General features: G+C 37.0%; 402 protein-coding genes, 22 tRNA genes, 3 rRNA genes, 3 pseudogenes and 2 riboswitches (2 of these 432 only partly in view). Of the genes and pseudogenes, 175 read left to right on the top strand and 255 right to left on the bottom strand.

Features of this window, described 5'->3' with window-relative positions; translation table 11 throughout:
- From adeK to GTK57_RS09280, 3 genes are all read left to right on the top strand, one after another.
- Window positions 1–1,410: the 3' portion of a multidrug efflux RND transporter AdeIJK outer membrane channel subunit AdeK gene (gene adeK / locus GTK57_RS09290; RefSeq protein WP_163124689.1), read on the top strand. 54 nt of this gene lie to the left of the window's left edge; 1,410 of the gene's 1,464 nt are visible here — the last part of the coding sequence; the start codon falls outside the window, past its left edge; it ends in the stop codon at window positions 1,408–1,410.
- A 102-nt stretch (window positions 1,411–1,512) separates the two neighbouring features.
- Window positions 1,513–1,869: a YbjQ family protein gene (locus GTK57_RS09285; protein ID WP_163122997.1), complete on the top strand. Its 357-nt coding sequence runs from the start codon at window positions 1,513–1,515 to the stop codon at window positions 1,867–1,869.
- Between the two features lie 6 nt (window positions 1,870–1,875).
- Window positions 1,876–2,310 (top strand): YbjQ family protein, encoded by a 435-nt coding sequence (locus GTK57_RS09280; protein WP_163122994.1) that lies wholly within the window; start codon window positions 1,876–1,878, stop codon window positions 2,308–2,310.
- 60 nt (window positions 2,311–2,370) lie between these two features.
- Here the strand turns inward: GTK57_RS09280 and GTK57_RS09275 are convergent, their stop codons facing one another.
- Both GTK57_RS09275 and GTK57_RS09270 read right to left on the bottom strand, forming a co-directional pair.
- Window positions 2,371–3,177 carry an SDR family NAD(P)-dependent oxidoreductase gene (locus tag GTK57_RS09275; RefSeq protein WP_163122992.1) on the bottom strand — a complete coding sequence of 269 codons (807 nt, stop codon included), beginning with the start codon at window positions 3,175–3,177 and terminating at the stop codon, window positions 2,371–2,373.
- Window positions 3,178–3,219: 42 nt separating this feature from the next.
- Window positions 3,220–3,930 (bottom strand): hypothetical protein, encoded by a 711-nt coding sequence (locus GTK57_RS09270; RefSeq protein ID WP_228720304.1) that lies wholly within the window; start codon window positions 3,928–3,930, stop codon window positions 3,220–3,222.
- Between the two features lie 135 nt (window positions 3,931–4,065).
- Between GTK57_RS09270 and GTK57_RS09265 the strand changes: the two genes are divergently transcribed.
- Window positions 4,066–6,960, top strand: a complete 2,895-nt coding sequence (locus GTK57_RS09265; protein ID WP_163122989.1) for a valine--tRNA ligase — start codon at window positions 4,066–4,068, stop codon at window positions 6,958–6,960.
- Between the two features lie 66 nt (window positions 6,961–7,026).
- Here GTK57_RS09265 and GTK57_RS09260 read toward each other — a convergent pair whose 3' ends face one another.
- The 3 genes from GTK57_RS09260 to GTK57_RS09250 form a co-directional block, all read right to left on the bottom strand.
- The gene (locus GTK57_RS09260) at window positions 7,027–7,803 is read right to left on the bottom strand and encodes a hypothetical protein (RefSeq protein WP_163122972.1); all 777 of its coding nucleotides are present in this window, start codon (window positions 7,801–7,803) and stop codon (window positions 7,027–7,029) included.
- A 139-nt stretch (window positions 7,804–7,942) separates the two neighbouring features.
- A complete protein-coding gene (locus GTK57_RS09255) occupies window positions 7,943–8,311 on the bottom strand; it encodes an endonuclease domain-containing protein (protein WP_163122969.1) in 369 nt (122 codons plus the stop codon).
- Window positions 8,312–8,517: 206 nt separating this feature from the next.
- The gene (locus GTK57_RS09250) at window positions 8,518–9,552 is read right to left on the bottom strand and encodes a molecular chaperone DnaJ (protein ID WP_163122967.1); all 1,035 of its coding nucleotides are present in this window, start codon (window positions 9,550–9,552) and stop codon (window positions 8,518–8,520) included.
- Between the two features lie 149 nt (window positions 9,553–9,701).
- Here GTK57_RS09250 and GTK57_RS09245 point away from each other — a divergent pair, with 149 nt between their 5' ends.
- The 6 genes from GTK57_RS09245 to GTK57_RS09220 all read left to right on the top strand — a co-directional run bounded on the left by GTK57_RS09245 (window position 9,702) and on the right by GTK57_RS09220 (window position 14,931).
- Window positions 9,702–10,232 carry a hypothetical protein gene (locus tag GTK57_RS09245; RefSeq protein WP_163122963.1) on the top strand — a complete coding sequence of 177 codons (531 nt, stop codon included), beginning with the start codon at window positions 9,702–9,704 and terminating at the stop codon, window positions 10,230–10,232.
- A gap of 144 nt (window positions 10,233–10,376) precedes the next feature.
- A complete protein-coding gene (locus GTK57_RS09240) occupies window positions 10,377–11,246 on the top strand; it encodes a YadA family autotransporter adhesin (RefSeq protein WP_163122930.1) in 870 nt (289 codons plus the stop codon).
- A gap of 503 nt (window positions 11,247–11,749) precedes the next feature.
- On the top strand, window positions 11,750–12,694 hold the full coding sequence (locus GTK57_RS09235; protein WP_152874436.1) for a transporter substrate-binding domain-containing protein: 945 nt from the start codon (window positions 11,750–11,752) through the stop codon (window positions 12,692–12,694).
- A gap of 67 nt (window positions 12,695–12,761) precedes the next feature.
- Entirely contained in the window at window positions 12,762–13,505 is a 744-nt protein-coding gene (locus GTK57_RS09230; RefSeq protein WP_152874437.1) for an amino acid ABC transporter permease, read from the top strand.
- On the top strand, window positions 13,505–14,188 hold the full coding sequence (locus tag GTK57_RS09225) for an ABC transporter permease subunit (protein ID WP_152874438.1): 684 nt from the start codon (window positions 13,505–13,507) through the stop codon (window positions 14,186–14,188). Before GTK57_RS09230 ends, GTK57_RS09225 begins: the two co-directional genes overlap by 1 nt.
- Before the next feature lie 14 nt (window positions 14,189–14,202).
- The gene (locus GTK57_RS09220) at window positions 14,203–14,931 is read left to right on the top strand and encodes an amino acid ABC transporter ATP-binding protein (RefSeq protein WP_171500260.1); all 729 of its coding nucleotides are present in this window, start codon (window positions 14,203–14,205) and stop codon (window positions 14,929–14,931) included.
- 93 nt (window positions 14,932–15,024) lie between these two features.
- Here the strand turns inward: GTK57_RS09220 and GTK57_RS09215 are convergent, their stop codons facing one another.
- Window positions 15,025–15,708, bottom strand: a complete 684-nt coding sequence (locus GTK57_RS09215) for an HAD family hydrolase (protein ID WP_163122927.1) — start codon at window positions 15,706–15,708, stop codon at window positions 15,025–15,027.
- Window positions 15,709–15,871: 163 nt separating this feature from the next.
- Here GTK57_RS09215 and GTK57_RS09210 point away from each other — a divergent pair, with 163 nt between their 5' ends.
- Together GTK57_RS09210 and GTK57_RS09205 are read left to right on the top strand one after the other, a co-directional pair.
- On the top strand, window positions 15,872–16,561 hold the full coding sequence (locus GTK57_RS09210) for a phosphatase PAP2 family protein (protein ID WP_163122924.1): 690 nt from the start codon (window positions 15,872–15,874) through the stop codon (window positions 16,559–16,561).
- 104 nt (window positions 16,562–16,665) lie between these two features.
- Window positions 16,666–17,457, top strand: a complete 792-nt coding sequence (locus GTK57_RS09205; protein WP_228720303.1) for a serine/threonine protein kinase — start codon at window positions 16,666–16,668, stop codon at window positions 17,455–17,457.
- 63 nt (window positions 17,458–17,520) lie between these two features.
- On the opposite strand, the gene GTK57_RS09200 is transcribed toward GTK57_RS09205, so the two are convergent.
- The 4 genes from GTK57_RS09200 to GTK57_RS09185 all read right to left on the bottom strand — a co-directional run bounded on the left by GTK57_RS09200 (window position 17,521) and on the right by GTK57_RS09185 (window position 22,627).
- Complete coding sequence (locus tag GTK57_RS09200) at window positions 17,521–18,837, bottom strand: ATP-binding protein (protein WP_152874441.1); 1,317 nt, start codon at window positions 18,835–18,837, stop codon at window positions 17,521–17,523.
- The gene (locus tag GTK57_RS09195; RefSeq protein ID WP_163122921.1) at window positions 18,838–19,521 is read right to left on the bottom strand and encodes a response regulator transcription factor; all 684 of its coding nucleotides are present in this window, start codon (window positions 19,519–19,521) and stop codon (window positions 18,838–18,840) included.
- 3 nt (window positions 19,522–19,524) lie between these two features.
- Window positions 19,525–21,201: a phosphoethanolamine transferase gene (locus tag GTK57_RS09190; RefSeq protein WP_152874443.1), complete on the bottom strand. Its 1,677-nt coding sequence runs from the start codon at window positions 21,199–21,201 to the stop codon at window positions 19,525–19,527.
- A gap of 172 nt (window positions 21,202–21,373) precedes the next feature.
- Window positions 21,374–22,627: an MFS transporter gene (locus tag GTK57_RS09185; RefSeq protein ID WP_163122918.1), complete on the bottom strand. Its 1,254-nt coding sequence runs from the start codon at window positions 22,625–22,627 to the stop codon at window positions 21,374–21,376.
- A 123-nt stretch (window positions 22,628–22,750) separates the two neighbouring features.
- Between GTK57_RS09185 and GTK57_RS09180 the strand changes: the two genes are divergently transcribed.
- The 5 genes from GTK57_RS09180 (at window position 22,751) to putP (ending at window position 27,520) form a co-directional block, all read left to right on the top strand.
- Window positions 22,751–23,377 carry a 1-acyl-sn-glycerol-3-phosphate acyltransferase gene (locus GTK57_RS09180; RefSeq protein ID WP_163122915.1) on the top strand — a complete coding sequence of 209 codons (627 nt, stop codon included), beginning with the start codon at window positions 22,751–22,753 and terminating at the stop codon, window positions 23,375–23,377.
- A 64-nt stretch (window positions 23,378–23,441) separates the two neighbouring features.
- A complete protein-coding gene (locus GTK57_RS09175) occupies window positions 23,442–24,359 on the top strand; it encodes a patatin-like phospholipase family protein (protein WP_152875204.1) in 918 nt (305 codons plus the stop codon).
- Window positions 24,360–24,470: 111 nt separating this feature from the next.
- Window positions 24,471–24,956 carry an NfeD family protein gene (locus GTK57_RS09170; RefSeq protein ID WP_152875202.1) on the top strand — a complete coding sequence of 162 codons (486 nt, stop codon included), beginning with the start codon at window positions 24,471–24,473 and terminating at the stop codon, window positions 24,954–24,956.
- Between the two features lies 1 nt (window position 24,957).
- Window positions 24,958–25,809 (top strand): SPFH domain-containing protein, encoded by an 852-nt coding sequence (locus tag GTK57_RS09165; protein ID WP_152875200.1) that lies wholly within the window; start codon window positions 24,958–24,960, stop codon window positions 25,807–25,809.
- Window positions 25,810–26,029: 220 nt separating this feature from the next.
- Window positions 26,030–27,520 (top strand): sodium/proline symporter PutP, encoded by a 1,491-nt coding sequence (gene putP, locus GTK57_RS09160; RefSeq protein ID WP_171500285.1) that lies wholly within the window; start codon window positions 26,030–26,032, stop codon window positions 27,518–27,520.
- A gap of 97 nt (window positions 27,521–27,617) precedes the next feature.
- On the opposite strand, the gene bfmS is transcribed toward putP, so the two are convergent.
- The gene (gene bfmS / locus GTK57_RS09155) at window positions 27,618–29,282 is read right to left on the bottom strand and encodes a sensor histidine kinase BfmS (RefSeq protein ID WP_163122912.1); all 1,665 of its coding nucleotides are present in this window, start codon (window positions 29,280–29,282) and stop codon (window positions 27,618–27,620) included.
- A gap of 39 nt (window positions 29,283–29,321) precedes the next feature.
- Window positions 29,322–30,038, bottom strand: a complete 717-nt coding sequence (gene bfmR, locus GTK57_RS09150; RefSeq protein ID WP_152875196.1) for a response regulator transcription factor BfmR — start codon at window positions 30,036–30,038, stop codon at window positions 29,322–29,324.
- A 594-nt stretch (window positions 30,039–30,632) separates the two neighbouring features.
- On the opposite strand from bfmR, the gene GTK57_RS09145 reads away from it, so the two are divergent.
- Together GTK57_RS09145 and GTK57_RS09140 are read left to right on the top strand one after the other, a co-directional pair.
- Complete coding sequence (locus GTK57_RS09145; RefSeq protein ID WP_163122909.1) at window positions 30,633–33,467, top strand: ribonucleoside-diphosphate reductase subunit alpha; 2,835 nt, start codon at window positions 30,633–30,635, stop codon at window positions 33,465–33,467.
- Window positions 33,468–33,878: 411 nt separating this feature from the next.
- Entirely contained in the window at window positions 33,879–35,162 is a 1,284-nt protein-coding gene (locus tag GTK57_RS09140; RefSeq protein ID WP_163122905.1) for a ribonucleotide-diphosphate reductase subunit beta, read from the top strand.
- Between the two features lie 106 nt (window positions 35,163–35,268).
- On the opposite strand, the gene GTK57_RS09135 is transcribed toward GTK57_RS09140, so the two are convergent.
- A complete protein-coding gene (locus tag GTK57_RS09135) occupies window positions 35,269–36,723 on the bottom strand; it encodes a SulP family inorganic anion transporter (protein ID WP_163122902.1) in 1,455 nt (484 codons plus the stop codon).
- A gap of 362 nt (window positions 36,724–37,085) precedes the next feature.
- Here GTK57_RS09135 and GTK57_RS09130 point away from each other — a divergent pair, with 362 nt between their 5' ends.
- Both GTK57_RS09130 and GTK57_RS09125 read left to right on the top strand, forming a co-directional pair.
- Window positions 37,086–38,411 (top strand): ISNCY family transposase, encoded by a 1,326-nt coding sequence (locus GTK57_RS09130; protein ID WP_171522146.1) that lies wholly within the window; start codon window positions 37,086–37,088, stop codon window positions 38,409–38,411.
- A gap of 286 nt (window positions 38,412–38,697) precedes the next feature.
- Entirely contained in the window at window positions 38,698–39,462 is a 765-nt protein-coding gene (locus tag GTK57_RS09125) for a hypothetical protein (protein ID WP_152875190.1), read from the top strand.
- Window positions 39,463–39,576: 114 nt separating this feature from the next.
- Here the strand turns inward: GTK57_RS09125 and GTK57_RS09120 are convergent, their stop codons facing one another.
- Genes GTK57_RS09120 through denD form a run of 3 tightly spaced genes read right to left on the bottom strand, consistent with a single transcriptional unit; the run spans window position 39,577 to window position 42,828 of the window.
- On the bottom strand, window positions 39,577–40,449 hold the full coding sequence (locus GTK57_RS09120; RefSeq protein WP_163122899.1) for an NAD(P)-dependent oxidoreductase: 873 nt from the start codon (window positions 40,447–40,449) through the stop codon (window positions 39,577–39,579).
- 6 nt (window positions 40,450–40,455) lie between these two features.
- Entirely contained in the window at window positions 40,456–41,823 is a 1,368-nt protein-coding gene (locus GTK57_RS09115) for an MFS transporter (RefSeq protein ID WP_163122896.1), read from the bottom strand.
- Between the two features lie 33 nt (window positions 41,824–41,856).
- Complete coding sequence (denD, locus tag GTK57_RS09110; RefSeq protein WP_163122893.1) at window positions 41,857–42,828, bottom strand: D-erythronate dehydrogenase; 972 nt, start codon at window positions 42,826–42,828, stop codon at window positions 41,857–41,859.
- A gap of 369 nt (window positions 42,829–43,197) precedes the next feature.
- On the opposite strand from denD, the gene GTK57_RS09105 reads away from it, so the two are divergent.
- The 3 genes from GTK57_RS09105 to GTK57_RS09095 all read left to right on the top strand — a co-directional run bounded on the left by GTK57_RS09105 (window position 43,198) and on the right by GTK57_RS09095 (window position 47,872).
- Window positions 43,198–44,376: a fumarylacetoacetate hydrolase family protein gene (locus GTK57_RS09105; protein WP_163122890.1), complete on the top strand. Its 1,179-nt coding sequence runs from the start codon at window positions 43,198–43,200 to the stop codon at window positions 44,374–44,376.
- 112 nt (window positions 44,377–44,488) lie between these two features.
- Entirely contained in the window at window positions 44,489–46,276 is a 1,788-nt protein-coding gene (locus tag GTK57_RS09100; protein WP_163122887.1) for an IlvD/Edd family dehydratase, read from the top strand.
- A 21-nt stretch (window positions 46,277–46,297) separates the two neighbouring features.
- Window positions 46,298–47,872 carry an aldehyde dehydrogenase (NADP(+)) gene (locus GTK57_RS09095; RefSeq protein WP_163122884.1) on the top strand — a complete coding sequence of 525 codons (1,575 nt, stop codon included), beginning with the start codon at window positions 46,298–46,300 and terminating at the stop codon, window positions 47,870–47,872.
- 50 nt (window positions 47,873–47,922) lie between these two features.
- Here the strand turns inward: GTK57_RS09095 and GTK57_RS09090 are convergent, their stop codons facing one another.
- The 7 genes from GTK57_RS09090 to GTK57_RS09060 all read right to left on the bottom strand — a co-directional run bounded on the left by GTK57_RS09090 (window position 47,923) and on the right by GTK57_RS09060 (window position 56,430).
- Entirely contained in the window at window positions 47,923–50,046 is a 2,124-nt protein-coding gene (locus GTK57_RS09090) for a TonB-dependent receptor family protein (protein WP_163122881.1), read from the bottom strand.
- A 249-nt stretch (window positions 50,047–50,295) separates the two neighbouring features.
- A complete protein-coding gene (locus tag GTK57_RS09085) occupies window positions 50,296–52,698 on the bottom strand; it encodes a glucose/quinate/shikimate family membrane-bound PQQ-dependent dehydrogenase (RefSeq protein ID WP_163122877.1) in 2,403 nt (800 codons plus the stop codon).
- Between the two features lie 185 nt (window positions 52,699–52,883).
- Entirely contained in the window at window positions 52,884–54,128 is a 1,245-nt protein-coding gene (locus GTK57_RS09080) for a carbohydrate porin (RefSeq protein ID WP_163122874.1), read from the bottom strand.
- Window positions 54,129–54,451: 323 nt separating this feature from the next.
- Window positions 54,452–54,865 carry a TM2 domain-containing protein gene (locus GTK57_RS09075; protein WP_199287342.1) on the bottom strand — a complete coding sequence of 138 codons (414 nt, stop codon included), beginning with the start codon at window positions 54,863–54,865 and terminating at the stop codon, window positions 54,452–54,454.
- Between the two features lie 81 nt (window positions 54,866–54,946).
- Window positions 54,947–55,351 (bottom strand): NUDIX hydrolase, encoded by a 405-nt coding sequence (locus GTK57_RS09070; RefSeq protein ID WP_163122871.1) that lies wholly within the window; start codon window positions 55,349–55,351, stop codon window positions 54,947–54,949.
- Between the two features lie 162 nt (window positions 55,352–55,513).
- A complete protein-coding gene (locus tag GTK57_RS09065) occupies window positions 55,514–55,849 on the bottom strand; it encodes a YegP family protein (RefSeq protein ID WP_152874947.1) in 336 nt (111 codons plus the stop codon).
- 212 nt (window positions 55,850–56,061) lie between these two features.
- Window positions 56,062–56,430, bottom strand: a complete 369-nt coding sequence (locus GTK57_RS09060; RefSeq protein WP_163122868.1) for a 5-carboxymethyl-2-hydroxymuconate Delta-isomerase — start codon at window positions 56,428–56,430, stop codon at window positions 56,062–56,064.
- A gap of 86 nt (window positions 56,431–56,516) precedes the next feature.
- Between GTK57_RS09060 and GTK57_RS09055 the strand changes: the two genes are divergently transcribed.
- Entirely contained in the window at window positions 56,517–57,545 is a 1,029-nt protein-coding gene (locus GTK57_RS09055; RefSeq protein WP_082188993.1) for an IS701 family transposase, read from the top strand.
- 131 nt (window positions 57,546–57,676) lie between these two features.
- On the opposite strand, the gene GTK57_RS09050 is transcribed toward GTK57_RS09055, so the two are convergent.
- From GTK57_RS09050 to GTK57_RS09015, 8 genes are all read right to left on the bottom strand, one after another.
- A complete protein-coding gene (locus GTK57_RS09050) occupies window positions 57,677–58,021 on the bottom strand; it encodes a zinc ribbon domain-containing protein YjdM (RefSeq protein WP_152874949.1) in 345 nt (114 codons plus the stop codon).
- Window positions 58,022–58,183: 162 nt separating this feature from the next.
- Window positions 58,184–58,564 (bottom strand): ribonuclease E inhibitor RraB, encoded by a 381-nt coding sequence (locus tag GTK57_RS09045; protein WP_152874950.1) that lies wholly within the window; start codon window positions 58,562–58,564, stop codon window positions 58,184–58,186.
- Between the two features lie 45 nt (window positions 58,565–58,609).
- Entirely contained in the window at window positions 58,610–59,737 is a 1,128-nt protein-coding gene (locus tag GTK57_RS09040) for a T6SS immunity protein Tli4 family protein (protein ID WP_163122865.1), read from the bottom strand.
- 2 nt (window positions 59,738–59,739) lie between these two features.
- Complete coding sequence (locus GTK57_RS09035) at window positions 59,740–61,779, bottom strand: lipase family protein (RefSeq protein WP_163122862.1); 2,040 nt, start codon at window positions 61,777–61,779, stop codon at window positions 59,740–59,742.
- Window positions 61,776–64,097, bottom strand: coding sequence for a type VI secretion system Vgr family protein (locus tag GTK57_RS09030; RefSeq protein WP_163122859.1), 2,322 nt, complete (start codon window positions 64,095–64,097; stop codon window positions 61,776–61,778). Before GTK57_RS09030 ends, GTK57_RS09035 begins: the two co-directional genes overlap by 4 nt.
- Window positions 64,098–64,481: a hypothetical protein gene (locus GTK57_RS09025; RefSeq protein WP_163122845.1), complete on the bottom strand. Its 384-nt coding sequence runs from the start codon at window positions 64,479–64,481 to the stop codon at window positions 64,098–64,100.
- A gap of 98 nt (window positions 64,482–64,579) precedes the next feature.
- A complete protein-coding gene (locus tag GTK57_RS09020; RefSeq protein ID WP_163122842.1) occupies window positions 64,580–65,245 on the bottom strand; it encodes a pseudouridine synthase in 666 nt (221 codons plus the stop codon).
- Window positions 65,246–65,323: 78 nt separating this feature from the next.
- The gene (locus GTK57_RS09015; protein ID WP_163122839.1) at window positions 65,324–66,166 is read right to left on the bottom strand and encodes a GGDEF domain-containing protein; all 843 of its coding nucleotides are present in this window, start codon (window positions 66,164–66,166) and stop codon (window positions 65,324–65,326) included.
- Window positions 66,167–66,582: 416 nt separating this feature from the next.
- Between GTK57_RS09015 and GTK57_RS09010 the strand changes: the two genes are divergently transcribed.
- Genes GTK57_RS09010 through cuyB form a run of 5 tightly spaced genes read left to right on the top strand, consistent with a single transcriptional unit; the run spans window position 66,583 to window position 71,000 of the window.
- Window positions 66,583–67,662: a taurine ABC transporter substrate-binding protein gene (locus tag GTK57_RS09010; RefSeq protein WP_152874966.1), complete on the top strand. Its 1,080-nt coding sequence runs from the start codon at window positions 66,583–66,585 to the stop codon at window positions 67,660–67,662.
- A gap of 9 nt (window positions 67,663–67,671) precedes the next feature.
- On the top strand, window positions 67,672–68,451 hold the full coding sequence (locus GTK57_RS09005; protein ID WP_152874968.1) for an ABC transporter permease: 780 nt from the start codon (window positions 67,672–67,674) through the stop codon (window positions 68,449–68,451).
- The gene (locus GTK57_RS09000) at window positions 68,451–69,242 is read left to right on the top strand and encodes an ABC transporter ATP-binding protein (RefSeq protein ID WP_163122836.1); all 792 of its coding nucleotides are present in this window, start codon (window positions 68,451–68,453) and stop codon (window positions 69,240–69,242) included. The genes GTK57_RS09005 and GTK57_RS09000 overlap by 1 nt, the downstream gene beginning before the upstream one ends.
- Window positions 69,243–69,259: 17 nt before the next feature.
- Window positions 69,260–70,282 (top strand): D-cysteate sulfo-lyase, encoded by a 1,023-nt coding sequence (gene cuyA / locus GTK57_RS08995; protein ID WP_163122833.1) that lies wholly within the window; start codon window positions 69,260–69,262, stop codon window positions 70,280–70,282.
- Between the two features lies 1 nt (window position 70,283).
- Window positions 70,284–71,000, top strand: coding sequence for a cysteate racemase (gene cuyB / locus GTK57_RS08990; protein ID WP_163122830.1), 717 nt, complete (start codon window positions 70,284–70,286; stop codon window positions 70,998–71,000).
- Between the two features lie 547 nt (window positions 71,001–71,547).
- Here the strand turns inward: cuyB and GTK57_RS08985 are convergent.
- The 9 genes and pseudogenes from GTK57_RS08985 to acnD all read right to left on the bottom strand — a co-directional run bounded on the left by GTK57_RS08985 (window position 71,548) and on the right by acnD (window position 78,348).
- Window positions 71,548–71,805, bottom strand: a complete 258-nt coding sequence (locus tag GTK57_RS08985) for a hypothetical protein (protein WP_163122827.1) — start codon at window positions 71,803–71,805, stop codon at window positions 71,548–71,550.
- 112 nt (window positions 71,806–71,917) lie between these two features.
- Window positions 71,918–72,640: pseudogene (locus GTK57_RS08980) on the bottom strand (hypothetical protein).
- A gap of 77 nt (window positions 72,641–72,717) precedes the next feature.
- Complete coding sequence (locus tag GTK57_RS08975) at window positions 72,718–72,924, bottom strand: hypothetical protein (RefSeq protein ID WP_152875036.1); 207 nt, start codon at window positions 72,922–72,924, stop codon at window positions 72,718–72,720.
- A gap of 214 nt (window positions 72,925–73,138) precedes the next feature.
- Window positions 73,139–73,717 (bottom strand): DUF4126 domain-containing protein, encoded by a 579-nt coding sequence (locus tag GTK57_RS08970; RefSeq protein WP_152874977.1) that lies wholly within the window; start codon window positions 73,715–73,717, stop codon window positions 73,139–73,141.
- A gap of 108 nt (window positions 73,718–73,825) precedes the next feature.
- Complete coding sequence (locus GTK57_RS08965; protein WP_228720302.1) at window positions 73,826–74,005, bottom strand: zinc ribbon-containing protein; 180 nt, start codon at window positions 74,003–74,005, stop codon at window positions 73,826–73,828.
- A 79-nt stretch (window positions 74,006–74,084) separates the two neighbouring features.
- Complete coding sequence (kwaB, locus tag GTK57_RS08960) at window positions 74,085–74,717, bottom strand: anti-phage protein KwaB (RefSeq protein ID WP_163122825.1); 633 nt, start codon at window positions 74,715–74,717, stop codon at window positions 74,085–74,087.
- A complete protein-coding gene (locus GTK57_RS08955) occupies window positions 74,698–75,030 on the bottom strand; it encodes a hypothetical protein (protein ID WP_163122822.1) in 333 nt (110 codons plus the stop codon). The genes kwaB and GTK57_RS08955 overlap by 20 nt, the downstream gene beginning before the upstream one ends.
- Window positions 75,023–75,595, bottom strand: coding sequence for an anti-phage protein KwaA (gene kwaA / locus GTK57_RS08950; protein WP_163122819.1), 573 nt, complete (start codon window positions 75,593–75,595; stop codon window positions 75,023–75,025). The genes GTK57_RS08955 and kwaA overlap by 8 nt, the downstream gene beginning before the upstream one ends.
- Before the next feature lie 149 nt (window positions 75,596–75,744).
- Window positions 75,745–78,348, bottom strand: coding sequence for a Fe/S-dependent 2-methylisocitrate dehydratase AcnD (acnD, locus tag GTK57_RS08945; RefSeq protein WP_152874983.1), 2,604 nt, complete (start codon window positions 78,346–78,348; stop codon window positions 75,745–75,747).
- Between the two features lie 259 nt (window positions 78,349–78,607).
- On the opposite strand from acnD, the gene ygfZ reads away from it, so the two are divergent.
- A complete protein-coding gene (ygfZ, locus tag GTK57_RS08940) occupies window positions 78,608–79,333 on the top strand; it encodes a CAF17-like 4Fe-4S cluster assembly/insertion protein YgfZ (protein WP_163122816.1) in 726 nt (241 codons plus the stop codon).
- Between the two features lie 315 nt (window positions 79,334–79,648).
- Window positions 79,649–80,446, top strand: coding sequence for a tetratricopeptide repeat protein (locus tag GTK57_RS08935; RefSeq protein WP_152874986.1), 798 nt, complete (start codon window positions 79,649–79,651; stop codon window positions 80,444–80,446).
- An 89-nt stretch (window positions 80,447–80,535) separates the two neighbouring features.
- Here the strand turns inward: GTK57_RS08935 and GTK57_RS08930 are convergent, their stop codons facing one another.
- From GTK57_RS08930 to GTK57_RS08915, 4 genes are all read right to left on the bottom strand, one after another.
- Window positions 80,536–80,781: a hypothetical protein gene (locus tag GTK57_RS08930; RefSeq protein WP_163122813.1), complete on the bottom strand. Its 246-nt coding sequence runs from the start codon at window positions 80,779–80,781 to the stop codon at window positions 80,536–80,538.
- A 98-nt stretch (window positions 80,782–80,879) separates the two neighbouring features.
- Entirely contained in the window at window positions 80,880–81,812 is a 933-nt protein-coding gene (locus GTK57_RS08925; protein WP_163122810.1) for an AEC family transporter, read from the bottom strand.
- Window positions 81,813–81,906: 94 nt separating this feature from the next.
- On the bottom strand, window positions 81,907–83,016 hold the full coding sequence (locus GTK57_RS08920; RefSeq protein WP_163122807.1) for an NADH:flavin oxidoreductase/NADH oxidase: 1,110 nt from the start codon (window positions 83,014–83,016) through the stop codon (window positions 81,907–81,909).
- 108 nt (window positions 83,017–83,124) lie between these two features.
- The gene (locus GTK57_RS08915) at window positions 83,125–84,396 is read right to left on the bottom strand and encodes a carbohydrate porin (RefSeq protein WP_163122804.1); all 1,272 of its coding nucleotides are present in this window, start codon (window positions 84,394–84,396) and stop codon (window positions 83,125–83,127) included.
- Between the two features lie 382 nt (window positions 84,397–84,778).
- Here GTK57_RS08915 and mutM point away from each other — a divergent pair, with 382 nt between their 5' ends.
- Together mutM and GTK57_RS08905 are read left to right on the top strand one after the other, a co-directional pair.
- Window positions 84,779–85,633, top strand: coding sequence for a bifunctional DNA-formamidopyrimidine glycosylase/DNA-(apurinic or apyrimidinic site) lyase (mutM, locus tag GTK57_RS08910; protein WP_152874990.1), 855 nt, complete (start codon window positions 84,779–84,781; stop codon window positions 85,631–85,633).
- Window positions 85,630–85,914 carry a peptidylprolyl isomerase gene (locus GTK57_RS08905; protein ID WP_152874991.1) on the top strand — a complete coding sequence of 95 codons (285 nt, stop codon included), beginning with the start codon at window positions 85,630–85,632 and terminating at the stop codon, window positions 85,912–85,914. The genes mutM and GTK57_RS08905 overlap by 4 nt, the downstream gene beginning before the upstream one ends.
- A gap of 106 nt (window positions 85,915–86,020) precedes the next feature.
- On the opposite strand, the gene mscL is transcribed toward GTK57_RS08905, so the two are convergent.
- On the bottom strand, window positions 86,021–86,455 hold the full coding sequence (gene mscL / locus GTK57_RS08900; protein WP_163122801.1) for a large conductance mechanosensitive channel protein MscL: 435 nt from the start codon (window positions 86,453–86,455) through the stop codon (window positions 86,021–86,023).
- Window positions 86,456–86,617: 162 nt separating this feature from the next.
- Between mscL and GTK57_RS08895 the strand changes: the two genes are divergently transcribed.
- Window positions 86,618–87,646 (top strand): IS701 family transposase, encoded by a 1,029-nt coding sequence (locus tag GTK57_RS08895; RefSeq protein ID WP_082188993.1) that lies wholly within the window; start codon window positions 86,618–86,620, stop codon window positions 87,644–87,646.
- A gap of 81 nt (window positions 87,647–87,727) precedes the next feature.
- Here the strand turns inward: GTK57_RS08895 and typA are convergent, their stop codons facing one another.
- Window positions 87,728–89,566: a translational GTPase TypA gene (typA, locus tag GTK57_RS08890; RefSeq protein WP_152874993.1), complete on the bottom strand. Its 1,839-nt coding sequence runs from the start codon at window positions 89,564–89,566 to the stop codon at window positions 87,728–87,730.
- Window positions 89,567–89,740: 174 nt separating this feature from the next.
- On the opposite strand from typA, the gene GTK57_RS08885 reads away from it, so the two are divergent.
- The 3 genes from GTK57_RS08885 (at window position 89,741) to GTK57_RS08875 (ending at window position 93,679) form a co-directional block, all read left to right on the top strand.
- Window positions 89,741–91,111 (top strand): uracil-xanthine permease family protein, encoded by a 1,371-nt coding sequence (locus GTK57_RS08885; protein WP_152874994.1) that lies wholly within the window; start codon window positions 89,741–89,743, stop codon window positions 91,109–91,111.
- A gap of 63 nt (window positions 91,112–91,174) precedes the next feature.
- Window positions 91,175–92,200, top strand: coding sequence for a class I SAM-dependent methyltransferase (locus GTK57_RS08880; protein ID WP_163122798.1), 1,026 nt, complete (start codon window positions 91,175–91,177; stop codon window positions 92,198–92,200).
- 9 nt (window positions 92,201–92,209) lie between these two features.
- On the top strand, window positions 92,210–93,679 hold the full coding sequence (locus GTK57_RS08875) for an amino acid permease (protein WP_152874996.1): 1,470 nt from the start codon (window positions 92,210–92,212) through the stop codon (window positions 93,677–93,679).
- A 65-nt stretch (window positions 93,680–93,744) separates the two neighbouring features.
- On the opposite strand, the gene GTK57_RS08870 is transcribed toward GTK57_RS08875, so the two are convergent.
- A complete protein-coding gene (locus GTK57_RS08870) occupies window positions 93,745–94,206 on the bottom strand; it encodes an OmpA family protein (protein WP_163122795.1) in 462 nt (153 codons plus the stop codon).
- A gap of 137 nt (window positions 94,207–94,343) precedes the next feature.
- On the bottom strand, window positions 94,344–95,390 hold the full coding sequence (gene omp38 / locus GTK57_RS08865; protein ID WP_163122792.1) for an outer membrane protein Omp38: 1,047 nt from the start codon (window positions 95,388–95,390) through the stop codon (window positions 94,344–94,346).
- 473 nt (window positions 95,391–95,863) lie between these two features.
- On the opposite strand from omp38, the gene GTK57_RS08860 reads away from it, so the two are divergent.
- Window positions 95,864–96,283 (top strand): GspH/FimT family pseudopilin, encoded by a 420-nt coding sequence (locus GTK57_RS08860; RefSeq protein ID WP_163122789.1) that lies wholly within the window; start codon window positions 95,864–95,866, stop codon window positions 96,281–96,283.
- Between the two features lie 108 nt (window positions 96,284–96,391).
- The gene (locus GTK57_RS08855) at window positions 96,392–97,567 is read left to right on the top strand and encodes a thiolase family protein (protein WP_163122786.1); all 1,176 of its coding nucleotides are present in this window, start codon (window positions 96,392–96,394) and stop codon (window positions 97,565–97,567) included.
- A gap of 44 nt (window positions 97,568–97,611) precedes the next feature.
- On the opposite strand, the gene GTK57_RS08850 is transcribed toward GTK57_RS08855, so the two are convergent.
- From GTK57_RS08850 to rpe, 10 genes are all read right to left on the bottom strand, one after another.
- Window positions 97,612–98,853 (bottom strand): hypothetical protein, encoded by a 1,242-nt coding sequence (locus GTK57_RS08850; RefSeq protein ID WP_163122783.1) that lies wholly within the window; start codon window positions 98,851–98,853, stop codon window positions 97,612–97,614.
- 77 nt (window positions 98,854–98,930) lie between these two features.
- Window positions 98,931–99,416: a DUF934 domain-containing protein gene (locus GTK57_RS08845; RefSeq protein WP_163122779.1), complete on the bottom strand. Its 486-nt coding sequence runs from the start codon at window positions 99,414–99,416 to the stop codon at window positions 98,931–98,933.
- Complete coding sequence (locus tag GTK57_RS08840) at window positions 99,409–101,052, bottom strand: nitrite/sulfite reductase (protein ID WP_163122776.1); 1,644 nt, start codon at window positions 101,050–101,052, stop codon at window positions 99,409–99,411. The genes GTK57_RS08845 and GTK57_RS08840 overlap by 8 nt, the downstream gene beginning before the upstream one ends.
- Before the next feature lie 217 nt (window positions 101,053–101,269).
- On the bottom strand, window positions 101,270–101,896 hold the full coding sequence (locus GTK57_RS08835) for a nuclease-related domain-containing protein (RefSeq protein WP_163124677.1): 627 nt from the start codon (window positions 101,894–101,896) through the stop codon (window positions 101,270–101,272).
- 58 nt (window positions 101,897–101,954) lie between these two features.
- Window positions 101,955–102,434, bottom strand: coding sequence for a methylated-DNA--[protein]-cysteine S-methyltransferase (locus tag GTK57_RS08830; RefSeq protein ID WP_163122773.1), 480 nt, complete (start codon window positions 102,432–102,434; stop codon window positions 101,955–101,957).
- A 174-nt stretch (window positions 102,435–102,608) separates the two neighbouring features.
- Window positions 102,609–102,926: a DMT family transporter gene (locus tag GTK57_RS08825; protein WP_152875007.1), complete on the bottom strand. Its 318-nt coding sequence runs from the start codon at window positions 102,924–102,926 to the stop codon at window positions 102,609–102,611.
- A 230-nt stretch (window positions 102,927–103,156) separates the two neighbouring features.
- Entirely contained in the window at window positions 103,157–103,975 is an 819-nt protein-coding gene (locus tag GTK57_RS08820) for a copper resistance protein B (RefSeq protein ID WP_163122770.1), read from the bottom strand.
- Window positions 103,962–105,833 (bottom strand): copper resistance system multicopper oxidase, encoded by a 1,872-nt coding sequence (locus tag GTK57_RS08815; protein WP_163122767.1) that lies wholly within the window; start codon window positions 105,831–105,833, stop codon window positions 103,962–103,964. The genes GTK57_RS08820 and GTK57_RS08815 overlap by 14 nt, the downstream gene beginning before the upstream one ends.
- Window positions 105,834–105,878: 45 nt before the next feature.
- A complete protein-coding gene (locus GTK57_RS08810) occupies window positions 105,879–106,349 on the bottom strand; it encodes a hypothetical protein (protein WP_163122764.1) in 471 nt (156 codons plus the stop codon).
- Between the two features lie 398 nt (window positions 106,350–106,747).
- Window positions 106,748–107,434, bottom strand: coding sequence for a ribulose-phosphate 3-epimerase (gene rpe, locus GTK57_RS08805; protein WP_152875011.1), 687 nt, complete (start codon window positions 107,432–107,434; stop codon window positions 106,748–106,750).
- Between the two features lie 199 nt (window positions 107,435–107,633).
- Here rpe and GTK57_RS08800 point away from each other — a divergent pair, with 199 nt between their 5' ends.
- A complete protein-coding gene (locus GTK57_RS08800; protein ID WP_163122761.1) occupies window positions 107,634–107,915 on the top strand; it encodes a DUF2218 domain-containing protein in 282 nt (93 codons plus the stop codon).
- 81 nt (window positions 107,916–107,996) lie between these two features.
- Here GTK57_RS08800 and GTK57_RS08795 read toward each other — a convergent pair whose 3' ends face one another.
- The 9 genes from GTK57_RS08795 to GTK57_RS08755 all read right to left on the bottom strand — a co-directional run bounded on the left by GTK57_RS08795 (window position 107,997) and on the right by GTK57_RS08755 (window position 116,303).
- Window positions 107,997–109,046, bottom strand: coding sequence for a M48 family metallopeptidase (locus tag GTK57_RS08795; protein ID WP_163122758.1), 1,050 nt, complete (start codon window positions 109,044–109,046; stop codon window positions 107,997–107,999).
- 12 nt (window positions 109,047–109,058) lie between these two features.
- Window positions 109,059–110,144, bottom strand: coding sequence for a YjgN family protein (locus tag GTK57_RS08790; protein ID WP_407925931.1), 1,086 nt, complete (start codon window positions 110,142–110,144; stop codon window positions 109,059–109,061).
- Window positions 110,145–110,310: 166 nt separating this feature from the next.
- Window positions 110,311–111,147, bottom strand: a complete 837-nt coding sequence (gene fghA, locus GTK57_RS08785; RefSeq protein WP_163122752.1) for an S-formylglutathione hydrolase — start codon at window positions 111,145–111,147, stop codon at window positions 110,311–110,313.
- A 19-nt stretch (window positions 111,148–111,166) separates the two neighbouring features.
- Window positions 111,167–112,576 carry a C13 family peptidase gene (locus GTK57_RS08780; RefSeq protein WP_163122749.1) on the bottom strand — a complete coding sequence of 470 codons (1,410 nt, stop codon included), beginning with the start codon at window positions 112,574–112,576 and terminating at the stop codon, window positions 111,167–111,169.
- Between the two features lie 125 nt (window positions 112,577–112,701).
- Entirely contained in the window at window positions 112,702–113,517 is an 816-nt protein-coding gene (locus GTK57_RS08775) for a class I SAM-dependent methyltransferase (protein ID WP_163122746.1), read from the bottom strand.
- Window positions 113,511–114,335 (bottom strand): undecaprenyl-diphosphate phosphatase, encoded by an 825-nt coding sequence (locus tag GTK57_RS08770; RefSeq protein ID WP_163122743.1) that lies wholly within the window; start codon window positions 114,333–114,335, stop codon window positions 113,511–113,513. The genes GTK57_RS08775 and GTK57_RS08770 overlap by 7 nt, the downstream gene beginning before the upstream one ends.
- A 12-nt stretch (window positions 114,336–114,347) precedes the next feature.
- Window positions 114,348–115,010, bottom strand: a complete 663-nt coding sequence (tsaB, locus tag GTK57_RS08765) for a tRNA (adenosine(37)-N6)-threonylcarbamoyltransferase complex dimerization subunit type 1 TsaB (protein WP_163122740.1) — start codon at window positions 115,008–115,010, stop codon at window positions 114,348–114,350.
- A 138-nt stretch (window positions 115,011–115,148) separates the two neighbouring features.
- Window positions 115,149–115,679, bottom strand: coding sequence for a gamma carbonic anhydrase family protein (locus GTK57_RS08760; protein WP_163122737.1), 531 nt, complete (start codon window positions 115,677–115,679; stop codon window positions 115,149–115,151).
- A gap of 24 nt (window positions 115,680–115,703) precedes the next feature.
- Window positions 115,704–116,303, bottom strand: a complete 600-nt coding sequence (locus GTK57_RS08755; protein WP_163122734.1) for a CoA pyrophosphatase — start codon at window positions 116,301–116,303, stop codon at window positions 115,704–115,706.
- Between the two features lie 118 nt (window positions 116,304–116,421).
- Here GTK57_RS08755 and GTK57_RS08750 point away from each other — a divergent pair, with 118 nt between their 5' ends.
- Together GTK57_RS08750 and GTK57_RS08745 are read left to right on the top strand one after the other, a co-directional pair.
- Window positions 116,422–116,970 carry an NUDIX hydrolase gene (locus GTK57_RS08750; protein ID WP_163122731.1) on the top strand — a complete coding sequence of 183 codons (549 nt, stop codon included), beginning with the start codon at window positions 116,422–116,424 and terminating at the stop codon, window positions 116,968–116,970.
- 159 nt (window positions 116,971–117,129) lie between these two features.
- The gene (locus tag GTK57_RS08745) at window positions 117,130–118,458 is read left to right on the top strand and encodes an anthranilate synthase component I family protein (protein ID WP_163122728.1); all 1,329 of its coding nucleotides are present in this window, start codon (window positions 117,130–117,132) and stop codon (window positions 118,456–118,458) included.
- A gap of 125 nt (window positions 118,459–118,583) precedes the next feature.
- Here GTK57_RS08745 and hisC read toward each other — a convergent pair whose 3' ends face one another.
- Together hisC and hisD are read right to left on the bottom strand one after the other, a co-directional pair.
- Complete coding sequence (gene hisC, locus GTK57_RS08740) at window positions 118,584–119,678, bottom strand: histidinol-phosphate transaminase (RefSeq protein WP_152875026.1); 1,095 nt, start codon at window positions 119,676–119,678, stop codon at window positions 118,584–118,586.
- 171 nt (window positions 119,679–119,849) lie between these two features.
- Window positions 119,850–121,154 carry a histidinol dehydrogenase gene (gene hisD / locus GTK57_RS08735; protein ID WP_163122725.1) on the bottom strand — a complete coding sequence of 435 codons (1,305 nt, stop codon included), beginning with the start codon at window positions 121,152–121,154 and terminating at the stop codon, window positions 119,850–119,852.
- Between the two features lie 161 nt (window positions 121,155–121,315).
- On the opposite strand from hisD, the gene GTK57_RS08730 reads away from it, so the two are divergent.
- Complete coding sequence (locus tag GTK57_RS08730) at window positions 121,316–121,711, top strand: hypothetical protein (RefSeq protein ID WP_163122722.1); 396 nt, start codon at window positions 121,316–121,318, stop codon at window positions 121,709–121,711.
- A 41-nt stretch (window positions 121,712–121,752) separates the two neighbouring features.
- On the opposite strand, the gene hisG is transcribed toward GTK57_RS08730, so the two are convergent.
- From hisG to GTK57_RS08680, 10 genes are all read right to left on the bottom strand, one after another.
- Entirely contained in the window at window positions 121,753–122,448 is a 696-nt protein-coding gene (gene hisG, locus GTK57_RS08725; RefSeq protein WP_152875029.1) for an ATP phosphoribosyltransferase, read from the bottom strand.
- Complete coding sequence (gene murA, locus GTK57_RS08720; protein WP_163122720.1) at window positions 122,448–123,704, bottom strand: UDP-N-acetylglucosamine 1-carboxyvinyltransferase; 1,257 nt, start codon at window positions 123,702–123,704, stop codon at window positions 122,448–122,450. Before murA ends, hisG begins: the two co-directional genes overlap by 1 nt.
- A gap of 4 nt (window positions 123,705–123,708) precedes the next feature.
- On the bottom strand, window positions 123,709–123,960 hold the full coding sequence (gene ibaG, locus GTK57_RS08715; protein ID WP_152875031.1) for a BolA family iron metabolism protein IbaG: 252 nt from the start codon (window positions 123,958–123,960) through the stop codon (window positions 123,709–123,711).
- Between the two features lie 135 nt (window positions 123,961–124,095).
- The gene (gene hpf, locus GTK57_RS08710) at window positions 124,096–124,428 is read right to left on the bottom strand and encodes a ribosome hibernation-promoting factor, HPF/YfiA family (protein ID WP_152875032.1); all 333 of its coding nucleotides are present in this window, start codon (window positions 124,426–124,428) and stop codon (window positions 124,096–124,098) included.
- A gap of 174 nt (window positions 124,429–124,602) precedes the next feature.
- Window positions 124,603–126,051: an RNA polymerase factor sigma-54 gene (locus GTK57_RS08705; RefSeq protein ID WP_163122717.1), complete on the bottom strand. Its 1,449-nt coding sequence runs from the start codon at window positions 126,049–126,051 to the stop codon at window positions 124,603–124,605.
- Window positions 126,052–126,311: 260 nt separating this feature from the next.
- Window positions 126,312–126,426 (bottom strand): 5S ribosomal RNA (gene rrf, locus GTK57_RS08700).
- Window positions 126,427–126,591: 165 nt separating this feature from the next.
- Window positions 126,592–129,487: ribosomal RNA gene (locus GTK57_RS08695) — 23S ribosomal RNA — on the bottom strand.
- A 422-nt stretch (window positions 129,488–129,909) separates the two neighbouring features.
- Window positions 129,910–129,985 (bottom strand) — tRNA-Ala (locus GTK57_RS08690).
- Between the two features lie 71 nt (window positions 129,986–130,056).
- Window positions 130,057–130,133, bottom strand: a tRNA-Ile gene (locus GTK57_RS08685).
- Between the two features lie 61 nt (window positions 130,134–130,194).
- Window positions 130,195–131,731: ribosomal RNA gene (locus GTK57_RS08680) — 16S ribosomal RNA — on the bottom strand.
- Together the 16S, 23S and 5S rRNA genes with 2 tRNA genes alongside form the textbook arrangement of a ribosomal RNA operon.
- Window positions 131,732–132,180: 449 nt before the next feature.
- On the opposite strand from GTK57_RS08680, the gene GTK57_RS08675 reads away from it, so the two are divergent.
- Window positions 132,181–132,840 (top strand): hypothetical protein, encoded by a 660-nt coding sequence (locus GTK57_RS08675; RefSeq protein WP_163122714.1) that lies wholly within the window; start codon window positions 132,181–132,183, stop codon window positions 132,838–132,840.
- Window positions 132,841–133,042: 202 nt separating this feature from the next.
- Here GTK57_RS08675 and GTK57_RS08670 read toward each other — a convergent pair.
- From GTK57_RS08670 to secA, 8 genes are all read right to left on the bottom strand, one after another.
- Window positions 133,043–133,119: transfer RNA gene (locus GTK57_RS08670), tRNA-Pro, on the bottom strand.
- Between the two features lie 3 nt (window positions 133,120–133,122).
- Window positions 133,123–133,198 (bottom strand) — tRNA-His (locus GTK57_RS08665).
- Between the two features lie 43 nt (window positions 133,199–133,241).
- Window positions 133,242–133,318: transfer RNA gene (locus tag GTK57_RS08660), tRNA-Arg, on the bottom strand.
- Window positions 133,319–133,364: 46 nt separating this feature from the next.
- Window positions 133,365–133,441: transfer RNA gene (locus GTK57_RS08655), tRNA-Pro, on the bottom strand.
- A 153-nt stretch (window positions 133,442–133,594) separates the two neighbouring features.
- A complete protein-coding gene (gene nadA / locus GTK57_RS08650; protein WP_152874300.1) occupies window positions 133,595–134,662 on the bottom strand; it encodes a quinolinate synthase NadA in 1,068 nt (355 codons plus the stop codon).
- A 140-nt stretch (window positions 134,663–134,802) separates the two neighbouring features.
- Window positions 134,803–136,023, bottom strand: coding sequence for a bifunctional glutamate N-acetyltransferase/amino-acid acetyltransferase ArgJ (gene argJ / locus GTK57_RS08645; RefSeq protein ID WP_152874299.1), 1,221 nt, complete (start codon window positions 136,021–136,023; stop codon window positions 134,803–134,805).
- Between the two features lie 171 nt (window positions 136,024–136,194).
- The gene (locus GTK57_RS08640; protein WP_152874298.1) at window positions 136,195–136,494 is read right to left on the bottom strand and encodes a hypothetical protein; all 300 of its coding nucleotides are present in this window, start codon (window positions 136,492–136,494) and stop codon (window positions 136,195–136,197) included.
- A 159-nt stretch (window positions 136,495–136,653) separates the two neighbouring features.
- Entirely contained in the window at window positions 136,654–139,365 is a 2,712-nt protein-coding gene (gene secA, locus GTK57_RS08635; RefSeq protein ID WP_152874297.1) for a preprotein translocase subunit SecA, read from the bottom strand.
- A 330-nt stretch (window positions 139,366–139,695) separates the two neighbouring features.
- On the opposite strand from secA, the gene GTK57_RS08630 reads away from it, so the two are divergent.
- Entirely contained in the window at window positions 139,696–140,331 is a 636-nt protein-coding gene (locus GTK57_RS08630) for a peroxiredoxin (protein ID WP_152874296.1), read from the top strand.
- Between the two features lie 156 nt (window positions 140,332–140,487).
- Window positions 140,488–141,069, top strand: a complete 582-nt coding sequence (locus GTK57_RS08625; RefSeq protein ID WP_152874295.1) for a dual specificity protein phosphatase family protein — start codon at window positions 140,488–140,490, stop codon at window positions 141,067–141,069.
- A gap of 17 nt (window positions 141,070–141,086) precedes the next feature.
- On the opposite strand, the gene GTK57_RS08620 is transcribed toward GTK57_RS08625, so the two are convergent.
- From GTK57_RS08620 to trpA, 4 genes are read right to left on the bottom strand one after another with little or no spacing between them, the layout of a single operon-like run.
- Window positions 141,087–142,094 carry an SPOR domain-containing protein gene (locus GTK57_RS08620; RefSeq protein ID WP_152874294.1) on the bottom strand — a complete coding sequence of 336 codons (1,008 nt, stop codon included), beginning with the start codon at window positions 142,092–142,094 and terminating at the stop codon, window positions 141,087–141,089.
- Complete coding sequence (gene folC, locus GTK57_RS08615; RefSeq protein ID WP_152874293.1) at window positions 142,091–143,374, bottom strand: bifunctional tetrahydrofolate synthase/dihydrofolate synthase; 1,284 nt, start codon at window positions 143,372–143,374, stop codon at window positions 142,091–142,093. Before folC ends, GTK57_RS08620 begins: the two co-directional genes overlap by 4 nt.
- On the bottom strand, window positions 143,371–144,267 hold the full coding sequence (gene accD / locus GTK57_RS08610) for an acetyl-CoA carboxylase, carboxyltransferase subunit beta (RefSeq protein ID WP_152874292.1): 897 nt from the start codon (window positions 144,265–144,267) through the stop codon (window positions 143,371–143,373). Before accD ends, folC begins: the two co-directional genes overlap by 4 nt.
- Window positions 144,264–145,067: a tryptophan synthase subunit alpha gene (gene trpA, locus GTK57_RS08605; RefSeq protein WP_152874291.1), complete on the bottom strand. Its 804-nt coding sequence runs from the start codon at window positions 145,065–145,067 to the stop codon at window positions 144,264–144,266. The genes accD and trpA overlap by 4 nt, the downstream gene beginning before the upstream one ends.
- Window positions 145,068–145,429: 362 nt before the next feature.
- On the opposite strand from trpA, the gene GTK57_RS08600 reads away from it, so the two are divergent.
- Both GTK57_RS08600 and GTK57_RS08595 read left to right on the top strand, forming a co-directional pair.
- Window positions 145,430–146,761: a Na+/H+ antiporter NhaC family protein gene (locus GTK57_RS08600; protein WP_163122712.1), complete on the top strand. Its 1,332-nt coding sequence runs from the start codon at window positions 145,430–145,432 to the stop codon at window positions 146,759–146,761.
- 253 nt (window positions 146,762–147,014) lie between these two features.
- The gene (locus tag GTK57_RS08595) at window positions 147,015–148,811 is read left to right on the top strand and encodes a DUF3413 domain-containing protein (protein ID WP_330221021.1); all 1,797 of its coding nucleotides are present in this window, start codon (window positions 147,015–147,017) and stop codon (window positions 148,809–148,811) included.
- Window positions 148,812–148,884: 73 nt separating this feature from the next.
- Here the strand turns inward: GTK57_RS08595 and GTK57_RS08590 are convergent, their stop codons facing one another.
- The 4 genes from GTK57_RS08590 to GTK57_RS08575 form a co-directional block, all read right to left on the bottom strand.
- Complete coding sequence (locus GTK57_RS08590; RefSeq protein ID WP_152874288.1) at window positions 148,885–149,877, bottom strand: DUF2804 domain-containing protein; 993 nt, start codon at window positions 149,875–149,877, stop codon at window positions 148,885–148,887.
- A 139-nt stretch (window positions 149,878–150,016) separates the two neighbouring features.
- Window positions 150,017–150,547: a DUF1543 domain-containing protein gene (locus GTK57_RS08585; protein WP_163122706.1), complete on the bottom strand. Its 531-nt coding sequence runs from the start codon at window positions 150,545–150,547 to the stop codon at window positions 150,017–150,019.
- Between the two features lie 466 nt (window positions 150,548–151,013).
- The gene (trpB, locus tag GTK57_RS08580) at window positions 151,014–152,255 is read right to left on the bottom strand and encodes a tryptophan synthase subunit beta (RefSeq protein WP_163122703.1); all 1,242 of its coding nucleotides are present in this window, start codon (window positions 152,253–152,255) and stop codon (window positions 151,014–151,016) included.
- A complete protein-coding gene (locus GTK57_RS08575; RefSeq protein WP_152874285.1) occupies window positions 152,230–152,880 on the bottom strand; it encodes a phosphoribosylanthranilate isomerase in 651 nt (216 codons plus the stop codon). Before GTK57_RS08575 ends, trpB begins: the two co-directional genes overlap by 26 nt.
- 144 nt (window positions 152,881–153,024) lie before the next feature.
- Window positions 153,025–153,229, top strand: a riboswitch (cobalamin riboswitch).
- Window positions 153,230–153,267: 38 nt separating this feature from the next.
- On the opposite strand from GTK57_RS08575, the gene GTK57_RS08570 reads away from it, so the two are divergent.
- The 7 genes from GTK57_RS08570 (at window position 153,268) to GTK57_RS08540 (ending at window position 162,679) form a co-directional block, all read left to right on the top strand.
- The gene (locus tag GTK57_RS08570; protein WP_163122700.1) at window positions 153,268–155,139 is read left to right on the top strand and encodes a TonB-dependent receptor plug domain-containing protein; all 1,872 of its coding nucleotides are present in this window, start codon (window positions 153,268–153,270) and stop codon (window positions 155,137–155,139) included.
- A gap of 95 nt (window positions 155,140–155,234) precedes the next feature.
- Entirely contained in the window at window positions 155,235–155,813 is a 579-nt protein-coding gene (locus GTK57_RS08565) for a cob(I)yrinic acid a,c-diamide adenosyltransferase (protein ID WP_163122697.1), read from the top strand.
- Window positions 155,814–155,956: 143 nt separating this feature from the next.
- Window positions 155,957–156,682 (top strand): glycerophosphodiester phosphodiesterase, encoded by a 726-nt coding sequence (locus GTK57_RS08560; protein ID WP_163122694.1) that lies wholly within the window; start codon window positions 155,957–155,959, stop codon window positions 156,680–156,682.
- Window positions 156,683–156,943: 261 nt separating this feature from the next.
- Window positions 156,944–158,110 carry an acyl-CoA desaturase gene (locus tag GTK57_RS08555; protein ID WP_152874303.1) on the top strand — a complete coding sequence of 389 codons (1,167 nt, stop codon included), beginning with the start codon at window positions 156,944–156,946 and terminating at the stop codon, window positions 158,108–158,110.
- A 122-nt stretch (window positions 158,111–158,232) separates the two neighbouring features.
- The gene (locus tag GTK57_RS08550; RefSeq protein WP_163122691.1) at window positions 158,233–159,678 is read left to right on the top strand and encodes a protein adenylyltransferase SelO; all 1,446 of its coding nucleotides are present in this window, start codon (window positions 158,233–158,235) and stop codon (window positions 159,676–159,678) included.
- 87 nt (window positions 159,679–159,765) lie between these two features.
- On the top strand, window positions 159,766–160,371 hold the full coding sequence (locus GTK57_RS08545) for a L,D-transpeptidase family protein (protein ID WP_163122689.1): 606 nt from the start codon (window positions 159,766–159,768) through the stop codon (window positions 160,369–160,371).
- A 151-nt stretch (window positions 160,372–160,522) separates the two neighbouring features.
- Complete coding sequence (locus GTK57_RS08540; protein ID WP_163122686.1) at window positions 160,523–162,679, top strand: TonB-dependent siderophore receptor; 2,157 nt, start codon at window positions 160,523–160,525, stop codon at window positions 162,677–162,679.
- A 51-nt stretch (window positions 162,680–162,730) separates the two neighbouring features.
- Here the strand turns inward: GTK57_RS08540 and GTK57_RS08535 are convergent, their stop codons facing one another.
- From GTK57_RS08535 to baeS, 3 genes are all read right to left on the bottom strand, one after another.
- The gene (locus GTK57_RS08535) at window positions 162,731–164,086 is read right to left on the bottom strand and encodes an amino acid permease (protein WP_163122683.1); all 1,356 of its coding nucleotides are present in this window, start codon (window positions 164,084–164,086) and stop codon (window positions 162,731–162,733) included.
- 195 nt (window positions 164,087–164,281) lie between these two features.
- A complete protein-coding gene (locus GTK57_RS08530; RefSeq protein ID WP_152874308.1) occupies window positions 164,282–164,968 on the bottom strand; it encodes a response regulator in 687 nt (228 codons plus the stop codon).
- 13 nt (window positions 164,969–164,981) lie between these two features.
- Window positions 164,982–166,634: a sensor histidine kinase efflux regulator BaeS gene (gene baeS / locus GTK57_RS08525; protein WP_152874309.1), complete on the bottom strand. Its 1,653-nt coding sequence runs from the start codon at window positions 166,632–166,634 to the stop codon at window positions 164,982–164,984.
- Window positions 166,635–166,769: 135 nt separating this feature from the next.
- Here baeS and GTK57_RS08520 point away from each other — a divergent pair, with 135 nt between their 5' ends.
- From GTK57_RS08520 to GTK57_RS08510, 3 genes are all read left to right on the top strand, one after another.
- Entirely contained in the window at window positions 166,770–167,381 is a 612-nt protein-coding gene (locus GTK57_RS08520; protein WP_163122680.1) for a hypothetical protein, read from the top strand.
- A gap of 310 nt (window positions 167,382–167,691) precedes the next feature.
- Window positions 167,692–169,494, top strand: a complete 1,803-nt coding sequence (locus GTK57_RS08515) for an acyl-CoA dehydrogenase C-terminal domain-containing protein (protein ID WP_163122677.1) — start codon at window positions 167,692–167,694, stop codon at window positions 169,492–169,494.
- 171 nt (window positions 169,495–169,665) lie between these two features.
- The gene (locus GTK57_RS08510) at window positions 169,666–171,447 is read left to right on the top strand and encodes an acyl-CoA dehydrogenase C-terminal domain-containing protein (protein WP_163122674.1); all 1,782 of its coding nucleotides are present in this window, start codon (window positions 169,666–169,668) and stop codon (window positions 171,445–171,447) included.
- Window positions 171,448–171,506: 59 nt separating this feature from the next.
- Here GTK57_RS08510 and GTK57_RS08505 read toward each other — a convergent pair whose 3' ends face one another.
- A complete protein-coding gene (locus tag GTK57_RS08505) occupies window positions 171,507–171,689 on the bottom strand; it encodes a hypothetical protein (protein WP_163122671.1) in 183 nt (60 codons plus the stop codon).
- A gap of 163 nt (window positions 171,690–171,852) precedes the next feature.
- Between GTK57_RS08505 and GTK57_RS08500 the strand changes: the two genes are divergently transcribed.
- Window positions 171,853–172,350 carry a phosphate-starvation-inducible protein PsiE gene (locus GTK57_RS08500; RefSeq protein WP_163122668.1) on the top strand — a complete coding sequence of 166 codons (498 nt, stop codon included), beginning with the start codon at window positions 171,853–171,855 and terminating at the stop codon, window positions 172,348–172,350.
- A 40-nt stretch (window positions 172,351–172,390) separates the two neighbouring features.
- Here GTK57_RS08500 and GTK57_RS08495 read toward each other — a convergent pair whose 3' ends face one another.
- Window positions 172,391–172,858 (bottom strand): RcnB family protein, encoded by a 468-nt coding sequence (locus tag GTK57_RS08495; RefSeq protein WP_228720301.1) that lies wholly within the window; start codon window positions 172,856–172,858, stop codon window positions 172,391–172,393.
- A 179-nt stretch (window positions 172,859–173,037) separates the two neighbouring features.
- On the opposite strand from GTK57_RS08495, the gene GTK57_RS08490 reads away from it, so the two are divergent.
- On the top strand, window positions 173,038–173,490 hold the full coding sequence (locus GTK57_RS08490; RefSeq protein WP_163122665.1) for a hypothetical protein: 453 nt from the start codon (window positions 173,038–173,040) through the stop codon (window positions 173,488–173,490).
- Between the two features lie 111 nt (window positions 173,491–173,601).
- Here the strand turns inward: GTK57_RS08490 and GTK57_RS08485 are convergent, their stop codons facing one another.
- Window positions 173,602–175,065 carry a phospholipase D-like domain-containing protein gene (locus GTK57_RS08485; RefSeq protein ID WP_163122662.1) on the bottom strand — a complete coding sequence of 488 codons (1,464 nt, stop codon included), beginning with the start codon at window positions 175,063–175,065 and terminating at the stop codon, window positions 173,602–173,604.
- A gap of 113 nt (window positions 175,066–175,178) precedes the next feature.
- Window positions 175,179–177,263, bottom strand: a complete 2,085-nt coding sequence (gene znuD, locus GTK57_RS08480; protein WP_163122659.1) for a zinc piracy TonB-dependent receptor ZnuD — start codon at window positions 177,261–177,263, stop codon at window positions 175,179–175,181.
- 127 nt (window positions 177,264–177,390) lie between these two features.
- On the opposite strand from znuD, the gene GTK57_RS08475 reads away from it, so the two are divergent.
- The 3 genes from GTK57_RS08475 (at window position 177,391) to GTK57_RS08465 (ending at window position 180,472) form a co-directional block, all read left to right on the top strand.
- Complete coding sequence (locus GTK57_RS08475; RefSeq protein ID WP_163122656.1) at window positions 177,391–178,164, top strand: DUF4184 family protein; 774 nt, start codon at window positions 177,391–177,393, stop codon at window positions 178,162–178,164.
- A gap of 152 nt (window positions 178,165–178,316) precedes the next feature.
- Window positions 178,317–180,101, top strand: coding sequence for an aspartate--tRNA ligase (gene aspS / locus GTK57_RS08470; protein ID WP_163122653.1), 1,785 nt, complete (start codon window positions 178,317–178,319; stop codon window positions 180,099–180,101).
- Between the two features lie 152 nt (window positions 180,102–180,253).
- Window positions 180,254–180,472: a hypothetical protein gene (locus GTK57_RS08465; RefSeq protein ID WP_163122650.1), complete on the top strand. Its 219-nt coding sequence runs from the start codon at window positions 180,254–180,256 to the stop codon at window positions 180,470–180,472.
- Between the two features lie 19 nt (window positions 180,473–180,491).
- Here the strand turns inward: GTK57_RS08465 and GTK57_RS08460 are convergent, their stop codons facing one another.
- Both GTK57_RS08460 and GTK57_RS08455 read right to left on the bottom strand, forming a co-directional pair.
- Window positions 180,492–181,412 (bottom strand): hypothetical protein, encoded by a 921-nt coding sequence (locus GTK57_RS08460; protein ID WP_163122647.1) that lies wholly within the window; start codon window positions 181,410–181,412, stop codon window positions 180,492–180,494.
- Between the two features lie 11 nt (window positions 181,413–181,423).
- Window positions 181,424–182,290, bottom strand: coding sequence for a WlaTC/HtrL family glycosyltransferase (locus tag GTK57_RS08455; protein ID WP_163122645.1), 867 nt, complete (start codon window positions 182,288–182,290; stop codon window positions 181,424–181,426).
- An 81-nt stretch (window positions 182,291–182,371) separates the two neighbouring features.
- On the opposite strand from GTK57_RS08455, the gene GTK57_RS08450 reads away from it, so the two are divergent.
- Entirely contained in the window at window positions 182,372–183,352 is a 981-nt protein-coding gene (locus tag GTK57_RS08450) for a glycosyltransferase family 2 protein (RefSeq protein ID WP_163122642.1), read from the top strand.
- Window positions 183,349–183,924: an acyltransferase gene (locus GTK57_RS08445; RefSeq protein ID WP_163122640.1), complete on the top strand. Its 576-nt coding sequence runs from the start codon at window positions 183,349–183,351 to the stop codon at window positions 183,922–183,924. The genes GTK57_RS08450 and GTK57_RS08445 overlap by 4 nt, the downstream gene beginning before the upstream one ends.
- On the opposite strand, the gene GTK57_RS08440 is transcribed toward GTK57_RS08445, so the two are convergent.
- From GTK57_RS08440 to rfbB, 7 genes are read right to left on the bottom strand one after another with little or no spacing between them, the layout of a single operon-like run.
- Window positions 183,901–184,752 (bottom strand): glycosyltransferase family 2 protein, encoded by an 852-nt coding sequence (locus GTK57_RS08440; protein WP_163122638.1) that lies wholly within the window; start codon window positions 184,750–184,752, stop codon window positions 183,901–183,903. The genes GTK57_RS08445 and GTK57_RS08440 overlap by 24 nt on opposite strands.
- Window positions 184,752–185,867: a DegT/DnrJ/EryC1/StrS family aminotransferase gene (locus tag GTK57_RS08435; protein WP_163122636.1), complete on the bottom strand. Its 1,116-nt coding sequence runs from the start codon at window positions 185,865–185,867 to the stop codon at window positions 184,752–184,754. Before GTK57_RS08435 ends, GTK57_RS08440 begins: the two co-directional genes overlap by 1 nt.
- 10 nt (window positions 185,868–185,877) lie before the next feature.
- Entirely contained in the window at window positions 185,878–186,285 is a 408-nt protein-coding gene (locus GTK57_RS08430; RefSeq protein ID WP_163122634.1) for a MaoC family dehydratase, read from the bottom strand.
- A 6-nt stretch (window positions 186,286–186,291) separates the two neighbouring features.
- On the bottom strand, window positions 186,292–186,831 hold the full coding sequence (locus GTK57_RS08425) for a GNAT family N-acetyltransferase (protein ID WP_163122632.1): 540 nt from the start codon (window positions 186,829–186,831) through the stop codon (window positions 186,292–186,294).
- A gap of 1 nt (window position 186,832) precedes the next feature.
- A complete protein-coding gene (locus tag GTK57_RS08420) occupies window positions 186,833–187,231 on the bottom strand; it encodes a sugar 3,4-ketoisomerase (protein WP_163122630.1) in 399 nt (132 codons plus the stop codon).
- A complete protein-coding gene (rfbA, locus tag GTK57_RS08415) occupies window positions 187,218–188,105 on the bottom strand; it encodes a glucose-1-phosphate thymidylyltransferase RfbA (protein ID WP_163122627.1) in 888 nt (295 codons plus the stop codon). Before rfbA ends, GTK57_RS08420 begins: the two co-directional genes overlap by 14 nt.
- 5 nt (window positions 188,106–188,110) lie before the next feature.
- Window positions 188,111–189,169, bottom strand: a complete 1,059-nt coding sequence (gene rfbB, locus GTK57_RS08410; RefSeq protein ID WP_163122624.1) for a dTDP-glucose 4,6-dehydratase — start codon at window positions 189,167–189,169, stop codon at window positions 188,111–188,113.
- A gap of 177 nt (window positions 189,170–189,346) precedes the next feature.
- Here rfbB and GTK57_RS08405 point away from each other — a divergent pair, with 177 nt between their 5' ends.
- Complete coding sequence (locus GTK57_RS08405) at window positions 189,347–190,225, top strand: lysophospholipid acyltransferase family protein (RefSeq protein WP_163122621.1); 879 nt, start codon at window positions 189,347–189,349, stop codon at window positions 190,223–190,225.
- 5 nt (window positions 190,226–190,230) lie between these two features.
- Here GTK57_RS08405 and GTK57_RS08400 read toward each other — a convergent pair whose 3' ends face one another.
- The 7 genes from GTK57_RS08400 to GTK57_RS08370 form a co-directional block, all read right to left on the bottom strand.
- Window positions 190,231–190,998 carry a glycosyltransferase family 25 protein gene (locus GTK57_RS08400; RefSeq protein ID WP_163122618.1) on the bottom strand — a complete coding sequence of 256 codons (768 nt, stop codon included), beginning with the start codon at window positions 190,996–190,998 and terminating at the stop codon, window positions 190,231–190,233.
- 37 nt (window positions 190,999–191,035) lie between these two features.
- The gene (locus tag GTK57_RS08395; protein WP_163122615.1) at window positions 191,036–191,833 is read right to left on the bottom strand and encodes a glycosyltransferase family 25 protein; all 798 of its coding nucleotides are present in this window, start codon (window positions 191,831–191,833) and stop codon (window positions 191,036–191,038) included.
- Window positions 191,834–191,840: 7 nt separating this feature from the next.
- On the bottom strand, window positions 191,841–192,596 hold the full coding sequence (locus GTK57_RS08390; RefSeq protein WP_163122612.1) for a glycosyltransferase family 25 protein: 756 nt from the start codon (window positions 192,594–192,596) through the stop codon (window positions 191,841–191,843).
- Window positions 192,597–192,619: 23 nt separating this feature from the next.
- Window positions 192,620–193,390, bottom strand: coding sequence for a glycosyltransferase (locus tag GTK57_RS08385; protein WP_163122609.1), 771 nt, complete (start codon window positions 193,388–193,390; stop codon window positions 192,620–192,622).
- A gap of 170 nt (window positions 193,391–193,560) precedes the next feature.
- Entirely contained in the window at window positions 193,561–194,487 is a 927-nt protein-coding gene (locus GTK57_RS08380; protein WP_163122606.1) for a branched-chain amino acid transaminase, read from the bottom strand.
- 18 nt (window positions 194,488–194,505) lie between these two features.
- On the bottom strand, window positions 194,506–197,265 hold the full coding sequence (gene glnE / locus GTK57_RS08375) for a bifunctional [glutamate--ammonia ligase]-adenylyl-L-tyrosine phosphorylase/[glutamate--ammonia-ligase] adenylyltransferase (RefSeq protein ID WP_163122603.1): 2,760 nt from the start codon (window positions 197,263–197,265) through the stop codon (window positions 194,506–194,508).
- Window positions 197,266–197,363: 98 nt separating this feature from the next.
- Window positions 197,364–198,605: a sensor histidine kinase gene (locus GTK57_RS08370; protein WP_163122599.1), complete on the bottom strand. Its 1,242-nt coding sequence runs from the start codon at window positions 198,603–198,605 to the stop codon at window positions 197,364–197,366.
- Window positions 198,606–199,224: 619 nt separating this feature from the next.
- On the opposite strand from GTK57_RS08370, the gene GTK57_RS08365 reads away from it, so the two are divergent.
- From GTK57_RS08365 to GTK57_RS08345, 5 genes are all read left to right on the top strand, one after another.
- The gene (locus tag GTK57_RS08365; RefSeq protein WP_163122596.1) at window positions 199,225–199,761 is read left to right on the top strand and encodes a fimbrial protein; all 537 of its coding nucleotides are present in this window, start codon (window positions 199,225–199,227) and stop codon (window positions 199,759–199,761) included.
- A 105-nt stretch (window positions 199,762–199,866) separates the two neighbouring features.
- On the top strand, window positions 199,867–200,625 hold the full coding sequence (locus tag GTK57_RS08360; protein ID WP_163122592.1) for a fimbrial biogenesis chaperone: 759 nt from the start codon (window positions 199,867–199,869) through the stop codon (window positions 200,623–200,625).
- Between the two features lie 7 nt (window positions 200,626–200,632).
- Window positions 200,633–203,242, top strand: coding sequence for a fimbria/pilus outer membrane usher protein (locus tag GTK57_RS08355; protein WP_163122590.1), 2,610 nt, complete (start codon window positions 200,633–200,635; stop codon window positions 203,240–203,242).
- 3 nt (window positions 203,243–203,245) lie between these two features.
- The gene (locus tag GTK57_RS08350) at window positions 203,246–204,565 is read left to right on the top strand and encodes a fimbrial protein (RefSeq protein ID WP_163122587.1); all 1,320 of its coding nucleotides are present in this window, start codon (window positions 203,246–203,248) and stop codon (window positions 204,563–204,565) included.
- Window positions 204,562–205,299 carry a fimbrial biogenesis chaperone gene (locus GTK57_RS08345; RefSeq protein ID WP_163122584.1) on the top strand — a complete coding sequence of 246 codons (738 nt, stop codon included), beginning with the start codon at window positions 204,562–204,564 and terminating at the stop codon, window positions 205,297–205,299. The genes GTK57_RS08350 and GTK57_RS08345 overlap by 4 nt, the downstream gene beginning before the upstream one ends.
- A gap of 58 nt (window positions 205,300–205,357) precedes the next feature.
- On the opposite strand, the gene GTK57_RS08340 is transcribed toward GTK57_RS08345, so the two are convergent.
- Window positions 205,358–206,380 carry an AraC family transcriptional regulator gene (locus GTK57_RS08340; protein WP_163122581.1) on the bottom strand — a complete coding sequence of 341 codons (1,023 nt, stop codon included), beginning with the start codon at window positions 206,378–206,380 and terminating at the stop codon, window positions 205,358–205,360.
- 426 nt (window positions 206,381–206,806) lie between these two features.
- Window positions 206,807–206,893, bottom strand: a tRNA-Leu gene (locus tag GTK57_RS08335).
- Window positions 206,894–207,064: 171 nt separating this feature from the next.
- Between GTK57_RS08335 and queA the strand changes: the two genes are divergently transcribed.
- The 5 genes from queA (at window position 207,065) to secF (ending at window position 212,861) form a co-directional block, all read left to right on the top strand.
- The gene (queA, locus tag GTK57_RS08330) at window positions 207,065–208,105 is read left to right on the top strand and encodes a tRNA preQ1(34) S-adenosylmethionine ribosyltransferase-isomerase QueA (RefSeq protein ID WP_163122578.1); all 1,041 of its coding nucleotides are present in this window, start codon (window positions 207,065–207,067) and stop codon (window positions 208,103–208,105) included.
- Between the two features lie 262 nt (window positions 208,106–208,367).
- Entirely contained in the window at window positions 208,368–209,498 is a 1,131-nt protein-coding gene (gene tgt / locus GTK57_RS08325) for a tRNA guanosine(34) transglycosylase Tgt (RefSeq protein ID WP_163122575.1), read from the top strand.
- A gap of 101 nt (window positions 209,499–209,599) precedes the next feature.
- The gene (gene yajC, locus GTK57_RS08320; protein ID WP_163122572.1) at window positions 209,600–209,929 is read left to right on the top strand and encodes a preprotein translocase subunit YajC; all 330 of its coding nucleotides are present in this window, start codon (window positions 209,600–209,602) and stop codon (window positions 209,927–209,929) included.
- Window positions 209,930–209,983: 54 nt separating this feature from the next.
- Window positions 209,984–211,882, top strand: a complete 1,899-nt coding sequence (gene secD / locus GTK57_RS08315) for a protein translocase subunit SecD (RefSeq protein ID WP_163122569.1) — start codon at window positions 209,984–209,986, stop codon at window positions 211,880–211,882.
- A gap of 7 nt (window positions 211,883–211,889) precedes the next feature.
- Complete coding sequence (gene secF, locus GTK57_RS08310) at window positions 211,890–212,861, top strand: protein translocase subunit SecF (protein WP_171500270.1); 972 nt, start codon at window positions 211,890–211,892, stop codon at window positions 212,859–212,861.
- A 49-nt stretch (window positions 212,862–212,910) separates the two neighbouring features.
- Here the strand turns inward: secF and GTK57_RS08305 are convergent, their stop codons facing one another.
- The 25 genes from GTK57_RS08305 to cysM all read right to left on the bottom strand — a co-directional run bounded on the left by GTK57_RS08305 (window position 212,911) and on the right by cysM (window position 236,413).
- Window positions 212,911–213,567, bottom strand: a complete 657-nt coding sequence (locus GTK57_RS08305) for a 4'-phosphopantetheinyl transferase family protein (RefSeq protein ID WP_163122566.1) — start codon at window positions 213,565–213,567, stop codon at window positions 212,911–212,913.
- Window positions 213,568–213,588: 21 nt separating this feature from the next.
- Entirely contained in the window at window positions 213,589–214,023 is a 435-nt protein-coding gene (locus tag GTK57_RS08300; RefSeq protein ID WP_163122563.1) for an excinuclease, read from the bottom strand.
- A 32-nt stretch (window positions 214,024–214,055) separates the two neighbouring features.
- Window positions 214,056–214,463, bottom strand: a complete 408-nt coding sequence (locus GTK57_RS08295; RefSeq protein WP_152874644.1) for a hypothetical protein — start codon at window positions 214,461–214,463, stop codon at window positions 214,056–214,058.
- A 27-nt stretch (window positions 214,464–214,490) separates the two neighbouring features.
- Complete coding sequence (locus GTK57_RS08290; protein WP_163122560.1) at window positions 214,491–215,708, bottom strand: beta-ketoacyl-ACP synthase; 1,218 nt, start codon at window positions 215,706–215,708, stop codon at window positions 214,491–214,493.
- Window positions 215,708–216,433, bottom strand: coding sequence for a 3-ketoacyl-ACP reductase FabG2 (locus GTK57_RS08285; RefSeq protein ID WP_163122557.1), 726 nt, complete (start codon window positions 216,431–216,433; stop codon window positions 215,708–215,710). The genes GTK57_RS08290 and GTK57_RS08285 overlap by 1 nt, the downstream gene beginning before the upstream one ends.
- Window positions 216,430–216,867 (bottom strand): ApeP family dehydratase, encoded by a 438-nt coding sequence (locus GTK57_RS08280; protein ID WP_152874646.1) that lies wholly within the window; start codon window positions 216,865–216,867, stop codon window positions 216,430–216,432. The genes GTK57_RS08285 and GTK57_RS08280 overlap by 4 nt, the downstream gene beginning before the upstream one ends.
- Window positions 216,864–218,063, bottom strand: a complete 1,200-nt coding sequence (locus GTK57_RS08275; protein WP_163122554.1) for a beta-ketoacyl-[acyl-carrier-protein] synthase family protein — start codon at window positions 218,061–218,063, stop codon at window positions 216,864–216,866. Before GTK57_RS08275 ends, GTK57_RS08280 begins: the two co-directional genes overlap by 4 nt.
- Entirely contained in the window at window positions 218,053–218,616 is a 564-nt protein-coding gene (locus tag GTK57_RS08270) for a DUF3261 domain-containing protein (protein ID WP_163122551.1), read from the bottom strand. Before GTK57_RS08270 ends, GTK57_RS08275 begins: the two co-directional genes overlap by 11 nt.
- Before the next feature lie 14 nt (window positions 218,617–218,630).
- Complete coding sequence (locus GTK57_RS08265; RefSeq protein WP_163122548.1) at window positions 218,631–219,902, bottom strand: NAD(P)/FAD-dependent oxidoreductase; 1,272 nt, start codon at window positions 219,900–219,902, stop codon at window positions 218,631–218,633.
- 19 nt (window positions 219,903–219,921) lie between these two features.
- Entirely contained in the window at window positions 219,922–222,246 is a 2,325-nt protein-coding gene (locus GTK57_RS08260) for an MMPL family transporter (protein ID WP_163122545.1), read from the bottom strand.
- Window positions 222,221–222,841 carry a LolA family protein gene (locus tag GTK57_RS08255; RefSeq protein ID WP_407925930.1) on the bottom strand — a complete coding sequence of 207 codons (621 nt, stop codon included), beginning with the start codon at window positions 222,839–222,841 and terminating at the stop codon, window positions 222,221–222,223. Before GTK57_RS08255 ends, GTK57_RS08260 begins: the two co-directional genes overlap by 26 nt.
- A gap of 25 nt (window positions 222,842–222,866) precedes the next feature.
- Complete coding sequence (locus tag GTK57_RS08250; RefSeq protein WP_152874651.1) at window positions 222,867–223,289, bottom strand: acyl-CoA thioesterase; 423 nt, start codon at window positions 223,287–223,289, stop codon at window positions 222,867–222,869.
- A 25-nt stretch (window positions 223,290–223,314) separates the two neighbouring features.
- The gene (locus GTK57_RS08245; RefSeq protein ID WP_163122539.1) at window positions 223,315–224,847 is read right to left on the bottom strand and encodes an HAL/PAL/TAL family ammonia-lyase; all 1,533 of its coding nucleotides are present in this window, start codon (window positions 224,845–224,847) and stop codon (window positions 223,315–223,317) included.
- Window positions 224,847–225,776, bottom strand: a complete 930-nt coding sequence (locus GTK57_RS08240; RefSeq protein ID WP_163122537.1) for an LpxL/LpxP family acyltransferase — start codon at window positions 225,774–225,776, stop codon at window positions 224,847–224,849. The genes GTK57_RS08245 and GTK57_RS08240 overlap by 1 nt, the downstream gene beginning before the upstream one ends.
- Before the next feature lies 1 nt (window position 225,777).
- A complete protein-coding gene (locus tag GTK57_RS08235; protein WP_163122534.1) occupies window positions 225,778–226,512 on the bottom strand; it encodes a glycosyltransferase family 2 protein in 735 nt (244 codons plus the stop codon).
- 15 nt (window positions 226,513–226,527) lie between these two features.
- Window positions 226,528–228,195, bottom strand: coding sequence for an AMP-binding protein (locus tag GTK57_RS08230; RefSeq protein ID WP_163122532.1), 1,668 nt, complete (start codon window positions 228,193–228,195; stop codon window positions 226,528–226,530).
- A 28-nt stretch (window positions 228,196–228,223) separates the two neighbouring features.
- Window positions 228,224–228,778, bottom strand: a complete 555-nt coding sequence (locus tag GTK57_RS08225; protein WP_163122529.1) for a COG4648 family protein — start codon at window positions 228,776–228,778, stop codon at window positions 228,224–228,226.
- A complete protein-coding gene (locus GTK57_RS08220) occupies window positions 228,775–229,023 on the bottom strand; it encodes an acyl carrier protein (protein ID WP_152874657.1) in 249 nt (82 codons plus the stop codon). Before GTK57_RS08220 ends, GTK57_RS08225 begins: the two co-directional genes overlap by 4 nt.
- A 9-nt stretch (window positions 229,024–229,032) precedes the next feature.
- Complete coding sequence (locus tag GTK57_RS08215) at window positions 229,033–229,293, bottom strand: phosphopantetheine-binding protein (RefSeq protein ID WP_163122526.1); 261 nt, start codon at window positions 229,291–229,293, stop codon at window positions 229,033–229,035.
- A gap of 1 nt (window position 229,294) precedes the next feature.
- Entirely contained in the window at window positions 229,295–230,089 is a 795-nt protein-coding gene (locus GTK57_RS08210; protein WP_163124672.1) for a lysophospholipid acyltransferase family protein, read from the bottom strand.
- Window positions 230,083–230,709, bottom strand: a complete 627-nt coding sequence (locus GTK57_RS08205; protein ID WP_163124669.1) for a beta-ketoacyl synthase chain length factor — start codon at window positions 230,707–230,709, stop codon at window positions 230,083–230,085. The genes GTK57_RS08210 and GTK57_RS08205 overlap by 7 nt, the downstream gene beginning before the upstream one ends.
- 209 nt (window positions 230,710–230,918) lie before the next feature.
- Window positions 230,919–233,225 carry a RelA/SpoT family protein gene (locus GTK57_RS08200; RefSeq protein WP_152874660.1) on the bottom strand — a complete coding sequence of 769 codons (2,307 nt, stop codon included), beginning with the start codon at window positions 233,223–233,225 and terminating at the stop codon, window positions 230,919–230,921.
- Window positions 233,226–233,259: 34 nt separating this feature from the next.
- Window positions 233,260–234,648 carry a 23S rRNA (uracil(1939)-C(5))-methyltransferase RlmD gene (gene rlmD / locus GTK57_RS08195; RefSeq protein WP_163122523.1) on the bottom strand — a complete coding sequence of 463 codons (1,389 nt, stop codon included), beginning with the start codon at window positions 234,646–234,648 and terminating at the stop codon, window positions 233,260–233,262.
- A 6-nt stretch (window positions 234,649–234,654) separates the two neighbouring features.
- Window positions 234,655–235,476, bottom strand: coding sequence for a 3'-5' exonuclease (locus GTK57_RS08190; RefSeq protein WP_152874662.1), 822 nt, complete (start codon window positions 235,474–235,476; stop codon window positions 234,655–234,657).
- Window positions 235,477–235,492: 16 nt separating this feature from the next.
- Window positions 235,493–236,413, bottom strand: coding sequence for a cysteine synthase CysM (cysM, locus tag GTK57_RS08185; RefSeq protein WP_163122520.1), 921 nt, complete (start codon window positions 236,411–236,413; stop codon window positions 235,493–235,495).
- 255 nt (window positions 236,414–236,668) lie between these two features.
- On the opposite strand from cysM, the gene GTK57_RS08180 reads away from it, so the two are divergent.
- The 5 genes from GTK57_RS08180 to rsfS all read left to right on the top strand — a co-directional run bounded on the left by GTK57_RS08180 (window position 236,669) and on the right by rsfS (window position 242,585).
- Window positions 236,669–239,482 carry a GacS-like sensor histidine kinase gene (locus GTK57_RS08180; protein WP_163122517.1) on the top strand — a complete coding sequence of 938 codons (2,814 nt, stop codon included), beginning with the start codon at window positions 236,669–236,671 and terminating at the stop codon, window positions 239,480–239,482.
- 123 nt (window positions 239,483–239,605) lie between these two features.
- Entirely contained in the window at window positions 239,606–240,394 is a 789-nt protein-coding gene (locus tag GTK57_RS08175; protein WP_163122514.1) for a crotonase/enoyl-CoA hydratase family protein, read from the top strand.
- 24 nt (window positions 240,395–240,418) lie between these two features.
- Window positions 240,419–241,288, top strand: coding sequence for an NAD(P)-dependent oxidoreductase (locus GTK57_RS08170; RefSeq protein WP_163122511.1), 870 nt, complete (start codon window positions 240,419–240,421; stop codon window positions 241,286–241,288).
- A gap of 25 nt (window positions 241,289–241,313) precedes the next feature.
- Window positions 241,314–242,093: a hydroxypyruvate isomerase family protein gene (locus GTK57_RS08165; protein WP_152874667.1), complete on the top strand. Its 780-nt coding sequence runs from the start codon at window positions 241,314–241,316 to the stop codon at window positions 242,091–242,093.
- Between the two features lie 90 nt (window positions 242,094–242,183).
- Window positions 242,184–242,585 carry a ribosome silencing factor gene (gene rsfS, locus GTK57_RS08160; RefSeq protein WP_152874668.1) on the top strand — a complete coding sequence of 134 codons (402 nt, stop codon included), beginning with the start codon at window positions 242,184–242,186 and terminating at the stop codon, window positions 242,583–242,585.
- Between the two features lie 56 nt (window positions 242,586–242,641).
- On the opposite strand, the gene GTK57_RS08155 is transcribed toward rsfS, so the two are convergent.
- The 5 genes and pseudogenes from GTK57_RS08155 to GTK57_RS08135 all read right to left on the bottom strand — a co-directional run bounded on the left by GTK57_RS08155 (window position 242,642) and on the right by GTK57_RS08135 (window position 247,897).
- Complete coding sequence (locus GTK57_RS08155; protein WP_152874669.1) at window positions 242,642–243,253, bottom strand: hypothetical protein; 612 nt, start codon at window positions 243,251–243,253, stop codon at window positions 242,642–242,644.
- 11 nt (window positions 243,254–243,264) lie between these two features.
- Window positions 243,265–244,598 (bottom strand): annotated as a pseudogene (locus GTK57_RS08150) (ammonium transporter).
- Window positions 244,599–244,988: 390 nt separating this feature from the next.
- On the bottom strand, window positions 244,989–246,431 hold the full coding sequence (locus GTK57_RS08145; protein ID WP_152874671.1) for an NAD(P)(+) transhydrogenase (Re/Si-specific) subunit beta: 1,443 nt from the start codon (window positions 246,429–246,431) through the stop codon (window positions 244,989–244,991).
- Window positions 246,432–246,434: 3 nt separating this feature from the next.
- Window positions 246,435–246,758: a proton-translocating transhydrogenase family protein gene (locus GTK57_RS08140; RefSeq protein WP_004783638.1), complete on the bottom strand. Its 324-nt coding sequence runs from the start codon at window positions 246,756–246,758 to the stop codon at window positions 246,435–246,437.
- An 11-nt stretch (window positions 246,759–246,769) separates the two neighbouring features.
- On the bottom strand, window positions 246,770–247,897 hold the full coding sequence (locus GTK57_RS08135) for a Re/Si-specific NAD(P)(+) transhydrogenase subunit alpha (RefSeq protein WP_163122508.1): 1,128 nt from the start codon (window positions 247,895–247,897) through the stop codon (window positions 246,770–246,772).
- 801 nt (window positions 247,898–248,698) lie between these two features.
- Here GTK57_RS08135 and GTK57_RS08130 point away from each other — a divergent pair.
- The 3 genes from GTK57_RS08130 (at window position 248,699) to dusA (ending at window position 252,352) form a co-directional block, all read left to right on the top strand.
- The gene (locus GTK57_RS08130; RefSeq protein ID WP_152874673.1) at window positions 248,699–249,622 is read left to right on the top strand and encodes a DMT family transporter; all 924 of its coding nucleotides are present in this window, start codon (window positions 248,699–248,701) and stop codon (window positions 249,620–249,622) included.
- Window positions 249,623–249,763: 141 nt separating this feature from the next.
- Window positions 249,764–250,945 carry an MFS transporter gene (locus GTK57_RS08125; protein WP_163122505.1) on the top strand — a complete coding sequence of 394 codons (1,182 nt, stop codon included), beginning with the start codon at window positions 249,764–249,766 and terminating at the stop codon, window positions 250,943–250,945.
- A gap of 399 nt (window positions 250,946–251,344) precedes the next feature.
- On the top strand, window positions 251,345–252,352 hold the full coding sequence (dusA, locus tag GTK57_RS08120) for a tRNA dihydrouridine(20/20a) synthase DusA (RefSeq protein WP_163122502.1): 1,008 nt from the start codon (window positions 251,345–251,347) through the stop codon (window positions 252,350–252,352).
- Window positions 252,353–252,487: 135 nt separating this feature from the next.
- Here dusA and GTK57_RS14695 read toward each other — a convergent pair whose 3' ends face one another.
- The gene (locus GTK57_RS14695; protein WP_228720300.1) at window positions 252,488–252,892 is read right to left on the bottom strand and encodes a hypothetical protein; all 405 of its coding nucleotides are present in this window, start codon (window positions 252,890–252,892) and stop codon (window positions 252,488–252,490) included.
- 324 nt (window positions 252,893–253,216) lie between these two features.
- A complete protein-coding gene (locus GTK57_RS08110; protein ID WP_163122499.1) occupies window positions 253,217–253,612 on the bottom strand; it encodes a hypothetical protein in 396 nt (131 codons plus the stop codon).
- Window positions 253,613–253,719: 107 nt separating this feature from the next.
- On the opposite strand from GTK57_RS08110, the gene GTK57_RS08105 reads away from it, so the two are divergent.
- Window positions 253,720–254,400 carry a lysophospholipid acyltransferase family protein gene (locus tag GTK57_RS08105; protein WP_163122496.1) on the top strand — a complete coding sequence of 227 codons (681 nt, stop codon included), beginning with the start codon at window positions 253,720–253,722 and terminating at the stop codon, window positions 254,398–254,400.
- Entirely contained in the window at window positions 254,400–255,341 is a 942-nt protein-coding gene (locus GTK57_RS08100; protein ID WP_407925919.1) for a phosphatidate cytidylyltransferase, read from the top strand. The genes GTK57_RS08105 and GTK57_RS08100 overlap by 1 nt, the downstream gene beginning before the upstream one ends.
- Before the next feature lie 25 nt (window positions 255,342–255,366).
- Here GTK57_RS08100 and GTK57_RS08095 read toward each other — a convergent pair whose 3' ends face one another.
- The 7 genes from GTK57_RS08095 to GTK57_RS08065 form a co-directional block, all read right to left on the bottom strand.
- A complete protein-coding gene (locus tag GTK57_RS08095) occupies window positions 255,367–256,137 on the bottom strand; it encodes a tRNA threonylcarbamoyladenosine dehydratase (protein ID WP_163122493.1) in 771 nt (256 codons plus the stop codon).
- 101 nt (window positions 256,138–256,238) lie between these two features.
- Window positions 256,239–257,060, bottom strand: a complete 822-nt coding sequence (locus GTK57_RS08090) for a TatD family hydrolase (RefSeq protein ID WP_163122490.1) — start codon at window positions 257,058–257,060, stop codon at window positions 256,239–256,241.
- 6 nt (window positions 257,061–257,066) lie between these two features.
- The gene (locus GTK57_RS08085; RefSeq protein WP_163122487.1) at window positions 257,067–258,017 is read right to left on the bottom strand and encodes an RsiV family protein; all 951 of its coding nucleotides are present in this window, start codon (window positions 258,015–258,017) and stop codon (window positions 257,067–257,069) included.
- A gap of 67 nt (window positions 258,018–258,084) precedes the next feature.
- Window positions 258,085–258,903 carry a hypothetical protein gene (locus GTK57_RS08080; protein WP_163122484.1) on the bottom strand — a complete coding sequence of 273 codons (819 nt, stop codon included), beginning with the start codon at window positions 258,901–258,903 and terminating at the stop codon, window positions 258,085–258,087.
- An 85-nt stretch (window positions 258,904–258,988) separates the two neighbouring features.
- Window positions 258,989–260,581, bottom strand: a complete 1,593-nt coding sequence (locus GTK57_RS08075) for a peptide chain release factor 3 (RefSeq protein ID WP_152874681.1) — start codon at window positions 260,579–260,581, stop codon at window positions 258,989–258,991.
- Between the two features lie 131 nt (window positions 260,582–260,712).
- A complete protein-coding gene (locus GTK57_RS08070) occupies window positions 260,713–262,785 on the bottom strand; it encodes a bifunctional diguanylate cyclase/phosphodiesterase (protein ID WP_163122481.1) in 2,073 nt (690 codons plus the stop codon).
- A 246-nt stretch (window positions 262,786–263,031) separates the two neighbouring features.
- Window positions 263,032–265,227 (bottom strand): carboxy terminal-processing peptidase, encoded by a 2,196-nt coding sequence (locus GTK57_RS08065; RefSeq protein ID WP_163122477.1) that lies wholly within the window; start codon window positions 265,225–265,227, stop codon window positions 263,032–263,034.
- Window positions 265,228–265,422: 195 nt separating this feature from the next.
- Here GTK57_RS08065 and nagZ point away from each other — a divergent pair, with 195 nt between their 5' ends.
- The 7 genes from nagZ to GTK57_RS08025 all read left to right on the top strand — a co-directional run bounded on the left by nagZ (window position 265,423) and on the right by GTK57_RS08025 (window position 275,263).
- Complete coding sequence (gene nagZ / locus GTK57_RS08060; protein ID WP_152874735.1) at window positions 265,423–266,445, top strand: beta-N-acetylhexosaminidase; 1,023 nt, start codon at window positions 265,423–265,425, stop codon at window positions 266,443–266,445.
- Between the two features lie 222 nt (window positions 266,446–266,667).
- The gene (locus GTK57_RS08055; RefSeq protein WP_163122473.1) at window positions 266,668–267,933 is read left to right on the top strand and encodes a glutamate-5-semialdehyde dehydrogenase; all 1,266 of its coding nucleotides are present in this window, start codon (window positions 266,668–266,670) and stop codon (window positions 267,931–267,933) included.
- Window positions 267,934–268,346: 413 nt separating this feature from the next.
- A complete protein-coding gene (locus GTK57_RS08050; protein WP_152874687.1) occupies window positions 268,347–269,561 on the top strand; it encodes an acetate/propionate family kinase in 1,215 nt (404 codons plus the stop codon).
- A gap of 44 nt (window positions 269,562–269,605) precedes the next feature.
- Complete coding sequence (gene pta, locus GTK57_RS08045; RefSeq protein ID WP_163122470.1) at window positions 269,606–271,747, top strand: phosphate acetyltransferase; 2,142 nt, start codon at window positions 269,606–269,608, stop codon at window positions 271,745–271,747.
- 221 nt (window positions 271,748–271,968) lie between these two features.
- Complete coding sequence (locus tag GTK57_RS08040) at window positions 271,969–272,313, top strand: YciI family protein (protein ID WP_152874689.1); 345 nt, start codon at window positions 271,969–271,971, stop codon at window positions 272,311–272,313.
- 761 nt (window positions 272,314–273,074) lie between these two features.
- Window positions 273,075–274,601 (top strand): fumarate hydratase, encoded by a 1,527-nt coding sequence (locus tag GTK57_RS08030; RefSeq protein ID WP_163122465.1) that lies wholly within the window; start codon window positions 273,075–273,077, stop codon window positions 274,599–274,601.
- A gap of 134 nt (window positions 274,602–274,735) precedes the next feature.
- Complete coding sequence (locus GTK57_RS08025) at window positions 274,736–275,263, top strand: DUF2059 domain-containing protein (protein WP_163122462.1); 528 nt, start codon at window positions 274,736–274,738, stop codon at window positions 275,261–275,263.
- A gap of 59 nt (window positions 275,264–275,322) precedes the next feature.
- Here GTK57_RS08025 and clpX read toward each other — a convergent pair whose 3' ends face one another.
- The 3 genes from clpX to tig form a co-directional block, all read right to left on the bottom strand.
- Window positions 275,323–276,633 carry an ATP-dependent protease ATP-binding subunit ClpX gene (clpX, locus tag GTK57_RS08020; protein WP_163122459.1) on the bottom strand — a complete coding sequence of 437 codons (1,311 nt, stop codon included), beginning with the start codon at window positions 276,631–276,633 and terminating at the stop codon, window positions 275,323–275,325.
- Between the two features lie 26 nt (window positions 276,634–276,659).
- A complete protein-coding gene (gene clpP / locus GTK57_RS08015) occupies window positions 276,660–277,271 on the bottom strand; it encodes an ATP-dependent Clp endopeptidase proteolytic subunit ClpP (protein ID WP_152874691.1) in 612 nt (203 codons plus the stop codon).
- A gap of 193 nt (window positions 277,272–277,464) precedes the next feature.
- On the bottom strand, window positions 277,465–278,796 hold the full coding sequence (gene tig / locus GTK57_RS08010) for a trigger factor (protein ID WP_152874692.1): 1,332 nt from the start codon (window positions 278,794–278,796) through the stop codon (window positions 277,465–277,467).
- A gap of 254 nt (window positions 278,797–279,050) precedes the next feature.
- On the opposite strand from tig, the gene GTK57_RS08005 reads away from it, so the two are divergent.
- From GTK57_RS08005 to GTK57_RS07965, 9 genes are all read left to right on the top strand, one after another.
- On the top strand, window positions 279,051–281,264 hold the full coding sequence (locus GTK57_RS08005; protein WP_228720299.1) for a TonB-dependent receptor: 2,214 nt from the start codon (window positions 279,051–279,053) through the stop codon (window positions 281,262–281,264).
- A 421-nt stretch (window positions 281,265–281,685) separates the two neighbouring features.
- The gene (locus GTK57_RS08000) at window positions 281,686–283,971 is read left to right on the top strand and encodes a TonB-dependent receptor (RefSeq protein WP_163122456.1); all 2,286 of its coding nucleotides are present in this window, start codon (window positions 281,686–281,688) and stop codon (window positions 283,969–283,971) included.
- 124 nt (window positions 283,972–284,095) lie between these two features.
- The gene (locus GTK57_RS07995; RefSeq protein WP_163122453.1) at window positions 284,096–284,779 is read left to right on the top strand and encodes a Fe2+-dependent dioxygenase; all 684 of its coding nucleotides are present in this window, start codon (window positions 284,096–284,098) and stop codon (window positions 284,777–284,779) included.
- 33 nt (window positions 284,780–284,812) lie between these two features.
- Window positions 284,813–285,916: an alpha-hydroxy acid oxidase gene (locus GTK57_RS07990; protein WP_163122450.1), complete on the top strand. Its 1,104-nt coding sequence runs from the start codon at window positions 284,813–284,815 to the stop codon at window positions 285,914–285,916.
- 267 nt (window positions 285,917–286,183) lie between these two features.
- Window positions 286,184–287,881 (top strand): 2-isopropylmalate synthase, encoded by a 1,698-nt coding sequence (gene leuA / locus GTK57_RS07985; RefSeq protein WP_163122447.1) that lies wholly within the window; start codon window positions 286,184–286,186, stop codon window positions 287,879–287,881.
- 82 nt (window positions 287,882–287,963) lie between these two features.
- Window positions 287,964–289,121: a homoserine O-succinyltransferase MetX gene (gene metX / locus GTK57_RS07980; protein WP_163122444.1), complete on the top strand. Its 1,158-nt coding sequence runs from the start codon at window positions 287,964–287,966 to the stop codon at window positions 289,119–289,121.
- On the top strand, window positions 289,121–289,714 hold the full coding sequence (gene metW, locus GTK57_RS07975) for a methionine biosynthesis protein MetW (RefSeq protein WP_152874697.1): 594 nt from the start codon (window positions 289,121–289,123) through the stop codon (window positions 289,712–289,714). Before metX ends, metW begins: the two co-directional genes overlap by 1 nt.
- The gene (locus tag GTK57_RS07970) at window positions 289,711–290,301 is read left to right on the top strand and encodes a tetratricopeptide repeat protein (RefSeq protein WP_163122441.1); all 591 of its coding nucleotides are present in this window, start codon (window positions 289,711–289,713) and stop codon (window positions 290,299–290,301) included. The genes metW and GTK57_RS07970 overlap by 4 nt, the downstream gene beginning before the upstream one ends.
- Window positions 290,302–290,437: 136 nt before the next feature.
- Window positions 290,438–290,659, top strand: a complete 222-nt coding sequence (locus GTK57_RS07965; protein ID WP_152874699.1) for a hypothetical protein — start codon at window positions 290,438–290,440, stop codon at window positions 290,657–290,659.
- 22 nt (window positions 290,660–290,681) lie between these two features.
- On the opposite strand, the gene GTK57_RS07960 is transcribed toward GTK57_RS07965, so the two are convergent.
- Window positions 290,682–291,251: a hypothetical protein gene (locus GTK57_RS07960; RefSeq protein WP_163122438.1), complete on the bottom strand. Its 570-nt coding sequence runs from the start codon at window positions 291,249–291,251 to the stop codon at window positions 290,682–290,684.
- A 110-nt stretch (window positions 291,252–291,361) separates the two neighbouring features.
- Between GTK57_RS07960 and rdgB the strand changes: the two genes are divergently transcribed.
- Window positions 291,362–291,988 (top strand): RdgB/HAM1 family non-canonical purine NTP pyrophosphatase, encoded by a 627-nt coding sequence (gene rdgB / locus GTK57_RS07955; RefSeq protein ID WP_163122435.1) that lies wholly within the window; start codon window positions 291,362–291,364, stop codon window positions 291,986–291,988.
- A 66-nt stretch (window positions 291,989–292,054) separates the two neighbouring features.
- Here rdgB and GTK57_RS07950 read toward each other — a convergent pair.
- Together GTK57_RS07950 and GTK57_RS07945 are read right to left on the bottom strand one after the other, a co-directional pair.
- Window positions 292,055–292,929: pseudogene (locus tag GTK57_RS07950) on the bottom strand (permease).
- A gap of 85 nt (window positions 292,930–293,014) precedes the next feature.
- The gene (locus GTK57_RS07945) at window positions 293,015–293,797 is read right to left on the bottom strand and encodes an NRDE family protein (protein WP_163122432.1); all 783 of its coding nucleotides are present in this window, start codon (window positions 293,795–293,797) and stop codon (window positions 293,015–293,017) included.
- Window positions 293,798–293,890: 93 nt separating this feature from the next.
- Between GTK57_RS07945 and lgt the strand changes: the two genes are divergently transcribed.
- The 3 genes from lgt (at window position 293,891) to GTK57_RS07930 (ending at window position 295,541) form a co-directional block, all read left to right on the top strand.
- On the top strand, window positions 293,891–294,700 hold the full coding sequence (gene lgt / locus GTK57_RS07940; RefSeq protein ID WP_163122429.1) for a prolipoprotein diacylglyceryl transferase: 810 nt from the start codon (window positions 293,891–293,893) through the stop codon (window positions 294,698–294,700).
- Window positions 294,701–294,783: 83 nt separating this feature from the next.
- Window positions 294,784–295,173, top strand: coding sequence for a hypothetical protein (locus GTK57_RS07935; RefSeq protein WP_152874705.1), 390 nt, complete (start codon window positions 294,784–294,786; stop codon window positions 295,171–295,173).
- Window positions 295,173–295,541: a hypothetical protein gene (locus GTK57_RS07930; RefSeq protein WP_163122426.1), complete on the top strand. Its 369-nt coding sequence runs from the start codon at window positions 295,173–295,175 to the stop codon at window positions 295,539–295,541. Before GTK57_RS07935 ends, GTK57_RS07930 begins: the two co-directional genes overlap by 1 nt.
- 15 nt (window positions 295,542–295,556) lie before the next feature.
- Here GTK57_RS07930 and GTK57_RS07925 read toward each other — a convergent pair whose 3' ends face one another.
- Complete coding sequence (locus tag GTK57_RS07925) at window positions 295,557–296,096, bottom strand: hypothetical protein (protein ID WP_228720298.1); 540 nt, start codon at window positions 296,094–296,096, stop codon at window positions 295,557–295,559.
- A gap of 366 nt (window positions 296,097–296,462) precedes the next feature.
- Between GTK57_RS07925 and GTK57_RS07920 the strand changes: the two genes are divergently transcribed.
- On the top strand, window positions 296,463–296,705 hold the full coding sequence (locus tag GTK57_RS07920; RefSeq protein WP_171522161.1) for a DUF2061 domain-containing protein: 243 nt from the start codon (window positions 296,463–296,465) through the stop codon (window positions 296,703–296,705).
- A gap of 149 nt (window positions 296,706–296,854) precedes the next feature.
- Window positions 296,855–297,712 carry a LysR family transcriptional regulator gene (locus GTK57_RS07915; protein ID WP_163122423.1) on the top strand — a complete coding sequence of 286 codons (858 nt, stop codon included), beginning with the start codon at window positions 296,855–296,857 and terminating at the stop codon, window positions 297,710–297,712.
- Between the two features lie 43 nt (window positions 297,713–297,755).
- Here the strand turns inward: GTK57_RS07915 and GTK57_RS07910 are convergent, their stop codons facing one another.
- The 3 genes from GTK57_RS07910 to GTK57_RS07900 all read right to left on the bottom strand — a co-directional run bounded on the left by GTK57_RS07910 (window position 297,756) and on the right by GTK57_RS07900 (window position 299,390).
- Window positions 297,756–298,310 carry a DUF2628 domain-containing protein gene (locus tag GTK57_RS07910; protein ID WP_163122420.1) on the bottom strand — a complete coding sequence of 185 codons (555 nt, stop codon included), beginning with the start codon at window positions 298,308–298,310 and terminating at the stop codon, window positions 297,756–297,758.
- A 47-nt stretch (window positions 298,311–298,357) separates the two neighbouring features.
- On the bottom strand, window positions 298,358–298,606 hold the full coding sequence (locus GTK57_RS07905; RefSeq protein WP_187349134.1) for a DUF2789 family protein: 249 nt from the start codon (window positions 298,604–298,606) through the stop codon (window positions 298,358–298,360).
- A 133-nt stretch (window positions 298,607–298,739) separates the two neighbouring features.
- Window positions 298,740–299,390 carry an HAD family hydrolase gene (locus GTK57_RS07900; protein ID WP_163122417.1) on the bottom strand — a complete coding sequence of 217 codons (651 nt, stop codon included), beginning with the start codon at window positions 299,388–299,390 and terminating at the stop codon, window positions 298,740–298,742.
- 183 nt (window positions 299,391–299,573) lie between these two features.
- Here GTK57_RS07900 and GTK57_RS07895 point away from each other — a divergent pair, with 183 nt between their 5' ends.
- Together GTK57_RS07895 and ptsP are read left to right on the top strand one after the other, a co-directional pair.
- Window positions 299,574–300,056, top strand: a complete 483-nt coding sequence (locus tag GTK57_RS07895) for an RNA pyrophosphohydrolase (protein WP_152874711.1) — start codon at window positions 299,574–299,576, stop codon at window positions 300,054–300,056.
- Window positions 300,057–300,138: 82 nt separating this feature from the next.
- Window positions 300,139–302,436 carry a phosphoenolpyruvate--protein phosphotransferase gene (gene ptsP / locus GTK57_RS07890; protein ID WP_163122414.1) on the top strand — a complete coding sequence of 766 codons (2,298 nt, stop codon included), beginning with the start codon at window positions 300,139–300,141 and terminating at the stop codon, window positions 302,434–302,436.
- A gap of 4 nt (window positions 302,437–302,440) precedes the next feature.
- Here ptsP and GTK57_RS07885 read toward each other — a convergent pair whose 3' ends face one another.
- Complete coding sequence (locus GTK57_RS07885) at window positions 302,441–302,632, bottom strand: DUF7230 family protein (RefSeq protein WP_163122411.1); 192 nt, start codon at window positions 302,630–302,632, stop codon at window positions 302,441–302,443.
- A 538-nt stretch (window positions 302,633–303,170) separates the two neighbouring features.
- Here GTK57_RS07885 and GTK57_RS07880 point away from each other — a divergent pair.
- Window positions 303,171–304,691 (top strand): catalase, encoded by a 1,521-nt coding sequence (locus GTK57_RS07880; protein ID WP_152874714.1) that lies wholly within the window; start codon window positions 303,171–303,173, stop codon window positions 304,689–304,691.
- 68 nt (window positions 304,692–304,759) lie between these two features.
- Here GTK57_RS07880 and GTK57_RS07875 read toward each other — a convergent pair whose 3' ends face one another.
- Window positions 304,760–305,809, bottom strand: coding sequence for an MBL fold metallo-hydrolase (locus GTK57_RS07875; RefSeq protein ID WP_152874715.1), 1,050 nt, complete (start codon window positions 305,807–305,809; stop codon window positions 304,760–304,762).
- A 647-nt stretch (window positions 305,810–306,456) separates the two neighbouring features.
- Between GTK57_RS07875 and hcaR the strand changes: the two genes are divergently transcribed.
- Entirely contained in the window at window positions 306,457–307,359 is a 903-nt protein-coding gene (hcaR, locus tag GTK57_RS07870; protein ID WP_163122408.1) for a DNA-binding transcriptional regulator HcaR, read from the top strand.
- A gap of 218 nt (window positions 307,360–307,577) precedes the next feature.
- Here hcaR and GTK57_RS07865 read toward each other — a convergent pair whose 3' ends face one another.
- A complete protein-coding gene (locus GTK57_RS07865) occupies window positions 307,578–308,246 on the bottom strand; it encodes an HAD-IIIA family hydrolase (protein WP_163122405.1) in 669 nt (222 codons plus the stop codon).
- A gap of 131 nt (window positions 308,247–308,377) precedes the next feature.
- Entirely contained in the window at window positions 308,378–309,346 is a 969-nt protein-coding gene (locus GTK57_RS07860) for an RluA family pseudouridine synthase (RefSeq protein WP_163122402.1), read from the bottom strand.
- A 480-nt stretch (window positions 309,347–309,826) separates the two neighbouring features.
- Between GTK57_RS07860 and GTK57_RS14800 the strand changes: the two genes are divergently transcribed.
- The 7 genes from GTK57_RS14800 (at window position 309,827) to GTK57_RS07830 (ending at window position 316,280) form a co-directional block, all read left to right on the top strand.
- Entirely contained in the window at window positions 309,827–309,958 is a 132-nt protein-coding gene (locus tag GTK57_RS14800; protein WP_267313485.1) for a hypothetical protein, read from the top strand.
- Between the two features lie 144 nt (window positions 309,959–310,102).
- Complete coding sequence (locus tag GTK57_RS07855; RefSeq protein ID WP_163122399.1) at window positions 310,103–313,468, top strand: Rne/Rng family ribonuclease; 3,366 nt, start codon at window positions 310,103–310,105, stop codon at window positions 313,466–313,468.
- A 183-nt stretch (window positions 313,469–313,651) separates the two neighbouring features.
- Window positions 313,652–315,493, top strand: coding sequence for a long-chain-acyl-CoA synthetase (locus GTK57_RS07850; RefSeq protein ID WP_163122397.1), 1,842 nt, complete (start codon window positions 313,652–313,654; stop codon window positions 315,491–315,493).
- 195 nt (window positions 315,494–315,688) lie between these two features.
- A tRNA-Lys gene (locus GTK57_RS07845) sits at window positions 315,689–315,764 on the top strand.
- 20 nt (window positions 315,765–315,784) lie between these two features.
- Window positions 315,785–315,860 (top strand) — tRNA-Lys (locus GTK57_RS07840).
- 60 nt (window positions 315,861–315,920) lie between these two features.
- Window positions 315,921–315,996: transfer RNA gene (locus GTK57_RS07835), tRNA-Lys, on the top strand.
- 208 nt (window positions 315,997–316,204) lie between these two features.
- A tRNA-Lys gene (locus tag GTK57_RS07830) sits at window positions 316,205–316,280 on the top strand.
- 74 nt (window positions 316,281–316,354) lie between these two features.
- Here GTK57_RS07830 and GTK57_RS07825 read toward each other — a convergent pair.
- Window positions 316,355–316,966, bottom strand: coding sequence for a hypothetical protein (locus GTK57_RS07825; RefSeq protein ID WP_163122394.1), 612 nt, complete (start codon window positions 316,964–316,966; stop codon window positions 316,355–316,357).
- A 246-nt stretch (window positions 316,967–317,212) separates the two neighbouring features.
- Here GTK57_RS07825 and GTK57_RS07820 point away from each other — a divergent pair, with 246 nt between their 5' ends.
- The 7 genes from GTK57_RS07820 (at window position 317,213) to GTK57_RS07790 (ending at window position 323,614) form a co-directional block, all read left to right on the top strand.
- Window positions 317,213–317,470 carry a PspC domain-containing protein gene (locus GTK57_RS07820; RefSeq protein ID WP_163122391.1) on the top strand — a complete coding sequence of 86 codons (258 nt, stop codon included), beginning with the start codon at window positions 317,213–317,215 and terminating at the stop codon, window positions 317,468–317,470.
- 291 nt (window positions 317,471–317,761) lie between these two features.
- Entirely contained in the window at window positions 317,762–318,745 is a 984-nt protein-coding gene (gene glyQ, locus GTK57_RS07815; protein WP_163122388.1) for a glycine--tRNA ligase subunit alpha, read from the top strand.
- On the top strand, window positions 318,745–320,814 hold the full coding sequence (gene glyS / locus GTK57_RS07810; RefSeq protein ID WP_163122385.1) for a glycine--tRNA ligase subunit beta: 2,070 nt from the start codon (window positions 318,745–318,747) through the stop codon (window positions 320,812–320,814). Before glyQ ends, glyS begins: the two co-directional genes overlap by 1 nt.
- A 69-nt stretch (window positions 320,815–320,883) precedes the next feature.
- Entirely contained in the window at window positions 320,884–321,921 is a 1,038-nt protein-coding gene (locus tag GTK57_RS07805) for a hypothetical protein (RefSeq protein WP_163122383.1), read from the top strand.
- On the top strand, window positions 321,918–322,400 hold the full coding sequence (locus GTK57_RS07800) for a hypothetical protein (protein ID WP_163122380.1): 483 nt from the start codon (window positions 321,918–321,920) through the stop codon (window positions 322,398–322,400). Before GTK57_RS07805 ends, GTK57_RS07800 begins: the two co-directional genes overlap by 4 nt.
- Window positions 322,401–322,476: 76 nt before the next feature.
- Window positions 322,477–322,866: a hypothetical protein gene (locus tag GTK57_RS07795; RefSeq protein ID WP_163122377.1), complete on the top strand. Its 390-nt coding sequence runs from the start codon at window positions 322,477–322,479 to the stop codon at window positions 322,864–322,866.
- Between the two features lie 196 nt (window positions 322,867–323,062).
- The gene (locus GTK57_RS07790; protein ID WP_152874728.1) at window positions 323,063–323,614 is read left to right on the top strand and encodes a hypothetical protein; all 552 of its coding nucleotides are present in this window, start codon (window positions 323,063–323,065) and stop codon (window positions 323,612–323,614) included.
- A 64-nt stretch (window positions 323,615–323,678) separates the two neighbouring features.
- Here GTK57_RS07790 and GTK57_RS07785 read toward each other — a convergent pair whose 3' ends face one another.
- From GTK57_RS07785 to GTK57_RS07775, 3 genes are all read right to left on the bottom strand, one after another.
- Window positions 323,679–324,632, bottom strand: a complete 954-nt coding sequence (locus GTK57_RS07785) for a 2-hydroxyacid dehydrogenase (RefSeq protein WP_163122374.1) — start codon at window positions 324,630–324,632, stop codon at window positions 323,679–323,681.
- A gap of 179 nt (window positions 324,633–324,811) precedes the next feature.
- Window positions 324,812–325,015, bottom strand: coding sequence for a hypothetical protein (locus GTK57_RS07780; RefSeq protein WP_163122371.1), 204 nt, complete (start codon window positions 325,013–325,015; stop codon window positions 324,812–324,814).
- A gap of 151 nt (window positions 325,016–325,166) precedes the next feature.
- Window positions 325,167–326,441, bottom strand: a complete 1,275-nt coding sequence (locus GTK57_RS07775; RefSeq protein WP_152874731.1) for a hypothetical protein — start codon at window positions 326,439–326,441, stop codon at window positions 325,167–325,169.
- Window positions 326,442–326,517: 76 nt separating this feature from the next.
- On the opposite strand from GTK57_RS07775, the gene GTK57_RS07770 reads away from it, so the two are divergent.
- Window positions 326,518–327,342 carry a class I SAM-dependent methyltransferase gene (locus tag GTK57_RS07770; protein ID WP_163124657.1) on the top strand — a complete coding sequence of 275 codons (825 nt, stop codon included), beginning with the start codon at window positions 326,518–326,520 and terminating at the stop codon, window positions 327,340–327,342.
- A 12-nt stretch (window positions 327,343–327,354) separates the two neighbouring features.
- A complete protein-coding gene (locus GTK57_RS07765) occupies window positions 327,355–327,918 on the top strand; it encodes a hypothetical protein (RefSeq protein ID WP_163122369.1) in 564 nt (187 codons plus the stop codon).
- 72 nt (window positions 327,919–327,990) lie between these two features.
- Here the strand turns inward: GTK57_RS07765 and GTK57_RS07760 are convergent, their stop codons facing one another.
- Entirely contained in the window at window positions 327,991–329,187 is a 1,197-nt protein-coding gene (locus GTK57_RS07760; RefSeq protein WP_163122366.1) for a TIGR03862 family flavoprotein, read from the bottom strand.
- A gap of 6 nt (window positions 329,188–329,193) precedes the next feature.
- On the bottom strand, window positions 329,194–329,853 hold the full coding sequence (locus GTK57_RS07755; protein ID WP_171522160.1) for a class I SAM-dependent methyltransferase: 660 nt from the start codon (window positions 329,851–329,853) through the stop codon (window positions 329,194–329,196).
- 86 nt (window positions 329,854–329,939) lie between these two features.
- On the opposite strand from GTK57_RS07755, the gene GTK57_RS07750 reads away from it, so the two are divergent.
- Entirely contained in the window at window positions 329,940–330,125 is a 186-nt protein-coding gene (locus GTK57_RS07750; RefSeq protein ID WP_163122360.1) for a DNA gyrase inhibitor YacG, read from the top strand.
- An 82-nt stretch (window positions 330,126–330,207) separates the two neighbouring features.
- Here GTK57_RS07750 and GTK57_RS07745 read toward each other — a convergent pair whose 3' ends face one another.
- From GTK57_RS07745 to GTK57_RS07725, 5 genes are all read right to left on the bottom strand, one after another.
- Window positions 330,208–330,852 carry an MBL fold metallo-hydrolase gene (locus tag GTK57_RS07745; protein ID WP_163122357.1) on the bottom strand — a complete coding sequence of 215 codons (645 nt, stop codon included), beginning with the start codon at window positions 330,850–330,852 and terminating at the stop codon, window positions 330,208–330,210.
- Window positions 330,853–330,872: 20 nt separating this feature from the next.
- Window positions 330,873–331,886 carry a ferrochelatase gene (gene hemH / locus GTK57_RS07740; protein ID WP_163122354.1) on the bottom strand — a complete coding sequence of 338 codons (1,014 nt, stop codon included), beginning with the start codon at window positions 331,884–331,886 and terminating at the stop codon, window positions 330,873–330,875.
- A gap of 67 nt (window positions 331,887–331,953) precedes the next feature.
- A complete protein-coding gene (locus tag GTK57_RS07735; RefSeq protein WP_163122351.1) occupies window positions 331,954–332,982 on the bottom strand; it encodes a DUF4062 domain-containing protein in 1,029 nt (342 codons plus the stop codon).
- Window positions 332,983–333,054: 72 nt separating this feature from the next.
- The gene (murI, locus tag GTK57_RS07730) at window positions 333,055–333,918 is read right to left on the bottom strand and encodes a glutamate racemase (protein ID WP_163122349.1); all 864 of its coding nucleotides are present in this window, start codon (window positions 333,916–333,918) and stop codon (window positions 333,055–333,057) included.
- A 46-nt stretch (window positions 333,919–333,964) separates the two neighbouring features.
- Window positions 333,965–334,576, bottom strand: coding sequence for a DUF1285 domain-containing protein (locus GTK57_RS07725; protein WP_163122347.1), 612 nt, complete (start codon window positions 334,574–334,576; stop codon window positions 333,965–333,967).
- A 185-nt stretch (window positions 334,577–334,761) separates the two neighbouring features.
- Here GTK57_RS07725 and GTK57_RS07720 point away from each other — a divergent pair, with 185 nt between their 5' ends.
- A complete protein-coding gene (locus tag GTK57_RS07720) occupies window positions 334,762–336,474 on the top strand; it encodes an electron transfer flavoprotein-ubiquinone oxidoreductase (protein ID WP_163122345.1) in 1,713 nt (570 codons plus the stop codon).
- Window positions 336,475–336,541: 67 nt separating this feature from the next.
- On the opposite strand, the gene tusA is transcribed toward GTK57_RS07720, so the two are convergent.
- Entirely contained in the window at window positions 336,542–336,799 is a 258-nt protein-coding gene (gene tusA / locus GTK57_RS07715; RefSeq protein WP_152874879.1) for a sulfurtransferase TusA, read from the bottom strand.
- 196 nt (window positions 336,800–336,995) lie between these two features.
- Here tusA and GTK57_RS07710 point away from each other — a divergent pair, with 196 nt between their 5' ends.
- Window positions 336,996–337,835, top strand: coding sequence for an HlyC/CorC family transporter (locus GTK57_RS07710; protein ID WP_152874877.1), 840 nt, complete (start codon window positions 336,996–336,998; stop codon window positions 337,833–337,835).
- Window positions 337,832–339,391, top strand: coding sequence for an apolipoprotein N-acyltransferase (gene lnt / locus GTK57_RS07705; protein WP_163122343.1), 1,560 nt, complete (start codon window positions 337,832–337,834; stop codon window positions 339,389–339,391). The genes GTK57_RS07710 and lnt overlap by 4 nt, the downstream gene beginning before the upstream one ends.
- Before the next feature lie 70 nt (window positions 339,392–339,461).
- Here lnt and GTK57_RS07700 read toward each other — a convergent pair whose 3' ends face one another.
- Complete coding sequence (locus tag GTK57_RS07700; RefSeq protein WP_152874873.1) at window positions 339,462–339,797, bottom strand: hypothetical protein; 336 nt, start codon at window positions 339,795–339,797, stop codon at window positions 339,462–339,464.
- Between the two features lie 608 nt (window positions 339,798–340,405).
- Here GTK57_RS07700 and GTK57_RS07695 point away from each other — a divergent pair.
- From GTK57_RS07695 to GTK57_RS07675, 5 genes are all read left to right on the top strand, one after another.
- Window positions 340,406–340,615 carry a cold-shock protein gene (locus GTK57_RS07695; protein WP_152874872.1) on the top strand — a complete coding sequence of 70 codons (210 nt, stop codon included), beginning with the start codon at window positions 340,406–340,408 and terminating at the stop codon, window positions 340,613–340,615.
- 235 nt (window positions 340,616–340,850) lie between these two features.
- Window positions 340,851–343,073 (top strand): primosomal protein N', encoded by a 2,223-nt coding sequence (locus tag GTK57_RS07690; RefSeq protein ID WP_163122341.1) that lies wholly within the window; start codon window positions 340,851–340,853, stop codon window positions 343,071–343,073.
- Window positions 343,074–343,111: 38 nt separating this feature from the next.
- On the top strand, window positions 343,112–344,953 hold the full coding sequence (locus GTK57_RS07685) for a monovalent cation:proton antiporter-2 (CPA2) family protein (RefSeq protein WP_152874869.1): 1,842 nt from the start codon (window positions 343,112–343,114) through the stop codon (window positions 344,951–344,953).
- Between the two features lie 50 nt (window positions 344,954–345,003).
- Window positions 345,004–345,879 carry an Hsp33 family molecular chaperone HslO gene (gene hslO / locus GTK57_RS07680; RefSeq protein WP_163122339.1) on the top strand — a complete coding sequence of 292 codons (876 nt, stop codon included), beginning with the start codon at window positions 345,004–345,006 and terminating at the stop codon, window positions 345,877–345,879.
- 403 nt (window positions 345,880–346,282) lie between these two features.
- A complete protein-coding gene (locus GTK57_RS07675; RefSeq protein WP_163122337.1) occupies window positions 346,283–346,546 on the top strand; it encodes a YdcH family protein in 264 nt (87 codons plus the stop codon).
- A gap of 105 nt (window positions 346,547–346,651) precedes the next feature.
- Here GTK57_RS07675 and GTK57_RS07670 read toward each other — a convergent pair whose 3' ends face one another.
- Window positions 346,652–347,887 carry a magnesium transporter CorA family protein gene (locus GTK57_RS07670; RefSeq protein WP_163122334.1) on the bottom strand — a complete coding sequence of 412 codons (1,236 nt, stop codon included), beginning with the start codon at window positions 347,885–347,887 and terminating at the stop codon, window positions 346,652–346,654.
- A gap of 296 nt (window positions 347,888–348,183) precedes the next feature.
- Here GTK57_RS07670 and GTK57_RS07665 point away from each other — a divergent pair, with 296 nt between their 5' ends.
- Entirely contained in the window at window positions 348,184–348,408 is a 225-nt protein-coding gene (locus GTK57_RS07665) for a YdcH family protein (RefSeq protein ID WP_152874861.1), read from the top strand.
- Between the two features lie 68 nt (window positions 348,409–348,476).
- Here the strand turns inward: GTK57_RS07665 and pnp are convergent, their stop codons facing one another.
- From pnp to GTK57_RS07640, 5 genes are all read right to left on the bottom strand, one after another.
- Window positions 348,477–350,564 (bottom strand): polyribonucleotide nucleotidyltransferase, encoded by a 2,088-nt coding sequence (gene pnp / locus GTK57_RS07660; RefSeq protein WP_171522159.1) that lies wholly within the window; start codon window positions 350,562–350,564, stop codon window positions 348,477–348,479.
- A gap of 260 nt (window positions 350,565–350,824) precedes the next feature.
- Complete coding sequence (gene rpsO, locus GTK57_RS07655) at window positions 350,825–351,094, bottom strand: 30S ribosomal protein S15 (protein WP_152874857.1); 270 nt, start codon at window positions 351,092–351,094, stop codon at window positions 350,825–350,827.
- Between the two features lie 794 nt (window positions 351,095–351,888).
- The gene (gene recD, locus GTK57_RS07650) at window positions 351,889–353,637 is read right to left on the bottom strand and encodes an exodeoxyribonuclease V subunit alpha (RefSeq protein WP_163124654.1); all 1,749 of its coding nucleotides are present in this window, start codon (window positions 353,635–353,637) and stop codon (window positions 351,889–351,891) included.
- A gap of 81 nt (window positions 353,638–353,718) precedes the next feature.
- Window positions 353,719–357,423, bottom strand: a complete 3,705-nt coding sequence (locus GTK57_RS07645) for a UvrD-helicase domain-containing protein (RefSeq protein WP_163122329.1) — start codon at window positions 357,421–357,423, stop codon at window positions 353,719–353,721.
- 3 nt (window positions 357,424–357,426) lie between these two features.
- The gene (locus GTK57_RS07640) at window positions 357,427–361,116 is read right to left on the bottom strand and encodes an exodeoxyribonuclease V subunit gamma (protein WP_163122326.1); all 3,690 of its coding nucleotides are present in this window, start codon (window positions 361,114–361,116) and stop codon (window positions 357,427–357,429) included.
- A 162-nt stretch (window positions 361,117–361,278) separates the two neighbouring features.
- Here GTK57_RS07640 and GTK57_RS07635 point away from each other — a divergent pair, with 162 nt between their 5' ends.
- Window positions 361,279–361,785 (top strand): hypothetical protein, encoded by a 507-nt coding sequence (locus tag GTK57_RS07635; protein WP_152874854.1) that lies wholly within the window; start codon window positions 361,279–361,281, stop codon window positions 361,783–361,785.
- 67 nt (window positions 361,786–361,852) lie between these two features.
- On the opposite strand, the gene pap is transcribed toward GTK57_RS07635, so the two are convergent.
- Window positions 361,853–363,268 carry a polyphosphate:AMP phosphotransferase gene (gene pap, locus GTK57_RS07630; RefSeq protein WP_163122323.1) on the bottom strand — a complete coding sequence of 472 codons (1,416 nt, stop codon included), beginning with the start codon at window positions 363,266–363,268 and terminating at the stop codon, window positions 361,853–361,855.
- A 114-nt stretch (window positions 363,269–363,382) separates the two neighbouring features.
- Here pap and GTK57_RS07625 point away from each other — a divergent pair, with 114 nt between their 5' ends.
- From GTK57_RS07625 to GTK57_RS07600, 6 genes are all read left to right on the top strand, one after another.
- Window positions 363,383–363,607, top strand: a complete 225-nt coding sequence (locus GTK57_RS07625; protein ID WP_163122320.1) for a hypothetical protein — start codon at window positions 363,383–363,385, stop codon at window positions 363,605–363,607.
- 355 nt (window positions 363,608–363,962) lie between these two features.
- Window positions 363,963–364,667, top strand: a complete 705-nt coding sequence (locus GTK57_RS07620; protein ID WP_163122317.1) for an FFLEELY motif protein — start codon at window positions 363,963–363,965, stop codon at window positions 364,665–364,667.
- A gap of 155 nt (window positions 364,668–364,822) precedes the next feature.
- Entirely contained in the window at window positions 364,823–365,770 is a 948-nt protein-coding gene (ubiE, locus tag GTK57_RS07615; RefSeq protein ID WP_163122315.1) for a bifunctional demethylmenaquinone methyltransferase/2-methoxy-6-polyprenyl-1,4-benzoquinol methylase UbiE, read from the top strand.
- 10 nt (window positions 365,771–365,780) lie between these two features.
- Entirely contained in the window at window positions 365,781–366,455 is a 675-nt protein-coding gene (locus tag GTK57_RS07610) for a ubiquinone biosynthesis accessory factor UbiJ (protein ID WP_163122312.1), read from the top strand.
- A 12-nt stretch (window positions 366,456–366,467) separates the two neighbouring features.
- Complete coding sequence (locus GTK57_RS07605) at window positions 366,468–368,087, top strand: ABC1 kinase family protein (RefSeq protein WP_163122309.1); 1,620 nt, start codon at window positions 366,468–366,470, stop codon at window positions 368,085–368,087.
- Window positions 368,088–368,280: 193 nt separating this feature from the next.
- The gene (locus GTK57_RS07600; protein ID WP_163122306.1) at window positions 368,281–369,357 is read left to right on the top strand and encodes a patatin-like phospholipase family protein; all 1,077 of its coding nucleotides are present in this window, start codon (window positions 368,281–368,283) and stop codon (window positions 369,355–369,357) included.
- 50 nt (window positions 369,358–369,407) lie between these two features.
- On the opposite strand, the gene GTK57_RS07595 is transcribed toward GTK57_RS07600, so the two are convergent.
- Window positions 369,408–370,124 (bottom strand): hypothetical protein, encoded by a 717-nt coding sequence (locus GTK57_RS07595; RefSeq protein WP_163122303.1) that lies wholly within the window; start codon window positions 370,122–370,124, stop codon window positions 369,408–369,410.
- A 180-nt stretch (window positions 370,125–370,304) separates the two neighbouring features.
- Here GTK57_RS07595 and GTK57_RS07590 point away from each other — a divergent pair, with 180 nt between their 5' ends.
- The 10 genes from GTK57_RS07590 to GTK57_RS07545 all read left to right on the top strand — a co-directional run bounded on the left by GTK57_RS07590 (window position 370,305) and on the right by GTK57_RS07545 (window position 381,962).
- Window positions 370,305–371,609: an FAD-dependent oxidoreductase gene (locus GTK57_RS07590; RefSeq protein ID WP_163122300.1), complete on the top strand. Its 1,305-nt coding sequence runs from the start codon at window positions 370,305–370,307 to the stop codon at window positions 371,607–371,609.
- Window positions 371,610–371,706: 97 nt separating this feature from the next.
- Complete coding sequence (gene hisIE / locus GTK57_RS07585) at window positions 371,707–372,489, top strand: bifunctional phosphoribosyl-AMP cyclohydrolase/phosphoribosyl-ATP diphosphatase HisIE (RefSeq protein WP_163122297.1); 783 nt, start codon at window positions 371,707–371,709, stop codon at window positions 372,487–372,489.
- A gap of 17 nt (window positions 372,490–372,506) precedes the next feature.
- Window positions 372,507–374,009 carry a UvrD-helicase domain-containing protein gene (locus GTK57_RS07580; RefSeq protein WP_163122294.1) on the top strand — a complete coding sequence of 501 codons (1,503 nt, stop codon included), beginning with the start codon at window positions 372,507–372,509 and terminating at the stop codon, window positions 374,007–374,009.
- Window positions 374,010–374,025: 16 nt separating this feature from the next.
- Window positions 374,026–375,408 (top strand): AAA family ATPase, encoded by a 1,383-nt coding sequence (locus GTK57_RS07575; protein ID WP_163122291.1) that lies wholly within the window; start codon window positions 374,026–374,028, stop codon window positions 375,406–375,408.
- A 330-nt stretch (window positions 375,409–375,738) separates the two neighbouring features.
- Window positions 375,739–378,576, top strand: coding sequence for a monovalent cation/H+ antiporter subunit A (locus GTK57_RS07570; RefSeq protein ID WP_163122288.1), 2,838 nt, complete (start codon window positions 375,739–375,741; stop codon window positions 378,574–378,576).
- A gap of 4 nt (window positions 378,577–378,580) precedes the next feature.
- Window positions 378,581–378,946 (top strand): Na+/H+ antiporter subunit C, encoded by a 366-nt coding sequence (locus GTK57_RS07565; protein WP_152873377.1) that lies wholly within the window; start codon window positions 378,581–378,583, stop codon window positions 378,944–378,946.
- On the top strand, window positions 378,946–380,754 hold the full coding sequence (locus GTK57_RS07560; protein ID WP_163122285.1) for a monovalent cation/H+ antiporter subunit D: 1,809 nt from the start codon (window positions 378,946–378,948) through the stop codon (window positions 380,752–380,754). The genes GTK57_RS07565 and GTK57_RS07560 overlap by 1 nt, the downstream gene beginning before the upstream one ends.
- A 1-nt stretch (window position 380,755) precedes the next feature.
- Complete coding sequence (locus GTK57_RS07555; protein WP_163122282.1) at window positions 380,756–381,277, top strand: Na+/H+ antiporter subunit E; 522 nt, start codon at window positions 380,756–380,758, stop codon at window positions 381,275–381,277.
- On the top strand, window positions 381,274–381,549 hold the full coding sequence (locus GTK57_RS07550; RefSeq protein ID WP_152873371.1) for a monovalent cation/H+ antiporter subunit F: 276 nt from the start codon (window positions 381,274–381,276) through the stop codon (window positions 381,547–381,549). Before GTK57_RS07555 ends, GTK57_RS07550 begins: the two co-directional genes overlap by 4 nt.
- 11 nt (window positions 381,550–381,560) lie before the next feature.
- Entirely contained in the window at window positions 381,561–381,962 is a 402-nt protein-coding gene (locus GTK57_RS07545; RefSeq protein WP_152873370.1) for a Na+/H+ antiporter subunit G, read from the top strand.
- Between the two features lie 79 nt (window positions 381,963–382,041).
- On the opposite strand, the gene GTK57_RS07540 is transcribed toward GTK57_RS07545, so the two are convergent.
- The 12 genes from GTK57_RS07540 to tpiA form a co-directional block, all read right to left on the bottom strand.
- The gene (locus GTK57_RS07540; RefSeq protein ID WP_152873368.1) at window positions 382,042–382,446 is read right to left on the bottom strand and encodes a ribosome-binding factor A; all 405 of its coding nucleotides are present in this window, start codon (window positions 382,444–382,446) and stop codon (window positions 382,042–382,044) included.
- Window positions 382,446–385,154 carry a translation initiation factor IF-2 gene (gene infB, locus GTK57_RS07535; protein WP_152873366.1) on the bottom strand — a complete coding sequence of 903 codons (2,709 nt, stop codon included), beginning with the start codon at window positions 385,152–385,154 and terminating at the stop codon, window positions 382,446–382,448. Before infB ends, GTK57_RS07540 begins: the two co-directional genes overlap by 1 nt.
- Before the next feature lie 10 nt (window positions 385,155–385,164).
- The gene (gene nusA / locus GTK57_RS07530; protein WP_152873364.1) at window positions 385,165–386,649 is read right to left on the bottom strand and encodes a transcription termination factor NusA; all 1,485 of its coding nucleotides are present in this window, start codon (window positions 386,647–386,649) and stop codon (window positions 385,165–385,167) included.
- Between the two features lie 34 nt (window positions 386,650–386,683).
- Complete coding sequence (gene rimP, locus GTK57_RS07525) at window positions 386,684–387,208, bottom strand: ribosome maturation factor RimP (RefSeq protein ID WP_163122279.1); 525 nt, start codon at window positions 387,206–387,208, stop codon at window positions 386,684–386,686.
- A gap of 215 nt (window positions 387,209–387,423) precedes the next feature.
- A tRNA-Met gene (locus GTK57_RS07520) sits at window positions 387,424–387,500 on the bottom strand.
- An 88-nt stretch (window positions 387,501–387,588) separates the two neighbouring features.
- A tRNA-Met gene (locus GTK57_RS07515) sits at window positions 387,589–387,665 on the bottom strand.
- Between the two features lie 66 nt (window positions 387,666–387,731).
- Window positions 387,732–387,808: transfer RNA gene (locus tag GTK57_RS07510), tRNA-Met, on the bottom strand.
- Between the two features lie 66 nt (window positions 387,809–387,874).
- A tRNA-Met gene (locus GTK57_RS07505) sits at window positions 387,875–387,951 on the bottom strand.
- 69 nt (window positions 387,952–388,020) lie between these two features.
- A tRNA-Met gene (locus tag GTK57_RS07500) sits at window positions 388,021–388,097 on the bottom strand.
- 47 nt (window positions 388,098–388,144) lie between these two features.
- Window positions 388,145–388,229 (bottom strand) — tRNA-Leu (locus GTK57_RS07495).
- 53 nt (window positions 388,230–388,282) lie between these two features.
- On the bottom strand, window positions 388,283–388,612 hold the full coding sequence (gene secG / locus GTK57_RS07490; protein ID WP_163122276.1) for a preprotein translocase subunit SecG: 330 nt from the start codon (window positions 388,610–388,612) through the stop codon (window positions 388,283–388,285).
- Between the two features lie 13 nt (window positions 388,613–388,625).
- Complete coding sequence (gene tpiA / locus GTK57_RS07485) at window positions 388,626–389,417, bottom strand: triose-phosphate isomerase (RefSeq protein WP_163122273.1); 792 nt, start codon at window positions 389,415–389,417, stop codon at window positions 388,626–388,628.
- Between the two features lie 281 nt (window positions 389,418–389,698).
- On the opposite strand from tpiA, the gene pilB reads away from it, so the two are divergent.
- From pilB to coaE, 4 genes are read left to right on the top strand one after another with little or no spacing between them, the layout of a single operon-like run.
- Window positions 389,699–391,411 (top strand): type IV-A pilus assembly ATPase PilB, encoded by a 1,713-nt coding sequence (gene pilB, locus GTK57_RS07480; RefSeq protein ID WP_163122270.1) that lies wholly within the window; start codon window positions 389,699–389,701, stop codon window positions 391,409–391,411.
- 29 nt (window positions 391,412–391,440) lie between these two features.
- Entirely contained in the window at window positions 391,441–392,667 is a 1,227-nt protein-coding gene (locus tag GTK57_RS07475; protein ID WP_163122266.1) for a type II secretion system F family protein, read from the top strand.
- Window positions 392,667–393,533: a prepilin peptidase gene (locus GTK57_RS14795; protein WP_163122263.1), complete on the top strand. Its 867-nt coding sequence runs from the start codon at window positions 392,667–392,669 to the stop codon at window positions 393,531–393,533. The genes GTK57_RS07475 and GTK57_RS14795 overlap by 1 nt, the downstream gene beginning before the upstream one ends.
- A gap of 2 nt (window positions 393,534–393,535) precedes the next feature.
- On the top strand, window positions 393,536–394,141 hold the full coding sequence (gene coaE / locus GTK57_RS07465) for a dephospho-CoA kinase (protein ID WP_163122261.1): 606 nt from the start codon (window positions 393,536–393,538) through the stop codon (window positions 394,139–394,141).
- Here coaE and GTK57_RS07460 read toward each other — a convergent pair.
- The 3 genes from GTK57_RS07460 to ppnP form a co-directional block, all read right to left on the bottom strand.
- On the bottom strand, window positions 394,138–395,058 hold the full coding sequence (locus GTK57_RS07460; protein ID WP_163122258.1) for a DMT family transporter: 921 nt from the start codon (window positions 395,056–395,058) through the stop codon (window positions 394,138–394,140). The two genes, coaE and GTK57_RS07460, sit on opposite strands and share 4 nt — an antisense overlap.
- A 15-nt stretch (window positions 395,059–395,073) precedes the next feature.
- Window positions 395,074–395,829, bottom strand: a complete 756-nt coding sequence (rlmB, locus tag GTK57_RS07455; protein WP_163122255.1) for a 23S rRNA (guanosine(2251)-2'-O)-methyltransferase RlmB — start codon at window positions 395,827–395,829, stop codon at window positions 395,074–395,076.
- A gap of 135 nt (window positions 395,830–395,964) precedes the next feature.
- On the bottom strand, window positions 395,965–396,288 hold the full coding sequence (gene ppnP, locus GTK57_RS07450) for a pyrimidine/purine nucleoside phosphorylase (protein WP_152873345.1): 324 nt from the start codon (window positions 396,286–396,288) through the stop codon (window positions 395,965–395,967).
- A 544-nt stretch (window positions 396,289–396,832) separates the two neighbouring features.
- On the opposite strand from ppnP, the gene recN reads away from it, so the two are divergent.
- The 3 genes from recN to ruvX all read left to right on the top strand — a co-directional run bounded on the left by recN (window position 396,833) and on the right by ruvX (window position 399,598).
- A complete protein-coding gene (gene recN, locus GTK57_RS07445) occupies window positions 396,833–398,494 on the top strand; it encodes a DNA repair protein RecN (protein WP_152873343.1) in 1,662 nt (553 codons plus the stop codon).
- A 113-nt stretch (window positions 398,495–398,607) separates the two neighbouring features.
- Window positions 398,608–399,162, top strand: a complete 555-nt coding sequence (locus GTK57_RS07440; protein WP_163122252.1) for a YqgE/AlgH family protein — start codon at window positions 398,608–398,610, stop codon at window positions 399,160–399,162.
- On the top strand, window positions 399,155–399,598 hold the full coding sequence (gene ruvX / locus GTK57_RS07435) for a Holliday junction resolvase RuvX (protein WP_163122249.1): 444 nt from the start codon (window positions 399,155–399,157) through the stop codon (window positions 399,596–399,598). The genes GTK57_RS07440 and ruvX overlap by 8 nt, the downstream gene beginning before the upstream one ends.
- 59 nt (window positions 399,599–399,657) lie before the next feature.
- Here the strand turns inward: ruvX and GTK57_RS07430 are convergent, their stop codons facing one another.
- From GTK57_RS07430 to GTK57_RS07420, 3 genes are read right to left on the bottom strand one after another with little or no spacing between them, the layout of a single operon-like run.
- Window positions 399,658–400,665 carry an HlyD family secretion protein gene (locus GTK57_RS07430; protein WP_152873404.1) on the bottom strand — a complete coding sequence of 336 codons (1,008 nt, stop codon included), beginning with the start codon at window positions 400,663–400,665 and terminating at the stop codon, window positions 399,658–399,660.
- Between the two features lie 37 nt (window positions 400,666–400,702).
- Entirely contained in the window at window positions 400,703–400,909 is a 207-nt protein-coding gene (locus tag GTK57_RS07425) for a DUF1656 domain-containing protein (protein WP_152873339.1), read from the bottom strand.
- 2 nt (window positions 400,910–400,911) lie between these two features.
- Complete coding sequence (locus GTK57_RS07420) at window positions 400,912–402,993, bottom strand: FUSC family protein (RefSeq protein ID WP_163122246.1); 2,082 nt, start codon at window positions 402,991–402,993, stop codon at window positions 400,912–400,914.
- A 463-nt stretch (window positions 402,994–403,456) separates the two neighbouring features.
- On the opposite strand from GTK57_RS07420, the gene GTK57_RS07415 reads away from it, so the two are divergent.
- Window positions 403,457–404,239, top strand: coding sequence for an IclR family transcriptional regulator (locus tag GTK57_RS07415; protein ID WP_163122243.1), 783 nt, complete (start codon window positions 403,457–403,459; stop codon window positions 404,237–404,239).
- A 48-nt stretch (window positions 404,240–404,287) separates the two neighbouring features.
- Here the strand turns inward: GTK57_RS07415 and GTK57_RS07410 are convergent, their stop codons facing one another.
- A complete protein-coding gene (locus GTK57_RS07410; protein WP_163122240.1) occupies window positions 404,288–404,917 on the bottom strand; it encodes an alpha-ketoglutarate-dependent dioxygenase AlkB family protein in 630 nt (209 codons plus the stop codon).
- Between the two features lie 136 nt (window positions 404,918–405,053).
- Here GTK57_RS07410 and GTK57_RS07405 point away from each other — a divergent pair, with 136 nt between their 5' ends.
- Window positions 405,054–406,856: an ABC transporter ATP-binding protein gene (locus GTK57_RS07405; protein ID WP_163122237.1), complete on the top strand. Its 1,803-nt coding sequence runs from the start codon at window positions 405,054–405,056 to the stop codon at window positions 406,854–406,856.
- Window positions 406,857–406,909: 53 nt separating this feature from the next.
- Here the strand turns inward: GTK57_RS07405 and GTK57_RS07400 are convergent, their stop codons facing one another.
- From GTK57_RS07400 to lpxO, 5 genes are all read right to left on the bottom strand, one after another.
- Window positions 406,910–407,587: a helix-turn-helix domain-containing protein gene (locus GTK57_RS07400; RefSeq protein ID WP_163122234.1), complete on the bottom strand. Its 678-nt coding sequence runs from the start codon at window positions 407,585–407,587 to the stop codon at window positions 406,910–406,912.
- 149 nt (window positions 407,588–407,736) lie between these two features.
- Window positions 407,737–408,324, bottom strand: coding sequence for a CDP-diacylglycerol--glycerol-3-phosphate 3-phosphatidyltransferase (pgsA, locus tag GTK57_RS07395; RefSeq protein ID WP_163124651.1), 588 nt, complete (start codon window positions 408,322–408,324; stop codon window positions 407,737–407,739).
- 145 nt (window positions 408,325–408,469) lie between these two features.
- Complete coding sequence (gene uvrC, locus GTK57_RS07390) at window positions 408,470–410,269, bottom strand: excinuclease ABC subunit UvrC (RefSeq protein ID WP_163122231.1); 1,800 nt, start codon at window positions 410,267–410,269, stop codon at window positions 408,470–408,472.
- Window positions 410,270–410,421: 152 nt separating this feature from the next.
- Window positions 410,422–410,838 carry a PH domain-containing protein gene (locus GTK57_RS07385; RefSeq protein ID WP_163122228.1) on the bottom strand — a complete coding sequence of 139 codons (417 nt, stop codon included), beginning with the start codon at window positions 410,836–410,838 and terminating at the stop codon, window positions 410,422–410,424.
- Window positions 410,839–410,961: 123 nt separating this feature from the next.
- Window positions 410,962–411,876, bottom strand: a complete 915-nt coding sequence (gene lpxO / locus GTK57_RS07380) for a lipid A hydroxylase LpxO (RefSeq protein WP_163122224.1) — start codon at window positions 411,874–411,876, stop codon at window positions 410,962–410,964.
- A gap of 475 nt (window positions 411,877–412,351) precedes the next feature.
- On the opposite strand from lpxO, the gene fadB reads away from it, so the two are divergent.
- Complete coding sequence (gene fadB / locus GTK57_RS07375; RefSeq protein WP_163122207.1) at window positions 412,352–414,505, top strand: fatty acid oxidation complex subunit alpha FadB; 2,154 nt, start codon at window positions 412,352–412,354, stop codon at window positions 414,503–414,505.
- A 12-nt stretch (window positions 414,506–414,517) separates the two neighbouring features.
- Entirely contained in the window at window positions 414,518–415,690 is a 1,173-nt protein-coding gene (gene fadA, locus GTK57_RS07370) for an acetyl-CoA C-acyltransferase FadA (protein WP_152873323.1), read from the top strand.
- 46 nt (window positions 415,691–415,736) lie between these two features.
- Here fadA and GTK57_RS07365 read toward each other — a convergent pair whose 3' ends face one another.
- From GTK57_RS07365 to GTK57_RS07355, 3 genes are all read right to left on the bottom strand, one after another.
- Entirely contained in the window at window positions 415,737–417,149 is a 1,413-nt protein-coding gene (locus GTK57_RS07365) for a VWA domain-containing protein (protein ID WP_163122204.1), read from the bottom strand.
- Entirely contained in the window at window positions 417,137–418,630 is a 1,494-nt protein-coding gene (locus GTK57_RS07360; protein WP_163122200.1) for an AAA family ATPase, read from the bottom strand. The genes GTK57_RS07365 and GTK57_RS07360 overlap by 13 nt, the downstream gene beginning before the upstream one ends.
- 225 nt (window positions 418,631–418,855) lie before the next feature.
- Window positions 418,856–419,605 (bottom strand): hypothetical protein, encoded by a 750-nt coding sequence (locus GTK57_RS07355; RefSeq protein WP_163122198.1) that lies wholly within the window; start codon window positions 419,603–419,605, stop codon window positions 418,856–418,858.
- Window positions 419,606–419,847: 242 nt separating this feature from the next.
- On the opposite strand from GTK57_RS07355, the gene GTK57_RS07350 reads away from it, so the two are divergent.
- The 3 genes from GTK57_RS07350 (at window position 419,848) to GTK57_RS07340 (ending at window position 422,071) form a co-directional block, all read left to right on the top strand.
- Window positions 419,848–420,549 carry a DsbA family oxidoreductase gene (locus tag GTK57_RS07350; RefSeq protein ID WP_163122195.1) on the top strand — a complete coding sequence of 234 codons (702 nt, stop codon included), beginning with the start codon at window positions 419,848–419,850 and terminating at the stop codon, window positions 420,547–420,549.
- A 171-nt stretch (window positions 420,550–420,720) separates the two neighbouring features.
- Window positions 420,721–420,906, top strand: a complete 186-nt coding sequence (locus tag GTK57_RS07345) for a hypothetical protein (RefSeq protein WP_163122192.1) — start codon at window positions 420,721–420,723, stop codon at window positions 420,904–420,906.
- 10 nt (window positions 420,907–420,916) lie between these two features.
- The gene (locus tag GTK57_RS07340; RefSeq protein WP_163122190.1) at window positions 420,917–422,071 is read left to right on the top strand and encodes a hypothetical protein; all 1,155 of its coding nucleotides are present in this window, start codon (window positions 420,917–420,919) and stop codon (window positions 422,069–422,071) included.
- Window positions 422,072–422,110: 39 nt separating this feature from the next.
- On the opposite strand, the gene GTK57_RS07335 is transcribed toward GTK57_RS07340, so the two are convergent.
- The 32 genes from GTK57_RS07335 to GTK57_RS07180 form a co-directional block, all read right to left on the bottom strand.
- Window positions 422,111–422,374, bottom strand: a complete 264-nt coding sequence (locus GTK57_RS07335; protein WP_152873309.1) for a hypothetical protein — start codon at window positions 422,372–422,374, stop codon at window positions 422,111–422,113.
- Window positions 422,375–422,571: 197 nt separating this feature from the next.
- A complete protein-coding gene (gene htpG / locus GTK57_RS07330; RefSeq protein WP_163122187.1) occupies window positions 422,572–424,491 on the bottom strand; it encodes a molecular chaperone HtpG in 1,920 nt (639 codons plus the stop codon).
- An 89-nt stretch (window positions 424,492–424,580) separates the two neighbouring features.
- Window positions 424,581–424,925: a lysozyme inhibitor LprI family protein gene (locus GTK57_RS07325; RefSeq protein ID WP_152873305.1), complete on the bottom strand. Its 345-nt coding sequence runs from the start codon at window positions 424,923–424,925 to the stop codon at window positions 424,581–424,583.
- 149 nt (window positions 424,926–425,074) lie between these two features.
- The gene (locus tag GTK57_RS07320; RefSeq protein ID WP_163122184.1) at window positions 425,075–425,677 is read right to left on the bottom strand and encodes an OmpW/AlkL family protein; all 603 of its coding nucleotides are present in this window, start codon (window positions 425,675–425,677) and stop codon (window positions 425,075–425,077) included.
- A 246-nt stretch (window positions 425,678–425,923) separates the two neighbouring features.
- Window positions 425,924–427,291: a Na+/H+ antiporter family protein gene (locus GTK57_RS07315; protein ID WP_152875440.1), complete on the bottom strand. Its 1,368-nt coding sequence runs from the start codon at window positions 427,289–427,291 to the stop codon at window positions 425,924–425,926.
- A 269-nt stretch (window positions 427,292–427,560) separates the two neighbouring features.
- A complete protein-coding gene (locus GTK57_RS07310) occupies window positions 427,561–427,920 on the bottom strand; it encodes a DNA transfer protein p32 (RefSeq protein ID WP_152875438.1) in 360 nt (119 codons plus the stop codon).
- Window positions 427,921–428,055: 135 nt separating this feature from the next.
- Window positions 428,056–428,598 (bottom strand): hypothetical protein, encoded by a 543-nt coding sequence (locus GTK57_RS07305; protein ID WP_152875436.1) that lies wholly within the window; start codon window positions 428,596–428,598, stop codon window positions 428,056–428,058.
- A 135-nt stretch (window positions 428,599–428,733) separates the two neighbouring features.
- Window positions 428,734–432,924: a DNA-directed RNA polymerase subunit beta' gene (rpoC, locus tag GTK57_RS07300; RefSeq protein ID WP_152875434.1), complete on the bottom strand. Its 4,191-nt coding sequence runs from the start codon at window positions 432,922–432,924 to the stop codon at window positions 428,734–428,736.
- Between the two features lie 174 nt (window positions 432,925–433,098).
- Window positions 433,099–437,187, bottom strand: coding sequence for a DNA-directed RNA polymerase subunit beta (rpoB, locus tag GTK57_RS07295; RefSeq protein WP_152875432.1), 4,089 nt, complete (start codon window positions 437,185–437,187; stop codon window positions 433,099–433,101).
- 305 nt (window positions 437,188–437,492) lie between these two features.
- On the bottom strand, window positions 437,493–437,858 hold the full coding sequence (gene rplL, locus GTK57_RS07290; RefSeq protein ID WP_067669559.1) for a 50S ribosomal protein L7/L12: 366 nt from the start codon (window positions 437,856–437,858) through the stop codon (window positions 437,493–437,495).
- Between the two features lie 48 nt (window positions 437,859–437,906).
- The gene (gene rplJ, locus GTK57_RS07285) at window positions 437,907–438,413 is read right to left on the bottom strand and encodes a 50S ribosomal protein L10 (RefSeq protein WP_152875430.1); all 507 of its coding nucleotides are present in this window, start codon (window positions 438,411–438,413) and stop codon (window positions 437,907–437,909) included.
- Between the two features lie 299 nt (window positions 438,414–438,712).
- A complete protein-coding gene (gene rplA, locus GTK57_RS07280; RefSeq protein WP_152875428.1) occupies window positions 438,713–439,408 on the bottom strand; it encodes a 50S ribosomal protein L1 in 696 nt (231 codons plus the stop codon).
- Between the two features lie 3 nt (window positions 439,409–439,411).
- Complete coding sequence (gene rplK / locus GTK57_RS07275; protein WP_004868049.1) at window positions 439,412–439,840, bottom strand: 50S ribosomal protein L11; 429 nt, start codon at window positions 439,838–439,840, stop codon at window positions 439,412–439,414.
- 119 nt (window positions 439,841–439,959) lie between these two features.
- Window positions 439,960–440,493, bottom strand: coding sequence for a transcription termination/antitermination protein NusG (gene nusG, locus GTK57_RS07270; RefSeq protein WP_004278615.1), 534 nt, complete (start codon window positions 440,491–440,493; stop codon window positions 439,960–439,962).
- 7 nt (window positions 440,494–440,500) lie between these two features.
- On the bottom strand, window positions 440,501–440,941 hold the full coding sequence (gene secE, locus GTK57_RS07265) for a preprotein translocase subunit SecE (RefSeq protein ID WP_152875426.1): 441 nt from the start codon (window positions 440,939–440,941) through the stop codon (window positions 440,501–440,503).
- A 71-nt stretch (window positions 440,942–441,012) separates the two neighbouring features.
- Window positions 441,013–441,088, bottom strand: a tRNA-Trp gene (locus tag GTK57_RS07260).
- A 49-nt stretch (window positions 441,089–441,137) separates the two neighbouring features.
- Window positions 441,138–442,328, bottom strand: a complete 1,191-nt coding sequence (gene tuf, locus GTK57_RS07255; RefSeq protein ID WP_163121223.1) for an elongation factor Tu — start codon at window positions 442,326–442,328, stop codon at window positions 441,138–441,140.
- Window positions 442,329–442,478: 150 nt separating this feature from the next.
- Window positions 442,479–442,553 (bottom strand) — tRNA-Thr (locus GTK57_RS07250).
- A 15-nt stretch (window positions 442,554–442,568) separates the two neighbouring features.
- Window positions 442,569–442,644: transfer RNA gene (locus tag GTK57_RS07245), tRNA-Gly, on the bottom strand.
- A 37-nt stretch (window positions 442,645–442,681) separates the two neighbouring features.
- Window positions 442,682–442,765, bottom strand: a tRNA-Tyr gene (locus tag GTK57_RS07240).
- A gap of 53 nt (window positions 442,766–442,818) precedes the next feature.
- Window positions 442,819–442,894: transfer RNA gene (locus tag GTK57_RS07235), tRNA-Thr, on the bottom strand.
- A gap of 98 nt (window positions 442,895–442,992) precedes the next feature.
- The gene (trpE, locus tag GTK57_RS07230) at window positions 442,993–444,486 is read right to left on the bottom strand and encodes an anthranilate synthase component I (protein WP_152873696.1); all 1,494 of its coding nucleotides are present in this window, start codon (window positions 444,484–444,486) and stop codon (window positions 442,993–442,995) included.
- Between the two features lie 120 nt (window positions 444,487–444,606).
- A complete protein-coding gene (locus tag GTK57_RS07225; RefSeq protein ID WP_152873697.1) occupies window positions 444,607–445,275 on the bottom strand; it encodes a phosphoglycolate phosphatase in 669 nt (222 codons plus the stop codon).
- A gap of 60 nt (window positions 445,276–445,335) precedes the next feature.
- On the bottom strand, window positions 445,336–446,061 hold the full coding sequence (locus GTK57_RS07220; protein ID WP_152873698.1) for an FHA domain-containing protein: 726 nt from the start codon (window positions 446,059–446,061) through the stop codon (window positions 445,336–445,338).
- A 199-nt stretch (window positions 446,062–446,260) separates the two neighbouring features.
- Window positions 446,261–446,587, bottom strand: coding sequence for an H-NS histone family protein (locus tag GTK57_RS07215; RefSeq protein ID WP_163124648.1), 327 nt, complete (start codon window positions 446,585–446,587; stop codon window positions 446,261–446,263).
- A gap of 134 nt (window positions 446,588–446,721) precedes the next feature.
- Window positions 446,722–447,150 (bottom strand): acyl-CoA thioesterase, encoded by a 429-nt coding sequence (locus tag GTK57_RS07210; protein WP_152873700.1) that lies wholly within the window; start codon window positions 447,148–447,150, stop codon window positions 446,722–446,724.
- A gap of 9 nt (window positions 447,151–447,159) precedes the next feature.
- Complete coding sequence (locus GTK57_RS07205; RefSeq protein WP_152873701.1) at window positions 447,160–448,353, bottom strand: heme biosynthesis protein HemY; 1,194 nt, start codon at window positions 448,351–448,353, stop codon at window positions 447,160–447,162.
- Between the two features lie 3 nt (window positions 448,354–448,356).
- Complete coding sequence (locus tag GTK57_RS07200) at window positions 448,357–449,181, bottom strand: hypothetical protein (protein WP_163122181.1); 825 nt, start codon at window positions 449,179–449,181, stop codon at window positions 448,357–448,359.
- Between the two features lie 2 nt (window positions 449,182–449,183).
- The gene (locus GTK57_RS07195) at window positions 449,184–449,957 is read right to left on the bottom strand and encodes a uroporphyrinogen-III synthase (RefSeq protein ID WP_152873703.1); all 774 of its coding nucleotides are present in this window, start codon (window positions 449,955–449,957) and stop codon (window positions 449,184–449,186) included.
- A gap of 1 nt (window position 449,958) precedes the next feature.
- Entirely contained in the window at window positions 449,959–450,876 is a 918-nt protein-coding gene (gene hemC / locus GTK57_RS07190; RefSeq protein ID WP_152873704.1) for a hydroxymethylbilane synthase, read from the bottom strand.
- 108 nt (window positions 450,877–450,984) lie between these two features.
- Complete coding sequence (locus tag GTK57_RS07185; protein ID WP_152873705.1) at window positions 450,985–451,725, bottom strand: LytR/AlgR family response regulator transcription factor; 741 nt, start codon at window positions 451,723–451,725, stop codon at window positions 450,985–450,987.
- 49 nt (window positions 451,726–451,774) lie between these two features.
- Window positions 451,775–452,929 (bottom strand): sensor histidine kinase, encoded by a 1,155-nt coding sequence (locus GTK57_RS07180; protein ID WP_152873706.1) that lies wholly within the window; start codon window positions 452,927–452,929, stop codon window positions 451,775–451,777.
- On the opposite strand from GTK57_RS07180, the gene argH reads away from it, so the two are divergent.
- Together argH and GTK57_RS07170 are read left to right on the top strand one after the other, a co-directional pair.
- Window positions 452,920–454,350, top strand: a complete 1,431-nt coding sequence (argH, locus tag GTK57_RS07175) for an argininosuccinate lyase (RefSeq protein WP_171500235.1) — start codon at window positions 452,920–452,922, stop codon at window positions 454,348–454,350. The genes GTK57_RS07180 and argH overlap by 10 nt on opposite strands.
- A 27-nt stretch (window positions 454,351–454,377) precedes the next feature.
- The gene (locus GTK57_RS07170) at window positions 454,378–454,650 is read left to right on the top strand and encodes an oxidative damage protection protein (RefSeq protein WP_152873707.1); all 273 of its coding nucleotides are present in this window, start codon (window positions 454,378–454,380) and stop codon (window positions 454,648–454,650) included.
- A gap of 681 nt (window positions 454,651–455,331) precedes the next feature.
- On the opposite strand, the gene phoU is transcribed toward GTK57_RS07170, so the two are convergent.
- Complete coding sequence (phoU, locus tag GTK57_RS07165) at window positions 455,332–456,054, bottom strand: phosphate signaling complex protein PhoU (RefSeq protein ID WP_163122178.1); 723 nt, start codon at window positions 456,052–456,054, stop codon at window positions 455,332–455,334.
- A gap of 124 nt (window positions 456,055–456,178) precedes the next feature.
- Entirely contained in the window at window positions 456,179–457,522 is a 1,344-nt protein-coding gene (abuO, locus tag GTK57_RS07160; protein ID WP_163122175.1) for a multidrug efflux outer membrane protein AbuO, read from the bottom strand.
- A gap of 287 nt (window positions 457,523–457,809) precedes the next feature.
- Here abuO and GTK57_RS07155 point away from each other — a divergent pair, with 287 nt between their 5' ends.
- The 3 genes from GTK57_RS07155 to GTK57_RS07145 form a co-directional block, all read left to right on the top strand.
- Window positions 457,810–458,841, top strand: a complete 1,032-nt coding sequence (locus tag GTK57_RS07155; protein WP_228720297.1) for a hypothetical protein — start codon at window positions 457,810–457,812, stop codon at window positions 458,839–458,841.
- 85 nt (window positions 458,842–458,926) lie between these two features.
- Window positions 458,927–459,057, top strand: a riboswitch (TPP riboswitch).
- A gap of 93 nt (window positions 459,058–459,150) precedes the next feature.
- Entirely contained in the window at window positions 459,151–461,046 is a 1,896-nt protein-coding gene (gene thiC / locus GTK57_RS07150) for a phosphomethylpyrimidine synthase ThiC (protein WP_163122172.1), read from the top strand.
- 78 nt (window positions 461,047–461,124) lie between these two features.
- A protein-coding gene (locus tag GTK57_RS07145) for an NUDIX domain-containing protein (RefSeq protein WP_152873711.1) crosses the window boundary here: on the top strand, window positions 461,125–461,373 show its beginning. The gene runs 372 nt beyond the window's last position; the window shows 249 of its 621 coding nt (coding positions 1–249); its start codon is at window positions 461,125–461,127; its stop codon lies off the right edge, out of view.

Raw genomic sequence — 461,373 nt, 5'->3', positions numbered from 1 at the left:
CTTGCTTTGACTGCATGTCAAAGCATGCGTGGCCCAGAGCCCGTAGTTTCAGCAAGCATTCCAAGTAGCTATACCAATGCTTCTGGTACTTCTGTTGCTGAACAAGGTTATAAAAATTTCTTTGCAGATCAACGCTTATTACAAGTGTTAGATATGGCATTGGAAAATAACCGTGATTTACGTACTGCTGCTTTGAACATTCAACGCGCTCAACAACAGTATCAAATTACAGAAAATAATCAGCTTCCAACAATTGGTGCAAGCGGCAGTGTTTTACGTCAAGTAACTCCAACAAGAGATCCGAATAATCCGTATTCATCTTTTAATGTTGGTTTAGGCGTTACTGCTTATGAACTCGACTTTTGGGGTCGTGTTCGTAGCTTAAAAGACAATGCCTTAGACACTTATTTAGCGACCGCAAGTGCACGTGATGCAACGCAAATTGCTTTAATTAGTCAAGTTGCTCAAGCATGGTTAAACCATTCTTATGCAAGTGCAAACTTAAAGCTTGCTGACCAAACATTAAAAGCACAATTAGAGTCTTATAACCTCAACAAAAAACGTTTTGATGTAGGTATCGACAGTGAAATTCCTGTTCGTCAGGCACAAATTTCAGTTGAAACTGCACGTAACGATGTTGCAAATTATAAAACTCAAGTTGCTCAAGCAAAGAACTTATTAAACCTACTTGTAGGTGAACCTGTTCCTGCTAGCTTGCTACCAACTCAACGTGTAACACGTATTACCAATACAACTTCAATTGGTTCAGGCTTACCAAGTGACTTGTTAAATAATCGTCCCGACGTTCGTGCTGCTGAATATAAACTTTCTGCTGCAGGTGCCAATATTGGTGCTGCAAAAGCGCGTCTGTTCCCTACTATTAGTTTGACTGGCACTGCTGGCTATGCATCAACAGATCTTAATAATTTATTTAGATCTGGTAATTTTGCTTGGTCTATTGGTCCTAGCCTAGATCTTCCAATTTTCGATTGGGGAACACGTAAAGCGAATATTAAAATTTCAGAAACAGATCAACAAATCGCGTTATCTGATTATGAAAAATCTATTCAATCTGCTTTCCGTGAAGTGAATGATGCACTTGCCGTTCGTCAAAATATTGATGATCGTTTAGCGGCTCAACGTCGCTTAGTCAATGCAACAAATACAACGTATAAACTTTCGAATGCTCGCTTCCGTGCAGGTATCGATAGCTATTTAAGTGTATTAGATGCACAACGTACATCTTATTCTGCTGAACAAGGTTTATTGTTACTAGAGCAAGCAAACCTTAACAACCAAGTTGAATTGTATAAAACGCTTGGTGGCGGTGTAAAAACTCAAACAACTGATGAAGTGGTAAAACAACCCTCTTCTTCAGAAGTTAAATACAACAAAGCAGATAAAAAGTAATTTTTAGTTCTGTTATAAAAGCTCACTTCGGTGGGCTTTTTTATTGCTTTTTTAATCAAATTTTCCTATCTTCAAATACAACAACTTTAAGAAATAATTTTAATGCTATTAAGTAATTTAGAATCTGTGCCCGGACACATCATTAATAAACAACTTGATGTTGTTTATGGTAGTACTGTTCGTAGCAAACACGTTGGTCGTGACTTAATGGCGAGCTTAAAAAATATTGTAGGTGGTGAACTTAAAGGTTATACAGAACTTTTGGAAGAATCACGTAAAGAAGCCATGCAACGTATGATTGATAAAGCTCAATCCTTAGGTGCAAATGCAATTGTCGGTATTCGCTTTTCAACATCGAATATTGCACAAGGCGCTTCTGAACTTTTTGTTTATGGTACTGCTGTTGTTGTTGAGCAAAATATACCTGCTATTTCCAACCCTTTCCCAACGCAAGGTTAATCTGTTATGGATGCTTTGATCGGAAAAGTCGTCATCTTCTTTGTCTTGTTTTTAATTGGATGGGGCTTTGGTCGACATACAGAACGAAAACATTTTAAAGCCTTAGCCGAACAAGAGCAGCGACTCGCCTATATTGGCATAGATACCAATCGCTTTAAAACGTCTGATGCAACAGGTCAGCTTGTGAATAGTAATGTCGTGCTTTCTCATGATTACTTTAAATATGTGATTGCATCGATTCAAAACTTTTTGGGTGGTCGTTTAACCAGTTATGAAAGTATTGTAGAGCGAACAAGACGTGAAGCTGTCGTGCGCCTCAAGCTTGAAGCTGAAAAAATAGGCGCTACGCATATTATGGGTTTACGATTAAGTACAACAGAGCTTGGTATGCAAGGTGGAATGGTTGAAGTTTTTGCTTATGGGACGGCGGTGAAGAAGTAGTTTTCAAACGCAATAAAGACCTCTCCCAAACCCTCTCCTAAAAGGAGAGGACTTAAAATATTACTTCACTTTCGTTTTTCTAATCATTTTGTATAAAGTGCTTGGCGATAAGCGTGAAATCCAAGTGCCTAGAACTTCTTTTTGACCACCAATAACAATATATTCCTGACCATTCAACAATGCTTTAACTGCAATTTTGGCAAACTCATCTGCTTCTAAGCCATTAGCCGTGACTTCATTATCAAAACCTTGAGCTTTCCCCTCACCATTTAAGGCATTAATCGACACATTGGTTTTTACAAAACCCGGAAAAATAACAGAAACATCTACACCTTCATCTGCAACTTCCGCACGTAAACTATTTGCCCACATGTGAATAGCTGCTTTTGCAGCAGAATAAGATGCTCGATATTGCGTTCCTAACAAGCCTGCTACACTCGATACAAAGCTAATGCGACCTGATTTTTGTGCAAGAAATGTAGGTAATACTGTTTTGGTTAAATACACTTGAGAAAAGTAATCTAACTCCATAATGGCACGTTCAGTTTGCATAGTCGTTTCGCTAATTAATGCACGCTGACTTAAACCTGCGTTATTAATCAGCCAATCAATTTTACCTTTTTCTTTTAAAACGGTTTCGTAAGCAGAGTTCACCTGCTTTTCATTGCTAATATCTGCAGCAACAGATAAATGGCGTTCAGCATGTGGTAAAGCCAAACGAACATTTTCAAGTTCTTCAAAACGTCGTGCGGTTAAAACTATATGCGCGCCTTTATTTGCACACTCAAGTGCTAAAGCTTTTCCTAAACCTGAAGATGCCCCTGTAATCCATACCACTTTATTGTCTAAATCATTTAATTTTGTCATTGCACTAGATCCATACTCATTATTTTAAGCAACATTCACTCGTCACTCGTGTTTTGGTTCATCTAAAAAACTAAAAAAATGCGCTAAGGTTTTTTCTGAATGAGCTAAATCGAATTGTGCTGCTAATTTCTCAATACGCTTATAGCCCAACTGCGTCGTTAAATGAATCACACCCGTTAAGGTCTTATCTACGACAAAGTTAAACTTCAACATTTTCTTTGGTTCAATAATAAGTTGATGAATCCCTTGATCGACAATCTGTGTAAAAGCCTTAAATGCAGGCTGAATATATGCACGATTGCCCTGTTTGATTTGCAATAAACAATTTTCCGCCTCTGCCAATAAATTTGGGTCAACTTTATAGGTTAAAAAGCTTTGATGTTCATGCTTATAGATGTGTTGATCGAGATAATTCACGATTGGTTTTAATCGATCATTATTAAATAATGACACAGACCAAGGCATATATTTTTGCAAACTCTCATTAATTTGTTGCAAGGTATTTTCAGTTTCAATTTCTGTGGTCGACCTTAAACGCTCAATTTCACCAAAAACCTGCTCCACCACACCACAAGAAATGGTCGCCAAAACTTCACCTAATTCCTTTGAAATAGATTCTGTATGACCTTCATTAAGTTGTTGATGAATCTTTTGAAATTTTCTAAAAGTTTCGGTTTCTATTCCTAGATAAACTAAATTTTGCATCAACATCATCCATTCATATTTTTGTTTTAAATAAAACAATCGCATCATTGCATTCACACCATCATAGAACGATTTTTAAATTGTTCCAATTGCATAAATTTTGCGTTTGCGAAGCTGCCTACACTGTCATTTTTTTTGCTACAATGGAGCTAATTTTTTATCCACTTTTGAACTGTTTGAACTATGACTGATTCAGCGCAAAATATTGCTACGACCTACGATCCTACCGAGATCGAGAAAAAATGGTACACGACTTGGGAAGAAAACGGCTACTTTAAGCCTTCTCAAAAAGGCGATTCATTCTCTATCATGATTCCGCCACCAAACGTCACTGGTAGCTTGCACATGGGTCACGGTTTTAACAATGCCATTATGGATGCATTGACCCGTTATAACCGTATGTCAGGCAAAAATACCTTATGGCAACCGGGTACAGACCATGCGGGTATTGCGACCCAAATGGTTGTTGAACGCCAATTGGGTGCTCAAGGCATTAGCCGTCATGACTTAGGTCGTGAAAAGTTCATTGAAAAAGTTTGGGAATGGAAAGAACAATCTGGCGGTAACATTACCCGTCAAATTCGTCGTTTAGGTTCTTCTGTAGACTGGTCACGTGAACGCTTCACAATGGATGATGGTTTATCGAATGCAGTAAAAGAAGTTTTCGTACGTTTACATAAAGAAGGTTTAATTTACCGCGGTAAACGCCTTGTAAACTGGGATCCTAAATTACAAACTGCCCTTTCTGACTTAGAAGTTGAGTCAGATAAAGAAGAACAAGGTTCTTTATGGCACTTCAAATATTTCTTTGAAGATAAATCACTTCGTACACACGATGGTAAAAATTACATCGTTGTTGCAACAACTCGTCCTGAAACATTGTTAGGTGATACTGCGGTTGCGGTTGCACCAGATGACGAACGTTATGCACATCTTGTTGGTAAGAACATTATTCTACCGATTACAGGTCGTGCTGTTGCAATTGTTAAAGATGAGTATGTTGAAAAAGAATTTGGTACAGGCTGTGTAAAAATCACCCCTGCTCATGACTTCAATGACTATGAAGTAGGTAAACGTTGCGAATTACCAATCATCAACATCTTCAATAAAAATGCTGAAGTTCTTGCTGAATTTGAATACATCGCAAAAGCAGGCGAACAAATTTCTAAAACCATTCCTGCACCTGCGGACTACATTGGTTTAGAGCGTTTTGCTGCTCGTAAGCAATTGGTTGAACAAGCTGAATCTGAAGGTTGGTTAGACCAAATTCAACCGTACACACTTAAGCCACCTCGCGGTGACCGTTCAGGCGTAATCGTTGAACCGTTATTAACAGACCAATGGTATGTAAAAATTGCACCGCTTGCTGAGCCTGCAATTAAAGCTGTAAAAGATGGCGACATTAAATTTGTGCCTGAACAATACAGCAACATGTACATGGCTTGGATGAACAATATTCAAGATTGGTGTATTTCACGTCAATTGTGGTGGGGTCATCGTATTCCTGCATGGTACGACGTAGATGGCAACATTTATGTAGGTCGTAACGAAGCAGAAGTTCGTGCAGAAAACAACATTGCCGATGACGTTGCGTTAAAACAAGACGAAGACGTATTAGACACTTGGTTCTCATCTGGTCTATGGACATTCTCGACTTTAGATTGGACTGGTGACGCTGAAAAAGATGCACAAAACTACTTCCTGAATACTTTCCATTCTACGGATGTATTGGTTACTGGTTTCGACATCATCTTCTTCTGGGTTGCCCGCATGATTATGATGACCATGCACTTCATGAAAAATGAAGATGGTACGCCACAAGTTCCGTTTAAAACCGTGTATGTACATGGTTTGGTACGTGATGGCGAAGGTCAGAAAATGTCTAAATCTAAGGGTAACGTACTTGACCCATTAGACTTAATTGACGGTGTTGACCTTGAAACTTTAGTACAAAAACGTACTACAGGTTTAATGAACCCGAAACAAGCTGCAAAGATTGAAAAATCAACACGTAAAGAATTCCCTGAAGGCATTCAATCTTACGGTACAGATGCAGTTCGTTTTACTTTCTGCGCGCTTGCAAACACAGGTCGTGACATTAAGTTTGATATGAACCGTGTTGAAGGCTACCGTAACTTCTGTAACAAAATTTGGAACGGTACTCGCTTCGTTCTTATGAACGTTGAAGGTCAAACTGTTGGTCAAACGGCTCGTCCTGATCTTTGGGAATTACCTGAACAATGGATCGTGAGTCGTTTACAAAAAGCGACTGCTGCGGTTCAACAAGCATTTGCAACGTATCGTTTAGATTTAGCTGCTCAAGCCATTTATGAATTCATTTGGAATGAATACTGTGACTGGTATGTAGAACTGACTAAGCCTGTTCTAAATGATGAAAATGTTTCTGAAGAGCGTAAAGCTGAAGTTCGTCGTGTGTTATTGGCTGTAATGGAAGAGTCTTTACGTCTTGCTCACCCAATTATGCCGTACTTGACTGAAGAAATTTGGCAAACGCTTGCACCAATGATTGGTCTTGGTGGCGAAACGATTATGACTGCGGCTTACCCTGTTGCAGATAATGCGCTTATTAATGATCAAGCTGAAGCAGATATGCAATGGCTTCAAGGTTTAATTGGTGCGGTTCGTAATATTCGTGGTGAAATGGGCTTAGGTAATGCACGTTTACTTCCTGTATTAATGCAGAACATTACTGATGCTGAAAAAGCTCAAATTTCACGTATTGAGCTTTTGTTTAAAGCATTGGCTAAAGTTGAAAACATTACGTTCTTAGCAGATAACGAACAACCACCGTTGTCTTCTTCAAGTGTTGTGGGTCATGCGTCTGTATTTGTTCCAATGAAGGGTTTAATTGACCCGAAAGCGGAGCTTGGTCGTTTGCAGAAAGACTTTGATAAAGTTCAAAAACAGCATGATCAAATTGCCACTAAACTAGGTAATGAAGGTTTTGTGGCGAAAGCACCTGCTGCTGTGGTTGAAGGTGAGAAAGTGAAACTTGCTGAGTTTACTGACCAGTTAGCGAAAATTAAAGCGAATATGGAGCAAATTGCAGCGCTTTAATGTGTTGTTAGTTTGATCTAATTTGTGTATAAAGGGCTGATTATTCAGCCCTTTATTTTAAATTCACTATACCAACATATATCCCCAAGAATATTTTATTATTTTATCTAGAAAACGACTATCATCATCAGATAGACAATATTTTGCACCAAATTTATCCTTAAATTCTTTTAGAAATTCTTGCGTGATAGTCATAAAATATTTTGGCAATTCAAAATGACTTAAATTTTTTAAAAAATCATCTTCACCGTATAATTGATTAAGTAATTTTCTTGCTTCTTCAAGAGTCTTTTGCTGCTTAAAGAATGCCTCATTATTCTCATCAATTGTTTCAGGATCGGTTTCAACTAATGTTGTTCCATGTGCTAAAATATTTCTTAAACTAAATAAAATTTTTATCTTTCTATAAAGATCTTTATTGATTTCTTTACTTATATCAAATTTTAAAAAACCTGTATAAAAGGAGAATAACTTTTCAATACCACCCTCACTTTCTAAACGAATAAGAAAACTATCTAAAATATTTTCATATGATGATTTTCCTGTAGCTCCTTTTTTTGAATTTTCTTCAATATGCCTATTAATCTCATTTCTTAAATTTTGAGATAATACATACCTTAAAGCTCCCTCAATTATTGCAGCATTCAACGAAAGTAATGGAAAATTATATACATAATTATCTATTATTTTTTCATCTTTCTCAAAAGTTGACATAAAACTAGCGCTAACTGCATCCTGAGAGCTATCAATTTTCTTTGGTGTATTTTTTCTCTTATGCAAAAGAGCTAGTTGCTCATAACTGCGTAACAAAACTTGGTGAGTAGCTAAATTCGAATAAGACATTCGTACCCCATGTAAAAGTAATTTTAATCTTCTTATTCTACCCTCACCCCAACCCTCTCCCATAGGGAGAGGGAGCATCATTTGATTTTATGTTTGCACGAATTTAGTAATGAATATTCCCTCTCCTTTTAGGAGAGGGTTAGGGAGAGGTATTTTTTAGTTCAAAGCATATATTCCATAAATGATCTGAAACCACATCCGTCTGTCCCAACACATCATTATTCCAATACCGCACCACCGTTAATCCCAAAGCCTCTAAAAATTTCGTCCTTTCGGCATCATATTCAATTGCATCATCCATTCCATGCTGACTGCCATCTAACTCAATCACTAAACCAATTTCATGACAGTAAAAATCTACAATATAAGGTTGGATCACATGCTGACGTCTAAATTTTAAATCCATAAATCGTCTTGCACGCAAAATCTGCCACATGAGATGTTCAGCATCGGTGGCGGTGTGGCGCATGGATTTGGCTAATTCTAATAATGCAGAGTCTATTTTCATTTTTATTCTCCCTCTCCCTAACCCTCTCCCATAGGGAGAGGGAACGTTCATTGCGAATCTAATTCTTATTATTAAATTTTATACTAATTACTATCACAAAATTTACAGTTTAAATCTGCTAAGTAATGGATTTCCCCTCTCCTTCCAGGAGATGAGCATCCTCAGAATATATTCTGAGTGCGCAAGGGAGAGGTGCTTTTAAAAAATCACAAAACTTGATGCTCCAACAACATCTCTAACCCACTCTCTTTCCCCATATACATCAGCCGTTGATTTTCAGCTTTTAACTGTTGCTTCACGGCAGATACATCCGCATCAATCTGCTTATATAACTGCTCAATATTCAGTTGCCCTTTCGACTTCTGCACCGCGATTTTGGCTTTATTTGACCAAACCAATGAATCAATCAATTCCTGAATTTGGCTTTTTAAAGCTTGGCTTTGTGCTTCTAAAGCCTGTTGGTAAAACTTCACTTGCTCCGAACTTAAACCTTTATTCGAATCATTTTTACTTTGCTCCACTTCTAACTGAAGTTTCAGTAAAAAGAATAAATCTTCCTGCTCATAAGCTTCATTGGCACGTTGCAAAAGCTCTGTTTTTTCCACTTTTTTATCTTCATCAGGTTCACGGTCAGGGTGAATAATCGATGCAATTTTTAAATACACTGTTTTAAGCGACTGATTCACTAACTTTTCAGCTTTAGTTTGTTTATCTTGTTGACGTTTTAATTTGGCTTGCTCACGTGCTTGAGCATATTCATCGCTGTTCCAATCTTCAAAATCATTATCAGTTTGAAATTCGATATTTTCAGGCTCATCAAAAGACTGCTCTTCTTTCTTTTTCACTTTCTTCTTATTGTTATATTCGCTCGCCTGCTGATAATAAGCATGCATCTTTTCGACTTCATCAATTTGTATTTGATTTAATAGATGTGAGCCTTGAAGCAAACGAGCAAGGGCTTGAATTTTCTCTTCCACTTTTGCGCTATCAATCTTATTTAAACCATAACAGCTTAGGCTATTCCAAAGCGTCTGCATTTGGTCAAATAATGTTGCATATAAATTTCGATATGCTGGCATTAGCGCTTTTTGACTATATGCACGAATCTCATGCTGTGCCTGTTTCCAAGCTTCAAGCAATAACTTTTGCTGTTCAATTTCATCAATCAAACCATTCAGCTTTTTATGCTGTGGAGAAACTTCAAGAACAGTTGGAAAGATAGTTTTAAGCTCAAAAGACATAATCGGCAAATATTCAAAAATACACTTCAGTTTAATGCTTTTTAACAAAATCCACAGCTAAGTACTCATACAAATCGCTACGGATAACCACAATCGGTTTAGCTATGCTACTTAAGGGAAAACAATGTTTTAACTAAAGGATAAGTCAAATGGCAACACAAGCAGATTTAATTTTTAATCAAGAATTGGCAGCGTGGGTTCAAGCTGTTGGTTCAGTCATTGCCATTTTTGTCGCCATTAGTATTCCATTGTATTTAAATCGATTAGATCAAAAACAAGCTAAAACACAACAAGAGCAACAAAAACAAAAGTACTTCGTAACGCTCTTACCAAGTTTGTATCGTATGCAACGCTATAGCCAAGATTTTAATCAGCATTTTCAAATAAATTCTGTAAATACAAAGAATATTTTGCATACATTAGAAACGGAATATTTAGAACTCATTCCTGTATTTGCAAAAGAACTCCATATATTTGTACATAGCCAAATTTATGATGCAAAACTCAATCAACTCGCATTTGAACTTTTCCATTCAGAAGAAATTCTGCAACAACACCTATTACTTCCGAATGATTCAAAATTGCTGATACATCAAGATCAACTACTTAAACATAGTCAGAATATTCAAGTGATCAGTACAGATTTAATCCAGTTTATTGAAAATACCTACAACCATTAGGGTTGAGCATAATTAAAGTGGTTTTTATTAATATTTACTTCCAAATCAATTAATTATTTTTAACAATTATTATTGCATATGATATCTTTTTTATTGTATTAATAAATAAAATTAAATCACATAAAAACAAAAGAAAGGTGATGTATGATTAACCAAATAAAAATTAATACATTATTATTTAGCTCTATGTTTATTTGCACATCTATTTTTGCAGGTACTACCTACATAGGAGGAGTTTCAAATATAAATTCTGCTGGGAATGGATCAATTTGCTCTCCTAATACAGGTGCTAATACAGCAATTCCTACTTTTTATACTTGTAGTGTTGCCTTAGGTGATGGAGGCTACGCAGTGCTTTCAGTAAATAAAAATACAGATGGCTATCCAGATTACAATGATTTAGCAACCAAACTACAAAATATCAAATCAAATTCAATTGTTATAGGTGCAGACACTGAAACACATTTAAGTGGCGATGTCGCACTTGGTAACAATTCCAAAACACGAGCTGTATCTTCATCCACACCTGTAACTTTAGCTGGTACTACCTATAACTATGCAGGTTCAAATCCAACCAATGCAGTCTCTGTTGGAGACTCTAACAACGAGCGTGTTATACAAAATGTTGCAGCAGGTCAAATTTCTGCAACATCAACCGATGCAGTTAATGGTTCTCAACTTTATGCTGCATATAATGCAATTGAATCAATATATCAAAGACAAATGGCTGGATATGACTCAGAAATCAAACAAATTAATCAAGATATAGATCAACTAAAAGAAGGCGCATATGCAGGCATTGCTGGTGCAATGGCTATTGGTAACCTCCCTCAACCAAGTACGCCAGGAAAAAATATGATTAGTGGCGGTATGGGCACCTATAAAGGTCACTCAGCGGCTGCTTTCGGTTTTAGCTCTGTAACGGAAAATGACAAAGTAATTTGGAAAATAGGAGCGTCTTTTGACAGCAATCGAAATTCTGGTGGTGCTGCTTCAATAGGATATCAATGGTAGTAAACTTAAAATTTAGAGCTCAAACTTGGTAAAAAATATTAAATAAAGCATCTATTTCCAATACTTTTTAATCTTTTATTAATATTAAAAAACGATAACAACAGCATTAAGTAAAAAGCTATCTATCTAATTTCAGATAAAAATATTGTTTTTTGCTTCACCAAATCAGCGTCATCGTTAAAAAGATAATAGTTACAAAATGTAACCGCACTACTGTAATGGTGTATTTATACACAAATTTATGTATATTTTAATAACAATCTTTGAAAAATAATTGTCACGGAAGGCATATAAATTAAGGGTTATTACCAAACAAAATGACAACTTGATCACTATTTAGCCCAGAAAAATCCTTGAAATTATTTTCCTTGAGCAAAGAGCTATAACTCGCATAAGATAAATACGGGTTACTTATTTGCAATATTAAATACATCTTTTATACAAAAAGTGTATTTAATACTCTAAAACCAAAACAGCAATAATTATAGAAACGGAGTTTATACATGAAGTTCAAACACACCACACTATCTGTTCTTTGTACAAGTGCACTCATGCTTGGTTTAAGCGCATGTAGCAACGACAAAGCTCCAGCGGCAACAGAATCAGCTGCATCAGATGCTTCTGCTACATCAGGTACATTAGAAAAAATTAAAAAATCAGGAACTATTGTTCTTGGCTACCGTGACTCATCTATTCCATTCTCATATATCGCAGACAATCCAACACAACCTGTTGGTTATGCACACGACCTACAATTAAAAGTTGTAGATGCAGTTAAAAAAGAACTGAATCTTCCTGATCTAAAAGTACGCTACAACCTTGTAACTAGCCAAAACCGTATTCCTTTGGTTTCAAATGGTACTGTTGACTTAGAATGTGGTTCTACTACAAACAATAAAGAACGCCAACAACAAGTTGATTTCTCTGTAGGTTTCTTCCAAGTAGGTTCACGTTTACTTACTGCAACAGATTCAGGTGTTAAAGATTTCGCAGATCTTAAAGGCAAAAAGTTAGTTACAACGGCTGGTACAACATCTGAACGTTATATCCGTCAACATGAAAAAGAGTTAGGCATTGGCGAAATCATTTCTGCTAAAGACCATGCTGAATCATTCTTAATGCTTCAAAGCGGTCGTGCTGCTGCATTTATGATGGATGACATTTTACTTGCTGGTGAAAAATCTAAAGCAATTAATCCTGAAAAATGGGAAATTGTAGGTACAGCACCAATTCAAGAAATTTACGGCTGTATGCTTCGTAAAGGTGATACAGGCTTCAAGAAAGTTGTTGATGGTGCAATCACTGAAACGTACAAGTCTGGTGAAATTAACGACATGTACAAAAAATGGTTCCAATCAGCTGTGCCACCAAAAAATATCAACTTAAACTTCGCAATGTCTGATCAATTAAAAGCATTAATCAGCAATCCTCATGACCGAGATGAATAAATTTTAAAACAATAAATAAAGACCTCAGGCAAAAAGGAATTTTTGCCTGACTATTTTCGGAGTCATTATGAATTATAGCTGGAACTGGGGAGTTTTATTTCAGTCCACTGGCATTGGCAACACAACATATCTCGATTGGGTTTTAACAGGGCTTGGTTGGTTATTCGTGATTGCTGTTGTTGCATGGTCAATTGCTATGGTGCTTGGTAGCATTTTAGGTATCATGCGTACTTTACCCAATAAAACTGCACGAAATATCGGAACGGCATATGTCACGATTTTTCGTAACGTACCCTTATTAATACAATTATTTATTTGGTTCTATGTTGTTCCAAATTTTTTACCAGGCCCAATTCACTCTTGGTGGGTTAGTGACCTAGGTGCAAATACAACTGCACTTATTTCTGCCAGTATTGGCTTAGGTTTGTTTACGGCTGCTCGTGTATGCGAACAAGTGCGTACAGGTATTGAAGCTTTACCTCAGGGTCAAATCAATGCTGGTTATGCCATGGGTTTCAGTACATTTCAGTTGTACCGCTATGTTATTCTCCCACAATCATTTCGTACTATTTTGCCACCACTAAGTTCTGAACTTACCAACTGCGTAAAAAACACTTCAGTTGCTTCTTTGGTTGGTGTATCTGAAATTATTTCTCAAATGAAAACCATCAGTGAATACACGCAAAATACCATCGAAATTTATACCTTTATCACCATCATTTTCGTTGTAATTAATGTTTGCCTTCTGCGCGGAATGTTAATGCTTGAAAAGCGCTTGCGTGTACCAGGTCTAATTGCAGGAGATAAATAATGGAATGGCTCACTGCATTTTTAACTGACCTTCAACTTTCAGCACCAGCTTTATGGCATGGTTTATCTATTACCCTAAAAGTTGTTGTAATCGCAACAATTGGTGGTATTGCTATTGGTACTATTCTTGCGTTAATGCGCTTGTCTTCCAATAAACTGCTAAATTTTATTGCACAAAGCTATGTCAATATTTTCCGTTCTATTCCATTACTTTTGGTCTTAATGTGGTTCTACTTCGCAGTTCCATTTTTATACACCGCAATTACTGGAAATTACTTAACCATTGATACCGCTTTAGTATCTAGTATTGTCGCATTCATGCTATTTGAAGCTGCTTACTTCTCTGAAATTGTTCGTGCAGGTATTCAATCTATCCCACGTGGACAAACAGCAGCAGCCCAAGCATTAGGTATGACTTATGGTCAATCTATGCGTCTAATTATCCTCCCTCAAGCATTTCGTAAAATGACACCTTTGCTTTTACAGCAAACCATCATTTTATTCCAAGATTCTACAATGGTTTATGCTATTGGCTTGCTTGATTTCTTCCGCACAAACTATGTCCGTGGTGACCTCATGGCACTACTTACGCAATATATTCTTTTTGCGGGCTTGGTATATTTCACTATAAGTATGATCGCAACTTATGCCGTTAAAAAATTACAAAGGAGGTTAAGTGTATGACAGATAGTAAAGTAATGATTGACCTCCAAAATGTGAGCAAGTGGTACAACAAAGACTTTCAGGTTTTAACTGATTGCACAGCACAAATCCGTCAAGGTGAAGTTGTTGTTGTTTGTGGACCATCTGGCTCAGGTAAATCAACACTCATTAAAACAGTAAATGGATTAGAACCATTTCAAGAAGGTCAAATTTGGGTAGATGGTGTTGCTATCAATGACCCTAAAACAGATCTTACTAAATTACGTAGCCGTGTAGGTATGGTGTTTCAACACTTTGAGTTATTCCCTCACCTAAGCATTACGGAAAATTTAACCATCGCTCAAGTAAAAGTACTTGGTCGTTCTGAAGAAGAAGCGAAGAAAAAAGGTTTGGCGTATTTAGACCGTGTTGGTTTAAGCGCTCATGCCAATAAGTTCCCTTCTCAACTTTCAGGTGGTCAACAACAACGTGTTGCTATTGCCCGTGCATTAAGTATGGACCCTATTGCAATGTTGTTTGACGAACCAACATCTGCATTAGACCCAGAAATGATTAATGAAGTACTTGATGTAATGGTTCAACTTGCTAAAGAAGGTATGACCATGATGTGTGTAACACATGAAATGGGCTTTGCTCGTCAAGTTGCCAACCGCGTCATTTTCATGGATCAGGGTAAAATTGTAGAAGACTGTACTAAAGACGAATTCTTTACAACAAAACGTAGTGATCGTGCTCAACAGTTCTTAGATAAAATTCTTCACTAATCGAATTTTTTCTGAAAAAGGCAGATCAAGTGATCTGCCTTTTTTATATTCAACATTTTATGCAAATGAGTAAACTGAAAAGCTTGAGACAAATTAAATAAATTTCCATAACTCATTTAAATGTTGAATTTTATGCTCAATCTTCATTTCAGGCTGATGAAATCCCTCTATAAAAATAGCATTCATACCTGCATTTTTTGCACCTTGAATATCATTAATTGGATGATCTCCAACAAATAAACAATGTTCAACTTTCACACCTAAACGTTGACTTGTTTTAATAAAAATCTCAGGATCTGGCTTACTTACTCCTACCCATTCCGAGCTGATAATTTCATCAAAAAACTGGCTCAAACCTAATCCATTTAAAATATTCAATCGTGTTTGATGCCCACCATTTGAAACCACAGCAAGCTTATATCCTTTTTCTTTTAATGATGTAAGTAGTTCTCGAGCACCCGACATTTCTACGGCATGCTCACCAAATTGGTTAAACCAAAATGCTGTTAAATCATCAAGTTTCGGTTGTTCTTTCCAGTTCAGTTCATTCATTAAAGCATAAGCAACAGATGCCCCAATACTTGGATGTGTGAGCAATTCCTTTTTCGGATACCCGCCATTATCTATTCGATGAATAATTGATGTAATTCTTGCCAAATCCACATCAAGTAGAAGTTGTTCAAATGTTTTTGCTAGCGCCTGACTATAAGCAAAGATGCTCTTTTCTCGATGCGTTAAAGTATTATCTAAGTCGAATAAGACCGCTTGAATCGTCATATAAGGTGCTCGAATTTATTCGATCTTAATTTAACATTGCTGAAGATATTCCTAATTCTAGATGTTTGATATCTATATTCTTATCAATGATATTTCTTATCTTTAAGCCAATTTTAAGCCTTGTTTTGTGTAATAAGCTTTGAGGTTTCTTTCATTGGCGCTTATGAAAACTTTCCAGAAATTCTACTTTAATCAATGTCTATTTTTATTAACAAGCTTTGTACTTCTTTATCTTTATTTTCCAGTTGGTGGTCATATAGATTTAGCGCTCATTTCCCCATGGATAAACCAAACAGGTGATTTTCCCTTTAAAGATAATTGGTATCTTGCCAAGCTTAATCATAGCTACGTCAAAGATATTATTATCTATATTTACTTATTTTATTTTTTTGCTTGGCTTGCATCATTTAAATTTAAGGTCACCCAAACCCAACGCTATGAGTATGCCTATTTTTTCTTTGTTTCAATGCTATGTACTCTTTCAATTGGCTTCATTAAATCGCACTCAAGCCAAGCTTGCCCGTGGTCTATGACCATTCCAACCTCTACTGGCTATATATGGGACTTTTCAGCACAAGATGGTCATTGCTTCCCTGGTGGACATGCATCTTCTGGTTTCGCACTCATGACTGGCTACTTTGTATATTTAAAATCCAATACTAAACGCGCTTATTTTTTCTTAATCTCAGGTTTTATTTTAGGTTTTACTATGGGATGGGCCCAAATGATGCGTGGTGCTCACTTCCTAAGTCATAACTTATGGACAGCTTGGATCACTTGGTTTATTAATGTTGTGGTCTATATAACTATTCAATTGTACAAAGCTTTAAAGCATAAATGTCAGACTCAATAATTCACATCGCCACTCTGTCAACTACAGTGAGTTTGTATATTTCTATGACCTGAAAGCACAATTTCGTTAGAATAGTATTTAATCTAAAAATATAGAGCAAAATAGTGTCAAATATTTATGCTGATTTTTTAAAGGATAATGCTTTAAAACAAACAGAATCTGTTGAATCTTACGAAGTTAATGGTCAAAAAGTTTGGTTAAAAAAAGCAGCTAAACGACATTCAACTTGGATTTATCTACCTTTACAATGGTTTTCTAAGCTACTTGGTTTGAGCATGCTTGCACCTGTACCCAACCAAGGTGGAGAAGAAGCTATTTCATGTGAAGTAAAACGCATTCTTGCTTTAAAAAAATTAGGTGTTCATGCACCCGATGTTCTTGCTTCACAAAATGATGCTTTTTTACTAAAGGATGCTTCCCCAAATGGAGAGCCTGTCATACAACTTGAGCATGCACTTTCTATTCAGCCAACAACGCTACAACGCTTAGACCTATTTCACAAAGCCATTGATGCACTTGAAGATATTCACCTCCAAAATAGCTATTTAAGTGAAGCATTTGCACGTAATATTCTAGTCGATACTGAACAGAACTTTTCATTCATCGATTTTGAAACAGATCCTGGTCAATATCTCAGTTTAGAAGATTGTCATACACGTGATTGGCTATGCTTTATTTTTTCGACTTCTCACCGTTTTGAAGAACACGAGCTTGATCAAGCAGCAGATTTACTGGCAAATGCTTTAAAATTACATCCAAAAGCATTCAATGATATTTGTCGTGTTGGACGTAAACTAACGTGGCTGTTAGCACTTAAACCAGAAAAACTCGGAAGTGATGGTAAGCGCCTTAAAAAATGTATTTATCTATTAAAAATATTGGATCAGAAGCACTAATTGAAGCAAATTTAAGTTAAAAAATCGGGAGAAATCCCGATTTTTTTATTTATTCAATAGTCATTAAATACTTATTGGAAGTTTTACAATGACTTTTAAGCCACCTAAGCTTTCACTTTTTGAGAACTCTAAAGTTCCGTGTAAGTGTTGAATCGCTTTATCTACAATAGATAAACCCAAACCACTGCCAATTTCAGCATGATTATGAATTCGGTAAAATCGCTTTCGAATATTCTCGAATTGTGAAGGATCAATACCTGCACCACTATCTTCAACAATCATAAATGCAAATTGATTATTCTGAATGACAGAAACATTGATGATCCCTTTTTCGGGGGTATATTTAATCGCATTATCGACCAAGTTAAATAATATAGAATGAACGGTAGATTCTTGGTCATATAGAATAATCGAGTGTTGCTCTTCCATCCCTAAGTCTATTTCTTTTTGCATTGCAAATTGCATTAACTGTTCTATGCAATTCACGGCAACCTGAGCAAGGTTAAACTCTTGTTTTTCTTCCAAATGATGCACAGATGCATCTTGTTTGGCTAAACTCAACAACTGACTGACTAAGTGCTGAACGCGAGTTAAACCTTTGCTTAAATTTTTAATGGACGGATCTTCTGGAAACTGCTGCAAAAGAATTTTAGTCTGTAAGTTTAAAGCAGTAATAGGTGTTCTTAACTCATGTGCAGCATCTGCAACAAACTGTTTCTGCTCTTGCTGTGACAGCAAAATTCGGTCAAAAAGATGGTTCATTTCACGAATGGTTGGGGTGATTTCCTCAGGATATTGATTGGCTTGAATTGGAGTTAACTCATGTGCCCCACGCTTAATCAGCTCATCTTTAAAATCATCAAGTGGTTTTAAATTCCTACGAATTAACCAAATTAATCCCCACAAGGCAAAAGGTAAAAAAAGCACATACGGAATAAACATATTCAAAGCCAGTTCGAAAGCCAAACCTTTTCGAACCGAATTTTGTTGACTGACCTGAATTTGATATTTTTCCGATGGTAAAATATATGTATGCCACTCATCATGAGCAGTATTGTGTGTATAGAAACCTGCTTTTTTTACTGGACCCACCAATAAATTTGCTTCATCTTTCAAGTGGTCTCGTTGAGCGTACTCCCAGACATCAACAAACAAATCTTCTTCATGGTAATGTTCATGTGAATTGAAATCACTTCTTGTTGGCTTTGGCTGATGTTCAGACACTCTTTCTGCTAAATTTTGCATTTGAGCATCCAAAATTTCATCAATTTCTTCAAGTGCAATTCGATAGGCTGAAAAAATTAATAAGCACCCTAAAACAACACTAAAAACTGAAACATAAATAATAAGGCGCTTTTTTAAAGAATAATGAGCCTGCATTTATTTATCCTGAAATTGCCCTAAACGATAACCTAAACCACGTATGGTTCGAATGAAGTCTTTACCTAATTTATTACGTAAATGATGAACGTATACCTCTATCGTATTACTGTTAATTTCACTGTCAAAGTCATATAACTTATCTTCTAAATTACTTTTAGAAAAAATTTTATTTGGATGGCTAACTAAGGGCAATAATATCGCCCATTCTCGATTTGAAAGCTCAATATACTCCCCTTTGAATTTTACAAGATGTTGCTCAACATCTAAAACCAATTCACCACAGCTGAGAATAGAGCTCTTTTCTGATGTTGCAACCACACCAGAACGTCGTAATAAGGCATAAATTCGTGCAAGTAGTTCATCAAACTCATAAGGTTTAATCAAGTAATCATCGGCACCTTCATTTAAACCATCTACTCGATTTTTAAGTTGATCTCTTGCGGAAATAATCAATACGGGTAAATTTCCATGATGTTGACGAATTTGCTTTAAAACTTGCATACCATCCATCATAGGCAAACCTAAATCGAGCAAGACAATATCAAACAGCTCTTGTTGCAGTTTTTTTAGACCGTCTATGCCATTATTCACCCACTCGACTTCATATTGATTATATTTCAATAAAGTCATGGTTGATTCTGCAATCATGAAATCATCTTCGATAATGAGAATTTTACTCATAATTTATGCTCTAGGTTTTCCATCACACAGATTCAACATATCAACTTTTGAATCGATTACTTTTGTTTTAATGCCCAATAATGACAACATTGAAGGGAATAAATTATCTTGACTTAATTGTTGATTTTTTTGTTGATTTAAACAAGCAATTTCCTGTGAATTTGACTGTTTCCATTCAGGTGAAAACCACATTAACATTGGAATATGGGTTTGTTGACTTGGTGCAATGGCATAAGGTGCACCATGTAAATACAAGCCTTTTTCACCCGTAGATTCTCCATGATCAGACAAATACCAAAAACCTGTCTCAAACTTTTTATTCTCTTTTAAGGTATTGATGAGTTCACTTAAAATATAATCTGTATACAAAATAGTATTGTCATATGAATGAATTAAAGCTTCTTGACTACACCCTTGAATTGCATTCGTGTCACAACTTGGTTTGAAATGTTTAAGTTCATCCGTCGTGCGTTTGAAATATGCAGGCCCGTGACTTCCCATTTGATGCAATACAATTAAACGAGGAGTTTCATCTGATTCAGGAATATTTGATAAAAACTGCTTTAGACTATCGACTAAAATCCCATCTAAACATTCACCTGAACTATCACACCATTTTTCCCTTAATTCTTTTGGAATTTCATATTGTTCAACCCGATCACACGTACCTTTACATCCAGAATTATTATCAATCCAAGTAACTTTATATCCTGCACGTTGCGCAATATCGAGCATACCTTCTCGATGACTTGCTAACTGCTCATCGTATGATGTTCGCGGCATACCAGAAAACATACAAGGTACTGAAACGGCTGTTGCCGTACCACAAGAACTGACTTGGCTAAAATTAATGATATCTTGTCGAGATAGTTGAGGATTGGTATTTTTTGCATACCCATTAAGAGAAAAACTTTCAGCACGTGCTGTTTCACCTACCACCAAAACCATAAGTTTAGGCACTTTCTTTTCACTGAATTTTTTAATGAGCTGTGCATCTTCACCATAAGTCACCAAAGGTAAATCTTTCTTCGGCGCTTTTTTATGAAAATATGATATGGTCGATGCAATGGAATTTTGTGGTGAGATCATCCCTTTCAAATCACGATTTTCACGAAAAATTGAAGCAAAATCGATATAGAAACTAAATAATAAACCACCAATAATCGCCAATGATGCCACGCTATAAATGACTTTTTTAAGCATCATTCGAATTATAGATTCATCTTTTATTCGAACAAAAAATATCACCATAATGGGTAAAATAATAATGAAAAACACCCAATTTAAAAGATGCAATGACAATAAATCATTTGCTTCTCGAAGATCGGTTTGCATCATATTTTGCACTTGATCTGATGTAATCACTACGCCTAAGCTATTCACAAAATAAGAACTAAAACCACCTATGATAATCAATGAAATGGCCGTGACTTTTGCAGTCCACTTCCATCCAAGAATTTGCAAAAGTAAGTTATAAGCTGCAATTACAATAAAAACTGTGGCAGCTAAAAACAATCCTGCTTTAAAGCCACTATACGGCGTAAGTTCTTTTATTTTTTCATAAAAACCAATATTTAAGATAATACTTAGCCATAACGCCACCCATACATTAAATGTACTTAAACTCATGGGCTTAATTTGATTTTTTAAATTTTTAAATTTTGCTTTTAAATTTTGCATAACAGTTAGATCACGGGTTAAACCCAATGCCTTACATTAATATTTAAAGCTTAAAAAACACTTAAATTACATATTCGTTTTATCGCAATATAGTAAATTTACTTATTTTTTAAACATAAACTATTATTAGAATGATTGATTTTTATAAAAATGCTGATAACTGAATGATCTTTTAATTATGAGATTTATCTAGTTTTAACCATTTTATAATTGGAATAATTGCAAACACTGCAATAATGCATATTAAACATAAATATGACTTATAGCCAAATACATCACCAAAAAAACCACTAAAACTATATAAGAGGCCACTCACCGTAGCCATAATTGCAACCTGAAAAGTAAAATCTGTTCCTGCATATTCTTTGCGGCTATATTGCATCACCAAGGTTAACATCACCACTAAAAGCATCGAAGACACCATATCTTCTACAGCATTTACGAGATAAATAATCCACGATGAAATGTGTGCTTTTGCTTCATACTGGTCAGCCAACCATGCATACGCAGCTAAGCTTAAAATTTTTAAAACTGAAAAAACTAGTAATGCTTTTGCTCGAGATATAAGTTTTAAGCTTAATCCCGCTAAACCCGCACCTAACAAGGCTGCACATACGCCAAGCATAGTGACATATATACCTATTTGCGAAAAACTTAACCCCATATCAACCATTAAAGGTTTGAGTAATGGACCCGATAATCCATCTGCAATTTTAAACGTGATTAGCACCATCAACCATGCAAAGAGTAATGGCGTATTGGTAAAATATGCGAGATAAGCTTTAATACCGCCCCAATCAAATTGAATTTTTTTATTTTGATTGAGCTTGCTTGTATGCAAAGGTTCTTTTGTGAATAAAATGGGAAGTGTATTCAGAGCGACCAATCCTGCTAATACTAGAAAAGTCATTTGCCAATTGAACCAATCTAAAGCCCACAGAATTGCTCCTCCACCCACAATAAAACCTAAGCGAGAACCGATCACTTGAAAGGTATTTCCCCAATGCTGTTGTTCATTTTTTAAGATATTTACAGCTAATCCATCGGTTGCGACATCTTGCGTTGCACCAATTAAATTCATACTCAGTAAAACAGCAAAGAACATGAATAAGTAAGCAGGTTGATTTAAAGATTCTATTGGGATAAACGAAAGTGTGATCAACACAAAAATAGTAAGTAACTGTGTTGGAATAATCCAAGATCTGTAATGACCTAATTTTTGATATCCAAATTTATCGACTAAGGGTGCCCAAAATATTTTGATTGACCATGGCAACATCAGCAGTCCAAAACCACCAATATGTGCAAGTGAAACACCTTGCGCTCTTAAAATAACGGGCAAAGCATGTGTCATAAAACCGACTGGTAAACCTTGCGCCCAATATAATGAAAACAAAATAAGATAGACATTACGTAAATTAGACATAAACTTCCTAAGCAGTTGATATTTTTATACTTATATGACATGCATTATTCTGCCAATGATCGATGGCATATTAAAGCTTAATATTTATATCAATGTTTAATTTCAATCTTTTGATAAAACAACATGAATAAATTTCCAAAACTGCCACCCTTAGTTCCTCATAGAAACTCGAGTATTTACACTCAAAGTTTTTTTAAACGTATTTTTCTCACACAAGGTTGGGAAATGCATGGGGAATTTCCCAATCTACCTAAAGCAGTTGCAATTATTTCGCCACATACATCAAATATAGATGCATGGCATGGCTTTTTAGCTTTACTTGGATTAGATATTAAAATTACCATTTTCGGTAAACATACCTTGTTTAAGACACCACTCAAACCAATTTTGCAATGGATTGGTGTTATTCCTGTTGTACGGAATTCACCGCAAGGTCATACGCAACAAATTGCAGATATTATTGCCTCAAAAGATGATATTTGGGTAGGCATGGCGCCTGAAGGTACACGCAAAGAAGCTGAAAAAATTCGTAGTGGTTTTTATCACATTGCGCATGTAGCTCAAATTCCTATTGTCATGTTTGCCTTTGATTATAAAAACAAAGTTATTCGAATTTTAGGTACATTTGAAACTACAGGCGATTATGAAAAAGATTTAAATAACATATTAAAAACTTATGAAGGCAACTTTTCACCTAAACATGAAAAATGGTTAGCAAAGCCGTTACAAAAGCATTGGAAAAAAGACTAGCAAAATAGTCTACTTTTTGGTGAGATGTGCTCATTATTTGTTTAATTTATTTTATGTTTAGTTTATGAAATTATTACATCTTCCTCTTCTCGCTATTCTTGGCCTGAGCCTATTTGGTTGTGACAAAGCGACCAAAACAACAACACAAACCACCTCAATTAAAGCACGTGAACCTGTCATTGCCATTGCACTGGGTGGCGGTGGTGCCAAAGGTTTTGCTCATATTGGCGTGATTAAAGTTTTAGAATCGCATGGTATTAAAGCCAAAATTGTGACAGGTACAAGCGCAGGCAGTTTTGTAGGAAGCTTATACGCCAGTGGCAAATCGCCATATCAATTGCAACAAATTGCCTTAAACTTTCAAGAATCTGATATCCGAGATTTAACACTAAACCGCCAAGGTTTTTTATTAGGTCAAAAGCTACAAGATTATGTAAATAAAAATGTGGCAAACAAGCCTATGGATAAATTTCCTATTCGGTTCGCTGCCGTTGCTACACGTTTAGATAACGGTAAAAAAGTTGAGTTTATTAAAGGTAATGCAGGTCAGGCAGTTCGCGCATCTTGCAGTATTCCAAACGTATTTGTTCCTGCAACCATTGGTGGCGTAGCATATGTCGATGGTGGATTAGTCAGCCCTATTCCTGTCAAAACTGCACGTGACATGGGTGCCGATATTGTAATTGCTGTTGATATTTCTGCACGTCCGGATGGCGGAAAAGCCACAAGCATGTTTGGTTTACTTGATCAGACCATTAATATTATGGGTCAACAAAGTATTAATGAAGAACTTAAACAAGCCAATATTGTGATTCAACCTAAAGTTGGACATATTGGAACATTAGACCTAAAAGCCAGCAACGAAACCATTTTAGCAGGCGAAAAAGCCACTCAACTTAAAATTACAGCCATTAATAAAGTCATTTCAGATTTCAAAAAATCTCCAGCTGCATTAAAACCTGCACCTAAAGCGAAGTTCTAAAATCAAGAAATTTGCTATATCCACATAGGGTTTCATCTGTTAAATTGATATATACGTTTTTCGTCTATATCAAACATTTCCTTATTCAGTACTAATACAAAGAGAAAATGTATGGAATTTATTTTGGAACCGTGGCATTGGTTTGTATTGGGTGTCGTTTTAATTCTTTCTGAATTATTACTTCCAGCATTTGCGGCACTTTGGTTTGGCGTTGGTGCCATCTTTGTGGGAATTTTATATTGGTTATTTCCATCTATGGGGCTAACGACTCAGCTCATTGTTTGGATTATCCTCTCTGTTCTATGCACCATCGCTTGGTTTAAATTCATCAAACCACTTTCTACAGATAAAACAAAAGCAGGCTTATCTCGTGAAGCGACCATTGGTCAAATTGGCATGGTCATTCAAAACAATTTAGAACACGACCAAATTAAAGTTCGCTTTCCTATGCCTGTTTTAGGGTCAGATGAATGGAACTGCCGCACACAATCTTATGTACAAGTGGGCGATCGCGTTCGTGTTATCGATATTTTGGGCAACGATTTAGTTGTGCAAGCACACACCACCAATTACGAAAATGAAAAAGTGAGTAAATAAAATGACTGCTGGTTCTATCATTGTTTTGGCATTTTTAGCCTTTGTCGCTATCACAATTTTTAAAGGCGTACGTATTGTTCCACAAGGTTATAAATGGATTGTTCAACGTTTAGGTAAATACCATACAACGCTTGGACCTGGTTTAAACTTTGTAATTCCTTATATTGATGAAGTTGCTTATAAAGTAACAACAAAAGACATCGTACTTGATATTCCATCACAAGAAGTAATTTCACGCGATAACGCTGTTTTATTAATGAATGCCGTTGCTTACATTAACTTAACAACGCCAGAAAAAGCAGTGTATGGTATTGAAAACTACACTTGGGCAATTCAAAACATGGTTCAAACTTCACTACGGTCAATTGTTGGTGAAATGGATTTGGACGATGCTTTGTCTTCACGCGACCATATTAAAGCAAAACTTAAAGCTGCTATTTCAGATGATATTGCAGACTGGGGTATTACGCTTAAAACTGTAGAAATTCAAGATATTAAACCATCTCACACTATGCAAACTGCCATGGAAGAACAAGCTGCTGCTGAACGTCAACGTCGTGCAACAGTTACTAAAGCAGATGGTGAAAAACAAGCGGCAATTCTTGAAGCAGATGGTCGTTTAGAAGCATCTCGTCGTGATGCAGAAGCACAAATTGTTTTAGCCGAATCTTCACAACGTGCGATTGAGCTAGTCACCTCTGCCGTAGGTGATAAAGAAATTCCAGTTGCCTACTTACTTGGTGAGCAATATGTTAAAGCAATGCAAGATATGGCTAAATCGAACAATGCTAAAACTGTCGTTTTACCTGCAGATATTATGCAAACCATTCGCGGTGTGATGGGACGCGGCTAATAAAATAATAGAAAAATCACAAAATATGGGTAGCAAATTTGCTACCCATATTTTTTTTACTTACGATAAAACAGCAATTATTAATAAATTATGTATAAAATGACTCTTTATTTTTGACTTTATATATGATTAGCAAACAAGTTTTAAGTGAACCTAATTAAAAGCCTGACAAAATTCACCTTAAAACAACGTTTCTATTTATCCTGACATGGACATAGTTATGAATTTGAATCCGACACTAATAACCTTTTTATTCTACATTGTCGCCATGATCTTCATTGGTTTAATGGCATACCGAGCTACCACTAACTTTTCGGACTACATTCTTGGTGGTCGTCGTTTAGGTAGTTTTGTTACAGCACTTTCTGCAGGTGCATCCGACATGAGTGGTTGGTTACTCATGGGTTTACCGGGCGCAATTTATTTATCTGGGCTTTCAGAATCTTGGATTGCCATTGGTTTAATTATTGGCGCATGGATAAACTGGTACTTAGTTGCAGGTCGCTTACGTGTACATACAGAAGTACAAAACAACGCCCTGACACTACCCGACTATTTTGCTAACCGCTTTAATGACAATAAGAAAATTTTACGTATTGCTTCTGCAGTTATCATTCTAATTTTCTTTGCAATTTACTGTGCTTCTGGCATGGTTGCAGGTGCACGTTTATTCGAAAGCATGTTTGATATGTCTTACAGTACAGCTTTATGGATTAGTGCTATTGCAACAATCAGTTATGTATTTATTGGTGGCTTCTTAGCAGTAAGTTGGACCGATACCATTCAAGCTGGATTAATGATTTTCGCTTTATTATTAACCCCAGTTGTTGCAATCCTAACTTTCTCCGATCTATCTCAAGTGACATTGGCACTTGAAGCAGCTCGCCCACAAGCCATGAATATTATGGGCGATTTAAGCTTTGTAGCGATTATCTCTCTACTTGCTTGGGGCTTAGGTTATTTTGGTCAACCACATATTCTCGTACGCTTTATGGCGGCAGATTCTGTTAAATCTATTCCAAATGCACGTCGTATTGGTATGGCATGGATGATTTTATGTTTAGGTGGCGCAGTCGCTGCTGGCTTCATTGGTATTGCTTATTTCCAACAACATCCTGAACTTGCTGCTGTTGTAAATGCAAATCCCGAAACTGTATTCATGGAACTCACTAAAATTTTATTTAACCCATGGATTGCAGGTATTGTTTTAGCCGCAATTTTAGCTGCTGTAATGAGTACTTTAAGTTGCCAATTACTTGTATGCTCTAGTACTTTAACTGAAGACTTTTACAAAACGTTTATTCGTAAAACAGCAACTCAAAAAGAGCTGGTTTGGATTGGTCGTCTTATGGTTCTTCTTATTGCAATTCTTGCAATTTGGTTGGCAGGCAACCCAGAATCTAAAGTACTCGGTCTTGTTGCTTATGCTTGGGCAGGTTTTGGTGCTGCATTTGGTCCACTGATCATCTTATCGTTATTCTGGAAACGAATGACATTAAATGGTGCTTTAGTGGGTATGATTCTAGGTGCTGTTATTGTTATTCTTTGGAAAAACTTCTTTGCTGATACAGGTCTTTACGAAATCGTTCCTGGCTTTATCTGTTCGTTCATTGCAATTATTGTGGTGAGTTTAATGGACAAAGAACCAAGCCAAGATATTCAAGATCGTTTTAACGAAGCAGATACACTTTACAATGATGCAATGAAATAATCACATACTGTTCTAAAGTTTTAAATGAGAACAATAGACATCAATAAAAAAAGCCAGTTTTCTAACTGGCTTTTTTTATTTCAAATCTAATAATGTTTCACTGTTCAGAACTACTTTCAATTATGCCTTTCAAGTAGTTTTTCTTCTGCTTTTTAAATCGTTTAGCAGGCCAAGTCATAATAAATCGTGCACCACCCAATGTTGGGCTTTCATCCACAGCTATGCTACCACCAAACCAGTATGCAATACGGCTTACAATAGAAAGCCCTAAACCATAACCACCAGATGCGCGAGTACGGCTATCATCTAAACGAGAAAATGCCTCAAAAACACGAGAACGATCTTCTTTTGGAATACCCGCACCATCATCTTCAACACAAATATAAGCTTCGCCTTGATAATTTATCCCACCACTAATCACAACCTTATGGTTGCAATAGCGAACAGCATTACCCACTAAATTTTGAACAACACGATGCAAATAACGATATTCAGCATCTACTACTAAATTTTCAGGAGGTACTTGTAATACAATTTCTTTTTGTGTTTTTAGTGCTTCTGTTTCAGTGACAACTTGTTCTAAAACTTCAAGTAATATTACTTTTTCAAAATCAAATGATGGTGTACCTTGCTCTAATTTAGCATAGGTCATAATTTCATCAATTAAGTTATTCAGCGCTTCAATATCTTTATCAATCATGTCGACTTGCTGAAGACGGCTATCGTAATCGTCATCTTCCGCTAGCATTTCCATACCAAAACGAATTCGCGCAACAGGTGTTCTTAACTCATGCGAAACTGCACGCATTAATTCACGCTGTGCTTCTATAAGACGCTGAATATGGTCTGACATACTGTTATAACTAGAAGCCAAACTTGCCATTTCATCTGAGCCTTCTACAGGTAAACGAAGGCTTAAATCCCCTGTTTTCATCCCATTTAAAGCTAAATTCACTTGGCTAATTTTACGCTGCATAGGCACCAATAAGCCGTATACGCCCAAACTTAGAACAAATAAACTGAGTAACGTAATTCCTGCAGCAAGTTGATAAGGCATCCAATTGAATAGTGGAATTGGACCTAAAACCAAAACTTGTGTATGTGAATTCGACATTGGAGAAACAATCGAAACATTGGTACCGCGTGTGCTTGCATTGTCTCTATACAAAACGATGCTGTGATCTAGACGTAAACGACTAATTTGATCGGAATCGAGTGGAAGTTTTTGAATACTTTCAATACTGACAGGATATGAAAATCTAGATTGAATTTTCTGTAAATATTCTTTTTCTTGCCCTGGGAAATAAACCAAATAATCCATAATGAAAATTGGCAAAGCTTTCATTTGCCGCTCATTAAAGTTATCTACCCGAATGTATACATAATGATTAGGATCTTCTTTTACACCCAAAATGACATAAGTAATGGTATTGCTTGCATCATAACGAACAACTGCTTTTTGCTCATCTATTCGTTTTTTTTCAGTCCGCGTTAAACTTACTTTCGTAGAATCGACATAATATATTGGCAATTCTAATAAATCAGATGCGTCTGAAATCCAATCTAACTTTTGTTGCTGATTGGGCTGCCTAGCAATACCTTCACTAATGATATATGAAATACCATCTGTCAGTGATTCTCTATATTCTTGCGCACGTTGGTAGTTAATGATCTGCACAAGTAGATAACCAAAAAGTGCAACCAAAACCACCAATATGACTAAACCGCCATATATGCGCAAAAATATACTGTGTTTAAACACGAGAATGTCCTGTTTTAGACCAAAGAACGATAACTAAAATTACAGACCATTTGTTTCTTTAACAAATAAATAACCTTTACTGCGTACAGTTTTAATACGCTTAGGATTCTCAGGATCATCACCAATTTTTGGACGAATACGCGAAATACGCACGTCAATTGAACGATCTTGACCATCGTATTCAATACCACGAAGACGCTCAAAAATATCTTCACGAGATAAAATGCGACCCGCATTTGAAGCAAGCAACCACAACAAGTCATATTCAGCACTTGTGAAATCTACTAATTCGCCATGTAAAGTCACTGAACGACCACCATTGTCGATAACTAAATCATCAAATTCGATACGTTGTGCAACTTCATCTTCTGGCGCTTTGTCTGTACGACGAAGCAATGCGCGAATACGAGCTAAAAGAACACGAGGCTGAACTGGTTTAGCAACATAGTCATCTGCACCCATTTCTAGACCAAGAACTTGATCCATATCTTCAGTACGTGCTGTAAGCATTAAAATAGGTTGATGGTAATGCGGACGAACTTCGCGACAAATAGTTAAGCCATCTGCGCCAGGTAACATAACATCTAGTACAACCATATCTGGTTGTTCTGCAATAATTCGACGAATGGCACGGTTGCCATCTGGTTCTACCCCAACTTCTAATCCATTACGAATTAAGTATTCTTGAGTCAAACGTGCAAGGCGCTCATCATCTTCAACAATTAAAATTTTAGGTAACTTTTCTTCTTGGCTCATTAGGTGCCCCTTTATTAGTCATTGCGTATTCTTTATAAATCCAAAGAGATACATCCAAATCTATAATTGCAATATACACACGTTTACATTGTAAACAAGATTCTGTTCACCAAACTGATACATCAAAGTAGCATTTTGTTATATTTTTTTACATGTTGAATTAATTAAAGTTTTCAAATTATCGTGATAATTCACCATTCAAATATAAATATAAAGTTACAATTAGTATTTTATTTGATCCATTTTGTTTTTTGTTCAAAAACTGTTTGCTTGTTCCAGACTTTTTCACTTATCCACAAGTTTATCTATAAGCACTTAATCGTAGCTTTGTTATGCTATCTCCTTGTGTAATAAGACTTCGATAAAAAATACAAAAAATGGGAATTTTTTTGTAAATAAAAACTGAGATTCTACGAAAAAAAAATTAGCGAAATGTCAATATTGATCTAACCTCTTTTTTCCCGTATCTTGTGTGTAAATCAATTTCAAACCACTAAGTCTTGTGTTTATCCCTCATACACTGTGGCCTAATATTCGCCCAGTTCAAATGGTCCATAAACATAAAAATAGATGACATATGGAGCTATGCTGACAATGAGCGTAATCACATCAACACCCGGCCAAATTCAGGTGATTAAACGCACCGGTGATGTTGCTGCTTTTGATGCAGAAAAAATTGCTGTTGCAATTGGTAAAGCATTTTTAGCAGTTGAAGGTCAACAGAGCACAGACTCTAGCCGAATTCATGATCGTATTTCTCAGCTTACAGAAATGGTATTAAATACTTTTACACGTCGTTTACCTTCTGGTGGCACAATTCATATTGAAGAAATTCAAGATCAAGTTGAACTTGCACTTATGCGTACTGGGGAACAAAAAGTTGCACGTTCTTATGTAATTTATCGTGAACAGCGTTCTGAAGCACGTAAGCAAATGAATGAGCATCATCATCCTACGCTACAAATTACAGGGACAAATGGTCAGCTTGCTCCTCTAGATTTAAGCCGTCTTCAAGCAACAATTGAAAAAGCGAGCGAAGGTTTAGAAGGTATTAATGTTCAAGCGATCATCGATGAAACAGTTAAAAACCTTTATAACGGTGTAAAAGCGACTGACATCTCTACAACAATGATGATGGCAACGCGTACTCGTATTGAACAAGAGCCTAACTACACGTATGTAACTGCACGTTTACTTCGTGACAATTTGGTTGCAACAGGTCTTGAGTTCTTGGGTCTTTCTACAGACACTTCAGAAGCAGATGCTTTAGAAACATTCTTGAAAAAAGGTGTTGAGCTAGAACTTCTTTCACCTGAATTATTAAATTTTGACCTTGCTAAATTGGCTGCTGCGATTCAACCAGAACGCTCTAACCAATTTACATATTTAGGTCTTCAAACTTTATTTGACCGTTACTTCATCCACTCAGATGACGTTCGTTTCGAATTACCGCAATTATTCTTCATGCGTGTTTCAATGGGCTTATCATTGAATGAAGCAAACCGTGAAGACAGCGCAATTGAGTTCTATAACTTACTATCTCGTTTTGACTATATGGCTTCTACGCCTACATTGTTCAACTCGGGTACTTTACGTCCACAGTTGTCTAGCTGCTACTTAACAACAATTTCAGATGACCTATATAACATTTATGGTTCTATGCGTGACAACGCCCTTCTTTCTAAATGGGCGGGTGGTTTAGGTAATGACTGGACGCCTGTTCGTGCATTGAACTCATATATCAAAGGCACAAACGGTAAATCTCAAGGTGTTGTTCCATTCCTTAAAGTTGCGAACGATACAGCCGTTGCGGTAAACCAAGGTGGTAAGCGTAAAGGTGCAGTTTGTGCATATTTGGAAACTTGGCACTTGGACATTGAAGAATTCCTAGAGCTTCGTAAGAACACCGGTGATGACCGTCGTCGTACACATGATATGAATACAGCGAACTGGGTTCCTGATTTATTCATGCAACGTGTATTTGAAGATGCTGAATGGACACTGTTCACACCATCTGAAACACCAGATTTGCATGATTTAACAGGCGCTGAATTTGCTGAACGTTATGCTTACTATGAAGGCATTGCGAAAGAAACAAATATGTTGCACAAGAAAATTCGTGCAAAAGACTTGTGGCGCAAAATGCTTTCTATGTTATTTGAAACAGGTCACCCGTGGATCACATTCAAAGACGTTTGTAACTTACGTTCACCACAACAACATGTGGGCGTAGTTCACTCATCTAACTTATGTACAGAAATCACATTAAACACAAACCAAGACGAAATTGCAGTTTGTAACTTAGGTTCGATTAACCTTGTACAACACGTTCAAGGTGGTGTTTTAGACCGTGAAAAACTTGCTCGCACAGTAAAAACTGCTGTTCGTATGCTCGACAACGTCATCGACATCAACTATTACGCAGTACCACAAGCACGTACTTCTAACATGAAGCATCGTCCTGTTGGTATGGGCATCATGGGCTTCCAAGATGCGTTATACGAAATGCAAATTGCTTACGGTTCAGATGCTGCTGTTGATTTTGCCGATGAATCGATGGAAGTTATTTCGTACTACGCAATTGCAACATCTAGCGACTTAGCTGTTGAACGTGGTGCTTACGAAACATTTAAAGGTTCATTGTGGGATCAAGGTATTTTACCAATTGACTCTTTAGATTTAGTTGCGAAATCACGCCCAGAACGCATGTTCGAAGTTGACCGTACAACTCGTTTGGATTGGGACACTTTACGTACCAAAGTTCAAAAAGATGGTATGCGTAACTCTAACGTGATGGCAATTGCGCCTACAGCGACAATTTCTAACATTTGTGGTGTTTCTCAGTCTATCGAACCTACTTTCCAGAACCTTTATGTGAAATCTAACCTTTCTGGTGAATTCACAGTGATCAACCCGTACCTAGTACGTGCGTTAAAAGATCGCGGTCTTTGGGATTCTGTAATGGTGAATGACCTGAAACATTTTGAAGGTTCTGTTCAAAAGATTTCTCGCATTCCTGACGAATTAAAAGCAATCTTCGCAACTGCGTTCGAAGTTGAGCCACGTTGGATTGTTGATGCTGCATCTCGTCGTCAAAAATGGATCGATCAAGCTCAGTCTCTTAACCTTTACATCTCTGGTGCAAATGGTAAGAAATTGGATATGACGTACAAAATGGCGTGGTTACGTGGTCTTAAGACAACTTATTACCTTCGTGCATTGGGTGCGACTTCTGCAGAGAAATCTACAATTAATACGGGTGCGTTGAATGCAGTTAAAAACACAACTGCCACTGCTGCTCCTGTTGTTGCAGCGCCTGTAGTAGAAGCAAAAAAACCTGAAGCTGTTGAAGAAGATGATTTTGCTCAAGCAGCACCAGTACCAATGGCATGTTCAATTGACAACCCAGATTGTGAGGCTTGTCAGTAAGCTGACAAAACCTCCCCTAGCCCCTCCTAAAAGGAGGGGGATTTCTCGAAGCAAATAGCAGAAAGAAAGTCCCTCTTTTTAAAAGAGGGATTTAGGGAGATTAAAAATACAAACAAAAGGAAATGCACATGGAACATATGACTCACAACTACATGTTAGGACTTGTTGTTCTGGTCATTTCCTTTCTTGTTTTGTTTTACATCCCACTTGGTTACATTTGGGTAAAAGCAAGAGAACAAAAGCGTAATCAAAATAAGTAGTGTGGAACTTTGATTTTTTCGAACAAGATTAAAACAAAGCTTGGTAAAACTTAATTTTGCTTACTCGAATTAAGCGTATAGTATGGACATCTCAACTTCGTAAGTTGGATGTCTTCATAAAAGATATAAAGCAACGAAGAGAGAATTTAATATGTCTATCCTAAGTTGGGACGATTTCGAAGATGATTCGCAAAAACCGGCTGCACCTGAACACAAGTCTGCGCCCGTCGAACCGCAAAAAACGACTGATTCGCAGATGGTATCTGATGCAAGCAACGAACCGTCGAGTGTGGCAGCTCCACAACCCGCTCGAACCAGTTCAAACAGAACAACAGATCCAACCGATCCGTTGGCAAGAGCATCTAACGCCTTAGAAACACTTGATGTTGCTCCAGGCTTAGAAGAGCTTGAAATGGGCGCTCAGCGTGTACAAGTTGACGACAAAGCAATGATTAACTGTCGTGCTGACTTGAACCAACTTGTGCCGTTCAAATACGAGTGGGCTTGGCAAAAATATCTAGACGGTTGTGCAAACCACTGGATGCCACAAGAAGTTAACATGAACCACGATATCGCGCTTTGGAAGTCTGAAAATGGCTTAACTGAAGACGAACGTACTATTGTTATGCGTTCTTTAGGTTTCTTCTCGACAGCCGATTCATTGGTTGCAAACAACTTAGTTCTTGCAATTTATCGTCATATTACGAACCCTGAATGCCGTCAATACATCTTGCGTCAAGCGTTTGAAGAAGCAATTCATACGCATGCTTACCAATACTGTATCGAATCTTTAGGTATGGATGAAGGCGAAGTCTTCAACATGTACCGTGAAGTACCATCAGTAGCACGTAAAGCAGCTTGGGGCTTGAAGTACACTCAATCTTTATGTGATCCTACTTTCCAAACAGGTACACCTGAAAACGACCAAATTTTGCTTCGCAACTTGATCGCGTTCTATTGTGTTCTTGAAGGTATTTTCTTCTATTGTGGTTTCAGCCAAATTTTGTCTATGGGTCGTCGCAATAAAATGAATGGTGTTGCTGAGCAATTCCAATACATTTTACGTGATGAGTCTATGCACTTGAACTTTGGTATCGATATGATTAACCAAATCAAGATTGAGAACCCTCACCTTTGGACTGCCGAGTTCCAAGAAGAAATCATTCAAATGATTCTTGAAGGTACGATGCTTGAAATCGAATATGCGCGTGACACTATGCCACGTGGTGTATTGGGTATGAATGCAGCGATGATGGAAGATTACTTGAAGTTCATCTGTAACCGTCGTTTAAGCCAATTGGGCTTGCCTGAACAGTTTGCTGGCGCAACGAATCCGTTCCAGTGGATGTCTGAGATGATGGACTTACGTAAAGAGAAGAACTTCTTTGAAACTCGCGTGACGGACTACCAAACTGGTGGCGCATTAAGCTGGTAATAGCTTTTTAGATCGTCAAGCGACACATAATAAGTTGTCATTCATAAAAAAACCACCAATATCTGGTGGTTTTTTTTAGTATTTGATAATAAATAATATTTTCAACTTAAATTTTGGCATGTACCCCATACTTATCAATCATATTGGTACTAGCTTCATTTAAGCCACGTACAGTCACATTGACACCATTCTTTTGAAATTTGCTTACTACGGAATCAAGCATAGCAACTGATGTAACATCCCAAATATGAGCATGTGTTAAATCAATAATCACTTCTTTAACATCTTCCTTAAAGTCAAAGCCCTGCATGAATTTTTCAGAAGAACTAAAGAAGATCTGACCATGTAAGTCATATAAGCGATGCATACCCTCTAAACTAGATTCCACACGAATATCATTCTCTAACTTGTTCGCCAGAAACAATGCCGACAATAGAACGCCTGTCAGTACCCCTAATGCTAAATTATGAGTCGCAACTACCACAATGACTGTAGCAACCATCACAACATTACTGGTTTTCGGGTTCTGTCTAAACTCGGCAAGAGAACGCCATTCGAATGTTCCTATTGAAACCATAATCATGACAGCTACTAGCGCAGCCATTGGAATGACTTTGAGCCAATCACTAATAAAGACCACTAAGATTAAGAGGAAAATGCCTGCTGAGAATGTTGATAGACGAGTGAGACCGCCCGACTTCACATTAATCATGGATTGACCAATCATGGCACAACCTGCCATTCCCCCCATGAAACCAGATGCAATATTCGCAATACCTTGTCCTTTGCATTCTTGGAATTTATCACTTGGGGTATCAGTCATTTCATCCACGATAGTTGCAGTCATTATGGATTCAAGTAGACCCACAGCCGCTAGTGCTACCGAATACGGCAAAATGATCATCAATGTTTCAATATTCAAAGGAATATTGGGAATCAAGAACATTGGAAGTGTGTCAGGTAAAGCTCCCATATCACCAACTGTTCTCACATCAATTCCGAGGGCGATTGCCAATAACGTAATCGCAATAATGCAAACAAGCGGAGACGGTAGTAATTTTCCTAATTTAGGGATCAAAGGAAATAAGTAAATAATACCTAGACCTAGTGCGACCAAAGCATAAACGTGCCAAGTCACATTAGTTAACTCGGGTAGCTGTGCCATAAAAATTAAGATAGCTAAGGCATTCACAAAGCCAATCACGACAGACTTAGAAACAAAGCGCATCAGCTTAGCCAGTTTCAAATAGCCTGCTAATATTTGAATGACACCAGTTAAAATTGTTGCAGCAAGTAAGTATTCAAGCCCATGCTCTTTGACCAAAGTGACCATAAGCAGTGCCATCGCACCTGTAGCTCCTGAAATCATTGCTGGACGACCACCAATGAATGAAATCACTACGGCAATACAGAACGAGGCGTACAAGCCAACTTTTGGGTCTACGCCTGCAATTATTGAAAATGCGATAGCTTCTGGAATGAGTGCAAGACCTACAACTAGCCCTGCAAGCACATCTCCACGGATGTTAGAGAACCATTGTTCTCGGACATTAGATAACATAAAAATAGCCTGATTTTTGGAATTTTAGATAGGCTAGTGACGTGACATATACGACACACAAGCGACTACACCACATCACTAGACAGTGATGAGTTATTTACTGATTTAAGAGGTAAATAAACTTAAGGTGGCGTAAGTGTCATAAAGAAGAGAACTAATTTTAGAGGGTTTTCATAGGCAATTATATCATTGAATAGCCAATAAGGAAAATTAGCTAAATTCTACTTAACATAATGGCTGTTATATGAAAGACAACTGTAAGTCCCAAATAGAAATGTCCGGTTTCTCCAAAGTAGAAATGTCCGCTTTTAGAATACTCAACTAGAGATTTTCTTAGCGGACGATTTAATATGTTGGTGTCTATGTCGGATAAAGAACTTAAACGATTGTCAGTCTTACAAGAAGTCTGTGATCGACGCATAACGCAATCTAAAGCTTCAGAGCTTTTACAACTCTCAGAACGCCAGATCCGGCGCTTAATTCAAGCCTATAAAGCTCACGGTCCCGCAGCATTGGCTCATGCCGGTCGTGGTCAATCGAGTAATTCTAAGCGATCAGAAGAACTAAGATTACACTGCCTGACTATCATTGCAGAACAACTCTATGGTTTCGGGCCGACCCTAGCACATGAAAAGCTTAGCACTGTACATGGGTTGGATATTTCAGTGGAAACGCTACGTTGCTGGATGATTGCAGCTGGCTTATGGATTCCACGCTCCAAACGCATGAAACGCCCATATCAACCCCGCTATAACCGTGATTGCTTGGGTGAACTCATTCAAATCGATGGCTCATATCATGACTGGTTTGAAGGAAGAGCCGCTAAATGCTGTTTACTGGTTTATATTGATGATGCGACCAGTAAATTACAGCACTTACGTTTCTGTGAAACAGAATCAACCTTTGATTATATGCTTTCGACACGCTGCTATATCGAACAACATGGCAAGCCTTTGGCTTTTTATAGTGATAAACATTCAGTATTTAGAGTGAATCAGAGCAGTAAACAAGAAACTAAAATAACGCAGTTTGGACGTGTGCTGAGTAGATTGAATATTGATATTATCTTTGCCAACTCCCCACAGGCCAAGGGTCGTGTAGAACGCGCCAATAGAACCCTTCAGGATCGTCTGATTAAAGAGATGCGCCTAGAAGGTATCAATAGCATTGCAGAGGCGAACGCCTGGTTGCCCTGCTTTATTGAGCAATTTAATCGTAAGTTTGCCAAAGTGGCATCGAATCCCAAAGACCTACATCGCTGCAGCACTGAAACCCCTCAGGAATTAGATAGTATTTTTACTTGGCGGGAACCACGTAAAGTCAGTAAAAGCCTCACCATTACCTACGATAAGTGCATTTATATTTTAGAAAATATTGAACAAAACCATACTTTGATGGGTAAATATATTGAGTTCTTAGAATATCCAGATGGTACGGTTGGCATTGAGTATCAAGCAAGAAAGATCAATTACAGCATCTTTGATAAATTAAGTCAGCTGAATCAGCGAGAAGTAGTTGAGAACAAGCGTTTAGGGTCTGTCTTAGCGCATATTCAACAACAGCATGAGGAATTAGAACAACAAAACAAACGTAATCGCTCTCAAAAAATGCCAAGCAGACGTGCACAGAAAACAGTAATTCAACAACGAAATATAAATCCTGCGCTTGACTTAGAAATGTCCTTATAGGACATTTCTATTTGGTTATTAGGTAGGACATTTCTACTTTGGAATAACAACAACAACCTTTGTTATAAGTCTTGAGTCTGAAAAGTTATGTATCGAAAAATGACACAGGTTGAGTCGTCTTACACTCATAATGATACTTCTTGAGTCCCAGTATGATGTCATTATGGTTCGTTAGAATAACTAAGATACTGATTTGATTATCCTGCTAATGACAAGCTATGTATCGTTTGACGAAAATCTTAAAACCCTCTTCGGAGTTTTTTTAATCTAAGAATATAAAAGGCTTATGCAAAAAATTAATTCGGAAAATATAAAAGAAATTCTAAAAATTATTTCATTTAAATCTAAAATTTATTATGAAAAATCAGATTATAAATTCTCCAAACTTCTTTACATTTGGGGTCTGATATTAATATTCATATCAATATGTGTTGCTCTATTTTATAAATATCAATCACCTATTGAAGAGCTAAGGCTTATTTTTAATATTTTATTTATCAGCGCATTATTTTCATTCGGATTTAGCCCAATTATCATGCTAATTAAAGAGAAAAAGATATTAAAAGAAATATTTCAAAATCCGCAAAAATCATTGATTGAACCGCTACAGGCTGAAACTGATGATTTAATACCAATTATTAATGAACTTTCCAGATATAAAGAACTAGAACTAGATTACGTAGTGGATAGAATTCAGATAAAACTTGAAAACACTGAAAAAAGGATTGGGCATTTAATTGGGCAGATTGATAAAGTCGGTTTGTTTCCAACAATATTAGCTATGCTAGTATTAGCTATAAAACCTGATTTCTTTGATGTTTCTAGTCAAAACTGGATAACCAATTCGGTTCTTATACTTATTGTCATAGTCATCCTTTTTAATTTTTTAGGAATGTATATGCATGATCAAACTGAGGAGTTAAAGCTAAAAGTAAAAATTTTACGTTTTAGCATTAAACTTAATCAGAAGAATATTGAATACTCAATAGACACTCAAAAACCTTTAAGCCATTCTATTATTTCACGTATTCATTACTATTTTAAAAAATAATTTTTATATATTTCGTGAATTCTTTTAATACTCAACAACTAAAATAATGAAGTAAAACTAAATAAGAATCCCGCTATTTAAGCGGGATTCTTATTTACATAACGACAAGGTATTTTACAATTGATTCATTCGCTTCAATTCTAAGAATAAACCTGAGTGATCTAAATCACCATCTCCAGCATTTACCATGTTTTCAAAAAGCTGATCTACCAATTGAGCTACAGGCAACTTCAACCCCAAACAATCTGCATGTGCAATTGCAGTATGCGTATCTTTCAATTGAGTTCGAGCTGCCCCACCTGGTACAAAGTTTTGGCTTAAAATTCTTTCACCATGTTGCTGAAGAATTGGGGAATCTGCAAAACCGCCAGATAAAGCCTCTCTCACTTTCCAAGGATCTGCACCACCTTGTTGAGCCAAAAGTAAACCTTCACTTACAGTTGCAATGGTACTTGCTACAATCATTTGATTCACAAGCTTTGCCAATTCCCCACACCCCGCATTTCCAACGAGAACAGGTCTGCCTAATGCTTTAAAAACAGATTCTGCTTGGGAAAACACATGTTCATCTCCCCCAACCATAATCGCTAAACTTGCATTAATTGCACCTTTTTCACCACCCGATACAGGCGCATCTAAATACTGCAAGCCAAGTTCATTGCATTTTTTCGCTTGTTCCTGAGCTGTTTCTACAGGAATAGAACTCATAACAATAACTGTACTATTGGGTTTCAGCTGGCTAGTCGCGCCTTTATCTTGAAACAAGACTTCGTCACAGGTTTTACCATCACTTAACATGCAAATTAAAAATGCTACATCTTGTCCAATCTGTTCTAGTTCAGCGCAAGGAGTTGCACCTGCTTCAACCAGTTTTTTAAGTTTAGATGGTGTTCTATTCCATACTTTAACTTGATGACCCGCTTTTAATAAATTGAGCACCATAGGTGAACCCATAATACCTGTGCCAACAAAGCCAATACTAGACATCCACCACTACTCCGTAACAGATTGATTGATTACAGCATTTTTTTCAGCACGGATACTTCTTGCTTTTAAGCGACCAAGTAAAATTAAACCTAAACCACCCATTGCTACAAAGCCAGCAATCACCATAAATGCAACGGTGTATGTTCCTGTACTTGTATATAAATAGCCCGTTAAATAAGGACCTGAAAAGCCACTTAAGTTACCCACCGAGTTAATAATCCCAATACCTGTTGCAGCCCCAATACCTGTTAGCGTTTGACCAGGAATAGTCCAGAAGATATTAATTGCGCTAAATACCCCAATTGCTAGGAAAATAAAGCCCACAATAATCGCCCATGGCTCATTTACAATAAGCGCAATTGCAATCGCACTAGCAGCCATAATTGCAGCAAATGCACCATGATGATAACGCTCTTGTTTTTTATCTGAACGACGACTCCACAAAATCATACCTACAGCAGCAAAAGCGTACGGAATAGCAGTCAGCAGTCCATTCTGCATTAGACTAATTTCCATACCAAATGTATTTCGGAATGATTCCAATACGCTTGGAAGGAAGAAGAACATTGCATTTGAACCCGATGTAATACCAAAATAAATTAATGCCATAATCCAAACCAATGGGTTTTTAAATACCTGTTTGATAATGGTACTTTTACTTACATTTACATCTTCAGATTTTAACTTTTCTTGTTCTTCACGTTCTAATGTTGTCATTAACCACTGACGTTGTTCAGCTGATAACCATGTTGCTTCTTTAGGTGTATTCGTTAAATATTTTAAGCAAATTAAGCCTAAAATAACGGATGGAATACCTTCTAAAATATACATTAAGCGCCAGCCTTCATAGCCAATGCTATCGCCCCATTGCATTAAACCGACTGAAACAGGAGCACCAATAATTTGAGCAATTGGTAGACCTAAGTAAAAACTTGCAAATACACGAGCACGGTAACGGGCTGGAAACCACAATGTAAGATAAAAAATCACACCTGGGAAAAAGCCTGCTTCAGCAATCCCAAGTAAAAATCTTAAAACAATGAATTGAGTTCCTGTCGTAATAAAACCCATAAATGCAGCAATAATGCCCCATGTAATCATGATACGGGCAATCCAAATTCGTGCACCAAACTTATGAAGTAATACATTACTTGGTACTTCAGCAATGAAATAACCGAGGAAGAAAATACCCGCGCCCAATCCAAAAATGGTTTGGGTAATTCCAAGTGCCTCATTCATATGCAAAGCTGCAAAACCAATATTCGTTCTATCTAAAAAAGCCATAATAAATAGAATGACTAAAAACGGAATAATACGTTTTGTCACGCGCTTTACGGTTTGCTCTTCCAAAGCAGAAATATGAGTATTATCCATAACTTAATCTCTCTTTAATCCATTTTTTGGCTATTATTCTTTAGTATCTTCAATATGTGCTTGGATAATATCTTCAAAGCTTTGATCTGCTTCAAATCCAAGTGAGTTTGCATATTCAGCTTCTACTTGTGTTGGCCAGCTTTGAACAATTCTTTGAATTGTTGCATCTTCTTCCCATTGCACTAAATTTACAGCTTCCTTACCTGCCACTTTTTCTAAGGCAGAAAGCATCTCTTTAACCGTAACGGTTAAACCAGGAAGTGGAATAATGCGTTCATTGCCTAATTTTTGCGGTGAAAGTGTTGCTGCCTTAATCATAGAATCAACACATTTTCTTGGAGATGTAATAAATACAGGCGTGTTTTCGGCAACAGGACAAACGGCTGTTTCACCTTTCAATGGCTCACGAATAATAGAACTGAAGAATGTTGATGCTGCTTTATTTGGTTTTCCAGGACGTACAACAATTGTTGGTAAGCGAAGTACTCGCCCATCAACAAAACCTTTTCGTGAATAATCTGCAACAAGCAATTCACCAATGGCTTTTTGCATACCGTATGAAGATTTTGGTGTGACAACCGTTTTGTCTGTAACAATTTCAGGTAAATCGCCACCAAATACAGCGCAACCACTTGCAAAAATGAATCTGGGTTGAGTATTTTGACTACGAATTACATCTAAAATATTCAATAAACCATATAGGTTCACATTCATACCCAAATCAAAATCAGCTTCAGCTGCCGAACTTACCACCGCAGCTAAATGCCAAACAACATCAACATTTTTTACGATTTCTTGTACAGTTTGCTTGTTGGTAATATCGCCTGTAACAACTTCTACTCTTGAATCTTGAGGAACGTCTTCACCCTGAAAAGCATCAAATAATATAATTTTTTCAACTTTTTTTGCTAATTCACCATCAAATGTAATGCTCCCTAATTCTAAAATTTTGCTTGCGATTTGTTTTCCAATAAAACCAGTACCGCCAGTAATTAGAATATTCATAGGTGCTCCTTTCCTTTATTTGTTTAGATTGACGAATCCAATTCGCTACCATCAAATTAAGCAGGACAACCAATAATTACCAATGAATTATTTGCGGATATTGATAACTTTTTAATATCATTTTTTTTAATTATCTTTAGATTTTGGGTCAGCTTATACTGTATATAATTCATTCATATAATTTTTATCATTCATTTAGCCTCTTCATTACTTTAAGAATAACGAAACGCTTATATTTTTAAATAAAAAAACAAAGGTCATCACCATAATTATTTAATAACCTGTAGTTATCAATAACTAAAATAATGCAATTGGTGTTTATTGATTTAGCGTCCTATCATATTTTCACAAATAACATGGATGATACATATGACACTTCTTTTAAACTCTGCAAATACACTACCTTCAGATGGAACTCAAGGTTGTCTCATTGGTCGAGCTTGGGTACCTCATGCAGAATATTCAGGTCCATCACCTGTTCTTTTAAAGAATAATCAAGTTTTTGATATTTCAAAAGAATTCAAAACTGTTTCTGAATTATTAGAAGTAGATCATCCTGTAGATGTATTGGCGAATCTTGAAGGTCAATACTTAGGTACTGTTGATGAACTTTTAGCAAATACCCATCAAAATCCAAATCCTGCACAAGCCTATTTTTTAGCACCTATCGATTTACAAGTAATTAAAGCTGCAGGCGTAACTTTTGCAGCAAGCATGTTAGAGCGTGTAATTGAGGAACAAGCAGCTGGTGATGCTTCTAAAGCACAGCACATTCGTGACGTTGTTCAAAGCGTCATTGGCGATAGCTTGAAAACAATTCAACCGGGTTCTGAAAAAGCATTACAGCTCAAAGAATATTTAATTGAACAAGGCATGTGGTCGCAATATCTAGAAGTAGGTATTGGTACAGATGCTGAAATCTTTACTAAAGCACCTGTATTGGCTGCTGTTGGTGCGGGTCAACAAATTGGTATTCACCCTAAATCTGAGTGGAATAACCCTGAACCTGAAGTGGTTTTAGTTGCAAACAGCCAAGGTAAAATTTTAGGTGCGACTTTAGGTAATGATGTGAATTTACGTGATTTTGAAGGTCGAAGCGCACTATTACTTAGTAAAGCAAAAGACAACAATGCTTCATGTGCAATTGGTCCATTTATCCGCCTATTTGATGAAACATTTAATTTAGATGACGTTCGTCATTGCGATGTTGAACTAGAAATTAAAGGTGTCGATGGCTTCACGCTAAATGGCTTAAGTTCTATGTCACAAATTAGCCGTGATCCTGAAGATTTAGTCAACCAAACACTCAATGAAAATCACCAATATCCAGATGGTTTTGTTCTATTTTTAGGGACTTTATTCGCGCCAACAAAAGATCGTGAAAAACAAGGTGCAGGCTTCACGCATAAAATTGGCGATGTTGTACACATTCAAACACCTAAACTTGGCTCACTTTACAATGAAGTGACTACAAGTGATCAGGCAAAACCTTGGAATTTTGGTTTTAATGCGCTGATTAACAATTTAAAAGCACGAAATTTACTGTAATTTTCCCATATTATTCTTAAGTTCAATAGTCCTCATGGCTATTGAACATTAAGATTGCTCCTTCGTAACACACATTAATTCATGTTGAAAAACAGAAATATAGGTTCCAAAGATGACTGATCAAAGTAAACGGATTTTTTTACGTAGCCAAGAATGGTTCGATGATCCAGATCATGCCGATATGACTGCTCTATATGTAGAGCGTTATATGAACTATGGCTTAACACGTGAAGAGCTACAATCTGGTCGCCCAATTATCGGGATTGCGCAAACAGGTAGCGATCTGACTCCTTGTAACCGTCATCATAAAGAACTTGCTGAACGTGTCAAAGCTGGTATCCGGGATGCAGGCGGTATTCCTATGGAATTCCCTGTTCATCCTATTGCGGAACAATCTCGCCGCCCAACAGCGGCTTTAGACCGTAACCTTGCTTACTTAGGTCTTGTTGAAATTTTACATGGCTACCCACTCGATGGCGTTGTACTCACAACAGGTTGTGACAAAACCACACCTGCATGTTTAATGGCTGCTGCAACAACCGATTTACCTGCAATTGTTTTATCGGGTGGTCCAATGCTAGATGGTCACTATAAAGGTGATTTGATTGGCTCTGGTACGGTTATTTGGCATGCTCGTAACTTATTAGCCTCAGGTGAAATTGATTACGAAGGCTTTATGGAAATGACGACATCTGCATCGCCATCTGTAGGTCATTGCAACACCATGGGTACAGCACTTTCAATGAATGCTTTAGCTGAAGCCTTGGGTATGTCTTTACCAACCTGTGCAAGTATTCCTGCGCCATATCGTGAACGTGGTCAAATGGCGTATTTAACTGGTAAACGTATTTGTGAAATGGTGAAAGAAGATTTACGTCCTTCTAAAGTTATGAACAAAAAATCTTTTGAAAATGCAATTGCTGTTGCATCTGCATTGGGCGCATCAAGCAACTGCCCACCACATTTAATTGCGATTGCACGCCATATGGGCATTGAATTGACATTAGAAGATTGGCAACGTGTAGGCGAAGATATTCCTCTTATTGTGAACTGTATGCCTGCAGGTAAATACTTAGGTGAAGGTTTCCACCGTGCAGGTGGTGTTCCTGCCGTTATGTATGAACTACAAAAAGCAGGTGTTCTACATGAAGACTGTGCCTCTGTAAGCGGTCAGACAATGGGAGAAATTGCTGAAAAGTCTAAGACGTCAAATGCCGATGTTATTTTCCCTTATGATGAGCCACTCAAACATGGTGCAGGTTTTATTGTACTGAGCGGTAATTTCTTCGACAGCGCCATTATGAAAATGTCTGTTGTTGGTGAAGCTTTCACTAAAACCTATCTTTCTAGCCCTGGTGATGAAAACAGTTTCGAAGCAAGAGCAATTGTGTTCGAAGGCCCTGAAGATTATCACGCACGTATTAACGATCCTGAGCTCAATATCGATGAGAATTGTATTTTAGTGATTCGTGGTGCAGGTACGGTGGGTTATCCGGGTAGTGCCGAAGTTGTAAACATGGCTCCTCCTGCCGAACTCATTAAAAAAGGCATCGACTCACTTCCATGCTTAGGTGATGGTCGTCAAAGTGGTACATCTGCAAGTCCATCTATTTTAAATATGTCACCCGAAGCTGCTGTTGGCGGTGGTATCGCATTATTAAAAACGAACGATGTTTTAAGAGTCGATTTAAACAAGCGCTCTGTGAACGTTTTAATTTCAGATGAAGAACTTGAAAAGCGTCGCCTTGAGTGGAAACCAGACTTTCCAAAATCTCAAACGCCTTGGCAAGAAATGTACCGCAGCATGGTTGGTCAATTATCTACAGGTGGTTGCTTAGAACCCGCAACGCTCTATATGAAAGTCATTAATGAGCAAAACGTACCAAGACATTCACATTAATAAAGTATTTAAGGAACTCCGATGACTATTGGACATAATTTTATTGCTGGGCAACGTAGTGCATTGGGCAGCAGCACACTAAAAAGCGTCAATGCAACCACGGGCGAAGCTTTAGCATATGATTTTTATCAAGCAACTGTAGAAGAAGTGAATTTAGCTTGTGAAGCAGCAGATCAAGCTTTCAAACTTTATCGTCATACTTCCCCTGAACAACGTGCTCAATTTCTTGAAGCAATTGCAGATGAGCTTGATGCTTTAGGTCAAGATTTTCTTGAAATCATTTCTCAAGAAACAGCGCTTCCACTTGCTCGTTTACAAGGTGAACGTGGTCGTACTAGTGGTCAAATGCGCTTATTTGCTAAAGTGCTTCGTCGTGGCGATTTTCTTGGCGCTCGTATTGATACCGCATTACCTAATCGTCAGCCAATGCCACGCGTAGATTTACGTCAAATTAAAATTGGTATTGGACCCATTGCTGTCTTTGGTGCAAGTAACTTCCCATTGGCATTCTCAACTGCGGGTGGTGATACTGCTTCTGCTTTAGCGGCAGGTTGTCCTGTTGTTGTGAAAGCACATAGTGGTCATATGGCAACTGCCGATTATGTTGCCCAAGCAATTGAACGCGCTGTCGTGAAAACCAATATGCCTGAAGGCGTGTTTAACATGATCTATGGTAATGGTGTGGGCGCAGCAATTGTTCAACATCCATTAATTAAAGCCGTTGGTTTTACAGGCTCATTAAAAGGTGGTCGTGCTTTATGTGATATGGCTGCTGCACGTCCGCAACCTATTCCTGTATTTGCAGAAATGAGCAGTATCAACCCTATGATCATGCTTCCATCTGCATTACAAACTCGTGGTGATCAAATTGCTCAAGACTTATCAGATTCTGTTGTAATGGGATGTGGTCAGTTCTGTACAAGTCCAGGTTTAATTTTAGGTATTCAATCACCTGAATATTCTCAGTTTATTGAAAAATTAGCTGAAAATATCAATGCGAAACCTGCTCAAACTATGTTGAATGCAGGTACGTTAAGAAGCTATGTATCTGGTCTAGAGCATTTAGAAAATCATCAAGGGATTGAGCACTTGGCAGGTCAAGCTCAACAAGGTGATCAAGCACAACCTCAACTATTTAAAGCAAATGTTGAATTACTTCTTGCAGGCGATCAATTACTTCAAGAAGAAATTTTTGGTCCAACAACCATTGTGATTGAAGTAAAAAACAAAGATCAGTTGATTCAAGCATTAAGTAGCATGAATGGTCAATTGACTGCTTCATTGATTGCTGAAGATGTTGATTTAACTAACTTTACAGATATTGTGCCTATATTAGAAGAGAAAGCGAGTCGTTTATTATTAAATGGCTATCCTACAGGTGTTGAAGTATGCGATGCGATGGTTCACGGTGGACCATATCCTGCAACTTCGGATGCTCGTGGTACATCTGTGGGAACATTGGCTATTGAACGCTACTTGCGCCCAGTGTGTTATCAAAATTATCCGCAAAACTTACTCCCTGAAGCATTGCGCGATGAAAATCCGCTTAATCTATCAAGATTAGTGAATGGCGAAATGACTCGCGATAAAATATAAGACCTAAAAAATCCCGCTCATGTAGCGGGATTTTTTTATTTAAACAATCATTAGAAAGCTTTGGTCACACTCAAGCCAGCACTCCAATTACGTCCCTCAGCAGGCTCATAAAAACGCTTACTACTTTCATTCACAATCACAGAACCTGAATAATCTTTATCAAATAAGTTATCTACGCGAGCAAAACTATTGATTGACCAATCTTGATAAGACCACTTATAGCCTACATTTGCAGAAGTCACCACATAACTTGGCGCAGATTCAGCATTAATATCATTCACATAAATTTTATCTGAATAACGAACATCTAAACCTGCATATAAACCGTTTTCAGGCTTCCAACCTAAACTTAAAAATGCCTGATTCTTAGCAATACCAGGAATGTAATTTCCATTCTGAATTGGAGTTACACCAACAATATTCACAGTGTCTTGATCAAAAGTTGCATCAATATAGCTATAACTTGCTTGAGCAGTTAAATCACGCCACAGGTTTTTAGTCCAAGAAAGCTCAACGCCTTGTCTTAATGTCTTATCTACATTGCGGAAAGTTGCTTTGCCATCTTCATTTTTGAGAGGCACAATATCATCTTTGGTTTTTGTATAGAACGTTGCAAAAGTAAAATCACCTAAATTGTTCTTAGATTTAAGCCCAATTTCATAGGTTTCACTTTTTGCAGCATCTAAATTAAATGGCGTATTACTATCAACGGCAGGATAAGCCATTTCAGTGAATGTCGGTGTTTCAAAACCTTGTGCATAACTTGCATATGCCATTAATTCAGGAATAATCTGCCAACTTAAAGACACAGATGGCAACAATCGCTGATAATCGGTTTTGCCTGAATTGTCACCATTACTTAAGAATTTATCTTCAGATTTAAAATGCACATTGCTATAACGCAAGCCCGCATCTAAAGTCCAATCTTGAGCAAAGTTATAAGATGCTTGCACATAAGGATCGATATTCCATAAAGTATTATCTTCATCACGGCGTAATTTGCCTTTCACACCAAGCGCATCGCCATTGAAGTTTTCATAACCTTTTCGATCTTCAGTCATACCATCAATAGCAACACCTGCAATAAATTTGGTGTTTGGTAAAAGGTCTTTTCCGGTCCAACGTAAATCTGTACCAAAGAATTTTCGGTCAAAATCAATGACACCACCCGCATGGTTTACCCCACCCTGAGAACCACTTGGAATAGATTGATATTGTGTAACCGAACGCTGTCCTAAATATGCCATCGCATAAAGTTCATGCTGATCGTTAATTGGTTTATTCCACGTTAAACCTGTTTGAACCTGTTCAATCTCTTTACGTGCATTATAAAGCGATACATTTCCTGCAACTTGTTTTGGGTTTTCATTCCATTGTGCGCGTGTTAAACCACCCGGATCATCAGCATTAATTTTGACGTAATTTCCCATCCAATTAATTTTAGAACCATCATCTAAGTTCCAAGTGAGTTTGGCATTGTGTAGCACTTTATTCGCTGCACTATGATCACGAAAACCATCGGTATCAAAATATGATGAACTAACAATATAACTTGGTTGATTGGCTTGCTCTGAACCACCTTGTAGGACAATATTCGCCTGATTTTTATGATTACTACCGCCCGAATAGCCGAGTGTTACAGAATCTCGCCCTTGCCCTTCTTTACTTGAAGTTAAAATTGTTCCGCCCGAAGAGTTTCCATAAAGCGATGAAAAACCACCACCTAAAACTTCAATATGATCCAAACTATTCAAATCAATATTCGATGTTTGCCCTTGACCATCTGGCATGGTTGCAGGAATACCATCGACATACAAACGAATGCCTCGCACACCAAATGTAGAACGTGCGCCAAAGCCTCGCATAGAAATTTGCAAATCTTGTGCGTAATTTTCACGATTATTCAGCTGTAAACCCGGCACACCTTTGAGCGTTTCCGAAAGATTCACATTCATACTTTTTTGTTGTTCTTGTGGAATGTAATACACCGAAGTCGGGGTCGATAGAACATCTTTATCTGTGCGTGTTGCTTCAACCACAATAGGTGCAAGTTGCGGAACATCTGTATTGTTGATGGTTGTATTTACATCGGCATAAGCACCTTGGGCACTAATACACGCAATAAGACAAGATAATGTCGATTTCATTGGTAGTCGTTTTAAATGACGTTGCATAAAATTTCGTTCCTAATATCAAATAATTGCAGTGAAATATCACAATCAATTACTTTTCTTTATTGTGTATTGTGCTTGATACTCAAAGTGCCGTAATAATTTCTAATAGATTACTTTTCGATAAATTTATCTTCAATCTAGCGATATATGACAAACTTTAAAAATCATTCATTTTTTAATTTAACTTCACTACATATTGCATAAAAAAGCCTGACGAATCAGGCTTTTTTACATGAACTAAACCATTATTTATTTAGCATCTGGAAGTGCATAAGCAACTACAGAGTCACCCATTTTGGTACCAAACGATCCGTGACCACCCGCCATGATAACAACGTATTGTTTACCATTTGCTTCGTAAGTCATTGGTGTCGCTTGACCACCCGCAGGAAGGCGACCTTTCCAAAGCTCATCACCGTTTGTAACGTTGATTGCACGGATATAGTTATCTTGAGTTGCGCCAACAAACATCACGTTACCCGCAGTTGAGATAGAACCACCCAACATTGGAACGCCCATTTTGAATGGAGGTAATGGAATGCCCGGCATACTGTCACGAATTGTACCAATACGACGTTTCCAAACTGTTTCGTGTGTATTTAAATCTACACCCGCAACAAAGCCCCAACCTGGTTGTTTACACGGTAAGCCAAATGGAGATAAGAACGCGCTAATTTCAACACCGTAAGGCACGCCATACATTGGTTGAACACCCGCTTCAGTACCCGCACCTTTTGCAGTTTTAGGACGGTTTGCATCTTGAGGGATAAGTTTAGACACAAATGGCAAGCCAATTGGGTTCATTACAGCAATTTGACGATCTGGGTTAACAGACATACCGCCCCATTCGAACACACCTAAGTTACCTGGGAATACCAAAGTACCATTTTCAGATGGTGGCGTATAAATGCCATCGTAGTTCAATTTATGGAAAGATACACGACAGATCAATTGGTCAAACATAGTGGCACCCCACATTTGTTTGTCAGTCAATTTCTCTTTAGGCGCCATATCGAAGTCAGAGAATGGTTGAGTTTTAGAATACCACTCACCTTTCGTTTGAGGACCACGTTTCACAGATTGTGGAACAGGTTTCTCTGTAATTGGCACAATTGCTTTACCATTACGACGATCTAAAACAAAAGCATTACCTGTTTTAGTCAATACATAAATAGCAGGAACAGTTTTGCCATCTTTATCTTTAATATCAGCCAATGATGGTTGAGATGGTACATCCATATCCCAAAGGTCATGATGCGTTGTTTGGAAGTTCCAAACCAACTTACCTGTAGTCGCATTGATTGCTAACATTGAGTTCGCATAACGCTCGTGCAACTTAGTACGGTTACCACCCCAAATATCAGGAGTACCTACACCTGTTGGAACATATACGATGTCCAATTTAGCGTCATACGCTAAAGGTGCCCAAGCATTTGGTGAGTTTTGAACATATTTTTGACCTGGAGCAGGAATTTTATTTGGATCTTCCGCACCTGTATCAAATACCCAAAGAAGTTCACCTGTATTTACGTCATAACCACGAATTACACCAGATGGCTCTTCAGTAGAATAGTTATCTGTAGTAGAACCCGCAATAATGATGGTTGTACCTGTTACAACAGGTGGTGATGTTGGGATATAACCACCCGGATACGGATACGGCATATCTTTTTGAAGATCAACTTCACCATTTTTACCGAAGTCTGAACATGGCTTACCTGTTTGTGGGTTTACCGCAACAAGACGACCATCATTCACAGGAAGAATGACTTTCTGAGGACATTCAGCAGATGTTGTTTTCTTTGAAGCTAAGCTAGTTTCGAAGCCAACAGTATTGTTTACGTCAAAATATGAAACACCACGACAAGTTAAATGCTGATACGTATGATCTGCGTTTAACTTAGGATCGTAAGTCCATTTTGCTTTACCTGTTGCAGGATCAAGTGCTGTCAATTTTTGGTGAGTTGTACACATGTACATGTTATCACCGACTTTAATTGGCGTTACCTGATTGGTTGTTTCACCCGAGTCATTTTCAGTTTTGAACTCACCCGTATGATATTCCCAAGCAACTTTCAGGTCTTTTACGTTTTCAGAATTAATTTGAGTTAATGGAGAATAACGTAGACCAGATTGCGTACGACCATAAGCAGGCCAATCGCCATCTGCAATACCCGGAGTCACTTCCGATTTAGCAGGTTGTTTAGTTGATAACTCACCACGAATTTCTTGTGGATCGTTAAAAACTGAATAGACCATAACTGCAATCGTAATTGCCAAAGTACCAGTCAATACTGTTTTAGCTGTTTTCGTATTATCAAAACCACGCGTAACCGCAGGAATTAATAATAAAAGCCCAAATACACCTAAAATATCTAAACGAGGCGCAAGTGCGAAGAAGTCAGAACCAACTTCCCAAAGCCCCCATACCACTGTACCAAGTACAAGTGCCGAATAAACAATAAGCGCAGTGCTTTTTAATTTTTGCAATAAAATTGCTGTAGCAATGAAGAATATACCTGCAATGATGTAGTACCAAGACCCACCTAGTGTTGCAAGATATACCCCTCCAATCAGCAGTACTAAACCGAAAATAATAGCAACAACGGCTAAAATCGTTTTTAGAACTGAACCTGAAGATGGAGTACTCATATTGACCACCTATTTTAAGATTCTGTTAACGCTCATTTACTTAGGGAGATAAAGATTTAACTTTAAATAAATGAGCACCTTTACAGTTCACAGACCTTAAATATTTACACCATTCAGAGCATGCATAATTTCTTTATGCATCAAAATACTCAATCATTACGTGCAAATATTTATAAGTCTAAAAACTAAAATGCTGTTTGGAATTTAATACCACCAACCCAAGCATTTTCACCATTTTTATATGCGCCTACATGACGAATATATTGAACATTTGGACGAATTGTTAACCAATTTGCCGCATGAATTCCGTAATATATTTCTGCATCGTATTCTTCACTACGACCATCATTTAAGTCGTTGTTCATGTTAATACGAGCTAAACCAACAGCAATCTCATCTTTAGGACGAGCATCCATTGCACCTTTGTAAACAAGACCAATGTTTTGCATATCTGATTTTTCATTGGTTTTAGAATCATGAACCGTTAAGTTCACAAAACCAGTTAAACCACGAGAAGCATCACCTTTATGTGCAGTCAATTGTTGCTTCGCAACAACCCAACCACCTTGATGATGACCTGTTTCACCAGTCGTGCTAGCAATTACATCAGCATCAGCTGTGCTGTAGTAATAACCTGCACGGTATTCACCAGAAAGTTTCTCTGAACCTAATTTAGGAGTCCAAACAACTTCCACAGGAATCATCGCACCTTTAGAACCATCTGTACTTAGGTTGAAACCCTTACCACGTTTAAGGTTTTCAGGGTTATATTCATAAGCACCTACTTGAGCATAAACCTCAGGTGTGATGTTGTATTTCACACGTGCAGCCCATTGTGATACTGGCCAGTTGTACCATTGGTCACCTACCCAGTTACCCACTTGTGAACCACAAAGTGCTAAGTTTTGGAAATCGCAATCGAAGCTATTGAAATCTTCACCTTCGCCAAAACGACCCACTTTAACGTCTATTTTTTGGTCTAAGAATTTTTTCTTAATCCAAAAATCAGTTAAACGCCAAGTTTGACCACGTCCCCACACTTCTTGTGAAGAACTCAAATGACCATCTAAGGCATCTGAAGTTTGAGAAAGTGAGCGACCATTACGTTCTGTTACCGTAATTTGTGCTTCGGTGTCTTTCCAACCTGCAATTTTTTCTAAGTCTAAATGTGCACCAATCGCAAATTGATCTGCGTATTCTGTACCATGACTAGAAGATTTTTTAGCATCAATAAGGTTTGCTAACTCGCCTGTGTAACCAAAGCTAAAGTCGTAACCTTTATTTTGAAGATCTGTTCTTTGACCATTCCAGTCACCAAACATCCACGGACTTTCTGTGCTAAAAGCATCAGCGGCATGTGTCGCTGAAATGCCCAATGTAAGGCTTGCAAATGTGGTTAAAACCAATTTTGAGAGAGGTGAATAATACATAAAATGTACTACCTTTTTCACGTTTTTAGTGTCGTTATGTTACTCCTATTCTTTATTTTTTGCACAACTGTTCATTATTGTTTAAAAAATCAATAGGATATGATTTGTTTAAGAATATCATTTTTATGAATAGCCTTAATAAAGTATACTTTTTAGATCTAAAAAAATGCTCTATTTACATATCTACACATAAAAATTAATCACGTAATTTCTACCTCTATATTTTTTGTTTTCGCTAAACCTAATTATGCTTTTATTTGTATTATTTTTATCTTAAAAATAGAAGATGTATAACAACACCCTCTATTTTTCATGAATAAAAATCAACCATACTTTTTCGCAAAATCTTCATCGCTTGTGCATAAGTAAATAATGAATTCAATAAATGCGACGATAGATGGAATAAATGTCCAGCAGAATAATAAATAAACAATTCCCCAACCTATTTGTCCTAAATAAAATTTATGAACACCAAATCCACCTAAGAAAAATGCCAATACAGCAGCAATAATTTTGCTTTTTTCCCCAGCTTGAGTAAAGGTATTACGCTGTCCACCAATCAAGTAAATTTCTACAGCACTTCCTTCTCCTGTTACTTGAAAGTCAACTTGCTGTCCTTTGATGGGTGCAATTTGTTCATTCCAAGAACTACCTGAAAATGAATAACGATTTTGGTCATCGCCACTAATTATTCCAGTATTGTCTTGAATTGAATAATCTAAAATAATGCCTTTCATTGTTGTTCTCTTTGATTGTTTTTCAAACAGATTATAATCACAAAAATGATAAATCACATAAATATTTTCTTATTTAAATTCTTAAAAAGCTCTACTTTTCACTTCACCATTAAAAGTAAGACAATCTTCAACACGTTGCTTTTGAATTGGACTTAATTCATCTATCGAAAACCATTTAAATTCAGAATGTTCTGAACTTAATTGAATATTTGAGTTTTTAGATAGATGACATCTAAATATAAAAGCATGCGAAATTACAGCAGAATGAAAATAGACACCTGACAAATAATCGATGGAAATATCACAACCTAATTCTTCTTTGCATTCACGAATAAGCGCTTCATGGATAGTTTCTCCCATATCTAAACCACCACCAGGTAGTCCCCACGCACAATTGGCATAAGTCGCTTTTAGAAGTAAAACTTCATTGTTTTCATTTAAAATAACAGCATGTGAACTTAATCTATAAAAATCTGTAAATGCCATATTTCAATTTTCACTTAATATTCATTATTTAAATTATGCTTTAAATAGTCGCTAAATAAATGACTAGATTTTTATCTTTATAAAATTTATTAAGTATTTTCAAAAAATCTAAGTGAAAATAAAAAAGCATGCCTAAGCATGCTTTTTTCCGTCAAATAATAACTATACGGTTTGATCTTTAACGACAGTTTTAACACCATTATTTTTCACAGAATCTATGCCTTTTTCTCGTGACTGTTCACTCGCATATAACTGACTTGTTCCAATAACCTGATGATTTGCTGCTTTTAAATTGAAATAGGGTTTCCCATTTTTAGCAGTCAGTCTTTCATAGCGTGAATCATCTGTACAATTTTTCTGAACAGATTCAATACCAACTTGAGCCGAAGGTTTAGCTTTATATAATTCACTGGTTAGGATTGTTTCACCATTCCCTGCTTTTAGAACAAAACGATATTGTCCGTCTTTTGCCTGACTAATCTCGAACCATCCTGACATACCACACCTCTTCTAATTGCTCTTATTTATGTGTATTTAAAATATATTGGGTAAATTTTATTCTACTTATATGAAATATAAATGACTTTTAAAAAATAAAAAAGTACTTAACTTAAAAATAAGTACCTATTTCGAATGAACTTTATTAAATTTTTAAGATATTTACATCATAAGAAAGGTAAAACTTACTCAGAAGTTTTACCTTGGATTATTTAGTGTGAACTTATTATTTTTTTCGCATAAATTTCACGTTGCATTTCCAGTACTTCCACACAGAGTTGAACCGTCACTTTTTCTTGCTTTGGTGCATTATCTGTAAGTACATTCAGTAAACATGCCGAAATTTCTTGTCGTAATTCCACAGATCGACCTGTAAGCAGTGATAACTTCAAATGAATATAAGCCTGATTGGGTTCATTATCTCCAATCACATAGTCTTTTTGGCATGTTGCACGACTTTTAATGTCCAAACCTGCTTGAGCATAACCACCGTTAATTAATGCTTTATTTAATGAAAGTAAAAGTGGTTTTACTTCTAAGTTTTCAATATTGTCTGAATATTCAAGATGGATGTGCGGCATAGAAAAATTTTCAAAATGTTTTTATTGTTATAGGACTTACGCATTGACGGATTCAAAAAAGTATTAAAATACTTTATAAAGTATCTGTGATCAGACGAATTAAAAATGCTTCTACAGCAACTTGTACTCTACCCATTTATATGGGCTTTCTCATGACAGAACCGAACTCTATTAGCTGCACACAACTTGCCGAGACTTATAACATCTCGCATGATAGTGTAAATCGCTTTCTAGAACGTGAAGACTACACACCTCACGACCTATATCAAGAAGCAATTCAACATATTGATAATAATAAACTTATAGTCAGTATTGATGATACTGTTTTAGATAAACCATATAGTCAGCATATGGACTTAGTTAGCTATTTTTGGTCAGGCAAACACCACCGATCCGTCAAGGGTATTAATCTCATTACCTTGTATGCGACAGATCAAAATGGTCAAAATATTCCAATTAATTTCCGAATTTATGACAAATCTGAAGGTAAAACCAAGAATGATTACTTTATGGATATGTTAAGTGAAGTACTCAGTTGGGGTGCAAAGATTCAATTTATTACAGGTGATAGTTGGTATTCATCGACTGGAAATCTAAAAACCATAAGAAAACATGGTATTCGATTTATGTTTGGTATCGACTGTAACCGTAAGGTTTCCCCAGAAAAAGGACAATGGTTTCAACTGCGTTTATTGCCAAATTTCCATCAGGGTCAAGTGGTCTGGCTCAAAGATTTTGGCTTTGTACAATTATTTAAGACTCAGTTAAAAGAACAGCAGAGGTTTTATATTGTGCATCAAGATGAAGATGATTTATTGTCCTTTGAGGGTTTTCATGAATTACATTCAAGTCATTGGAAAATAGAACAATATCACCGAGTGATTAAACAGGTTTGTCATATTGAAAAGTTTCAAGTAAGACGATCTAAACTGATTTCGAATCATATTTTTTCAGCCTTGATGGCCTATGTTGAGATACAAAAGAACCAGTTTGAGCGGATCTTTGAAAATGTATATCGTTGGCAGAAGAAGTTATTTAGACCAATGATCAAAAACTTCATTGATGACTTTATTCTCGATAAAAATCATCTGCTACCACAGAGAGTCTATAAATAACAGTGCGTAAGTCCTATGTTATATCACGTTCGTTTTCTTGATACAGCCTGAAGCTGTTTATTTGTTTGATTTTTATATATTTCAGGCAAAAAAAGCACCGTATTTTTACGGTGCTTTTTTTTCAAGTACGTTTAAGCTTTTTTCACGTATTCAGATTTCAATTTCATTGCGCCTACACCATCAACTTTACAATCGATATCGTGTCCATCGGCAGCATCTGGTAACAAGCGAATATTTTTTACTTTTGTACCTACTTTCACCACAGATGATGAGCCTTTAATTTTAAGGTCTTTAATCACTGTTACTGTGTCGCCATCTGCAAGTACGTTGCCATTTGCATCTTTAATAATGGCATTAGTTTCTGCTTCTGAAGTTTCGCCATCTTTCCATTCATGTGAACATTCAGGACAAATAAGTAGTTCGCCATCTTCGTATGTGTATTCTGATTGGCATTTTGGACAATTAGGTAAAGACATAAAAAATCTCAAGAAAAAAAGACAAAATATAAAAACACACTATAACATTTTTATATTTCGTTGATGTAGCCAAAAGCCATGTTTTAAGTATGGTTTTTATTTCTCAATTGGGTCAGCAATAAAAAAAAAGCATGCTCAATAGCATGCTTTTTTTTGAATTTTTTATGCAGGTTGTTCTGCATCTAAATCTTCGTCTTCATCATCGTAGACGTAAGCCATACAGCCCCATCCATCGTATTCGCCATTATATTCTGTACCAATTTTAGTGAACCATTCTTCTAAATCCACAATATCTGAATAGTCTGGTTCCATGTAAACATAAATGGTAATAAACCATTCGTTACTTTCTTCGTCTTGGAAGAGTGATATTTTTTGTTCTTCTTGAAGTAAGAATAGTGCACATTTTTCTGCAAGTTCTTGGCTTTTAAATGCAATTGAGTATTCAATTTCATGTGCAACTGTTAGGTCATCACCATCTTCAGCCATTTGCCAAAGTACGTTGCCGTTGTCATCATCTGGGAATTGTTGATAATCGCGTGACATTGTTTTTCCTTATTTTAAACATATATTTCTATGTTCTAGATTAGCCTATATATGTTTCATTTTGGAGATTTTCTTATTTCTACTTGTAGTTCTTCGTTTAAAACTATCCATCAATTGTTTCCATGCATCCATTGCATATTGAATGTCAGTACTCGATGAACCTACCTCATATTCCATTTCTAATAATATAGAGGGTTTATTCAGGTCTTCTTTTTCGCCATCTGTACCCCATGCACACCACACATAACTACTTTCGTTTAACTCCGAGGCTGTTGCCAAGTAGCAACGTTCTATACCTTTCATACCAGCTAAGTCACGGTTGCCTCTGTATATTTTTTTTGATTTCCCTTCACTTAAATAGTCTATGGTCGAAATTGTTTCTTCTAGTTCGTCTTTGGTTTCGCCTTTGTCTTTTCTTGCACCTACATCTAAATGTAAAGACATGGGCACAGCTTTTGACGCCATTCTATATTCTATGTTTGGATGTGAGTCGGGCTTCATCCATACCACTGGGCCGACCGCCATAAAATTTTGATTATTTAATCGCTTTTTATTGGTACTAAGCACTTCTGTTAAAAAAGTTTTTCCACTTTTATATTGGTCCTCACTCACAATCAACGAAGCTGGCTGCTTGGTTTGCCGTGTCATAATGTATTGATGCTGCTCAGGCACGTACATATAATATTGCAAATAAAGCGATGTATTAAAACTCGAGTCTAAGTTATTTAAAGAATTGGCAATAATTTTATAATGCTGTGCATCATAACGAATGGCTTCATATAAGGCTGTGGTCATATTTAACGGTGGGTAATATTTTTTAACATACTCACCCGCATATTCATTCAATGTTTGTCTACTTTCCCTTTCATAAGCAAGGGCTTTTTCCGACAGTTTATGGTTTTTAAATACATTAATGCGTTCATTCACCAACTCATCAAAAGCTTGTTGCGAAGCAATGGGGTAGGCAAAAAAACGATTGCCCCAAAATTCAGCCTCAATTTGGCTATCATCCACCGCTATGTCTTGTGGAATGTCAATTTGGTAATAATGAAAATATAAAGCCTTTGCTGGGTAAGTACGCATGGTCTGTTGTTCCTGTACATTTTGAGTATAGCCACATGCTGTTAACACCAAGGTAAGCGTGGCACAGAGTAATTGTTGTACGTTATTCATCTTTATTCTTCCTTGGCGCGTGCATCCTGCTGAATAATTTTAGTAATGGCATAGGTCGCAAATGCCAATGCAGAAGGTGCAGACCAAGAGTTTTGGTGTACATGTTCACCATCTGCCTGTTGCCACAGTTCTTTCACATAAGGCGCAGGTGCCATACCTGAAATACCTGGCACAGTTTCGTCGCCTGCATCACTACGGTGTTGTATATGTAAGTCAATATTCAGCTGTGTTTGCTGTTGATACAGAAGAATATCCCCCTTTTCAGTATCGCTAATCAGCTGCCATGTTCCTTCGGCAATACTGGCTTGCGTACGCTTTGTTTCATACACCACCCTACCAAAGGCTTGAAACTCTCCTACCGCATCGACCACACAACTGGCATAAGTTACAGGGTGATAATTGCCTTTAGTCACTAAACTGGTATGAAATTCTTTAGCTTTTTCTACATTTTTAATAAAGTATTCTCGATCACTTAATGGGTTTCCACTATCACCATCTTTATAATTAAACTCTCCGCATGGGTCGACCCTTTTATTTTCTAAGGGTTTTCCGTCTACTGTATCTGGCTTATAGTCTGGCAACAAACCATACCACTTATTGGAAGTATAAATTTCTGCGTATGGGTCTTTTTTGGGCAGTGAAAGTGCGGTTTTTATGCCATTACTCACTTGTAGCCATTGTTTATAATTGCTTGTATTGGGCTGGGTTAAAGTTTTTTGTAGCTGAGTATTGACTATAGCTTCACCATAGCTGTCTGAAGGTGCAAGCTCTAAAGCCCCTACCGAATGTGTGAGCACTGCGCTAACTTCAGTCGCGGTATTTCCCAAAACAGAACTGGTAGCGCTTGCTTTTAATCCACTAGCTTCTTTGTTGCCAAAACCTGCTCGCATACGTTTGTACATGGTAGCAGCCCCTGTAGCAGGTAATACGCCATGTACTACACCTAATACTTTGTCTGCATGCTTGGCTTGAAATGCTCGGCCAACTAAGCCACCCATAGAGTGCGTAACCAATATCACTTTTTTACACGTTGGGTCAATTTCTTGCATATTGGTTAAAACTTTATCTACCACATTAATTATGCAGTCATCACCATTGTAATTATCTCGTCCATTTTCAACTACACGCTCTCCACCATGTGCAGATACAGCATTACAATTTAACCAGTTATACCCCGCAGCAAATACCACAAAGTTATAACAACGTGCATGTGCAACTTCATCTTCTGTTAACGCTTTAGGACTTTCTTTACCAAAAAAAGCTTGCTTACCATTTTGTGTTGCGTTTGGAGTTAAACTTGAAAATGCTTGTTTTTCTAAACCTGCACTTTGTAAAATTTGCCAAATATCTCGTTCTTTTGAAGTTTTTTCTGCTTCCTCTGATTTGCTCGAAACGCTCTTATTTTCTTGTGAACTTAAACCATTTTCTTCAGAAAATAATTTTTGTTGTTGTGCTCCCAAAGCATCTAAAGTTTGTTGCAACGGAGTTAAAAAGTCCCAGTAATCTTCTGAAAGTGATCCCCACCCTCTCATCATAGCGATGGCCAAATCCAAATCTTTATCAACTTTAGAAAAAATCCCAGGTCCTTTAGCGTCCTTAGGGAAATAATCTACAGTTGTTTTCTCTGGATTTAAAAATTTTTGCCGTGTACTCGCACCTCTCCATAAATACTTAGAAGCTAAACTGCTTATTTTATATATAGGCCAACTTTTTGCAGACTTATCTGACAAACCAGATTGAATAATTGCCTTAACTTCCGCTTTAAGTTTTGCTTGATTCGAAATACCATTTGGGGTATCAATATCTACTGTATGTTTCCATAAGTTTTCTTTAAATTTCTTATATTTCTCTTTTTCACCACCTAAAAGTTTTAAACCACTTCCCATAATACCGGGCAAAAATATTACAGGTATATAATAAGGCTTAATTACAGCTTCCAGTCTTATGCTATCGAGTATAGCTGTTACATGAACATTAATATTACCATCATTAACTTCTACGACTTGCCTACCAGTTTTTTCATTTATATTTTCATTATTCATTCTGCTTTACCTAAAATTTTAACTTTATAATTTGCTGAACATCTTGATTTTTGTACTTGTGTATTGCCTAGTTCATCAGTTATGCCTGTAATAATACTGCCATCTGCATGGTGTATTTCATATTTAACTTTTTTGGCAGGCGTTCCATTTGGCAACGTTAAAAACAACTCCTGATCGAAATCACTTTTTGGCATTTCATTAAACATTTGTGCCATATTTTTAGGTCCTGCAAAGATTTGATCTGCTGAAAATACAGTCCAGTTACCTGGCGTACCAAACTCAATACCATTTCCGCTAATTCTTAAATAGCTTCCACCCGCATTAATAATTGCTTCATCAAAAGCATTTATTTCTATTGTTTTTTTTGCTCTTAAATTAATATCTTTTTCCGAAACAATCTCTGTATCATCTTCTTGAGAATGTATTTCAATTTTTCCTAATGCTGAAATAAGTTTAATACCGCCCGCTTGTACAAACTGACGAAGCCCTTGAGAAGCATTTACAATGAACTGCTTTGCAATAGAAAATGTTGTATCTTCACTACTTGTCACTGCAAAATCATTCGTTGCAATATGTGTCGTATTGGGGCTTGTAATTACAACATCTTGCTCACTACTGAGTAATACATGACTTTTACTTAACTCCGAAAACTTTGTATTTGAATCGCCCTTTAATGTTTCATACTGTGCATCTAGTTTTTGCCATACGGTTCCATCTATACGTCTTTCGACCGATTTATGTTTAATAGCGCTCGCTATTAATGTCTTCTGTTGCTTAACGGCTGTACTCACAACCCCAATGATTTCTTTTATATCTTTTACATAACTTTCTGCTTTTTCCTTTGCATAAGTTGAAATAATTAACCCTTTCGCTGCCCGCACCACGCCATGTCCATCTGTTCTTAACTCAAAACCTTCTCCTCGAAAGTCTTTACGTCCACTTGAATCGGGGATGCGGATAATGTGTCCTAGATTCAGTTCACTCGATTGATGGTCACTTTTTAGGTGCAGTTGTAAGTTACCTGGCGTGTCATCCATCACCAATTGATTCGATCCACTGCCTTTAAATTCTTTGGATTTAATTCCACTCAAAGCTTGTTGTGACGGTAAGTTCCATACGGGCATGTTGTCGGGGTTGGTTAAGCGTCCAGATATAAATGGCATATCAGGATCACCATTGAAGAAGTCAATAATGACTTCATGTCCTATACGTGGAATATGAATCGTGCCGTAGTTGTGTCCTGCCCATGCTGTAGATACGCGTAACCAACAGGTATTGGTTTTGTCATATTTTTCGGGTTTGCTGTTGTTGTAGGGGTTGTGTCTGTCATCTTTGTCTGTTCTGTCCCAATGAAATTTAACCCGTACTCGTCCGTATTGGTCGGTATAGATTTCTTCTCCTTCTGGGCCAACTACAATCGCTGTTTGTGGTCGGCCTGTAGGTTTGTCTACAACTCTTTCTGGCCGTAGTACTTGTTCATCGGGTTGTACGATGAATTCGACATTGGAGTCGTAATATTGGTTGGTGTTTTGTTCTTGGCTAATGTCTTGAATAGTTGTTTGTGTGCCTAATACAATCCATCCACCATTAGATTGGCTATTTGGATGGTTATTCAATTCAAACTTAAAGCCTGTTTGTAGTCCTTTGAGGTGTCCTTTACCTTGTGCTCTATAGCCGTGTTGGTAAATGCGTTCTATGTATTGTCGTGCTTTGTCTTGTCCGCCTTCTTTGGCATCGAAATAGTCCCCTTGGTTCCATTCGTATATTTCGTTTTCTGCATGCAGGTGTTCCCACATAAATTGTTCTTCTGCAATTTGTTTGAGTTGTGGGGTTTTGAATTGGTAGTCGCCTAAGTAGACTTTGCCACTCACCAGTTGTTGGGCAGGTTCAAAAAACTCGATGTATTCGGCTTTATTGGGAAAGCGTTGGTTCGGTGGGTAAATGTCTAGCTGTTGGTAGCCTTCGGCTTGCATGGGTTTAAAGGAGGAGTTGTGGTCGGAAATCACGAGGGTGAGTTCGTTGTGGCTGTGTTCGAAGTGGTAGTTTATTCCGTGTTCTTGCATGAGTCGGCTAATGAAGTCAAAGTCGCTCTCTCCATATTGGACTTGGTAGTCAAGTCCTATGAAGTTGCCACTAATGCGGTATTCAACGGGGTATGGATATTTTTGTAATATGTCTTCAAGAATCGTGGTGACTGATTCATCTTGGTAAATACGGTAGTTCGTGGTTTTTGTCAGGAGCCACAGCCATGGTACTAGGGTGATTTTATAGCAGGCATGGCGGTTACGTACGGGAAGGACTTCGACCTTATTCACCATTCATCGGAAGTATCTTGCCCCATTGATGCTATTTTGGTAGGTGTGGTCTTGGTTGAAGTTGTTAATTTCGCTCAGTTGGGAGATATCGAGTTTTAAGCCATCTAGGCGCATACAGATCGTAAGTTCTGTACCTATTAAACTTTGCAGGTTTAAGTCTGATGCGGGTGTGCCACTGTTTTTTGCTTGTTCTGGTGAAATATAGCCTTCTAATCCCATATATCCGTGGGCAGGATTACCGTATTCATCTCGTATTTTTACTATCAGTTGGTATTCAAAGAGTTCATTTAGTTTTTCTACGCCCGTTAAAGAGTCGAACCAAAAATATGGGGTGCCAAACATACTTACAGGCAAAGCTTCGCCTTTAATTGTTATTTGATGGGTCATTGTTATATTTTCTGCTTACATTTTATTCCTCACTAACTTAATGTGTTTGCTTATAAATGTAAAATACATCACACTTTTCACATTCATTCACAAAAAATCTAAAAAGGTACATTCCCTTTAATTTCAACTTCCATTCCACTCAAAGGCTGAGTAAAAGCCAAATAACTTGCATGTAATGCCATTCTATTTAATACACTTCGTTCAGGCTCAGGATGATAAATTTTATCGCCTGTAATCGGGTGACCAATATGCATCATATGCACACGCAGTTGATGTGAACGCCCTGTAATTGGTGTCAATAAAACACGCGTAATATCTTCTTCTACATTATATTCCAAGGCTTGATACAGCGTTTTTGCAGATTTCCCTAACTCAAAATGCACCATCTGACGCGGACGATTTTCCCAATCTGTAATTAAAGGAACGTCTACACTTCCCTCACCTTCAAGTTTCCCTTGAACCAAAGCAATATAGTTCTTCGTTACAGTTCTCGCTTGAAACATCTTACTAATAGCAACTTCAGCATCACGATGTTTGGCAAACATTAAAATGCCCGAGGTCGCCATATCTAAACGATGCGTGATTTTCGCATTTGGATATTTCTCCAAAACACGTAAATAAGCACTGTCATGATGTTCAGGTAATCGCCCAGGAACAGACAACAATTCCGCAGGTTTTTCAATCACCACCAAATCATCATCTTCATAGACAATAGAAAGTGGTTCTTGCGGAGGCATATATACAAATTTGTCGTCTAAAGGCATGAAATTACAGCATCGGGAGGAAAAACCGCAAAGTAACAAGATGCTTTTCGGCTGTCAATCTTTCAGCTATAACTGTTATTAAGCCCATTGAATTGTGGTTTGAGATTTGCCAAGTTCTTTGGCTTTATACATCAATAAATCTGCTTGGTGTGTTGCATCATCTAAGTTTTCAGGAAGATGCTCAAATATACTAATGCCCATACTAAAATCGACACCACATTGAGCTTTTAAACCACTTTCCTCAAACTTTCTACGTAAACGCATGGCATAGTCTTCAGCGCCTTTAGCATCTGTATTTTTAAGAATAATAATAAATTCATCACCGCCCATACGTGCAACAACATCTGAGCTTCTTGTAGAATTTTTCAAAACTTGAGCAAATTCTACGAGCACATCATCACCTTTTGTATGTCCCAACGAATCATTTACTTTTTTAAAGCCATCTAGGTCAATTACCCCAACAGCAAAAGTCTGTGAAGATTTATGTGATTTACGTCGAATATCATCATATTGCATTTGAAATGCACGGGAATTGCTTAAAGCCGTTAAACTATCTTTCATTGCCATTTTGGTCATTTCAATTAAATTGCTACGAACCTTAAACAGCAAAACAGCCACAACACTAAAAAAGGCTAAACGCACAAATGCATTCCAATACGGTGTAAAAGACTGTGTATATTGATGTCCCGAACCAAAGTCTGCATATAACCACGTACAACCTGCTGCTAATATTGTGAATATGGTAACTTTGGGTGTGTCGTACCAAGCTGCAATAGAGACAGGAATTAAATAAAAAACAGCAAAAGAATATTCATAACCTGTTGCAAGGTCAATCCATCCCATAACAAGTATGGATAAGATGATAATAAGTCGTCGAGTGAATGCGCGCCCTGAAAGCATTCTTTCAAGCTTAATCATCATTACGCATCTCCTGACGTCTTAGAATTAGATTTTTACACCCTTATTTTTATCATAAATAGTTGATAATAATCAAAAGTATTTCATCGTATAGTTGGTGTTCTCTCCATATCCGTCAGCCTCTAAACTTGATAAAAATGAACACTCAATTTTATTTATTTTTATCAAATGCGAATTTATTATAAATATACTTTTGGATTATTTTTTATTCAGCTTATTGGTCAAATCAATATTAAAAGTGCACCACAGCAAGGCTTTTAACCATATAGTAAATTTATTACGCTTTTACATATAAATAATTCGTTTTTATTCATATATATAACTTCATTTTTTAATATATCTATTCCATTTTTTCATATTTTTATTAATCACAATATCTCATTAAGATCGAGAAAATTTCAAAAATACTGGAAATAGAGATGCTTAATACAACTCATCTTAATTTAAAAAATTTAGCTTTGTCTGTGGGAATTCTAAGCTCAGCACTTTTAGTTGGCTGTGGCAACAACGCACAACAAAACACTGAAACTAAAGCAGATGCATCTGCTCCTACGACATCTGCAGAATTACCAAAAGAAGTGCGTTTTGCATGGGGTGGTGGTCCTCGTGTTTGGGTTTTAGGTAAAGCAGATGGTGATTTTGAAAAAGCACTAGGTACTAAAATCAAATGGGTTGAATTTGCTTCTGGTGCAGACGTAATTAACTATTTCGCTGCAAATGAAATTGATATTGCACGTTTTGGCTCAAGCCCAGCCGTTGCAGGCATCACACGTGGATTACCAATTGAAGTCATTGGTTTAGAAGGTCTTATTTCTAGCGCAGAACGCTTAATCGTTCGTCCTGAAATTAAAGGCTTACAAGATTTAGTCGGTAAAAAAGTGGCTTTCCCTGCAAACTCAACAGCGCAATATGCTTTAGAACAAGCCTTAGCATTGGAAAAAATTGATAAATCAAAAATTCAATTATTACCACTTAAACCTGCTGAAATTGTATCGGCATGGACACGTGGTGACATCGATGCTGCCTATGTTTGGGGACCATTTACTCAACAGCTAGAAAAACAAGGTGGTAAAGAAATTTACCGTACTACAACACTTAATGAACAAGGTATTTTAGTTTATAACAACTTTGCTGTTCGCAAAGAGTTTGCAGAGAAACATCCTGATCTTGTGATTAAGTTCTTAAAAGCTTATCAAGAACAAGTAGATGAGTATAAGCAAGACCCTAAAGCGGCTTCTGAAAAAATTTCTAAATACTTAAGTCTTCCATATGAACAAGTTGAAACAACACTTGCAGGTATCGACTATATTCCATTGAAAGATCAAGCAACTGAGAAATACTTAGGTGCTACACCAAATGATGAAAATTCAGGTATTGCCAAAGCAGCACTCGATATTTCTAAGTTTTTAGTTGGGATTGGCGAGTTAAAACAGTCCGATGTACCTAAGAGCTATGCGCCAAACATCAACAGCAAATACCTTATTGAAGCGACAAAATAAGGTTATAGGATGATTCAGTTGAACCCGTTTAAAGCAAAAGTGATCAGTGCATTGTCACTCATCACTTTTGTATTTCTTTGGCAACTTGCGTGTACATTCAAACTTGTGTCACCCATTTTATTGCCCTCTCCACTTCAAATTGTAGATACAGTTTTAGATTTATTCCAAAACGGTTACCGAGATGCTCCGTTTTATCAACACATTCTAGTGAGTACGGCACGTGCATTTTTTGCATTTTTCGTGGCCATCATTATTGGTGTTCCTTTAGGTTTATTGATGGGTCGTAGTCCTGTACTGAATGCTATTTTAGATCCTTTCGTACAATTCTTACGCCCAATTCCTAAAATCGCCCTTATTCCACTTGTTGTCGTTTGGCTTGGTATTGGCGAAGAATCTAAATTCTTCCTTATTTTTATTGCCACATTTTTAAGTGTCATTGTAGGTGCAACAGCCGCAAGTCAAAACGTGTCACATGGTCTTATTCAAGCTGCACAAACAATGGGCTTAGGTAAAACATCAATTTTATTTCGTGTGATTTTACCGTCTTCACTTCCTGAAATTTTTACCACAATTCGCTTGTCTATTGGTATTGGCTGGACATCACTTATTGCAGCGGAAATGGTTGCAGCAACTTCAGGTTTAGGTTGGATGATCATTAATGCAGGTTCTTATTTAAGAACAGATGTGGTGATTGTCGGCATTATTTTACTTGGCACAATTGGCTTTATTTTAGATTGGCTGATTGTGAAAGCACAACAAAAATGGGCACCTTGGACAGGAAAAGCATAATGACTCAATCATTTATTCAGCTGAATAATGTTCAAAAAACATTTAAGCAAAACAAAACAGAAAACACCGTTCTTGAAGATATCAATTTACAGATTTCTGAAGGTCAATTCGTTTGCTTACTTGGACCATCAGGTTGTGGTAAATCGACTATTTTGAATTTGCTTGCTGGTTTTGAACACCCGACCCAAGGCAATATTTTTGTCGATGGTGAAAGCATTTCAGGTCCGGGAATTGACCGTGCTGTTGTATTCCAACAAGCACAACTTTTCCCATGGCTAACGGTGAAAGAGAACATTCAATTTCCACTGAAACAATCAAAAGCAGATGCAAAACATATTACGGAACAAACCGAATATTATCTTGAAAAAACAGGTTTAAAGAAGTTTGAAAATCACCGTATTTGGCAAATTTCAGGTGGCATGAAACAACGTGTTGCCCTAGCCCGTGCATGGGTGATGAAACCTAAAATTCTGCTCATGGATGAACCTTTTGGCGCACTCGATGCACAAACACGAATTCTGATGCAGGAAACATTAACCAAACTTTGGCAAGACAATAAAACCACCGTTTTGTTTGTCACTCACGATATCGATGAATCACTACTTTTGGCAGATCGCATTATTTTAATGGCGGGACACCCTGGGCGTATTGCAGAAGATATTCAAGTCAATTTGCCACGTGCTCGTACTATTGAAAACATTACGCCACAGCAAGAATTTATTGAAACCAAAAAACATATTTTAGAAATCATGCGTAAAGAAGTAAGTCGCATGATTGATTACGTACACTAAGACCACAGGACACTGCTATGTTATTAAGTCATTTACCACGCGTTAAACTTGTTCACGCGCCTACTCCTCTTGAGTTTTTACCAAACCTAACTAAAGCGTTAGGTGGTCCTGAAATTTATATTAAACGTGACGATGCAACTGGTCTTGCAACAGGTGGTAACAAAACACGTAAATTAGAATTCTTAATTGGCGATGCAATTGCAAAAGGTGCGACACACGTACTGACTCAAGGTGCAACTCAATCTAACCACGTCCGTCAAACTATTGCTGCTGCAAACAAATTTGGCTTAAAAGCATCTGTTATTTTAGAACAACGTGTTGGCGATGGCGCTTCTGAATACTACAACAACGGTAACTTACTGCTTGATGAAATTTTAGGTGCAACATCTATTGAAGTTGTTTCTGGTGGCACAGACATGGCTGCGGCTTTAGAAGCAAAAGCCAAAGAACTAGAAGCACAAGGCGAACGCCCTTATATCATTCCAGGCGGTGGTTCAAATGCTATTGGTGCTTTAGGTTATGTATCTACAGCAATTGAACTCATCAACCAACTCAACCAAATTCAACTTGTACCAACTCACCTTGTACATGCAACAGGCAGTACAGGTACTCAAGCAGGTTTATTGGCAGGCATTGCAGCAACAAACTCAAACCTACCTGTTTTAGGTATTTCAGTTCGTGCTGAAAAATCTAAACAAGAAGAAAATGTCTATAAACTTGCACGCGCAACTTTAGAACATTTAGGTTTAAATGCAGACTTAGTTGCACGTGAAAAAGTTGTAGCAAACAGCGACTATGTAGGCGATGGCTACGGCATTCCAACAGATAGTATGGTCGAAGCTGTAGAACTACTTGCTCGCACAGAAGGTATTTTGCTTGACCCTGTTTACTCAGGTAAAGGTTTTGCAGGCTTAGTGGGTCTTATTCGCCAAGGTCATTTCACTAAAGATGACAAAGTGATTTTCCTTCATACAGGTGGTTCAGTTGGTCTATTTGGCTACCGTTCTACTTTCTCAAACCAAGATGCATACCGTTTGTAAGATGACTGATTTTTCAGAACTTCCTACATTAGGTATATTGGGTGGCATGGGGCCAGGTGCAGCAGTTGATTTTCAACAGCGCCTGCTCGATGCAAGCCCTGCAACGAAAGATCAGGAGCATATTCCAACAATTGTTTGGAATCATGGGGGAATTCCTGACCGACAACTTGCTTTAAAAAAACGTGGTGAAAGCCCGCTCAATGCAATGCTACATGGTTTAAAAATTTTAGAACGCAGTGGCGTATCTAAAATCGCTATTCCTTGCAACACGGCGCATTTTTGGCACGCAGATTTACAACAGCAAACTGCGCTTGAAATCTTAAATATGGTTGAAATTACCGTACAACAGATTTTAAAAAGCTATAAAACTGGCGATAAAGTTGGAATTTTAGCAACCAAAGGCACACTTTCAACTGAGTTATATCAGCGTGAATTGAGCAAATATGACATTCCTTTTGTCATCAATTCTGACCAAGAAATTGAAGAAGAATTTATGCCTGCTGTTTATGCGGTAAAACGTAATGAAGTGGAAAAAGCAGGTGTTGTTTTTCAAGATTTAAGTCAGCGTTTAATAGACCAAGGTGCAAACTCGATTATTTTGGCGTGTACAGAAATTCCTTTAGGATTACATGCAATCAACTCACCCATTTTAAATGTATGTTTTGATACTACACAAATTTTGGCAGATGCTTGTGTTGCTTGGTACTACCAAAAATAAATTCTAAAAAGGTTTATTCAAAAGCTCTCATCCGTGAGGGCTTTTATTTAATTACTTAATTTGAAGAGAGTTTGATGAGTTTAGAATGGTCAATTGAAAAATTATTTTTATATTTTATTCTGAAAATTTTTTAGGGTGTTGGGAAAAACAGTGTTTGTTTACTTCAACTATCATGACTTTGTAAATTATGATCTTATAGCCTATAAACTTGTGATCTATAGCGTCCTAAGTCGAATCGAGACCTTTTGGGTAAGTACTGCACTCGCGTTTTGCGCCGCTCACAGCATGCTACTCTTTTCGATTCCCGTCACACCCTTGAGATATATAGTAGCCAAAGGTGCTTGAAATTAATTTCCTAAGATGCGCTATTTTTTTTAATTCATAAAAAATATTTTCACCAATTATTAAATAATAGAAAATATTTCCCAATAAGCATCAAATTAAGATTTTTCTATCTGTTTAATGATGCTTATTCAGGAATTTTTACACTCTACATTTACATATATTGAATGAAGATTTTTTGTAGAAAATCAATCTTATTCATTTTTTAAGAAATTGTACTTTGTACCCATGTTGCAATAAACCACCACAAGCTTATAGCCGACATACCACAGAGTAAATTTGCCAAAATTTTCTGCATTTTACTTAATGAAGACTGATAAATTTTAATATTGATTACATAAGCAAGTCCGGCAAAAGCTCCACCAATTGCCCCACCAACTAAAATAAGTAAAAGTGGCCAACCTGCAAGTAAATGCGCTTTTTTGGGTAAAGGTGCTTTTTCTAAAGTTTCTACATTTTCCATTTTTATCTACTATTTTCGTTGAAATATACTGAATTGTTAAAAGCCAAATACACTTTTTAGAAAGCAATTTTTAAGCCATTTATTTAATTTTTCTTAGATGATACGTACAAATTTAATCTACAAGTAATTCATCAAAGTCTTTAATTTTAGATAAATAAATGGGGGCTAAACTTACTTTAGACCATGTTTCTTTAAATCGTGGATTTTCTTCATCATCTTCATTCATATTTTTACGATAAAGCTTTTTCCCTGTTAATAAATTAACACTCGTTTCACTTGAAATATAAGGACCATGATTACTTGAATTTTCATAACCAATTAAGCGCATATCATTATTTTCTAGTCTAAAACTATAGCCCCACCATCCATAACGACCATGTCCATAATTTACAAAAAGTTTATTTTTAATAATTTCCACACTCAGCTCAGGTGCAAAATAAACGCCACCATCTTCATTTTCAGATGAAAAACTACTGAGGTTTTGCACTACTTTTTTATAGCTACCATTTTGATTTAAAAATACCAAAATTCCACGGCGGTTTCAGTCAAGTCTTCCTCTATATTCATCATCAATCCATTGCTTTGAGTCCGTTCCTTTCACAATAAGAACCAAGTCTTTTTGACCGTCTTTGTTTAAATCGCCTTCTATGGCTTCAAATAAGGTATAGCTTTGGGGAATATAGGCTTTGTATTTAATTTTATCTTTTTGAAGTTTAATTTCTTCGGGGCTAAGCGTTTGCTGTTTTTGTTGAGATGTTTCTGCAAATGCCATTTGTCCTGCAAAAATAGCAGATGAAATTAAAATGCCTGCTGTAATCTTTTTCATTTTTATCATTAAAATTCTTTCAATATACCAAGTCAATTTAATATAAATAAAACCCACACTCTGGTGGGTTTCAATATGTAGTTTATTTATAAATTACAACACTTTTCACAGGCTTCGACTTTCTCTCTTGGCCAATTCATTCTTGCGCGTTTATAGGCAAGCTCGAAATTTGCAAAATACCCTATTAGTATTTGATCTTGAAACTTAGGTAAATCTTCACAACCTGTTGTTCCATTATGTATTTTATTTACGCCATTTGCAGCAGGTTTTTCATCGACTATAAATTTTATCATTTGCATTTTTAGCCCCCAAAACTTAAAAAGTTCAAATACGAACAAATAGATATAAATCCCATAAAACAATTATGGTTTTATTAATCACATACTAAAAATATGCCTTTTATACATAAAAATCAAACACTATTTCGCCTGTTTTTTAAACGGCTTGGTCTTTTTAATTTTGAGTGATTAAACCTCAAATAAATTGTATTTTTTACGTTTATTGGCATTAAGTTATCGGTTCATGTTCAATATTGGTCTTTTTATTTCGGAACCATCTTACTGCAAATATAGCCAGTACAATGATAAGAATAACCACCAATACAGGCACAAGGAATGACAAAATTGACAATAGAATTGCGCCAATCCATTCGCCTGTTGAAACCAATGGATTTGCCACGCCACCTGTTGTTGCGGTAGATACGCCACGAACTGCTACGGTACTCATTTGTACTGCGCCTGCTGTTCCACCACCTACAATTATTGCCGATGCCCAACTTGCGAACTGTGACATTTCACCTGAACTGACTGCCATTGTGGTAAGTGTGCCTGCAATCATGGCTGCGGGGGTTGCTATGCTGTCTAGCATGTTGTCTACCCACGGTATGTAGTAAGCGGCTATTTCACAGACTGTTGCAACTGCAAGTGCGATACATACCGATGGCATTGCGAGCCATTCGAAGCCTTTCATGGGTTCGAACCATCCTACAAGTGATGCAATACTCATAACTAATAGTGGTACGAATACGCGGAATCCGCATGCTGCGCTAAGTCCAATGCCTATACATAAGCCGAGTATGGTTTCCATGTGGTGTTCCTTTGTTTTTATTTTGCTGTTGTTATACGTTATCAAAAAAGCCCCATCGGGTGATAGGGCTTTTATTTAAAACAGTGAGTGCTGTTTTATGTGTGTTGCTTAGGTGTTCTTATTGTTAAATTGAACGCCATGGCATTTGGTACACGGGGGTAATCGGTCTGTACCAATTTCTAAGTAGGTGCGGTGTCCGCATTGCACACAAAAATAGAAGCCTGTGCCAGGTTTTTGACCAGCTTGAACCATTTTTGCTCTCCTTGTTTTTAGAAATGGTGAAACCACTATAACCGAAACTTTATGACTTTCAATTAGCCATTTAGTCTAATGATGATGTCAGAAAGGCGAAGGATTTATCGGAGTATTAATCAACACTATCCTTTGCAACACTCTCATAATGAGACTCTGTTAACTCAGACTTCAACATGTCATCTAAAAATATCTTCAACACTATATTTTTTGATACTTTCGTATCCAAGAGAATTTTCGTTTCATCATCATTAAAACGTATTTTGCCTTTAACAGATGGGAAGTTTTTACAAAAATCTATGATCTTCTCACTACTAATATTCTTTTTTATCACTGGAGATTCTGCAGATATTTTACTTAACTTCCGAGCAAAACTCATATCATCCACTAGCTCTTCAAAAGCTTCAGCATTTAATATCCAAGATACTGTGGAAATCACGTTACATGCTTGCGTTGCTTTCTCTTTTGTTAATAATTTAAATTTTGCATTTTTCTCAATAAATGGAATATCTATAACATATGTTGATCCATCTAAACGTATCATTTGAAATGATGGACTAATTGTCAAAAGTTGATCTGTAAATTTCTTCATTCTTTTATTCTTAAAAGTTACAGAAAATCTAGTTTTTTTTAAAATTTCTAGTGGATATACATGCTTATATATCAATAACTGCTTATTTTGTGATCCTATATCAATAATAAATGCTCTTAAATGCTCGATTTCGCTATCAGCGATTAAAGACCTCATTAACACTATCTAAACCATCTAGGTTTGAAAGCATATTGAATGATTCACCTAAATCACAATCAACTTTACAAATAATATTTTTTCTATCATCACATTCAGTAAGATTTTTTAGTACTGCATCAGAGTTAAATATATAAGAGTCTCTTAATGATGAATTAAATAGATCTTTAATAGAACTTTGAATATCAGGATCTACCTCTATTTCTTTAATTTTATATTTATTATTATTGAATAAAATAGCGTACAAGCATGCTACTGAACTCTCATCACTTAATATGTCGTCAACTTGATTCTCTAAATCAACTCTACTCATTCACAACCTTCCCAAAATAAATATTATCATCAAGCTCAATATACGTAACTACAGAGTCTTCTTTTATTTTATTCAGACTCAAAACTATAATGTCTTGTTTAATACCACTTCTAAACTCAGCATCGACTTTGTAGATTGAATAACCCATTAAAGCCAAAGAAGGATTAGCATAAAACATATTTGTTTTTATGTACATAACCCCAATGACAATCAATAAAAGAGTAAAAATTAATTTAAATTTATCACTAGAAAAATTAAAGCTAATTAATGGAATAATATATGTGGCTAAAAACGTTAAATGCTCAAAACTTATATTTTCTGACTTCACCACTTTAAAAGGAATTTTAGTAGATCCTTTTAATCTATATCTAAATTGAAACCAAAAATATACACTGACAACCAACAATAAAAATGAAAAAATAGAAAACCAATTTAATATAAAAATTTCATAAAAACCAATAAAAGAGCATGTAGCGCCCCAACAAATAGGTATATCTATTGTTATTATGATCAAAAATAAAAATAGAAGAATCAAAGAAACCAAATAAAGTTTAAGCTTATTCATTTCCCACCAAACAAGCCTGTATAATAATTTAAATATTATTATAACCTATAAATAAATATGTAACAAATCAATACCATATCTAAAATAGACAAGTTATTTTTTAAATAAATGCATACCCTCTTTCAGTAAAAGAGGGCTAGGTACATTATTTAAACATTCCCTTCCAAAAAATCCTGCGCAAAGCGTTGTAACACCCCACCCGCTTCATACACATGAACTTCTTCTTCCGTATCTAAACGACACGTTACAGGAATTTCTAAAATTTCATTCAAACCATCTACCGTGGCACGTTCTACCACCAAAGTTAAAGTCGAACGAGGTGCAATATTCCCCATCACGCTATACAACTCCGTACCATCCAACTTCAACGTTTTACGGTCAATTCCTGCTTTAAACTCAAGCGGTAACACACCCATACCTACCAAATTGGTACGGTGAATACGCTCAAAACCTTCAGCAACAATCGCTTCAACACCTGCAAGGCGAACACCTTTAGCCGCCCAATCACGACTAGAACCTTGTCCGTAATCTTTCCCTGCAATAATAATTAAAGGCTGTTTACGGTTCATGTAGGTTTCAATCGCTTCCCACATGCGCATCACTTCGCCCTCAGGCTCAACACGGGCTTTCGAACCTTGCTTAATTGTGCCGTCCGAACGAACCACCATCTCATTAAACAACTTCGGATTGGCAAAAGTCGCACGTTGCGTCGTTAAATGATCGCCTCGGTGCGTTGCATAAGAGTTGAAATCTTCCTCAGGCACGCCCATCTTTTTCAAATATTCACCCGAAGCACTGTCTAAAACAATCGCATTCGATGGAGATAAATGATCTGTGGTGATGTTATCGCCCAAAATAGCCAATGGACGCATTTGGCTTAAAGTACGTGGCGCAGCCAAAGCCCCTTCCCAATATGGCGGACGACGAATATAAGTACTTTGCGCACGCCAATCATATAAAGGACTTGCAGATTTTTCATTGACACCCAAATCGAACATTGGAATATAAATTTTCTTAAATTGTTCAGGTTTCACTGCTACTTTTACAAGCGCATCAATTTCTTCATCGGACGGCCAAATATCTTTTAAATAAATTGGATTGCCATCTTTATCGTTTCCTAACGCATCTTTTTCAATGTCAAAACGAATGGTTCCCGCAATGGCATAAGCAACAACTAATGGCGGAGATGCTAAAAATGCTTGCTTCGCATAAGGATGAATTCGACCATCAAAGTTACGGTTGCCCGAAAGTACCGCAGTTGCGTATAAATCACGGTCAATAATTTCTTGTTGGATTTTAGGATCTAACGCACCCGACATACCGTTACACGTGGTACATGCATACGCCACAATGCCAAAACCAAGTTGTTCTAAATCTTTTAAAACACCTGCTTCTTCTAAATATAAAGCAGCAGCTTTAGAGCCTGGTGCAAAAGATGATTTCACCCAAGGTTTACGTACTAAACCAAGTTCATTGGCTTTACGTGCAAGTAAGCCTGCTGCAACGGTGTTTCGTGGGTTAGATGTATTGGTACAAGATGTAATGGCAGCAATAATGACTGCACCATCAGGCATTAAACCATCGGTACGATTTTCGACAACACCTGCAATGCCTTTGGCTTTTAAGTCCGCTGTTGAAACACGTGCATGTGGGTTCGATGGCCCTGCAATGTTACGTGTAACGGTAGATAAATCGAAACGAAGGACACGTGGATATTCCGCGCCTGTCATATCGCTCGCCCAAAGACCAATTTCTTTGGCATAAGTTTCAACAAGCTTCACTTGTTCAGGCTCACGACCTGTAAGCGTTAAATAATCAATGGTGTTTTGATCGATATAGAACATAGCTGCTGTTGCGCCATATTCAGGAGTCATATTTGAAATAGTCGCTCGATCACCCACAGACATGCTGTCTGCACCTTCGCCAAAGAATTCTAAATATGCACCGACTACACGTTCTTTACGTAAAAATTCTGTTAATGCTAAAACAATATCTGTTGCGGTAATGCCTGCTTGGCGCTGTCCTACAAGTTCTACACCAATAATGTCAGGTAAACGCATCCATGACGCACGACCAAGCATCACGTTTTCTGCTTCTAAACCGCCTACACCAATTGAAATAACGCCCAATGCATCTGTATGTGGTGTGTGTGAATCTGTACCTACACAAGTATCTGGATATGCAACGCCACCACGGTTTTGAATGACAGGTGACATTTTTTCTAAATTAATTTGATGCATGATGCCGTTCCCCGCAGGAATCACATCTACATTTTCAAATGCGGTTTTTGTCCATTCAATAAAGTGAAAACGGTCTTCATTTCGACGGTCTTCCACAGCACGGTTTTTCTCAAAAGCATCTGGGTCGAAACCGCCATATTCCACAGCCAATGAGTGATCGACAATAAGTTGTGTCGGCACAACAGGATTGACTTTAGATGGATCACCACCTTGTTCCGCAATCGCATCTCGCAAGCCTGCTAAATCGACCAAAGCCGTTTGTCCTAAAATATCGTGGCACACCACACGTGCAGGATACCAAGGGAAATCATGATCTTGTTTACGGTAAATCAGTTCTTTTAAAGATTGCTCTAAAATTTCAGAGTCACAACGACGAACCAATTGTTCTGCAAGAACTTTTGATGTGTATGGAAGTTTTTCATATGCGCCTTGCTGAATATTTTCTACGGCTTCACGTACATCAAAATATTCTAGCTGGGTGCCTTGCAGTGGTTTACGGAAGTTGTTATTCATAGCTTACCTGCCTTTCAATTCAATCTTTTATCAACTTTTGTTGTTGCTTGTTTTTCATTCCATCGAAGGCATAGTACACTGTCAAAACACCATTTCCCAAATTTGTTATTTTTCATAAAGTTAGGTCTAAAAATCTGCGTTTTTCTATTATTTTCTAAGTTCATGACAAGAATAGACATGTTAAATGTGATTTTTTTCAAAAAATAGCGGAAAATAGACCTCATTCTTTAGTATTAGATACTGTTATAGAGATTAAAAAATGAGCGTACTGACATTCTCCTCTTTCACTTTAAACGGTGTAGATGCACAAAAATTCCTTCAAGGTCAGGTGACATTGAATGCAGAAAAATTGGCTGAAGGTACAACACGATACACAGGAATTTGTAATTTAAAAGGTCGTATTCAATTTGGCTTTTGGTTAAAGAAAAATACTGCTGAAAGCTTTGATATCATCACCACGACAGATTTAGCCGAAGAACTTTCTAAACATATTAAAAAGTTTGGTGCTTTTTCTAAAATGAAACTTGAAGATACAGGTGTGGTTTACCCAAGTATTGAGGGAAATCACACTGTATTTGCTACAGCAGAAACAGATGTGATTGCTTGGCAATTACAAGCCATTGAATCGGGTCAAGCATGGATTGAAACGGCAACTTCTGCTCTATTTCAACCGCAAGAAATGCGTTTACATCAACGTGAAGGTGTTCACTACGACAAAGGTTGTTATTTGGGTCAAGAAATTGTGGCGCGTCTTTGGTTTAAGGCAAAACCAAAAAGTTGGTTACATTTGGTTCAAGGTACAGGCGATGTTCCTGCATCTGCGACTCAGCTTAGCCCAAACACAACTGTAGTAAATAGCATTGGTGTAGATGGTGGTTATAAAGCGTTGGTAATTGCAAAGCCTGAAGTTCTAGTTGAATTAGGTTTAACTGTTTTAGACCTGCCTGAAGCATTAAATGGTGATGTTGCACGTCCTCAGTCATAAGCCTAAATGTTTCAAAATATGTAGAAAAATCAAACCTCCTTGCAAAAGGAGGTTTTTTTTGCCTTATTTTTCAAGGGCTGTTATTAATTCTTGTACATTGGACACAATGTAAAAACATTTAAGCTAAACATACACTAAGAAACATAACATTAATAATCTTTTAAGTTTTTCGCATTAATTTAACTTGGTAGATATCTCTAAAGTAATTCCTCACTGAATACTTTTTATTATTCATTTTTATTTAAACGCCATACCCTCTTTTTATATCAAATACTTAGCTTGGATATTTGTCGTTAATTTAAGGTTTTTAATTTTATGAAAAAAATACTTCTAGCAAGTTTAATCGCTGTTTCATCACAATTTGCACTTGCAGCCAACGCTCCACAAGTTGACCCTGCATTTGCTAAAATTGAAACATTAGTAAAAGCTAAGAATTTTAATGATGCATATAAAGAATTAGACAAACTTGCTCAAACAGGTAATGCACAAGCAATTTATGATCTTGCTTTCTTAACTCAAGCAGGTCAAGGCACAACAAAAAATGATGCTAAAGCACTTGAGCTATTCAAACAATCTGCCGATAAAGGCTACCCAACTGCAAACTATCTATTAGGTAAAACTTATCTTTCAGGTGGTTTAGGCGTTAAGCCAGAACCAAACACAGCAAAAAGCTACTTAGAAAAAGCAGCTAAACAAGGTATTGAAGAAGCGAATGTAGACTTAGCTGCTCTTTATTTTGGTGAAAATAAAGATGCTTCAACAAAGAAAGCACTTAAACTGATTGATCCACTTGTGAAAAAAGGCAATCCGCAAGCCGTTCATCTTCGTGCTTTATACGACATCAATACAGGTCTGAAAGAAAAGAAAGAGGCAACTGTGAAAGCAGGTTTAAATAGCATTCAAGCACTTGCTCAAAAAGGTTATGTGCCTGCACTTATGGAAGTAGGTAACATTTTAGCGACAGGTAAATTGGTTCAACAAAATCTACCTGAAGCGAAAAAAATCTTTGGTATGCTTGCAGAGAAAAATGTACCTCATGCTAAAGAAGCTTTAGATGCAGTAACAAATTTAATGGCTCAACAAACTAAAGCGCCTGCTACACCAAAGAAATAATAGACGAAACTTAATTGTTTCCATTCTTTGAGTTAAAAAAAACCCTTAAACGATTTTAGTTTAAGGGTTTTTTATTGATGAATAATCGATTAAAAACCATGAAATAGTTTATTCATATCCTTCGTCACATAATCTTTAAAATGGTAAGCACGCGCATGTTTTGCATCAAATTTTACAATTAAATCATCTTTTTGAAAAACATAAACACGATCTTCAGAACTCACCAAATAATCTTTGCCTAGTGTTTTTAATAAAGCATCAATTTTATCTTCATCTGCGATACTTTCATCGGCATTAATTTTATCGTAGCTGCGTTTAATACCTTTGATAAACATCTTAAAAACTCACTTCTTCACTTATATTTACAATGCTAAGTTTAACTTAAAGCACTAGATTTACACGACCAAAAACAAGAAAGATCTGTAATTTTAATTTAAGACCACCACATCGCAATTAAACCACTCATTACAATGAAACCCACAATGGTACTCATGAGTAACGGTGTTAATGTTTTTTCACTTAAACCATAAGCTTGTCCCAACATGGCGAAAATTGTTGGCATAGGTAAAGATGCAATAATAGTTCCTGTATATATCATTTCTTGGCTTACATCTGTTAAATACGTCAGACCTAAAAAGACCAATAATGGGAAAATAAGATTGCTTGAAATAACCAAATAAACACTTTGAAGATTCACATATTTCAGGCTTAAACCCACAATACCACCACCAATTGCAAATAATGCCAATGGTGATGCTGTTTGCCCAAGCATTAATAAAACCTGATCAAGCTGATGTGGAATTTTAATTTTAAATGCGGCGAAAATAATACCAAAGACAACCCCCATAAAAATGGGATTTTTCACTAAAGTCAGTACGGTATTTTTAATAATGGCGAATAGATTTACATTGCCACTCTTCTTCATATTGAGTTCAGCTAAAACCAGAACAGCAGGAATTAAGAATACACTTTCAATAATCACAACAAGCGATATATAAGTCATCGCCTTTTGCCCCATTAACAAGGTCAATACTGCTGCACCAATTAAACCCGTATTCGACATGGATGCGCCCAAAGACAATACGGCGGTTTCAGATTTAGTATTTTTAAAATAATGAGAAAGAATGAAAAAGGCAGCAATATAGAGTAAAAAAGTTGCACCGCCATAGACCGCAAAATATTCTGGAAACCAAATTTCATGTAAATCTTTGGCAGAAAGTGACTGCAACAACAAAGCAGGTAATGCAACTTTAATAACAAAAGCACCCACCGCTGCAATTTGCAACTTCGATAATAAATTCAACTTTACAGACAAATAACCTAAAGCTAGAAGTAAGAAAATAGGTCCGATTATCGTAAAGATCATGAAAATAATATCCTTTCCAAATATTAAAATTTTAGGACAGAAATATTCTGTCCTAAAACGTAGTGGCGTTTAAAACTAAAGTGATGTTTCAATACTAAAATGAAGTAAATAAATCTTTTAAACCGTGAGGTTGGCATCTTAAATATTGTGGAGATACTGCAATTTTCGCGCCTAATTCGGCTGCTGCTTGCCAAGGCCAATTCGGTTGATACAAAATTCCACGCGCAATACCAATGGCATCGGCTTGCTCATATTGTAACACTCCTTCTGCTTGCATTGGTTCTTCAATCAGACCAACAGCAATAACAGGAATATTAACGGCTTGCTTAATCGCATGTGCAAATGGCACTTGATAGCAACTATGAATATCTATGTTCTGTTTAGCGTCTAAACCACCACTCGAAACATGAATATATACAGCGCCTAAAGCTTCTAATTTTTTAGATAATTCAACTGAAGATTCCACATTCCAACTATCCACACCATCCATCCAGTCTGTGGCGGAAATACGAATACCAATTGGAAAATCTTGTGGAACAGCTTTTTTAATGGCTTCAAATATTTCTACAGTAAGACGAATTCGGTTTTCAAAATTTCCACCATATTCATCTGTACGCTTATTTGAAAGTGGCGATAAAAATTGATGCAATAAATAGCCATGTGCTGCATGTATTTCGATTAAATCAAAACCAACATCTACCGCTCTTTTTGCAGCTTGTGCAAAATCTGCAATGACGTTTTGAATCTCATCAATTGTTAATGCATGTGGCACATGATCTGCTTCATTAAAAGCCAATTCGCTTGCAGAAACGGTTTGCCATCCTAAAGCATCTTGAGGGTTTAATTGCCCTTTGCCTGTCCAAGGTAAATCACTAGATGCTTTGCGTCCTGCATGTGCAAGTTGAATAGCAAAAGGTGCAGGTGAAATTGCTTTTATTTTATTTAAAACCCCTTTCATTTTTTCAGCTTGATCATCATTCCACAAACCTAAATCTGCATGACTAATACGCCCTTCAGGTTGTACAGCTGTAGCTTCAATAATGGTTAAACCTGCACCCGATAATGCATATTTTGCCCATTGCTGTTCATGCCAAAAAGTCACTTCGCCATTATTGTTTGCGGAATATTGGCACATTGGGGCAATAATAATTTTATTGCTTAGACTTAGTTTTCCAAATTGAATCGGCTGAAATAATAAAGACACTCAAATCCCCTCATTTTTTAATCATTCATTTTTTTCAAATTTTATTCTAGCTCAGAAAACAAAAAACAGGCTCCGAAGAACCTGTTTATTTAAAGATTTTTTTATTCTTTAGAAAATAAATTTAGTGCTTAAACCTAATACAAATGCATCATCCACATTGTTTGTAGAACCTGGGTTAATCACATATTGTACGTTTGGACGCAACATCAACCATTTTGTTGGGTTGTAGCTATAGTTCAATTCAATATTATATTCTGCACTCGCATTAAATTGTGGTTTTACATCTGCAACACGATTATTCACGTGAACACGGTTTACACCAAGACCGACATAATCATTTGGTAATGCGGCAGATAACCCTACATATTTCAAACCAATTTGTTGTGAATTATCCACTTTATTGGTTATGCAATCATGCCAAGTGAAGTTAGCAAAACTATGTAAACCTTGTTTACCCGAACCTGTAGATGTGAGCTGTTGTTCAATTGCCAACCAACCACCAAATGTACGATCTTCAGGTGCGCCTGTTTTAATATCTTTTTGGTTTGCAGGGTTATCTGCTGTGTTGTACATAGCACCAACACGGTAGCTACCCGCTAAACCATTAATGAATGATTTTGGTTGCCATACGACTTCTACAGGAATGGTTACACCATCGGCATTATCTGTATCTAAGCTCCAACCCTGTCCTTCAGCTTTTGCATTACCGTTATCTGGGTTAAATTCATATACGCCCACTTGTGCAAATACTTCAGGATTAACTTGATATTTAACACGTCCGCCCCACTGTGCAACAGGCGTATTCATCCAAATTCCACCTTGCCATTTCCCCATTTGAGCAGCACAAAATGCATTACTTTGGAAATCACAAGCCATGACATTAAAGTCCATGCCTAAACCTAAGCGACCCACTTTAATACTCAGACCTTGTTCTTTAAAATTTTTTTCAATCGATAATTCTGTCAAACGAGACTGTTGATTACCACGTCCAAAGTTTGCTTGAACATTGGCTAATTGTGGCGCTGAATTATCTTGTAAATCATTTACGGTTGTACTTTGACCTTGACGTGCCGTCATTACTGCACGAATGCTTACGCCATTCCAACCCGCTAATTTTTCCATATCTAGCGCTGTACCTAACCACAATTGACCCGCAATAGTAGGATCAGCATGTTCATTACGCCCACCATCGGCTAAGTAAGCAGTATCGGTTGCTATATTTGCTTCGAACTTCACCCCTTTTTGCGCAAGTTCGGTACGTTTACCCGACCAATCGCCAAACATATACTGACCTTTCGGATCAAAAGCATCTTCTGAGTGAGCTTGTACCATAACTGACATCAAAACAGCTGGTAAAATGGCTAAACTAATTTTCTTCATGATTGAAACCTGATTGGGTAAATACCTGTTTACAAACAACTAATATTTGCAAAATTCATGTGAAAACTACCTAACTTTTATTCATTTTTCTCAGCATTATTTTTATTCGTTTACATACTTTTATTTATATAATCACTAAAAAGACTAAAACAAATGATGATAAATATAATTTATATATTATTTTCAATATGTTAGTAAATTTTGATATTATTTTTAACGATTAATCAGAATAGCTAAATAAGTATAATTTTATATATATTTATGCATTTATTACTATAATTTAAGTACTTATGAATACTTTCTTTTAAGCACATCTAAATTAAGCTTGTAATCTGAAAGCGATAACCCGATATTAGTCACATCCTCATATATTTAATATCAGATGCCTGAATTACCTGAAGTTGAAACCACAAAAACAAGTTTATTGCCTCTTTTAAATGAAAAAGTCATTCGTGTGACTGTTCATCAATCAAGCTTAAGATGGCCCATTCCCAATGATATTCAAAAACTCGTTGGACAAAAACTTCTTAAACTTTCTAGACGTTCCAAATATATTTTGGCTGAATTTGAGCACGATTCAATGCTTTGGCATTTAGGTATGTCTGGAAGTTTTCGTATGTGCGAACCGACAGATGAACTTCGCAAACATGATCATCTTATTATTCAATTTGAAGATATGGAACTTCGTTATCACGATCCACGTCGTTTTGGTTGTATTTTATGGCTAGATGATCAATCACAAACAAAGCTGATTGACACTTTAGGTCCTGAACCTTTAAGTGATGCTTTTAATGCAGAATATTTAGCTTCTAAATTAAAAAGTAAAAGTACCGCTATTAAAGTTACGATTATGGATAATCATGTTGTGGTTGGTGTTGGAAATATCTATGCGACTGAAAGTTTATTTAATTTAGGTATTCATCCTGCACAGCCCGCTTCATCTCTTACACATCATCAAATTGAAAAATTGGTCATTGAAATTAAGCGCATATTAAAACAAGCCATCGATTTAGGTGGCTCTACATTACGTGATTACACCAATGCAATGGGTGAAAATGGCTACTTCCAACAAACTTTATTGGCTTATGGCCGAGTTGGTGAAATGTGTGTGAACTGCGAAACCACCTTAGAAAATATTAAACTTGGACAACGTGCAAGTGCATTTTGTCCTCAATGTCAGCCATTGAAAAAGGTTAAAATAACGAGTCAGAAAGCAATGAAAGGAAAAAAAGCATGAAGTCTGCCATCGTCCGTCATATTTTGGTGAAAGATAAAGAACTTGCAGAACAGCTAAAAAAGAAAATTAAGGATGGTGCAGATTTTTCAAAAATTGCCAAACAGCATTCAACCTGCCCATCTGCAAAAAAAGGCGGTGAATTAGGTGATATTAAAAAAGGTCAATTGGTCGGGCCTATTGATAAAGCCGTATTCACTTTAGCTGAACGTGAATTACATGGTCCGATTAAAAGCCAATTTGGTTGGCATTTGTTAGAAATCAAATTCCGCATGGATTTCTAATCCCTTTACGATCCCCTCTCCTTTTAGGAGATGAGAAGCACTGCTTCACAAGAGGGATTCCATAAAAAAACGGCACAAATTGTGCCGTTTTTTTATTCTTTTAGAATTAGCCTTTACGTTTTAATTCATCACGAATTTCACGAAGTAACTCAATATCTTCAGGCGTAGCTGTTGGAGCTGGTTCTTCTGCTGCTTTCTCACGACGCATCTTATTCATTAACTTCACTAACCAAAATACAACCCAAGCGAGTAAAATAAAGTTAATTAGGATTGTTAAGAAATTACCGTAAGCAAATACATTTAAACCAGCTTCTTTCGCAGCAGCTAAATTTGTAACATTACTTGGATTATCACCCAATACTAAGAACCAGTTTGAGTAATCAACATCCCCACCCAAAATCCATGTAATTAATGGCATAATTAAATCAGCAACAGCTGAATCGATAATTTTACCGAAAGCACCACCAATAATGACACCAACAGCTAAATCCATTACATTGCCTTTTACAGCAAACTCTTTAAATTCTTGAATAACATTCATATTTTCTCCAAATTTTTGTTATCAAAATTAATGTGACTAATCATACATTATCATTAAAATCATTTCCGTCTAATTCGCTTGGTTTTTTTATTATTTTTATTATTTTTAGGACTTACGCATTGACGGATTCAAAAAAGTATTAAAATACTTTATAAAGTATCTGTGATCAGACGAATTAAAAATGCTTCTACAGCAACTTGTACTCTACCCATTTATATGGGCTTTCTCATGACAGAACCGAACTCTATTAGCTGCACACAACTTGCCGAGACTTATAACATCTCGCATGATAGTGTAAATCGCTTTCTAGAACGTGAAGACTACACACCTCACGACCTATATCAAGAAGCAATTCAACATATTGATAATAATAAACTTATAGTCAGTATTGATGATACTGTTTTAGATAAACCATATAGTCAGCATATGGACTTAGTTAGCTATTTTTGGTCAGGCAAACACCACCGATCCGTCAAGGGTATTAATCTCATTACCTTGTATGCGACAGATCAAAATGGTCAAAATATTCCAATTAATTTCCGAATTTATGACAAATCTGAAGGTAAAACCAAGAATGATTACTTTATGGATATGTTAAGTGAAGTACTCAGTTGGGGTGCAAAGATTCAATTTATTACAGGTGATAGTTGGTATTCATCGACTGGAAATCTAAAAACCATAAGAAAACATGGTATTCGATTTATGTTTGGTATCGACTGTAACCGTAAGGTTTCCCCAGAAAAAGGACAATGGTTTCAACTGCGTTTATTGCCAAATTTCCATCAGGGTCAAGTGGTCTGGCTCAAAGATTTTGGCTTTGTACAATTATTTAAGACTCAGTTAAAAGAACAGCAGAGGTTTTATATTGTGCATCAAGATGAAGATGATTTATTGTCCTTTGAGGGTTTTCATGAATTACATTCAAGTCATTGGAAAATAGAACAATATCACCGAGTGATTAAACAGGTTTGTCATATTGAAAAGTTTCAAGTAAGACGATCTAAACTGATTTCGAATCATATTTTTTCAGCCTTGATGGCCTATGTTGAGATACAAAAGAACCAGTTTGAGCGGATCTTTGAAAATGTATATCGTTGGCAGAAGAAGTTATTTAGACCAATGATCAAAAACTTCATTGATGACTTTATTCTCGATAAAAATCATCTGCTACCACAGAGAGTCTATAAATAACAGTGCGTAAGTCCTAATTTTTTAACAAAAAAACCGCTAACTTATGTTAGCGGTTTTTTCAAATCCTAATAAAAGGATTAATTACTTACCAGAACGGTTACGTTTACGTTCGTTCTCAGTCAAGTGACGCTTACGGATACGGATTGACTTAGGTGTTACTTCAACTAACTCATCATCTTCAATGAATTCAAGCGCTTGTTCAAGCGTGTATTCAATTGCAGGAACTAGCGTTAACGCTTCGTCAGTACCAGATGCACGTACGTTCGTTAACTGTTTCGCTTTAGTTGGGTTAACTGTCATATCATCTGAACGAGAGTTAATACCAATAATCATACCTTCGTAAACTTCTAACTGTGGCTTAGCAAATAGACGACCACGGTCTTGAAGTGTGAACAATGCATAGCCCAAGCATACGCCTTGAACCATAGAAATCAACACACCATTTTGACGTTTCGCAACAGTACCTTGTTTCATAGGACCGTAATGCGAGAAGCTAGATGTCATGATCCCTGTACCTGAAGTCATTGTTAAGAACTCAGAACGGAAACCAATCAAACCACGTGAAGGAACAGTTGCTTCAATACGGATACGGCCTTTACCGTCAACTTCCATATTTGTCATTTCACCTTTACGGTGACCCATTTGTTCCATTACAGAACCTTGGTGTTGTTCTTCAACGTCAAAAGTAACGTTTTCGTATGGCTCTTGTTTTTCGCCATCAACTTCTTTCAAAATTACTTGAGGACGAGATACACCCATCTCGAAGCCTTCACGACGCATATTTTCAATAAGAACTGAAAGGTGAAGTTCACCACGACCAGATACTTTGAAACGGTCTGGACTGTCAGTATCTTCAACTCGAAGTGCTACGTTGTGAATTAATTCGCGGTCAAGACGTTCACGAATGTTACGTGAAGTTACGAATTTACCTTCTTTACCAGCAAACGGTGAGTTGTTTACTTGGAATGTCATTGTCACTGTAGGTTCATCTACAGAAAGTGCAGGAAGAGCTTCAACTGCTTTCGGATCACAGATTGTGTCAGAAATATTAAGTGCATCGATACCTGTTACACAAACGATATCACCTGCAGATGCTTCTTCAACATCAACACGATCTAGACCATGGTAACCCATGATTTTTAAGATACGACCGTTACGTGTTTTACCTTCTTTATCGATTACAGTCACTTGTGTATTCAATTTAACTGAACCACGTTGAATACGACCAACACCGATAACACCAACGAAGCTGTTATAGTCAAGTGAAGACACTTGCATTTGGAATGGACCATCAACGTCAACTGCAGGCGGTTCAACGATGTCTACGATTGTTTGGAACAATGGAGTCATGTCTTCAGCAAGTTCTTCTGGAGAAGGGCCAGCTACACCACGAAGACCTGAAGCATATACAACTGGGAAGTCTAACTGTTCGTCAGTACCACCAAGGTTGTCAAACAAATCAAATACTTGGTCAATAACCCAGTCTGGACGCGCACTTGGCTTGTCTACTTTGTTAATAATAACGATTGGTTTCAAACCACGTGCGAACGCTTTTTGCGTTACGAAACGAGTTTGCGGCATTGGACCTTCTTGAGAATCGACAAGAAGCAATACGCAGTCAACCATCGACATTACACGTTCAACTTCACCACCGAAGTCAGCATGTCCCGGGGTGTCCACGATGTTAATGCGGTATTCAGTGTTTGTACGTGCATCAGTCCATTTAATTGCAGTATTTTTTGCAAGAATGGTAATACCACGTTCGCTTTCAATAGCGCCTGAATCCATGACACGCTCGATCTCACCCGCGCGATCACCAAGAGCACCTGATTGCTGTAAAAGTTTGTCTACAAGAGTTGTTTTACCATGATCGACGTGCGCAATAATGGCGATGTTACGGAGAGTTTTAATATCTGACATGTAAATTCAATGCATATGTAATTTGAGGGCAAATTATACAGAAAAATATAAACTTTTTATAGTGACAGTTTATTGACATTAACGTTTTTTTTTCAAAATCCATCGTTATTTGGTTTTGTTATGCTGTCTAACTCGATTAGAATAGCGTCATCTTGCCACTATTTGCCTTGATTCATGTCCGATTTAAATCATTCTTCTGATCAAAAAGATCAACTCGATTTAGTCTACGGTCTAAATGATCGACCTAAACCATTCATCGCTTTTCTTGCTGCGTTCCAACATCTTCTTGCAATTATTGTCCCAATTGTGACACCAGGCTTACTTATTTGTTTAGCTTTGGGGGTATCTAAAGAAGATACAAACATGATTTTATCGATGTCTTTGGTCATTTCAGGCATTGCAACCTTTCTTCAATGTAAAAAAGTTGGCCCGTTTGGTGCAGGTTTACTCATTGTTCAAGGCACAAGTTTTAATTTTATTGGACCAATTATTGGTATTGGTTCAGCAATGGTTGCGGCAGGTACACCTGTCGAGTCTGTAATGGCTGCTATTTTTGGTGTTGTTATTGCAGGTTCATTCATTGAAATGGGTGTTTCACGTATTTTACCTTGGGTTAAAAAATTAATTACGCCATTGGTAACAGGTATCGTGGTTCTTCTTATTGGCTTAACGCTTATTAAAGAAGGTCTAATTAGTATGGGTGGTGGTTATCAAGCGATGAGCGATAAAACTTTCGCCAATGCAGATAACCTTATTATGTCTTGTACTGTACTTGCGCTTATTATTATTCTTAATCGTATTCGTGTTACTTGGGTCAAAAGCTCAGCTATTTTAATCGCACTGGTTGCTGGTTATATTCTTGCTGGTTTTATGGGACATTTAAACTTTTCAGGTTTAACTGAAGCTCCTTTAATTCAAATTCCAACACCTATGCACTTTGGTTTAAGCTTCTCTTGGAGTTTATTTATTCCAATGGCATTCATTTATATTGTGACATCATTAGAAGCCATTGGTGATATTACAGCAACATCTAAGCTATCTAACCAACCTGTAGATGGTTCTAAATGGATGGAACGCATTAAAGGTGGTGTTTTAGTAAATGGTGCAAATTCATTCCTTGCAGGTATTTTCAATACTTTCCCAAGTTCTGTATTTGCCCAAAATAATGGTGTAATTCAGTTAACGGGTGTTGCAAGTCGTTATGTTGGTATTTGGATTGCAGTATTATTAATCTTATTGGGTTTATTCCCTGCTGTTGCTGGTATTATTCAAGCTGTACCTCAAGCTGTGCTTGGTGGTGCTGTTATGGTGATGTTCGGTGCTGTTGCAGCTTCAGGAATTAACATTCTTGCAGGCGTTCAATTAGATCGTCGTGCACTACTTATTATTGCAATTTCATTAGCTCTAGGTTTAGGTGTGGCACAAGTTCCACAAATCTTAGAGCATCTTCCTGAATTATTCCGTAACATCTTTAGTTCTGGTGTTGCGACAGGCGGTATTGCAGCTTTGTTATTAAATATTATTCTTCCTGAAACGAAGAAATAATTTCATTTCAGCATCAACTTTGCCCAGCGTTGTCTGGGCATAGTTGTTCAATGGAGAGAGAAAATGGATCCTAGAAGTGAAGTTGTCATTCGACAGCACGAATATCTTTCTGGCCGTGTATTACTGGTTAACGCTCCCACAGATGATTTGCTTTCGAATTTAGATAAAGAAATCGAGCCCATTATTTGGACTTGGAACTTCAATGAGTACCAATACTTTCAAAATCAGCAAGCCAATGTTCATTTTGGTGTTAATGTTCCTGAAAGTACGTTTGATCAAGCAATTATATTTGTTCCAAAGTCGAAAGAGTTGCTGAATTACATCTTACATAATGTGGTTAGCCGTTTAACGACTGGCGCATCTATCTTTTTAGTAGGCGAGAAAAAAGGAGGGGTTGAGCGTGCAGCAAAACAGCTCCTTCCTTTTGGCCCTGCATTAAAGTTAGACAGTGCACGTCATTGCCAAATGTGGAAAATGACCATTGAAAAACCAGTAATCGCAAAACCATTGGCAGACTGGGCACAAGAATATAAAGTACCAACACCAAATGGTGATTTGACCATTTCCGCCCTCCCAGGCGTGTTTAGTCAAAAAAGCCTAGATATTGGTACAGCTGTATTATTGCCACATTTATCAAAAGTCACTTCAGGTAAAATTGCCGATTTTGGCTGTGGCGCAGGTGTCATTAGTGCATATTTGGCCAAGCTAAATCCGAAAAATCGTATTTTTGCGATGGATGTAGATGCTTTTGCATTAGAATCTACTCGTATGACATTCGATAAAAATAATTTAGAAACGGAACAGCTTGAGATTAAAGCAGTAACAGGAATTGAGGATGCTCCTCTATTTTTACATGCGATTATAAGTAATCCCCCATTCCATCAAGGAATTAAGACCGATTACAATACCAGTGAAAATCTATGTAAAACTGCTCGTCGCCATTTAAAATCTGGTGGAGAGTTATGGATTGTTGCAAACCGCTTCCTAAACTACCCTATTCTCATTGAGCAAAATTTTGGTCAATGTACAACAAAAGCCGACCAACAAGGCTTTAAGGTGTTATTCGCTAACACTCAAAAGAAATCATAAGGAATTGAAATGAGCGAAACAGGTCAAACACAGCAGCTCAAGCGTAAGCTTGGTGCTCGCCATCTGAATATGATCGCCATTGGCGGTTCTATTGGGACTGGTTTATTTTTAGCATCTGGCGCAACAATTGCAAATGCAGGTCCAGGCGGTGCATTACTTGCCTATAGCCTAATTGGCATCATGATTTATTTCTTGATGACAAGCCTTGGTGAATTAGCAACACACAACCCTACTGCAGGTGCATTTTTTACTTATGGTACTAAATACGTCGAAGGCGGTTTTGGTTTTGCATTAGGTTGGAACTATTGGTACAACTGGGCAATTACTGTTGCATTCGAGTTGGTTGCTGTCCAATTTATCATGAAATTCTGGTTCCCAGATATTCCTGGTTTCTATTGGAGTGCCATTTTCCTTGCGATTCTTTTTGCAATTAATGCATTAACCGTTAAAGGCTTTGGTGAAAGTGAGTTCTTCTTCTCCCTTGTTAAAGTCCTTGCGATTATTGTATTCATTATTATTGGTATCGCAATGATTGCTAAAATCATGCTTACACCAGGCATGCATACTTTCGCAAATTGGACGAAAGGTGATGCACCTTTTGTTGGTGGATTCCAAGCCCTTATTGGTGTTGCAATGATTGCCGGATTCTCGTTCCAAGGAACAGAAATGGTTGGTGTTGCTGCTGGTGAATCTAAAGACCCGAAAAAAACCATTCCTATCGCGATTAAGCAAATTTTCTGGCGTATTTTATTGTTCTATATCGTGTGTATTTTCATCATTGGAACTCTTGTTGCCTACGATGATCCTCGCTTATTACAAGCTGCTGCAAGTGAAGATATTGCACTTTCTCCATTCACATTGTTGTATGAACAAGCTGGTTTTGCCTTTGCAGCGAGCTTAATGAATGCTGTGATTTTAACTGCAATCCTATCAGCTGGTAACTCTGGAATGTATTCTTCTACACGCATGCTATTTAGTATGGCGAGAGAAGGACGCGCACCAAAATGGTTTGCTAAGTTAGATATGCGCGGCGTTCCAATGAATGCACTTTACGCAACAACTGCTGTTGCAGCATTGTGTTTCCTTACAACCTTTATTGGTGAACAAGCAGTATTTAACTGGTTGCTCAATATGTCGGGGATGTGTGGTTTCATCGTTTGGCTAGGTATTGCAATTTCTCATTACCGCTTCCGTAAAGGTTATCTTGCTCAAGGCTATAAACTAGAAGATTTAGCATATAAAGCGAAGTTCTTCCCATTTGCACCGTGGTTTGCTTTCATTTTATGTTCAATTATTATTCTTGGACAAAATTATGAAGCACTCATTGGCGGGAAAATTGATTGGTTAGGATTACTATCTACATATATTAGTATTCCATTATTCCTTGTCATTTGGCTGGGTTATAAATGGAAGTTTAAAACTAAGGTTGTTCCATATAATGAAATGGATGTTCAACCTGCCAATCTTGATCGCGAATAATATATGCAAATAAAAAAACAGCCAATTGGCTGTTTTTTTATTATCTCAATAACGTAAATATATGTTTATGGCGTCAGCAATGTCATTGTTACACGTCTATTCATCGCCCGCCCTTCAACTGTAGCATTTGAAGCAATCGGCTGAGAAGAACCAAAACCTTTCATCTGTAATTGTTCCGAATTGACTCCATGTTCTGTAACCAATGCATTTGCCACCGAATTAGCACGAGCAATAGATAATCGACGATTTGTAGCAACATAACCAGAGCTATCTGTATAACCATCGAGTTTTAATTTAAAATTTGAGTTCTGCGCTAAACCCGAAGCCGCTGCAGAAATATAAGGGTGATATTCAGAATCAATTTGGCTTGAGTTATTTGCAAAATGAATTGAAACACCATTTTTCAATTCATTCAAAGTATTTTGAGCAGCTGTATTGTGATTGGATGAGTCCTGATTAACAGATTTAGTTGCACACCCCATCAAAGCTAAACTACAGATTATCGCAGCTAATACATTCTTATTCATATTAATACTCTTCTTTTAGTTGGTTAATTAATACTCAAAAAATATATCATGCTTTTAATAATTTTCAAAATTTCAATGGCTTATTTTTTTAAGCAAAAAAAAACGACTCCGAAGAGTCGTTTTTTTACAGCGTGATATTACTCAGCTGTTACAGTACGGCTACCAGAAATAGTCGCGAATACACGACGGTTCATAGCACGACCTTCTTTAGTTTTGTTGTCAGCAATCGGTTGATCCCAAGCGAAACCTTGAGTAGTCAAACGAGCTGGATCAACGTTGTATTCATTTACAAGAGAAGTTTTAACAGAGTTAGCACGAGCCAAAGATAAACGTTGGTTCAACGCTAATGGACCAGTGTTATCTGTGTGACCTTCGATGCGAGCAGTAGCGTTTGGATATTCAACTAACTTTTCAGCAACTTTAGCAATTTCTGGCTTGTATTGATCTTTGATGTTTGATTTGTTTGTATCAAAGAAAACACGAAGTTCCATGCTTAGGTCTTCAGTCAACTCTTTTGGTTGAACTGGAGCAACTGGAGCAATTGGAGCAACAGCAACAGCAGCAGCAGCAGGTTTCAAGTGACCGCCTAAAACTACGTTAAGACCAGCTAAAGCTGTGTAGTTCCAGAAAGATTCGTCGAAGTTGTAAGTACCACGAGCTTCAGTACGAAGAGATAAAACGTCATTTAAGCGCCAGAAAGCACCAACACCAACGTTACCTAAAGTACCTTCTTCTTTAAGACCACGACCTGTACGACCTAAGTCAGCAGCACTTGCACCATCAAACTTGTATTTGTAGTGACCAGCACCCGCTAATACGTAAGGCTTGATTTTGCTATCGTAGTTTTTAGTGATTAAATCAGAAGTAACATAGAAGTTACCGTTGATTTGAGTTTGTTTGTATTCAGCGTTAGATAAAGTTGCGCCTTCAAGGTCACCCTTAACTTGGTTATATTCAGCTTCAAAACCTAACCATGGAGTTAATTCAACACCAATAGCAGCACCAGCGAATAAATCATCTTTTAAGCCAGCCGCATCAGTAGCGCTTAAATGATCTTTACCATTGTTGTTTTTAGTGTCTTGGAATGTGTAACCAAGCATTAATGGAGTAACAGTTACGCCTGCATTTGCAGCAGCTAACGGAGCAGCAACGAGCATTGCTAGTGCAATACGACTCATTTTCATGGATTTATCCTCCAGAGATAAACAATTGTTGTTCAAGTTTAAGCCTAAATTATATCTATCCTGAGATAGGCTTTTATACCCCAGTTGTTTTTTTAAGCTATTCACGTGCATCATACAAACACTTTTCATGTTTTCCAAGTGCTTGATTCAGTAAATCGAACAAATTATGACAAAATTACTTACAATTTCCGTTGTAATTCGGTAATTATTTATCCAATTTTACAAGTAAATAGCTTATTTTCACTTGTCTTTTATTCTAACATTTTTATTAAAAGTTAAGTAACTATTATTTTTATCAAAAAATATATTTAAAAACAATACTTTAATCATTAAAAACACATTAATATTTTCAAAGAAATCTATAACATTATGTTTTATAAAAATATTTAGGATTTTCATTTTTAGAAATAGTGATATGTATCGTAATAATTTCGATTATTTATTTCTATACGATTCCTTATTTCCATAAACACATGGCGCAAGCTGAATCAACAAAAACCCAAAACCTATTTATTTCAAGTATATCTATGGCTAAAAATCATGCAGCAACATATCGTTCAAATGTCGTTATTTGCCCCAGTGAAAATGGTGAACAATGTCATAAATCTCAGTGGCATATTGGAATCATTATTTTTTTAGATAAGAACCAAAATAAACAAGTTGATGACAATGAAAAAATTATTCTGCATGAAAAAACCAACCTAAAATATGGCTCTTTAGATTGGCGCGGTACCCTTTCATCACCATCACTCACATTTATGACAAAACACAATGGCTTACCCATTGGTTCCAATGGCAGTTTTTTCTACTGCTCATTTCAAGACTTACCCAACAAGCGGTTTGTTTTGAGCAAAATGGGGCATATTCGAATAGAGACCACACAAAATTGTTAGAACTGATGCGTCTAAAGGATAAGTTGTTTTTCACTTTATTCGTCATCTTTTTTTTATATACTGCTTGAAGTTGGAAATATAAATTAGAACCTAAACGGAGAAACAACAATGACAGATATCGTAATTGTAAATGGCGCACGTACAGCTATGGGTGGTTTTCAAGGGAGCTTATCGTCAGTTACAGCACCTGAACTTGGTGCGGTAACTATTAAAGCTGCGATTGCTCGCTCAGGACTACAACCATCAGATATCGAAGAAGTTATTATGGGTTGTGTTCTTCCTGCGGGTTTAAAACAAGGCCCTGCTCGTCAAGCAATGCGTCAAGCAGGTATTCCTGATTCTACAGGCGCGGTAACAATCAACAAACTATGCGGTTCAGGTATGAAAGCCGTAATGCAAGCTGCTGATATGATTAAAGCAGGATCTGCCGAAATTATTGTTGCAGGTGGTATGGAGTCTATGACCAATGCACCTTATGTTTTACCTAAAGCGCGTGGTGGATTCCGCATGGGTCACGGTGAAATTAAAGATCACATGTTCTTAGATGGTTTAGAAGATGCTGAAACAGGTCGTTTGATGGGTTCATTTGCACAAGATATGGCAAATAGCCGTAACTACACGCGTGAACAAATGGATGATTTTGCTATTCGCTCACTTAAGCGTGCGCAAACAGCGATTACTGAAGGCTATTTTGCAGATGAAATTACGCCTGTAACCGTGTCTACACGTAAAGGCGATGTTGTTATCGATAAAGATGAACAACCGTTTAATGCCAATATTGAAAAGATTCCAACTTTACGCCCTGCTTTTGCGAAAGATGGAACAATTACAGCAGCCAATGCAAGTTCAATTTCAGATGGTGCTTCTGCGCTTGTTATAACGTCAGCTGATACCGCATCTGCTAAAGGATTAAAGCCTTTGGCAAAAGTAATCGCTTATGCTTCAAATTCTCAACATCCTTCTGAATTTACCATTGCCCCTGTTGGTGCAATTCAAAAAGTTTTAGATAAAACAGGTTGGAATGCACAAGATGTTGATCTTTGGGAAATTAATGAAGCATTTGCAATGGTCACCATGTGCCCAATTGATGATTTTAAATTAGATGCTGAAAAAGTAAATATTAACGGTGGTGCATGTGCCTTAGGTCACCCTGTTGGTTCTACAGGTTCACGTATTATTTTAACGCTTATTCATGCTTTAAAACGTACAGGCGGTAAGCGTGGTATTGCATCACTTTGTATTGGTGGTGGTGAAGCAACTGCTGTGGCGATTGAGTTGATTTAGGAACATCGATAAATAAATAAAAACCCGCACTTAGCGGGTTTTTATTAACTTTCGACTAATACTTCTAGACTTTCCAATGTAGGAGGGAAATAAAACCCTTGGTTTGGTTTTTTAAAAATCGTCGTAAATAAGAGGCGTGATAATTCACTTTCAGGTAACTGTTTTATTCGATTGTAAGGTTTCAGATCCCATTCTTCCGCAACAGCTTTCTCACCTTGATTTCGACATGAGGCAACTACCATATTCATGGCATGTTTTTTCGTATAATCACCCGATTGGTAAGCTCGTGTACTATTTGCCACTGCTCTAAAAATAATATTATAAATTTGCCCAACGGAAAAAACTTCAAGTAATTTATTAAAAGTTGCCGTAGTAATCTCCCCTATTACTGGACTATATCCAACATCATTCATCTGATGAGCAAAATAGCTTAGTACCTCATATAAAGCTAAATCTTGCCAAATTTTTAATAGCTCTTCTATAGATTCACAAACTTCTATTTCTGGATGCAATAATCTTTCAATAAGAAAACTATATTTATCCTCATATTCTATATTTAAGCGATATTTCACCTCATAAGTATAATAGCTGCTTGGAATCTGATCCTCATCAAATACAAAAGCGTCCACTTCTGAATCAATTGATGGAATAAGAATGCTTCTTGAAGTTAAATACCTAATCAGTTTTGTTGTTAATTCATTATCTGGAGTTAAAGGCAGCAAACTGTTTTTTATTGGCGTAATATATTTTCCATCTTCAGATAAACAATTCCGAACAATAACGCTAAGAAAGATTTTTTCTGTTGTTCCCAATTCACTTTCTTCGATTTTTTCATATCCGTCTGGATTATACTCTTTTGTAATAGCCTCTCTTTTAGATAACAAAACTCTTTTCTTTTGAGCCTCTGCTAGAATTCTTTTTTCATTTTCAGTTCTTACACAAGCATCACATTGGCAAGAATAACCATTAGGCTTGTGACTACATTGAACACATTGAGCTGTTTGTTCCTCTAATAAACCATAACTATAAGTTTTACTTTGAAGTTCAAAAACAACTTTTCCACCACAATGACTACAAAAGTCAGCATAAATTAACGGTAAAAGCTTTTTGAATTTGGATGGGATAGTATTTATTGAATAAAGTTGGAGAATTTCTTTTACTGTTTTATCACTTTTATAATCAGAAATTAAGGATAACAACTCCATTTCACTAAGATGGCTTAATTCATTTGAGAGATTATCTAAACACAAGTTTTCTATAGTTAATTCTTCTATACTACGAATCATATACATCTCCATTATTACAGAATTAGCATATAAAAAAAGCTGAACCCAAGTCCAGCTTTTTCAGTTACTTAATAAAATTAAGCGCCTGTTTGATAATTTGCTTTTTCAACCGCAGTTGATGCTTGGTACGGGTTAGTAAAATCACCTAAACCTCCTGCTGCTTCCTGAATATCTTTACCTTCTTTAATCACGAAAGTATCGAAACCAGAACGCTTCATGTAGTTCAGAACGTCTTTAAACACATCACCTGTTGCACGAAGTTCGCTTTGGTAGCCTTGACGACGCAGTAATGCAGCAAATGAATAACCACGACCATCATTAAAACCAGCAAACTCAATAAAGATTGCATCTAACTGATCTAGCGGGAATTCATTTGTTTCAGGTGAAGCATCAACGGTTAAGTACAATGCTTTTTTACCTGAAACGTTGGCAATTTGATCTAACTGTTCAACCGTTAAAACCACATCACCTTGCGGTAATACACCATCTTCACCAATCAATTGGTACGTATTGTCTGCAATCGTGCCATCTTTAGAGAGCACTTGAAGTGCGGTATTAAGCATATGCACGCTCCTTAAATGGTTGAATGCCAACACGACGATACGTTTCTACAAACTCTTCATTTTCTTGACGTAAATCAAGATAAGTATTCAGAATCTCTTCTACAACGTCAGGCACACGATCTGCAGCAAATGATGGTCCTAAAATGTCACCAATTGAAGCATCATGGTCGGCATTACCACCCAAAGTAATTTGGTAGAATTCTGCGCCTTTTTTATCTACGCCCAAAATACCAATATTACCAACGTGGTGATGACCACACGCATTCATACAACCTGAGATGTTTAGATCTAATTTACCTAAGTTGTAAATGGTATCTAAATCATCGAAACGGCGTGAAATTGCTTCTGAAATTGGAATAGATTTCGCATTTGCCAATGAACAGAAGTCACCACCTGGGCAGCAAATAATATCGGTAATAAAACCAATATGTGCACGTGCCAAGTTGTTTGCTTCAAGCGTTTGCCATACCGCAAATAAATCTTTTTGTGGAATATCGACCAATGAAATATTTTGTTCATGCGTCGTGCGAAGCTCACCAAATGTGTACTTATCTGCAAGATCTGCAATTAAGTTCATTTCTTCAGTGCTCATATCGCCTGGTGCAATACCCGCACGTTTCAGTGAAATCGTAACAATACGATAGCCTTTCACCTTGTGCGCATTGGTGTTGATATTAAACCATTGCTTGAATTTAGGATGTGCAGCAAACAATTCAGAGAAGTCTTCATCGTCATAATCTTGATAATCAAACGGAGTAAATTCTTCGTCTAATTTTTTCAAAATTTCAGGCTGAATTTTTAAAGTTTGAATTGTGTGTGCAAATTCAGCTTCAACTTTTTCTGCAAATACTTCAGGCGTTAAAGCTTTTACCAAAATTTTAATACGCGCTTTGTATTTGTTATCACGGCGACCATGTAAGTTATATACACGAAGAACCGCTTCTAAATAAGCAATTAAATCTTCACGTGGTAAGAATTCACGAATGAAACTACCAATAATTGGGGTACGACCTAAACCGCCACCCACTTTAATTTTGTAGCCAATTTCGCCTGCTTCATTACGAACAATGTAAACACCAATATCATGGAATGACGTTGCAGCACGATCCGTTTCTTCAAGTGCAGAAACTGCAATTTTGAACTTACGTGGCAAGAAAGCAAACTCAGGATGGAATGTAGACCACTGACGAATCAATTCACACGTAGGACGTGGATCTGCAATTTCACCTGCAACCACACCTGCATATTGGTCAGTTGTTGTATTACGAATACAGTTACCTGATGTTTGAATCGCATGCATTTGTACTGTTGCAAGCTCTGCCAACATTTCAGGCACATTTTCTAGCGCAGGCCAGTTAAACTGAATATTCTGACGTGTAGAAACGTGTGCATAGCCACGGTCATACTCTTTTGCCAATTGCGCAATTTTACGTAATTGTTTTGAGTTCATTAGACCGTAAGGCACAGCCACACGCAACATTGGCGCATAACGTTGTACGTATAATCCATTTTGTAAACGTAGCGGACGGTATTCATCTTCCGTTAATTTACCCGCTAAATAACGTTCCGTTTGGTCACGGAACTGTGCAACACGTTCGTTGATCAGTTGCTGATCAAAATCAGTATATAAATACATGGCGTACAGCTAGTAGTTTCTATTATATCGTCGCACAGCATAACGATATTTAATCTATCAACAAAATGCGTTTTTTACATATTTCATAGCGATTTTTTTGATAAGCATCTCTAAGAATCACTGATATAAAGCAATTAATCTATTTACCTGTCCTATTTACTGCAATTGAACTTTTTATAGATTGTTTAGCACTTTTTTGTATATAAAAACCTTCTGTTTATGAACCCTCTCTTTTATTTCTAAGATTATTCACATGAAGATGATTTGTTTTCCAAGATTTTTCTAAAACTTCTTTTTCTATACGACGTTGAATACGCTTAAGCTTCATTGGCGAAATCACGACTTCCGAATAGTTTTTTACATAATCAACCCAAGCTGCACCTTTAAATACATTGGATGGCATTTGAGTTTTAAACTCACAATCGGGCATAAAAACGATTGCTGAATGAATAAGGTTCAGATCAACAACATCTTCTAAAACCTGCTCCAAAACTTTTATATGTTTATAGTTTTGATGAATTGGGTTTTGAAATTTATAACTATTTTTAAATAATTTCTGCGTCCACATTTTTTGATGTTCACCACCAAAAATCCAGCCTTTATAGTTTTTAGTTTCAATGACAAATATTCCATAAGGACTTAAAAGAATATGATCTATTTGCGTTGTTCCCGAAAAATCATCAGGTAAAGTACAGTCATTTAAAAGAACGTAGTTTTCATTCAAATACAGTTTCGCATGCATTTGAACAGCAAACTCGCCCACTTTTCCTTTGATTTTTGGTTTTAAAATTTTAATTAAAGTAATGAATACCGAAAAACCAATTGCCATCCAAAGTAATGGCATAAGCGCAGAAATCAAAATATTCCCCAATATTTAATGATCAGTATTGGCGTTATATCATTTATTTAGATTCTAAACTCAACAAAATATTCTTATTTTCCAATCCACCTGCAAAGCCAACAAGCTTCCCATTTACACCAATCACCCGATGACATGGCGCAATAATTGAAATTGGGTTTTTCCCATTTGCAGCACCAACTGCTCGCACCGCTTTTACATTACCAATTGATTCTGCAATTTGCTTATAACTGCGCGTTTCTCCAAATGGAATTTGAAGTAGCGCATTCCACACAGATTTTTGAAATTCAGTTCCGTAAAAATCTAAAGCTAAATCAAATATTTTTCGCTGTCCTGAAAAATATTCCAATAATTGTTGTTCTGTTTTTTGCAAAATAGGATGTGAATAATCTTGTTTTAATTCTGCCAATTTCACACGATTTAATTTTTCATTTTCCCAAAGCACAGCAACCAAGGCTTGATCATGTGCAACTAATTTCAAATGACCAACTGGTGATTTCATTTTTTTAAAATAAAGTTGCATTGTTACTTCCTAGTGACTTCTCACATTATTCTTGGTTTAAGCCTGCTCTTTCGGCAAGTCTCAGTCTAGGAAAATTTAACATCGAGATGTAATAAATAATTTCCTATTTATTTTATAAAAAAATTCGCTAAAAGTTTCCTCTTAACGAATTTTTAGAAATATCTGTTTTAAAACTTATGAAGATGAAACTTTCATTAAAACTAAACCTGAAATAATCAATACTGCAGCAAGCATACGCATTGCTGTTGCAGGTTCACCTAAAATAAAGATACCGACAAGAAATGAACCAATTGCCCCAATTCCTGTCCAAATTGTATAAGCGGTACCTAAAGGAAGCGTTCGCATTGCATATGAAAGTAAGCCAAAACTTAAAATCATAAAAGCGATGGTAACAATTGTAGGCGTAACTTTGGTAAAACCATCTGAAAGCTTCATTGAGTAAGCCCAAACAATTTCAAAAAGTCCTGCTAATAATAATGTAATCCAAGCCATGTGCCTGTCTCCACAAATGTTGTAGATGTCAGGTCGTCCTGACTTGTCATACTTATTAGAAAATACGGTGATGATTTTCTGAATAAGGGGTCGTCCCTTTGAATGCTCTAAGTATAAATTATTGCTCAGTTTTATTAATCTTTATTTTACAATTTTTGACCATTTAACAACATTCGTTCTAATTCAAATGAAACGCCATACCATTTAATTAAACAGTATGGCGCATAAGCTTAAAAGTTAAACTGAATTCCAGCGCCATATAACCATTTCTTTTCAGAAGATGATTCATCTTGCCAATTCGTTTCTTTTACCCCTTTTTCATAACCGTACGAAACATCAATATATGGCATGATATTTTTGGTTATTTCATAACGTGTTTCCAATCCTAAAGTTAAGTTTGTTAAGCCTTTAGACTTGGCATATTTAGATTCATCACTCATGACAACTTCTGCATCTAAATAAGGTTTAAGAATCAACTTTTGCGTAATTAAAAAATCACGATCTGTTTCCAAACTCGCAAACACTTGTTGATCTTTACCCACGTACATATAAATGTCTGTATCAAAGAAATAAGGTGCTAAACCATTTAAACCAAATGCGGCATAAGTTTGATCTTTTTCCTCTACTTTTTCCGCATCGTGGATATATCGAATACCCGCTTGAATATCCCAAAAATCTGCCATTGCTCGGCTATACATGAATTTACCATCGTACTTGGTATCTTCAGACTCTGTTTTTTCAGCATTTAATTGAATAAACAGTTTATTTTCATCTGTACCAATACGGCTTTCCAATTGCGTTTGCCAAACACCTTGCCCCGCATCATCGTTCAACCATTTTGTCGTAAATTCACTTGATTGATAAATTTCTCCACCATGTTCTTGAAGATGATCTTCATGTGAAGGAGGTTCATGTTTTACCGTAGGCTGCATCAATGAATGGTCATGTTGTTGAGTAAGCATTTCATTTTCTGCCTGAGCAAAGATTTGCCCACTTGCCAATAAAATTGATATGCCTAAAACATGCTTGTTCACATTAATGATGTTCATATTGACCTCCCTCTGTTGTTGTACTCTGATGAAGATTCACAGGCTTTATTGTTGTTTTTGGCTTATTTGCTGCTGTTTTCGAATCTTCATCCACATTTGCTACAATTAATTTACTCATCATGCCTGCACTCATGTGATAAAGCAGGTGGCAATGAATTGCCCATTCGCCTAACTCATCAGCAGTTAATAAAGCGGTGATCGTTTTCCCAGGTGGTACGACAATTGTATGTTTATTAGGTAAATCAGATTTAGCTTGACCATTTTCCAATTGCATAAACATACCGTGTAGATGCATTGGATGCGCCATCATGCTGTCATTGACAAATTTCAACCGAATTCTTTCGCCATATTTCACTTTTAAAGGCTTGGCTTCATTGAACTTTTTACCGTTGATTGTCCAAATATAGCGTTCCATTGTTCCGCCCAAATGAATTTCTAATTCACGTGTCGCTTCACGTAAATCTTTTTGCGGTGTTAATGATTTTAAGTCGCTATATTGCAATGCTTTATCACCTTTTGGTGTAGATGCATTTGCCCAACCCTGTACAGTTTTGGCTTGATCATCAGATGACATATCCATTTTCTGATCGGACTTCATCTCATGTTTCATCTTCGAATGATCCATGTCGCCATCTTTCATTTGCATAGATGACATATCCATTTTCTGATTGGACTTCATCTCATGCTTCATCTTCGAATGATCCATGTCACCATCATTCATGTGCATAGATGACATATCCATTGCAGATGCATCATTTGATTGCATACCACACATAGAGCCATGCCCCATATCATCCATGGTTAATAATGCGCGTGGTCGTGTTTGCGGAATTTGTACTTTTTCAGGTACTTTAGCTTGCTCATTTTGAAGAGATGCAAGTGCAAAACCTGTACGATCAATCGATTCGGCTTGTAATTGATAATGGTCTTGTTTTGGCTGAACAATGACATCATAGGTTTCCGCAGTACCAATACGGAACTCATCTACATTGACAGGTTGAACAGGCTGACCATCTGCACTTACAACAGTCATTTTTAAATTTGGAATACGCACATCATAAAAAGACATTGCCGATGCATTAATAATCCTTAAACGTACTTTTTCATTTGGCTTAAACATGCCTGTCCAATTTTGTTCAGGCGTTTTGCCATTCACTAAAAATGTATAGCCTGTAACATCAGACAAATCTGTTTTGAGCATGCGCATTTGATTCCACATGGAACGATCTTGCCATGTGCTTTTTAAGCCATCCTTTTTAACTTGAGTCAAAATATCTTTTAATGTTTCACGCTTATTTTGATAAAAATCGGAAGATTTTTTTAAGTTCGCCATAATTTGCGCACTTGAAGACTCATGAAAATCTGACAGCATGACCACATAATCACGATCTACTTTTTCATGTTCAACCAATGGCTTTCTATTTTTAGGATAGATGACCAAAGAACCATATAAGCCATCTTGCTCTTGCCCTTTGGAATGTGCGTGATACCAATAAGTTCCATTCTGACGAACTTTAAATTTATAGGTGAAATCACCATTGGGTTTTATCGACTTAAACTGATTAAAACCAGGTACGCCATCCATTAAACCAGGCAATAATAAGCCATGCCAATGCACAGATGTATCTTGTTTTTTTAGATTATTATGCACATGAATAACAGCATCATCACCCTCTTCAAATTCTAAATTTGGTGCGGGGAATTGACCATTTACGGTAATACGCTTAACTGTTTTTCCTGTGATATTAACGGGCTGCTCATCTACAGTAAGGTGATATTCCTTTACCGCTGAAAAAGCAAAAGTTGATGATAACAAACCCACCACAATAACGAGGTGTTGAGGTAACTTAAAAGACATGACTTATCCTTGAATTTTGAAAAATAAAATTTCTAAAAATCAGGATTAAGCTTGTGGAGGGCGCAGAATATCTTGTTTAAAGTCGGAAGAATGAAATATTCCATAGACCGAATTAAATATATTTTTAGAATTAAACGTCGAAAGGCTTAATGTATTCGACTCTAAAAGATTCACACTACAAATCGAACTTTGACATTGGCCAATAGAGCAATCTTTACAAAGCTGATGTGAACTTTGGGTGTCTGAATCACTTACTGTGCTTTGTTCACAATGTACATTCGTAGTCTGCATATCATGTTGCATGACGTGTTTTTGAGATGCTTTAACCTGAGTCAAGCAATGTTCACTTGTATCACTTTTATGCATTGAACTATGTTCTTGCATAGTTTTCATTTGAATAGTTAAGTGATGAACATTTGTAGTTGCAGGCACGAAAGCAAAGGCAATACCTGTCCAACTCATAACCAAAGTTACAAGTAACACAAATGTAATGCTTTTACTTTTCATGAACTGCATGAGCATAGCCTTTGTAAATTAATCAGGTCTATTCACTGAATGTTGTTCCTCATTCGCGTTCGAGAATAACGGAGTGTTGTTTTATACACAATTTTTTAAATTTATAATTAACAATACAGCAACAATTTAAAAAATATCGATTAAAACAATAAAGCTATTTATTCGCCACTCAATTTTCAAACTAAAGATCAATAAACAAGCAACACAGAATAGTCTTTTAAAACTAAAAAAAAGGATTCAATTGAATCCTTTTTAGACATTTTTTGTATAAATCACAACCTATTGATGCACAAGTGTTTATAAAATAAACGAGTTATCCATATAGTTATAAACACAGATATCCATACAGTTATAAACAAAGTTATCCACAGCGTGCAGATAACTTATTCAAAATCGTCTTATACTTCTACAGAACCTACTTTTGCAAGTTCAGAACGCATTTCGTTAATTACAGCTTGATAATCTGGCTTACCAAAAATTGCCGAACCTGCAACAAACATATCTGCACCCGCTTCTGCAATTTCACGAATATTTGCAGGAGTCACACCACCATCCACTTCTAAGCGAATATCACGACCAGATGCATCAATAATTTTGCGTGCTTCGCGTAATTTTTCTAATGTCATTGGAATAAATTTCTGACCACCAAAACCAGGGTTAACGCTCATTAATAAAACTTGGTCTACTTTATCAAGTACATAATCTAAATAGTGTAATGGTGTTGCAGGATTAAATACTAAACCAGCTTTTGCTCCACCCGCTTTAATTAACTGTAATGAACGGTCAATATGATCTGAAGCTTCAGGATGGAAAGTAATAATATCTGCACCTGCATCTAAGAAATCACCAATCATACGATCTACAGGTGAAACCATTAAATGCACATCGATAGGTGCTTTAATGCCATATTTTTTTAATGCCTTACATACACCAGCACCAAAAGTCAGGTTAGGTACATAGTGATTATCCATAACATCAAAATGAACGACATCTGCACCCGCAGCAATCACATTTTCGACTTCTTCGCCTAAACGTGCAAAATCTGCAGATAAGATTGATGGCGCAATTAAATATGGCTTGGACATGTAAGGGAACCTTGCTGGTATTTGGATTGATCTATCTATTATAACAAATTGTCGCTTGCTTCGTGCCTTTGATTTCTTAGCTAGTCATGAATCATCAGCGTTCTATTTTTATCACAGAATGTTTCACAATGAGAATTGTTCTTGTTTATTTTTTTCTCTATTATGTTTTTATATTTAAGTTAAAAATAGGCAATAAAACATGAAAAGCATCTCAGATATTAAAACTGAACAGTCTGCAAAAATTGCCAAGCGCTTACTTAATCATTGGAAACACAAATTTGACGTTGCAAGCACAGAAACTAATTATGAAATTTTCATGCCCTCTGCAACTGTTTTGCTAATTCCTAAAACAGATCATCTTCATGTTGAAATTGACTTTAAAACAGATGATTTCGATCAAATTAAGTTGGAACAAGTGGTTGTTGATCATTTAGTGCGTATGGGGCAAGAAGAGCTCAATGCCGATTGGGCGCGTAGTTAATTTATATATTTATCATCAAAAATAATGAAAAAAGGGAAGCATTTACTTCCCTTTTTTGTTGCCTGATTTTGGTATTACCTACTATTGTTGATGCTTTAGTTCAAAGTCTTTCACAGCTTGAACACGTTCCTTCGTTGCAGGATGACTTTGTAAAAAGTCTAGTACAGGTGAGCCCTGAACGTCTTTTCCATCCTTAGATAAATCTTTTTTAGCACTATCTTCTAAACGCTGTAAAAAGTTTGCAAAATGAATGGTTGGGATATGATGCTTCCGCATAGTGTTTAAAGCATAATGATCGGCTTCAGACTCAAAATCACGTGAGTATTTAGCACCAATTAATGCAACAGGAACCGTTGTCACGAGGTCTGAACCATCTCCTGTTATTGCAATTAAAATCACACTAAAACCTAAGCTAGATAAAGTTTGTTGCAAACTATGTTTTTGAATTAAATGCCCTTGTTCATGTGCCAATACACCAATAATTTCTTCATCACTTTCAGAAAGCTTCACCAATTCATCTGTGATGATAATTGTATTATTTGGAATAGCTAAAGCATTCGCACCAATACTCTCACCTGCTCTAAAAATAATTTTAGCGGGTTTGCCTTCGGCAATAATGCTGTTATACCGATCTACAATTTGCCTTTGCCGAGAATTAGATAATTTTGTTTCACCTGTTGCAGATATAATATATTGCTCTGCTTCATCACCAATAGTTTTCAGTGTGTCTACTGGCAAATGCTTCGCAACATAATAAGATGCCATTGGAATACCCCATTTTACTGTTGCGAAAATGAGTGTTGCGACAAATACCATACTAAATAAAATTAAGCTGGGTGACTTCTCAAGCTTCCAAATAGAGTGATAATTTTTTTTTGCACTTAACTGAAACCATTCAGGCAATACATCTTGAAACTCTATTCGAGCATCATCTTTTAACTCTATAACAGGATGTATTTTTCCAAGCGCGCCAATTAATGTCATATCTGTGTATAAATATTGGCGCTCGAATTCAAGTTGATCGCCATAACGTACCAATACAGTATTTTCATCTACAGCATAAACCTGCGCATTATGTGGCTTGGAGCTAAAACCATCATAAAATACAACATCTACATTCGACGTTTTCATTACCGGCTTCCGTTATAGTGAAATATCAAAATCGAACACATCACTAATTTCTTCAGCAATGGCACTGTGATCTTCTTGAACACGATTAAGCATTGAATCTGGGTCATTTTTCAAGTTCAGACTAAGCGATTCAACTTGATATTTATAAAGACGAATAGCAGCCCAAGGTGACATAAACCCTATAGTGATAATTTTTAAGAACCAATTGCTCACGATAATCCACACGTAGTGCCATTGATTGCAATTGGTATTAAATTCACTGCGACTAAGAGTGATATTATTCCAAGTTACGATGAATATACGCGCAGAGATTAAAGGCCAAATCAGTAACAATCCAATGAGGTACATTACACCAAAAATAACGCTCATTTCCTCAGCACCAAGATTTGCCAATGAACCTGCAAAAAACCAAAGTACAAGGCCATAAACACCAATTAAAGCAATAAATGCTAAAACTGGATAATAGAAGGCCCTCATAAATGCAGACCATTCGGCACGTAATTTAAACTTTAATTGCCCTACATATAAATGGTCTAAGGTATATCGTTTAAACAACCAAATGGTTACAGGATAGAATAAGCCCAATGTAAAAATCGTTAGTAAAATAGATTTAAAGAAAACCCAATATATTTCTTTATTTGTACCTGAAAAATAGAATCGGCTATTACCAAATTTACTATTTCGTGCTTTAAAACGAAGAGTGGCACGAATCAGCCAAGGTACAACAAAATAAATAATCGCCAGTCCAATTAATGATACTTTCACTGAATAATTGGAAATCACACTAAAACCAATATAAAGGGCTAAAGCAATTAAGCGACCAATCAAAATTTTTCTTGGTATACCTGTAAAGTCGAAACGACGTTGAAAAAATTCAGTATTTCCATAAAAGTAGCGTAAACGACGCACTTTTGCCCATGGTGCATACAAACCTAGAGTAATAATCGTAAGTAAGATATTTACAATCCAGATACCAAAATACTCAGATGCATTGCCATGAAAATAAAAAGAATGAATTTTCTTCCAACTTTTCACTTCATGTTGTTCTAAAGGTGGAAGTTCTAGTGGAAATGGTGGTTCTGAAAAAGTTTGATGCATTAAATTGGTATCTGGTGTTTGCATGAAATATCCAGTTGTTTTTAGCCTTGTTATTAGAAAATAATCTAATGATATAGATCAAAAAAAATGCGTTAAATCTTATAAAAGATAAAACGCATTATCTATGAATCATAGAAAAGTTACCAATATGAGATTTGTAAGTTCTCTATGCTTGTAGCTGAAGCATGTGAAAATTCAAATGATCGGCAATGAAACTTTGGATGAAATAATAACCGTGATCATAGCCTTCATGTTCTCGTAAGGTGAGTTTCTGCCCAACCTTTTGGCAAGCTTGTTCAAATAAAGCAGGATGAAGCTGCGAATAAAACTGATCTTTTAAACCTTGATCAATGAGTATTTCTTTAAATATAGCGCCTTTGCTTTCCAATAATGCGGTTGCATCATGTTTTAACCATTCAGATTTATCATTGCCCAAATAATTAGAAAATGCTTTTTCACCCCAAGGGCCTTGGCTTGGTGCACAAATAGGTGCAAATGCAGAAACGGATTTAAATTTTTCTGGATATTTCAGTGCAAGTGTCAAAGCACCATGCCCACCCATACTATGACCGAAAATTCCAACTTTTCCATCTTCAACTAAAAATTCTTTTTGCACTAAATCATAGAGTTCTTCTGCGACAAAAGCTTCCATATTGAAATGTTCAGCCCAAGGCATTCGAGTTGCATTAATATAAAAACCAGCCCCCTGACCAATATCCCAATGATCACCTTGTTCAACATTTTCACCACGTGGCGAAGTATCCGGAGTAATTAAAATCAGTCCGAGTTGTGCCGCCAATTGTTGAGCATGAGCCTTAATTGCAAATGTTTCTTCTGTACAGGTTAAGCCTGCTAAATAAAATAATGCGGGACAAGCATCACCATCCAAAGCTTTTTTAGGAAGATAAATACCAAATTTACTTTCGCCTTTAAGGCTTTCAGAATTAATCTTATAAATGCGTTGTTCGCCATTAAAACATCTATTATTTTGGATTAATTCCATTACGCTTCCCCTTTTTTAATTAATGAATATTCAGTGGCTCTTCCACTTTTGTTACAGGTTTCACTGAATTCACTTGTGGAAATAAACGTTGTTCTAATTGTGGCAACATCAATTCCATATTCTTACCAATTGCCCATTGAGGTTCAGATGGCTCAAATCCTTGTGCCGTTTCCCACTTTGCAACTGTATCTTTTGCTTGATTAAATGCATCAAACATCGAATGTTGTTCACGCATTGCCTGATCAAAGAACGCGCGACCAAAATAAGTATAATCCGCTTCATTTGAACAACCGAAGGATGCTCGATCTGCAGCAGATGCAGTAATAATTAAAGTATTTTCATCTTGCAGTTCAGAAACAAAACTTCCTGAATAACATGCAGAAATAACAATTACGCGCCAACGGATTCCAGATTTATCTAAAGTATCTTTTAACCATTTTGGATCGACTTGTTTTAAGTCTAATGGTGCATTTTCTATTTCAAACTGATTTGGCAATCCGTGAGATGTCATATATAAAAATAGTACATCACTTTCACGATTCATCTGCTGTCCCATACGGCGCAGTGCCATTTCTATACTTGTTCTTGAGGCAACAGGAATAACATTTCTTGTCATTGGATTATTCACAAGAATCATCGAACGTGAAAAAGTACCAAAACGTGTATCAAATTGTTCCTTAATACGTTCTACTTCAGACATAAAGACGTCTTGATAACTTGCACCTGCCACACCTAAAAAATACCAATGTGATTGTGCAAATTCACCAAATTCTATACCTTCAAGCGCTTTATTCAGAATTTTGTTTTGTGTATAAAAAGCTTCTTCACTAAAAGATGGTGGAACATCTTCAACCTTCCAAATAGGCTGACTTTTTACCGACATTTGCCATACAACCAAAGTAAATAAGGTTGCTGCAATAATCAGTGCTCGTTCCCACCAAGGCCATTTTAATTCACGTGAAAAAACCCAAACCACAGCCAAACTTTGCCAAACAAACAGCACCATAAATAAGATCGGCAAATAGTCATATAATGCATATGGCAAAATATCGACCATGCCTAAATATTGAATAAGGCTTTGTAATAGTGCGATGTGTGTATCTAGAACCAACCAAAGTAAGGCAGGCACAAGCAGTAAGCGAGGGTTATTTACACGTTGAGATAAAAAGATACCTACTATAAGTGCAATGAATGGCCAAAGCGCATAACTGACTAACCCTTGAGGATTAAAGTCACCAATTTCACCCGCACTTAACCAACTAAATAAGGTATTTGCTGCACCACCTAATATGCCCCAAAAAATGAGCTGAAAAACGGATGGGCGCACAATTTGTAATGAGCGTCTTGAACCTAAGAATAACCATAACCCTGCAGTTTGATTGCTTTTTAGATCATGCCAAAAGTTTATGGAGGGTTTGAAATCAATCATAGGTTCAACGTGTAGTTATAGACCGTAATTTGAATAATAAGTTTATGCCTGATAATTTTTTTATCAATGACGTTTTTTCACTATATCTCAAATCTTTGCAGTTTTTTTGAGTAATTACCAAAATACTAAGCAAGATCATGTTGAAAATACGCATCGAAACGACAAGCATCACCTTGCCACTGATGATTTGGTTCTTGATTTGCTAAAAATACCGAAAGCCTTGGTCGTTTTACGACAACTCGTTTTGCAATTTTTTGTGCCAATTGAAGCAAATTATCGCCTAAATCCATTTCACCATCTTCAGGTAAAATTAAATGCAACAACTGCATTTGTTTCTTCACTTGTGCTTGTTTCTTTTCTGCTTGCTGATTTTGATCACGCTGTGGAAACATTGGATCTAAATAAACAACATCTACAACCTGATTCAGTTCAGCTTGTTTCTTCAAATAATCGGCAGAGTCTGAAAATACCAAATGAATACGACTTACAGCCTTACTTAAAAAAGCATCTTGCATGGCTATTCGGTGGGCATCATCAAGTAAAGTAAACAATATAGGATGGCGTTCAACTAAAGTAACCTCTGCACCTAACTGCGCCATAAGCAAACTATCGTGCCCAAGTCCTGCTGTTGCATCTACCAATTTAGGTTTTTCACCTAAGTTACATGCGCGAGCAATCATCTCAGATTTTAAAGATGCACGTTTTAAGCGACCTACTTCTGCTTTCCAATCGGGCTGCATTTTCATGCCGTTGGCACATAACCACAAACCTGAATCATCTACACATAAAGCTAGCTCTGGGTTTAAACGTAAAAATCGAGCGTTTAATTTTTCAATGAGCTCAATATTTACCGTTACTCCACGAGAAGAAAGCACAACAGCGTACTGTTGTGCTTCCTCTTGAAATTCTTGCTCAGCATATAAGCGAATTTCATTTACCATAATTTCCAGCCTGTAAATGCAAAGAGTAAGATCAACAGACCTGAGAAAATGCGATACCACGCAAAGACCATGAAATCTCGTTTAGCCACATAAGCCACTAAAACTCGAATCAGTACAAGTGCAGAGATAAACGAAACCAATAAACCTACCGCAAGCACAACCCAATCTTGATGAGTTTGAAATACATCATAACTTTGGTAAAGGTCTAATAGACCTGCCCCAACAATAACAGGGATACCCAAAAAGAATGAAAACTCTGTTGCAGCTTTTCGAGATACGCCCAAGAACATTGCACCAATAATAGTTGCGCCTGAACGTGACGTTCCTGGAATTAAAGATAAAACTTGAATTAAACCAATCCAAATTGCGTCTTTATAACTTAAATCTTCAACTTCTTTTGCACGAACCACAGGTGGATTTTTCTCAATCCACATAATAATGAAACCACCCACAATTAAGCCAATTGCGACGGCAACATCATTAAATAAAAGCGCTTTTACTGTCTGACCAAAAGTCAGCCCCACAAGCATAATTGGAATAGAAGCGAAGATTAAACCAAGACCTAAGCGACGACCTTTTTCTTCGCCTGTAATGAGCCCTGTTGCCGCTCCCCAAAGACGTGCCCAATATTCGTAAATAACAGCGGCGATTGCACCCATTTGAATAGCAATTACGAATACATCACTTTTTTCTTTGGTCCAGAAATTCATTAATTCTGATGCAAGAATTAAATGTCCTGTACTTGAAATAGGTAAAAATTCGGTAATCCCTTCTACAATACCCATGATCGCTGCTTTCAACAGCAGTAAAAGATCCATAGAAAATCCTAATTATTTGCCCTGTTCTGGGATTTTTTTCCAAGCGTCATCACGTAAATATACGGGTAATGCAAGTTCTGCATCTAACCATTTCTCGTGTTTCGCCAATTCGCGGGCAATAGTAGCAATATCTTCTGCTGTTGCACTTAAGCCTTTGTACTGTATTTGTTCTGCATTTACCAAGCCTGAACCTGAGCCTATAAGTTGATATTTCACAACATTTTGTGCTTTTTCATAGCTCAACAATTGCTCTTCATCTACAGCTTGCATAATGTTGTTTTCATCAAGCTTAAAACTTGCAATATAAACTTCATTCATACGTGCATCGAGAACAGCTGTTACTTCTATTAAACCTGCTTCACGATATGCATTTTGCGCTAAAGCTTGCAATGTCGATACAGGAATCACAGGAATGTCATTTGACCAAGCTAGAGCTTGAGTCACAGCGGCATTAATACGCACACCACTAAATGAACCCGGTCCACGACTAAAGGCAATTGCTGTTAGATCGGAAGTTTGAATTTCCGTTTGTGCAAAACCTTGCTCAATCATCGGTAAGATGGTTTGCGTTTGTGCTTTTGCTCTTGTATCTAATTGGAAAAATAGCGCTTGTGTTTCATCTACAATTGAAACGGAACACTGCTCATTGGCAGTTTCCAATGCCAGCAATTTCATGCAAGACCTTAAGAATAAATCTGATAAATATAGTGGCTATAATACTCCACTCATTCAAGCTTCGCGAGAGATTCTAAGCGATGATACTTAAAACTCGCTTAAATTTTAATGCGTCAGTAAATACTTAATTGAGTTAACTTAAAGGCTAACTTCTTCCAATTTCACAAATTTTTTAAAATGTTCTGCATAGTGCAAGGCACTTTTCTTCAACATTTTTTCGCCTGTTTCATCTAATGTTTTGACCACTTTCCCCGGTGACCCCATCACAACCGAATTATCTGGAATAATTTTACCTTCAGGAATCAAAGCATTTGCACCAATAATACAATTTTTACCAATCACGGCATTGTTTAATATCACAGCATTAATTCCAATTAAGCTGTTATCGCCAATCGTACAACCATGCAACATCGCCTGATGCCCTATCGTTACATAATGTCCAATATGCATTTCTATACCTGCATCGGTATGTAAAACTGCATTTTCTTGAACATTGGTAAAATCACCTATTTTAATTTTACTATTATCGCCACGAATGACTGCACCAAACCAAACGCTGACTTCTTTACCTAATTCAACTTGCCCCAATACCGTTGCATTATCTGCGACCCATCCATCCCATGGTAAATGTGTGGCTTGAGGTTGATGTCCTTGAAATTTGTACAACATGATTTCTTCCTGAAATGAGGTGCTTTATTTAAGATTAAAATTAGGCGAATTAAGTAAAAGTGGCCAATCTTTTTTATAATCTAAACCATTTTGAAACAGTGAAACCAGCATACGTGCAGTTAAACCCCAAACCACTTCATCTTCTACTTGCATGCTTGGAAAATATAATTTTTGTTCGGCATATTGAACTTCATAAGGAATGGTTGGCGCATCCATTAAACTTTTTAAAGATGCAAAAAAGATACGATCTATTTCAGTCGGTTGCGGTTGAAGCACAATATGTGGCGGAATTAATCCAACAATCGGTTTTACAGTTAATCCATTTTTTGACTTTTGCATTGGCAAATCGCCAATTAGCTGAACATCAAAAGGGTTTAACGCTGTTTCTTCTTGTGCTTCTCTTAAAGCAACCACAATGTTACTAGTATCTTGCGGATCACGTTTTCCACCAGGAAATGAAACTTCACCTGCATGGCTGTTCATCATAATTGAACGACGCGTTAATAAAACTTTCGGATCTGCCTCATTGGTAATCGCAATTAATACAGCTGCTTGAGCCTCTTTCGCTTTCGCTTCGAAGTTTAATTTTTGCTGTAATAATTGGGTCAATGAACCATAATCCATATTTTTATCCTTTTGTCTTTACATCATCATAGCTGAATTTCCGTTCAATGAAATAGAGATGATGCCAAAGTCCTAAAATTCAGTTATTCTGAAAGCACCTTTATCATTGATGATGAATATGAACTTCTGCGGCAATTGTGGACATAAAACAACTGAAAAAATCCCTTTAGGTGACCATCAGCTTCGTCGTGTTTGTACGCAATGTGGAACTATTCATTATGTTAATCCTAAAGTGATTTGTGGTGCACTTGCACTTTGGGAAAATAAAGTCCTGCTTTGTAGGCGTGCCATTGAACCACGTTATGGTTTATGGACTTTACCTGCAGGTTATATGGAATTGTTTGAAACTATGGAACAAGGTTCGGCACGTGAAACACGTGAAGAAGCCGAAGCTGAAATTGATATCGAACAGCTTTATTGCATGTATAACATTCCACGTATTGGACAAATTTACGTTTTATTTAAAGCCAATATTATTGATGGAAAATTTGGTGCAGGTGAAGAAACCATCGAATCTCGCCTATTTAGTGAAGATGAAATTCCCTGGGATGATCTTGCATTTCCGAGCGTAGAAAGAACACTTCGCCATTATTTTGAAGACAGAAAAACCAATACTTTTCCAAAGCATTTAGAAACTTTAGGTTCACGTTTAGACCATACAGGTTAAGCTTCAAACTTAATTCAGCATATTCAAGCTCATCTAATCGATGGGCTTTTCTTTTATTGCTATAAATCTAAACTCGATTCACATCGCTTTTGTCGTGTCTAGCTCTTGGTTTCATGTAAAATATGGGTGAAATTCAATGATGTGCTTTTGCTGTATATGATGAACTCTCCTACTTTTAAACAAGCTTTATCTCAACAAGATCTTTCTTATCAAAAGCTTCTAGAGTCTTTACAGCCATTTCATCATGTTGTTTTTCTAAATAATAACAACCAGCCTCTTATTGGGTTTTTAGCAGATCGGTATGTTCTTATACATGCAAAAAAAACTGATTTTTTTCAGCAAACAACATTCAACACATATGAAAAATCAAAATATTATCAGCAACTTCCAGAATTTTTAACATCATCATTAAATCCAAAAAATGAAATATTAACGATGGGTTTTGTTAGTTATGATTTTGCCGCAAATCAGCAAGTTCATGCCCAAATAAAAAATCAACCGAGTCTTTTTTTAGGACAATTTTCAAGTTATTTAAGCTATGAAAACCAAACTTGGTATTTCAATAGTGACCATATTGATGCCCAATCTATCTTTCAACAAATTGAAAATTTAACTCAAAACCATCAAAGTTCAGAGACATTAGCACTAGCAGAAAAATGTAAAAGCCGTTGGTCGAAACAACAATATCAGCAAGCTTTTCAACATGTTCAAGACTATATTGTCGCAGGCGATTGCTATCAAATTAACTTAACGCAAGAATTTACCACCAAAGCAAAAGGTTCATTGCTTTCAACATCCGACCAATTTTGGACTTTGACCAATGCACCTTATGCTGGTTATTTACGTGTCGAATCATTTGAAGTATTGAGCTGTTCACCTGAACTATTTATCGATTTTGAAACCAATAGAAAAATAGTAACTAAGCCCATTAAAGGCACAATGCCACGTTTTGAAGATGCTGTTTTAGATGAACAATCTAAAAATACTTTAAAAAACTCCGAAAAAGATCAGGCTGAAAATGTCATGATTGTGGATTTATTACGTAATGATTTAAGTGTTTATGCAGAAACAGGTTCAGTCAAAACGCCAAAATTATTCAATATTGAAAGCTTTAATCAAGTTCATCATATGGTCAGCGAAATTGAGGCAACATTAAAAGAAAATGTACAACCTTTTGATGTATTGATGTCTGCGCTGCCTGGTGGCTCAATTACAGGCGCACCCAAAATTCGTGCCATGCAAATTATTAACGAACTTGAACAAGGTGCTCGTGGCGCTTATTGCGGTTCAATGGGATATTTCAATTCGGATGGTACAGGTTCTTGGAACATTCTAATTCGTTCAATTCAAAAATATCAGGAAGATATTTCATTATGGGCAGGTGGTGGTATTACCATTGCCTCAAATTGCGATGCCGAATATCAAGAGTGTTTCGATAAAGTCGATGCCTTACTCAAGTTACTGAATACATTCTATAAACATCAATAAAAAAAGCGACTCATTTGAGTCGCTTTTTTTAATCCCTCCCAACCTCCCTTTTTTAAAGGGAGGAGTCCCCTCCTTTATCAAAAGAGGGTTAGTGTGGATTTATATTCTGTTCTATTCTGAATAGATTACAACAAAATATCGTTTTTCAATGTATCAACTAAACGTTGATTTTGCTCATCTGTACCAATCGTAATGCGCAAGAACTGATTGATACGAGGTTTATTAAAGTAACGCACGATAATGCCACGTTCACGTAATTCAGCAGCTAATTCACCTGCATCTTTACTTGGTAAAGATGCAAAAATAAAGTTAGCACTTGAAGGCAATACTTTAAAACCAATATCAGCCAATTGAGCCACAAGCTTTTCACGGCTCGCAATCACTTTTTGATTTTGCTCTTCGAAATACGCTTGATCTTCAAAAGATGCAACCGCAGCAGCAATCGCAAAACGATCAATCGGATATGAGTTAAAGCTATTTTTTACCGCCTCAAGCGCCGCAATTAAATGTGGTTGTGCAATCGCAAAACCTACACGTAAACCTGCTAATGAACGTGATTTAGATGTCGTTTGGCAAACCACTAAGTTCTCGTATTTTTCAACTAAACTCACCGCAGATTCCGCACCAAAATCGACATAAGCTTCATCAATGACAACCACTGAATTAGGGTTGGCTTGAAGTACTTCTTCAATTGCAGAAAGCCCCAATGCAATACTTGTTGGTGCATTCGGGTTGGTAATGATAATACCGCCATTTGGCTGTTTATAATCCTCAACGACAATTTCAAAATCATCATTTAACGGCAAAATTTTAGTTTTTGCAGAAAGACCAAAAAATTGACTATATACAGGATAAAAACTGTAGGTAATATCTGGATATAGAATTGGTTTATCTTGCACAAAAAAAGCTTTAAAAATATGTGCTAAAACTTCATCTGAACCATTACCAACAAATACATGTTCCACAGCAACATTTTGCTGTTTTGCAATAGCTTGTTTCAATGCTGAAGCATCAGGGTCTGGATATAAACGCAATACATCCGCATTATTTTCCAATACAGCTTGCACCGCAGCAACCACTTTTGGAGATGGTGGATACGGGTTTTCATTTGTATTGAGTTTTAATAAGTTTTGAATTTTTGGCTGTTCGCCCGGTGTGTACGGTTCTAATTCACGTACATCAGGACTCCAAAAACGCATTTGTTCAGAGCTAATATTCATTTTTCTATCTCAATATTCCCTCTCCTTCTAGGAGAGGGTTAGGGTGAGGTCAAAAACTCCCTCTCCTAACCTCTCCCACAGGGAGAGGAACAATTCATTTCTAAACTAACTTCATCTAGTTTTAGATTTTTCTCTAATCAAAAAATTTATCTAAAAGATGATCCAAACAAATTAATCTTGATAACGATAACGTGCAGAACGTGCATGCGCATCTAAGTTTTCTTGTTGTGCAAGAATATCTGCTGTTTTTGCTAAAGTTTTCACACCTTGTTCAGAGCACATGATTAAGCTTGAGCGCTTTTGGAAATCATATACACCCAACGGTGATGAGAAACGTGCTGTACCTGATGTTGGCAATACATGGTTTGGACCTGCACAGTAATCGCCAATGGCTTCAGGTGTATAACGTCCCATGAAGATTGCACCTGCATGGCGAATATCTTCAGACATTTCTTCAGCTTCATCTAAACACAACATTAAATGTTCAGGCGCAACTTGGTTAATCAGCTCTGCACCTTCTGCACGGTCTTTTACAAGAACCAATGCGCCACGATTGGCAATAGATGTACGTGCAATTTCAGCTTTTGGTAAAGCTTCTAGATGCTTTTCAATGGCTTGTTCTACATCATTTAAAAGTTGTTCATCTGGTGTAATGAAAACAGCTTGTGCAACGGTGTCATGCTCTGCTTGAGACAATAAATCCATCGCTAGCCATTCAGCATTATTTTTACCTTCTGCATAAACTAAAATTTCAGAAGGACCTGCAATCATGTCAATGCCGACTTGACCGAACACTGCACGTTTTGCTGCCGCAACAAAACGGTTCCCCGGCCCTGTAATTTTATCTACAGCAGGAATCGTTTCTGTACCATATGCCAATGCAGCAACGGCTTGCGCACCACCAATAGTAAATACACGGTGTACGCCTGCTAAATGTGCTGCCGCCAATACCAATGGATTCAATTCACCATTTGGTGCAGGAACAACCATAATAATTTCGGACACGCCTGCAACATGTGCAGGAATTGCATTCATGAGCACTGAAGATGGATATGAAGCCAAACCACCCGGCACGTAAATACCCACACGATCAAGTGGTGTAACTTTTTGACCTAAGGTATTACCCAAAGCATCGACATAAGTCCAACCATCTTGCTTCTGTGCTTGGTGAAATTCACGTACACGGTGTGCAGCAAGTTCTAAAGCTTCACGAATTTCTGTGGTTAAGCCATCAAATGCAGTTTTTAACTCTTCTTGAGTGAGTTCTAATTCTGAAAATTGATGTGCTGGATGTCGATCGAATTGTTGAGTGAGTTTAAGTACATGTGCATCGCCATGTTGGCGTACATCTGCAATAATTTGGTCTACAGTTTTTAAAAGCTCTGGGTCACTCACAGTTTCAAAAGCTAACAAGTCTTTAAATACTTGCTTAAAGTTCGGCTCTTGAGTCGATAAACGTCGCATCAATTTACCCACACGGATAGTTAGGAAAGATTTAGTTTACCTTGTTTTATGTAATTTGTGGGTATGATTCAGCGCTTGAATGCTGAGTTTTATTGAAAATAACATTATGCTTGATTATAAAAACTATTAGTCTTGTATATGAAGATATTATGAATAAATTTAGGTAAAACAAAATGAGCATTTCAACTGAATTAAATATCAGTGATTTAACCGCGATAATAATTGCATTAGTAGCACTTTTTATCGCTTTTAAGAAAAATATTTATGATAAAAATCGAGCTAAATATACATTAAGAGCTCAAATAATAGACCGTTGTAACATGTTAATCCAGCATGAAATAACAATTGCAGAACTTACTAATTCAATTATAAACGCGGAGAAAAAAGATAAAATACTGAAAATAAATAAAGGAGGTATTAATAATATTCTTGATATATATCAAACAATTCTAGATCTCCCTCTTTCAATTGAATTGAAAGATTACGACGAACATCTTGAAGCACTTCAAGATCTAGAGATTACTTCTCTAAAAAGAATCAAACTATTAACTGACCATTTTAGCCAATAAAAAACCGCCCTTTCAGGCGGTTCTTCAAATAAGTTCAAAACTTATTTTTTCGCTTCACGCTCTTCCACAGCTTTTTCAAGTTGCGCAAGAATTGGATTCAACAAAGCTTGCTTACGCTTAAAGCTCGCTTTATTCACAATTAAACGTGAAGATACTTGGCAAATTTCTTCAAGTGGCTCTAAACCATTGGCACGTAAAGTATTACCTGTGTCTACAACATCGACAATGTAATCGCCCAAACCAACAAGTGGAGCAAGCTCCATAGAACCATAAAGTTTAATCACATCAACTTGCTCACCTAAGCTTGCATAATATTGACGCGTTAAATTTACATATTTAGTGGCAATTTTTAAACGACCTTTCGGACGTTCCATTCCAACCTTACCTGCTGTCATTAATTTACAAACAGCAATTTTTAAGTCTAATGGTTCATATACGTTTTGCGCACCGTGTTCCATCAATACATCTTTACCCGCAACACCAATATCAGCAGCACCATTTTCAACATAAGTCGGTACGTCTGATGCACGTAAAATTAAAATACGTACATGTTTATGTGTTGTAGGAAAAATTAACTTACGCGATTTATCTGGATCTTCTAATAAGTTAATCCCTGCTGTTTCTAGCAATGGTAAAGTCTCTTTTAAGATACGTCCTTTACTTAATGCTAAAGTTAAACCATGATCAAAATTTCCCATTACATCAAAATTAGGATCATCGTTTCTCATATCGCTCATTAATCTACTCGCTTAATTTGGGCACCAATACCTTGTAATTTTGCTTCAATATTTTCATATCCACGGTCGATATGATAAATACGATCGATGATCGTTTCACCTTCAGCAGCTAATGCAGCCAATACCAAAGAGAATGAAGCTCGTAAATCTGTTGCCATTACAGGTGCTGCAGAAAGTTTTTCTACACCTGTGATCACAGCATCATTACCTTCAACCTGAATGTTTGCGCCCATTCGTGCTAACTCAGGTACATGCATAAAACGATTTTCGAAAATCGTTTCTGAAACTGTCGCAAAACCACGACCAATCGCGTTAACCGCCATGATCTGTGCTTGCATATCTGTAGGGAATTCAGGATGTGGCAAAGTACGGAAGCTCACTGCTTTCGGACGTTTACCCATCATATCTAGCTCGATCCAGTCATCACCACGGGTCACTTCTGCACCCATTTCTTCAAACTTTTCGAGTACAGCTTCCATTAATGTTGGATCAGTATGTGTTGTTTTAACACGACCGCCCGTAATAGCAGCAGCAGCTAAATATGAACCTGTTTCAATACGGTCAGCAACAACGGCATATTCACAGCCATGTAAGCTTTCAACGCCTGTAACCACTAAAGTATCTGTATCTAGACCTTCAATTTTTGCACCCATCGCAATAAGCATGTTTGCAAGATCTGTAATTTCAGGTTCACGTGCAGCATTACGAATAGTTGTTACACCATCCGCTAAAACCGCAGCAGTTAAAATGTTTTCTGTACCACCAACGGTAACCATATCAAAAACAACTTCACCACCTTTTAAACGTCCGTTAACTTTGGCATGTACATAACCATTTTCAACTTCAATTTCAGCACCCAACGCTTCTAAAGCTTTAAGATGTTGATCGACTGGACGAGAACCAATAGCGCAACCACCAGGTAACGAAACCTGCGCACTACCATAACGCGCCAACAATGGACCAAGCACCAAAATAGATGCGCGCATTGTTTTCACAAGCTCATATGGTGCAAACTGATTGTCTAAGGTAGATGTATCTGCAACTACCGTATCACCTTCATATTTCATGGTGATACCAAGACCTGCAATCAACTTCACCAATGTATTCACATCTTTTAGATCTGGTACATTTGTAAGTGTAGTTGGTGTATCCGCAAGGATCATTGCTGCTAAAAGTGGTAATGCTGCATTTTTTGCACCAGAAATACGCACTTCACCTTCGAGCTTAATGCCGCCCTGAATTAAAAATTTATCCAATGTATTAAGCTCCGAATAAGCTTGCTTTACGCCATTCTTCTTTAGTCATTGCGCGAATAGTAACTGCGTGTACTTCACCACTGGCAATATATGAATTTAACGGTGCATAAACAGATTGTTGACGAGCAACGGGACGTTTGCCTTCAAATTGTTCATCTACAATACGAAGATCAAATTTTCCGCCCTGCCCACTTACAGCAACTTCAGCCTCTGGAAAAGCAGCTTTTAAAATATCAGTGAGCTGTTCACTATTCATCACAAAGACCTCTTATAGGACCGACGGTGTAAAACCCGCCATTTTACTATAAATATAAAAAATAATTCATCTGCTGTTGCATTATACCAATAAAAAAAGAGGTTATTTGAAACCTCTTTCCGTTTAAAGATTAAACTATACAGCTAAAGGCTGATAAACGAGTTGCATTTTTCGATGTTTATCGAGTTGGCGCTTCAATTTTTCAGTTAATTTTTTAATTGAAGTATACATATCATCAGCAGATGCTTGCGCAAACAACTCAATACCCGGCAATCGAATAATGGCTTCTGCAATATGATTTAAACTACCACGTTTTGAATGTTTATCAACTTGGTGATCTTTAGATAGCTTAACTTGCATACTATTGATTTGATCTAAATGCTTCGTCATATCCTTGAATTTACAACGGATATCTTTTTCTATTGCATCGGTGATTGTTAAATGATGACCACGAATTGTAATTTGCATAGCACTATCCCTCACCTTTTTTTAAGAGTCGAAAAGTCATAATTAGAACGATTCAATAAAGTGAAAGAAAAAGTTCTTACAAATAAAAATCAAATCATTCTAACTAATCCTTAAATAAAAAAGAGATTCATTATGTCGTCATAATGAATCTCTAGAATAGTCAGATTTTAAATTTTAGATCAAGACTTTTCTCTCAGAAGATGAAGGAATATGTAACGATTCGCGATATTTCGCGACCGTTCTTCTTGCAACCTCAATACCATCAGCATTCAACATATTTGCAATCACATTATCTGACAATGGCTTACGTGAATTTTCTTCTGAAATAAGCTTTTTAATTTTCGCTCGAATTGCAATAGATGATGCTTCTCCACCACTACTCGTTCCTACATGACTCGAGAAAAAATATTTCAATTCAAAAAGCCCACGAGGTGTCAGCATATACTTATTGGTGGTTACTCGTGAAATTGTCGATTCATGTAATTCGACTTCTTCAGCAATTTCTCGTAAAACTAAAGGCTTCATTCCCTCAGCACCAATTTCAAAAAAATTCCGTTGATGCTCAACAATACACGTTGCAACCTTTAATAAAGTTTTATGTCGTTCATCCACACTTTTTATAAAGTTTTTTGCTTCCAACATATGATTTCTTAAATACTGATTATCATCACTTTGGTCGGCACGTTTAATCATATTAGAATAAAAAGAATTAACGCGTAGTTTCGGCATAACATCAGGATTTAGCTGCACAAACCAATGATCATTTTTCTTTTGAACAACAACATCCGGAATTTGATAATCTAAATCTTTATTTTCAAAATCGGCACCAGGATAAGCTTTTAAACTTTTTAATAATGAAATTGCTGATTTTAGTTGATCTTTACTTAATCCTGTTTGTTTCATTAACTTAGCTAAATCATTTGAAATCAATAACTCATAATGATTTATTAACAGCATAGCCTCATTTCTATATAAGGTATGCACGGCTAAGCTTTCTAATTGCAACAATAGACATTCCGCAAGATTTCTAGATGCAATACCAATAGGATCCAAACGTTGAATCGACTTTAGTACCGCTAATACCTCTGCATCTTCTACTTCATCATCATAATCCATTGATTCTAAAAGATGTTGTACAGATGCAGTAATCTCTGAAATATCACAATCTAAAAATCCTTTTTCATCTAAAGAATCGACAATACAATGTGCAATTAATTTATCTATCAGTGAAAAATGAAGTAAATTAATTTGCTCAAGCATATGTTCTTGTAAAGTTAAGCTACCTTGTCGATTATCTTCACGCTCTTCAAAATCAATAGCACCAAGACTTGTTGGTTGATGCGTGTAAATATCATCCCAATCGGTATCTACAGGAAGATCATCTGGTAAATAATCAGCATTTAACTCATTTGTTAAGTCTTTTTCTTCTTGATCTTCAATAGCATCTAAGCTTTCTATATTTTCCAGCTCTTCTATTTTTTCTAACAACGGATTACTATCAAGTTGAATTTGAATTTCTTGTTCTAGTTCCAAACTAGATAGTTGAAGTAATCGAATAGCTTGTTGCAATTGAGGTGTTAAAGATAATGAATTTGCAACTCTCATCCCAAGCGATAACTTCATATAACCCTACTCTATTTATAGCTTTTACTTTAAGCAATATTTATGCCGTTTTAATTTTTTATAACATGTTTTTAATATTTTTTATACAAATTAGATGAAAAATATACCAATATTAAGTGCTAAGAATCGATTTATATGCTAAAAATATTTACTACGAAGGACTCAGCTTAAGGTTTGTTAAATTTCTTCTATAAAAATTAAAATATCACCCATAAAAAAACACCCCCTGTCATAAGACAGGGGGTGTTTTAGAATTAATGAGCTGGCGATGACTTACTCTCACATGGGTAACCCCACACTACCATCAGCGCTAAGAGGTTTCACTTCTGAGTTCGGGAAGGGATCAGGTGGTTCACTCTTGCTATTGTCGCCAGCACAACTGTTTATGCTTACTCGCTATGGTCTTAATTGCTTTCGCATGCCTAGCTTTCGTCAAATGAGTTATTAACAGATATTTGAGTTAAAGTTTAAGTTCTAGCGTTCACTAAATCAAGCATTTTGCTTTGAAATCTTTCGAAACAACAACTGTTTGGGTGTTGTATAGTCAAGCCTCACGAGCAATTAGTATTGGTCAGCTTCATGCATCACTGCACTTCCACATCCAACCTATCAACGTCGTAGTCTTCAACGGCTCTTTAGAGGACATAAAGTCCTTGGGAAATCTTATCTTGAGGTAGGCTTCCCGCTTAGATGCTTTCAGCGGTTATCCCTTCCGAACATAGCTACCCGGCGATGCGACTGGCGTCACAACCGGTACACCAGAGGTTCGTCCACTCTGGTCCTCTCGTACTAGGAGCAGATCCTCTCAAATTTCCAACGCCCACGGTAGATAGGGACCGAACTGTCTCACGACGTTCTAAACCCAGCTCGCGTACCTCTTTAAATGGCGAACAGCCATACCCTTGGGACCTGCTTCAGCCCCAGGATGAGATGAGCCGACATCGAGGTGCCAAACACCGCCGTCGATATGAACTCTTGGGCGGTATCAGCCTGTTATCCCCAGAGTACCTTTTATCCGTTGAGCGATGGCCCTTCCATACAGAACCACCGGATCACTAAGACCTACTTTCGTACCTGCTCGACTTGTGGGTCTCGCAGTTAAGCGCGCTTTTGCCTTTATACTCTACGCGTGATTTCCGACCACGCTGAGCGCACCTTCGTACTCCTCCGTTACTCTTTAGGAGGAGACCGCCCCAGTCAAACTACCCACCAGACATGGTCCTCGCTCCAGATTATGGAGCAGAGTTAGAACCTCAATATTACCAGGGTGGTATTTCAAGATTGGCTCCATCGCAACTAGCGTCACGACTTCAAAGCCTCCCACCTATCCTACACAAGTAAGATCAAAGTTCAATGTCAAGCTGCAGTAAAGGTTCACGGGGTCTTTCCGTCTAGCCGCGGGTACACCGCATCTTCACGGCGAATTCGATTTCACTGAGTCTCTGCTGGAGACAGCGCCCCCATCATTATGCCATTCGTGCAGGTCGGAACTTACCCGACAAGGAATTTCGCTACCTTAGGACCGTTATAGTTACGGCCGCCGTTTACTGGGGCTTCGATCAAGAGCTTCGCTTACGCTAACCCCATCAATTAACCTTCCAGCACCGGGCAGGCATCACACCCTATACGTCCACTTTCGTGTTTGCAGAGTGCTATGTTTTTAATAAACAGTTGCAGGGGCCTGGTTTCTGTGGCTGTCAACCGCTCAGGAAGTAAATTCCGTCACCGTCGACAGCGTACCTTCTCCCGAAGTTACGGTACCATTTTGCCTAGTTCCTTCAGCAGAGTTCTCTCAAGCGCTTTGGTCTACTCGACCTGACCACCTGTGTCGGTTTCGGGTACGATTCCTGTGTAACTGAAGCTTAGAGACTTTTCCTGGAAGTATAGTATCAGCCACTTCGCTAATAAATTAGCTTGCTATCAGTTCTCAGCATAGAGTACCCCGGATTTGCCTAAGATACATGCCTACAACCTTTCACCTGGACAACCAACGCCAGGCTGACTTAACTTTCTCCGTCCTCTCATCGCATTACACAGAAGTATTGGAATATTAACCAATTTCCCATCGACTACGCCTCTCGGCCTCGCCTTAGGGGTCGACTCACCCAGCCCCGATTAACGTTGGACTGGAACCCTTGGTCTTTCAGCGAGCGAGTTTTTCACTCGCTTTGTCGTTACTCACGTCAGCATTCGCACTTCTGATACCTCCAGCATACTTCTCAATACACCTTCATCGGCTTACAGAACGCTCCCCTACCACTTGCAATAAATTGCAAATCCGCAGCTTCGGCATGTAGTTTTAGCCCCGTTACATCTTCCGCGCAGGCCGACTCGACTAGTGAGCTATTACGCTTTCTTTAAAGGGTGGCTGCTTCTAAGCCAACCTCCTAGCTGTCTATGCCTTCCCACATCGTTTCCCACTTAACTACAATTTTGGGGCCTTAGCTGGCGGTCTGGATTGTTTTCCTCTTGACTACGGACGTTAGCACCCGCAGTCTGTCTCCCGGATAGTACTCATTGGTATTCGGAGTTTGCATCGGTTTGGTAAGTCGGGATGACCCCCTAGCCGAAACAGTGCTCTACCCCCAATGGTATTCGTCCGAGGCGCTACCTAAATAGCTTTCGGGGAGAACCAGCTATCACCAAGTTTGATTAGCCTTTCACCCCTATCCACAAGTCATCCCCTGGCTTTTCAACGACAGTGGGTTCGGTCCTCCAGTTAGTGTTACCCAACCTTCAACCTGCTCATGGATAGATCACCTGGTTTCGGGTCTATGCCCAGCAACTAATTCGCCCTATTAAGACTCGATTTCTCTACGGCTCCCCTATTCGGTTAACCTCGCTACTGAACATAAGTCGCTGACCCATTATACAAAAGGTACGCAGTCACCGGACGCAATGCCGGCTCCCACTGCTTGTATGCATGCGGTTTCAGGATCTATTTCACTCCCCTCACAGGGGTTCTTTTCGCCTTTCCCTCACGGTACTGGTTCACTATCGGTCAGTCAGGAGTATTTAGCCTTGGAGGATGGTCCCCCCATATTCAGACAAGGTTTCACGTGCCCCGCCCTACTCGTCATCATCATATAAGCCCTTTCGTGTACAGGACTATCACCTACTACGGTCGCACTTCCCAGAGCGTTCCACTAAAGCTTATATGACTTAATGGGCTGTTCCCCGTTCGCTCGCCGCTACTGAGGGAATCTCAATTGATTTCTTTTCCTAAGGGTACTGAGATGTTTCACTTCCCCTCGTTCGCCTCATACACCTATGTATTCAGTGTATGATACCTAGCTTATGCTAAGTGGGTTTCCCCATTCAGAAATCTCCGGATCACAGGATATTTGCCGCCTCCCCGGAGCTTATCGCAGGCTATTACGTCTTTCATCGCCTCTGACTGCCAAGGCATCCACCACATGCACTTAATTACTTGACTATACAACCCCAAACAGTCGTTAATCCCTACAAGGAGGATAACAACAGATTGTGTCTTTCAACACACTCATACAGTTTGTTGTCCGTAGATTTAACTACAGTACAGCTTCTATTAGATTCATATACCAAAACGCTTGATTCAGTTAATCGCTAGTTTCTCAGTTCTTCATTTCACTCAACAGTAACAAGTTACTGCTAAATTCAATTCAGTTCTGAGCCTTAAACAATTTATTTCAACTCAAATTAATCTGTTAATGATTGCTCTAGCCTTCGTCAGGTCTAGAAACTGTGATAAATCACAGAGATTACCAAGTCCGCGTATATTAACGCTTATACTTGTTAATCTCTATAAGCTATCTAGCTGTTTGTATGTTTCTTAGCTCATCTTACATTCATTTGACTACCAAGTAGTCAATGATGTGATGGTGGAGACTAGGAGAGTCGAACTCCTGACCTCCTGCGTGCAAAGCAGGCGCTCTACCAACTAAGCTAAGTCCCCAGCTTATCATTAGATTCAATGTATCTTTGCTTTCTGTTTGCTCAGTACTCTCATACTGCGTTAGTCAGATTTGGTGGGTCTGACAAGACTTGAACTTGTGACCCCACGCTTATCAAGCGTGTGCTCTAACCAACTGAGCTACAGACCCTCAGATACATCTTCATGAAGAACAACTTGTTGTGGATTCTTACCAATCGTCAATCTTTCGTTAAGGAGGTGATCCAGCCGCAGGTTCCCCTACGGCTACCTTGTTACGACTTCACCCCAGTCGTCGGCCACACCGTGGTAAGCGTCCTCCTTACGGTTAGACTACCTACTTCTGGTGCAACAAACTCCCATGGTGTGACGGGCGGTGTGTACAAGGCCCGGGAACGTATTCACCGCGGCATTCTGATCCGCGATTACTAGCGATTCCGACTTCACGCAGTCGAGTTGCAGACTGCGATCCGGACTACGATCGGCTTTTTGAGATTAGCATCCTCTCGCGAGGTAGCAACCCTTTGTACCGACCATTGTAGCACGTGTGTAGCCCTGGTCGTAAGGGCCATGATGACTTGACGTCGTCCCCGCCTTCCTCCAGTTTGTCACTGGCAGTATCCTTAAAGTTCCCACCCGAAGTGCTGGCAAATAAGGAAAAGGGTTGCGCTCGTTGCGGGACTTAACCCAACATCTCACGACACGAGCTGACGACAGCCATGCAGCACCTGTATGTAAGCTCCCGAAGGCACCAATCCATCTCTGGAAAGTTCTTACTATGTCAAGACCAGGTAAGGTTCTTCGCGTTGCATCGAATTAAACCACATGCTCCACCGCTTGTGCGGGCCCCCGTCAATTCATTTGAGTTTTAGTCTTGCGACCGTACTCCCCAGGCGGTCTACTTATCGCGTTAGCTGCGCCACTAAAGTCTCAAAGACCCCAACGGCTAGTAGACATCGTTTACGGCATGGACTACCAGGGTATCTAATCCTGTTTGCTCCCCATGCTTTCGTGCCTCAGTGTCAGTATTAGGCCAGATGGCTGCCTTCGCCATCGGTATTCCTCCAGATCTCTACGCATTTCACCGCTACACCTGGAATTCTACCATCCTCTCCCATACTCTAGTCTCCCAGTATCGAATGCAATTCCTAAGTTAAGCTCAGGGATTTCACATCCGACTTAAAAGACCACCTACGCACGCTTTACGCCCAGTAAATCCGATTAACGCTCGCACCCTCTGTATTACCGCGGCTGCTGGCACAGAGTTAGCCGGTGCTTATTCTGCGAGTAACGTCCACTATCCTAGAGTATTAATCTAAGTAGCCTCCTCCTCGCTTAAAGTGCTTTACAACCAAAAGGCCTTCTTCACACACGCGGCATGGCTGGATCAGGGTTCCCCCCATTGTCCAATATTCCCCACTGCTGCCTCCCGTAGGAGTCTGGGCCGTGTCTCAGTCCCAGTGTGGCGGATCATCCTCTCAGACCCGCTACAGATCGTCGCCTTGGTAGGCCTTTACCCCACCAACTAGCTAATCTGACTTAGGCTCATCTATTAGCGCAAGGTCCGAAGATCCCCTGCTTTCCCCCGTAGGGCGTATGCGGTATTAGCAGCCGTTTCCAACTGTTGTCCCCCACTAATAGGCAGATTCCTAAGCATTACTCACCCGTCCGCCGCTAAGTTAGGTAGCAAGCTACCTTTCCCCGCTCGACTTGCATGTGTTAAGCCTGCCGCCAGCGTTCAATCTGAGCCATGATCAAACTCTTCAGTTTAATATTGCTTAGTGCCTTAAAGGGCACCAATCTTGGCTCATCAATTTTCTGACAAATATTTCTCAAATAAACTTCGAGTAATTTCTACCATTCAATCAATGAAAATAATTTCGATCGATCAACCAGTAAAAATCCACACAAGTTGTTCTTCATAATCTCTTAATGATCTTCTTGCTACTTCGTCAGTAGCAAGCTAGGTCAGCTATATTACTCTCTATCTCTAGAAAGTCAACTAGTAATTTCAAATTATTTTAAACTTTCTTTCTAAAACCCAATCTTAACACTTCATGCTAAGTTGCTGTTTTATCAGAAGTTTTAATCTTCATCACCGCCGATGGATGTGCATTCTACAGCATTCCCTACCCAACGCAACCCCCTTTTTTAATTTATTTCTCTTTTTTTATCCGTCTGTTTATTTATTCTACAAAATAACCACTTTTTATTATCTTTTGGTCATAAATGAGACGAAATTATATAGAAATTTATTTGATTTACTCTTTTCCCATGCCTACAAATCCCAGATAAACTCAATACCAATAATTAATATTGGATTATTTGAATCATCCACCCTCCCACCTCAGCAAAAGGAATCAAGGAATCAAGGAATCAAGGAATCAAGGAATCAAGGAATCAAGGAATCAAGGAATCAAGGAATCAAGGAATCAAGGAATCAAGGAATCAAAAAAAAAAGAATCAAGGAATCAAGAATCAAAAAAAATCAAGGAATCAAGGAATCAAGGAATCAAGGAATCAAGGAATCAAGGAATCAAGGAATCAAGGAATCAAGGAATCAAGGAATCAAGGAATCAAGGAATCAAGGAATCAAGGAATCAAGGAATCAAGGAATCAAGGAATCAAGGAATCAAGAATCAAGGAATCAAGGAATCAAGGAATCAAGGAATCAAGGAATCAAGGAATCAAGGAATCAAGGAATCAAGGAATCAAGGAATCAAGGAATCAAGGAATCAAGGAATCAAGGAATCAAGGAATCAAGGAATCAAGAATCAAGGAATCAAGGAATCAAGGAATCAAGAATCAAGGAAAAAATCAAGGAATCAAGGAATCAAGAATCAAGGAATCAAGGAATCAAGGAAATGCTATCTATATAAGCAAAACAAGTAAAATTTTTAGATTTTAGATTTTAGATTTTAGATTTTAGATTTTAGATTTTAGATTTTAGATTTTAGATTTTAGATTTTAGATTTTAGATTTTAGATTTTAGATTTTATCTTAATTCTATAAAACGCAAATTTCAGGCATAAAAAAACCGCTTAACGCGGTATCTTTTATTTCGACCAACTTATTTAAAGTTGGTCGGAGCAGTAGGATTCGAACCTACGACCCCCTGGTCCCAAACCAGGTGCACTACCAGGCTGTGCTATGCTCCGAATTGGGGTGAATGAAGGGGCTCGAACCCTCGACAACCGGAATCACAATCCGGGGCTCTACCAACTGAGCTACAATCACCATTACAACAAGCTTTTCAGATTCTATGATCAAACGTACCAAATGGCGCGCCTGACAGGATTCGAACCTGTGACCATCCGCTTAGAAGGCGGATGCTCTATCCAACTGAGCTACAGGCGCATTACCGCTGATATAAAATATCAAGCTTTTCTTTGCCTTGAGGAATTGGTCGGAGCAGTAGGATTCGAACCTACGACCCCCTGGTCCCAAACCAGGTGCACTACCAGGCTGTGCTATGCTCCGATTCATCTCAGCTTGTATCAAACATCTCGTTCGGTACGGTGTGCATTCTAGGCGTGACGCCTAAAGACGTCAACACCTATATTTAAAAAAAATCAAAAAAATGCTTCAACCGTTTATTTATCAAGCATTTTACATATTTTTTAATCAATTTCTTTATTTTAATGCAGCACTAAAGCTCAACATTCGGTCTAAAGGTAGCTTTGCACGTGTTGCTAAAACAGAATCAACAAAGATTTCTTGATCCTTTTTTTGCAAGACTTCTAAAATTCCATCCAATTCATTCATTGCCATCCACGGACAATGCGCACAAGAACGACACGTTGCCCCTTCTCCTGCTGTTGGTGCTTCAATTAAAATCTTATTGGGTACAGCTTGTTGCATTTTGTAAAAAATACCACGGTCTGTTGCAACAATCAGTCTTTCATGTGGCAATGTTTTAGCCGCTTTAATAAGTTGAGATGTGCTACCTACTGCATCTGCAATGTCAATTACAGATTCTGGCGACTCAGGATGAACCAAGACAGCTGCATCTGGATATAAAGCTTTCATGTTTTCAATACCACGTGCACGGAATTCTTCATGCACAATGCATGAACCGTCCCAAAGCAGCATATCTGCGCCTGTTTTCTTTTGAATATAACGCCCTAAATGCTGATCTGGTGCCCAAATTATTTTTTCACCCAAACCATCTAGGTGTTCAATAATTTCTACAGCACAACTTGACGTGACCACCCAATCTGCTCGTGCTTTTACAGCAGCAGAAGTATTGGCATAGACCACAACCGTATAGTCAGGATGTTCATCACAGAATTTAGTAAATTCATCCACAGGACAACCCAAATCTAAAGAGCAGGTCGCTTCTAGTGTTGGCATGAGCACTGTTTTTTCAGGAGATAAAATTTTAGATGTTTCGCCCATAAATTTAACACCTGCAACAACAAGCGTTTTTGCAGGATGATCTCTACCAAAACGTGCCATTTCCAATGAATCTGAAACACATCCACCTGTAAGTTCTGCTAATTCTTGTACTTCAGGATCACAATAATAATGCGCAACCAATACCGCATTTTGCTTTTCTAATTCTGCTTTAATTTGAGCAAATTTTTCTTGTTTAACTTCTTCGGTTAAATGAGAGTCTTTAGATTCACCTAAGCGATCTAAATGCGCCTGTACAATTGATTTAGCTTCATTAGCAATTAAGTTGTTGGTCGCATTATTCATAACAACGTCTTCTCTATCCATATTGCTTACGTTATGTAAGTGATCCTAATATCTGATCAATTTTTAAGTTTTTTGACCAGCAAGTAAAAAGTAGCAGTTATAAAAAAGCCTCACAACGGAGGCTTTGTTTAAATTTAGCTTTAAGAACGATAATCTGCATTAATCTTGACATAATCATATGATAAATCACAGGTATATACCGTATCTTTGGCTTGCCCTCGACCTAAATCAACTCGAATCGTCATTTCAGTTTGAGACATGACACGTGCACCTTCTGCTTCCGTATAGTCTTCAGCTGCACCGCCATCTTTACAGATTTGTACATCATCCAACCAAACTTGAATTTTTTCAACATCTAAATTTGGCACGCCTGCATAACCAATGGCAGCCAAAATACGCCCCCAGTTTGGATCTGATGCAAAAATTGCCGTTTTTACCAATGGTGAATGTGCAATGCTATAAGCAATATCACAGCATTCTTGCGTATTTCCACCGCCTTCAACCGCAACAGTAATGAATTTCGTTGCGCCTTCACCATCACGAACAATAAGTTGAGCCAAACGTTTCATAACACGTGTAAGCACTTCGAGAACAGTTGCATAACGTACATCATGAGTCGATGCAATTTCAGCACCGCCTGCCTGCCCTGTTGCCACAAAAATACATGAATCATTTGTAGATGTATCACCATCTACCGTAATACGGTTAAATGATACATTTACAGTTTCATTTAACAGTTGTTGAACAAGTTCACGACTGATAGGTGCATCTGTAGCAACATAGCTCAACATGGTCGCCATATTTGGACGAATCATGCCTGCACCTTTTGAGATACCCGTCATGGTGTATATCACACCATCTATTTCAAATTGCTCAGATGCACCTTTTGGTGTTGTATCTGTGGTCATAATGCCTGTTGCAGCATCTAACCAAGCATTTTCATTTAAGCTTTCTAATGCAGGTTGTAAACCATTAACCAAACGCTCAATTGGAAGCTGCTCACCAATCACACCCGTAGAGAATGGTAAAACTTCGGATGTAGATACACCCGCAAGTTCTGCTAGCTTCGCACACGTTGCTTCTGCATTTGCCATGCCTGTTTTACCAGTACCCGCATTGGCATTTCCTGTATTAATTACAAGATAACGTGGATTGGTAATTTTTAGATGCGCTTTAGAGAGATGTACAGGTGCTGCACAAAATGCATTTTGCGTAAATACACCTGCAACATTTGAACCTTCTGCAAATTCAAAAATAACAAGGTCACGTCGGTTTTGGTAACGTACATACGCTTCAGCCGAACCAATTTTTACACCTTTCACCGCATGCATTTGCGGCATAGATACGTCACCTACAGCCATTTTAAAACTTCCAAATTAGTTTTATATAGAAAACCACAGCTTATTAGAAATTCATCGAAAAATCGAGCAAAAGCAAACCAAGAGTGAGTTTTTATTATGATTTATAAATTTTAATCGCGTATATCAAAAAAACCAGCCTTGAGGCTGGTTTTAAATATCAAATATTTTAAATTATTGTGCAGCTAATAATGCCTTTTTCGCATTTTTTTGACTTTCATCAGATAAAGCAGGATTAGATGCCACAATACGATCTGCTGTTGCTGATGTAGCAGGTGCAATCGCTTCTGTTTGAATTAACACAGGACGTTGATTTGGATTATCAATTTTATACTGAATACCTGTACGCGGGCTTGCAACCGTTACTTTACCATCGATAACAGGTACTTGATTTACCGATTTTTCAGTATTTGCAAATGCAAAAGAAGGAACTGCCAATGCAGCAATCATGAGTGTTTTTAATACTTTTTTCATTATGGTTTCCATATATTAAATTTCAATGTGCCATTAAATATCACTTAATGCGCTGAACTTCAATTATTAATCGAAATGACTGAGCCCTTTCTGCTCTATTCATAACAAAAAAGCAGAACCGAGTGTTCTGCTTTTTTGTTAAATAAAATTTAATTCAAATTAAATTTTACCGTGACACTGCTTATATTTATTTCCTGAACCACAAGGACATGGCGCATTTCTGCTGACAGGTGGAGTTATCTCATCTTCAGTTATTTGTTGAGATTCTTCTTCAGATGATTCTTCGATAAAACCATCAACATCGGCATGTGAAAGATTCAATTTCATTGCTTCTGCTTGAGCCTGCTGTTGTGCTTCCAAAGCCGCTAATTCTTCAGCCGTTGGCACATGAATACGAGATAAGTCCATTACAACATCTGACTTAATCACACCCAACATATTTACAAATAAGTTAAATGCTTCTTTTTTGTATTCTTGCTCAGGATTTTTTTGTGCATAACCACGTAAATGAATCCCTTGGCGTAAGTAATCCATTGCAGCAAGGTGATCTTTCCAATGGCGATCTAATGCACCCAACATGAAATGACGTTCAAGCATTGCTGCAGATTCATCACCCATTTGTTCACGACGACCACGGTAACGCTGCAGAATTTCATCGTAGATACGTTCAACAAGAGCTTCTTCATCTAAGCGACGATCTTCCTCTAACCAACGAGAAACTTGTAGCTCAACACCAAGGTCATCACGTAATGCAGCTTCAAGACCTTCAATATCCCACTGATCATGAATAGACTCAGGCGGAATATAATCTGCAATTAAACCTTTAACGACTTCTTGATGCATTTCTTCAACGTATTCTTGAAGTGTACTTTCAGCTAGAATTTCATCACGTTGTGAGTAGATGATTTTACGCTGTTCGTTGTTTACATCATCGTATTTCAATAAGTTTTTACGAATATCAAAGTTACGCGCTTCTACTTTGCGTTGCGCATTTTCGATAGAACGAGACACCATTTTGTGTTCAATCGCTTCATCTTCCGTTAAACCCATCGCACGCATCATACCCACAATACGATCACCAGCGAAAATACGCATTAAGTCATCTTCAAGTGATAGGTAAAAACGTGAAACGCCTGGGTCACCTTGACGACCTGCACGACCACGAAGCTGATTATCAATACGACGTGATTCATGACGCTCTGAACCAATAATGTGTAAACCACCAGATGCAAGAACAGCATCATGGTTTTTTTCCCATTCAGCTTTTAAACGAGCTTCATCTTCACTAGTAGGTTCTTCAATTTTTGCAAGAAGTGCTTTCCAGTTACCACCAAGTAAAATATCTGTACCACGACCTGCCATGTTTGTTGCAATTGTCACAGCACGTGGAGCACCTGCTTGCGCAATAATATCTGCTTCACGTTCGTGTTGTTTTGCGTTTAACACTTCATGCGCAATACCAGCATCACGAAGTTTATCCGATAGAATTTCAGATGCTTCAATGGTTGCTGTACCAATAAGAATAGGTGCAACACCTGACTCATGAACACGCTGAATTTCTTTAATAATTGCTGAATATTTACCATTACGATTTAGGTAAATTAAATCGTTTTCATCTTTACGAACCATTGGACGGTGCGTTGGAATAAGAACAACATCTAAACCATAAATTTCTTTCATTTCTGCAGCTTCAGTATCTGCAGTACCTGTCATGCCTGACAGTTTTTTGTATAGACGGAAATAGTTTTGGAATGTTGTTGTTGCCAAGGTTTGGTTTTCGGGCTGAATTTCTAAGCCTTCTTTTGCTTCTACAGCTTGATGCAAACCTTCAGACCAACGACGACCAGGCATTGTACGACCTGTATTTTCATCAACAATAATCACTTCACCATCATTAATGATGTATTGAACATTACGTTGATATAAATAATGCGCACGAATTGCAGCAGTCACATGGTGAACAAGGTTCAAATTAGATGAAGAATATAAGCTTTCACCTTCTGCTAATAAACCCATCTCAATAAGTTCATTTTCAACTGTTTCAAAACCAATTTCAGTCATTTCAACTGAACGTTGTTTTTCATCAATCCAGAAGTGACCACCATCTGCCACTTTTTCTTCTTTCTGTGGCTTCAACTTTGGTGGAATTGAGTTGATCGCAGCATAAAGCTGAGATGAATCATCACTTTGACCTGAAATAATCAGTGGTGTACGCGCTTCATCAATTAAGATTGAGTCAACCTCATCAATAATTGCATAAATTAAACCGCGCTGTTTTTTCTCACCAAGAGAGAACACCATGTTGTCACGAAGATAGTCAAAACCAAATTCGTTATTTGTACCGTAAGTAATGTCGGCTTTGTAGGCTTCCGTTTTTTCCATCGGGTCTTGCATTGAGTAAATTACACCAATGCTTAAACCTAAAAATTCAAATAATGGACGGTTTAACTCGGCATCACGTTGCGCCAAATAGTCATTCACAGTAATCACGTGAACGCCTTGACCACTAATTGCATTTAAATAGCAAGCTAGTGTACCCATCAGTGTTTTACCTTCACCGGTACGCATTTCTGCAATTTTACCTTCGTGAAGTGTAATACCACCTACCAACTGAACGTCATAATGGCGCATTCCCATAATACGTTTTGCTGCTTCACGGCAAACTGCAAACGCTTCTGGTAATAACTTATCTAGACTTTCGCCAGTGTTATAACGTTTTTTAAATTCTTCGGTTTTTGCAGATAAGTCCGCATCACTTAAAGCTGATATCGTCGGCTCGAGCGCATTAACTTTTTCAACAATTTTGCGCATGCGTTTAAGTTCGCGCTCATTTTTAGTACCGAAGATTCCTCCGATCAGACTTGCCAACATGAATAGACTCTCTAAATCTTGCTTATCAAAATAAGTTTTTCTTAGTCGTTATTATGGTGTTAGAAATTTGAAGTACAAGGGTTTTGCACAAAACCAATATAAAAATAATCTTCGCGTTGCTAAACACTGAAACCTAAGGGGAAACAATGTATCAAATTTTAATCTTTCTATATATAGATAAGTCCTGATTTTATCGCTTGTTTTTTAAAGCAGTTAATTCAAACATATCTAATAAAGAGATAAACAACACATAAAAACATATTTTATTTAGCTAAAGAAATCATCCATATTATTTTCAACAAATAACATTTCCAATATTCTGAGGCAAAAATGAGTTTACGTTTAGGCGATATCGCACCTGATTTCACACAAGATTCTAGCTTGGGACAAATTAACTTTTATGAATTTTTAGGCAATAGCTGGGGAATTCTATTTTCACATCCTGCCGATTACACGCCAGTATGTACAACGGAGCTTGGTTTTACTGCAAAACTAAAAGATGAGTTTTCAAAGCGTGGCGTAAAAGCAATTGCTCTTTCTGTCGATTCCGTTGAATCACATCATGGTTGGATTCAAGACATTAATGAAACTCAAAATGCGACCGTAAACTTTCCAATTATTGCCGATCAAGATCGTAAAGTATCTACGCTGTATGATTTCATTCATCCTAATGCAAGTGAAACCCTTACTGTTCGCTCGCTTGTCATTATCGATCCAAATAAAAAAGTACGTTTGATTATTACCTACCCTGCATCTACAGGTCGTAACTTTAATGAAATTTTACGTGTAGTCGATTCCTTACAACTGACCGACAACCATAAAGTTGCAACGCCTGCCAATTGGCAACATGGCGATGATGTTGTAATTGTTCCTTCATTAAAAGATGAGGCTGAAATTCAGCAACGTTTCCCTAAAGGTTATACAGCAGTAAAACCATATTTACGCTTAACAGCTCAACCGGAATGATCTTTCATACTTTCTTTTAGAAGCTTCCTTTGACGAGCCAAGTTTCTAATATTTATTAAACCTGCCTGATGGCGGGTTTTTTTATTTTCCTTAAATTAAGTTTCTTTTATTTTTAAAATTAATTAATATAAACAAATCTCATAATTTATAAAAAATATGAAAAAAATCACATTCACCTTTTTAATTTTTTCATCTTTGATATTTACTGGCTGTGTTGAATCACCAACACTACCAATTGAATCTCGTCCAAGTCATTGGGGCAAATCTATTAATTCTAATCATAATTTTTATGAGATGAGTTCCTTCGTCTATCGTAGTGAGCAACCCGTATCATCACTTATACCAGACTTAAAAAAACATAAAATCGATGTAGTAATTAACTTAAGAAGTAGAGATAAAGATTCTGAAATACTCAAAAATCAAAAGTTAAAATTAATACATATACCCGTAAATACATGGGCAATGAATCGCGATGATTTATTGGAAGTTATGAAAACAATTCAAAGTGCTCAAGCAAGTAATCAAAAAGTTTTAATTCATTGTTATCACGGTTCGGATAGAACGGGAGCCTCTATCGCCATGTATCGAATTATTTTTGAAAACTGGACAACAGAAGACGCGTTAAATGAAATGAAATATGGTGGATATGGGTTTCACCCTATTTGGATTAATATTGAAAAAATCTTTAGCCCTGAAAATATAAGATGGATTCGACAACAAGTATCGAATCCATCTTAAAAAACAGCTAAATTGAATTAATTTCTCTTATCTAAAGGAACCCAATCGATTACCCAAGCAGATTTCATTCCTAGGCTAGCATCGGCTGCAATTTTCTTACGTGCTGCATCTGCGGTTTCACGATCTTTAGATGGGCCAACCATGATACGAATCCCTTTTGAAGTTGGACTCTTGGTGACTTTAAAACCTTTCGATCTTAATTTTGCAGCAACAGCATCTGCATTTGCCTCATTTACGGCTAAAGCAACTTGAACCATCCATTGCTTATCACCATTTTCTAGCAAATTACGTGCTTTATCTGCCTCTGCTTTTTTCTTTGCTTCAGCTTTGCGTTTTTCTTCAGACTTTAACTTCTCATCTGCTTTTCGCTTTTCCTCAGACTTTAATTTCTCATCCGCTTTACGCTTTTCCTCAGCTTTCAATTTTTCATTGGCTTTCTGTTTCGCTTCAGCTTCAGTTTTTTTCTTATCTTCTGCTTGACGATCTAATTCAGCTTGGCGTTTTTTCTCAGCATCTTTTTTAACATCATCAGCCTTTAATTGCGTTACTTTCTGCTGATCTAACTTTTTTTGAGCCGCCAACTTTTCCTCAGCAATACGCTTTTGTTTAATTTTTTCATCTTCAACAAGCTCTGGCGGAATATTGTCAGAGCTTTGATTCGCACCTGTTCTGCGCGTATTCATAGCAGCATATTCTTCTGCGGCTTTACGCGCAGCTTCTGCTTCGGCTTGTTGCTGAGTTGCTAAAAATTCAGCTGCTCTTGCTTCTTGCTCTGCAACTGCTTTTTCACGTGAACGTTTCTGTTCTTCAAGCAAGCGTTTTTCTGTTTCAACATCCACAGTTAAAGGTTGAAGTTGAATCATTTCAGCTTCATTTGACTTATTTGATTGTTGAACTTGCTCAACAAGTTGGGGCTCGGCTTGGTTTTGATGTATTTCTTCTTTGCCCTTCAAAAGCAAGGCTGCCAACAAAATACCACCACCTAATAAAACAACGCCACCCATCCAACGCTGCTTGTTGTTCATTGACATTCTTCCAAATACTCCCATACGGCTTCCAAGGTGTGGAATGAACCACACACAAGGATCAGCTGATTATTTTTCGATTCATCAAGTGCTGATTTAAACGCCAACTTTACACTTTCAAAGTGCTGTAAATTTTGATCTTTTAATGCTTCATCAAGTTGATGAATTGTTGCTGCACGAGGCACTGTTAATGGCGCAATTTTCCACATTAATACAGTATCTTTCAACAGCTGCGCAACTGAATTTATGTCTTTATCTGTCAACATTGAAAAAACACTGATCACCTCAGTGAACTGTTTATTGTAATTCAAATAATTTTTCAATTGTTTTAACAAGAACTCAACACCATGTGGGTTATGTCCTGCATCAAAAATAACGGTTTTGCCTTCAACTTGTCGAATTTCAAATCGACCTTGTAATTTTGCTTGTTGAATACCTTGTACTATTGCTTCTTGCTTAATGTCTAAACCACTCACAAGAATAGCAGCAACAGCAGTAGAAATATTTTCGAGAGCTAAAGCACCCAATGGTAATTTTAATGTGCAACCTGTAGAGGCAAACATCCATGCCTGACCATCTTCAGTAAAACGATAAAAGTAATCACGATTTACCGCAGATAAAGATGCATTACACTCATTTGCTTTATTTAAAATAGCTTGAGGAATGTCTTGTGATCCACCAAAAATTACGGGAATATTCGGACGAATAATTCCTGCTTTTTCAAATGCAATTTTCTCAATAGTATCGCCTAGCCAATCGGTATGATCTAAACCAATATTGGTAATAACGGCAACATTAGGATCGACAACATTAACAACATCTAGTCGTCCGCCTAACCCCACTTCAAGCACCCAAGCATCACATTTTTTATCTTTAAAAATAACAAATGCGGCCAGTGTTGTTGCTTCAAAAAATGATAAAGATAAGTCACATTCACGACGTGCATCATCGACCTGAACAAAGGCATCGACCAAAGCTTGATCATCAACCTCTATACCCGATAATTTCACACGTTCATTAAAACGATAAATATGCGGTGATTGATAAAGACCTACGTTATAGCCTTGCGCTTGTAATATTGCCGCTAAAGTTGTGCTTGTAGAGCCTTTACCATTTGTTCCTGCAACAGTAAAAACTTTCGAATTTGGACGAGTTACACCTAGCTTTTCAGCAACAGGAATAACGCGTTCCAAACCTAAATCAATACCCGTAACGTGAACATGGCTCCAATAATCGAGCCATGTGTTTAAAGAGTCTGTTGCAAGTGGTGCTTTGTTCAAGGCAAATTCATCAATTTCGTCACAATGCGATATACAGTATCACGTAATGCGTGACGGTGTACGATTTGATCGATTACACCATGATCAAGTAAATACTCAGCACGTTGGAACGGTTCTTCCAATTTTTCACGAACTGTTTGTTCAATAACACGTTTACCTGCAAAACCAATCATCGCTTTAGGTTCAGCAATATGTACATCGCCTAACATTGCAAGTGATGCTGTTACGCCACCATAAACAGGATGTGTTAATACAACAATATACGGTAAACCTGCTTCTTTCATACGTTGAATTGCAGCAGATGTACGTGCCATTTGCATCAGAGATAACATCCCTTCTTGCATACGTGCACCACCTGAGGCAGCAAAGCAAATTAAAGGTTGTTTCGATTGAATTGCACGCTCTGCAGCTTGAACAAAACGATCTCCAACAACCGTACCCATTGAACCGCCCATAAAGTCAAACTCAAAAGCACACGCAATCATCGGTACACTTTTCAATAAGCCTTGCATTACAACAAGTGCTTCAGTTTCACCTGTTTTTGTTTGAGCTTCCGACATACGATCTGGATATGGCTTGCTGTCTACAAATTTAAGTGGGTCTTTGGCTTTAAATTCTTGACCAAGTTCATTATCAACTTGATCGAAGAACCAATTTAAACGATCACGCGCTTTCATGCGTAAATGTTCATCACATTGCGGACAAACAAAAGCATTGAAAGACATCGCTGTACGCGTCACTAAAGCATGACACTCCGAACATTCGATAGTCGGTTCAGTAAATGTAGATTTATATACTTGCTGTTCATCTGGAACATGAATACTTGGAACAGCACGATCTGTCCACGGCGTAGTAGGGCTAAGAATCTTCCCTGTTTTCACTTCTTGACTCATACTAACTCATCGAGCGCAGCTCGAAGCTCCTTAACTTTATTAACCGTTTCTATAGCGGCTTGTTCTGGTGTTAAGTTCGCAAATTGTTTTACAAAAGCACTTCCTACAATTACAGCATCTGCTACACCGCCCATTGCTTTTGCAGAGGCAGCATCGCTAATACCAAAACCAACACCGACTGGAAGATTTGTTTCAGCTTTAATTTTTTCAATACGCGCAGCAGCTTCAGAAACATCTAAGGTTGCCGCACCTGTAACGCCTTTCAAAGATACATAGTAGATAAAACCGCTTGCCTGTTTCACAACGTGTTTAATACGTTGATCTGTAGATGTTGGTGCAAGTAAGAAAATTTGATCCATATCAAACTTTTTCAAAACTACATCTAAGTCATGCGCTTCTTCTGGTGGTAAATCTACAAGTAGAACACCATCGACACCACATTCATTAGCATAAGATACAAATTTTTCATAACCAATCACTTCAACAGGGTTCAAATATCCCATTAAAACAACAGGTGTTTCTGTATCTTTTTGACGAAACTCTTTCACCATATTCAAAGCATCTAAAGTATTTGTTCCACCTGCCAATGCACGTTCTGCTGCAAGGGCAATAACTGGACCATCTGCCATAGGGTCTGAAAAAGGAAGTCCAAGTTCAATCACATCTACCCCTGCTTCAACCATATTATGCAGTAACGGAACCGTTACTTGTGGTTGAGGGTCACCTGCCATGACATACGAAACTAAAGCTTTACGCTGTTGAGATTTAAGCTGTGCAAATCGAGTGGCTAAACGTGACATAGGGTTGTACTTTCCTTGAATTATTTAAAACTGAGGAGTTGCTTTTGTAGAAATACAAGACAATGCATTGTAACGCTATTTTTTAGTCATTGAATAGCACTCAATACTTTGCTTTTTATATTCTGTTTGCAAATCTTCTTCATCAGAACAATCCGAAAGGTACATTTACCGATATTTCGTTTTTTTACACAATGATCAAAGATGCCTATTTTTAGCTTTTCTGAATTTTCCGATATTTTAGATAAACTTAGATTTATTCAATAAAAATCATATAAATAAATTACTTAGCATTTACATTTAAAATTTACTGAAATAGCAAAACCTGCATTATACTATTCGCATTCTTATTTTTTTTATCTCCTATGACCTCCGATCATCCTGATAAAGTGCACGCTCGCGCGCTTGCACTGCTCCCCCTTATTGTTTTTTTGTCGCTGTTTTTAGGTAGTGGTATTTACCATTCAATGATTGGTACAGAATTCGCTTTTTATCAAATTAAAGCACCTGTTGCTGCTATTCCTGCCATTATTGTTGCGGTTCTACTATATAGAGACAAACTCAACGTAGGTATTGATGAATTCTTAAAGGGTGCGAGTCATCCTAATTTAATTCTCATGTTTATGGTGTTTATGCTTGCGGGTGCATTTGCCAGTACAAGTAGCGCCATTGGTAGTGTAGATGCCACGGTACAACTGGGCTTATCGATTATTCCTCCTACATTTGTACTACCCATGTTGTTCCTCATTTCAGCTTTTATTGCAACGGCAATGGGCACATCAATGGGAACTATTGCAGCGTGTGCGCCTATTGCATTTGGCTTTTCTCAAGCAACAGATATTGCCCCTGTTTTAGCCATTGGCGCAGTCGTTGGTGGATCAATGTTTGGCGATAACTTGTCTATGATTTCGGATACCACAATTGCTGCAACAAATAGTCAAAAAGTTCAACTTAGAGATAAGTTTAGAGTCAATGTATGGATTGCTGTTCCTGCCGCAATCATCACTATTTTTATTTATATGCTGTTAAGTCATAGCGCACAAAACATTGATTATAAAGATTATGACCTATGGTTAATTCTGCCGTATGTTGCTGTTTTTGTATTGGCATTCACACGTTTACACGTACTTGCTGTTTTAACCATTGGTGTGATTTTATCTGGAATTATTGGTTTAATTGACTCAACAACTTTTGACTTTTTAAAGCTCAATAATGCAATTTACGACGGCTTTGTCAGTATGTTCGAAGTTGCCTTACTTTCAATGTTCTTGGGCGGTTTATCTTCCATTATGCAAAAAGAAGGTGGTTTAGAATGGTTAATTCAACGTATTTATAAAATTACCCGCTTATTTAAAGTAGGTAGACAACGTGCAGGTGAAATTGGCATTAGCCTTCTTGTAATCTTCTCTAACTTATTTGTTGCGAATAACACCGTTGCCATTATTTTATCGGGTGATATGGCACGAGAAGTTGCGAAAGAATATGGAGTAGATCCTAAACGTGCTGCAGCTTTATTAGATATTTTTTCATGTGTTGTGCAAGGTTTAATTCCTTATGGTGCTCAACTTTTATTGGCGTGTTCTATTGCTAAAATTTCACCTGTAGAACTCATTGGTAGTATTTATTATTGTTGGGTACTCGCGATATTTGCTTTACTTTCAATTATTTTTCGCTTTCCAAAATTAAAACAAATTTAGATTTTTCAAGCGGTCTTTAAGAAGACCGCTTTCATTTAAGTTTAAATCAAAACAATTCATCATCTTATAAAGTTATTAAAAATAAATCTTTTACAACAGCATCGCAGAGTTTTTATTCAACAATAGGTATTTAAAGTTTATGATATGCCCCATTCGGGTTAAGCACCGCGCCTTAACTTCCTAAATTCATTTATGCCAAAGCGTGTTTTATATGCCTTTTAAAACAAAATTACACAGTCATGGATATCTCATAATGGTCAATGCCATTATTGCGATGTTTATTTCATGCAGATATTTTGCATTTTTACCTGAATTTCCAAGTGATATTTTAGGTTTAAGCTTTTTAGTCTCTAGCCTTTTTTCTCATATGGCACTTTTAAGTGCTGTTTTAGGTCTATTGCTCATACCTTTCTTATTATTACCGACGATCCCACGTCGTTTTATTATTTCAGGTGTGGCTGCATTTGGCTTAATTGCGTTATTTTTAGATACCGTGGTCTATTCACAATATAGATTTCATGTAAATGCTGTAATGCTTGAATTGGTGATGTCAGGGCAAGTCGTAGATTTTCCTATCGTAACTTGGATTATGACTTTTATTGGCATTGCATTAATTTGGGCATTTCAATACTTTCTCATATCAAAATTAGAAAATGGCATTCCACGCCCCCAATGGAAATTAGGCAAAAAATTTGCTTGGCTGACTTTTATCACCCTTTTAATGTCTAATGGTATTCATATTTGGGCAGCAGCAAACGTTTATCAACCCGTTACGGTAACAAAACGTTATTTACCACTTTTCCAACCTGCAACCTCTACAAAAACAATGAAAAAAATGGGTTGGTTAGATGAAGCCGCGATAGAAAAACAAAAAGCGATGTCATTAGAGCGTAAAAGTGATATCAACTATCCACTAAGTCCAATTCAATCTAATACTGTTACCAAACCCACAAATATTGTCTTTATTGTTGTAGATTCATGGCGTGCAGATACCTTTAATGCAGATGTCAGCCCAAATATGTGGCAATACGCGCAACAAGGTAAAATTTTTGACAATCATATTTCGACAGGTAACTGTACACGTACAGGTATTTTCGGTCTGTTTTATGCCATTCCAGGAACATATTGGCATGGTATTTTAGTCAATCGTCAAACGCCTGTATTTATGGATCGCTTACAAGCGATGAATTATCAACTGGGTATCTTCGCGGCCGCAAAACTGACAAATCCCGAATTTGATCAAAATATTTTTGCAAAAGTACCTAACTTGCGCATTAGTTCTGAAGGCCGTTCGCCTGATGGCTTAGATGTGGGTTTAACTCAAGACTGGCTAAAATGGTACGACAAACGCGATAAGAACAAACCAACTTTCTCGTTTTTATTCTACGATTCACCACATGGTTATGCTTTCCCGAAAGATTACCCACATCAATACAAGCCAATGCTTGAAGAAGTGAATTATCTAAAACTCAGCAACGATACAGACCGCTCACTCATGATGAACCGCTATAAAACAAGTGTTCATTATGTCGATAGCTTAGTGAAAGAAGTTTTAGATAAAATCAAAGCCTCTGGTGATGCTGATAATACCTTGGTGATTATTACAGGTGACCACGGTCAAGAAGTAAATGACAACATGGAAAACTTCTGGGGACATAATGGGAACTACACCGATCCTCAAGTGAAAGTTCCTTTAGCCATTATTGGCCCTAAAGTGAAAGATTCAACCATGATGCAATGGGATAAAGACACATTCACAAGTCATCAAGATATTGTTCCAACCATTATGAAAAATTATTTAGGTGTTAAAAACAATATTCATGATTATTCAGTAGGTGAAGATTTAATGGCACCTATAGTAAAACGTGATTGGATTTTAGCTTCGAATTACAGTAGTTATGCCGTAATTACGCCTAAATCAATTTTAGAAGTTGGTGCTGTTGGTCAATATGATTTATTGGATAAAAAGAACAAGCCACTTAAAGGTCAACAGCTGAATGGAAAATATCTACAAGCTGCGTTAGAACAAATTAGTCGTTTTAATAAATAAGTGACTTTAAATAAAAAAGGCTTCTTCGGATGCCTTTTTTATTGCTGAACTTACGAGTAATTTAATATTTTTATTACCATTTCGCATAATGTTGTTCAATTAAGCCATATTCACTATTAAAAATAATCTCCTGACCATTTTGTAAAACTGTGCCGCTAATTTTTGCTTGCCACTGACTAAATTGACTTCCAACCCATCTTAAATTTAGATTTTCAAAACGGCGCCAACCTGTATTCACAGTTAAATTTAAGCTTTTATCTAAAGATTGAATTGTCCATTGGGTATCTGAAATTTGTTGAAATAAAACATCACTTAATGGATGTAAATGTCCATTGATCCATAAGCTGTTTTCATTACCAAAGCTTTCATTCACCCCAGAAGCCAAATTAATGCCTATGCGATTATTTTGATCATCCCAAAAACTACAAGACAACCAAAACCAAGCCGTTTCAGGTCGCAAAAATCCACAAGTATCATCTAGCGCGGCAAATGTTCGCTCATTAAATTGAATCATTTGACCTTGTTTATTACTAAAAAAGCCTTCACAAGTGAGCGTTGTAAGCTTTTGAGTATAAGTCCAACCATTAATTCCATTTGGACTACACAAACTTAAAGGCGTTGTTCCTGCACAAAATGTTCGAACACTTAGTATAATTTCACCATATTTTGTAACAGTGATATATCGAGCGCCATTCACATGCTGCATTTCTATTTGATATGGCTTGTGGCTAAAATAACTCTGATTAAATAAAGGTTGCTCATCGACCTGAGTATGTCTAGCCAATGGATTAATCGCATTCCAATCAATCACTTCGTTGCGAAGATGGTCATAAATATAGAAAAAACCATGCCCAGCCCATGCAATATCGACCACGGCAACACCAATACTATAATGCTCGTGCTGAATAGAACAAAACTTGAATTTTTTATATTTTAGATGCTTACGCCATCCATCCAATGACTTTCCATAGGGCGTTTTATAATCGTATTTACTGACATCTATATTTGATGGTAGTTCTGAAAAGCGACCATAACGAGGCTGTCCATTGGGTTGAATCAAATCCATTTTTGATCATCCATATCAATCACCTTATCCCATATAAGCATTATGCCTTTAAGCATCAATTTTAAAATAGCAAATCCAAACTAAAGATTCAAAAGCTTATACGAGATAATTTGAAGGATTATTCATTCAAAATTTTTAGCTAATCGTGATCCAACATGAGATATGTATTTTCCCAAAGATTCTCTTCAAGCTGTATTTCCGAATTCTGCTCAATCAATTCAATATATCGACCATGAACATGATCTATTGCAATGCAATCGTCGACATCTAGAACACGGTCTGTATGTTGTTTTTGCCAATGCTGTGCAAAATAAGCTTTGCCTCTTTGTTTTGCCACCATCGCATTTTGTGCAACCACTAAAACGTATCGATGTAATTCGCCAAATTCACGTGCATCATAGCCACCTAAATTAATTAAGAATAATTTTTCATTTTCTAGATTTGGTGCAGCATCACTAAATTGAATTGTATATTTTTTATCTTCAAATTCTATGCCGTTAATTTTAGCCCAAGCATCAATATGTAAGCCTTTTTGTTCGCCAAACCATGCATTTTTGAGTTGAGGATAGGTTTCTTCTAAAGTATCACCAACAGCAAGTACCACATCATGTACTTCTGTATTTGCACGTGCATGACGACCACCGAGCATGATAATAAATAGGCTAGACATAAATGCTCCGTTTTAATCCTCTCTAACTCCCATTTTTCAAAAAAAATAGAGTTTATAAAAAGAGGACTTTTGAATTTCATTAAAACGATATGATACGCGTTGGCGACATGGATGTCGCCCGTAAGACTGAGGTATAGGGATATACCTTCAGTCTTAAAAAAGATTTTTGTTACTTTTGATCTTTCAAAAGTAAAAGCAGAAGGCACACTGAAATTAAATCATAAGCCACAAATCAAAGTTCCCATACTTTTGTTTCAGCAAAAATAAAATGTGCATTATGCAAATGCTCCCTTGCGGACTCAGAATATATTCTGAGGATTCTCACCCTTTCAAAAGGAGGGAAACTTTTATCATATATAAAAAAATCGCATCCAATTACTTGAATGCGATTTTTAAATCCTCCCAACCCTCCTTTACAAAAGGAGGGCTATTTCCCCTCTTTCATAAAGAGGGTTAGGGAGATTTTTTACATCTCAACCATTTCCACGCCATCAATACGTGCAACAGTCATTAAATCTTTATCACCACGACCTGAAACAGTCGCAATAATAATTTGATCTTTATTCATGGTCGGAGCAAGTTTTGTCACGTACGCCATTGCATGTGAACTTTCAAGCGCAGGAATAATCCCTTCAATTTGTGTTAAATCACGGAAACCTTGAAGTGCTTCATTGTCATTAATTGGCACATATTCAACGCGATTCATATCTTTCAAGAAACTATGTTCAGGGCCAACACCAGGATAATCGAGACCTGCTGAAATTGAATGTGTTTCAATGATTTGACCTTGATCATCCGACATCAAGTAAGTACGGTTACCGTGTAATACACCCACATGACCCGCATTGAGTGGTGCAGAATGTTTGCCTGTTTCAATGCCATAGCCTGCGGCTTCAACACCGTACATTTTAACATCTGAATCATTTAAGAATGGATAGAACAAACCCATTGCATTTGAACCACCACCGACACAAGCCACTAAAGCATCAGGTAAACGACCTGCTTGCTCTTGAATTTGACGACGTGCTTCACGACCAATAATCGATTGGAAATCACGAACCAATTGCGGATATGGATGTGGACCTGCAACTGTACCAATCACATAATATGTAGAATCTACATTGGTGACCCAATCACGCATTGCTTCGTTCATGGCATCTTTTAATGTTTTTGAGCCACTTTCTACAGGAACAACTGTTGCGCCCAATAAACGCATACGGTACACGTTCATTGCTTGACGTTTAACATCTTCTGCGCCCATGAACACAACGCATTCAAGCCCTAAACGTGCTGCGATAGTTGCAGTTGCAACACCATGTTGACCTGCACCTGTTTCAGCAATAATACGTTTTTTACCCGAAAGTTTTGCAAGAAGTGCCTGACCAATCGTGTTATTTACTTTGTGTGAACCCGTGTGATTAAGGTCTTCACGTTTTAAGTAAATTTGCGCACCACCTAATTCTTTCGACCATCGCTCAGCATAATATAAAGGACTTGGGCGACCTACATAGTAAGCCAAGTCACGGTCGAATTCTGCCAGAAACTGTTTGTCATCTTTCATGCGAAAATAGAGTTTTTCTAAATCCTCTAATGCCGCCATAAGAGTCTCTGACACAAAACGTCCGCCATGAATACCGAAATGCCCGTTTTGATCGGGGAATTGGGTATAGTCAATTTGACTGTTATGACTTTGATTTTGCTGATCCACGATGGACTCCTTGCATAAATTTTTCAATGAGTTGTTGGTCTTTTATACCCTTTGCGGACTCTACGCCTCCGCTGACATCTACGGCATATGCCCCTGTCGTCTTTATAGCGTCTTCGATATTTTCAGGCTTTAAACCGCCTGCCAATATTAATGGAATATCAAGTTGTGGGAACTGAGTCCAATCGAATGAATGTCCTGTTCCACCTTTAAGCTCAGGGTGCCATGCATCTAAAAGCATAGCACTTGCACCCACTTGTTGATATTGCTGAATCGTTGAAATTACATCTAAATCGGGTTTAACTTGAATGGCTTTGTACCATCTTCTACCTGTTAATTTGGCAATATTTTGGCATTGTTCTGGGGTTTCATCGCCATGAAATTGTAAGACATCTAAAGAAACTGTTTTTAATACTTCTAATATTTCATCGCTCGATGCATTCACAAATAAGCCAACGGTTTGTACGTAGGCTGGTACTTGTTTTACAAGTTTTTGAGCTAATTCAATGGTGACATTTCTAGGGCTTGGTGGAAAAAATACAAAGCCAATTGCGTCTGCTCCTGCATCTACAACAGATCGAATATCTTGAGTTCGTGTGATTCCACATATTTTTACACGAGTACGCATGTTTTGTTGCTCTTGCCGTGCCTTGTTTATAGCCCATCTATAAATATTAAAGGCGAATCATTGTAATGCAATTTTTCAATCTTGCGTAAAGTTCATACGCAATATTCTTCACTTCGATTGTTTATTTCACATGCTAACTTTATACTTCGTGCGAATGCAATAAGTCCTAGCCATCGCTATAGGGAAGTTGGTGCGAATCCAACACTGCCCCCGCAACGGTAAAATGAAAAACTTATCTTTATAAATTGAACAATTTACACCACTGCAATTTTTTGTGGGAAGGTGGATAAGTAGATCGAAAGCTCGATCACATTTAAGTCCGGATACCTGCTTATTGTGCCCTTAAACTCAATCATTCACGGGGGGGTGAATGTATGGAGCTAAAGCATGTCTATTTATTTTCAGCCTACTGCCCTTGTAGGTGCTATCGCCATTGCGATGGGTCTTTCAACTTCTGTATCTGCAAACACTGAAACTCAAGCGAAAGCATCAACGAAATCTACTTTAAATACCATTGTTGTGACTGCAACACGTTCTGAAGAAAACATTGAAAATGTGCCTGCTCGCATTTCAATTATTGAACCTGCAGTACTTGACCAATCTCCATTAGCATCATTACCACACTTATTAAGTAATGATGCATCTATCAACATGGTGCAATCAGGTGGATATGGTCAACAGTCATCTATTTTCCTCAGAGGCACCAATTCAACACATACGCTTGTTTTACGTGATGGTGTAAAACTCAATAGTGCAACAAGTGGCACCGCATCTTTAGCCTATATTGATACAACCGACCTCAAACAAATTGAAGTGCTGAAAGGCCCTGCATCAGTTTTATATGGTACTAATGCAATTGGTGGGGTTGTACAACTTGTCTCTAAAACACCTGAAAAAACAGGTGCATTTCTTACAGGTGAAATAGGTGAAAATAAAACTTATAAATCTATCGTAGGTGCAGATTTAGTTGAAAATGGATTTTATGCACAAATTCGTGGTCAACGCTTAGAATCAGATGGAACACATGTAACCAATGCTAAGCAACCTGATATTAAAACGGGTGACTTCGAACAAAAAGGTTTCAGTACTAAGTTTGGTTTTGAAAACGAATTCATAGCTCTTTCTTTAGATTATGCACAAAATGAAGGTCAATCTACTTATGTTTCAAGTGTTTTTGCACCATATCCATCTAATGCATTTTTAAATTTAAAAAATAATTCTGTTGATTTTAAAAATGAAAGTATCAATGCTAAGGCAAAGTATAAATTTTCTGATCTAATTGAATTAAATGCACGTTTATCTCAATTTAAAGATGAAAGTAATCAATTAGATTCTAAAGATTTTGTAAATAGTAAAACACAAGAAGCAGATCTATACACAAAAGTCACTTTACCCGCTCACCAAAACATCTTATTCGGCACTACCTACCAAAGCACCAAAGCTGATGCTATTTCAAGCGGATCCCCATATAAAGGCGATGTTGATGCGCAAGGCTATTATATTCAACATCAATACAGTAATCACGGTTTAAACACCCAAGTTGGTATTCGCGTAGAAGACAATGAACAATTTGGTACTCACACCGTGGGGCAAGTAGCTGTTCGCTATCAAATATTGGAAAACACAAGTATTTACACCAATTGGGGAACGGCATTTAGAGCACCTAACTTAAATGAGCTCTATGTTAACTACTACGGCAACCCAAATTTAAAACCTGAGGAAAGTGAATCTTTTGAATTAGGCATTGATCAAAAGATTCCTTTTGGCCTCAGTACAGGTTTATCTATGTACAGCAATAAAGTGAAAAACCTTATTGATTACAATGATAAAAATGGATACATCATTGATAACGTAAGTAAAGCAAAATTTGAAGGCGTTGAAAGCTATATCAACTGGGAGCAAGATCAACTATTTGCAAAGCTTTCACATAGCTATGTTAAAGCTACAAATGAGGAAACAGGAAAAGAGTTAGCCCGTCGTCCTCGTCAAAGCTTAACATTAACTGCAGGATTGCAAAATTCAATTTATGGTATCAGTACATCGGTATCATCTAAATCAGCACCCAAAGACAATTCAAAAGTTACTGGTTACACGACGGTTGATTTAAATGCCTATTGGAATGTAAATCCTTCAATCAAACTCTTTACTAACATCGACAATATTGGTGATGTGAAGTTTGAAACAGCCTCATACGGAAATGGTCTTTTCTACATTAACGGTGGTCGCCAAGCATCTGTTGGTGTGACATTCAAATACTAATATCATCAGGCTACAAATAAATACTTTTGAGGATAATGTCACACCTGTGGCATTATCCTTTTTAAATTGAGATATCTGAATATTAAGGAAATAACATGGGACACCGTTTAAGCAAAATTTACACCCGTACAGGCGACTCAGGAACAACAGGATTAGGCGATGGTTCACGTGTTTCCAAAGATGACCTACGAATTGAAGCATTAGGTGATGTAGACGAACTCAACTCAAGTATTGGCGTATTACGCTCACAAATTGCGATAAGTGCAATTGAAGACAAAACCACTTGGGATAAATCATTAAGCCTTATTCAACATTGGCTTTTCGACTTGGGTGGTGAAGTTTGCATTCCAAACTTCAATTTGGTTCAGCCTTCAGCCATTGAATATTTAGAAAACGAAATTGACCGCTTAAATGAAGATCTTCCTATGCTAAAAGACTTTATTTTACCTGCGGGTTCACTAGCATGTAGCTATGCACATCAAGCACGTTCGGTTTGCCGTCGTGCGGAACGTCGTTTAATGTCTGTTCACGCACGTGATCAAAACATTCAAGCGCCCTCTCTACAATTATTAAACCGCTTATCTGACTGGTTATTTGTCGCATCTCGAGCATTACAACGCGCAGAAGGCGGTTCAGAAGTCCTTTGGCAAAAAAATATTAATGAAACAATCTAAGAACTAAAAAAACCGATAAAGAACAAGGTAATTCATCCGATAGTACTTGCATAAAAGTACTATCGGATCAAAATATGTAACGTCATATTTCTGTCACTTTAATCCATCAAAATGAACTACATCTTTAAAATGATGAGCCATGCATGCGCATAATTGGTCATCGTGGTGCTCGTGGGGAAGCACCTGAAAACACCTTAGGTGGTTTTCAATATATTCATGATTTAGGTATTCGCGCGGTTGAATTTGATGTTCGACAGCTGAAAGATAATGCCCTTGTGATTATGCATGATGATGATTTTGCGCGTACCGCAGGACAAAGCAAACATCTTTATGAATGTAGTCGGGAAGATTTAGAACACTATAATCAAGCTATTGCATGGTCAGAATGGAAAAACATCGAGAAAACGCCTTTGCTCGATGAAACCATGAAAATTATTTTCAACTTCGATCATATTGAAGTTGAAGTCAAAGCGGTTCAATCTGCTTATGAAGCCAATACACTGGTTGAATCTTTACAGCAACAACTGATGGGCTATGAACATTCAGCAGTGATTACCAGTTTTGATTCAAAAATTCATCATGCATTAAAAAATCAAAACTCGAATTTTAAACGTGGCTTACTTATTGAAGATGACATTCAACATCGTGCCATTGATCAAGCCTTAGAACTTGGATGTTGTCAAATTGGTTGGATGAATCAACTTGCAACCAATGAGATGATTACTGCTACTCAAGAAGCAAAATTAGCCATTAGTGTATGGACAGTCAATGATGTAAAACGTGCACAAGAATTATTCCACTTAGGTATTAATGGATTAATCACTGATTTCCCAAAAGAAATGCAAAAAATGCTCAATTCCACGCGCTAAATATTTGACTTAAATCCTTTATTTCCAAGTGTTTCGATTGGTTTTATCAGTATCGTCATTCTATTATCACGGCTGCTCAAACTTCGATAAAACCAATCATCAGCTTGGCTATTTTTGTATCAATTTAACACAATACAACTGTACAATAATGATAGTGCATCTTTTTATATCCATGCTAAGATGCTATTAAGATCGGCTTATATTTTTATAAAGCTAAGGCTACATTTATAACCTGCAAAGGTTCTAGGAGTACTGTTGGAGATGAATGCTCCCCTACCAAAAGCCCCAATCAACTGGATTGCAGTTTTTGCATTGGTGTTTTTACCTATTGTTGCGATAATCGCTATCCCGCTTTACGCATATCATCACGATTTCAGCGTAAGTGCATGGGTGAGCATGTTTGTTTTACTAGGTGTCAGTAGTCTTGGTATTACTGCGGGCTATCACCGCCTTTGGGCACATCGTGCTTATGAAGCAACATTGCCTTTAAAAATTATTTTAATGCTTATGGGGACATTTGCAGTTCAAAACAGTATTTTGTTTTGGGCATCGGGTCACCGTACGCACCACCGCCATGTAGATGATATCGATCAAGATCCGTATTCTATTAATAACGGTTTTTGGTACGCTCATATTGGTTGGATGCTTCGCAACTATCCTGCGGCAGAAGCGAACTATAAAAATGCACCAGACTTGTTAAAAGACAAAGTGGTGATGTTCCAAGATAAATATTACGTTCCATTAGTTATTGCTGTTCATGCCGCTATTTTGTTACCTATCGGTTGGGCAACGGGCGATATGTGGGGTGTCTTGTTATTAGGTGGATTAATGCGTTTAATCCTCAGCCATCACGTCACATTCTTTATTAACTCTTTATGTCATATGTGGGGCAAACGTCCTTATACAGATGAAAATACTGCACGTGACAACTTCTGGTTAGCAATTGCGACTTGGGGTGAGGGCTATCATAACTACCATCACATCTTCCAATACGACTACCGTAATGGCGTAAAATGGTGGCAATATGATCCAACGAAATGGTTAATTTGGTCTTGCTCTAAACTTGGTTTAGCTAAAAATTTACGTCGTATTCCAAGCTTTAATATTAAAAAAGCTGAATTGGCGATGAAATTTAAATATGCTGAACAAGATTTAGCGGTTTACGGTCATAATGTCACTGAAGATATTTCTACTGTAAAAAGCCGTATTGCTCAAGAATATGATGCTTTCTCTCAAACCCTAAACGATTGGACTAAATTGAAAGAACTTGAAATTCAAGCGAAAAAAGCATCTATGGCGGAAAAAATTCACCAAATGGATGACAAATTAAAAGTTGAATTCCAGTTGGTAGAACAACGTCTTGCACATCATCGTGCAGCGCTTAACTTGCTTGTACGCAACTTAAAAAAGAATCCTGCTTCTAACTAAGTGAGCAACTTTAAAAGCCCCATTGATGGGGCTTTTTTATTGTGTGTTGAATCAGAAAGCTTTTTATAAATGATGTTTAAGTTTGCTATATTGGTAGCAGAATTTTTATAGATCTTTGCCTTATGCAATTTAATGCTCGCTACCCTTCTCTCAGTCCAAAGCTTTATCATCAACAAGCACCTGCTCCTTTAAAAGGTACAAAAGCAGGTCATTTTAATGAAAACTTAGCCAATGAATTAAATTGGTCAGAAGATGATAAAAAACACTGGATAGAAATTTGTAGCGGTCAAAAAACATTTGATGAGTTTCAACCACTTGCAATGGTTTATGCAGGTCATCAATTTGGACAATGGGCAGGTCAATTGGGTGATGGGCGCGGTTTACTTATTGCACAAATCTTAGATAAAAACAATCAAACTGTTGATTTACATTTAAAAGGTGCAGGTTCTACACCCTATTCAAGAATGGGCGATGGGCGCGCTGTTTTACGCTCGGTTATCCGTGAATATTTGGCAGGACATGCGCTGAATGCTTTAGGTGTTCCATCAAGTAATGCTGTTGGTTTTACATCTTCAACACAAGGTGTACAACGTGAAAAATTAGAACTTGGCGCAATGATGTTACGCACTTCAGATTGCCATATTCGTTTAGGGCATTTTGAATGGATTAATCAATATCAAGCAGATTTACTCCCTGAATTCACGCAAAAATGTATCGAATGGCATTATCCTGAAAGTTTAGATGCCGAACAGCCTATATTGGCATTTGCTACAAAAGTTATTCAACGAACAGCCATTATGATTTCGCATTGGCAATTGGTTGGCTTTGCGCATGGTGTAATGAACACCGATAATTTAAACATTACAGGTTCAACTTTAGATTTTGGTCCTTACGGTTTTATGGAGCGTTTCCGTCCAAATTGGATCAATAATCACAGCGATTACAAAGCACGTTATACCTATCAACAACAGCCAAGTATTGGACATTGGAATTTATGGACATGGCTGAATAACCTCGTTCCACTTTGCCCCAAAGACTACGACAAAGAACAATGGAAAGATGAACTTGCTCAGTGTTTAGAACATTTTGAACCGACCTTCTTAGAACACTACAAACATGGTTTAAGTCAAAAGATGGGCTTAGCTAGCTTCCATAAAGACAGTTTCGATTGTGCGATGGCATTCTTACGCATTTTGCAAAGCGAACAGCTCGATTACACGCAAAACTTTATTCGACTGCAAAATAAAGAATATGAAAGCATTAAAGATGATTGCCTAGATCGATTTGCCTTTGAAAATTTCTTAATGCAATACGAAACGATTCGCGAAGGACAAGATGTAGATGAACTTGATGCACAAATGCAAAAAGCCAATCCACATTATATATTGCGTAATCACATGGCTCAAAAAGCAATTGAACTTGCCGAACGAAATGATTTTTCTGAGCTTGATCGTTTGTTTAAGCTACTTTCACATCCATTTATAAAGCAAAAAGAGTTAGAGCATGCAGAAGATTTAGCACCGTTAGCGACTGATGTTCCTGAAGTTATGGTGAGTTGTTCTTCTTAATTCATATTTACTCACAAAACACTTGTGGATAATTTAATCGTTATCCACAAGAATTAAAGAATAAGTGAGCAAATAATTATTTTATAAATGATCAAAAATCGTATTTTCGTTATTGTTTTAATTTTTCTAAGTTGTCTTGTTGTCGCATTTATCGTGAATCAAAAATATGGCAAATACTTACCTACAACTTCAAATGAAATTTCATTTCCTCAAGCATTAACTCAAGATGAAATTCAGAAAATTCGTAAAGAATCTCCTATTTCAAGCATCCAAGTGTATAAAAAAGAACGATATCTTCTGTTAAAGCATAATGATCAAACCATTCGAAAATACCCCATACGCTTAGGCTTCACCCCAATTGGGCACAAAGTTCAAGAAGGCGATGGAAAAACACCTGAAGGTCGTTATGTTATCGATTGGCGCAATCCGAAAAGTGCATTTTATAAATCTTTGCATATTTCATATCCTAATAAAAAAGATCGAGATATTGCTAAAAATTTAGGCGTTTCACCAGGTGGTGACATTATGATTCATGGCTCTGCAACCACAAAGCAAGTAAATGTTTTACCCAGTTTAATGAATTATTTTCCAAAAAGTGATTGGACTTGGGGATGTGTTGCTGTCCGTAATATCGATATAGATGAACTTTGGTTACTTGTAGATGATGGAACAATCATTGAAATTTATTCGTGATCTCAAGCTCAGAACATAAATTAAGCCATATAAATTTAATCCAGTTGTTTCATTATTTTTATTTTGTGTAAATAAACACCACATCATTAACAATAAAGATTATCATTTACGAAATTTTAACGATAAATATTTCACATTTTGAGCAACCTTTATGAATGCATATCACAAATTAAAACTCAATAAATACACTCTATTTTTATGCAGGACAGGTTTAAGTTTGTTTACAAGCTATGCATTTTCAGATGATCAAACACTTTCAACTTTAAGTTTTACAGCAACAGAAGATTTAGGTAGTGCGGAACAAGGCTATAAAACCAATCAAGTTTCACAAGTTGGGCCTTGGCAAGGTAGAAAACTTCAAGACTTACCCTACTCATTACAAGTTTACTCCCAAGATTTAATTCAAAATTTACAATCAACATCGAGTACAGATGAAATTTATAGAATTAATCCAACCATGCAATTTAGCGCACCTCAATATGCAAATGACCAACCTGTTGTTTTCTTACGAGGCTTTCGAGTTGCAAATAGCTTTCGAGATGGTTTAGCTGGTGATCAATACGGGCACGGTACAACTATGGAAGATACAGAAAAAGTTGAATTCTTCAATGGTTTATCTGGCTTTTTATATGGTCCTGCCAATGTTGGCGGCATGATGAATTTTATAAGCAAACGTTCAACGGTTGAACCGCTTAATGAAATAACATTAGGAAGTACAGGCGGGAAAAATTGGTATGTTGCAGGTGATTTTTCAGGAAAATTTGATCAAGCACAAAAATTTGGTTATCGCCTGAATGCCATGAAACAAGATGGCGAAACGCAAATTAAAAATCAAAGTATCGACAAAAAATTTATAAGCCTTGCACTCGATTGGCAACCGACCGATCAACTGACCTTACAACTTGATGCAATGTATCGCGACTTTAATATTGATGGAAAATCTGCCGACTGGGATTTTTCAGGGAAAAATATAAATCGTATTTCAGCGAAAGAACTAAAAAATGACATATCTTGGAGTCAAGATTGGACCAATAGCGAATACAAAACCGAACGTTATGGTGCACATTTAAATTGGCAAGCAACCGATCAACTTACATTCCGAATGAATTATTTAGAAAGCCAAAGTGACCGAGCAACCCAACTAGCTACTAATAAAGTGAATGCTGATGATACATATTCACAAATCGTTCCGCGCATTTATGCAGCAAATATGAACAGAAGAACAAGCCAACAGTTTGATAAACGTAGTTCAAGCTATATAGATTATCAATTCAATACGGCAGCTATTGCTCATAAACTGACTTTTGGCTATCAAACAGCGAACACCACACAAAAACGCTTTAAGAAAGATGCAAAAGATATCGTTTATAACAACTTAGACATTTCATCACCAAGCTATTTTCCAAAACCTATTGGTGAAAGTTTAGATCGTGGTGAATTTAAAAGTAGCGCAGATAGCAAAAGTGAAAGTTGGCTTCTTGGCGATGACATTACATTTAACGATCAATGGTCTGCTTTAATTGGCGGTGCTTACATCAAAATTAAGAATAAATTAAAAGATACTGAACAATCTGCATTTACGCCAAACATCTCTGTTATTTATAAACCACAAGATAACATCACCACATATGTCACTTATATTGAATCTTTAGAAAATGGTGGAATTGCGCCTGATACTTCAGGTTCACATATTGTAGTAAATGCGGGACAACAATTTGATCCACTAAAAAGCAAACAAATTGAGCTAGGTTTAAAATACGATTTCAACGACCAACTTGCTTTAAATACTGCAATTTTCAAAATTGATAAAGCACTTGAATATAGCCAAAATATTGATGATCGAAACGCAATTTATGTACAAGATGGGCGTCAGGTTCACCAAGGAATTGAGTTTACGGCAACAGGAAAACTGACAGATCGCTTTTCTATAGTCGGTGGTTATACCTATTTAGATCCAAAAATTAAACAGCAGAAAAATAAGCCAGAACTTGAAGGTAAACGTCCACCTGTTGTGGCAAAAGAAATGCTTAAAATCTATGGTGAATATGCTCTTCCTCAAATCGAAAACTTAGCAATAAATGCAGGACTAATTTATACAGGTAAAAGCTTCGCAGATAAGGAAAATACGGATGTTCTACCTGCCTATACTTTATTTAATATCGGTGCTCGTTATCAAACACAATTTAAAGATGTACCCATTACATTACGTGCCAACTTAAACAATGTATTTAATAAGCACTATTGGAGTAATGATTTAAACTTAGGTGAACCACGCACCTTACTGTTTTCATCGAGCTTTAAATTCTAATATTTATACTTTCACTCCAAATAAAAAGGACTCTTTCGAGTCCTTTTTATTTTATGCCTGATTTCCATGTAAGAGTTTGAATACAATAAATAATAATACAATCCATACAGGAAGCATCAATACAGAAAGCATAAAACCTTGTGTCCACATAATAAACAAGATCATCAACATAAACACTAAAACAAAATAGTTGGTGAACGGTGCAAACAATGCAGGAAATTTGGTTTTAATTCCCTCTTTTTTCATGGCTTGTCTGAATTTTAAATGAATCAAACTAATCATCATCCAGTTTAAAACTGCTGCTGCAACCACAATATAAATTAAATAACTGAGCGCTTTTTCAGGCACAAAATAATTTAGTAATACACAACCAAAAATAAGAAATGCAGAAAATAAGACTGCTGGAACAGGAATACCTTGCGCATTGACCTTTTTAAATATTTTCGGTGCATTATCTTGTTCAGCAAGCCCTAATAACATACGGCTATTGGCATACATTCCGCTATTACACACAGATAATGACGCGGTCAAAATAATAAAATTAAGTAAATGTGCCGCCCAATGAATCCCCATTTGATTAAAAATAATCACAAATGGGCTTTTGTCTAAACCACCCAAATCAAGCTGATTCCATTGTACCAATGACAATAAAATAGCAAGTGAACAGATATAAAAAAGGAAAACACGAATAACTGTTTGATTTACAGCTTTTGGAATATTCTGATCTGGATTTTCCGTTTCAGCTGCCGCCATACTAATTAGTTCAATACCGCCAAAAGCAAACATCATAAAGGCAAGCATGTAAAACAAACCTTCAAAACCATGCGGGAAAAATCCACCATGAATCCATAAGTTCTGAATTGATGCTGTTGATGTTACATCGGCAGTTACAAGCAAATACACACCAAAAAGAATCATCGCAACAATGGCTAAAACTTTAATAATAGAAAGCCAAAATTCAGACTCACCATAAATTTTTACATTGGCTAAATTCATGAGGGTAACAAGGACAAAAAAGAATAGTACCGTTAACCACGTTGGAATTTCAGGCCACCAAAAATTGACATATTTACCAATTGCAGTGAGTTCAGTCATTGCGACTAAAATATATAAAACCCAATAATTCCAGCCTGTTAAGAAGCCCGAAAACTTACCCCAATATTTAAAAGCAAAGTAACTAAACGAACCTGTTACAGGTTCATGCACAATCATTTCACCCAATTGGCGCATAATTAAAAATGCAATGATTCCGCCAATGAAATAGCCCAAAATAATCGATGGACCTGCAGATTGAATAATATGCGCAGAACCTAAAAATAAGCCTGTTCCAATTGCACCGCCCATTGCGATGAGCTGAATATGACGATTCTTTAAGCGTCGTTGTAATTTAGGCGTGTTGCTGTTCAAAACACACTCTCATTATGAAGAAAAACTGAATTGTAAATGTTTCCTGATCAATCGCCTAATCAAGCAACATAAATCTATATTATTTTTTAGGGAATACTTATATGGATGAAACTAAAACTTTATAAATCATTTATATTGAATATAAAAAAAGCGAAGATGTTTTCACCTCTTCGCTTTTTCATTCTTAAATATTAATTAATCTTCAGGATATTCAAAACGGTAGCCTACACCATAAACAGCTTGAATCCATTCGTGGCGATTTCCTGTTTCCGCTGCTTCTGAAATTTTACGGCGTAAGTTTTTAATATGACTGTCAATCACCCGATCCGCAACATCAAAACTGTCAGGGTTAATATGATCAAGTAATTGTGCCCGTGAATAAACATGCCCAACATGCTCTAAAAACAACTCGAGCAAGCGAAATTCTGTTGGCGTTAAACTTAAAGACTTTTGTTGATACCAAATACGCTGTTGCGCTTTATCCATACGGAATAAATCGTTGCTTTCAGGCTCTGCTTTACGCTCTAAACGACGTAAAACGGCTTGTACACGTGCAACCAGTTCTTTCGGACTAAATGGCTTACATACGTAATCATCTGCGCCCATGTTCAAACCAAGTACACGATCAATTTCTTCTGTACGCGCAGTCACCATAATAATTGGTAAGTCTGATTGTTCACGTACTTTACGGCAAATGGTTAAGCCGTCCATACGAGGTACCATCAAATCTAAAATCATGAGGCTTGGCTTACGCTGCATAAAGCTGTCATAAGCTTCCTGACCATCGTGAAACATGCTGACTTCAAAGCCTGCAGCTTCTAAATAATCACGTACCAACTGTGCAAGCTCAACTTCATCTTCCACTAACATGATATGTTTCATGCATGCTTTCCTTTTATTGTTTCATTTGTTTCGGGAAGGTTAATTTGCAACGCAAACCACCTAATGGTGAATGATCAAAACTCAGTTGACCACCCAATGTTTGTGCAATTTTAGCCGATAAAGCCAGACCTAAACCTGTTCCACCTGTCGCACGAGTTCGAGAATCATCCACACGGTAAAATCTTTGACCTAAGTTCGCCAATTGTTCATCGCTTAAACCCAATGGACTATCATCAACATAGACCGTCCATTCAGTCGCAGTTTGTTCCGTATGTACATGAACTTTACCACCTGATTCTGTATAGCGAATACTGTTACTCAATAAGTTCACCATAATTTGTTTAAAACGATCTACATCTAATTGTAAATCTGTTCCCTCACCTGTTGTAGTGATGGTTAAATTGGCTTGTTCAAATTTTGGTATAAAGTTTTCAACTTCTTGCTCAATCACAACCCACGGATTTACTGTTGCCAAATAACATTTCAGTTGCATGGCTTCTGCTTGCGCTAAATCGGCTAAATCTTGTGTCAGTTTTTTCAAGCTGCTCACCTGATTAAGCATTGAATTAAAATGCTCAGGCGTTGGCTTACGAATACCATCTTGCATCGCTTCAATTTGTGCTTGAAGAACTGCAAGCGGTGTTTTTAACTCATGAGATGTATCTGCAACCCATTGACGACGCGATGTTTCATGCTGATCGAGCATTGTTGCCAAATGATTGAGCTGATTCGATAAATCGCCCAATTCATCATTTCGGTTTACGGTCACTTGATGTAAATAATTACCCTGTGTTAATTCTTTTGTCCCATTCAACAAACGCTGAATTGGCTTTTTAAAATAGGTTGCCAATAATAATGCTGCAATCAAACTCGCAAAAATGGTTAAACCGTACACCAATAGCAAATATCTTTTTTGATTACTAAAGAAGTTAATACTTAAAGCATCATCTTGATCTAAAACAGGTTTTAAACCTAAATAACCTACAATTTTATGATCAACCATAATTGGACGAAATGCCATTTGATCATCCGATTGCTCACCCACAATAAATTGCTGTTCTGCATCATATAAAGATAAACGTGAACTTAAACCTAAACGGTCAGGCATCGAAATAAATTGCTTTTTATTGGTGGTATTTTCAGTTTTTTGCCCATCTTTATTGTTCTGTGCAATTTTCGCTAAATTTTGGTTTGAACTTAATGGAAATCTTAAACCTTCAAAGGGTTGAAACTCTGAGGGTAAATTCAGTTTAAGAATACTTAACTCTTCATTACTTAATGCAGGTTTGTTCTGTACTATTTTTGCCATATTAGAAGAATTAACAATGGTGTGTTCTTCAAAATAGCGCTGTTGTAAGGCAATATCATATTGCCGTCTAAGCCACCAATGTGACAATTTATCGTAATCATCTGGCGCAGCTTCACCTTCAATTTGAAGCATTTGCGCTTGAATTGCATTACCCCAATCATGATATTCCCCATAGACTGCTGCCAAGTTAGTTATTAAGTGATCTAACTTTTGCATTTCAACATCTGCCACATATTTGGCAAAGTTTTTTTGCATAGTCCAATGTAGAACCCCAAGACTGACGGTCGTAATCACAACTGTGGTAAAAAGCACAGTTAAGAACAAACGTAAGGCAATGGGAAATCGACGAATATTCAAGAGCCAAATCTCTATTTTTCTTCTATATTCGACATTGTAACCAACACTGACTCAAAAAACTCTCCATTGTTTCTTCATCATTATTATTTAATCTGTAAGCATCGAATTAACTTCTTCTTTTTGGAGATTACAACAATGAGTAACATGACAAAGATTGCTTTAATTGGTGCAAGCGTTTTAAGTATGGGGGCTTTAACCGCTTGTCAATCTACTGCGAATACACAAGACAAAAACCATTCACGTATGATGAAAGATCATCATGGTAAACAAGACCGTAAAATGTCACCTGAACAACGTGAAACATTTGAAAAATCTCGCGCTGAACATCGTGAAGTAATGCAACAAATCCATAAAGCATGTGATGACAAAGCAACAGGCACAACTGTTCAAGTTAAAGCGGGTGAAAAAACAATTGATGGCACATGTGTCATGCATTTTAAATCTGAACACAAAAAAGTAGACAAACAAGCGCGCCAAGATCATCGCCCTATGCGCGGTGAAATACGCCAAGGTGATTTCAAACGTGGTGAGCCATTAACAGATGCTCAACGTGCAGAACTGACTAAAAAGTTCGATCAACGTCTTGCTGAGCGTCAAGCACACCAACAAGCCGTAGCAAAAGCATGCCAAGGTCAAAAAGATGGTAAAGCTGTACAAGTAAAAGTAGGTACACAAACTTTAGATGGTAAATGTGAAGTTCGCTTCCAACCTAAAGCACCTGTTCAAGCAGCCGCTCTCACAAAATAAAATATTTACTTTCACTAAGATATTGATATTAAAGGCGCATTATTGCGCCTTTTTTGTTCGATATTGTTTTTTAGATTGATTGACTATTTATGTCATAAAAAATTCAATAAAAATGTATACACTCTAAATACTTACAAAAATCTCTAATTATTTTTTTGACTTAACAGTCACTATCAATATTCAAAGAAATACTTGTACCTTCATCTAAGATGTTGCAGGATTAGGCTATTCAAATACGTGTCACTGAAGACCCGTTTACAATGTTATCTGGATTATAACGCTGGTTTAAACCAGTATTGAGGAAACCGATATGCCACAATACAAAGCGCCCCTACGTGATATGCAATTCGTATTGCATGAGTTATTAAACGCTGAACAACATTATGCAACTCTTCCTGCATTCCAAGAAAGCGTTAGCCGCGAATTGGTCGATCAATACTTAGAAGCCGCTGCAGATTTCTGTGAAAATGAACTATCTCCTTTAAATCAAGTGGGCGACCGTGAAGGTTGTACTTGGAATGATGGTGTTGTAACCACACCTACAGGCTTTAAAGAAGCGTATCAAAAATATGTAGAACTTGGTTTCCCTTCACTTGCTGCTGAAGAGCAATACGGTGGTCAGGCATTACCAAACTCGTTAGGTATTATCATTTCTGAAATGGTTGGTACGTCTAACTGGGCATGGGGTATGTACCCTGGTCTTTCTCATGGTGCAGTTCGTACTTTAGAACATCATGGTTCTGCAGAACAAAAAGACGCTTACCTACCTAAACTTGTTTCAGGTGAATGGACAGGCACAATGTGCTTAACAGAATCTCATGCAGGTTCTGACTTAGGTATTATTCGCTCTAAAGCTGAACCACAAGCTGATGGTAGCTATGCAATTTCTGGCGAGAAAATCTTTATCTCTGCTGGTGAACACGATATGGCAGAAAACATTGTTCATATCGTTCTTGCACGTTTACCAGGTGCACCTAAAGGCACTAAAGGTATTTCGTTATTCATCGTACCTAAATTCAACTTAAATGCAGATGGCTCTGTAGGTGAGCGTAATGCAGTACGTTGTGGTTCTATTGAACACAAAATGGGTATTCACGGTAACGCAACATGTGTAATCAACTTTGATAACGCAAAAGGTTTCCTTATTGGCCCTGAAAACCGTGGTCTAAACTGCATGTTCACATTCATGAACACTGCACGTATTGGTACGGCTGTACAAGGTTTATCTGCATCTGAATCGGCTTTCCAAGGTGCATTAACTTATGCGAAAGATCGTTTAGCAATGCGTTCACTTTCTGGCCCTAAAGCACCAGAAAAAGAAGCAGATCCAATTATTGTTCACCCTGCTGTTCGTAACATGCTGATGACTCAAAAATCATTTGCAGAAGGTTCACGTGCGCTTGTTTATAACTTAGCGTTATATGCAGACACAGCTGAAAAAGGTGCAACTGAAGAAGAACGTAAAACTGCAGACAACCTATTGTCTTTACTTACGCCAATTGCAAAAGCATTCTTAACTGAAATTGGTTCTGAATCTGCAAAACACGGTGTTCAAGTATTTGGTGGTCACGGCTTTATTTCTGAACACGGTATGGAACAAATTGTTCGTGATACACGTATTGCTTGCTTGTACGAAGGTACAACAGAAATTCAAGCACTCGATTTGTTAGGTCGTAAAGTTTTGGGTACTCAAGGTGCAATGTTGAAAGACTTCACTAAGATTATTCATAAATTTGCTGAAGCAAATAAAGACAATGCTGCAATGAAAGAATTTGTTGAACCGCTTGCTGCTCTCAATAAAGAGTGGGGCGAATTAACAATGCAAATTGGCGCTAAAGCAATGCAAAACCCTGAAGAAGTGGGTGCTGCTGCGGTAGATTACCTATACTTCTCTGGCTATGTAACACTTGCATACCTATGGGCTCGTATGGCACTTGTTGCACAAGAACAATTGGCTGCAGGCTCAACAGAAGTAGATTTCTACAATGCGAAAGTAACCACTGCTCGCTTCTACTTCAAAAAAGTACTTCCACGTGTACGTTCACACGTAGAAGTAATTGCAGGCGGTTTAGAACCATTAATGTCTTTAGATGCTGAACATTTTGCATTCTAAAAAAATGACGTTCTAATGCAACACAGAGAAAGGACAGTCATTGAATTGGCCGTCCTTTTTCTTTATAAAAGATATGGAAAAATTAATTCTTTAGTCGTCTAACAATTTAAAAAACTCTCGATTAGACTGATTAAAACACGGAAAAAACAGACACAATAACGGGTGACCACGATGCCAATTTATAATGCACCTCTTGCAGACATGAAATTCATCCTTAATGACGTATTTAAGGCCGAAGAATTCTGGCAAGCCAACGAAAATCTTGCTCATGTAGATGCTGCAACAGCTGAAGCTATTTTAGAAGAAATGGCGAAATTTGCACAAAATGTAACTTTACCGATTAACCGTACAGGTGATGAAGAAGGTGCAACCTATAGCAATGGCAATGTGACAACCCCTGCGGGCTTTAAAGAAGCTTTTAAACAATATGCAGAAGGTGGTTGGATTGGATTGGCAGCTGACGCTGAATGGGGCGGTCAGGAAATGCCAAAAATGCTGACTGTACTTTCAGATGAAATGCTGTTCGCTACAAACCCATCTTTCATGCTCTACCCACTTCTTTCTGTAGGTGCAGGTATGGCTTTAAATAGCTATGCATCTCAAGAGCAAAAAGAAACCTATTTACCTAAAATTTACTCAGGTGAATGGTCAGGCACAATGTGCTTAACAGAACCACATTCAGGTACAGATTTAGGCATTATTAAAACCAAAGCTGAACGCAATGAAGATGGCACTTACCAAATAACAGGTACTAAAATCTTTATTACAGGTGGTGACCACGACCTAGCAGAAAACATCATTCACCTTGTACTTGCAAAAACGCCTGATGCACCTGCAGGTTCACGCGGTATTTCACTGTTCATCGTGCCTAAATTCCTTGTCAATGAAGATGGTTCTTTAGGCGAACGTAATGCGGCAGGTCCAGGTTCTATCGAACACAAAATGGGGATTAAAGCTTCTGCTACATGTGTCATGAACTTTGATGGTGCGAAAGGCTATTTGGTTGGCAAAGAAAATGAAGGCTTAGCAGCAATGTTCGTGATGATGAACTACGAACGTTTGTCTATGGGTATTCAAGGTTTAGGTGCTTCAGAGTTTGCTTATCAAAATGCGGCGCAATATGCGACAGATCGCTTGCAAGGTCGTAGTGCTTCAGGTGTTCAATCGCCAAACAAACCTGCCGATAGCATTTTAGTACATGGCGATGTACGCCGTATGTTATTAAACGCACGTGCAAATAACGAAGCGTCTCGCGCATTTGCTGTGTATGTAGGTCAGCAACTTGATATCACAAAATTCTCAACAGATCCTGAAGCGGTTAAAGCTGCAAATGATCGTGTTGCTCTCTTAACACCAATTGCAAAAGCATATCTTACAGATACGGCATTCAATGCAACACTTGATGCACAAATGGTCTTTGGTGGTCATGGCTTTATTCGTGAATGGGGTATGGAACAATGTGTACGTGACTTACGTATTGCCCAAATTTATGAAGGTACAAATGGCGTTCAGTCACAAGATTTAATTGGTCGTAAAACCATTAAATGTGGCGGTGAATATATTTCAACTTATATTCAAGAAATCCGTGATTTTGCAAATGCTTTAGATGCAGATTTAAACTTCATTAAAGATGCAACATTAGATGCAGCTGCAGAAATAGAATCTGTTACTCAATACATCTTAGAAGCGGCTAAAGAAAATCCTGAATTCTCTAATTCAGCTGCGGTAGATTATTTACATGCAGTTGGCTTACTCAGCTTCTCGTATATGTTTGCACGCATTGCCAATGCAGCAAAAGATAAAGAAGGTGCGTTCTACCAAAACAAACTTTCTCTTGCACTTTACTTTGTTCAACGCATTTTGCCTGAGCTTTCATTGCGTATTAGCAAAATTAAAGCAGGTTCAGAAGTCATCACAAACTTCAGCGAAGATTACTTTACAAATCAGTCTTAATTTTTCATAAGACAATAAAAAACGCCTGATCATTCAGGCGTTTTTTACTTTATAAGCTTTTAAACTTTTTCAATAATGATTGCTGTTTGCTGCGCATTCACAATTTTAATTAATCCATTCTCTTGTAAAGACTCACATAAACTCTGCACTTTTGGAAACTCCTCAGCACGAATCCCAGCCCCTAAAATCAGCTTTTTACCTGTATTTAGACTCTCAATTTTTGTTTGAATTTTATCTAACATTTCTTTCTCCTTATCAATACTTTAGTCATACCATACATTACAGCAAAATAGTTTAAAAAAAACACAATTTTTTATCATTTTATCGTCATAACGTTTCATTAAATGTGCATGAAACTTGCTTATATTTAAACAACAATGAACGACACAAATATAAGGAGGACACATGACACGTCACGATCCAAAAATTGAAAAAATAGAAACCCTCCTCGATCGCCTTGGAAACCTTGCAGTAGAAGGATTTCACTACATTGCCCTATTTGTGATTGGCTGTATGGTGATTTGGTCTGCAGGCAATACGGTATATGAAATTTTAGCCATCAAACAATTTGCAACCATTGACGATATTCTTTTACTGTTCATTTATTTAGAATTGGGCGCCATGGTTGGTATTTACTTTAAAACCAATCATATGCCAGTGCGCTTTTTAATTTATATTGCAATTACCGCTTTAACACGCTTACTTATTTCAGATATTCAACACGACCATCAAGCAGATATTGGACTGGTCATTACTACAGGCTCTATTCTTATTTTAGCTTTTGCGATTTTAATTGTGCGCTATGCATCTTGGACTTATCCATCTGTTATGCGAGAAAAACATTCCAACACACCATCAACCTCAGATACTCCACCTCGCCCACAAGATGACGAACTTGCCTAAATAAAAAATCCCGCCAAACCTGCGGGATTTTTTATACGTCTTAATTTGATTCTAAAATATAGCGACCATCTTCATAAATCCAATGCATACCATTTGGCGGTGCAGGCAAACCTAATTCACGCCAATTGCTAATGATGATTTTTGTCGAGCTTTTAATTTGCGCGACATTCGGATCACCATTGACCCAAGTATAAGTTTGATGATTTACCGTTGTATAACTTGGCGCTTGGTAGGTCAAACTCACCCCACCATTTGGATGAATATTACCTGAAGGCGGAAATGGACGGTTTGGCGGATAATGTGGATATCCCTGTGACGGATATCCTTGATTTGGATAACTTGGATGTTGCTGTGGATAATACGGTGGCTGTTGTGGATAGTTTGGTCGATTCGATGTGCCTAAATTCACTCCAACCGAAGCATTCCATTTGGTACTATTGGCTTGTGTTATTGAAGGCATAGATAAAAACACAATTGTGCTAATTGTAGCCGTGATGATGTTTTTCATTGCATGCCCTCATTTTATTTAATTTCATTATAAAGAATAGTTTAAATTAAAAAATGAAGAAAAAAACGACAATGGCTTATTTTTTGTAATTCAAACATCTCCTTCTTTCTACACGCTTAAAGCCAAAGACTAGAACGAGATATGTTAAAATATTTTTATTTATTTCTGGATCAAACACTGTGGCTGATTTAAGTTTTGACCGTTTATATGAATTCTTCTGCAAAGTACCAAGTGTTCAAAAAGCTTTCATTGATTCTTATGGTTCCGATGGAAAACACAATTGGTGGTTTAAGTTCCAAATTAATATTGATCACGCTTTAGCTTGGCAAACTGTGCAAGAACTAGGTCATGTTCTAAATTACATTTCTAAGAATGAACGTCTTCCAACACAATTTTTACCTGTATCACCACCGCCTTATATGAATGGTGAAGCCAAACAATTTTTATGTTGGGTGATTCAGTGTAATCATCCCGATTTTAGTCCAGATGTTGTTTGTGATTGGTTAGAAGCTCGTTTACCTAAACCTATTGAAGATGAAGCTCAATGGAAAATTAAAACCGATTTGCACGAACTCGATAAAATATCTGATAAAGATTTGGATCAGCTTGTTCCACCAAATCCTGAGCCTTAAATCATTTAAAGCCTCTCCCTAACCCTCTCCTACAAGGAGAGGGAAATCCCTTTTTTAACGGAGGAAAGTCCCTCTTTATTAAAGAGGGATTTAGGGAGATTAAAAATAACGTTAAAAAGTAGAAAAACCACTCCATTCCATAAAGCGATAAACCACATATTTAAATTTAGATTCATCGGCATATTGAGCATATTCAACACTCATATTACGCCCATCTAAATTTGACCATGCTGTGTTGAAATAAGCTTGAGCATCTATAAATACTGAGTCTTGAATTGAACCAAGTACGCGTAAATCTGTCTCTAAATTATAATTTTTCAAATTACGTGCAGTGAAATTCGCAGAACCCAAAATTAATTCTGCTTGCTGACCATTCGATTTAATGATCATCTTGCTATGACATTGTTCACCTTGCGTATTGCACCAACGCACATTCACCCCTGCATCATTGAGTTCTGAAGCAACTTGGCGGTTTGGAATACCATTTTTTTCACGTCCAAACGCATCTTTATTTGGGTCTAACAACACCCGAACATTCACGCCACGCTGTTTTGCAGCAATTAAAGCTTTTACAATTTGACGTTCAGATAAATAGAACATCGCCAAATCTAAGTTTTCTTTTGCTTTTGCAGTGTTAATTAAATTCAATGTTGCATCAAGAATCGCTTTTTCAGTCAAAACCTGAACCTGTGGCTTGTTTTTTTCTGCTTCAAATTCACCAATCACAACACCTGAAACATCTGCTTTTGACATCAATGCAACAGCTTGCTCTGTTTTTAAAACATCAACTGCAGTATTTCCCTCGACCACTAAAGCCACATTGGAATGTCGTGAACTACCATCATGCGGATTCATAGACGTGACTAAAGTTTTCCAACCCGCTTTCGTATCAACAGTAATGGTTTTACGATGATTGGCTTTAAAATTAAATAAATTGAAATAGCTTCTTAAAGTAATTTTTTCATCGCCAAATGGGTTGGCCAACCAACCTTTTTCAGCATTATTGCCTAAACCCTGACAGCAGATATACCAAAGACCTGACCATGTTGGATTCGATGCACGTAACGACGCCAAATCTGTTTCAACAACATCAATTCCACCTTGACGTAATTGACGATAATTTTCAGGTAAAGTTCCACCATAAACAGAGTTGATTGGATCTGTAATAAACTTAATTTCTATATTTGTATAAAAGATTTTTTTATTGATTAAAGCATCAGTTAACTGCTGTGTGAGTTTTTGATGCGTTGCTGTAGACGTTCCCACTTCTTTATTAAACAGGAACATATCAATGACAATTGTTGTTTGTGCATCATCAATTAATTTTAGAATTTCTTTAAATATTTTCTGATCTTGTTGTTGCTTACCTTGAGCATCAATATACGTTTGGTCTGCTAAGAATTGAACATTGGCGTGACGTAATTTACCCGTAAAATTCAAACCTTCAGGAAGTGGTTTATAGGTATGGTAAATTGCCGAACCTAAATATGTTAAAGCCAACAAACCAAAAGCAATTACAAAATAACGCTTTTTTGACCAATTTAATTTTTGATGAATTTTTTGAAAGATACGCATAAGAAAAAACCTAACCCAATATGCTCAGGCTAGGTTTTATTCTTTGCTTTTTCAAGCAGTTTTGTGTTTTATCGCCATCTACTCTCTTAAATATTGATAAAACATGCTTGATCTTAAAAACTGAAGTCTACGCCAACGGTAAAGTTACGACCCACTTGTGGAATATTCGATAAGAAAGATGCATGTTGATAAACATCTTCATCTAACAAGTTATTCGCTTTAAAATACACACGGTAATCTGTGTCTTGCGCATATTTACCTGCATATGCCACACCTAAATTCACCATGTTATAGCCACTTGTTTCTTGCTCGAATGCAGAAATACGATCTTGTTTAAACACATGTGAATATTCTGCTAAACCTGACCAACCATCTGCAAAATCAACATCTACTTTAGTACCTACGCGACCCGCAGGAACACGTGGTGCATTTATACCATCAATTTTTCCACGAACAGCATCACCAAAAAGACTGACTTTATAGGTGTCATTAATTGCGTAGCCTACTTGAGCTTCCGCACCATAAAATTTAGCTTTATCTTGCGTGTAATCGACTAAGCGGAAATTTTCATATTTATCGGTTGTTGCAGCATAAATATAATTGTCGTACCAGTTGTGGTAAACATTCACACGATAATCTAAAGAACCATTATCGAAACGTAAGCCAAGCTCTAAGTTATTCGATTTTTCAACATCTAAGTTTTCATTACCACGTTCATAAGTATTGGTCGCAAGATGTTTTCCATCTGCATATAACTCTTGTGCAAGTGGCAAACGTTGTTGATGTGAACCAACCAAAGATAATGTGTAATTCGGTGCAAATACCCAATTTACAGCAGCAGAACCTGAATATGCTTGATCATTGTAATTCTTTTTATTCGAATCAATATCAATCGTTTGATGATCTACACGCGCGCCGAATTCAAAATGGAAGTCATTAACTTGTTTATGCTCTAAAGCAAATAAACTCCATTTTTGTGTTTTTGTAGGCTCTAGAATAGATTCTTCACCTGTAATATCTAATTTTTGTTGATTATATTGTGTTCCAAATACACCTTCCCAACCCGCAATTGGATTATGAACAAGCTCTAAACGACCATCGTAGCCTTTGCTCTTGAAGGTTGTTGCAATATCATTTCCTTCAATTTCATCATGCTTATAATCTGTATAACTTGCATGTGCGCGTAATTTAGAAAAACCTGCAAATGGATCGGCTAATTCTGTACGGAAATCATAACGTTCTGTTTTTAAATCGACCCAAGGACCTGCCCCATGATCATGATCGTGTTCATCATGTCCATGTCCTGAATGATCGTGCTCATCGGTGTGACCATGATTATCATGACCATCACAATGTAAATGATCTTCATGTGGATGACACGATTCATATTCATGATTATGTCCTGGTAAACCATATTGATCTTGGCGATTACTATATGAAATACCTGTAAATCCACGATCATGAATCCAAGATAAACCTACATTTACAGTTTCACCTTTTGCAAATGTATTACCAACTCTGCGTTCTTTTTCTAATACGCCATCATGGTCATGGAAGTAATTAGGCGCGATATAGCTATTCGCTTCACGTTTCAAACCTTCAACACGTAATGCAACTTGATCGGTCAAACCAACGGTCACGCCACCACTTGCAAGTTTTTCATCGCTACCTGAGTTATAGCGTAAACCCACTTGCCCTTCATATCCTTTTTCTGGCATTTCTGTTGGAATTTTACTGTCCGTCACATTGACCAAACCACCCACTGCTCCTGCTGAATAAAGCAATGTCGATGGCCCACGAATTACCTCAATTTGTTTTGCTAAAATTGGGTCTACAGTAACAGCATGATCGGGCGATAAGGTTGAAACATCGGCTGTTTCAGACGCATGTTGTAAAACTTTTACACGTGGACCATCTTGACCACGAATTACAGGTCGGCTTGAACCCGAACCATATTGATTGGTATACACACCTAATTCACCTGACAAAGCATCACCAATGGTTGGCGCACCTGTTGAAAGCGTTTTTTGCCCAATGACATTATCTGCCGTGGCAAAATCTGCTGCCGATTGTGTCAGTGGATGTGCAGTTGATTTAAGGGTTTCTAATTGTTGTGATTGCTTATTTTCTTGCGCAAAAGCGATAGAAGTAATTGAAGCTAAAATAGAGAGCGTCAATAAATTTTTATGAAAAGACATGTCTAAAACTCAGATTAGATTGTTTTGATAATGTAATATTATAACATTACTTATTTTATGCAAGATAATTTGTACTCTCTTTACAATTCTATTAGTCTTTAAATCCTCCACTTTTGAAATAAGAATTATGCCTTTTACGCTTGCACATACAGTAATTGCATCACCTATTTCAAAAATATCGAACAACCACCTTCCCATTGCCGCACTTGCTATTGGCAGTATGGCACCCGATTTATTTCGACTTTTTTCCAATTCAGTTGGTTTAGAAACACATACTTGGAATTCGCTTATTTATCCAAATTTAATATTAGGATTGGCTTTTTGCTGTCTTTGGTATGGCTTGTTTCGACCTACCATATATTCATGTTTAACACTTAAAGATGACCTTAATATTTCGAATATCTTTTCTTTGGTTAAATTCTTAGGATATGTGTGTATTGCTTTGATTATTGGAAATATCACGCATATTTTATGGGATGGAATAACACATTTAGATTCAAGAACTTTATTTTCCTTTTCATTCTTTGAATCGTCAATTTCTGTATTTAATCGGCAATATTCTTATTATTTTCTCTTACAAATTTTATCTTCCGTTTCGCCTTTACCTTTTATTTTTTGGATGATCCTTCGATATTACAAACAGCATCATCAAAAAAAATTAGTGCAAAATCATCATGGTTTTTTATTGATGAGCGTATTCATTTCTTGTTTAGCAGGATTGATTTATCTGGGTAATTACGCGTTAAAGATAAATCCTGAAATATGGATAAATCATTCATATTATTTTTTAGGAAGAATGATCAATAAATTTACCCAAGCTTCTTTACTGTGTTTTTCTGCGTGTTGCCTGACCTATCAATTCAAAAAATTTAAAAAGTTCCATTCATCAACAATATCTTAGCGAATAATTTATGTTTTTCGGCTTAAGCTTCAGGTTTTTCCTTTGAGTTGTTGTGACAAAATGTCCAAAAAGAGGCATAATTCAATATTCGAAAGCGGTGCGCTGTTTACGCATTCGCTCGCCTTAAACCATATAGTTGGATTGTTTACGCTATGATGCGAACTCATTACTGCGGTTCTTTAACCGAAGCTCAAATTGACCAAACCGTAACTTTATGCGGTTGGGTACACCGTCGCCGTGACCACGGTGGTGTTATCTTCCTTGATATGCGTGACCGTGATGGTCTAGTTCAAGTGGTTATTGACCCAGATACTCCTGAAGCATTCTCAACAGCGGATAAGGCTCGTTCAGAATTTGTATTAAAAATTACAGGCCGTGTACGTCGTCGTTACGAAGGTACTGAAAACGCAAATATTACTAGCGGTCAAATTGAAGTATTAGGTAAAGACATTGAAGTTCTTGCTGCTTCTGAAACTCCGCCATTCCCTTTGAATGACGAAAATACAAATATTTCTGAAGAAGTACGTTTGAAATATCGTTTCCTTGATATTCGTCGTCCTGAAATGTTAGATCGTTTACGTTTCCGTTCTAAGTTAACTAACCTTATTCGTAACTATTTCGAAGACAATGGTTTCTTAGACGTTGAAACTCCTATTCTAACTCGTGCTACTCCTGAAGGCGCGCGTGACTATTTAGTTCCAAGCCGTGTTTCTAACGGTAGCTTCTACGCGCTTCCACAATCTCCACAATTGTTCAAACAGTTGTTGATGGTTGGCGGTATCGATCGTTACTACCAAATTGCTAAATGTTTCCGTGATGAAGACTTACGTGCTGACCGTCAGCCTGAATTCACACAAATCGACGTTGAAACATCGTTCATGAGTGACGATGACATCATGGATTTAATGGAAACTTTAACAGTTAAGATGTTCAAAGAACTTCTAAACGTTGAATTCGATAAATTCCCACGTATGACTTACGCAGATGCAATGCGTGACTATGCGTCGGACAAGCCAGATATGCGTATTCCTTTGAAATTGGTTGACGTTGCAGACATGATGCAAGACGTTGAGTTCAAAGTATTCGCAGGTCCTGCAAAAGATCCTAAAGGTCGTATTGTTGCGCTTCGCGTACCGGGTGCTGCTGCACTTCCGCGTAGCCAAGTAGATGAATATACTAAATTCGTTGGCATCTACGGTGCGAAAGGTTTGGCTTACATCAAAGTTAATGATCTTGAAAAAGGCATCGAAGGTCTTCAATCTCCTATCGTTAAATTCATCGAGCCAATCGTGCTTGATCTATTGAAACGTGTTGGCGCTGAAAATGGCGACATCGTATTCTTTGGTGCGGACAAAGCGAAAGTTGTAAACGATGCAATGGGCGCTTTACGTATTAAAGTCGGTCACGACATGAAGATGGCAACTTGCGAGTGGGCTCCACTTTGGGTTGTTGATTTCCCAATGTTTGAAGAAACTGATGATGGTAAATGGACGTCTGTTCACCACCCTTTCACGTTGCCTAAATCTAGCGTTGAAGAAGTGAAGAACAACCCAGGTGCTGCGTTATCTGTTGCTTACGACATGGTATTGAACGGTACTGAAGTTGGTGGTGGTTCGCTTCGTATCTTCAACCTAGAAATGCAAAAAGCGATCTTTGAAGCGCTTGGTATTTCAGAAGAAGAAGCAGAAGAGAAATTCAGCTTCTTACTTAATGCATTGAAATTCGGTGCGCCTCCTCACGGTGGTTTGGCATTTGGTCTTGACCGTTTAGTGATGTTGATGACTGGTGCATCTTCTATTCGTGACGTAATTGCATTCCCGAAAACCAAGACTGCGGAATGTCCTTTAACTCAAGCGCCTGCGCCTGTTGAAGCGAATCAATTACGTGACTTAGGTATTCGTTTACGCGAAAAACCAAAGGCTGAAGAAGCTAAATAATTCTTATCTCCTTCCTTTTCTCCTTTTGAGAGAAACATAAAGAAGGAATAAAAAAAAGCCCTGCAATTGCAGGGCTTTTCTTGTTGCATTGAGTCAAAAGAGTATCAGTGGCATAATAGCCTCCACTTTCCACGTAATTGTGAATATCTCCTATGGCTATGCGTCCTGAAGTTCGTCGTCGTGCAATTGTTTTAATTATCTTTGCTATCGTACAGTGGCTATTCATGCGTTATATCGTAGATAATCAGCTATTCAATTTAACCACTTATGACCGAATTGTGTTCTTCTGCATTAGTAGTTTAGGCGGTGCATTCGTGATTTTTGTTGGGTTGATTTATATGGTTTTGAAAGGGAATCCAGAGAAGGAGTAACTCATCCTTCTCTTGTAGATTATAAATACTTATCTTTCAAAGATTGCTCTAGCCCTTTATGCCTATCATACTGATGAACAAATGTTGGTATGCTACCATCCGCATTTAAAATCAGACAATCTTCATTTAATACGACATTATTAATATTCATAACTCCTAAAGTAGCAATTTCAGAACCTAATGGTTGACACAGCTTCACCCCAGAAAACTCATTTGAATATAATAACTTATTGTGAATTCCTTGATCGTAATTAGATCGAACCATAGTATAGTAAGGCAATTTCATGAATTCATTAATCATAATATCAAGATAATGCCTTATAGACTGATAATCACCAAATGTTACTCCAGCACAAGAAATTTGTTTATTTGAAATTTCAGATAAATATTTTTTACCATAAACATCACCAATCCATTTAACATGAAATGAATCTTTTCCTAATAATAAGCTCTTATCTTCCATACCTAGAAAAAGCCCTTGTTGATTTAGCTTATTTAGATCACCTTGAACGATTACATCTCTAGTATCAGTTAAAATAATATGAGTGAAATTATTCAACTTTAAAAAATTATAATAATCAAAAAATCTTGAAACATGTGGCGGTGCAAAATAATAAATGAAATCTTTTTTTAACTTAGGTTCCTTTAGCACAATATATTTACTAAAAAAACGTATAGCTTTTTGCAAATATTTATTAAGGGACTTTGAGCTACTAAAAACGCCAATTTGAGTAATTACAAATCGCAACTCAAATTGATTAGAGTATCTTCCACCAAAATATTCTTTATAATCATCTAATTGATCATCATTTAAAAAAAGAACAACTACACCACTAAAATTGGTTCTCGATATACTATTAAGAAATAACTCAACTTTTTGTGGCGCATATCCTGTAGCAGCCCCCATAATTACAGGGCTAAAATCTGAACACTTTTCCATAAAATAACTTACTACCAAGATTTTATAATTGATTTTATCTTATCAAGTAAACTATTTGCTTGTCTGTATTTCTTAAATATAGCAAACCAATTATTTTTACCTAAATAATTTAATTGAATCATTTCAGGATTTTTAAGTTTAGATAACAAATATACTCCTTGATCATCATCCACTATATTTCGATCAAGCAATTCCATCTGACTAGCCAAAATTAACTCATAAAATTTAGGCCATAGTTCGACACTTCCAACTATCCCACCACCAATAATAAAAGGTACATTACCTAAAATTGATTTAAGCACATTTTCTTCAGTAAATTGATACTTCTTTTTTATAGTAAATAAGTGCATTTTTGAAGTATCAAAATTATAGTTCCATTGCATAAGATTATTTAAAGTCTTCGTATCTCTACAATACCCAAAATCAATCCAAGCAACTAAATCTGTCGAAACTAATTTATTTTTAATTGCATCATTAACAAAATAAGACTTTAAATTGTTAACTAATACATAAGAAGGAGACCAATATTCAGGATTACACAATTGCTCATACGAAACTTTTTTACGAAAATCATCATTTTTTTGAATAGTTTCAATTTTATTTAAGAAAAATTTAAATTTCTCTTTAATATCAATAGAAATAACAACTGTAGGCTTTCCATCACGAATCTTTAAAATTTCATCGACAAACTCGTCTGATGTGTAAATAATAAAAGAATTTTCTAGTTGTGCAAGATTTTTAAAATAATCAAAATATTTATTCGTTGTTCTATGCAAATATTCAGGATGCCCTTTATCTTCTGTCCAATCTCCACGACCAATATCAAAAAAAGCAGTAACTATAGTTATATTCTGATTAATGCCTGAAGAAACATTCATAAATTTGGCGCACAAAAAATAATTCTATATTATAATTAAAAAATTTAATTAAATATAGTACTTACTATATTTGGAGTTTCAATGAAAATTAATTGCATAGCAATAATTACTCCTCTATACAATGAGGAAAAAAATATCCGTAATTTTATTAATCATTTAAAGTTACAAACCAATCATAATTTTCACTTATATTTCATCAATGATGGCTCTACAGATTCTACCTTAAGCCTATTAAAACAAATATTATTAACTTCATCTTTTAAATTTACAATAATTAACCAAAAAAACCAAGGAGCGGCCATTGCTAGATTAAATGGCATAAACCAAATTAATGAAGAATATTGTTTAATGGTTGATGCTGATGACCTTATCTCAAATGATATGATTGATACTATTTTATCAACTTTAAATAACTTCAAGAATATTGATACAATTGTGCCCGAAGTAATGATACAAAATAAAGATGGAAGTTATAATCCCTTGCCTTGTTTTGATTGCTCTATTAATGTATATACAGGTTTTGAATGCCTAAAAAATTCTATCGCTGGTTGGAAAATTTCAGGTCTCATGTGCACTAAAAAAAATATATTTTTAAAAAGCTATAATCAATATCATCAATTTAACCCCGAACAAAAAAATTATTTAAATAATGATGAAATAATCACGCGATTAAATTTTTTAAATTCAAATAATGTTTACCGCATTTCCTCTATATACTATTATCAATATAATCAAAACTCCACAACAAAAAACATTAATATGAATAGTTGTTTTTTAATTAATAATGCTATTATTCTGCATAAATTACTATGCCATTTATCAATCACAGACAAACTTGATAAAGAGTTAATTTCCACAATCTGGGGAAACAAAAAAGTTTTTCAAAAAAACTTTAATACTATTAAAAACAAGAAAGACTGGTTAAATAGTATAACTATTGGCTACAAATTTATTAAAAATAGCAGTATTATTAATAGATTAAATTTTAAAAATAAAATTAGACTTTTTCGTTTATTTTTATTTATTATATTTTCAACAATCAGATTAAAGACATTCAAATGAATTTATTAAAATCATATAACAGAATCAGATATTTTTTTTACAAGAAGTTTGTTTCTGATTGTCAAAATTTAAAAATCAATCGGGAATTTTTTTATCCTGTAATCTTTACTGGTAAAGGTGAAATAACTATTCAAAATTCCCAATTAGGAGTATGGCCATCCCCTTACTTTTACAGTACCACAGGATATATCGAAGCAAGAAATGACTCTGCAAAAATTATAATCATGCCCAATACAGCTATTAACAATAACTTTTCTATTATTGCTGATAAAACATCAATAACAATTGAAGGTAATTGTTTGATTGGTCCTAATCTATTTATTACCGACTCAGATTTTCATGGTCTAGAAGTTGAAAATAGAAATAATGGAAATTATATATGCTTACCTGTACATATTGGTAAAAATGTATTTATTGGAGAAAATGTTCGTATTTTAAAAGGAGTTCATATTGGTGATGGTGCAGTCATTGGAAATAGTTCTTTAGTTACTAAAAATGTACCTGCACATACAGTATATGCAGGAAATCCAGCCAAATTCATTAAGAAGCTACTTACGAGTGAGACAGAATAATCTATATTCCAAATAAATTTTTACTTTAAACAGTAAGGCTATTAATTTATTTTTTTCCTTAATTTTTGGAAGTAATAAGCATCTTTTTATAATGAATTTTGCTCGAGCATATAATGGCTCATCTACATATTGAGCCAATATTTTGCTCATCTCTTCATACATGAATGTTGAATCAGAGCTAATATTAGTATCATGTTTACGATAACTAATTAAAACCTCTGGTATATAAACCATTTTTTTATTTAATTTTGAGATTCTAAGTAAAAGATCCCAATCCTCTACTTTAACATTAGGATTATAGCCTCCAGCTTCCCTTAATGCATTTATCTCAAACATCTGGGAAGAGGCTGGTAAATCATGCTTAGTTAAAATAATATCATCGAAACTAGATTCAGAATACTCTCGTACTCTCGTCATGATAATATTATTTTTTGCATCAATAACATTTACCCCACCAAATACACCAACAGTATCGGATTTAAATGCTTTTATTTGCAACTCTGTTTTATTCGGTAGCATCTGATCATCTGATGCAATTGCACAAAAATAATCCCCTATAGCCCACTCCAAAGCTTCATTCAAAGTATTGCTTAAGCCTTTATTTGGTCTAACTCTAAACTCAAACCGTTTAAACCGTAATTGACATTGCTCAAGCAACTCATTAACAACATAAACTGAATTATCAGATGAACCATCATCAATAACAATTAGCTCAATATTTTCATAACTCTGATTGATGACACTCTTTATCGTATCTTGCACAAATAAAGCATGATTATAACTCGGGATGACTATTGTTACTAAAGGCTGAAATTCATGTACTGACATTAGATTTTGAACTCATTACAAGTTTTAATAATTGTATTCACTTCTTCATAACTTACATGTGTACCCATTGGTAGACTGAGAATCTCGTCATGTATCAACTCTGAAATTGGAAAATTTAATTCATTCCATTCCTTATATGCACTTTGCTTATGCGGCGGAATTGGATAATGAATTAGTGTTTGAATACCTTTTTCCATTAAAAAATGCTGTAGTTCATTTCTAAACTTTGTTCTTATAACAAACAAATGCCATACATGTTTTTTTTCACGACTTGCACAGCTATCAACTTTTGGTAACTCTATCAATGAATTATTTATACCACCTAAATAACGCTCTGCAATATTTCGTCTATACTCAGTTTCTTCATCCAAATATTTTAATTTCACATTAAGCAATGCCGCTTGCATTTCATCTAAACGACTATTTACACCAATAAACAGATTTTTATATTTTTCATGTGAGCCATAATTTCTCAAAGCTTTTAATGTACGTGCTAACTCCTCATCATTCGTTGTTACAGCACCAGCATCACCTAAAGCACCTAAATTTTTTCCAGGATAAAAACTAAAACCAGAAGCATCCCCCAAATTCCCGCATTTTACCCCCTGATATTCAGCACCATGGCTTTGTGCAGAATCCTCTAAAACTAAGAGATTATGTTTTTTAGCAAGTTGAGTGATACTTGGCATATCTGCCAATTGACCATATAAGTGAACAGCAAGTATAACTTTGGTTTTTGAATTAATATTATCTTCAATTAGCTTAGGGTCTAAATTATATGTATCAATATTAGGCTCAACTAATATCGGTTTTAAATTATTGAGGGTTATAGCCAATATACTGGCGATATAAGTATTAGATGGAACAATGACTTCATCACCATCCTTAAGCTTACCTATTTCTTTCCACGCACGAAGAGTAAGTGTTAAAGCATCTAACCCATTTGCAACACCAATCGCAAATTTAACACCACAATACTTAGCAAAATTTTGTTCAAATTGCTCTAACTCTTTACCACCAATATACCATCCCGAATCTATAACACGTGTACAAGCCGCAATTAATTCATCACGATGCTGCTGATTAATAGTTTTTAAATCAAGAAAAGGAGTCATTATAAATACATCATTCTGGAATATAAAGTTCAGCCATACCTACGATACACTCTTGATCCTTAGATATAGCAAATGTCTTAAAAATCACACGTTTTTTCTCTTGCAGAATACCTGAAACTTCCACCTTAAAAAGAACTTCTGTATTTAAATATATAGGTCTGAGAAATTTATTTTCAGATCTAAAAAAAATACAACCAGCACCAGGTAACTTATTTGCAAATATAGTAGAAAATATACTTGAAGCTAAAGCACCGTGTACTATCCGCTTACCGAAAATGGTTGTTTTAGCATACTCGTCATTTAAGTGTACAGGATTTACATCACCACTTAATTTAGAAAATAATTCCACATCATTTTCACTAAACGAGTGTGTAATTTCAGCGCACATACCGACTTTATATTCAGTTATAGATAACATATTTAACTAACCCAAAAAACGAGCATATTGAATTCTATTTTCTTCATATTTTTCCTTAGGGAAAATATAATATATATTAGTACTATCTTCTGAAACTCTTTCAGCTCCCATCTTTAAATGGAATGAATGAACTTTATCATTCCCCTTCATTACTTCATAATGACTTTGTTCAAATCCAAGATATAAAAAGCCTGCCTCATAAACAAGTAATGCACTCTCCACAGCTGCATATTTTGTTTTATTTTCTCCTAGAATCCAACTTCCCCAGCAAAATGATTTAGGACTTTCTTTAAAATCGTATAGTCGAACTGTACCAACTGCTAAATCATCACTATTTCTACAAATAATGAAATAATACTCCTCCCCTCTTTCTTCTCTTTTTTTATAATTTATAATCCATTGACGCTGAGCATATTCATCTGATGTAGATTTAGAAATATAAGTATTTAACTCATCATTATTTCTCAAGTTGCAAATAAATGCTGCGTCACTCTCATTTACCAATCGAAGATAAATCGTACCTGCTTTTAATGTAAAATTTTTCATTTTAGTCTCTTATCGCCTGAAACTTTGTATAATTGCGGATATAGTCATTTTCATCATAATGCTGACTTGCCAATACAAGTAAAATACAGTCCTTAGAAAAATCATGCATTTCATGCCAAATCATAGGAGGTATTAAAAGTCCTTTATTTACTTGATTTAGCAAAACCTCCGATTTTTCTTTACCATTATCCATTAACATTTTGCAAGAACCCTGTATACAAAATGCAACCTGCACTAGCTCTTTATGAGCATGAAACCCACGTGGCACTTGCATATCAACATCAAAAATATAGTAAAATCTTTTTATATCAAAGGGAATATGCTTACCAGCCTCACCAACAACCAAGGAACCTCTCTGATCTCCTAAACTTGGAAGCTCAATCCATTCAATTAAATTCATTTGCACCACCTACCAAAGAAATCAGATATTGACCATAATCATTTTTACTCATACCTTGCCCAATTTCTAAAATTTGCTGTTGAGTCAACCAACCATTATTAAGTGCAATTTCCTCTAAGCAGGCCACTTTATAGCCTTGGCGCTTTTCAATCGTTTCAACAAATTGTGCAGCCTCAAGTAAGCTTGAATGTGTACCTGTATCTAACCATGCAAAACCACGTCCAAGCAATTCTACATTTAAATCGCCTCGTTCCAGATACATTTGATTTACTGTGGTAATTTCCAACTCACCTCGTTCTGATGGCTTAACTTGCTTAGCAATCTGAATTACATCATTGTCATAAAAATATAAACCTGTCACAGCAAAATTCGATTTCGGTTTTTCAGGTTTTTCTTCTAAGGATATTGCACACTTTTTATCATCAAACTCTACAACACCAAATCGCTCAGGATCTTTGACTTGATAACCAAAGACTGTAGCACCATTTTGACGGGAAACAGCTTGATGCAACATTGGAGTAAAGCCTTGTCCATAAAATATATTATCACCAAGTACTAAACAAACATTACTGTCACCAATAAAGCTTTCACCAATAATAAACGCTTGAGCTAAACCATCCGGACTAGGCTGTACAGCATATTCCAAGCGTATTCCAAATTGAGAACCATCTCCTAATAACCGTTTAAAACCGTCAATATCTTCAGGTGTGCTGATAATCAATATGTCCTGAATTTTCGCCAACATCAAAACCGACAATGGGTAATACACCATAGGCTTATCGTAGATAGGTAGTAATTGCTTAGAAACACCTTTTGTAATGGGATACAATCGTGTCCCCGACCCACCTGCCAAGATTATACCTTTTGTATTCATTATACTTACGCACCCTTCTTTCTATTTTGATAAGTACCATCTTGTATATGAAGACACCACTCTTGATTATCTAAATACCATTGAACAGTTTTTCGTAAGCCTGTTTCAAATGATTCCTCAGGCGTCCAACCTAATTCACGTTGAATTTTACTGGCATCAATCGCATAGCGAACATCATGTCCAGGTCTATCTTTTACGTAAGTAATTAAATTTTTATAAAAGTTCACACCTTTTGGTTTATTGGGTGCTAACTCTTCTAATAACTCACAAATGCCATGTACAACATCTAAATTGGCTTTCTCATTATGCCCACCAATGTTATAGGCTTCACCCACCACACCTTCAGTCACAACTTTAAATAAAGCACGAGCATGATCTTCAACAAATAACCAATCACGAATTTGTTGACCATTTCCATAAACAGGTAATGGCTTTCCTTGTAATGCATTTAAAATCATTAAAGGAATTAACTTTTCTGGAAAATGGAAAGGTCCGTAATTGTTTGAACAATTGGTTACTAAAATAGGAAGGCCATATGTTCTGTTCCATGCACGCACTAAATGATCAGAACTCGCCTTAGATGCAGAGTATGGTGAACTTGGTGAATATGATGTTTCTTCTGTAAATAAATCGGTTGTACCTTCTAAATCACCATAAACTTCATCTGTTGAAATATGATGAAAACGAAATTTTTGTTTTTTAGAGTCTTCAAGTGAGTTCCAATAATTACGACTTGCCTCTAAAAGCTGATAAGTCCCAATAATATTAGTTTCAATAAATGCATATGGTCCCGTAATAGAACGATCCACATGCGACTCTGCTGCTAAGTGCATAACAGCATCTGGTTGATAAGACTCAAATAATTGATCTAAAGCACTACGATCACAAATATCTGTTTGGCTAAATGAATATCTTTCATTTTGGTCTATAGAGATTAAGGATTCTAGATTACCCGCATAAGTTAACTTATCCACATTCAAAATTTCATGATCAGTGTTCTTTATTATATGTCTTATTACCGCCGAACCAATAAATCCAGCCCCCCCAGTGATCATGAAACGCATTTAATGTTCCCTATAACCCTAATATATTTAATGCATGAATAATAACAAAATTTCTATATAGATAAATGTATTTTCACTTTTGTTTATCATTAAGAGAACAATTTATAAGTACTGTAAAATAGTATCCGTTTGCACTTTTAAGTTATTATAGAACTAATTCCACTTCAACCAGCATTAATGAACACACTCTCTATTTTTCGTTTCATTCCACAAAACATAATAAAATCATGTGCAAAACTCACTGCTATGTTTTTAAACACTCAGAAAACAAATGGAATGTTATGGAAAACACGTGTGAATATCGCATTGTGCTATCCAAATTTAACAAAGGAAGAACAAGAGAATTTAGCTAGAATAAGTGTCATTAATCAATGTTTAAATTATGCAGACTCTTTAAAATGTTGGGCAATGCCTACCAAATGGAATATTCAACAAATTAAAAATGTTCATAATCTTGATGTATTAACGGATGCGCTATCCGACCCTAAAGGTGCTTTAATTATTACACCTCATTTGGGAAATTGGGAAATTATGAATCCTTGGGTACATCAATATGGCACACCAACCATTATGTACAAACCCATCAAAAACAAAACAATAGAGGAGTTCGTTTTAGCCTCAAGGGAGCGCTTAAATACAACAATGGTCCCTACCGATGCATCAGGTGTTAAGGCTTTATTTAGAAATCTTAAACAAGGTGGATTTAGTGTAATTCTACCTGATCATGTTCCAGATCCATCTGGTGGTGTTATAGCCCCATTTTTTGGCATTAATACATTAACAAGTACACTTGCATCAAAACTTGCTCAAAAAACCAAATGCCGTTTAATTTCTATGGCATGTGTACGATCTAAAGATGATGAAGGCTACGACATCCATATCAATGATGCGGGGTTAAAATACCCAGATCTTTATGATACAGATATCAATATTTCGACAACAGCAATGAATAAAGTGGTCGAAGACCTTATTAATCAATTTCCTGAACACTATATGTGGGGCTATAAACGCTTTAGAGGCTCGAAAGAAACCGAAAATTTATATCAAAAATCATAAAAGCGTTATTTAAACTCGCTGACTTTTCCAAACAAAATGAGCTCAATCTGATTTAGAATTCGTAAACTCTCTAATTTCAATTTAGCAAAACCTTTTTTCTTAAATTTTCTCATGCGTGCTTTACGCTCAATCAATAAATCACTTGGTAAAGATGCTTTTTTTTCTGGAAAAAGCATCATTTCTTGTATACATAATGCGGGGAATAATTGGTAAACATTTAAATTATTTGATTTAATATAATGATCAAACATCATTTCATCCAAAGGGATAATTTCATTACTCCCTACATATTTCAAATATGATTTCGCACCTTCAAGCGACAAAATATAGCCAGCCGTTCCTAAATTTCTACTTTTCAGTGATGCTATTTCTCTAGATGTACTTTTTATCTTCTTCAATTGATCAGCAACAATTTTATGCGCAAAAGCTTCTGTTTTTACAATATGCCAATCTTTTTCAATCCAATCTGAAGAGCTTAAAAACTCTGATGAATTTTCACCTAAAAAAATATCATCTTCAAAAATTGCCAAATATGGAATATTCTCATCGACCATTTTTTTCCAAAGTGATACATGACTCATAAAACACGCCAATTCACCTTTTGCTATACGATCACAGTGAAGATTTAATGCCATTTTTTCAGCTAAAGGTAAAGCTAAGTTTGGTGTTAAAGCATCAAAAAAATCAAAGCTTATCTTTTGTTTCTCAAATTCATTTTGAATATGCTTACGGCGCTCTATAGCTGTAGCTAAACTTATAACTTGAATTTGCATACTGAGCGAACTTCCATTTCTCTATTACGGTTTAACATTAATTTTTAAATTTAGACTTATTCACTTCAATTAGCCTTTTAGACCCAATGAGTAAATATTTCAAATAATACCAAGCCAAAACTAATTGCGCAGAAACCCTATTTTTCTTAAATATGAGTTTCTGTGAAAAGGAGAAATCATATGCCGTTGGGTTCTTTACTTGCCCAATAACCGAACCTTGATCAATTTTAGTTTCAATACCATAAATAGGACAGATCACCCCCTGTAAAAGGACCGCGGGCTCAACTTGAAAACTATTTAATTTACGGCAGCTCGAAATATATTCATCCACCAACCCTATAGCTCTTTTTTCCATAAAATCTAACAGTTTTTTCGCACCTGATGGAAAAAGAACATATCCGCCCGTACCATTACGGTCTTGATAAAGCTTATATAATTGATACTCGTTTAAAATATATGATGGCTGTTTAGAAATTGTTTTTCTACGTCCAACAACTTCTAAATTTACATAATCAAGTTCAGTTAATTGAGCAATGTCATTAATTACTGTTTCAAAATCTGAAACCAATACAGCATCATCTTCCAAAATAACGCATGGCTCATTATGTTGAACTACATATTCCCACGTACGCTTATGACTTAAAAAGCAAGCAAGCTCAGATTGTTTTAATGGTCTTTGCCCATTGAATGCTAATTTCTCATATTCATCTTGATTAAAATCTTGAATTGACGTGGCAGGAAAACGCTCAAAATTCAAACCTATTTTTTGAAATTGAGTATTTTGTTCTTCCAATCTATCTTTAGATCGATCTAAATTTATTAATAAAATTTTCATTGCTTAATCAATCTTTTACTTTCTTGCAATACAAGTATTTCATTGCATTAAATTTATTTTGCCAAAGTCTTTTTTGCTTTGGAAGAAAACGGTCTACACGCAAACTATCTTTTTTCTGCGCAATTGTATTTGCATCAATGTCACTATCCGCACCACTTGGCTGAACAATTGGCGGATAAATAGATAAACCTAAACCTGTTTTACATGCCCAAGCCTGAATTTCAACATCAATTGGTGTGAAAATATCATTCATTGAAGCTAAAAAGCTTTTTGCACCTTGTTTTGACCACAGCAAGCCTAAAGCCAAAATTGGGAAATAGTAAGCTTTTAATAAATCATGACCTTGAATCGTCATCATTGGTGCAGAAAGCTTTCGCTTATTTGCCGCGATATTCACAACAGCCCAATCGTTTGTTGTATTTTTTAAGATATCAACAGTTTCCAATAAAACTATTTTAAACTTTTCATTTAAATGTAAATCATCTTCTAAAATTAAACCTAAATCGGCATCTGAATTAACAAAAGTTTCTAAGGCTTTTTTATGACTTAAATAGCAACCGATTTCCGAACCAATCAAATCTCGACCTGTATAGCTATTAGATCGTATTGAATTATATAAAGGAAATTCTTTTATATTTAATTGACGTCCATCAACCGCAGAAATACGCTGATATTCAACACCATACTTTTTCAACTCAGCATCTGCTTGGGCTAAACGCTCAGTGCTTGAATCTAAATTAATTAAATAGACACCTAATTTCATTTTTTTAAGTCCATCAAGCCCTATTATTTCCAAGCATCCTTAATCCACTGCGAAGGCAGTACATAGCGATACCATTTACCACCACCGCCATTAATTGCATCTGGTGGATTAATTTCACCATGAAATACAATAACTTTTACGCCTTCAGGTTTTACAGGTGGCTTAAAAAATGCCATTGGAATTTTTTGTAAGCAGTGATATTTGTAGCTTTTACACCAACTATCAGGCCAATACGTTTGCTTACCTTCTTTATCTACATACCAAGATAAATAAGCTTGCTCGTTACGGAATTTTTCGCGAATTTCATCAAAATTTTCACGAAAATATGGCAACAACCCAGGAAAAGCACCAAGCTTAAAACGATATACAGAGCTATTTCCCGTAATACGCCAAGGTCGCTTCCAATCGTGAATAATTAAGAAATCACCAGGATATGTAAAGAAGCCATCAATGTTGTCGACAATCACAACATCTAAGTCTAAGAATAAAGCATTGCCTTTTAAACCATATAAATCTGGCTCAAATGTAGAAAGTTTATTCCAACCACGCTCTGGGCTTCCTTCTGGTAAAGCAAGTGGTGGAATTGGGAAGCACTCAACAGCAGGATCAATTCCCTCTGTACGGTCAGTCAAACACACCATTTTAAAATCAACAGTCGTATGACGTTTTACCATGTTGTATAAACGATTGACGTAATCGGAACCGTATTTCGTTCCCCACTTCATACACAACACAATATTTTGATTGGGCTGTTCTGACGCTTTTAGAACATCATCATTTTCAGGTAAAGACATGCTTATAAATATCCATCCACTTAATGCCAAACATCATAACATAGTCTTCTTAGCTTGAAATAAGCTCCGAAATAAAAGCCGAGCGATCATCTTTTAATTTGCTGAATTAAAAAGCATTTAAATAACAATAAAAAAGGACTCAAATGAGTCCTTTTTTATTCAGCGTTTACTTATTTTACATAAGTTAACCAATGTGCATATTTAGGGTCTTTACCCTGAACCGCATCAAAGTAGGCTTTTTGAATTTGAGTTGTGATTGGACCACGAACGCCTTCGCCAATTTGACGATCATCATATTCACGAATTGGCGTAACTTCTGCAGCAGTACCTGTAAAGAATGCTTCATCTGCAATGTAGAATTCATCACGTGTAATACGACGTTCAACAACATCATAACCAAGGTCTTTTGCAATTGTGATAATCGTTTGACGTGTAATACCGTCTAATGCACCACCCGCAACATCTGGTGTATGAATCACGCCATCACGTACTAAGAATACGTTTTCGCCAGAACCTTGGCATACATAACCTTGTGGATCAAGCAACATTGCTTCATCGTAACCTGAATGAGCAACTTCTTGATGTGCAAGAATAGATAAGGTGTAGTTACCCGACGCTTTTGCTTTACACATGGTCACGTTAGGATGATGGTGTGTAAATGATGAAGTTTTAACACGAATACCCTTCGCCATTGCTTCTTCACCAAGGTAAGCACCCCAACTCCAAGCAGCAACAACAGAGTGAATTGTATTATCTGTTGCAGCAATACCTAACTTTTCCGAACCAATAAAAATAATTGGACGTAAATAGCAAGATGCTAATTTATTTTCACGAACAACGTCGATTTGCGCTTGTTCTAATGCAGCTTGATCAAATGGAACTTTCATTTGATAAATTTTTGCAGAATTTAATAAACGCTTAGTGTGTTCTTTTAAACGGAAAATAGCCGTTCCATTCGGGGTTTCATAGGCACGGACACCTTCAAACACACCCATGCTGTAATGCAATGTATGCGTTAATACGTGAGTTTTTGCCTCACGCCAGTCAACCAATTGTCCATCTTGCCAAATAAAACCATCACGATCAGCCAAATTCATGACACACACTCCAAATTTTTATACACAGTCATTTTTATCCAATGCAATAAGTGCAGTTGGATCTATTAATCTTTGCCACAATTTGCAAACGACCTTTCGGGTATCAAGCCAGTCCGCAGCATTCACTTGCATGGATTGATTTGCAAGGGCTAAACGGTGACTCTCGGCACGTTCACTTAGGTAAGCTTGAATCAATGCTGTCGCATCGTCACTGGATAAGTAACTTGTTTTTGCGGCATCCTCAAGGATTCGTACGTTGTCGGAGTAATGGGCGAGATCTGGATTCGACCCACTCCATGCCAATACCGCATACTGTGCCATAAATTCAATATCAACGATACCACCTGCATCCTGTTTTAAATGAAAAATTCCATCTTTTTTCTGATCGGCAGATGAGCCAAGATGATCTTTCATTTTTTGACGCATTTTTAAAACTTCAGCGCGAACATTTTCTTCATTTCGTATTCGGGTCAAAATATCACACCGTAATACCTCAAATTTTTCCCGTAAACTCTGTTCTCCTGCAATTGAGCGAGCGCGCACTAATGCTTGATGTTCCCACACCCACGCACTTTTATTTTGATACTGCTCAAATGCTTTTAAGCTTGTCACCAACAAGCCCGCCTCGCCCGATGGACGCAAGCGAGTATCAACTTCATACACTCGACCATCTAAAGTTTGCGTGGTCATAAGGGACATAAATTTTTGTGCAACACGCATGGCAAATTCGAAGCTACTAATTTGTTTTTGACCATCTGTATCTGCATGCTCATCCATATAATGAATAAACACTAAATCTAAATCTGAACCATAACCCAGTTCAATTCCTCCTACTTTGCCGTAACCAACCACGGCAAATGCAAGATGATCGAGTGAGCAGCGTTGTCCATCTGCACAAAGTGGATAACCATGTTTTTTTGCAATCATTTGATAAGCTAAATGCAACGTTGCATTCACTGAAACCTCTGCAATATCAGTTAATGCATCAGACACTTTCATTAAAGGGCTTTCAGCCAGTACATCACTTGCTGCAACTGCAAGTACATTAGATTTTTTGAATAGACGTAGTACTCGCATTTGATCTTCAACTTGATCAATCTCAATGCGTAGTAATTGCTGACGCAAAGAATCTTCTAAATCTTGGCGCTTTGGCAATTCAAAATCCATCGATAAAAATTCATCAAGAAGTACTGGATAATGCGTAAGTTCCTCACAAATCCAAGGGCTTACTGTTGCCATTTTCACAAGTCGTTGCAATGCTCCTTTACTTTCAATCAGCATCACCAAATACACGGTACGTCGCATGACAGATTCAACCAAAGGCATTAATCGAACCAATGCCATTTGTGGTTTATCGGACTGTAAAATGGCTTCAATTAAATGTGGCCAGAACATTTTTAAGCGCTGAACTGCTTTTGCAGGTAGTTTTTTTAATGCATGCCCATGCCAAAATTCATGAACTAAATTTTTTGCATCTGCATCTAAAACCTCATCGAGTTGTTTTTCAATTTGTGAAAAACTTTCAACTAAAGGATCAACTTCTTTTTCTTTAATCAAATGTTCAAACTGATAAATGACTTTTGAGCGCTTTGTATTTAAGACATTTAAAAATTCATCCCAAGATGTAAAACCAAGCGTTTCCGTAATGCGGTTTCGAGAATCAGACTCGGTTGGTAAAGATTGAGTTTGTTGATCATTTAAAGCTTGAATAGCATGTTCTACACGGCGTAAAAATAAATACGCATCTTCTAGTTCTACAACCGCTCGAGATTCTAACAATCCAACTTCACCCAAATGATGCAGGCTGACTAAACATTGACGATCTTGTAACTCGAGTTTTGAACCACCGTAAATAAGCTGAAATACTTGCACAATGAATTCAACTTCACGAATACCACCCGCTCCAAGTTTAATATCATCTTCAATATTGCGACGCTGAACTTCACGCTCAATCATCGCTTTCATTTCACGCATGGCTTCAAAAGCGGTGTAATCGACATACTTGCGAAATACAAATGGACGCGTCATGGCAAGGAGTTCATCACCATCTTTTCCACCTGTAACGATGCGTGCTTTAATCCAAGCATAGCGTTCCCATTCGCGACCATGCTGACTTAAATATTTTTCTAATGCTGCATGACTAATGGCAAGTGCAGATCCATCACCCCAAGGGCGTAAACGCATATCCACTCGGAAGACAAAACCATCGGCAGTAATATGATCAAGCAAATAAATTAATTTTTGCCCCCACAAAATGCAGAACTGTTGAACATCAATGCATTTGCGGCCATTTGTTTCACCTTGTTCATCGAAGGCAAAAATCAAATCGATATCACTTGATAAATTCAGTTCTTGTGCACCATGTTTCCCCATCGCAATGACAATGAGATCTTGGACTTTTCCACCGTAACCAATCGGCTCACCATGCTTAACAATCAATGCTTTTCGAGCAAAGTCTTTTGCTGCACACACTGCCAAATCTGCAAAGTCTGATAATTCTTTAGTTAATTGAACAACATCAGTCAGTTGATTTGCATCTTGCCAAATCCAACGAAACATTAGACGTGAACGTAAAATTCGAAGCACACGCATCCATTGATTTTCATCTAAAATTTCAGCTAATGATTCATCAATAATTGAAGTGATTTTTTCTCGAGTTAAGGGTTTTAAAAATTCATCAAATGCATAATCTTTTTCTATTAATTCTTTATGCTTTTCTAAAACTTGTTCAGCATACTGACTTGCGCGTAATGTTTTATGCAGTTGTTCCGAGTTCATTCCCAAACCTGAAGCCTTATGTTTTTATTAGTTATAGCAGTAGTTGCACTCAATTTGGGAAATAATTGGTTTGAATTTTATATTTTACTTCTTAAGTTTCAAGCAGCAGTGACCAATGCAACTTGCTTATTTTTAGGCAAAGTAATTTTAAAAATAGAACCGACACCCTCTTTAGATGTCACAGAAAGTTCACCGTGATTTAAATCTACAAAATGTTTACATAAAACTAAGCCTAAACCTAGGCCTTTCTCGCCAGATGTACCTTTTATGCTCACCGTAAATTTAGGATCAAATAAATTTTGCATTTGCTTTTCATTCATCCCCAAACCAGTATCTTTCACATAAATATGTACATACTGATCATCTTCTTCTGCACTAAGAACAACCTTCCCATTTCCATCTGTATATGTGAATTTCAAAGCATTTGAAACTAAGTTTTGAATCACAGATGTCACCATATTGATGTCTGCATATACTTTTAAAGTGGGTGAAATTTGGTTAATAATTTCAATATTTTTCTTTGCAGCCAAACTCGCAAGCACATTTTGAACAATGGTCACAAGTTGAATTAAGTCGAAACAAATTGGATGATAAACAAAGCGCCCACCCTCTGCCATTGCCCAATTTAAAAGGCTTTCTAGCAAATTATAAGTCGATTGCGAGGTCTCAAATAAATACTCTGAAATATCTTGAACATCAGCATCATCTAATGTTTCTCTTTCATGTGCTAAAACCTCTGAAAAGCCCATTAAGCCATGAAAAGGTGCTCTCAAGTCGTGTGCAATAATTTGAAAAAATTTAGTTTTACTTGAATTAAGTGCAGATTGCTGTTCACATATTTCTTTAAGTTCCGCATTTTCAAGGCGCAACTTAATAATATTTACTAAACTTTGTACAAACTCTAAGACAATATTGAGTTGCTTATCATCAAAATGATCGGTTCGTTCATCATATAATACGACATGACCAATTGAACGACCTTCATGTTTTAAACTCATGGTCACAAAACGTTTGTGTTCTACACCACGCTCACGAATATAATTCGAGACAATTTTATAATTAGGATGTTTTGTATCTATATAAGGTTGATCTAAAAAAAAGTGTTCATATTCGTCGTGAGGTTGTGCTAAAAAAACCTTACAAATACCATCTGACTCATGCCAACCATAGGGCTCGTCTTTAAAAACTAAAATCCCGTAATCTATTTGCAACATACCACATGCAAATTTCAAGAATTTAACAATTTGATTTTCTTTTGTTAAAATACCCAATAATAATGAAAGGCGACATGCGCCAAGCTGTTCAGTTTTCGCGCCCATTTCAAATAATTCTAATTTCATACAGGCCTCACTGTTTTATAGTTAGCTTTATAGCAAAGTTTAACCGCACCATGAACAACAAAATATTACATAAATTGTAATTTTGCCACTATTTTTCAACAAGAAAGTAAAATAGAACACAATTAAGTACATTTAAACTGTAACCTAATTTTATTAAGCATCAATTTACATCATTATTATTTTTACCTCCCGACCACGCGATTAAAATCACTTTATTATTTTAATAACATTGTATTTAAAAACTAATTTAAAACACACCAATTCGTTTTATAGAAAAAGACAATGCTTTATCAATTTCATTTAATTAATTTCTTCTATTGCAGATAAGTATTCCTGTTTCACAATTAAAAAAAACAAATAGGTAATATTTTTTTAATAAATTTTAACCCTAATATTATTCAAAAAAATCGTCTCCAACTCACTGCAATAGCAATATGTCCACACATAAAAAACCATCAAAACAGTTATAGTAATTTATTATTAAATCTTCGCGAAATGACAGTTTTCTTAAAAAAACTGACAAGAAATATATAAAAATTAACAAGATAATAGCCCCGTATTTTAGCGAAATGACTTCTAGATCATTTCATTTTTACATTAAATTTATAGGGTACTTACAATGAAAGTTAAAACAATATTTATTGCATCAGCATTATCTTTAGCACTTCCTATAGCTGCAACAGCAGCTCCAACAGTTACGTTCCAAGGTGAAGTAACCGATCAAACGTGTAAAGCAACCATTAACGGACAAACAGATTCAACAGTATTATTACCTACTGTTTCATCAACTGAATTATCAGCTACAGGCATGACAACTGGTCTTACACCTTTCTCAATTAGCGTTCAAGACTGTCAAGTTGATACTGCTGACGTTGAAATTTCAACTAAATTTCTTGGTCACAACGTAACGACTACGGGTAATTTAGGTAATATCGCAACGAGCAACCCCGCAGGTAATGTGTCAATTCAATTAACAGCCGATGCAACAGGTGCTGCACCTGTAACTTTAAATGGCGTAACAAGTGTTGATGGACTTGTACTTAAAGCTGGTCAAACTTCTGCGACACATCAATTTGGCGCACAATATTATGCCGAAGATGCTGCAACGGCGGGTGCTGTAACAGCAGTAGCTGAGTACACATTAAGCTATAACTAAAATAATAGAAAATTTCTGAAGGTTGATAATTTCACATCAGTCTTGACGCTGTTATTGAGTATAAATTCAGTAACAGCGTTTTCATTTCAGTAGGATAATAATTTTATGAAACTTCTAATAAATACTGTTTTTAAGCGTAGTACTGCCTTATTTTGTCTTTCAACTTTAGTTAGCAGCATGACAGCCGCTTCAGTCGTTATGACTGGTACTCGTGTTATTTTTCCAGCAAATCAAAATGAAAAAACCGTACATTTGCAGAATAAAGATAATAACCCAAATATTGTTCAAGTATGGTTAGACAGCGGTGATGAATCATCAACTCCTGAAACAGCTGATGCTCCAATTATTGCCAACCCACAAATTTTTAAAATGGCACCAAACCAAGGGCAAATCGTTCGCTTAATTTTTACGGGCGATAAGTCAACTTTAGCCAAAGATAGAGAAAGTATTTTCTATATGAATTTCTCTGAAATTCCTGCTTCAAAAAGTGAAAATACAGCAAGTAACAGACTTATGCTTGTGTTTAAAAACCGCGTAAAAGTACTTTACCGCCCAGATAATTTGGCAGTTCCTTCACACGAAATATCAAAACACATTACATATCAATGGGTGGGGAATAACGCGAATCAGAAAATAGTACTCCATAACAATAGCCCATATTATGCAAATTTTTCCGAATTAAACCTAACACATGCAGGGCAAAAAAAACTCATTGCAAAAAATCAAATGATTGCGCCCTACAGTTCTAGAGAGTGGGCTTATTCCCTTAAAACAACAAATACTGCTAATGTAAAAATTAACCTGAACTTAATTAATGATTATGGCGTTGCTGTGACAACCGATCTAAGCAATTACAAGGAATAATCACACCATGCGCGCTATTATGCCTAAGGTATTTCTACCATTTTTGCCTCAGATACCTCTTACATTAAGTCTTATGGCTAGCTTACCTGCAATATCGTATGCAGAAGTAAGTGTATCTCCAATAAACTCAGTGAATAGTGAAATTGGAAATCCTGTGTCTGAAAGCGATGAATACGTATTTGATCAAGCTTTTTTTCTTGGTTCTAGCTTGAATCAAAAAGCATTAAAACGCTTAAGTGAAGGTGGTGCAATAACGCCAGGATTCTATAAAGCCGACGTCTATATTAATGAAAAATTTATTGAAAATACGAGCGTTCAATTTATTGAAACAGCAAATAATAAAATTCAGCCATGCTTTTCGGTAACACAACTTCAAAATGCTGGGGTGACTATTCAAGATGCTGAATCACAAGATCGCTGTGACACATTAGAAAATTTAATTGGCAGTGGTACAAGCCACTTCGATGTATCAAATCTGCGCCTAAATTTAAGTATTCCTCAAAGCCTAATGAAGCAAAAACCTCGTGGCTATGTATCTCCATCTCAACTAGATAGTGGTTCGAGCATTGGTTTTATTAACTATTATACAAACTTTTATCACAATAATTATGAAAGCTTAGATCAAAAGTATCAGCAGAATTCAGCTTATTTGTCTCTGAATGGTGGTTTTAATATTGGTGCATGGCAATTCCGTCAAAAATCTAGCCTAAATTATAATAATAATGAAATGAACTGGAATAATCTGAGTAGCTATGTCAAAAGACCTATACCAAAATTTCAAAGTGAACTATCGGCGGGTCAACTTGTTTCTTCTGGTCGTTTCTTCTCAGGTTTAAGTTTTACTGGTATCAATTTAAGTACTGATGACCGCATGCTACCAGACTCTATGCGCGGCTATGCACCTGTTATTCAAGGTATTGCAAACACGACTGCGAAGGTTTCTATTCTTCAAAATGGTAAAGAGCTATATCAAACTACTGTTGCAGCTGGGCCATTCAAAATATCAGACCTCTATCCAACAAGTTATAACGGTGACTTAAATGTTGTTGTCACCGAAGCTGATGGTAAAACTTCAGAGTTTCGCGTCCCCTTTTCCGCCGTTCCCGAATCGGTACGCCAAGGTGCGTTTAAATACAATATTGATATTGGTCGCACACGTGAGTTAGGTGAAAATACTGAATTTTCTAATATTACAACTCAATATGGCTTGAATAATGCCTTTACGCTAAATAATGGATTACGTGTTGCAGATGGTTATTTATCTACAATGTTTGGTACTGCATATACAAGTCGTTTAGGTGCTTTTGGTACTGAAATTACATACTCTCGAGCGAATGTGCCTGAAGAAGGCTATATTCAAGGTTGGATGTTTGGTGCCAATTACAGTAAAACATTTCAAGCAACAAATACCACAATTGCTTTAGCAGGATATCGTTTTTCAACAGATGGTTACCGTGACTTATCTGATGTTATTTCTTTACGCCAAGCAAAAAAAGATAACGTTGAGTTCCAATCGACAACGTATAAAGAACAATCTCGCGCAACCATCATGCTTAATCAGTCTTTTGGAGATTTAGGCACGCTTTATGTATCAGGATCTGCCTCAAACTACCGAGATGAAAAACCAAAAGACTATCAATTTCAACTCGGATATGGAAAAACATTTAGTAATGGCATAAGTTTAAATGCTTCTGCAACGCGTCAACATTCATCTACTTTAACTTATAGTTCCCCATCTTCAAACGTACTTAATGATCAATTTTCGAAAGATGGTGATACTACTTTTGCTTTATCTTTAAGCATTCCGCTAGAAAAAAAGAAATATGCAAAAAATGTATTATTTAACTACAACGGCAATTCAGATCATAACAATTATCAAACCACAATAAATGGTGATATTACGTCATTTAAAGACCTAAGCTATACAACAGGTATTAGTTATGATGATCAATCTGAAGTAACTGTTTTGAATGCAGGACTAAATAAACGTTTTGACTATGTAAACACCTCATTGAATGCCTCAAAAGGTGATAACTACTGGCAAGCTTCAGCAAATATTCAAGGTGCTTTTGCGCTTCATAGTGGTGGTATTACATTTGGTCCTTATTTAGGAGAAACTTTCGCATTGGTTGAGGCAAAAAATGCTGAAGGTGCAAGTATATTAAACATTCAGGGAACAAAAATTAATAAAGCTGGCTATGCACTCATTCCAGCCTTAACACCGTATCGCTATAACACCATTGCATTAAACCCTGAAGGCATGTCATCAAATACAGAATTAACTGCGGGTGATGTAAAAATCGCACCTTACTCTGGGGCTTCAATAAAAGTGAATTTCAACACCCGTCAGGGATATGCAATGCTGATAGCGAGCCAACTTAAAGATGGTGAAGCAGTTCCATTAGGTTCTGATATTCAGAATATGGCTGGTGAAAATATTGGAATGGCAGGACAAAATGGGCAAATTTACTTAAGAGCGAGTGAGCCTACAGGAAAAGTTTATGTAACATGGGGGGATGAGTCTAGTGATCGTTGTGTGATTCACTATCAAATTCCTGAAGATCAAATAGACACTCCGCTTGTTCGTTTAAATGAAATTTGTCAAATTGAGAACTAGATCATGAAACTCTTCATTAAATTTTTACTATTCATCGCAACCTTACTCACCATATCTACATCATATGCACGTTGTGAACGGACATATGCAATTAATGCTGCTGATAGTTATGCAACACCAATAGAATTTGGCTCTCTCAATTTAAGTTCAGCTTATTTACAACCAACAGGCAGTGTTTTAGGCCATACCGTTGTACCTCCTTCACATCGAGGTATCTCACCATCGACTGTAATTTGGACGTGCGATCCAGCAGATCTACCAAATATTTACTTTCTCGTTGCAACAAATGGTGATGAACCATTTGGTGGACATGTTGAAGTGGGCGAGGCTGATGGGCTGAGCGGTGTGTATGCAACATGGTGGCAATATATTGGACTTAAGCAATCTATGGATGGTGTTGTATTTTCACGTTACTGGAAAAGATTAGATATCAAAAACTATGCCGTTGCTGCAAATGGTCGAATTCAAATCCGATTAATGGATATTCCACCACTAGAGGCAACACTTTATAAAGTAAGCTCATTACCTGTTTATAGCCGTGGATCATTTTGCTACACCCATATGATTACAGATGGAACATATCAAAGTGGCACCCTTGCTGGCACAACCATTAAAGCTGCTTGTAACCAACCGAGTGCTTACATTCAACTTGGTGGTAATAGCAATGTAGTTTTTTATTCTTGGACACCAGATAAAGAAGGCGCAGACTCAAACACAAGCTATTACTTTTTCTCAGCCTATGGAATTGCTTATGGTCTTAATACAAGCTCATCAGTTCTATCTAGAGCAGAAACATGTGTCGCAAGAAACGCCACTCCTACAGTGAATTTCCCTGCTATTGCAGCAACCCAATTAAGAGCTGGTGCAACGTCAGAAGTAAATTTTAATGTTGAAGTAGAATGTAGTAATACTGCCAATTCTGGTACGGCTAAAGATCAAGTAGCCATAGGATTTCAACCATCGAATGCAGCTTATATGAATGCACAACAATTAAATTTAATTAATGCAAACGGATCAAGTGAATATCTAATTTCGGATGATTACACCAACCCTCAAACTGCAAAAGGTGTTGGCGTAAAAATTCAAAACGGCAATACTGGAACAAATATGTTATTTTTAAACCAATATGCGATTAGTGGTGGTGGAGCATCTGCGGGGTGGTATCCTGTTTTAGAGGGAAATAACAACTCTATGGGTTCTCTGCAAGCAGGATATACAACATATTTACAACAATATCGTGCCATTTTAGAAAAAATACCAACGCTTGACCCTATACCAGGGAAAGTTAAAGCAACAGCTACGGTGGTTGTAAAAGTACAGTGAAATATTTACTAAAAAACACTTACCTACTGATCTTAATGCTCTTTAGTATTGAGATCAGTCACGCAGGAATTTTAGCATCCTCAACACGTGTAATTTACTCGCAAGAAAGTAAAGATAAAAGTTTAATACTTGCGAATACGAATGATTATCCAGTTCTCACTCAAATTTGGGTTGATGAAGGACAAATAGACCCTGAGTTTAAAAATTCTCCATTCGTTGTACTGCCAGGAATTTTTAAATTAACACCTAAAGAAACAAAAGGAATTCGTATTGTTTATAACGGAATGCCTTTAGCCACTGACCGTGAGTCTCTCTTTTGGTTAAATTTATATGAAATTCCTGCCATTAAAAAAAGTAATCTTGCTGATGAATACTTAAATTTAGCAATGAATACACAAATGAAAATTTTCTACCGACCACAAGGTCTTAAACCTTATACGCTAGATGATTTACAACAACAGATTCAATATCAATTCATTTCTAATAATAATTTATTTGAATTAAAACTTAAAAACCCAACCCCCTACTACTTGAATTTTGCCAATCTTAAAATTTCAAATAATCAATCGAGCTCTACTATTCAACATAATGAAGATAATATTTTACCGCCATTTTCCGAAAAAAATTACACGCTCATCAACCATGCATTCAAAAATGCTTCTCAAAACATTTTAGAATACACATTGATTGATGATTTAGGAAAAGCGCATCGCTATAGTATTCAACTCAAATAAGTCTAAGCAGGTATAAAATAATTTTAATGCACGAGATCATTTGAATATTTCAGCTCACTCAAACTGTTTTTTCAATATTTAATTCACGCCAACGCATTGGGGTATATCCAGTCCAACATTTAAACACTCGATTGAATGATGTTTGCTCTTGATAGCCCAATAAGCTTGAAATTTCTATAATGCTTGTATTTTTATTCAGTAAATACTGTTTAGCCAAAGTTAAACGAGCATCATTCAACATATCTTGAAAACGTACACCATGGTCTTTTAAAGCCATTTGCAAAATACGCGTACTCATATTCAAATATCCAGCCGTTACACTAACTTTCGGGTCTTGAGCCTTAATCGATTTAATAATTGCCTGATTCACATTCTCTAAAAATTTTGTATGTTTAGGCATTTCATTAAACATTTGATCGGCTGGCTTTTGAAGGATATGTAATAACATTGGATCCTCACTAGCCCACTGAACATCTAAAATAGACTTTTGTACTTTAAATAATGTCCGCTCTGCATCGAAACTTACAGGGCAATTAAAATAATCTTGATACAATTTAGTATTTTTAGGCTTCGGGATAGCTAACTCAACTTTAGTAAAAATGTCACGGTTCTGTCCAATAAGCGTCAATAGTCTTTGATAAATAATAGCAACTTGCAACTCTTCCGAAATCGCTGTTTCCCGAATATGTAGTCCTGCACTGTAATACGCTGGTTTTTCCCAAGATATAATAATTTCATTACCAACTATTTTTACATCCTTGTGCATATAGTCATACCATATAGAAATATACTGTAATGGTAGCTCCACGTAACTTTTTAGATTTTTACAAGATGCCGCAATATATAAAGAAATACCTAAATGGCTCGGATTACTTAATTTTGCAATCTCTAAGCCTAAACCCTCTTTTTGATATTGCTGATCTACATATTTGAGTTTTTTCAACCACTGACTAAAAATGATTCTATCGTCAATGTCATAAATATGATTTATAGGTGATTTTAAATAATTTTTTTCACAGAAAGCATCTAACAATCTAACCATTCCACTATAAACACTTCTCGTTTTTAAAAATGATTTCATGTGACGCCCTTCTCATGTCGTAAATTATTTGTTGTAATTAACACATTTATCACCCATTTCAATTTTAATAATGGTTTGGGTGGCTGCTATATGTTTATTTACAGTGTGATTAGATTTACGTTATTAATATCATAAAGATATAGCTTATCGATATTATTTTTATAGTAGACCGTTATGAAGACGATATGGCTTTAAAATTTATAAGGCTCTTTTTTTATTGGTTTAATTCATACCGCCTAACCATAAAATTTCACCATGAGCACAAAAAATGTAGAGACCCTTTTGTTGAAGCTCCTTTTTCAAAATGAATATCTAAAAAGTGGTTAGTTAAGCTTTAAGATTAAGACAAAAAATAAGATGATTTATTTAATTTTAAGCAATAAAAAAGGCCCTAAGTCTTAATATGCTTAGAGCCTTTTTTTGAACTGGTCCCGAGGGTCGGACTCGAACCGACACATCATCTCTGATAGTGGATTTTGAATCCACCGCGTCTACCAATTTCACCACCTCGGGATGCGGCTATATTACCCTGTTTCAAAAACTTGTCAACGCCAGATCAAAACAATTGATTAAATTTAAATCAGCTTTATTTTTTTTGACTTATAATCAATCAATATCATCTATAAAACTTAAAAAAGCATATACTAAGCACAGTTTTAATATATGTGTTTGCTCTATTTAATCATGCAACTTTCCGACTTTAATTTTGATCTCCCCGATGAGCTTATTGCTCGCTATCCTCTTGAAACTCGTAGCGCATCTCGCCTTCTACATTTAGATGCTCAGGGTCAATATCATGACCGTCATTTCACAGATATTCTAGATTTACTCGAAACTGGCGATTTACTCGTTCTCAATGACACCAAAGTCATGAAAGCCCGTTTGAAAGGTAAGCGTGCAAGTGGCGGTGCTGTTGAGGTTCTTGTTGAACGTATGCAAGATCGTTTTGTTGCACATTGTCATATCAAGGCAAGTAATTCACCCAAAGCAGGTGCAGAATTATTTATTGGTCTAGATGAAGTTAAAGTAACGGTAACAGGTCGTCACGAAAATTTATTTATTGTTGAATTTTCTCAACCTATTTTAGATGTTCTCGATAAGTATGGGAAACTTCCAATTCCGCCATACTTTAACCGTGAAGCCGAAGAAATCGATACCACACGTTATCAAACAGTTTTTAATGATCCAACTAAACTGGCAAGTGTTGCAGCACCAACTGCAAGTTTGCATTTTGATCAAGCACTACTTGATCAATTAGAAGCGAAAGGCATTAACAAAACATTTGTGACTTTACATGTGGGCGCAGGCACTTTCCTTCCCGTTCGTACCAATGACATTGAAAATCACATTATGCATAGCGAATGGTGTGATGTTTCAGATGCAACCATGCAACTCATTAAAGAAACTAAAGCGCGCGGCAACAAAGTTATTGCTGTGGGTACAACAGCAACACGAGCAACAGAAAGTGCAGCTCAAGCCAATGATGGTGAACTTAAAGGTTGGACGGGTGATACTCAAATCTTTATTTATCCAGGTTATGAGTTCAAAGTGGTTGATCGTTTAATTACGAATTTCCATTTGCCTGAATCTACATTGTTAATGTTAGTTTCAGCACTTTCAAATCAAGAGAATATTTTGAAAGCCTATCATCATGCAGTAGCAGAAAAATATCGTTTCTTTAGCTATGGTGATGCCATGCTTATTGATCAGGCACCTCATAAATAGTTTATTCGATTTATTTTAAGCATCATCTAAATAGCTACAATAAAAGCCCAATATCTTCAAATAGTTAGATATTGGGCTTTTTTATAAAAGAGATTTCAACTCAATATTTAATCTTAAATTTTTTGAATGTAATTTTCATAAACAAAAATAACAGAGTTAAAACTCGATAAAGCTAGCGTTTCATATAAGAATCTAGGAAAATATTGGACTTTTAGCATATTTAATCAGCGAACTGTTTTTTCGCCTCGATTTCGGAACTTATATGAAGTTTGAAAAATTAGCTCAGTCGGGTCGTGCTCGTCGTGGTCGTTTGACCTTAGAGCATGGTGTTGTGGAAACACCTATGTTTATGCCTGTTGGTACTTACGGTACTGTTAAAGGCATGCTCCCACGTGATATCGAAGAGATTAAATCTCAAGTTATCCTTGGTAATACCTTCCATTTATATCTTCGTCCAGGTTTGGATGTGATTCGTGAACACGGTGGCTTACACGGTTTCATGAAATGGAATAAACCAATTTTGACCGATTCAGGTGGCTTCCAAGTTTTTAGTCTTGGCGCAATGCGTAAGATTAAAGAAGATGGCGTGACTTTCCGTTCTCCAATTGATGGTTCAAAAGTTTTCCTTTCTCCTGAAATTTCAATGGATATTCAACATACGTTGAATTCTGACATTGTGATGATTTTTGATGAATGCACACCGTATCCTGCAACACGTGAAGAAGCGCAAAAATCTTTGCAACTTTCATTACGTTGGGCAAAGCGTTGTAAAACTCAACATCATGACGTCTTGAAAAACCGTAATGCCCTTTTCGGCATTATTCAAGGTGGCATGTATGAAGACCTTCGTGAAGAATCACTAAAAGGCTTACTCGACATCGACTTTGATGGTTATGCAATTGGCGGTTTGTCTGTTGGGGAACCAAAAGAAGAAATGATTAAAGTACTGGATTATCTTCCTGAGCAAATGCCAGCAGATAAACCTCGTTACTTGATGGGTGTGGGCAAACCAGAAGATATCGTAGAAGCGGTTCGTCGTGGTGTTGATATGTTCGACTGCGTAATGCCGACTCGTAATGCACGTAACGGTCATTATTTTGTGACAGATGGTTTAGTACGGATTCGTAACGCACAATATCGTCATGATCAAGGACCACTAGATCCACATTGCGACTGCTACACCTGTACTAACTTCACCCGCTCATATCTATTCCATTTAGAAAAATGCGGTGAAATGCTTGCATCTATGTTAGGTACAATTCACAACTTACGTTATTACTTGCGCCTTACAGAAACTATGCGAGATGCTCTAGATAACGGTAAATTTGATGAATTTGTTCAAGACTTTTATGCACGTCGTGGCTTAGAAGTTCCACCTTGTCCGCAAGATTAATATTTCAGTGTTTGCGCTGAAGAAAAAGACAAGGTAAATTGCTAACAAGCTAATTTATTATCATGTATTTAATTACTGTTTTTTTTATTTAGGAAATTCAAATGAGCCTTTTCATTTCTACTGCTCACGCGGCAGAGGGTGCTGCACAACAACCAAGTTTAATCGCGAACTTGGGTATGATTGCTGTTTTTGTTGCAATTTTTTACTTCTTGATCTGGCGCCCTCAATCTAAACGTGCAAAAGAACATCGTGCATTAGTTGAAAGCCTTGGTGTTGGAAGCGAGGTTGTATTTGCCGGTGGTCTTATGGGTAAAGTCCTTAAGATCGAAGGTGACTTTGCAGTTGTTGAATTGAGCCGTGGCGTTGAAGTAAAAATTCAACGTGCTAGTGTGATTTCAGTTCTTCCTGAAGGCACATTAAATAATCTTTAATCAAAAATAAGTCGTGCGATTCGTACGACTTTTTTCATTTTAAGAAGAAAATAAATGCGTTACCCAGCATGGAAATATCTACTAATCCTCGTTGTTCTTGTGATTAGTACATTATATGCCCTGCCAAGTTTGTATCCAGATGAACCTGCCGTTCAAATTTCTGGTGCCAAAGCTGGTACCCAAATTGATCAAAGCATCGTACAAAAAGCAGAGCAAATTTTACAAAGCGAAAAAATTGCCAGCCATGACAATAGTTTCACCAATAACGCGGCATTGTTACGTTTAGATTCATCTGAAGCACAATTAAAAGCAAAGGATGCATTACGTCGTGGTCTTGGTGACAATTATGTTGTTGCTCTTAACCTCGCGCCTACAACTCCAGAATGGCTTCAAAAAATTGGTGCGAAACCAATGAAGTTAGGTCTAGATTTACGTGGTGGTGTTCATTTCTTACTTGAAGTAGATATGGATAAAGCCATCAGCCAGCGCATGGAAACGTCATCAACTGATTTACGTCGTCAATTCCGTGATAATAAAATTAAGTTCAACAGCCTTTCGCTGAATAATAATGTCATCACAGTTCAATTCGCAGATAATTCAGATCGCGATGCAGCTGCAGATTTCTTACGCAGAAATGGCAATGAATATACGCAACAAGCTGTTGCGACGACTGACGGTTCAACTTTACGTCTTACTTATACAGATGTACGTAAACAAGAAATTCAGTCTTATGCAGTGAACCAAAACTTAACAACGTTACGTAATCGTATTAACGAGTTAGGTGTTGCAGAAGCACTTGTTCAAACCCAAGGTAGCAACCGTATTGTGGTTGAATTACCGGGTGTGCAAGATACTGCTGAAGCAAAACGTGTATTAGGTCGTACTGCAAACTTAGAATTCCGTTTGGTATCTGACTTAAATGATCAACACATCGACCCATATACAGGTCAATTGAAAGATCAAGCACCTCCAGGTACTGAAGCGTTTGCTTTCCAATCATTGGATAGCGGTCGTCAATTATTGCTTAACCGTAGCCGTATTTTAACAGGTGAACGTGTTCAAAATGCATCTTCAGGCTTTAGCCAAGATTCAGGCGGAGCAGAAGTTAACATCACCCTAGATTCTGCGGGTGGTAAGTTAATGTCAGATGCGACACGTAATGCTGTCGGCAAACGTATGGCTGTTTTGTTCATTGAGAACAAACAAAAAATTAGCTATGTTCAAGATCCTACAACTGGCGCACAAACTGAAGTACGTACGCCATATACAGAATCTGTCGTGATTAATGCTGCAACTGTTCAAGCAGTATTAGGTTCACAGTTCCGTATTACAGGTCTAGATTCTCCTCAAGAAGCAGGCGAACTTGCATTGATGTTACGTGCAGGTGCTTTAGCTGCACCAATGTACTTCGTTGAAGAACGTGTTATTGGACCAAGCTTGGGTCAAGAAAACATCGACAAAGGTGTTCTTTCTACGCAAATTGGTTTCTTACTTGTTGCTATTTGGATGGTGGTTTTCTTCCGTCTATTTGGTTTAATTGCAAACTTTGCGCTTGTACTTAACCTTGCCATGATTTTAACGGTTATGTCTTGGATTGGTGCTTCCCTCACCCTACCAGGTATTGCAGGTATTGTGATTACCATTGGTATGGCGGTCGATGCCAACGTACTGATTTGTGAGCGAATACGAGAAGAAATGAAGTGGGGTGCCTCGCCAAAACAAGCCATTGTGGCAGGTTATGACCGAGCATATAACACCATTTTCGACTCTAACTTAACGACATTCCTTGTTGCGTTTATCCTATTTGCAATCGGCTCTGGTCCAATTAAAGGATTTGCCGTGACTTTAATGATTGGTATTATTTGCTCAATGTTTACTGCAATTACAGTAACACGTGCAATTGTCCAAATCATTTATGGCAAAAAACGTAACTTGAAAAAGTTGAGCATTTAGGAGATCGATGATGACTGATAATACTCAACTAGATTCAAAAAAATACGGCCGCCCTGAAGAAGAACGTATTATTCCATTTATGAAAGTTGCGATGCCTATGGCATTAATCTCAATTCTCATTACAGTGGCAAGTATCTTCTTTATTGCAACCAAAGGTCTAAACCTTGGCTTAGACTTTACAGGCGGTATTGCTGCCGAACTGAACTACGCTAAACCTGTACAAGCGACTGATGTTTCTACTGCCCTAGCAAAATCTGGTTTCCGTGATCCTGTTGTACAAACACTAGGTTCAAACCGTGACTTGATGGTGCGTATGCCAGTGCAATCAGAAATGAGCGCAGAAGACCTAACCAATGTCATCAACAAAGCGGTACAACTTCCTGACAATGCTGCTGTTGTGCATAAAATTGATGTTGTAGGTGGTCAAGTTGGTAATGAGCTTTATATTCGTTCTGCTGGAGCGGTCGCTTTAGCTTTATTACTGATGTTGGTTTACGTTACTGTTCGATTCGAATTTAAACTTGCGATGGGTGCAGTACTTTCATTGTTCCACGATATTGTGGTGACTTTGGGTATTTTCGCTATGATGCAGTGGCCATTTGACCTTACTGTTCTTGCGGCATTACTTGCGATTATTGGCTTCTCTCTCAACGATAACATCGTTGTATCTGACCGTATTCGTGAAAACTTCCGCAAAATTCGTGGCGCTTCACCATTAGAAATTATCAATATTGCATTGACTGAAACCTTACGTCGTACCATTCACACTTCTATGACCTTATTGCTTGTTGTTATTGCAATGATGTTGATGGGTGGTGATGGTCTAAAATGGTTCTCTGTTGCCATGTTTGTGGGTGTCTTTGTAGGTACATATTCATCTATCTACATTGGTACAGCATTCGCCTTATGGCGTGGCATTAACCGTCAAGATTTCATTGTGCAAGTTAAACCAGAGTTTGATGAAGAAGAAGTTCAATAATTTATTCTTTTTAGAACTCAAGAAAAAGCCCATCACATGATGGGCTTTTTTAATGCTGATGAATGTGTATTTGAGGTAAATTAAAACCTTTACAGGACTGCTCTGATCGCCAAGCAACCGTTAACACAACATGAGCAAGCTGATAATTTTGATAAGCAAACGTCCCTATTTCAGGGTGATAACACATCCCGCCATTTTGTTCAGCATGAACTTGTGTATCGAACTCATTTAAATTAATTCGAATACCTAAACCTGCTGCTTTAAGTACAGCTTCTTTGGTTGTCCAAACCTTAAACCAGTATTCTTTTTCTTGTTCTAAACTATTCCAAATCGCTAATTCATTCGGATGAAAAGCATGCTTTGCCAATGCCTCAAAACGTACTTTTCGATCTAAATCTTCAACATCTATCCCGACATCTTGCACATAATGGCTGAATGCCAAAGCATAATTTTTTTGGCTGTGACTATGATTAAAGTTTAATTCTGGATAATTTTTTAAATAAGGTTTACCAAACTCTGTCGATATAACATCTTCATTTTGAATTTCAGTATTTAATTGATGAGATAAATATTGATTGCGCTGAACGTAAATTTGCTCTTTTTTATAATGGTTATAAGAGCGAATATCTGCAAAATTGGTTTTATCTAATGGAGCAAGCTGAGCCAATGAATGCACATGAATGGTGATCAATTTATGTTTACTCATTCGCCCAACTCTGCTTTCAACTTAGAATTTTACGATGTCGCCTTTTAATGCAACACCCGCAATTGCTGTACCTTTATGGCATTCATACGTTGTTGTACTTTTTGACGTGTTCGCTTTGTAATAACTGACAAGATTGGTTACAGCATTTGCACCGTGTGATTTTGCTGTATTTTGGAATTGAATCAGTGCTGAACGCAATGCATGATCACATGCATTTTCAGCAGATTTCGCAAAACCATTGGTCTTTTTATTTGTCACTAAGCCACGATCAATCACTTTACCACCAGAGCGTGTGCCTGCTAAATAAAACTTTACAGAACCATCTAAAGTCCCATCAGCCACTGCGCGATCAACAGCTTCTTTAAAGTTAAAGTTATGTGCTTCATCTGCTGCTTGCGCTGAAGATATCCCAACCAAACTTAAGATTGTTGCAAGATAGATATTTTTTAAAGACATGATATTTCCCTCTAATTTTTTATTTTCAATCATCAACGTGCTTTCGCCAATTGAACATATACATATTTATCTAATCTTAATTTCCAAGCCATTGCATTCTTATGAATGACATCGCCTCTTTGATTTAGGTTTCGACTATCTGTAATTTGTGAATAAACTTGGCTACCGTTAATGAAATATGTCACTTGTAAATAATGACGACCATGAGTAAAACCTGCCGTCACTTTATTTTGATCGGACTTTTCAACATACCAACCTGCTCGTGTATTTCGTTCAACAGCAGCTCTAATATTTTGTTCAATATCTGATGCTGTTAAATTTCCACGTGCAATCATTTGCTTTTGTGGATATGCAGATATTCTAACTGCATGACTACACCCAACTAGAGTCAATATACTTAGCCCACAAACCATTGTCAAAATGGCTTTATTTAATTTCATTGTATGCCCCCACACACATGTTTATAATCACTTTTTAAAAATTAAAGATGTATTAATTCCGCCAAAAGCAAAGTTGTTGCTCATAATTATATTGGCTTGCATTTTTCGTGCTTCCCCAACGATATAATCTAAATCGCCACACGCTTCATCAACTTCATCTAAATTTAAGGTTGGCGTAAATTCATTACGTAACATCATTTCAATACTGAGCCATGCTTCAAGCGCACCACAAGCACCTAAAGTATGTCCAAAATAACTTTTTAATGAGCTAATTGGTTTTTTACCTAAAATTCGAGCTGTAGCTTGAGATTCTGCAATATCACCTTGGTCTGTAGATGTACCGTGTGCATTCACATAATCAATTTGGTCTGCTGTAACTTGTGCATCTTTTAATGCTAATTGCATACAACGTCCCATCATTTCTGAATCTGGACGTGTTACATGTTGACCATCTGTATTGCTACCATAACCAATAATTTCTGCATAAATTTTTGCACCACGTGCTTTAGCATATTCATATTCTTCTAGAATTAAACAACCTGCGCCTTCACCAACCACTAAACCATCACGGTTTTTTTCAAAAGGTCTTGGTGTTTTTTCAGGATGATCATTCTGCGCACTTGTCGCAAGTAGTACATCAAATACAGCCGAACCTGCGGCACTCAATTCTTCAGCACCGCCCGCAAGCATCACTTTTTGTTTGCCATACTTAATGGCTTCGTATGCCTGACCAATTGCCATTGAACCTGAAGTACATGCACTTGATGTTGGTAAAGTTAAACCTTTTAAACCGAAATACACCGTCATATTCACTGCACTTGTATGCGACATCATGCGAATATAAGTTGTCGCATTGAGTTGATTCATGTTGTTCTCTAACAACATTGCACCAAATTCACGAACAGCATTGACACTACCTGCCGATGAACCATAAGCCACACCAGCTTCACCACTTTTTAAAATTGGGTCATTCAGTAAGCCTGCATTTTCCAATGCTTTTTCAGCACAAATCACTGACATCAGCGCAACACGCCCCATCCCTCGTGTGACTTTACGATTAAAATGACTTGGCACAGTAAATGATTCTACAGGACCACCTAATTTACTGCGTAAGTCTGAATAAACTTCCCAATCGGGCATATAGCGAATACCACTTTTGCCTTGATGGAATTGTTCAAAAATTTGATCTGCAGTTTCACCTAAAGATGTGATTCCCGACATTCCTGTAACAACAACGCGCTTCATTAGATTAATCCCCCATTCACTGAAATGACTTGGCGAGTGATATAACTTGCATCATCGCTACATAAAAATTTAACCACTTTAGCCACTTCTTCCACTTGCCCCATTCTTTGCAGTGGAATCATTTTTAAAGCATGTTCTTTGACTTCTTCTGTCACCATTTCGGTTTCAATTAAACCTGGTGCAACACAATTGACTGTAATTTTTCTTTTTGCTAATTCAAGCGCTAAAGCTTTTGTTGCGCCAATTAAACCTGCTTTTGCAGCGCTATAATTTACTTGACCTCTATTTCCCATGATTCCTGAAACAGAAGATAAAGTCACAATACGACCACCTTGTTTCAAACGAATCATTGGCATAACAAGTGGTTTTAATACATTATAAAAACCATGTAGAGATGTATCTACCACATGATCCCAATCTTCATCTGTTAATGCAGGAAAAGCGCCATCACGTGTCAGCCCTGCATTTAATACAACACCATAAAATGCACCGTGATCTGCAACATCTTGTTCTAATATTTGAATAATATTTTCACGATCATTTACATCAAACATTAATACATGGCTATTTTGCCCAAGTGATTTTATTTCTTCTGCAACTTGTTCTGCTTCTTGTTGTCTTGATCTTGCATGTACGGTGACATCAAAACCTGATTTAGCCAATTCAATTGCAATTGCCTTCCCAATACCACGGCTTGATCCTGTCACTAAAATTCTTTTATTCACGTTAACTTCCCAATAATTTGATCAATTTCTTGTGGTTCATAAACACTTAACATTGCATTAATTTGATGTTCTTTATAGTCAATTTTACATTGGAATTGCCCCAAACCTTCATGTAAATAAGTTTGTTCTATATGGATTCGAATCACATCATCCAAAGCAAAAAAAGGTACAGGAAGTTGCATTTTCCGTGTACCCAATAAAAAACCTATTTTAGGATTTGAACCCTTTTGACTGCCTTGAAATCCTGCATAAGCACTGACTGTTTGTGCCATAATTTCAATACTTGTCCACGTTGGTAAACCTTCAGGCTCACAAAACATTAACTCTGGTGTAATACGTAATTCCGCAGTCGCTTGAGTCTCATTTGCCTCTATCAGATGATCAACAAAAACCATCGGCTTTTCATGCGGAATAAACTTTACTGCATCCATCATTTAAAACTTGTCCCCAAAATCACACTAATATTGCTACCGCCAAAAGCGAATGAATTGCTCATTACATATTGAATAGGCTTTTCTAAACTTACATCTAAAACATAATTTTGATCATCCAAATCTGGATCTAAAACACCCGAATGATGTAAAGGCAACCATGTTTGATCGAGTAGAACTTGTTGACAAATATAAGCTTCAATTGCACCTGCCGCACCTAAGCAATGTCCTGTTTTATGCTTAGTACTACTGAGTGGCACATCAATATTTTCAAAAACATGACGAACGGCTTTAATTTCCATGGCATCGTTTTGTGGTGTAGATGTTCCGTGCATATTTAAATAGCCAATATCAGCGGCTTTTAAGTTTGCCATATCCAAGGCTTTTTGCATCGCTTCTGCGGCACCTTTGCCTTCAGGATGCGGTGCTGAAATATGCCAAGCATCCATAGACTCGCCCGCCGCTAAAAACAGAACAGGTGCTTGATCTTTGGATATTAAAAACAATGCTGCTGCTTCACCAATATTAATTCCATCTCTGTTTTTACCACAGGGTTGGCAAATATCATGTGACAAGCTTTCTAAGCAATTAAAGCCATTTAAGGTCAGCTGACAAAGTGTATCTACACCGCCAACAAGCACAGCATCGACCAAACCTGCATTAATTAAACGCTGACCTGCCACCATCGCTTTTGCACTCGAAGAGCATGCTGTAGAAATAGTATAAGCAGGTCCACCCCAACCTAAATATTGTTGTAGATCTTTCGCTAAACTGCCCATTTCTTGCTTTTTATGAACAACTTCAACATATTCTTTATGGCGAAAATGCTGTTTCAATGTTGCTTCGTTATCGGCAATACCTGAAGTGGACGTTCCAATCACAACACCTAAACGAACTTTAGAAAACTGTTTTGTATATTCACGTACATTCGACTCAATTTTTTGCAATGCTGTCAGTGCAAATCTTAAATTTCGTGAATCTGAATTTTTCAAACTTTCTGGAACATCGCCAACAAGCTCAGATGTATAAGCCCCCACCCACACTTTTTTTTCAGCAATATATTCTGAGCATTGGGTAAATGTATTCACTTGTGTCGTCAATGCTAGCTTCATTTGCTCAGTATTTTCACCTACAGCAGATAAACCCACACTAAATTGAATACCTACCGCAGGATGATCTACACCAATTTTATTGTGCATCTGAATCCCCATCATTTTCCAAGCTTTCATCTATTGAGCTAATCACCATTTGATATGGCACTTGTACATTATTTAACGCAATAGAATCTGCTTGTTTTACAATCTCTAGAACAGCATGTTGCTGAATAAATACTTTTTGTGTTGAATCTTGAGTTTCAACACGAATTTGTTCGCCTTGCAACTTAGCAAAGCTGGGATATGTCGCATAAAGCAGATCTCGCACAACATACTCAAATGGCAATAACTTCATTTGATTAATACGCTGTTGTACATCAACCTTTTTACCGTCAAAACTTAATTTGAAAAGCTGTTGCCCCGTTAAACTTAAAGCAACCATTTCCAAGTTTTGACCCTTCTGTTGTTGATATAACAAAAAGCTAAAACTGTGCTTATTCCATTCAACTTCAATTTGGTCTTGGCGTTGGTAAGATTGAGCCACCCAACTTGGCGTAACCAAACCTTGAGCAGATGGAATAAACGATTGGCAAGCACTACAAAGCAATGCAGTTGCCAACAAAGTTGCTGTAAGTTTTAAACGAGGCTTGAAGTACATTTCTGTCCTTTTCTTTATTGATCTTCGCGACAATATTCAGCGATTGTGCTTAAACGTTTTTTCGCATTTTTATAAATTGGGTTTGTTTCATCCCAAGCATATCCTGCCAACAAAGATGCAATCATTCGACGAACTTTATCATCTTGATGTTTCGAGAATACAACATTTTGGAACTCACCCGTATACCAAGCCTCAACATAGGCACGGAACACTTGAATACCTGCACGTAGCGGTTTTTCATATTGTTCCATCCAATCGATATTTTCACCTTGAATATATTGATCCACCAAAGGCACAACCATACTTGATGATTTCAATGCAATGGTCACACCCGATGAAAACACAGGATCTAAGAACTCACCTGCATTACCTAAAAGTGCATAGTTACGCTGCGCAAGATGTTTCACATTTGCAGAATAACCCACCAATGTACGAACAGGTGTATCGAATTTTGCATTACGAAGCACATGAGAAAGCGCTTCATCATCGGCTAAAATACGACGTTGTAAAGCGGCAACATCATAATCATGACTGCCATCGAAGTCATATTTTTCAAAGAAATCTTCTTCTGCAACAATACCAAAAGATGCACGACCATCTGCAAATGGAATAAGCCAATACCAAGCACGTGGGTCTTTTTCGTGAACTGTAATTAAGATTTTTTCACGATCAAAATCAGGATCATCTAAAATTCCATCTTCAATGTGAGTAAATACAGCACGACGCACAGGAAAATCTGATGGGCTTTCTAAGTCTAAATGCTTCGGTAAAATACGACCAAAACCGCTTGCATCTAACAAGAATTTCGCTTGAATTTGGTAGGTTTCACCTTGTTCAGTTTTTACATCTAGAACAGGTTGCTCTCCATCAACATTAACTGCCAAAACTTCATGACCAAAACGAATATCTGTTCCCATCTTTTCAGCTTGTTGCGCTAAAAGATGGTCAAAACTAGCACGGCGTACTTGCCATGTTGTTCCCGGCCCTTCACTAAATTTTTGGGTGAAATCGTAGAAGCTTCGTTTTTTTCCTTTTAAAAAGGCTGCGCCATTTTTAAATTGAAAAGCACATTCCTCTACATGCTCACGCACAGTATCGAGTAATCCTGCTTCTTCCAAAAACACCATACACTGAGGTAGCAAAGACTCACCAATAGAAAACCTTGGAAAATGTTGCTTTTCAATAATGGTTACTTGATATCCCTTCTGCTTCAACAATGCTGCTGCTGAACTTCCTGAAGGCCCCGCCCCAATAATTAATACATCTGTTATTTGCATTGTGCTCATGCACTATTTCTCCACACCATCAGTTCTTTGACTGATATTGCTGAACCACAACATGTTTATCATCGGATGATGTAAACAATGTTGCGTAAATGAAAGCGAAAATTACACCAAGTAAAGCTGTTAAACCAAAGCAATGAATCGCATACGTTTGGCTAAATGAAAGCAAACCAAAACTAAAAAATGTCGACATCATACAAAGAAACAATGCCATACCCACCACTTGTGGATGATCATGTCCATGTCGATAAAAAATCGCATAATCCACGCCAATTCCCATAATGAGGAACGTGCCCATAATACTGAATAAGTTTATTTCAACACCTAGCCATACTTGAATGGCAAATGTCGTCATAAGTGCCATTGTCACAGGTAATACCAAAGGCAAAACCGATTTTTTGCCATAAATAAAACCAAGACCAAGCATTAATAAAATGATGGCTAAACCAAGTAACCACTGCGCTTGAATACGGTGTTCTTTAAATAATTCAGAGAGCTGATTCACAGGTTGAAGCAATTGCACATTTGCATTGACTAGCGTCTTGAGAGATTGATTATTCTGAACGCCTTGCAACATCACCAAACGCTCTGTAGAGCTCATTTGCAAAAATGCGAGTGGATGATCTGCAAAGATTTTATCTGTAAGTAAAGGCTGCTGTTTTAACTGATTCTGCCATGCCAAAAGATCGTTTGGATCTAACTGCATTGCTTGTGCATATTCAGTTAATGTTCCACGTGGAATCTGTTCTAAAAGTTTAATATTGTGCTGTTGTTGTTGAGTCGATGGTAGCCATTGACCTAAAGCTTGGAAACCATCTAATTTTCCAGAATTTTTAAGTTCTTCAAGTTTCAACAATAAAGCTTGTTCATTCTTTTCAAGTTCTTGTGATGTTTTTCCACTAACAACAAAGTAATCGCTGCCTTGTTGTTGCATAAAACGATCACGAACATATTGATCTTCCTGTTTAAGCTTTTGATCCATACTTTGCAAATTGCGAATATCATCATTGCTTTTCAGGAAAAATAAACTCGTTGTAGTCACCACTAAAATGACAAGAATTAAACCATAACGAAGTGGGTTATTGGCTTGTACAAAGCTACGAATTTTTCCAATAAAACTTAAGGTTCGAATTGCAGGTTCTGCATTTAATGCAGGCAATCTTGGCAATAATAAAATACTAGTAATCCATGCGGCGGTTAAACCCACCATAGAAAATACAGCAATTTGTCTAAAGCCCGGAAATGGCGTGAAGCTTAGAACAACATACGCAAATAATGTTGTTAATAAGCCTACAAATAAACTTGGTAAAACAGGTTTTAAAACGCTAAATCCATCAATATGCCGATGCTGAGATTGCATTGCCATAAAATAAAATGAAAAGTCGACACAAACGCCTATTAAGCTTGCACCAAAGACCAAAGTCATTAAATGGATTTCATCAAACACTAAATAAGTTGCAGCAAATGCAACCAAACATCCTGTTCCTACTGCCACCATTTCGGTCAACATTGGACGTACAGATCGAAAGCCAAACCAAACCAGTAAAAGAATGCCTAGTGTTGAACCGACACCAATCGTTGAAATTTCTTCTTGCGCTGAATTTGTTCCAAACTGGGTAAACATGAGCGTGCCTGTCCAATGTGGTTGCACCTGATATTGCTTTATTTTTAGGTTTAATTCATCAATAAAATGAGCTGTTTTTTCTTGGTATTCAATATTGTAAGGACTGTTTTTTAACTCTAAAACCAAAAGACGTGAAATGCCTTTTTCATCTCGGATTGTGACAAAACCATCTTCCAGTTGAATATCTGTTTGGGTTTGCAATGCAGATAAACCCATCGCATAGCGTGGGAAAAAGAGTAATGGGTCTTGCTTTAAAAGCTCTGCGGTAATGGGCATACCCGGGCTCATCATTTGCAACATACTTTGTTCGGTAAGTGCCTGATAATCTTTTTGCTCGAGTAATGTTTTATCGCTTTCGTTTAATAAGCCAACCTTATGCTGATATAAAGCTTTAGCAAATTTTTCATTATCAAGCTGAGGCTTTAAAGGATGAAACAAATCACTTTGTTTGACTTCAGATTGAATTTTCTGAGTGACATGATTTAAAGATGCATCATCTTTTGCATCAAGCACGAGAAAAATTTTGTCATTCAGCTTTTCACTCACATATTGCTGTGCTTTTTCTAAACGCTCATCTTGATGCGTTTCGGGCAGTAGTGCAAAAATATTGGTTTGAATATGAATATCTTTATTTAACCATGCCACACCAAGCACAATTGCAATAATGCTCAGAACAATCAGCCAAGCGGCTGTGCACTTATTTTGCCAATTGGAAAAGTGCATTTTCAGCTGCCGTTAAAGTTTGAGGTTGAGCCGTTTGCTGACTAAAACGAATGGTCGTGCTGTTATTGGCTTGCTCTTGAATCACAATACGGTCTACATAGCGTTGACCTTGCGCATCAACTTTTACAAAAAGCTTTTTAAATAAACCACTTTTTGGCGTTAAGGAAACATTCCATTTTGTTGGAGAATAACTTGCAGAAACCACATTAAAGTTTTTCGCCAAAGCTGTTTCATTACCCGACATCAACTGTAAAAACATCGTTGCTATAGAACCATAAGGCGTTTTATCGACTTCAATTTGGCTATAAGTACGTTGCGTTTTTTGCACAAGCTTTTTAGGTGTAACAATTAAATCTGCTTTTACAGGACTTTGAATTTGCCAAAGTACACCGCTATCTTTAGTAAAAACCACCGTACCTTTAGAGATGTAGGTTTTATTTAAAGACGCTAACTTTTTATGTTGTTCGAAATTAGCACGTACAACTGATGTTGCTGAAAGTTGGCTAAAAATTTGTTTAAGTTCTGCATTTTGTGCATAAGCAACTGTGCTAAATAAAGTAAATACACTGAATATTGCAGTGATCAACATTTTCATAAGGTGATTAACTTTCATATTCATTTTATTGACCATCCTTAAATTCAGACCACGCTTTTAAGCAATCGAATAAAACTTGCGGAGATTGATAACACATTTCACGTGACTTCATATCTACCGCAACTTGTGATGTATAACCTTTGGTAAGGCGCTTACCCGATTCAGCATCAAAAATTTGATATTCAATTTTCAAACGGTTTTCCCATTCTTTTAAAATGGCGCGAACACGAATTTTTTGCTCAAATTCAATACCATGTGCATAACGAACATGACTTTCAATAACGGGCCATGCATACCCAGAATCACGCATTTGGTTGTAGTTATAATGAAATTGATCGAGCAATTTACATCGAGCAATTTCAAAATACTTCAAATAATGCCCGTGCCAAACCACATTCATGGTATCTACATCATGAAATGGCACTTCAATAATTACATCGGCATGCATAGCAAATTCCTATTTTGAAACAGTCTTATGAAGTGAATACTTGATTTAACAAATCTAAGTTTTCAAAACGATCTACAAGACTTTGCAGTTCATTCTGTAATGGTCGATCTTCTTCCACATAATTGAATGTTTGAAGAACCCACTGTTTAAATGCTGTTAATACATCGCTTAAATCTGTATCAACACCTTTGAGTTTAATCGCTTGTACACTTGCACAACTTAAAGCGGCAATCACCTGTTCTGTTAAAACAATCACACGCGCTGCATCACGTGCTGCAATAGTTCCCATGCTCACTTTATCTTGATTATGACATTCTGTAGAGCGAGAAAAAATTGATGCTGCAAGTGTTTGTTTTAGTGCTTCAGCCGTCCAAGCAGACACACCAATTTGAACTGCTTTAAAACCATGATTTAACGGTAAACGATCGGCTGTTGAACCCGTTAAATTACGTGGTAAACCATTATTCATTTTATAGTCGACTAACTGTGCAAGCTGACGATCCATCAAATCTGCAATATTGGCAATCATAATTTTTAAACTATCCATGGCTTGAGCAATATGCCCACCATAGAAATGACCACCATGTAAAACACGGAGATTTACAGGATCAATCAACGGATTATCGTTACTTGAATTCAATTCATTTTCAATAAATTGGCGTAGCCATATTTTTGAATCTTCAAATACACCAATAATATGAGGTGCACAGCGTAATGAATAACGATCTTGTAAACGTGAATTTTGATGTTCTGTTTGTACTTCGCTGTTTAACCAATCACGTAATTGTGCCGCAATATTTTGCTGTCCTACATGTGGCTTTTGCGCAAACAAGACCTCATCAAAATGACTCGGGTTCCCTTCTAAAGCCAAAACATTGAGCGCAGTAATGCAGGTACTTGCTAATGCAATTTGTTCTGCTTTTTTATAATTCAAACATGCGATTGCAGTCATCACGGCTGTGCCATTCATGAGTGCTAAACCTTCTTTCGGGCGCATCACATGAGCTTCAATGCCCTTTTCTGCATACACTTGTGCAATAGGTACAATTTGACCTTGGTAATACACATCACGCTCGCCAACTAAAGCACCTGCAATATAAGACAATGGCGTTAAATCACCACTCGCTCCTACAGAACCTTCCGATGGAATCACAGGGATTACATTTTCATTAAGTATCCACGCTAAACGCTCAAGTAATGCATGAGATACACCAGAATAACCACGTGCCAATGAACACAAGCGCGTTACAACTACAGCACGTGCAGTCACTAAATCTAAATTTTGACCTAAACCACAACCATGGAAACGAGATAAGTGCAAAGGAAGTTCATTCACTTGATGTGCAGGAATTTCGACCAAGCATGAATCGCCATAACCTGTTGTTACGCCATAAATTACGCCTTCATCTTTTAAAAGCTGATCTAAAAAATCTGCACCACGCTGAATAAGTTCGCGCCATTCAACCGATGAAGGTAATGTCACTTTCATTTCTTGACGAGCAACAGCAACAACTTCCTCAATTGAAAGTGGCTTTTCTCCTATCACTAATACTTGCATTATTTCTTATTCCAAAAATTATAAAAATTAAACCATTGGTATGGAGCGCGTAAGCAATGTTTTTCCAACAGAACAACGTATTGACGCATTGTTTTTTGCATGTCTTCCATGCGTGTTTTTCTTGAAAACTGTAATTGATCTGTCATTTTATAAATATGCACTTCAAATTGCTGACAAGTACGATAACAAAACACTGCTAATACAGGCACTTTGAGTAAGCTGACTAAAATCCATGCACCTTGAGGCCAATCTGCATCCTCGCCTAAAAACTCAACAGTTTGTACACGATTCGACTGCACAGGTATACGATCTGCAGCCACAATAATCCATTCGCCTTGAGCTAATTTTTCTTGTAGTACCAAAGCTGTATCTACGCCTAACTCATCGACAGGAACTAAATTTACATCTGCATGTGAGTTCAATTTTTTAATAAATTGATTAAATTTCGTGGCATGTTTTTGGTAAACCAAAATATTAATTTTTTGCGGATTTTCAGACTTTATTGCGCGTAAAAGCTCAATATTTCCAAAATGAGAAACAACAATCACCGCCCCTTTTTGATATTGCTCGCGAATTTTCTCATGACCAAAAAGCTTTAACTCTGTTTCTGGAATATGCCCCAACCAGCCTTCTATTTTATCTAAAATACATTCTGCAAATTGCATTAAATGTGTATAGGTATTGGTTTGCGTAGGTGGTGATTTAAAAGGTGAGGCCTCACCTGAAAATTCATGTAGTTTCGTTAAGTAATTTAAAGAAGCTTGACGCGCAGTTTTGGAAAATAGCCAATACCAAAAAATCACAAATAAAAGTACAACACGACACAACCAACGCCCGCCTAATCGATAAAAGCCCAGCATAAGCATGAGCGGCAACATTCCGCCACGTTCTTTAATATTGCTCCATTTTTTCTGATCTAATGAGCTCATATTAATTTTTCACTTTAAAATATATAAGTTTTGGTAAGCGGATGAGCATGCCTGCAAAAAGTCGCGAATGTGCTTTAGTTAAACCAATATTATCTCGTAAAGCATTGAAGTGTGAAATGCCATCTTCAGGGTAGATAACATGTGTTGGTACATTTATGAAAGGTACATTTTCCCACTTCAAACGAACCAATATTTCAGTATCAAAACCCATTCTAGGTTGAAATTTTGCTTTATTTAAAACAGCAACAGTACTATCTAATGGATAAATACGAAAACCGCACATGCTATCTTTTATCTCAAAAGATAAGCTATTAATCCAAACCCATATATGGGTCGCATAACGTCCATATAGGCGTTTCTTTGGCACAGAAGCATCGAAAACTGGCTTGCCAATAATCATCGCAGATGGATTATTTTTTGATGCATCTAAAAATTTTGATATATCCTTCCAATCATGCTGACCGTCGGAATCGAGTTGTAAGGCATGGCTATAACCAAGCTCCTTCGCTTTTAACAACCCTGTGATTACAGCTTGCCCTTTGCCTTGATTGACTTCATGTTCAACCAATTCAACCCATGGATTTTTACCCGAAATATCACGTAATAACGTAGTGCATTCAATATCACTACCATCATTTACCATAATAATTGGCAATTGAAATTCATTTAGATGTTGAACCAAAGCTTCTAAATAATTCGGATGGTTATACACTGGAATCACAAAACAATGTTTCATATCAGCCACCTCTTTTTAATTTTTTTCAGTATTCATCGCAAATAATAAACGACCTGTTGCTATCGTTTTATCTTCCATCGACATTTCAAAATGCACTTTATGCAATTTGCGACTTAGCTTTAAATACAATACAGAATATGGACGAATAAGATCTTGAAACTTCAACTGTTCAAAACCATTACACCATTCAAAATCTTTCCAAATTTGTTTCGCAAAGTGCTGAACAAAGCCAATCTGCCCCACACCTGGAAAAATTGGATAGTGAGGAAAATGTCCTTTAAAACACTCTAGTTCTGGATTAAATTCGAGTTTAAAAGTCATGTCCAATTCATGCTGATGTTGTTCTAGAACCACAGGTAATAACATGGGTTGAAAGAATGACTTTAAATATTGCTTGTTCAGTTTCGACTGAGCATTTTGTGGTAACTGAGTAATAAAACGCCATTGCCTAGGAATTGCTATCGTTTCTAATTTATCTTTTAATTGCGTTTTTAAAGCTTTCACAAAAGAAGATTTCGTCGATTTTTCTAGAAATTCACGCGCATCATGATTAAGAACAACAACACACGCTAACATTTGGCGATGCTCTTTTTCAACCACCAAAACATGGCATTGCTGAACAGCATCTAATTCTAAAATTTTAAGTTCAATCGCATCTAAACTCAGACGTTTTTCTTCAAGTTTCACAATACGATCTAAACGACCAAGTAATTTAAATGAACTTTTAAAGTCGTTTTCCACAGCAAGCTCAATTTTATCACCTGTCAAAATCCAATCATGGGTACATGCATGGTTGGTTTTTACTTCAAGCTCATTGTACTCAGTCATTCGTACATCTACATTTTTAAATGGTATCCAAAGTGCATCATCTTCTTGGCGATACGCAATACCACCTGTTTCAGAACTACCAAAAACTTCTGTGATTGGTCTGTTTAAATAAGGGCGTACACCTGAATCTAATTTCCCACCAGAAGAATATAGGGTTATACAATCTTGTAAAATGACATCTTTTGTCCAACGTTTTAATAAGGCAGGACTTGAAACAACATAGTTTTTAATATTTAAAGAGACTATTTTCTTTTGAATATCAGCAATATCTTCTGGAAATGCGACTTGATTATTATAAAAACCACGACCACTTGCTAGTGGCCAAAGTAATTTGAACAATAAGCCATAAATATGTTGATGACTTACCGTTGCAATTGCAATTGCATATTCAGGCAACTCAAAACTTTCATCTAAACCTTTAACTTCATTAAATAGTTGTGCCAAATTACGTGGAATTTTTTTTGGCTGCCCCGTAGAACCCGATGTATAGAAGTAAACTTGTGACTGCTCTAAAAATGCTTGATCAAAATTTAAAGTAACTTGATTGTGTTCAAGCTTACGTTCTTGTCTTTCTAAAAAATAAATATCTTGTTCAGCAAGTTCTTTTTCTAAATCACTGATTCGATTTGGAGGAAGTAAAATATCTTTTTTAGCATTTAATGCTGCAAAGAATAAAACTAAAAATTCGTAACTGTCTTGTTCCCAAAGTGCCCATGTTTTCTCTGACAACTGCTCTATATGTAGTTTTTGCTGCTCAACATCTTTCCAGAAATTTGCAAATGTAATCGCACTTAAATCTGACTTTAAACAAAGTACATTTTGTGAATTTAGATGATTCTCAAAGTGACAAGACATAACAATCCGTTTCTATTTTGGCTTAATTCTATTTCTGCGCTTGATGCAACTTCTGTTGACGTTTACGCAGTAAATATTCCCCAAGCAATAAAATTCCCATCAAGATATAGGAAATAAAACCGTTGTATAACACCCAAATTTTTGTAGATGCTAACAATACTGTCATTAAAGCAATGACAGCATTTACAACAAAGAAGCCACACCAAATAAAAGTAACTTTCCGAGTCCAAATAACCCCTTCTAAAGGTAAATCTGGCTCTGCCAAACGTGCAAAGCGCTCTATCATTGATGGTGGCTTAATGAGAGTTGTGGCAAAAATAATAAATGCCCCCACACTCATAAAAACTGGATAAAGCTTTAACCAAGCATGATCTTTAAGCAATAAGCTCAAACCGCCACATAAAATAGCAAATCCAGTTAAAGGCCATAGCAAAGCATTTCCTTTACTAAATAAACGAACTAGGCCAAATACAATCAACAGGCAACTCACCCAGATATATTGACCATTTGCTAAGCTATAACCTACTAAAAAGGGATAGAGAATCAAACCGATTGCGACAATCCCTTTTATAAGAAAACTCATTCAGATGTCATATTCTGAATAACAGTCACAACATCCTGAATGGTACGGACGTTTTTAAAGTCCTCAGGATTCACTTGCTTACCTGTTAACTCTTTAATTTTTACAACTAAATCAATTGCATCAATGCTATCCACATCAAGGTCTGTTGCAAGGTTTGAATTTAATTGAATATCTTCAGGAGCAATTTCAAATAGTTCTTCCATCCACTCGCGTAGTTTTTCGAGTACCTGTTCTTGAGTAAGCATGAATGCCCCTTATGCCGTTTGTTGCATTTCAACCAAAGTAACTAAACTTTGAATTGACTTAAAATATTGCTTAGTTTCAGTAGATTCAGCACTCAAATGAATGTTGTAACGCTTCTTCAAAGCTAAACCTAGCTCTAATGCATCAATAGAATCTAAACCCAACCCATCCCCAAACAATGGTGCTTCTGTCTCGATATCTTGAACAGTAATATCTTCAAGTGCGAGAACATCAATAATCATTTGCTTTAATTCATCAGCAAGATTGTTCATTTTAAGATAACTCTTGGTAAAAAAATTGATGAAAATAATGATTTAAAAGACGTACGTTTTTAGGATTAATACTTGTGTCTTCTAAAACATCCTGAATATTAAAGGCATCTAAAACCTTTATTTTGACATGAAACGGTTCCGATGGAATATGATACCACTTTTCATTTTTTGTCAGTGTGGATGGTGAACATGTAATTAAAACTGGTCGTATCGGCACATTTGCACGTAATGCAATATTTGCTGCGCCACGTTGAAATTCATTAAGCACTTTATCTTTTTCAGTTCTTGTTCCCTCAGGGAAAATCACCAATGAAGGAGCCTGATTCTTCGATAATCTATCAACACAATCTTGAATAAATTGCTCAGAACCCGCATTCAAAATATAACCCGCACCTTGTACTGGTCCACGCGTAAAGGGATTTGACCACAGTGCCTGCTTCACCACGCAATTTGCTTGATCCATCAAACCAATCAATATTACAACATCGATAAGCGTTGGATGATTTGCAATAATTAATTCTTGATGACTATTTTCTAACTTTTCTAAACCCTCAACTTCATAAGACATTAGCCCTAGTTTAACCATCATATTGGTAAAACCTTTAAAGGTATGTTTAATCAGTTTTTGAGTCCGTACTTTTCTCAGTTCTTCATTTTTAGTCGTTAATTTAACAATAGGTGAAACAACACCACCAATAGCAACACCGCCTACACCAAAGCTCACAAAGCTAAGACCTGTTGCGCCAACTCGCCATATATAATTCGACTTTTGCTTAATATTTTTTATGCTTAATATTTTTGCCATGCAAATAACTTCATCTCACTGGCATTTTGCCAAAAATTATAAAAATCTTGTGCTTCTAAAGCGGCACAGTCTACAGCCTCTCTCTCTGATAAATTCAAAGAAATATTATGATCTTCTAAAGAGAGTATTGCCGATAGTGAAAGTGCCTCAAAATTTTGTTGCTCATTATAAACATGTGGAAGTGGTTCATCATAATAAACGATCAACACTTTTGCATTGGCTTGATTGGTTGTTTTCAACCAAGAATATGCCTCAATAACTGCATCTGCCCAAGTTCCTGCTAAGCTGGTAGATAAAGTGGCATCTTCACATAAAATTGAATATAAGCCTGCAATCGCATTATGAACTGAAGTAGAAAATTGTGTTGGTGATGGTGTTTCGTCGTTTAAAACATCTTCCAAAATTTTAAATGTTTTATGTTCATCACCATATTGCGAAACCCACACAATATAATCGACGTTATTATTTTCTAATGATTCTATCGCATTATTTAATGCAAGTTTGGCAATAAAGGATAAACGGCGGCGCTGCATCGCTGGAATTCTTGCTAAGCCCTGAAACGTAGAGTCCGATTGACTTATATTCAGCTGAGTTAAATTCAATCTGACCATATCTACTTTATCCCTACTCACAGATACAACATCCAGCATTATTTGCTAATCTTCAGCCAAGCAATTATATCACCTGTCAAAAAAATCTACAAAAAATATATTGCTTATAAATTTTTCTTTATACCAGTGAACTTTCAAGTAAATATCTTTACTGACATCAATAAAAAAGCCTGCATAAAAGATAATGCAGGCTTTAAAAAAAAATATGATTAACTCCCCTGAACTAAGCGACGTGCGCTAATAATCCCAGGTTGTTGCTCTAAACGAGCCAATAATTTAGATAACTGAGCCAGACCTTTTACTTCAATCAATAATTTCATATTGGCAATACCATCTGCCTCTGAAATGGTATTTACCTGACGAATATTAATTTGATCCGAGAAAATCACCTGTGTTAAATCTTTCAACAACCCTCGTCGATCGTAAGCTTCAACCACTATTTGTACGCTTTGACCACGTGTAGGCTGCATCTCCCAATCGGCTTCAACAGCACGTTCGGGTTCTTGACCAATCATGCGAATATAATCTTGGCAGGCTACTTTATGAATACTCACACCACGGTTTAAAGTAATATAACCCGCAATGGATTCACCATGTACAGGCTGACAACATTGCGCAACATGTAACTCCACATTATCTAAACCATCAATCAAAATTCCATGTGCAGATAAAGTATGACTTGCACGTGGATTCAACGTCGGTTTTAGAACTAGTTCAGGCTCATCCTGATCTAGATGCATGTGACGATTCACCTGATTAATTAAGGCATGTAAACTAATGTCACCATTCACCAATGCAATCAGAATATCTTCACCCAATTTCACATTAAAATGATTGCAATAATCACTCAAATCGATACTTTTGGGATGAATTGCAAGACGCGCCAACTCTTTATTTAAAAGGTCACGTCCTACTTCTAAATTCTTACTTCTATCCTGCTGACGGAACCAATGACGTAGCTTGTCACGTGCACGTGCCGTTTTAATATAACCCAGAGAGTTCACCAGCCAATCACGATTTGGCTCACGATCTTTTTTGGTTAAAATTTCAACTTGCTCACCTGTTTTAAGTGCGTAAGTTAAAGGTACATAACGTTGGTTTACACGTGCTGCATAACATTTATTACCTACTTCTGTATGTACATGATAAGCAAAATCTAAAACGGTAGAGCCACGTGGCAATTCTTTAATATCACCATCACGACTAAAGACATATATTTTTTCGAAATCTTCAAATTCTTGAATTTGATCAAAATTTTCCTCATCTTTTTCATCTTTATGCGCACTAGCATCAGTACGTTCTTGATAATGCTCAAGTACAGAACGTAAAGAATGTAAACGATGATTAAAGGAATGATCTGTCGCTTTCGCACCTTCTTTATAGTTAAAGTGCGAACACACACCAAGCTCGGCTTCTTCATGCATGCTCGTTGTACGAATTTGCACTTCTAAAGATTTGTTTTCAGCAATCACAGCCGTGTGTAATGAGCGATAACCGTTGGCTTTTGGGTTGGTAATGTAATCATCAAATTGATGCGGAATATGACGCCAAATTTGATGAACAATCCCTAAACTGTGGTAACACTCTGGTACAGACTTAACCAAAACACGCAATGCACGAATATCATAAAGCTGATCGAAACTGAGGTTTTTACTTTTCATTTTTCGATAAATCGAATAAATGTGTTTCACTCGTCCGTTAATTTCAGCTTCAATTTTATGATCAGCCAATTCATTTTTAAGCTTATCAATCACAAATTGAATATATTGCTCACGCTCTAAACGCTTTTCATTTAAAAGTGTCGCAATTTCTTTATAACGATCTGGTGCTAAATAGCGAAAAGCTAAATCTTCAAGCTCCCACTTTAACTGCGCAATACCTAAACGGTGCGCAAGTGGTGCATAAATGGTTAGAATCTCTCGCGCAACACGTTCTTGACGCTCTTTCGATGAATGAGCCAATTCACGCAATGCATAGGTACGTTCAGCAAGCTTAATGAGTACAACACGAACATCTTCCGTTACAGAAATAAGCATTTTATAAATGCCTGTTAAATGCTCACGCTGATTATTATTAAAATGATCTTCTAAACGCTTATTTTTTTCAATAAGGTCTGACAAGCGCCCCATTGCTAAAGTGCCTTTCACCAAAGCAAAAACAGGCTCACCAAACAAACTACGAATTTCATCTATAGAGACAAGCCCTTCTCGAATACTTCGATAAAGGAAAGCAGCAGAAAGCGTGTCTTCATCGGCATGTAAATGAGCAAGAATATCTGCCATTTCAATACCCGCATAAAGCGTATTTGAACGATGTTTGACCGTCGTTTCTAATTCTTTTTGTAAAATGTAGTTTGCAACTTCTTCGAGTCGCTTGAGTGCAGCCCCATCTAATATGCCACGTACACGATTTAACCACTCGGTAATATCTTGTCGTGCTTGTTCGGCATGTTCTACAGTCGTTTCCTCAGACAATTCATTAAAATGTCCGGGAAGCTGTTCACGTACTGTGACCATACCTTTCTCCTACCTCTATATATTTCATTATTTGTTAATCGTTTATTACGAGTTCTTTCTCAAACAAAGCAATGGATTCAACATGTCCTGTATGTGTAAACATGTCCATAACACCTGCTGTTTTCAATGTATACCCATGCTGTTGCAACACTTTTGCATCCCTTGCGAGTGTCGCTGGATTACACGATACATAAACGATTTTTTTTGCACCAAACTTAGGCACATAACTCATCACCTCTTCCGCACCTGAGCGCGGCGGGTCAATCAATAATGCATCAAAACCTTGATTTGCCCAAGAATGATGCGAAAAATCTTTTGTTAAATCTTGTGAATAAAACTCAACATTGTCTAAACCGTTGCGTTTGGCATTTTCTGCACCACGCTGAACCATATCATCTGAACCTTCAACTGCAATCACTTTACCTGTCGCACCAACACTGCGCGCCAAAGGTAATGAAAAATTACCCAGTCCACAAAATAGATCGAGAACTCGTTCGCCACCTTGGAATTGAAGCAATTCACATGCCATCTTCACCATTTGTGGGTTAATTGTTGAGTTTACTTGCGTAAAATCTAGGGGATGAAAAGCAAATTTAATGTCGAAATCATTCAAACTATAGTGCAAACGCATTGCTGCTTGTGCATCATCAACTCGATGAACCGATTCAGCACCTTCTGGCTGCAAATACAATTGCCACTGTTTATGTAACGTAAATTCCTTTAATACGTTGACATCAGCATCACATAATTTATCCGTATGACGAACCAATAGCGCAATTTCTGTATCACCCATGGCTAATTCTACATGACCAATATCAGCTTTGCCTCTTAGACTTTGGAGTAACTGCTTCAAACTTGTTAAAGAACCGAATTGCTTATCTAGTACCAAACAGCGGTCAATATTGGTTAAATGATTACTTGCTCGCTCACGAAAACCAACAACAAGCTTATCTTTGCTTGGAATATAGCGTACGCCTATACGTGCTTTTCGACGGTAGTCTTCACGTAAAGAACGCAATGGTGCTAACCATTCCTTAGGTTGAATTCCTGCGAAGTGCTCTAAATGCGACTTTAATACATTCTGTTTAAGAAGAATTTGTTCATCTTCTTGAATATGTTGCATATTACAGCCACCACATATGCCATAGTGTGGACATTGTGGCTCTGCACGTATTGCCGATGGTTCACTGAGTAACTCAATAAAATCGGCTTCTTCTAATTTTTTAACTTCACGCGTAATTTTTGCTTTTACTGTTTCACCGGGTAAAGCAGACCCGATAAACACTTTTTTTCCGTGCTTTTCTACAGGATGATCGGGATGTGAACCATAGTGTGCTATACCACGCCCCTCGTGTGATAGTGACTCAACCTGAAATGTATAAATGGCTTGTTGAGTAGTACGAGGTTTGGCTCTATGTTTCATGTGTACCTAATCTATGGGAGATGGGAAATCGGAGGAAGTAAATTCCGTATGCTGTGCGGTTTCACGCCAGACTTCTAAAAATTCTGCATGTTGCGGTTGTAACTGTAAATATTGAATGGTGCTTTGAATCCACAAACGGTGATCTTCAACGTTCAATTGTCCTTTTAACAAAAGCCAACGAATGTAAATCAGCCATGTATTTAGCACATCACCCTCACAATAGCTGGTTAACTTCAGCCATTGCTTAGTTTGAACATATTCAGGCACATGATAGCCCGAATCGCCACGCTTACCCGGAAAACCAAGTAAATGTGCCATATCATCAAGTTTCTGAAAATTACGACCATTAAACATTGCCATAACGTCCATTAAATCGACATGACGCTGATGGTATCTGTTCTGATAGTTATTATAACGTTTTTGGCTGTCAATTTCGCCCTGATCGAACAAACTTGGTGCAGATAAACCATGATACATCGCACGGAATAAAATCACAGGAATATCAAACTGCGAACCATTCCAACTCACTAAGGTTGGATGACGTTTATCGAAAATAGATAAAAATTTTCTTAAAATTTCTGCTTCTGAATATTGTTCACGGCTAAATGAAAACATTTTCATTGCGCCAAGTTCATCAATCCATAAACCCGAAATACACACAATTTCGTGCAAAGCCAATCGCTGAAAATCCGTGCCTGTTTCTTGACGACGTAACTTTTTTAAAGCTTGATCAATATCAGCTTCAGGTAAATCTAGATGATACAAATGCGCACCCGATTTAAGATCGGTTAGAGTTTCTATATCAAAAATTAAAACAGGTAAGCGCATTTTTATCTCAAGTTTATTATTCAGGATCTACCACAGAGAATAACCCAGTAGACAAGTAGCGGTCACCTCGGTCACACACAATACACACAATCACGGCATCAGGATTTTCTTCTGCCAATTGAATAGATGCCCATACCGCACCGCCAGAAGATGTTCCTGCACTAATCCCTTCTTTACGCGCCAATTGACGTGCTGTTTTTTCCGCTTCAATTTGCGGAATATCCATAATACGGTCAATACGGCTACGATCAAAAATAGTCGGTAAATATTCTTCAGGCCAACGACGAATACCCGCAATATTTGAGCCTTCTGAGGGTTGTAAGCCTACAATTTGAATCTCTTTATTTTTTTCTTTTAGGTATTTAGAAATACCCATAATTGTACCTGTGGTCCCCATTGCACTGACGAAATGGGTAATTTTACCGCCAGTTTGTTCCCAAATTTCTGGGCCTGTCGTTAAGTAATGTGCTTCTACGTTATCTGGATTACCAAACTGGTTTAAAACTAGACCTTTGCCTTCTTTTTCCATTTGAAGTGCAAGATCACGTGCTTCTTCCATGTTTTCAGATTCAATCAGCTCCGCACCGTAAGCACGCATTGCATCTTTACGTTCTTGGCTTGAACTTGCAGGCATAATGAGTTTCATATTATAGCCACGCATGGCTGCAACCATGGCTAAAGCAATCCCCGTATTACCACTTGTTGCTTCAATTAACGTATCACCCGGTTTAATTTGTCCACGCTTTTCAGCTTGCATAATCATATTATATGCAGGACGATCTTTTACCGAACCAGCAGGGTTATTGCCTTCGAGCTTCGCTAATACTGTTGCTTGAGTGTGATTTGCAAGTCGCTGTAAACGCACTAAAGGCGTTTTGCCTACATAGTGGTCTAACAAAAATTCGTCTGCTTGAAAATCTGGGGATGTATTACTCATTGTTTGCACCTATATCGAGGTGCGCATATTGTATGAAAAAAACAGTTTTACTGCACTCTTTTAACTACTTTTTTAATAAACATGAATAAATAACAAACCCTTATGCCATTTAATTCTGTATATAAATATCCTTATTATTTATCAGGTATTATATTTTTGAATTTTTCATTCACTTTTTATTCACAGATGAAAAGATGAACTGCCGAAAAAAAAGCATGCTAAACTCAATCGCATAAAGAAAAACTTGATCTAAACATGTCAAATATCAACAAAAAGTTATTTAAGCGACTTCATTTAAATCATGCTTATGGGCAGCTTATCGCGCTCATTTTTGTTCCTATTACAATTTTGGCATGTGTAGGCGCGGCTCTTGTTTTGTCTGAAACATCAAATGCGGCTAAATCTCAACAAAAACAAATGGCTTTGGCTATTTTAACGCGCAATGAAGTTGCGGCTGAAACATTTTTATCTCAGCTGAATAGTCCAGAATTAGCACCTATTCAATCTCAGTTTTTCATGCAAAGTATTATGGATGAAAAGCATGTTGTTCGAGCCGCGATTGTAAATTCCAACAATAAAATTTTACTCAGTCGTGGCTATCAGCAACAAACACCTTGGCTAGATATTGTTAAAAAATCTGAGTTCATTGGACCAGTCAAAGCGAATGGCAACCATATTTATGGTTTAGAGATTAAAAATCCAGACAATAATAAAGCATGGCTTATGATTGAAGTCGACAATCAGCCCTTACAAATTGCACGCTATCGGGTTTTGATTGTTTTAGTTGCCACAGGGTTAACCACTTTATTGTTACTTTTATTGTGTTTGAATTTTTATTCACGACGTTGGATTGCCCCAATGTATGAAATTCGCATGCAACTTCAACGTTTAAATGCCGATACGCTCGATCAGCATATGATTATTAACAGCACGGGTGAATTACGCTTATTACAACGTGATATTGCCAATGTAGTTAAACGTTTACATTTTAGTTTTCTCGAATTAAAAGAACACACAGAACAAACTGAAGACGATTTAAGAAGAACACTCGATACATTAGAAGTTCAAAACATTACCTATCGTCAAGCACGCGACCAAGCCATTTCTGCCAATCAATCTAAGTCTGTTTTTCTTGCCAATATTAGCCATGAATTACGTACACCACTCAATAGTATTGATGGCTTTATTCATTTGCTCTTACGTCAAAAAAGCTTAAGCAATGAACAAAAATTGTATCTACAAACCATTCGTAAGTCATCTGCACATTTACTTGCGCTGATTAATGATGTTTTAGATTTCTCTAAAATTGATGCAGGCAAACTTGAACTTGAAACTGCCCCTTTCGATTTAGAAGAAGCCATTTATGATGTGATGGATATGCTGTCACCACTTGCTGCGCAAAAGCATATCAATATGGCATTTTACTTTGCCAATGATTTACCAACACATGTGACTGGCGATGCTCTTCGCTTTAAGCAAATTTTAACGAATCTGATTTCCAATGCCATTAAGTTCACGCCAGATGGTGAAATTATTGTTCGTGCACGTATTGAACATGATGATATTGGACAATGCCTTGTTCATTTTAGCGTTCAAGATAGTGGCATCGGCTTAAGCGGAACAGATCGTAAACGCCTGTTTGAATCTTTCTCTCAAGGTGATGCATCTGTGACGCGTCAATTTGGCGGAACAGGTTTAGGTTTAGCCATTTCGAAACAACTTGTACATTTAATGCAAGGACAAATTGGCTTCGAAGATAACCAAGAACGCGCACCAACAGATAAAGGCTCAACCTTCTGGTTTACCGCAATGTTGGGTACAAATGATGATGAAATTACAGTTCATCCAAGTTTTGAAAATACCCAAGTTTTATCATTTATGGCGCACCCTGCAACTGCCAATATTCTGCGTCATTATTTAGAAGATTATAAAGTGAGTCATATTGAAGCGACTTCAATTATTGATTTATTTAGTCGCCTCAATTTACTGTCTAAAAACATTGAAAACACATGGTTAATCTTTGATCATAATGGTGACACAGAAGCATTATTAAAAGAAATTCGCTCTCGATACCAAGGAAAAATTGGTATTTACGGCTATCAAATGTCTTTAGAGCCAGACTTGCTCAATCAATATCGTGCGTTACCACTGTATCAACCTTTAAGTCGTTCGGCTTTGGCTCACTTACTTAACAATGAAAATACCTTTGAGGAACTTGAAACAGAAGAGTTTAACGGACAAGGCTTACATGTTTTAGCTGTTGATGACCATCTTCCCAACCTCATTGTTTTAGAGGCACTGTTAGGTGAAATGAATGTCAAAGTAACCAAAGCACTTAGTGGTCAAGAAGCACTTGGCATTCTTGAGCAAAACTTTGAAGATAATAAGAAAGCCTTCGATTTAGTCTTTATGGACATTCAAATGCCTGTCATGTCTGGGGTAGATACAACACGTGCAATTCGCTCATTAGAATCGACTTTAGAAAATCATAAACGCTTACCTATTATTGCCTTAACCGCTCATGCACTTGCCGACGAAAAACAAAAGCTACTCAAAGTTGGCATGGATGATTACGTGACCAAGCCTATTCAAATGGAACAAATTATTCAAATTCTTACGGATTGGACTTCACCGAATTTTAGTAGTAAAGCATCACTGACAGAAAAGATTAGTCCTATTGAGACACTCGATCCACAAGTTCTAAATTGGCAACAAAGTATTCAACTTGCAGCAAACAAAGAAGATTTAGCCATCGATTTATTAAAGATGTTGATCGATAGCTTTGCTGTTGAGCTTAAAGAGATTGAACAGCTCATAGACATGGAAGATTTTCCACAACTTGAACATGTTCTACATCGATTACATGGTGCAACACGTTATATCGGCACACCTAATTTACAAGATATAACAGGTTCATTTGAGCACTTTGTTTCTACTTTAAGAAAAGAACGTCGAAAGGCTGATGAACAATTTACGCAAGAAGTCATGCTTAAGTTTCATGCATTAAAAGATGTCATTCATCAAGTTGAAATTGCAGCCAAACAAGTTCTAGGACGTTTCAATGCATAAAATTTTGATACAACCAATACCACTAAAGTTGATTCTGTCCATGCTATGACGTGACTGTGCTGTCATGTATCTTATATAGGCACATGCTATGCTCATTCACGAAGCAAAATAAGAGTTTTTGAAATGGCATTACTTCGAATAGAAAAAGACAATGGAATTGCAACGGTTTATTTAAACCGCCCAGACAAACGTAATGCAATGAGCTTTGCATTATTAAAAGAGCTTGTAAGCACTGCTGAAAAATTTAAAAAAGACCGCTCACTTCGCTGTGTCATTTTAACAGGCGAAGCGCAGGTATTTAGCGCAGGTATAGATCTTGCCGATTTAAACAACCCAAAAAATAAAGCCTTTGCTGCTTGGGAACTTATAAAACCGGGTCAAAGCCTATTTCAAAAAGCATTCCTTATTTGGCAAGAACTTCCTGTTCCTGTCATTAGCGCCATAGATGGTTTTTGCTTTGGGGCTGGCATGCAACTTGCGTTAGCTTCAGATATTCGAGTAGCACATCCAAAAACCCAAATGTCGATTATGGAAAGCCGTTGGGGTTTAGTTCCAGACATGGGTTTAAGTCGTTCATTAAAAGGATTAATTCGCCTAGATTTAGCCAAAGAATTGACTTTAACCGCGCGTATTTTCGATGCTGAATATGCCAAAAGCATCGGTTTAGTCACGCATTTAGATGAGTCACCCTTAACACACGCACAAGCCATTGCAAAAGAAATGATTCAACGCTCACCTGATGCTTTAACTGCATCTAAACGCGTACTTGATGCTATGGAACATCAACCATCTAAATCTTTACGTTTGGAAAAAATTTGGCAACTCAAATTACTTTTGGGTAAAAACAGCCAAATTGCACGAAAGAAAGATAAAAAGCCTGAACTTGAGTTTTTACCTCGCCAATATAAATAATGGATTAGATATAAAGGATTTGCCATGAGTTTTAACCACCAAACTAAAGTTGCATTTTTAGGGATGGGATTAATGGGAAGTCGCATGGCATCTCGTTTATTAAATGCAGGCTTTCAAGTTGCTGTTTGGAATAGAAAATCAGCCGCATGTGATTCACTTGTGGCACAAGGTGCAACAAAACTAGACTTAAAAGATATAGGACAATATCCAATTGTTCTTTCTTGCCTTGCAGATGATTTTGCCGTTCAAGCTGTTATTAACCAAATTGAAGAATATTTACAACCCAAACAAGTGATTGTGGATTTCTCAAGTTTATCTGTGGATAAAACTCAATCGTTAGCAAAACTGGTTCAAGCCAAACAAACGACATGGATCGATTCTCCTGTTTCAGGTGGAACCATAGGCGCTGAACAAGGAACATTGGTCATTTTTGCAGGTGGCAATGCTCAAGTTATTCAAAATCTTTCAATTATTTATGATGTTCTTTCACAACGTGTTACTCGTATGGGTGAAACAGGTACAGGTCAAGCAACCAAAATTTGCAATCAACTGATTGTGGCAGCAAATAGTACTTTAATTGCTGAAGCTGTTGCCCTTGCATCATTATCTGGTGTAGATACAAGCTTACTTGCCCCTGCTCTTGCAGGCGGCTTTGCAGACTCAAAACCTTTCCAAATTTTAGCACCGCGTATGGCAACACATACTTTTGAACCCGTGCAATGGAAAGTTCAAACATTGTCTAAAGATTTAAATAATGCGGTAAAACTTGCTGAGCAATTTAACTTAGAGATTCCTGTGGCAACACATGCACTATCTCAATTGAAAGATCATCAAAATAATGGTTTCTCTGAAGCAGATTTAGCCACAGTTATTCAACACGTTGAAGCAAAATAAAAAACATCAATTAAGGAAAAATCATATGTCTAAACTCGCAGTTAATATCTCTATGATTTTCACTGAAGTTCCGCTAATTGAGCGTTTTGCTTTAGCAAAAGAACACGGTTTTAAACATGTCGAAATTCAATTTCCTTATGAACTCAGTATTGAAGATATTCAAGATCAGTTAAAACAGCACGATTTAAATATTTGCCTAATTAATGTTCCTGCAGGAGATTTAATGCAAGGAGGTAATGGTTTAGCAGGTATCCCCGGCAAAGAAAATGAATTCCATCAAGCTTTAAAACTTGCCATTGAATATGCAACGGCACTTCAAGTTCCAAGTATCAATATTTTGGCAGGCAAACAGCCATTAGATGCCGACCTTTTACCCTGCTTGAATACACTTGCAAGCAATTTAAAACTCGCATGTCATCTGTTTGCTGAACATCAAATTCAGCCCGTTTTTGAAATGATTAATGGCACAGATATGCCAAGGTTTTTAGTACAAAATATTGCCCAAGCACAAGAAATTCTTGAGGCTATTCAAAACCCAAAATTAAAAATGCAATTCGATTGCTACCATATGGCAATGATGGGTGAAAATGTTTTAGAAGCTTTACAAGAAAATATCGAAAACATTGGTCATATTCAATTTGCCGACTGTCCAAATAGACATGAACCCGATACAGCCAATATCACTTATGCAGAAATTTTCAACTGGCTAAAACAAAGTCATTACACAGGTTTTATTGCCGCAGAATACAGACCTTTACAAAGTTCTACACTTTCTTTTGCATGGAAAAATAAATATTTTGCTTAGAGCTTTAAGCCCAAAAATAGTTTTGATTGAATTTTAGCTAAAAAACAGCTATATTAGATCATGCATAATTGTCAGGAAAATATACCTTCTATGAATTTAGAACCATCGCCCGGCGCTTCTAATTCTCACGATCTCGCAATGAATTCTCAAAGTAAAGACGTACAAGCTTGCTTGAAAGTTGTACGCGAAGCTCTCCTAGATGTAAAAGCAAAAGAAATTGTTGAACTTGATATCAGCCTTATTAGCAACGTAGCAGATGCTATTGTTATTGCTAGTGGCACATCAACTCGTCATGTTAAATCACTTGCAAACAACGTAGCTGAAGAAGCACGTAAAGCTGGTTTCCGCCCGCTTGGTGTTGAAGGTGAACGTGATGCAGAGTGGATTCTTGTTGATCTTGGATTTGTTGTTGTGCATTTAATGCTTCCAACAGCACGTAAATTCTATGATCTAGAAAACTTATGGCGCGCTACTCCAGAATCTGTAGCATAAGTTTCATATAGCAAATAAAAAAGCGGCTCAATGGCCGCTTTTTTATTGCCTGATTTTTATAGCAAAGAACTCATTTCTACATTTGGATAAGTCTGCTTAATTTTTTCTTTCAACTGCGCATAAACATGATCTGCTTTGGGCGGACCATAATATTCACAATATACTTCATATAATGCCGTAATAAACTTTGCATACATTTCCGTAGGAATGAAATCTAAGAAAACTTTTTCATTGACTTGAGAATTGGTCAAAATTTCAAAATTTTCATTAATTAATATATTTTGTACATCTATATTAAATTCACCAAAAGTTTTTAAATGAACCGTTTTACAGACCTCTTGAACAAAATACATAAATGCTTCATAGGTTTGCTTAGATAAAGTGACATTGTTTAAAGCTGAAGATTTCACAGGATTCATCAGCACTTCTTTTTCAATTATTGCTAATTCACCTAAAACTTTCTTCAAAATGTCTTTTTTAAAGAAGCGCAACTCATCTGTATTGCATATTTCGGTCAGAAACTTATTGAGAACAAAAGGAGGTTGATTACCGTATTCATCTTCCCAATAACTTAAAACTCTTTGCAATGAAGTTTCGTTCATATAAGCACTTAGCCCACGACCTATTGCTTCTCTTTTTTGTTTAATGCTCAATAATTCGCTCGACATTTTTCAGCTCCTTAATGGCGTTTATTTATATGGTCTGTTTCAAACGTCACATCTTTTTGAAACTCGGGATAAGATAATTCTGCATGTTCTGTATAGTCTAAGCCGCGTTGTTCATGTTGCTTATCTACACGTAAGCCACCTAGCACGCTATTTAAAATTTTAAATACGATATATGCAACACCAAAACCCCAAGCAAATGCAGACACCACGCCCAAAGCTTGAACAATTAAAATATCTGAATTAAACATGTTATTTTCTAAGAACAATCCTGCTGCAATAGTCCCCCAAGCACCACAAAAGCCATGAACTGTAACTGCATCTACAACATCATCTAAGCGTAATTTTTCCATTAAATAAGGCATTGTACTGACCACTAACCCTGCACAAGCACCTGTAATAACAGCAAATAACGGTGTCATCGATGCACAACCTGCGGTAATAGCAACAAGTCCACCTAAAGATGCATTAATGGTTGTTTTCATTAAAATGGCTTTACCACGAACTAATGCATAAATCATATAAGTTACGGCTGCGGCACATGCTGCCAAGTGTGTATTTAATGCAATACGACCAATGCTCACATTGGCATTAATGGTTGAGCCTGCGTTAAAACCAAACCATGCAAGCCATAAAATAAAACCACCCAATGCCACCAAAGGCATGTTATGTCCTGCTAAATAGTGACTTTGCCCATTTTTACCAAAACGGCCTAAACGTGGACCTAAAACTATAATTCCTGCAAAAGCGACCCATCCCCCCATTGAATGCACTACTGTTGATCCTGCAAAATCAATAAAGCCGAGTTGCTTTAACCACCCCTCACCGTTGAATAAGCCACCCCATGCCCAGCTACCAAAAATTGGATAAATAAAGCCAGATACCACAGCAGCACTAACGACATAAGCAACAAAGTGAATCCGCTCTGCCATTGCACCACTTGCAATTGTAGTTGCTGTTGCAGCAAACATCATTTGAAAGAAGAGTAAATTCCAGTTCCAATCATCTAAATCATTTGGAGCAAAATGGCTGAATCCAAACCATCCTGTACCATTCACACCAAACATTAAACCAAAACCAACTAACCAGAAAACTAAGCCACCAAGGCAAGCATCCATATAGTTTTTCATTAAAACGTTCACTGTATTTTTACTTCGTACAGAGCCACTTTCTACAAGTGCAAAGCCTGCCTGCATAAAGAATACCAAAATCCCCCCAAGATCACCCAAACACTATCAAGTGAAATTCGTATTTCTTGAATGTTTTTTGCTGTTGTTAGCGTTTCGTCAGCCCAAGCAGTTGAACACATTGCTAAAAGTAGCAATGCCAAATAGTTTATTTTTTTCATGCACAATCCCCCAAGATTGAAGCATAAATTTGCAACAACTATGCCAAGTTATTCGGCTATTTTTTATTCTCTTTAAAGTCATAAATTCATGCACTATTTTAGTGTTTTTATGATGATGTCTTTTCTTTACCCAAAGTTCTTATTCAAAATTTCACAAAATTATTCTCAAGATATGCACTATTTAAAATCACATTTATTTTTGCGCATCAATAATATGCAGCTTATCTATTTCACCTTTTAATCTAAGCTTTTTAAGCTCAAATCATCTTCATAAAAAAAATTAAATACTAAAACTTGTTTTAATTAACCCAAATAAAAAACCACCTCGAAAGGTGGTTTTTATGCTCCAAATTCCCCCTTTATAAAAGAAGGGCTGGAAAGATTTTCGGATTAGTGACCATTACCATTAATGGCTTTTGTCATATCTTCAACAACTTTTTTCGCATCACCAAAAATCATCATAGTTTTATCGTTATAGAACAAGTCGTTATCTAAACCTGCATAACCTGTTGCCATAGAACGCTTGATCACCATAATTGTGCGTGCTTTATGTGCTTCCAAAATTGGCATGCCATAAATTGGAGAGCTTGGATCGTCTTTTGCGGCAGGGTTTACAACGTCATTTGCACCAATCACAAGCACCACATCTGTTGCAGGAAAGTCAGAGTTGATTTCATCCATCTCCAAGATGTCTTCATAAGGAACATCTGCTTCTGCAAGTAATACGTTCATATGACCCGGCATACGACCTGCCACTGGGTGAATGGCAAAACGAACAGTTACACCCTGCTCTTTTAAGATGTTCGCTAGTTCTTTTACCGCATTTTGTGCACGACCTTGCGCCATACCATAACCTGGTACAATCACAACGCTGTCAGCATTTGACATTAAGAAACCTGCATCATCTGCTGAACCTGAACGATGGTTGCGTGGTGCTTTATCTCCTACTGCAACTACAGGTGCAGCACCGCCCATCGCACCACCAAATAACACATTGATGATTGAACGGTTCATCGCTTTACACATGATGTAAGACAGAATCGCACCTGAAGAACCCACAAGCGAACCTGCAACGATCAACATATTGTTTTCTAATGTGAAACCAATACCTGCTGCGGCCCAACCTGAAAATGAATTGAGAAGTGAGACAACCACAGGCATATCACCACCACCTACAGGTGCAATCCAAACCCAACCAAATGCAAGTGCAAGACCTGTCATTGCCCAGAAAGAAGTCATATTTCCTGTTAAAAAGAAATGTACACCAAAGCCGAGCATTGCAATGAAGATTAATGCTTGAACAGGTTTAACCCATACACCTGAAATGGTTTTTGCCCATTTTTTTGCTGCTAATTTACCGTATGCAAATACAGAAGCAGTAAAAGTAATTGCACCCACAAAACATCCTACGAACAATTCAAACAAATGAACTTTGCTCATTTCGTGGAAATTCACACCATTCGCTTGTAGTAAACCAACATCTAATTCAGCTAATTTATTATTGTGAATAATGGCTGCAACAGCAATAAGCACCGCAGCTAAACCAACCAACGAGTGCATTAGCGCAACTGTTTCTGGCATTTGTGTCATTGGAACAGTACGTGCACGCGCAATACCTACAATTGCACCTAATACCATTGCACCAATAATCATCCAAACCACAGGGTTTTCAGCCACAAAAAATGTGGTGAGCACAGCAATTGCCATTGCAATCATGCCGTAGCGGTTACCTGCAATAGCAGTTTTAGGACCAGATAAACCACGTAAAGTTAAGATAAAAAGTACGGCGCCAATCAGATAAAACCAATCTGCATAGTCTCGAATAAAATCCATGTCTTAACCCTCTTTTTTCTTTTGCTTTGGTTTAAACATTTCAAGCATTCGCGCAGTTACCGCAAAGCCACCGAAAATATTGATGCTTGCTAAGAAAACAGCAATTGCGCCTAAAACACTCACAACATTAATTGTTTGGAAATCGACACTACCTTCCACACCAACCATAGGCAAGCCAACCGTTTGAATCATGGCCCCCACAATAATGATTGATGAAAGTGCATTTGTTACAGCCATTAAAGGCGTATGTAATGCAGGTGTAACCCCCCAAACCACGTAGTAACCAACAAAAATGGCTAAGACAAAAATTGTAATAGTTTCAACCATGAAAATTCTCCTTAACCACGTTTGAACAGCAATTTGCTGCCATGAGTCACGAGTAATGCTTTTTGAATTTCATCTTCTTGATTAATGACAAAGTTTTTTCCTGCATCAAAAAGTGTTTCAACAAAATTGTAAACATTACGTGCGTATAGCGCAGATGCTTCCGTTGCAACAGTTGCAGGAATATTAGGAACACCTAAAATTTTCACGCCATTTTCTGTAACAGTTGTTTCACCACAAACTGAACCTTCTACATTGCCACCTGTTTCAACAGCCATATCTAAAATGACTGAACCTGGTTTCATTTTGGCAACGGTTTCCGCTTTAATTAATCGAGGTGCATCACGACCCGGTAAAAGCGCAGTGGTAATCACGATATCTGCATTAGAGACAGCCTTATCGACAATTGCAGCTTGATCACGAATATATTCTTCACCCGGCATCCAGCCATAACCATTTTTTGCAGCATCTGCAGCTTTTTGTTGTTCTTCGGCAGACATTGGAACGTCTAACCATTTACCGCCTAAAGATTCCACTTGGTCTTTTGCCGTTGGGCGTAAATCTGTTGCTTCAACAATCGCACCTAAGCGTTTTGCCGTTGCAATGGCTTGTAAGCCTGCAACGCCCACGCCCATAATGACCACGCGCGCAGGTTTTACTGTACCTGCTGCAGTCATGAGCATGGGGAACATACGTTGATATTCTGTAGCAGCCAAAAGCACAGACTTATAACCAGATAAGTTTGCTTGAGATGACAACACATCCATGTTTTGCGCACGAGATAATGTTCGAGGCAACAGCTCTAATGCAAAAGCAGAAACTTGTTTCGCTGCAAATTGATCCAATTCTGTATTACGGTAAGGATCAAACATTGCAACAACAGTTGAGTGTGGCGCTAACTTTTGAATTTCGTCACCTTTAGGCGCACGAACTTTCAAAATAATCTGACTGCCTGTATAGGCATCATCTACAATTTTTGCCCCAACTTGTTCAAAAGCACGATCAATATATGCTGCTTTCACACCTGCATTTCGTTCAATAACGACTGAATGTCCTGCACCAATCAACTTTTTTACAGTCTCTGGCGTAGCGGCAATTCGGTTTTCACCGACAATCGTTTCTGCTGGAATTCCTATCTGCATGAGCATCCCTCAAGCTAATTTTCCTTTAGTAAACACTGCAAATATGCAGCATTCCCCACAAGATATAATTTCTTTGCTTTTTTGGATTCTAATGAAAGTTTTTTAAATTACTACCTACTATTTATTTAATAAATATAGGAAATTTGAACTGACAATTCATAAAAAAAATAATGCTATTTTATAAACAACATGCATTTACTGAAGTGAAAATCTTATTTTTTATGTACTATTTTCAACCATTTTTACATTTAAGATATGAAGATTAACGGAATACGATGCTTATTTTTTTAGCTTAAAATTTAGACTGGAATTTCTGACAGAAAAGATCAACTTTTCAATAATTTTTTATTCTTTAAAATTTCTAACAACGATAGCCTTTTTATAGGTTTTTGTAGCACAATTTTTAATGGCATTGACTTAACTGACATTGTTTTATTTTTAAACAACACAAAAGAAATAGATTTAATTCAGTTTAATTTTGCATTATTAAATTCATAAAATTAAGAAGTATTTCTATAGTTAAAAGACAATGAAATTCAATTTATATTCCACACATCTAATGATTTAATGCTTTTGATAAATCTAAATGTTTCAAAAAATATATATTTAATCATTTAGACAATTTATAACGTTTCATTTATTGCACTCTTTTTGTGCACTCATAATTCCTAGAAAGATTTCATGCTTAACGTTTCATTCCAAGATGTTCTTGGTTCCATCATTATTTTGCATTTAACCTATTTTCGATAAGTCTTTATACTGCCTATAGTCATCTACCCTCCCTAAAATGTGCAGTATCCAATGAATTTATCTTTTACCAAAACGCAAGTCGGTACTATTTTTGCCGTTACAGCTGCATTTTTATTTAGTACCAAAGCAATCTTCATTAAACAAGCCTATGAACTTTCACCACTTGTTGATGGTACCGTTTTAATGGCTTTAAGAATGCTGAGTTCATTGCCTTTCTTTTTACTTTTAGTTTGGTTGAATCGTTCGCACAATAAAAATATTGCAGCTAAAGATTGGGGAATTTTAATTATTGCAGGCTTAATTGGTTATTACCTTTCAAGTTGGCTCGATTTTGCAGGACTGATGTACATTAGCGCCTCGCTTGAACGAATTATCTTATTTTTATATCCAACATTGACGGTTATTGCGACAAGCTTTATTTATAAGAAACCATTAAGTGCGAAAAGTATTTTTGCCATTGCTCTAAGTTATGGTGGTACTGTTATTGTGATGTTACAAGAGCAAAGTAATGTGCCACACGAAGGTAATTTTTGGTTAGGTGCAAGTTTAGTGTTCGCAAGTGCCATCAGCTTTGCAACTTACTTATTACTCACTCCACGCTTAATTAGTAAATTTGGCTCTTGGAATTTCAGTGGTTTGGCTTTAAGTATTGCCTGCATTGGGATGTTGACACACTATTATATTGCAACGCCCGATCCTATTGGCTTACTTATCGCCTTACCATCAAGTGTGATTTGGTATGGTATCGCCTTAGGCTTATTGGTCACGGTTTTACCGACTATTTTAGTCGCTCAAAGTATTGCCAGATTGGGGGCATCCCAAACTGCAATGATTGCATCTATTGGTCCTATCCTCACCATTATCTTAGCAACATTATTTTTAGGTGAAAGCTTAAATACTATTCAATGGATTGGATGTGCTTTAAATATTATTGGTGTGCTTATGATTACTTTAGCCAAGAAAAAACTTGCATGAATACAATAAAGATCTCGTGTTATTTATGCAATTATACGGTACCCAATTAAGCTGATTCGCACTTTGCACAATCCGCTAAAATCTATTGAGTTAAATGCACACTCGGTAAATACCATGTTCGTTTGTCTTTAAGGAAAAAGAATGCAGTCTAAAATTGATATTAGCCAAGATAAAGCCTTACTTTGGTTAATGGCTATAGCGTGTGGACTGTGTGCGGGAGCGAACTATTATAGCCAGCCACTCATTAACTCAATACACGAATACTTTCAAGCACCTATTGATCAAGTTGCGCTCACTGTTACTTTTGCGCAAGTATCTTATGCATTAGGCTTACTTTTTATTGTGCCTGTAGGCGACATTGTAAATAAAACCAAGTTCATTCCACTATTGATGTTCATGGCATCTATCGGGCTTTTTTTATGCGCCTTTTCAGTGAATCTTCCCATGTTATGGGTAGGTACAATTATGGCTGGACTATTTTCTGTTGCAGCCCAAGTCCTTATTCCATTTGCGACAATGAGCGTTGCACCTAGAAAAATTGGCGAAGTTGTTGGCCTACTCATGAGCGGTTTACTTGTTGGTATTTTACTCTCAACAAGTTTATCTGGACTACTTTCTAATTTATTTCATTGGAATGTGATTTATCTAGTCAGTGCCGTGCTCATGTTAATTATTGCGGTATTACTATCAACTCGTTTACCACAATTGCCCATTACAAAAATGAGCTATAGCAAAATTTTTAGTTCCATGCTCGATTTATTAAAACAGGAGCCTCGTTTAATTTTTCGTTCTTGTGTGGGTGGTTTTGCCTTTGCAGCGATGAGCGTATTGTTTTCAACCATTGCATTGTTGCTTAAATCATCCTTTGGCTTATCTGATATGACCGTAGGTATTGTGACATTAGTGGGTGTATTTGGTGCGCTATCGACCAAAAAAGTTGGGCAATTTGCTGACCGTGGTCATACCAAAACCATTACATGGGCAGGTATTTCAACCTTAGCTATAAGTTGGATTTTTCTTTATTTAGGACAGTATTATTTAATTAGTTACATTATTGGCTTTGGACTTATTAATCTTGGACTTGCCTTAGTTCATACCAGTAACCAAAATATTGTGTTTCGCCTACGTGAAGATTCAAAATCACGCATCAACTCAATTTATATGACCATGTACTTTATTGGCGGTGCAACGGGTTCAGCACTTGGTATTTATGCTTGGAGACATGGCGCTTGGGAAATGAGTTGTATTGTTGGCATTTGCTTAGTTATTGCCGCTGCAATTTTTGCGTTATTAGATAAAAAATATCTTTCAAAAGCTGAATAAAATTAAACTCTCTACTAATTAGGTTTTTTAACAAACAAAAGACTTAGTATTTTTCTCCAAACACCCCCTAATCAGCTAACGTAAAAATTAAGAAGGTGTCATACACTTTTCGGCGCACAAATTTTCAAACACTTACCTTTTAATAGAATTAACTAATATTGTTAATATATATTGTACTGTTTATTATAAATATTTATTATTTTGTTTCATTAATATTCAGACTAAAAACAAATCAAAATATTAAAAATCAGAACATTTAAATCTGTTTAATTTTATTAACCTAACAAAAAATTTCCTATTTTTTCAAATGTAAGATCCATCATCTTTAAACACTCAAAATTAGATTTTTTTTATAAACACCGTATAATTCGCATTCTTGTTATCTCATTCAGGTTTTTTATGTCTTCAATCCAGTCTTTAACGCCACGTATCTCAGTAGCACCTATGATGGATTGGACAACAAAAGACTATCGATTTTTTGCACGTCTATTTAACCCCAATATCATCATGTACACCGAAATGGTGACGACGGGTGCAATTCTATTTGGTGGCGCAAATCGTCATTTAGATTACAACAATGAAGAACATCCTATTGTTTTACAACTCGGTGGCTCGAATGCAAAAGACCTTGCGATCTGTACAAAAATGGCACAGGACTGGGGCTATGATGAAGTCAATTTAAACGTAGGTTGCCCGAGTGACCGTGTACAAAACAACAAAATTGGCGCATGTTTAATGGCAGAGCCTGACCTTGTTGCAGAATGTATTGCCGAAATGCAAAATGCTGTTGATATTCTTGTTACGGTAAAACATCGTATTGGGATTGATGACATGCAATCTTATGAAGAGATGCTGCATTTTGTAGATACTATTGCAAAAACAGGCTGTAATAATTTTATCGTTCATGCCCGCATTGCTTTGCTACAAGGTTTATCACCAAAAGAAAACCGTGATGTTCCGCCTTTACGCTATGAAGATGTTTATCGTTTAAAGCAAGATCGTCCTAATCTTTTAATTGAGCTTAATGGTGGCGTGAAAACTTTTGATGAAACACAAGAACATTTAAAACATGTGGATGGTGTGATGATTGGTCGTGAGGCTTATCATAATCCATATTTATTGGCTGAACTCGGTCAATTATGGAATTTAGAAGCACCTAATCGTTTCGATATTATGGATCAAATGATGCCGTACATTGCAAAACGCATGGAAGAAGGCGCACCACTTTCAATTATCACTCGACATATTTTAGGCTTATTCCAAAACTTACCAGGTGCACGAAAATGGCGTCAGGCTTTAAGTGGCGGTAATGCAAAAACGTATGCAGATGTTGAAAATGCCATTCAAAATATTAAAGATGCAATGCAACGTACTGAAGAATATATCCAAAACAAACAGGCTGAATAATTCTTTCATTACATACATAAAAAGTGGATAAGTTTTAAACTTATCCACTTTTTAAACACCAAATTTCAAATGATTAAAACGACCGTCTAAATAGTCTATTTCATATCTTCTTTTTTAATTCAAATTATAAGCTTATTATTTTGTCGTATCTTTTTCTAAATATGTATATGCAATTTTCGTTCTACGCCAAACTGTAATCAATGCGCCAATATTTAAAATGACCAAGGCAATCACCATTACGTAATCATGCTCAAACCAAGTTTGTTCTATTGCTCGTGCAATACAGGCAAATGTTAATAAAGCCATACGATGTTGTTTTGCCATTGGTCCTGTAAAATTTGCAGGTGCATGAATAGAAACCACAAGTGTACGTACATATGCTGTTAAAACTGCTAAAGGTGCTCCACACCAACCTAACACATCACCATAGCCCACACTTACAATAGAATAGCCCGCAACAATAATAATTAAAGGATCGGAAATACGATCTGGAATATCGTTAAATAATTCACCTGATGCAGTCGACTTTCCCCCTTCCACCACAACAAGCCCATCGAATAAATTACAAAGTAAACGCCCTTGAATACAAAAGCAGCCAAAATAAAACTTATAAATTTAGCTAAATTAGCTGTATACAATGTCGCAATAAGATTTGCTGCAGCAAATAATGCAAAAACAATACTGAATAAAGAGATATGATTGGGTGTAATCGATTTTTGACTTAACCAACGTGTAAATTAAGTAACTAAACCCACATCTCTGACTTTTAAAGGACGTCGATTTTCAAGTCGTTGTTCTTCAATATTCAATCTCTTATTTTTTAAATTTCTTCAAAAGTGATAGCAACTGATCTAGCTTGATCGTTTATGAATGATCAATCTGCCTATGCAGTTTAAAATTCGTAATAAATGCAAATATCGTTGCAAAGCAAAGTGCAGGTGTAACCGTTTTAACAATACTAGGCGTGTTCATTATTGTATGAGCCAAGACTAAACAAGACCCCGTAAAAAGCACTGTACATATTGGTAGAGCTAGAAGTTCAATCCACTTCATATGATAGAAGTTAAATTGTTTTTCAATTAAATATGTCATAAATAGTGTAATTAAAAAACTAGAAATACCTTGTGTGAATGCAGCAATTAGCCCCGCATTAAAACCATCTTCCACATTAATATAAAAAGACCAAGATCCCCAAAGTAAACTAGCAAATATGGCGGATAGAACATCATAGTTTTGTGTATTTTTTATCTTTTCAACCATCTGAATACAGAATAATTGCTTAAAAGACGTACACCTTAGTTGATTATGCTATCCTACACAACACGTAATATCCCAATTATAAAAAGCAAATATAGTTATTATTGAATATGAACAACGATATAAAAAACCCAAAAACGACCAGTTCTAAATATATAAGTCGTCCTATCGCACGCTTTATTTCTTTTATTATTCGTCGTAGCGCACGATTACTCACAGGAGCACGAAGCCTTTGGGATGGCTGTAAACCCGAACCAATGCAACGCATTTACTATGCAAATCATAATAGTCATATCGACTTCATTTTATTATGGTCATCACTACCTAAAAATTTAAGAGAGCAAACTCGCCCTGTAGCGGCATCGGACTATTGGCTTAAAGATGGTTTCAAACGCTTTCTAATTCAAGATACCTTTTCGGGAATTACTATTAAACGTAGTGGCAATGAAGGCTGTGATCCGTTAAGTACCATTAAAGAAGCATTGCAAGAAGGAAACTCTATTATTTTCTTTCCCGAAGGCACTCGGAATTTAAGCGATGATGATGAACTTCTCAACTTTAAAAGTGGCTTATTTTTCCTAGCACAACAATTTCCACATGTCGAAATTGTACCTGTTTGGATTACTAATCTTAAGCGGGTTATGCCTAAAGGTGCATTTTTGCCCTTACCACTTTTATCGACCGTTATTTTTGGAAAACCACTAGATACTAACCCTGTATGGGAAAAATCTGAGTTTTTAACGCATGCACGTGAACAACTTTTAGAATTAAAACAAAAGGAGCTGCAATAATGTTTCAGCACCTATCTGCAACTTATCTTTTATTTGGCATTTTTACTTCTATTCTTATTTTTGCCTCAAGTGTTGGCTTTATTTTAAAACGTCGTACAGAAGGACAAGCTTCTCCTGTTATTGATAATTTGAATGCACGTATTAATGCATGGTGGATCATGCTCATTGTTTTAGCTGTGGCTATTTCTTTAGGTAAAACTGCATTTATCATTTTATTTGCGCTCATTTCATTTTTTGCTTTACGCGAATTTATTAGTCTTTTACCTACACGTCGTGGAGATTACTTCCCACTTCTTATTGCATTCTATTTTGTTATTCCTTATCAATATTATTTAATTTATACAGATTGGTATGGCTTATATTCTATTTTTATTCCACTTTATGTCTTTTTACTTGTACCCATTGCAAGCTTAAAAGCTGAAGATACCACTCACTTTCTAGAACGTAGCTCTAAAATTCAGTGGGGATTAATGGTCAGCGTTTTCTGCATTTCCCACGTACCAGCCTTATTAAATTTGAAAGTACATGGGTTTGCTGGCGAGAAAATTTGGCTTGCCATCTGGCTCATTATGGTTGTGCAAACATCTGATGTCCTGCAATACGTATGTGGAAAGCTATTTGGTAAACATAAAGTTGCCCCTATTCTATCTCCATCAAAAACCATTGAAGGTTTATTTGGTGGTATTGCACTTGCAACTGCTTTAGGCGCGGCTATGTCATGGCTTACACCATTTAATTATTGGCAAGCGGCATTAATCGGATTCATTGTTTGTATGTTTGGTTTCTTCGGTGGTTTGGTAATGTCTGCAATTAAACGTGACCGAGGTGTAAAAGATTGGGGAAATCTCATTCAAGGTCATGGTGGAATGTTAGATCGAATAGATTCTATTTGTTTTTCTGCACCAATTTTCTTTCATATTTTACGATATTGGTGGGGCTAATTGCTCTCGAATTAAAAATCGAAGCTTATTGCTTCGATTTTTTTTGATCCAACTTTTTCAAAACCTCAGCAACCGCAACCATAGCGAAACTTGAAGTCACCACAACAGCAGAGCCATAACCGCCACAACGTAATCCTGCACTTGGGCATACATCTGCGCTAGAAAAAGGATTATCAATAGAATAAACACAGGTAATACCAAACTTTTCTTTGGGCTTTTTACAAATACCTTTGCTACGTAATTGAGTTCGCAATTTTGCAAGCATTGGATCTTGTTCAGTTTTAGATAAATCTGCGACTCGAATTTTTAATGGATCGAGTTTCCCACCTGCTCCACCAGATACAATCAGCGGAATTTTATTAAAACGGCAATGCAACATCAGTGTAAATTTTGCTTTCACATCATCAATACAATCTAAAATTAAATCAGGCTGACCTTTTAAAATTTCAGAGACGTTTTCAGGTGTTAAATAATCATCTATTAAATTAATTTTTATTCTTGGATTAATTGAACGACAACGCTCTGCCATCACTTCAATTTTTTCATGCCCCAAAGTAGATGTCATTGCAGGAAGCTGACGATTAATATTAGATGCTGCAACGACATCCATATCAACTAAAGTTAATTCGCCAATACCAGTACGTGCAAGCACTTCAACAGCCCAAGAACCAACACCACCAATACCGATCACCATTACATGACTTTTTTCATAATGATTAAAGGAATCATCACCGTATATTTTAGCGACACCAGCAAAACGGCGATCATATTCATCATCTTGAAGAAGTTCAGTCATTGCACTATAAAATCTAAATTAAAACTGAGTTTATTTTACTGTGTTTCACATCATTCGTCTTGTTTATCAACTTGAATTTTTTATGATGATAAAATTTAAATTTATTCTTGAATTGCTAAAGCTTGAAAGGAATTTTTCCAAAGCTGCTCGGCTAATTCTTCATTTTTGATATTTAAAGTTTGAGCTAAACCCGCTAATACAAAAGGCAAATTCACAGGTGTATTACGCGATTTAGTTCCATCTACTGCCTGACAACACAGTGGTGTCATATCTGGACAATCAGTTTCAAGCACAAGATTTTCAGCACCTACCGCATGTACAACTTGATGCAATTTTTTTGCATTTGGATTGGTAATTTGACCTGTAACACCAATTTTAAAACCCAATTTCACAAATGCTTTTGCCTCTTCTACTCCGCCACTAAAGGCATGTGCAATTCCACCATTTTTAAAATGATGATGTTTCAAAATCGCTAGAACATCGGCATGCGATTTTCGAATATGCAACAAAATAGGCTTATCAAATTGCTGAGAGAAATCTATTTGAGCAGTAAAAAAATCTTTTTGTTTTTGGTAAATTTCAGGTGCTTTGTGTTGTTTTAAAAAAGTGTCTAAACCAATTTCCCCAATTGCCACACAACTTTCACTTTTTAATAATTTTTCAAGTGAATCTAGATGTTCTTTTTGATGATCTTCAATATAAAAAGGATGTAACCCTGGAGCAAGATGACTTTGAGGAGCAGAATCTAAACCATTTAAAAACTGATGTATTCTTAATAAATCATTAAATCTAGATTCTAAAAAACCAATCAAAACTAAGTGTTCAACCCCTCGACTTTTTGCCGCATAAGCAAGTTGCTCCCGATCATGATCAAAATCGGGAAAATCAAAATGTGTATGCGTATCAAAAAGCCGAACGGTCATATGCTTTTATTTAGTTTCTTTTGCAACAACTTCACTTGCTGCTGATACAGGTTTCGAAGAAAGTTCTGGTAAATATCTCGCTTTAATAATACCGTTTAATTGCTCATATGGAATAACTAAACGAGGTAGTCCTACAACATAGGGACCTATTTCATATTCAGCATATTGCAAAATTAAGCCTTTTTTACCTAAGTTAAAATTATCAGATAACTTAAACTTCCAAGCTTGCTCATATTCTTCAACATTTGTGGCAATTTCAGATTCAATAACCCATGCTTTAAATGCCTCATATGCTTTAGCATCTAATTCTTTTAATTTATCTTTTTCGACAATATCGCTTAATTTAACTTGCTTATTGGTCTCTAAATCAAAATTGAAATACGTTTGAGATGATGAACCATGCGCCCCACCCAAATAATGACTACTATTCAATACAACTGTAGCCAACGGTCCTTCAGAGTTTAGAATTTTAGGCTTAATCATTAAATTAATACTATGATTTGCACTTAATGCTTTAATTTCAGCATCTAAACTTAAAAATGATTTTGTATAAGGTGCAACTTTTTGCTCAAGCAGCATTTTTGGCGTTTGTACATCTTTCACACTAACTTCAGAACTTACTTGAGCAACAGATGCACTTGTTGCTTCTTTCTCTTGATTTGGCGCAAGTGTTACAACTTCTTTTAAAATCTCTAAAATTTTCTGATCTATCACTTGATCAATAAACTTATGATTCGTATTTAGACGTTCTATATCAAGTTCTGGGCAATTTTTATCTTTGCATTCAGGTAAATTTAGTGACAATTTTTCATTATCACCAACAAGCTCAAATTTCTGTTGATCTACTTGAGTTTGTGGAGCATCTTCTTTTTTTTCCGTGTGTTTTGGCTGACAAGCACCAAGCGAAATTGCAATTGCCAACGTACTCATGACGAATATAGTTTTGTTTTTTAACATTGAGTAAACCTACTTTTTCATCTCTCAATTATTTAATGCAATATCAAATAATTATTCTGACCTGAAACTAAAACATATTTTTATAGATTACAGGTTTTACAACTTGTTGAGTTTGTGCTTTAGTTAAGTAAATATCAAGCTGTTGTGCATCTTTAACAACTTCATTTGTTCTCAAGTGTAAACCAATACCTTCATGATCGAAAAACCAATCAGATTGCCCCCATCTTAATTTTTGGGGTGCTTTTTCTTGAACAAATGAATCTTGCTTTTTCAACCATTCTTGATAGGCTTTTTGCACAAAACCATCCATCTTGAGTTGTTGTTTTTCATCAATAATATCTAATATTTTGAGTGCTTTTTTCTGCTTTCGATCTGCTGCAAAAAAGTAGTAACGCTCTGTGACTTTAGCACCTTCTTGTTTTGAATCTAATCCAACTTGCAACAAAATAAACTGGTTGCGCTGATAAGCCATGCGTGTATACATTGCCAATTCAAAAGCAGTATTCGTTTTTTGTTCTGATTGCCAAGCATCCGATTTTTTCACATAAGCATTGATCGCTTGCTGTAAATTCATGTCTTGATTTAAGCTAATTTGGTCTTGAATAACCCTTGCCTGATTTTTCTCAATCCATGAATTTAGCCAATTATCTTGTGTTTGAATACTTTGAATATCAATATCAATGCAATTTTTATTTTCACAAAATGGCAAAGCGAAATCGGCACTTTGTTGCTTAATATTAAGATAGGGTAATATATCAGGATTCGCTGAATTTACTGTTGCTTCAGGCTCCTGACCTGCTTTGTCCTTATGTTCAGATGATGAGTCACAAGCACCCAAGGTCAAACTAGTTGCAACCAAAATTGCATATGAAAGTTTCTTATTCATCTAAACTTCTCTTATTTATTTTAAAACTCATACTACATAATAAAACAGCTTCCATTGGAAGCTGTTTACTTTTCACATCTAAATATTAATGTTCACGTGTATTACGGAACTGAATATCTGGATATCGTTCTTGCATTAACTGTAAATTTACACGGCTTGGTGCAAGATAGGTTAAGTGACCACCACCATCTACAGACAATTGGTCATGTGCTTTTTTCTTAAATTCGTTGAATTTCTTTTCATCATCACATGCAACCCAACGTACTGTATTAATATTTACAGGCTCGTACACGCAATCTACTTTGTATTCTTCTTTCAAGCGGTATGCAACCACTTCAAACTGAAGTACACCTACAGCACCAACAATTAAGTCATTACTGTTTTGTGGCATGAATACCTGTGTTGCACCTTCTTCTGAAAGCTCTTTCAAACCTTTTTGAAGTTGTTTAGATTTCAAAGGATCTTTTAAACGTACACGGCGGAACATTTCAGGTGCAAAGTGAGGAATACCTGTAAATTGGAGTTTTTCACCCGAAGTGAAAGTATCGCCAATTTGAATTGTACCGTGGTTATGAAGACCAATAATATCACCTGGCCAAGCTTCTTCTAAATGCTGACGATCACCTGCTAAGAAGGTTAAAGCATCACTGATACGCACATCTTTATCTAAACGTACATGCTTCATTTTCAGACCTTTTTCATAACGACCTGAACAAATACGCATGAATGCAATACGGTCACGATGTTTCGGATCCATATTCGCTTGAATTTTAAAGACAAAACCTGTGAAGCCTTCTTCTGTCGCTTCAACTTTACGGTCTGCTGTAGGATGTGCTTTAGGCTCAGGCGCATATAAACTAAATGCGTCGAGTACATGGTCTACACCAAAGTTACCTAAAGCTGTACCAAACAATACTGGTGTTTGACGACCCGCTAAGAACTCATCACGGTCTAATGGATCATTTGCCATTTGTACAAGTTCTAAAGACTCTTCAAATGCAGCCCAAGCAAGCTCACCTACTTTTTCACGAAGGTCTGGATAGTCATAGCCATCACGTACTTCAATATCAGTAATAACTGAGCCAAAACCTGCTTTATAAACATAAAACTTTTGTTCAATTAAATTAAATACGCCCGCAAAATCACGACCTGTACCTAAAGGCCATGTAAGTGGAACACATTTAATTTTTAGGACGTTTTCAATTTCATCTAGCAGTTCTAATGGTTCACGAATTTCGCGGTCCATTTTGTTGACGAAAGACACAATAGGCGTGTCACGCATGCGACACACATCCATGAGTTTAATGGTACGGTCTTCGACACCTTTTGCACCATCAATCACCATTAATGCAGAGTCTACTGCTGTTAATGTACGATATGTATCTTCAGAAAAGTCTTCATGCCCTGGTGTATCTAGCAGGTTAATCATCTTGTCTTTAAATGGGAACTGCATAACAGACGTGGTAATAGAAATACCACGTTCTTTTTCCATTTCCATCCAATCAGATGTTGCAGCACGATCAGATTTACGGCTTTTAACCATACCTGCAACTTGAATCGCCTGTCCCCACAACAACAGTTTTTCTGTCATTGTCGTTTTACCCGCATCGGGGTGGGAAATAATAGCAAATGTACGTCGTTGCGCGACTTGATCTGCTAATTCTTGTTTAAAGCTCATTAAATACACCTACTGCAGAAACTCGCAGCGCAAAGATCAAAGTGATCAATATTAAAAATTGGCAATATTGTATCCGATTATCGATTTTTCATCCATGATGTTATGTATGCGAAAACCAATCTTAATCTTTATTAGGGTGTATTTCTAAGTTGTTCTAGCTCATCAATAGGCATTGGCATACCCAATAAAAAACCTTGGAGTTGATGGCAACCCAAACGGGTTAATACATCTTTTTGGAATTCTGTTTCAACCCCTTCCGCTGTTACAGTTAATCCTAAATTTGTTGCCAGCTTAATAATACTTTCTAAAATCAATTCATCTTTACTGTTTTGATCTAAATCTTTAATAAATGCACGATCAATTTTCAGCTCATCTACAGGTAATTGTTTTAAATACAAGAAACTTGAATGTCCTGTCCCAAAATCATCAATCGCTAATTTAATACCCATTTGACGCAAACGTATAAAGCTATGCAAGCTTGTATCTATATGATGCATTGCTGTTGATTCTGTAATTTCAATCATCAGCCGATCACTTTGAATTTGATAACGACTAAAGAGATTTTCTAAAATTGAAAATAAATTTTTATGTTCAAATTGAATAGCTGATAAATTCACTGCCAATGGGAAGAAATTCGTCTGATTTGTTTTTTCCCAAATTTGAATTTGTTTACATGCCTCTTCAAGCACCCAATAGCCCATTTGAATAATCAAACCAGTTTTCTCAGCACCGCGAATAAACATATTCGGACCCAATAAACCATGTACAGGATGATTCCAGCGAATAAGCGCTTCAACACCACAAACTTCGTCTGTGCTGGTTTTAAATTTAGGTTGATAAAACAGGATAAATTGTTGTTCTTCTACTGCTTTGTATAAATCATTAATGAGTTTAGTTTGACTTTTTGACTCAGACTGAACATCACTATAACTATATAGGCTATAAGTATTACGTCCTTGTTTTTTTGAATTTAACATTGCCGAATCGGCATTCATAAGTAGGTCTTGTAAATTATTACCATGTTCTGGAAATAATGCGATTCCAATACTAATAGAAATATTAATTTCTTTACCTACAATCGAAAAACCCTCTTGAACAATTTGATGAATACGTTCAGCTGTGTAAGTGGCATATTCGAGCGTTGAATCTTCAATCACAAGTAAGAATTCATCTCCGCCGATACGAAGTAGTTTTTCATGACTTGCAAGTTGCTTATGAATTTTATTGGCAAACTGAATTAATAATTGATCACCAACATGATGTCCAAAAACATCATTTACCGCTTTGAAACGATCTAAATCGATATATAAGAATGCACTTTTTCCTTGAGTCAAACGCTGTTGTGAAAAAAGAATATGAGCATAATCTGTCAGAAATAATCGATTAGGTAATTTCGTTAAATTATCTTGTAATGATTGATTTGCTAACTCTCGGTTTGCACTTATCAACTCTTTATTTCGTTCTTCAAGCCGCTGCTCTAATAATGCAATAATCAATGAAACAGCTAAAACCAAACTGGTAACGAATATAATTAAGAAGAAAATGATACCCTGGTTTTGTTGCGCAACAATTTCAGAATTTGAAGCTGAATTTAGATGAAATGATACTGCAGTCATGCCCGTATAGTGCATACCAACAATGGTCAGTGCCATCATAATTGCTAATAAAAACTTATACCAAGCCTTATTTAGCAGCGCATTTTTATATCTAAATAAGAGCCAAAATGTAAGCCCTGAACCACTAATCGCAATTAAAACAGAAAAAGTGACAACCAATAAATCATAATGACTTGAATAGCCATCAATAATTAGCCCCATCATTCCTAGATAATGCATTCCAGAAATACCCAGCCCCATTAGCACAGAACCTAGCATTAACTTTGGTAGAGTAAGCGTTTTTTGAGTGGTTAACCAAACAGCAAAACTAGATGCAATAAAGGCAATTAATAGAGACACAATGGTTAAGGTATAATCGAAATAATATCCATTGGGTAAATGACATGCCAACATACCAATAAAGTGCATGAGCCAAATGGCAATTCCGAAGAAAAACCCACTGAGTAAAATAATAATTTTTTTATAATTTGTATTGTGTTGCATACTTTTAGATAAAGTACTTTCTACAGACAAAGCAATGTAACAAGCAAGAATAGAAATAACTATTGAGCCTATAACCAAATCAACATCATAGTGAATAGGAAGCATAATTAGCCTCTGCATTTATTTTTTTATTGTTTTTCACCATATACAAATTTATGTACTCATCTCTAAAGTGTACGGAACTTTCGCGTAAAGAAACATAAAATGCTAAACCTAGAATGTTATACAATTCACTAAAGGTCAAACACTTATCATATTTATTTCCATGTTTTAGTGTTATAACTCAAAAATATCAACAGAGTAAATATAATAAATAAAATAAGACCAGCTTATCGCTGGTCTTATCTCTTATTATTGAACAACTGCTTTTTTATTCACCTGATTGTAGTCAAACAATACATTTGCAGCTTCGGTAACAAAAGTTTCTTCCTCTGCTAATGGTGGGCGTTTATTAGCTTTCATTTTCGCTCTAGCTTCCGACAAAGCATCTAAGGATGCTTGGTAACTTTCCCAATTTGCATGCGGTTTCAAACCTGTTGCCTGACGACGAGTATTTTCAGCATCTAAGGTTTGTTTTTCCAGTCCTTTCAATTCAGCTTTGCGCAAATCTATATCCAATACTGCAGTTTTCTTATCCTCTGCTGTTTTAGAAATTGCGGTACGTTGTTCTAAATATTTAAATTGAGGATCAACTTTCACACGTTGTTGAGATAACTTAGTAAGCTCAGAAATATACGGCTGTACAGATCCTTCGCGTTTAAATGGTGCTGTTGGAATAGTATCCCACTCTAAAGCATTTTTAGATTTACGCTCACCGAAAGCCTCATTGTAGATATCTACAAGTTTAATATCGGGTACGACGCCTTTATTTTGCGTACTTCCACCTGTAATTCTATAAAATTTACGTTGTGTCAGTGTCGCTTGACCATGTGCCAAATTATCTAGCTGAATCTGTGCTGTACCCTTACCTGTTGTGGTACTACCAATCACAATACCGCGCTCATAATCTTGAATTGCAGCAGAGTAAATTTCACTAGCAGATGCCGAAGCCAAGTTAATCATCACAGCCAATGGACCTGCATACGTTTGTGCGCCACCATCATTATCTTCAAAAACGCTAACATTTCCATTACCGTCACGAATTTGTACCACAGGACCAGACTTAATCACCTGACCAAGCATTTTTGCGACTTCTTCTAATGAACCACCTGGATTATTACGCAAGTCAATTAAAATACCATCGACATTTTTAGCGGCTAAAGATTTCAACGCATTATTGGTATCTTCAGAAACTGAACGGTATTCTGTTCCTGCTCTACGTGCACGATAGTTTAAATAGAAAGATGGAATTTCAATCACACCAAAAGTATGTTTTTTACCATCACGAGTGATATCCACTGTACGTGAACGTACACCTGCATCTTCCTCTTGAATCACATCACGTACCAATGGAACCGTACGTGCTTGATTCATTGATGCACCTGCACCAAGTAATTTAATGGTGACTTTTGTACCACGCTTACCACGAATCAACCCAACAATTTCATTACTTGGCCAACCAATCACATCCACCATTTTCCCGCCATCTTGGGCAACCCCAATAATGCGATCTCCCGATTTGATTTGACCCGATTTACTTGCAGGCCCACCTTCTACAATGGTTTCAATTTTGGTGTAGTCTTCATTACCACGTTCAGGGCGAATGGATACACCAATGCCTTCAAGTTGCAACGTCGTTTGACGATTTAATTCCATTGCATCTACAGGTGGAAAATAATTACTGTGCGGATCGTACGTTAATGTCATCGCATTTAGTGTTTTATCGAGTACATCATCACTCTTAACACGGCTCATACGTTCAAGTTGACGTGTATATCGTTTAGTTAAGGTCTGAACTGGGGTTAAATCTTCAGGCCCTGTTAAATCTTGACCATTTGCTAATTCTGGATTGTCTTTTAAAGCTTTTTGTTTCGCCTGTTCTTCTTCTTTGCTGATGGTTAAATTAATCAGTTGTGAAACCAGCATTTTATTCCAATGTGATTTCTGTTCAGCTTCTGTTTTAAAGAATGGTGCTTTTTCTCGATCTGTTTCAATAGTGACATTTGGTTGATTTAAGTTTTGCGGCTTTTTCAACTCTGCCAACATATATTCATAAAACTGCTTTAAGCGATTACGATATTGTTCATGGATAACAAACGGACCTGACAAATCACCCGCTTTTAATGCCGCACCGAAATTAGCACCGTAGCTTTTTTGGTATTTTTCAATTTCAGGTGCTAAAAATAATGAATGTTCAGGATCTAAACTATCTAAATAAAAGTCTAGAATTCGTTTAGATGTATCGGCATCTAAACGCTGATTTAAATAATGCTGTCGATCTACCAAAGTTGCTAATTGACGAGAAACTAAAGCCTGCTCTTGAGTAGGAACAATTTTTTTAGTCGCGGCTGTAATTTCAGTTGCAGCAACGGCTTCATTGATTGCATGGGTAAAGAAAAAGCCACCCGTTGCTATTGCAACTGCACACGCTATTGTTTGAAGTTTCATAAAAATTCGTACTTCCTTGGTATTTGGTCTAATTTCTTTGCTTATTTTGACTTGAAATTGGATAGATTCAATGACTTAAACAGCTTAGTTTAGTTTTATAATGTAGTTTTATCATAAACTATGCAGACAAAATGTAGCAAATCATTGCAAAATTCGGTTATTGTTTTCATGAAAAATTCCAAAACGGATACCGATATGATTGGCGCATTGATGCTCGACATCGCTGGCACAGAACTTACCCAAGAAGATATTCAACTATTACAAGCTCCGCAAGTCGGTGGCGTCATTTTATTTGGGCGAAATATTGAATCACCAAAGCAAGTTCGTGCGCTAACAGACCATATGCGACAAATTCGACCTGAAATTTTAATTGCTGTTGATCAAGAAGGTGGTCGTGTTCAACGCCTTAGAAAAGGCTTTACCCTACTTCCTGCAATGGGTCGTTTTGGCGAACTTTATAAAACCAATCCAAATAAAGCATTAGATTTAACCGAACAATGTGGATGGTTAATGGCAACAGAAGTGCTTGCTGTTGGTATCGACTTTAGCTTTGCACCTGTACTCGATTTAAATGATGTAAGCGATGTGATTGGCGACCGTAGTTTTGCCACAAACATTGATGACATTATTCCGCTTGCAGAAGCCTTTTTAAAAGGTATGAAACGTGCAGGAATGGCATCTACAGGTAAACATTTCCCAGGTCATGGCTCTGTAAAAGCAGATTCACATGTTGCAGCGGCAATCGACTCACGCTCTTTTGATGAAATTCAACAAAAAGATATGCAGACATTTATCAAGCTAAAACCACAACTTGATGCCCTCATGCCTGCTCATGTAATTTATGACCAAGTTGACCCAAATCCTGCGGGTTTTTCTGAATTTTGGATTCAAAAAGTTTTGCGTAAAGATTTAGATTTTGACGGTGTACTTTTCTCTGACGATTTAAGCATGCAAGCAGCTTGCGTTGCAGGTGGTGCAGACTCACGCATTCAAGCGGCATTAAAAGCAGGTTGTGACATGGGCTTAGTCTGCAATGATCGTGAAGCACAATGTATTGCCCTAGAAGGAATTGTCGATTTACCACTTCCAAATCAAGCACGTTTAGAACGTATGCGTGGACGTATTCCTGACATTCAAATGGGTGATGAACTTGCATTGGGTGATGAATGGCTAAAAGTTCGAGATAACATTGTCGCATTCAAAAACTCATTATCTTAATCATTTGAAAAGAGCATCTTCGGATGCTCTTTTTTTATAGACTTAGATGAGCATTAAAAAAATAAACACATTATAAAGCGTTATATTCCACATGTTTTCGCTCAATTTAAGTTAAAAAAAACATCTCAACACTCTGATTCATTTTATTTTATTAATTGAAGCTTCATTGTCCTGCTGAGGGCTGTTAATATCGAGTAGAAATTTCTAAGTGATCAAACCGCTATGCAAGAGTCTATTGAACAATATATGCAAACGGTAGGACAACAAGCACGTCAAGCATCACGCGTGCTTTCAAGTGCGTCTACCCAAGCAAAAAACAATGCTTTATCTGCTATTTACACTGCTTTAGAAAACAGTGAATCTGCAATTTTAGCTGCTAATCAAATTGATATGACCAAAGCACATACCAATAACTTGGACAGTGCTTTACTTGATCGCTTAGAACTTACCCCCACACGCTTTAAAGGCATGTTAGATGGCTTGAAAGATGTCATCAGCCTTGTAGATCCTATTGGTGAAATTACAGATTTAGCGTATCGCCCATCGGGTATTCAACTTGGTAAAATGCGTGTGCCTTTAGGCGTAGTTGGTATGATTTACGAATCTCGTCCAAACGTGACTTTAGAAGCAGCTTCCCTTGCTTTAAAATCTGGTAATGCCATTATTTTACGTGGTGGTTCAGAAGCGCTTGAGTCAAATAAAGCCATTGCTGAAGCGGTTCAGCACGGTTTAAAAATTGCAGGCTTACCTGAAAATTCAGTTCAAGTCATTAATACTGCAGATCGTGCTGCTGTGGGTCAACTGATTACGCTCACTGAATTTGTCGATGTGATTATCCCTCGTGGTGGCAAAGGCTTAATCGAGCGTATTACTAAAGAAGCGCGCATTCCTGTCATTAAACATTTAGATGGTAATTGCCATGTATTTGTTGAAGCACAAGCAGATTTACAAAAAGCACTTCCTATTGCTCTCAATGCCAAGACACATCGTTATGGCGTATGTAATGCAATGGAATCTTTACTTGTAGATGAAAAAGTTGCTGAAGAATTCTTACCACGCATTGCTGAACTTTATGCAGAAAAACAAGTTGAGCTACGTGGTTGCTCACATACTCAAAAAATTCTGGGAAGCACTGTTATTCCTGCGACAGAAGAAGATTGGTACACAGAATACTTAGGACCAATTTTGGCAGTAAAAGTCGTTTCAGGCATAGATGAAGCCATTGAGCACATTAATAAATATGGCTCACATCATACCGATTCAATCATTACAGAAAACTTCAACCTTGCACGTCAATTTTTGGCTCGTGTAGATTCAAGTTCTGTGATGATTAATGCATCTACTCGTTTTGCAGATGGTTTTGAATATGGCTTAGGTGCTGAAATTGGTATTTCTACAGATAAAATTCATGCACGTGGTCCTGTTGGTTTAGAAGGCTTAACATCGCAAAAATGGATTGTGTTTGGTGATGGTCAAATTCGCCAATAGATCAAATTAAAGACAAACAAAAAGGGCTCATTTTCGATGAGCCCTTTTTTTATTTTTCAAAAAAATTAAGTTAATAATTTAATGAGGTTTTATTTAAAAACCGATTTAAAAATAACAAAAAATAATCACATAAACATTTTATGGATATTTTACAAACTATGCTATGTTAACTGTGTGATTAATATGAAATACCACCATTTCAATAATAAATGAGGTCTATAACTTCATAAATTTTAATTATTATTGAATTAAAGGTCGATTGTGCTTAAGTCTAATCTCCTAAAGTCTATCTAGGACAAGAAAAAAGCACATGATACAAATACACACAGATCAAAAGATATAAATATATTGAATATCAATGATCCAGAGTAATAAACAACTCAAGTACGATCATTTTAGTTAAGGGAAAGGTTATGCCTAAATCAGTACTCGTCATCAATTGCGGTTCATCTTCAATTAAATTTGCACTTTTACTCGAAGATCAAGACTTCCGCATTCATGGTTTGGCTGAAAACTTAGGCACACCAGAAGCCCGAATTAAAGGCGTCACTATGGGTAATGAACCTATAGATATTAGTATTCCGAATGCAGATCACAGACAAGCATTAGAAGTTGGCTTGGAACGTCTTGCTAACTACAAACCAGATGCAATTGGTCATCGTATTGTTCATGGTGGAACAATTACCAAAGCCGAACTTATTACAGATGACATTATCCAAACTATTCGTGAAGCAACGCCACTTGCACCATTACATAACCCTGCTCACTTAGTGGGTATTGAAGCGACACAACGTTTATTCCCAGATTTACCACAAGTTGCTGTTTTCGATACTGCATTCCATCAAACGATGCCTGCACATGCATATCGTTATGCGTTACCGAAATACCTTTACACACACCATAACGTGCGTCGTTATGGTTTCCACGGCACAAGTCATGCTTATGTTTCTGAACGTGGTTCTGAACTTGCAGGTAGCTTCAAAAAAGGTGGATGGCTAACAGCACATTTAGGCAACGGTAGTTCAACCTGTGCTATTTGGAATGGACAAAGTGTTGATACATCAATGGGCTTAACACCGCTTGAAGGCGTAGTAATGGGTACACGTAGTGGTGATGTAGACCCAAGTATTCATAGTTTCCTTGCCTCTAACTTAGGTTGGGATATTTATAAAATCGACAAAATGCTGAACAGCCAAAGCGGTCTTTTAGGCCTGTCCGATCTTTCCAATGATATGCGTACGCTTATTGAAGCATCGGAACAAGGCAATGAAGATGCAACACTTGCTATTGAAGTATTCTGCTACCGATTAGCAAAATCTCTTGCTGCACTTAGCTGTGGTTTACCACAACTCAATGGTTTGTTCTTCACAGGCGGTATTGGCGAAAACTCTGCATTTATTCGTGAGAAAACCCTCGCTTACCTACCTCATTTTGGTTTCAATTTAAGCAAAGAAGCAAACGACAGCTTAAAACGTGGCACTGAAGGTCGTATTGATGCAGGCACAGGTCCACAAATTTGGGTTGTACCTACAGATGAAGAAGGTCGCATTGCCAAAGAAACGGCTTCTGTTGTTCAAAATGAGGTAAATGCATTCTTAGCAAAAAAGTCTGAAGCGGTATCGGCTTAAAACATATTTAACTCATTATTTTGATTTTGAAGATTTAGACCTCTATGAAAACGATTTTATTGGTTCCAACTGCTGAAGGCGTCGGTTTAACATCTGCGTGTTTAGGCTTAATTTATGCTTTGGAATGCCAAGGTGTAAAAGCAGGTTTCTTAAAGCCTTTTTCCCAAGAAGCACAAGCGCAAACAGAAGATCGTACTACTGCGCTTTATCAGCATTTATTTAAAGATGAAACCGTTGAACCCATTACTTTTGAAGTACTCACAAGTCGCCTAAATCAAGGTGAAAATGATGAACTGCTTGAAGATGCTGTGCGTATGCATCGCGAAATTGCAAAAAAACATGACTTAATTATTGTTGAAGGCGTTGTGCCAACGAGTCGAGATTCTTTTGCCGCAGAAATTAATACCGCTCTTGCAAAAGCATTGGATGCCAAAGTCATTATTGTCAGTAATGCCAATATTAATCAAGCATCTGCATCTGCGGAAAAAGTTGAAAATCAATTGCGTCAATATGGTGGTATTTCGGGTGGTCGCCTTTCGGGCATTCTATTCATGCGCACCAAAGGTTTATCTGAAGATTCTGCACAAATTCCTGTTACCCTTGACCCAAGTTTACGTTTGGTTGATGAGACTCAAAGTTTCGTTGCACAAATTCAAAAAACACATGCACATATTGGCTCGAAAGATTTACCCGTTATCGGCTTAGTTCCGTTTAGTAATACGCTCAGTGTTCCACGTGTTTCCGATCTCGCATCACATATTCAAGCAAATTGGATTAATCGTGGCGATGCAAATCTGCGTCGTGTTTTGCACAGCAGTTTAATTGCTTCAAATATTGAACATGAACTCAATAAATTTATTGCGGGTGAACTAATCATTAGCGCATCTGACCGAATTGATGTGCTTTTAGCAAGTAGCCTTGCAAGCAGTAATGGCATTCCTTTAGCAGGTTTGGTACTTACCGAGCATCATCAACCGAATAATCAAGTTTTAAATTTCTGCCAATCTGCAATTAAGCTAGGTTTGCCAATTTTACACACCTCTTTAAGCACGTTTGAAACAGCACAAAGACTTGCCAACTTTGGCAATGAAATTCCTGTTGATGATACCGAACGTGCGAAACAAGTAACTCGTTTTGTTTCAAGCCATATTCATACAGAATGGCTCACAGATATGTTAAACGGTTCGTATCAACAACGTTTATCACCTTCTGCTTTTCGTCATGAGCTTGTGCAAAAATCCACTGCTGCAAAAAAACGTATTGTTTTACCTGAGGGTGATGAACCACGCACCATTGAAGCTGCGGCAATTTGTCAGGCTCGTGGAATTGCACAATGTATTTTATTGGCAAAACCTGAAGTTGTTGTTGAAGTTGCAAAAGCACGTGGTATTGAACTACCAAATGATTTAGAAATTATTGATCCTGATTTAATTCGAGATAATTACGTTGGGAAAATGGTTGAGCTTCGCAAAGGTAAAATTAACGAGCTTCAAGCGAAAGAGCAACTTCAAGATACCGTGGTTTTAGGTACGATGATGTTGGCTTTAGATCAAGTTGATGGCTTGGTTTCTGGTGCGGTTCATACCACTGCCAATACTGTTCGCCCTGCTTTCCAACTGATTAAAACAGCGCCTGATTATTCGCTTGTATCATCGGTATTCTTCATGTTGTTACCCGATGAAGTTTATGTTTATGGCGACTGTGCAATTAACCCAGATCCTAATGCCGAACAACTTGCTGAAATTGCCATTCAATCTGCAGATTCTGCAAAAGCTTTTGGTATTGACCCACGCATTGCCATGATTTCATATTCGACAGGCACTTCGGGTGCAGGTGCAGATGTTGAAAAAGTGGCTGAGGCAACGCGTATTGCCAAAGAACGTCGCCCTGATTTACTCATTGATGGACCACTTCAATACGATGCCGCTTCAGTTGAAAGTGTTGGTCGCTCTAAAGCGCCTGATTCGCAAGTTGCAGGTCGTGCCAATGTGTTTATTTTCCCAGATTTAAATACAGGTAATACAACTTATAAAGCGGTTCAGCGTTCTGCGAATGTAGTGAGTGTTGGTCCTATGCTTCAAGGTTTAAACAAACCTGTAAATGACTTGTCACGCGGTGCATTGGTGGATGATATTGTATTTACCATTGCTCTAACGGCAATTCAAGCTGAGCAACAGTCGGTTTAAAATCTAATTTTGACTCAAACGTTTTAAGAACCCCACCCTATCGAATGATGGGGTTTTTTATTTTTAGTATCAACTATGATATTGACTTCACTTTCATAATAAGCAAAACTAAAACCCCCGCTTTAAATAAAAAGCTATAAAATCAATATATTATAATACTTATTATTTAATTTCCCATGTAAATAAAAGTACTCCAAGCACAAACAAAGAGTTATAAAATTATGAAAAATTTCGTTTTATTTTTAAGAGCTAACACAAACATGTCTCCTGAAGCATTCAGCGATCCTAAAGAAATTGAGCTAAGAATGGCTTGGCTTAAAAATCTTGAAGAATCTGGTGCTGTTGTAAATTTAGGTGGAACAATGCCACCTATTCCAACTATGGCAACAACTTTATTCGCAGATGGCTCAACAACTCTTGGTGCATTTAAAGAAGTTTCACACTTTTTAACAGGCTATATTATTGTGAAAGCTGAAAGCTTAGAAGCTGCTTTAGAATTAGCAAAAACAAATCCAATTTTAGTTGCAGGCGGTAGCGTAGAAGTACGAGAAATTCTTTTACGTTAATACATAATTATTAAAGTATTCCGTCATCCAGAAATGACATCCTATCCTACCCTATCGAATGATGGGGTATTTTTATGTTTAGAATAATAAAGCTAAAAAGGCATTTGAGATTTGAGATTTGAGATTTGAGATTTGAGATTTGAGATTTGAGATTTGAGATTTGAGATTTGAGATTTGAGATTTGAGATTTGAGATTTGAGATTTGAGATTTGAGATTTGAGATTTGAGATTTGAGATTTGAGATTTGAGATTTGAGATTTGAGATTTGAGATTTGAGATTTGAGATTTGAGATTTGAGAAGATTATTATTTTTATAAGATTTTAAGCAAAAAAAAAAGAAGATAAAGCTTAGGCTTGATCTTCTTGCTGACCGTAGAACCAAGTTGCTGCGATAAACATAGAAAAACCAACCACTGACATCACTGCTGTAACCATCATTTCATACTCTAACTTTGATATGAACATTATCTTAAAGTTTTATGACAGTTATATGACAAATATGAAACATTACAAATAACTATTATAGCAATAAATATCAATCACTTAGTAAATAAAAGTACATTCTACGCTATCAAATATTACAAATATTTCATGAAATATGACAAGAAAAATATCAAAAAACCATCAAATATGACAGCTAGAACCACAATTATGACAACACATTAAACTTTCGCCCAAAGCTTGATCAAAACACCCACAAAACTCACTTTTTATCTTATAATTTAGCCCGCTAGCTAACAGCCCGCTCAAGAGATTTTTGTATGACTACTATTATCAAGCAAGATGACTTGATCACATCGGTTAAAGATGCGCTTCAGTTCATTTCATACTACCACCCACAAGACTTCATCCAAGCGATGAGCCGTGCGTATGACCGTGAAGAGAACAAAGCTGCAAAAGATGCGATCGCACAAATCTTAATTAACTCTCGTATGTGTGCAGAAGGACATCGTCCAATTTGCCAAGATACCGGTATCGTAAACGTATTCGTTGAAGTGGGCATGGACGTTAAATTCGATTTAACGATGGGCTTAGACGACGCGATTAATGAAGGTGTACGCCAAGGTTACTTAGAAAACTCAAATATCCTACGCGCATCTGTACTTGCAGACCCTGCTTTTGGTCGTAAGAATACTAAAGACAATACACCTGCTGTGATCTACCACAAACTTGTTCCAGGTAACAAAGTAGATATCACTGTTGCAGCAAAAGGTGGCGGTTCAGAGAACAAATCTAAACTGGCAATGCTTAACCCATCTGACTCAATCGTGGATTGGGTACTTAAAACTGTTCCTACGATGGGTGCAGGCTGGTGTCCACCGGGTATGCTGGGTATTGGTATTGGTGGTACTGCTGAAAAAGCAATGATGCTTGCCAAAGAATCTCTAATGGAAGAGATCAACATGGACGAATTACTTCGTCGTGGCCCAGAAAGCAAAATCGAAGAACTTCGTATTGAGTTGTTTGAAAAAGTGAATGCTTTGGGTATTGGTGCACAAGGTCTTGGCGGTTTAACCACTGTTTTAGACATTAAAATTAAAGATTATCCATGTCATGCAGCGGGCAAACCTGTTGGCATGATTCCGAACTGTGCTGCAACTCGTCATGCACATTTCACGCTTGATGGTTCAGGTATCGCAAATATTATTGCACCTAGAATTGAAGATTACCCTGCTGTAACTTGGGATTCTTCAACATCTAAAAGTGTAAATTTAGATACGCTTACACAAGAAGAAATGAATGCTTGGTTACCAGGTGATACGTTGCTTCTTAACGGTACAATTTATACAGGTCGTGACGCTGCGCACAAACGTATGGTTGATATGCTAAACAATGGTGAAGAGCTTCCTGTCAATTTAAAAGGTAAGTTTATTTACTACGTTGGCCCTGTAGATCCTGTTGGTGATGAAGTGGTTGGCCCTGCTGGCCCGACTACAGCGACTCGTATGGATAAATTCACACGTCAAGTACTCGAAGCAACAGGTCTTTACGGCATGATCGGTAAAGCAGACCGTGGTCCTACTGCCGTTGAAGCAATTAAAGACAACAAAGCAACTTACTTGATGGCTGTGGGTGGTGCTGCTTACTTAGTATCTAAAGCAATCCGTGAAGCTGAAGTTGTTGCCTTTGCTGACCTTGGTATGGAAGCAATCTACAAGTTTGTTGTAAAAGACATGCCTGTATCTGTAGCAGTAGACGTAAATGGTACATCTATTCACGCAACTGCGCCAAAAATTTGGCAAGCGAAAATTGGTAAAATCCCAGTAACAGATGCTGCTGCAAAATAAGTTTTAACTTATTTGATCTGTGCTACCCCTCTTCGGATGGGTAGCATTTTTTATTAAAGGTACAAAATAACATTCGCTTTACTCATTTAAAACGCTACTATTCAACTAACAATAATGAAAGATGCGTAACAATAATGGCTTATTCAAAAATTTTAAAATCTGCTTTATTTAGCTTATGTTTCATAGGCTCTTCTACGATATATGCAGCTCCTGCTACTGAAGCAACCATAAATAAGTTTCTTCAACTGAGTGAGTTAAATACAATCTTGGATAAAAGCCTAAATGAGCTTCAACCCTATTTTGATGATCAAGCAGAACAAATGATTCAAAGCATCTCACCAAATGAAAAACTTGATGTAAATGAAGTGTCTATTGCCCTTAAGCTTAGTCAAAAAATGTTGGATATGACCCGAAAAACGGTAGCAAGTCCAAAAGCAACAGATGCCATCAAACAAGTTGTGAAAGAAGTTTATACCGAAGAAGAAATTAAAGCCTATAACACCTTTTTATCAACACCAGAAGGCAAATCAATTAACAGAAAAAGTACGGATACAATGCTAAAAATTCAAACAGCAATTGAAAGGATCGCCCAAGAAACGATGCAAAATTCAGACTATGAAAAAGAAATTTTGAAAATAATTGAGCCATTAACAAAACACTGAATTTATGTTTAAACAAAAAAAACGCGCCTTAAGGCACGTTTTTTTAAAACAAAAATAAATTAAGCAGATTTATTTACCAACTTAAGATCAACTTTTGCTTCTTCTTTTTTAACTTCTTGCTTTGGCTGACGCTCAGCTTTAAGCTCTGGTTGAGCATTATCATTAATAACCGCTTCATTCACCACAACCGTGCCAACATCTGTACGACTTGGTAAGTCATACATTGTTTCAAGCAATGAGTTTTCAAGAATAGAACGCAAACCACGTGCACCCGTATTACGTTCTAATGCTTTTTTCGCAACAGCACGTAATGCAGTTTTTTCAAAAACTAAATCTACATTTTCCATGTCAAATAAGTATTGATATTGACGTGTTAATGCATTTTTAGGTTCAGTCAGAATTTGCATTAATGCATCTTCATCTAGCTCATCAAGTGTTGCAACAACAGGCACACGACCAATAAATTCTGGAATTAAACCAAACTTCACTAAGTCATTTGATTCAACTTGACGGAACAAATCAGAAAGCTTTTTAGTTTCATCTTTTTTACGCACTTCTGCAGTAAAACCAATGCCACCTTTTTCTTGACGTTGTTGCACAATTTTCTCAAGACCCGAGAATGCACCACCACAAATAAATAAGATGTTTGAAGTATCAACTTGAATCAATTCTTGTTGAGGATGCTTGCGACCACCTTGTGGTGGAATTGCAGCAATTGTTCCTTCAATCATTTTAAGTAAAGCTTGTTGTACACCTTCACCTGAAACATCACGTGTAATTGATGGGTTTTCAGATTTACGCGTAATCTTGTCGATTTCATCGATATAGATAATGCCCTTTTGCGCTTTTTCTACATCGTAGTCTGCTTTTTGAAGAAGCTTTTGTACAATATTTTCAACATCTTCACCCACATAACCTGCTTCGGTTAATGTAGTTGCATCTGCAATTGCAAAAGGAACATCGAGTAAACGAGCAAGTGTTTGAGCAAGCAATGTTTTACCTGAACCTGTAGGACCTACAAGCATGATGTTACTTTTTGAAATTTCGATACCATCTTCTGCTTTATGACCACTATTTTGCACTTTTAAGCGTTTGTAATGGTTATAAACTGCAACAGATAACGTTTTTTTCGCAACATCTTGACCAATTACATATTGGTCTAATGCCGCACGAATTTCATGTGGCTTTGGTAATGGTTTAGTCGCCCAATCGCTAGATTCTACTTGCTGACTGGTTTGCACTAAATCTAGGCATACGTCCACACACTCATTACAGATATATGCGTCCTCGCCTGCAATCAGTTTCCCGACTTCAGACTGCGTTTTACCGCAAAATGAACAACTCTTATGTTCTTGAGGATGTTCGGACATATTTACTCCAATAACTAATCTTTTTTTTAAATTGATGGGCGTTTAGATAAAACTTCATCGACTAAGCCGTATTCTTTTGCTTGTTGTGCAGTCATGAAATTGTCACGATCTGTATCTTTAGCAAGGCGTTCATAGTCTTGACCACTATGTTCAGCCATTAAACGGTTTAAACGCTCTTTAATGAATAGAATTTCACGTGCATGAATTTCAATATCAGAGGCTTGACCACGGAAGCCACCAAGCGGTTGGTGAATCATCACACGTGCATTTTCAAGGCAATAACGCTTACCTTCAGCACCAGCATTGAGTAAGAATGCACCCATTGACGCAGCTTGACCTAAACAATAAGTCACAACGTCTGGCTTAATAAATTGCATAGTATCGTAAATTGCCATACCAGCAGTTACAGAGCCACCAGGTGAATTGATATATAAGTGGATATCTTTATCTGGATTTTCAGCTTCTAAGAACAACATTTGCGCCACAATTAAGTTCGCCATGTTGTCTTCAACTTCACCTGTTAAAAAAATCACACGTTCACGTAAAAGGCGTGAGAAAATATCAAATGAACGTTCACCACGGGAAGACTGTTCTACCACCATTGGAACTAAAGCATTTTCAATTGTTGGAACATACATACGTTTATTTATTCCTAAATTCTTGTGAGTTAACCCATAGCCACAATATGAGGGATATTTGCCAAAATTGCAAAATATTCGAGATTAAATAGCAGAAATTTTTACATCAAACTCATCAAAGAAAAAGTGATTTCTATATTTTATTTTCATAAAAAAAGGCGCTTTAAGCGCCTTTTTTTATTTCAGCTAGAAATTAGCCTTGTTGACGAGCTTGTTGCTCTTTCAATAAGTCTTCATAGCTTACTTTTGTATCAGTTACTTTAGCAGAAGCTAAAATGTGATCTACAACTTGATCTTCTAATACAACAGCTTCAATTTGTTGACGTTGTTGAGCATCATTTTTGAAGAATTCGATTACTTCGTTTGGATCTTCGTAAGAAGAAGCCATGTCAGCAATGTAAGCTTCAACACGAGCAGCATCTACTTCAATTTTAGATTCAGCTAAAACACGGCTTACTAATACGCCAAGCTTAACTGCTTTTTCAGCTTGCTCTTTGAACAAATCATCTGGAAGCATGCTGCTATCAAATGCTTTAGCGCCTTGAGCACCAAACTGTTGAGTAAATTGTTGAATCATTTGTTGACGTTGACGGTCAATTTCTTGAGTTAACATAGACTCAGGAATTTCAACTTCGTTTGCAGCTACAAGTGCATCAAAAGCTGCGCCTTTAACTTGGTTACGAAGACCATTTTTCACTTCACGTTCCATGTTTTTGCGAACGTCAGCTTTAAGTTTTTCAACGCCTTCTTCTTCAGTCAAACCAAATACTTTTAAGAATTCAGCATCAATTTCTGGAAGTTTTTGCTTTTCAACAAGCTTCACAGTAATTTTGAATTGAGCAGCTTTACCTGCAAGGTTTTCAGCTTGGTAGTCTTCAGGGAAAGTTACATCAATAACTTTCTCTTCGCCTTTCTTCATACCAACGATACCGTCTTCGAAGCCAGGGATCATACGACCTGAACCTAATACAAGTTTAAAGTCTTCAGAAGAACCGCCTTCAAACTTCTCGCCATCTACAGAACCTTCAAAGTCGAAAGTTACTTGCATGTCTTTTTTAGCCATGCCTTTCGTTTCAGCCCAAGAAGCGCGTTGCTTTTGAAGATTTTCGATCATTTGATCTACATCTTTGTCGTTTACTTCAGTTGATTTACGTTCAACTGTTAAACCATCAAACTTAACATCAACTTCAGGATAAACTTCTACAGTTGCTTCATAAACTAAAGCATCATCTTTCATTTCAGTTTTATCGATGTTTGGCATACCAACAGCGTTGATTTTCTCTTGTTGGATTGCTTCGAAAACTGTGTCACGAATAATGTCGTTAACAACTTCTTGATAAATACCAGCACCGTATTCGCGACGAACTACGTTCACAGGTACTTTACCCGCACGGAAGCCGTTAATCTTTACAGTTTTGGCAGTGCGTTTCAAACGAGCTTCAAATTGCTCATTAATACGGCTCGTCGGTACAGATACGTTTAAACGACGGGCAACGCCCGAAACCGCTTCAGAAGTTACTTGCATGGCTTCCTCGATATAATTGGAAATAACAGTTTTTTTAAAAGTGCCACATTATATGACAACATTTAAAGATATACAAAAAAAGGATTATATCACTTTTAGCTATAGTCTTTGTACAAAGCACTTGCTCATATTTATTAGGTAACAATCAAGAGGAAATTGTGTAGTTTTAATTGCAAATAATAATACTTATCGTTACCATTGCGATACTTGTTTACTTTGTGCATTTTTTATTCTTTTTTTATTAGGGCATTGTTATGAATTACATTAAAAGTCGTAAGAAACGAACAAGAATCGCTGTTGCCTCTTTAATCAGCTTTTCAACTCCACTTACATTTGCAGACCAAGATCAAAACTCACATCAACTTGAAACAATCTCCTCTACGGCAGAGCACACAAGCTATTATATTAAAGAATCTAATAATTCAAAAATAACAACAAAACTTCTAGATACACCACGCACAATCAACATTATTTCTAAAGAAGAAATTGATGAACGTGGTGCTACGTCTTTGCAAGATGTTCTAAGAACCACCCCTGGCATTACCTTAGGAGCTGGTGAAGGAGGAACACCAATGGGTGATCGTCCTTTTATTCGTGGTTATGAAGCAAGTACAGATATTCTTATTGACGGCATGCGTGATTATGCACGTGGATCTCATGAAACATTTAACCTTGAAGCTGTAGAAGTGAGTAAAGGTCCTGGGTCTGTATATTCAGGACGTGGCTCTACAGGTGGTACGATTAATTTAATTACTAAAAAACCTAAAGATAAAACAGAATCCGAAATTACTTCTGAATATCAAACATCTGGTAAAGGACATACAAAATATCGCTTCACTACAGATAACAATATTGCCATTAACGACAATATTGCTGTGCGCTTAAATGCAATGCTAGATCAAGGCGAAACTGCTCGACGTGATAATGTTGAAGTTGACCGTTGGGGTATTGCGCCATCTATCACTTTTGGTCTGAACACACCAACACGTTTAACTTTAGGTTATAACTACTTAGAGTTTAATGATACCCCAGATATGGGAGTACCATTTAGCAATACAATGAATTTATGGGGAAATACCCCTTTTGAAGGTGGTAAGTTTGATACTAACTATGGTCGCCCGGGTGTTGATTTCAGAAAATATGAATCTGAAAGCTTTAACTTAAATCTTGAACATGATTTCAACGACAATCTTTCTCTAAAAGCTGTAGTAAAAGACTTAACGAGTATGCAAGATTACTTCTTTACTCGTGTAAGTTTTGAATGTACTAACCGTGGTGGTTCTGCCATAAATACAGACAACTCAGCATGTAGTGCAAATGGTACAGATCTTTATTATAACCGTGGAGATCGCGCTCGATATCGTGAAAGTCATTCAAGTGTTGGTCAACTTGACCTAACAGGTAAATTTAATACCGGAAATATTACACACAACTTTGTTGTTGGTGCAGATTACAGTAAAGAGCGCATTAGCAACAAAGATACAACTGTTACAGGTTTACCATCTAATGAAAAAGTTGACTTGTACAATCCAACGTACGGTGATTATAGTAATTTTAAAATCACTTACGGTCCTAAAACTCGTGCAGGTGAAATTGAAGTCTTTGGTCTTTACTTATTCGACAACATAAATCTGACAGAAAAGTTTGATGTTAATCTAGGTTTACGTTTTGATGATTATAAATCTACTGATTTAATCGATACTGTATCTGACAATATGTTCAACTACCAACTTGGTACTGTATATAAAATCGCACCTAATGGTCGTATTTATGCTAACTACGCAACTTCAATGAATCCTAGTGGTGATAACTTAGGACAAGCTGGCGGTGCTGATGGTGTAGCAAGCGGTAATAGACTAAGTGACAATATCGATCCAGAAGAAACTCGTAGTATTGAACTGGGGACTAAATGGGAAGTACTTAATGAGCGCTTAGCTTTAAATGCCGCTATATTTGAAACTAAAAAAACGAATGCACGTACAACTGATATTGATGGAACTGTAAGTGTTAATGGTAAAAATCGTGTTCGTGGTTTTGAACTAAGTGCAATTGGGCAAATTACACCGAAGTGGGATATTTCCGCTGGATACACCTATCTAGATAGCAAAATTCTAGATAATGGCTATGTAAATGGTGCTATCAGTCCAGAGAATGGCAATAAAATGAAATATATTGCTAAAAATAGTGCTAATTTGTGGACGACTTACCAAGTCCTAGATAAATTGCGTCTTGGTGGTGGCATTTCATATGTAGATGATCGTTTCGCGAACGATGCAAATGAATACATATTGCCATCACATGTCCGTTTTGATGCATTCGCAAGTTACCAATTTATGCCAGAAGTAGGTCTTCAATTAAATATTAACAACATTACAAACGAACGTATTTACGATGCTTCACATGTTGGTATTTTCTCAACTGTAGCTCCTGGTCGCTCATTTGCCCTTAAAGGAACATATCGTTTCTAAATAAACGATATTCAATGTAATAAAAAAGGGGGATTTCTATAAATCCCCCTTTTTTTTATGACTCATAAAAAATAAATATCTTTCATGAGTATGACTTACAGAAAGCTTCAATGAATATCACTAAATTTATTTCACGCAGTGAAGCACTTTCAAAAAGTCACCACGTATTAAGCCTAAACTGAATGCATTATTATCCTTAATTAAACTACATTCATATTCCCAATAATTAAAGAAAAAACATACGATTTTATCTATTCCATTATAAAACATGAACTTAAATTATTTTTGTTACATTATTTCATTCAAACTTCCTTATTTTCTACACAAAAGAATCGTTATTACCAATTTCAACCTACAGACTAAATAAATAGGAATCATTATTATTCGCACTCAATATTCTCCTCTATCCGTTGGGTTTGAAATGGCTTTCATTAAAACGCGTAAAAAAATCGTATCTTCTGCGATTGCATCATCTCTAAGCATTATGGCTGGACACGCAATTGCCCAAGATCAAGCAACACAGCTCGATACAATTCACTCAGAAGCAACAGCTCAACAAAAACAAAGCTTAAAAGTAGATAAATCGGCAAATACTAAATTTGTTGCTCCCCTTTTAGATACGCCTAAATCGGTTTCTGTAATTTCAAAACAACTCATTCAAGATACTCAAGTTACAACATTAAGTGATGCACTTCGTACTGTACCGGGTATTACTTTAGGTGCGGGTGAAGGTGGTAACCCAAATGGTGACCGTCCATTTATTCGTGGTTATAACTCTGAAAGCTCGATGTATGTCGATGGTGTACGTAGCGCAACTTCACAAAACCGTGAAATGTTTGCGGTAGAACAAGTGGAAGTAACTAAAGGTTCTGCTTCTGCAATGGGCGGTGCTGGTACTACAGGTGGTAGTATCAACATGGTTTCTAAAGTTGCTAAAAAAGGTGACTCTTTAGAAGGTTCTGTTGCAGCAGGTACTGATGCCTACAAACGTATCACCCTAGATGCCAATAAAGATTTTGGTAACGGTATTGCCGCTCGTGTTGCTGTAATGGGTCACGAAAATGAAAAAGCGGGTCAACACAACGGCGCTGAATATTCACGTGTTGGTATTGCGCCAAGTATTACTTTTGGTCTAGATACAGACACTCGCGCAACTTTAAGCTACTACTACCTAAAATCTGATGATACTCCAGATTCTGGCGTTCCATACCAATATGACACAGTAAATAAAGGCTCAGCAGGTAAACCAGTTGATGTAAAACAAGGTATTTACTATGGTTGGAAAGATCGTGACTTCCAAAAACAAGAAAATCAAAATGGTACAATCAAATTAGAACATGATTTGACTGACAACCTTACGATTAGCAACACGGCTGTATACGGCAAGTCTAAAAACAATTACGTCATTACTCAGCCTGATGACTCTCAAGGTAACGTTGCCAATGGTAAAGTTTGGCGTCGCGCAAATACTCGCATTACCGATACCACCACATTTACCGACCAACTTGCATTAACAGGTAAATTTAATACTGGTGCATTCAAACACTCTTTTAACACAGGTGTTGAATATAGCCGTCAAGATTCGGACCGTGGCAATTACAAACTAACTGACTCAAATACATCAGCTATTGATAAAGGCTCTTGTGCTTTAGCCAATCCAAATGGTTGGTGTACTGATCTAAACAATCCAAACCCAAATGATCCATGGTTAGGTAACATTGCTGCAAATCCAAAATCAACAAATGTAACAACTGAAAATACATCTGTTTATTTCTTAGATAACATTGAAATTAATCCACAATGGTTATTAGATTTAGGCGTTCGTTGGGATCAATTCGATAGCAAATGGACGGCTATTCAAGATCAAACAGATCGTAAAGGCAACGTGACAGATAAAGCTGGTACACAATACAAGAGTAAATCAGACTTTTTCAATTACCAAGCAGGTTTAACCTATAAACCAACTGAAAATGGCTCTATCTATGCAAGTTATGCAACATCAACAAATCCTGTAGGTGTAGATGGTGGTGATGGTTCTGAAGGTATTAACTCTGCTACGAGTTCATATATCAATGACTTGAAACCAGAAGAAGTTCGTACCATGGAGCTTGGTACAAAGTGGGATTTATTTAATAAAAATTTAAATCTAACAGCAGCTATTTTCCGTACTGAAAAAACCAATACACGCTCAACAGATGCAAATGGTTTAACAAGCAACATTGGTAAAACACGTGTTGATGGTATTGAATTAGGTGCAAATGGTAACATCACGGATAAATGGGCTGTATCTGCAGGTTATACATATTTAGATAGCGAACTTCTTGACGGTGGTTTTACAAATATCGAAAAAGATAGTGCTAAACCAGCAATCTATGTACCTAATCCAAGTAACGGTAATCAAGTTCAAAACGTTGCAAAACACTCAGCAACACTTTGGACAACTTATGCTGTAACTCCTGCGTTTACTGTAGGTGCTGGCGCTGTAGCAATGGACAAAGTCTATGGTGATGCAGCAAACACTAAATGGGTTTCAGGCTACGTTCGTTACGATGCAATGGCTCGTTATAACGTAAACAAGAATGTTGATCTACAATTGAACATCAACAACCTTTCTGACAAACGTTATTTCACTAAAGCTTATGCATCTCACTATGCAGTTGAAGGCGAAGGTCGTAGCGCAGTATTGGCTGTAAACTTCAAATACTAAGTTTTAAATATTAAATCCCATATTAATACCATGGGATTTAAACTAAAATAGCCTCTAACCATAGGGGCTATTTTTATATATAACTGCTATAAATAATTTAATTATATTTTCAGAAGGTATTGCCGTGATTCATCATATTCCCAATGTCTTAACTAAAGAACAAGTTCAATATTTTCGTTCAGAAATGGACAAAGTAAATTGGGTAGATGGTAAAGTTTCTACGGGATCACTTTCTGCAAATGTAAAACAAAATCAACAATTACCCGAAGATCATCCTTTAACAAATCATTTAGGCGATATTATTTTAGATGCGCTATCTAAGCATCCATTATTTATTTCTGCCGCTCTGCCTTTAAATATTTTACCGCCCTATTTTAATCGATATGAAAACAATGAAACATTTGGCTTTCATGTCGATAATTCAATTCGTTGGATCAAAGGTACTAAAGATCGTATTCGTACAGATTTATCCTGCACCATCTTTTTAAGCGAACCTGACGAATATAAAGGTGGTGAATTGGTTGTAGAAGATACCTATGGTTATCATGAAGTTAAACTTCCTGCAGGTGATTTAATTTTATATCCATCTACCAGTGTTCACGAGGTTACACCTGTAACTTCAGGCTGTCGTGTGGGTTCATTTTTCTGGATTCAAAGCATGATCCGAGAAGATGCAGATCGACATATGCTTTTCAACTTAGACCAAACTATTCAAAATTTACGGATGCAATTGGGCGATAGCCATGAAGAAGTGGTAAAACTCACCAGTCTTTACCATAATTTAATGCGTAAATGGGCTGAAATTTAATAAGAATTGCCCTCTAACTTCAAAGGATTTTTCATGAATACGAAAACTATTTTAGAACCGCTGAACCAAATTCCAGCACATCTACAAACTATTCATGACTATGAAATTGAAGCAGAAAAACATCTATCAGATATGGTTTGGAGCTACTTACAAGGTGGCTCAATGGATGAAATCAGCGTTCAAGACAATGTAGATCAATTCAACGACATTCAGCTTTTACCTCGAATGCTCAAAGATTTAACGCATGGTCATACTGAATGTGAAATTTTAGGTCAAAAATATCCTCACCCTATTTTTCTTGCGCCTATTGGTCATCAACAACAATTTCATCCTGAAGCAGAAGCTGCATCGGCATTAGCGGCAGAAGTTCTTGGTAGCAATATTGTTTTAAGTACATTTACCAATACCGACATGCGAAGCCTTAAAAAAGAAAATCCATACAAATGGTTTCAATTGTATTGGCAAGGTGAACGTGAAAAATCTTTGGCTTTAGTGAAAATGGCAGAAGAACATCATTACAAAGCTATTGTGATTACGGTTGATTCCCCTCATACAGGCATTCGTGACCGTGAACGTAAAGCATTTTTTCATTTACCTGAAGGAATGCAACATCCGTACACGCCTACACACGTCCCTCTTCCTGAATTAAAAGATGGTGATCATCCTGTTTTTAATGGATTAATGAAAATTGCACCAACGTGGGATGATATTGCGTGGATTGTTCAACAAACAAATTTACCTGTAATTTTAAAAGGAATTACTCACCCACAAGATGCGCTTTTAGCGATTAAACATGGTGTTCAAGGGCTGATTATTTCAAATCATGGCGGACGTGTTTTAGATACATGTATATCTCCAATTTTAGCTTTACAGATGATTAAAAAAGTCGTTCCTACCGATTTTCCACTACTTTATGATGGCGGTATTCGACGTGGATCTGATGTATTTAAAGCCATTGCATTAGGCGCTTCAGCTGTATTTATTGGTCGACCATATATTTATGGTTTAGCGACGGCGGGTGCTTTAGGTGTTGCACATGTACTTAAAATATTAAAAGAAGAGTTTGAAATCACTATGGCTCTTATGGGAACAGCTACAGTAAATGAAATTAATAAAGAATATATTTTTCAATATTAATTGAATTTACGGAATATTTTCTCACTATTTGTTATGAAGCTGCAAATTTAGGAATTTTTTTTCGGAATAAGTATTTTAAAATTTAGTTATAGATTTACAAGACTTACGGTAAAGCTAAGTTTCAATTTTTTAAGAATATTTTACAACTTTTGGCTAAAGACCCCGAAGTATCTCTTGTAAATTGTTAGAATAGACACAATCTATAAAAGTAGTACGTTGCCGTTATCCACGATTAGAAGCAACCAATACTACACAAGGAGTTTTCACATGATGTTGGCAGATCCAAGTAAAAAATACCGTCGCATGTATCAGCGTGTTGACTTACCAGACCGTCAATGGCCAAACAATGAAATCAATAAAGCGCCAATCTGGATGAGCACCGACCTACGTGACGGTAACCAAGCGATCTTCGAGCCAATGAACATTGAACAAAAATTCAAAATGTTCCAAATGCTTGTGAAAATTGGTTTCAAACACATTGAAATTGGCTTCCCTTCTGCATCTCAAATTGACTTCGATTTCACCCGTAAATTGATTGAAGAAGGTCATATTCCAGATGACGTTTATATTGAAGTTTTAGTTCAAGCACGTGATCATTTAATTCAACGTACTTTTGAATCTTTACAAGGTGCGAAACGTGCCATTGTGCATATCTACAACTCGAATTCTCCAACATTCCGTAATAAAGTATTGAATGTTGATGTTGCTGGTGCAAAAAAATTAGCAATGAATGCGGCGCAAAAAGTAAAAGAATATGCGTCAAAGCAACCTGAAACTGAATTTATTTTCCAATATAGCCCTGAATGTTTTACTGCAACAGAATTAGAAGTTGCCAAAGATGTTTGCGATGCTGTGACTGAAATTTGGGAAGCATCTCCAACAAACAAAGTAATTTTGAACTTACCTGCAACTGTTGAGGTTTCAGGCCCACATGTTTATGCAGACCAAGTTGAATGGATGCATCGCAACTTAGAACGTCGTGATGGTGTGATTATTTCGGTTCACTGTCATAACGACCGTGGCTGTGGTATTGCAGCTTCTGAACTTGCCATTATGGCAGGTGCAGACCGAGTCGAAGGCTGTGTCTTTGGTAATGGTGAACGCACAGGTAATGTAGACGTTGCAGCAATTGCTTTGAATATGTATACCCAAGGTGTTGCACCTGAATTAGATTTCTCGAATATCAACGAAATTATTGCAACCGTTGAAGAATGTACTGGCTTACCTGTTCACCCTCGCCACCCATATGCAGGTGACTTGGTATTTACAGCATTCTCTGGTTCACACCAAGATGCGATTAAAAAAGGCTTTGATCACCAAAAGAACGAAGAAATTTGGGATATGCCTTACTTACCAATCGACCCTAAAGATTTAGGACGCGATTATGATGCTGTGATTCGTGTGAATTCACAGTCGGGTAAAGGTGGTATTTCTTACTTGTTAGAATCTAATTACAACGTCGTTTTACCACGTCGTATTCAAATTGAATTCTCGCAAATTGTTCAGCAAAAAACAGATGAAGATGGCACTGAAATTTCTGCTCAAGCAATTTGGTCATTGTTCAAAGATACTTATGTTGCTGCAAAAGACACTCATTATTCAGTAAAGAATTATAAATTATCTGATGAAAATGGCAGCCAAGTGATTGAGCTAGATGTTGAAATAAATGGTCAAACTCAGTGTTTACGCGGTGAAGGTAATGGTCCAATTTCAGCTATTTTAGATGCACTTCAATTGCCAATTGATGTTTTAAGCTATGAAGAACGTAGTATTAGTTCTGGCGCACATGCAAAAGCTTTAGCATTAATTGAACTTCAAGTGAAAGGTGTTGGAAAATCTGCATTTGGTGCAGGTGTTCATGACAACATTGTAACTTCATCGATCGAAGCAATTATGGCATGTACGAATCGTTTAATTGATCAAGGTGTTCTTAGCACAGATCAAGTGATTGCTGCTGTAGTTTAAGCTATAAAACTATTTTGAAAAGGATACCCCAAGTGGTATCCTTTTCTTTATTGATCCTAAAGATTTAAGGCGAATTATTCCTGTGTCTTTTCCAGCTGACTCAGTGGGTTTAGTTACCCCGCAAAAGTTCCTTTTCGAAGAGCCATTAGAGCTCGAATGTGATCGAATTCTTCCACGTTTTGAACTTATGGTTGAAACTTACGGTGAACTTAATGCCGATAAGTCGAATGCTATTCTTATTTGTCATGCATTATCGGGGCATCATCACGCTGCGGGTTATCATCATGAAGATGATAAAAAACCAGGTTGGTGGGATGCTTGTATTGGCCCAGGTAAAGCAATTGATACTTCAAAATTCTTTGTCGTTGCACTCAATAATATTGGTGGATGTAGTGGCTCTACAGGCCCGACATCACCAAATCCCGAAAATGAAAACCGTCCATACGGCCCAGACTTTCCCCTTGTAACAGTTCGTGACTGGGTAAAAACGCAAGCCTTACTGTCGGATCGTTTAGGCATTGATGTTTGGTATTCGGTTATTGGTGGTTCTTTGGGTGGCATGCAAGCTTTGCAATGGTCTGTCGATTATCCAGATCGCCTGCAAAAATGCGTGATTATTGCCAGTGCACCAAAACTATCTGCACAAAATATTGCATTTAACGAAGTTGCACGTCAGTCAATTTTGTCAGATCCAGACTTCCACAACGGACGCTATTTAGAAAATGATAGCTATCCTAAACGTGGTTTAATTTTGGCTCGTATGGTCGGACACATCACCTACTTGTCAGAAGAAGCAATGAAACAAAAATTTGGTCGTGACTTAAAGTCTGGCAAATTTATGTATGGTTTTGATGTTGAATTCCAAGTGGAAAGCTACTTACGCTATCAAGGTGAACAATTCAGCCGTAACTTCGATGCCAATACTTATTTAATTATGACCAAAGCCTTGGATTATTTTGATCCTGCTCGTGAATATGAACTTTCACTTAAAAATGCAATGGCAAATACCAAATGTAAGTTTTTAGTCGTTTCTTTTACGACAGATTGGCGTTTTACCCCTGCTCGTTCGCAAGAAATTGTAGATGCATTAATTAGCAACTTTAAACCTGTCAGCTACTTAGATATTGATGCAGAACAAGGTCATGACTCTTTCTTATTCCCTATTCCACTGTATGTGCAATCATTACGTGCATTTTTAGGTGGTGAAGAACACCTCCAAGCGACAAAGGAGGCTGTGTAATGCGTATCGATCATCAACTTGCTGAAAAGTGGATTAAGCCAGATTCCAGCGTTCTCGATTTGGGTTGTGGCGATGGTGAACTGCTTGCTCATATGAGCAAAAAGCACAATATTCGTGCATACGGATTAGAAATCGATCAAGAAAAGATTGCAATTGCAGTCAGTAGAGGGTTAAATATTGTTCAGCAGGACTTAAATTTAGGTTTAAGTCGATTTGCCGACCAGTCTTTTGACTATGTTGTCATGGCACAAGCTTTGCAAGCTGTAGATGCACCAGACGTATTATTACGAGATATGGTGCGCGTGGGGAAACAAGCTATTATTACATTCCCAAACTTTGCACATTGGAAGACCCGCTCTTTCCTTGCGCTTAAAGGGAAGATGCCTGTTTCAGAAGCTTTACCTTATATGTGGTATAACACCCCAAATATTCATTTATGTACTTTCCGAGACTTTGAAGCACTTTGTGCAGAAAATAATATTCGGATTATTAATCGACTTGCCGTAAATGGTAACCAAGAAGACAGTTTACTGAGTAAACATCTTCCTAATTTGTTTGGTGAAGTCGCAATTTATCGAGTGAGCGCTCTATGAAAAAACTATTATTAAGCACGACGCTACTGGTTGGACTTTTTAGCATACAAGCCCATGCAGATTATGTTTCACCGAAACCAACCGTTTCAAGCCAAGCAGCTCAATATTCAATTATGGATATTAACAGCCTCATTAAAGCTGCAAAATCAGGGCAACCTGGGGCACAATTTTACTTAGCGACTAAATACCAACAAGGTAAAGACGTTAAGCAAGATAATTCACAAGCTTATGCTTGGTACAAAGCTGCTGCCGACCAAGGTTTATCCCCTGCTCAACTGAATGTTGGACGTATGCTTGCAGATGGTATTGGCGTTCGTAAAGACGAATCTTTAGCACGTAAATACTTTGAAAAAGCAGCAAGTCATGGTGATAACCGTGCAAGTTTTAACTTAGCTATGATGGAAGAGCAAAAGAAAAATTACGTGGGTGCATATCAATGGTATGAACTTTCTACACGTGATGGCATGCTCGATAACAAAGTGATTACACTTTCTGAAGGTAAAAAAACTGCGTTAGCTGCGAACTTAACTCAAGATCAAATTCGTGCTGCACGTGACCGTGCGGACAAATGGATTCAAGCACAATAAGCTTCCATTTCATGTGAAAAAGCACCTTCGGGTGCTTTTTATTTACACATTTTAAACTTACAAATTTCATAAAAATGATTATTAATAAAGGCTTATACATCAAATAAATCTTACTTATTTTTACTTTGGATAAAAAATGAAAAATTATTCTATAGCTCTCCTAACTTTAAGTCTTTTGGTTTTAGTTGGTTGTGGTTCGACTGCTTCATGGAAAAAAAATGGCATATCTCGTTATGACATGCAAAATACTTTAGCCAAATGCCGATACGATGTTGGACTCGCTAAAGTGAATGCAAAAGAAAAGAAATCGATGGAAAATAATTGCATGATTTCACAAGGTTATCGCTTTAGAAAATAAAAGCACCGCAAGGTGTTTTTTTTCAAAAAAGATTTTTATTATTAGCTCTCAATGAGATTTCAAAATCCCCATCCCATTTCTGGATTGGATATATTCCTCTTTTCAACAAACTTGTTTCTAATTCTAACCAATTTAAATTAAATCTATTCGGGTAACAGAATTTTAGAATATCTCTAATGAAACTTTCACTTATAAAACTACTCTTAGGTATTAAAAAAACAAAACTACACCCTGTAGTACTTGTAGCATTTAATTTTAGTGCTAAATTTAATTGGGCTAACTCTAATAAAAAACCACTGTAATATCTTATTAATTTACTTTCAGTAGGTTTTCTAATGAAATTTTCATTTATCTTGATTTGCTCTTTAAAAAATAAATATTCTTTTTGATTTGAAAGTTTAAAATAATGAACTAATCGTGATTCTTGAACCCATGAATCACATATAAAAAATCCAAAATTATATTTCTCTGAAAACATTTCAATTAAAAAATACTCTAAATCCATATAGGCATCTGAGATACTCTGATTATACATTGAAGCGATAAAGTAAGAGTAATCGTAATCCATTTCAATTTTTATATTATTTGACATACAAATTACACTCTATTTTTTATAAAATACATACTAAAATAATTGTACAACATTAAGATTTTAATCCGCTAAAATAGTACTTTTCATTTTCAATTTCAGAGCATATTACAATGTCTTCTCAAGATTGGTTATCTCAAGGAACTCTCGTACTTGCGAGTAATAACAAAGGAAAAATCGCTGAGTTTGAAAAACTATTTGCAGAATTAAACCTTCCTGTAGAAGTTGTTGCACAAGGCAAACTCAATATTGAAGATGCTATTGAAGATGGCTTAAGCTTTGTAGAAAATGCAATTATTAAAGCCCGTCATGCATCTAAAATTTCAGGAAAACCTGCCATTGCAGATGATTCAGGTATTTGCGTTCCTGTATTAGGCGGTGCGCCTGGAATCTACTCTGCGCGTTATGCTGGTGAACATGGCGATGATGCTGCGAATAATGAAAAACTTTTAGCAGACTTAAAGCCATTGCGTAAAGATGGCGAAGCAATTGAAGCCATGTTTGTTTGCGTATTGGCTCTCGTTCAACATGCAGAAGATCCATTACCACAAATTTTCCAAGGCATTTGGAAAGGTGAAGTTTTAGAACAAGCGCGTGGTGAAAATGGTTTTGGATATGATCCTTTATTTTGGTTGTCTGAACTGAATATTTCTAGTGCGGAACTTTCTAAAGAAGAAAAAAACAAAATTAGCCATCGTGGTCAGGCAATGAAACTCTTCAAGCAAAGTTTAGCTGTTTAAATATGTTGTTTTGGCATTTAAAAGCCCTATTCATATAGGGCTTTTTTATTATTTTTAGATAAACACTTATAAAAAATGCAAAATCGCACCATAAATCAATACCAATACACAGCTCACAATCGTCCCTGCTGCAATATATCTTGCAGATTCACCTGTGCCTAAATAATGTGTTTCTAAAGCCACAATATTGGCTGCGGGCGGTAAACAAAATATTAAAAACATCACGCCTATATATTTTTCAATATGTGGAATTGGAACAAATAAATAGGTCAATCCACACAAAATTAAACCAACCGTAATTTTCATTGCAAAAACGTTTAGGCTACGAAGAATATCAGCCCAATAAACTTGGGTACGGCGCAACCACATGCCTAAAACACACATCCCCGTAAAACTCATTCCAACTTTTGCAACGCTGTATAACACATCTAAAATTTGATGATTTTGTAGATTCTGCATCCCTAAAATTCGACAAACAAGTGCAATCAACAAAGCAAATACAGGTGGTGAAAATAGAACTTTTCTTATCATTGAGGATAAAGCTTGTTGTTCCGTATTTAATGCAGTTACTGCCCAAATATTACCGAAAATAGATCCCCCACATATAAAGCGACCATAGGTGCACTAATTTCAGGGCCAAAAAGTGCCAAGGCAAAAGGAAAACCAAGCCATGCTAAATTAACATAGCTCACACATAGCGCACGAAGTTGATCTTTAAAAATATGTCTAAAGAAATAGAACATTAAGATGGCAACAGTAAAACTGAAAAGCATCAGGCTTAAACTACCCGCCTGATAAAAAACCATATTGTAAATAATGACAAATGGAATAAAGCAACGTGCCAATACGCTAGAAAATAGAGTTTTGAGCTGCGTAGAAAGTGAAACTGAAGCTAGTCCTAGTCCACATATAAAAGCAAAAAGTGGTAGAAGCAAAGCCACGATGTATTCCTGAGTTATTAAGTGTCTACATGCTAGCATCTTTTAGATTTTAGTTTGGAGGAACTCAATGAATCATTTGTATTAGTTACGCTTTTAAAATTGTAACTTCTAGTTCTGTGAGATCACCTTTAGGCTCATATTGCTGTTTTTCTTGCCACAACCATTTATCATTTTTCAATCTTAAAAAATTAGAACAACGCGTGCCGTAAACAGGACTTTGAATAAAAGTTGATGATAATAATTCTTCCATCTCTTGTTTAATGCCTGTTTGAGGCAATAATGACGTAGAAACTTTACGTTCATCTTCAAGCATATCCCAAACAGCGAACTCTAAAGCTTGTTCTGCGATATGCTGTTGTTGCATCAGTGGTAAAAATTCTTGAGTAAATCTTTTTCTTAAATGCCGTGTTTTTTCCCAATGTTCCGTCATTAATCCATTAGAAACCACATACACACCTTTTGCTAAAATTTGTGGTGCTTCACCACGATTACTCATATAAACCGCTTGATCTGCATGACCAAGAAAAAGATTAAAGCCCGCATAATCACACTGCGTTTTTTCTAAATTTTGTGCAAAACGAATTGGTGTTAAATCGGATTCTAAAAACTGTTGAATTAAGTGACCTCGAGAAGTTGGATATTTTATATGATCTGTTCCATCTCTAAAATTGGTAATAACTGCCCACCGTCCTGATGCAGTTATGCCCATCCATGTGCCACCCGATTGTAAATCTTGCCCTGCGATAATGGGACTATTTTCCCAAGTAGATAATTTTTTAGATGGACGGTGATAGAACTCATCTCTGTTTGAAATGAGACACAAAGGCGTATCTTCTAGAACATGCCAAGCAAAGGCAACAATGCACATATTTTAAACTCAAATTCTTTACACATTGAATGTACAACATTTTTCATATTATTCAGCTAAAATCTAGGCAAAACATAATGACAAGGAGCAGCAATGCTGACCTATCCAAATATCGACCCAGTTGCATTAGCACTGGGGCCTCTACAAGTTCATTGGTATGGACTGATGTATTTATTGGCATTTTTATTTGCTTGGGGACTTGCTACATACCGCTCTAAACAACGTGGTTGGACACCCGATATGGTCTCAGACCTCATATTTTATGGTGCTTTAGGTGTTGTTGTTGGTGGTCGTTTTGGCTATGTCTTCTTTTATGGCTTCGAGCAATTTTTACAAAATCCACTTTGGTTATTCCAAGTTTGGACAGGTGGCATGAGCTTCCACGGTGGCTTCTTGGGTGTGATGGTTGCAATGTTGTTCTGGTGTAAGAAATACCAAATGACATGGTTCCAGACTTTAGACTTTATTGCGCCATGTGTTCCGACAGGTTTGATGTTTGGTCGTTTTGGTAATTTCATTGGTGGTGAGCTTTATGGTCGCCCTGTAACAGATCCCAATTTTGCTTTGGGTATGATTTTCCCAACAGATCCATTACAACTGGTTCGACACCCCTCACAGCTATATCAAGCGATGTGTGAAGGTTTAATTCTATTTATTGTTTTATGGTGGTTCAGCACCAAGCCACGCCCTCGCTTTGCCGTATCTGCGCTATTTTTAATTGGCTATGGCATTGCACGCTTTGTTGTTGAATTCTTCCGTGAACCAGACAATGGTCAACTTTTTGTAGGTTGGATGAGTAAAGGACAATTCCTCACTGTACCAATGATTTTGATTGGTTTATGGATGCTTTGGTATGCCTATCAGAAAAAAATATACGACTGGGGTCCATTAAAAAATTCATAAAATATGCGAGGCAATTGCCTCGCTTTTTTATCTCTTATTTATGCTAAAGTGCTTCGTATCCGCTTATTTATTCAAATATTCCTATGCTCGAATTTTGGTTTAATCCTCAAATATCAATAATCAAAAAACTATTTCTCTTCATCAGCATTGCAATAGTGACAGGTGTTTTATATTGGATGGCACCACTTTCATTCGATGCTGTTCTGATGTTTTTAGGCACAGGAATTATTTTCCTTATTTGCCGTTATTGTAAAATTCATTTTACAGGGAAAAATCCAACTGGCTTACTTTACCGTCTATTCACTTGGATTCCCATTGCCTTAGTTCTTGCACTTATTTTTATGAACATGAAAAATGGTGAAATTTTATTGGCAGGCGCTCAAGGTATTGGATTTATGGCTTTGGCTATTTGCTTATTTTCACCATTATCACTTTTAAATCAAAGTTCAACTGAAAATAAAGAATCATCATAATGTTAGATTTTTGGTATTCAGAAAAATGCACACGTGAAATCAAACTTATTATTTGCATAATCACATGCGCAATTATTTATTACTTTTCAAACATAGAACAGCTGAATACATGGGCGGTCGGTTTTTCACTTGGGATTGGTGTATTCATTCATGTTCTGCACCATTTAAAATTAAAGCTAAATACTCACAATAAATATTCAAATGGCTTAAACATTATTGTTTTGAGCTTACCTATTATTGCCATTCTATTTTTAATTCAGTCCATTCCGCCTATCAATAAAATGATTCTGATAGTACAAAGCCTAGGTTTTGTAGGCCTAGGCTTCTTTATTGTATCGATTTACGAAAATCGTTCAAAACGCAGCTAAGTTTTTTAACTCAACTTATAATGCATCTTTGGCTAATCGATAATATTCATATGTCACTTTTTTATCTTTATAAACATCGTATGTACGCTGCTTAAAGTCAGACACCCAGTCTGAGCCTGAGTAACCCGCAATATGTCCATAAGAATGCTGAGAAGTTGCCTTAATAATATAGATATCACCTTTTTTAGGCTTTTCAAATTGAGGCATAATTTTAGTAAAACCTAACTTCTGTAAGGTATTTCCCCAGTCCGATGCAGCCACAGGATGTTTTTCAATTTTAGCGCCTGAATCTTGTAAAGCAACACGAATGCTTTTTGCACACTTTTGTGTACTTGTTGTTCTTGTAATACTCGCTAATAGCTGACTAAATTTACTAATATCAATTTGAGTAAAATTTCTTGGTTTTGCTGCCGCTTTCTGTGCCGCATTTGATTTACGCAAATACGCTTCGTAATCTGCATTTCTGTTTGTATAAGCACTATCTGCGCCTAAGTTGTATTGTGCCGCAGGAGCATCCATCCCCTGATGACTAATATAACTTACATCCCCAGCCATAACTTCCTCTAAACTCTTAAATTCAACGCGATATCTTTTAAATTGATGAAATATAATGCTATTTCAAAACCTATGGGCAACGATACTACCGTGATTTTTCCATTTTTTTAAGCAAATAAATGTAACTTCATATCATTTAATAAACATTTGATATAAATAACATAATAATCCATATAAATTTCATGGGATTAAAAAACATCTTTCATTCAAAAATGAATTATTCCTCTAAAAATAAAGATGTAACAGTTTGTTTAAAATATTTAGATTCGATCTATTTCTCCAATGATCGCTATGAGAATAATCTTATTTACAAAACAATTGAGAATGATTACTATTTAATAAATGTTCAATCATTATACTTGGAGTATTCTCATGGTTTGTATTCAAAAGTTTGTAAATCGAAATCAGCGTACACTTAAAAAAACGCTCAGTTATTATTTTCTCCACATTACCGTTGCAATGCTTGTTGGTTACGTTGTCACTGGAAACCTTTGGATGGCACTGACTTTAAGTTTGCTTGAACCCACTGTTCAGGCTGTTGCATTCTTTTTCCATGAAAAAGTTTGGGATAAAAAAACAGAACTTTTAAAAGAAGAAGCGAAAGCCTAAAACTATATTTCTTTGAATACTCCAAGTAAAAAAGATCACATTAATGTGATCTTTTATTTTATCTATATCGCTATAAAAAGTATTCCAATTCGCATTTGGTATAAATTTATTTTATAATTAATGAGTAATTTTATAACCAAAATATCCTTATGAATCTAGCTGCATTTGAAGCCTTTGTTAAGGTCATGGAAACTGGCTCTATCTCCCAAGCTGCCGAACATCTTTTTATTACCCAACCAGCGGTCACTAAACGTATTCACAGTTTAGAAGATTATTTTGGCGTAAAGCTTTTTGAATCGGCTGGTCGTGGTGTTCAAGCCACACACGCAGCTCATTCTCTTTTACCTAAAGTGAAAAGTTGGCTAAATGAGTTAGGTGATATTCACCATACTCTTAGTCATGAACAAGATCAGGTACAAGGCAAACTAAAAATTGGTACAAGTCACCACATAGGCTTACATCATTTACCTAACCACTTAAAACAGTATGCGCAAAATTTTCCTCAAGTAAAACTCGATGTCCATTTTGTCGATTCTGAACAAGCGCATGAACAAGTCTTAGCAGGTGATTTAGAATTAGCATTCCTTACGCTCCCACCACAAGGTGATGAACGCCTTTCATATGTCACCATTTGGAATGATCCTCTTGTTTTTGTTGCAGCGCCATTTCATCCTTTGGCTGAGCAAGAAAATCTTAAATTAGAAGATCTGATTCAGTATCCAAGTTTATTACCTGCAGCGCAAACCTATACCAGTCAAATCACTTTGGCAGAATTTGAAAAACAAGGTTTAAAACCTAAAATCACCATGAGCAATAACCCACTTGAATCTATTCGAATGCTCGCTTCAATTGGTTTAGGTTGGTCTGTTTTACCTCAAACACTTGTTAATCATGATTTAAAACAATTAGACATTAAACTTGAGATGAATCGACAATTAGGTATGGTTTGGCACCCAGGTCGTACGCAATCGAAAGCTGTTCAAAAGCTCATTGAAATGATGAAATAAAAAAAGCCACCTTTTGGGTGGCTTTTCTAATTTTAGGACTTATTCACACACTTAAATAAATTAAAATCACAAAAACAATCAACAGTCCCCACGCAGCAATTGAATTTATTCCCCCTTTTTCAACAAGAGCCTCTTCAATATTAGATGGATGATTTTCACTGATAGTTTTTATTCTTTTTTCCACAAAATACTTATAAAGCGCATTTCCACCTAATCCCATGGTTACCGCTAATCCTGTCGATATTGCACGATCTATAGATTCTGAAATTTCAAAAATTGTCGTGACTATTCCTGAGGTAAATACAAAAGCAATATAAAAAGCACCATAAGCATACATCTTGCGGTAAAACAACCAAATAGGACCTAGAAAAAATGCCCCTATATTAAAACCCGCCATTTGTTTCTTTGGCGTAATTTGCTCAAATTTTTCCTTGTAATACTTTTCATATTTTTCGCCAACAAATAATGCCTTTTGATCATCATTAGCTACAGAGAGTTTGCCTGATGTTGGAAATGGCGGTGGCACGTTATTTTCCCCAAATGACATAATTATTCCTTTTTCTAATAAAATAAATGCAATAAAAAAGCCTTTATTCAAATTCCCTATATTGGGTTCATTTAAAAACTAAGCTGATATAAGCAAACTTACTTCGCCTTCACCAATGAATCTTCATGTAAAGATTCATTCAATTGATCGACAATTAAAGCCCACGAACCATCTGACTTAATTTTTTCTGCTAAAAATTGACGCTGTCCTTCACTCCAATAATCGGCTTCAGTAATTTTAGTATTAGCATTCAATTGATGCGTCACAATAAATAAGGCAATCGCCTCTTCACTTGAGTCTAAGCCGAGTTGTTCAAAAAGATTGGTCATTCTTGGTTGTACTGTCATGCTGTTATCCGCCCAATTATTTTCATTCTTAGCTTAAACATACCATTTCCATTTCAAAAATAAATCATCTTTTTGTGCCAAAAGTTGATACAAAAAAAACAGCACCAAAGTGCTGTCCATTAAAACATGAGGTTTAAATTGACCAATCTTGAATGACCCAACCTTGCTCGACTGCCAAAGTTTCTAACCGATCATCTGGATTCACCGCAATAGAATGATCTGCATATTCCAATAAAAATCTATCATTAATAGAGTCTGAATATGCCCAAGATTCATCTACTTCACGTCCGTCTAACCATTGATCTAAACGTGTCAATTTACCTTGTTGATAACACGGCGTATTAATGACTTTTCCCGTGTATTTTCCATCAACAACTTCTGCATTGGTTGCAATAATTTCTGTAATACCAAATTCACGAAAAATAGGTGCCGTAATAAAATCTGAAGTGGCTGTAATACCAACAAGTTGGTGACCTGCATCTTTATGGCGTTGAATGGCTTTAAAACCCTCAGGGCGCATTTGAGGGCGAATCACCTTTTCCATAAACAATTGATGTAAATCAGTTAAATATTGATTATCGTGCTGAGTCAAAAATTCAAATACAAATTCATTATATGCAATTGAGTCTAACTGCCCTGCTTTATAATCTTCATAAAATTTATTGTTCATTTCACGATGACGAATTGGGTCGACTAAGCCTTCATTGACTAGAAACTCTCCCCAGGAATGGTCTGAATCTGTATTAAGTAAGGTGTGATCGAGATCAAATAGCGCCAATTTCATGAAAATACTCGTAAAAACTGAAATTTAAGAAAAAAATTGTAAATCTATCTCCGCTAGTCGATAGAAATTCGTTAAGATCATAGCAATTTTAACATTTTTAAACTTTGCTTTTTTCGAGTTGGATGAAAGAAATAACAATCCCCAAGAGCAAAGTCATAAATTACACATTATTTAGGTAGCCAAATGATCGACTCAGAAGGTTTCCGACCCAATGTCGGGATCATTTTGGCAAATGAGTTTGGACAAGTTTTATGGGCAAAACGCATTGGACACAATGCTTGGCAATTTCCACAAGGAGGAATCCAACTTGGAGAATCTCCCGAACAGGCACTTTATCGTGAGCTGAGAGAAGAAGTTGGCTTACTGCCCGAACATGTCGAAATTTTAGCGCAAACAACAGACTGGTTGCGTTATCGTTTGCCAAATCGATTTATTCGTACAGATTCAGACCCTGTATGCATTGGTCAAAAACAGAAGTGGTTTTTACTGAAACTCACGGCCTCGGTTCAGAATATTCAGTTAAATTTGTCAGATCCACCTGAGTTTGATCAATGGCAATGGGTAAGTTATTGGTATCCATTAGGACAAGTTGTAAATTTTAAGCGAGATGTTTATCGCCAAGCGATGATTGAGTTGTGTGAACAACTTCCATTCAAAAAACCTTAAAAAATCGCATATTTATGCAGATTTTTTAGCCAAGTATTGTTATAAATAGACTGAAACTATAATTCTATAAGGAGCAGGCTCAATGTCGAATATGCAACTGGATACACTAAGACGTATTGTTCAAGAGATCAATGCGTCAACCAGCTTGCATGAATCTTTAGACATTATGGTCAATCAAGTGGCTGATGCCATGCATGTTGATGTCTGCTCTATTTATTTACTCGATGAACGTAACCAACGTTATTTACTAATGGCTTCTAAGGGTTTAAACCCTGAATCAGTGGGTCATGTATCGTTACATACGGGTGAAGGTCTTATTGGTCTGGTTGGGCAACGTGAAGAAATTGTCAATTTAGACAATGCGCCTAAACATGAACGCTTTCTTTATGTTCCTGAAACAGGCGAAGAAATTTATAACTCATTCCTTGGCGTACCTGTGATGTATCGTCGTAAAGTAATGGGCGTTTTAGTCGTTCAAAATAAAGAACCTCACGATTTTAGTGAAGCGGCTGAATCATTCCTTGTAACTTTATGTGCACAACTTTCAGGGGTAATTGCCCATACGCATGCCGTTGGCACTATCGATGTTTTCCGTAAACCAAGTAATTTACCTGCGTATAAAACATTCCAAGGTGTTTCAGGTTCTGGTGGTATTGCACTTGGTCGAGCTGTGGTTTTATATCCACCTGCAGACTTAGCCGCTGTTCCTGACCGTGAAGCGGATGACATTAGCGAAGAACTCGATTTGCTTGATCAAGCATTAGCTTCTGTTCGCAATGAAATTCAATCTCTTGATGATAAAATGCAAGATGCCTTAATGGCTGAAGAGCGTGCTTTGTTTAGCGTGTTCTTACGTATGTTAGATGAAAATGCCCTACCTGCCGAAATTAAAGAATTCATTCGAGATGGTAATTGGGCGCAAGGTGCAGTACGTATTGTTATTGATAAGCATATTGCGCTATTTGCACAAATGGAAGATGACTATTTACGTGAACGTGTTTCAGACCTCAAAGATTTAGGTCGACGGATTCTTGCTTATTTACAAGAAGCAGATTCAAGTCATCGTGAACTCACCGATGAAAGTATTTTAATTGGCGAAGAAATTTCAACAGCCGCATTGGTTGAACTTCCTGTCGATAAAATTGCTGCCATTGTGACCACCGAAGGTGCAATGAATTCACATATGGTGATTGTGGCACGAGCGCTTGGAATTCCAACGGTTGTTGGTGTAACAGAATTACCAATTAATACCCTTGATGATGTCGAGATGATTGTCGATGCACATCAAGGACGTGTATTTACCAATCCGCCTCGACGCTTACGTTCTCGCTATAAAGAAATTCAAAAAGAAGAAGAACTTATTGCCAAAGATTTAAAACAGTACGAAACCAAAGATGCAATCACCCCTGATGGTGTTGCTGTTCGTTTGTTTGTAAATACAGGTTTAATGATAGATGTTGTCCGTGGCGTACAACGCGGTGCAAAAGGTGTCGGTTTATATCGTTCTGAAATTCCTTTCATGCTACGTGACCGCTTCCCAGGTGAAGAAGAACAACGTGCCATCTATCGTCAACAATTAAGTCATTTCGCCAATAAACCTGTCGTTATGCGTACGTTGGATATTGGTGCAGATAAAGACTTACCTTATTTCTCTATTGAAGAAGAAAACTCAGCTTTAGGATGGCGCGGTATTCGTTTCACGCTCGATCACCCTGAAATTTTCTCTTCACAAATTCGTGCCATGCTTAAAGCGAGTATTGGGCTAAATAACTTACATATTCTTTTACCAATGATCACAAGTGTAAGTGAAGTTGAAGAAGCATTGTATTTATTGGAACGAGACTGGATTGCAGTTCAGGAAGAAGAACAAGTCAAAATCAATAAACCCAAAATTGGCATTATGGTTGAAGTACCAAGTGTACTTTTACAAATTGAAGAATTTGCTGAATTGGTCGATTTTTTCTCTGTGGGTTCAAATGATTTAACCCAGTATTTATTAGCTGTTGACCGTAATAATCCTCGCGTTGCCAATGTATATTCGAACTACCACCCTGCTGTTTTACGTGCTTTAACGCGTTTGGTGAAAGAATGTCACACCTATGAAAAGCCAATTAGTTTATGTGGAGAAATGGCAGGTGATCCTTTATCTGCAACACTATTAATGGCAATGGGCTTTAATACGCTTTCGATGAGTTCGAGTAATATCTTACGAGTTCGCAAAGCCATTTGTCATATTCCAATGACCGATGCACAGGAATTATTAGAACGTGCTTTAAAAATGGATAATCCGCTTATTGTAAAAAGTATGATGGAATATTATTTTAAAACGCATGGTTTGGAAGATATGGTGAAGGCGTCTACACGTATTGTAAGTGCTTAATTTTTTAAACGATAGAAAAGTTAAAGAAAGAAAAAGGGAGATAATCATTTGAATATCTCCCTTTTTTGTGTTTTGAATAACCACGTTTTGCATCTTTCTTTCGATCTACAAAAGTTTGGCTTTTGTTGAAATCATTCATGTGTTTTGCCACAAAGTTATGAATCATAACATCTGGCATTTGCTTTTTCTTTGCCATGTTCTTTAACCTATTTTTTAATTAAACATCTAGATGATGTTGTGCATATATTGCGCTTATTTTTATAAATTTCAAGCCCACATGTACCAATATTCATAATGCGTGAATATTTTTGCCAATTACATTAAATGAATTATGAATACATCCAATGATGTAACCGTAATATCTAACGACTCTTAACATATCAACCACGTCATAAAATAAATAAATATATTAAAAAAACACATATAAACAACGCTTTATTTTTATCGAACTTTCCACTTATCAGTAAGATTTTTTTCAATTGGTCAAAAGCTCATTTTAAGCCTACAGTGTAGTAAGTACATTATTTATGAGTGCTTTTGGCAATGAAAGCTTACTTATAAATTTATACAATTAAGATGAATTTAATATGCGTTATAGCAACTAAATAACCTAAAAATTCAAAGCTGTACTCCTTTACAAAACATATAAAGTTCACCTATTTAAAGCGTGATATTTATATAGAAAGCAACATCACTTTGTAGCAGACACTTTTTAAAATTAACGGAGAAGCGAAATGAGCCAAGATCCAAAAAAATGTCCTGTATCCCACCTTACAACCGCTTTTGGTGCACCAGTAGTAGACAACCAAGACAGTTTAACGGCAGGTGCTCGTGGACCGCTTTTAGCTCAAGACTTGTGGTTAAATGAAAAACTAGCAAATTTCGTACGCGAAGTGATTCCTGAGCGTCGTATGCATGCAAAAGGCTCTGGTGCTTTCGGTACATTTACCGTGACCCAAGATATTACAAAATATACTCGTGCTAAAATTTTCAGTGAAGTAGGTAAAAAAACTGAAATGTTTGCACGTTTCACAACTGTAGCGGGCGAACGTGGTGCTGCCGATGCTGAACGTGATATTCGTGGTTTTGCCTTAAAATTCTACACAGAAGAAGGCAACTGGGACATGGTGGGTAATAACACACCAGTATTCTTCTTACGTGACCCACGTAAATTCCCAGACTTAAACAAAGCGGTTAAACGCGATCCAAAAACAAACTTACGTAGCGCAACATACAACTGGGATTTCTGGACACTTCTTCCTGAAGCATTCCACCAAGTAACGATTGTAATGTCTGATCGTGGTATTCCTGCAAGCTACCGTCATATGCATGGTTTTGGTAGCCACACATACAGCTTTATTAATGATAAAAATGAACGTTTTTGGGTGAAATTCCACTTCAAAACTCAGCAAGGCATTAAGAACTTAACCAATGCAGAAGCGGAAGCAATTATTGGTAAAGATCGTGAAAGTCATCAAAAAGATTTATTCGATGCTATCGAAAAAGGTGACTTCCCGAAATGGAAAATGTACGTTCAGATTATGCCTGAACTTGATGCTGAAAAAGTTCCATATCATCCATTTGACTTAACAAAAGTTTGGCCGCATGGTGATTACCCTCTTATTGAAGTTGGTGAGTTTGAACTCAACAAAAACTCTGAAAACTTCTATTTAGATGTTGAACAATCTGCATTTGCACCAAGTAATCTTGTTCCTGGTATTGGTGTATCTCCTGACCGTATGCTTCAAGCACGTTTATTTAACTATGCCGATGCTCAGCGTTACCGTTTAGGTGTGAATTATCAACAAATTCCTGTAAACGCAGCACGTTGCCCTGTTCATTCGAATCATCGTGATGGTCAAGGTCGTGTAGATGCTAACTATGGTGGTTTACCACACTACGAACCAAACAGCTTTGGTCAGTGGCAGCAACAACCTGAATATAAAGAGCCACCGCTTAAAATTTCAGGCAATGCAGATCACTGGGATTATCGTCAAGATGATAATGACTACTTCAGCCAACCGCGTGCATTGTTCAACTTAATGACAGATGAACAAAAGCAAACATTGTTCAGTAACACAGCAGATGGTATGGGCGATGCTTTAGACTTCATCAAATATCGTCATATTCGTAACTGTTATGCATGTGACCCTGCATATGGCGAAGGTGTTGCAAAAGCATTAGGTATGACTGTCGCAGATGCTCAAGCAGCACGTGATTCTGATCCTGGTCGTAATAATTCAGGTTTCCTTTAATTTCTAATTTATAGAGATTAAAAAATAAAAAACCACCTTTCGAGGTGGTTTTTTATTACTGTTATTTCTTAAACAATAATCTTTTTACCTTCACGAATACAATAAAACGGATTTACTAATTTAGATGAGTTTTTCATTGCCTTGTGCAAGTCTTCCTCAGGCTGATCTCGGCTTTCATCCGTCAATTGAAAAGTACGATAATGTATAGCAAGAGAGCATTTTGCATGTAAGTCCTTATGCGCTTGAAATGCATCTTCAGGGTTCATATGCATGTAACGCAAAATATGACGTGGCTCATAAGCGCCTATAGGTAACAACGCAATTCTTGGGGCACCAAGCTTTTGCTTAATTTCTTTAAAGTGTGTTGCATACCCTGTATCACCTGCAAAATAACAATGATCTTTTCCATTTGAAATAGAGAAACCACCCCATAACGCACTATTTTGATCTCTAAAACCACGTCCAGAACCATGTTGTGCTGGTGTATATACAATATTAAGTTCATTAAATGAAATGGATTCCCACCAATCTAATTCAGTCACATTGAACTCATCAGGCAGGTAATATCCATTTCCTAATCCCGTATAAATCATCATACCAAACTTTTCATGCAACCATTTGAGTGTGGCAATATCCATATGATCGTAGTGATTATGACTGAGTAACACACCATGAATTTCGGGTAAGTCTTCTAAGCGGATACCAGCAGGACAAACACGTCGAGGTCCCACTCCCTGCTTCGGACTTGCATAATCAGACCATACTGGATCTGTTAAAAAATTATATGGACCAATCTTAATGAGCGCTGTTGCATGACCAATAAACCAGACATTCCAATCATCTAAACTTGCATGGGGTCTTGACTCTGGCAAGCTTATAATAGATTTATAAAATGCTTCATATTCATGCTGAATATCCACATTCCAAGTATGAGACTTACGGGTTATTAACCATTTATATAAATCTGTACGTGACGGCTTATCAGATGAATGCCCTACATTAAAAAAGCGTTCACCATTAAAATGCTCTGAATTGAGAAAATCAAATTTCGGCTGTTGCCATAAATGTGACCAGCTTGTTTCAGTGGTTAAATGAGTGCTTTGATTCTTTTCAGTCATGTTTGGGCAACTAGAAGATTTATACAAGGTTAATACACCTCCACTTTCTTTACATACAATGTTAATTCGTCGTTAGAGATGTTTCTTTTACAATCATAATAACCAAAACACCAAGACCAACTCTTGTGAGTTTTTGTTTCTTTTTTAGTGGTTTAGATAAATAAAGCTGATACAAAGCCCAATGTCTTTTACAGAGATAAGACTTATCAATATGCTCTTTTCATCCTTTCAGTTATTACAAATAGTTCCAAAATTTAAAAAAGTAATACCTTTAAAGGTATATGTACTCATGTTCTCACTATTCAGAGTCATAGGTATAGTTAACCTAAAAGAAGTATGACAACTGCATATAAAAATACAGCTTAACAAGGTAAATATTTGATTAAAATAAAATAATAAAAAATCACCAGAAACATCCAGAAACATCCAGAAACTAAAAACCCAACAACAAATGGCAAATAAAAGCCATTAAAGTGCTTTTACTAAATCATTCTTAAATACTTATATTTTTAATATTTAAACACTATGACTAAGCCACCATTCTTTAGTCGTTAAGTACCATAATAAACTTCACTATATTTTCAGTTGTAGACTATACTCGAATAGATATATAAGACTTTTTTTAGATTAATCGCTAGGGCTGTGATATGGAATTACGTCATCTTCGATACTTCATTACTGTTGCTGAAGAACTGAACTTTAGTAAGGCAGCACTCAAGCTTTACACTGCACAGCCATCGCTTAGTCAACAAATCAAAGACCTAGAAGAAGATGTTGGCGTAAAACTTTTAAATCGCACAAAACGCAAAGTTGAACTCACAGAAGAAGGTGCTGTTTTCCTTGAACAAGCTCGATTAACACTAGCTCAGGCAGACAAAGCCGTGGCAATGGCACGTCAGGTTTCACAAGCCAAACAACAAATGCTACGAATTGGCTTTGTCCCCGTAGCTGAAATGAAAATTTTCCCATATGTATTACCAGGCCTACGTGTTCAAAGCCCAGATTTGAAAATTGAGCTACTTAGCCAAAACAATAATGAACAAATGAAATTATTGAAAAAAGGGGATCTTGATGTCACCTTTACGCGTCATAATTTCAGCAGTGAAGAAATTGAAAGTGTTTTTGTTTTAAGAGAACCTTTAATGTTCATTCTGCCTAAAGACCATCCTTTAGCAGAATATGACCGAATTCCAATTAAAGCTTTGAATGGTTTAGATTTTATTATTCCATCTGTAGAGCAATCACATACGCTTCATCATGCAATTCTAGATTTTGCAAAAGCCCAGAATATTGAATTGAATATTGTACAAACTGCCGACAATATTCTTTTTAATATCAACTCCATTGGCATGGGACTTGGTTGCACAATTCTACCAGGTTACATCACCCCTCTTGCGATGAGTAACTCCGTAATTCGTCCACTTAGTGTTGAACTACCTCAAATTGATTTATATGTGAGTTATCGCAAAAATAATACCTCGATTGCAGTACAAAAATTCATGGAACTACTGAGCAAAGTTTTTTATCTTAACTTTGATTCAAAATCATAATTTCCGGCTTATTTTCCACATAAAAAAAGCACGATTACAGTATCAATAATCGTGCTTTTTTTATATTAGGAATGACTAAATTTCCGATGTGTTTTATTTTATGTTCAATCTTAAAATGATCTCACTGTAAAATGAGCAAATGCCCTTTATCAGGCTTTCATTGATATAAAAAACAAAAACGTAGGTTGCCTAAACATTCAAACGAGTATGCATAAAAACTATATCGCTTGCTGAGTTTTAATCTGATGAACTAAAAATTCATGTAATTCTTTAACATCTTGAGCAATTGTTAAAGGCTCAAATAGAGTCAGCGTTTCTACAGTATGAACACCATAAGTAACACCAACTCGAGGCATTACAATATTTCGTGCCATTTCTAAATCGTAAGATGTATCACCCACCATAATGGCATTTTCAGCAGAGATACCTGTTTCAGTCAGAATTTCCGACAGCATTAATGGATCGGGTTTAGATTTAGTTTCACTCGCAGCACGAGTTGCAATAAACAAATCAACACTTTGCGTTTTTGCCAAAACACGATCTAAGCCACGACGGCTTTTCCCTGTTGCAACTGCTAGTAGAACACCCAATTGTTTAAGCTCTTGTAGCATTTCAGCTACGCCATCAAACCATACATCGCCCTTTGAATTTTCGACATAATGATCGCCATAACATTTTAAAATTTCATCATGTAATTCAGGAACAGCTGGAAATAATACTTGTGCTACCTCAGGTAAGCCTAAACCAATAATACTTTTCGCAGCATCATTTGTTAAAGGTTGATTAAACTGCTGAGCCGCATATTTCAAACTTGCGACAATTTGCCCCACCGAATCAAATAATGTTCCATCCCAATCGAAAATAACGAGTTTTACAGGTGATGTCATACATAATTTCCTAATGTTGATTCGGTTTTAAACTGAAGTGCAAATGAGAGGTCGATTGCTTTAATCTCCCTCAAACCCACCTTCAATAAAGATGGGGCGTTTTTTCTACTTAAACAAAGCTGAATTAAAGATTACTCATCATCTTTAACAGGCGTTACCACTTTATCTGCTTTTTGTGCACGTAATTGCGCCACAATATTTTGCATATCTTCAGGCAATGGTGCTTCTATGGTTTCATAACCTGGAATTTCTAAACGCATGGCATGCAAGCATAAACGACGAGGTTTTGGACCTTTATAAGGTGTTTCATGTCCATACTTTTCATCACCAATTAAAGGATGACCAATGCTTAAACCATGCACACGAATTTGATGCGTACGACCCGAAAGTGGTGATGCATAAACTAATGTTGCATGCATAAAGCGTTCAGCGACATTCCACTGTGTTTTAGAATCTTTACCTTCTTTAGACACACATACACGACGCTCGCCATTAGCAAGTTCATAACGATGTAAAGGCGCATCAATCAGCTGTTTATCTAAAGTTACTTTTCCTTTTACTACAGCAGCATAAGTTTTTTTAATCTTATGTTCACGCAGCATGTCTTGAAGCAACTTCAAAGTACTGCGCTTTTTAGAAATCATCACTAAACCAGACGTATCGCGGTCAATACGATGAATCAGCTCTAAATATTTTTTACCTGTTGCTGCACGTAAACTTTCGATTAAACCGTAAGCAATACCACTACCACCATGAACTGCAATACCCGATGGTTTATTTACCACAAGCAAGCCTTCATCTTCATAGACAACACGGCTTAATAAGCTCTGCGCAACTTTATCTGAAACAGGAACTAAGCTTTCATCCTTTTGCTCATAACGTATTGGTGCAACACGAATTTGATCACCAATCGCAAGCTTAGTTTCAGCTTTCACACGTTTTTTATTTACACGAACTTGGCTTTCACGAATCAAACGATAAATACGGCTTTTCGGCACGCCTTTTAAACGAGAAAATAAAAAATTATCGATGCGTTGACCCGATTGATGTTCATCCACTTCAAACCAAGTGACATTTTGCCATTCTTGCGTAGAATTCATACAGTTACTGAGACCTAAAAAAATACTAAAATTGATTAAAAACTGATCATTCGAGCTATACTTTTCACAAGAAACATAAGCTTAGCCCATAGGCAGATGATGCAAGGTTTGGTATAGTCGGCATACGGAAACCATCGTTTGTGAGTTGGAATCTATTTTTTCAGACTATTCTGAACATAATTATTCACTTAAAAACTCACATGAACACGGAAAGGTCCCAAAAGAATTATGCCGACGCCGAAGGCTTATTATATCGGCAAAAACACAAACTGTTGCGTTTAATTGTACCTCAGGTACATAAATCAGTTTGTCTGAAAAAATATGTCGCCAACTTAAGTTGGTTTTTAAACGTAAACTGATACACATCAGATCAGTCGCTCCCTGATGCTAAATTCAGGCTACAGCGTTGATGTATTGGATCTGCACAGTTTGCACAGATACGATGATAATTCCGTATCAAGACGCCTTCTAAGTGAAGGAATGATCTTCGAGCAATGTGACAGTGAAAGTGATCACATCCAATACACCGCTAGTCCGCCAGTGAATCGCACAGGTGACTTTAATCGTTTAAAGATTGAAGCCGTATTGGCATCATCGATACGTAAATCATAAACCGAAGCCCACCTAAAAAGGCCGGTAAAAAAGAGTTCGAATCCCAATACTTTTTTGTGGTTTGAGCAGTTGATTCGTAGTTTTTGATGTTCGCTACGTGACCTAGCGATGCTTTGCTGTGTATCACTATAAGGTGTTACACCCATGAAACGTATGTTGATTAATGCAACTCATGCTGAAGAAATTCGCGTTGCACTTGTCACTGGACAGCGTCTTTACGATTTCGACCTAGAGAATCGTACCCGTGAACAAAAAAAATCAAATATCTATAAAGGTCACGTCACTCGCGTTGAACCTTCATTAGAAGCAGTATTTGTAGAGTATGGCGCTGGTCGTCAAGGCTTCTTGTCAATGCGAGAAATCGCAAACTCGTATTACAAAGCAGATCCTCGTCAAACTTCGAACATTCGTGAACTTATCACGGAAGGTACTGAGCTTTTAGTTCAAGTCGAAAAGGAAGAACGTGGTAATAAAGGTGCTGCCCTTTCAACATTTATCTCACTTGCAGGTCGTTATTTGGTACTTATGCCAAACAATCCTAAAGGTGGCGGTATTAGTCGTCAAATTTCAGGTTCAGTTCGTGAAGAATTGAAAGAAATGTTAGCGTCATTAAATACACCACGCGGTATGAGCGTTATTGTTCGTACAGCAGGTATTGGTCGCTCGAAAGAAGAATTGCAGCTAGATCTTCAACATTTGTTAGATCTTTGGGCTCAAATTCAAAAGACTGCAAGCTCTGGTCCATCTCCAATGTTGGTTCACCAAGAAGCTGGTGTTGTAACTCGTGCGATTCGTGACTATCTACGTGATGATGTTGCTGAAATCTTGATTGATTCTGAGCAAGCATATAATGAAGCGTATAACTTCGTTAAAGCTGTAATGCCACTTCAATTAGACAAGTTAAAAACTTATACATTAAATGAACCATTATTTGCTCATTTTGGTATTGAAAGCCAAATTCAAACGGCTTACGAACGTGAAGTTAAACTACCTTCTGGTGGTTCTATCGTTATTGACCAAACAGAAGCTTTAGTATCTGTCGATATTAACTCTGCAAAATCGACTCGTGGTCATGACGTAGAAGAAACAGCGTTAAATACTAACTTAGAAGCTGCTGAAGAAATTGCGCGCCAATTACGTTTACGTGATATTGGTGGCTTAGTTGTGATCGATTTTATCGACATGACAAAAGACCGCAACCAACGTATGGTTGAAGCAAAACTTCGTGAAGCAACGCAAAGTGACCGTGCTCGTATTCAATTCGGTCAATTGTCTCGCTTTGGTTTAATGGAAATGAGCCGTCAACGCTTACGTCCATCTTTAGAAGAAGCGACTGGTTATGTATGCCCTCGCTGTCATGGCACTGGCATGGTACGTGACCTTCGTTCACTTTCGCTTTCTATTATGCGTAAAGTGGAAGAAATTGCGCTTCGTGAACGTCAAGGTGAAGTTCAAGTTCAAGTGCCTGTTGAAATTGCAGCATTCATGCTCAATGAAAAACGCCATACGCTTGTTTATTTAGAACAAACTTCAAATGTACGTGTAACGGTATTGCCTCACCCGCATTTAGAAACACCTCATTACGAAATTTCATTTAACCCAGAAGGCTTCGCGCCAACAAGCTATGAACGCACAGAAGCAACGCGTAATAGCGAAAAAGAATTGGGTTATGAATCTTCTGAATGGCATTTAGAAGAAGAGCAACATGCTCAAGCTACAGCCCCTGCACCTGTTCAGCAGCAAGGCAATAAAAACCAACAAAATAATAAACGTCGCCCTCAACACGCGAATCAACAGCAAACTCAACAACCTCAAGTAAAAGTTGCTCCTGCGCAAGCTTCAGCAAGTCCTTGTGCTTGGTTAGAGAATTTGTTTGTACAAAAACAAGCTACAACTATCGATCAATCTCGTACAGCAAATACTGCTGCATCTGCGATTGAGCAAATGGTGAATGGTGGTGCGGTAAGTCGTGGTCAATTTGGTCAAATTGGTGGTCAAGTTACAACGCAACAACACGCCCCTGTAGTTCAAGCAAACAATGCTTATTTAGCGCCTTCAACTGTTGCAAACAAGTCTGAACAACGTGATCTTACAGAGAAACCTCTAGAGCGCGAAGAAAAGACTCAACGTCCAAACAATAAGAAGCCACGCAATAATAAGCACAAAGAGCCACGTGAACAGCAAGTACAACACGTACAGCAAGAAATTGCTCATCATGTACATGAAGAAGTTGTACAAGTATCACGTCAAGAACAGCGCCAAGAAGCTCGTGAAAACAAACGCACTTCTCGTCGTCAACACACGCCTAACGATCAACAACAGCATCAAGATGTTCAACAAAACATTGAACAACAAAATTCTGTTCCACGTCGTGATCGCAACAATCAACAACGTCCAAACCGCCCAACTCGCCATCGTGACCAAAGCGTACTGAACGAACAAGCTGCTGTTCCTGAAGTTGTAGTAACGGAAACAGTAATCAATCAAAATCAGCCTAAAGTTGAAATGATTGATATCCCTCAACAAGACGTAATGCCAACAGCATTAGTGGTTAACATTGATCAAGCTCAAAGCGAAATTATTGCTTTAAGCCAAGTTAAAGAAAGCCCTGCAAAAGCTGTTGAAGTTGCAGCTGTAGAAGAAGTGAAGCAAGCTCCTGTCGCTACAACGAAAGAAGTTGCCGAGAAGAAACCGCAAGCACATAAAAAAGCTGAATCTGCGCATAAACAATCGCAACAACCAGCTAAACGTGCAAGCAACGATCCTCGTCAAAATCGTCGTCAGCGCAATGAACAGGCTCAACCTCAAATACCTGTGTTGAGACCATCTCAAGTGCCTACACTTTCACTTTATACTGTGGATTCTTTAATCCGCCATGTATACGGTGATGACTGCTCTGTACTGATTGAACAGTTTGGATTAATTCCTACTTTTAATCGTGCATTGGCAAAATTCACAAGTGAATATGCTGCAAGCATTGCATCTCAAACAACAAATGTTGTTGAGAAAAAACCTGTAACACGTGATGTTGAAGTAACAAAAGCAGTACTAGAAGCAGAACCTGCTCCTGTGCTTGACCTTACTCCACCAAAACCTGTATCAGACAATCGTGTTGCAAATGACCCGCGTGAGCGTCGTCGTTTAGCAAAACAAGCTGCTGAACAGGCCCATGTACAAGCAAAGCAAGCACATCTTGAAGCTGAAAAAGCACAAGAAGTTGAAGTAGAAGCAGTGCAAACAGCTCCTATTGAAGTAGAGACAACAGTTGCTGTTGTAGAGCCTGTTGCCGAGGATCAAGAGCTTGAGAAGCTTCCTGTTGAAGTAAAAGCAGAAGAAGTTATTCAAGTTCAAGAAACGACAACTGAAGTTGCTCAAGCTGAAGTAGTTTCTGAAGACCAACCTGCTGAAGACCTAAACATTGACGACAGCTCAACAAAAGAGAAACCAGCTCGCCCACGTCGTCCTCGTGGTCGTCCACCGAAAAAAGTAGACACCGCAACTGAGTCATAATTTGCTTTTTTGCAGGTGATTAAAAATTCCAGTCATTTCGATGACTGGTTTTTTTTTGGTACTTTTGTCAATTTAGGTTGATTGCACTAGTCCGAAACGATTAAAAGACAAGTGTAGTAATTCGTTGAAATAAATCGTAAACAAATGGGCACGATACTGATTTACGAAAATAATAGGATTCTTATGAGCCACAATCAAAAAAGCGATCTCATTGGTTTTGCAGAAGTCGCAGCAAAAATCCCTAAATTCATGAGCAAGCTACCTCATTTAGTTACTGGTCTTAAGCAAGCTTATTTACGTACTTCGAACTCTCCTGCTGGCTTAGGTATTGCATTTGAAAATGCCGTTAAGCGCAATCCTCAAGGTTGTGCATTAAAATATGAAGATCAGCAATTTTCATATAAAGAATTAAATGATTGGGCAAACCAAATTGGGCATTTCTATCTTTCAATAGGCGCAAACAAAGGCGATGTTGTGGCGCTCATGATGGAAAATCGTCCCGAGTTAATTGCAACTGTTTTGGGTTTAGCAAAAATTGGCGTGACCATTGCCTTAGTCAATACATCTCAAGTAGGCAAAGTCCTTGCCCATAGCATTAACCTAGTGAAGCCAATTGCAGTGATTGCAGGTGCAGAATGCTGTGCTTCTATCGATGAAATTCGACACGACCTAGAATTATCCTCAGAACGCTTTCATTGGTTTGCAGATCAAGAAACATTAAAAGATGCAGGTGAAGCACCAAACGGCTTTATCAACCTTGCAGAAAAAATAGAAAACTTCCCCAAATTTAATACACCAACGACCCAATCTGTTCAGGGTAAAAATGGTCTATTTTATATTTACACATCAGGCACCACAGGCTTACCTAAGGCGGTAATTTTTACCAATAGCCGTTGGACTTTGGCTTATGGCACGTACGGTCATGTCATCGACCTAAAGCCTAATGATGTCATGTACTGTACTCTACCGCTGTATCATGCGACAGGTATTGTGGTGTGTTGGTGTGGTGTCATTGCAAGTAGCGCAACACTCGCAATTCGTCGTAAATACTCAACATCTTCATTCTGGAAAGATGTGAAAAAATTCGATGCCTCTGCAATTGGTTATGTCGGTGAACTTTGTCGCTATTTAATGGATGCGCCTGAGTCTGAACTTGAACAAGGTCATCGTGTTACAAAGATGATTGGTAACGGCATGCGCCCAAATATTTGGGATAAGTTTAAAGCGCGTTTTGGCATCGAAGAAGTTTTAGAACTTTATGCATCAAGCGAAGGTAATGTAGGCTTTAGCAACGTTTTCAATTTTGACAATACCGTTGGATTCTCCCCTACACCGTATGCAGTCATTCAGTACGATAAAGAAAAAAATGAACCAGTTCATGACAAAAATGGTTGGTGCATTCGCGTTAAAAAGGGCGAAGTTGGCTTACTTATTGGGAAAATTACGCGCAGATCACCTTTCGACGGCTATACAGATCCTGAAAAAAATAAAACGGTGATCATGACCAATGTTTTGAAAAAAGGCGATGCCTACTTTAATACAGGCGATTTAGTTCGAGATATTGGTTTTAGACATGCACAATTTATCGATCGCTTAGGTGATACATTCCGCTGGAAAGGCGAAAATGTATCAACCACCCAAGTTGAAAATATCCTAAGTGATTATGAAAAAATTACAGCTGCAGTGGTTTATGGCGTAGAAATTCCAAATACCAATGGTCGTGCAGGCATGGCAGCTATTACTCTGCATGATGATGTGAAATTGGATACACAAGATTTAAGTAATATGTATAGTGAATTTAAAAAGTCATTGCCTGCATATGCTGTACCTTTGTTCTTACGTATTCAAGTTACTGTTGAAACAACAGGTACATTTAAGTATCAAAAAAGTAAACTGAAAGAACAAGGCTTCGACATTACGCAAACGAATGAAAAGATTTTAGTTCTTTTACCAGGAGCTAATGCTTATTGCGAACTCACAACAGAGATTTACAACAACATCCAAAGTTATAAATATCGCTTTTAATAGTAAAAGTTGTTTGTTTTTTGATTATATGAAGCTTTTTTGTTTTATTTATAATCAATCACAGGCAACTTTCTTATTTTTTACTTGCGCTCATTTGATATCTTGCTACAATACGCTCCATCAAATGAAGTGGTGTTTCAAAACTCCTAGAGTTTTCTTGCACTACATATTCAAGTTTTCTTGAATACTGGTTCAGGGTCGTTAGCTCAGTTGGTAGAGCAGTAGACTTTTAATCTATTGGTCCCGCGTTCGAGTCGCGGACGACCCACCATTTCCTTTGACATCCCTGATGGGTCGTTAGCTCAGTTGGTAGAGCAGTAGACTTTTAATCTATTGGTCCCGCGTTCGAGTCGCGGACGACCCACCATCATTCTAAAACGTCTGTTTTAGAAACCATCAAATCTAATTTGATACAAAACCTTTGAATGGGTCGTTAGCTCAGTTGGTAGAGCAGTAGACTTTTAATCTATTGGTCCCGCGTTCGAGTCGCGGACGACCCACCATTCTTTCTTAGAGCTTCTTTCTTCCACCATGCGAAGATAAAGAAACTTGCATTATTCCGACCAAGACAAACCACTCCTCTTTTGGTTCTGATTCGCCATTCTCGAAATTTTGCTCATCGATGTTGCATCATATCGTGCTTTATTGCGCCTTTAAAAATCTTAGATTTTTTGCACTCGAGTGAAACGTTGTTTCACTAATCCTTATTCAGGGTTGTTAACTCAGTTGGTAGAGCAGTAGACTCTTAATCCATTGGTCGTGGGTTCGAACCCCACACAACCCACCAATTATTCTATTTGTTAAAATACTTCGTTTAAGAATCTAAGATATAAAAAAAGCCCCGTTTAAGGACTTTATTCATTATTTGATATTTTCAGGTTTTAGTTTATAAGCTTCGTGTGGAAATGGGTTTCCTTCTTGGAAAAATGTTCGATTCACATCTGTTGCATTTGCAATTCGATCCAAATTCATCGTTAGATTTTTATCTTTATCTATATCGTAAAAAAACTCAACACCACTCACTCTTTTTAAAATAATTTGATGATTTAATTCATCATATTTCCAGTAATCTTGACGATATTGATTTTCCGAAGCAAATGTAATTGTACCTAAATGTATAACTGTTCGATGTGCCGTACCATCAGGTAGTAAATTCAAAATAAAATCTGCCGTACCTTGTTCACAGAAGACAATTGGATCTTTACAACTGACAACAACCCGATAACGCCCTACATAAGGAAGTGCATTATCTGAAATATGATCAGCAAGACCCTCTTCATCTATAGGGGTAGCTACTTGTCCAGCAACATCTGTTAATTTTTTACCTGTTAATGGCTCATAATCATCTTTACTTGCAGTTTGAAATGTTTCCTGTTGCTCTGTTGAAACATTATCATGGTCATCACTACATGCAGTTATTCCAAAAACAAACAGTGAAACCATGCAAGTTTGATATATTTTCCGATTCAACACTTACTCACCATTCACATAAAATTTAGATTAAAAATAATAAATATATTGTTTAAAATTACTTAATAATTAACCATTTATAGTAAAAATAAACAGTTTACATCTGCATTCTATGACTCTATTTATATGTCGCATATACACAGTTACACATTTTAACGATTTAATTTAAGACACCGCTTTAAATTAAAAAAACAAACTCCATATTTTATATTACAGCTAACTGATTTATTTCATTTTAAGGAGAACTAGATGACCAATGTTGGTTTATATCGCTCAAACCGCTCGAACATGATTGCAGGTGTAATGGGTGGTATTGCTGAACGTTTTGGTTGGAATGCAAATTTACTACGCATTATTTTTATTGTGGTCTCTGTTATGAGCGCAGCATTTCCAGGTATTTTAGTTTATTTAATCCTGTGGTTCATCATGCCGAAAAAACAAACTGAATTACAATACACTCCAAATAATCAACAGCCTATTCGTACTGTAGGTGATGATCGCGCCTAATTTATTTAACTCTTTTTTTGCTACGATGTTCCCCCCAAGATATCGTAGCTTTTTTTTGCATTTATATAATTTAAAATATAATAATCAATAGGTTATTGAGTTACTTTAAGAACAACTTATTTTCAAAATTAGCAATGATCAACATTTACACACAGACACAAGTAATCCATAAAATTAACTTTCTTTGACATCTTCATTAAAAACCATGCTACTTGATCTTTAACCTTTGCCACTCCCCTTTAAAATCCTTATAATTGAGGGCAATTTTTCTCTAATTTTAAGTGGATGACCATGAGTCGCGCCATATCGCATATTGATACCTTCCAAGGCTTAATTCTTGCCTTACAAAACTATTGGGCTGAACAAGGCTGTGTAATTTTACAACCTTACGATATGGAAATGGGCGCAGGCACATTCCACACAGCAACCTTCTTACGTGCTTTAGGCCCAGAAACTTGGAATGCTGCTTACGTTCAGCCTTCACGTCGTCCTAAAGATGGTCGTTACGGTGAAAACCCAAACCGTTTGCAACATTACTACCAATTCCAAGTAGTTCTTAAGCCAAACCCAGACAACATCCAACAGCTTTATTTAGATTCTTTAAAAGCCATTGGTATTGATCCTTTAATTCACGATATTCGTTTTGTAGAAGATAACTGGGAATCTCCAACATTAGGCGCTTGGGGCTTAGGTTGGGAAGTTTGGCTAAATGGCATGGAAGTGACTCAGTTCACTTACTTCCAACAAGTGGGCGGTATTGAATGCTACCCTGTAACGGGCGAAATCACTTACGGACTTGAGCGTTTAGCAATGTACTTGCAAGGCGTAGATTCTGTTTACGATTTGGTTTGGACTAAAGGTCAGTTTGGCACAGTAACTTATGGCGATGTATTCCATCAAAATGAAGTGGAACAATCGACTTATAACTTCGAATATGCCAACGTTGAAAAAATGTTTGAGTTGTTCGATTTCTACGAAGCTGAAGCGACTCGTTTAATTGAAGCTGAACTTCCACTTCCTGCTTACGAACAAGTGATTAAGGCATCTCATAGCTTTAACTTGTTAGATGCGCGCGGTGCAATTTCGGTAACTGAACGTCAACGTTATATTTTACGTGTACGTACTTTGGCGCGTTCAATTGCACAAAGTTATGTTGCTGCTCGTGCGAAACTTGGTTTCCCAATGGCAGAACCTGAACTTCGTGACGAAGTTTTAGCGCAGTTAAAAGCACAAGTTGAAGCAGAAGCAAAAGTTGAATCTAAGGAGAGCAAATAATGTCTAAACATACAGTATTGTTCGAATTAGGCTGTGAAGAACTGCCACCAAAAAGCTTAAAAAAATTACGTGATGCGCTACAAGCTGAAACTGTAAAAGGCTTAAAAGATGCAGGTTTGGCTTTCGATTCTATCGAAGCGTATGCAGCGCCACGTCGTTTAGCATTAAAAATTGTGAATGTTGATGGCGCGCAAGCGGACACGCAAAAACGTTTTGACGGCCCTGCTAAACAAGCAGCGTTTGATGCTGAAGGTAAACCGACTAAAGCTTTAGAAGGCTTTATGCGTGGTCAAGGCATCACTGTAGATCAAGTATCAACTTTCCAAGCAGGTAAAGTTGAAAAAGTGTGCTACTTAAAAGATGTGAAAGGTCAAAGCTTAGATGTTTTACTTCCACAAATTTTACAAACTGCATTGGATAATCTTCCAATTGCAAAACGTATGCGTTCTGCGGCAAGCCGTACTGAATTTGTACGTCCTGTAAAATGGGTTATATTGTTGAAAGACAACGATGTTGTTGATGCAACTATTCAAGATCATAAAGCAGGTAACGTGACTTATGGTCACCGTTTCCATGCGCCTGAAGCAATTACGTTAACGCATGCTGATGAATATTTAGCGAAGTTAAAAGTAGCTTACGTTGTTGCAAACTTTGAAGAACGCCAAGCGATCATCGACCAACAAGTAAAAGCGTTGGCTGATGAAGTAAACGCGATTGCGATTGTGCCTGCGGATTTACGTGATGAAGTGACTGCACTTGTAGAATGGCCTGTTGCGCTTCGTGCAAGCTTCGAAGAACGCTTCTTAGCTGTTCCTCAAGAAGCATTGATCACAACGATGCAGGACAACCAAAAGTACTTCTGCTTAGTGAATAGCGACAATAAACTTCAACCGTACTTCATTACTGTTTCAAATATTGAGTCTAAAGATCCTGCTCAAATTATTGAAGGTAACGAGAAAGTTGTTCGTCCACGTTTATCGGATGCTGAATTCTTCTTCTTACAAGACCAAAAACAACCGCTTGCTTCTCGTAAAGAGAAACTTGCAAACATGGTCTTCCAAGCAGAATTGGGTACGCTTTGGAACAAGTCTGAACGTATTGCGAAACTTGCTGTTGCGCTTGCGCCTATTACAGGTGCAAAAGCGGAAGATGCTGAAAAAGCTGCGCTGCTTGCGAAATGTGACTTAACGTCTGAGCTTGTGGGTGAATTCCCAGAACTTCAAGGTATTGCGGGCACTTACTACGCACGTCTTGAAGGCGAAAATGATGAAGTAAGCGATGCTTTAGGTGAGCAATATCTTCCTAAATTCGCAGGTGATGTTTTACCTAAAACCAAAACAGGTACTGCGGTTGCATTGGCTGACCGTTTAGATACGCTCACAGGTATTTTTGGTATTGGTCAAGCGCCTACAGGTTCTAAAGACCCATTTGCACTTCGTCGTTCTGCCATTGGTATTTTGCGTTTAGTGACTGAAAACAATCTTGATGTTTCTATTGAAGATTTAATCAAGCTTGCTTTAGCTGCCTATGGCGATGTATTGAAAGATCACGATAAGACTTTAAACGATGCTGTTGCATTCCTTGAAGGTCGTTACCGTGCGAAATATGAAGACCAAGGCGTTGCGGTTGATGTGATTCAAGCGGTTCAAGCGTTGTCTCCAAAATCTCCTTTAGATTTTGACAAGCGTGTAAATGCGGTGAATCATTTCCGTGCATTGCCTGAAGCTGCTGCTTTGGCTGCTGCAAATAAACGTGTTGCTAACATTCTTGCAAAAGAAGCTGAACCGACGGGTGCTGTTGTTGAAGCAAACTTAGTTGAAGATGCTGAAAAAGCATTGTTCGCTGAACTTGCGAAAATTACGCCTGTGGTTGAGCCATTATTTGCTGCGAAAGACTACACAGCTGCGCTTTCTGCTTTAGCTGCGTTACGTGCGCCTATTGATGCTTTCTTTGAAGGTGTAATGGTTATGGCAGATGATGCAGAGTTAAAAGCAAACCGTTTATGCTTGCTTGCTCAATTACGTGACTTGTTTACGAAAGTGGCTGATATTTCTGTGTTACAGCATTAAGTCTTAAATAATTGTAAAATAAAGAAAACCCCGCTATAAATTAGCGGGGTTTTTTACAGATGAAAACAAATGAAAGAAGTAGCCAAAATCACACTATACGAAATTAATAAATGTGGTTTATATAAATTTAAAAAAGATGAAAAACCAATATTAGGGGATTTAACTGATTTTCTTGAGCAACTAGAAATATGGGCAAAGCAACCTGACATGTTTCTAGCTAATACATGTACGTATGCTCCCATTGGAACAGATGATTCGTATAAAACATATTGTTACGATATTATATCCAATAGTTATTTAACTCTCTTAACGCTATGGATAGAGGTACCTAAAACCAAAGGTAATAAAATTCTAAGTGTAAGCAGTAAGGCAACAGTTGGTAATGTTACTGTGAATACGGCAAATATTAAAAAAGGTGATATCCCAGGCTATGCAGCTTATTTTTTATTTTTCAAAGATAAAAATATAATGGCAACTATCAATTTTGATCACTCAATGAATGGTCGACAGAATCTAGAAAAATATTTAACAGAATTTATTTCTAAAATTTCATCATATGCTGAATCAGAAGTCCAAAAAGATAATGATGGGAACTCATTAGAAATAATCAAATATCGTAAAAGCGAAGACGATGAAGCTGAATTTTTGACAGCGTACTTTGAAACACGACTAGTACGAAATAAAACTAATATCGACTTTTTAAAAGAAAATTTTGATTTAATTAGAAAAATTCACAAACACAACGAGATTCCCTTTTTTAAACATGAAAATAAAGCTTACTGGCAAAAATTTCCAACGTTTTCATCGTCTAAAACTGAAGAATTAACAGCAAAATACTCACTTGAAATGAAATATAGGCCTTGTAGTTCCGAAGAAATTGAAACAATTATTACAGATTGGGAAAACAGCCATAAAGCTACAAAATGGGAAGACTTAGGATTTACTGTACAAGGTAAAAGTTCACCAATATGGTTAAGCGGAACAATTGCAAGAAATGACTTTGAGATTAATATTAGCAGAAGTAAAGATGAAATCGTCAACCCAAACATTTTACTCACTGAATTAAATAATATTAAAAATCAAATATTAAACTTACAAACCTCATGAAAAAGCTATTGTTATTATTGATTATTCTTTTATTAGCTATTCCTATTTATATTTTTGGAGAAAATATCTCATTACTAGATCAGTATCGAATTATTGAAAATTTAAAAACAATTTTTTCTATATTATTTGCATTATTTGGGATCTGGATTGCTATATGTAATCCTTTGACTACTGACAATCAAAAATTAGAAAAAATTGAATTCAATAAACTTTTAGAAAGCCTTTTTCTATGTATTGTTTGCTTAATTACAATTAGTCTAATATTTTTTATCATCCCAATCTTTAAACAAATTCATTTCATTGTGAATCATAGACATATATTTTTAGGGATATTATTCCTAAGTATCTATTTTCTAACTTTGATACAAATATATGCTTTAGTTATTTCTTTGATGCCAAATAATTTAATAAAAGATTACTTAGATAAAAAAAGTCAAAAAGAAAAAATATTAAAACAGCAGAGGATACTTAAAAAGTAGTTATAAAACTACTATAGGAAACTCCAAACAAATTCCCTATACTCAAGTGAATTACATTCAAAAAGAAATGGAACTTATGAAACTTAATGCCATCGTTTTGACAGCTCTTGTTGGTTTAGCACTATCTGCATGTACAACTACACCTACAATTCCACACATCAATGCAGGTGCGCTACAAGAAATAGAAAACCTAAAAGCATACCCTGAAACCACAAGTAACAAAGCCCAACTCAACAAATTCTCAGACAAATGCATCATCGAATTTACAGGTCAGCTTGAATCAGGAAAAGTTGTAGAACAATGGGCATTTAAAGGCTTAACCCTTATTTCAGCAGGTACAGCAACATTTGCAAAAGACGGCACAAGCACCGCTTCAACATTTGACCTATACGCACCAGAAGTACAAAAGAACTTCCTATCACTACGTAACAACTTCGCAAAAGATGCATTAGCACAATGTGACTAATCCACAATCCGAACAAAAAGCCTTTGCTCTTAAATCATTAAAGCAAAGGCTTTTTTATCTGTAAGTAAAAAGAAATAAATGTTGAACTCATGTTACACACCTGTATGCTTTTAATCACAAAGCGACATCAACACCCCAAAAGCCGATAAGATCAATTTCAATAAAACCCAATATAGAAAAAAGAGGATCCATCTACGTGATCAATCAATCGAAAGCAGCACTATTTGTTTCGGCAATTCTTGCCACAACACCCCTATTTGCCCAAACAGAAACGACGCAAACAGCACAGCCTGTAAAACAATCTCCTGCCTATGGCGACAACCCAAATATCTTTAAAGTGTTAGGTCACAAAGCCAAAGAAAAAATAGATACAACTGCCGTAAAAATTGATAACGGTGTGCAAAAAGGCGTATCTAAAGTAAAACCAAAAGCAGAACAAGCTTGGGAAAATACCAAAGACTTTACCGAAGAAACTGCAGATAAAGCAGCGAACGGCATTAACCGTACGGTTACTAAAGCCAAAGAAGGTGTATTTGGTAACCCCGAAGAAAAAGCACCAATTGTTCAACATTCGCTAAGTCAGTCATCTACAGACAACCAACCAAAAACCTTTTTAGAGAGCGTACCTGCGCCACAAGCTCAGGTTGCAGAACCTGCTACAACAGCACCACAAACTGAAGTACAAGCACCTACAAACTCAAATACAGGCACAAATACAGCAGATACAGATTCATCTATCCCTAGATAAATCACTAAATCATACATGTATAAAAAAGCCCATCTGATGATGGGCTTTTTTATTTTTAAGCGATTTAATTCACTTGTCGAATAGATTGACCTTTTTTAAAGGCATCAACATTTTCTACCATTTGCTGAACAATGCGCTGACGTGCATCTACACTGCCCCACGCACTATGCGGTGTAATCAATAAATTTGGAATATCAGGATTTAATAAGACATTGCCATCTTTGGGTGGTTCAACCATAAGTACATCTGTTGCTGCACCTGCAATTTTCCCATTCAATAATGCATCTGCTAAAGCTTGTTCATTGACAATACCACCGCGCGCGCAGTTAATTAAAAATGCACTCGATTTCATTGCATCAAAAGCCTGAGCATCAATTAAATCTTGAGTGTCTGCTGTAAGTGGACAATGTAAAGTTAAAAAATCGACTTGAGATAACAACGCATTAAACGCAATACGATTTTCATTGCTTGGTCGGTTTGGCAAAGCGCCCACCAATACTTTCATGCCAAATGCTTCGGCTAATTTACCAACAGCCTTACCCAATTCGCCATAACCTAAAATACCCAAAGTTTTACCTTCCAATTCGATAATTGGATAATCGAGCAAGCAAAATTGCGAGGCTTTATTCCATTCACCATTTTGCACGGCGTTGTCGTATTGTCTAAATGATGTCGCTAAATTTAGCATGAACATAAGCGTGTGTTGCGCCACAGCAGACGTGCCATAAGCCTGACAATTACAAACCACTACACCCTGTTGTTTAGCTTGAGCAAGGTCAATATTATTGGTGCCTGTAGCAGAAATCAAAATCAGTTTAAGTTGCTTACATTGTTGAATTGCTTCTGCATTTACCACAACTTTATTGCTAATAATGACATCAACATTTTGAATTCGTTCTAATAATTGTTCTGAAGATGTACTTGGATAAATTTCCCATTCATCAAACGTATGTTCTAAGGCAGTAAAATCTAAGTCATTTTGGTCTAAAGAGGCATAATCTAAAAACACGGCTTTCATGTTGCATTCCTTGCTTCATTCATGGAATTTTAAGGGATAAAAACTCCCTGTTTATTGCAAACAGTTTAAGCTTATTTTAGATATTTAATCGACCTGTTTTCTCATTTATAAATGCTTTATTTTTCTTTTAAAAAGAATGAAATGTGAAATGATAGATCGTTCAAATATCAAAAATCCTGCTATTTTGCAGGCTTTTTATCACAATGGTTTTTTACAGATAAAATACTTTGTTTCACCACATAAACCGCAAGTGCAAACACAATAAAAATACCGCTACCAAAGCAAATATAAGCGGGATACATAGAGCTTTGAGCAAAAGTAGGGTTAGAAACAGTTAAACAAAATAGCGTGAACAATGAAATATTCAGAACATTCTTTGCCATAACACGACTCTTATCGTCCAATGATATTTTTATCGTTGAATTCATCTTAGATCGAATTAAAAATAAAGCAATAGTACAAAATTAGACCAAAGCCGTATTTAAAATCCGTATCTGTGATGGGTATTACACACTCAAAAAATATATTTGTAACTTAAGCGTCGCTTTCTAATTCCAATACAAATTTTGCAGTTTCAGAAACATCTTCCACAAAATCGTTACCGCCAAACTCATCACTGGCAAGGTTCAAGTTTTTGTAACTTACAACAAAATAGTCGTCATATTTTTTGATAATTAGCGGGCTCATGCCTACGCCTAAAGCATCTTGCTCTTTAAACAGTTTCATCACCAAACGATCATTCATTGCCACAATGTAGCGTTCATCATTTAAGTGAATTTGAACCAAGCCCGTGCCTTTGGCATAAATTGGAATAAGTAGCTTATGATTCAGCGCAATGGCTTTTTCCGCATAGCTTTCAATTTTTTGACTAATCACGTTAAAAACTAAGCCATGACCAAATTTATCGAGCAATAAGCTTCGGCTTTCTTGCGGTACATTAATTTGTACGCCTAGCTTATTTAAATCATGTTCATCGACTTGTTTATTGCTGAGTAATGAGCGAATCAGTTGTTGCTTTTGCTTTGCATCAAAGAAATTACTATCGAGCTGTAAATCGTTATTTCTAAGAATTTGCCCTAAAGATGCACGATGTTTTCTAAGCGACTTTTCAATCACTTTACGATAGTAAAACTTGCTGTTCTTTTTCACCTGACGAATCTTTTTATAAAAATAAGTTTCATCAAATTCTTGCGTTAAAAAGTCATTTAAAAGTTCTGAACTTGCCAAAATTGCGACAGCATCATGTCCTGTAAATGGCAAATGTAAGGTATGAACATGCGGTAAAACTTCTTGAAGTTTCACATAGTGCGCGCGGTCTTCATCATAATAAGGGTCATACACCACAATGTATTCACGATCCGCAGATACATCTTTGGCTTGTACTTTCATGTCTTGGTTTACATCTGCATGAAAGAACATGTTGTAGCGTAAATCGGTGACATCTTCAGGATCAATTGAAAACTGTGGAACCAAGGCAATAACACGTTTTAAGTTCAATAAGTTGGAATACTTAATGGCAGCATAGCCCCCCATTGAACCGCCATAACCTAAACGCGTTTCAAATGGTGCAATAAAGTCTGCAATCGCATCTAACATATTGCGAATGGAGCTTTCAGGGAACCATGACTTTTCTTTTGGCATTACGCCAATCACATTGTATTGAAACTTTTCTAAAGATTTTTCGGCATTAATAGACAAGCCCTTGGCACGAGTAATTAAATCGCCAAAGGAAAAAACCAGTTCTTTTGATGAACCTTTTAGAAAAATAGCGCGAATATGTCCGTCTTCAAAAATTATCTGTTTGTCCATTCCCACACCAAGCAATAGGTTCTATTGCATATTAAGTTTTACAATTCAATGCTATTGCGATTGATCAAAAGTGAATATGTTATTTTATAGATGCACGAAAGATAAAGAATCGCAAAATATGACACAATCTTTACATTCTTCCGCACAAAAAGGCTTCAGTTCGGCTGCTGAACTTTATCAGCAGGTTCGTCCAAGTTATCCACAAAGTATAGCACTTTGGCTGCAAGATCGGCTCCAACTTAGCTCAGAAACCATGCTCTTAGACCTTGGTTCTGGGACTGGCAAATTCTTACCTTATTTACAACAAATAACACAGCATATTACTGCGGTTGAACCCATTGACGAAATGCTTGCACAATTAAAGCAGGCTTACCCCAATGTGCAAACTTTACAGGCATTTAGCAATAATATGCCTATTCAACACCAAACTGTAGATGTTGTGACATGCGCACAATCATTTCATTGGTTTGCCCATTTAGAAACCTTAACAGAGATTCATCGCATATTAAAACCCAATGGCTATTTGGTTCTTATTTGGAATCAGCGAGATATTGGCATAAATTGGGTAAAAGCTTTAGCAGATGTAATTTCCCCTTTTGAGGGAAATACACCCCGCTATCATAGCAATCAATGGCGAAAAGTCTTTCAAGAACAGGATTTATTCAAACTTTATCAAGAAACTACAATTCCGCATTTGCATCATGGTACAGTGGAACAAGTGGTATCAAAGCGCTTACTTTCGACGAGTTTTATTGCGGCAATGCCTAAGTCCAAACAACTTGAGCTAAAGGCACAATTTGAAAGAATCGTACAAGAATATACGGGTAAGTCTTTAGATGAGGAAATTGATTTTCCCTATATCACCCATGTTTATGTCTTTGAAAAAATAACGACAGAATAGGATCATCTTCATATGAATACGTCACTAAAACGCATCGCTTTTCCTGCGCTTATTTGCTCTGCACTTTTTTTGAGTGCATGTGGTAATAAAAATGCAGAACATTCAAATGAAGTAACACCTGAAGATAAAGTGATGCAAGAATTATCATCTGAAGCGATTCGTAATTTTGACAAAACCCCAAACGATCAGCACGACATTTTATTACTTGTAGACTATGACAATCGTTTCACCGAAGTCAGCGATGAAATGGAAGATGAATTAACCAAACTCTCTCAGGCAGGAAATTTAACTGCTGAGTTTTCATATACGCGTAAAAAAGACAATTTAACCTCTGCATCTGAAATGTTAAAAGCACTCGATTTAAAATCTGAACAAGGTCGTTATATTCAAGGTTTAATTGCGAGTTATTGGGATACTCAAATCCAACTTTTAGAGCAACATAAAAACAAAACATTAGATGACAAAGACTTATCTGAAGATAAACTAAAAGGCTTAGGTGCTTATTTACATGCACAAGATCAACTTGAAAATTGGCGTTCTCAGTATCCTGAAATTGAATCTAAACTCGATAACTAAGTTTTAGCTTTAAAATGCAATAAAAAAGGAATCTTAATCGATTCCTTTTTTTGTATCGTCAAATTTAATATTTTATTCACTTAAATACTGATGTATGCCATGCCCTGCTGCCCGACCTGTTGCAAAACACGCAGTCAGCAAATAACCACCTGTGGGTGCATCCCAATCGAGCATTTCACCACATAAAAATAATGCAGGATTTGATTTAAGCTGCAAGTGTTCAGTCAATACTTCTTTCTTCACGCCACCTGCACAGCTAATTGCTTCTTCAATCGGTCTAAAACCTGTTAAAGGAATCGTTAAATTTTTCACTTGTTGAGCCAATGCATGTGCATCTGTCCAAAGGCTTTTAGCCACAAGCTCACGCACTAAATTCGCTTTTGCTGTATCTAAGCCTGCTTTACGCCAAATATTGCTTAAAGATTGTTTTTTACTCAGTTGTAATTTTTTAGCAAGTTGTTCAACACCTTGATCGGGCAATAAATCTAAAGTTAATGCCATAGATTGACCACCTTTCACTTGCTCACGCAAAGCGCGACCTTGCTTATAGACCAAGCCACTTTCTAAACCATAATGGCTAATAACAATATCACCACTCGATTTTTCACCATTGCTCACCCAAGCTTCTACACGCTTCAAAGGTTCGCCAAATACAGGTTGCATGAACTTAGACCATGTAATTTCCACGCCTGCATTACTCGCTTGAAATGTTTCTATTTCAGAAGTATTCAGCCATTTTTGCCATGCACCATCACTGCCGAGTTTTGACCAAGACACTGCACCACACGCTAAAACAATCGCATCAAACTTTTCTTCTAAAATTTGTTCAGACACTAAATTCTGAACACTTAGATTTGCATCATTTATGTCTAAAACTTGGTGTCTATAGTGAAACTTAACTCCATCTTCCATCAGGCGCTTTAACCACGCACGAAGTAAAGGTGCAGCTTTCATTTCAATAGGAAAAACACGTCCTGATGTCCCAATATAAGATTCAATACCAAGACTTTTCATCCAAGACTGAATCCACTTCGCATCCCACTGCTTCACCCAAGGACTCAGCCATTCCACTTGATCGTATCGTTGTACAAAAATATCTACAGCTTCTGCATGTGAAATATTCAGCCCCGTTTTGCCCGCCATTAAAAACTTACGAGCCGCAGATGGTTTTTGCTCATAGACATGAACATCGTAGTCAAATTGACTCAATACTTCCGCAGCCATAAGTCCTGCAGGGCCTGCACCAATAATTGCAATGCGCTTTTTCATGAAAACTTAGTCCGCTTTCACTTCGGTCGTGTTTGTATGATTCACACCTTGTAATGGCTGAAAATCATCAAAACGAGTGGTGTAATTTTCAGGCTTCGTAATAATCAGTTGCTGACACAATTCGCCACGCTCTAAATATTTAATTTCAAAATGCGTACGTGCCGATGTTGCAGGAATCACTTCTTTTACAAAAGGAAGCTTCCATACATCAATCAATTGCTTTTGAGCTTCTTCAATATATTCAGGAATATTACTCGCTAAAGTAATGGTGCCACCCACCTGCAAACGAGAAACTAAAAACTCGAAGAACGGCATATTTAACCAACGCTGTGCAGGATTATGCGGTTCTGGGTTTGGGTACAAAATAAAGAATTGCTCAATTTGCGCAGGAAATAATGCATGAACCACCCAAGGTAGTGCATCTGCATGAACAGGCTGAAAATTGCTTTGACCTTCAATGCCATGTTGTTTTTGCATAGCCAAAAACTTTTCGCGTGTACGCTCAACCGCTATTAATTTTTTATTTGGGTTTTGTCCACTAAAAAGTAGTGCGTGCTTTCCTTTACCCGCACCAATTTCTACGCAAATAGGTTCATTCGAAATGGCTTGGAAATCTCGGGGAGCATGCATACGCTGTGCTTGAAATTGACGAATTGGCATAATCAGATCAAACTAATAAAAATCTGCACAAGTCTAACAAGTGCAATTGCTTTTGACTAATTGAATCATCCGTTTTCATTTGGAGTTTTTAAATGCCGACAACTTTAAACTGCGCGCGTTGTGGCGAATTGACCACTTGGGAAGGTAATAAATATCGCCCTTTTTGTTCTGAAAGATGCAAACTCATTGACTTTGGGGCTTGGGCAAATGAAGGTTATAAACTTCCTACTCAAGATGCACCACAAGCAGATGGCGGCAGTGAAGAAGATCAATATTAAGATTTAAATATTTGAAAAGAAAAAGGTCTGAATATTCAGACCTTTTTTATGACGTAGATTTTCAAATAAAATTCAATAAAGATTAACCCGCTTTACTTGCTACAAATGGATTATATTGCTTTTCAAAACCAATCGTACTTAAAGGTCCATGACCTGAAATAAATTGAGTTTCATCAGGCAAGCTAAAACATTCACGTTGAATTGAATCTAACAATTGTTGATGGTTTCCACGTGGAAAATCTGTACGACCAATTGAACCCTTAAATAGCACATCACCCGTCCACAACAAACTATAGTTTTGGTTATAGAACATGACATGTCCTGGCGTATGACCAGGTGCAAAACGCACCTCAAATTCTTCATCGCCCAATTTTAAAATTTCTGAACCATCTAACCACTGATCGACTTCAACTTTTTCATGAATTGGAAAACCATAACGTGCGGAAACTTCTTGAATTTGATCCAACCAAAAAGCATCTTCTTTATGTGGACCAATTACAGGAACCGACCACACTTTTTTCAACGTACCTACCGCCCCTGCATGATCTAAATGCCCGTGCGTTAACCACAATGCTTTTACCGTTAAACCAAGTTCTTCAACTTCAGCTTTGAGTTTTTCGGCATCACCACCTGCATCAATCAAAACAGCTTCTTTGGTTTCAGAATCCCAAACAATTGAACAATTTTGTTGGAATGCCGTGACAGGCACAATTTTGACTTGCAACATATGGCGAAAACCTCAGGTATTTAGTGGGCTAATGTTTGCTTTAATGCATCAAGATTAGCTTGAAGCAAATGATTGAGCAATTCTAAATGATCATCACGCGAGTTTAATGCAGGAATATAAGCATAGCTTTCGCCACCTGCATTCTTAAACACTTCTTCATTTTGAATCGCAAGTTCTTCAAGCGTTTCCAAACAATCTGCCGAAAATGCAGGGCTCATAATTTGAACAGATTTCACACCTTGTTTGCCCCAATCTTCAAGTAAAGCATCGGTATAGGGTTTTACCCACTCCTGCTTTCCAAAACGTGATTGAAAACTTATTGCCCATTCATTTTCAGCAAGACCTAAACTTTCAGCAACCAATTTTGCAGTCAAACGACAACGGTCTGCATAAGGGTCGCCTTTGTCTGCATAAGGTTGAGGAATACCGTGAAATGACATCAATAACTTTTCAGCTTTACCGTGTTTATTTTGATAATCACGCACGCTTTGCGCCAGAGATTGAATATAAAGTGGATGCTGATAATAATCACGAATAAACGAAATACCCGGCAAGTTACGCTGTTTCGGAATCCATTTTGCAAAAGCATCAAAAAGTGGCGCTGTCGATGTTGCCGAATATTGTGGGAACAATGGAAATAAAATCACATGATCTTGAGAATCTTCACTTAATTTTTCTAGAACAGATGCAATACCCGGATTACCATAGGTCATGGCAGGTACAATATTTAAATAAAATTCAGGGTATTGCGCAGTCAGCGTTTTTTTCACACCTTCAACTTGTTGCAATAGAATTTCACGCATTGGTGAATCGGTGTTCCAAACCATATCATAAGCATGTGCAACACGCTTTGGACGAAATGGCAAAACAAATAAGTTTAAAATGATTTGCCAAATTGGTTTTGGAATTTCAATAACACGTTGATCGGACAAGAACTGCTTGAGAAATCGACGAACCGCAGGAACTGTAGGCGCATCTGGCGTACCTAAGTTGGCAAGTATAATCGTAACTTTTGGTTTTTCAGCAGTCATCATCAAGCCTTCTTTTCAATAAGATTGGACAGGCTTACTTTAACAGCTTTCTAGACATTCTTGATATTGATTAATTCTGAGATATAAATTGTAAAGTCCGATTACTATCTAACAAGTTACTTTCCAACAAGCGTTTTGCTTTTGGCGAAACTTTCCACAACATACGCTGACGATCATCTCGACCTGATGGCACAATCCAATCATTTTCACGCATTTGCATTTTAATGGTATGCAAAGCTCTAATATTGATTTGCGCACGAGCCACCGCATGCACACGAGGCATTTCGTCGCGAGCATCTTCCAAGCCTGTTGCATTTAAATATTCATTCATACACTTAGAGAAAAAATCTTCAGGTGTAGGATGAATAAATGCTGCACCTAAAACACTTAATAACTGCGCCCAAGTCATATGCCTTAATACTTTCAATTCTTTGAAATTACCATCTTGATAGGCATGCATCCGATATTCAAAAGCAAAATCTTCATGCATAGACACTTTTTGAATATTCAAAAATGGATCGGCTTCTCGTGTACCCGCAGTTGTTTCTAATTGCACAATTTTAGCTTTGAGTGCTTCAATTTCATCATTCAAAACCTGTGTATTTTGCGGTCGAACCCATCCTAATACAGGATAGCGCTCAAGAATTTGAGACATGTTCAAACGAACAGCAAGCTCTAAATTTCGCATTGTTCGATAAGTAAAAACCTGATCGACTTCTTGCATAATAAGTTTTCTAAATTCTTTAAATTTCTCACGTAATTCAGGTTTTTCATCATGCAAAGATTCATCACGTGAATCTGGGTCTTCATGCACAAAGGCAATAATTGGTTTTTGTTTGGTCACTGCATAAATATATTCAAGATGCATGTATCCCACGCCAGATACAGATTGTTGCCCATATTGGCTACCTAAAATAATCACCACATAATCACAATCATCAATTTGACGGCGTGCAAAAGTCGTACTTAAAGGTGTACGTTGTTCTAGTCCCCAAGAGAAAAAACCCATGCCTACTAAAGTTTGGGACAACACAATTCGTTCTGGTTGCATTTCACTTCCAGAAGTAGAGATAAAAACCTGATAACGCTTATCTAGCATTGGGTTTCCTTTCTATATTATGTATTTTAAATTCACTAAACGTAGCAAAATTTCACGTTTAAAAATTGAGTTCTAAAGATTTTCTATCTTCCACGTTAAATCATTTGGAATAAGATGTTGTAAAACTGATTTTAATGCAGATGCATTATTTCCACTTACAAAACATGAAATACGAAAATTTAAATTTAACCGCTGTTCAAATAATAACTCATTTTTAATCAAAATGCGGGAGGTTTGTCTCGCCACAGCCTGCCCTGAATCAATCGGCTTTAATTTTTCGCCAAAAATATGCTGAATTGCAGGTTTTAAAAATGGATAGTGTGTACAGCCTAAAACCAAGTAATCTGCATTTTGATCGACAGCAGGTTTCAATATTTTTTGTAGGGTTGCCAAACAAGCTTCGCTCATTTGTTCACCTGCTTCAACAAATGGCACTAAATCTAAGCAGGTAATTGGAAGTACCGAAACTTCAGCAGGAATTGCAAAACGCTGAATAACATCTTTAATAAGTTTTCCACGAAAGGTCGCAGGTGTTGCCAATACAGCAACGGTTTTTGTTGTTGTTTGAAGCACCGCAGGTTTAAGTGCAGGAACTAAACCAACAATTGGAAAGTTCTCACCATAATGTTCACGTAAATAATCTAGGCTAAATGCAGATGCTGTATTACAAGCGACAACTGCAACTTTGCAACCTTGTCGATATAACCATTCAATAGCATGTGCTGTCAGTTCACGAATATTCTGATCATCTCGTGGACCATAAGGTACATTGGCTGTATCTGCATAATAAACAATATGTTCATTTGGCAAATATCGTGCGATTTCTATGGCAATAGATAAGCCCCCTACACCTGAGTCAAAAATCCCGATAGGTGCATTCGGCTTAGCCTTAGGCATCGGTTCATTCAAAGGACAAATAGGTTGAATAGCAGACATATCTTTAAATTCAAAAGCACGAAATAAGATGGTTAAAGCTTAAACCTCAGGTGCCTAATTGCAAGTGAAAATCACCACTTTTCAGCAATAAATAAGTTTCACCTTGCTCATTTTCTTGCAACTCGCCCATTTCGACCAAATGAAAAAAAGCAGATCTTTGAATTAATGCATTTATTCCAAAGCGAACATGTACATAAGGACGCAACTCACCTTTATATTCACGCATAAAAATAGGATGTTCTTCATCTAGAATGATTAGATCTTGCGTTGTAGTTTGAAGCTGAATGTATGATTTATTTTCTATTTCAACTAAATCGACTTGATTAACAAATAACGGTTCATCTTCAACCTCTATTTCTATTTGCTCTACAGGCGTTTTTAAATAAAATTTTTCATCTTCTTTCCAAAGTACTGTAGAAAACAAATCAATGAGCGGTTGTCGTTTGATCAATTGACCCTCGTGCCACCATTCACCGTTCGCTTTAATCTGTAGATTCATTGTGCCACAATGCTTTGGGTGCCATTGCTCCAAAGGTGGGATTGACCTTTTGTGACCGGACTGTCCATCTTTTAAGTATTGTGCAATACCCATTAAGTTCTTATTATCGGCAATATCTCGTTTTTTCGTCGGATTTGGTAAATTATTTTGATTAACCATAAATGAATGCCTTACTGACGGAAAAATAATATGATTCAGCCAATTGGCTAGATCACGGATTAAAACTATACTAGCCCACATTATAAAAGACACGATATTTATTTGTGTCTGGGAACAGAATACTCATGGCAGCACCGAATTGAAAAATTACGGATGCCACCTTCGCTACTAATGAGGAGTCCGACATGGAACACATCGAACGTGAATCGATGGAGTTTGACGTAGTAATCGTAGGCGCAGGACCAGCTGGTCTTTCTGCAGCGATTAAAATTCGTCAACTTGCAATTGAAAACAACCTAAATGATCTTTCCGTTTGTGTCGTAGAAAAGGGCTCCGAAGTTGGTGCGCATATTCTTTCTGGTGCTGTGTTAGAACCACGTGCAATCAATGAATTATTTCCAAATTGGAAAGAAGAAGGTGCGCCATTAAATGTTCCTGTAACTACAGATGAAACATACTTCTTAACATCTCCTGAAAAATCTCAATTAGCACCACATTGGATGGTTCCAAAAACCATGCACAATGATGGTAACTATGTCATTTCATTAGGTAACGTTGTTCGTTGGTTAGGTACAAAAGCAGAAGAATTAGAAGTTTCTATTTTCCCTGGTTTTGCAGCTTCAGAAATTCTTTATCACGAAGATGGTACTGTTAAAGGTATTCAAACAGGTGATATGGGTATTGGCAAAGATGGCGAACCTACGCATAACTTTGCCCCTGGTTACGAACTTCATGCGAAATACACTATTTTTGCAGAAGGTTGCCGCGGTCATTTAGGCAAACGCCTTATTGCCAAGTACGACCTAGATAAAAATGTCGATCCGCAACATTACGGTATTGGTATTAAAGAACTTTGGGAAATCGATCCTGCTAAACATAAAGCAGGGACGGTAATGCATGGTGCAGGTTGGCCTTTAAGCGAAACGGGTTCTTCAGGCGGTTGGTGGTTATACCACGCAGAAAACAACCAAGTGACTTTGGGTATGATCGTTGATCTTTCTTACCAAAATCCACACATGTATCCATTCATGGAAATGCAACGTTGGAAAACACATCCACTGATCAAACAATTCCTTGAAGGTGGTAAGCGTATTTCTTATGGCGCACGTGCAGTGGTTAAAGGTGGTTTTAACTCGCTTCCGAAATTCACCTTCCCTGGTGGTTCTTTAATTGGTGATGATGCTGGTTTCTTAAACTTTGCCAAAATTAAAGGCTCACATACGGCTATGAAGTCTGGCATGTTATGTGGCGAAGCAGTATTTGAAGCCATTGCTACCGGTGTTGAAAAAGGTGGTGATCTTTCAGTTGCTCGTGTAACTGAAGGCGAAGATTTCTTTGTAAAAGAGTTAACTACGTACACAGAAAAGTTCAACAACAGTTGGTTAAAAGAAGAGCTTTATAATGCTCGTAACTTTGGCCCTGCAATGCATAAGTTTGGTACATTTGGTGGCGGTGCATTTAATTTCATCGACCAAAACGTATTTAAAGTACCTTTTACCCTACATGACTTAGTGCCTGATTTTAGTGCTCTAAAATCTGTTGATGCTGCGAATGTTAAACCAAACTATCCAAAACCAGATGGTAAGTTAACCTTTGACCGTTTGTCTTCAGTATTTGTATCTAATACCGTACATGAAGAAAACCAACCTGCACATTTAAAACTGACAGATGCTTCTATTCCTGTAAATGTAAACTTACCAAAATGGGACGAGCCTGCTCAGCGCTACTGCCCTGCTGGTGTTTATGAAATTATGGAAGAAAATGACGGTTCTAAGCGTTTCCAAATTAATGCTGCAAACTGTGTTCACTGTAAAACGTGTGATATTAAAGACCCATCACAAAACATTACTTGGATAACACCTGAGGGTGGCGGTGGTCCAAACTATCCGAATATGTAATTCGGATCATCACGCAAGAGAAAAATCCCTGCCAAGTGCAGGGATTTTTTATAACTATCAATTAGGTTTAGCCTTTCTGAACTAAATAATGGAATTCTTTATTACCATTTTCATCTAACTTTTCTTCTTGTAAAAGCAACTCATGACCTAAATGCATACAGAATTTCGGGATATCCCAAGAAGTAGAATTATCTGTTGCGAAGACTTCAACAACATCACCTGATTTAGACTTGCGAATAGCTTGATGCAACATCATGACAGGTTCAGGACAACGTAAACCACGTGTATTTAATTGAATACTGGGTTCAATAGATGAATCAGACATCATAAAACTCAAATTTTTAAACTTTGCATATTCTAGCATAAACAGCGAATTCACTATTCAGGCAATGATGTTGCACATTTGAAATGCATGATGAATAAAATACGAATAAGCAACTATTTAATAGATAGACATCTATATTTTCTTCGGTATGATAAAATTACATTTTTATATATTTTAAGAGTCTTCAGGAAAGATCATGCACGAGGAATCAGGCCCATCGTGGGGAATGCGTGGCTTACGCAAATGGTTAGGAACAGCACCAGAAACTCGCGATGAGCTACTAAAACTAGTATTAGATTCACGTCGTTTTTTAGAACCCGATACAGTTGCAATGCTTGAAGGTGTTTTAGACCTTCCCGCAACAAAAGTTCGCGAAGTCATGACTCCGCGTACAGCGATGATTAGCTTACAAGAAGATGATGAATTACTTGATATTTTACATGTACTTGTAGAGTCAGCACACTCACGTTTTCCTGTATTCTCTTCAGACCAACCCGACAATGTTGTGGGTATTTTATTGGCGAAAGACCTTTTGCCATTTTTAACAGAACCAAATACTAAAGTGGATATTCGCGCACTTATGCGTCAGCCAATATTCGTGCCTGAAAGCGCGCGTTCAGACCAAGTTCTGCGCATGCTTAAGAATACACAAACGCACATTGCAATTGTGATTGATGAATATGGCACAACTTCAGGTTTGGTGACTTTAGAAGATATTCTTGAAGAAATTGTCGGTGAAATTGAAGATGAACACGACAAAATTGACGAGGAAGCGCAATACATTATTCCCGATGAAGACCCTAAAACTGCAAACACATGGATTGTTCAAGCATTAACACCCATTGAACATTTCAACGATGTTCTAAGTGCTGAATTCTCAGATGATGAAGTTGAAACAGTAGGTGGCTTATTACTTCAAGAAATTGGCTTAGTAAGTGATCTCCAAGGTCAAGTTGTCGAAATTGAAGACTGGGAATTTACTATTTTAGAAGCCGATTCACGCACAATTCATCTCATAAGAGCTAAGCATAAATGAGGACATATTTTAATAAATTTTTAAATGCTTCTGAACAACAAAAAGAACTACCCTTTATTTATCCTCTACTGATTGCTTTACTAGCAGGTGGTATTTTTAGTTTTGCCTTAGCACCTTACCATTATTGGTGGCTTGCAATTCTGTCACCTGCTCTACTTTATGCAACCTTACGCCAACGCAATCCTAAACAAGCAATGTTTCTGGGTTGGGCATATGGTTTTGGTATGTGGTTTGTTGGGGCATTTTGGCTTTATACCTCTATCCATGTGTATGGTGATACCAATTCTGTATTAAGCGTACTGATGATTGCGATTATGGCAATCGTCATGGGGCTTTTTACAGCCGTTCAAACATGGATGTACCGTCGATTCTTTCCAGAAACACCCTTAACATTTGCACCACTTTGGGTATTCTTTGAATGGGCAAAAACATGGGTATTTACAGGCTTTCCTTGGCTTTTTGTCGGTTATGCATTTACCGAACGCTTCTTAGATAGCTACGCACCTTTATTTGGTATTTTTGGTGTTTCTTTTGTTGTCATTATTCTTGCTTGTGCTTTAGTTGAAATTATTCAAAAACGTGTTTTTTGGATTATTCCTTCAGCTATTTTATTGCTAGGTGCGTTTGGTGCATCTTACATTCAATTTGTCACACCAAAAAATGAAAAGCCATTATCTGTTTCTTTGGTGCAGGGCAATATTCCTCAAGATCGTAAATGGCTCGAAGAATATCAAGTTAAAACCTTAGAAATCTATAGCCATTTAACGCAAACAGAATGGGGTCGCGACTTAATTGTTTGGCCTGAATCTTCTATTCCAATGCCCCAAACTGAAATTCAGCCCTTTTTAAATGCCATGGAAAATCAGGCAAAAAGTGTTCATTCATCTTGGGTTACAGGTATTATTTATATAGATCCAAAACAATCTCAGCAAGAAAACCAGCTCATGTACTACAACAGTATTATGGCTTCGGGCAATCAAGCTGAAGGACTATATAAAAAGCAACGCTTAGTTCCTTTTGGTGAATACATTCCATTGTCTGGCTTATTGGCTTGGGTTTTACCTTCCATGCAAAATGATCCATCAATGAGTGGTTTTTCTCGTGGTGAAAACAATCAACATGCACTATCGATTAAAAACCATCAATTAGGCGCAGCAATTTGCTATGAAGTTGCCTATCCAAATTTAACTCGTCGTAATGCAGAAAACAGTGATTTCTTAATTACCGTATCGAATGATGCTTGGTTTAAAGGAACTGCGGGCCCACAACAACATTTACAAATGGTACAAATGCGCGCCAAAGAAAATGGTCGTTGGTTTATACGTGCAACCAATACAGGTGTGACTGCTTTTATTAATGAAAAGGGTCAAATTGTTAAGCGAGCACCTATGGATCAATCAATGGTATTACGTGGTGACCTTCCTGCAATGCAAGGTGAAACGCTTTATACACGCTTAAGTGATTGGCCTGTATTGATCTTCTCATTACTTCTGTTGTTATTAGGATTAAAATTCCGACCACGTCATGCAGATGTGTCATTTAAATCTCGTCGTTAAATTATAATTTAACCCTCATAAAAAAAAGCCGAGAACTTATTCTCGGCTTTTTTTAACTTTCTTTTTCTCTTTATAGCTGAGTCACTAAATAAGACATCATCGCAACCAAAGAAAGCATAGGTACATAACGATATAAACCAATAATCCGCTGTTCAAATGCCGTGATTTGTTGTTGTTTTAATTTTAAAACAGTTGCTTGCAATGCAGACCAAAAACTCAAAATAAACAATGAGCTAAACAAGCTTAATGCAAAAAAACCAACCATAATTTGACTACTACCTTCAGTAGATTGCCAAATATGTAAAATGCCTTGACTCAATGGAAGTATGCTTAGAACCAAAAGAACAGACTTCAGCACTGACCAATGAAATTGATTGATTTCATCTGATAATACTAATGCTTTCATACCATTCTCCTTTAGCAAATTGACGATTATGTTGCCATTATGCAAGCTTTAAAATAAATAGAAAGTCTATATTTCTTCATATTTAAACATTATTGTAGCTAACAAACATGGGAATAATTCTTATTATAAATATCAAATAGAAGTTATTATTAAAATTTAATTATTTCAATAATTTAAATAATAATTAAATATTGATATTTATTATCATTTAGACTGGAATTGTATTATCCAATAAACTAAATTGATATATTCCATTAAAAGTAGATATAGAATTATTCTCAATTAATATAAAGCATACTTTTATATTATTTTTCCAATTTAGATGTTCTTTTTGATTTGTATGTGACTGGAATATCCGCTCAAAATACAACCAATCATTTCATACACAAGAAATAAACATATTTTTCTCGTGATAAAACTTGATAAATTATTTATTTGCTATATTATTAACTCAACTAGAAAAATTCTTGTTTAGTAACCTTCTTTAAGTATCGCAGTTTTAGTCATAATCCTTCGTTTTTTCAGATATTAAACTTTATTATTTTTCAAAGTTCTTATCAGCCATGTAATAGTGGCTAAAAGTCAACAAATTTAAGTAGGATGTTATTATGTCTAACACAGTTACTGGTACAGTAAAATGGTTCAACGAAACTAAAGGTTTTGGTTTCATTCAACAAGAATCAGGTCCAGACGTTTTTGCTCATTTCAGCGAAATCGCTAGCTCAGGTTTCAAAACTTTAGCAGAAGGCCAAAAAGTTTCTTTCAGCATCGCTCAAGGTCAAAAAGGCCCGAACGCTGTAAACATCGTTGCTCTTTAATTAGCAGCATGTAAAAAAAAGCACTTTATAGTGCTTTTTTTTTGCCTGTTATAAAGCTAAATATTAATTTTAATCCCCTCTTTCACATATCCCCATCACAACTGCTCAAAATAATTAATTTTTCTTTGTAATGTTGCATCTAAGCACTAAAATAATTCATAGTCATGACCAACAATATCTAAATTACATCTTCTAAAAATGTAGTGTCTTCTATAAAAGGACAGAATCGAGCATTATGCAAAACACCTATTCAAGCAGTTCAGCCCCTCTTCGTATTCGCGTAGCTGTGCCTGTTTATTTATATGATTGTTTTGATTACATGCTCAGCCCTGAACAATATCAACAAGCTGAAATTGGTTCACGTGTTTTGGTTTCATTTGGTCGCCAGAATTTAGTGGGCATCATTATGGAAAAACTCCCATTAGATGCACCTACAGATTCTAAATTTAAGCTAAAAGCCATTACTGAGCTATTAGATGATCATGCAATTTTAGATGCCAAGACTTTAAAACTTATGGCGTGGTCTGCTCAATATTACCAATTTCCAATTGGTGAAGTTATGCAAGCAGCATTACCAACCTTATTACGCCAAGGTAAACCAGCCGACATTCTTGCACGGGTTTGGAATCTTTTAGATTTTGATGCCGAAAACAAACTTAAACGCTCTGAAAAACAACAAGAAGCCTATAAAATTTTAAAGCTACATCCAGTAGCAACAACTGAAAATATTCTCAATTTAGCAGGCGTTGAAACCAGCACATTAAAAGCTTTAGAGAAAAAGCAAATTTGTGAATGTGTTTTAGAAAAGCAAGATCAAACACCTATGCCAATGAGCATGGCACAAATGCCTTTAACCGCAAATGAAGATCAGAAATATGCGATTGATACCGTTTTAAAATATCAAAATAAATATCAAGCTTTTCTACTCGATGGATTAACAGGTAGTGGTAAAACCGAAGTTTATTTGCAAATCATGCAAGAGGTTTTAAAGAAAGGGAAGCAAGTTTTAGTTTTAGTGCCTGAAATTGGCTTAACACCTCAAACAGTAAGCCGTTTCCAATCTCGCTTTCATTGCAACATTGCCCTTTTACATTCCGGACTTAATGATTCCAAACGCCTACAAGCTTGGCAACATGCTCAATCTGGCAAAGCTTCTATTATTTTAGGCACACGTTCGGCAATTTATACACCGCTTCCAAATTTAGGTTTAATTATTCTAGATGAAGAACATGATCTTTCATTTAAGCAACAAGAAGGTTTTCGCTATCACGCACGTGATGTTGCTTTATATCGTGCACATTTAGAAAGCTGTCCAATTGTTTTAGGCTCTGCAACACCTAGTATTGAAAGTTATGCTTTGGTTGATCAAGGTAAAATGCAAAAGCTTGAGCTAAATCAACGTGCAGGTGCGGCTATAATGCCTAAAATCCATGTACTCGATTTAAAGATTGCACAAAAACAACATGGTATTAGCCAAGTTTTAATTCAAGAAATACAAAGAAAATTAGAAAAAAAAGAACAGGTTTTAATTTTCTTAAACCGTCGTGGTTATGCGCCTGTTCTTATTTGCGATAGCTGTGCTTGGCAAGCAAAATGCCCAAATTGCGATGCTAATTTCACTCTACACAATAAGCCTTACCCACATTTGCATTGTCATCATTGTGGGACTATTCATCGTAAACCTGACCAATGTCCGCAATGTAATCATACCGAACTCAAACCTATTGGTATGGGAACAGCAAAAGTGGAAGATCATTTAAATGAATTATTTCCAAATTTTGATGTCATTCGCGTAGATCGTGACTCAACAAGTCGTGTTGGAAGTTGGCAAAAAATTTATGATCGAATTCAAACGAGCGAACCTGTTATTTTGCTCGGAACACAAATGCTGGCAAAAGGTCATCATTTTCCATATGTCACCTTGGTTGCTATTTTAGATATCGACTCAGGCTTGCTCAGTGTAGATTTCCGCGCACCTGAACGCACAGCACAACTCATTGTTCAAGTTTCAGGTCGTGCAGGTCGTGGAGAACATAAAGGCGATGTTTACCTGCAAACTTTACGACCAGACCATCCGCTGTTAAACACACTTGTTCAAGAAGATTATCGCAAATTTGCACAGCAAACTTTAGCTGAACGTAAAATGGCTTTACTCCCTCCTGCACGTTATTCGGCTTTAATTCGATGTGAATCTAAAAGCCAAGACATCAATCAAGATTTTTTAAAACAATATGCACAATTGCTTCGTGATAATTCTGAAAACTTAATTGATATTTGGGGACCTATTCCTGCTCCTATGGAACGTAAAGCAGGACGCTTCCAAGCACATATGGTGTTGTTATCTACAGACAGAGCGCGTTTGCATTTTTATATTCGCCAATGGTGGCAAAATATGTTGCAACAAAAGCCATCAGGTATGAAACTAAGTCTAGATATAGACCCGCAAGAACTCAGCTAATTTAATAGTAAATCTATCTATAACTTTTAGGACAGCGCATGTCATTACTGTTGCAATTTACCATTTTCCTTGGAGCATCCTTAATTTTTGTGCCTTTGCTCAAGCGGTTTGGCATTGCAGCAGTTTTAGGTTATTTATTTACAGGTATTTTGCTCGGACCTAGCGTATTTAATATCGCAAGCGATCCTGAATCTATTAAACAATTGGCTGAGTTTGGTGTCATCCTACTCATGTTCATCATTGGCTTAGAATTACGCCCACAAAGGTTATGGGAACTACGTAAATCTATTTTTGTCATTGGTAGTACACAAGTTGGATTAACAGGCATTTTACTCGCACTTATTGCGATGTTTGTCCTACAACAAAGTTTTGCTTCAAGTATTGTGATTGGCTTTGCTTTGGCTTTATCTTCAACTGCTTTTGCACTTCAATTACTCAGTGAAAAACAAGAACTCAATACCACTTACGGGCAGCAGTCTTTTTCGATTTTGCTTTTTCAAGATATTGCAGCAATCCCCCTCATTGCCATTATTCCTCTCCTTGCAGGTAACGATTCCGTTCATCATGGCGTTGCGTATTTTGCAGCGATTATTGCAACCTTTACGGGTTTATTTTTATTTAGCCGTTATTTGATGCGTCCATTTTTCCGCTTTGTTGCAAAAAGTGGAGCAAATGAACTAATTACAGCAGTCGGACTATTTATTATTCTTGCCGTTGTATCGTTAATGGATGTTTTAGGTATTAGCACCACGCTTGGCGCATTCTTAACAGGCGTATTGCTTGCAGATTCCGAATTCCGCCATGAGTTAGAAGCAAGTATTGCTCCCTTTAAAGGCTTATTACTCGGTCTATTCTTTATGACTGTAGGTATGACCACACAATTGTCTTTATTGATTGATATGCCTTGGCTGATTATTGGTGGAACACTCATCCTACTCATCATCAAATTGCTTTCACTAACTGCTATTGCAAGATATTTCCAATATTCATGGCGCAATAGTTTATTACTTGCAACTTGCTTAGCCCAAGGCGGTGAATTTGCATTTGTGGTCTTTAATGTCGCTCTAAGTGAGCATGTGCTTAGTCAGACAATGATTCAGCCCTTAGTTCTCATCGTGACATTATCTATGGTGCTTACCCCAATTTTATATTGGTTCATCAACCGTTTTATTGTTCCCCTATTCGATAAAAAAGTCGCACCCATTTACGATGAAATTCCAAATACAGATAATCCAATGATTATTGCGGGCTTTGGTCGTTTTGGACAAATCATCGCACGTGTTGCGCATTTACAACACCTGCCATTTACAGCCATTGATATTAGTTTAGAAAAAGTAGATTTCGTTAGAAAATATGGAGGCAAAGTCTATTATGGCGATGCCACACAACCTGAAATTTTACGTGCTTCAGGCATTGAACATGCCAAAGTTTTTGTTCTTGCTATCGATGATATTGAAGATTCAATGAATGTTGCACGTCATATTCGCCTCAACTATCCAGATTTAAAAATATTAGTTCGCGCAAGAGACCGCCATCATGTGCATTTATTAAGAGATTTGGGCGTTGAACATATTTGGCGTGAAACCTATTTATCTTCTTTAGGTATGGCATATCGAGTACTGTGCGATTTAGGTATTAGCGAAAGCGATGCTTACAAAAGCATTGAGCTTTTTCGTGATTTCGATGAAAAAGCATTGGCACAACAACAACGTGTTTATACAGATGAAGAGAAAGTGTATGAGTCGCATCGCAATGCGCTTGCTGAACTTGAACATCTATTTGAAAGTGATGCACTTGTACGAGAAGCACCAACAGGTGTCGATTTAAAACGTGGCTTAGAAGCCAATCGAATTGATGTTACTCGTGATGAATCGAAGTGACTTGTGTTTTAGAATATCGTCACCATTAAGACAGGGTTATGGAGAAATTTATGTCTGATTTACGTCAACGCTTTTATATTGAAGATAGCCCTATTCGTGGTGAAGTCGTTCATCTTGAAGAAGCTTTGCAAACTATTCTTGCTCAACGCGACTATGCAAAGGCAATTCAAATTTTACTTGGTGAAATGCTAAGTGCGACTGCACTACTTGCAAGTACTTTAAAAATTAAAGGACGTATTAGCCTTCAAATTCAAGCCTCAGGCACACTAAAATGGGCAATGGCTGAATGCAACCATTTAGGTGAAGTTCGCGCTTTAGCAGACTATGAATCGGATCCTATTTTTGAACAAGCAGAAGATAGCAGTACCGTATTAAAAACATTAGTCAGCCCTGTTCTATTTATTAATATTGAACCTGAATTTGGTGAACGCTACCAAGGTATTGTTCCGTTAGATAAACCAGATTTAGCAAGCTGCTTAATGCAATATTACGACTTGTCGGCACAAATTCCGACTTGTATTGCTTTAGGTAGCGACGGTCAACGTTCAGGTGGTTTACTGATTCAATTGTTACCACGTAACAATGAAGAAGAACAAAAAATGGTTGATGAAGACCTATGGCCTCGCCTAACCATGTTAACTTCAACTTTAAAAACAGAAGAATTAACAAGCTTAGATGCGACAGAAATTTTATATCGTTTATATAACGAAGAAGAAGTACGCTTACCCGATGCTGAACAACTTAAATTTGGCTGCACATGCTCAAAAGAACGCTGCGAAACAGCACTTGTACAGATTGGTATAGATGCTGTAAGAGAAACGCTTGAACATCAAAATCCAATTGCAATGGATTGCCAGTTCTGTAACTCACAGTACCAATTTACAGCAGAGCAAGCTTTAGCACTTTTTGGTGAGCATTTAAGTTAATGTATTAAATTCTATTTTTAAGAAAAAAGGATGATTTATATCATCCTTTTTTATTTATATAAAACAAATTCATACATTATTATTTACAGATAGAAAAACACTTTAATAGATGAAATACCACATATTGCAGTACCGTTGGTCGTAATCTCGCTTCAGCAAAATATTCAATCAACTTGAAAAACCTCAGGTAAATTTTTTTGTCACATTTAGAAACAATAAGGTACAGTTCTGCAATACTGTAATATGTAAAAATCACTTAATAATAAATCAAATTCAGACAATTTCATGTCATACCAACTTAACTTAAATGACTTATTAGAAGAGTAAAAAATTTGGTTTTAATGCTGACATATTCATAACGAATGTGTCTTCCCTGTCACTCAGATGAGGATATAAATGGCTTATGAACACGAAAGAATGTAATAAAAAACTAAAAAATATGTTTCCCGAGTTTCGAGACATTATACAAAAGCTACGTGAAGATAATGCGCATTTTGCAAAAATGTTCGAAGATCATGAAATCTTAGATAAAGAAATTAATCAACTTGAACAGAATCCTGTAAATTTGATTAATGATTCAATAGAAAGCTTAAAACGCCAAAAATTAAAAATTAAAGATGAAATGTATCGACTACTATGCAATTTTAAACCTGAACTAAATGTCTAAATTACATTGACTATTTCATTGTAAAAAGTGAACGACTCAAATCAAACTGTACATCAAATTCAATAGATGTGCAGTTTCTTATTTATTGAAACAAATAAAAATCAATCACTTATATTTGGTGAGCTTTTCCACTGTTTTAAGTGTTTCTTTGACCGTTTGTTTAATGGGCATTTCATCTAAAAACCAAAACAAATTCATATGCTGATCTTTATGTTGTTGTGCAAGCATATCAATGACACTTCTTTCCCCTCGCCCAACCAAATGACGACGATAAAAATAGTAAAGCAATAACAATGTTGTCATAAGCATAATGCCCAACATAATCCAAAACCCCGTTGGCGATTTAAGCCCAGGAATGAACACAAAATTCATTCCATAGATTCCTGTTAATAAGGTTAAAGGTGCAAAAACTGCTGTAATAATGGCAAGAATTCGCATGTTTTCATTGGTCTGATTGGCAACCGCAGAAAAATGTAAATCTATGGCAGCCTGAACCGCACTGCGTAAACGTGTGGTATGTTTTTGGATTCGCTCAATATGACTCGACAAATCATCCATACGAACCAAAATAATATCTTGCTTTTCACTACGCTTTTTTGCTTTTAAATGACTGTAATTTTCTACTATTTCATCTCGTAACTCTTGCAGGCATTCAATTTGCTCTTCACATAAATTTTCAATTTGTTGAAAAGCCATATTTTCTTGTAATAGCTGATGCCATTTTGTAAATCTACGATGCCCTTGTAATAGCTCTTGCTGCCAATGTTCAATTCTTCGCGTTAAAGGCACTCTTAAATCTAGATATCCATCTACCATTGCATTTAATAATCTAAGGGATAAATCCAAAGGCATATTGGGTAATTTTCGTGGCTTGTTTTGCTCCTCAACAGCTTTGGCAGAAATGGTTTCTATACGCTGAACATAACTTTCAAATGCCTTATTACCAAGCTCTCGAACCGTAATTAGAACCTGAGATGTCATAATAAAACTAATCGGTGTCGTACTTAGCCCAAATATTTTTTCATGTACTTCAAGTGATTTTTCATCTGTTTTAATTTGGTCATCGGGTGTAATCAATTTCCTAAAAATCAGTAAATCGTAATCATCCATCGTATCAAAAGTACATGGATGATCTAAATTTAAAATATCTTTTAGATGATATTCATTTGTCCGAATACCACTACATTCAAATATTTCTTGTTGCCAAAACTCAGACCTACTTACAACATCTTCACGTGTACAATCTACCCATATAAATTCAGGCTCTAAAACTTGATCTCGTTCTTTTTTAACATAAATGGTTTGTAATTCAGGATGTAGATAAAAATAATAGGTCTGCATAAATTCACTCGTTGAATATATGATTTGCTTTAACTTATTGTTCGATCATAAATTATTTTAAAAAAATGATCTGTTACTTTAAATCTATATTTTTCAAAACCAACAATACCAACACTTAAAATCTTGATTAAATTAAATAAAAATAAAATTCATCAAACTTACATTCTAGTAACATAATCACTTATATTTGTTATGCCTTTTCTAAACCAAAATGCTAATCTTGAATTATAGAGATAAATATACATAGCCTATATGCAGTGTATAGGCATAATTTTCTAGCTCGATGAGGTAATGCAATGTTTCCAGAATATCGTTCATTAATTAGTAAACTCAAACAAGATAACGCTCACTTTTCAAAAGTTTTTGAAGAACACAATGCCATTGATCATGAAATTCTTCGCTTAGAAAAAGACCCAATCACAAGTAATATCAATGAAATAGACCTATTAAAAAGAAAGAAACTCAAACTAAAGGATGAACTTTACATCATGCTTAAACAAGCAGAAACCACGACTGAATAACATCACTTAAAACAAAAAAAAGCCCGCATAACGCGGGCTTTTTTTCAAACAATTAAAACATTGAGCAATTATGCTTGCTCAATATCTTTCATTGTTAATTTAATACGGCCACGGTTATCTACATCCGCAACTTGTACTTTAATTTCCTGACCTTCTTTCAACACGTCTGCAACGTTCGCAATGCGTTCGTTAGAGATTTGAGAAATATGAAGTAAACCATCAGTACCTGGAAGAATATTTACAAACGCACCAAACTCAACGATACGGATAACTTTACCTACATAAAGTGTACCAGGTTCGATTTCAGCAGTAAGCGCTTGAATTTTCGCAACCGCAGCAGCTGCAGCTGCTTTAGTTTCACCGAATACGCGAACTGTACCGTTATCTTCGATATCGATTGCAGCTTTAGTTTCTTCAGTGATTGCACGAATAGTCGCGCCGCCTTTACCGATTACATCACGGATTTTATCCGGATTGATGTTAATCACTTGGAAAGTTGGTGCATGCATTGAAATTTCAGGACGCGCACGTGAAATCACTTGGTTCATCTCGTTCAAGATGTGCATACGACCAGCATAAGCTTGGTTTAATGCAGATTCCATGATCTCTTCAGTGATACCTTCAATTTTGATGTCCATTTGAAGTGCAGTAATACCGTTTGCAGAACCTGCCACTTTAAAGTCCATGTCGCCTAAGTGATCTTCATCACCTAAGATGTCAGAAAGAACTGCGAAACGCTCGCCTTCTTTCACTAGACCCATTGCGATACCCGCAACTGGTGCTTTAAGTGGAACACCTGCATCCATAAGTGATAGAGAAGCACCACATACAGAAGCCATTGAAGACGAACCGTTAGATTCAGTGATGTCAGATACGATACGAATCACGTACGGGAAGCGGTCAGCTGCAGGAAGAACTGCTTGAACACCACGACGAGCCAAACGACCGTGACCAATTTCACGACGTTTAGGACCAGATTCACGACCAGTTTCACCTACAGAGTATGCAGGGAAGTTATAGTGAAGCATGAAGTTGTCAGTTTTTGTACCTGCAAGGGTATCAACCATCAACGCATCACGTGTATTACCAAGTGTAGTTGTCACTAACGCTTGAGTTTCACCACGTGTAAATAATGCAGAACCGTGCGCACGACCTAATACGCCAACTTGAACGTCAATTGCACGTACAGTTTTAGTATCACGACCATCAATACGTGGCTTACCAGACAAAATGTTGTCACGTACTGTACGGTATTTTAAGTCTTCAAATAATTCGTCAACTTCAGCAGCAATGCCAGTTTCGTCTTCTTCAGGAACAAACTGCGCAACAGCTTCTGCGTGAAGTGCATCTAATGCTGCATAACGGTCTTGTTTTACCGCAATCGTGTATGCTTCAGAGATTTTCGCTTCAAATGCTTCTTTCAATTGAGCAAGAAGTGCTTCATTTTTAACTGGAGCAACCCAAGTTGACTCAACCGCGCCTGCTGCTGCTGCAAATTCTTTAATCGCTTGAATTGCGATTTGCATTTCGTCATGACCGAAAAGTACAGCGCCAAGCATTTGATCTTCTGAAAGCTCTTTAGCTTCAGACTCAACCATCAATACTGCAGCTTCAGTACCTGCCACAACAAGATCAAGATCAGATTCTTTTAATTGTTCGTGGTTCGGGTTAAGAATGTATTCGCCATTGATTAAACCAACACGCGCACCCGCAATTGGACCACGGAATGGAACACCTGCAATTGACATTGCAGCTGAAGTACCCAACATTGCAGCAATGTCAGCATCCATTGTTTTATCAGAAGAAATAACAGTCGCTGTTACTTGAATTTCATTGTAGAAACCTTCTGGGAACAATGGACGAATTGGACGGTCAATAAGACGTGAAATTAAAGTTTCAGATTCAGACTGACGGCCTTCGCGCTTACCATAACCACCTGGGATACGACCTGCAGCATATTGTTTTTCTTGATAGTTAACTGTAAGTGGGAAGAAATCTTGACCCGCTTTAGCTTTTGGTTGTGCAACGATTGCAACAAGTACAGTCACGCCACCCATTGTAATCACAACAGTATTCGCTTGACGTGCAACGCGACCTGTCTCTAATACAACTTGGTGTTGACCAAATTGAAACTCTTTACGAATAATATTAAACATAGACATGTATTTTTGTTTCCCGAAATTATTCTAGTGGAGACCCCTAAGGTTTGGCATTCACAGCAACTCAATAGTTCTGAAGCATAAATGACAAAGCTTAGAAGCCGACCTCACCAGAATCAAACATACTAATTTTAAACACAAAGAAGGAGCGAAACATTCGCCCCTTCCCCATTACCTAGCCGAGACTAGATATTCTTTTGTCTTCTGTACTAAAGCACTTAACATGCAATAATCCGAAAAACAAAGCTTAAATCGAATTAACGACGTAAACCTAAAGCAGCAATCAAAGCGCTGTAACGAGTAGCATCTTTACCTTTAAGGTAATCAAGAAGCTTACGACGTTGGTTAACCATACGGATAAGACCGCGACGGCTATGATGGTCGTGCTTATGTTCTTTAAAGTGACCTTGCAAATCATTGATTTGTGCAGTTAATAAAGATACTTGAACTTCTGGTGAACCAGTGTCGTTTTCAGCGCGAGCGAATTTTGCAATGATCTCTGCGCGATCTGCGTTTGTTAAAGCCATTCGATTTCTCCGAGATGCTTATATAAGTTTAGTTTGATACAAATCAAATTGATTCTTCAAAACCAATTTGACTGCCGTGCATCACTACAGCAAGCCAACCATTTTAAGGTAAAAAGCACTGAATTGCAAAAGAGAAATTGGTAAGGATTTTTCAAAATTCTAAAAATATCAGGAAATTGATTTGTTAATATAAAAACTACAATATGTACAAACTTTAACCGTTACAATACACATAGATAATTCAAATATAAGTTTTATAAATATATATTAACCATTAAATATATAAAGCGGTTTGGGCAAACCCAAACCGCTTTATTGCGCTGTATTTTCTTCTTTTATTGATATTATTGTTTTATTTATAGTCGTATTTTACGCTTCATTGCGTCTTTTTATTTTAATGTAAACCATCCATGGGATACTTAACTTTCCTTATGGATGCTAGTTTGCCACATATAATAACGTGATGTATTCGCCATTTTCTTATATTTTTGTAAGCTTTGACATACATTGTGTGTTTCAGAATCGGTTTAGCACACAAAGAAAAGCCTTGTAGTCTCTCCCAAAACTACAAGGCTTAGCGGCTGTAAATTTCCTCTTTCACTTACTTCACTGTAAGCTCGTTGTCTAATGACTTTATTCTTATATTTTGACGATTACCCAGCATTCCTTGCTTGGTTTGTTGTACAAACTAATCTTCTCAAAAACCAAAGCAAAGCTCTATGCGCAAATCGCTTGAATCTTTGTAAGCCATTTCGTACAAGATCAAAAAAGTATTTAAAATCAATAGCTATTTTTTATACTTTGTTCAATTTATTTTGAATACCACTTTTCCTAGATGTCTTAACCGTTAAAGCTTGTACAAAAGATTGCCGATCTACCAATAAGCTAACCGCAGCTTTTGCACGCGTAATTGCCGTATAAATAAGTTCTTTGCTCAGTAAATTTTGTGCAGCTTGATCCAACACCACCGCAGTATGCGTAAATTCTGAACCTTGTGATTTATGAATGGTTAAAGCAAATGCTGTTTCTATATTTTTAGGCAATCGTGTTGCGAGCACCCACTTTTCTAGACTTGGAAAATACACATTGTATTGCGCTTTTCCATCATTCATTTTATTAAAACAAATACCAATATCACCATTCGACAAGCCCAACTGATAGTCGTTATAAGTCATCATTACAGGCCGTCCAACATACCAATCACCCTGCTTCACACTATTTAACTGACTTAAAATGCGCTGTTCAATTTGATGATTGATTTGCGTTAAGCCAAAAGTACCATGTCGTATGGCTGTTAAAATTCTGTAATCATCAAAAATTTGAACAATAGAATTTACAAGTAACTCAGGTTCATCGCTTTCCAAATATTGTTTTAGTGCTTGCACATAAGATGCATAACCCAACATCAATTTATCGTAGTAAGCTGTTAAATCTGATTGATTCGATAATTCTGTAGGCAAATATTCCAAATTCACCTGATCTTGCATGTCTTTTGAAAGGACGATTTCAATTAAATGACTTGGCTGAACAACTGCTTTATGAAAAGCATCTAAGATGGATTCCGCAGATTGATCATCATGTGATTGTTGAATGAATTTCGCCATTTCACCAATTAAAGCACCGTCTTTAAAACGTCGGCTTGTGACTAAATTTACAAAGTTAGATTGTAGTGATTCAACATTTTGTAAATCTGCCAATACAGAACCAACATCTACAGAAGCAAGCTGATTGGCATCGCCTAATAAAATAAGCCTTGCCTGATCTGGCACAGCGGCAAATAGCATTTTTGCCAAACTTAAATCGAGCATTGAAGCTTCATCAATCACAATAACATCGTATGGCAATGGCTGCTTTTCATGAAAACGTGGTAGATGACCATTTCCTAAACCCAATAAACGATGAATGGTAATAGGTGTAAGTCGTTTTAAATCTTTACTTAATAAGTTTTGTAATTTTTCATCTTCAAACGACTTTTGTAATGCTTCTTTCATTCGTTGTGCAGCTTTACCTGTTGGTGCTGCCATGGCAATTCGGATATCAGAAATTTCTTGATTTAGCACCGCAATAATACGCGCTAAAGTATAGGTTTTACCTGTTCCAGGCCCACCTGTAATAATGCTAAAGCCATTTGTAGCCACCATAGACAAAGCATTTTTTTGATGTGAATCTTCAAGTAAATCATTATATTGATTGAGTGAAATAGCAGATACTTTTTGATTTTTTAAGCGTGTAACTTGCTGACAAAGCGCATTCTCTAGCACCCAATATCGGTATAAATACAAATACTGATCATCATGTATAAATGGTGCAACATTTTGGCTTGATACATCATCTTTATGAATCACCAAGTCTTTTAAAGATGCTAAATCATCCGTATTCAACGCAATACAACTATCACCTTGTGATGCAGCTTCAAGAACATCTTGCATAATTTTTGTGGAATTTTCCGATTTTTCTGCATGATTAAATGGCGATTTTGCTAAAAAATCACTCCATGTCTGAAACCACTCTACTGCGTGGCTTTCAGGTTGTTGTTTAATCATTTTCCGCTTGTTTTCCACACAATTATCCTCAAAGTTATCCACAGACTAATATCATGTTTAATCGAATCTTTTTTTAATGATTTAGACTTTTTCGGGTAGTTTATCGACAGAAAAACTGCCTAATATAGAATCAAGTCGCAAAATAAACTCTGCTTCGGGTTTCCAATAATGTATTCCTTGCGATTTCTCGCCATTCATCCCCCTTAAATACAGATAACTTGCCCCACCTAAATGTTGATGAATATCATAGCCTTCGAGTTGAACTTTTAAATAGCGATGTAAAGCAACTAAATATAAACCTGCCTGTAACCAATAACTGGTTTGTGACATACTTTGCTTAATTTCATTTGTACTATATTGAGATTGGTCTGTACCTAAGAAATTACTTTTATAATCGGCAATTTGGTATTGCTGACCATCGAAATACACCAAATCGATAGAACCTGTTAAATAACGTGCTGAATTTGCATCATTCAGTTCAAGCATTTCAATACCGTATTCTGCAAATAATTGATAAATACGTTTTGTTGCTAAGACATGATCTGACAAGGACAAATAGAATGGAAATTCTGCCAAATGATTTTCCACGCTTAATTGATTCAGCATAAAATTTTGGTGCAATGGCGTTGTTAAAACATCGTTTAACCATTCTGCCAATAAAGCAATGAGTTGATCTTCCGAACCTTCAATAAATTCTTGATGATATTTTTCCGATAGTTCCAACCATAAACTAGGATAATCATTTTTAAAACGACGATGAATTTCTAAATGCCATTCGCTTGAATCTTGAAAATCGATATGTTCAAAAATTTCGTGTAAAAAGTTACCTGCCAATGTTCCCATTGGGAAATTACGTTTAATCCACGCAATAGGTTGTGTCGTAATCATTTCAATTTCAGGAACTAAATTAATTTCATCTTCTGCACTTTCCATTTTTTCAGTTTTTACCGCTAAAGCATCAATAGCTTGCTTGCGTGTTAAATGTTGCGCCAAAGCACTAAAACTAGTTTTTGTTCTTGGATAAAAACGTTGCATTGGAAATTGCTGTGCATATAAAGCCATTGGCTCTGCTTCTGATGCTTTTCGTATTGGCGGTCGCTCTGTTAATAGGGCTTCATCTACACTAAAAGGATGCTGAAAAACATCTGCACCTTGACCACGCCAAAATGCTAAACCTGTGTTCGATTTGCCTTTTTGATCTTGCAACATGGCATAAACACGGTAACTTCCCCGAGTTAAAGCCACATACCACAAACGATGCTGTTCCGCTTCTGCTCGCGCATTGTGTTGATTTACATCTTGTTCTGAAACAATGAGTTCATTATTTACAGCAACAACACGTTGTAATTCGGTTTTACCTGTTTGTGGATTAACCTGTTCAACTGTGGAAAAGTTGAGGGTTTTCCCCATTTCACGAAAATCTTTATCTGCGCCCAATAAAAAGACGATTTTAAATTCAAGACCTTTCGATTGATGAATGGTCATCAACTGCACACCTGCCTCATTCGACAGTTTTCGCTCAAGCTCCCATTCTCGTTCACTTGGCGATTGCAGTTGCTTCAAATACCAATGATAAAGACTTTGCGCCCCTTGATATTGTTCACTATGCTGACTTAAAACTTCAGTCAAATGGCGTAAATTCACCACAGCTCGTTCATTTTCCCGACTTTGTGTTGCAACTAAATTTTCCCAAATTCGAAATAAATTCAGCGCATATTGCCAAGCGGTTAAAAAGCCTTTTTCAAGCCACATTTCTCGAATTAAATCGAAGTCGTAAATAAACGTTGTTAAGCCTTCAGGTTGCTGTTCAAGCGCGATTAATTGTTGCAAATTAAAGTTTAATAATCGGCTGAGTAATGCGCGTTTTATTTTGCCTTCATCGTATGGATACATAATGGCTGTTAAAAATGCACCGACATCTTTCGCAACTTGGCTATCAAAAACACTGCGTTTAGATGGACGATTTACCTTAATACCTAAACGTTCCAACTCATATTGAGCTTTGTCTAAACCATCATGATTCTTCGATAAAATCGCAATATCATCGGCAATTAAATAATGTGGCGATGCATCATTTACATATAATTTTTTTTCGATACCTTGATTGAGTAAATCTCGAATTTTCCACGCGACTTGAATGGCTTCATCATTTTTATCTTCAAGCATTAACCAGCGTAAAGGTTGATGATTCTGCCCTTTTTCATCGACCAATGCTGGATGCGGACGTGAACCAGCTTCTACCAAGCTATAAGGTACATTTTCGCCAAAATCCATTTGACGTTGGAATAAGGCATCAACCACTTCGACCAATTCTTGAATTGAACGATGATTGTATTTCAAACTATACAAATGCCCTTTTTTTAAGATGACATCTGCACGAGCTTTGTTATAGGTCAGCATATCTCCGCCACGAAAGCCGTAAATGGCTTGTTTCGGATCGCCGACCATAATCATACAGCCTTGCATATAGCGCTTAGGTTCACGCCAAATTCTGGCAAGCATATCGTCTTGATCTTGGTTGGTATCTTGAAATTCATCAACCAAAATTAGTGGATATTTCGCTTGAACAAATTGTGCAAATCTTTGCCCTTGAACGCCTTGTAAAGCTTCTGACAGCGTTCGTATTTGTTGCGCGAAAGTTGTTTCACCTTTTTGCTGTAAGACTTGAGGTAAACGCTTTTTCACCTCTTTACTTAAATAGAATTTTAGATAAGCATCTAGCAAATCTAAACTGATATTTAACTCAGCGACTTTTTCAAAAAATGCTTTTAAAGCTCGAATAACCACATGATGATTAAAGTTTTCTAAAACATCTTCAGCACATTTATTCAGTACTTTTTTCGTGGATAATTCGGTGAGATATTTAACCGTATTTTCAAAATGAGGTGCAAATAAAGCATAACTTTTTCGTTCTGCCAAAGCTGTAAAAAACTCGGGTAAATCAATTGTTAATGTTTTTTGCATTAAATCATTGGTACGCCATTTTTTTGCCACAATAGAGTTGTATTGACCATCGGGCAAATAATATTCACTTAATGTCGCAACTTGGCTTAAATCCAATTCAAGCAGTTCATCAATTGCCGTTTCAAACTGATCTAAATTAATTTTCGGTGCTTCAATCTGTTGAAATTGAGCAGATGCGAAATTAAGCGTGTTTTCCACAACACCGACATAATTATCCACAGATTTGAGTTTTTGCTGTAACAGCAAATAATTCACGACATTTTGTGGTTGCGACTGAATCCATTCACGCAAAACATCGTGAATAAGTTGCAAGGTATAACTTTTCGCATCATCTGTAATTTCAGCACGTTCAATTTTGCCACTTTCAAAGGCAAATTCACGTAATAATTTTTGACTAAAACTATCTAGCGTTCCAACAAATAACTCATCTAATTGATCAATCACCAACTTTAAACGTTCACGAGCATAGTCAACTTGCGTTGCATAATCGCTTAACACCTTTTTATATAAAGGATCTTTTTCTTGTTGAATATGCGCTTGAATTTCAGCTTCAGTAGATTTTTGAAATTTCTCAAAAAACTTTAAGGTATCGACCAAACGAATTCGAATTCGAGATTTTAGTTCTGCGGCTGCTTTACGAGTAAATGTGGTCGCAATCACTTGATTTGGTAAATAAGGTCCAAGAAAAATACGCACCATTAAGCTTGAAAGCGTAAAGGTTTTCCCCGTTCCCGCCGAAGCTTCAATCCAATGTAGACCGTCAAATTGCATATCTACAATTGGTTCAAAAGACACGTTTTCTAAAGTTTGAGGATGATTCATGTTTTACTCCTCAATCGTTACTTGATGCATAAATATGGGCTGATATAAATCATATGCAAAATGCTTACAGGCATCTTCCAATAAAATAGTGGCATCTTGTTCTTGTAGAATAAATTGCCAATCTCGATGATGTTTGGTCGCTTCATTTTCAGAAACAGAAAAGCCTGTGAATTTTCCATCAAAATTCCAATCTTTATACAAATCATCCATATTTTGAATGATCATTTTCTGATTTTCATCAAACATCCATTCATGTTTTTTGAGTTTTTCAGCAGGTTTTAACATCAGTGCGGCAGGTAAAACCAAAGGCTGCGTTTGACCATATTCCCAAGCTTTAAACCAAGAATCTAAATATGAACGTGCTTGATTTGATGAAACACCTTCGCAGGCAATTGTATTGTCACTAAAAACAACAATTCGCGCATGATCGGCACCGCCATCACCCAAATTCAAATAGGCAATCCAAAGTAAATATTCCAACCAAACTTTGGCACGGCGTTTTGCTCGCGCACTTGATGCTTCTAAGCTTACCCAAAGTTTTGCGCCATGTTTTGGCAAGGTTAAATTGATATGTAGATTCTTATCTACCCGCCAAATTTGCTGCGTTGTAGCTGTTTCAGTTTCTGCATATTGCTGTAATCGTGCATTTAATTGTGCTTGTTCAACCATGCTCATTTGCCATGCACTTTCTTGAATTTTACCAATAGGAAGCTTATCCATCAGCAATGCTGAATTTGCTTCTCCATCGTACTTTTTCAAGAAATCTCGCATTGCATAACGCCCCAAACCATCTAAAAGCAACGGCTCTTGGGTGTCGGGTAAATCTTCCGATTTTAAGTTTTTCACGCCTAAAGTTTTTAAATATAAATGCGCAGGAAAAGTGACATCTTGAATCCATTGATGGCTATCGAGCACCTGAATATCTTGTTCTAACAATGGATATTGGGTATTCGCCCATTGCGTTCTTTGCCCTTTTGCAAAGCGAATTTGATTGGCAACTTTGAACCATTGATCTTGATATCGCACAATTTCAGAAGATTCAAAACCGACTGGATCAAATGGTTGAAGCGTATGAACCTGATAAATCGACTGCAATTGTTTTGCAACTTCAATGCCTTCTATCGACACGGTTTCATTTAAGCTTGAGTCTGTATTTTCTGCTTTTACAATGAAGGCTAAATGTTGAATAAGCTCTTGCAATACGGTGGATGGGTCACGTACCTCACCATCGCTGACATCAAAGCCGTTATAGAACAGCCACAAATTTTCTTGTGCCAATAATAGCGAATCTAAGAATGCGCCTTGTTCATCTTCCAAACGTGAACGATCACCTAATTGTGGTTTCAAAATTTCCATTAAATCGAAAGGTAAATGCGTGTTTCGATTTGGGAACTTTCCACTATCTAAATTGAGCATCACAATAAGTTTATAAGGCAACGGACGTAATTGACCAATTTGGCTAAAAGTCACTTGCCCTGTCGGTTCGGCTTGTTCTACTTGCGAATCGAGCAAGACATTTATTTCTTCTAAAATGTAGCCCAAAGGCAAACTGAGAGCGTTCAATGCATGATGATTTTCTTCATCGTAGAAACTTGCCAGCGTTAACATTCTGTCTTGCTTTTTAATGAGTTTATAAACTGAATTTAATGAGTCGACACCCAAATCAATAAACTCATTTACATCAGCCATTAAGGTTTTAAGCCATTTTTCTACACGAATTTTCTTTCCTAATTCGTGTGCAATCATCCAATTTCGACGTGCTGAAAAATCTTGATAAATCTGAATAAGCTTAGCGATAAGCTCAAAATCACTAGGTAAAACATGCGCAAAACTCAAAGTATCATTGAAAATTGCATGTTCAGGAATTGCCACACCCAACGCTAAACGATCTAAGGCAAATTTAAAACTGTAGCGATAGTCTTCATCGCCCTGCTTTAAACTTTGCTTTAAGTGTTCTTCATCGAAACCACGTTTAAAACCTGCTGCTATCAGCAGTTCAACCATTCTGTCTACGCCATTAATATCTAATTCATAGCGCAGTAAGGTTGCATTTAAGCCAAGCCAATCTGCAAAATCTTCTACCGTAAAACGACCTTGAACCAGTTGAATACGACCAAGCACAGAACGCCATGCATTTGCGGCATCAATTTGCGTCACACCTGCAATTTGCACAGGAAGATAAACACTATCTTGGCTTAGTCGTTGCGCCTGATTTTCACGTGAATGGTGTAAATTTCTATCGCTTGGTGGTGGTGCAAAAATACTGCGAATTAAAGGTTCAAGTTGTTTCAAATTGGGCGTTAAAACCAAAATATCACTAGGTCTTCTTGGGTTTTCTTTATCGCCATTCGACAACCAATGAATCAACTGATCTTTTAAAACTTCTAATTGTCTTTGCGATGAATGACACACATGAATTTGCACAGAATCATCATCTGCTTTTAGTTCATACGAATTTTTTTCAGGCTCAACCAAATACAGAACATCGGACTGAACTTTTGCCAATAATGAATCTGTATATTCATCGACAAATAAATCTGCCCAAACGCCTTCTTCACCCGAAGATAAACTTGAGAGCAATGAAAAGTGATCACGTGCTTGCTTACCAAAACGCGTGAGTAATGGATGACGAGATTCACGCGTTTGTGCATTGAAATTTAAAGTAAATTCATCAAAGAACTTTTGGATTTGTTCATCGGTTGCGCTTGGATTTTTTTCAATAAAACGCTCTTTTACGCGAACGTCATAACGAGCTTTCCAATTTGGATCGACGCTATCTGCCCAATATTCTTGCGATGGGTTGTAATGCAAAATATAAATATCAATGTATTGCCCCAAACGACGCAAAAATTGCAATTGGCTTGGCGGTAAATCTAATAAAGTAAAGACTACAAGCTGATTGGGAAGCTTGCTTAAAACAGCATTGGGCTGTTCAGGAGCACCCAAAGCCTGCCAAAACAACGCATCAATTTCTTCCATTTCTTTAAAGTCTTGATGAAAGACTTCTTGCCATAACCAACGTTGCCACGCTTCTAATTCTTGCGCCTGATTTAAGGTAAACGCTGAGATTTCCGTATCTGTTTTAAAGAACATATTTTCAATATTCAGTTCTTTATTTTCACCCCATGCATCTAACCAATTGGTTTGACAATGGCACGTTCCAACACATGCTTTTTGACAATATCCTCGATAACTCATGTAGTTGGAAAACAATTGCGAAACTTGCTGAGAAACCCAATACAGCATATTTTGCTTTTTTAGCTGTTTTTCTAAACCCTGTTCTAATCGATCTGCACTGTCGTAAATACGCTGAACAATAGGATGCAACGGATGTTTTAAATCGAGTGGATTTTGTTCCGCTTGAATAAACTCTTTTAATGCCTGAAAAACACGCCATTTAATAATTAATTTTGGAATATTGGCTTTACGAACTTTGTCTTTATCATCTTGTAAAACCTGTTGATAAGCAGACCATTGAAAACCACGAATTCGATGATGAAATGCGGTATTTGCACTGATGCCTTTTTTTTCTGCCAAACGCTGTGTAAGCCACGCTTCTATGGCGGGTGATGGCACAATAAATTGCTGTGTTTTGAGAACTTCAAATGGGTTAGATGTCGGTTTTCGAACAGTCTTGAGCATCGCTTCAACAAGCACATCAATGCGTTGACTTTGAATGACATGAATCCCCATTAAATTTCATTCCTTTTCAATTTATGCAATACAAAACCTTCAAGATTATTTACTATACTTTAATGTCTGTCTATGTCACTTTAAAAACATTATTCATGTGTAAAAACTCTTTGAATAAAACATCTTCTAAAAAGTTTTACGCGTTTTAAGGTACTTAATAATATGAAAATAGATAATATTCCTGAATCTCTTGATCCAACGCTGAATATTGAAGCTATTCGTGCGGAATGCCTCGAACTTGTGAAAAAGCGTTCTTATTTTTCTGCAGGTGCTGCGGTTATTCCTGTACCGTTCTTAGATGTTGTGATTGACGTTGGTATCTTGTCACAACTGATTCCCGAAATTAATACACGTTTTGGTTTAGCACCTGAACAAATTAGTGTCTATGATCCTGCAACCAAAGAAATTCATTGGAAAGAGCTACGCAAACGTGGCATCGAGTTCTCAGGCTTCGTTGTTGCTCGTACTGCGGTTAAAAAATCATTAAATAATATTGCGGCAAAAGTCATTACCAAACAAATCACCAAATTTATTCCACTTGGCGGACAAGTTATTGCTGCAAGCTTGGGCTATTTTGTCATGAAAAAAGTAGCCGAAGCGCATGTTGAAGATTGCTACCGCTTAGCCAAACAAATTCAACAAAAGCAAACAACGACCATTATTCAATAAACCTTAAATTTGAACCTAATATTCAGCCTCTGCCATTTTAAGTAAATGACAGAGGTTTTTTACAGACTTAATCTGCTTTCAATTGTTTTAAAATGGCTTTTAACACTTCTAAACGTGCGTAATTTTTATTGTCGCTTGCAATAATATGCCACGGCGCATATTCAGTACTTGTACGCTCGAACATATCTGCGGCTGCTTTTAAATAGTCATCCCAACGTTCTCTATTCCGCCAATCTTCCGCAGTAATTTTAAACTGTTTATGCGGTGTTTCTTCACGTGCTTTAAAACGACGTTCTTGTTCATCTTTACTAATTGCAAGCCAAAACTTAATAACCAAAGTTCGGCTATCGAATAAATCTTTTTCAAAACGGTTGATTTCGTTATAAGCACGTTGCCACTCTGCATCATTGGCAAAGCCTTCAATACGTTCTACCAAAACTCGCCCATACCAAGATCGATCAAAAATACTGATCTTTTCTTCGGGTTGTAGCTTTGTCCAAAAACGCCATAAATAGGGTCGAGCCAATTCATATTTTTCAGGTGCTGCAATGGTGTGAATTTCATATTCACGTGGGTCGAGCTTTTTCACAATTCGTTTAATTGCTCCGCCCTTTCCTGCTGCATCCATACCTTCAAATACAATTACTACATTTCGATCATCGAAACGTAAAGCTTTAGACACTTTGTTTGTCAGCTTTTTCAGTTCGGCTTTGTATTCATCTTCCGCAATATCATTTTTAGGAGGATTCACTAGGATTTCAGGTGTTTTCGCCTGTTTCCATTTGCCTTTTGCTTTGGCTTGATGTTCTGGAAGATGCTTTAATTTACGTAATATATGTTGGGCAAATTGTTGATCTCGTGCCGTTTTATCTTCGCAATCGACAATCACCCAATCGTCTGTAAAGCGTTGGCGTAAGCGTTGTAAGCTGTCGTATTGTTTTTTATTGCGCCAATCTAAACCGTGTAATTTATGCCAATGTACTTCACTCGGATCCATTTCATTTAAACGGCTTTGTAGGGATTTCCAAGAGAGATCGAACCAAATTTTAATGACATCTACATTGTTATTTTTTAGGTCTTGTTCATAGGCACGCATATTTTCCACGTATTCATCGAATAGGGTTGAATCTAGTGGTTTTGATACATGTAATGCGGTGGATAATAGGTCTGAATACCAGTTACCAAACATCACCATAATTTGCCCTTCGGCAGGAATGGAACGTGAATAGGGTTGCCAAAATGTTTTTTTATGGTCGAATATATAGGGTGCATCTGCTTTTACTCGTAAATAGCGTGGATCGACCCATTCACGTAGTTGTTTAACGGCTTCGCCTTTACCTGCTAATTCAATTCCATTGACCAAAATCAGTAAACTTTTAGCGTTCGATTTGCCTTTGGTTTCTTTCATGGAATATTGAGCTTCAATTAACTCTACAGATAATAGTTCTTCTTGCATGAGTTTAAATTCAGTTTCTTTTATCATCGTTATTCATACTTTTCATACCCTATGATTTGAGTATATAAAAAATAGAGTTTGGTATGAGAGATTTTTTGGTAAATAATAATCTTCCCAATGCTAATCTAAGAAGAATAAAAAATGACAAGAAGTGAGCTAATATTATTTTTAAACAGCATATACATAAGTAATGATAGATATTCTTTCGACAAAATTAAAAAATCTGATTGTCTTAGCCTTCTATATGAAAAGCAGAAATGGAATATTTACTATACAGAAAGGGATAAGCCTGAATTGATTGCTAGTTTTGAAAATGAACAAGATGCAAATTTATTTATTGCACATGATTTTAAACGGCAAATATAATTTTTCTTACTCAATAGTCTTGCCCTATCAATAAAAATCTATTTTTTTATTTGTACAATTAATTTGGTTATTACGAACAGCATTACTCCTATTTATAATTTCAGGAACATCTGACAAATCTAGTCATTCATTAGAAACATCGCCTTGAGCAAGCAAGTTTTTAATCTCATCATTTTATTTGCCCCCAATTTTTCATTTCAAACAATGTACTACAAGATTGTATTTTTTGACTATTTAGCCTTATTTGTTTAAATGATAAATCTAATACTTCCCCAACTTTTTTCTTCCAAACCATAGCGAATCTAGCCAACAACAATTAAAATTCGCCTATTAAGTACATCACCTGAGACGATACATGTCTAAACTTGCTGTTTTAGATGAGCTTTTAGAACTTTATTACCAACTGAAATACCATAAAAATCAGGACATTTTTTACCGCCTGCAAGACGTTCAAGCATGGCAAAAACAACGAATACAACGCACACATGCAAAACAATTTGCAGAAAAGCAAAATATTTTAATGTCAGAATATTTTTTAAATCGACTGTATGGCGGGCCAGATTTCGATGCACTTGCAGGGCAAATTGCACGAATTGTAAAATATGCACATAAAGCCGAAAAACTCATTCCTGAAAATGCCATCACAACAGGAACATCAGGCGTAAAACTAGCCATTTTAGCCGTTCAGTTAGATGAACAAGTCGCTATTCAATTACTTGAAGATTATCCAAATAATCCTGCATTAAGCGATGAAATGATGCGCCTCACCTATTTAAAACTCAATCAAGGTGAAAACCGTTTAAAACAACTACGCTTACTCGATGAGCTAGGCATCAGTTTAGACAAATACATGCGCTCATTTATGGTTCAAGCTGCATTTAAAATGTGTAAAGGCGCTGCGGCTAAATACCACTTCGACATTATGTATGACTTTATGCAAGATGGCTTTTTGGCGCTAAAACCGTTAAAGTCGGCAGAGAAATTTGTAAAAGAATTTACTGCAATAGAGCGACAAATTGTTGATAAAGTTCATGCAGGCGATTTAAATCCATTTCAATAATGGACAAAACTATTTAAAGGGGAAATAAGTCTAAGCTTTATTTTCCTGTATATTATTCATAACAATTGCACGCTGATTGCTGTACATCGACTTAGAATCTGTCATCATGCTAGCATTGCAAAATTAACCCTATTCTTATGTTAGGAGTGACTCAAATGTCGAATGAAAATCAAACGCCTACCTCTTCTTCTGCGTCGGCACAAACAGACAAAGTGAGTCCTTTTCTAACCGAGCCACTTCCTCAAGGTGCGCCACAAGGTCAACAACAATCTTTAGAACTTCCTGCTTCAGATACACCTGTAACAGGTTCTAGTGCTGTACCTAAATACAATCTTCCACGTGGTGCAAATACAGGCAATGTAGGTGCAACAACACATTTCGGCTATCAAACTGTCAATAGTGAAGAAAAAGCGCAAAAAGTTGCTGAAGTATTCCATTCTGTAGCAAGCAAATACGACATCATGAATGACTTAATGTCATTTGGTATTCACCGTCTTTGGAAACGCTTTGCAATTAACATGTCTGGCGTTCGTCGTGGTCAACGTGTACTTGATATTGCAGGCGGCACAGGCGATTTAGCAAAAGTATTTAGTCGTGAAGTCGGTCCAACAGGTCATGTTGTACTTTCAGATATTAACGAATCTATGCTGAATGTAGGTCGTGATCGTTTAATTGATGCAGGTTGCACCAATGTCGATTTCGTTCTTGCCAATGCTGAAACTTTAGAACCATTTGAAGACAACAGCTTCGATCTTTTGACCATTTCTTTTGGTCTACGCAACGTAACAGATAAAGATGCTGCACTTGCTGCAATGTACCGTGTTCTTAAGCCAGGTGGTCGCTTACTTATTCTAGAATTCTCTAAACCAGTATTCGAGCCATTCTCTAAACTTTATGACTTCTACTCATTCACCGCTTTACCAATTATGGGTAAAATTATTGCGAATGACTCAGAAAGTTATAAATATTTAGCAGAATCAATTCGTATGCACCCAGACCAACGTACTTTAAAAGGTATGATGGAAAATGCGGGCTTCCAAAACTGCGATTATCACAACTTAACAGCGGGTGTTGTTGCTGTTCACCGTGGTTTCAAACTTTAAGGTTATGACTATGTGGTCGATTCTGGCACTTGGTGCAGTTGAACGATTCGTTAACCATATCATTGATTTGGATGCGATTACTCGCATTCAGCTCAATGAACTTCAAGGCAAAATGCTTCGTGTGGTTTTAGATCAACCACAGCTTTCAGTTGATGTTTTCTTCGATGAAAATAAAGTTCGTTTAGAACCAACAGTCACAGGTCATAGCGAAGCATCTTCAATATTTGAACAACGCCCTTTCGATAAAAACCAACAAGTTTTTGAAGCAACAGCAACATTACATGTAAAAAATGTCGTTGAACTGCTTAAACTTTTAGTTTCAGATGAAGTGGGAAACATTCCACTACAAGGCGATTATCACTTATTGCAAGATATTCAAAAAATTATGCAACAAGCTGAACCCGATTTAGCTGCGCATTTAAGTCCTTGGATTGGTGCTAGCCTTGCACATGAAATTGGTAAAACTCAACGTGCGCCAAAACATTTAAAAAAGACTTTGCAAAGTTATGCATTCTTTGCTGAAGATGCCTTGAAAGAAGATTCAGGCTTATTTGCCTCACGTTGGCAAATGGACGATTTAAATCAAGATACTCGCATTTTCAAACAAAATTTAGACCGTGCTGAAGCAAAAATTCAACAGCTTCAAACACAAGTCGATGCATTAGAAAATACAACTCAAAATTAGGTAATTACATATATGATTCCGCACGTTTCACGTTTACTCGAACTTTGGCGTATTGCAGCGCACTATAGACTCGACACGTTGTTCCCTGCGGATGAATTACCTGAAAAAGCACGACATATTTTAAGCATAATCCGCATGCACCCTGCTGCGTGGTCAAGCAAAGAAAGTAAAAATCCTTTAAGGCTAAAACAAGCTTTGGAAGATATGGGACCGCTTGCCATTAAAATGGGACAGTTGCTTTCAACACGTCGTGATTTAATTCCACCTGAAGTTTTACAACAACTCACGCTTCTACAAGACCAAGTAAAACCATACGGTGTAGATGTTGTAAAATCACGTATTCAACACTCACTTAAAGCAGATGTTGCAACCCTATTTGCACGTTTCGATGAGCAACCTTTAGCAGCAGCATCTATTGCACAAGTTCATACTGCTGCCCTGCACGATGGTCGTGAAGTTGTTGTAAAAGTGACACGCCCCGATATTCGTGCGCAAATTATTCAAGATTTTGAAATCTTAGAGTGGTTGGGTCACAGCTTAGAAAAACGTTTAGAAGCTGCTCGTGCGCTTCATTTATCTGAAATTATTCAAGACTATCGTCAAATCATCTTAAAAGAACTCGATTTAACTTTAGAAGCAGAAAACACACGTCGTATGCGCCATTACTTCACAGGCTCTAGCATGATGTATGTGCCTGAAGTGTATATGGATAGCAAAGATGTGATGGTGGCTGAACGTATTACAGGCGTTCCAATTTCAGATACCGCAACATTCGATAAATTGGGGATGGATCGTAAAGATCTGGCTGAAAAAGGTTTAACCATTTTCTTTACCCAAGTGTTCCGCGATAACTTTTTCCATGCAGATATGCATCCGGGAAATATTTTTGTAGAAACCATTAATCCAAGCAAGCCACGTTATATTGCGCTCGATTGCGCCATTATGGGCGAGCTGTCTAAGCACGATCAAATGACCGTTGCACGTATGTTACTTGCTGTCATGAACAGCAACTTCATGCAACTCATTCAAATTGTGCATCAAGCGGGTTGGATTCCACCGGGAACAGATCAAGATACATTAGCAAGAGAAATGCGTCGTACTGTTGGCCCAATGGTGTCAAAACCAATGAGCGAACTCGATTTTGCAGGTATTTTGCTTGAAGTGATGGATATTGCACGTCGTTTCCATTTGGAAATTCCACCTCAACTTATGCTTTTATTGAAAACATTAGTACATGTTGAAGGTTTGGGTACAGACTTATATCCTGACTTAGATATTTGGCAACTTGCTAAACCCATCCTGACAGATTGGGTGAAAGCCAATATGAATCCTGTGAAAAATATCAAAGAGTTAGGTCAGCAAATTCCTGACTTACTTCTTGGTGCACAAGATTTACCAAGTTTAATGATTGATAGCTTAAATGGTTTAAAAAACCAATCTGCGTGGCAAGCAAAGCAATTACAAGAATTGCAAAGTATGCGCTTGCAGATGGAACATCAGCAAAAACGCAGTTGGATTTTTGGCAGTATTATGGCAATTTTCCTGTCTATTGCCGTTATTGCACCATGGTACGTATCGACAGTACTCATTGTACTTGCTGGCTTCTTGGCAATTTGGCGTGTATCTAAATAAAGATGATTTAAAAAATAGTTTAAATAAAGATAACTTTAATAAAAAAATACCTGCTTTTGAGCAGGTATTTTTTTAGCTTTACGAAAAGAATGATGGCATGACTCATGAGTCAACAAGTGACTACTCCTGCCATTGTTGTTAAATATCTAACATCTACAATAGTTTACATGTTTGTAATGATCTAAAAATTGTAATGCAAATTCTAAAAAAACAACCACCTGCTTTAAATATTCGTGCAGGTCATCTTGCGCGTCAGCTTATAGAAAAAGAAGGCTTACATGCATCTCAAGTAGATACGCTTCCCGGAGCAGCAGGTGGTCCCAAAGGTATTGGTATACAAGGTTTAGATCAAGCTATTTTCGGCAACTTTCTTGCGCAATCACCACAACGTAGAACCGTCATTGGTTCAAGTATTGGCAGTTGGCGTTTTGCGAGTATTTTGGCTTGGGAGGCAAAAGACGGTACAGAAAAACTTTCTGATCTTTATACAAATTTGCATTTCACTAATAAAATGTCACGTGAAGAAGTCGGTGATATTTGTCGCAATATGCTACTCGAATTAATTCAAGGCAAAGAACAACAACTTGTCGAACATCCTAATTATCACTTAACTGTTCTTTCGGTAAAATCTCAGCATATTTTCCAAAGTGATAAAGCCTTACCTTTACTTGCTTCGGTTGCAGGTATTGTCAGTAGTAATGCCATTGCACGTAAACATAATCGTTTATTTATGCAACGCGTGATTAGTCAGCCCAATATAGGCGAACAATTTAAAGTTGAAGATGATTTTGTCACACATTACCAAACCTTGAATCATGACAATATTTTAGCTTGGCTGATGGCATCTGCTTCAATTCCAGGGGTGATGTCTGCTGTTCGAAATATTCCAAATGCACCTCAAGGAAGTTACCGTGATGGTGGTTTAATTGATTATCACATCGACTTACCATTTCAAAGTAAAGGCATTGTTTTATATCCACATTTTACCGACAGCATTACGCCTGGGTGGTTCGATAAAATGTTAAAAAACAGAAAGTCGAATCCTGAGAATCAAGCACGTACTTTATTGTTATCTCCATCTCAAGAGTATTTGGCTTCATTGCCTTTGGGACGTTTGCCTGACCGTAAAGATTTCACCTTAAAAGGTTTAGATCAAAGCAAGCGTATTCAACTTTGGAAACAAAGCATTTCTGAAAGTCAGCGTTTGGGCGATGAATTTTTAGAAATGATTGAAAAGCAAAATTTTGCTGAATTCATGTACGATTTGTGAAATAAAAAGTAGCTAATTAATAGCTACTCTCTTTTCATTTATATTCAAATTTATGGACTAACTGAATCCCCAATTACGGCAATACTAGCTAAAGGCATAATGATAGCATCAGCCACTAAACTTATGGGTGTCATTAAAATATTAAATAGCAAGTTACTCGAACTTACCGATTTCTCCGTCTCGAAATAACCAACTTTCACTAAATAACTTTTCGACATGTTTTCTCGCTTCATCGCGTTCATTTCATCATTGAGTAAAATAATTTTTCCGTCTATTGGAATATATGTAATTAAATAAGATTCTTGTTCTTTATCTACGACATATGTCTTTGTTTTTAATTTATTTGATAATGTTTTTAATATTTCTTTTTGTTGTAGCGTTGGTTGTTCTATTGTAAATTTAAACCCTAAAGTAGACTTGAACTCATAGTTTTTATGTTGTTTAGGATCTACTGTTAATTGCAGACCATCTCTTGAATTCGTCATAATTTCGAGCTTTTTATTTTTCGAAGATAACAACAGAAGCTCATTAATCTGATAACTCCCATTTTCTATCAAATAGGCATAATTCTGACCAACAACCATAAATTTTGTAGGTTCATTTTTTTGAATGACTTTAACAAAACCAGCAACTTGATCTTCTTGAATCATATGAAATGTTTCTTTTTTTTCATTGACTGGAAATTTTTTCCAAGTATCTAATGTATAACAAGCCGTTAGCAACATACTTATAAATATAACCGTTACAAGCAACGTCATTTTTTTCATCTAATTTTTCCGTCCCAATTAAATAAGCAAATTTATTGATTGTTAAAATCAACAAATATTTAAATATTTCTTAATAATAGGGGTGGAATTTGTATACTTAGTACACTAAATGTAATTTACTTCTTTCTTAATTATCGAGATAATCAAAACAATAAGATCAAATATATTTATTCAAATTTAATGATTAAAAAGCATATTGCCATTATTGGGGCTGGCACAGCAGGTATTGCATCTGCAATTCTTTTAGCCAAGCAAAACATTCAAGTCAGTATTTTTGAAAAAGCGGAAAATCTAGATCCTGTAGGTGCGGGTTTACTCCTCCAGCCTTCAGGTTTGGCCGTATTTGAACATCTAGGTATTTTAGAACACGCACTTCAACTTGGTACAATTGTTACAGGTCTTGAAGGTCAACTTGCCAATGGACAACTGCTTGTAAATAGTCACTATAAACAAGCGAATGAAAACTTCTACGGACTTGGTATTCATCGTGCAAGCTTATGTCATGTTTTAGAAAGCAAAGCTCGCGAATTTCCAAATCACATTCATTGGTATATGGGGCATGATGTTCATACGCTCAATGAAAATACAGATGACATCCGTATTAAAGGAACATCGAGCAATGGCAAATTTGAAGCTGCTTTTGATGTGGTGATTGTTGCCAATGGTGCACGAAGTTCTATTCGCCCCGAAGCTTGGGTGAAAGTAAATAAGCCTTATCCTTGGGGTGCAAAGTGGATTATTGTGCCCGAGTGCCAAGAATTGAATCCTCAAATTTTGCATCAATTTTATGACAAAGCCCAAACCATGATGGGCATTATGCCAACAGGCGCTATTCCACATAGTACGAATAAACTTTCAAGTGTTTTTTGGAGCATGCCCTCAGAACAGCTCGATTCTTTTTTATTAGATAAAGCATCTCAGCAAAAGTGGCTACATCAGGTTCATCAAAGATGGAGTAAAGCCGCAGAATGGCTTGAAACCGTACTTCCTGAAGAGAACAATCAAGAAAAATGGCTATCTGCCAATTATAGAGATGTGGTGATGTCTAAATTTGGCGAAAGCAGAATTGGCGTCATTGGTGATGCTGCTCATGCAATGAGTCCGCAACTTGGGCAAGGAGCAAATATGGCTTTGCTGGATGCTTGGGCTTTAGGGCAATCATTCCAAATAGCAACACAAAAAGACAATTTAGACTTAAATGAACTTTGGAAAAGTTATCATCAGCATCGACAACCTTCCATTCGTTTTTACCAATTTTTTAGCCGATTACTTACACCGCTGTATCAATCACATTCCAAAATTGCAGGACCAATTCGAGATTTATCCTTTTTAAGCATGTATCAAATCCCCTATTTCCGCAAAGAAATGGCGATTACGATTTCAGGCTTAAAATCGAATATGTTGCAAACAATGAATTATGCAGATATTGCAAAACCCGCGAAAGATCATACAGATTTTGCCCTAAACACTTTAAAAATAGATTAAGATTTATTTCCTTAAAAGGATGTGGATGCCGTACACTATCGAAACGATACGGCAGACGTATTGATTAATTTTTTGAAAATATTTTGGTGAAATACTCATGAATAATGTGCAATGGCTCGATGAAGTAAAATTTAACGAACAAGGTTTAATCCCTGCCATTGCTCAGCATCATCAAACAGGTCGTGTGTTAATGGTTGCGTGGATGAACCGTGAAGCATTAACCTTAACGGCTGAAAAAAACCAAGCGGTTTATTTTTCTCGTTCGCGTAATAAATTGTGGCACAAAGGCGAAGAATCAGGTCATTTCCAAACCGTTCATGAAATTCGTTTAGATTGCGATGCAGACGTAATTGTTCTTCAAATTGAACAACACGGCGGAATTGCATGTCATACAGGTCGTGAATCTTGCTTCTATCGTAAACTTACGCCAAATGGTTGGGAAATTGTAGACGCTCAAATTAAAGATCCGAACCAAATTTATGGCGAGAAATCGACAAATCCACATACGCTTGCAATGAATGCTTCAACTGCAAAATCTGAACAAGTGGATGTTTTGTCTTATTTAGGAAAAATGATGGCAGATCGTAAAAAATCCGATCCTGACTCATCTTATGTGGCGAAGCTTTATCATAAAGGTTTAAACAAAATTTTAGAAAAAGTGGGTGAAGAAAGTGTTGAAACCATTATTTCTGCTAAAGATTTTGACTCAAAAGCCAATGAAGACAACAAAAATGATGTCATTTACGAAGTCGCTGATCTTTGGTTCCATACCATTGTGATGCTGGGTTACTTCGATTTAGATGTTCAATTGGTGCTCAACGAACTTGCTCGTCGTCAAGGTTTATCTGGCTTGGTTGAAAAATCGAATCGCCAGCATTAATTAAAAGTAAATAATCTGTGTCTGAAAATAAAAAACCAAGTGCGACCTATGAACAAGCAACTGCGATTGATAACGCACATCTAGGCAAATCTTTTAAAGTGATTGCCTATGCAGGCACAGGTAAAACCACCACATTACAAATGATTAGCGATGCCATGCCACAAAGACGTGGCATGTATCTCGCTTTCAACAAAACCATTGCCGCAGAAGCACAAAGTAAATTTCACCGAAATGTCGAGTGTCGAACTTTTCACTCTTTGGCTTATAGAAGTGTTCCACGTGGAATCACCGATAAATTACGTTTACCGCGTTTAAGCCCAAGTTTTATTGCCAAAGAGTATCGATTAGAACCGATTACGCTTCGACGTATGATGGGTGGGCGTTATGAAAAATACGTTTTAATGCCTTCACGATTAGCAAGTTTGGTTGCCAATACCGTCAGCTATTTCTGTTCTACAAGCTCGCAATACCCTGCTCCTCGACATATTCAAGCGCCTAGTTGGTTGCATCCTGATGATATTGAATCTTTACAAATTCATTTGTATAAAGCCGTTGAGCGTCGTTGGTTAGAATCGATTGATCCAAATCATGAAGCAGGAATTGGACACGATATTTATTTAAAACTTTGGGCTTTGTCTGAACCGAACATTCCATCTGACTATGTTTTATTTGATGAAGCACAAGATGCAGACCCGCTCATGCTTGGAATTTTGCTGAAACAGCGAAATTCACAAGTTATTTATGTCGGCGATGCACATCAGCAAATTTATGCTTGGCGTGGCGCTGTTAATGCCATGCAGCAACTTCCCTTGCCCGAATCTCGCTTAACGACATCGTTCCGTTTTGGTGAAGAAATTGCATTGAATGCCAATGCCATTTTAGGTGCATTGAATGAAACCGTGCCGTTATTGGGTAATCCACAACTCAATTCCAAAGTTGTGAATAAACCACATACCAAAATGCGTGATGCAATTTTATGTCGTACCAATGCACGTGCCATGGAACTGTTACTTTCAGGTTTGCTTCATGGTGATAAAGTCAGCTTGCAAGCAGATCATGTGAGATTAAATAAATTTGTGGATGCTGCAAGCATGCTCAAGCAAGGCAAACGTGTTGTCGATGTGCCTGAATTGGCTTGGTTTAATTCTTGGCACGATGTTCACGAATACTGTGAAACCAACGATGGTAGCGACATCAAACCATTGGTTAAACTCGTTGATGATCATGGAACAGATCCGCTAAAACGTGCTTTAGCGAAAATCACACCTATTGATCAAGCCGACTATATTATTTCTACAGCGCATAAAGCCAAAGGTTTAGAGTGGAATCGTGTTCATATTGAAGATGACTACCAATTTAGACTGAACGATAAAGACTTTAAAATTAGCGATGAAGAATTACGTTTATTATACGTCGCATGTACTCGCGCTAAGTTAAGCTTAAATATTCACCATATTTACGATTTGGTTCAACAACTCAAAATAAAAATGCCAATATCACTACGTAAAGCTGTGGGTTAATTAATGCAGGTATCTTATGAAATTAAAATCGATACAATTCAAAAACATTACGCATTTTACTGACACAAAGATAGAGTTTCATTATCACGACAAACCTATTACGCTTATTTTAGGTGATCAAGGTTCAGGTAAAACATCTTTACTTCGCTCTACTTTTTTAGCGCTCACTTGGTTTTCAGCACGTTATAAAGATGCACGAACAGCAGGTGCTGTTTTGCCAGACCAAGACATCAAACAAGGCCGTCTACAGTCTAAAATTGATATTAAAGTTCATATTCCAACAGAAATTGGCTCACTTCCTGAATCTATCAATTCAAGCGAAATTGAAACTCAAATATGTGATTGGCAACTTTATAAAACACAAACAAAAGCCTTAGCAGGTCATAGCAAAGCTGAAACTCAAAAATTAGAAAAGCTCGTTACGCTTTATCAAAAAGCGATGCAACTTGATCCATTACAAGGTTTACCGCTTATTGCCTATTACCCTTCTGAGCGTTTCGTTCACGAAATCAATTTAATAAGCAAAAATAATCCTGCCATTTTTCAAGCAGGCAATGCCTATGAAATTACAACAATTCCATACACCACTTTTGCTCGTTTTTTTGAATGGTTTCGTGAAATTTCAGACATTGAAAATGCACAAACCACAGACTTAGTGAATCGTTTAATTGCCAATCAACATGGTGAAGACCCACATCAAGATTTAAGCGCAGCTTTAATTAATGCATATAACCAAATGCATGCGCCAAGTTTAACCGCTTTAAAAGATACCCTTGCTACGATATTTCCTGAACTCACAAATATCTACTTACAATACTTACCCAAATTACAACTCATGGTGACCTACAAAGGTAAGAGCATGATGTTCCAACAACTTTCCAATAGTTTGAAAAATTGGATTGCTTTGGTGGGTGATATTGTTCGTCGATTATGTTTGTTAAATACTGCGAACTTATACCCATGTTTAGAGGGCGAAGGGATTTTATTAATAGATGAAATTGACCAACAACTCGATCAAGATGAATGCGCAACAATTTTGGCTCGCTTGAATAAAGCATTTCCACATGTGCAAATTATCGTGACAGGTAATCGCACAGAATTATTAGAAAATGCTTCAGACTATCAATGCTTACAATTAGAAAATCAGCAATTACATCCTATTCTTGCACCTACGCTTCAAGCAGAATTCGATGAAATCTATCAAAATCTGAATTTAAATTTAGATGATATTGAAACTGATATTTCAGAACACATCGATCATCTTCAAGAACCACTAGATAGCGCACAAAGCTTTTTCGAACTCATTCGTGAAAACCTAAATGAAGATCAGCAAAAGAATTTAATTTTTCTGCTCAATAATCGTGAAAATGCATCTTTAGAACACAAGCTTCATGAATAATTATTATTCAAAATAAGTCTTTGCTTACATTTATTAAAAATATCTTGTCGCGCATTCATCCCATAGAGAAATGAAGTCAGCGTATAATGTTCTCCGTGGGATCGAAAAAGATTGATGTTGCGTCTTGGCTGTAATATGATCGGATTTATTTGCAATTTTTGTAAAAAAATCGGATTTTGCAATCATTCCTAAGTTGCGCAATACAACTTACTTTTCATTTAGATTAAACATTTGGCTTTCAAGATTTAGAAACTTGGATGGTTCTTTGCTGTCCTATAATCCTTGAAAGATTAAGATTCACGCTAGGTTTTTTAGACCTAAATCACGACAATGGATATGAGTGTGCTACCGATTATTATATTGTTACCGTTAGTACTAGGCACAATACTTGTCTCGTGGCTGAAGAAATTCTCACGCGGGGTAACAGCTTTAGGTGCTATTGGAGTCAGCTTAACGAGTTTAATTTTGTTGCTGACTCAAGCCAAAACAGTTTTTAATGGTGAAACCATTATTCAAACTTGGTCTTGGCTACCTCAATTAGGAATAGATCTAAGTTTCCGCCTCGATGCACTTGGTTTACTCTTTTCCCTCCTCATTACGGGAATTGGTACACTTATTTATATTTATGCATATTATTATTTAAGCCCTAAAAACTCACTCAGCAAATTATATTTATTACTCATGCTGTTTATGGCAGCAATGCTGGGGATCTCTTTATCTAACAACTTACTCTTATTACTCGTTTTCTGGGAACTTACCAGTATCTCATCCTTCCTACTTGTCGGATATTGGAGCAATTACGAAGCTGCTCAACGTGGTTCTCGTATGGCACTTACAATTACAGGTATGGGTGGTTTAGCCATGCTGGGTGGCTTTATTTTGTTAGGGCAAATTACAGGTACCTATCAAATAGACCAAATTTTAGGAATGTCTGAGCAAATTCAAAATCATGCTCTATTTGTTCCAACATTATTATTAATTCTGTTGGGTGCTTTTACTAAAAGTGCGCAGTTTCCTTTCCACTTTTGGTTGCCAAATGCAATGGCAGCACCAACACCTGTATCTGCATATTTACACTCTGCAACTATGGTTAAAGCAGGTATTTTCTTACTTGCACGGTTAATTCCAATTTTTGCAGGTGCGGCGCTTTATCATAATATTGTTACTTTCATTGGATTATTCACGTTATGTATGGCGGCTTTCTTCGCCATCTTTAAAGAAGATTTAAAAGGTTTATTGGCATATTCAACCATCAGCCATTTAGGTCTTATTGTTTGCTTACTTGGTATTGGCTCTCCCCTTGCTGTTGCTGCGGCAATTTTCCATATTATTAACCATGCAACATTTAAAGCTGCTTTATTCATGATTGCAGGTATTATCGACCATGAATCGGGTACACGTGATTTGCGTAAACTCAGTGGTTTATGGCAACTCCTTCCGTTTACTGCAACATTAACCATGATTACTGCAGCATCTATGGCAGGTGTTCCACTCACAAATGGCTTCTTGTCTAAAGAGATGTTCTTTACAGAACTACTTGCCAATTTGTCAGGCCCTGTGATGGTTGTCTCTGCAATTGTTGCAACATTTGCAGGAATTTTTGCAGTTGCTTACTCGGTTCGCTTAGTACACGGGGTTTTCTTTGATGGACCCGTAGGCAAAGATGTACCTAATAAAGATGCGCATGAACCTACTTTTGGAATGAGAGCACCTGCAACATTACTTGCCTTCTTGTGCATTTTAGTGGGAATTTTACCTACACTATTCATCCAAAATGTTGTGAACAGTACTACACGTGCAAGTACACAATTGGCAAACTTTGAAGGCGTACATATTGCCATTTGGCATGGTTTTAATATGCCATTGCTCATGAGTGTTATTGCTTTAATTGGTGGTGTTAGTTTCTACTTTGCATTAGCTAAAGGTGGAAAAATCCGTGAAATTGACCTAGATCCTTATTTAGGGAAATTCCAAGGCAAAGTTTTATTTGAATTATTTTTAAAACATCTACTACTCAATTCACGCAAATTTAAACGTGCAACTGAAAATGGAAAATTACAAAGCTATCTCTTATGGATTGTATTCTTCAGCATTGCCGTTGTTGCCATGCCATTATTCAATTCAGGACTGACAACAGGTACACGTGAATTAACTCATGCCCCAGCTATCGCCATTGTTCTTTGGCTTTTATTATTCTCTGCATGTTGGATGATGCTGTGGTTCCATCACGAGCGCATTAAAGCTATTTTAATTAGTGGTGCTGTTGGCTTAGTCGTAACCATTGTATTCGTTTGCTTCTCTGCACCCGATTTAGCATTAACTCAAATTACAGTAGATGTAGTCACAACTGTTTTACTACTGATGAGCTTATCCTTACTTCCACAACTTACACCTTATGAATCTTCTGTACCTAGACGTTGGCGAGATGCGATTATTGCAATTTCTGGTGGTGTAGGTATTGCGTGGATTACATGGCTCATACTCACGCGTGATCACAACTCAATTTCATGGTTCTTTATGCAACAAGCCATCCCTCTTGGTGGTGGTACGAACGTTGTAAACGTGATTTTGGTCGACTTCCGTGGTTTCGATACCTTTGGTGAAATTACCGTATTAGGTATTGCTGCAATTGGTGCACTTTGTTTAATGGATGGTATGCGTACTCATGGTACAACCACAACGCAAGGTCTCACTTACCGCTTTAACCCATCCCCTTTGATGTTCCGTATTACATCTTCTTGGATTTTAGCCTTAGCACTTGTGGTGAGCTTATATATCTTCCTACGTGGTCATAACTTACCAGGTGGTGGCTTTATTGCAGGTTTAATTACCTCTCTTGCACTTGTGATTCAATATATTGCATTAGGTCAAGATCAAGCAGAACGCTTACTAAAAGCCAAATCAGGTCGCTTATATGAAATTTGGATTGGTATTGGTTTAGTCATTGCAGGCTTATCAGGTATGGGGGCATGGATTTGGGGTCGCCCATTCTTAACAAGCGCACATATTTATGTGAACCCACCAATTTTAGGTGAAATGCATTTAGCATCTGCATCAATTTTTGACTTGGGTGTTTATATTACTGTTGTTGGCGCAACCATGCTGATGATTTCCGTACTTGGCGACTCACGTCATACCAGTATTACTGGTCCAGTTCCGAAGGGGTGAAAATATGATTAGTTTAGAAATTTTACTCGCCTCTTCTATTGGATTACTCACCGCAACAGGCATTTATTTAATCCTACGTGCGCGTACATTCCCTGTAGTGCTTGGTTTAGCCATGATTGGTTATGCCGTGAATTTGTTTTTATTTGCTATGGGACGTATTCAGGTCAATGCACCTGCCGTACTTACAGCAACAGAACGCGTAACAGATCCACTTCCACAAGCTTTAGTTTTAACGGCAATCGTCATTGGTTTTGCAACAACAGCATTTATTGTGCAACTTGCATTACGCAGTCGTTTTGAAACAGGAACAGACCACGTTGACTCAAAAGAAGAAATACCGCAAATTGACCCACGTGAGGATGAGCCATAATGAATGACATCCTCCAATTTTGGACACAACATACTCCTATTTTTAGTATTTTAATTCCTGCAATTACTGCATTTATTTTAGTACTTTTAGGCAACCCTGGTTCAGGTTCACTTGCGCACGATTGGCGCCAACCTTGGCGTCGTGGTATCAGTTACGTTTCTTCGGCACTGGGCTTATTCACCGCAATTAACTATTTGATTTTTGCAAGTAGTGGTCAAATTACGGTTTATAACCTCAGTGAATGGGTAGCTCCTTTTGGTATTGTCTTAGTCCTCGACCAACTTTCTGCATTTATGTTGGTACTCACCTATGGGCTTGCTGTACCAGTTATGTGGTATGCAAGTAAAGAATGGGATGAGCGTGGACGTTACTTCCATGCCATGTTCCATTTTTTATTGATGGGACTTTGTGGTGCATTCCTGACAGGCGATTTATTTAACTTATTCGTATTCTTTGAAATTTTACTCATGGCCTCTTATGTCCTCTTACTTCACGGACAAGGCAGAGCAAGATTTCAATTGGGCATTCATTACGTCACCATCAACTTACTCGCTTCTGCCCTTTTCCTTATTGGTTTAGGCATGATTTACGGCAGTGTTGGTAGTTTAAATATGGCTGATGTCGCACGACTCATGCCATTACTTGAGCCCGATCAGCATAAACTTGCAGTTGCAGGTGGATTACTTTTATTTGTTGTCTTTGGTATTAAAGCAGCCATGTTACCTGTAGGTTTTTGGCTACCCAAAACCTATGCCGTTGCAACCACACCTGTAGCTGCTATTTTCACCATTATGACCAAAGTGGGTATTTACTCTATTTTACGGGTAAATGGCACAGTATTTGATGATGATTTAAGCCGTTCAATTCTACAAAACTTATTATTACCTATCGGTTTAATTACTTCGCTTTATGGTGCAATTTGTGCGATTGGTGCTGAACGCCTAAGACGCTTTGTTGGCTTTATGATTTTGTCATCTATTGGCACAATTCTTATTGCAATATCACTATTCAATATGCAAGCTTGGGCAGCAGCATTGTACTATCTTGTACACAGCACGCTTATTGGTGCGGCTTTCTATTTACTGTCTGGTTGGATTACATCCCAACGTGGTGAATTTAAAGATCACTTTAAAATTGCACCACAAATGAAGCAACATAAAGTTGTTTCTATTACCTACTTCATCATTGCTCTAATGATGGCAGGTTTACCCCCTTTCAGTGGCTTCTTTGGTAAAGTATTCCTTTTACAAGCAACCGCAAATTCACCGTATCAACTGATCATTATCATTACAGTTTTAGTGGTCAGTCTTTTAAGTATTATTGCATTTACACGTGTTGGCTTTGTCCTATTCTGGCGCTCAACTAAGCCTGAAAATGATCCATCAAAAGATGAATTTAAAACATACCAAGCTTTACCTGAAATTGCCCCAAAACGTAACGATATAGCCATCTACATTTTACTCGGCACATTAATGATGTATGTTGTATTTGCAAATCCAATTTACAACTATGTCTCTAATACTGCACAGCAAATTCAAAACAATGCATTATATGAAGCAATGTTCTTGAAAAAAGATGAACATGGCGAGTTTATTAGCGTTCAACCTTTTGATGCAGAAAATCTACCAGAAACGAAATATGGCGGTGAAACTGTAGATCCAAATGCACACTTAATTCCTTATGTTATTTCTAAGGATACGCTAGATGGTGAACATATTTCTGAGTTTAAAAAACGTCAAATTTTAGAACAGGATATTCAAGAAGATCACCCTGAAATAGATGAACTTAAACCAATGGAGAAACCATAATATGCAAAAAAAATCTTTTGTAGACTGCTGGTTTCCCCATCCGCTTGTTTCAGTGCTGTGTGGTTTAAGTTGGGTAATGTTGGCACATAGTTTAGATGTTGCCACCTTGCTTATGGCTTTTGTTTTGGCAATTTCTATCCCAAAACTCCTGAACCAATTTATTGACCGTACTGGCAGTATTCATTGGATGGAAGCTGTTAAATTATTTTTAATTGTCGTGTGGGATATTATTCTGTGCAACATCAATGTCGCAAAATTAGTTCTAGGGCCAACCAAAAACCTACACCCTAAATGGTTCCGCGTACCACTAGACTCACAACACGAAGAAGTTAATTCACTTCTCGCGATGATTATTACCACCACCCCAGGTACAGTCACAGCGGGTATTGATCAAGATCGTTGCGATATTCTCGTTCATGCCTTGAGTACCGATGATGTTGAAAATGAAATTAAGACCATTAAGGCTCGCTATGAGCAACCTTTAATGCGTATTTTTGGCGTGAAAGCAGGAGATAAATCATGAGCATTTTGCCCTACGCTTTAAGTATTTGCATGATTGCAATTACAATCTCGATGTTCTTATGCCTTGTTCGTTTAATTATGGGACCGTCTATCGTAGATCGCCTCTTGGCCTTAGATACCTTATTTTTAAATTCAATTTGCTTAATTGTGGTTTTAGGCATTTATTGGGCAAGCACATCATTATTTGAAGGTGCATTACTTGTTGCAATGCTTGGTTTCGTTTCAACAACTGCTTTGGCTAGATATTTTACATCTGGCCATGTGATTGATTAGGAGAACAGACTATGCAACTTGTTATGGAAATTCTCGTTTCAATATTTTTACTGGTTGGTGCTTTTTTCATACTCATCGGTAGTATTGGTATGGTTCGGCTCCCCGATTTATTTATGCGCTTACATGCACCAACAAAATCTGGCACGCTTGGTTTAGGTAGTTTTTTATTAGCTTCAATGATTTACTCAGCTTTTCAAGGTCGCTTTGGCTTCGCTGAAATTTTAATTACGTTATTCACATTTATCACAGCACCAGTATCTGCAAATTTAATGGCTCAAGCAGCATTACATTTACGTTTAAGATCTATGAGTGGTGATGTACCCGAAACTATTGATCGTCCTTTACCGTGGCAACGTACACGTCGACGTGCTTTCCACGCAAAAAGTAAATCAACCAAAGATGACTTACATTAATTTTTAGAATCAATTTATAAGTCAAAATATTAGATATAAAAAAGCCACCCTAAGGTGGCTTTTTTATGATTACAGCAAATTATTCATCATCTTGTTTTGCTTCAACAGGAGGTAAATCCTTCACTGCCTCTGCAATTAGACCAAACATATAATTACCATAAGCATTCGTCTTATCGTAATGGAAACGCAAACGCGGTGTAATGCGCGTTTTAATACGACGACCCAATTCATGACGCAAGAAACCAGATGCACTATTTAATACATCTAAAGTTTCCTTATTTGCCACTTCACTTTGGTCATCGCCAAGTTCACGTCCCATCACTGTTACGTATACTTCAGCATATCCTAAATCTGGGCTAACCTTCACAGCAGAGATGGTCACAAGACCACCTAAGCGTGGATCTTTAAGCTCTTGACGGATAAGCTCAGACAACTCGCGTTGTACAGTATCCGCCATGCGCTTCAGACGTTGACTACCCGCCATTAAAGACTCCGTTTAATTAATTTAACATCGTACACTTCGATCTTATCAAGTGCTTTAATGTCTTTATAACCTTTAACCGCAAGACCACATTCCATACCAGCACGAACATCTTCAACGACTTCTTTATAGCGACGAAGAGATTCAAGCTCACCTTGGAACACAACCACGTCATCACGTAATACGCGAATTGGTTTATTGCGATGTAATGTACCTTCAAGCACCATACAGCCTGCAGCCGCACCGAATTTACTTGAGTGGAATACTTCACGTACTTGAGCAACACCAAGAATTGTTTCACGATGTTCTGGCTCAAGCTTACCGCTCATTGCCGCTTTAACATCATCAATCAATTGATAGATTACTGAGTAGTAACGAATATCAATGCTATCCGCATCTGCTTTTTGACGAGCAGTGTTGTCCGCACGTACGTTAAAGCCAAGAAGAACAGCTTCTGAAGATTCAGCAAGTGTAACGTCAGACTCAGTGATTGCACCAACACCTGAACCGATAATACGTACTTTAACTTCGTCAGTTGCAAGTTCAGCAAGCGCAACATGAAGTGCTTCTAATGTACCGCGTACGTCAGTTTTAAGAACAACGTTAACGATAGGCACATCTTTCTTGCCCATAGACGCCATGATGTTTTCAAGACGCATAGCAGATTGACGTTCAAGACGTTTTTGACGTTCACGATCCATACGAGCATCAGCAACTTCACGTGCTTTCTTCTCATCTGTTACAACAAGAACTTCATCACCCGCCATTGGCGCTTCTGGAAGACCTAAAATTTCAACTGGAATTGAAGGACCTGCAGACTTAATACGATTACCGTTTTCATCAGTCATCGCACGAACGCGACCATAAGATGAACCAGCAAGTACTAAATCACCCACTTTCAATGTACCATTTTGAACAAGGATAGATGTTACAGCACCACGGCTGTTATCTACACGTGCTTCAATTACAACACCTTGTGCAGCACCTTCTTCAGATGCTTTCAACTCTAACATTTCTGCTTGAATTGAAATAAGATCTAGAAGTTCATCAATACCTTGACCAGAATGTGCTGAAACCATTGCTACTGGAACATCACCACCCCATTGTTCAGGGACAATTTGTTTCGCAGTCAATTCGTTCAATACGCGATCTGGATCAGCAGATTCTTTATCCATTTTGTTGATAGCAACAATAATTGGAGTACCTGCAGCACGAGCATGATCAATTGCTTCCGCTGTTTGTGGCATTACACCATCATCAGCTGCAACAACAAGAACTACGATATCAGTCGCTTTCGCACCACGTGAACGCATAGCAGTAAACGCTGCGTGTCCCGGAGTATCTAGGAAAGTGATAATACCTTTTTCAGTTGTAACGTGGTAAGCACCGATATGCTGTGTAATACCGCCCGCTTCGCCTTGTGCAACTTTAGCACGACGAATACGGTCAAGAAGCGATGTTTTACCATGGTCAACGTGACCCATGATTGTCACTACTGGTGCACGTGTAGATTGCGCACCACGAGCAACTTCAGCAGCTTCAAGTAAGTTATCTTCCGCTTGAGTATCAGATACACGAACTGGGTTATGACCCATTTCTTCTACAACAAGTGCAGCAATATCTTGTTCAATCGCTTGGTTTTGAGTAACCAATTCACCCATTTTCATAAGTGATTTAATAACTTCACGAACCTTGATTGCCATTTTTGCAGCTAAGTCAGCAACAACAATCGTTTCACCGATTTCAACATCATAAACTTGTTTTTTAACTGGTTTTTCAAAGCCGTGCTTGTTGCCCTGACTTGTTTTCAAACCACGTTTAGGTTGCTTACTGAAGCTTTGCTCTTCCTGACCACGACGACCACCTTTTTTCGGTGCACGTGCAGTTGGTGTATTCGTACCACGTTTAATCTCGCGGTCTTCTTTCGCAAATGAATCTTCGTATGCTTGACCAACAAGACCAGCAGCCAGTGGTGAATCATCTACTACACGAATAGTTGCAGTAGTAGCATCATCACTAGAGTACTTAGTTGCCATTTGGCGCATTTGTTCAAGCGTACGTTGTTGAGCTTCTTCAGCTGACTTACGACGTGCTGCTTCTTCAGTCGCTTTTAATTGTGCGGCTTGAGCTTCACGTGCGCGTTTTTGTTCAGGTGTTTCTACTTGTTTAACTTGTGCTTTCACAACAGGTTTGTTTGTAGATTTACGCTTAACAACAACAGCCGCTTTAGATACTTCTTGCTTTTCAGTTGTTTGCTTTGCAGCAGCACGCATCGCTTCTAATGCTTTACTTGCACCAGAAGACTGTGATGGTGTTTCAGCTTTCGCTGTAGATTTATTCGCAACATTTTGAGTTGCTTGTTTCGCTTGTTCTTCAGCTTTCGCTAAAGCTTCAGCTTTAATTTGTTCAGGATCTGGCTTAACAAATGTATGTTTCTTGCGAACTTCTACATTAATCGTTTTCGCTTTACCTGATGTACTTGCCACTTTAGCAGTACTGGTAGTTTTACGTTTCAACGTGATTTGTCCTGCATTACCTGTATCTTGACCATGAATTTTTTTCAAATGGTTGACTAAGGTATCTTGTTGTTCAGTAGAAATAATATCGTCAGCTTTACTTTGCGGTAAGCCAGCATCACGAACCTGTTCCAGGAGCTTCTCAATTGGACGACCCACACTGAGTGCCAACTCTTTAATCGACTTGTCCGTCATATATTATCTCCTAGTTAAACCATGATTCGCGCGCTTTCATAATGAGTTGACCCGCTTTTTCAGCACCTAAACCTTCAATATCTTCGATATCATCAGTTGCCTGATCAGCAAGATCATCAATTGTTACCACACCACGAGCAGCAAGCGCATAAGCGATCTCTTGTGTCATTCCTTCCATTGCTAGAAGTTCGTCACTCGGATCTTGGATGTTTTCTTGTTGTTTCAATGCATCAGCCAAAGTCACTTCTTTTGCACGACTTTGTAACATTTCTACAACTTCAGCATCTAATTCGATTTCATCAAATGTTTCTGCTGGTACATAAGCAATCTCTTCCAAAGAAGTGAAGCCCATTTCGACCAATGCCATTGCAAGATCTTCAGCAATATCTAGACGACCAACAAACATATCTAAATATTGTTGTGCTTCATTTTGCTGACGTGCATGGTATTCTTCTTCAAGCATCATATTAAGCTTGTAACCAGTCAACTCAGATGCTAAACGTACGTTTTGACCTTGTGAACCGATTGCACGTGCCAATTGATCGCTTGTCGCGAAAATAATATCAGCTGTACGTTCTTCTTCATCAATCACAATGCCCGATACATCAGCAGGCTCTAAAGCACTTGCGATATATTGTGCAGGATCATCAGACCATACAACGACATCAATACGTTCACCATTTAACTCTGATTGAACTGCTTGGATACGTGTACCACGCATACCAATACAAGCACCAACAGGATCAATACGATGATCGTTTGTTTTTACAGCAATTTTAGCACGTACACCAGGCAGACGAGCTGCAGCTTTAATTTCGATAATTTCTTCAGAAATTTCAGGAATTTCTTTGGTCATTAATGAAATAAGCATTTCAGGCTTAGAACGAGTCAATAACAATTGTGCGCCACGACCTTCGCGATTCACATTATATAAAATTGCATTTACGCGTTGCTTAGGACGAAGAATTTCTTTTGCAATCATTTCTTCGCGCGCAAGATATGCTTCAGCATTGTCACCTAAGTCGATAATGAAACCATCTTTAGTTTGTTTTTTAACTTCACCGTAGATAAGTTCACCAACTTTTGCTTCATATGCATCTGCAATTAAAGCACGCTCTGCTTCACGAATTTTTTGAACAATCACTTGTTTCGCAATTTGTGCAGCAATACGTCCGAAGTCAATCGATTCAACTTCTAACTCACGAATATCGCCAATTGCCCATTGTTCTGGATCTAGATCAGAAATCGCATCTTGACATGCAGGCATTTCATGATCTTCATCGGCAACAACTTCCCATTGACGGAAAGTGCTGTAGTCACCAGTTTTACGGTCAATCTCTACACGTAAACGTGCTTCTTCAGAGTGTGTACCTTCATAGAATTTCTTTTTAGTTGCTGCAACTAGAGCTTGTTCGAGCGCTTCAAAAATCGCATCACGAGGTACACCCTTTTCGTTACTAACTGTTTCTACTACAGTAAGAATTTCGCGTGCCATGAGTCACCTATTCGTCAGATTCTTATTTATTCAATTAATCTTGAAAGATCAAATTCGCTTTATCAATATTGTGACTATCGATGTCCAATACTTGTTGGTTTTCAACTTCAACCTGAATCATTTCATTTTCAAGATCAACAGTAATGAGTTTTGCTTGAAATTTACGACGGTTTTCTACTGCGCTAATCAAACGTAAGGCAACCTGTTGACCAATATACGCTGACATTTGCTCTAGTTGAAAGAAAGGACGATCCCAACCTGGAGATGACACTTCAAGTGCATATTCACCAGAAATTGGATCATGTACGTCAAGCATTGCACCGACTTGTTGTGTTACGCGTACGCAATCTTGAACGCCAATACCACGACCTTGCTCTTCTTCACCATCTTCATTCGCGATAGTTTCTGCGCTTGCATCGACTGCTTTGTCGATATAAATACGCAATAAAGAACGTTTACCTTGAGGTGTAAATTCAATACCCCAAAGATCTACATTACATGCTTGTACTGCTGGAGCAATAAGGTCCTGAAGTACTTGAGTTTTATTTGATAGCTTCATTTACTCTCGTCAAATTTGTGAAATTAAATGGTCAACGGCCACTACAAGCCAATATAGAACTATTGTAGTAGTGAATCATGACGATTTGACCAAAAAATTGTCGACACTACACGATAGATAATAAAAAAGGGCGTAATCGCCCCATTATTACACAGAAAACCAAAGTCCACTGTGCAAAAAGGCCCACCTTTGTTGTGAGCCTCTCTTTAGAAACTTGGTAGCGGGAGCTGGATTTGAACCAACGACCTTCGGGTTATGAGCCCGACGAGCTACCAGACTGCTCCATCCCGCATCAACGTGCAAAAATTATATACAAAATACTGATCATTTTCAATCAAACTTTCAGTTTTCGCCCAATTAAGTTGCACCTTAATTGGAAGTGGTAGCGGGAGCTGGATTTGAACCAACGACCTTCGGGTTATGAGCCCGACGAGCTACCAGACTGCTCCATCCCGCAACAACATACGTTTTATTTTCAACTAAATAAATTTAATTGCTTTTTAAGTTCGCTTCTTAAAAAGATTGGTAGCGGGAGCTGGATTTGAACCAACGACCTTCGGGTTATGAGCCCGACGAGCTACCAGACTGCTCCATCCCGCAACAACATACGTTTTATTTTCAACTAAATAAATTTAATTGCTTTTTAAGTTCGCTTCTTAAAAAGATTGGTAGCGGGAGCTGGATTTGAACCAACGACCTTCGGGTTATGAGCCCGACGAGCTACCAGACTGCTCCATCCCGCAACAATATGCACTTTATAATCTCAACTTAATAAATTAAGTCGCTTTTTAAGTTTGCATCTTAAAAAAGATTGGTAGCGGGAGCTGGATTTGAACCAACGACCTTCGGGTTATGAGCCCGACGAGCTACCAGACTGCTCCATCCCGCAACTATAGATTTACTGCTTACACCAAATTATATTCTGGATTAATAATTTGGTGCGGAAGGGGGGACTTGAACCCCCACGCCCGAAAGCACTACCACCTCAAGGTAGCGTGTCTACCAATTCCACCACCACCGCAGCAGTGAGGCATTCTAGTCGCATCAAACCAAAAAAGAAAGGTTTAATTAGACTTATTCGCCTGTTTTAGGTGCAGTTGGTGAAGTTTCAGGCAGTGTAGCTGGTGTCGAAGTCGTAGTATTTACCGATTTCAAGCTATACGCATCTGTTGTCTGTTTCTTCGCAAATACGGCTAGCGTAAGGCTTGTAACAAAAAAAAGTGCCGTTAAAACTGCAGTTAAGCGAGTTAAAAAGCTACCAGAACCTGATGCACCAAATACTGTTGCTGCACCACCACCACCAAAAGAAGCACCTGCATCTGCACCTTTACCATGTTGAACTAAAATCAGACCAATCATTAAAACGGCTAAGATAATATGTACTACCAGCACAAAAGTATGCATGCTGAACTCCTAATTATTTTGTATTTGCAAATGCATGAGCAATTTTATGGAATGACTCTGCATTTAATGATGCACCACCTACGAGCGCACCATTGATATCTGGACAGGCCGCTAACTCTACTGCATTTTCAGGTTTAACACTACCACCATAGAGAATTGCCATACTTTGACCATAGGTCGTAATTTGGCTTAAACCTTCACGAATTTGTGCATGCATTGCTTGAGCATCTTCAGGTGAAGCAGTTTTACCTGTTCCAATCGCCCAAATGGGTTCGTAAGCAATAACAATATTTTGCCATTGTTCACTGTCAACAACCGTTGCAATATCACAAATTTGCTGTAAAACAACCTGCTCTGCTTGACCACTTTCACGCTGTTCTAAGCTTTCACCAACACAATAAATAACAGTCAAACCTGCATTTAATGCATTCTTCATTTTTTCATTTAAGACTTGAGCTGATTCACCGAAAATTTCTCGACGTTCTGAATGCCCAATCAAAACAAAGTTAATTTGACTATCTTTTAGCAATTCAGCGCTTACTTCACCTGTATAAGCACCTGTTGCTGCAATTCGAGATAAATCTTGAGCGACAGTATAAACCATACGATTCGCTGAACTTAACGCTGTTTGAGTTGTTGTAAGCGCTAAAGTTATAGGAGCTACACCGATATAGCAGCTGCTTTCATCGATTGGATGAGCTTGTAATAAACTTTTGAAATCTTGAATAAGTTGTTGAGCATCGGCCTGCATTGGATTCATCTTCCAATTACCAACTACCCACGGCGTAATCGTTGAACCCGACATACAAATAACCTGCAAAAAAACAATTCTGAAAACCGAGCACATTCTACACGTAAAAATAATTTGTGCTTAAAAAATTTAAACGACTTTCATTATACAAATTTATAAAATATTTCTAATAACTCAGGTCATATTCTGCAATTTTATGGCTTTCCCATGAATAGCTCACATTTATTATGCAGACTTAACTAGGGATATTCATTTTACATGTGGTATTTTTTCGTAACAAAAGTATAATTTTATTATACCAATTATAAACATTATTTTTTTTAAGGACCTCGGGGATGTCAGTCACACAATCTATACCGAAATTTACCGGCTTTATTCGACGCCTCGTTGAAAATGGGGTTGTTGATGCGGCAGCTATGCAAAATGCAATTATCAGTGCAAAAAAAGCTGGGCAAGACATTGTTCCCTATTTAATTCAAAACCTAAAAATTTCATCACTCCTGATTGCCGAAACGATTGCTACAGAATTTGGTGAGCCAATTTTTGACCTATCCGTATACAATACAGACATGTTGGTTAAAGAAGGAATCGATGACAAAATAATTACTAAACATCGAGTGTTGCCTATTTTTAGTCGCGGCAACCTTCTTTATGTCGCAACGAGCAATCCAACCAATATAGAAGCAATGGATGCTATTCGTTTTAACAGTAAGATGAATGTTGAAGCGATTATTGTTGAAGCTGACAAGTTAGACAAAGTTATTGAAAATATTTATGCCGATAGTGGTAGCTTTGAATTTGGCGATGATGACTTCGATTTAGAAGTTGAAGAAATAGATACCAATCAAGACAATCAGGAAAATGATGATCCTACAGGTGATGAATCGCCTATTGTTAAATACATTAATAAACTTTTGGTAGATGCCATTCGTATGGGTGCTTCAGATTTACACTTTGAGCCTTACGAAAAATCATATCGTGTTCGCTACCGTGTAGATGGTGTTTTACGTCAAATTGCTACTCCCCCACTACAACTTGCAAATCGTTTAGCTTCACGTTTAAAAGTGATGTCCCAAATGGATATCTCAGAAAAGCGTGTGCCACAAGATGGTCGTATCAAATTAAAAATTTCAAAAACCAAAGCCATCGATTTTCGTGTGAACTCACTTCCAACATTGTTTGGTGAAAAACTGGTACTGCGTATTTTAGATCCATCGAGTGCAATGTTGGGTATTGATGCTTTAGGTTATGAACCTGAGCAAAAAGCACTGTTCATGGATGCTCTAGATAAACCTCAAGGTATGCTTTTAATCACGGGTCCAACTGGTTCAGGTAAAACAGTATCTCTATATACAGGTTTGAATATTCTTAACCGTGAAGATACCAATATTTCTACTGCCGAAGATCCTGTGGAAATTAACTTAGAAGGTATTAACCAAGTTAACGTAAACAATAAAATTGGTTTAACTTTCTCTGCCGCATTAAAATCGTTCCTACGACAAGATCCTGATATTGTGATGGTCGGAGAAATTCGTGATCTGGAAACTGCTGAAATTGCAATTAAAGCAGCACAAACAGGTCATATGGTCATGTCTACATTACATACCAACAGCGCGCCTGAAACTTTAACGCGTTTAAGAAATATGGGCGTTCAATCTTTCAATATTGCAACATCTGTAAATCTAGTAATTGCACAGCGTTTAGCACGTCGCTTATGTCCTCACTGTAAAACGCCATCTGATGTTCCTGAACAGAGCTTATTAGAAATGGGCTTTACAGCAGATGATTTAGCAAATCCTGACCTTAAAATATTCCAACCTGTTGGCTGTTCTGAGTGTCGTGATGGCTATAAAGGACGTGTTGGTATTTATGAAGTAATGAAAGTAACACCCGAAATTTCAAAAATTATTATGGAAGATGGTAATGCACTTCAAATTGCAGAAGCTTCCGCAAAAGCAGGCTATAACAATTTACGCCGATCAGGTTTATTAAAAGTCATGCAAGGGGTAACTTCTTTACAAGAAGTAAATCGTGTGACGAGTGAATAAATAAAGATTCAAAATAAGGATAACGACGCATGGCTGTCAAAAAAGCACAGATGATGCCCACCTTCATATACGATGGAGTTGACCGTAAAGGGGCTAAACTTAAAGGGGAAATTCCAGCTCGTAATATGGCTTTGGCTAAAGTTACCTTACGCAAGCAAGGAATTACCATTAAATCCATTCGAGAAAAGAAAAAAAATATTCTCGAGGGGCTTTTTAAGAAAAAAGTAACTACTTTAGACATTACAATTTTTACGCGTCAGCTTGCAACCATGATGAAAGCAGGTGTTCCTTTAGTTCAAAGCTTTGAAATTGTTGCTGAAGGTTTAGATAATCCTGCAATGCGTGAAGTGGTTGTAGGCATTAAAGGAGAAGTTGAAGGCGGTAATACTTTTGCAGGTGCATTAAAAAAGTATCCTCAATATTTTGACAAACTCTTTTGCTCACTGGTTGAATCTGGCGAACAATCGGGTGCACTCGAAACCATGCTAGATCGTGTTGCAATTTACAAAGAAAAAAGTGAGCTTCTAAAACAAAAAATTAAGAAAGCCATGAAGTATCCTATTACTGTCGTTATCGTTGCGCTCGTTGTTACTATTATTTTGATGGTGAAAGTAGTTCCTGTATTTGAAGAGTTATTTACCTCTTTTGGTGCAGAATTACCAGCATTTACCAGAATGGTGGTCAATATGTCTGAATGGATGCAGAAATATTGGTTTATTTTAATTATTGCGATTGCAGCAACTATTGCTGGCTTCTTACAGGCAAAAAAACGCAGTAAACCATTCCGAGATTTACTCGATAAACTTGCTTTAAAAGCCCCTATTTTTGGTGATCTTGTTTATAAAGCAATTATTGCACGTTATAGCCGCACACTAGCAACCACCTTTGCAGCAGGTGTACCCCTTATTGATGCCTTAGAATCAACAGCAGGTGCAACAAATAATGTCGTTTATGAAGAAGCTGTCATGCGTATTCGAGATGATGTTTCGACGGGGCAACAACTTCAATTTGCAATGCGAGCAACTAACGTTTTTCCATCAATGGCAATTCAAATGGTGGCGATTGGTGAAGAATCAGGTGCGCTCGACTCTATGTTAGATAAAGTCGCGACTCACTATGAAAATGAAGTCGATAATGCTGTAGATGGTTTAACATCAATGATGGAACCACTTATTATGGCTGTGCTTGGTGTACTTGTAGGTGGTCTTGTTATTGCGATGTACCTTCCAATTTTCCAAATGGGTTCTGTGGTTTAATGCAAGAATTAATCTCTTATTTTATTTCAAACCCAACTGCGCTTTATATTGCAGTTGGGCTTTTTGGTTTATGTATTGGTAGTTTTTTAAATGTTGTGATTTATCGAACCCCGAAAATGATGGAACAAGAATGGCGTACAGATTGCCAATTTTTATTACATCCTGAACAACCCATCATCGATGAAACAAAAATCACATTAAGCAAACCCGATTCAACATGCCCAAAATGCCAATCTGCTATTCGTTGGTATCAAAATATTCCTGTGATTAGTTGGATATTTTTAAAAGGGAAATGTGGAAGCTGTAAAAATCCAATTAACATACGCTATCCACTCATTGAACTACTTACAGCAACAGCATCACTCATTGTTGTCGCTGTATTTGGGCCTACACTTCAAATGCTATTCGGCTTAGTTTTAACATGGATTTTAATTGCTTTAACCTTTATCGATTTTGATACACAACTTTTGCCAGACCGCTATACACTCACTTTAGCTGCTATTGGTTTAGCAATTAATAGCTTTGGTCTTTTCACAACACCAACTTCTGCAATTTGGGGTTATATCATTGGTTTCTTATGCCTTTGGATTGTGTACTACATTTTTAAAATGGTGACAGGCAAAGAAGGCATGGGCTATGGTGACTTTAAATTGCTTGCTGCCTTAGGCGCATGGATGGGACCACTTATGCTCCCACTCATTGTTCTACTTTCATCATTGGTTGGTGCTATTATTGGTATCATTTTGATAAAAGTCCGCAAAGAAAATCAACCTTTCGCATTTGGTCCTTATATTGCAATAGCAGGTTGGATTGCCTTTCTTTGGGGGGAACAAATCATGCAATTATATTTAGGGCAGCTAAGTTAAATATGTCATTTATTTTGGGTTTAACAGGTGGAATTGGTAGCGGAAAATCGGCTGCTAGTCAGTGGTTTGAATCTCAAAACATTGTTGTTGTAGATGCCGATATTGTTGCCCGTGAAATCGTGATGATTGGACAACCTGCCTTGGCTCAAATTCAACAAGCTTTTGGTGATTGGGTTTTACTTGAAAATGGTGAACTGAATCGACGTGCATTACGTGAACACATTTTTGCAGATCCAAGCGCACGTAAAACCTTAGAAAATATTACCCACCCTGCTATTCGAAGCTCTATTATTCAACAGTTAGCTAAAGCTCAAAGTGATTATGTTATTTTGGTTTCACCGCTACTTTTTGAAAGTAAACAGTATCAATTAACACATCGCACCTTACTCATAGATGCATCAGAAGAGTTACAAATTGAACGCGCATCGCAACGTGATGGGCAAAATATTGAGCAAATTAAAAGCATCATTCAAGCGCAAATGCCACGTATAGAAAAACAAAAATTAGCAGATGATATTGTGTTAAATGATGGGCATCTTGATCATTTATATGAAAAGCTGAAAACCCTACATCAAAAGTATTTAGCACTATCAAAAAAGCAGTCTTAATTAGACTGCTTTTTTTGTTGCTCAAGTTGGACTTCTAAACTGTCTTTCCGACCAAACCATCGCCAAGGTTGCAAAGCACCAATTGCCATACCAATTAAGCCACAAATAATAGCCAAACTTAAAGGCTCACCCAATACGGGCACTGCAATCACTGCCGCCATAAAAGGCGCAAGTGTCACAATACTTCCTGTTTTAAATGCACCCAAGCGCTTAATGGCTTCTACATAAGCAAGCGTTGCAATAATTACAACAAATACGCCATGAAAGAGCATTTGCGCCATAAGATGGATGGGCTCGGGTTCAGATAAATGCTTGGGTAAAAATAATATATAAATTGGCAAATAAACAATTGCCGACCAAATTGCTACACTAGACATTGCATGCCATGCAGAAAGTTTCCATTGGCGCAAAAGTACCGAAAACACTCCCCACCACATTGCACTTAAAACAAACAGCAAATCACCTAAACCAAAAGCAACACCTGTTTCTCTATACATAAGTAAACTCATGACGCTAATAGATGCAATCATGATGATGACACTGAGCCATGTATGTTTATCGAAGGCATATTTGAAAAGCAAGAAACCTGCAAAGGCGGTACATAAAGGAATAAAACCATTTAAAAAAATAGCGGCATGTGCTGCAGGTACATAATGAAATGCTGAATATGCCGTTAAACAATAACCAACACCACCAATCATCGCCAAGATAAAAGGCTTCTTTTTCCATAAAAAAGCGGTGTCTTTTTTATAAATTAAAATTGGCACAAGAATCACAAAGGCTAAAGCAAAGCGCAGTGCGGTAATATCCCACGCTTCAATCCCCCATTTTACATTTAACCGTGACGTTAAAGTAAAACCGCCCCAAATCAACATGGAGATTAGGACATAAATATAGCCTTGTGTTCTTGATGTCATCTAGTTGTGCAGCTTTTATGAATTAACATTACGTTGACGGCAAGCTTCATACAAAGCCATCCCTGTTGCAACGCTGACATTTAAACTCTGTAAATTTCCTGCCATTGGAATATATACAGTTTGATCACACTGAGCCTGAGTAATTGGACGTAAACCTGTATCTTCTGCGCCCATCACCACACAAATACCTGTTCCAGTAAAGTCGAAACTCTGAATAGGTAATGCTTTTTCATCAAGCATCGTGCCTACAACACGAACATTATAATCTTCTTTCATTTGATCTAATGTACGTGCCAAATTTGTGACTTGGATAAACTTCACTTTTTCTGCGCCACCTGCAGCTACTTTACGTGCTGTAGGCGTTAATGTTGCAGAACGATCACGTGGTGCAATCACGGCTTCCACACCCATTGCCGCAGCAGTACGAATACATGCACCTAAATTATGCGGGTCTGTAATATGGTCAAGTGCCAATAAAAGTGCTTGAGGATTTTGAGTTAAAAGCTCATCAAGGTCTTTTTCATTTAATGTTGGATGCGAACGTACAGCAGCAACCACACCTTGATGGAAAGGCTGTCCTGCAAGCTTTTCTAATTTGTCTTTACTGGCTTGTTGTACGCTAATACCAAAAGGTTCAGCCAATTCAAGTACACGCTTCAAACGTAGATCATCTCTACCCTTTAAAGAAAATAGTGTTAAAACTCGTTCTGGTTCAAGCTCCAACAATGACTCCACCGAGTGAATGCCATAAAAATATTCAGTTTTTGCCATGAACGACCTCTAACATGTTGACTGATAATACAAAAAGAAAAATCCTGCAAAGCAGACTTTACAGGATTTATGCTGAATCATTAGTTTAACCGATTTAGGCTAAAATTTCTTTGTCTGAATCTTCTGATTTAATGCTTAACCACCCAAATGGCAAACATAATCTACAACTTCATCTGCTTCAATTTTAAAACGACTATTTCCAGGCACATAGAATGATTGTCCTGCACGAAACAATTCGCTTTCTTCATTATCGGCAATGCGTACACGACATTCACCTGAAATAATTTCCATACGCTCAGGAACATGAGTTGCAAAAGTGAGTTCTTGTTTACTTGGTAAAAGTACGCCTAATGTCTTTTTTGTTCCATCTTCAAATTGAACAGTGTGGCTGACACATAACCCATCAAAATAAACATTCGATTTTTTTACTACAGATACATGATCAAACTGGGCTGACATGCGTACTCTCCAAATAACGCGTTTTTATATTTTATAATTAGTTTATTTAGAAAGATAAATAGACCAATTAATCTCTTTATAGGTAAAACAATACGCTTCAAACTTAAGCATAAATGATGCTTTTGCTTTTGCCTACTCACCTCAATTTCACAGAATTTTAAAGCAACTACACCATAAGTACAAATCACTTTTTGCACAATACTCACTAAAGTTTCAGATGACTTTTGCATAGCAAGAAATATTCCATACTTATATTTCACGATTAGGTTTCAAGCAAGACTCTCTCCTACAATCACTTAAAATGTTTTCAATTCAATAAGATCTTCATCATCTTTACAAAGAGATGTTTAATTCCTATGAAAAAACATGCTCTAAACCCTATATTTAGCGTATATTTAAGAAATTCCCTTTTATTTTGAATGGTCTGTTTAATTCTAATCAGTATTATTTTTAGCGTTATTTTAAGATAGAATTAATCTGATTTTGTATCAAAAAACAAAACTTGACGACCTTTAACTAAACTTTTCGCAGCTTGGATGCGTTTATGCTGACACATTTAACTCTGATTAATTTCGCATTAGCCGAACATTTAGCTATTGATATTGAAGAAGGTTTTAACGTTCTTACGGGTGAAACTGGCGCAGGAAAATCATTATTACTCGATGCGCTTTCTGCTTGTTTGGGCGAAAGAACAGATACCAATTATGTTCGCTTTGGCTCTGAAAAAGCAGATGTCACTGCAACATTCAGCTATAAAGAAAATAGCCCCGAAGCATTATGGCTAAAAGAGCAAGAATTAGCAGATGAATCTGGCGAAATTCTTTTACGTCGTGTAATTTTTGCCACAGGTCGAAGCAAAGCGTGGATTAATGGTCGCCCAAGTAGCTTGTCTGAATTAAAAGAAATTGGACGCTTACTCGTGCAGCTTTATAGTCAGCACAGCCAACAACAACTATTAGAACCACCTTATCCAAAACATTGGTTAGATCGCTACAATAATTTCTATATACCTGCTCAAGATGTCCGTGATGCGTATAGCAAATGGCAAAAAGATATCCGTCAGCATCAATCTGCATTGGATGCTCAAGCAACGCGTAAACAACGTATAGAAACCTTAGAACTTCAAATCGAAGAACTTGAAGATTTAGTTCAAGTCGATTACAAAGAAATTGAACAAGAGTTCGACCGCCTGAGTCACCATGAAAATATCATGCAAGATTGTGGTTATGCTCTTAGCGCAATTGATGATGCCGAACAAAATATCAATCAAGAAATTGCATCTATTTTACGTCGTTTAGAGTCACATTCTGGACGCAGTGAACAACTCGCTGAAATTTACACATCACTCTTGAATGCTCAAAGTGAACTAGATGATGCAACTGCAAATTTACGTAATTTCATCGATAAACAAAGTTTCGACCCTGAACGTATGGAAGAGTTAAATTCTAAACTTGAAGTTTTCCATCGTTTAGCACGTAAATATAGAACACAGCCTGAAACACTCAAAGAAGAATATGATGCTTGGCAGTCTGAGCTTGAGCAGCTACATCAACTAGAAGACCCTGAAGCACTAGCGGAACAAGTAGAAGCTTCACATCAAGACTTTTTAGCCAAAGCGCAACATTTAGATAATATTCGTCGCGAGGCTTCGCTTCCTTTAGCTAAACATCTTACAGAACAAGTGAAACAACTTGCGTTACCCGAAGCTCATTTCGAATTTAAATTTGAACCTTTAGAACAAGTCTCAAGTGAAGGTTTAAGCTTTATTCAGCTTTTATTTACAGCAAATAAGGGCATCCCTGCTCAGCCTTTAGCACGTGTTGCTTCGGGTGGTGAATTATCTCGTATCGCCTTAGTCATGCAAGTTATGAATGCTGAAAAAACAGAAGCTGAGGTTTTAGTCTTCGATGAAATTGATGTGGGTATTAGTGGTGGTACAGCAGAAATAGTCGGTCGTTTGCTTGCAGGTTTAGGGCAACATGTTCAAATTTTATGTATTACCCACCAAGCACAAGTTGCCGCACAATCCGATCAACACTTACTTGTGAAAAAGCGTCAAACCGACCCTGCAAGTAGTACGATTATTGACTTAGAAGAAGATGATCGAGTTCTTGAACTTGCACGTATGACAGGGGGAATAGAACTGAATGAAACCACCCTTCAACATGCGAAACAATTACGCCAATTGAAATTTCAACCTGTCTAACAAACAAACTAAAAATTGAAATGTAAAAATAATTGAGTGAAACAACAAAGTTTGTGTCACTTATTTATTAAAATAGACATTTATTAATTGATCAATTTAGGAGAAGCCTTTAGGTGCCGAAACAATATTTGATGCATCGTTGTCTTATTGCTCCACCAGATATGGATGATGCTTTCTTTGCAAATACCGTCATCTATTTAGCTCGTCACGATGAAGATGGCGCTCAAGGCATTATCATTAATCGCCCTTCTGGTCTTCAAATTAAAGAACTCTTAAATGACCTCGATATAGAAGCCGATCATGTAAATCCACACGATGTTTTACAAGGTGGTCCTTTACGCCCAGAAGCAGGCTTTGTACTTCATACAGGTCAACCCATTTGGCTATCATCTGTTGCGATAGGTGAAAATGTGTGTCTTACCACATCTAAAGATATTTTAGATGCAATTGCACACAATGAAGGTGTTGGTCGTTACCAAGTTGCGTTAGGCTATGCAAGCTGGGACAAAAACCAACTAGAGCAAGAAATTTCTCGTGGTGATTGGCTCATTTGCGACTCCGATATGGATTTAATTTTTAACTTACCTTATGACGACCGTTGGGATGCTGCCTATAAAAAAATGGGCGTAAACCGTACATGGTTATCTTCCGAGATTGGTCATGCCTGATTTATCCGCGCCACACATGATTATGGCGTTTGACTTTGGTACTCAAAAAATGGGGATGGCTGTTGGTCAATCTCTCATTGAAAGTGCCAATCCTCTTGCTTTATTTCCCATGAAAGATGGAATTCCAAACTGGGATGAACTTTTAAAAATTGTGAAACAGTATCAACCCACTCTTTTTTTAGTGGGTTTACCATTAAATATGGATGATACCGAATCTGAACTTTCAACGCGTTCTCGTAAATTTGCACGTCGTTTACGCCATCAAACCAACATAGAAACCTTAATGGTCGATGAGCGTTTAACCACACGTGAAGCACGTGATGAACTCGATCATTATCAAGCACAAGGTCGTGGCAAAAAACTTTCTGCAGATAGTATTGCTGCGGCTTTATTTATTGAAAGTTGGTATAGAAACCCTGAAGGTTTAACGCCTTAGCCCACAAATAAAAAAGCATCCCAATTAGGATGCTTTTTTATGAAATGAACGACGGTTTTTTATTTTTTATCTTCTAAAATATGTACAGTAACTGTGCGACCTGCAACAAATGCCAATTCATTTTTTGGAATTTCATCCAAAACAATTTTCACAGGAACACGTTGTGCTAAACGAACCCAGCTGAATGTTGGATTTACATTTGCCAATAATCCAGTCGTTGAGGTTCGCTCTCTATCTTCAATACCCGATGCCATGCCTTGAACATGACCTTTGAGCTTATGAGAATCTCCCATTAATTGAATAGTTGCGGGCGCACCAACATAAATTTTATTCAGTTTCGTTTCTTCAAAATAACCCACAACATATAACTGTTGTCGGTCTAATAAAGCCGCGACAGCTTGTCCAACTTTTACATAATTACCTTCTTTTAATTCAAAATTAGATAATGTGCCATCGGCAGGTGCTACAACTTCTGAACGATGTAGATTTAGCTCAGCCAAATGTACGCTACTGGTTGCGACCTCAATGAGTGCTTTTTGCTGAATAATATTGGCTTTTGCTTGTTCAATAGCGGCTTGCAATTGCTCATGTTCTGCATGTGATTGATCTCGCACAGCAAACATTTGATCTTGTTCTTGTTTTGAAATTGCGCCATCCATCAAACTTGCATAACGACTTGCATTTTTATCTGCCAAATTACTATTTGCTTTTGATTTCGCTACGTTTGCTTTTGCTTGCAATAACTCAGCCTCAGCACCAGCCAAACTCGCCTTGGCTTTTGCTAAATCTGAACGTGCCTGCTCAACATCTAAAGCTTGTCGAGCAACATCAATTTTAAAAAGCACTTGCCCTTTCTTGACTGTTTGGTTGTCTTGAACGAATACTTCTGTGACTAAACCTGAAACATCAGAAGATAATTGAATGACATCTCCTCTTACACGCCCATCACGTGTCCACGGCTCAGAATTGTAATAATTCCAAATGTGTTTAATTGCGAATATTGCAAGAATCGCAACCACTAAAAAACCAAGCGGTCGTATGATTTTACGTAAATCAAAGGATGCCATTTTCATTTTACCTCGTTCATTTCAATAGATTGTGCGCTTATGCAAAACACACGATAAAACCCCAATGGATTAGCCATAACAAGATGAGATACAAACACAAATTAAAAACGCTCGGTAATGGGATCCAGCCGTTTTCAACTAAACGATCTGTACCAATCATTACAATGCGTAAAACCATGTATGCAAGCACACTTTGAATTAAAAAAATTGGCACATACACGCCATATATATTGAGTTCACCCATGTTTATGCACTCACCAAATGTACTTGTGCCGTTTCATCAAAAGTTGCATGACATAAACTGCTTTGAATATTATTTAAAGAAACCTGTAAACGCTGTGCAATATTAATATCATCCAACACAAATGCTTCTTGCTGAATATTTTGGATTTTATTAAGCAAGGTATTTCGAAGCTCATCTTCTGCTTGATGTAATTCTTTGGCGCGGAAATAGTCATCTAAATAAGACTGTAAATCTGCCAAACTTTGGAAGATACTCAGTTGATCATCCATCTTATTCATAAGCTCTTGAATACGCGTTAAATCAATCACAGCACTAGATTCAATCAGTGCCAAATGAATATTTTTCTTTAAGGAATCGGACTGAACCACTTTTGTATTTAAGATACCAATCCGATCTAACATACCGCGCAAGTGAATTCTGAAATTCACACCATATGGAATGTATAGAGCTTGTCGAATGGCTTTGTAATGTAAAGATAAAATACGTTGAGCCGTAATATCTGGTGACATTGCACGAACCAAATGAATCACATAAACAGAAATAATTGGACCAATCACCGTTCCAATAGATGCATCAAAAAAGAAAACCTGATCTAGAACATAACGATTTTGCAGATTCAACCCCATAATGGTTCCCATTAATAAAGGCAAAGCCAGCGCAGTTAATGGTGGATGCGGAAACATCATTAGGCAATACATTACAAAAGGTGCAAGTACCAAACAGAGTTGCCAAAATTCCGTAACGTAGGGGAAGATGCCATAAGCATAAAGAAAGACAAAAACTCCTGCATAAATGTTACCGCGAATAAATATTTTTAAGGCAGGTACAGGATTATCCATAAAGGTTAAAATACAGGCACTAATCGCCGCCATTTCAGCAAGCATAAAACCTGCTTTCCAGCCACTTAAAATCCAGAAACCTGTAGCAACAACCACAACAATAAATGCAGAAATACCACCACGAACCGCCATACCATAATCACGGTGTAAACTTGGATAATTCGTGGTTAATGGCGCAACACTTTCAGGTAATGTTGCATCGCCTTTTTGAATACGTTGCCAAATGAGTTTGAGCGCCCGTACATTTTGAATAAAATGTCGTAAATCCATTCTTAAACTTAGCAACATGACTTGTTGTGACGCTGTTGCAGATGCAGAAATAGCAGCAAAATCTTGATCAAAACTTTCAGGTAAAGCATTTAATTTAAATTCTGAAATATCATGATCTCGCTGTAAAAAATCGATAATATGTTCATTCGCAACTTTTAAAGCATCTCGATATTTCATATCAATTTGATCTAATTGCTTAATTCGCTCTGCCATTGAAACTAAATTCGATACAAGCATACTGAGCTGATGCAACATTTCTTGCAAAGGTTTAGTCATTCCCTGCAAAGTCGATTTTTCATAGCTTAAATGCACTGCCATGACATGAATATCGGCAATATCTCGTGCAATACTACTCAACGCTGTGCTGTAGTTTCCAAGCTCTTTCTCATCAATTAAGATTTTTTCAAAGAGCTCTCTTGTATCTTGAAGTGCTTTTGAAACTCGTGTTTTGACCGCAGGCCCAATATGCATTGGAAAAATGGTTGTGGTCACAATAGCACTACACACCACCCCTACTGTAATTTCCAAAAACCGTCCAATTGCCATGTCAAACACAGAACTGGTATCGATGTTATACACAATGTTATAGCTGATAATAACCGTCGTATAACCTGCCAGCATACAAATGTAGCTGCGTGGTGTTCGATCTAATAATGAAATATAAAGACAAAAACCAACCCAAAAGGCTAAAAAGAAAGTAAATATCCACGGTGTATTAATTAAAGCAGGCGTAACTACAATTGAAACAATTGCCCCTAATAAGGTTCCCAATACTCGATATAAACTTTTAGAAGATGTCATGCCTGAATATGGATTGGCAATCACAAATACAGTACCAACAGCCCAAATGGGATAAGCCAAATTCAAAGAAAATGCGACATAAAGTGCCAACATACCCGCCAAAAACGTTTTAGTCGCAAAAATCCAATCCATTTTATTGGGTCGGAAAGCGAGTATTTGTTTGGTCAGCAACATAGCTTATCTCTGAAAGTGTTTGAGACTTCTTTTAGAGAAAACTTCATCGCGCCATATAAATAAATATACAGCGTCATTTAATCCTCGCATTTAACGAAAATTTTTAAAGGTTATTCAAGTAAAAGAAATCATATATAGACATGATCAAAAAATTGTCATATCGGAAGAAAATGGAGATGACTATTTGCTCAATAGCAAGTAGATTATTTATTCACCATTGGATATTTTCAAAGCAGATTTTTTCAAAAATAACCAAATTTGTCAACTTTAATATCTTTATTTGATAATTTAGCTAATATTTTTATGATATTTATACATATTATCTTCCATTTTCTTAAACTATACATCTAAGCACCTAATTTACATTAAGAGGATTGCAATAAAAGCGATGTCGTTTTTCCGTATTTTTGCTATATAGTGACTATTATTCAAATGTCCTCTTCATTAGACCAAGCAGATTTCTATGGCAATTTCCAGTTTCGGTAAAATCCTTACAGTCTTAGATTTATTTTCATTATCTCGCCCTATCATTAATGTCGATATTATTAGTGAAGAGCTAGGCTTATCTAAACCTACGAGTTACCGTTATTTAAAAGAGCTTGTATCTGCCGAATTATTACAACGCCTAAGTGGGACTTCGGGTGACTATACTCTGGGGTCTAAAATTGCAGTGCTTGACTATATTTCTCGCACCACAGATCCGTTAGTTCAAATTAGCATTCCATTTATACGAGAAATTGTAAAACGCACAGAGTTTTCTTGCTTACTTACGCATTTAAATCATGACTCATGTATCGACCTACATGATGAAGTCTTTCAAAACACAATGTTGCTCTCTTATGGACGTGGTTGTCCTCGCCCTGTCTTTGTTGGCTCATCTGCAAAAATTATGATTGCACATTTGCCTAAACAAGGGATTTTGGATTATTACCAGCGTTTTGCGAAAGAGCTTGCAGATGTAGATTTTGCTCACAATGAAAATGATTTTCTGACAAAAATGAAGAAAATTAAGAAACAAGGTTATTATTTTTCCAATGGTGAATTAGATCCAAATATTGCAGGTGTATCTGTTCCTGTGAAGTTTTCTAGTAAAGAGCCCCCATTAGCTTTGACGCTTTTGGCTTCAAAAAACCGCTTTGAATTTGTAAATCTTCAAAAACTCATTACAATTTTGCAAGAAAATGCAGAACTCATTGAGAAAAAAATTGCAGGTTTAGCCAATCAAATAGAAGAAAAAACACTTTAATTCATCTGAAAAAATTAAAGCCCATTTATACATGGGCTTTTTTATTGCTTAATTTTTCGGTGGATAAAAATATCGAAATGTTAAATTAATTCTGGGTTCTAAAATTTGAGTAGATTTCATTAAGGTATGCTTCCAATCACGTTGCGTTGTGCCTCGCATCACAATCAATTGACCACTTTGCAGCATTAAATCTACTTTATGATTTTTAAGTTTATGCTTAAAACTAAACTTGCGTGTTGCACCAAAACTTAAAGAAGCAATTACGGTTTCTTCTCCTGTTTTAGGCGATAAAGCTTCTTCATTATCACTATGCCAACCCACGCCTTGCGTACCATTTTCATATAAATTTGCTAAACATGAATTAAATGGATGACCCACTAATTTTTCAATATGTTGCTTTAATCGAAATAGACCTGCATCCCAAACTTGCGCTTGTTTCAATGTACCTGAATAGTAATATTTAAAATGTTCATCGCCATACCAAACTACTTTTCGATCTGTTTTAAAGTATTGTCCGTGTAAATAAACTTCGTCATTTTGCCAATTTAATTGTTTTAGAAAATATTGTAGATATTTCTCGCTTTGTTCTACATTTAAAATTAAGCCAAAATCTTTCACCACGCCATCGCACGGTAAAATATTGTCGTTCAGTTCAGGCTCAAATAACTCAAAGTTCATGTAGATATAAGCTCTTCAGTTTTCAAATTCAGCTTAACTCAAATTTTATTCACAAATCAAAACATCGACAAATCTTGTTCTCATTCAAAATGAAGCATAGACTTAAACCCATGTTTAAAAATAAGAAATATTGAATATGAATTTATGGCAACTCTTTCAAAAACTCAGACCATTTGTTCATCCCTATAAACTTTTGGTTGTTGCAACGCTTATATTAACGCTCATTGGCTCATTAACAGCTCAGGTTAATGCACTAACACTTCAATACGCTGTAGATAGCATTAATAAGCTTGTGGAGGCAGGTCTTGGGCTTGCAGATGGTTGGCATATTTTAATTACAATTACCGCAATATTATTGGGTAAAGAAATCATCAATGCCTTTGTTCAATTTGGGCAAAAATTTTATGGTGAAAAATTACGAATCTTTGTTTCACAAGATTTAGCCCAAAGCATTATCGAAAAGTTTTTGACTTATAGACTGTCATTTTTTAATGAAGACAATAATCAGGCAGGAAAATTACAAACACGTATAGACCGTGGCATTGGCTCACTAACTCGCCTCGTTCAAATCTTTTTTATTGATATTTTGCCGTTGTTTACCAGTGCATTTGTGGCTTTAGGCTTAATGTATTACGCTAATTTTTACGTGGGTTTAGTAGCTACAATTATTGTGCCTATTTATTTTTGGTTAACCTATAAACAAGCACACAAACTTGGTGATTGGCGTCGTAATTTACGCGATGGACGTGAAAAAAAGAGCCAAGGCATTCTTGGTATTATTAACTCAATTACTGTTATTAAATCGTTTAACCGTGAAACAATTGAGTCATCTAAACAATTAAAACTACAAAAAGAACTGACTGACAACCAAATGCAAACTCGTCAAATTAGCTTCTTATTTGATGGTTTAAAAACCTTTATTGAACAAATTGGTATTGTGCTCATTATTATCTTAACGGCATATTTTGTGCTTGATGGGCAAATGAGTATAGGCATGATTATGTATCATGTTTTGTTATTCAATAACGTGTCTGCCCCTATTCGTTCATTGCATCGCATTTATGATGAAGTCAATGACGCTATGATTTACTCGGAAAGTTTCTTTAAAATTTTAGAAGCAGATAGCGAAATAGAATCGAGTGGTTCAGAAAAACCGACGATCAAAGGTAAATTTGAACTTAAAAATGTCAATTTCTATTATCCAAATGGTCACCATGCTTTAAAGAACATCAACATGGAAATTCGACCCAATAAAATTACCGCTTTGGTTGGGCTTTCAGGTGCAGGAAAATCAACACTTATCAGTTTACTCGATAAATTCTATGAACCTAAAGATGGGCAAATCAGTATTGATGGCATAGATTTACAAGATATCGATACCCAATTTTTACGTGAACATATTGGTTTAGTTCTGCAAAAAAATCACATTTTCCAAGGTTCAATTTTTGAAAATATTCGTTATGGTAAAACCAATGCAAATTTAGATGAAGTCATTATTGCAGCAAAAAAAGCTTCAATTCATGAACAGATTTTACAGCTTCCAAATAGCTATGATGCAGATGCTTTAATGCTTTCGGGTGGTCAGCAACAGCGTATAGCTTTGGCTCGAATGTTCTTGAAAAACCCACCTATTATTTTCTTAGATGAACCAACGGCAAGTTTAGATGCCATTGCAAGTGAGCAAATTAAACAAAGCTTAGATGAAATTAAACAAGGTCGAACCGTTGTTATGATTTCACATAGTTTGTCGCAAATTATTGATGCAGATTATACCTATGTCATGAAAGATGGGGCGATTGCAGAACATGGTGAGCACGATGATCTTTATCATCAAGATGGTGTTTACAAAGAAATTTTCGACGCGATGGCAAAGAGTTTAAATATTGAAAAAATTGCCAAAACCTTTGAAGACGATGCAGAAGAAGAAACGCATAGTTAAAGAAAAAGTGATTTGATTTATTAAATGAATAAATCAAATCACTTTTTTTACTCTTATAAATTAAAACTAATTTTTTTAGGAACACAAAAAAATTTAGGTTCATCCCCTCTTTTAAATAGGCTTATATAAATTAAATTAACTGTTAATGGACCATCACCTATTTTTGAGTTAATAGCTGTTTTTCTTTTAGCAATAGCTATTGAAAAGCCGCTCAATTTTATTTCTCTTAGCATCCCTTCAATCTCTTTATGCAATGAAACTTTTTGAAGTTCTGTATACAAATTTGAAATATCACGATAATCCCGCATTAGATCAATTAAATTTGCACAAATTTTTTCCAACTCTTCACATATCTCTACATTATAAGAATAATAATCAGCAGTGCTATTAGCCGTTATTTCTAAAAATTGAGGTGCATTGAAAATAATTTCTGCATTTAGTTTCAAAAAGCTTTTATCAAAATCACTTTGTTCTTTTTCAATATCATCGGGTGTTATCATCTTAATAGGATTATTAAAGTAATCTATATCATCGATGCCTAAAGCTATTGCCAATGCTCTTCTAGTATCAAAACTCGCAGATATACCATTTTCAACACGTTGGATAGTTCTAACACTTAGCATTGATATTTCAGCTAGCTGTTCTTGTGACCAATTTCTTATTTCACGACTTAGCTTTACCACTACTCCAAGTTCAATAGTCGTTATCTTCTTATATTCAGTATTAGCCATTCTAATCTCACACTTTAGTTTGAAAGTGCTTACCATGATAAAAAAACTGTTTTTATTTAAACACGACAACAACCTGACAGCGAATAAATCCAAATGCAACAATAAAAAAGCTCCGATCATTCGGAGCTTTTTTATATACAGAGGATCAATTAAGGTTGTTTTAAATAAGGCCAAGCAGCTCTTAAATAAATAAACATCGACCACAAAGTCAAAATAACAGCGGTGTATAACAATGCATATGCCAACATTTCTAAAGGAGGCCAATTCAATAAAAATACTGAAATTGCGATCATTTGAAATGCTGTTTTATATTTACCTACCGTTGAAACTGCAACATTTGTACGCGCACCCAATTCAGCCATCCACTCACGTAATGCTGATACGGTAATTTCACGTGAAATAATCACAATTGCAGCAAATGCCATAGAAATTGATGGTTGCCATTGCACAAGAACAATTAAAGCGGCTGCGACCATTAGCTTATCTGCAACAGGATCGAGGAACCGACCAAAAGCAGATGTCTGATTCAATGTTCGAGCTAAATAGCCATCGAACCAATCTGTAACAGCAGCAACAACAAAAATACCCGTCAAAATGAGGTGTCGAGTCATACCACCGATATGCTCATTCACACCTATTGCAGGCGGCCAATATGCAATTAAAAGAAAAACAGGAATAAGCGCAATTCGCGCTAAAGTTAAAATATTCGGAATATTCAGGATTCGACCTGTGGTCATAGACACCGCCAATTTTTCCTCTTTATGTGTGCTTTAACTCACATAAATGTTAAGGTTTTATCCATCGTTAATAGCGCTCACTTTATACGAAATCCCCAACAGTGTCACGAAGAAAACTCCCTTAAAGCATATGCACTTTTGTACCTTATTCATGCAAAATTTTATAAATTGTACGTGCCATCACATCGCCTAAGCCCGGTACTAAAGTGAGCTCTTTTTCAGAAGCCTTCAACACACCTTGAATTCCACCAAAATGTGTTAATAAATCACGGCGGCGTTTTGGTCCAAGACCCGGAATGACTTCGAGTATCGATGAACCTCGTTTTTTATCTCGTTTTGCTCTATGTTTAGTAATGGCAAATCGATGCGCTTCATCGCGAACTTGTTGAATTAAATGTAAGGCTTTATGATCTTCTGCCAATTGGATTTTTTCACCATCTGTAAAGTGCAACGTCTCTAAACCCGGTTTACGCCCCTCACCTTTAGACACGCCTACCATAAAAGCATCTAGCTCTAAATCTTTCATGACATCCATTGCCATATGAAGTTGCCCTTTACCACCATCAATTAAAAGTAAATCTGGCAACATATGCTTTTTATAACGTCGAGTTAATGCTTGTCGCATTGCTGCATAATCATCGCCTTCAGTAATATCGGTAATAGAAAATTGACGATAGTCACGTTTACGCGCACCACCACTGTCAAAAACCACACAAGATGCAATGGTTGCTTCGCCCATGGTATGGGAAATATCAAAGCATTCTATGCTGTCGATTGGTCTACCCAGTACTTGTTCAAGCTGATAGAAACGTTCATTCAATTCAAAATGATTGGCTAATTTGCCTTTAATTGCATGTTCAACATTCATTTGTGCAAGTTCAAGCCATTCTGCACGTGTTTCACGGACATGATGTTTAATCTGTACTTTCTTCTCGAAGTGTTGATGTAAAGCATCTTCTAATTCTTTACGGTCTAAAACATCAACATTTACAATCAATTCTGTTGGAATTTCATCGGCAACTTGGAAATAAAAGTTCGCTAAAAAGTCTGAAAGCATTTGACCTAAATCATCTCCCAACATATCTGGGAAATAACTTTTTCCACCTAACATTTTGCCATTACGCACATGCATAATTTGCACACAGGTCACCCCTGCATGGTAAGCAATCGCAATAATATCGGCTTCACCTTTGACTTTATAAATAGCTTGTTGTGCTTGTACATCTCGAAGTAGCGCCATACGGTCACGGTAAAAAACAGCTTTTTCAAATTCGAGCTTTTCCGCTGCTTCTTCCATTTTTGAAATGAGTTCTTGATTTAGCTCTTTGGTATCGCCTTGTAAAAAGCGAATTGAGTTATTGATATCTTCTTTATAAGCTTCGGGGGAAATTAAACCTACGCATGGCGCAGAACAGCGCTTAATTTGATACTGCAAACATGGACGTTTACGCTGTGAAAAATAGCTGTTTTCACATTGGCGAACGTTAAATAGTTTTTGTAAAACCACCAAAGTATCTCGAGCATTATATGCGCTCGGATACGGCCCAAAAAACTTACCTACCTGATGCTTACCTTTCCCGCGACCACTGGCAATACGCGGATATGGCTTATCTGCCGAAACAAAAATATAGACGTATGATTTATCATCTCGCAGCATAATATTGTAAGGCGGACGATGCAGTTTAATCAGGTTTTGTTCAAGTAATAAAGCTTCTGTTTCAGAACGAACAATTAAGGTTTCTATATCGTAAATTCGAGCCACTAAAGCTTGGGTTTTAGGATGCTCAATGGTTTTAACAAAGTAGCTCGATACACGATTTTTTAAATTCTTGGCTTTTCCCACATACAACAATTCACCATCTTTACCTAACATACGGTAAACACCAGGTAAATTGGTCATATTCGCTAGAATTTTTTCAATATTATTTCGTGCGTTTTCGTTCACTCTGCGCCTTAATTTGCTTTTGATCTATCGCTACATGATGTGATGATTCCCATCCATTTTTCAAGCAACTTTCATTTTAATATGTTGTGCAAAAAAAAAGATTCATGTTTGAATCTCTTTCTCTAAAAATAGGACGATTATTTTTCACGGCATCAAGTGTTTAAAACCAAATCTAAAGCCTGATGAAACGCTTTTTGATCTTTAGGTGATACCAATACAAATTTGGTTTTACCGTCTTTCACATAATCTATTTTTAACCGATCTAAAGATAATGCAGGCGATGCTATTGAATTATTTGTTGCAGAAATACTTTGAATGTCTGTACGTTTAATTTTCCACGTTAAAAACATACAGTGAATTGTTAAATATTCTTTATCTACAACATAGCGTGTATTAAAAATGGGCCACCAAATAATAAATATCGTGATGATATATGTTGCAGCATGTATCGGATAAGCCGAAATATTCCCCTTCGCTTGCATAGTCACAAGCAATTGAACAAGCAAACCTGTCATACAAACTAAAAATGCTAAAACCCACCATTCTTTTTTTGATCTAAATTTTTGCATGAATATTCACCTTATTTTGTTTCATTCTATCTGATTAAGGCTAAACGCTCAAAGTGATAATTTGACTAAATTTCAGCCATAAAAAAACGCTCCGAAGAACGTTTTTAATATCGTACAAATATTTTAAAAAACATAAGGACGAATAAAAATAAGGAAGAAAGCACCAAACATTAAGAACCATTTCAAGAAGTAGTATAAGCCTCTATTGGTTTGCTTTAATGCTTTTGCTTTTACGCGGATTTGGTAAATGTAACCAAATGCTTTATTTAAACCACCTGTCTTATCACCCGATTCATTGGGTGAACTTGCCGCAGTCATCACGCTTTTACCAAACCAATGATTAAAACGTTCCATGAGCTTAGACTTTAATGGACGTTCAACATCGGCAAAGAAAATAATACGGTTTTGATCTGTGGTGTTTTCAGCATAGTGAATATATGTTTCATCAAACACAACACTTTCACCATCACGCCAAGAATAGCGTTCACCATCTACATCAATAAAACAACGATCATCATTGGGTGTGATTAAACCCAAGTGATAACGTAATGAGCCTGCATACGGGTCGCGGTGACGAACCAAACGGCTATCAGGTGCTAGTTCTGTAAACATTGCTGCTTTAATCGATGGCAATGTTTTCAAAAGTTCGGTTGTTTTTGGACAAAGCTCAGAAGCAGATGGATGTGCAGAATCGTACCATTTGAGGTAAAAACGCTTCCAACCCGTTTTGAAAAATGAGTTAAAGCCTAAATCATCATATTTTTCAGAGGCTTTAATACCGCCTTGTTCGTATAAAGCTTTCGCTTCATCACGAATCATTTCCCAATTTTCATCTAGCACTTTTAAATCTTTAAAATGTTGCGTATCGATATAAGGCTGATTAGGCACTTTCGAAAACTTGTACATTAAGAAGTTAATAGGTGCCAGAATTGTTGAATGGTCAAAAAATTGACGATAAAAAGTATGGCGAACCTTACCACGGCGTTGAATATATAATGCAGAGGCAATAAAGATTGCCAAAATAATCCACTTGATCATAAGACTACCTACGAATATTTTTAGTTTGTCTTATTCAATGTAAAGACATTAGTAATTGTTAAAAATTATACCAAATTTAGAACACAATACACACTTTCGCCTTGCGAATGCTGTGTTCTATTTTTAATGTTCAATATAAAATTTTTACTCAATTGACTTTTTTGACTAAAAACGTAGCCAAATAAAACTTGAATTTTCAGACAAACATCCAATATAAATTATTATGAAACTGTTAAAAAATTGAACTGAAACAATTATTTCATAGTATCTATAGAGAGCAAGCTAAATCTTTTAAATATCAATGCAAGCAAAGGTTAAATATAAATTCATGACCCTTGCGTCACGGCTTGATACAACTTGTTATGTTCTTTTTAGCTATAGTTATCGTAAGATTAGCGAAGTATACGGTGCGCGGGAAAGCGCATACGCTTCAAAACATCAACTTAGAAGTCCTCCAAAATAAAGGAGATCAGGCATGATCCACGCTGGCAATGCCATTACCGTCCAAATGCTTTCGGACGGAATTGCAGAATTCCGCTTTGACTTACAAGGTGAGTCGGTCAACAAATTTAACCGTGCAACAATTGAAGATTTTAAAGCTGCAATTGATGCTGTTAAAGCAAATAGCGATGTTAAAGGTTTAATCGTTACAAGCGCAAAATCTACATTCATCGTTGGTGCAGATATCACAGAATTTGGTGCTAACTTTGCCCAAGGCGAACAAGCGATTGTGGATTGGGCTTTGCCTGTTCATGACATCTTTAATTCTTTCGAAGATTTAAACATCCCTAAGGTTGCAGCTATTAATGGCATGGCTTTAGGTGGTGGTTTCGAGATGTGTCTTGTTTGTGACTACCGTGTCATGTCTGAACAAGCGCAAGTTGGTTTACCTGAAATCAAACTGGGGATTTTCCCAGGCTTTGGTGGCACGGTTCGTTTAAGCCGTGTCATTGGTATCGACAATGCAGTTGAATGGATGGCAATGGCTAATCCTAAAAAACCTGCTGCTGCACTGAAAGATGGTGCTGTTGATGCTGTTGTTGTTGCTGACAAACTTCAAGATGCTGCCATTGACCTTGTTAAACAAGCAATTGCAGGTCGTTTAGACTGGAAAGCAAAACGCCAAGAAAAATTAGATCCTGTTAAATTAAGCCCAATCGAACAAATGATGGCATTTAACTCATCTAAAGGTGCTGTTCTTTCTAAAGCAAATCCTGCGCAATACCCTGCTCCAAAATTACTTTTAGATTCGTTACAAGCAGGTGCAAGCCTTCCACGTGATGAAGCTTTAAAAATTGAAGCTCAAGGTTTTGCTAAAGCTGCGATTACACCACAAGCAGGTGCGTTGATTGGTTTATTCATCAACGACCAAATTGTGAAAAAAACATCTAAGCGTTATGAAAAAGGCGCGCATCCTGTAAACCAAGCGGCTGTTCTTGGCGCGGGTATCATGGGTGGTGGTATTGCTTACCAAGCGGCAAGCAAAGGCACACCAATCATCATGAAAGATATTGGTAACCCACAATTAGCTTTGGGTATGTCTGAAGCGAACAAGTTGTTGACTAAACAAGTTGAACGCAAAAAAATGACCCCTGCGAAAATGGGCGAAACTTTAGCGCGTATCCGTCCTACTTTAAGCTTAGAAGAGTTTAAAGAAGTAGATATCGTGATTGAAGCGGTGACTGAAAATCCAAAAATCAAAGCTGCGGTTCTTGCCGATACTGAAAAATCAGTACGTGAAAACACAATTATTGCATCGAACACATCGACAATTTCAATTACGCGTTTGGCTGAAAGCTTACAACGTCCTGAAAACTTTGTCGGTATGCACTTCTTTAACCCTGTTCACATGATGCCATTGGTAGAAGTGATTCGTGGTGAAAAAACATCTGCTGAGGCAATTGCGACTACTGTTGTATTAGCTCAGAAAATGGGTAAAACACCAATCGTTGTGAACGACTGCCCGGGCTTCTTGGTAAACCGCGTATTGTTCCCTTACTTTGGTGCGTTCGACCTTCTTCTTAAAGATGGTGCTGACTTCCAACAAATTGATAAAGTGATGGAACGTTTCGGCTGGCCAATGGGTCCTGCTTACCTCATGGACGTTGTTGGTATTGATACTGGCGTTCACGGTGCAGAAGTGATGGCGGAAGGTTTCCCTGACCGCATGAAGCCTGACTTCAAAGGTTCTATTCAAGTGATGTACGAAAACAAACGTCTTGGTCAAAAGAATGACGTTGGTTTCTACAAATACGAATTAGACCGTAAAGGCAAAAAAGCCAAAGTGGTTGATCCTACTGCATATGAACTTGTTGCTTCTGTTGCGACTTCTGAAAAACGTGAATTTGATGCTCAAGAAATCATTGATCGTATGATGCTTGCTTTCTGTAACGAAACTGTTCGTTGCCTAGAAGACAACATTGTTGCGACAGCTTCTGAAGCAGATATGGCGATGATTATGGGTGTAGGCTTCCCTCCATTCCGTGGTGGTCCTGCGCGTTACATCGACCAAACAGGTGTTGCTGAATACGTTGCGCTTTGCGACAAGTATGCTCACTTAGGTAAAGCTTATGAAGCGCCACAATTGTTGCGTGACATGGCTGCTAACAACAAAAAATTCTACGGTTAAGGAGCAACGTGAATGGCTACTTTAAATCCACGTGACGTTGTCATCGTTGATGGCGTACGTTCAGCAATGGGTAAAACCAAAAATGGTATGTTCCGTAATGTTCGTGCTGACAGCTTATCTGCTGAATTAGTTCGTGCATTGGTTGCTCGTAACCAGTTTGATACCAACGAAGTTGAAGATGTAATTTGGGGCTGTGTAAACCAAACGCTTGAACAAGGGATGAACGTTGCACGTAACATCGCTTTGTTAGCAGATTTACCAAAAACTGTTGCAGGTCAAACTGTAAACCGTCTTTGTGGTTCTTCTATGCAAGCAATTCATACCGCTGCTGCACAAATTGCAACGAACCAAGGTGATATTTTCATTATTGGTGGCGTAGAGCACATGGGTCACGTAGGGATGATGCACGGCATCGACCTTAACCCTGAAGCATCTAAGCATTATGCAAAAGCGTCTAACATGATGGGCTTAACGGCTGAAATGTTAGGTCGTATGAATGGCATTACGCGTGAAGAGCAAGATGCGTTTGGTGTTGAATCTCATCGTCGTGCTTGGGCTGCAACGCAAGAAGGTCGTTTTAAAAACGAAATTATTGGTGTTGAAGGTCACGATGCAAACGGCTTTAAACAGCTTTGCGATATTGATGAAGTGATTCGTCCCGATTCAAATCTTGAAGCTTTTGCTGCTTTGCGTCCTGTGTTTGATCCTAAAGGTGGTTCTGTAACGGCAGGTACTTCTTCAGCATTGTCTGATGGTGCTTCTGCAATGTTATTAATGTCTGCTGAACGTGCTCAAGCTTTGGGTCTTAAGCCTCGTGCTGTGATTCGTTCTATGGCGGTTGCAGGTTGTGATGCTGCAATTATGGGTTATGGTCCTGTTCCTGCAACTCAAAAAGCGTTGAAGCGTGCTGGTTTAAGCATGGCAGATATTCAAACGATTGAGTTGAATGAAGCGTTTGCTGCTCAAGGTTTGTCTGTAATGAAAGGCTTGGGTATTTATGACAAGCAAGACATGATTAACTTGAATGGTGGTGCTATTGCGCTTGGTCATCCATTGGGTTGTTCGGGTGCGCGTATTACAACAACGTTGTTAAACGTAATGGAACAACAAGATACACAAATTGGTTTAGCGACGATGTGTATTGGTTTGGGTCAAGGTATTGCGACAATTATTGAACGTGTTTAACTCTTAAATACTTCGTTAAAAGAAACCCCGCTTAGTGCGGGGTTTTTTATTTGATTAAATTTACTATTTCAGTCACAGAACTATTTCTAGGATTAAACAGCCATTCTCTATCAAAGTAATCTCGAGAAAATTCATTAATTGGCGAATATCCTATAACTAGTGAAAAAAACTGATTTTTATTTTCCTTCGCTACTTTAACTCTGTTATGAGTTTTTGTATCCAAAGATGCCATTATAAAATCTGATACCACAAGAATATCCGCTTTTTTATAGCTTTCTTTTTCAAGTAATTGCAATGCATAAGCTAAAGCAGGTGCGACATCTGTTCCACCACGAAACGACATTTTTAAAAAATCTATAACACTTTTTAATCCATTTTCACTCGTCAATTCTAATGCTTCAATTGATGTTGAAAAATTGATTAAAAAGCACTTCCGTTTCTCTTTCATTGCTTGAATTGCAAAATACAAGGCTGTTGCTTTAGCAATATATTCTGGTGTGCCATTCATCGAACCACTTGTATCGATACATAAGATCATCGGTCCTTTTGAACCATCACAGACTTCTATATCCTGTTCAATCGTGTCTTTATAGGGTTGTAATCCTTGCATTTCAAAGCACATCAGATTGGATTCTATAAATTTTAAATCAAACAAAAATTCAGTCTCAGGATCGGATAATAATGCTAACTCAGAAGGCAAAACCAATTCTAAATCCTTCGCTAATTTTATGCCTATGATTTCCTCTCTGGAATTTATATCAGGAATATAAGTTTCAATACTTAGAGACTGAGAAATAATTTTTTTATCTTCTGCAATTTTAGCACTTTGAATTTTACCCAAAACATTTAAAACTTCTGCCAATGAAGCATTGTTTCTCAGATATTCTGCCCATTGTTTAAACTGAGCAATATCTTGTGCTGTTAAATTGCCTTTGGAATAATCTAAGAATATCCCTGTTTCCAAGCCTAGACTGTCGGTCAGTTTTTTTAACTCTTCTAAATCTTGTAATTGCTTTATAAACTCATCAATAAACTTTTTTCTCAGTTCATCAATCTTTTTTAAATCCCATTCGGCAATTTGTTGATCTAAATTTTTCTTCCAATCACCTAATAAGTGAGACATAAGTTTTTGCTTGTTCACTTTAGGTTTTTCAAGTTCTTTTTGCCAATATGAAGTAGAGTCGGGTAACCCTGAAAATTTCAAAAACTCCTTGTACCTCTGAATACTATTATTTAAGTTAGATACATCATTTTGAGCAATATTTTCATATTGCTCTTGATATAGATAATAAGGATTTTCTATAAAAATTTGACGTTCAACTTGTTTAGACCAATCTTTCGTTTCCTTGTCTAAAAGCTGTTGGATTTTTTCATGCTCAAGCCATTCTGATACAGAGTATTTATGCGTAGCTTCCTGCAGAACTTTCTTTGTATCTTGAAATAAATTTAATTGATACATAATGATTTTAAACGCTCACTATCTTTAATATGTGTTTCCAATTTTCCAATTTGTTTATCAATATTTTTAAGTAGAAAACTTAATTCATCCTCAGCTACAAATAGTGATTTAAATTTTTCTTTTAAAGTTTCATTTCTATTATGTACATTTTCTAAAGCTTTCTGTAACTGAGTAAGATTATTACTCACCTCATTATCTAAAGCGATGATTAAACGTTCATTAATTTCTTGTTTTTTTGTTCCTTTTTTAAATTGAACACTCGGGGTTTTCTTTTCTTCTCTATTATAATAGTGTCTGGACTTAACGGTACAAGTCCCTGATTTATTAAAATTACACTTATAGGAACTTTGCTGATTTCCATTTTTATCAATTGGATAAAAATCTTCATCAGTTCCTTTTAAATTAGCTTCTACATAAATATCTTGATTATCAAACTTAAATCTAAAATACTCCTTTCCAGCTATTGTATGTGTTAAATAAACATCTTCCGTATAGTACAATTCATTTGTAATTTCTTTCTCAAGAGATTGATTTTTTGAAATTAAGATCTCTATATCAATACCTGTATCCAAACCATTTTTAGTTAGACTTTGTTCGATAATTTTCTGAATCTCTTTAAAGTCATCTGATTTATTCCATAAGCAATATTTCAGTAAAAATATTTCACTTAAAATGACTTCTTTACGCCCATTAAAAAAGGCAGCAGCTTTAAGTAAATAAGCAGCTCTTTGCCAACGACGATCTGAAATATAAATTTTTTGATTTTCAGGTAAATCAGCTAGCTTTTTACGAACCATTAATATGATATTTGTAACTTCTTTACTGAATTTAACCTCATGAATATCTTTTTTCCATTTTTGCCATTCATCTTGTTTAATTAATAAATTTTTTTCTAAATTAACATCAGAATCAGTTGGTTTCGAACAAATTAAATTTAAGAAATTTTCATTATTTTTAATGGGTTCAACAATTAAACGTAGAATAAAGCGATCATATAAAGCATCCAAACCCTGATTTTCAGCAGGAATTTCATTTGATGCAGAAATTAAAGCCTTCAAAGGTACATGAATAATTTCATCACCATTTTTAAATAACTTTTCATTTACCAATGTAAGTAAAGCATTCAAAATTGCAGGACTAGATTTCCAAATCTCATCTAAAAAAGCAAAATCTGCATTCGGTAAATATTGTTCAATTTTTCTTGTATAGCGATCTTCTTTTAAAGTTTTAATGGACACAGGACCAAAAACTTCTTCAGGCGTACTAAAGCGATTCATCAAATATTCAAAATACTTTGGTTGTTCAAAAGCCTGAGAAATTTTTCTTGAAATTAAACTTTTTGCAGTACCTGGGGAGCCAAGTAAAAAAGTGTTTGTTCCTGAAAGTGCGCCTAAGAAAGCCAAAGAAGTAATATGTTCCCTTTCATACATATCCTCTGATAATTTTTTTACAATTTGTTCAATTCTTTCATTCAGCTTCATAGTTCAACTTATCTTAAATTGTTAATTAAAAAGTAATTTATTTAATAATTACAAATTAATACTTAAATGTTAAAACTTCAACCGAATATTAATTTTTTAAAATTTTAATACACTTATCAAGTATCCACACTTGGTAATATTATAAATTTCATTTACTCATTAAATTATTTTGTGAAATATCGCATTAAAAAGGATGCATCCGCATCCTTTTTTAAATCTCAAACTCTACAAATTCGCCTCTATCGCTTTCTGATTTTTTTGACTTACTTTCTTCATTTGCTTATCTAACTCAAGCATTTCCTTATAAATTTGATTAAACTGCTTCACGTGATCATCACCCTGAAACATGAACATATTGTTCTTCGCTTGCCACTTACTCTCTTTTAAAATGGCGAATAAAGCCTGTGCTTTCGCAAAACTTTGCTGTTCAAGTTCAAATAACTCTTGCCCATTATTTTGCTTCACCACTTCTTTAAAAGACTCGGTTAAATAACGACGAAAACGCTGATTCACATTTAAATGTTTTGCTTCGTTTAACGCCACTTCATCATGCCTTGCCATACTTTCTTGGTAATGTGTAATCACCTCTTTTACGGCAATAAACATAATTTCCGTTTCTTCATATTTATTCTTTTTATCTTGTTCTAAGCGGTTTACATCTAAAAATTTATGCCAATTTAAAGCTTTTAATTCACGTAAATAAGTATTTCGAGCTTCAGCACTTTGCACCATAAAATTTAGTACAAAATCTGCCATAATTTTATAATCGCCCTCTAATTCTGGCGTGTTTAAATCTACAGAAATTGGCTTTTGCCACTTTTGTGCAGCTTCAAAAATCAATTGACCTTTATCTTGTATAACAGATTGATAAACTTCTAGTTGTGCCAATTCATTTTGCTGAACTTTATATTGATAAATCAAATATCCAAAAATACTCAATGTCACCGCAGCAATAACCAATATCACGCGTTTCATGTTTTCTCCTATACAAAGGTATAGTCAAATTAAAACTCATAATTGCATGTTTTTTATACAAAATGCAATCTTTAACGGAAACAACACTTTATTTTTAAAGGCTTTATAGAATTAGAATTTATCGCATAAATACGTTAAATTTTTATGATGTTTTGTACATTTAACCGCTAATTGTGAATTTCATGCTTTAATTTATGCAAAGTATCCCCATTTTAAAAATATTAATGAATAAGAGAATGCTCATGCGCGTAGATATTTGGTCAGATGTGGTTTGCCCATTTTGTTATATCGGCAAAAAAAGATTAGAAAAAGCTGCAACTGAAGCAGGTGTAGAACTTGAAGTACATTGGCACAGTTACCAATTAGACCCTGAAGCACCAGTTCGCCAAGAAATTTCAAACTCTGAACGCTTAGCGCAAAAATATGGTCGTACACTTGCTGAAGTTGAAGAAATGCAACGCAATATTGCAGCTATGGCAAAAGAAGAAGGAATCGATTTTAACTGGGAAGGTGCAAACTCAGGTAATACCTTTAATGCGCACAGAATCATCCACCTTGCTCAAAGCAAAGGTTTAGGTTCAGAAGCCAAAGAAGCTTTCTTCTTTAGCTATATGACTCAAGGTTTGCCTATTGGTGAACGTGAAACTTTAGAAGACGTTGCATCTCGTATTGGTTTAAACCCTGTAGAAGTCGATGACCTATTGAATTCTGATGAATATGCAGACTTTGTAAAATTCGATGAAGAAGTTGCACGTGATCAACTACAAGTGACAGGTGTTCCATTCTTTGTATTCGATCAACGCGTTGCTTTAGCGGGTGCACAACCAACTGACGTATTTAAACAAGTCATGGAAAAAGCTTTAGAAGCGCCTGCTGCAACAGAAGCGAATACTGAAGATGCACCAACGTGTGCAGATGATCAGTGTGAAGTTCCAAACAAATAAAATTTATTTGTATGAAAAAGCCATCTATTTAGGTGGCTTTTTCTTTGCATTCTTCGCTTGATTGATTATCATGCAGATGCTCTTCTAAGTCATTGATTCAATATATTGTTCATAGATCAAAACTCTCCTTTAACCATGAACTTAAATCACGTTTAACCCTTCGAGTTCATTATGCACTTACCTATTTTACAAGCGCTTATTCGAAATGAAATTCCACCACAAGCAATTAATATTCAGCATTTAATTGAAATGGCTGAAAAATATCAAAATCCACAATCTTCAGAATATAAGCTGGTTGAATTGGCATTGAATATTGTTTTAGGTCGTTATTTAGAAAAGGTAAATAAGCTCCTTTGAGCCAGATATAATGAACAATATTGATAAAGTAAAACTCATTCAAGAACTACATGATCTAATCGCTCGTTTAGAACATGGTTCACTTTCTCTTTTTGAAACCGTTCAAACAAAAAAGCGTATACAAGATATTTGCATTCGATTTGATGAACCTATTTTTCAAAAACATCTTCCTCAAAATTTTGTAGAAAATGAAATTAAAATTCTTAGCTCCGATTTTACTCAGCGTGGCTCAACAACGGTACAGAATCAAATAAAAAATCCGCCGAAAAGCGCAGTAAAAACCGTTCCATCTCCTTTAGTAAGTAACATTTCAGAACAATCTAAAACTTTAGAGCTAGATGATTCTTTAACAATTACCCAACCTATTACAAAGCATATTCAAGAAAAATCTGAAGATAGTTTTCCCGAATTAACAACAGAAACCAAAGCTTTAACAGAAATATTAGCAAGCAATCATAGCCTTACTCAGCTTAATCAAATTTCTATAGATGGCGTAGATTTTCCTGTTACGCCAGTCACTTTAAACAATATTCAGCCCTCTATTTATCATTTGCCTGTTCAAACAAATTCTTCAAGTATTATTCTTGTGAATATAGCTGATATTGAAAACCTCATTCATCGCCCTATTTTTATGGCAGAAGAAACCACAAATACAGGAAGCTTCACTCAATATATTATTTATATGGGTGCGGAAAATGAAATAGAAGCAATTCGCTTGCTCACAGATTATTGCTCGAATTCAGCACGAAAATTATCTGCAATTCGTACCTTAAAATGGCAAGATTTGAAAGATTCGCTTGCTCGGAATGAAGCTCTTTTTAAAGTTTATATTTCCTCAACCTCGATCATTTTTCAGAAAGATAATTACTTCCCTTTTATTCCAAAAAGCATGGTAACAAATCGGAAGTTTATTTTATTCGATGAGGCAGAAGCTCAAATTGAAACTCCTGTTATCTTCTTAGAAGAACGCGGGAAAATTCGCTTAATTTGTGGAAAAAAACGATTACTATTGGATGAACATGAAATTTCATATCCTTATGTCACCCTTACACGTCAACAAGGCTTAAACTGGCAAATTATTCAAGAAACAATTGCATCCTTAACACAGCCTGTTATCACTTTAGATTTATTAAATGCTCTAAATGCACGTATAGAAAATAAATAAATTTAAGCCCATCTAGAAGATGGGCTTTTTTAAAAACAGCTATACAACTGATTTATATTTCACAACATGACCTTCACGAGTAAAACGTTTTTTATCTGTGATTTTTGCTTCAGTTTTTGCACGCTCATTTTTATCTGCACGCTTACGATCTACAAATGGATTAATTTCCACATGACTTAACGCTTTATCCACAGAAACATTCGATTTATGAACACCTGTTTTTTCAGATACATTTGCAACAGCAACTTGCATAGAACCCAAAGAAATACTTACAACAGCAACGAGAGATAGAAAAAGTTTCATAATTTAAACTCCAAAATTAAACATCGTTATTATAGATTAATAATTGAATTTTTATTTAATTTACAGATTAATATATGGACGTATTTTCTTATCATTTTTATTGAAAATTTGAATAAGATATAAGCAATCTATTTCTACTTATTCCGTTTTAAGCACAATAAAAAACCTCCCGAAGGAGGCTTTCTATCACTGAACAATTACTTCAATAAAAGACTATTGATACGCTTAATGTATTCAGCAGGATCATCAGGTAAACCGCCTTCAGCAATAAGTGCCTGATCAAAAATTACATTGGCTAAATCATCAAACTGCTCTGAGTTTTCTAATTTTTTCACCAATGGATGTTCAGGGTTAATTTCCAAAATTGGCTTAATTTCAGGAACAGGCTGTCCTGCTTGTTTTAACATGCGTAATAGTTGTGGAGATAAATCACCATCACTTGTCACTAAACATGCAGGAGAATCGACTAGACGCGTCGTTACGCGTACTTCTTTGGTCTTCTTATTCAATGCAGAAGATAACTTTTCAACAACAGGTTTAAATTGCTCCGTTGCTTCTTCTAATGCTTTTTTCTCTTCTGCATCTTGAAGATCGCCTAAATCAACCGCACCTTTTGCCACGTTTTGCATTGGTGTACCGTCAAACTCATGAACAAACTCCATTGCCCATTCATCTACACGTTCAGACATTAACAATACTTCAATGCCTTTTTTCTTGAATAATTCAAGTTGTGGTGAGTTTTTCGCAGCATTTAGGCTATCAGCAGTCACGTAATAGATTGCATTTTGCCCTTCTTTCATACGCGCTTTGTAATCTGCCAAAGATGTTGAAACATCATCATTGGTAGATGTCGCAAAACGTAAAAGTTTTAAAATACGCTCATGGTTTGTTGTATCTTGACCCAAGCCTTCTTTCAATACAGAACCAAATTCTGCGTAGAATGTTTTAAATTTCTCTTGGTCTTTTCCATCTTCAGATTTAGCTAAACCATCTAACACAGTCAAAATACGACGTGTGTTACCTTCACGAATAGTTTTAACATCACGGCTTTCTTGAAGTAATTCACGGCTTACATTTAATGGTAAATCTGCACTATCAACAACACCTTGAACAAAGCGTAAGTAGTTTGGAATGAGGTTTTCTGCTTCATCCATAATAAATACACGTTTCACATAAAGTTTAAGACCTGGTTTTGCTTCACGTGTGAAAATATTACTTGGTGCTTTGCTTGGAATATAAAGTAGTTGTGTATATTCAGTGCTACCTTCAACACGGTTATGCGCCCATGCAAGTGGTGCTTCAAAGTCATGGCTTAAGTTCTTATAAAACTCTGTGTATTGCTCTTCTGTAATTTCTGACTTATTACGCGTCCACAGTGCACTTGCCGAGTTAATTGCTTCCCACTCATCAGTCTTAACATATTGACCGCCTTTAGGTTCTTCACCTTCAGCAACCTCTTCTTGTTGCCAAACTTCTTTTTGCATTTCAATTGGCAAGCTAATGTGGTCAGAATATTTATTAATGATTTGTTTAACTTTATATGCTTCTAAATAATCTAAAGCATCATCACGTAAATGTAGAATGATGTCTGTACCACGGCTTTCTTTTTCAATTTGTTCAACTTCAAAATCGCCTGTACCACCACTAATCCAACGAACAGCTTCATTTGTAGCTGTACCTGCACGACGTGATTCAACAGTAATTTTTTCGGCAACAATAAAGCCAGAATAGAAGCCAACACCAAATTGACCAATTAATTGCGCATCTGATTTTTGATCACCAGATAATTTAGACATAAAGTCTTTAGTACCTGATTTTGCAATTGTACCTAAGTTATCAATCGCTTCTTGTTGAGTTAAACCAATTCCGTTATCAGAAATTGTAATGGTTTTATTGTCTTTATCTAGAATGACACGAACGTGTAGTTCTGGGTCATTTTCATAATATTCAGGATGATTAATCCCTTCGAAACGCAACTTATCACACGCATCTGATGCATTCGAAATCAATTCACGTAGAAAAATTTCTGGGTTTGAATATAGAGAATGCGTCACTAAATGTAATAGCTGTGCTACTTCAGCTTGGAAACTATGTTTTTGTGCGCTTTGCTCGCTCATTCATTACTCCTTAAATTCATTACATTGTTTGAGATACATAATGAATTGGAGCAAGATCAACATTTTTCAATAGTCGTTTTTAAAAAAATTTAGAAAGGTCCCTGTTTATAAACACGCTGCAAATATATATCGAGTTGCTGTTGACGCATTTTATAAACTTCTTTCAAACAAGAAACCCCTGTACCACAACGGTCACGCATTGCTAACCATTTGACTTGCTCATCTCGAATAGCAGACCGAGTTCCCATTGGCATTAACTTATTTACAATTTTATAAGATGTTGCCATGCGGACATCTGCATCATTTACATCTAAGTTCTCACAAATTGTATGTTCTGTCTGGGTAGTTGCACGTGAGCAATCAAAACTTGCTGCATATGATTTAACTGTAAACATACAAGCAATGATGAATATACCTTGAATGATTTTTTTCATTATTTCACTAATCTTTATTTATATTATGAGCCTCACATTAGAAGTTTATATTTATCTATTCAATATATATCTACATTATTTTTGTTTTCTATTTGCAATAAAAAACCCCATCAAAGATGGGGTTTTTCTTATTCTACATGTCTAAAAAATTAGAACTTGTAGCTATAACCTGCAGTGTAGATAATTGGATCAATGTCTAATTTGAAATTAACATTTTGATTTACCGTTACTTCAGGATTCAAATCTGCATAACGTACATCAAAGAATACACCCCAGTTTTTTGCATCAGCTGGTTGGAAGTTCACACCAACTTGAGCAGCATAACCATAATCTTCTTTAACTTTAGCGTCAGTCAAACCACCAGAAGTTTTTTCATCCCAAGGAATAAATGCTGTAACACCAACACCTACATATGGAGTAAAACCTGTAGAGTTTTTGAAGTGATATTTTGCAGTTAAAGTTGGAGGTAGATGTTTAACTTTAACACCACCATTTACCGCTCCACGAGCAGTTACATCATGGCTAATTGGAGTAGCCAACAATAATTCTGTAGAGAAATTATCATTAAAGAAATATTCTACAGATGGCGTAAATGCACCTTCATTTTTAGCTTCAACTGTTACTGCACCACCAAGAATATCTGAATCTTGAGTAGGAGCAATTACAGAGCCACCGACTTTAACTTGCCATTGACCAGCCATTGCAGAAGCTGACATACCCATTAATGCAATAAGAGCAACTTGTTTTAGCATTTTTAAAATACCCTTGTTATGAATAATATTATAATAAACATGAGTATTAATATTATGCAATAGCTATTATTTCATTAACGTTTAACATATTTTTAAGATTATGTTTTTTAAAGATATTTATTTAAATCTAACCAATAAGGTTGGTTTTAATACCAACCTTATTAATCTGGTTAATTTTATTTTAATCCTACTAAACTTATCAGAAATAAATACATATTATTTTCTAATATATTTAGCAAAATTAGATTATAAAACCATTGCTGCAATCCAACCAAAAATCATCAGTGGGATATTATAGTGAATGAATGTTGGGACTACACTGTCTCTCATATGGTCATGTTGACCATCCATATTCAAGCCAGAAGTCGGTCCTAATGTTGAGTCTGATGCTGGAGAACCTGCATCACCCAATGCTGCTGCGGTACCAATAAGAGCAATGGTTGCCATTGGACTAAAACCGAATTGTAAGCATAAAGGTACATAAATAATGGCAAGAATTGGCACGGTCGAAAATGATGAACCAATACCTAATGTAATTAATAATCCAATTAACAACATCCAAAATGCAGCTAAACCTTGACTATCACCAATCCACTGAACAGATGCTTGAACCAATGCAGGAACTTGATTTGTCGCCTCAATAACAGATGCAAAGCCTTGTGCTGAAATCATAATGAAGCCAACCAATGCCATCATACGCATACCACTAATAATGACATCATCTGCTTCTTTCCATTTAAAAATGCCTGCGCAACTTAAAATGGCAACACCCACAAGTCCAGCTAAAATCATGGAATCAGAAATTACTTGCACGAAAAGCGTCATCACAATGGCTATTGCCGCCATAATTAGCGTAAATTTAGCAACAAGAGGTTTACCGTTTTCATCACTTTGTACGCTATTAGAAATAGAATGTTGTGAAGATTTAACGCTTAATTCTGAATATTCTCTTGGTTTGCGGTAACTAAAAAATACAGCAATGAGTAATCCCACAAACATGCCTAATACTGGAATAGCCATTGCATGAGGAATTTGGTCATATGAAATATGGAAACCATATGGCTTACCAAATGTATTGATGTTTTGCCCCAGAATATCATTGAGGAAAATCGCACCAAATCCAAAAGGTACTAACATATATGTCCCAACTAAACCAAAAGTCAGCACGCAAGCAATTAAACGACGATCTAGCTTAAGATGATTAAATACGCTAAGTAGTGGTGGAATAAGAACAGGAATAAAAGCAATATGGACGGGAATAACGTTTTGTGAACATACAGCAGCAAGTGCAACTGTAGCAAAAATGGTGTATTTCACACGATTTTGTGCTTTCACATCACTATTCCCTTTTAGGGCTGTAATGAGTTTATAAGCAAGAAGATCTGGTAAACCTGAACGCGCCAGAGCTAAAGCAAAAGCTCCCAATACACCATATGCGAGTGCAATTTGAGCGCCATTACCTAAGCCACTATTAAAGGCTTCAATCGTTCCATGGATACCAAGTCCAGCCAATAGACCGCCTGTGACAGCACCAATAATTAATGCGAATACCACAGGAACACGAGCCAATGACAGTCCAAACATGACTGTGATGGCAGCAAGAATTGCAAACATAGTAAGTAGTAATTGTGAAAAAAAGGCATTTTATCAGAGTTTTGTATTAAATTTGCTCCAGTTATCCGCTTGCTACTTTGTTTCTTTAAAATATAGAGAATGAATTTTATTAAAAAGATAATATTTTAATGAATATCAATTATCAGACTAAATGTAATGTTAAATTTTTTTAAAATTAAAAGAGATCAAGATGATATTTAGAGATTTCCATTTATAAAAAAAGCGCAGGAATTGCGCTTTTTTTACGTATTTACGGATGCAATAAATACTTATTTTTTCTTTTGCTCAACTGCAGCACCAGCACCACCGCCTAGCGCACCACCAATCGCAGCACCAGAATTACCACCTAAAATTTCTTTACCTAAAATGGCACCTACAGCACCACCCACACCACTGTAAGTTGCATTTTTATTTGAGCCATTTTGCGTTTTACTACCAATAGCAGCGCCCGCACCTGCACCTGCAGCAGAACCAAGACCTCCACCCACTTTATTACCAACACCACCACCGACAGCACCACCTAAAGCAGCAGCTCCAATACGCTGTTGGTTTGTGCTCATATTTTCACAACCAGCTAACATTAGTGCTGAAACAGCGACTACACCAGTCATCGTTAATATTTTTTTCATGATATTTCTCCTGTATGTTTAATTTATATTAGCCATTTTTTAAACAACAATTTAATAGATTAATGTAAATTAAACTTGCTTACTTCTAAGTTCAAAATATTCTATCAAAAATACGCTAATGCTTTTCTTTTCGCTTTATGGGTTTTCATTAATAATGAGAAGATCACGTGTTTTTTCACCATTTTCTGTTGTCACAACATGAGATACTTTTTTGTTTGTATCAACACCATTTGCTTCATTCAACTTCAAAGTACGTTTCACGGGCTGCAATTGATCTTTTTTGAATTCAATGCCTTCTGCATCTATATTCTTGGTTTGTGAAATTATTTTTCCATCTTGCTTTAGCGTCTTATTCAGTTCAATTTTTGAAGTAGGTACAATCACACCTCCTTTTTTTATGACAGGAATAGATAATTGTTTATCTGAAAATTGTTGCTGATCATCATTAAATTCAACTTCACGTGCAATAACATCTTTTCCTTTATTTGTTACCTCAAAAATTGTTGCTTCTACATGGCGTGTTGCATTTTGACCTGCAACTTTGCGAATCACTTCTGTTTTAAGCACGGGAACCACAGCTTTATCTTCAACAGTAATTGTATGTGGCATAGGTGCTGCCATTGTAAATGTTGATAAACTCAAAACAGCTAAGCCTAAAATTGTTTTATTTAATTTCATGTTTAATCCCTCAATTAATTGTAATGATCTTTTGCTTATTTAATATATGAAAAATAACGTATTTTTAAAAGTGTTTATTTTAGATATAAAAAAGGCGCCCTAAGGCGCCTTTTAATTCAATCATTTAACGTTGAATTAAAACTCTTCGTTAAATGCTTGGCTTAAAGCTTGGTCTACATCAGAGAAATCATTTACAAGCTCAAATTCAGCAGCTTCAGATTCTTGACGACGACGTTCTAAGTGGTAAGCAAGACCAGTACCCGCTGGGATCAAACGACCCACAACAACGTTCTCTTTCAAGCCACGTAAATCATCTTCTTTACCTGTTACAGCAGCTTCAGTTAACACACGAGTTGTTTCCTGGAACGATGCAGCAGAGATGAACGAGTCAGTAGAAAGCGATGCTTTTGTGATACCCATCAATTGACGTTCATATTTCGCAGGGAATTTGTTTTGTGCAAGAACCGCTTGGTTTTCAGCAACCATACGGATGTACTCAACTTGTTCACCTTTGATGAAGCTTGTATCACCGCCATCAGTAATGTCAACTTTACGCAACATTTGACGAACAATCACTTCAATATGTTTGTCGTTGATTTTTACACCTTGTAGACGGTAAACGTCTTGAACTTCGTTCACGATGTAGTTAGTCAACGCCACTTCGCCTTTCAAGCGTAAGATGTCATGCGGATTCTGTGGACCATCAGAAACAGTTTCACCACGGTTTACATGTTCGCCTTCGAACACGTTCATGGTACGCCATTTCGGAATAAGTTCTTCGTAAATCTCAGAACCATCATCCGGAGTAATCACAAGACGGTTCTTACCTTTAGTCTCTTTACCGAAGCTTACAACACCCGAAATTTCAGCAAGAATTGCATGTTCTTTCGGTTTACGTGCTTCGAATAAATCCGCTACGCGCGGAAGACCACCGGTAATATCACGTGTACGTGAAGTTTCTTGTGGAACACGACCAATTACGTCACCCACACCAATTGTTTCGCCATCACGGACAGAAAGAATCGTGTTTTGTGGTAAGAAGTAGAACTGTTCAGCACCATCAACCATGTCTAATACAACTGCAGGACGTAAATCTTTACCTGACGCAGGACGTGAAGTCACTGGTAAGATTTCGATTGTTGTCATACCTGTTGCATCATCAGTTTTAGATGTAACTGTCACACCGTCAGAAATTTGGCTAAAGCGAACTTTACCAGCAACTTCTGTAACAAGTGGATGTGTATGCGGATCCCAAGTTGCAACGATACCGCCAGCTTCTACAGTTTCGCCATCTTTCAACAAGATTGACGCACCGTAAGGAATTTTATAGCGTTCACGTTCACGACCTAAATCATCGGCAATACCAATTTCACCTGAACGTGAAGTTGAAACCAAGTGACCTTTTGCGTGTTGTACTGTTTTCACATTGTGGAAACGTACTGCACCTTTGTTACGAACTTGTACGCTGTTTGCAGCAGAAGTTCGGCTCGCAGCACCACCAACGTGGAATGTACGCATTGTTAACTGTGTACCTGGCTCACCAATTGATTGAGCAGCCATTACACCCACAGATTCACCTGGGTTTACCAAGTGACCGCGAGCTAGGTCACGACCATAACATTTCGCACAAACACCGAATGTAGATTCACAAGCAACAACTGAACGTACTTTAACTTCATCGACACCAGCGTCTTCTAGGAATGCTGCAATTTTCTCGTCGATAAGCGTGTTACGTGGAAGAAGAACTTCATCAGAACCTGCTTTCTTCACATCTTCAGCAACAACACGACCTAGCACTCGAGAACCTAAGTTCTCAATTACATCACCACCTTGAATGAACGGAGTCATTACAAGACCGCCTAAAGTACCGCAATCAGGCTCAGTAATTACTAAGTCTTGCGCTACGTCTACTAGACGACGAGTTAAGTAACCCGAGTTTGCTGTTTTAAGTGCTGTATCTGCCAAACCTTTACGTGCACCGTGTGTTGAAATGAAGTACTGAAGTACTGTCAAACCTTCACGGAAGTTCGCTTTAATAGGCGTTTCAATGATCGAGCCATCTGGCTTAGCCATCAAACCACGCATACCAGCAAGCTGACGAATCTGAGCTGCCGAACCACGGGCACCCGAGTCAGACATCATGTAGATTGAGTTGAATGATTTTTGCTTCTCATCTTCACCCTGTTTGTTTTTAACAGTTGTGAAAGATAAGTTATCCATCATCGCTTTCGCTACTTGGTCGTTTGTACGCGCCCAAATATCGACAACTTTGTTATAACGTTCACCAGCAGTTACGAAACCTTGTTCAAACTGTTGTTCGATTTCACGAACTTCAGCTTCAGATTTCGCAATAATCGCTTCTTTGTTTGGCGGAATTAACATGTCTTCCATACCAACAGAAACGCCTGAACGAGTCGCTTGACGGAAGCCCAAGTACATCAATTGGTCAGCAAAGATAACTGTATCTTTAAGACCTAATTTACGGTAACAAGAGTTAATTAACTTAGAAATGTTCTTTTTCGTCATTTCAAGGTTAATTTGTTGGAAATCCATACCTTCAGGAACAACTTCCCAAAGTAAGCAACGACCTGGTGTTGTATCAACAATAATCGTTTGATGCTCACGGTTACCATCTTCATCAATAACAGTTTGGTGTACACGTGCTTTAACGCGAGCGTGTAAATCAACTTGACCTGTTGCTAATGCACGGTTTACTTCGTGAGTATCTGCAAACACCATGCCTTCACCTTTGGCATTGATTGCATCACGAGTGATGTAATACAAGCCCAAGACAACGTCTTGAGAAGGTACGATGATTGGCTCACCGTTCGCTGGAGACAAGATGTTGTTTGTAGACATCATTAACGCACGAGCTTCTAATTGAGCTTCGATTGTTAAAGGTACGTGTACCGCCATTTGGTCACCGTCGAAGTCGGCGTTAAACGCAGCACATACTAACGGGTGAAGACGGATCGCTTTACCTTCAATTAGAATAGGTTCAAATGCTTGAAGACCTAAACGGTGAAGTGTTGGCGCACGGTTCAACATCACTGGATGTTGACGAATAACTGATGCTAGAACGTCCCAAACTTCTGGAGTTTCGCGCTCAACCATTTTCTTCGCAGCTTTAATGGTTGTTGCTTGACCAGATGCTTGTAGTTTCGCAAAGATAAATGGTTTGAATAATTCAAGCGCCATTTTCTTAGGAAGACCACATTGGTGTAAACGTAAAGTAGGACCAACTGTAATTACCGAACGACCAGAATAGTCAACACGCTTACCAAGTAAGTTTTGACGGAAACGACCTTGTTTACCTTTGATCATATCTGCCAAAGACTTAAGAGGACGTTTGTTCGAACCAGTAATTGCACGACCACGACGACCGTTATCTAATAATGCATCTACAGACTCTTGTAACATACGTTTTTCGTTACGTACGATAATATCAGGAGCTGAAAGATCAAGAAGACGTTTCAAACGGTTGTTACGGTTAATCACACGACGATAAAGATCGTTCAAGTCAGAAGTCGCGAAGCGACCACCTTCAAGAGGAACCAACGGACGAAGATCTGGTGGAAGAACTGGAAGTACAGTTAACACCATCCATTCTGGTTTGTTGTTCGACTCTTTAAACGCTTCCATCAACTTCAAACGTTTAGATGCTTTTTTAAGCTTCGTTTCTGAAGTTGTAGTCGGAATTTCTTCACGTAAACGTGAAATTTCGTTTTCAAGATCGATGTCTTTCAACAAATCTTGAATCGCTTCTGCACCCATTTTCGCAGTGAATTCATCACCGTGTTCTTCTAACGCATTGAAGTATTCTTCATCGTTAAGAAGTTGGTATTTCTCGAATGGAGTCATACCTGGGTCAGTTACTACATATGATTCGAAATACAATACGCGTTCAATATCACGTAATGTCATATCAAGTAACAAACCAATACGGCTTGGTAATGATTTTAAGAACCAAATATGAGCAACTGGAGAAGCCAATTCGATGTGACCCATACGCTCACGACGAACTTTCGCAGTTGTTACTTCAACGCCACATTTTTCACAAATGACGCCTTTGTATTTCATACGCTTGTATTTACCACACAAGCATTCATAATCTTTTACTGGACCAAAAATTTTGGAACAGAACAAACCATCACGTTCTGGTTTGAACGTACGATAGTTAATAGTTTCAGGCTTTTTAACTTCACCATGAGACCATGACTTAATCATTTCTGGTGACGCAAGACCAATACGGATGCGATCAAACTCTACAGGAGCATGACCGTCTGAATCCGTCTTTTTGCGCATGATATCGAGCAAGTCTTTCAATTTTTTTCTCCGTGTGTTGTGGAGATTTTCACTCAACAACTGGGTCACAAATATTGTTTTTTAACTGAGTAATCCTCCCTCAATCCCTCCTTTTTCTAAGGAGGGAAGCTCCTACCCTTTCGAGTGGGAACTCCCCCTTTCTCAAAGGGGGTTGGGGGGATTAAATGGAACTAATTAGTCACCATTTTTCAGTTCAATGTTGATACCTAAAGAACGGATCTCTTTGGTCAATACGTTGAACGATTCTGGCATACCCGGATCCATATAATGGTTTCCATCTACAATGTTCTTGTAGATACGAGTACGACCTTCAACGTCATCCGACTTAACTGTAAGCATTTCTTGTAGCGTGTAAGCTGCACCGTATGCTTCAAGTGCCCAAACTTCCATCTCACCGAAACGCTGACCACCGAATTGTGCTTTACCACCAAGCGGCTGTTGCGTAACTAGAGAGTAAGAACCAGTAGAACGCGCATGCATTTTGTCGTCTACCAAGTGGTTCAGTTTCAACATGTACATGTAACCAACAGTTACAGGACGGTCAAAACGCTCACCTGTACGTCCATCATACAATACTGTTTGACCAGTACGTGAAATGCCCGCAAGTTCTAATAACTCTTTGATTTGACTTTCATCAGCACCATCAAATACAGGTGTTGCTAAAGGAACACCTTTACGCAAGTTCTTAGAAAGTGCTAGAACTTCTTGGTCAGTTAAGCTATCAAGATCTTCTTGCTCGCCACCAACTTTGTTGTAAATCTTATCTAAGAATTCACGAAGCTCCATGATTGTACGTTGCTCTTGCATCATCTTGTCGATTTTTTCGCCAAGACCACGAGCAGCCATACCCAAGTGAGTTTCTAGAATCTGACCCACGTTCATACGTGAAGGTACACCTAGCGGGTTAAGTACGATATCAACTGGAACACCATTTGCATCGTGTGGCATATCTTCTACTGGTAGGATGTTTGAAACAACACCTTTGTTACCATGACGACCCGCCATTTTGTCACCCGGTTGGATGCGACGTTTAACAGCTAAGTAAACTTTAACAACTTTTAATACGCCAGTTGTAAGTTCATCACCTGTAGAAAGTTTGCGTTTTTTCTCTGCAAATTTCTCATCAATTTCATGGCTCTTCTCTTTCAAGAACACCTGAATTTGAGTTAAACGTTCTGCGATTGCTTCATCAACTGGTTGGATATCCAACAAATCAACAAGCTCTAAACTAGACAACATATCTTCAGCAAGTTTGTCGCCACGTTTAGTTGTACCACCACCGTTCGATTCTTGACCTTTCAATAAACGAATGATACGTTCACGAGCCGCTTCTTCAAAGATTTTGAATTCTTCTTTCAAATCTTTACGGTAAGCATCAAGCTGTGCTTTTTCAATTGCTTGAGCACGATCATCTTTTTCAAGACCATCACGCGTAAACACTTGAACGTCAATAACTGTACCTTTAACGCTTGAAGATACGCGTAAAGATGAGTCTTTAACATCAGCAGCTTTTTCACCGAAGATTGCGCGAAGCAATTTTTCTTCAGGTGTTAACTGCGTTTCACCTTTAGGTGTTACTTTACCTACAAGGATGTCACCAGCAGCAACTTCAGCACCGATATAAACAATACCTGATTCATCAAGTTTAGACAGCGCAGCTTCACCTACGTTAGGAATATCGGCAGTAATTTCTTCTGCACCTAACTTAGTATCACGAGCAACACATGACAATTCTTGAATATGAATCGAAGTTAAACGATCTTCTTGAAGAACACGTTCAGAAAGTAAGATCGAGTCTTCATAGTTGTAACCGTTCCAAGTCATGAACGCCACACGCATGTTTTGACCAAGAGCCAATTCACCGCCATCAGTCGATGGACCATCAGCTAATACATCACCACGACCTACTTTATCGCCCATGTTCACAAGAACTTTTTGGTTGATACAAGTATTTTGGTTCGAACGTGTGTATTTGATGAGGTTGTAGATATCTACACCAGCTTCACCAGCAATCATCTCTTCTTCGTTTACACGAATAACAACACGAGAAGCATCTACGTATTCAATACGACCACCACGGTTCGCGATTACACACACACCAGAGTCATGTGCTACGTTCGCTTCCATACCCGTACCTACGAGTGGTTTGTCAGCGATTAACGTAGGAACAGCCTGACGTTGCATGTTTGAACCCATCAATGCACGGTTGGCATCATCGTGTTCAAGGAACGGAATAAGTGACGCAGCTACAGATACAACCTGCTGAGCAGATACATCCATATGCGTTACTTTTTCAGGAGGCATACGTACGAAGTCACCTTGATGACGTACAGATACAACTTCTTCTAATAAGTTACCATCAGCATCAACTGCAGAATCGGCCTGTGCAATTACAGTGCCTACTTCTTCAATTGCAGATAAGTATTCGATATCTAAAGTTACACGGCCATCAACAACTTTACGGTATGGTGTTTCTAAGAAACCAAAGTTATTACACTTCGCATAAACAGAAAGCGAGTTGATCAAACCAATGTTTGGACCTTCCGGAGTTTCAATTGGACATACGCGACCGTAGTGAGTTTGATGTACGTCACGTACTTCAAAGCCTGCACGCTCACGAGTCAAACCGCCGGGACCAAGAGCCGATACACGACGTTTATGCGTGATTTCAGATAATGGGTTGTTTTGGTCCATGAACTGAGACAACTGGCTTGAACCAAAGAATTCTTTGATTGCAGCAGCAACTGGCTTCGCATTGATTAAATCTTGCGGAGATAAGTTATCAGTTTCAGCTTGGCTTAAACGCTCTTTAACAGCACGTTCAACACGAACTAGACCAACACGGAATTGGTTTTCTGTCATTTCACCAACAGAACGAACACGACGGTTACCCAAGTGATCAATGTCGTCGACTTCGCCTTTACCGTTACGAATTTCAATTAATGTTTTTAAAACATCAGTGATATCTTCGTTCGATAAAATACCTTCAACTTCACGTGACTTCTGATCTGTACCAACTTCGTAAGGACGACCTAAACGACGGTTGAACTTCATACGACCTACAGGAGATAAGTCATAACGTTCAGAAGAGAAGAACAAGTTATTGAATAAGTTTTCAGCAGCTTCTTTTGTTGGTGGCTCGCCCGGACGCATTACTTTGTAGATTTCTACAAGCGCTTCTTCACGACTTGTAGTCGTATCAGCACGTAGAGAGTCTGCAATGAATGAACCACGGTCGATATCATTTGTGAACAGAATATTGAACTGCTTCACGCCGCCTTCTGCAAGCTTAACCATGATTTCATGGCTCAATACTGTGTTTGCAGCAATAACATCGCCATCACGTAAAGTGATGTTTTCAGCAGTAATACGCTCGTACAAGTATTCATCAGGAACTGAAAGCTTCGTTAAACCAGCTGCTTCCATTTGACGAACATGACGTGCATTAATACGTTTACCTTGTTCAACAATCGCTTTGCCGTCAGCATCAAGAATGTCGAATTGAGCCATTTCACCACGCAGGCGTTCAGGTACAAGGTCAATTTGGTAGCTACCCATGTCTAGGTATACAGGAACTTTTTCAAAGAATAAATCTAAGATCTGTTCATCTTTATAACCTAAAGCACGAAGTACAACAGTTGCTAATAATTTACGACGACGGTCAATACGTACAAAGACTAAATCTTTTGCATCGAACTCGAAATCTAACCATGAACCACGGTAAGGAATAATACGAGCAGAATAAAGAACTTTACCGCTTGAGTGCGTTTTGCCTTTATCGTGATCGAAGAATACGCCTGGTGAACGATGTAATTGAGATACAATTACACGCTCAGTACCGTTAATAACGAAAGTACCGTTATCTGTCATGAGTGGCATTTCACCCATGTACACTTCTTGCTCACGCACATCTTTAATAGATTTTGTTTCGCGATCTTTAAGGATCAAACGAATTTTAACGCGCATTGGTGCTGCATAAGTTGAGCCACGAAGAATACACTCGCGAACATCAAACTCAGGCTTACCAAGACTATACTCAACAAATTCTAAAGCAGCATTGCCAGAATAACTTTCTATAGGAAAAACTGAACGAAATGCGGCTTGGAGACCGATATCTTCGCGGTTTTTTGGAGTTTTGCCGTCTTGAAGGAACGTTCTGTACGAGTCGACTTGAATCGCGAGCAAGTACGGAGCATCCATAACGCTAGGCAATTTACCAAAATTCTTACGGATCCGTTTCTTTTCGGTATATGAGTATGCCATCTGGAGTCCTCGGAAAGTAAACTAAACCCGCCTGCAGAACGGATTTAGAAGGAATTACGCAGGTCGATATGACCACCACTTTGTTCAAATGCTGCAATTTTCAGTGGTATTAAAACGCTTAACAATATTTTCTAACATGGAAAAATATTGGTAAGCATTTGATCTTCATCAATTATTATAAATATTGGCGCTTTTTACACCAAGATAACAAAAATCGAGCCGATTATTGTAACGCAAAAAGGCTGATGACCCAAGAGCCATCAGCCAATTTTTGGGGTCAAATTAAAATTTGCCCCCTGGCAAAATTACTTAACAGTAATTGTAGCACCAGTTTCTTCAAGTTTTTTCTTAAGTTCTTCAGCTTCTTCTTTAGAAACAGCTTCTTTAAGAACTGAAGGAGCGCCTTCAACTAAATCTTTAGCTTCTTTCAAGCCAAGACCAGTAACTTCACGAACTGCTTTAATTACAGCTACTTTGTTAGCACCAAAAGAAGTCAACTCAACGTTGAATTCTGATTGCTCTTCAGCAGCAGCAGCAGCAGGACCAGCAGCTACAGCTACAGCAGCAGCAGATACGTTGAATTTTTCTTCGAATGCAGAAATAAGTTCAACAAGTTCAAGAACAGTTTTTTCAGCAACTGCGTTTAGGATTTCTTCGTTTGTTAAAGCCATGAGAGTAACTCCAAATGGGTATTGAATGATGTGTGTTTAAGTTTGAGCTTATGCAGCTTCTGACTCGTTTTTCTCTTGAAGCGCTGTAAGTAAGCGACCCAATTTCGAAATAGGAGCTTGAAGAACGTTTGCAAGCATAGTAAGCGCTTTCTCTTGGTTTGGAAGGTTTGCGATAACGCTAACTTCTGCACCTTGATAAAGTTTGCCGTCAAATGCAGCAGCTTTAAGTTCAAATGCTTTATTAGTTTTCGCGAATTCTTCGAACAAACGTGCAGCAGCACCCATGTCATCTTCAGAAGTCGAGAAAGCTAAGATTGTTGGGCCAACAAGAGTTTCATTCAAGATAGTGAATTGCGTATCTTGAAGAGCACGTTTAGCTAAAGTATTACGTACAACACGTGTAGCAACACCTAGTTTACGAGCTTCAACACGTAGAGTAGTTAATTGCTCTACAGTTAAACCTTGGTAGTCAGCAACAACAGCAGCAAACGCTGTAGAAGCAACTTCAGCTACTTCAGCAACGATCTGTTTTTTGCCTTCGATAAGAAGAGCCATTGTAAAACCTCCTAACGGTGATTTATGTACTTACGCGAAGTACACTCCCAATTCGTAAGTTCATTTCTGAACTTACACGCGGAGGATGAACAAATCACACCACCGCGTCTACGCAGGCTGAGATATTAAGAAGGAAGTAAACTCCCCTCGCCTGAGGTCTTTGACGCTGATAAACAAATATTTATCAATTCAAAGTTTGCCTAAGTTTTGCAAGATACGACGGAGCATGTCTTGCGTAAAAATCAAAACAGCGTTTTGATTTTTACTCAGGGCTTTAAAATTCTTTAATAAGTCGAAACTTATTTAGAAACGCTTGCTACATCAACAGTAAGACCAGGACCCATAGTTGAGCTTAATGTGATCTTTTTGATGTAAACACCTTTAGAAGTAGCAGGTTTTGCTTTCTTAAGGTCAGCTACAAGAGCTTCAAGGTTTGAACGAATAGCTTCAGCAGAGAAACCTACTTGACCAATCGCAGCATGGATAATACCAGCTTTGTCTACACGGTAACGTGCTTGACCAGCTTTAGCGTTTTTAACAGCGCCAGCTACGTCAGGAGTTACAGTACCCACTTTAGGGTTTGGCATTAAGCCACGTGGACCAAGGATAGTACCCAACTTACCTACAACGCGCATTGCATCTGGAGCAGCAATTACTACGTCGAAGTCAAGGTTACCCGCTTGAATGCTTTCAGCAAGATCATCAAAACCAACGATGTCAGCGCCTTCAGCTTTAGCAGCTTCAGCAGCAGCACCTTGAGCAAACACAGCAACACGTACAGTTTTACCAGTACCTGCAGGAAGTGTAGTCGCGCCACGAACAACTTGGTCTGATTTACGAGGATCAACACCTAGGTTTACTGAAACATCCAAAGATTCTTTGAATTTAACAGCAGGAAGGCTAGTTAATACTTGTACAGCATCTTCCAAAGAATAAACTTTGTTAGCTTCTACAGCAGCTGCAATAGCTTTTTGACGTTTAGTTAATTTAGCCATGTCTTAAAGCTCCACTTCCAAGCCCATAGAACGCGCAGAACCAGCAATGGTACGTACACGTGCGTCTAAATCAGCACCAGTTAAATCTGGTTCTTTAGTAGTCGCAATTTCTTCCAATTGAGCACGAGTCAACTTACCAACTTTAGTTTTGTTTGGTACAGCCGAACCCTTTTGGATACCAGCAGCTTTCTTAAGAAGAATAGCAGCAGGAGGAGTTTTCATGATGAATGTGAACGACTTATCGTTGTACACAGTAATCACTACAGGAATTGGTAAACCAGCTTCAACTTTTTGTGTAGCAGCATTGAATTCTTTACAGAATGCCATGATGTTAACACCACGTTGACCTAGTGCAGGACCAATCGGTGGAGATGGATTCGCTTTACCAGCTGGAACTTGCAGCTTGATATAGCCGTCAATCTTCTTAGCCATTTCAAATTACCTCTGGGTACAAACGCCGATTAAGGCTCCCCAACGTTTTCAAGTAACGATAACCGTTACAACAACAATGCCCGATCCATAACAAATCGGGCGTTTTCAACCAATTCCAATTAAACTGATTTTTCGACTTGACGAAATTCCAATTCAACCTGAGTTGGTCGGTTAAATACATTAATAGTCAACGTTAAACGTGACTTTTCGTATTGAACTTCTTCCACCACACCTTTAAAGTCTGTGAATGGACCATCAACAACGAGTAATTCTTCGCCTGGCTCAAACATCGTCTTAGGACGAGGTGCTTCACCAGTATTGCGTACACGCGCTAAGATAGCATCAGCTTCTTTTTGAGTAATAGGTGCAGGTTTTTCTGCAGTACCACCAATAAAGCCAAGTACTTTTGGACATTCTTTTACAATGTGCCAAGTATCATCATTCATTTCCATTTCGACTAAAACATAGCCCGGAAAGAATTTTCGCTCTGATTTGCGCTTTTTACCGTCCTTCATTTCCACTACTTCTTCAGTAGGGACAAGAACTTCACCAAAGCTATCGGCAACAGCGCTACGCTGGATTCGATCATTAAGTGAACGCATCACTTGTTTTTCATAACCTGAATAGGCATGAATAATGTACCAACGTTTCATAGCTCTCTTACCCGATAATAAACTTCATTAACCAACCCAAGACATAATCAAAGCACCATAATAAAATAGATGCAACAACTACGACTGCAAGTACCTGCCAAGATGTGGTCACGGTCTCTTGCTTTGTTGGCCAAGTCACACGACGTAACTCAATTCGAGAGTCTTTCAACAAACGAACAAAGCCTTTGCCTTGATGGGTGGCGTATAATAAACCTAAAGCGGTCACGATACAAGCCAAAATCACCCCGACTCGAACCCAAACATCATTCGCAGGCGCCCAATATCCCGGCAAATGTTGATTTACCAGCATTGTAGCAATAAACAAAATTATAGAAATTATCCATAAAATATAGTCTACCGGAGAACTAGAGCTTACGATTTCAGCGGTATTATTTCTTTGAGGGATTGGCGCTTCGCTTAATGCGTCACGCGATTTATCATTCGACATTTTTGTACTCGTCGTAGAACTCGCGACTTATTATATGACCAATTTAACCAGCATCAAGTTTTTTTTGAAAATGGCAGGTCAGGAGGGGCTCGAACCCCCAACATTCGGTTTTGGAGACCGACGCTCTACCAATTGAACTACTGACCTGTAACAATAAAACCGAGAATCGAAACTCTCGGTTTTATTTTAAATATTATTATGCAGTTACTTTAGCAACAACACCAGCACCAACTGTACGACCACCTTCACGGATCGCAAAACGTAGACCTGGGTCCATTGCGATTGGGTGGATTAATTCTACTGACATTTCTACGTTGTCACCAGGCATAACCATTTCTACGCCGTCTTGAAGAGCGATAGCGCCAGTTACGTCAGTTGTACGGAAGTAGAACTGTGGACGGTAACCGTTAAGGAATGGAGTATGACGACCACCTTCTTCTTTAGAAAGTACGTATACTTCTGCGTCGAATTTAGTATGCGGTTTGATCGCACCTGGTTTAGTCAATACTTGACCACGCTGAACGTCTTCACGTTTAGTACCACGTAGAAGAACACCACAGTTCTCGCCCGCACGACCTTCGTCAAGAAGTTTACGGAACATTTCTACGCCAGTTACAGTTGTTTTAACTGTATCTTTAATACCAACGATTTCAACTTCTTCGCCTACTTTAACGATACCAGTCTCAACACGGCCAGTTACTACTGTACCACGACCTGAGATTGAGAATACATCTTCAATTGGCATAAGGAATGGAAGATCGATAGCACGTTCTGGCTCAGGAATATAAGAATCTAGAGCTTCAACAAGAGCTACTACAGCTGGTTCGCCGTATTGACCTTGGTCACCGTTAAGTGCAGCTAAAGCTGAACCACGGATGATTGGAGTGTCATCACCAGGGAAGTTATACATAGAAAGAAGTTCACGAACTTCCATTTCTACTAATTCAAGTAACTCTTCGTCATCTACAAGGTCGCATTTGTTTAAGAATACAACGATGTACGGTACGCCTACTTGGCGAGAAAGAAGGATGTGTTCACGAGTCTGTGGCATTGGACCATCAGTCGCAGCACATACAAGGATCGCACCATCCATTTGAGCAGCACCAGTAATCATGTTTTTAACATAATCGGCGTGACCTGGACAGTCTACGTGCGCGTAGTGACGAATTACTGAATCGTATTCTACGTGTGAAGTATTAATTGTAATACCACGTGCTTTTTCTTCTGGTGCAGAGTCAATTGCAGCGTAGTCTTTCGCTTCGCCACCAAAAGTTTTTGCACAAACAGTTGCAATTGCAGCTGTTAAAGTTGTTTTACCATGGTCGACGTGACCAATTGTGCCCACGTTAACGTGTGGCTTATTACGTTCAAACTTAGCCTTAGCCATTTTCATCTTCCTCGTTTACGTCGAACACAATTCTGAGCAAAACCCAGCATCGACATATCGTCTAAAAAAACAAACACCAAATACTCGAAAAGCAGACTAATAAGCCTGCTTTTTAAAAAATTCTGTGCAACTACGTTGCTAAACTGTATCTGGAGCTCTTATCGAGATTTGAACTCGAGACCTCTCCCTTACCAAGGGAGTGCTCTACCACTGAGCTATAAGAGCAAACAAATGCTTCAATGGAGCGGGAGACGAGGGTCGAACTCGCGACATGCAGCTTGGAAGGCTGCCGCTCTACCAACTGAGCTACTCCCGCACGATGTTGGTACAATCCACTTATTGAAGTCTTAAATTGGTGGTGAGGGAAGGATTCGAACCTTCGAAACTTTCGTAGCGGAGTTACAGTCCGCCCCCTTTGACCGCTCGGGAACCTCACCATTTACACTTACTTTCAGTGTTGTTCTTTCAACAAAACTTAAAACTTCTAAGATGGTGCCGGCACACGGATTCGAACTGTGGACCTACTGATTACAAGTCAGTTGCTCTACCAACTGAGCTATGCCGGCGTTTCTTAGTGTTTCGTACGTTTCGTATCGGAACGGTGTGCAGTTTAGCAAAACTTAGAATCCGTGCAAGTGTTTTTTTCAAAAAAAACGTCAAAAACTCATAAAATCAATCCATTTGATGATAATTCGACCGCTTTGATCACTGCGCGAGCTTTTATTTGCGTTTCTTGCCATTCAGATTCAGGATTTGAGTCTGCAACAAGCCCCGCTCCTGCCTGAACATAGACCTTATTTTCACGAATTACACAGGTGCGAATAGCAATAGACATGTCCATTTCGCCATGCCAGCCTAAATAACCAACAGCTCCGCCAAAAATTCCACGTTTTACAGGCTCAACTTCGTCAATAATTTCCATTGCACGAATTTTTGGTGCACCAGAAAGTGTTCCTGCAGGGAACGTTGCTTTAAATACATCTAAAGCATCAACATCATCTCGAACTTCACCTTGAACATTTGACACAATGTGCATCACATGTGAATAGCGTTCAATGACCATTCTATCTGTAACCTGCACTTTGCCAATTTTTGAAATACGCCCTACATCATTTCGACCAAGGTCAATTAACATGAGATGTTCTGCAATTTCTTTTTCATCTGAAAGTAAATCTTGCTCAAGTGCTAAATCTTCTTCTTTGGTTTTGCCACGTGGTCGTGTCCCTGCCAATGGACGAACAGTTGCAATACCATTTTCTAAACGAGACAAAATTTCTGGTGATGACCCGACAATATGGAATGGCTTCTTATTCTCTAAGGTTTGCCCTTGTACCAAGAATAAGTACGGTGATGGGTTAAGATGGCGGAGCGCACGATACACTTGTAACGGCTCACCATCAAAATCTGAAACCATACGATGCCCCGGCACAACCTGCATCACATCCCCTGCCCGAATGTACTCTTTTACAGTTTCAACTGATTCTAAAAATTTTCCTTTGCCTGTAAGTGACTCAAAATGCGGTGCTGTATGTTTTTCCGCTTTTAGACGAATAGGCGTTGCAAGAAGTTCTTCTAATACATCTAGCTGAGCCTGTGCTTTCGTATAAGCATCCGCATCATTCACATCGGCATGAACAATTAAGAACAAGGTATCTTTTAAATTATCAAAGACAATCACTGTTTTAGACAACATCATCCAAATATCAGGTAACCCCACAGGATCTGCTTCTGGCACGTTATTTAAGCGAGGCTCAATGTAGCGTACGGCATCGTATCCAAAGTAGCCCACCAAACCACCTGTGAAATTTGGCAGTGCAGGTAAATCTTGCTGAGTTGGTACTTTATATTGAGATTGAAAATCACGAATAAATTGAAATGGGTCTGTGCATCCTTGTTTTAGCGTTGTGCCATCTGCTTGCTGGATAGTGAGTTCACCTGCATTACATGAAAATACAGTCGATTCACCCAAACCAATAATTGAATAACGCGCCCAGTTTTCGCCACCCTCTACAGATTCAAAAAGATAAGCTTGTTCATGAGATTTTAATCGTGCAAACACAGAAAGTGGTGTTTCTGTATCTGCTAAACGTTGGCGGTAAACAGGAATAAGGTTGTAGCCTGCTTCTTTTAAGTGATCGAATTGCGTTTGAGTTGTCATGGTTTCTCTCTATATATTCATATTGGACTTTGTTCAGTGTTTTCATTTTATTTAACTGAGCTTCGCCATCGAAAAACCACACACACGCTCATTTTCAATATTCCTTTATTTACTGTTCTATTAAGCAATCAATTCTCTAAGATTATCAACCACCTGTTGTGGCTGACAATCTAAAATATTTTCACCATGATTATAGCCATAGCTAAGCACAATACAATCGACTCCTGCACGTCGTGCCGCTTCAACATCATTACTTGAATCACCAATCATTAAAACTTGTTCTTTAGTAACGCCATAAGTATCTACACAATGAAGCAGTTGTTTTGGATGTGGCTTACGCTCTTCAAAACGATCTCCGCCGATCACATCATCAAAATAATGATCTAAAGCCAATTCTTCAATAATTTTTCGTGCAGGTAATTCAGGCTTATTGGTCACACAAACTAATTTTTTATGATGTGCCGCTCCCCAATCTAAAAACTCGACTACACCTTCAAATGGCAAAGTATTTACACATGGTTCTGCATTATAAATTTTTAAGAATGTTGCAAGTAATTGCTCATGCTGAGCAGGGTCAACCTGTCCTGTAAGATGTTTCAACACACTATCGCAAAAAATTGATGTGCCTTTTCCCACCCAAATACGAACGTGCTGTTCTGTTACCAGTGGAAGGTTGAGTTTTTCTAAGCTCAAATTCATTGCACGATATAAGTCTGAAGCAGAATCGACCAATGTACCATCTAGGTCAAATAAAATAACTTCTCGAGTATTGAGCTTTGCGACAGACATTTTTACTCCACAATAAAAAAGGCATGCGTATGCATGCCTTAATTGTATGCTAAAGCAACGTTATTTAAACATTACAAATGCAATAATTGCCAAAATAACAATTGCGATAACAGCCATCAAACCGATTGAAGCATTTTTCTGTGCTTCTTTTTCTTGTTCAACGCATACCGCAGGAATTTCAACTTCACATTCTTCACGTTTAGCAGGTACAGTTAAATCTACACCTTCTGGAATAGGTGCTGGTTTAGGAATACCAACGTTTGTCGGCATACCTTCCTTAGTCACCAGAACATTTTCATCACGTGCCTTCAGGTCAGGCATTCCTTGCTCATTCATTTGCTGTGCAGGCGTAAGCTCTTCTTGCTTCGCAGCTGTTTCCGATACAGCAATGGCTTCTGATGGCTGCTGAATAGGTTCTTTAACTTGCTCTTTATCTGCAACAGCCACACGCTGAAGTTCTACACCTGAAACAAATGTAGGCTTTTCAATTTTTTTGGCTGCTTGCAATACAGAGAATTTCAGACTTGCAAACTGAACAATATCATTTTCTTTTAAAAGTGTTTCAGCCTCAATACGCACATCATTCACAAATGTACCGTTTGAAGATTTTAAATCTTGAAGCCAAAGTGCGTTATTTTTTAATAAAAATGCAGCGTGTTTCCGCGAAATTTCTGAGGATTGTAAAAGAACATCTGAATCTTGATGACGACCTACCAACATATCACGGTCGATAAGGATCTCTTGTCCTGTGAATTCACCTGTAATGGCCTGCAATACCCAAGTCATAAAAAGCTACTCAATAGTGATTTTGAATAATCATAGCACGTCAATTTATTAAAATAACTTCAGGCTTTATAAACTCTATACAATTTAAAACCACGCATCACAAAGTTTTTTCATCTATTTTTTAATTCATGAATTAAATCCAATAAAAAAGCCAAGTTTTTAAACTTGGCTTTTAAACTACATTTGATGCAACTTTTGATTAGATAAGAAAATCTTCTAATTTTGCACCTTTTTCAAGCTGTGCAACCAACCAACGAGGTTGCTTGCCACGACCTGTCCAAGTTTCCGCGGTATTACCTTTGTTACGATATCTTGGCTCTACAGCTTTACGTGTGCCTTTTTTACGTTTTGATGCACCAAATTCAACAATTTGATCTACAGATAAACCAACTTTTTCAGCAATAGCTAAAATTTGATTATAGGCATCTTCAATCGCTTGATCTTTTTTAGATGCAATTAGAGCTTCAGCTTGAACCTGTAAGCGTTTCAACTCTTCAACAGACATATTACTAATATCTGGCATTATGAACTCCAATTTATTAAATATTGATTTTATTAATTAACCTACATATCTTATTTATATAAATATAAATTATCAATAATAATAAGCACTTTAAACACAATAAAAAACATTTACACTTAATAACAAGGTTTTAATATTTAAATTAAATGATGAATCTCTTTTTCCAGTGCTTTAATTTTATCTTTAATATGATGAGGTATTTGAGTTTTTTTCATATCCGTTTTATTTACACAAACAATAACGGCTTCCCCAACAGCAACAATATCTTTAAGCTGTTCGCTCCAAATAGAATAATGCATTCTAAATGCGCTATTTCTTAACTCATCAACACGTGCACCTATTTTCAAACAGTCTGGATATAATACGGGTTGAAAATACTGACATTGATTTGATGCAACAACAGTATAAATATCTTCGTTTAAAATATTAAGTCTACCCAAATAACATAATCGGGCGCTTTCAATATATCGATAATAAATCACGTTATTAACATGACCAAAAGCGTCCATATCTCCCCAAGCAACCTTCTGTTCATATATCACTGGATAATCTTGAAGAGCGTTCATACTGTACCTTTATATTTTAATTGCCACGTGATTTGCATTATTTTCAAAAATTAAATTAAGTTGATGTATTAAGTGATCTTTATCTTTTAATGTCGATTTAATTCGTAAATAGTTCATTAGAATATGATCTGGATATAACTCTAATAATTGCTCTGCTTCTACAAAGCGACCTTGCTCTTGAAAAACATGCCATTTCACAAAACTTAATATAGGTAATGCTGGATATTTAGCTTCCCAATATTCAATTTTTTGCTCAATATTTGAATAATCTGGATTTTGTTTTAATACTTGTTGCTGGAACCATAAATAGAATACTTCTTGATCAAACTGAGTTCCCAACAAGTATTCTGCAAGCGCTTCATGCTGTTCGCTTAATTCAGGTAAATGTGAAAGCACTTTTAACCACAGTACATTTACGTCATAAGTCTTATCTTCAAGTTGATCAGCCAAAGCCAAATAGCGCTGTTGCAAATCTTGAAGATTATCTGCATTTGCTTGATCAAACTGCTTCAATAGCTGTTTAAGCCATTCAATTTTTTTATCAATGTTTAGATGACCATATTTAGTCGCACGTAAGTAATCCCAAGGAAATGCAATTGCAAAAGCACCCCATAAATCCTGCAAAGTTCGCTCATATGAATTTTTAACATCATTAAGCCATGGCGATAGCTCATGTTGATTTAAAAATTCAAGATGCGTAAGCGCTTTCTCAGCCTCATTCTGTGCCAAATAAACACGTATACGCTGAATCTCAGCAAGCTCAAATGCCATTGCGTTTGCTTGATCTAAGGACATTAATGCCTGTGAAAAATTTCCTTGTACATAATCAAGCTGAGATTCAATAACACCTTGCAACAGACCTGAATTGGAAAATACATTTTGAATAAAATCTTTTTGATCAATTTCTGCATCTAAAAGAGAAATAACGGCTAACTGCTCATAGGGATGCAAGTTTTTAAAATTGAAAATAACTTCACTTTTACGCTGTTCACGCGTGAAATAACGCTTACTTAGTACCCAGATTAGTTGAATAGCCAAACTGGTTAGAATGGTTAAAAAGAAAACAACCCAAATATTGGTTTGTATTTGTAAATCGCGCCAATAAATATAAACATAACCCGCCCCATAGCCATAACTTAAAACACTCAAAATGGATGCAAAAATTAAAATAATAAGTGTATAAGCAAGAATCACTGTTTTCATAACTTAGCCCAATAATGCTCGAGTGCTTAATACAGGAACTGGAATTGCTGTCATTCCATCGATATTTTTAATTTGTCGAACAAGTTGTTTTGCAACCTGATCTGGCAATTGATTAACAAGCTGAATAATATCTGCAAGCTCTTTATGATATTGTAAAAACTGCCCTTGAGATAATGCTTCACGTGCAATAAGAAGTCTTAATTGAGCTTCTTTTAAAACCACTGAACGTTGCATTAACTGTTGATTTGGTTTTTTTGTCGATTCAACCAAAAACCATTTTTGCCAAAAATATGCATTTTCAGAAGATGATACTGCCAAATTTGGATTGATAATTTCTTGTTTTAGTTCACTATTTAACTGCAATATAAGTTGATTAATCTTTTGTTGTTGAGCATCGCTATTTACAACATATTGCTTAATGGTCTGAATATCTTTATCAATCACTTGATGTAAACTATTTTTTAATGAGGGTGCTAAAACATAATCATCAATCTGATGATCTAGTTCTATTAATTTTTCTACTGCATAATGATATTGATGCTGTTTTAGCGCAAATTCAACCAAACTCAATTGTTGTTTGATCATATCATTTGGCTGAATATCCGATTGAGTATCTGTTATTTTTTTTATGTCAGTAACTGTTTGAGCTTCACTCGGATCACGCTTTATTGCCACCAACTGATCATTTAAATTAGAACCTGATTTTTCCAATTTATTGATGACTTGCTTTAATTCGGTTTGTTGTGCCGATATTTTATATACGTCATAACTTAGTTTAGCGACAACAGCTAAAATAATTATTAGCACAAAAATATAAAGCTTTTTCATGTTTACCCTTGAGCAACAGCAATCTGTTGCGTAATTGAATCTATTTTTAAATCGGCTAATTTTGTAATTTTAAAACTCAGTTTATTCTGCTTCTGATGATTAAGTAATAATTGAAACAATCGCTCCCCCAATACCCAATAATCAGCTTTATTTAGAATACCACGATTATTTTGAATTAATTCAATCCAATTTAGCCAACTTGCTTCACTACTCACCACCATTTTATAACTTGGCGATTGTTGTAACTGCTGTTTTATTGTTTCAATAACCTGTTTTGACTGTTCAGGACAGTGTCGATCATACAAAATAAAATTTAGAACTTTATGACCTTGTGAAATTAAGGTGTCCATCATAAATTGACGTCCACCCTCACCACGCCAAAATGCAACATTTGTTCGAGTATCTAAAGATTTTAAAGCAGATAAACTTAACATTCCTTCAGATGTTTCAACATCGGGCACAAGGCTTTCAACACCATATTTAATCAAGCTTTCAGCCGTTTTTTGACCTACTGCAATCCATTTCACATGAGCCAAATCAGCTAATGAAATTTGCAATTGGTTTAGATATTTCATGCCAACGTCAACAGCCGTTGGACTGACTACTACTATCACTTTGGCACTTTGAAGCTGCCGATACAAGCCTGTCAAATCACTTGATAAAGGGCGTGCAATAAGTTCAAGTAGTGGTAACTCAATGACATCAATAGACTGTTGGTGCAAAGCCATCGTTAGTGGCTTTGCACGATCTTGAGGTCTGGTATTAATGAAAAGCATATTAATGCAATGCTTTTAAAAGCTCACCTGCACCTAAAGCAAGTAATTCTTGAGCCAACTGAACACCAAGCTTTTCAGCATCTTCAGGCTGACCATTCAAGTTCACTTGAAGTAACGTCTCACCATCTACACTGCCCACACGACCTTCAATATGAATTTGACCATTTTTTAATGTTGCATAGCCCGCGATTGGAACTTGGCAACCACCTTCCAAATACGCATTAAAAGCACGTTCTGCACGAACACATACATTCGATTCATCATGTAATAATGGCAAAATTAAATCTAAAACAGATTGATCATCTTCACGGCATTCTAAGCCTAATGCACCTTGTCCCACCGCAGGTAAACTGACAAGAGGATCAAGAGTATGACGAATACGATCTGCCAACTCCAAACGCTTCAAGCCTGCACTTGCAAGAATAATAGCATCGTAATTGCCCGCATCTAATTTAGATAAACGTGTACCCACATTGCCACGTAAATCAATAATTTCTAAGTCTGGACGGGCTTTTAGAATTTGACACTTACGACGTAAGCTTGATGTACCGACTTTTGCACCTTCTGGTAAATCATCAAAACTTGCATAGGTATTTGAGACAAAAGCATCTAAAGGATCTTCACGTTCGCAAATAACTGCAAGCGTTAAACCTTCAGGTAATGCCATTGGAACATCTTTCATTGAATGCACAGCAAGATCTGCACGACCATCTAATAATGCAGCTTCTAATTCTTTAACAAATAAGCCTTTTCCACCAATTTTTGCCAATGGTGTATCTAGAATTTTGTCACCTTGGGTCACAAAAGTGACAAGCTCAACTGTTAAACCTGCATGTAACGCCTCTAAACGCGCACGAATATGTTCTGCTTGCCATAAAGCAAGTGGGCTTTGTCGAGTTGCAATTTTAAGGGTTTTCATCATGCCAGCTTAAATAATAGAATAAGTATGATTGTAAACTTAACTTGAAATCTTAAAAATGCAAGTAAATTGAACTTCGTCTTGTGTTAATTTTTATACTTAATCATTTTACATCTTCTGTAAACGTTCTTTTAACAGAGGTAAATGACGGCGGCTGACAGATAATTTTTCTTCTAATCCACGACATTTCACCTGATATTGACCAGAGCTAACAAGCTCCAAACCACTCAGAAATTTGACTGAAACCAAAGCATTACGATGAATTCTAATAAAATTTTCACCAAATTCTTGTTCAAGCTCCTTTAATGTCTCATCAATAAGAACAGTTCCATTCTTATGACGAACAGTGACATATTTTTGATCTGCTAAAAAATAATAAATATTTTCCACAGGAATAAGTTCGACGCCTCGAAAGGTCTTTGCCACAATTTGTGTGCGCTGATTATTTAGTTCTTCCATATTTTCTTTTTGTTTTATATTACTCAGCTGAGCTTGAGTAAGTTTGGTTAAGTGATCTAATACGACTTGTAAATCTTGTTTTAGCACAGGTTTAAGTAAATATCCATCTACTTGAGATTTAAAAGCATTTAATGCATATTCATCATAAGCCGTACAAAAAACAATCGCAGGCATTAAACCCAAATCACGCAAGCGTTTTGCACAGCTTAACCCATCCATTTCAGGCATTTGAATATCAAGTAAAATAATATCTGGATGATGAATCTGAGCCAGTTCAATCGCTTCTTGACCATGTGACGCTGTTGCCACAACCCGATGACCCAGTTGTTCGACCAATCTTGATAATCTTTGTACTGCTAAAGATTCATCATCACAAATCAATATATCCATACATATATCTACCCAATTGATTTAAAAGGATTAAAAACCATAAAACGCATTATTTGTATTTATATTGAATAACGGTTGTATATGTTTGACTTCCAGCAAATGTTCTAAATTTCACAGAACGTCCATAGTATGCTTGCAAACGCTGTTTAATATTTTTTGTTGCTATCCCGTGGCTTTGATGTTGTTCTATATCATTAATTATAAAAGGATTCGTAACGACTATATTGACATAATTATCTAAAACTTCAACTAATATACTAATTGTACTTTTTGCTAAAATTTTCTCTACTCCATGGAAAATACTATTTTCAAGAAGTGGTTGCAAAGTAAGCAATGGAATTTGCACTTGGGTAAAAACTTGCTTATTTTCAAATTTCCAATCTACATTTAAGCGATTACCTAAACGAATTTGCTCTATTTCTAAATACTTTTGACATAATTCAATTTCATCTTCCAGTGTTACAAGCTTTAATTCTTGCAAACTTGCCCGAAATAAACGCGACAAATTTAACAACATCTGTTCTGCCTTATCAGGATCTATCGCAATTAAACTAATGACATTATTTAAGCTATTAAATAAAAAGTGAGGATGTATTCGTGCTTGCAATGCATCAACCCTTGAACGCAATTCACTATGTTGCTGTTGCACCCATTGTTCGCGTACGTATAAATATCTAAAGCAGAATGCACCAAGTAAAATACCGTAACCTAAATGTAAGCCAATATGATTCAATAAAATATTTAAGCTTAAATTCTCTAAACCTAAGTTTTCACCTACATATTTAAAAAAATTCAGACCGACTGTTGTTGATAAAATAATCAGTTGCAATAATAAAAAACCAAGAATAAAAGATTGTGCTAAATGCAATTTAGTTAGAATTTTTTTAAAATATTCAATGAGCGTCACAAAACATAGAAGTACCCAATCAATATAAAGCACATATTGAATAAAGCGCTCAAAGCTTAGCCCCGACCACCCTCGTGCTTCTGCCAAGACCAAAACCAGTGCCAATAAAACACTGCCAATAAATAATTCAATTAAATATTGCCAACGACCCATTTTCGTTAAAAAATAGATTGAATGATTTTCCCCCTGCATATGTGCAAAAGTTTGATCGACTTGTTTTTCGGTAAGTGTTTCCGAATTTGCTATACTACTTTGCATATTATCGCTTTTTATTCTATTGAGCCGACATGACCACATCTTCTAATTCCTCAAATCCGTCACAAGCCCAAACATCGGGTATGTGGGGCGGTCGTTTCTCTGAAGCTACTGATGCATTTGTTGCTGAATTTACAGCATCTGTTCAATTTGACCAACGCTTTTATAAACAAGATATTGCAGGTTCTATTGCACATGCAACTATGCTTGCAAAAGTTGGTGTTTTAACTGAAACAGAACGTGATGACATCATCAATGGTTTAACCACTATTAAATCTGAAATTGAAGCGGGCAACTTTGAGTGGCGCATCGATTTAGAAGATGTTCACATGAATATCGAGTCTCGTTTAACTCAACGTATCGGTATTACAGGTAAAAAACTGCATACAGGTCGTAGCCGTAATGACCAAGTTGCAACCGACATCCGTTTATATGTACGTGATGAAATTGATGCAATTTTACAATTACTTGAAAAATTACAAAAAGGCATTTTAAGTTTAGCGGCTAAAAACACCCAAACGATAATGCCAGGTTTCACACATCTTCAAACTGCACAGCCTGTGACGTTTGGTCATCATTTAATGGCTTGGTTTGAAATGCTTGTTCGTGACTCTGAGCGTTTAATTGACTGCCGTAAACGTGTGAATCGTTTACCTTTAGGTTCGGCTGCACTTGCAGGTACAACGTATCCAATCGAGCGTGAATATACTGCTGAACTTTTAGGTTTCGAAGCTGTATGTGAAAACTCATTAGATGCTGTTTCTGACCGTGACTTTGGTATTGAATTCAATGCTGCGGCATCGTTAATTATGATGCATTTATCACGCATGTCTGAAGAAATGATTCTGTGGACTTCGGCTCAGTTCAAATTTGTGAACATTCCTGACCGTTTCTGCACGGGCTCATCAATCATGCCACAAAAGAAAAACCCAGACGTTCCTGAGTTAATCCGTGGTAAAACGGGTCGTGTGTATGGCGACTTAATGAGTCTTTTAACACTCATGAAAGGTCAACCATTGGCGTACAACAAAGACAACCAAGAAGACAAAGAACCATTATTTGATGCAATTGATACTGTTCGTGGCTCATTGATGGCATTTGCGGACATGATTCCTGCATTGGTTCCAAATATCGAAATCATGCGTGAAGCTGCATTACGTGGTTTCTCTACAGCAACAGACCTTGCTGACTACCTCGTAAAAAATGGCGTTGCTTTCCGTGATGCACATGAAATTGTCGGTAAAGCCGTTGCTTTAGGTGTTGCTGAATCTAAAGATTTATCTGAATTAACATTAGAACAGCTTCAACAGTTCTCTGACTTGATTCAAGCTGATGTTTTCGAAAAAGCATTAACACTTGAAGCTTCTGTAAATGCACGTAATCACATTGGTGGTACTGCGCCTGCGCAAGTTGAAGCAGCCATTGCTCGTGCTTACACTCGCTTAGAAAAGCTTTACGCTTAAATTTTACGTTAAATTCGGAGTATTGATATGTCTCGACAAGTTTTTTGCCGTAAGTATCAACAAGAAATGGAAGCTTTAGATTTTGCACCGTTCCCAGGTGCAAAGGGTCAAGAATTATTTGACTCTGTATCTAAGCAAGCTTGGCAAGAATGGTTAAAACATCAAACAACGCTTATTAACGAAAAGCGTTTAAACGTATTTGAACCAGATGCGAAAAAGTTTCTTGAAGAACAGCGTGAGAAATTTTTCAGTAATGATGCATCTTTAGAAAAAGCTGAAGGCCTAAAGCCTGAGGCGTGATTCAGCGGAGCACTGCTCCGCCACGCCGCAAGATGAGAAGCTATGCTTGAGTGAAAACTTAAAGTACTGCTTTAAGTTTTATGCAAGACAAGGACAATGTCCGCGTAGCTTTTAACTTGAGAAGCTCTCTGAATTGAGAGCTTCTCTTTTTTTTAAGCGCTACTCTAAAAATTACACAAGACAAGCGAAGCGCGTAGTTTCAAATGTCAAAAAGGAGTCTTCATAAGACTCCTTTTTTATGCATGACTTTATTTATCCATGAAAAACAAAACCTACAATTTTAATTATTCAAAATAAAGTCTATCGCCTTTTATCAGATTTTTTTAATATCTTGAGTTTTCAAATGATGGTTGTTTACAGCATTATTCGCCCAAATGCATCTACTCTAAGACTAATGACTTCATCCAATTTGTATCAAAATCATTGAATGTAATTTTCACATACATTCGTATATAAAACATTACATTAGAATACAATAAGCCACATGATTTATTCTAAATACCCACCTATACTTAATTTCATAGACGGTACCTATCTCCATTGATACCGTACTAATTTTAGTCTCAGACTTCCCCCAAAGTCTGAGATTTTTTTTATCCAAAATTTAGTGAAATTCATCCACAATAAAAAAGCCCCTAGTAAACTAGAGACCTTCCCAAATATATTTATTTCTAAAATGAATTATTTTTCCTGAACTTTTTGTTCAATTTCTTTTACGCTTGTATGGCGAACATCTAATCCTTTCACCATATAAATCACTTGTTCTGAAATATTACGCGCATGATCACCAACACGCTCTAAAGAACGTAGAACCCACATTACATTCATTACACGTGCAATATGACGCGGATCTTCCATCATATAGGTCATTAATGTACGCATCGCAGACTGATATTCACGGTCAATATCGGCATCTGCAAGTAATACACGTAATGCTTGATCGACATCTAAACGTGCAAATGCATCTAAAGCATCATGAATCATGATGCGTACTTGATTACCAATATGACGTGTTTCCATATAACCACGTGGCGAACCACCTTCTTCACAAAGGTTTTGTGCAATACGTGCAATTTTTGCTGCTTCATCGCCAATACGCTCTAGATCTGTATTGGCTTTTGACATTGCAATCACCATACGTAAATCAATTGCAGCAGGATGACGTCGCGCTAAAATCAATGTTAAAGCTTCATCAATTTCAGTTTCTAATCGATTAACCACATTATCTTGAAACTGAGTTTCTATTGCTAATGTTGCATCTGTATCAAGTAAAGAACGAATTGCACTTGCGACCTGCTGTTCAACTAAGCCGCCCATCGTCATAAATTTTGTATTTACATCTCTTAATTCTTCATTAAATTGAGAAGATATATGATGATTCAGCACTGGATTGGTCGGACTCAAGGAATATACTCCACGGCAACAGACTTATAAATTTATAATGGGGAACATTAAAGCATAAATATGATGAACCTTTTATGACAGTATTCGGTCACCGATCGACTGATAAAAATATCCTATAAATCGATTATTTTTCTACAAGCCAAGCATTCACTTCTTTTAATGCATTTTCATTCAATTGTCCCACTGAAGCTTTCAATCTCAAAACATTTACAATGTAATCATACTTTGCATTCACATAATCTTGCTTGGTTGAAAAAGCATTACGCTGAGCTAAAAGCACATCAACCATGGTTTTTAAGCCTTCGTTATATTGTGCTTTTGATGCTTTTGATACGGTTTCAGATGATTCCATTGCGGCTTTTCTAGCGTCTAGTTTTGCCTGATCTGTTTCTACTTGTAAATACGATTTTTTAACATCTGTATTGGCTTTTAACATTGCAGCATCTAATTGTGCTTGTGCTTTTTTTGCATTTACAGATGCTTTTTGCACGTTCTTTTTGACACGTCCGCCACTAAAAATATTCCAATTGACCTCTACACCAATTTGATCAAATTCACCATTTTGCGACATTAAACTTTCAGGTGTTTGTTTGGTATATCCATAGGTTCCAACCGCTTCAACTTGAGGATATTTCGCAGCTCGCTCAACGCGCACACCATCTTCAGCATACTGATACTGCAAACGTGCTTGTTGAATACCTAAATTTTGCTGCTTCGCTAAATCTGTCCAATCTTGCAGATTGTCAGGAATGGGTTTCTGAAATTTAAAATCATCTCTAAGCACAGCTAAGTTTTCACGATATGAACCGATGAGCTGCGATAATTGTTCTTGCGCCAATACCAATTGAACATGCGATGAAATCCGATTTGCTCGTGCATTTTGATATTGTGCATTGGCTTCACTGACATCACTTTTTGCAACAAGACCTTCTCTTAACTTTGCATTCATCATGTTAAGTTGCTCAAGTAAGGCTTTTTCTTCTTGTAGATATGCGGCTGTTAAAGATTGCTGTCTCAGCACATTAAAATATGATTCAGACACATTTAAAATATGATCTTGTTGTTGTGATTTTAAAGTTGCTTCACTCAAATTCACCGATGTTTTGACTTGCTTTAAAGCTTCCCAAGCATCCCACCGAAACAAAGGCTGACGAGCAGTTAAAGATACTTGTCGCGTTGTAGATGATGATGACATCAAATTATCTGAATTCACCTCAGGTACACCAGGAATAGAAATACTATTCATATCCTGACTTTTTCTCGTGATATTTCCTGAAAATGTGACTGTAGGTAAAAGATTACCTTTCGCAATACCTAAATTAAGCTGATCTGCCTCATATTGCAGGATATTTGCTTGCCAATTAGGGTCTGAGTTTTGTGCTCGCTCATAAGCATTCACTAAGTCTAATGCGTTTACCCAAGGGCTCATTACAGCAAGAGATAAAAAGCATAAAAAGTTTTTCTTCATTGTTTTACTTAAACCCTTACGATATTTAGCTAAGTTGCCGATAACACTTTGTATTCAATCAATAACATCACAAATTTAAAAGCTTAAATACCATTTTTATGTATATTTTTCACATCTTTTTAAATCTAAATTTGCTTTCACAAGATATTGCCATAATTACAACAGTATTTACGTTCACATTCACTCATTAACGAAATCAGCTCATAAAAGCCACAATCATTCTCCATGTTTCAGCGATAAAATAGTTCTTTCAGTTTAGTTGGTCTGTTTTTTTTGCATGAGTTCTAGTGAAATATAAAGTTTTTTACATCATCATTATTATTCTAAGCATCTTAGGCTTTATGCTTAGCTTAGTTGCATGCCAAAAATCTGACCCACCACCTGTTCAAATAAAAGAAGCTCACGAATCTCCTGTTACTATTGACTTAACGTATCTGTGCAATCATCTCAGCAAAGAAATGCAAGATATCGATAACACTCGCACAACTTTTGCCTTAGAGCAAATTAATCAAAAATTAAAAACGTGTTTGCCTCTTTTAGACTTCAAACAACAGTTATATCTCATGCATTTAAGTACTCAAATGTACAAAAAATTTCTAACGGTACAACGTACACCAGAAGAAAAAAATGCTTTTAATTCTTTCGCTTTAGATATGGCACAACATCCAACAATTCAGCAAAGCCATCATCAAAATTTTAGTTTAAGAGATCAATATTTACTTAAACATAAAGGACAAGCTTATATCGAGCTACATGAAACAGATCAACACCAACTTGTTTATCGACGTAGCCCGCAATATCTTGCGCGTATATTTGCACCGTATTTTCCAAAAGCTGAACGAACCTTCATTGAAAATTTAGCTCAGCAAAATATGCACAACTTATTTAAAAATAATCGAATTGTGCCAGATGCCAATGAAATTTCAGAGCGCGCATTATTTTGGGAAAATTATGTAAAACAATTTCCTCAAAGCATCTATATTCAACAAGCAAAATACCTTTATCTAACCTATAGCCAACTGCTCTTTAAAGGAACAGCTAAAGATCCTGTCTCTGATACATATTTAGGTGAGTCTTCTATTCAAGGCGATCATTTATTGGCGATAGAAAAGCTCGCAAAGCTAGATCATTCTCAGCTTTCAGAACAAGCGAGATACTTTTTAAAATTCATTCAATTGCCTCCAAATGTAAAACGCAATCAAACAGGTTCAAGTCAATTGTCCTCACAACTAAGTCATTACTTAAATTTAAAAATCATCACTTTTAATCAATATTTTGATTGTTTTTCAGATGCCATTTGCCTTCAACGTACATCTTAATTTTTATTCTTTATCACTTACAATTTAAAAAAAATGCAGATAAAACCAACTCTGCTTTTCAGTTCACTTCATGCTACTATCTGCAAATCGCTTGACGGAGCGCGAGTAAAAACTCGCTGAGATCACCTTAATAAAGCCCATGGCTTTTATTTGATGGTGAGTACCGTTGAACCTGATCAGGTTAATACCTGCGTAGGAATCAAGCCAATCTAAAAACTGAAGCCTCAATTTATCTTATTTCTATAGGATAAAACCGCCACGTTTTTGGTCGTGCTTGATTCGTTGATTTCATTCATAAGGATCATTGCAATGAACCAATTAACGAATCTCACCGCTTCTGATATTTCTGCTCAACATGAGCAAGATGCAAAAGATTTAACTCGAATTTTACCCGCTTCTAAAAAAACCTACATTCAAGGCTCACGTCCTGACATTCAAGTTCCCATGCGTGAAATTGAACTTACAGATACACCTACAGGCTTAGGTGGTGAAAAAAATCCACCGCTTATGGTGTATGACACTTCGGGTGTATATACAGATCCAAATATTGAAATTGACCTAAAAAAAGGGTTGCCCAATGTTCGTGAAACTTGGATTGAAGAACGCCAAGACACCGAACGCTTAGCAGGACTCACTTCAAAATTTGGTCAAGAACGCTTAAAAGATATTCGTACTGCAGATATTCGGTTTGCTCACATTCAAAATCCTAGACGTGCAAAAGCAGGAAAAAATGTCACGCAAATGCATTATGCAAAGCAAGGCATAATTACCCCCGAAATGGAATATATCGCTATACGTGAAAATCAACGTCAGCTTGAAGGCGTAGATATGCGCCAGCACGCAGGTCAAAATTTTGGTGCGCAAAATTTACGTGAAATCACGCCGGAATTTGTTCGCCAAGAAGTGGCTTCAGGTCGTGCCATTATTCCTGCCAATATTAATCATCCTGAATGTGAACCCATGATTATTGGTCGTAACTTTCTCGTGAAAATTAACGCCAATATTGGTAATTCTGCGCTTGGCTCAAGCATTGATGAAGAAGTATCCAAAATGACGTGGGCAACACGTTGGGGTGCAGACACCATTATGGATTTATCGACAGGCAAAAATATCCATGAAACACGCGAATGGATTATTCGTAACTCCCCTGTTCCTATTGGTACCGTTCCTATTTATCAAGCGCTAGAAAAAGTAAATGGCGTTGCTGAAGATTTAACTTGGGAAATTTTCAAAGACACATTGATTGAACAAGCAGAACAAGGTGTCGATTACTTTACGATTCATGCAGGCGTACTTTTAAGATATGTCCCACAAACTGCAAATCGCCTAACAGGTATTGTTTCCCGCGGTGGATCAATCATGGCGCAGTGGTGTTTAGCACATCATCAAGAAAACTTTTTATATACGCATTTCGATGAAATTTGCGAAATTATGAAGGCTTATGATGTTTCATTTAGCTTAGGCGATGGTTTACGCCCTGGTTGTATTCAAGATGCAAACGATGAAGCTCAATTCAATGAATTAAGAACCTTAGGTGAGCTTACTCATAAAGCATGGGAACATAATGTTCAAGTCATTATTGAGGGACCGGGTCATGTACCAATGCATATGATTAAAGAAAACATGGATTTGCAACTTGAAGTTTGCAAAGAGGCACCGTTTTATACACTTGGTCCATTAACTACAGATATCGCACCAGGCTATGACCATATTACATCTGCAATTGGTGCAGCTATGATTGGTTGGTACGGCACAGCAATGCTTTGCTATGTAACGCCAAAAGAACACTTAGGCTTACCCAATAAGAAAGATGTTAAAGATGGCATCATTACTTACAAAATTGCAGCCCATGCAGCCGACCTTGCAAAAGGACATCCCGGTTCGCAAGCACGTGATAATGCGCTTTCAAAAGCACGTTTCGAATTTAGATGGGAAGATCAGTTTAACTTAAGTTTAGACCCTGACACAGCTCGAAGCATGCATGACGAAACCATGCCAAAAGAAGCACATAAATCTGCACACTTTTGTTCTATGTGTGGACCTAAGTTCTGCTCGATGAAAATCACGCAGAATGTGAGAGAGTACGCTCAAAAACAAAATGCTGAGATCAATTCCGAGCAAAATAGTCAAGAAATTGAAATTGGTCTCCAAGCCATGAGTGACGCATATTTGGAGCAAGGACAAAAGTTGTACCATAAAGTGTAAATGAGCAAAAAATAGTTTGTATTCATCAAAAACTCAGTTAGGATGAAATCAGGTTTTAATTATCCTAATGAATAAATTATGAATATTATTAAACAAGCAACATATGGAAAAAACTCATTAAATATTCACAAACGTGAATATTTATATCGTGGTTTTATCCAAGTTGAAAAAGTTAGCCTAGCGCATCAATTGTTTAATCAAACTTCATATACATCTGTTATTCAGCGTGAACTTGTTCATCGTCCTGAAGCCGCAGGTGTCCTTCTTTATGATGATGAACAACAAAAATTTGCATTAATTGAGCAGTTTCGAGTGGGTGCTATGGAT

Source organism: Acinetobacter portensis, from assembly GCF_010646905.1.
GTDB lineage: Bacteria > Pseudomonadota > Gammaproteobacteria > Pseudomonadales > Moraxellaceae > Acinetobacter > Acinetobacter portensis.
Note: the sequence above shows the minus strand (reverse complement) of the source record. Positions and strands in the feature narration are given on the sequence as shown.

Bases quoted from the DNA above. Each gene is read 5' to 3' on its own strand.
- GTK57_RS08825 (WP_152875007.1), bottom strand. From the start codon at position 102,926: ATGGCTTGGATTACATTATTATTAGCAGGACTTTTTGAAATTGTTTGG.
- GTK57_RS07860 (WP_163122402.1), bottom strand. From the start codon at position 309,346: ATGAATTCTACGCAAGAATGGCAAAATGTCACTTGGTTTGAAGTGGAT.
- GTK57_RS08400 (WP_163122618.1), bottom strand. From the start codon at position 190,998: ATGCAAATTCAAGTTATAAGTTTAGCTACAGCTATAGAGCGCCGTAAG.
- accD (WP_152874292.1), bottom strand. From the start codon at position 144,267: ATGAGTCAAGAAGTGAAAACAGGGAAGATTCTTAGCCCTACTACGCCG.
- GTK57_RS08795 (WP_163122758.1), bottom strand. From the start codon at position 109,046: ATGAAAACGTCGAATGTAGATGTTGTATTTTATGATGGTTTTAGCTCC.
- hemC (WP_152873704.1), bottom strand. From the start codon at position 450,876: ATGAAAACCCTTAAAATTGCAACTCGACAAAGCCCACTTGCTTTATGG.
- GTK57_RS09165 (WP_152875200.1), top strand. From the start codon at position 24,958: ATGACTGCTGGTTCTATCATTGTTTTGGCATTTTTAGCCTTTGTCGCT.
- GTK57_RS07400 (WP_163122234.1), bottom strand. From the start codon at position 407,587: ATGGCTAATACTGAATATAAGAAGATAACGACTATTGAACTTGGAGTA.
- GTK57_RS08630 (WP_152874296.1), top strand. From the start codon at position 139,696: ATGAGTTTACGTTTAGGCGATATCGCACCTGATTTCACACAAGATTCT.
- tig (WP_152874692.1), bottom strand. From the start codon at position 278,796: ATGCAAGTAACTTCTGAAGCGGTTTCGGGCGTTGCCCGTCGTTTAAAC.
- GTK57_RS08600 (WP_163122712.1), top strand. From the start codon at position 145,430: ATGACCTCCGATCATCCTGATAAAGTGCACGCTCGCGCGCTTGCACTG.
- glnE (WP_163122603.1), bottom strand. From the start codon at position 197,265: ATGAACTCGGAACAACTGCATAAAACATTACGCGCAAGTCAGTATGCT.
- mutM (WP_152874990.1), top strand. From the start codon at position 84,779: ATGCCTGAATTACCTGAAGTTGAAACCACAAAAACAAGTTTATTGCCT.
- GTK57_RS07750 (WP_163122360.1), top strand. From the start codon at position 329,940: ATGCCGACAACTTTAAACTGCGCGCGTTGTGGCGAATTGACCACTTGG.
- GTK57_RS07410 (WP_163122240.1), bottom strand. From the start codon at position 404,917: ATGAACTTTGAGTTATTTGAGCCTGAACTGAACGACAATATTTTACCG.
- GTK57_RS08835 (WP_163124677.1), bottom strand. From the start codon at position 101,896: ATGCCATTACTTTGGATGGCAATTGGTTTTTCGGTATTCATTACTTTA.
- GTK57_RS08565 (WP_163122697.1), top strand. From the start codon at position 155,235: ATGGGACACCGTTTAAGCAAAATTTACACCCGTACAGGCGACTCAGGA.
- pilB (WP_163122270.1), top strand. From the start codon at position 389,699: ATGTCAGTCACACAATCTATACCGAAATTTACCGGCTTTATTCGACGC.
- rsfS (WP_152874668.1), top strand. From the start codon at position 242,184: ATGAATTTAGAACCATCGCCCGGCGCTTCTAATTCTCACGATCTCGCA.
- GTK57_RS07700 (WP_152874873.1), bottom strand. From the start codon at position 339,797: ATGAAAGCATTAGTATTATCAGATGAAATCAATCAATTTCATTGGTCA.
- secG (WP_163122276.1), bottom strand. From the start codon at position 388,612: ATGCATACTTTTGTGCTGGTAGTACATATTATCTTAGCCGTTTTAATG.
- GTK57_RS08870 (WP_163122795.1), bottom strand. From the start codon at position 94,206: ATGAATAAGAATGTATTAGCTGCGATAATCTGTAGTTTAGCTTTGATG.
- GTK57_RS08225 (WP_163122529.1), bottom strand. From the start codon at position 228,778: ATGAGTTTTCTTATAAAAGGGATTGTCGCAATCGGTTTGATTCTCTAT.
- thiC (WP_163122172.1), top strand. From the start codon at position 459,151: ATGAACCAATTAACGAATCTCACCGCTTCTGATATTTCTGCTCAACAT.
- ptsP (WP_163122414.1), top strand. From the start codon at position 300,139: ATGTCGAATATGCAACTGGATACACTAAGACGTATTGTTCAAGAGATC.
- GTK57_RS08880 (WP_163122798.1), top strand. From the start codon at position 91,175: ATGGATCCTAGAAGTGAAGTTGTCATTCGACAGCACGAATATCTTTCT.
- rplK (WP_004868049.1), bottom strand. From the start codon at position 439,840: ATGGCTAAGAAGATTGACGGCTATATCAAGCTGCAAGTTCCAGCTGGT.
- GTK57_RS08930 (WP_163122813.1), bottom strand. From the start codon at position 80,781: ATGTTTATCAAAGGTATTAAACGCAGCTACGATAAAATTAATGCCGAT.
- GTK57_RS09045 (WP_152874950.1), bottom strand. From the start codon at position 58,564: ATGTCACGCGATTATCAACAATTCCCAGATGATGACAACGGCAACGTA.
- GTK57_RS07320 (WP_163122184.1), bottom strand. From the start codon at position 425,677: ATGCTAAAACAAGTTGCTCTTATTGCATTAATGGGTATGTCAGCTTCT.
- GTK57_RS09235 (WP_152874436.1), top strand. From the start codon at position 11,750: ATGAAGTTCAAACACACCACACTATCTGTTCTTTGTACAAGTGCACTC.
- lnt (WP_163122343.1), top strand. From the start codon at position 337,832: ATGAGGACATATTTTAATAAATTTTTAAATGCTTCTGAACAACAAAAA.
- GTK57_RS09035 (WP_163122862.1), bottom strand. From the start codon at position 61,779: ATGAATAATGAAAATATAAATGAAAAAACTGGTAGGCAAGTCGTAGAA.
- GTK57_RS14800 (WP_267313485.1), top strand. From the start codon at position 309,827: ATGATCTTCGAGCAATGTGACAGTGAAAGTGATCACATCCAATACACC.
- GTK57_RS09260 (WP_163122972.1), bottom strand. From the start codon at position 7,803: ATGTCTTATTCGAATTTAGCTACTCACCAAGTTTTGTTACGCAGTTAT.
- GTK57_RS09285 (WP_163122997.1), top strand. From the start codon at position 1,513: ATGCTATTAAGTAATTTAGAATCTGTGCCCGGACACATCATTAATAAA.
- glyS (WP_163122385.1), top strand. From the start codon at position 318,745: ATGTCTAAACATACAGTATTGTTCGAATTAGGCTGTGAAGAACTGCCA.
- GTK57_RS07360 (WP_163122200.1), bottom strand. From the start codon at position 418,630: ATGAAGCTGAATGAAAGAATTGAACAAATTGTAAAAAAATTATCAGAG.
- GTK57_RS08025 (WP_163122462.1), top strand. From the start codon at position 274,736: ATGGCTTATTCAAAAATTTTAAAATCTGCTTTATTTAGCTTATGTTTC.
- GTK57_RS08780 (WP_163122749.1), bottom strand. From the start codon at position 112,576: ATGATTGATTTCAAACCCTCCATAAACTTTTGGCATGATCTAAAAAGC.
- GTK57_RS09240 (WP_163122930.1), top strand. From the start codon at position 10,377: ATGATTAACCAAATAAAAATTAATACATTATTATTTAGCTCTATGTTT.
- GTK57_RS08935 (WP_152874986.1), top strand. From the start codon at position 79,649: ATGAAAAAAATACTTCTAGCAAGTTTAATCGCTGTTTCATCACAATTT.
- GTK57_RS08545 (WP_163122689.1), top strand. From the start codon at position 159,766: ATGATCAAAAATCGTATTTTCGTTATTGTTTTAATTTTTCTAAGTTGT.
- GTK57_RS08925 (WP_163122810.1), bottom strand. From the start codon at position 81,812: ATGATCTTTACGATAATCGGACCTATTTTCTTACTTCTAGCTTTAGGT.
- GTK57_RS07625 (WP_163122320.1), top strand. From the start codon at position 363,383: ATGACAAGAAGTGAGCTAATATTATTTTTAAACAGCATATACATAAGT.
- GTK57_RS08770 (WP_163122743.1), bottom strand. From the start codon at position 114,335: ATGGATCTTTTACTGCTGTTGAAAGCAGCGATCATGGGTATTGTAGAA.
- GTK57_RS07805 (WP_163122383.1), top strand. From the start codon at position 320,884: ATGAAAGAAGTAGCCAAAATCACACTATACGAAATTAATAAATGTGGT.
- GTK57_RS07900 (WP_163122417.1), bottom strand. From the start codon at position 299,390: ATGAAATTGGCGCTATTTGATCTCGATCACACCTTACTTAATACAGAT.
- tuf (WP_163121223.1), bottom strand. From the start codon at position 442,328: ATGGCTAAGGCTAAGTTTGAACGTAATAAGCCACACGTTAACGTGGGC.
- GTK57_RS08465 (WP_163122650.1), top strand. From the start codon at position 180,254: ATGGCTATGCGTCCTGAAGTTCGTCGTCGTGCAATTGTTTTAATTATC.
- GTK57_RS08435 (WP_163122636.1), bottom strand. From the start codon at position 185,867: ATGACTCCTTTTCTTGATTTAAAAACTATTAATCAGCAGCATCGTGAT.
- cuyA (WP_163122833.1), top strand. From the start codon at position 69,260: ATGTTATTAAGTCATTTACCACGCGTTAAACTTGTTCACGCGCCTACT.
- trpA (WP_152874291.1), bottom strand. From the start codon at position 145,067: ATGTCACGTTTAGCCACTCGATTTGCACAGCTTAAATCTCAACAGCGT.
- GTK57_RS08170 (WP_163122511.1), top strand. From the start codon at position 240,419: ATGAGTTTTAACCACCAAACTAAAGTTGCATTTTTAGGGATGGGATTA.
- GTK57_RS07645 (WP_163122329.1), bottom strand. From the start codon at position 357,423: ATGAATCATCCTCAAACTTTAGAAAACGTGTCTTTTGAACCAATTGTA.
- GTK57_RS08555 (WP_152874303.1), top strand. From the start codon at position 156,944: ATGAATGCTCCCCTACCAAAAGCCCCAATCAACTGGATTGCAGTTTTT.
- GTK57_RS07220 (WP_152873698.1), bottom strand. From the start codon at position 446,061: ATGACTTGGGTATTGCAGGCCATTACAGGTGAATTCACAGGACAAGAG.
- GTK57_RS09225 (WP_152874438.1), top strand. From the start codon at position 13,505: ATGGAATGGCTCACTGCATTTTTAACTGACCTTCAACTTTCAGCACCA.
- GTK57_RS09125 (WP_152875190.1), top strand. From the start codon at position 38,698: ATGCAAAAAATTAATTCGGAAAATATAAAAGAAATTCTAAAAATTATT.
- znuD (WP_163122659.1), bottom strand. From the start codon at position 177,263: ATGTCTTTTCATAAAAATTTATTGACGCTCTCTATTTTAGCTTCAATT.
- GTK57_RS08975 (WP_152875036.1), bottom strand. From the start codon at position 72,924: ATGATAAAATTTATAGTCGATGAAAAACCTGCTGCAAATGGCGTAAAT.
- GTK57_RS07305 (WP_152875436.1), bottom strand. From the start codon at position 428,598: ATGAAATTAAATAAAACAATTTTAGGCTTAGCTGTTTTGAGTTTATCA.
- GTK57_RS08425 (WP_163122632.1), bottom strand. From the start codon at position 186,831: ATGAAAAATTTTACATTAAAAGCAGGTACGATTTATCTTCGATTGGTA.
- GTK57_RS08130 (WP_152874673.1), top strand. From the start codon at position 248,699: ATGAATTTATCTTTTACCAAAACGCAAGTCGGTACTATTTTTGCCGTT.
- infB (WP_152873366.1), bottom strand. From the start codon at position 385,154: ATGACGGACAAGTCGATTAAAGAGTTGGCACTCAGTGTGGGTCGTCCA.
- GTK57_RS07475 (WP_163122266.1), top strand. From the start codon at position 391,441: ATGGCTGTCAAAAAAGCACAGATGATGCCCACCTTCATATACGATGGA.
- secA (WP_152874297.1), bottom strand. From the start codon at position 139,365: ATGTTGGCAAGTCTGATCGGAGGAATCTTCGGTACTAAAAATGAGCGC.
- GTK57_RS08420 (WP_163122630.1), bottom strand. From the start codon at position 187,231: ATGAATTTAATTGAATGGATTGAGCTTCCAAGTTTAGGAGATCAGAGA.
- GTK57_RS08590 (WP_152874288.1), bottom strand. From the start codon at position 149,877: ATGGATTTGATTCAACCCAATGGACAGCCTCGTTATGGTCGCTTTTCA.
- GTK57_RS09130 (WP_171522146.1), top strand. From the start codon at position 37,086: ATGTCGGATAAAGAACTTAAACGATTGTCAGTCTTACAAGAAGTCTGT.
- GTK57_RS08265 (WP_163122548.1), bottom strand. From the start codon at position 219,902: ATGAGCACAATGCAAATAACAGATGTATTAATTATTGGGGCGGGGCCT.
- GTK57_RS07620 (WP_163122317.1), top strand. From the start codon at position 363,963: ATGTCTAAACTTGCTGTTTTAGATGAGCTTTTAGAACTTTATTACCAA.
- GTK57_RS08745 (WP_163122728.1), top strand. From the start codon at position 117,130: ATGAACTCTCCTACTTTTAAACAAGCTTTATCTCAACAAGATCTTTCT.
- murI (WP_163122349.1), bottom strand. From the start codon at position 333,918: ATGTCTGCTATTCAACCTATTTGTCCTTTGAATGAACCGATGCCTAAG.
- GTK57_RS08305 (WP_163122566.1), bottom strand. From the start codon at position 213,567: ATGAGTAAACATAAATTGATCACCATTCATGTGCATTCATTGGCTCAG.
- GTK57_RS07795 (WP_163122377.1), top strand. From the start codon at position 322,477: ATGAAACTTAATGCCATCGTTTTGACAGCTCTTGTTGGTTTAGCACTA.
- GTK57_RS08290 (WP_163122560.1), bottom strand. From the start codon at position 215,708: ATGAAGCGCGTTGTTGTTACAGGAATGTCGGGAATCACATCTTTAGGT.
- htpG (WP_163122187.1), bottom strand. From the start codon at position 424,491: ATGAGCGAGCAAAGCGCACAAAAACATAGTTTCCAAGCTGAAGTAGCA.
- GTK57_RS09200 (WP_152874441.1), bottom strand. From the start codon at position 18,837: ATGCAGGCTCATTATTCTTTAAAAAAGCGCCTTATTATTTATGTTTCA.
- GTK57_RS07570 (WP_163122288.1), top strand. From the start codon at position 375,739: ATGGATATGAGTGTGCTACCGATTATTATATTGTTACCGTTAGTACTA.
- GTK57_RS08005 (WP_228720299.1), top strand. From the start codon at position 279,051: ATGAATTACATTAAAAGTCGTAAGAAACGAACAAGAATCGCTGTTGCC.
- GTK57_RS07545 (WP_152873370.1), top strand. From the start codon at position 381,561: ATGCAACTTGTTATGGAAATTCTCGTTTCAATATTTTTACTGGTTGGT.
- GTK57_RS07665 (WP_152874861.1), top strand. From the start codon at position 348,184: ATGTTTCCAGAATATCGTTCATTAATTAGTAAACTCAAACAAGATAAC.
- GTK57_RS07685 (WP_152874869.1), top strand. From the start codon at position 343,112: ATGTCATTACTGTTGCAATTTACCATTTTCCTTGGAGCATCCTTAATT.
- fadA (WP_152873323.1), top strand. From the start codon at position 414,518: ATGGCTACTTTAAATCCACGTGACGTTGTCATCGTTGATGGCGTACGT.
- abuO (WP_163122175.1), bottom strand. From the start codon at position 457,522: ATGAAGAAAAACTTTTTATGCTTTTTATCTCTTGCTGTAATGAGCCCT.
- GTK57_RS07575 (WP_163122291.1), top strand. From the start codon at position 374,026: ATGAAATTAAAATCGATACAATTCAAAAACATTACGCATTTTACTGAC.
- GTK57_RS08230 (WP_163122532.1), bottom strand. From the start codon at position 228,195: ATGTCTTGTCACTTTGAGAATCATCTAAATTCACAAAATGTACTTTGT.
- GTK57_RS07610 (WP_163122312.1), top strand. From the start codon at position 365,781: ATGTGGTCGATTCTGGCACTTGGTGCAGTTGAACGATTCGTTAACCAT.
- GTK57_RS08070 (WP_163122481.1), bottom strand. From the start codon at position 262,785: ATGCTTCCTATTCACTATGATGTTGATTTGGTTATAGGCTCAATAGTT.
- GTK57_RS09030 (WP_163122859.1), bottom strand. From the start codon at position 64,097: ATGGTGAATAAGGTCGAAGTCCTTCCCGTACGTAACCGCCATGCCTGC.
- GTK57_RS07345 (WP_163122192.1), top strand. From the start codon at position 420,721: ATGCACTTACCTATTTTACAAGCGCTTATTCGAAATGAAATTCCACCA.
- GTK57_RS07855 (WP_163122399.1), top strand. From the start codon at position 310,103: ATGAAACGTATGTTGATTAATGCAACTCATGCTGAAGAAATTCGCGTT.
- GTK57_RS09185 (WP_163122918.1), bottom strand. From the start codon at position 22,627: ATGTCTAATTTACGTAATGTCTATCTTATTTTGTTTTCATTATATTGG.
- GTK57_RS08075 (WP_152874681.1), bottom strand. From the start codon at position 260,581: ATGAGCTTTAAACAAGAATTAGCAGATCAAGTCGCGCAACGACGTACA.
- GTK57_RS09085 (WP_163122877.1), bottom strand. From the start codon at position 52,698: ATGAGTACTCCATCTTCAGGTTCAGTTCTAAAAACGATTTTAGCCGTT.
- GTK57_RS08250 (WP_152874651.1), bottom strand. From the start codon at position 223,289: ATGCATGCCGATGTAATTATTGAAGTGCCATTTCATGATGTAGATACC.
- GTK57_RS08260 (WP_163122545.1), bottom strand. From the start codon at position 222,246: ATGCACTTTTCCAATTGGCAAAATAAGTGCACAGCCGCTTGGCTGATT.
- GTK57_RS08475 (WP_163122656.1), top strand. From the start codon at position 177,391: ATGCCTTTTACGCTTGCACATACAGTAATTGCATCACCTATTTCAAAA.
- GTK57_RS07355 (WP_163122198.1), bottom strand. From the start codon at position 419,605: ATGAAACGCGTGATATTGGTTATTGCTGCGGTGACATTGAGTATTTTT.
- pap (WP_163122323.1), bottom strand. From the start codon at position 363,268: ATGATAAAAGAAACTGAATTTAAACTCATGCAAGAAGAACTATTATCT.
- GTK57_RS07675 (WP_163122337.1), top strand. From the start codon at position 346,283: ATGAACACGAAAGAATGTAATAAAAAACTAAAAAATATGTTTCCCGAG.
- GTK57_RS08055 (WP_163122473.1), top strand. From the start codon at position 266,668: ATGCAAGAGTCTATTGAACAATATATGCAAACGGTAGGACAACAAGCA.
- GTK57_RS07720 (WP_163122345.1), top strand. From the start codon at position 334,762: ATGGAACACATCGAACGTGAATCGATGGAGTTTGACGTAGTAATCGTA.
- GTK57_RS08620 (WP_152874294.1), bottom strand. From the start codon at position 142,094: ATGAACAACAAGCAGCGTTGGATGGGTGGCGTTGTTTTATTAGGTGGT.
- GTK57_RS09135 (WP_163122902.1), bottom strand. From the start codon at position 36,723: ATGTTATCTAATGTCCGAGAACAATGGTTCTCTAACATCCGTGGAGAT.
- GTK57_RS07710 (WP_152874877.1), top strand. From the start codon at position 336,996: ATGCACGAGGAATCAGGCCCATCGTGGGGAATGCGTGGCTTACGCAAA.
- GTK57_RS08560 (WP_163122694.1), top strand. From the start codon at position 155,957: ATGCGCATAATTGGTCATCGTGGTGCTCGTGGGGAAGCACCTGAAAAC.
- GTK57_RS08885 (WP_152874994.1), top strand. From the start codon at position 89,741: ATGTCCGATTTAAATCATTCTTCTGATCAAAAAGATCAACTCGATTTA.
- lpxO (WP_163122224.1), bottom strand. From the start codon at position 411,876: ATGATCAAGTGGATTATTTTGGCAATCTTTATTGCCTCTGCATTATAT.
- GTK57_RS08905 (WP_152874991.1), top strand. From the start codon at position 85,630: ATGAAGTCTGCCATCGTCCGTCATATTTTGGTGAAAGATAAAGAACTT.
- GTK57_RS08550 (WP_163122691.1), top strand. From the start codon at position 158,233: ATGCAATTTAATGCTCGCTACCCTTCTCTCAGTCCAAAGCTTTATCAT.
- GTK57_RS07880 (WP_152874714.1), top strand. From the start codon at position 303,171: ATGAGCCAAGATCCAAAAAAATGTCCTGTATCCCACCTTACAACCGCT.
- rplL (WP_067669559.1), bottom strand. From the start codon at position 437,858: ATGGCTTTAACAAACGAAGAAATCCTAAACGCAGTTGCTGAAAAAACT.
- GTK57_RS09020 (WP_163122842.1), bottom strand. From the start codon at position 65,245: ATGCCTTTAGACGACAAATTTGTATATATGCCTCCGCAAGAACCACTT.
- GTK57_RS07770 (WP_163124657.1), top strand. From the start codon at position 326,518: ATGTTATTTTATAGATGCACGAAAGATAAAGAATCGCAAAATATGACA.
- omp38 (WP_163122792.1), bottom strand. From the start codon at position 95,390: ATGAAAATGAGTCGTATTGCACTAGCAATGCTCGTTGCTGCTCCGTTA.
- GTK57_RS08125 (WP_163122505.1), top strand. From the start codon at position 249,764: ATGCAGTCTAAAATTGATATTAGCCAAGATAAAGCCTTACTTTGGTTA.
- GTK57_RS07925 (WP_228720298.1), bottom strand. From the start codon at position 296,096: ATGGCTGGGGATGTAAGTTATATTAGTCATCAGGGGATGGATGCTCCT.
- pnp (WP_171522159.1), bottom strand. From the start codon at position 350,564: ATGTTTAATATTATTCGTAAAGAGTTTCAATTTGGTCAACACCAAGTT.
- argJ (WP_152874299.1), bottom strand. From the start codon at position 136,023: ATGGCTGTAGGTGACGTATCTATGCCGCAAATGCATGCGGTGAAAGGT.
- mscL (WP_163122801.1), bottom strand. From the start codon at position 86,455: ATGAATGTTATTCAAGAATTTAAAGAGTTTGCTGTAAAAGGCAATGTA.
- recN (WP_152873343.1), top strand. From the start codon at position 396,833: ATGCTGACACATTTAACTCTGATTAATTTCGCATTAGCCGAACATTTA.
- GTK57_RS08165 (WP_152874667.1), top strand. From the start codon at position 241,314: ATGTCTAAACTCGCAGTTAATATCTCTATGATTTTCACTGAAGTTCCG.
- GTK57_RS07915 (WP_163122423.1), top strand. From the start codon at position 296,855: ATGAATCTAGCTGCATTTGAAGCCTTTGTTAAGGTCATGGAAACTGGC.
- GTK57_RS09040 (WP_163122865.1), bottom strand. From the start codon at position 59,737: ATGAATAACGTACAACAATTACTCTGTGCCACGCTTACCTTGGTGTTA.
- GTK57_RS08190 (WP_152874662.1), bottom strand. From the start codon at position 235,476: ATGCGCTTACCTGTTTTAATTTTTGATATAGAAACTCTAACCGATCTT.
- GTK57_RS08430 (WP_163122634.1), bottom strand. From the start codon at position 186,285: ATGTTATCTATAACTGAATATAAAGTCGGTATGTGCGCTGAAATTACA.
- GTK57_RS09220 (WP_171500260.1), top strand. From the start codon at position 14,203: ATGATTGACCTCCAAAATGTGAGCAAGTGGTACAACAAAGACTTTCAG.
- GTK57_RS07935 (WP_152874705.1), top strand. From the start codon at position 294,784: ATGCTCGAATTTTGGTTTAATCCTCAAATATCAATAATCAAAAAACTA.
- GTK57_RS08355 (WP_163122590.1), top strand. From the start codon at position 200,633: ATGCGCGCTATTATGCCTAAGGTATTTCTACCATTTTTGCCTCAGATA.
- GTK57_RS08815 (WP_163122767.1), bottom strand. From the start codon at position 105,833: ATGTCTTTTAAGTTACCTCAACACCTCGTTATTGTGGTGGGTTTGTTA.
- GTK57_RS09050 (WP_152874949.1), bottom strand. From the start codon at position 58,021: ATGTCTTTACCTAATTGTCCAAAATGCCAATCAGAATACACATACGAA.
- GTK57_RS08495 (WP_228720301.1), bottom strand. From the start codon at position 172,858: ATGAAAAACATCATCACGGCTACAATTAGCACAATTGTGTTTTTATCT.
- GTK57_RS07180 (WP_152873706.1), bottom strand. From the start codon at position 452,929: ATGTGGTCATGTCGGCTCAATAGAATAAAAAGCGATAATATGCAAAGT.
- GTK57_RS08140 (WP_004783638.1), bottom strand. From the start codon at position 246,758: ATGGTTGAAACTATTACAATTTTTGTCTTAGCCATTTTTGTTGGTTAC.
- GTK57_RS08135 (WP_163122508.1), bottom strand. From the start codon at position 247,897: ATGCAGATAGGAATTCCAGCAGAAACGATTGTCGGTGAAAACCGAATT.
- GTK57_RS07310 (WP_152875438.1), bottom strand. From the start codon at position 427,920: ATGAAAAAAATATTAACGATGACTGGTGTAGTCGCTGTTTCAGCACTA.
- GTK57_RS09175 (WP_152875204.1), top strand. From the start codon at position 23,442: ATGAAATTATTACATCTTCCTCTTCTCGCTATTCTTGGCCTGAGCCTA.
- GTK57_RS07765 (WP_163122369.1), top strand. From the start codon at position 327,355: ATGAATACGTCACTAAAACGCATCGCTTTTCCTGCGCTTATTTGCTCT.
- GTK57_RS09115 (WP_163122896.1), bottom strand. From the start codon at position 41,823: ATGGATAATACTCATATTTCTGCTTTGGAAGAGCAAACCGTAAAGCGC.
- rfbB (WP_163122624.1), bottom strand. From the start codon at position 189,169: ATGCGTTTCATGATCACTGGGGGGGCTGGATTTATTGGTTCGGCGGTA.
- rpe (WP_152875011.1), bottom strand. From the start codon at position 107,434: ATGTCCAAGCCATATTTAATTGCGCCATCAATCTTATCTGCAGATTTT.
- GTK57_RS08595 (WP_330221021.1), top strand. From the start codon at position 147,015: ATGGTCAATGCCATTATTGCGATGTTTATTTCATGCAGATATTTTGCA.
- cuyB (WP_163122830.1), top strand. From the start codon at position 70,284: ATGACTGATTTTTCAGAACTTCCTACATTAGGTATATTGGGTGGCATG.
- GTK57_RS08350 (WP_163122587.1), top strand. From the start codon at position 203,246: ATGAAACTCTTCATTAAATTTTTACTATTCATCGCAACCTTACTCACC.
- leuA (WP_163122447.1), top strand. From the start codon at position 286,184: ATGATGTTGGCAGATCCAAGTAAAAAATACCGTCGCATGTATCAGCGT.
- cysM (WP_163122520.1), bottom strand. From the start codon at position 236,413: ATGAGTAATACATCCCCAGATTTTCAAGCAGACGAATTTTTGTTAGAC.
- tgt (WP_163122575.1), top strand. From the start codon at position 208,368: ATGAAGTTTGAAAAATTAGCTCAGTCGGGTCGTGCTCGTCGTGGTCGT.
- lgt (WP_163122429.1), top strand. From the start codon at position 293,891: ATGCTGACCTATCCAAATATCGACCCAGTTGCATTAGCACTGGGGCCT.
- GTK57_RS08705 (WP_163122717.1), bottom strand. From the start codon at position 126,051: ATGAAGTTATCGCTTGGGATGAGAGTTGCAAATTCATTATCTTTAACA.
- GTK57_RS07225 (WP_152873697.1), bottom strand. From the start codon at position 445,275: ATGTCTGTCGCAAAGCTCAATACTCGAGAAGTTATTTTATTTGACCTA.
- GTK57_RS08625 (WP_152874295.1), top strand. From the start codon at position 140,488: ATGAAAAAAATCACATTCACCTTTTTAATTTTTTCATCTTTGATATTT.
- GTK57_RS08810 (WP_163122764.1), bottom strand. From the start codon at position 106,349: ATGCAGTTCATGAAAAGTAAAAGCATTACATTTGTGTTACTTGTAACT.
- GTK57_RS08640 (WP_152874298.1), bottom strand. From the start codon at position 136,494: ATGAAAAAAGTATTAAAAACACTCATGATTGCTGCATTGGCAGTTCCT.
- hisIE (WP_163122297.1), top strand. From the start codon at position 371,707: ATGAATAATGTGCAATGGCTCGATGAAGTAAAATTTAACGAACAAGGT.
- GTK57_RS08445 (WP_163122640.1), top strand. From the start codon at position 183,349: ATGAATTTATTAAAATCATATAACAGAATCAGATATTTTTTTTACAAG.
- GTK57_RS09025 (WP_163122845.1), bottom strand. From the start codon at position 64,481: ATGACCCATCAAATAACAATTAAAGGCGAAGCTTTGCCTGTAAGTATG.
- GTK57_RS08085 (WP_163122487.1), bottom strand. From the start codon at position 258,017: ATGTTAAAAAACAAAACTATATTCGTCATGAGTACGTTGGCAATTGCA.
- GTK57_RS07850 (WP_163122397.1), top strand. From the start codon at position 313,652: ATGAGCCACAATCAAAAAAGCGATCTCATTGGTTTTGCAGAAGTCGCA.
- GTK57_RS07970 (WP_163122441.1), top strand. From the start codon at position 289,711: ATGAAAAAACTATTATTAAGCACGACGCTACTGGTTGGACTTTTTAGC.
- GTK57_RS08030 (WP_163122465.1), top strand. From the start codon at position 273,075: ATGACTACTATTATCAAGCAAGATGACTTGATCACATCGGTTAAAGAT.
- secE (WP_152875426.1), bottom strand. From the start codon at position 440,941: ATGTCGAATGATAAATCGCGTGACGCATTAAGCGAAGCGCCAATCCCT.
- GTK57_RS08090 (WP_163122490.1), bottom strand. From the start codon at position 257,060: ATGACCGTTCGGCTTTTTGATACGCATACACATTTTGATTTTCCCGAT.
- ubiE (WP_163122315.1), top strand. From the start codon at position 364,823: ATGTCGAATGAAAATCAAACGCCTACCTCTTCTTCTGCGTCGGCACAA.
- GTK57_RS09195 (WP_163122921.1), bottom strand. From the start codon at position 19,521: ATGAGTAAAATTCTCATTATCGAAGATGATTTCATGATTGCAGAATCA.
- GTK57_RS07735 (WP_163122351.1), bottom strand. From the start codon at position 332,982: ATGCTAGATAAGCGTTATCAGGTTTTTATCTCTACTTCTGGAAGTGAA.
- GTK57_RS08855 (WP_163122786.1), top strand. From the start codon at position 96,392: ATGACAGATATCGTAATTGTAAATGGCGCACGTACAGCTATGGGTGGT.
- GTK57_RS09005 (WP_152874968.1), top strand. From the start codon at position 67,672: ATGATTCAGTTGAACCCGTTTAAAGCAAAAGTGATCAGTGCATTGTCA.
- GTK57_RS08520 (WP_163122680.1), top strand. From the start codon at position 166,770: ATGAGTAACATGACAAAGATTGCTTTAATTGGTGCAAGCGTTTTAAGT.
- GTK57_RS08275 (WP_163122554.1), bottom strand. From the start codon at position 218,063: ATGCACAATAAAATTGGTGTAGATCATCCTGCGGTAGGTATTCAATTT.
- hslO (WP_163122339.1), top strand. From the start codon at position 345,004: ATGTCTGATTTACGTCAACGCTTTTATATTGAAGATAGCCCTATTCGT.
- GTK57_RS09180 (WP_163122915.1), top strand. From the start codon at position 22,751: ATGAATAAATTTCCAAAACTGCCACCCTTAGTTCCTCATAGAAACTCG.
- GTK57_RS08235 (WP_163122534.1), bottom strand. From the start codon at position 226,512: ATGAAACATTGTTTTGTGATTCCAGTGTATAACCATCCGAATTATTTA.
- GTK57_RS08080 (WP_163122484.1), bottom strand. From the start codon at position 258,903: ATGAATAAGAAACTTTCATATGCAATTTTGGTTGCAACTAGTTTGACC.
- denD (WP_163122893.1), bottom strand. From the start codon at position 42,828: ATGAATATTCTAATTACTGGCGGTACTGGTTTTATTGGAAAACAAATC.
- GTK57_RS07945 (WP_163122432.1), bottom strand. From the start codon at position 293,797: ATGTGCATTGTTGCCTTTGCTTGGCATGTTCTAGAAGATACGCCTTTG.
- GTK57_RS07415 (WP_163122243.1), top strand. From the start codon at position 403,457: ATGGCAATTTCCAGTTTCGGTAAAATCCTTACAGTCTTAGATTTATTT.
- GTK57_RS09270 (WP_228720304.1), bottom strand. From the start codon at position 3,930: ATGATGCGATTGTTTTATTTAAAACAAAAATATGAATGGATGATGTTG.
- GTK57_RS08000 (WP_163122456.1), top strand. From the start codon at position 281,686: ATGGCTTTCATTAAAACGCGTAAAAAAATCGTATCTTCTGCGATTGCA.
- GTK57_RS09000 (WP_163122836.1), top strand. From the start codon at position 68,451: ATGACTCAATCATTTATTCAGCTGAATAATGTTCAAAAAACATTTAAG.
- rimP (WP_163122279.1), bottom strand. From the start codon at position 387,208: ATGAAGCTATCAAATAAAACTCAAGTACTTCAGGACCTTATTGCTCCA.
- GTK57_RS08730 (WP_163122722.1), top strand. From the start codon at position 121,316: ATGAGCATTTCAACTGAATTAAATATCAGTGATTTAACCGCGATAATA.
- metW (WP_152874697.1), top strand. From the start codon at position 289,121: ATGCGTATCGATCATCAACTTGCTGAAAAGTGGATTAAGCCAGATTCC.
- GTK57_RS08750 (WP_163122731.1), top strand. From the start codon at position 116,422: ATGAACTTCTGCGGCAATTGTGGACATAAAACAACTGAAAAAATCCCT.
- GTK57_RS07695 (WP_152874872.1), top strand. From the start codon at position 340,406: ATGTCTAACACAGTTACTGGTACAGTAAAATGGTTCAACGAAACTAAA.
- GTK57_RS08800 (WP_163122761.1), top strand. From the start codon at position 107,634: ATGAAAAGCATCTCAGATATTAAAACTGAACAGTCTGCAAAAATTGCC.
- GTK57_RS08240 (WP_163122537.1), bottom strand. From the start codon at position 225,776: ATGAGCTCATTAGATCAGAAAAAATGGAGCAATATTAAAGAACGTGGC.
- GTK57_RS07960 (WP_163122438.1), bottom strand. From the start codon at position 291,251: ATGTCAAATAATATAAAAATTGAAATGGATTACGATTACTCTTACTTT.
- rlmD (WP_163122523.1), bottom strand. From the start codon at position 234,648: ATGAAACATAGAGCCAAACCTCGTACTACTCAACAAGCCATTTATACA.
- dusA (WP_163122502.1), top strand. From the start codon at position 251,345: ATGTCTTCAATCCAGTCTTTAACGCCACGTATCTCAGTAGCACCTATG.
- GTK57_RS09120 (WP_163122899.1), bottom strand. From the start codon at position 40,449: ATGTCTAGTATTGGCTTTGTTGGCACAGGTATTATGGGTTCACCTATG.
- GTK57_RS09140 (WP_163122905.1), top strand. From the start codon at position 33,879: ATGTCTATCCTAAGTTGGGACGATTTCGAAGATGATTCGCAAAAACCG.
- hisG (WP_152875029.1), bottom strand. From the start codon at position 122,448: ATGAGCGATATGAGAAACGATGATCCTAATTTTGATGTAATGGGAAAT.
- GTK57_RS08875 (WP_152874996.1), top strand. From the start codon at position 92,210: ATGAGCGAAACAGGTCAAACACAGCAGCTCAAGCGTAAGCTTGGTGCT.
- GTK57_RS08105 (WP_163122496.1), top strand. From the start codon at position 253,720: ATGAACAACGATATAAAAAACCCAAAAACGACCAGTTCTAAATATATA.
- GTK57_RS07885 (WP_163122411.1), bottom strand. From the start codon at position 302,632: ATGGCAAAGAAAAAGCAAATGCCAGATGTTATGATTCATAACTTTGTG.
- GTK57_RS08570 (WP_163122700.1), top strand. From the start codon at position 153,268: ATGTCTATTTATTTTCAGCCTACTGCCCTTGTAGGTGCTATCGCCATT.
- GTK57_RS07565 (WP_152873377.1), top strand. From the start codon at position 378,581: ATGATTAGTTTAGAAATTTTACTCGCCTCTTCTATTGGATTACTCACC.
- kwaB (WP_163122825.1), bottom strand. From the start codon at position 74,717: ATGAGGTCTTTAATCGCTGATAGCGAAATCGAGCATTTAAGAGCATTT.
- GTK57_RS08205 (WP_163124669.1), bottom strand. From the start codon at position 230,709: ATGGTCAGATTGAATTTAACTCAGCTGAATATAAGTCAATCGGACTCT.
- GTK57_RS07595 (WP_163122303.1), bottom strand. From the start codon at position 370,124: ATGAAAAAAATGACGTTGCTTGTAACGGTTATATTTATAAGTATGTTG.
- GTK57_RS07590 (WP_163122300.1), top strand. From the start codon at position 370,305: ATGATTAAAAAGCATATTGCCATTATTGGGGCTGGCACAGCAGGTATT.
- GTK57_RS07670 (WP_163122334.1), bottom strand. From the start codon at position 347,887: ATGCAGACCTATTATTTTTATCTACATCCTGAATTACAAACCATTTAT.
- GTK57_RS08840 (WP_163122776.1), bottom strand. From the start codon at position 101,052: ATGTATTTATATACTGATTTTGATCAGCAACTGATCAACGAACGTGTT.
- GTK57_RS09090 (WP_163122881.1), bottom strand. From the start codon at position 50,046: ATGCAACGTCATTTAAAACGACTACCAATGAAATCGACATTATCTTGT.
- GTK57_RS07965 (WP_152874699.1), top strand. From the start codon at position 290,438: ATGAAAAATTATTCTATAGCTCTCCTAACTTTAAGTCTTTTGGTTTTA.
- ppnP (WP_152873345.1), bottom strand. From the start codon at position 396,288: ATGTCAGCCCAGTTTGATCATGTATCTGTAGTAAAAAAATCGAATGTT.
- GTK57_RS08220 (WP_152874657.1), bottom strand. From the start codon at position 229,023: ATGCTTACTCAAGAACAGGTACTCGAAAAACTACGCGAGTGGATGGAA.
- GTK57_RS08500 (WP_163122668.1), top strand. From the start codon at position 171,853: ATGACACGTCACGATCCAAAAATTGAAAAAATAGAAACCCTCCTCGAT.
- GTK57_RS08280 (WP_152874646.1), bottom strand. From the start codon at position 216,867: ATGATGGATGCAGTAAAGTTTATTCCGCATGAAAAGCCGATGGTTTTT.
- bfmR (WP_152875196.1), bottom strand. From the start codon at position 30,038: ATGAGCCAAGAAGAAAAGTTACCTAAAATTTTAATTGTTGAAGATGAT.
- yajC (WP_163122572.1), top strand. From the start codon at position 209,600: ATGAGCCTTTTCATTTCTACTGCTCACGCGGCAGAGGGTGCTGCACAA.
- GTK57_RS08380 (WP_163122606.1), bottom strand. From the start codon at position 194,487: ATGAATTTGGCTGATCGTGATGGTTTTATTTGGCAAGATGGACAATTG.
- GTK57_RS07325 (WP_152873305.1), bottom strand. From the start codon at position 424,925: ATGAAAAAAATCATTCAAGGTATATTCATCATTGCTTGTATGTTTACA.
- GTK57_RS07425 (WP_152873339.1), bottom strand. From the start codon at position 400,909: ATGGGTGAACTCAATATATATGGCGTGTATGTGCCAATTTTTTTAATT.
- argH (WP_171500235.1), top strand. From the start codon at position 452,920: ATGACCACATCTTCTAATTCCTCAAATCCGTCACAAGCCCAAACATCG.
- nusG (WP_004278615.1), bottom strand. From the start codon at position 440,493: ATGAAACGTTGGTACATTATTCATGCCTATTCAGGTTATGAAAAACAA.
- GTK57_RS09245 (WP_163122963.1), top strand. From the start codon at position 9,702: ATGGCAACACAAGCAGATTTAATTTTTAATCAAGAATTGGCAGCGTGG.
- nusA (WP_152873364.1), bottom strand. From the start codon at position 386,649: ATGGCACGCGAAATTCTTACTGTAGTAGAAACAGTTAGTAACGAAAAG.
- GTK57_RS08040 (WP_152874689.1), top strand. From the start codon at position 271,969: ATGAAAAATTTCGTTTTATTTTTAAGAGCTAACACAAACATGTCTCCT.
- GTK57_RS08760 (WP_163122737.1), bottom strand. From the start codon at position 115,679: ATGTTGTACAAATTTCAAGGACATCAACCTCAAGCCACACATTTACCA.
- rpoB (WP_152875432.1), bottom strand. From the start codon at position 437,187: ATGGCATACTCATATACCGAAAAGAAACGGATCCGTAAGAATTTTGGT.
- fadB (WP_163122207.1), top strand. From the start codon at position 412,352: ATGATCCACGCTGGCAATGCCATTACCGTCCAAATGCTTTCGGACGGA.
- GTK57_RS07430 (WP_152873404.1), bottom strand. From the start codon at position 400,665: ATGGCATCCTTTGATTTACGTAAAATCATACGACCGCTTGGTTTTTTA.
- GTK57_RS09170 (WP_152875202.1), top strand. From the start codon at position 24,471: ATGGAATTTATTTTGGAACCGTGGCATTGGTTTGTATTGGGTGTCGTT.
- GTK57_RS07210 (WP_152873700.1), bottom strand. From the start codon at position 447,150: ATGAACGCTCTTCAAGATTATCCAGTGATATATGAACAGAAGGTTGCT.
- GTK57_RS08790 (WP_407925931.1), bottom strand. From the start codon at position 110,144: ATGCATCAAACTTTTTCAGAACCACCATTTCCACTAGAACTTCCACCT.
- GTK57_RS07875 (WP_152874715.1), bottom strand. From the start codon at position 305,809: ATGACTGAAAAGAATCAAAGCACTCATTTAACCACTGAAACAAGCTGG.
- GTK57_RS09060 (WP_163122868.1), bottom strand. From the start codon at position 56,430: ATGCCGCACATCCATCTTGAATATTCAGACAATATTGAAAACTTAGAA.
- GTK57_RS07550 (WP_152873371.1), top strand. From the start codon at position 381,274: ATGAGCATTTTGCCCTACGCTTTAAGTATTTGCATGATTGCAATTACA.
- GTK57_RS07340 (WP_163122190.1), top strand. From the start codon at position 420,917: ATGAACAATATTGATAAAGTAAAACTCATTCAAGAACTACATGATCTA.
- GTK57_RS07785 (WP_163122374.1), bottom strand. From the start codon at position 324,632: ATGAAAGCCGTGTTTTTAGATTATGCCTCTTTAGACCAAAATGACTTA.
- GTK57_RS09100 (WP_163122887.1), top strand. From the start codon at position 44,489: ATGACTGATCAAAGTAAACGGATTTTTTTACGTAGCCAAGAATGGTTC.
- GTK57_RS07205 (WP_152873701.1), bottom strand. From the start codon at position 448,353: ATGAAAACAGTGATTCTTGCTTATACACTTATTATTTTAATTTTTGCA.
- GTK57_RS08295 (WP_152874644.1), bottom strand. From the start codon at position 214,463: ATGAAATTAAATAAAGCCATTTTGACAATGGTTTGTGGGCTAAGTATA.
- GTK57_RS09105 (WP_163122890.1), top strand. From the start codon at position 43,198: ATGACACTTCTTTTAAACTCTGCAAATACACTACCTTCAGATGGAACT.
- GTK57_RS08200 (WP_152874660.1), bottom strand. From the start codon at position 233,225: ATGGTCACAGTACGTGAACAGCTTCCCGGACATTTTAATGAATTGTCT.
- GTK57_RS07760 (WP_163122366.1), bottom strand. From the start codon at position 329,187: ATGAAAAAGCGCATTGCAATTATTGGTGCAGGCCCTGCAGGACTTATG.
- GTK57_RS07335 (WP_152873309.1), bottom strand. From the start codon at position 422,374: ATGAAACTTTTTCTATCTCTCGTTGCTGTTGTAAGTATTTCTTTGGGT.
- GTK57_RS08530 (WP_152874308.1), bottom strand. From the start codon at position 164,968: ATGAAACATATCATGTTAGTGGAAGATGAAGTTGAGCTTGCACAGTTG.
- GTK57_RS08485 (WP_163122662.1), bottom strand. From the start codon at position 175,065: ATGCGTATCTTTCAAAAAATTCATCAAAAATTAAATTGGTCAAAAAAG.
- GTK57_RS07460 (WP_163122258.1), bottom strand. From the start codon at position 395,058: ATGACATCAAGAACACAAGGCTATATTTATGTCCTAATCTCCATGTTG.
- GTK57_RS08175 (WP_163122514.1), top strand. From the start codon at position 239,606: ATGGCATTACTTCGAATAGAAAAAGACAATGGAATTGCAACGGTTTAT.
- GTK57_RS08575 (WP_152874285.1), bottom strand. From the start codon at position 152,880: ATGCGTACTCGTGTAAAAATATGTGGAATCACACGAACTCAAGATATT.
- GTK57_RS09230 (WP_152874437.1), top strand. From the start codon at position 12,762: ATGAATTATAGCTGGAACTGGGGAGTTTTATTTCAGTCCACTGGCATT.
- ibaG (WP_152875031.1), bottom strand. From the start codon at position 123,960: ATGAATAGTGAACAGCTCACTGATATTTTAAAAGCTGCTTTTCCAGAG.
- GTK57_RS08585 (WP_163122706.1), bottom strand. From the start codon at position 150,547: ATGTCTAGCCTATTTATTATCATGCTCGGTGGTCGTCATGCACGTGCA.
- GTK57_RS08215 (WP_163122526.1), bottom strand. From the start codon at position 229,293: ATGAACAATCTTGCTGATGAATTAAAGCAAATGATTATTGATGTTCTC.
- GTK57_RS07195 (WP_152873703.1), bottom strand. From the start codon at position 449,957: ATGCTTTTCATTAATACCAGACCTCAAGATCGTGCAAAGCCACTAACG.
- GTK57_RS09145 (WP_163122909.1), top strand. From the start codon at position 30,633: ATGAGCGTAATCACATCAACACCCGGCCAAATTCAGGTGATTAAACGC.
- GTK57_RS07780 (WP_163122371.1), bottom strand. From the start codon at position 325,015: ATGGCAAAGAATGTTCTGAATATTTCATTGTTCACGCTATTTTGTTTA.
- GTK57_RS07725 (WP_163122347.1), bottom strand. From the start codon at position 334,576: ATGGTTAATCAAAATAATTTACCAAATCCGACGAAAAAACGAGATATT.
- nagZ (WP_152874735.1), top strand. From the start codon at position 265,423: ATGATTGGCGCATTGATGCTCGACATCGCTGGCACAGAACTTACCCAA.
- GTK57_RS14795 (WP_163122263.1), top strand. From the start codon at position 392,667: ATGCAAGAATTAATCTCTTATTTTATTTCAAACCCAACTGCGCTTTAT.
- GTK57_RS08955 (WP_163122822.1), bottom strand. From the start codon at position 75,030: ATGAGTAGAGTTGATTTAGAGAATCAAGTTGACGACATATTAAGTGAT.
- GTK57_RS09080 (WP_163122874.1), bottom strand. From the start codon at position 54,128: ATGTATTATTCACCTCTCTCAAAATTGGTTTTAACCACATTTGCAAGC.
- GTK57_RS09210 (WP_163122924.1), top strand. From the start codon at position 15,872: ATGAAAACTTTCCAGAAATTCTACTTTAATCAATGTCTATTTTTATTA.
- GTK57_RS07405 (WP_163122237.1), top strand. From the start codon at position 405,054: ATGAATTTATGGCAACTCTTTCAAAAACTCAGACCATTTGTTCATCCC.
- GTK57_RS07555 (WP_163122282.1), top strand. From the start codon at position 380,756: ATGCAAAAAAAATCTTTTGTAGACTGCTGGTTTCCCCATCCGCTTGTT.
- GTK57_RS09215 (WP_163122927.1), bottom strand. From the start codon at position 15,708: ATGACGATTCAAGCGGTCTTATTCGACTTAGATAATACTTTAACGCAT.
- ruvX (WP_163122249.1), top strand. From the start codon at position 399,155: ATGCCTGATTTATCCGCGCCACACATGATTATGGCGTTTGACTTTGGT.
- GTK57_RS08300 (WP_163122563.1), bottom strand. From the start codon at position 214,023: ATGTCTTTAAAAAATATCTATCTTGCAACAATCTTAAGTTTGGTTGGG.
- clpX (WP_163122459.1), bottom strand. From the start codon at position 276,633: ATGTCCGAACATCCTCAAGAACATAAGAGTTGTTCATTTTGCGGTAAA.
- GTK57_RS08845 (WP_163122779.1), bottom strand. From the start codon at position 99,416: ATGCTTAATACCGCACTTCAAGTGCTCTCTAAAGATGGCACGATTGCA.
- GTK57_RS08540 (WP_163122686.1), top strand. From the start codon at position 160,523: ATGAATGCATATCACAAATTAAAACTCAATAAATACACTCTATTTTTA.
- GTK57_RS08775 (WP_163122746.1), bottom strand. From the start codon at position 113,517: ATGGTAAATGAAATTCGCTTATATGCTGAGCAAGAATTTCAAGAGGAA.
- hcaR (WP_163122408.1), top strand. From the start codon at position 306,457: ATGGAATTACGTCATCTTCGATACTTCATTACTGTTGCTGAAGAACTG.
- GTK57_RS08255 (WP_407925930.1), bottom strand. From the start codon at position 222,841: ATGAAAATGTTGATCACTGCAATATTCAGTGTATTTACTTTATTTAGC.
- GTK57_RS09015 (WP_163122839.1), bottom strand. From the start codon at position 66,166: ATGATGATTAAGCTTGAAAGAATGCTTTCAGGGCGCGCATTCACTCGA.
- GTK57_RS08850 (WP_163122783.1), bottom strand. From the start codon at position 98,853: ATGATTCGTAGTATAGAAGAATTAACTATAGAAAACTTGTGTTTAGAT.
- typA (WP_152874993.1), bottom strand. From the start codon at position 89,566: ATGTCAGATATTAAAACTCTCCGTAACATCGCCATTATTGCGCACGTC.
- GTK57_RS08245 (WP_163122539.1), bottom strand. From the start codon at position 224,847: ATGCAAGTATTAGTGATAGGAGAAAAGCCACTTTCAATTGAGGAAGTT.
- fghA (WP_163122752.1), bottom strand. From the start codon at position 111,147: ATGGAATTAATCCAAAATAATAGATGTTTTAATGGCGAACAACGCATT.
- GTK57_RS08100 (WP_407925919.1), top strand. From the start codon at position 254,400: ATGTTTCAGCACCTATCTGCAACTTATCTTTTATTTGGCATTTTTACT.
- GTK57_RS08455 (WP_163122645.1), bottom strand. From the start codon at position 182,290: ATGAATGTTTCTTCAGGCATTAATCAGAATATAACTATAGTTACTGCT.
- GTK57_RS08860 (WP_163122789.1), top strand. From the start codon at position 95,864: ATGGCGCAAGCTGAATCAACAAAAACCCAAAACCTATTTATTTCAAGT.
- GTK57_RS08970 (WP_152874977.1), bottom strand. From the start codon at position 73,717: ATGGAAACCATACTCGGCTTATGTATAGGCATTGGACTTAGCGCAGCA.
- GTK57_RS08065 (WP_163122477.1), bottom strand. From the start codon at position 265,227: ATGAAACTTCAAACAATAGCGTGTGCAGTTGCAATAGCAACGGGTGGC.
- GTK57_RS07930 (WP_163122426.1), top strand. From the start codon at position 295,173: ATGTTAGATTTTTGGTATTCAGAAAAATGCACACGTGAAATCAAACTT.
- GTK57_RS07315 (WP_152875440.1), bottom strand. From the start codon at position 427,291: ATGTTTGCAATTCTTGCTGCCATCACAGTCATGTTTGGACTGTCATTG.
- GTK57_RS07365 (WP_163122204.1), bottom strand. From the start codon at position 417,149: ATGTATCAATTAAATTTATTTCAAGATACAAAGAAAGTTCTGCAGGAA.
- pgsA (WP_163124651.1), bottom strand. From the start codon at position 408,324: ATGACCACAGGTCGAATCCTGAATATTCCGAATATTTTAACTTTAGCG.
- GTK57_RS09255 (WP_163122969.1), bottom strand. From the start codon at position 8,311: ATGAAAATAGACTCTGCATTATTAGAATTAGCCAAATCCATGCGCCAC.
- nadA (WP_152874300.1), bottom strand. From the start codon at position 134,662: ATGAATAATGCGACCAACAACTTAATTGCTAATGAAGCTAAATCAATT.
- tpiA (WP_163122273.1), bottom strand. From the start codon at position 389,417: ATGTCGGGTTCAACGATTACGCCGTGGGTAGTTGGTAATTGGAAGATG.
- GTK57_RS07540 (WP_152873368.1), bottom strand. From the start codon at position 382,446: ATGGCGGGTAGTCAACGTCTGAAGCGCATGGCGGATACTGTACAACGC.
- GTK57_RS08510 (WP_163122674.1), top strand. From the start codon at position 169,666: ATGCCAATTTATAATGCACCTCTTGCAGACATGAAATTCATCCTTAAT.
- GTK57_RS08340 (WP_163122581.1), bottom strand. From the start codon at position 206,380: ATGAAATCATTTTTAAAAACGAGAAGTGTTTATAGTGGAATGGTTAGA.
- putP (WP_171500285.1), top strand. From the start codon at position 26,030: ATGAATTTGAATCCGACACTAATAACCTTTTTATTCTACATTGTCGCC.
- GTK57_RS07560 (WP_163122285.1), top strand. From the start codon at position 378,946: ATGAATGACATCCTCCAATTTTGGACACAACATACTCCTATTTTTAGT.
- GTK57_RS08450 (WP_163122642.1), top strand. From the start codon at position 182,372: ATGAAAATTAATTGCATAGCAATAATTACTCCTCTATACAATGAGGAA.
- GTK57_RS08755 (WP_163122734.1), bottom strand. From the start codon at position 116,303: ATGGATTATGGTTCATTGACCCAATTATTACAGCAAAAATTAAACTTC.
- GTK57_RS07820 (WP_163122391.1), top strand. From the start codon at position 317,213: ATGACCAATGTTGGTTTATATCGCTCAAACCGCTCGAACATGATTGCA.
- GTK57_RS07350 (WP_163122195.1), top strand. From the start codon at position 419,848: ATGCGCGTAGATATTTGGTCAGATGTGGTTTGCCCATTTTGTTATATC.
- rplA (WP_152875428.1), bottom strand. From the start codon at position 439,408: ATGGCTAAATTAACTAAACGTCAAAAAGCTATTGCAGCTGCTGTAGAA.
- GTK57_RS09095 (WP_163122884.1), top strand. From the start codon at position 46,298: ATGACTATTGGACATAATTTTATTGCTGGGCAACGTAGTGCATTGGGC.
- GTK57_RS07905 (WP_187349134.1), bottom strand. From the start codon at position 298,606: ATGACAGTACAACCAAGAATGACCAATCTTTTTGAACAACTCGGCTTA.
- GTK57_RS07990 (WP_163122450.1), top strand. From the start codon at position 284,813: ATGAATACGAAAACTATTTTAGAACCGCTGAACCAAATTCCAGCACAT.
- GTK57_RS07635 (WP_152874854.1), top strand. From the start codon at position 361,279: ATGAAAATAGATAATATTCCTGAATCTCTTGATCCAACGCTGAATATT.
- GTK57_RS08405 (WP_163122621.1), top strand. From the start codon at position 189,347: ATGAACACACTCTCTATTTTTCGTTTCATTCCACAAAACATAATAAAA.
- glyQ (WP_163122388.1), top strand. From the start codon at position 317,762: ATGAGTCGCGCCATATCGCATATTGATACCTTCCAAGGCTTAATTCTT.
- aspS (WP_163122653.1), top strand. From the start codon at position 178,317: ATGATGCGAACTCATTACTGCGGTTCTTTAACCGAAGCTCAAATTGAC.
- GTK57_RS08985 (WP_163122827.1), bottom strand. From the start codon at position 71,805: ATGGAAAATGTAGAAACTTTAGAAAAAGCACCTTTACCCAAAAAAGCG.
- GTK57_RS08180 (WP_163122517.1), top strand. From the start codon at position 236,669: ATGTCAAATATCAACAAAAAGTTATTTAAGCGACTTCATTTAAATCAT.
- clpP (WP_152874691.1), bottom strand. From the start codon at position 277,271: ATGTATGTTCCAACAATTGAAAATGCTTTAGTTCCAATGGTGGTAGAA.
- secF (WP_171500270.1), top strand. From the start codon at position 211,890: ATGATGACTGATAATACTCAACTAGATTCAAAAAAATACGGCCGCCCT.
- GTK57_RS08830 (WP_163122773.1), bottom strand. From the start codon at position 102,434: ATGCAACTTTATTTTAAAAAAATGAAATCACCAGTTGGTCATTTGAAA.
- GTK57_RS07200 (WP_163122181.1), bottom strand. From the start codon at position 449,181: ATGAAAAAGCTTTATATTTTTGTGCTAATAATTATTTTAGCTGTTGTC.
- coaE (WP_163122261.1), top strand. From the start codon at position 393,536: ATGTCATTTATTTTGGGTTTAACAGGTGGAATTGGTAGCGGAAAATCG.
- GTK57_RS08155 (WP_152874669.1), bottom strand. From the start codon at position 243,253: ATGTCGAGCGAATTATTGAGCATTAAACAAAAAAGAGAAGCAATAGGT.
- kwaA (WP_163122819.1), bottom strand. From the start codon at position 75,595: ATGAATAAGCTTAAACTTTATTTGGTTTCTTTGATTCTTCTATTTTTA.
- rfbA (WP_163122627.1), bottom strand. From the start codon at position 188,105: ATGAATACAAAAGGTATAATCTTGGCAGGTGGGTCGGGGACACGATTG.
- GTK57_RS09275 (WP_163122992.1), bottom strand. From the start codon at position 3,177: ATGACAAAATTAAATGATTTAGACAATAAAGTGGTATGGATTACAGGG.
- GTK57_RS07170 (WP_152873707.1), top strand. From the start codon at position 454,378: ATGTCTCGACAAGTTTTTTGCCGTAAGTATCAACAAGAAATGGAAGCT.
- GTK57_RS08385 (WP_163122609.1), bottom strand. From the start codon at position 193,390: ATGTCTTTACCTGAAAATGATGATGTTCTAAAAGCGTCAGAACAGCCC.
- GTK57_RS09265 (WP_163122989.1), top strand. From the start codon at position 4,066: ATGACTGATTCAGCGCAAAATATTGCTACGACCTACGATCCTACCGAG.
- hisC (WP_152875026.1), bottom strand. From the start codon at position 119,678: ATGAATATTAGCTCTGAACAAATGCGTTTTTGGAGTCCTGATGTACGT.
- GTK57_RS09280 (WP_163122994.1), top strand. From the start codon at position 1,876: ATGGATGCTTTGATCGGAAAAGTCGTCATCTTCTTTGTCTTGTTTTTA.
- GTK57_RS09070 (WP_163122871.1), bottom strand. From the start codon at position 55,351: ATGGCATTTACAGATTTTTATAGATTAAGTTCACATGCTGTTATTTTA.
- rlmB (WP_163122255.1), bottom strand. From the start codon at position 395,829: ATGGCAAAAACTGAATATTTTTATGGCATTCACTCGGTGGAGTCATTG.
- secD (WP_163122569.1), top strand. From the start codon at position 209,984: ATGCGTTACCCAGCATGGAAATATCTACTAATCCTCGTTGTTCTTGTG.
- trpE (WP_152873696.1), bottom strand. From the start codon at position 444,486: ATGACAACTCAAACGCAATTCGATCACTTAAAAGAAGCAGGCTACAAC.
- GTK57_RS07895 (WP_152874711.1), top strand. From the start codon at position 299,574: ATGATCGACTCAGAAGGTTTCCGACCCAATGTCGGGATCATTTTGGCA.
- GTK57_RS08820 (WP_163122770.1), bottom strand. From the start codon at position 103,975: ATGAACATCATTAATGTGAACAAGCATGTTTTAGGCATATCAATTTTA.
- GTK57_RS08440 (WP_163122638.1), bottom strand. From the start codon at position 184,752: ATGTCAGTACATGAATTTCAGCCTTTAGTAACAATAGTCATCCCGAGT.
- rdgB (WP_163122435.1), top strand. From the start codon at position 291,362: ATGTCTTCTCAAGATTGGTTATCTCAAGGAACTCTCGTACTTGCGAGT.
- GTK57_RS08145 (WP_152874671.1), bottom strand. From the start codon at position 246,431: ATGGATTTTATTCGAGACTATGCAGATTGGTTTTATCTGATTGGCGCC.
- GTK57_RS08110 (WP_163122499.1), bottom strand. From the start codon at position 253,612: ATGGTTGAAAAGATAAAAAATACACAAAACTATGATGTTCTATCCGCC.
- GTK57_RS08915 (WP_163122804.1), bottom strand. From the start codon at position 84,396: ATGAAGAAAATTAGTTTAGCCATTTTACCAGCTGTTTTGATGTCAGTT.
- GTK57_RS07185 (WP_152873705.1), bottom strand. From the start codon at position 451,725: ATGGATATATTGATTTGTGATGATGAATCTTTAGCAGTACAAAGATTA.
- rpsO (WP_152874857.1), bottom strand. From the start codon at position 351,094: ATGGCTTTAACAAACGCAGATCGCGCAGAGATCATTGCAAAATTCGCT.
- GTK57_RS08370 (WP_163122599.1), bottom strand. From the start codon at position 198,605: ATGAAATTAGAATTATTTGAAATGGGCGCGAAAACTGAACAGCTTGGC.
- GTK57_RS07690 (WP_163122341.1), top strand. From the start codon at position 340,851: ATGCAAAACACCTATTCAAGCAGTTCAGCCCCTCTTCGTATTCGCGTA.
- ygfZ (WP_163122816.1), top strand. From the start codon at position 78,608: ATGAGCGTACTGACATTCTCCTCTTTCACTTTAAACGGTGTAGATGCA.
- rplJ (WP_152875430.1), bottom strand. From the start codon at position 438,413: ATGGCTCTTCTTATCGAAGGCAAAAAACAGATCGTTGCTGAAGTAGCT.
- GTK57_RS08365 (WP_163122596.1), top strand. From the start codon at position 199,225: ATGAAAGTTAAAACAATATTTATTGCATCAGCATTATCTTTAGCACTT.
- GTK57_RS07865 (WP_163122405.1), bottom strand. From the start codon at position 308,246: ATGACATCACCTGTAAAACTCGTTATTTTCGATTGGGATGGAACATTA.
- recD (WP_163124654.1), bottom strand. From the start codon at position 353,637: ATGATTAAACAACAACCTGAAAGCCACGCAGTAGAGTGGTTTCAGACA.
- GTK57_RS08515 (WP_163122677.1), top strand. From the start codon at position 167,692: ATGCCACAATACAAAGCGCCCCTACGTGATATGCAATTCGTATTGCAT.
- queA (WP_163122578.1), top strand. From the start codon at position 207,065: ATGCAACTTTCCGACTTTAATTTTGATCTCCCCGATGAGCTTATTGCT.
- GTK57_RS09250 (WP_163122967.1), bottom strand. From the start codon at position 9,552: ATGTCTTTTGAGCTTAAAACTATCTTTCCAACTGTTCTTGAAGTTTCT.
- GTK57_RS07640 (WP_163122326.1), bottom strand. From the start codon at position 361,116: ATGGGGATTCATGTCATTCAAAGTCAACGCATTGATGTGCTTGTTGAA.
- GTK57_RS08460 (WP_163122647.1), bottom strand. From the start codon at position 181,412: ATGGAAAAGTGTTCAGATTTTAGCCCTGTAATTATGGGGGCTGCTACA.
- GTK57_RS08505 (WP_163122671.1), bottom strand. From the start codon at position 171,689: ATGTTAGATAAAATTCAAACAAAAATTGAGAGTCTAAATACAGGTAAA.
- GTK57_RS08390 (WP_163122612.1), bottom strand. From the start codon at position 192,596: ATGAAATTAGGTGTCTATTTAATTAATTTAGATTCAAGCACTGAGCGT.
- GTK57_RS09065 (WP_152874947.1), bottom strand. From the start codon at position 55,849: ATGTCAGGATGGTTCGAGATTAGTCAGGCAAAAGACGGACAATATCGT.
- GTK57_RS09190 (WP_152874443.1), bottom strand. From the start codon at position 21,201: ATGCAAAATTTAAAAGCAAAATTTAAAAATTTAAAAAATCAAATTAAG.
- GTK57_RS09010 (WP_152874966.1), top strand. From the start codon at position 66,583: ATGCTTAATACAACTCATCTTAATTTAAAAAATTTAGCTTTGTCTGTG.
- hpf (WP_152875032.1), bottom strand. From the start codon at position 124,428: ATGCAAATTACAATTCGTGGTCATCATTTAACAATCACCGATGCAATA.
- GTK57_RS07800 (WP_163122380.1), top strand. From the start codon at position 321,918: ATGAAAAAGCTATTGTTATTATTGATTATTCTTTTATTAGCTATTCCT.
- acnD (WP_152874983.1), bottom strand. From the start codon at position 78,348: ATGAATAACAACTTCCGTAAACCACTGCAAGGCACCCAGCTAGAATAT.
- tusA (WP_152874879.1), bottom strand. From the start codon at position 336,799: ATGTCTGATTCATCTATTGAACCCAGTATTCAATTAAATACACGTGGT.
- GTK57_RS08270 (WP_163122551.1), bottom strand. From the start codon at position 218,616: ATGTACTTCAAGCCTCGTTTAAAACTTACAGCAACTTTGTTGGCAACT.
- GTK57_RS07600 (WP_163122306.1), top strand. From the start codon at position 368,281: ATGCAAATTCTAAAAAAACAACCACCTGCTTTAAATATTCGTGCAGGT.
- tsaB (WP_163122740.1), bottom strand. From the start codon at position 115,010: ATGAAATTGCTGGCATTGGAAACTGCCAATGAGCAGTGTTCCGTTTCA.
- GTK57_RS07745 (WP_163122357.1), bottom strand. From the start codon at position 330,852: ATGTTGCAAGTCAAAATTGTGCCTGTCACGGCATTCCAACAAAATTGT.
- hemH (WP_163122354.1), bottom strand. From the start codon at position 331,886: ATGATGACTGCTGAAAAACCAAAAGTTACGATTATACTTGCCAACTTA.
- GTK57_RS07605 (WP_163122309.1), top strand. From the start codon at position 366,468: ATGATTCCGCACGTTTCACGTTTACTCGAACTTTGGCGTATTGCAGCG.
- GTK57_RS07385 (WP_163122228.1), bottom strand. From the start codon at position 410,838: ATGCAAAAATTTAGATCAAAAAAAGAATGGTGGGTTTTAGCATTTTTA.
- GTK57_RS07420 (WP_163122246.1), bottom strand. From the start codon at position 402,993: ATGTTGCTGACCAAACAAATACTCGCTTTCCGACCCAATAAAATGGAT.
- GTK57_RS08360 (WP_163122592.1), top strand. From the start codon at position 199,867: ATGAAACTTCTAATAAATACTGTTTTTAAGCGTAGTACTGCCTTATTT.
- GTK57_RS09075 (WP_199287342.1), bottom strand. From the start codon at position 54,865: ATGAAAGGCATTATTTTAGATTATTCAATTCAAGACAATACTGGAATA.
- pta (WP_163122470.1), top strand. From the start codon at position 269,606: ATGAAAACGATTTTATTGGTTCCAACTGCTGAAGGCGTCGGTTTAACA.
- GTK57_RS08050 (WP_152874687.1), top strand. From the start codon at position 268,347: ATGCCTAAATCAGTACTCGTCATCAATTGCGGTTCATCTTCAATTAAA.
- GTK57_RS08095 (WP_163122493.1), bottom strand. From the start codon at position 256,137: ATGACTGAACTTCTTCAAGATGATGAATATGATCGCCGTTTTGCTGGT.
- GTK57_RS07775 (WP_152874731.1), bottom strand. From the start codon at position 326,441: ATGGACAAACAGATAATTTTTGAAGACGGACATATTCGCGCTATTTTT.
- GTK57_RS08395 (WP_163122615.1), bottom strand. From the start codon at position 191,833: ATGAAAATTTTATTAATAAATTTAGATCGATCTAAAGATAGATTGGAA.